The following is a 353,670-nucleotide window of genomic DNA, read 5'->3' on the forward strand; positions in this document are numbered from 1 at the left end:
AACGGTACCGAGCTGGCGCCGCGACATCGACGGCGCCGCCGACCTGGTCGAGGAGGTGATCCGCATCGAAGGCATCGACAAGGTGCCTTCGACGCCGCTGCCGCGCGTCCCCGGCGTCGCTCGCCCGACCGCGACGCCGGCGCAGAAGCTGGAGCGCAAGCTCCGCCGCAGTGCCGCCGCGCATGGCCTGGCCGAGGCGGTGACGTGGAGCTTCATCTCGGAAGCGGAGGCCGCGCCGTTCGGGGAGGCTCCCTGGGTCGTCGCCAACCCGATCAGCGAGGACATGAAGGTGATGCGCCCCTCGCTGCTGCCGGGCCTGCTCGCCGCCGCCGAACGCAACCTCAAGCGCGGCGCTACGGCCGTGCGCCTGTTCGAGGTCGGGCGGCGCTATCTGGCGGATGCCGAACGACCGACACTGGGCGTGGTGCTGGCTGGCGAGCGCCGTTCGCGCGGTTGGTCGAGCGGCAAGGCGCAGGGCTTCGACGCATTCGACGCCAAGGCCGAGGCGCTGGCGCTGCTCGACGCCGCCGGCGCGCCGGTCGCCAATCTCCAGGTGATGGGCGAGGCGGGCGCGACCTGGCACCCCGGCCAATCCGGCACGCTGCGGCTCGGGCCGAAGACGGTGCTTGCCGCCTTCGGGATGCTGCACCCGTCGACGCTCCAGGCGTTCGACCTCGACGGCGACGTCGCCGCGGTCGAGCTCTACCTGGATGCGCTGCCGGCGAAGCGCGGGTCGGGCTTCATGCGCCCGGCCTATGCGCCGCCGGCGTTGCAGCCGGTAACGCGCGACTTCGCCTTCCTGGTGCCGGAGAGCCTGGCGGCGGGCGATCTCGTCCGTGCGATCCGCGGCGCCGACAAGGAGCGGATCGTCGAGGCGCGGCTGTTCGACCGGTTCGTCAAGGACGGGCAGGTGAGCCTCGCGGTGGAGGTGACGCTGCAACCGATCGACAAAAGCTTCACCGACGCCGATCTGAAGGCGATCGCCGACAAGGTGGTCGCCGCGGCGGCCAAGCTGGGAGCAAGCCTGCGTGGCTGAGACCGTCTCCATCGCGACCGACCGGTTCGAGGCGGAGATTGCGCTTGCCGGAGCCGAGCTGATCGGCCTGCGCGACCTGCAACACGGCGGCCAGGAACTGATGCATTCGGGCGATCCGGCCTGGTGGGGCGGGCGCGCGCCGCTGCTGTTTCCGAACGTCGGCGCGTTGAACGACGACGTCTACCGGCTGGACGGCCGCGAGTTCGCGATGCCGAAGCACGGCTTCGCGCGCCGCAGCCGCTTCGAGCTGATCGAGAGCAGCGTCGACGCAGCGCGCTTCCGCCTGACCGACAGCGCCGAGACGCGGGCGATCTATCCCTTCGCGTTCGCGCTCGACATGGCGTTCGTCGGCGACGGTGCGACGCTGACGATGGCCGCGACCGTCCACAATCGCGGCGAGGTCGACATGCCGGCGAGCTTCGGCTTCCATCCCGCCTTCCGCTGGCCGCTGCCCGGCGCGAGCGGGCGGGCCGGCCATCGGCTGATCTTCGAGCGACCGGAGCCGGCGCCGCTGTGCAGGCTCACGCCCGGCGGGCTGATGACCGCCGACGCGCGCCCGAGTCCCGTCGCGGGCGACACGCTGGAGCTGAACGACGACCTGTTCACGGCCGACGCGCTGATCTGGGATCATCCGGCGAGCCGTCGCCTGCGCTATGAAGGCGGCGGCCCCGTCGCGCTCGACATCGGCTTCCCCGATGCCGAGTGGCTGGGCATCTGGACCAGGCCCGGCGCGCCGTTCGTCTGCGTGGAGCCATGGTGGGGACACGCCGATCCGGCGGGATATGAAGGCGATATCCGGGACAAGCCCGGCATCATCCGCTTCGCTCCCGGCGAGAGCAGGGCATTCGCGATGCAGGTGACGCTGACGCGCTGACGCTTGCGCGACGCGCAATTGACGCTGCGGTGCAGCATCCCCAGGTGAACGAGGATGTCTGCGACACCTGCTATCACCCGCAAGCCGGCCCCCGTCGGTCTGGTCCATCTTGCGCTGGCGGTTGGCGGATTCGCGATCGGTACGACCGAGTTCGCGACGATGAGCCTGCTGCCGTTCTTCGCGCATGATCTTCACGTCGATTCAACCACTGCAGGCCATGTGATCAGCGCCTATGCGCTGGGCGTGGTGGTCGGGGCGCCGGCGATCGCGGTGCTCGGCGCGAAACTGCCGCGCCGGACCCTGCTGGTCGTGCTGATGACGTTGTTCGCACTCGGCAACGCCCTGTCGGGGATCGCGGCGAGCTATCAGGCGATGCTGGCGTTCCGCTTCCTCGCCGGGCTGCCGCATGGCGCCTATTTCGGCATCGCGTCGCTGGTCGCCGCCGGGCTGGTGCCGCAGGAGAAGCGAACGCGGGCGGTCGCGCGCGTGCTGCTGGGGCTCACCGTCGCGACCATCGTCGGGGTGCCGCTCGCCAACTGGCTCGGACAGGCGGTGGGCTGGAGATGGGTGTTCGCGCTCGTCGCCGCACTGGCGCTGCTGACGGCGCTGCTCGTGCTGTTGTTCGCGCCGGCCGACCGCGCCGATCCCAGCGCCAGCCCCTTGCGCGAGCTGAGCGCGCTGGCGCGGCCGCAGGTGTGGCTGACGCTCGGCACCGGCGCGATCGGCTTCGGCGGGCTGTTCGCGGTCTATACCTATCTCGCCGACACGATGCTGGCGGTGACGCATGTGCCGGAGAGCGCCATCCCGATCGCGCTCGGCGCTTTCGGCTTCGGCATGACCGCCGGCAACCTGATCGCACCGCGCTTCGCCGACCGTGCGCTGATGCCGACGGCGGCGGCGCTCCTGCTGTGGTCGGCGGCGGCGCTGGCGCTATGGCCGTTCGTTGCCGGGCAGCTCTGGTCGGTGTGCCTCGGCACCTTCGCGATCGGCCTGGGCGGGGCGCTCGGCACGGTGCTGCAGACCCGGCTGATGGATGTCGCCGGCGACGCGCAGGCCTTGGCGGCGGCGCTCAATCATTCGGCGTTCAATGTCGCCAACGCGCTCGGGCCGTGGCTCGGAGGGCTCGCGATCGCCGCCGGGATGGGCTGGACCTCGACCGGCTGGGTCGGCGCCCTGCTGGCGCTGGGCGGGCTCGCGATGCTGAGCGTGTCGCTGCTGATAGAGCGCAGCGTGGGAAAGCCCGCCGTCGCCTGCTGACGCGAATCTCGCATCGCAGCGCCAAAGCGGCTAGGGGGCCGCGATGACCTCTCCCCGCCGTACCTTCGCGATCATTTCCCACCCCGACGCCGGCAAGACCACCTTGACCGAGAAGCTGCTGCTGAAAGGCGGCGCGATCCATCTCGCCGGCGAGGTGAAGGCGCGCGGGCAGGCGCGCCGCGCGCGCTCCGACTGGATGAAGATCGAGCAGCAGCGCGGCATCTCGGTCACCTCGTCGGTGATGACGTTCGAGAAGGACGGCATCACATTCAACCTGCTCGACACGCCGGGCCACGAGGATTTCAGCGAGGACACCTATCGCACGCTGACCGCGGTGGATTCCGCGGTGATGGTGATCGACGCGGCGCGCGGCATCGAGAGCCAGACGCGCAAGCTGTTCGAGGTGTGCCGCTTGAGGTCGGTGCCGATCATCACCTTCGTCAACAAGGTCGATCGCGAGGGCCGCGCGCCGTTCGAGCTGCTCGACGAGATCGCCGACGTGCTGGCGCTGGACGTCGCGCCGATGACCTGGCCGGTCGGCATGGGCGGCACCTTCGAGGGCGTCTACGATCCTGTCGCCGACCGCATCGCCAGACCCGAGGGCGACAGCCGCGAGTTCCGCGGCAAGGTCGACCAGGCGCCGATCCTTCCCGAGGCGGTGGCCGAGGAGATCGAGCTGGCGCAGGCCGGCTATGCCGTGTTCGACGGCGACGCCTATCGCCACGGCGACCTGACGCCGGTCTATTTCGGCTCGGCGCTCAAGGAGTTCGGGGTCGAGGAACTGATCGCCGCGCTCGCCGAGCACGCGCCCCCGCCGCGCACGCAGCCGGCCGAGCCGGCGCCGGTCGCGCCCGACCGCGGCGACGTCACCGGCTTCGTGTTCAAGGTCCAGGCCAACATGGACCCGCAGCACCGCGACCGCATCGCCTTCATGCGGCTATGCTCGGGCACCTTCAAACGCGGCATGAAGCTGGTGCCGACCGGCCACGGCAAGCCGATCGCGATCCACTCGCCGATCCTGTTCTTCGCCCAGCAGCGCGAGCTGGCGGACGAGGCCTATCCCGGCGACATCATCGGCATCCCCAACCACGGCACGCTGCGCGTCGGGGACACGCTGAGCGAGAAGGCGGACGTGCGCTTCACCGGGCTGCCGAACTTTGCGCCCGAGATCCTGCGCCGCGTCGCGCTCAAGGACCCGACCAAGACCAAGCAGCTCCGCAAGGCGCTCGACGACCTGTCGGAAGAGGGCGTGATCCAGGTCTTCTATCCCGAGATCGGCTCCAACTGGATCATCGGCGTGGTCGGGCAGCTCCAGCTCGACGTGCTGCTGAGCCGGCTCGAGGCGGAGTATAAGGTGGCGGCGGCGCTCGAGCCCTCGCCCTACGACACCGCACGCTGGATTTCGGCGGAGAACCCGGCCGATCTCAAGGAATTCGCCGACCTCAACAAGGGCGCGATGGCGAAGGACCGCGACGGCAACCCGGTGTTCCTCGCCAAATCGGCGTGGGAGGTCGGCTACGTCTCCGACCGCTATCCGAAGGTGAGGTTCGCCGCGACGCGGGAGCGGTGATTCCCTCTTAAGCCCCTCCCCTTCAGGGGAGGGGTTGGGGATGGGGGAGTGCGGCAGACTGTTCGCTTGTGGATAGTCCCCACCCCAACCCCTCCCCTGAAGGGGAGGGGCTTAGATGGAGGTCTCCTCTACCCAGTCCCGCTTCAGGAACCGCACCGCGATGAACGCCAGCACCGCCGCGATCAGGTAGAAGCCGCTCACCGCCAGTGCCGAATAGCGCAGCGCCTCGTCGCCGAAGATCGGCGTCATCGCATCGCTCATGGCGCCGATCACGAAGGCGCCGGCGCCGAGTCCGATCAGGTTGTTGATGAGCAGGAAGCTTGCCGAGGCGGTCGCGCGCATGTGCGGCGGCACGAGGTGCTGGACGGCGGTGACGATCGGCCCGAGCCACAGGATGTTGAGCGCGTTGGGGATCAGGAACAGCAGCCACGCCAGCACCGGCGACGACGACCAGAAGCCGATCGCGAACATCGGCGCGGTGATCGCCCAGGCGATCGCCGGCAGCCGGGCATAGGCGCCGCGGTCGGCCTGCCCCAGCCGGTCGGCGAGCACGCCGCCCAGGAACACGCCGGTCGCGCCGCCGAGCAGCAGCAGCGAGCCGAAATAATAGGAACGGGTGGCAAGGTCGAAGTGGAAGCTGCGCTCGAGGAACGACGGCACCCAGAAGGCAAGGCCGTAGCCCGCGAGGCTCGACATCGCCGCGCCGAACGCCATCAGCCAGAAGCTCGGCTTGGCGGCGATGATCGGGAACACCTGCCACACCGACGGCTGCGGCCCGGCGATGGCCGGCCGCGGCGGCTCCTTCACCACCAGCCGGAAGATCGGCGCCAGCACCACGCCGGCGATGCCGACGGTGTAGAAGGCGACGCGCCAGTTGACGTGCGCGGCGATATAGGCGCCGAGCAGCACGCCCGCAGCTAACCCCACCGGAATGCCGAGCGAATAGACCGCCATCGCCCGTGCGCGCCGCTCGGGCGGGAAGTAGGACGAGATCAGCGCATAGCTCGGCGCGACGCCCCCCGCCTCGCCGACGCCGACGCCGAGGCGGTAGAGGAACATCTGGGTGAAGCCCGTCGCGGTGCCGCAAAGCGCGGTGAAGCCGCTCCACACCGCCAGGCTGATCGTGATCACCCAGCTGCGGCTGGTGCGGTCGGCGAGGAGGGCGAGCGGGACCGCCAGGGTCGAATAGAGCAGCGCGAAGGCGGTGCCGCCGAGCAGGCCGAGCTGCGTGTCGCTGAGGCCGAGATCCTTCTTGATCAGCCCGACGAGGATGCCGAGGATCTGCCGGTCGAGGAAATTGAAGATATAGACCAGCAGCAGCATCGCCAGCACCAGCCGCGCATAGCCGGGGCTCGTCGTCCGGTCGGCCATTCCATACCCTCCCCTCGAATCTCTGCGGCGCATAGGACGAGGGCCGGACGTTCCTGTCAATGGATGCCCGGCCCTGCCCCCTGTCGCACCTGGTCAGAACTTTATCGTGAAGCTGCCGAAGATCTGTCGCGGATTGCCGTAGAAGGCGGTGGCGACCCCTTCGCGGCCCAGCGTCGGGGTGTAGCCGCCGGTCGGGCTCAGGATGATCTCGCCGGTATCGGCCCTGGCATTGATGTATTGATAGCCGCCGATCTTGTAATGCTCGTCCGTCAGATTGCGGCCGTAGATGCCGATCGAATAATTGCCCCAGGCGTAGGTGACGCCGGCATCCCACAAGGTATAGCCGGGCTGGTCGAGGAAGGGGCTGGCATATTCGAACTGATGGGTGAGGCTGCGGTAGGAGACCGTGCTGTTCGCGGTCACGAGCCCCGGACCGACCGGCAGGTTGAGCGTCGCGGTGCCGGAGACGGTCCATTTGGGCGTATTCTGGAAGTAGCGGTAGTCCGCGACGTCGGTGCCGGTGGGACCGATGAACTCCTTGTACTTGGCATCGATGTAGCCGAGCGTGCCGGCCAGATTGAACGACGATCCCGCGCCGGCGAAGTCGCGCGCCAGCACGGCATTGCCCTCGAACTCGATGCCCTTGATCGTCGCGCGGGCGGCATTGGTGGTGATGCCGCAGAAACTGGGCGCGCCGTTGACGGTGCAGCCGACCGAGCCCGGGACCTGCACGTCGCTGTATTTGGAGTAGAAACCGGCGAGGGCCCAGGTAAGCCGGCGATTCAGTGCCGCACCTTTCCAGCCGATCTCATAGCTCTTCACCGTCTCTGGATCGAACGAGAGATAGTTGTAGACGTCCTGATAGGTGCGACCCGCCGATGGATCGCTGATCGGCGCCGAGGTACCCGAGCCGCGCGGGTCGAAGCCGCCGCCCTTGAAGCCCTCCGAATAGGAGACGTAGAGCATGTGGTCCTCGGCGGGCTTGAAGCTGAGTGATGCGCGGGGCGTGAAGCGCTTGAATCGTGCCCTGCCTCGGAAGTCGGTAGCGGGCACGCCGAACAGGGTCGGGTTGCCACCGAAGAACCGGCTGGGACCGTTCAGCAGATTGGCCTTGTAGACATGGCTCTTGCGTTCGTCCCAAGTGTAACGGCCGCCGAGCGACAGGCTGATCTGCGGCGTGAAGTCGTAGGTGAAGTCGGCATAGACCGAGGAAGTCTCGGTCGCGACCTCGCCGGCCGTGAAGCCGTCGAGACCAGGTGCGCCGATCGCGGCGCCTGTCGTGAACAGCAGCACGTCGAACCGCGTCTCAGCCTTGGCGCCCAGATAGTAGAAGCCGACGATGCCGTTCAGCTTGTCGCCGTCGTAGAGCAGCTGGAATTCCTGGCTGGTCTGCTCGTTGCGATAGACCGCAGGCACGTCGACATCGGCCGCCGGATTCGAATCGAAGTCGATCGGCGTGTAGGACCGGTCCTTGCGCCACGCGCTGATGCTGCGCAGCGTCAGCGTGTCGGTGAGCTTGGCGGTCGCCGACAGCGACAGGCCGCCCGCCTCGACGTCCTGCTTCGGATTGTCGAGCCCGGCCATCGTGTCGTAAACGTCGTCGAGTACCGGCAGGCCGGAAAGGAGGCCGGGGATCAGCCGGTGACCGTTGCGCGGCGAGGACTCGTCCTTGGTATAATCGCCGGTCAGACGGATGAAGAGCCGTTCGTCGGGCGTCTCGAACTCGATGGTGCCGCGGCCGGCCCACATGTCCTTGTCGTAATTGTCGATGCCGAGGTTGAGGTTGCGGCCGAAGCCGTCGCGGGTCAGCCGCGCGAACGAACCGCCGATCTTGACCATCGATCCGATCGGCGCCGACACGCTGACGATGCCGTCGAGCTGGTTGTAGCTGCCGTAGGTGCCCTTGACCCTCACCTCGAAATCGTCGGGCAGCCGCCGTGTCACGTACTTGACCGCGCCGCCGATGGTGTTGCGGCCGTAGAGCGTGCCCTGCGGCCCGCGCAGCACCTCGATCCGCTCGACGTCGTAGATGTCGAGCACCGCCGCCTGCGGGCGGTTGAGGTAGACGTCGTCGAGATAGATGCCGACGCCCGATTCGAACCCCGGCACCGGGTCCTGCTGGCCGACGCCGCGAATGAAGGCCGACAGCGTCGAATTGGTGCCGCGCGCGACCTTGAGCGTGGTGTTGGGGACGGTGTTCTGCAGGTCGGTGATGTCGACCGCGCCCGACTTGGCGAGCTTGTCGGCGGTGAAGGCGGTGACCGCGATCGGCACGTCGAGCAAGGATTCCTCGCGCCGGCGCGCGGTGACGACGATGTCCGCATCGCTCCCGGGCTCCGTCGTTGCCTGCTGGTCGGCCGGCACCGTCTCCTGCGCCCAGGATGGCGCGGCAGCAAGCGCGGCGAGGCTGGCGCCTAACAGGACAAGCGCGCGGACGGACGGTGTGCGGTTCATGCGAAACCCTCTCCTGGAGCACCCCGTTCGCCGACGGGTTGTGCCGATGCGCCTTGCTCTTTACTGAAAGCTGAACCAAGTTTCAACTTTGGAGATTTGGGGCGACGATGGGATGATGAGCCGGTGACAAGGGACAGCGCGCCAGCGGCGACACGGCCGATCGACGCGACCAGCGCGGACAAGGCGCCGCGCACCGAGCGCGGGCGGCGGACGCTGGGCGCCATCCTCGACGCCGCCGCCGCCGAGTTCGGCGAGAAAGGGTTTCACGAGGCATCGATCAGCGGGATCACGCGCCGCGCCGGCGTCGCGCTCGGCAGCTTCTATACCTATTTCGATTCGAAGGACGAGGTATTCCGCGCGCTGGTGCGGCACATGTCGAACCAGGTGCGGGATCATGTCGCGCCCGGCATCCGCGCGGCGAAAGACGGTATCGCCGCCGAGCGCGCGGGCCTTGCCAAGTTCATCGCCTTCGTGCGCGAGCACAAGGAGATCTACCGCATCATCGACGAGGCCGAGTTCGTCGATCCCGAAAGCTTCCGCGCCCACTACGCCACCACCGCCGAGCGCATCCGCCAGCGGCTCGAGGCGGCGGCGGCGCGGGGCGAGCTGCGCGCGGGCGTGGGGGAGGTCCATGCCTGGGCGGTGATGGGGATGAACGTGTTCCTCGGCCTGCGTTACGGCGTGTGGGCGGAGGACGTGACGCCCGACGAGCTCGCCGACACGGTGGCGGAGATGCTGGCAAAGGGGATCGGGGCCTAAAATCCCTCTCCCGCTGGGAGAGGGACCGTCGGTCAGGCAATCGTCGGCAGAATCCCGCCCTCCACCCGGATCGCCGCACCGTTGGTGGCGGCGGCGAGCGGGCTGGCGAGGAAGGCGACCGTCGCGGCGACCTCCGCCGGCTCGATCATGCGCTGGATCAGCGAGGTCGGGCGCTTCGTCCTCAGGAACTCGCGCTCAATTTCCTCGGCCGGCGCGTCGGGATTGCTCGCGCCGCTGCGCAGGAAATCGACGATTCCGGCCGAGCGCGTCGGCCCCGGCATCACGGTATTGACGGTGACGCCCGTGCCGCGCGTGGTTTCGGCAAGGCCGCGCGAGATGGTGAGCTGCGCGGTCTTCGTCATGCAGTAATGGATCATGTCCGGCGGCACCATCAGCGCGCCTTCGCTGGAGATGAAGACGATCCGGCCCCAATTGCGCGCCTTCATCAGCGGCAGGTAATGGCGCGAGAGGCGCACGCCGCTCATCACGTTCACCTCGAACAGGCGGAACCAGTCCGCGTCGGCGATCTCGCCGAAGTCCTTCGGCTCGTAGATGCCGAGGTTGTTGACCAAGATGTCGGCGCTCGGCACCGCGGCGATCAGCGCCGCCGCGCCCTCGGCGGTGGCGGGATCGGCGAGCACCGCGCGGACGCCGCCGCCGCCGATGTCGGCCGTGGCGGCGTCGAGCTTGTCCTGCGATCTGCCGCAGATGACGACGCTGGCGCCCTCGGCGGCGAGGCGGCGGGCGATCTCCAGTCCGATCCCGGCGGTCGAGCCGGTGACGAGCGCGGTCTTGCCGTGAAGTTGCAGGTCCATGGGGTGGATTCCTTTGGTTCAGAGGGAGGGTCGCGCGGCGCGGCCGGCGAGGACGAGCAGCAGCCCGGCGCCGGCGATCAGCGCGCCGGCGATCGGCACCGCGGCATAACCGAGGCCGAGCGCTATCGCCGCTGCGCCCGCTCCGGCGCCGAGCGCGTTGCCGAGATTGAACGCGCCGACGTTGACCGATGATGCCAATCCCGGCGCCTCGGCCGCGGCCTGCATCACCCGCATCTGCAGCGGCGGCACCACCGCGAAGGTGGCGGCGCCCCAGACGAGCAGCGCGATCGCCGCGCCGGCCGCGCTCTTCGCGAGCAGCGGGAAGGCGAGCATGACCAGCACGATCACCGAAAGGAAGGCGATCAGGCTGCCGTCGAGCGAGCGATCGGCGAGCTTGCCGCCGGCGACATTGCCGATGGTGAAGCCGACGCCGATCAGCACCAGCATCGCGGTGACGAAGCCGACGCTCGCGCCGGTGACATGCGCCAGCACCGGCGCGACATAGGTGTAGAGCGTGAACATCGCGCCGGCGCCGAGTACGGTGCTGGCGAGCGCGAGCAGCACCGCCGGCCGGCCGAGCACCGCCAGCTCGCGTCGGACGTCGGGCACGGCGCCGCGCTCGCCCCGCGGCAGCGCGAGCGCGACCGCGATCATCGTCAGCACGCCGAGGCCGGCGGTGGCGGCGAAAGCGGTGCGCCAGCCGACCTGCTGCCCGACCCAGGTCGCCGCCGGCACGCCGCCGACATTGGCGATGGTGAGCCCGAGAAACATGGTCGCCACTGCGCTAGCGCGCTTCTCCGGCGGGACGATGCCGGCGGCGACCAGTGAGCCGATGCCGAAGAAGGCGCCGTGCGCCAGACTGGTCACCACGCGGGCGACCATCAGCGAGGCATAGCCGGGTGCGACCGCCGACAGGAGGTTGCCGGCGGTGAACACCGCCATCAACACGATCAGCGCGCTCTTGCGGGGGAGCCGGCCGAGACCGAGCGTCATCAGCGGCGCCCCCGCCATCACGCCGAGCGCGTAGGCGCTGACCAGCATTCCCGTGGCGGGAATCGAGGCATGGACGCCCTCGGCGATCACCGGCAGCAACCCCATCGGCGAGAATTCGGTGGTGCCGATGCCGAAGGCGCCGACCGCCAGCGCGAGCAGCGGCCAGGCGGAATTGGTCTCGCGGCCGGCGAGAACGGCAGGATTTGCGCAGGCTTCCATCGTCAGCGATCCTGCCCGACAGTGAGGCGGGGGAAGTTGATGATTGTCCGCATGATGAACCCTTTTCCGTGATGGCGTGTTGCGGTGCGGAAGATGGGTCGGCGGTCGCGGCTTGATTATAGGCGCTCCAACCACTTCATTCATGAAGCAGTTTCACAGATGGACACGGAACCATGGATAACCGCGCCGGAGAGATGCAGGTGTTCGCGCGGGTGGTCGAAGCGGGCAGCTTCTCGGAGGCGGCGCGCCTCCTCCGCATGACGCCGTCGACGGTGAGCAAGCTGGTCGCGCGCATCGAGCGGCGGCTGTGCGTGCGGCTGCTCGAACGCTCGACCCGGCATCTGTCGCTCACCGCGGAGGGGCATGTCTATTACGAGCGCAGCCTGGCGCTGCTCGCCGAGCTCGACGACATCGATCGCGGAGTGATGCAGGGCGCCGCCGCCACCGGCGGCACGGTGCGCATCAGCACCACCGTCACTTTCGGCGTGCGTGCGCTGGAGCCGATCCTGCCCGATTTCTGGCGCGCCTATCCCAACATCGTCGTCGACCTTTCGCTGTCGGATGAGATCGTCGACCTCTATTTCGACCGCACTGACGTCGCCTTCCGCACCGGCAGCCTCCAGGATTCGCGGATGACGGCGCGGCGCATCGGCATCGCGCGGCGCAAGATCGTCGGCGCGCCGGCCTATCTCGAACGCCACGGCGTCCCGGCCTCCGCCGACGAGCTCGCGCGGCACAATTGCCTGGGCTTCAATTTCCGCCGGCTGGCCCCGGTCTGGCCGATCAAGGAAAGCGGCCGCATCGTCGACCGCAGCGTGCGCGGTTCGCTACTCGCCAACAACGGCGAGACGCTGCACCGCATGGCGCTTGCCGGCGTCGGGCTCGCGCGGCTCGCCGACTATCACGTCCGCGACGACATCGCTGTTGGCCGGCTGATCGAGGTGCTGCCCGGCGAAAGCGACGAGGAGCCGCTCCACGCGCTGTTCCTCGGCGGGATGCGGATGCCGCAGCGGGTCCGCGCCTTCCTCGATTTCACCGTACCGCGGCTGCAGGCGTTCATGGCGGGGGATGAAGCCTATTTCTTGAGCTTGTCCCTGAGCGCCGCCAGTCCGCCGAAAGGACCTGCTTCCTCCTCGCTCAGCACGCCTGCGTCCTTGAGCGTCGCCGCAGCATTGGGCCCACGCGGGAAGGGATCGAGCGACAGCAGCAGCGTCTCCGCCGCCGCCTCGCCGAGATCGATCGCGCCGTCGGTATAGAAGACGGTGTCGCATTCGTCGGCATCGAGCTCGACCTCGTCCGCGGCCGAGTCGGGTTCGGGCAGGAAACGCAGCGCGAAATCCTCTTCGAGGCTTACCGGCAGCGGCTCTCCGGTGACGACGCAGGCCTGCGTCACCGCCGCCGACAGGTGCCCGCGCGCGACGATGCCGGTGGCGTCGCGCTTGATGGCGAAGCGCGCCTCCAGCCGGTCGATCGCGAGCAGCCCGAAGCGTTTCGCCAGCGCCGTGCGCTCGCCTTCGTCCGCGGCGACGGTGACGCTCGCTTCGCCGGCGCCGATCGCATCGAGCCGGTGCGGACGCGAGAATTCGGTTGCGGCGGTCACGGCAGCTTTCCTTCGACCAGTTCGGCCGCCGGCGTCGCTGCCAGCGCACGATGGAACGCGAGCAGGCCCTCGCGCACATGCGCCAGCGCTTCCGGCGCAGGGGGATGGTCGCGGTAGAGGTTGCGGGCGAGCGCGCGGTCGATCGATCCCGCCGCCAGCCCCTCGCGATAGGCGCCGAGCCGGCCGCCGAGCATCCCCATCATCCTGCCCATATGCTTGCCGACGAGGACGTCGCCGATCCCGATCTCGCGAAGCTGCGGGTCCATGTCGTCGACGAACCGCTCGGCGAGCGCGACGCCGGCCGCCTCGTTGCCCGGCTCCGCCTCCAGCCGCAGCAGCACCAGCGAGAGCACCGCCGCGATCATGTCGAACCGGCCGTCGATCGTGTCGGCGACGCCGCCCTCGGCATACCAGTGCGGCTCGCGCGCGCGCGCCACCACCACCCGATAGAGCACGCCCGCTTCCTGCTCCCTGCGGCCGAACAGCCGGTCGATCCAACCCACCTTGTCAACGTCCTTGAAAAGCCGCGGCTTGTTCGCCGCTTCGTCACCGCATATTGAGGCGGACGGCGCGGGATGCAAATCGCGCCCGTATCGTCCGGAGAGTTTCCATGTTTCGTCCCGCCGCCGTCCTGCTCATCGCCGCCGCCGCGGGGCTTTCCGGCGCCTGCACGCCGCTGCGCGGCCATCAGGGCTATGTCGTCGATGCCGACCTGGTGAACTCGGTGCAGCCGGGGGTCGACAATCGCGAATCGGTGACGCGCGTGCTCGGCCGGCCGACGGTCGGCGGCCAGTTCAACGACCGCGACTGGTATTATGTGTCGCGTGACACCCGCAACCTCGCCTTCAACAATCCCAAGCCGATCCGCCAGGTGGCCATCCACGTCGCCTTCGACCAGAACGGCACGGTGACCGCGGTCAACCGCACCGGCATCGAGCAGCTCGCCGAGATCACGCCATACGGCAAGACGACGCCGACGCTCGGCCGCAAGCGGGGCTTCTTCCAGGATCTGTTCGGCAACATCGGCACGGTCGGCGCGGGTGCGGGCGCACCGGGCGGCGGCAGCAGCGGCCCCTGATCGACCTTTCAATTGGCTGACCGGCGCGTTCGCGCCCGGTTCAAACGACATCTCCTATGCGTTGGGCTGAGATGCGGCGCGTGCCGCGTCCGTAAGGAATAGGAGGATATATGCGCAAGTTGATGATGACGGCGCTGATCGCCGCGGTGGCGATGCCGGCGATCGCCCCTGCCGCCGCCAGCGCGCAGTCGCGCGGCGAAATCCGCCGCGATCACCGTGACCTCCGCGAGGAGCGGCGCGAGCTGCGCGATGCCTATCGCCGCGGCGATAGGCACGACATTCGCGACGAGCGCCGCGACGTGCGTGAGGCGCGCCGCGAGCTTCGCGAGGATGTCAACGACCGCAACCGCCGCTGGGGCCGCAACGACTGGCGCGGCTGGCGCCAGCACAACCGCTCGCTCTACGCGCGGGGCAACTGGCGGGCGCCGTTCCGCTATTATGCCTTCCGCCCGGGCGTGCGCATCGCGCCGACCTATTGGGGCTCGCGCTACTGGATCGCCGATCCCTGGCGCTATCGCCTGCCGCCGGCCGGTCGTTACCAGCGCTGGGTGCGTCACTATAACGACGTGATCCTGGTCGACACGCGCCGCGGCTATGTGGTCGACGTGATCCGCGGCTTCTACTGGTAAGCCGCACCGGGTTCGGCCGCGTCGCAGATAAGCGCCGACGCGGCCGGGCGCCGGGAGGACGCCTGGCCCCCGAAAGGGAAGGGACCTGCGCCACGCAGCGCGCGAACCGCCGATTGGTTCGCGGGCGATATGATTTCCGGCTCAGCGGACGGTGAAGCGCACCTGATCGACCGTCCTGCCGCCAAGATCGACCAGCCGGAGCAGGTGCGGCCCCGGCGGCGCCAGCAGCAGCGGCTGCGCATCGGCGGCGCCGATGTCGCGCCGGTCGAGCAGCAGGCGGTGGCCGGTCACCTCCCCCGACACCGACACCGCGAGCCGTTGGCGCGCCGGCGGGATATCCGGGTCGAGCGCATAGACGCTGCCCGATACCGGCGTGGTGATGCGTGGCCGGCGCGCCGCGGGGGGAGCCTCGGCCAGCTCGGCCTGGCCGGTGCCGGCGAGGAAATATTCGCGGCGCGGCTGCTCCCGGCCGTTGGCGAAGGTGATCGCGCGCGTCTCGATGCCCTTGGGCACCGGCGGCCGCCCGCCGCCGTCGCCGAGCGCCATCATGACGTCGCGCCATGCCGGCGCCGCGCCGCTGGTGCCTGACACCGCCCGCATCGGATCGCCTTCGAGATTCCCGACCCAGACCCCGACGGTGTAGCGGCGCGAGAAGCCGATGCACCAATTGTCGCGCATCGCCTTGGACGTGCCGGTCTTGGCGGCCGCCCAGAACGGCAGCCGCAGCGCCGAATCGAGCCCGAAGGTGGCCGCACGCGCGGCCGGATCGGCGAGGATGTCGGCGACCAGCCAGGCGGCCTCGGGCGTGGTGATCGCGCGCGGCGCCTCCCGCGGATCATCGGCGGTGAGCCTGAGCGGCGACCAACGCCCGCTGTTGGCGAGGCTGCGATAGGCGTCGACCTGCTCACCCAGCGTCACCTCCGCCGACCCCAGCGCCAGGCTGAAGCCGTAATAATCGCCGTCCTCGGTGAGGCCGCGATAGCCGGTATCCCACAGACGATCGCGGAACGCCTCCACTCCCGTCAGCAGCAAGGTGCGCACCGCCGGCACGTTGAGCGATCCCGCCAGCGCGGTCCGCGCCGATACCGGCCCCTTGAACCCGCGGTCGTAATTCTGCGGCACATAGAGGCCCGAGGCGGTGTCGAGCTGCACCGGCGAATCGTCGAGGATCGAGGCGGGGGTGAGATAGCCCTTCTCGAATCCCATCACATAGAGGAAGGGTTTCAACGTCGACCCCGCCTGTCGATAGGCGTTGGCGCCGTCGACCTCCGGCGCGGTCGAGGCGCCGCCGATGCCGCCGACATAGGCGAGCACGTCGCCGCTTGCATTGTCGACCACGATCACCGCCCCGTCGCGCGCGCGGCTGCCGCCAAGCCCCTGGAGCTGGCGCCGGAGCGCGACGATCGCGACCTGCTGGATACGCGCGTCGAGCGTGCTGGTGACCTTCATCCCCGGCCTTGCCAGCAATCGCGTCGCGAGATGGGGGGCGAGCCCCGGATCGAGCGCAAGGCTGCGCGCCGGCCCCAGCATCGACGCGGCCATGCCTTCGAAGCGGCTGCACTCCCGCTCCTGCCCGAGTCGGCACGCGCGCCGGGCGATCCGGGGAGCCGTCGCCGCCGGATCGGGCAGCAGCGCCGTCAGCAGCAGCGCATCGTCACGGCTCAGCGCATCGGGGGTCTTGCCGAACAGTCCGAGCGCCGCGGCACCGATCCCCTGCGCCTCGCCGCGGAAGCCGGCGAGGTTGAGATAGGTTTCGAGGATCTGGCCCTTGCTCCAGCGCGATTCGAGCGCCCGAGCCGCGCGCATCTGCCGCAGCTTGTCGAGCAGCCCGCGCGCGCCCGGCGCGGCGAGATCGGGCGAGAGGTAAGCGGCGAGCTGCATCGACAGCGTCGAGGCGCCGCGCACGCGCTTGCCCTCGATCCGGTCGCGCAGCGCGCCGGCGAGGCTCCACCAGTCGACGCCGCCGTGGCGGTAGAAGCGACGGTCCTCGGCCGCGATCAGCGTCGCCTTCATCGGCTCGGCAACCTTGTCGAGCGGCGTCCACGCCAGCCGCCGCCGCTCGAAATCGACGCGGATGCTGTCGATCAGCCGGCCGCCCCGGTCATAGAGCCAGGCTTCGGACGGCTTCCAGGCGGCGCGGACCTGGGTGTAGCTCGGCAAGGGCGGCGGGCGGGTGATCCAGTCTGCGCCTGCGATCAGCGCGGCAAGGGCGAGGATCGCGACGAAAGCGATCCACTTCCCCCGTTCGCCCTGAGCCTGTCGAAGGGCGAGTTTCCCCCGCTCGAGAAATGCGGAAAGGTCGGGCTTCGACAGGCTCAGCCCGAACGGGAGTTGGGGCGCGGCCATGAATGCCTCACCGCTGCGTCACGACCATCGGCTGGTTCGGCCACTGCGCGCGGATCGCGGGCGAGTACATCGCCTCGACCCGCGTCGGCGGCACCTGCAGCCGGCCGACGCCGTTCAGCCGCATGACATAGGAGACCTTGAAGGTCCCGCGCGGTACCCAGGCGAAATAGGCGCGCCACGCGTCCTTGGCGCGCTCGACGTAGCTCGGGCTCACGCCTTCGCCCGCGCCGGCGAGATCGCCGAGCATCGACGACTGGTTGGCGCTGCCGCCGACCACCGTCGCGCCAGCGGGCACCGGATCGCTCACCACCACCCAGTTGCGCTCGGCCGAGGCGTCGACGGTGATCGTCACCCTGACGACGTCGCCGCGGGTGAGCTGGCCCTTGGTGCGCGCCTGCACCACCTCGACCGCCTTGGTCATCTTGTAACCGGCGTTGAGCGGCTGGCGGAGCGGCACCGCAGCTTTCACCGTCACGAACGCCCAGGGCCCATTGCCACCCGACTGGCTCAACCGCAGCGGCGCCTGCGCCTCCGGCAATGCTAGACTGAAGCGTCGCTGGTCGGGGGCGAGCGGCCAGCTCCGGCTGACGCTCGCGTTGCCCAGCGAAGCGGTGGTGATCCCCGCGATCGCCTCGGCCGGGTACATGCCCATGAAGCGCCGGGCGAGCACCGTGCCCCAGGCGTTGGCGGTGGTGTTGTCCCAATGGCCGCGCTGCTGGCGCTGGGCGACGCCGACCATCATCTTCGCCGCGTCGTCCTGCCAGCCCGGCCGCCCGAGCACCGCGAGCAGCGCCTTGATCGCACTCTCGTCGCCCGAGGACATCAGCCACCAGGGGACATTGTCCTTGTCGGAAAGGTCGAGCCGCGTGCCTTCATAGACCAAGCGGGTACGCAGCACGCCCTCCGCCTGGCTGCGCAGTGCCGCCCCGTTGGCGAGCCCCGGCACCTTGCCGAGCGCGACGATATAGTCGGCGAGGCTGGCGGTCGGCATCTCGCTGGGTGCGAGCCCGATCTGGCCGAGCATGTCGGGCGTCGCCGCGCCGGCGCGCGCCAGCGCGGCGAAGGCGTTGAGTCGTTGAAGGCGGACGTCGCCGTAATCCTCGTGCCGCAAGCGACCGTCTAGCACCGCCCTCAGCGCCTCGATCATCCGGCCGCGCGGGCCGTCGGGCACCGGCAGCCCGGCCTCCGACGTCAGCGCCAGCACATAGGAGGTCAGCGCCTCCGACCCCGGCAGCGTCTCCGACGGCCAGTAGCGCAGCAGCCCGTCGCCATCGAGATAGGTCGGCATCTCGCCCGCCAGCGCCGTCCACATGCCGCCGTCGCCCAGCGCCACCGCGCGCGACAGCCGCTGCTCGAAGCAGCTGTAGGGATAAGCGGCCATATAGTCGCGCACGCCCGCGAGCGGCGGCGCGAGCGTATCGGCGAGGCTGACCTCGACGCTGCCGAGCCCCGGCAGCGCCCCGGCCGGCGGGCCGACCGCCAGCGACGTCGCCTCGCCGACGCGGGCGAGCGAGGAGGCCCACACCTCGACCGGGACCGCCGGCGCCACCTCCTGCGCGACGGTGATGGTGTCGCTGGCCCTGCCGTCGGCGGACTTGGCGACGACCTTCCAGCTGAGGTTGCCCGGCATCGCCGGAGCGGTCAGGTTCCAGGCGACCGGCACCGCGCCGCCCGCCGGGATCGTCACCTCGATCGGCCGGCCGCGCGCGATCGTCGGCGTCACCTCGACGGTGGCCGAGACCGCCATCGGCTTGTCCGACGCGTTCCTCAGCGTGAAGCCCGCCGCATACCAGTCGCCGGTGCGCACCAGCGGCGGCAGCCCGGCGAAGATCTGGAGGTCCTGCGAGGTCCGCACGCTCGCCTCGCCGGTGCCGAACAGCTGCGGCCCCGAGGTCGCGACCGCGACCAGCTTGAACGAGGACAGCGCATCGCTGAGCGGCACCGCCACCCGGGCATGGCCATTGCCGTCGAGCGCGAGCCTGCCCCGCCACAGCAGCACCGGCTGGAAATTCTCGCGGTTGAGGCCGGACAGGTCGCCGCCGCCGCCGCCGCCCGGCTCGGCGGTCTTGCGGCCATAGTGGCGCTTGCCGACCACCTGCATCTGCGCGGTCGAGGTCAGCACCGAGATCGGCCGCTCGCCCATCATCGCCGTCAGCACGTCCCAGCTGTCGTTGGGCGCGAGCTGGAGCAGCGCCTCGTCGACCGCGACGAAGGCGACGTCGGCCGAGGCGGCGGGCTCGCCGTCCGGATTGCGCACTGCGACGTCGACCTGAGCGGTATCGCGCACCGCATAGCGGCCCTTGTCCGCCTTCACCTCGACGCCGAGGCGATGCGCCTCCCAGCCCACCTTCACCTTGGCGATGCCGAGCCGATAGGCCGGCTTGGCGAGGTCGACCGTCGCGGTCGGCCGCGCGCCCTCGCGGCTGAACCAGGGCAGATCCCAGTCGCGCGCGAGATTGGAGAGCCACAGCCACCACCCGCCGACGCGGCCCCTCACCGCCATCACCGAGACGAACACGTCGGGCGCGTAGGTGCCGGGCATCGGCACCTCGACCACCGGATCGGTGCCGGAGAGCTGGGTGACGAAGCTCGACAGCACGCCCTCGCGCTCGACCGTCACCAGCGCCGTGGCGTCGCGGAACGGCATCCGCACCTGGAACTTCGCGGTCTCGCCCGCCTTGTACTCGGCCTGCTCGGGGATCACGTCCATGCGGTCGCCGTTGTCGCCGCCGAACCACCAGTCGTCGTCGCCGACCAGCCACACCGACCGCACCGCGCGCGCGACGTTGCCGTTGGCGTCGGCGGTGGTCGCCACCGCATAGACCTCGCCCGACACGCCCGGGTCGAGCTGGCATTCGGCCAGGCCGAGCTTGTCGGTCGTGGCCGAGCAGGACCCCGACAGCTTGGTGGTCTTCACCTGGTTGTCATAGGCATAGAAGCCGCCGATCAACCGCCGCCGCGCGGTCAGGATCTCGCGGCTGTAGAGCGCCACCTGGACCCGCTGCCCCGCGATCGGATTGCCGTCGGTGTCGAGCGCGACCAGCTTCAGCCTGAGGTCGTCCTGCTTCATCAGCCAGCCGTCGGTCCTGACGCCAAGCTGCACCGCCGAGGCATAGATCGGGATGCGGCGCGAGGCGGTCAGCGTCTCGCCGTTGGCATCCTGATAGTCCATCTCGACCTGCATGTCCGTGCTCGCATCGAGTGCAGGTACGTCCACGACCGCCTTGCCGGTGCCGTCGCCGCCGAGCGTCACCGGCAGCGATTGCGTCGGCGGCAGCTCGGTCGCCTCATCGGCATCCTCGCCGTCGCCATTGAGCGGCTGCACCCCCTCCTTCACCGCGGCGCCGCCGAAGGTGTAGGCGTCGTAGTTGGCGGGCGTCGCCGTGCGCCGGAAATAGCCGATGCGCAGGTCGACCGGCAGGTTGGAGGCGCCGCCGCCGGAGAGATAGCCGGCGTAGAGGTCGAGCGGCATCGTCTTGGGCCTGACCTGGGCCTGCTTGGGCCCGGTCACCGTCGCCTTCATCGTCGGCAGCTTGTACTCGTCGACCTTGAACGACTGGCCGCCGTAGATGGTGCGGTCGCCGACCACCATCTGCAGGTCGTAGTCGCCCATCGGCGCGCCCTGCGGTGCCGTCCATTCGTTCTCGCCGGTGCCGTTGGCGTCGATCGACAGCGGCAGCTCGAACTGGGTGTCGGAGCCGCGGTGCTGGAGCTTGAGCGTGCCGGTGAACGGCTCGCCCATGCGGAAGCCGGCGCCATAGGGCACGCGGACGATGTGCTTCATGTGCACCGTCTCGCCCTGGCGGACCAGCGCGCGGTCGAACACGGTATGGACCACCTCGCTCCGCTCGCTCCAGCCATAGGGAAGGTCGAAGTCGTAAGGCCGGATGCCCTCGCCCCAGCTCGTCAGGTCGAAAGCGAAGTCGCCTGCCTTGCGCGCCGAGATCATCAGCGGATGATTGGTGCTGTTGTTCTCGCAGCTGCCATAGGTCTCGGGGTCCGGCAGCCCCTTGGTGACGAGGAAGCGGCCCTCGGCGTCGGTGGTGCCGCGCGCCAGGATGCGGCCGGTGCAGCTGTCGGACACGCGCACGTCCGCACTCGCCACCGGCTTGCCGCTGCTGAGCTCGGTCACCCAGGCGAGCGAGCCCTCGCGGCCCCATTTGAAATGCACGCTCATGTTGGTGACGAGCGCGCCCGCAGTCACATAGCGCGGCGCGTCACGGCCGAGCAGCGCGCGGCCGAGCGCAGGGCTGGCGAGCTCGACCACGTAGAAGCCAGGCTGCTTGAGCGGAATGCCGACGACTTCGAACTCCTTGCCCTTGCCGGGCAGTCCGACGTCGAGCGCAGCGCCGCGCCCGGCCGGGATCAACGGCTTGGACGCGGTGTTGTTGATGGTGACCATCTCGTCGCCGCGCTTCACCTCCTCGAAGTCGGATTCCTCATGCTCGTCGAGCCGGCGCAGCCATGCCGCGACGTCGGCGTCGGACGAATCGACCTTGAGCGTCTGGCCCGAGACGCTGGCGATCTGGCCGCCGAGCGACGGCTCGACCGCGCGCACCGTCACCGGCAGCACGCCGCCCTCTTCCGCCTCGAGCACGCCGAACACGGCGGCGAACTTGACCAGCGGCGGCGCGGCATCGAACCGCACCTCGAGCGGGAAGCGCTCGGCGTTGGAGAGCGGGCGGCCGCTCTCGTCCTTCACATTCTCGGGCAGCGTCAGCCTGGCGGTCGTCGCGGCGGGGAGCGGGGCTGCGAAGCTGACCTGACTCACCGTCGCCTTGGTCTGGTCGTCCTTGTCGATCTTCGGCGTCAGCGCCTTGCCGTCGGGCAGCGCGATACGGATCGCCTCGGCCTGCGCCTTGGGGATCGGCGCCGAGAAGCGGACATAAGCGTCTTTGACCGGGTTGCATCCCGCCTGCGGATTGACCCGGCTGCATTCGAAGCGCGCGGTGAAGGGCTTGCGCACGGTGAAGTCGAAGCGCTGGTCGGCGCCTGCGGTGCGGCCCGAGGCGCTCACGCCCGCCCCCCACACCAGCGCCATGTCGCGCCCGGGCGGCAGCGGTCGGCGGCACTTGACCGCGACCACGCTCGCCAGCGCCTGGTCCCGCGCCTTGGCATCGGCGGGCAGCGCGCTCGGCAGATTGGCGCTGGAGAGGAAGCTGGAGACCTGCCAGCGATCGGTGCCGATCTCCGAAAGGAGCTTGCCCGGCAGCGATGCGTCGAGCACGTCGACCGGGATCTTCTCGCCGAGCCCGTCGACCGCGCAATAGGCATTGGCGCCGACCGAGGCGCGGTCGGGCGCCATCGCGGCGGCGACCAGGAATACCTGGTCCTCCTCGATCTCGCCGTCGTAGCTACCCGGCAGCACCGCCCGCGCGATCGGCCCGCCCGAATCGACCTTGAACGTCGCGTTGCCGGCAATCTCATATCCCGCGACGCTCTTGAGCTTGGGGGCGAGGTTGAATTCGCAGGTGGTGCCGCCGGGCAGCGGGCTCGCGAACTCGTAGACCCAGGTCGACTGGTCGACCCAGCGTCCCTCGCCCGCGCAGGCGCTGGTCGCCGGCGCCTTGGCGCGCGGGTCGCCGAGCGGCACCATCGCCGCGGAGAAGCGCAAGGTGAACCGCTCGATCGCGCCGTCGCCGATGCCCGGCGTGGCCAGGATCACGCGCGGGCTGGCGTCGCCCTGCGCGGTGAGCGGTGCGAGCGCGGCGGCAAGAATCGCGAGGCGAGCGGCGATCTTCACGGCGGATTCCCCTTTTTGTTGCCAACCTGAAACGGCGGCTGCGCCGAGTCCAGCATCTCGACGAATCGTATCCGATTCCCCTGCTTGTCGGCCTCGGTTGCGCGGCTATGTTCGCGCCAGGGGGACAGGGGGCTGGACGGGGGCATTGTCACCGCGCTGATCGATGCTGCCGCGCGCGAGACGATCGTGTTCGCGGCGGCCGGCTTCCTTGTGGGCGGCGTCGACGATCTGATCGTCGACGCCGTCTATTTCGCCCGGCTGGCATGGCGGCGCACGACCGGCCGGCGCGATCCGCTGCTCGCCGAACTGCCGCCGCCCAGCCGCCCGATCGCCGTGTTCGTGCCCTCGTGGGATGAAGCCGCGGTGATCGGCCGGATGCTCCGCACGGCGATGGAGCGTTGGCCGCACCCGGGGCTGCGCATCTATGCCGGCGCCTATCCCAACGACTGGGAGACGATCGAGGCGATCGCCGCGGTTGCGCTCGACGATCCGCGCGTCCGCCTCGTCGTCGGTCCCCGCGCGGGGCCGACAACCAAAGCCGACTGCCTCAACAGCCTGTGGACTGCGATGCTGAACGACGAGGCGGCCGGATTGGAGCCGGCGGCGGCGGTGGTGCTCCACGATTCGGAGGATGTCGTCCACGCCGGCGAGCTTGCCGTCTATGACTATCTGATCGGTGCCTATGACGCGGTGCAGGTCCCGGTGCTGCCGCTGGTCGATCGCGAGTCCCGCTTCGTCGCCGGCACCTACATCGACGAGTTCGCCGAGGCGCACGCCAAGCAGCTCGTCGTGCGCCAGGCGGTCGGTGCCGGCTTGCCCTTCGCCGGCGTCGGCTGTGCGATATCGCGCGGGATGCTTGGCCGCATCGCCGAAGCGCGCGACGGCAAGCCGTTCGACGCCACGAGCCTGACCGAGGATTACGAGCTGGGGCTGACGATCTCGGCGATCGGCGGACGCATCGCCGCGCCGCGCATTCTCGAAGGCCCGAGCAGGCGCCCGGTCGCGGTGCACGCCTATTTTCCGCACAAGCTCGAAGCGGCGGTGCGCCAGCGCTCGCGGTGGATGTTCGGGATAGCGTTCGCGGGGTGGGACCGGCTTGGTTGGGCCGGCTCGCGAGGGATCGGCGACTATTGGATGCGGATGCGCGACCGCCGCCAGCCGCTCGGCGTGCTGGTGCTTGCTGCCGCCTATGCCGCGCTGATCCTGTGGGGGATCGGCCTGATCCTCGCGCTCGCGGGCGGGGCGCCGCTGCCGGAGCTCGATTGGCTGACCAGGACGGCGCTGGCGCTGAACGTCGGGCTGCTCGCCTGGCGCCTTCTCGTTCGCGCCGGGTTCGTTGCGAGGAGCTACGGCTGGGTGGAGGGCGCGCTGTCGATGCCACGGCTGTTCGTCGGCAACCTGATCGCGTTGTCCGCGGCGCGCCGGGCGCTGTTCCGCTACGTCGCGACGCTGCGCGGAGCGCGGCCGCACTGGGACAAGACCGCGCACCGCTTCCCGAGCGAAGCCGAGCTGCACGTGCGTCGATCATGAGCGGTCGGCCGCTCCGCTTCCTCGGCCTGGTGGTGGGTGGATGGACGGCGGCGCGGGTGGCGCTGCTGTGGTACGAAACCGGTTCGCTGCCGGAGGCGATCCGCCGGACGATGCCCAGGCCGATGCTCGCAGCCGATGCTCCGGCAACCTCCGCGGGACCGGTTCAGCTGCGGATTCCGCCGCGCGCCGCCGCGCAGCGGGGACATCACATCGCTCGCGCCACGCCGACGTCGTCCGGCCTGCAGGCCCGGGCAGCCCCCGACCCGCGGCGCGTGCAACTCGCACTGCTCGCGATGAGTCAGTTCGGTCCCGTGCACGAGGTCGAACGGACACCGGAAACCCTGCTCCCGCTTCAGCGCAGCGTGCCCGCACTCGCCGCCATTGCCGCACGGCGCGAACGCCGCTGGTCGGCGAGCAGCTGGCTGATCGCCCGCGGCGGAACCGGCATCGGCGCCAGCGCCGACGCGCCGCAGCTGGGCGGCTCGCAGGGCGGGCTGCGCGTCGACTATGCGCTCGGCCACGGCTTCGCCGCCACCGGCCGTCTCGCGGCACCTGCGGCCGGCGCGGGGCGCGAGCTCGCGCTCGGCATCGCCTGGCGCCCTGGCAGCCTGCCGCTCCGCCTCGTCGCCGAGCGGCGCTTCGCGCTCGACGACGGGCGCGGCGGCCCGGCGCTGGGGGTGAGCGGCGGCGTCTATGCGGCAGTGCCCGCGGGCTTCCGGCTGGAAGGCTATGCGCAGGCTGGCGCGATCTTCCGGAACGGCGCCGAACATTATGTCGACGGCATCGTCCGCGCCGCCCATCCGGTCGCGCGCTGGGGCGGGATCGATCTCGACCTCGGCGTCGGCGCCTGGGGCGGCGCCCAGCGCGGCGTCGCGCGGCTGGACGTGGGTCCCAGCCTGGGCGTCGGCGTGCCGCTCGCCGACCGCACCGTCCGCCTCTCGCTCGACTGGCGCCAGCGCGTCGCCGGCGAGGCGCGGCCGGGATCGGGCCTGGCATTGTCGGTGGGTTCCGACTTCTGACCCTTGGCACGCCCGGTAAAAGGGTTATCGGCTAATGTCCGTGGACATCTACCTGCCGATCGCCAACCTGTCGGTGAACGCGCTCGTGATCATCCTGCTCGGCGGCGGGGTGGGCTTGCTGTCGGGCATGTTCGGCGTCGGCGGCGGATTCCTGACGACGCCGCTGCTCATCTTCTACGGCATCCCGCCCACCGTCGCCGCGGCGTCGGCGGCGAGCCAGGTCACCGGCGCCAGCGTCTCGGGCGTGATCGCGCACTTCCGCCGCAACGGGGTCGACGTGCACATGGGGGCGGTGCTCACCTTCGGCGGCATCCTCGGCTCGATCGCCGGCGCCGGGGTGTTCCGGCTGCTCCAGCAAAGCGGGCAGATCGATACGGCGATCGCGCTGATCTATGTCGTCATGCTCGGCTCGATCGGCGGGTTGATGCTGCGCGAGGCGCTGCAGAGCATCGGTGCGATGCGCAGCGGCACGGCGCCGGCCGCGCGCAAGCGCCGCCATCACCCGCTGGTGGCGGCGCTGCCGCTCCGGTGGCGCTTCTACCGATCGGGGCTCTACATCTCGCCGCTCGCGCCGCTGCTGCTCGGTCTCGGCACCGGCATGTTGACTGTGCTGCTCGGCGTCGGCGGCGGCTTCATCCTGGTGCCGGCGATGCTCTACCTGCTCGGCATGACCACGCAGGTGGTGGTCGGCACCAGCTTGTTCATGATCCTGTTCGTCACCGCCGCCGCGACGATGACGCACGCGCTCACCACCAAGGCGGTCGACATCGTGCTGGCGGCGCTGCTCCTGCTCGGCTCGGTGATCGGCGCGCAGCTCGGCGCGCGGCTCGCGGCGCGGATGAAGCCCGAATATCTCCGCCTCGCGCTCGCCGCGATGGTGCTGCTGGTGGCGGTGCGGATGCTGCTCGGCGTCACCTGGCGGCCGGACGAGATCTACACGGTGGAGCTGTCGTGAGGGCGCTCGCAGCCCTCCTTGTCATGCCGCTGCTGCTCGGCGCCGCCAAGCCGGTGCTGGTGCCCGATGTCTCGCAGCGCAATATCGAGATCGCCTATTCCTTCACCGGCGCCGAACTGCTGCTCTTCGGCGCGATCCTCTATCCGCGCGGACAGCAGCCGGGAGCGGACACGCCACCCGCCGACATCGTGGTGGTGGTGAAGGGCCCGTCCCAGTCGATCCTGGTGCGCGAGAAGGAGAAGGTCGCCGGCATCTGGGTCAATGCGGACCGGATGCGCTACCGTTCCGCGCCGAGCTTCTATGCGATCGCCTCGGCGCGTCCGATCGATCGGATCGTCGATGCCCGCACCCGCGCGATCTACGAGCTCGGCCTCGACAGCCTCCAGCTGTCCCCCGCCTCGGGCGCGGTGCCGGCCGAGCAGGCGCGGTTCGACGCCGGTCTCGTCGACCTGAAACGCCGCAGCGGCCTCTATTACGAGGACCCGAAGGCGGTCGAGATCACCGACGGCGTGCTCTACCGCGCGCGCGTCACCATTCCCGCGCGCGTCCCGGTGGGGCGCTTCACCGCCGAGACCTTCCTCATCCAGGACGGCCGCGTGCTTGCCGCGGCGGTGCGCGAGATCGACATCCGCAAGTCGGGCTTCGAACGCTTCGTCGCCCGCGCCGCCGACAGATCCTCCTTCGCCTACGGGCTGGTGGCGGTGGCCCTCTCGGTCGCCTTCGGCTGGGGCGCCGGCGCGATCGCCCGCCGCGTCTGAGAGCGCTGGACCCGACACCAAACGCAATCTTTACGTTTGGAAGGCGATACCCCGGCACGATCAGGGGAGCCGTGGATGGTGGAACGGTTGGACAGGCACGGCTTCGAGGTCGCCTCGCTCGCGGGGATGGGCAACGCCGGTGCGTCGGCATCGCCGGGTGCCGAGATCGGCGCCGTGTTCGAGATCGCCGGATCGAGCAGCCAGGTGCTGTTCGACCTGGCGACGATCGATTCGCTCGCCGGGCACGAGGACGCCGCCGTCGCCGGCGCCGGGCAGGTCGGCAGCCAGATCAAGATGCAGGTCGGCTCCAGCTGGCTGGTCGCCAACGTCCGCACGCTGCGCCTGTCCGACAAGCACGAGAACCGTGTCGTCGCGCAGGTCGATTTCCTCGGCGAGGGCGACCAGGAGAAGCTGACCGGCAAGCTCTATCGCTTCCGCCGCGGCGTGACGCGCTATCCGACGCCGGGCGCGCCGGTGTTCCCGGTCTCGACTGCGGACCTGAAGCAAATCTATGCTGCCGACGACCGTGCGCATGTCGAGATCGGCATCGTCTATCCGACCAGGGACATCCGCGCCGCGCTCTATGTCGACGCGATGCTCGGCAAGCATTTCGCGCTGCTCGGCTCGACCGGCACCGGCAAGTCGACCGCGGCCGCGCTGATCCTCCACCGCATCTGCCAGCTGGCGCCCGAAGGTCACATCGTGATGATCGACCCGCACGGCGAATATTCGGCAGCGTTCAGGACGACGGGCGCGATCTACGACGTCTCCAACCTGCAGATGCCGTACTGGCTGATGAACTTCGAGGAGCATTGCGAGGTGTTCGTCACCACCTCCGGCTCCGATCGGCAGATCGATGCCGACATCCTCGCCAAATGCCTGCTCGCGGCCAAGGCCAAGAGCCGGCTGGCGGCCGAGATCGGCAAGCTCACCGTCGATTCCCCGATCCCCTATCTCCTGTCCGATCTCCTCAACCTCATCCAGCTCGATATGGGCAAGCTCGACCGCGCCGGCGACACCGCACCCTATCTCCGCCTCAAGACCAAGATCGAGGAGATCAAGTCCGACCCGCGCTATTCCTTCATGTTCTCGGGGATGCTGGTCGCCGATTCGATGGCCGCGTTCCTGTCGCGGGTGTTCCGCCTGCCGAGCGACGGCAGGCCGATCTCGATCATCGACGTGTCGGGCGTGCCGAGCGAGATCACCTCGGTGGTGGTGGCGGTTTTGTCCCGCATGGTGTTCGACTTCGCGATCTGGTCGCGCGGCGAGGCGCAGCGGCCGATCCTGCTCGTCTGTGAGGAGGCGCACCGCTACGTCCCCAACGAGCGCAACGCCGACGGCTCGTCGGTCGGCCGCATCCTCAGCCGCATCGCCAAGGAAGGGCGCAAGTACGGCGTGTCGCTGGGCCTCATCACCCAGCGCCCGTCGGATCTCGCCGAGGGCGTGCTCTCGCAATGCGGCACGATCATCGCGATGCGCCTCAACAACGACCGCGACCAGGCCTATGTCCGCGCGGCGATGCCGGAGGGCGCGCGCGGCTTCCTCGATTCGATCCCGGCGCTCCGGAACCGTGAGTGCATCGTCTGCGGCGAAGGCGTCGCGACGCCGATCCGCGTGCTGTTCGACACTCTGGAGGAAGACAAGCGGCCGGCCTCGGGCGATCCGCTGTTCTCCGAGCTGTGGCGCGAGACCGGCGGCGAGGAGGGGCTGGTCGAGCGCACCATCAAGCGCTGGCGGGCGCAGGGGCGCTGAGTCGGCGCCGCGATCCATGTGCTCCTGCGAAGGCAGGAGCCCAGGCAAAACGCTCCTGCCTTCGCAGGAGCACGAGGTTGTCGGCGTTAGTCGAGAATGACTGGCAGCCTCAGTTGCCGCCCGAGCTCACCGACATCAACTTGTTGAACTTGCTCTTGAACTCGGCGAGGTCGCGGCCGCTCAGCTTCTGGACGGATTCGAACGTCACCTTGCCGGGATTGATCGGCACGCCGTTCCTGGTGAGCTCGTAATGGAGGTGCGGACCGGTCGAGAGCCCGGTCGAGCCGACATAGCCGATCACCTGCCCCGGGCTGACGCGTTGGCCGGCGCGCACCGCTATCTTGCTCATGTGGCCGTAGCCCGTTGCCAGGCCGCCCGCGTGCGCGAGCCTGACGAAATTGCCGTAGCCGCCGGCGCGGCCTGCCATCTGCACCACGCCCGCCATCGCCGCGCGGATCGGCGCGCCATAAGGAGCGGCGATGTCGAGCCCCTTGTGCATCCTCATATAGCCCAGCAGCGGGTGGCGGCGCATCCCGAAGCCCGAGGTGAGCCGGCCGTTGAGCGGCATCCCGGCGCCCCCCTTGGTGGTCGGTCCGATGCCGCGCGGATCGTACCATTGGCTCTTGCCGTCCTCTTCCCAGCGCATGAGCTGGAGTTTCTTCGACGAGCCGATGAGCCCCGCATAGAGCAGCTTGCCGAGCTGCACCTCGCCGGTCGCGGCTTTGGCCTGCTCGACGATGATGTCGAACCGGTCGTCGGCGCCGACGCGGCTGATCGGCATCCGTGAGGCGACCGAGCGGATGAATGCCTCGACCGCCTTGGCCGGCACCCCGGCGGCGCGGGCCGAGCGGTAGAGGCTGGTGCCGGCGCGCCCCTGGATGCGCAGCGGCGTATGGTCGATCGCGATCGGAATGGCGTTCAGCGCGAGCTCGCTGCCTTCGCGGGCCACTTCCATGCTGAGGTCGAACTTGGCGCGGAACGCGAGCTTCTCGAGTGGGCGCGGCGCATCCTTCTCCGGCCGACGGCCGAGCGTCAGCTCGAACTGGGTGCCGGGCCGCAGCTCGCCCAGGCTCATCCGTGCGGCGACCATCTCGGCCACCGCATTCGCCTCCGACGTGCCGACGCCGGCGCGGTGCAGCGCCGCGGTGAAATCCTCGCCGCCGCCGAGCGTCGCGGTCGCCTCGATGATCGGGCGCTCGGGCGTGTCGGTGAGCGGCTTCACCAGCGCGGTCGCGCCCAGCCGCCTGCCGCTGTTGGCGCCGAGCGCGAGCGGCGTGATGGCGAGGCTGCGGGTCTCGTCATAGTCGCTGCCGGTCATCGCCGGCGGCGCGTTCACCATGACGGGACGGCTGAAGCTCGGCGACAGCGCGACGGTGCCGGCGATCAGCGCCACGCAGGTCGCCGCGCCCCGCCACCAGGTGCGCGAGCCGATGTCGGCGCCGAGGTCCGGCACCAGCTCGACATGCGCGAACCGCGCGCTCAGCCGCCCGAGGAAGCTCGGAAGGGGTTGCGCCGGCGCTGCGCGTCCGAACGACAGCGCCGCCGCGCCGCCTGCGCCTTCCAGCCCATGATCGTTGCGCAAGTACATTGCGCACCCCACCCCAAATCCGCGGCCTGCCGACACCCCAGGCCTGGGTGCGAGGGTTGTGGCGCACAGTCGCTAAAGTCAAATTAACCCCGCCGCGACGCGGGCGAAGCTGCGACGAAGCGTGCCTGATGTTGGACGAATCGGAATGCTCGACTCGCCGCGATCGAGCCAAGCATCGGACTCAATTGCGGAATTTCCCGGAAGGCAAAGGTTGCGGAACCGCCCGTGCGCGCCGATGTAGAGTCTCGCGATGGCATCGTTCGCGCGTTCCCCGATCACGGCCGTGCTGGGCCCCACCAACACCGGCAAGACCCATCTCGCGGTCGAGCGGATGTGCGGTCATTCCTCCGGCATGATCGGCTTCCCGCTGCGCCTGCTCGCGCGCGAGGTCTACGACCGCGTCGTCAGGCTGAAGGGCGAGCATCAGGCCGCGCTGATCACCGGCGAGGAGCGGATCGTCCCGCCCGGCGCGCGCTGGTTCCTCTGCACGGCCGAGAGTATGCCCCTTGATCGGGAGCTCGGCTTCGTCGCGCTCGACGAGGCGCAGCTCGGCGCCGATCCGGAGCGCGGCCACGTCTTCACCGACCGCATCCTGCGTGCCCGCGGTCGCGACGAGACGATGATCCTCGGCTCCGAGACGCTGAAGCCGATGCTGCGCAGCCTCGTCCCCGAGGCCGAGGTGATCGAGCGCCCGCGCTTCTCGACCCTGAGCTACGCCGGCGCGAAGAAGCTCTCGCGCCTGCCCAGGCGCTCGGCGATCGTCGCGTTCAGCGCGGAAGAGGTCTACGCCGTCGCCGAGGCGCTCCGCCGCCTGCGCGGCGGCGCCGCCGTGGTGATGGGCGCGCTGTCCCCACGCACCCGCAACGCCCAGGTCGCGATGTTCCAGGCGGGCGAGGTCGACTATCTCGTCGCCACCGACGCGATCGGCATGGGGCTCAACATGGACGTGGCGCATGTCGCCTTCGCGTCGCTGAGCAAGTTCGACGGGCGCCGCCAGCGCCGGCTGACCGTGTCGGAAATGGCGCAGATCGCCGGCCGAGCCGGGCGCCACCAGCGCGACGGCACCTTCGGCGCGCTGCACGAGGAAGGCCCCGGCGCCTTCACCCCCGAGGAGATCATGGCGATCGAGGAGCACCGTTTCCCGCCGCTCGATTTCCTCTACTGGCGCAAGGGCGAGCCCGACATCTCCAGCGTCGACGCGCTGATCGCGGGCCTGGAGGCGAAGCCGGACCGGCCGGGGCTGCGTCCCGCGCCCGAGGCGGTCGACCTCGCCGTGCTGAAGCGCCTGGCCGACGAACCCTGGGTGCGCGAGCGCGGCCAGGTCGACCGGCTGTGGGCGGCGTGCGGTCTGCCCGATTTCCGCAAGCTCGGACCGGAACCGCACAGCCGCTTCGTCGGCCGCATCTTCCAGCATCTGACCGAGGGTGACGGCCACGTCCCGCGTCGCTGGTTCGCCGACGAGATCGCGCGGCTCGACAATATCTCCGGCGATGTCGAGACGATCGCCGCGCGCATCGCCGCCGCGCGGAGCTGGGCCTATATCGCGCACCGTGCCGACTGGCTCGCCGATCCGCTCCACTGGCAGGAGCGCGCGCAGGCGCTGGAGGCCAAGCTGTCGGACGCGCTCCACGATCGGCTGACGCAGCGATTCGTCGACAAGCGCACCACCGCGCTGCTGCGCTCGATCGGCGCCGACGCGAGCGCCCTGCCAGTGACGATCGGGCCGGAAGGCGAGGTGCTGGTCGAGGACCATCCGATCGGCCGGCTGGAGGGCTTCCGCTTCACCGTCGCCGCCGATGCCCGAGCGACCGACAAGCGCATCCTGCTCGCCGCCGCCGAGAAGAGGCTGGGTGGTGAATTGGCGAAACGCGGCCGGGCGCTGGCCGAAGCGCCGGATGTGGCGCTGACGCTCGCGGGGACCAGCTTGTTGTGGAACGGCGGCGAAGTGGCACGGCTCGCCGCCGGTCCCGAGCTCACCCGCCCGCGCCTCCGCCTCGACCGCGCGCTCGACAGTCTGGACAAGCCCGCGCGCGAGGCGGTGACGGCGCGCCTCGCGCAATGGGTGGAGTCGCAGACCCGCCGGCTGACGCCGGCGCTCGCCCGGCTCGACAGGCTGGTGCGCGATCCTACCGCGCCCGGCGCGCTGCGCGCCACCGCCGCCGCGCTCGCCGACGCCGGCGGGTTCGCCGAGCGCGCCGCCGTGCCCGATGTCGAGACGCTGGATCCGGCGGCGCGCAAGTTCCTGCGCAAGCTCGGCATCGCGGTCGGCACGCTCGATCTGTTCGACCCGCGCCTGCTCAAGCCGGCTGCAGCCGCGTGGCGGGCGGCGCTGCTCGGCGCGCGCGGCGTCGCGGTGACGCTGCCGCCGCCGGGTGCGAGCGTCGCGGAGGGCGGCACGCCGCTCGCCGGCTTCCGCCGCGTCGGCAGCCAGCAGGTCCGCGTCGACCTGGTCGAGCGGCTCGCCCGTGCCGCGCACGATGCGCGTGCCGGCCGCAAGCCCTTTGTCCCCGACCCTGCGCTCGCCACCTCGATCGGCGTCACGCCGGACACGCTCGCCAAGCTGATGGCCCGCCTCGGCTTCCGGAGCGTCGCCAATGGGGACGGGCCGCCGCAATGGGCGTGGCGCGGCCGTCCGCAGCGCCGCGCGCGGACCGCGCCGCCGTCCCGCCGGACCAACGCCTTCGCCGCGCTCGCCGACCTGGACCTCGGCCATGGTTGAGCCGGAGCCGACGATGCGGCTCGACAAATATCTTTGGTTCACGCGCCTCGCCAGGACGCGCAGCTTCGCGCAGGAGGTCGCCGAGGCGCGGCACCTTCGCATCGACGGGCGCGTTGTAGAGAAGGCGGCGGCGCAGGTCCGCGTCGGCAACGTGCTGACCTTTCCGCTCCACGGCCGCGTCCGCGTGATCCGGATCGAGGCGCTGCCGGCCCGCCGCGGCCCGGCGAGCGAGGCACAGGGCTGCTACACCGATCTGGAGCTGCGCTGAGTCGGCACCTGGTCCAGCCTTGCGGGACCTGGCACATAGCTGAGAACGTCTCGCAGCAAGCTGCCGCCGATTGACGACGCATTCCCGCTTGCATAGCGAGGGCGCCGTTCGAGGGAGTTGATGGAATGACTTACGTCGTCACCGATGCCTGCATCCGCTGCAAGTATATGGATTGCGTCGAAGTCTGTCCGGTCGACTGCTTCTACGAAGGCGAGAACATGCTCGTCATCAATCCGAACGAATGCATCGACTGCGGGGTGTGCGAGCCCGAATGCCCCGCCGAGGCGATTCTGCCCGATACCGAGAGCGGCCTCGAGCAGTGGCTGGAGCTGAACAGCACCTTCTCCGCGCAATGGCCCAACGTCACTCGTAAGGGCGACCAGACCCCTGCCGACGCCGACGAGCACAAGGGTGAGACCGGCAAGTACGACAAATATTTCTCGCCCGAGCCGGGTCAGGGCGACTGAGGCCATTCAAGCAGCGACATTGGAGTGGTACCAGGGTACTTGGAGTCCCTGTAAGCCCTGATACGCTTGCTATCGATCACAGCTTCCGCTCGGAAGCCTCGGAATCGGCCCGATTCGACGCAAATCTGTCACGAACTGCACGCGAAATGTGACAGCGGGCTGGTAATTTTATTGCGAGCGTGTTAAATGGAGTCGACGGAGACGATTGGATTCGCTCTTCGCCCGGAGACGTAAGAACACCCGCCCCGACCCCGGCCGTTCGTTTCGCTCCCGCGAGGCGTACGGCTTTCGATTACTCGGGGCATGTACCACGGAAAGGCTTCTCAGCAATGGCTGCAAAGGCGCTGTCCTTCGACGTCGGCGATTATGTCGTTTACCCCAAGCACGGTGTCGGCCGTGTCATCGAGCTCCAGAAGCAGGAAATCGCGGGCACCAGCCTCGAACTCTATGTGCTGCGTTTTGAGAAGGAGCGCATGACGCTCCGCGTCCCGACCAACAAGGCCGAGAGCGTCGGCATGCGCAAGCTGTCGTCCGACAAGACGCTCAAGGAAGCTCTGGAGACGCTGAAGGGCAAGCCCAGGGTCAAGCGCACCATGTGGTCGCGCCGTGCGCAGGAATATGAGGCGAAGATCAATTCCGGCGACCTCGTGTCGATCGCCGAGGTGGTCCGCGACCTGTTCCGCCCCGACGACCAGCCCGAGCAGAGCTATTCGGAGCGCCAGATCTTCGAGGCGGCGGCGTCCCGCCTCGCCCGCGAGCTCGCGGCGATGGAGCAGGTCGACGAGCCCAAGGCGCTCGAGAAGATCCTCGAGATTCTGCGCAAGGCCGCGCCCGTTCATGCCAAGGACAAGGCGGTCGCCTGAACGGCGGACATCGGTAAAGGCAGGCAAAAGGGGCGGGCGGAAACGGCCGCCCCTTTTTATTTGGCGGGTCGGCCATCCCGCTAGCCCGGTGTCAGCTTGAGCAGTCGCCCGGTCGGCGCGTCCTCCAGCACCCAGATCGCACCGTCCGGCCCCTGCTCGACCTCGCGGATGCGGTTGCCGAGCGGTACGCGCTGCATCTCGGTGCCGGTGGTGCCGCTGATCCGCACCCGCACCAGCCCCTGACTCACCAGTCCGCCGATGATCGCATCGCCGCGCCAATCGGCGAACAGGCTGCCCGAATAGAAGATCAGCCCCGCCGGCGCGATCACCGGGTCCCACGAGATCGCGGGCGCGGCATAGCCGTCGCCAGGCGCATGGTCGGGAATCGGCGTACCGTCGTAGTTGCTGCCGTTCGATACATTGGGCCAGCCGTAGTTCCTGCCCGGCTCGATCAGGTTGAGCTCGTCGCCGCCGGCGGGTCCCATCTCGTGTTCCCATAGCCGTCCCGAGGCGTCGAAGGCGAGGCCGTACGGATTGCGGTGGCCGAGCGTCCAGATCTCCGGCCGCGCGCCGGCGGTGCCGGCGAAGGGATTGCCGGCGGCCACGCTGCCGTCCGGATTGAGCCGCACGATCTTACCGAGGGTGCCGCCCATGTCCTGGGCGGGGCTGCCCTGCTGGCGCTCGCCGGTCGCGACGAACAGGTAGCGGCCGTCCGGGGTGAAGGCGAGCCGCGCCCCCAATTGCCCACCCGTGGTGGTCGGGACCGCCCGCCAGATCACGCTGAGCCCGTCGAGCCGCGGCGCCGCGTCGAGGTCGAGCGTCGCGCGCGCCACCGCCAGCCGCTGCCCGCCGGAAGCGCCCTCGGCGTAGCTCAGGTAGATGCGGCGATCGTCGGCGTAATCCGGGTCGAGGATCACGTCCTGGAACCCGAGCTGCCCGCCGTAGAAGATCGCCGGCACGCCGGTCACCTCGGTCTTGGCGCCGGCCTGCGTCACCAGCTGCAGCCGGCCAGGCTTTTCGGTGACCAGCATCCGCCCGTCGGGCAGGAACGCCATCGCCCATGGCGCGTCGAAGGTTGCCACCACCTGCCGGTTCACCGAAGTGATCGGCGAGGGCGAGGGGCTCGGCGTCGGGCTGGGGGACGGCGTAGGGGAAGGCGTGGGACTGGCGGTCGGTGTCGGGGCGGGGGTGGGCGAACCGTCGCCCCCGCCATCGCATCCGGCGAGCGCCGCCAGCATCAGCATCGTCGTCCAGCGTTTCATGGCCCGGTCCTTTTCTCGTCGCGCCCCGCTGACCCCGATTACCCGCTCGCTCCGCCCTATGGCGGCGTCAGGCGGGTCAGCTTGCCGCCGGCGCCCCTGCCGCCGTCCTCGAGCAGCCAGATCGCGCCGTCGGGTCCCTGCGCCACGTCGCGGATGCGCGTGCCCATGTCCCATTGGTCGGCCTTGGCCGGCGCATCGCCCAGCGTCACGCGGATCAGCGCCGTTCCCGACAGCGCGGCGATGAAGCCCGATCCCTGCCATTTCGGGAACATGTTGCCCGAATAGATCATGAAGCCGCCCGGCGAGATCGACGGGTTCCAGAATAGCTTGGGCGGCTCGAAGCCGTCGCCGGGGGCGTGATCGGGGATCGGCGTGCCGTCGTAATTGTCGCCGTCCGACGCCTTGGGCCAGCCGTAGTTCTTGCCGCGCTCGACCAGGTTGAGCTCGTCGCCGCCCTTCGGCCCCATCTCGGTCTCCCACAGGCGTCCCTGGGCGTCGAAGGCGAGCCCGTAGGGATTGCGGTGGCCGCTGGTCCAGGTCTCCGCCGGGATGCGGTTGGGGCCGGGGAAGGTGAAGGTGCGTCTCGGCGCGGTGGCGGCCGCGCCCGTGTTCCTCGGCGGATCGAAGATCTGCACGCTCGCGGCGCCGGTCCTGCCGGCGCCGGGATTGTCCGGCGCGGGCTGGCCGTCGAGCGTCAGGTGGATGATCTTGCCCAATGCCTGGTTCGGATCCTGCGCGGGATCGAAGCGCTGGCGCTCGCCCGACGACAGGAACAGCGACTTGCCGTCGGGGGCGAAGGCGATGACCGCGCCGAACTGGCCGCCCTTGCCGTCCGACCCCGCGCGCCAGATGACCCTGGGCGATCCGAGCGAGGCGGTGCCGCTGACCTCGTCGAGCGTCGCCCGGGTCAGTGCCAGACTGCTGTCCTCGCCGCCGCCGCGCGGTTCCGAATAGCTGAGGTAGATGGCGCGGCTCCGCGCGAAATCGGGCGCGATCGCCACGTCGAGCAGGCCGCCCTGGCCGCCGGCGCGGACCGCAGGCACGCCGGCCACGTCGATCACGCGGCCGTTGGCGTCGCGCAGCTTGAGCCTGCCGGCCTTCTCGGTCACCAGCATCCGCCCGTCGGGCAGGAACGCCATGGCGAACGGCTCGTCGAACTCGCCCATGTTTTCGACCTTGAAGGGCTTGCCGTCGGGTGCGGTGTGCTGGGCACCGGAACCCGAGCAGCTGGAAACCATGGCGATCAGGACGAGCGGAGCAAAGCGCATGGACATTCTCTCCTGGGGGGGGCTGCGCGGGAAACGTGCCATTCTGGCGAGGGTTGCGCCAGCGAAATGGTGTTCGGGTAGCCGCAAGCAGGCGCCTCTTGCCTGAAACGGGGGCCGGCGCTATATCGCCTCTGCTTTCTCGACATCGTGAAAACCTTGGCGAGGCCGGGCGGCGACGCACGGCAGCGAGCAGGCGCATTGTGAGTTTCGGAGAACGGATGGCGGACATCGCCGTACTGACCAGGCTGATCGAGCCCGAGGCGAAAGCCTTGGGGCTCTCGCTCGTGCGCGTGAAGATGTTCGGCGGCAAGTCCGATCCGACCCTCCAGGTGATGGCCGAGCGCCCCGACACCCGCCAGCTCACCATCGACGATTGCGCCGAGCTCTCCCGCCGCATCTCGGACCGGCTCGACGAGGCCGATCCGATCGAGGACGCCTATCGGCTGGAGGTGAGCTCGCCCGGCATCGACCGCCCGCTCACCCGTCTCCAGGACTTCGCGGACTGGACGGGGCATGAGGCCAAGGTGACGCTCGCCGAGCCGGTCGAGGGCCGCAAGCAGCTCAACGGCATCCTGCGCGGCATCGACGGCGACCGGATCACCGTCGACGTCCGCAACTTCCACGCGATGACGGTGCCGTTCGCCGCCGTCGCCGACGCCAAGCTGATGATGACCGACGCGCTCATCGCCGCCACCCAACCTCTCTCGGCCGAAGGTGCCGACGAGATCATCGAAGTCGAAGGATAACCACAGATGGCTACCGCCATTACCGCCAACAGGGCCGAGCTGATCGCGATCGCCGACTCGGTCGCCAAGGAGAAGCTGATCGACAAGGCCATCGTCATCGAGGCGATGGAGGACGCGATCCAGCGCGCCGCCAAGAACCGCTACGGCGCCGAGAACGACATCCGCGCCAAGCTCGATCCCAATACCGGCGACCTGCGCCTGTGGCGCGTGGTCGAGGTGGTCGAGGCGGTCGACGACTATTTCAAGCAGGTCTCGGTCAAGGACGCGCAGAAGCTGCAGCCGGGCGCCGCGGTCGGCGACTTCATCGTCGATCCGCTGCCGCCGATCGAGTTCGGCCGCATCCAGGCGCAGGCCTCCAAGCAGATCATCTTCCAGAAGGTCCGCGACGCCGAGCGCGAGCGCCAGTATGAGGAATTCAAGGACCGCGTCGGCGAGATCATCATCGGCGTCGCCAAGCGCGTCGAGTTCGGCCATGTCGTCGTCGACCTCGGCCGCGCCGAGGGCGTGATCCGCCGCGACCAGCAGATCCCGCGCGAGGTGGTGCGCGTCGGCGACCGCGTGCGCTCGATCATTTTGAACGTCCGCCGCGAGAACCGCGGCCCGCAGATCTTCCTGAGCCGCGCGCACCCCGACTTCATGAAGAAGCTGTTCGCGCAGGAAGTGCCCGAGATCTACGACGGCATCATCGAGATCAAGGCGGCCGCGCGCGACCCGGGCAGCCGCGCCAAGATCGGCGTCATCTCGCACGACAGCTCGATCGACCCGGTCGGCGCCTGCGTCGGCATGAAGGGCAGCCGCGTGCAGGCGGTCGTCCAGGAGATGCAGGGCGAGAAGATCGACATCATCCCCTGGTCGCCCGACACCGCGACCTTCGTCGTCAACGCGCTGCAGCCGGCAAACGTCGCGCGCGTCGTCATCGACGAGGAGGACGACCGCATCGAGGTGGTGGTGCCCGACGACCAGCTCAGCCTGGCGATCGGCCGCCGTGGCCAGAACGTGCGCCTTGCCAGCCAGCTCACCGGCAAGGGCATCGACATCCTCACCGAGACCGACGCCAGCGAGAAGCGCCAGCAGGAGTTCGTGCGCAACTCCGAGACCTTCCAGAACGAGCTCGACGTCGACGAGACGCTCGCCCAGCTGCTGGTCGCCGAGGGTTTCAGCGAGCTCGAGGAGGTCGCCTATGTCGAGCTCGACGAGCTCGCCTCGATCGAGGGCTTCGACGACGAGCTCGCCCAGGAGCTGCAGAGCCGCGCGCAGGAAGCGCTCGAGCGCCGCGAGGAGGCCAACCGCGAGGCGCGCCGTGCGCTCGGCGTGTCGGACGACCTCGCGACCATGCCGTACCTGACCGAGCAGATGCTGGTGACGCTCGGCAAGGCGGGCATCAGGACGCTCGACGATCTCGCCGACCTCGCCACCGACGAGCTCATCGCCAAGAAGCGCGCCGAGCCGCGCCGCCGCAGCGAGAACGCCCCGCCTGCCCGCGAGCAGGACAAGGGCGGCGTGCTCGGCGAATACGGCCTGACCGAAGAGCAGGGCAACGAGATCATCATGGCCGCCCGCGCCCATTGGTTCACCGACGAGGAGCCTGCGCCGGCAGGTGAGGAGGACGCACATGCGGAATCCTCGCAATGAGAGGCTAAGCTCACCCCATAACCGGCGTCACCCCGGACTTGTGCCGGGGTCCACGGGGCAGCTGAGCGCAGGTTTCGCGGTCTCAGCTGGAACCTCAACGCCGGCCCTCGTGGAGAGGTGGATGCCGGAACAAGTCCGGCATGACGGTCTTGGATCGGGAGTACGCGCATGAGCGACCCCGTCCGCACCTGCATCCTCTCGCGGGACGAAGCTCCGCGCGAGGGGCTGATCCGCCTGGCGCTGTCACCCGACGGCACCGTGCTGCCCGACATCCGCGCCAAGGCGCCCGGCCGCGGCGCCTGGATCGGCGTCACCAGGGCCGAGCTCGAGTCCGCGCAGGCGAAGGGCCGACTCAAGGGCGCGCTCGCCCGCGCGTTCAAGGGCGCCGCGCTCGCCATCCCCGACGATCTCGGCACGCAGATCGCTGACCAGCTACAGCGTGCGATGCTCGACCGTCTGGGACTGGAGGCGAAGGCCGGCCATCTCCTCACCGGTACCGATCGGATCGAGGCGGCGGCGCGGTCGGGGCAGCTCCGCCTGCTGCTCCACGCCGCCGACGCGGGCGAGGACGGGATGCGCAAGCTCGCCCAGGCCTGGCGCGTCGGCTCGGATGCCGAAGGATCCGGCCTCAAGGGATTGGCATTGCCGGTCCCGCGCCCCATATTGTCCTTGGCGCTCGGCCGCGAAAATGTGGTACATGTCGGCCTGGCGGACGCTCAGGCGGCGAAGCGGGTGGAGCAATCCTTGCTCCGCTGGCTCCACTTTATCGGACCTGAACCTGTACCCGATGCTTGCGCAGACCCGCCGGTCGGCGCATCGGCATCCGTCAATCTGTCCGAGGCGTCACGCGCCTCACCCGAAGGAATTTGAGTAACCGCATGAGCGAGACCGACAACGACAAGCCGAAACTCGGAATGCGCCAGCCGCTGGGGCTGAAGCGCACGGTCGAGACCGGCAAGGTCAAGCAGAGCTTCAGCCACGGCCGCTCGAACACGGTGGTGGTCGAGGTCAAGCGCCGCCGCGTGCTCGGCCCTGGCGCCGGCGGGGCCCCGGCCGAGACGCCCGTGGTCGAGCAGGCTGCGCCGCCCCCCTCGCCGCCGCCTCCCCCGCCTCCGCAGCGGGCCGCCGCGCCTGCCGGCGAGACGCCGCGCGAGCGCCAGGAGCGCCTGCTGCGCGAGGCCGAGGAGCAGCGCATGGTCGCGCTCGAGGACGCGCGTCGCCGTGAGGAGCGCGCACGCGCCGAGGCCGCCGAGGAGGAACGCCGCCGCGCCGAGGAGCGTGCCAATGCCCAGACGGAGGCTGCGGTTCAGCCCGATCCCGTCGCCGAGTCCCAGCCGGAACCGGAGGTCGCCCGCGCCGCCGAGGAGCAGGCCGCCCCCCCGCCGCCCTCGCCGGCGCTCGAACTGACCCGCGATGCCACCCGTCCGGCGCCGCGCATGTTCACTCCGGTGCAGCGCCCCGAGATCCCCAAGCCCGTCGAACGTCCCGCGCCTGCGCCTGCGCCCGCGCAGGCGGCCAGCGCGCCGTCGAATGGCGGCCCGTCGAACGGCGCCGCGGCGGCATCGCGTCCCGCCCCGAGCGGCGGTCCCGCGCCGCGGCGCGAGGCGCCGCAGCAGCAGCGGCCGCAGCAGCGCGACCGCAAGGGCGACGACCGCCGCCAGTCGGGCAAGCTCACCGTCAACCGCGCGCTCGGCGGCGACGACGGCGCCCGCGCCCGTTCGCTCGCAGCGCTCAAGCGCGCCCGCGAGAAGGAGCGGCGTTCGCACACCGGCACGCGCGAGGCGCAGCCCAAGCAGGTCCGCGACGTGGTGGTGCCCGAGGCGATCACCGTCCAGGAGCTCGCCAACCGCATGGCCGAGAAGGGCGCCGACCTGGTGAAGGCGCTGTTCAAGATGGGCATGATGGTCACCGTCAACCAGACGATCGACCAGGACACCGCCGAGCTGCTGGTCAGCGAGTTCGGACACAATATCGTCCGCGTCAGCGAGTCGGACGTCGACCTCACCACCGACACCGGCGAGGATGCGGCCGACAGCCTGCAGCCGCGCCCGCCGGTGGTGACGATCATGGGCCATGTCGACCACGGCAAGACGTCGCTGCTCGACGCCCTGCGCGGCACCGACGTGGTCAAGGGCGAGGCCGGCGGCATCACCCAGCACATCGGCGCCTATCAGGTGACGCTGAAGGACAAGTCGCAGATCACCTTCCTCGACACGCCCGGCCACGAGGCGTTCACCGAGATGCGCGCGCGCGGCGCCAATGTCACCGACATCGTCGTGCTGGTGGTGGCGGCCGACGACGGGCTGATGCCGCAGACGATCGAGGCGATCAACCACACCAAGGCGGCCGGCGTGCCGATGATCGTCGCGATCAACAAGGTCGACAAGCCCGAAGCCAATCCGCAGCGCATCCGTGAACGCCTGCTCGAACATGATGTGCAGGTCGAGGAGATGGGCGGCGAGACCCAGGACGTCGAGGTCTCCGCGCTCAAGAAGACCGGCCTCGACCAGCTGATCGAGAAGATCCAGCTCCAGGCCGAGCTGATGGAGCTCAGGGCCAACCCCGACCGCGATGCCGAAGGCACCGTGATCGAGGCCAAGCTCGACAAGGGCCGCGGCCCGGTCGCGACGGTCCTCGTCAACCGCGGCACGCTCAACGTCGGCGACGTGTTCGTCGTCGGCGCCGAGAGCGGCAAGGTCCGGGCGCTGGTCGACGACAAGGGCCGGCAGGTCAAGTCGGCGGGTCCGTCGGTGCCGGTCGAGGTGCTCGGCCTGTCCGGCGTGCCCTCCGCGGGCGACCTGCTCCAGGTCGTCGAGAACGAGGCGCGTGCCCGCGAGGTCGCCGAGTACCGCCAGGGCGTGCTGCTCCAGAAGCGCACCACCCAGGCGCCGGCGAGTCTCGAGAGCATGTTCTCGGCGCTCAAGGACAAGCAGGCGATCGAGTATCCGCTGGTGGTCAAGGCCGACACCCAGGGCACGGTCGAGGCGATCGTCGCCTCGATCAACAAGATCTCGACCGACGAGATCAAGGCGCGCGTGCTGCACTCGGGCGTCGGCGGCATCACCGAAAGCGACGTCACGCTGGCGGGTGCCTCGGGCGCCCCGATCATCGGCTTCAACGTCCGTCCCAACGCCAAGGCGCGCGAGATCGCCGAGCGCAACAAGGTGGCGCTGAAATATTATGACGTCATCTACGACCTGATCGACGAGATCCGCGCCGGCATGGCGGGCGAGCTCGGGCCCGAGGCGTTCGAGACCGTGGTCGGCCGTGCCGAGATCCGTGAGGTGTTCTCCGCGGGCAAGCACGGCAAGGCGGCGGGCCTGCTCGTCACCGAGGGCGTCATCCGCAAGGCGCTCAAGGCGCGCATCACCCGCGACGACGTCATCATCTACCAGGGCGAGATCGCGTCGCTGCGCCGCTTCAAGGACGACGTCGCCGAAGTCCGCGCCGGCCTCGAATGCGGCGTGACCTTCTCGAACAATTTCGTCGACATCAAGCCGGGCGACTTCCTCGAGACCTTCGAAGTCGAGATGCGCGAGCGCACGTTGTAACCACCTTCCCCTCCCCGCTTGCGGGGAGGGGATCGGGGAGAGGGGCATGACTTGACGGGGCGTCCTGCTGGGATTCCCCTCTCCCCAGCCCTCTCCCCTGAAGGGGAGAGGGAGATATGCGAAACGAAACCCCCGAGACCCGCTCGGTCCGCCTGCTCCGCGTCGGCGAACAGGTGCGCCATGCGCTGTCGGACATCCTCCAGCGCGGCGACGTGCGCGACGAGGTGTTGGCGAGCCATCTGGTCTCGATTACCGAGGTCCGCATGTCGCCGGACCTCAGGCACGCCACCGTCTTCGCCAAGCCGCTGCTGGGCAGGGACGAGGAGACGGTGCTGAAGGCGCTGCGCCAGAACACCGCCTGGCTCCAGAGCGAGGTCGCGCGTCGCGTGAACCTCAAATATGCCGCGCGCCTCAAGTTCCTTCCCGACGAGAGCTTTGACGAGGGCACCCGCATCGACGCGCTGCTGCGCGATCCCGGCGTGGCGCGGGATCTGGAGGAGAAGGGCGATTGACTTACAATGCGCCGCACCGAATGATCGCTACATTGTCCTGTCGCCTTATCCTGCTCCTGCCAAGCCTGTTCGCCGCTGAGGCCGGCGCGGTTCGTTCCTGACATGGCCAAGCTCTACTTCTACTACGCCAGCATGAACGCCGGGAAGTCGACCACGCTGCTGCAAGCCGACTTCAACTATCGCGAGCGTGGGATGCGGACGATGCTGTTCACCGCCGCGATCGACGATCGCTTCGCCGCCGGTACCATCGCTTCACGGATCGGGCTGTCGATGCCCGCTACCGCCTTCGATGCCGCGACCGACCTGAGGTCCTGTATCGAGGAGGAGCACGCCCGTGCACCGCTCCACTGCGTGCTGGTCGACGAGGCCCAGTTCCTCACCGCCGCGCAGGTCGATCAGCTCGCCGCCGTCGCCGACGAACTCGGCATCCCTGTGCTCGCCTATGGCCTCCGGACCGATTTCCAGGGCGCGCTGTTCGAGGGATCGGCGCGCCTGCTGGGGCTTGCCGACGCGCTCGTCGAGATCAAGTCGGTGTGCCTGTGCGGACGCAAGGCGACGATGAACGCGCGCGTCGGTCTCGATGGCCGCGCCCTCACCCGCGGCGCGCAGACCGAGATCGGCGGCAACGACCGCTACGTCGCGCTGTGCCGCCGCCACTTCGCCGAGGCGCTGGCGGGCGCACTGTCGCTCGGCGCCGGTTCGGACGATATCGGCCAGAGTCTGTCCGAATGAAGTGGAAGCGTGTCCTGCGAAAGCAGGAGCCCCGGATCACGGAGGCGTGCTTGCGGCCTGAGCTCCTGCCTTCGCAGGAGCACTGACTGCGTTTCAGCCACGCTGAAATCGGCGCCCGACGGCCGTCGCCGGCCGATCTCACGGGAAGGTCCTCATTCCACAGGAAACCCGCGCCGCCTGAACAGCGCGGTCACATCCGGATCACGGCCGCGGAAGGCACGGTAGGCCGCCTTGCGGTCGGTCTCGTTGCCGGTCGACAGCAGCGTCGTGCGGAAGCGGTCGGCGGTCGCCTTGTCCCAGACGTTGCCGGCGTCCTCGAACGCGGCCCAGGTGTCGGCGTCCATCGTCTCCGACCAGAGGTAGGAATAATAGCCCGCCGAATAGGCGTCCGACGAGAAGAGGTGGCCGAACTGCGGCAGGCGGTGCCGCATCACGATCTCCTTCGGCATCCCGATCTCGGCGAGCGTGTCACGCTCGAAGGCGGCGACGTCGGTGACGGCCGCGTCGCGGTCGTGGAGCTTCATGTCGACGATCGCCGAGGCGAGATACTCGACGGTATCGAAGCCCTGGTTGAAGGTCTGCGACTGCTCGATCTTGTCGACCAGCGCCTGCGGCATCGCTTGCCCTTCCGCGTTCCTGGCATAGCGGTCGAGCACGTCGCGGGTGAGCAGCCAGTTCTCGTTCACCTGGCTCGGGTATTCGACGAAGTCGCGCGGCGTGCCGGCGAGGCCGGGATAGGTCACGTTCTGCAGCAGCGAGTGGATCGCGTGGCCGAACTCGTGGAAGGCGGTGTTGGCGTCGTCGAGGCTGATCAGCGTGCGCTCGCCGGAGGCCGCCTTGACGAAATTGTTGTTGTTAGAGGCGAGCACGGTGCGCTCGCCGCCCAGGCGCTGCTGCCGCCGATAGGTCGTCGCCCAGGCGCCGGAACGCTTGCCCGAGCGGGCATAGGCGTCGAAGTAGAAATAGCCGATGAAGCGGCCGGTCGTGCGGTCGGTGACCTCGAAGGTGCGCATGTCGGGCGCGAACACCGGAATCTGGCCGGTATTCTCCTTGAAGCCGAGGCCATAGAGCCGGCCGGCGGCGTAGAAGGCGCCCTCGAGGATATTGCCGAGCTCGAGGTACGGCTTGATCTCCGCCTCGTCGAGGTCGTACTTCGCCTTGCGCACCTTCTCGGCATAGTAGCGATAGTCCCACGGCGCGATGGTGATGCCGGCGCCCTCCTTGCCGGCGACCGCCTGCATGTCGGCGACCTCCTGGCGGACGCGCGCGACCGCCGCCGGCCAGACGCGCATCATCAGCGCCATCGCATTGGCCGGGGTCTCGGCCATGGTGTCGTCCATCCGGTACCAAGCGTGGTTCTTGAAGCCGAGCAGCTTCGCGCGCTCCTGGCGCAGCTTGAGGATGGTGGCGATGGTGGACTTGGTGTCGTTGGCGTCGCCGTTGTCGCCGCGATTGACGAATGCCCGCCACACCTTCTCGCGCATCGCCCGGTCGCTCGCGTACATGAGATAGGGCTGGACCGAGGAGCGGGTGTTGACCACCACCCATTTGCCGGGAAGCCCGCGCTCTTCGGCGGCGGCGCCCATCGCGGCCTTGACGCTGTCCGGCAGGCCGTCGAGCTGTTTCGCGTCGTCGAGGACGATCCAGGTCTCCTCGTCGGCGAGCAGCTTGCGGCTGAACTCGGCGAAGGCGCCGGCGAGCTGCTGGTTGAGCCGCGTCACCTCGGCGCGCTGCGCGTCGTCCAGCGCGGCGCCGGAGCGGACGTAGCGGCGATAGATGCGCTCGACGAGCCGGAGCTGCTGCGGATCGAGCTTCTGGCTCGCGCGCGTGTCGTAGACCACCTTGATGCGCTGGAAGAGCAAAGGATCGAGCGTGATCTCGTCGTAGAAGGCGGCGAGCTTCGGGCTCCATTCGCGGTCCAGCGCCTGCACCTCCTTGGTGGCGAGGTTGCTGGTGTAGACGCCCCAGGCGGCCATCACCCGGTCGAGCGTGTCGCAGCTCAGCTCCAGCGGCTCGATGATGGATTGGAAGGTGGGAGCGGAGCGCTTGTCGCGGATCGCATGGATCTCGCGCCGGCACGCGGCCATCGCGGTCTCGAACGCCGCCGGGAACATTGCCGGCCTGATCCTGTCCCACGGCACCACGCCGCCGTGCGGGCCCGGCCAGGGCGCGGTGAGCGGCGAGGCGTCGATCTGTGCCGCGGCGGGCGTCTGGGCGGAAGCGGTGGCGGCCATGATCGTGGAGGTCGTGGCGAGCAGCGCGAGCGTCAAGCGAAAGGTCATGTCGGAAATCCCCCTGATGCGCCCGATTGTGCCCGGAGGATGGCAAAGGGTCCAGAGCCGCTCGTGACTTGGTCGAGGCATCTCGTCGTCGCTTGACTCGTCGGCCGCATGGAACAAAATACGAACATCTGTCATTGCCGAGTCGCGAGTTTGTCCCGAACCCAGGTCCTTGCCCGATTGCGCGAAGAGCTTCGCGGGCTCGAGAGCGGCGGCTTCCGCCGGCGGCCCGCGCTGCCATTCGGCCTGGCGGCGGTCGACGCGGCGCTGGCCGACGGGGGCTTGAGGCTCGATGCGCTGCATGAGATCGCCGCCGCCTCGCCGGGGCTGGGGGACGATGCCGTGGCGACCCTGTTCCTCGCCGGCATCGCCGCGCGCGCTTGGGGCCCGGTATTGTGGGTGGTGCGGCGGCGCGACCTGTTCGCGCCGGGGCTGGCGCAGGCGGGCCTCGCGCCGCACCGGCTGATCTATGCCGAGGCCGAGGACGATGCCGATCTGCTCGCGATCATGGAGGAGGGCCTCCGGCACCGCGGGCTCGGCGCGGTGATCGGCGAGGTCAAGCGGGCCGAGATGGCGGCGACGCGGCGGCTCCAGTTCGCCGCCGAGGGCGGGCGGACGATCGCGCTGCTGCTGAGGCGCCACGGCCGCGCCGGCGCCGATCCGCTCGGACCTCCCTCGGCGGCGGTGACGCGCTGGCGGGTGGCGAGCGCGCCGTCGGCGCCGCTGCCGGTGGAGGGCGTGGGACGGGCACGCTGGCGGATCGAGCTCACGCGCCAGCGCGGGGGCGAGCCGGGGAACTGGACCGTGGAGGCTTGCGATGAAACGGGTCGCTGCGCTCTGCCTGCCGCACTGGCCGATCGAACGGCTGCGGCGGGCCGCGCCGACACACGCCGCCGCGCCGCCGCCTGAGGGCGGGTGGGCGGCGGCTCCCCCCAAGCGCGAGGGAAGCTGGCGGCCGGGCGCGAGATGGGCGCTAGAGGACAGCTCCTCCCCGGTACGGGGAGGGGGGCCGCGAGCGAAGCTCATGGTGGAGGGGGCTCGGCCACGAACGACATCCTTTGAGGAGGCCCCCCTTCACCATTCGTCTGCAGCGAATGGCCCCTCTCCCGGTGCCGGGGAGGAGCTTTTGGTCACCTCGCATCGCGTCGGCAGCCGCATCCTGATCGCCGCCGCCTCGCCCGAGGCCCGGGCTGCAGGCATCATGCCTGGCATGGCGCTCACCACTGCGCGGGCGTTGTATCCTGGGCTGGCGGTGCGCGATGCCGATCCCGAGGGCGACCGCGCCGATCTCATCCGCCTCGCCATCCTGCTCGCGCGGCGCTGGTCGCCGACCGTGTCGCTCGACGGCGACGACGGGCTGCTGATCGACACGACCGGAGTCGCCCATCTCCATGGCGGCGAGCAGGGGATGGCGCGGCGGCTGATCCGGCTGCTCGCGCACTTCGGCTTCACCGCGCGCGTCGCGATCGCCGACACGCCGGGTGCGGCACATGCGCTCGCCCGCTACGGGCCGCGGCTCTGCCTGTGTCCGCCGGGCGGGCAGGCGGCGATGCTGGCGTCGCTGCCGCCCCGCGCGCTGCGGCTCGACGAGGCGGCGATCGACCTGCTGCGCACCTTCGGCATCGACATGATCGGCCAGCTCGCGGCGATGCCGCGCGCGCCGCTCGCGCGGCGGCTGGGGGAGGCGCTGGTCGCACGGCTCGACCAGGCGCTGGGCATGATCGTCGAGCCGGTCGACCCGATCGTCTTGCGCGAGACGATCGCGGTCGTCCAGCGCTTCGCCGAGCCGATCGCCACGGCCGAGGCGATCGCGCATTGGCTGGACGTGCTGGTCCCGCGCCTTGCCCGGGCGCTGGCCGCGGAGGGGCTGGGCGCGCGCCGCATCGAGCTCGTCGCCGCGCGGGTCGACCATGTGCCGCAGCGCATCCGCATCGGCCTCGCCCGCCCGAGCCGCGACGGCGTACACATCCTCAAGCTGCTGACCCGCCGGATCGAACGCGTCGAGCCCGGCTACGGCATCGACGCGATGAGTCTCGTCGTCCGCGCCGCCGACCCGCTCGGGCCCGAGCCCGTCACCGAACGGCTAGACGAGGAGGCCGCGCCCGACCTCGCGCCGCTGATCGACGCGCTGGCGACGCGCGGTGCCCGCACCTGGCGCGCCGTGCCGGTCGAGAGCGATGTGCCCGAGCGCAGCGTCGCTCCGGCCCCGCCGCTCGATCCGCCAAGTCGGGCGGGGGCACGGCTGCCGGTCGACGACGTCGCGCGATTGCGGCGGCTGGGACCGCTCGACCCCTGGACGCCGCTGTGGCCGCGGCCGGCGCGGCTGCTGGCGCGGCCCGAGGAGGTCGACAACGTCATGTTCGAGCTGCCCGACCATCCGCCCCGGCGCTTCACCTGGCGCGGCATCACCCACCGCGTCGTCCGCGCCGACGGTCCCGAACGCATCCAGGGCGAATGGTGGCGCCGATCGTCCGAGCGGCATTCGGTGCGCGACTATTTCCGGGTCGAGGACGAGACCGGCGCGCGCTTCTGGCTCTACCGCCGCGGCGACGGCGAGCGCGCCGAAACCGGCGACCTCAAATGGTACATGCACGGCGTGTTCGGATGACCTATTCGGAGCTTCAGGTCACCACCCACTTCTCGTTCCTGCGCGGCGTGTCGTCGGCGGAGGAGCTGTTCTCGGCGGCCGCGCTGATGAGGATGCCGGCGCTCGGCATCTGCGACCGCAACTCGGTGGGGGGGATCGTGCGCGGCCTGGTCGCGGCGGAGCAGATCACCCGGCAGGGCTATCCGATCCGCATGGTCGCCGGCTGCCGCCTCGACCTGGTCGACGGCGCCTCGCTGCTGGTCTGGCCGGAGGACCGGGCGGCCTGGTCGCGGCTGACCCGGCTGCTTTCCAAGGGCAAGCTGCGCGCCGATCCCAGGCGCGGCGAGAAGGGCAGGTGCTTCCTCCACTGGGAGGACGTCGCCGGGGCGAGCGAAGGCCTGGTCGGCGCGCTGGTGCCGGGGATGGCCGACGACGGCGACCTGCTGTCGCTGCGCTGGATGGCGGATGCGTTCGGGGAGCGCGGTCATGTCGCGCTGACCCTGCACCGCCGGCCGGGCGAGGCGCTGCGCCTGAACGCTCTCGCCGAAGCCGCCCGGCGCCATGGCCTGACCCCGCTCGCGACCGGCGACGTGCTCTATCACACGCCCGACCGGCGGATGCTGCAGGACGTGGTCACCGCGATCCGCGAGAAATGCACGATCGACGAGCTGGGCTTCCGCCGCGAGCGCAGCGCCGACCGGCACCTCAAGCCGCCCGAGGAAATGGCCCGCCGCTTCGCCGCACATCCGGAGGCGCTGGCGGCGGTCGAGGCGATCGTCGAGCGCTGCACCTTCAATCCGCGCGACCTCGACTATCAATATCCCGACGAGATCGTCATGACCGGGCGCACGCCGCAGCAGGCGCTGGAGCGGCTGGCCGGGGACGCGCTCGACCGGCTGTACGGCGGCGATCCGCCGCAGCGCTATCGCGATCAGCTCGCACACGAACTCGCCCTGGTCGAGGAGATGGGCTATGCTCCCTATTTCCTGACGGTGAACTCGATCGTCAGCTTCGCGCGCGGCGAGGGCATCCTCTGCCAGGGTCGGGGATCGGCCGCCAATTCGATGATCTGCTACGTGCTCGGCATCACCTCGATCGATCCGATCGAGCACAGCCTGCTGTTCGAGCGCTTCATCTCGACCGAGCGCCACGAGCCGCCCGACATCGACGTCGATTTCGAGCACGAGCGGCGCGAGGAGGTGATCCAATGGATCTACGAGACCTATGGTCACCAGCACGCCGCGCTGACCGCGGTGGTGAGCCGGTACCGTTCCCGCGGCGCGATCCGCGAGGTGGGCAAGGCGCTGGGGCTGTCGGAGGACCTGACCGGCGCGCTGGCAGGGCAGGTATGGGGCATCTCCGGCGACGGCATCGAGGAGAAGCACAGCCGCGCGCTCGGCGTCGACACCGGCGATCCCCGCGTCGCGCTGGCGATCGAGCTCGCCAACGCGCTGATCGGCACGCCGCGTCATCTGTCGCAGCATCCGGGCGGCTTCGTGCTGACGCGCGACCGGCTCGACAGCCTGGTGCCGGTCGAGCCTGCCGCCATGCCCGACCGCTGGGTGATCGAATGGGAGAAGCTCGACATCGAGGAGCTGGGCTTCATGAAGGTCGATGTGCTGGGGCTCGGGATGCTCGGCTGTATGCGCCGCGCGTTCGGCCTGATGGCCGAGCACAAGGGGCAGCCGATGACGCTGGCCGACCCGGTGCTTCAGGGCGATGACGCGGCGACCTTCGACATGATCTGCAAGGCCGACACGCTCGGCGTGTTCCAGATCGAGAGCCGTGCACAGATGTCGATGCTGCCGCGGATGCGGCCGCGCGAATTCTACGATCTGGTGATCGAGGTGGCGATCGTGCGGCCGGGGCCGATCCAGGGCGACATGGTTCACCCTTACCTGCGCCGCCGCGAAGGCAAGGAGCAGGTCGAATATCCTTATGAGCCGCTGCGCGAGGTGCTGGAGAAGACCAAGGGCGTACCGCTGTTCCAGGAACAGGCGATGAGGGTCGCGATCGTCGGCGCGAACTTCACGCCCGCCGAAGCGGACCGGCTGCGCAAGGCGATGGCGACGTTCAAGGCCAACGGCACCGTCGGCGAGTTCCGGCCCAAGCTGATCGACGGGATGCTCGCCAACGGCATCAGCCGCGATTTCGCGGAGCGGATGGTCAAGCAGATCGAAGGGTTCGCCAACTACGGTTTCCCCGAGAGCCATGCCGCGAGCTTCGCCAAGATCGCCTATGCTTCCTCGTGGATGAAGGCGCATCATCCCGACGTGTTCTGCGCGGCGCTGCTCAACGCGCAGCCGATGGGATTCTACGCCCCCGCGCAGATCGTCCGCGATGCGCGCGAACATGGCGTCGAGTTCCTGCCGCCATGCATCAATGCCAGCGAGTGGGATACGTGCCTGGCGCCAACTGCGCGGGCCGCAGCGCGCGAGAAACATCGGGGCTTCTACGGCACGGATGCAGAATGGGCATCGCTGACGCCGCTTCGGCTCGGCCTCAGAATCGTGAGCGGAATCGGCAAGGAGGATGTCGAGGGAAAGATCCTGAAGGCGCGTGCCGCCGGCTCCTTCACCTCGGTCGAGGACGTGTGGCGGCGCTCCGGGGTCAGGCCGGCGATCCTCGAACGGCTGGCGCGGGCGGATGCGTTCCGCTGCTTCGGGCACGATCGGCGGCAGGCGCTGTGGGCGGTGCGAGCGCTCGGCGAGAAGCCGGTGCCGCTGGGGCTCGCCGATCGGCGCGAGCCGGCTGTCGCGCTGGCATCGCTGACCGCGGGGCGCGAGGTGGTGGAGGATTATCGCGCGACCCAGCTCTCGCTGCGCGCGCACCCGGTCGCCTTCCTGCGCGACCGGCTGGACCTGCTGGGCGTGATGCCCGCCGCCGGGCTCAGGCAAGCGAAGCCGGGACGGAAGATCGAGGTCGCCGGCGTGATCCTGGTGCGTCAGCGCCCCGCGACCGCCACCGGCGTGCTGTTCCTCACGCTGGAGGACGAGACCGGCATCGCCAACGCGATCGTCTGGCGCGACCGGTTCGAGGCGCAGCGCCGCACGATCATGACCGCGACGATGATCGGCGTGCAGGGCGAAGTGCAGCGCGAGGGCGAGGTGATCCACGTCATCGTCGACCGGATCGTCGACTATTCGGCGATGTTGCGCGAGGTCGGCTCGATCGACTTCCCGAGTCCCGCCGCCGGTGACTCTGGCGCCCACGGCCGCCCGCCCGGACGATCGCCGCCGCCCCGCCACCTCCGCTGGCGCGACCGGCGGGACGAGGATTCGATCCCGATCCGCAGCCACGATTTCCATTGAAATGTCGACTGATGTCCCGCCCCCCGTCATTCCGGCCTTCGCCGGGATGACGAAAAGCAGAAGATTTCAACGGGTAGTAAATAAATCAAATGATCTATTCGAACTATCAATCTAATCGTCCTCATCCTCATAGCCGACGAGCTCGAGCGCGCGGGCCTTGATCCGGTTGGTCGCGCACCAGTGGACCAGCGCCTCCTCGCGCCCATGCGTCACCCATATCTCGCGGGGCCGCACCTCGCGGATCGTAGCGGTCAGCTCCTCCCAGTCGGCGTGGTCGGAGAGGATCAGCGGCAGCTCGACGTTGCGTTGGCGCGCGCGCTGACGGACGGTCATCCACCCGGAAGCCATCGCCGTGATCGGATCGGGCAGCCGCCGCGACCAGCGGTCGTTGAGCGCCCCGGGCGGCGCGATCACGATTCGCCCCATCAACTCGGCCTTCGCCGCACCGGTCGCCGGCCGGAGCTCGCCGAAATCGATGCCGTTCGCGACATAGAGGTCGCACAGGCGCTGCAGCGCGCCATGGAGGTAGATCGGGTCGCCGAACCCCATCATGCGCAGCTCGCGGATCACCCGCTGCGCCTTGCCGAGCACGTAGGCGCCGACCAGCACGCAGCGCTCGGGATCGGCGCGCAGCGCCGCCAACAGCTTGTCGAGCTCGTCGTGCGTCTCGGGATGGCGGAAGACGGGCAGGCCGAAGGTCGCCTCGGTCACGAACACGTCGCACCGGACCGGCTCGAAGCGTTCGCAGGTCGGGTCCTCGCGGCGCTTGTAGTCGCCCGACACGACGATCCGCTCGCCGCGGTGGTCAAGCACGATCTGCGCCGATCCGAGCACATGGCCGGCAGGGACGAAGCCGACGTCGATCGCGCCCAGCGTCAGCGTCTCGCCATAGGCGACTGTCCGGCCGTTCTGAGGGCCGTAGCGCAGTGCCATGATCTCCAGCGTCTCCGCCGTCGCCCATACCTCGCCATGACCGCCGCGCGCGTGATCGGCATGGCCGTGCGTCACCAGCGCTCGCGCGACCGGCACCGACGGGTCGATCCACGCGTCGGCGCCGGGGAGGTACAACCCGGTCGGGTGGGGTTCGATCCAGTCGCCGAGCCTCGTCATATCGCCAATATCGCCGCGGCCGCCTATCCGTTCCAGCCGGAGGAGAGGATCAATGGAAGAATCACCGACACCGAACTGCGGATCGCCCGGCTCGAACGCCGCCTTGGCCGTCACCGGGCGGCGTTCATGGCGATCAGCGCGATCGCGATCGGCCTTGGAGTGGCGGGCTTGCACCGATCAAAGGCGTGACGCCGGATGTGATCGACACGCACGCGTTGCGCATCGTCGACGCGGCCGGCAAGCCGCGCATCCTGATCGGCGCGCCGCCGCCCATGGCTGGGCGCGAGCGCAAGATCGGTCGGGCGGCGATGCGGCGGCGCTGATCGTCAACGAGCAGAACGGCTTCGCCGGACCGACGGTCAACTACGCCAATCCGCTCGGCAAATACGCCGAAGGTGTGCGGATCGGTACCAAGGGCGACACCGCATGGCTGTCGCTGGAGGATCGCGCGGCCGGCACGCCGCCGGCGCCGTAGGTCAGGGGATCGAATGACCTGTCGCACTCGTTGACTCCATGAGAATGGAGGAACGTCATGGCCGAAGGTACGATGACAGGCCTGATGGTGATCGTCGGTCCGCTGCTGCTGCTGATCGTGATCGCCTGGGCGATGCTGCACAACCGGCGTTCGCGCACCGAACACGCCGATAGCGAGCGCGCCACGCGCCAGCTGTACGAGGAGCAAGGCCGCGCCGACAGGCCCTAGCCGCGTTCTCCGCGTCATGCTCAATGGAGCGGCATGACGGCCGCATCTGACCTGCCCCAGCCTCTCGCCGACTGGTTCGCCTCGCGCGGCTGGGCGCCGCGGCGGCATCAGCTCGAGATGCTCGCCAGCGGGCGAGCGGGGCGGCACGCGCTGTTGGTCGCTCCCACCGGCGCCGGCAAGACGCTCGCCGGCTTTCTCCCCAGCCTCGCCGAGCTGATCGAGGTGCCGAGCGAAGAGCTCCATACCCTCTACGTCTCGCCGCTCAAAGCGCTGGCGGTTGACGTGCAGCGCAACCTGCTGACGCCGGTCGAGGAGATGGGGGTCCCGATCCGCGTCGAGACGCGCACCGGCGACACGCCGTCAGACCGCAAGGCGCGCCAGCGGGCGCGGCCGCCGCAGATCCTGCTGACCACGCCCGAGTCGCTGAGCCTGCTTCTTTCCTATCCGGATGCCCCGCGGCTGTTCGCGCATCTGAGGACGGTGGTCGTCGACGAGGTCCACGCCTTCGCCACCGGCAAGCGCGGCGATCTGCTCGCGCTCAGCCTTGCGCGGCTCCAGACCTTCGCGCCGGCCTTGCGGCGGGTGGCGCTCTCGGCCACCGTTGCCGATCCGGACGGTTACCGCGCCTGGCTCGCACCCTGGGGCGACATCGACGCGGTAACCCTGGTCGAGGGTGAGAGGGGCGCCGATCCCGACATCGCCATCCTGCTGCCCGAGGGAAAGGTGCCGTGGTCGGGGCATTCCGGCCGCTATGCCGCGCCGCAGGTGATGGCGGAGATCGAGACGCACAGGACGACCATCGTCTTCTGCAACACCCGCGGCCTTGCCGAGTTGATCTTCCAGGACCTGTGGAAGGTGAACCGGCTGGGTCTGCCGATCGGCGTCCATCACGGCAGCCTCGACCGCGAGGCGCGGCGCAAGGTCGAGCAGGCGATGGCCGACGGGCGACTGCGTGCGCTGGTCGCCACCGCCAGCCTCGATCTCGGCGTCGACTGGGGCGACGTCGACTGCGTGATCCAGATGGGCGCGCCCAAGGGCTCGTCGCGCCTGCTCCAGCGCATCGGTCGCGCCAATCACCGGCTCGACGAGCCGTCGGAAGCGGTGGTCGTCCCCGGCAACCGCTTCGAGTATCTGGAGGCGCGCGCGGCACTCGATGCGGTCGATGCGGGGGAGCTCGACGCCGATATGTTCCGGCCCGGTGCGCTCGACGTGCTCGCGCAGCACATCATGGCGGTGGCCTGTGCCGCGCCGTTCGATGCTGCGGCATTGCTGCAGGAGATCCGGGCGGCGCTGCCCTATTCGGCGCTCGGCGACGAGACCTATGCGCGCGTCCTCGATTTCATCGCCGACGGCGGCTATGCGCTGCGTGCCTACGACCGGTTCAAGCGGTTGACCAAGGGGCCGGACGGGCTGTGGCGCGTCAGCCACCCCCGCTTCGTCGCGCAGCATCGGCTGAACGCCGGCATCATCGTCGAGGCGACGATGATCGAGGTCCGCTTCCGCAACGGCCGCCGCCTCGGCCGCGTCGAAGAGGCGTTCGGCGCATCACTCTCGCCCGGCGACACCTTCTTCTTCGCCGGCCTGAGCCTGGAGGTGGAGCGCATCACCGGCGAGGAGCTGATCGTCCGTGCGACATCGCGGCCCGCGCGCATTCCGAGCTACATGGGCGCGCGGCTCGCCATCTCGACGCGGCTGGCCGAGCGCGTCCGCACCTTCCTCCACGACGACCGCGCATGGGAACGTTTCCCGCCCGACGTACGCGAATGGCTGGAGGTGCAGCGCTATCGTTCGCGCCTCCCGGCGCCCGGCGAGCTGCTGGTCGAGACCTTTCCGCTCGAAGGCCGGCACCATATGGTCGCCTACAGCTTCGAGGGCTGGAACGCGCATCAGTCGCTCGGGATGCTGGTGACGCGGCGGATGGAGGCGCAGGGGCTGAAGCCGATCGGCTTCGTCGCCAACGACTATGCGCTCGCCTGCTACGGGCTGGAGAAGATCGCCGATCCGGCATCGCTGTTCTCGCCCGACATCCTCGAGCATGAGTTCGTCGACTGGGTGCAGGGCTCGGCGCTGCTCAAGCGCGCGTTCCGCGAAGTGGCGGTGATCGGCGGCTTGGTCGAGCGCCAGCATCCGGGCAGGCGCAAGACCGGCAAGCAGGTCACCTTCTCGACCGACCTTATCTACGATGTGCTGCGCAAGTACGAGCCGACGCATCTTCTGCTGCAGGCGGCGTGGCAGGACGCGCGCGCGCGCCTCACCGATGTCGGCCGCCTCGCCAACCTGCTCGACCGCGCGGCAGGGACGATGGTGCACGTCGACCTCGACCGCGTGAGCCCGCTCGCGGTGCCTGTGCTGGTGCTGATCGGGCGCGAGAATGTCGCGCAGACCGGCACCGTCGACGACGCCCTGCTGGTCGAGGCGGAACAGCTTGCTGCACAGGCGATGCAGCTCGATTGAGGCCGATTGTCGCGATCGTAATAGAGGCGTAATATGCACCCATGTCAGGGGTGCATTTCGCCTTGTGGCCCTTGGCCCTGCTGCTTGCGGGGGCGCTCCCCGACGTGCAGCAAGCCCCGCAGCAAAATCCTGCGGAGGCTCAGCTGTCGCCGGCCGAGGAGCTCGCCGCCGCGATCGTCGCGATCGGCGAGCATCAGAGCCGCATGACCGTGCCGGTGCAGATCGCCGGCGCCGGTCCTTATCGGTTCATCATCGACACCGGTTCCGAACGCACCGTGATCGCGCGCGAGCTGGCGCGCAACCTCGGGCTCCCGCCGGGGCGCACGGTCAACGTGACGGCGATGAGCGGCACGAGCCGCGTCGGCACCGTCGTCATTCCCTCGATCAACGTCAGCACCATACCGGACATCGGCGCGATCCATGCGCCGGCCTTGAAGGCGGTCGATCTCGGCGCGCTCGGGCTGCTCGGCATCGACATGCTGCGCGATCATCGCATCGACATCGATTTCGAGGCCGGTCAGATGAGCGTGGCGCCGTCGGTCAAGCGCAAGAAGAAAAGGCCGCCGAAGCGGCCGGACGAGATCGTCGTCCGCGCCAAGAGCCTGTTCGGCCAGCTGATCGTGACCGAGGCCTCCTATGACGGCCGGCGCATCCGCGTGATCCTCGATACCGGATCGCCGGTCAGCGTCGGCAACGGCGCGATGCTGCGCCTGGTGCGCCGGCACACGCGCGGCATCGAACCGACGACGCTGATCAGCGCCACCGGCGGGCTCGTCCAGGCGCAGTTCAGCTATGTCGACAACGTGCGGGTGGGAGGGATAACCTTTTCCAACATGCCGGTTGCGTTCGCCGACGTAGCGCCGTTCAAGCGGTTCGAGCTCGATGACCGCCCGGCGCTGTTCCTGGGCATGAGCACCCTCAAGTCCTTCCGCCGCGTGCAGATCGATTTCGCCAATCGCGAGGTGCGCTTCCTGATGCCGCGCGATGTCGATACCCTTCCGCGCTCGGCGTTCACGGCGCTTTAGATGTCATGCCTGTCCGGCCGCCTATGCATCGCGCTGCGGCCCTCCTCGCCTGTCTGATTTGTGCAAGCTACGTCGCGGCGCAGACGCCGGCAGCATCACTCGGCGGCGATCAGCCGGCCCCGATGCTGGAGTTCGCGGTCAAGCAGGGCCGGATGACGGTGCCGGTCGTGGTCGACGGGCAGGGACCGTTCGATTTCCTCATCGATACGGGCGCGGAACGCTCCGTCATTTCGCATGAGCTCGCCGGCAGGCTCAATCTCCGGCCGGGGAACAAGGCGCGGGTTCTCGATTTCGTAGGTCCGAGCGATGTCGCGACGGTTCATGTTCCGGCGCTGGCGGTGAGCGAACTCGGCGGCCGGACGATCAATGCGCCGTCGTTCGCGCTGGCGAACCTCGGCGCGCTGGGCATGTTGGGAATCGATGCGCTGCAGGGGCATAAGCTCGCCATCGATTTCACACGTCGTCGAATGGAGGTCAGACCGTCGAAACGCCGCCCCAGGGGCGAGATCGTCATTCCGGCAGAGCGGCGCGTCGGCCAGCTGATCATCACCGAAGCATCGTTTCACGGACGACCGATCGCTGTCATCATCGATACCGGCTCCTGGGTGAGCGTCGGGAACAGCGCGATGCTGGCCCTCGCCAAGCGCCCGCCGCGCCGCCTCGGCCCCATCGAGGTCGTGTCAGTGACAGGGCGTTCCTTCTACGCGGATTTGATGGTCGTGAGCGATCTCAAGATTGGGAACGTGCGATTCGACAATGTCGAATTGTCCTTCGCCGATGTCGCGCCCTTCGAGCGCCTCGGCCTGAGCGATAGGCCGGCATTGATCCTGGGCATGAGCACCTTGCGCCTCTTTCGGCGCGTCGAGATGGATTTCGCGAACCAGCAGGTGGGCTTCAGCCTGCCGGCCCCGCGGATCGACTTTCGTAGCGTCTGTCGCGCAGCCTCCAACTGTCAGAGTTATCGCTGATCCTTCCGTCGCCGATTGCGGACACCGTCATAGCACCTTACCACCCGCTGAACCGGAAGAGGGGGCTAGGGATATGCGGGCATTGGGAACGGCGATGCTGGCTTCACTCGCGCTGGCGACGGCGCCCGCCGCCGCCCAGACGCGGCCCGACCAGCGGGCGTTCTTCGGCCTCTACAAGGAGCTGGTCGAGACCAACACCACGCTGTCCGCGGGAAGCTGCACCCAGGCGGCCGGGCAGATCGCGGCGCGGCTCAAGGCGGCGGGCTATGCCGACCGGGACGTCACGCTCTTTTCCGTCCCCGATCACCCCAAGGACGGCGGCCTCGTCGCGGTGCTGCCGGGCAGCGACGCCAGGGCCAAGCCGATGCTGCTGCTCGGCCATCTCGACGTGGTGGAAGCCAACCGCGCCGACTGGGAACGCGATCCGTTCAAGCTCGTCGAGGAGAACGGCTATTACTATGGCCGCGGCACCGTCGACGACAAGGCGATGTCGGCGATCTGGGCGGACACGCTGATCCGCTTCAAGCAGGACGGCTTCAAGCCCAAGCGCACGATCAAGCTCGCGCTCACCTGCGGCGAGGAGACGACCTTCGCCTGGAACGGCGCCGAATGGCTGGCCAGGAACAGGCCCGAGCTGATCGCGGCCGAGTTCGCGTTCAACGAGGGCGGCGGCGGGCGGATCGGCGCCGACGGCAAGCGTCAGCTCCTGGCGATCCAGGTCGGTGAGAAGGCGGCGCAGAACTATACCTTCACCGCCACCAATCCCGGCGGCCACAGCTCGCAGCCGGTGACGGACAACGCGATCTACGACGTCGCCGATGCGGTGCTGCGCGTCCGGAACTACGAGTTCCCGATCCGCTTCAACGACACCACCCGCGCCTTCTTCACCAAGTCGCTGCCGGCGCTGCCCTCGCCGGTCGCGGAGGCGGTGAAGCGCCTGCTCGCCAATCCGGAGGACAAGGAGGCCGACGGACTCGTCAGCCGCGACAAGGCGATGCACTCGACGCTGCGCACCACCTGCGTCGCCACGCTGCTCAATGCCGGCCACGCCGAGAATGCGCTGCCGCAGCGCGCCACCGCCAACGTCAACTGCCGCATCATCCCCGGCGAGACGGTCGACGGCACGCTTGCCAGGCTGCAGGAGCTTGCGGGCAACAAGGTAAAGGTCACCACAAACCAGCCGGTGCGGCCATTGGCCGTGCAACCGCCGCTCGACCCGAAGATCGTCGGGCCGATCGAGAAGCTCGCGGCCAGGCATTTCCCGGGCGCGCCGCTGCTGCCGCTGATGTCGACCGGCGCGACGGACGGCATCTTCCTCGAGGCGATCGGTATTCCGGTCTATGGCGTACCGGGCATCTTCGTCGAGCCCAACGGCAGCGGCACGCACGGCCTCAACGAGCGGATCGGCGTCAAGGAGCTCTACGACGGCCGCGACTATCTCTATGAGCTGGTGAAGCTTTTCGCCAATTCGGCGAGTTGATCCGGCTTGCCCCGGCGTCGGTCGCCGGGCATAGGGCGACGGTCATGGTTCCCTTTCTGTTCGCCGGGCGCGAGCTGGCCGCGCTGCGCGAGGGCGCACTGTTCTGGCCGGCGCGGCGCGCCTTGCTGGTCGCCGACCTGCATTTCGAGAAAGCGAGCTGGTTCGCAGGCAGCGGGCAGATGTTGCCGCCCTATGATTCGCTGGCGACGCTCGCCGAGCTGTCGGCGTTGGCCGAGCGCACCCGAGCGGCCGAGGTCTGGTGCCTCGGCGACAGCTTCCACGACCGCGAGGGCTGCGATCGCCTGCCCGCCGCCGCGCAGGCCAAGCTCCGCACGCTGACCGCCGCCACGCGCTGGACCTGGATCACCGGCAATCACGACCCGATCGTCGCCGACCATTGCGGCGGCGAGGTCGTCGAGGAGGCCGAGGTGGACGGGCTGGTGCTGCGCCACGAGGCCGATCCGGCCGAGACCCGGCCGGAGCTGTCGGGGCATTTCCATCCCAAGCTGCGCCTGACCCTGCGCGGACGCCAGGTCTCGCGCCGCTGCTTCGTCGCGACCGGGACCAAGCTGATCCTGCCGGCGTTCGGCGCGCTCACCGGCGGCCTCGACGCGCATCATCCGGAGATCGTCAGCGTCGTCGGCGCCGGTGCCGAGGCGCTGGTTCCACTCGATGATCGGCTGCTGAGGTTCCGGCTGGCGGCTTAGGACGGATCGGCATTCAGAACGGCGGGAAGCATGGCCCCTTTCAGGGATTGGCGTGACCGCGATCTGGCTCACCCTGGTCTTCCGCAACCAGATCGTCCAGGGCGAGGGCAGCCGCGCCGACGCAGGCTATCGCGGCTATTGGGGCCTGGATTTCACCGATGTGCCCCCGCACTTCGGCACCGGGGCAGACTACAAGACCTTCGTCGACGCGGCCCATGCGCGGGGCCTCAAGGTCTGTTTCGATGCCGTCGATCCGGAATTTTGGGATCGCTGCCGCTGCACAGGTTCAGCGATTTGCTTAGCTGGATGCACCGTGCCGATACCCGGATCCGACGTTGAGCGCCGCGTCCCGAGCGCGCGGTGACTAGCCCATGCGAAACCGCGGCAGATACAGAAAAATCTTTACTTACACAATTGTAAAATAAGATAAAAAATATGAGAACGCTAACTGTTCGTTAGCGCAGATTGCCTTAATATCGCCGGCAAGGGGATCGGCAATGCGTAGGCCCATGACGTGCGTACGAAGGTATCGGGCGCGGAAGGTACCTCCACCGCTCTCGTGCGCAAGTCGTCCTGGGCATCTGGTCGTTCACCGGAGTCGAGTTGTTTCGGCGCACGGGGCGCTGCCGGTCGATCGTCGTGGCGTGAATGCGTATCATCGTTCTTGAAGAGCGTGCCGGCCCCGGCGGGCCGCTGCACGAGCGCCTGCAGCGCGAGGGCTTCGAAGCCGAAGGCGCCGGATCGGCGCTGGAGTTCTATCGGAGCATGGCGATGGACAGCTATGACATCGTCGTGATCGACGCCGGCCCGTCCGACCAGGTCGGGCTGGAGATCGCATCCTGGCTGCACCGGAAGGGCGTCGGCATCATCCTGCTCACCGTCGGCAACGGGCCGCGGGACCGGATCGGGGCATTCGAGAGCGGCGTCGATCTCCACCTCACCAAGCCGGTCGCCGGCGACGAGCTGGTGCACGGAGTGCACAGCCTTGCCCGACGGATCGTCCGCGGCGAGATGCGCCGTCCGGCGACCACAACCCCGGAGCCGCGCTGGTTCTTCGATCCCGCCCACTGGACGCTGCAGGCGCCGAACGGCGGGCGGGTGAAGCTGACCGCGGTGGAAACGGCGTTCGTCCAGCGGCTGTTGATCCAGTCCGGAGCGGTAATCTCGCGCGCGGAGCTGCGCGCGGAGCTCGACTATGGCACCGATCCGGCCGGCGACAAGAACCTCGATGCCGTGATCCGGCGGCTCAGGCGCAAGATCGAGCAGGCGACCGGTTATCCCGCCCCGATCCAGACCGTGCATGGCCGCGGCTATCTCTTCTCCGCCCCGGTCCGGCTGGAAAGGCGCAAGACGCCCGAGCGCTAGGGTGATACCTCAAATAAATCATTGATTTCACTACTATTCTTCTGACGCCCTTCTTGCTGATTTCCATTATCTCGGCGAAGTCGGGATCCAGGGCCAAACCGGCCCTCGTTCGCGACTCTGGATCCGGCTTTCGCCGGGATGACGATGGTTTCAATCCAAGCTGATCCCGGTCCAGCGCTGTCGCCGGCGGCGCATCCTCTCCTTGTCGGAGTCGGCCCGCGGCCCGAGTCGCCGCTCCACAGACATTATAGTTACAACAACAAGTCAGATTTGCGACAATGACCCTGCCAAAGAACAGTCGGATCGGGTAGGATTTAGTAGGTTGCAGTATATCTCTAACATTACCCAACTAAATCCGACTTGATTTACGAGATATTTACGGAAGGGGATTGAAAAATCTTGTAACTCCTATTGAATTACTCATGCTGATTGACCTAGTCTGAATGGGTCCGATCTGGATAAAAGGGGAGAAAGGGGAGATGGTGGCGATGACAGGCCTTCCGATGAACCGCCCCCCTTCGACGGGTCGACCATAGACGTCAATCGCGCAACAGGGGGTTTGTCCGCATGATCGAGCAGTCTTCCGAGGCACCCGCCTCATCGCATCGGGCGGAAGGGGCGGACGTTTCGCAGCGGCGTGCCCGGCGCGTGATCGCGGCCGCGCTGGCCATGTCCCTCGCCACCGGCGGCGCATCGGCGGAAACTCGGCCGCCCGCCGCTGCAAAAGCTCCTGCGGCAAGCGTCAATATTTTCCAGGAGCAGGCCGGGCGGCTGGGCGTGCGCAAATGCGCCAATCTCTTCGCCGCAATGGGCGAGACCGTCTCCCACGGCTCCTCCTACACCGTCCAGGCGCTGACCGAGCGCGCGGCTCCCGACGGGCATGGCGTGCAGGGCGTGGTCGGCATGACCTACAACACGCCCGGCTACAGCGCCCAGGCCGCCGGCATCGTCATGGCGGCGCCGGTCGGCGGGAAGTGCGAGGGCCAGCTGGTGCGCGTGGCGCCGTTCCAGCGCGCGTGCAAGGACGTGGTCGCGCTGCTGCCGGCGGGCAGCACCGCGGCGGGCAGTCTGTCCGGCGTGCCGCTCTACACTCTCGGGAGCAACCAGGGGCAGGCGATGCTGGTCTCCAGCGGCGGCGCCTGCGTGGTGGTGACCGTCGCCCGAGGGGCGGACTTTGGATGATTTCGGGGAAGGGCCGGGATGAGCCGAGGCTCATAGAACGACCCTCTCCATCGGACCGAATTTGAATTCCTGAATCGTGGAAGCGTCTCCGCGCGCCGGAGCGGCGGGGAAGCTGTGTCTGTTCGCTCCGGGTCATCGGCGAGGCGCCGTGGCCAGCTCAACAAGGGGAAGTGGCATGTCCGGATTTGAGTCGCAGAACGTTCGTCGCGCCCGCTTTGCCGCGAACTGGGTCGTCGGTGCGGAAGGAGCGAGCTGGTCGCAGCGCCGCCGGCTGATGGCGGTGCTGCGCCGCGCGCATCGTGTGCTCGGGCTGAATCGCGACAAGCTCGGGCTCGGCGGGCTCGGCACAGCGAATCCGTCCAGCGCCGGAGCGTCGGCATCATCGGGTTTCCCGATTGTGCTGACAGGCAAAGCGGGCCTTTCCGCCGGCGTGGCGTTGGCCGCGCTGAGCGTTGTCGCCATCCCGCAAGCGGCGTTCGCGCAGACTGTCGTCGGCAATGGGGTTCTTAGCAACCCGGCCAACTGCACCAATCCCTCAGCAGGACCACAGGGCGTCGCTATCGGTTGTGGCAACAACGCTAACGGCGGCGCCTCAACTGCAATAGGCTCGGGCGCCAACGTGAATGGCGACAACGGCGTGGCTATTGGCACCGGTATCACCGCAACGGGCAATGCTTCGATCGCCATCGGTTATGCGATGGGCGTCAATGGCCTCAACGCCATAGGCATAGGCGTCTTTGCGAACGCGACCGGCGTCAACGCGCTCGCTGTGGGCGGAAACGCCCGCTCCCTCGCAGATGGAGCAGCGGCCTTTGGCGTCAACTCCACCGCGAATGGCGCCAACGGCACTGCCCTCGGCTCCTCGGCCACTGCTGGCGCGGCCGCAACGGCCGTCGGCGTGTCGAGCCAGGCGACCGGCGGCAATTCTGTCGCTATCGGCAGTTTAAGCCAGGCGACAAATAGTGCTGCCACTGCCGTCGGCAACGGTGCGTCGGCTTCGGGGAACAGTGCGACCGCCCTCGGCACGGGGACCGTCGCCAACAGCTTTGGTACCGCGGTTGGATCGACCAGCCAAGCAGCCGGCGGCAACGCGACCGCGGTGGGAGCGGGCAGTAACGCAGCCGGCGGCAATTCGACAGCGTTGGGAGTGATCAGCCAGGCAACCGGCGATAATTCTCTCGCCGCCGGCAACGGCGCCAACGCCAGCGGAGTCTCCGGCGTCGCCGTCGGCAACGCTGCTAGGGCGACTGGCGGCAGCTCAACGGCGCTGGGGACGCAAGCGGTGGCGATCGGCGACAGCACGGTTGCCGTCGGTCAGGGTGCCGGTGCCGGTTCGACCACTGCCAATAACAGCTCGGTCGCGGTGGGCATTGCGGCTGGCACGCTCGTCAGCGGCGCGCAGAATACCGCGATGGGCGGCGGCATCGCCAGCGTGATGCGAGGTGCCGGTTCCGGCGTCACGGGGACGCGCAATGTCGCCCTCGGGACCGGCGATGGCACCGTCGCCTACGACGGTACGCTCTCCGCCTCCGCGGGCAATCTGGTTACGGGCAGCGACAACGTCGCGATCGGAACCAATGCCGGCATCGGCGTCGCTGCCAACGGAACGACATCGATCGGCCACAATGCTCAAGCGAGCCAGACCAACGGCACTGCCATTGGCTTTGGAGCAACCGCCACTGGCGTGAACGCCATCTATCTGGGCGGGCGCACCGGAGCCGGCACGGGTGCTCTCGCTCAGAGCGCCATAGCCATCGGCACGGATGTGACGGCAAACGTGGCCGACGCCACCGCGATCGGGCGCCAAAGCGTGGCATCGGCCGAGTTCGCCGTCGCAATCGGGGTAAATTCCCGTGCGACGGGGACGAGCTCGGCAACGCTCGGCCCCAACGCAAACGCTTCCGGCAATTTCGCAGTGGCTTTGGGCAATGCCGCTGTGTCGAGTGGACTAGGCTCGGTCGCGATTGGGTCGGGCGCCCAGGGCGCGGATACTGGCGCCGTAGCGCTCGGCAACGGCGCCGGCGCGACCCTTGCGCGCGCAACCGCGCTGGGCGTTAGCGCATCAGCGAGTGGACTGAGCGCGCTGGCCATGGGCGACACCGCGAACGCGAGCGCCCAGAATGCGATCGCTGCCGGCACGAATGCGGTCGCCAATTCCGCGGACTCGGTCGCCATCGGCACGGGCACCACGGCCACCGGCGGCAGGGCCGTCGCGATCGGCGCCGGCAACGTCGCCAATGGCGATGGCGCGGTCGCGATCGGCGATCCCAGCACCGCAACCGGCGACGGCGCGATTGCGCAGGGCAAGGACAACACCGCCACTGGCAATGGCTCGGTCGCGATGGGTAACACCAACATGGTCGGCGGCGGCGGGCAGGCGATCAGCACGCCCGGCACGGCGGCGCAGGGCGCGGTCGGCATCGGCTATCAGAACACGGTGGTCGGCCAGGGCAGCGTCGCGCTCGGCAGCACCAGCCAAGCGCTGGGCGCCGGCTCGCTCGCATTCGGCGACACTGCCGTGGCGAACAATGCCGGCGACGTGGCGCTGGGCTCGGGCTCGGTGACCTCGGCGCCGGTGCCGACGGCGGGCACCACGATCCGCGGCACGCCCTACAGCTTCGCCGGCGCCGCGCCGACCAGCGTCGTCTCGGTCGGCGCTGTGGGAGCGGAGCGGCAGATCCAGAACGTCGCCGCTGGCCAGATCAGCGACACCTCGACCGATGCGATCAACGGATCGCAGCTCTTCGCCGTGCAGGATTCGCTGCAGTCGGCTGTCGCCGGCGCCGCGCCGCATTACTACAGCGTCAACGACGGCGGCACGCCCGGCGCGAACTACAACAACGATGGCGCGACGGGCGGCGCCGCCTTGGCTGCCGGTATCGGTGCAAATGCGGCAGGACTGTATGCGACGGCAGTAGGTTCGGAAGCTGTTGCAGCAGAGCAGGCGGCAATCGCCATCGGCAGGCAGGCCAGCGCTACCGCTGCCAACAGTGTTGCGATCGGGCAGGGCTCGAGCGCGAGCGGAGTAACTGGCGCGACCGCAGTAGGCGCACTCGCGAGTGCGAGCGCGGTCAATGCGCTGGCAGTGGGTGTCGGCGCCGACGCGTCAGCGACCAACTCCCTTGCCATCGGCACCAACTCGGTGGCGACTGCCGATCGCGCCACTGCAATGGGGCCGGGCGCCACTGCGTCCGCGCTAGGCACCGTCGCCGTTGGCGCGAGCGCGACCGCGGACGCCGAAGACGCCGTAGCCATTGGCAATGGTTCGACCGCGACGGGCGGCAAGGCGGTCTCGATCGGCGCGGGCAACATCGCGTTCGGCGACGGCGCGGTCGCCATCGGCGATCCGAGCTATGCCAGCGGCACCGGCGCCTTCACCGGCGGCGCGAACAACATTGCCAATGCCGACGGCACGGCGACCGCCACCGCTGCCAACATGGCGAGCGGCGCGGTCGCGATCGGCAACAGCAATGTCGCGGTCGGCCAGGGATCGGTCGCCCTCGGCAACACGAGCCGCGCAGGCGCCGCAGGCTCGCTTGCCTTCGGTGACACTGCCACCGCCGTTAACGCCGGCGACGTGGCGCTGGGCTCGGGTTCGGTCACGGATGCGGCGGTAGCAACAACCGGCGTGACGATCGGCGGCACGAACTACGCCTTCGCGGGCACGGCGCCGACCAGCACCGTCAGCGTCGGTGCGGTCGGTGCGGAGCGCACGATCACCAATGTGGCGGCGGGGCGGATCGATGCCACCTCGACCGATGCGATCAACGGCTCGCAGCTATGGGCCACCAACCAGGCGCTTTCGTCAGCGATCGCCGGCGCGGCCACGCACTATTACAGCGTCAACGACGGCGGCGCCCCTGCGGGCAACTACAACAACGACGGCGCCACTGGCGCCCTCGCGCTGGCGGCCGGCATAGAGACCGTGGCCACCGGCGACAATTCGGCCGCGGTCGGCGTGACCTCGTCCGCCCTGGCCGACGGGGCGTTCGTTTTCGGCAACGGCTCGACCGCCTCCGGCGTCAACTCCCTCGCGCTGGGCACCAGCACCGTCGCGAGCGATGCCAACGCGATCGCGGTCGGCACGGTCGCACAGGCATCGGGATCGGAGTCGATGGCGATCGGCGCGTTCGCGCAGTCGGGCGGCGATCTGTCCATCGCGATTGGTCGAAGCGCCAGCGCGGCCGCCGAAAGATCCACCGCCCTCGGCACGCTCGCCGAGGCAAGCGGCGCCTATGCGACGGCGCTCGGCAGCGGCGGCGTCAACGCCGCGACGGCCGTTCGCGCCTCGGGCGCCGGCGCGCTCGCGCTCGGCGGCAATGTTACCGCGGGCGCGAATGCCGCGGGAACCGACGCCATGGCGCTCGGCGGGCAGTCCAACGCCTATGGCAACAGCTCGATCGCCCAGGGTCTTGGCGCTCTGGCCGGCGCAAGCGGCGATGCGATCGGTACCGCCAACGCCATCGCCCTCGGCACCGGCGCGCAGGCGCAGGCGCTCAACACCATCGCGCAGGGCACGAATGCCGTTGCGACGACCTCCAACGGCATCGCATTGGGCTCGGACGCGCTGGCCGATGGGTCGAGCAGCGTTGCCATCGGCCGCGCGTCGACAACTACGGGGGGGCTCGCAGTCGCGCTGGGCAATGCCGCTCGTGCCGCGGACTCCGGCGCGGCACTGGGCAATCAGGCCCAGGCGCTCGGCCCCTCGAGTCTGGCGGCGGGCGATCAGGCGACCGCCTCCGGCACTTTCGCCACGGCGCTCGGCACCAGCGCCCAGGCGGGTGCGACCGACGGCTCCACCTCGCGCGACGTGGCGCTCGGCTTCAATGCGGCCGCCACCGGCGGCGACAGCATCGCGCAGGGCAGCAGCGCCGTGGCCGCCGGCGCCAACGCCATCGCCATCGGCAACGGCGCGCAGGCGAACGCGCAGGATTCGATCAGCATCGGCACCGGCAACGTCGTGAACGGCGTCGGCTCAGCCGCGATCGGCGACCCCAACACGGTCAACGGCAACGGCTCCTACGCGCTCGGCAACAACAACACGATCAACTCCAACAACACCTTCGTCGTCGGCAGCAACGTGACCGTGGCGAGCGGTCTCGACGGCGCGGTGGCGCTGGGCGCGGGCAGCACGGTGACGGCGTCGAGCCCGACTCCGAGCGCGACGGTCAACGGCACGACCTATAATTTCGCCGGCGGCAGCCCGGCGGCGGGCGCGGTGGTGAGCGTCGGTGCGGCCGGGGCCGAGCGGCAGATCCAGAATGTCGCGGCGGGCCGGATCAGCGGCAGCTCGACCGATGCGATCAACGGTTCGCAGCTCTTCGCCACCAATCAGGCGGTCGAATCGCTCACCAACACGGTGAACGCGACCGCGATCCACTATTACAGCGTCAACGACGGCGGCACGCCGCAGGGCAACTACGCCAACGACGGCGCGACCGGGGCGGCCTCGCTCGCGGCCGGCGTGGACGCGTCCTCGTCGGGCGTGCAGTCGACCGCGGTCGGCAACGGCGCGACGGCACAGGGCCTCCAGAGCATCGCCATGGGCTACAACGCCCGCGTGCTGGAGACCGCGCCCAATGCCAGCGCCCGCGGCATCGTGATCGGCGACTCGAGCACGATCGACAACAGCTTCAACTCGTGGATCTTCGGCCAGAGCAATTCGATCACCGGCTCGACCCAGGCCGGCGTGCTGGGCGGCTTCAACACCGTGACCGGCAGCACGGGCAGCATGGTCCAAGGCTCGAACAACACGCTGAACGGCGCTGTCGCCGCGAATGTCATCGGCGGCCTCAACACTGTCGACTCCTCGACGCTGACGAGCGTGATCGGCGCCAGCAACAGCGTCACCGGCGGATCGGACACCAACACCGTGATCGGCTCGGGCAACGCGCTGAGCGGTGCCAGCCAGAACTTCGTCGGCGGCTACAGCAACAGCCTCGGCGCCGGGCTCGCCAGCAGCCAGGTGTTCGCCAACGGCGGCACCACCGCGGCCGGCGTTCAGAACGGCGTGCTGATCGGCACCGGCGGCACCCTTGGCGCAAGCGACACGGTCGCCCTCGGCACCGGTGCGGCGGCGAACAACGCCAGCGACGTGGCGCTGGGTTCGGGCAGCACGACGCTCGCAGCGGTCGGCACCGCCAATACGACGATCGGCGGCGTCACCTATAGCTTCGCGGGCACCACGCCGATCTCGACGGTGAGCGTCGGCGCGGCGGGTGCGGAGCGGACGATCACCAACGTGGCGGCGGGCCGGATCAGCGACAGCTCGACCGATGCGATCAATGGCTCGCAGCTCTATGCGACCAACACGCAGGTCACGCAGAACACCACCGACATCGCCAATCTCGACAGCCGCGTGACGACGGTCGAGGGCGACGTCACGAACCTCGACGGCCGCGTGACGACCATCGAAGGCGACCTCACCGACATCAACAACGGCGGCGGCATCAAATATTTCCACGCCACTTCGACCGAAGCGGACTCGCAGGCGCTGGGCACGAACTCGGTAGCGATCGGTCCCAACGCGGTGGCCAACAACGCCGGCGACGTGGCGATCGGCAACGGCGCGACAACGGATGTCGCGGTGGCGACGGGCGGCACGACCATCAACGGCACGGCCTATACCTTCGCGGGCGCGGCGCCGACCTCGACGGTGAGCGTCGGCGCGGCGGGAGCCGAACGGACCATCACCAACGTCGCCGCCGGTCGGGTCGACGGCGGCTCGACCGATGCGATCAACGGCTCGCAGCTGTTCGCCACCAACCAGGCGGTCGACGGCATCGGCACGGAGGTGACCAACCTCGGCAGCACCGTCACCAATCTGGGCAACAGCTTCACCAGTCTCGACGGCCGGGTGACGACGGTCGAGGGCAGCGTCACCAATCTCGGCAACACGATCGCCAACATCGCCGGGGACACCACGTCCATCTTCACCGATGCGAACGGCGACGGCATCCGCTATGCCCGCACCAACGAGACCGGCCTCGCACCGACCGATGCCTTCGCGCAAGGGGTGGGCTCGACCGCGCTCGGCTATCAGGCGACCGCGAGCGCCGGCAATGCGGTGGCGCTGGGCCGCGGCGCCCAGGCCACCGTCGAGGGATCGCTGGCGCTCGGCGCCGGCTCGGTCGCGGACCGCGCGCTGGCGCCGGCCGTCGGCCAGATCCCGGCGACCACCGGCTACGTGCCGTACAACACGACCGACCAGACGCTGCTCGGCGCCATCTCCGTCGGCAGCGCCGGCGCCTATCGTCAGATCACCAATGTCGCCGACGGCACACAGGCGCAGGACGCGGTGACGATCCGGCAGCTGCAGGGGGCGCTCTCCTCGTTCGCGGTGACGCCGATCGTCTACTTCCATGCCAATTCGACGGCGGCAGATTCGCTGGCGGTCGGCCAGGAATCGGTCGCGATCGGCCCGCAGACGGTGGTCAACGGCAACAATGGCATCGGCATGGGCAATGGCGCGATCGTCCAGGCGACCGCGCCGGGCGGCACGGCGATCGGCCAGAACGCGCAGGTGGCGCAGGCCGACGCGATCGCCCTCGGCACCAACGCCCAGGGCAACGGCATCCAGTCGGTCGCGATCGGTGCCGGGGCGAACGCCATCCACTCGGGCAGCGTCGCGCTGGGCGCGGGGGCGACGACCTCGGTCGGGTCCGAGACCGGCTACACCGGCTATGGCCTCACCGCGCCGCAGAACTCGGCCGGCGAGGTCTCGGTGGGCAGCGCGGGCGCCGAGCGGAAGATCACCAATGTCGCGGCCGGTTCGGCGCCGACCGATGCGGTCAACGTCAGCCAGCTGCAGGCGGTCGACGGCAAGGTGACCAACCTCGACAACCGCGTCACCAATGTCGACAACCGGGTGACCGCGGTCGAAGGCAACGTCACCAACCTCGGCGACAGCGTCGCCAACAGCTTCGGCGGCGGCTCGACCTATGATCCGACCACCGGCACCGTCACGACCAACCTGAACATCGGCGGCAACACCTACAACAACGTCAACGACGCGCTGCAGGCGGTCAACGCTACCGCCGGCGCCGGCTGGAACATCCAGGCCAACGGCGGCCCGTCGACCAATATCGGGTCGAACGGCACGCTCAACGTCACCGTCGGCTCCAACACCGTCGTGACGCTGAGCGGCAACCAGCTCCAGGTCGGGGTGGTCGACAACCCGACCTTCGCCGGCATGGTGACCGCGAACGGCGGCCTCACCGTCGGGGCGAACACCAGCGTCAACATGGGCGGCAACGTCGTCCAGAACGTGGGCGCGGGCGCGGTGACTGCCACCTCGACCGACGCGGTCAACGGCGCGCAGCTCCATCAGGTGCAGCAGGTCGCCAGCAACTCGGTGCAATATGACGCCGACCATAATTCGGTGACGCTCAATCCGGGCGGATCGGCGGCGACCATCCACAATGTCGCGGCCGGCGTGGCGCCGACCGATGCGGTCAACGTCCAGCAGCTCAATGACGGCCTCTCGAGGACGCTGGAATCGGCCAACGCCTACACCGACCAGAAGGTCGCCGGGATCCAGTACGACCTCTCGCAGGTCCGGCGCGACGCCAATGCCGGAACCGCGGGTGCCCTCGCCGCGGCGGGTATGCCGCAGGCGTTCGAGCCGGGCCGCGGGATGCTGGCGTTCGGCGGCGGCACCTATCGCGGGCAATCCGCCTTCGCGCTGGGTCTGTCGCGCGTGATGGACGACGGCGTGACCGTGGTGAAGGCGGGCGCCACCTACGACACCCAGCAGCATGTCGGCGCCAACGTCGGCGTCGGCTTCCAGTTCTGATCCTCAACGTCGAGAGATTTTCAAGGAGGACATCATGAAACTCAGGTTCCTCGCCGTTCCGCTTCTGGTCGCCGTCGGTCTCTCTCCGGCAATCGCCGGGGAGAAGGTCGGCACCGCGTCGACCTATGTCGGCAGAGTCGATCCGAGCGTGTTCCACAATACACCGCTCGAGCATAAGAAGCTGGGCGTGGTCGTCGACCCCGCCGCGGTACGGATGATCACCCCCGGGGTCGACAAGTTCACCATTTATCGGCTGATCGGCACGCCCCACTTCGACGAGGGCATCACCCGCCGGTGGAACTATGTGCTGTTCTTCCCCACGGCGCCGGGGAGCACGGAACGGGTGCGCTGCCGGATGGAGATCCGCTTCACGCGCCAGCGCGGCCTCTACAACGTCTCCGTATCCGAAGTGATCTGGCAGGATCAGGCCTGCGCGGACCGGGTTGCGGCCGCGGACTGATTGAGCGAGAGGCGGCGCCATGCGCTCGATCAGCCTCATCGCCGCCTCTCTGCTTGCCTGCGCCGGGATGCCGCCGGCGCAGGCCCAGACCTTCGGCCCGCCGATCCAGGGCCTGTGCCTCCTGTCGCGCGTCGGTGCGATCGCCGCCTCGCGTGCCGGCCAGTCGATGCAGGCGCAGCTCAAGCAGATGCAGGGCTCGCTGAACGGCGACCTCGCGCAGCGCCGCGCGGCACTGGATCAGCAGCGCCGCCAGCTCGAAGCGCGGCAGAGCGCGATCGCGCCGATCGAGTACCAGCGCCAGCTCACCGCCCTCAATCAGCAGGCGCAAACGCTCGAGCAGCAGCAGAACACGCGCTTCATCGCCGTTCAGCAGCGCGGCCAGCAGCAGATCGACGGCGCGCTCGGTCAGGCGCTCAGCCGTGTCGTCACCCGCACCGCCTGCAGCGTCGTCATGGAGCGCGACCACGCCTATGGCTGGAACAACGCCATGGACATCACCGGCGCGGTGACCAAGGAAATCGACGGAATCCTCCCCGCAATCGCGCTGCAATAGGGCTTGGCGGTCACGCCTCACGCCAAGCCCGCGCATCGCCCCCAGGCGCCGCGATTTCGCTTGCGCGAGCGCGCGGCTGCTATAGGTTAAAGAGACTTTCATATGTGAAATAGTGGAGACGCAGAGGCGATGAGGGCAATCGTGTGCGAGCAGCCGCGCCGGCTCGGCATCGCGGAGCGCCCGATTCCCGCTCGCGAACCGGGCGAGGTGCTGATCCGCATCCGGCGGGTCGGGCTGTGCGGCACCGACTATCACATCTTCGCCGGCGACCAGCCGTTCCTCAGCTATCCGCGCGTGATCGGGCACGAGCTCGCCGGCGAGATCGCCGAGGCGGACGAGGGCAGTGGGCTCCGGCCGGGCGAACTCGTCACGATCAATCCCTATCTCGCCTGCGGCGACTGCGTCGCCTGCCGCAAGGACAAGCCCAACTGCTGCGTGGCGATCCGCGTGCTCGGCGTCCATGCCGACGGCGGCCTGTGCGACTACCTCGCGGTTCCCGAGAGCGCGGTGATCCCGGCGGGTTCGCTGTCGCTCGATCAGGCGGCGATGGTCGAGTTCCTCGCGGTCGGCGCCCATGCCGTCGGCCGCGGCGAGGTCCGGGCAGGCGACCGCGTGCTGGTGGTCGGCGCAGGGCCGATCGGCGTGGCGGTCGCGCTGTTCGCGGCGCGGGCGGGGGCGGCGGTGACGCTCGCCGACACCAGCCGCCAGCGGCTGGCCTATGCGCGCGACGCGGTCGGCATCGCCGATATCGTCGCCGCCGATGACGATCTCGAAGCGACGCTCGGCGCGCGGACCGACGGCGATTTCTTCGACGTGGTGTTCGACGCCACCGGCAACCGCGCGGCGATGGAGCGCGGGTTCGGCTTCGTCGCCCATGGCGGCAGCTATGTGCTGGTCGGCCTCACCAAGCAGGCCGTCGCCTTCGCCCATCCCGAATTCCACAAGCGCGAGATGCGCCTGATCGGCAGCCGCAACGCGACGGCGGAGGATTTCCGCGCGGTGATCGCCGCGATCGAGAGCGGGGCGATCCCGACCGATGCGATTCTGACCCACGCCTTCCCGCTCGCCGAAGTTCCGGCGCGGATCCCGGCGCTCATCGACGACCGGGGATCGGTGATGAAGGCGATTGTGACGGTATAAGCAGGAAACAGGACGAAATGGCGAACACCGGCGTCCCCATCGGCCAGACTGTGTCCGCTACCCCGCGCGGCGCCTTCATCACGCCCGGCTATCTCGCCGGCTTCGCGCTGGTGACGAGCCTGTTCTTCCTCTGGGCGATCGCCAACAATTTCAACGATATCCTGATCCGCCAGTTCCAGAAGGCGCTTGATCTCAACCGCGCCGAGGCGGGATTCATCCAGTTCGTCTTTTACCTCGGCTATTTCACCATGGCCCTCCCCGCCGGTCTTTTGATGCGGCGGTTCGGCTATCGCGCGGGCATCCTCGCCGGTCTCGGCCTCTACGCTGTCGGCGCGCTGCTCTTCTATCCGGCGGCCGAAGTGCGCCAATATGCGGTATTCCTGACGGCGCTGTTCGTCATCGCCTCGGGCGCGGCGTTCCTCGAGACCGCGGCCAATCCCTATATCGTCGCGTTCGGTGACCCGAGCCGCGCCTCTCAGCGGCTCAACTTCGCGCAGGCGTTCAACGGCTTCGGCGGGTTCATCGCGCCGATCATCGGCGGCCGGTTCATCTTCTCGGGGGTCGAGCACAGCCGCGACCAGCTCGCGGCGATGGCGCCCGCCCAGCTCGAGGCCTATCGCCTCGCCGAAGCGCGGATGGTGCAGGGCCCCTATCTCACGCTGGCGTGCGTCGTCATCCTCGTCGCGATCGCCGTCGCCCTCGTCCGCCTGCCGGAGATCGGCGCAGGTCCGGCACGACAGGCCGAGCGTACCTCGCTGTGGCAGGTCCTGAAGGTTCCCAGCCTGGCCGGCGCGGTGGTGGCGCAGTTCTTCTACGTCGGCGCGCAGGTCGGGATCTGGAGCTTCTTCGTCGACTTCGTGAAGGAGCTGGTGCCGGCGACGCCGGAGCGCAGCGCCGCCTATCTGCTGTCGGTCAGCCTGATCCTGTTCATGTCGGGCCGCTTCATCGGCACGCTGCTGATGCAGCGGATCGCGGCGCGGCGCCTGCTGCTGGTGTTCGCGCTCGCCAATATCGCGCTCACCGCGGTCGCGATCGTCGCTTCGGGCTGGGTGGCGGTGGGAGCGCTGGGGCTCACCAGCTTCTTCATGTCGATCATGTTCCCGACGATCTTCTCGCTCGGCGTCAAGGACCTCGGCGACAAGGCGATGCTGGGGTCCCCGCTGATCATCATGGCGATCATCGGCGGCGCCGTGTTCCCGCCGCTGATGGGGCTCGTCTCCCATTGGGCGGGGACGATCCAGGCGGCGGTCGCGCTGCCGCTGGCCTGTTTCGTCGCGGTCGCGGTCTACGCGCGCGCCCGGGCGGTGTGAGCGCCGGGAGCATGAGCGGCGAACGACGGCCCAGGACGCTCAAGAACACCTATTCGGCACCCGCACTCGAAAAGGGCTTCGACGTGTTCGAGCTGCTGGCGAACCATCCCGACGGGCTGACGCTGTCGGAGATCGCTTCCGGGCTCGGCCGCTCGATCGGCGAGCTGTTCCGGCTGATCGTCGTGATGGAGCGCCGCGGCTATCTCCGGAAGGAGCCGGAGTCGGACCGCTACCGCGTCACCTATCGCGTGCTCGACCTCGCGCACCGGGCGACGCCGGTGCAGGACCTGACCCATGTCGCGGCGCCGGTCATGTACGACCTGGCGCACGCCGTCGGCCAGTCATGCCACCTCGTGGTGCCGGTCGAGGGGCAGGGGCTGGTGGTGCTGCGGCAGGAGAATCCGGGGCCGACCGGATTCAGCGTCCGGCGCGGCGCCGCGATCGACCTGTTCCGGAGCTGCTCGGGGAACGTCCTGCTGGCGCTGACCGATCCGGAGCGGCGCTTCGCATTGCTCGGCCCGCGCGCGGAAGAGGCCGAGGCCGTACTGCCTGGGTTGGAGCCGACCCTGGCGGCGATCCGCGCGCGCGGATTCGAGCGCCGGCTGAGCGCGATGACCTATGGCGTGATCGACATCAGCTATCCGGCATTCGGCTTCGACGGTCGGCTGGCGGCGGCGCTCACCATCCCATTCCTCGAGCGCATCGACGGGTCGCAGCCGGTCGCGATCGACGCGAGCCAGGAGCATCTCGCGGCCGCGGCGCGAGCGATCTCGGCGGGGCTGGGCTGGTTCCGGCGCGGCGACGGCGGCTGACCGTCAGACCGTTACCCCCTGCTTCCACAGCGCGATCTCGCGCTCGCCGTTGCGCTCCGCACGGGTCGGGGCGCCGGAGGCGGTGGCGACGACCAGGTCGAGCAGCCGCTCGGCCGCAGCCTCGGCACTCTCGCCCGCGAGCAGCGTGCCGGCATCGAAGTCGATCCAGTTGGGCTTGCGCTCCGCCAGTGCGCTGTTCGACGCGATCTTGAGCGTCGGCGCGGGAAAGCCCATCGGCGTGCCGCGGCCGGTGGTGAACAGGATCACGGTCGCTCCGGCCGCGGTCAGCGCGGTCGAGGACACCGCGTCGTTGCCCGGCGCTTCCAGCAGGGTCAGCCCGTGCGCGCCGACCCGCTCGCCGTAACGCAGCACCTCCACCACCGTCGAACGGCCTGCCTTCTGCACGGCGCCCAGCGACTTCTCGTCGAGCGTGGTGATCCCGCCCGCCTTGTTGCCGGGCGAGGGGTTCTCGTAGATCGGCTGGCCGTGGGCGATGAAATAGCCTTTGAAGTCGTCGACGACGCTCCGGATCTTCTCGAACACCTTCTCGTCGCGCGCGCGTGCCATCAGGATGCGCTCGGCGCCGAAGATCTCGGGGATCTCCGTCAGCACCGGCGTGCCGCCCGCGGCGGCGACGGCGTCGGCGACGCGGCCGACCAGCGGATTGGCGGTGACGCCCGAGAAGCCGTCCGAGCCGCCGCACTTGAGCCCGATCACCAGCTCGGAGAGCGGCACCGGCTCGCGCCGGTCCTGCTCGGCGCGGGCGACCAGTTGCTCGATCATCGCCAGCCCGGTCTCATATTCGTCCGCCACCGTTTGGGTGGTGAAGGATCGCACGCGGTCGGGCGCGAGATCGGGCGCCTCGGCGAGCAGCGCGCCCAGCTGATTGTTCTCGCAGCCGAGCCCGACGATCAGCACGCCGCCGGCATTGGGATGCTGGGCCAGCGCGGCGATCATCTTCCGGGTGCGCGCGAGGTCGTCGCCAAGCTGCGAGCAGCCATAGGGATGCGGAAAGGCATGGACCCCGTCGATGCGCCCGGCGAAGCGCGCGTTGGCGAGCTCGGCCAGCCGGCGCGCGGTCGCGCCGACACAGCCGACGGTGCAGAGAATCCAGATCTCGTTGCGCGTGCCGACCCGGCCGCCCCCGCGACGATAGCCGAGGAAGGCGCGCGGCGGCGCGACGGTCGCGCCGTCCTCGACGGTGGGGCGGAACTCATAGGTCTCGACCCCGTCGAGCAGTGTCATGACATTGTGGACGTGGACGTGCTCGCCCGATGCGATGGCGCTCGTGGCGCGCCCGATCGGCCAGCCGAACTTCAGCACCTCCTCGCCTCCGCCGATCGGCCGGATGGCGATCTTGTGTCCGGTCGGAATCTCGTCCCGCACCTCGATCGGCCCGTCCGGCCCGGCGACCCGGTCGCCCGGATGGAGGTCGCGGAGCGCGGTGGCGACATGGTCGCGCGCATCGACGCGGTGGATGGTGTGCGGCGCGGCTTCGAGCGAAAGGGTCATGTGATCCTGGAATGGGAACGGTTCGGGAAAAGTCAAATATCGCCCGGCGATAGCTGGCCACTGTCCGTATTGCGATGTTATAAGCCAAAATTGAGATATTAACCACTGGCCGATCCGATGAACCGTCGCGGTCTGCTTCATGGTTTAACTGCCGCCGGCGCTTCGGCTGCGCTGCCGCGTGCCGCTTTTGCTCAGGCCAGGGCTCCGCAACCTTCGCGCCTTTCTCGATGTAGCCGGATGGCGGTGTCTCTACGGCCCCAACTTCGGGGCGGGGCAGCAAGGAGAATGCCGCGGTCGAAGCGGCCGCGGTCCAGCGCATCCTCGGCAACCGGCTGATCGCGCTCCAGATCGGCAATGGCCGACTCTTCCGCAGGCGCTATAGCCCGTCCGGATGGACGCCCGCCGATTTCATCCGCGAACGGCGCGCCTTCCACGGCGGGCTCAATGCCCGCGGCAGCCGAGCGCGTCGATGATGTCCTCGATCCGTGCCGGGTCGCCGGCGGCGATCACCTCGCCGCTGCTGCCGGCGTGGAGCGGGTCGCCTGCCCAGTCGCACATCCGCCCGCCCGCGCCCTCGACCACCGGCACCAGCGCGGCGAAGTCGTGGAGCTTGAGGTTGGCCTCGACGACGATGTCGAGATGGCCGGACGCCAGGCAGGCATAGTTGTAGCAGTCGCCGCCGAGCACGGTCGAGCGCACCGCACCGTCGAGATGCTCGAAGGCGTGGAGCTGGGCATCGTCGAAACAGGCGGGCGACGTGGTGCCGAGCAGCGCGCTGGCAAGGTCGCGGCAGGCGCGCGTGCGGGCCGGGGCGCCGTTGAACTCCGTCGGCCGTCCCATGACGCCGATCCAGCGCTCCTTGAGGATCGGCTGGTCGATCACGCCCAGCACCGGCCAGCCGTCGGCGATCAGCGCGATCAGCGTGCCGAAGATCGGCCGCCCGGCGATGAAGGCGCGGGTGCCGTCTACGGGATCGAGCACCCACTGGCGGCCGCTGGTGCCCTCCTCGACCCCATATTCCTCCCCGGTGATGCCGTCGCGCGGCGCCTCGGCCTTGATCAGCCGCCGCATCGCCGCCTCGGCTTCGCGGTCGGCGCGGGTGACGGGGGTCTCGTCGGGCTTCATCTCGAGCCCGAACTCGGCGCGGAACAGCGGGCGGATCGTCGCGCCGGCGGTATCGGCGAGTCGGTGCGCGAGCGCGATGTCTGAAGGGATGACAGCCATGTCCCCCGCCTAGCCGAGAGGCGCACGGACGGCTAGAAGCGCGGCCGATCTGAATCGTCGTTCCAGCTGAATTGAACCGTCATCCCCGCGGAAGCCGGGATCTCGTGGGGCTTATGGTGCTGCAATTGTCCCGGGGATCCTGGCTTTCGCCGGGATGACGGCTTCCTCCAGTGCGAAGCGATCATCCTGGGAGTTCCGCCCACATGCGCCTCTTCCCCCTGATTCTCGCCGCCGTTGCCGCTATCCCGGCCGCGGCCCAGGTCCGTGTCGTGCCCCAGGCCCCCGCGTCCGTTTCCGCCGCCCGGAGCGGCGTCGACGTGTTCCTCATCAATGAGGACGATCGCGAGCGGCCGGTCGTGGCGCCTTCGCGCATCGTGGTGACCGCCGAGACCGGGGACCGGCTCGCGCTGGTGCCGGCCGAACGCGCGCCGGCAACCATCGCCGCCAAGAGATTCGCGCGCGTGCGCTATCTCTACGCCGGCGTGGTCGAAGCGGCTCGCGCCGCGCCGGCGGCGCCTCCCGTCGCGTTGCCGCCTGCTGCTGCTGCTGCTGCTGCTGCTGCTGCTGCTGCTGCTGCTGCTGCTGCTGCCGGGCAGGTGCAGGCCCCGGCCGATGTGGCGGTCGCGGCGCCTTCACCGGCTCCGGCTTCAGGTGACGTCTCGGTCGGGAAGGAAACGATCGTCGCCTCCGGCAATGGCGAATCTTCCGGCTTCCTCGACCGGTTCGCGCCCTACGAGCCGATCTACGGCGTCGCCGGGCTCAAGGATGCGGGGGCCAAGCTGCAGGTGAGCTTCGCGCTCAGGCCGCTCGGCGGCGACGGGCTGCTGTCGCGCTTCACCTTCGCCTATACCCAGACGATGTTCTGGGCGATCGACCGTCCCTCCGGCCCGTTCCGCACCACCACCTACAGCCCGGAGGCCTTCTTCGACATCCCTGTCACGCACGACCTCAGCATCGCCGCGGGCTATCGTCACGATTCGAACGGCGAGGGCGATCCCGGCTCGATCTCGGTCAACCGGCTGACGCTGCGCGCGGTCAAGGGCTTCGACCTTGGCGACGGCTGGCGCGCCGAGCTGGTGCCGCAGGTCTGGACGTTCGCCGGCGACGATTACGGGCTCGACCGCTACTGGGGCTATACCTCGCTCAAGGCGTCGATCGGCCGGGCTGACGGGATCAAGCTTGCCGTCACCGCGCGGGGCAATCCGGGCACCGGCAAGGGTGGGGCGGAGCTGTTCGCGTCGTACCCGCTTGCGGGCGTGGGCGACGGCATCGGCATCTATCTCTTCGGCCAGGCCTTCACCGGCTATGGCGAGGCGCTCGACGATTATCGCATCAACGATACCCACGCCCGCTTCGGGATCGCGCTCACGCGGTAATGACTCGCGCGCCGCGAAGGCGTATCCGAAGCGCGCGTTCCCAGCGAAGGACCTGCCCCATGCGCCTGCCCCTGATCGCCGCCGTCACCGCCCTGCTCGCCATGCCCGCCGAAGCGGCGCTCGCTCCCGGCGCGAAGGCGCCCGACTTCGCCACCCGTGGCGCGGTCGCCGGCAAGATCGTCAACGTCCGCCTGCACGATCTGCTGAGGAAGGGACCGGTCGTGCTCTATTTCTTCCCGGCCGCCTATACCGGCGGCTGCAATGCCGAGGCCGCCGCCTTCGCCGAGAAGATCCCCGAGTTCACCCGCGCCGGCGCGACCGTGCTGGGCATGTCGGCCGATTCGGTCGATGTGCTGCAGAAATTCTCGGCGGAGAAATGCGCCGGCAAGTTCGCCGTCGCCAGCGCCGGCCCCAATGTGGTGAAGGGCTATGACGTGGCGCTCGGTCGCTCGATCAGGACGCCGGGCGGCGCGACGATCGACGCCACCAGCCGCACCAGCTACGTGATCGCGCCGGACGGCCGCATCGCCTATGTCCACGACGATCCCAGCCCGACGGGGCATATCACCGGCACGCTCGCGGCCTTGCGAGGCCTGGGCAAGCGCCGGTCCTGACGCCTCCGATGTAACGCCGACGACAACCCGATATTAGGGGTTCGGCGCTACACGCCAGCCTGGCGGATGCAGCCGCGAGGGGATCGGAAAAGACCATGAAGCGGGCTCACGTCGTCCGTTCCGAACAGGCCGGCCCGTTGTCGCGCCAGCTGTTCGACCGGATCGGCGATTTCCTGACGACGCAGCGGCTCGACCCCGATCCGACGAACTATGCCTTTGCTTATGCGATCCTCGCCTATCCCGATGCACCGCTGGCGCAGGCGGTGGCCAAGCTGACCGACGGCGGCGTGCGGCTGACGGTGCGCGACATCGAGGCGCTGGGCTGCGAGATCGCGCCCGGCGCGGGTAACGAGCGTGAGCGTGCCGACGGGCTGATCGCGCAGACGCAGCTCCAGGTCGAAGGCTTCGCCGACGTGATCCAGGGCCTCCACGCCGAGACGCACGGCTTCGGCCGAGCGCTCGCCGAGAGCGCCGACCGCATCCGCCTCCATCAGGACGCGCTCGACGGATCGGCGGCGGTGGCGGAGGTCGCGCGGATCACCGCCGCGATGGTCGCGCGCGTGCGCACAGCGGAAGCGCGTCTCGAGAGCGCGACGCGCGAGGCCGCGGAGCTGCGGGCCAAGCTCGAGGAGGCGCGCGACAATGCCCGGCGCGATCCGCTGACAGACCTTCCCAACCGGCGTGCCTTCGAGGAGACGTTCGCCGGCTGCGTGAAATCCGGCCGGACGATATGGCTTGCGGTATGCGACATCGATCATTTCAAATCGGTCAACGATCGCTTCGGCCATGCCGTCGGCGATCGCGTGCTCAAGGCGATCGCCGCCGCGCTGCGCGAGGCGTGCGGCGACCATCTCGTCGCCCGCTATGGCGGCGAGGAGTTCGTCGTGCTGTTTACCGACATGGATGCCGGCTCGGCCCGCGCGACGCTGGAGACCGCGCGCGAGCAGGTCGCGACCAAGCGCTATCGCCTGCGCGAGACCGACGAGCCGCTGGGGGCTGTCACCTTCTCCGCCGGGCTCGCGCCGGTGGCGAAGGGCGACACCGCGCGCGCCGCGTTCGGCCGCGCCGACCGGCTGCTCTACAAGGCGAAGAACGAAGGCCGGAACTGCGTTCGCGTCGGCTGAACCGGCTCGTTCAGCCGTTGACGACCGTCCCGCCGTTGGGGTGCAGCACCTGCCCCGACATGTAGCTCGAATCCTCGCACGCCAGGAACAGGAAGGACGGCGCGACCTCGTTGGGCTGGCCCGGCCGGCCCATCGGCGTGTTCTTGCCGAAGCTCTTGAGCTTCTCGGGACTCGCGCCGCCGAACGGGTTGAGCGGCGTCCAGATCGGCCCCGGCGCGACCGCGTTGACGCGGATGCCCTTGCCGACCAGATTCTCCGACAGCGAGCGGGTGAAGGCGGTGATCGCGCCCTTGGTCGACGAATAGTCGAGCAGCTCCTTCGATCCCTGATAGCCGGTGATCGAAGTGCAGTTGATGATGCGCGCGCCAGCCTTCAGGTGCGGCAGCGCCGCCTGCACCATGAAGAACATGCCGAAGATGTTGGTCTGGAAGGTGCGCCTGAGCTGCTCCTCGGTAATATCGGTGATGTCCTGATCGGGGTGCTGCTCGCCGGCGTTGTTGACCAGGACGTCGAGGCGCCCGAACGCGTCGATCGTCTCGGCGACGACGCGCTCGCACATCTTCTTCGAGCCGACGTCGGCGGTCAGCGTGATCGCGCGGCGGCCCTCCGACTCGACGATGCGCTTGGTCTCCAGCGCGTCCTCGGTCTCGCACAGATAGACAATCGCGATGTCGGCGCCCTCGCGGGCGAACAGCGCGGCGACGGCGCGGCCGATGCCGCTGTCGGCGCCGGTGACGATCGCGACCTGGCCCTGGAGCCGCCCCGATCCGGGATAGCGCGGCTGCCAGTCGGGCTTGGGCTCCAATGCGCTTTCGTGTCCGGGAAGCGCGTCTTCATGGATCATTTCGACGGTGTCGGTCATCGCTCCCATGTCCTCGGTTGGGATGATCGTCCAACCGGCGGGAGCGAGACGGGGTTCCTTCCTTCCGGAAGGAAGGGGTAGCCTGGGGCTCAGGCTGCGATGAGATGGGCCCCGGGAGCGCTGGCGCTGGCGAGGATCAGCACCGCGGTGAAGGCGAACGAGACGGTGCCGATGGCGAATGAGCGAAGCATGACGTGAACTCCTGGATCAGCGTTGAGGGCGGGGGCTCCGACGTTCCGGTCAGGCGAGCGGAACGTGCGGAGCCGAGGCGACGACCAGCATCATGGTGGCGATCAGCGCACCGAACACCGCGACGGCGCTGCGCTGGAAGGTCTCGAAACGGATAGCCATGGTGGCAACTCCCTGTCTTGTCGGCGGGTGCCGGACCATCCGGCGCCGATGGCAAGTGTTCTGCAGGGGTCGTGCCAATTTTCTAAGCTATTGATTTTGCGAGACGTGCTTTGTCGACATGGTGTCGAACGCCAATTTAATCCGTAGATTTTACCAATTATTGGCGGCCATGGCGCATCTGTTCGGACCAGTGCTCCGGCGAAGGCAGGAGCCCGGGCGGCAAGCGAACGGCATCTGATCCAGGGCTCCTGCCTTCGCAGGCGCACGCTTCCGCCTCATGGGGCAGGCAGCTAGGCCCGGGCAACCGATCCCACGCGCCCGGTCGGCGCCGGCTCGCCGCGCGAATAGGTGCCGGTGAGCAGTCCGGCGGCGAGCACGCGCCCGCGCATCACCGCGACGGCGTTGCCGCGGCTGTGAGCCTCGCCGGGCGTGTCGCTCGGCGCGAGCGCGAACAGCTGGAAGACGTAGCGATGCTCGCCATGGCCGGGCGGCGGATCGGGCGGCAGCCAGCCTTCGCGGCGGAAGCTGTTGCGGCCGACGTCGCCGCCCTCGCCGCCCGGACCGTCGGCGGCAATCGCGCCCTCGGCGAGCCGGCCGTCCTCGCCGGGCATCCCCCAGACGATGGCATGGACGAGCGGGCTCGGTGCCGGCGCGTCGGGGTCCTCGACGATCAGCACCAGGCTGTCGGTGCCCTCGGGCACGCCGGTCCAGAACAAGGGCGGCGACACGCCCGCGCCGTCGGCGGTGAAGCGCTCGGGCAGGCGCCCGCCGTCGGCGAAGGCGGGGCTGCGCAGCTCGAGCGCGGCGAAATTGCCGAGGTCCGGCTGGACGATGGCGAGCTTGTCGGCTCCCGCCCGCACCCCCTTGAGCACGGCGCCGAGCCAGCGGGGAACGTGTTCGAGCATCGCTTGCCCCCTTACTACAGGTCCAGCTTCTCGTAATCGGCGGGCGGGCTCACCAGTTCCATCCGCTCGGCGAGCAGCGGGCGGAAGCTCGGGCGGCTCTTCATGCCGACGTACCAGCGCTTGGCCTGTTCATGGCTCTTCCAGTCGATCCCGCCGAGATAGTCGGCGACCGAGATCTGGGCGGCGGCGGCGAGATCGGCCAGGCTCATCGTCGCGCCGGCGAGCCAGGTGCGGTGGTCGAGCAGGTAATCGATATAGTCGAGATGACCGACCACCGCCTTCATCGCCTCGCGCAGCGCCGCGCCGTCGGGCGTTCCCTGCCGCGTCACCCGCTTCAGCATCCGCTCGTTGAGGAACGGCGCGGTGATGTCGCGATAGAATTGCGTGTCGAACCAGGCGACCAGCCGGCGGATCTCGGCGCGGTTGGCGGCGGTGCCGTTGATCATCGCCGCCTTCTCGACCGTCTCCTCGAAATACTCGCAGATCGCCATCGAATCGATCAGCACCGTGCCGCGCTCGACGTCGACCATCACCGGCGTCTGGCCGGCGGGGTTCATGTCGATGAACTCGTCGCGCCGCAGCCAGGGGGACTCGCGCACCGGCTCATAGCCGACGCCTTTCTCGCCGAGCAGCAGACGGACCTTGCGGGAAAAGGGACAGAGCGGGAATTGGTAAAGCTGCCACATCGCCGCCACTCTTACGGCGAGCGCGGCGCGCGTCTAGGCGTCAATCATGATCCTCGTCGGGCGCCGACGAGAACAACCCCAGCGCCGCGACGAGCGGAGCCAACGCCGCCTGCAGCCGGTCGCCGGTCGCCTTGAGCTCGACCGCTATGGCGCCGGCGTCGCTTGCCGCCTGCCCGGCCGCGGCGACCGAACGGCGCGTGCGCTCCTGGAGGTGGCGGCGGTAATCGGGATCGCGGCGCCGCTCGATGTCGGCGAGCGTGTCGCCGGGATGGATGTCGTCGTCCGGATCGGTGTAGCGCGCGAGCGGCCCGACCCGCGTCGCCAGCAACGCATCGGCGATGTTGGTCACCGCCTGCGCAACGCCGTCCTGCACCACCGGGTTCGCCAGCGCCTCACCGATCTTGGCGGCGGATGCGGCGTGATCCTGCGCGGCGGCGGGGGCAGCGACGACGAAGGCGGCGGCGGTCAGAACGAGACGCATGACATCCTCACTCCATCGGGAGCGAATCGGAGGCGCTCCCTAGCTCCGCTCGGCTGAGCCGAAGCTGGACGTTCATACCAGCGTCCCTCTTCCATTGGGAGAGGGAAGGAGCCGCGAAGCGGCGGGAGGGGAGGAGAGCCCTCGGCCCTATTCCGCCGCGATCACCTCCACCTCGTCGTCGAGCGGATAGGCGAGCCGCGTCACCATCTCCTTCGGGCATATCTGCCAGAATTGGCCGCGCACGCGGTCCCAATCCTCGAGCAGCCCCGCCGCCCAGGCGCTGTCGGTCGCGTCGACATGCGCGCGGATCAGCGCGAGCAGCACCGATTCCCAATGGCGCGAGGCGAGCCGTTGCCAGACGATGCTCTCGGGATTGGCGCGCCGCTCGAAGCTGCCGTCGGCGTCGTGGACGAAGGCCATGCCGCCGGTCATGCCCGCGCCGAAGTTCGCGCCGACCCGGCCCAGCACCACCGCGGTGCCGCCGGTCATATATTCGCAGCCGTTGGCGCCGCAGCCCTCGACCACCACCTCGGCGCCCGAGTTGCGCACCGCGAAGCGCTCGCCCGCCTGTCCCGCCGCGAACAGCCGGCCAGCGGTCGCGCCGTAGAGCACGGTGTTGCCGATGATGGTGTTGTCCTGGCTGGCGAGCGGCGAGGATACCATCGGCCGCACCGCGATGATGCCGCCCGACAGGCCCTTGCCGACATAGTCGTTGGCATCGCCGAACACCTCGAGCTTGACGCCCTTGCACAGGAAGGCGCCGAGCGACTGGCCCGCCGAGCCGCGCAGGCGGATGGTGACATGGCCGTCGTCGAGCGCCGACATGCCGAAGGTGCGCGTGATCTCGCTGGAGAGCCGCGTGCCTACGGCGCGATGCGTGTTCCGCACCGAATAGGTGAGCTGCATCTTCTCGCGCCGCGAGAACACCGCGGCCGCATCGCGAATCATCTGCGCGTCGAGGCTGTCGGGCACCTCGTTGCGGAACGTCGACAGCGAGAAGCGCCGCTCCGCATCGGTCGCGTCGACCTTGGCGAGGATCGGGTTCAAATCGAGGTCGTCGAGATGCTCGGCGCCGCGGCTGACCTGGCGGAGCAGCTCGGTGCGTCCGATCACCTCGTCGAGGCTGGTGACGCCGAGGCGCGCCAGGATCTCGCGCACCTCCTCGGCGATGAAGGTCATCAGGTTGATGACCTTTTCGGGCGTGCCGGTGAACTTGGCGCGCAGGCGCTCGTCCTGCACGCACACGCCCACCGGGCAGGTGTTGGAGTGGCACTGGCGCACCATGATGCAGCCCATCGCGACCAGGCTCAGCGTGCCGATGCCATATTCCTCGGCGCCGAGGATCGCGGCGATGACGATGTCGCGCCCGGTCTTGAGGCCGCCGTCGGTGCGCAGGCGCACGCGGCCGCGCAGGCCGTTGAGGGTCAGCGTCTGGTTGACCTCGCTGAGCCCCATCTCCCACGGCGTGCCGGCATATTTGATCGACGTCTGCGGAGAGGCGCCGGTGCCGCCGACATGGCCGGAGACGAGGATGACGTCGGTATGGGCCTTGGCGACGCCGGCCGCGACGGTGCCGATGCCGGCCGAGCTCACCAGCTTGACGCAGACCCGCGCACGCGGGTTGATCTGCTTGAGGTCGTAGATGAGCTGCGCTAGGTCCTCGATCGAATAGATGTCGTGGTGCGGCGGCGGCGAGATCAGGCCGACGCCCGGAGTCGCGTGGCGCAACTTCGCGATCAGCTCGGTGACCTTGAAGCCGGGAAGCTGGCCGCCCTCGCCGGGCTTGGCGCCCTGGGCGACCTTGATCTCGATCTCGTCGCAGGCGTTGAGATATTCCGCGGTCACGCCGAAGCGGCCCGAGGCGATCTGCTTGACGCTCGAATTGGCGTTGTCGCCATTGTCGTAGGGCCGGTAACGCGAGCTGTCCTCGCCGCCCTCGCCCGACACCGCCCGGGCGCCGATGCGGTTCATCGCGATCGCCAGCGTCTCGTGCGCCTCGGGGCTGAGCGCGCCCAACGACATGCCCGGCGTCACGAAGCGCTTGCGGATCTCGGTGATCGCCTCGACCGAATCGATCGGCACGCCCTCGCGCGGATAGTTGAACTCGAGCAGATCGCGCAGGTACACCGGCGGCAGGTCGCGCACGCCGCGCGCGAACTGCAGATAGGTCGAATAGCTGTCGGTCGCGACCGCCGTCTGCAGCGTGTGCATGAGCTGCGCCGAATAGGCGTGCGTCTCGCCGCCGTGGCGCTGGCGGTAGAAGCCGCCGATCGGCAGCATCGCCACCGCGCCGTCGAACGCGGCGTCGTGGCGGAGCTTGGCGCTGAGGTGCAGCGAAGCATAGCCCTCGCCCGAGATCTTGGCGGGCATCCCCGGGAACAGGTCGTCGACCAGCGCACGGCTGAGCCCGACCGCCTCGAAGTTGTAGCCGCCGCGATAGCTGGAGATCACCGCGATCCCCATCTTCGACATGATCTTGAGCAGCCCCTCGTCGATCGCGGTGCGGTGGCGCTGGAGGCATTGATCGAGGCTCAGCTCGCCGAACAGCCCGCGCGCGTGGCGGTCGGCGATCGCCGCCTCGGCGAGATAGGCGTTCACCGTGGTCGCCCCCACGCCGATCAGCACCGCGTAATAATGGGTGTCGAGGCACTCTGCGGTGCGGATGTTGACGCTGGCATAGCTCCTGAGGCCGCGGCGGACGAGATGCGTATGCACCGCCGCCGCGGCGAGCACGCCGGCGATGGCGACGCGGTCGGGGCCGATATGCTCGTCGGTCAGGAACAGCTCGCTCTTGCCCTGCCGCACCGCCTGCTCGGCCTGGGCGCGGATGTCGGCGATCGCGGCGCGCAGCGCTTCCGGCCCGCCATCGGCGGGGAAGGTGCAGTCGATCTCGGCCGCGTGCGGGCCGAAATGTCCTTTCAGACGGTCCCAATCGCGGTTGGTGAGCACCGGACTCTCAAGCACCAGCACCTTGCTCGGCGCGGCCTGGGTGTCGAGGATATTGGCAAGGTTGCCGAAGCGCGTCTTCAGCGACATCACGTGCCGCTCTCGCAAGGAATCGATCGGCGGGTTGGTGACCTGGCTGAAGTTCTGGCGGAAGAACTGGCTGATCAGCCGCGGCTTGTCCGAGATGACGGCGAGCGGCGTGTCGTCGCCCATCGAGCCGATCGCCTCCTTGGCCCCCTCGACCATCGGCGACAGGATCAGCTCCATGTCCTCCAGCGTCTGGCCGGCCGCGACCTGGCGGCGCGCCAGCTCGGCACGGTCGAAGCGCAGAGGTTCGCCCTTGATTGCGCGAAGGTCGTCGATGCTCAGGAACTCGCCGATCATCGCGCCGTAATCGGCTTCGCCGGCGAGGCGGTCCTTGACCTCGCGGTCGTGGAGGAGCTGGCCCTGGTCGAGGTCGACCGCGATCATCTGGCCGGGGCCGAGCCGGCCCTTCTCGATCACGGTGCTCTCGGGCACCACGACCATCCCCGTCTCCGACCCGACGATCAGCAGCCCGTCGCCGGTCCGCGTATAGCGCAGCGGCCGGAGCGCATTGCGATCCATCCCTGCCACCGCCCAGCGCCCGTCGGTCATCGCCAGCGCGGCGGGACCGTCCCACGGCTCCATCACGCTCGCGAGATATTTGTACATCTGGACGTGCGCGAGCGGCATCTCGCCCTTCGGCCCCCAGGCCTCGGGGATCAGCATCAGCTTGGCGGTCGGCGCGTCGCGGCCGGAGCGGCAGATCGCCTCGAACACCGCGTCGAGCGCGGCGGTGTCGCTGGCGCCGGCCGGGATCACCGGCTTGATGTCCTCCGATCGCTCGCCGAACGCGATCGAAGCCATCTTGATCTCGTGGCTCCGCATCCAGTTCTTGTTGCCGCGGATCGTGTTGATCTCGCCGTTGTGCGCCAGGCAGCGGAACGGCTGCGCCAGCCACCATTGCGGGAAGGTGTTGGTCGAATAGCGCTGATGGAAGATCGCGACCCGGCTCTCGAACCGCTCGTCCTTGAGGTCCGGATAGAACTCGCTGAGGCTCTCCGCGAGGAACAGCCCCTTGTAGACGATCGACCGGCAGCTCAGCGAGCAGACGTAGAAGCCGCTGATCTGCGCCGCGATCACGCGCTTCTCGATGCGGCGGCGGATCAGGTAGAGGTTCTTCTCGAACTCGGCCGCGTCCTGCTCGTCGGGAAGGGGCCCGGCGATCATGATCTGCTCGATCTCCGGGCGCGTCGCCTGCGCCTTCATCCCGATCACCGACACGTCGACCGGCACCTGGCGCCAGCCATAGATGGTGTAGCCCGCCTCGATGATCTCGCTCTCGACGATGGTCCGGCAGGTCTCCTGCGCGGTGAGATCGGTGCGCGGCAGGAACATCATGCCGACCGCGAGCCGGTTCGGCAGCACGCGGTGGCCCGAGGCGACCACGGCGTCGTCGAAGAACTTGGCGGGCAGGTCGACATGGATGCCGGCGCCGTCGCCGGTCTTGCCGTCGGCGTCGACCGCGCCGCGGTGCCACACCGCCTTCAGCGCGTCGATCGCGGCGGCGACGACACGGCGCGAGGGTACGCCATCGGTGGCGGCGACCAGGCCGACGCCGCAGGCATCGCTCTCGAACTCGGGGCGGTACATGCCCTCGCGGGCAAGGCGGAGGCGTTCGGCGTCACTCATCGGTCTTGGTCTCGGGCTTGGGCGGAGGCGGCAGGTGCGCGGTCGCTTTCTCCGCCTTTTCCAGGATCGCGGGCATCGCCTTCATGAGCTCGGGCGTGAGGCTCATCATCTCCTGCATCATCTCCTGATCCATGAACATCATCAGATATTCACGGGCGAACATGGCCCCCGACGGCGTTGCGAAGAAGGCATTGATGTCGTCGAGCTGCCGGAGCGTGAACTTGCGCGCGAACGCCCGGGCGAGCGCGGCGCGGATGCGCGGCTCCATGCCGTCGAACACCTTCCCCATTTCCTCGAACATCACGTTCGTGGTGAGGCGCATCCGCTCCTTGAAGGCCGGGTCCTTGTTCGCTGCCGCCTCGCCCAAGGTCTTGCCGCTCTCGATGCCCTTCTCGGCGGGAAGGCCGAGCTCGCCCGGCGTCTTCCCCATCATCTGGGACATCATCGCATCCATGATCTGCGGCATCTTGTCGCGCATCATGGTCATGTAGATGCCCTTGGGGACGAGCGCGGCGACCGCCTTCTCGGCGGCGGCGAGCCGGGCGGGATCGGCTGGCGCAGGCGCGGTCGCCTCCGTCGCAGCGGTCTGCGCGGCCGCCGGCGTCGCCAGCGCAATCAGCAGGGTTCCGATCACCGTCTTCATGCCGCCACCTTCCCCTTCACCTTGAGATACTGATGCATCCTGCCCGCGACGTCGCGGCCGTCGCGGATCGCCCACACCACCAGGCTCGCACCGCGGACGATGTCGCCGGCGGCGAACACGCCGTCGAGGCTGGTCATCATCGTCTTGTTGTCGGTCCTGAGCGTTCCCCAGCGCGTGACACCGAGCTCGGGCACGTCGAACAGCCGCGGCAGGTCCTCCGCGTCGAAGCCGAGCGCCTTGATGACGAGATCGGCCTCCAGCCGGAAGTCGCTGCCCGGGTCCGGCTCGGGCGCGCGGCGGCCGCTGGCGTCGGGAGCGCCGAGCCGCATCTTCTCCACGCGGACCGCCTTCACCCGCTCGTTACCATCGTTAGTTTTGGCCTCGAACGCCTGCGGGGCGGAGAGCCAGACGAACTCGACGCCTTCCTCCTCGGCGTTGGCGACCTCGCGCTGCGAGCCCGGCATGTTGGCGCGGTCGCGGCGGTAGAGGCACTTCACCGACGCGGCGCCCTGACGGACGGCGGTCCGCACGCAGTCCATCGCGGTGTCGCCGCCGCCGATCACCACGACGTGCTTGCCCGCGGCATCGAGGCTGCCGTCGTCGAACTCGGGCACGTCGTCGCCGAAGCTCTTGCGGTTGGAGGCGGTGAGATAGGCGAGCGCCTCGACCACTCCGGCCGAGCCGATACCCGGCGCCTTGATCGCGCGTGGCTTGTAGACGCCGGTGGCGATCAGCAGCGCGTCGTGCCGCTCGCGCAGCTCGTCCAAGGTCGCGTCGCGGCCGACTTCGAAGCTCTCGTGAAAGACGATGCCGCCTTCGCGCAGCCGCTCGATGCGGCGCATCACCACCGGCTTCTCGAGCTTGAAGCCGGGAATGCCATAGGTCAGCAGCCCGCCCATCCGGTCGTGCCGGTCGTAGACATGGACGTCATAGCCATAGCCGCGAAGATACTCGGCCGCGCTGAGCCCCGCCGGTCCCGCGCCGACGATGCCGACCGACTGGCCCCGCGCCGGCCCGACCGCGACCGGCTCGACCCAGCCCTCTTCCCAGGCGGTGTCGGTGATGAACTTCTCGACCGAGCCGATCGTCACCGCGCCGTGGCCGGAGAACTCGATCACGCAATTGCCTTCGCAGAGGCGATCCTGCGGGCAGATGCGGCCGCAGATCTCCGGCATGGTCGAGGTCGCGTTGCTCAGCTCATAGGCCTCGCGCAGCCGCCCCTCGGCGGTGAGCCGCAGCCAGTCGGGGATATGGTTGTGCAGCGGGCAGTGCACCGAGCAATAGGGCACGCCGCATTGCGAGCAGCGGCTTGCCTGCTCCTCGGCGGCGGGCACGCCGTAGCGTTCCGTGATCTCGCGGAAATCCTCCGCGCGCGCCTGCGCCTCCCGCTTGGCGGGGTACGCCTGCGTCCGGGTCACGAATTGAAGAAGCTTTTCGCCAGCCATGATCGACCTTTCGCCGCCGGGTAACGCGAAACGCTGCCAAGGTCATAGGTCAAATCGGCAGATACGGCACCAATCCTGTCCCATCTCCACGCCGAAAAGGTCTTTTCGATCGTCGAGACGAAAGGACCTTTCAAAAATAGTTCCGATTATTGACCTATCTGAACTGCAGCCACACCAGCGCGAGCGCGCCGGCAGCGATTCGGTACCAGGCGAAGGGCGCGAAGCCATGGCGGGTGACGATGCCGACGAACCACCGGATCACCAGTAGCGCGACGATGAACGAGACGACGAAGCCGACCGCGATCTGGCTCCAGCCGGTGTCGCCGAGATGCTCGTGGTTCTTGTAGAGATCATAGGCCGAGGCGGCGAGCATCGTCGGCACCGCGAGGAAGAAGCTGAACTCGGCGGCGGTGCGCCGCTCGACCCCCAGTCCCAGCGCGCCCATGATCGTCGCGCCCGAGCGGCTGATGCCGGGAATCATCGACAGGCACTGGATCACGCCGATGCCGAGCGCGGTGCGCCAGCTCATCCCCTCGACGCTGTGCACCTCGGCATTGCGCACGAATCGTTCGATCACCAGGATGGCGATGCCACCGACGATCAGCGCGACCGCGACGATCGTCGGGTTCTCGAGCATCGCCTTGACCGCCTTGTAGACGATCACGCCGATCACCGCCGAGGGCAGGAAGGCGAGCAGCAGGTTGCGGATGAAGATCAGCGCCCCGCGCTCGACGCGGAACAGTCCCTGCGCGACATCCCAGAAGCGCCGCCAGTAAAGCACCACCACCGCCAGGATCGCCCCCAGCTGGATGACGATGTCGAAGGTGCCGGCGCTCTCGCCGTGGAAGCCGAGCAGCGCCCCCGCCAGGATCAGGTGCCCGGTCGAGGACACCGGCAGGAACTCGGTCACGCCCTCGACGATGCCGAGCAGGATCACGGTCAGAAGGTCCATCACGGCCTCACTTTCAGGCCGCGGACGGGCGGCACGCTAACGGGAACTCGGGTTCAGGCAGGCAGGCGCTTGGCGAAGCGTCCATGGCGGCGGAAGCGCACCAGCCAGGCGGGCGCGACGCTGGCGAGCGGGGTCGGGTCGATGCCGAACGCCCCGAGCCCTTCGGCACCCGAGGACACGACATTGTCGCGGTGGAGCATCCGCCACTGGTCCATCGTGATCGGCGCGCCCGGCAGGAAGCCGAACGCCGCGATCAGGCTGCCGAGCGAATCGGGCAGGTCGACCATCAGCGGCTCGCGCCCGATGGCACGGCCGAGCCAGCGGTAGAGCTCGGTCATGGTGAGCACGTCGGGCCCGCCGAGCTCATAGATGCGGCCGGCATGGTGCTCGGGGCCGGCGAGCGCCCTCGCCGCCGCGGTCGCGACGTCCTTGACGTAGACCGGCTGAAAGCGGGCCTGCCCGCGCAGCACCGGCAGCACGGGCGCGCGGGCGATCAGCCCGGCGAAGCGGTTGGTGAACTGATCCTCGCGCCCGAACACCAGCGACGGGCGCAGGATCGTCGCGCCCGGGAAGGCGACCAGCACCGCCTTCTCGCCCTCGCCCTTGGTGCGGCCGTAAGTCGAGGGCGATTCGGGATCGGCGCCGAGCGCGGAGACATGGACGAGCGCTCCGACATGCTTGGCGGCGGCCGTCTCCGCGATGATGCGCGCCCCGCCGGCATTGACCGCGGCCATATCGGCGAAGCTGCCGACGAGATTGACCACGGCGTCTGCGCCCTCGATCGCGCGGGCGACGGTGGCGGGCCTAGTCACGTCCGCGGCGACGAACTGGGTCTGACCGAGGCCGCCGAGCGGCTTCAGGAACCAGGCGTCGCGGGGGACGCGCTGCGCGACTCGCACGCGCGCGCCGGCGGCAAGCAGTGCCTGCGCCACATAGCGGCCGACGAATCCGCCGCCGCCGAACAGGGTGATGAGCTGGTCCTTCATTGCGCCTGTCAAGGATTCCCGGGATGTCACGGCCCCCATGCCGCGTACGCGCGCGCTCGGCAAGGCCAACAGCCGGTTGACAACCGCAGATCCCATTCATTAGAGCGCGCCGCCTACCCCGTGCCCAGATGGCGGAATTGGTAGACGCACCGTCTTCAGGTGGCGGCGCTCGAAAGGGCGTGGAGGTTCGAGTCCTCTTCTGGGCACCAGAGACCTTTCCGGGAACGTCCGGGATCGTCCAGCAAGCGGCTGGTTTTCCAGCATTTTCTCAGAGAGAATCGCCGATTGGAATCCGGGCTCATCCGCCCGGAACCATCGGCATACCATCAGCTTTGAAAGAACGAGCGGGAGGGCCGCGCGCCGATCGGTGAAATACCCGCAGGATGAGCTACGAGCCGTTCCTCAATCGGCAGCGTAGAGCCGTCAACGTTATCTTCGGCATGTTCATAGCACTGCTGGCCTTCATGTGGGTTGCGGCCGCCGCTGATCTTCTCTTCGCCTTCGGCTGGGGATGGGACAGGCAGATACTGTGGCTTGCGCCGCCGATGATGCTCTTCGCGGCGCTGGTTCGCTTCTGCGCCTTTGCGATCTTCAAATTCGTGGGCAGCAACTTTTGACCGCAGCTAATCCACCGCCGTCACGCCCGTTTAATGCGTTCACGGTCTAGTTGAGGATCCTCAAATCTTTCACATGCTCAATGAATGCGCGAAGCTTGGGATGAACCTGCGAGCGCCGGGGGTAATATAGATATATCCCGGTGCTGCTTCCCGCATAGCGATCCAGCACGATTTCGAGATCGCCGGCTTCGGCCCTGTCCATGATGGCGACTTCGCTCGTGTAGAGGAGACCGGAACCGTCGAGCGCCACATCCAGCGCGAGCGTTGCATCGTTGGTGATGAGCGAGCCTCTCACCTGCACCGCGAACTCCTTGCCTTCGTTCTCGAATTCCCAGCGGTCGTAGATGCGCTCGCCCGCGCCAACGCAGATGCAGTCGTGCGACAGGAGATCCTTAGGCTGCTCCGGACGACCGAACTTGTCGAGATATCTGGGCGCGCCCGCGACCACCCAGCGAACGGGGCCCAGAAGCTTGAGCGCGACCATGTCCTGCGCGAGGATCTCCGATACCCGGATTCCCGCATCGAACCCTCTCTCGAAAATGTTGGTTGCCGCGTTCTCGATAAAGACCTCCACCGTGACGTCGGGGTATCTTTCGACAAAGCTGGCCACGGCGGGTTTCAGGAAATTCGGGTAGATCAGCTGCGGCACGTTCAACCGCAGCCGCCCGGCCGGCCTCTCGGCAGAGCTTCCCGCGTCCGCCATCGCGGCCAGGATCAGTTCCAGCGCCGGTCCCGCCTGGCGGAGAAACCTCTCGCCGGCCTCGGTCGGGCTGGTGGCCCTGGTGGTCCGCGTCAGCAGCGTCACACCGAGCCGCGCTTCGAGTTGCCTGATCATCTTGCTGACCGCCGACGGCGAGACCCTGAGGGACTTGGCCGCGGCCGTGAAGTTGCGGCTGTCCGCAACGAGCTTCAGGGCCAGCAGCCCGTCCAGCTGATTCTTGTCCATTGTGAACCTTTGGTCAAAAGCTCGTCTACCAATACGCCACTTATGGAAATACCGGAACGCGCTATCTCTTCGACATCCGAAAGATGGTATGAAGGAGACGATCGATGCGATCGAAGATCATAGCAGCAGGAGTAGCTTCCCTGGTCGGCCTCGCGGGCACGGCAGAGGCGAATAGCGCAGGCCGCAAGGCCGATCAGGCCCCTATCGTGAGCCTGGCGGATTTTACTGCGGCGGTAAGCGCGGATCGCACCGTCGCGCGCAGGCCCGTCACGTTCAAGAACGGGCAGATCGACATGGCCGGCGTGATCTTTGCGCCCGCCAACATGGAGCAGGGCAAGATCTATCCGACGATCGTCATCGTCCATCCGGGCGGCGGCGCCAAGGAACAGACTGCGAGCCTCTACGCCTGGCGCCTCGCGCAGAACGGCTATGTCGCGCTCGCCTTTGACGCGTCCCACCAGAACGAGAGCGGCGGCGAGCCCCGTCTGCTCGAAGACCCGACAGCCCGTGTGGAGGACGCGAGGAGCGCGGTCGATTATCTGACCACGCTTTCCTTCGTCGATCGCGAGCGCATTGCGGCGCTCGGCATCTGCGCCGGTGGCGCCTACGCCATCAACGCGACGATGACCGATCACCGTATCAAGGCGGTCGCCGGCATCAGCTCGTTCAATTACGGTGACGGCATGCGCAAGGGCTGGCGAGGCACGGGAACGGTCGAGGAACTGCGCGCCACGCTCCAGACCGTCGCCGAGCAGCGCACCGCGGTAGCCAATGGCGCGGAGCCCGTGCTGCTTCCCTATGTGCCGGATACGACCGAAGGCGTCACCGAACCCGACATGGTGGAAGCCAGCGAATATTACCGGCTGGCAAACCGCTGGAAGCTCGACCGTCAGCCGAACCGTTTCCTCGCCAGCAGCAACGACAAGCTCATCGCGTTCGACGCCTTCATCGGTATCGGCACCTTGCTGACGCAGCCGCTTCTGCTGATCGCCGGCAGCGACGCGGGCTCGAAATGGCACAGCGACCGCGCCTTCGCCGAGGCGACGAGCGCGAGCGAGAAGGAACTCTTCGTCGTCCCGGGCGGCACCCATATGAGCCTGTACGACCGCGATGTGGGCAAGGCGATGCCCAAGCTGCTCGAGTTCTTCGGCAAGCACCTCGGCAACTCGGCAAGCTGATACGGCAACCCATGAGAGGATGGCCCGCAAGGGCCATCCTCGGCCGCGCTGACAGGTGCCAATGCCTCGTCCACGCACCGCCGTCGCGCCCATCAGACAAGGGACGCAGAATGTCTTCGAAACTCACCGGTACCGTCGCGCTCGTCACCGGCGCCAGCAGCGGCATCGGCCATGCCACCGCACGTGCGCTTGCCGATCAGGGGGCTGCGGTCGCCCTCGTCGCGCGCCGCAAGGACCGCCTCGACGCGCTCGTCCGCGACATCGAAAGCATCGGGGGCAGGGCCGTCGCAATCCCCAGCGACATCACCGATCGGGCGAGCGCCGAAGCGGCCGTTCGACAGACGGTCGAACACTTCGGCCGTCTGGACATTCTCGTCAACAATGCGGGCGTGATGATCATCGGTCCGGTCGCTGAGAACGAGATCGAGGCTTGGGAGCAGATGATCGCGCTCAATCAGCAGGCGCTCCTCTACATGACCAAGGCCGCGTTGCCGCACCTGCAAGCGGCCGCGGAGAATGCGGCGCGCCGCGTCGCCGATATCGTCAACATCTCTTCCTATGCCGGTCGCGTCGCCTCACCCAACTTCGCCGTCTACAACATGACCAAGTTCGGCGTGAACGGCTTCACCGAGGCCCTGCGCCAGGAACTGGCGTCCAGCCACGTCCGCGTCGGGGTACTGGAGCCGGGCGCCGTCAAGACCGAGCTCAACGACAACCATCAAGGCGCAATCCGCGCCGAGATCGAGGCATTTTTCGAGAGCATCGAGGCGCTTGAGGCCGAGGACATCGCCGATGGCGTCGCCTATATGGTCACCCGCCCGCGCCATGCGGCCATTGTCGAGTTGTGGATTATGCCGACCGAACAGACGGGAAAAGTGTAGTCGATCGCGTTCCACAACACGGGAGCGCTTCGCTGAGGCGACATTCGCAGGGGCGCCTCGATGCGGCCTTCGGGCGATCCCGCCGGCCGCATCGCGCCCATTTGACCACGCCCCACTCAAGCGCTTGCGGAAGACGGCGCCCGGCCAGCGCCCGCGATCAACTCGACGATGGTGGTGACCGGAGCGACCGCCTGCGCGCCGGCGATGAAGCCGACAAGGGGCACGAGCAGCAGCGCGCCGCCACCTCCGCCGACGGTGGAAACGATCCAGGCGGTGAAGCCCGAGCCGGCGAGCAGGACGTAGTCGATGGCTCAGCTGCCGGGCGCGGGCGCGGTGAAGCCGGCAAGTCCCGTAATGCCGAGCCGCTGCTCGATCGCGGCCACGCGCCGGACCGCCTGATCGAACCCGTCCTCGCCGAACTGCCGGTGCTCGATCTCCTCGAACGTCTCGGCGAGCTCGTGAAGCCGCTCGGGCGGCATCGCCTCCTTCCAGGCGGGGAACACGATCGTGTCCTCCCAGGCGGCATGGGCCTCATACATTCGGTTCATCGCCGTGAGCGCGCGCGACAGCGGCTCCGCGCTCGCCGTGGCGATCGACCCGCCTCCGACGGTCTGGAGGATATAGTCGGTGACCTCACGGCCGCGCCGGTGCTGGGCGAGCAGCGTGTCGACGAGCGCGCCGGCCTCGCCGCCCGCGCGCCGCACCTCAGGAAACAGGAACCGTTCCTCGAGACCGCGCTCGTGATAATCCTCGCCGAACCGGCGGAACAGCGTGGCAGCATCTCCCAGAAGCCGGCGCCGATCGGATCGATCAGCAGGCGGCGGCTCAGCCATGATCTGTCTGCCTGGGCGCGTGCCGAGATTGCTCGTCCTGCATCGCTTCCTCCATTATGGCTGATGCACGCAAGATCGGCTCAGGGGCTGCACGAGCCGATGGAGAAGGCAACCAACGGGACGTATGCGGGTTCCGATATCGGATTTCGATAGAGCGTTTTCAGGACCGCTTCGACAGATGGATCATCAGGACATTCTCTCGGGCTTCATCCGGCTCCACGTCCTGCACCATGCTGCCGAGGGCGATCTCTACGGGCAGTGGATGATCGAGGAGCTCGCCCATCACGGCTACAGGCTGAGCGCGGGGACGCTCTACCCGATGCTCCATTCGCTCGAGAAGAAGGGCTATCTGACGTCGCGCAAGGAACGATATGGCCGGACGTTTCGGCGGGTCTACAACGCGACGCCGCTCGGCCGCGAGGCGCTGGGGGTCGGCCGCGAGAAGCTTCGGGAGCTGTTCCGCGAAGTGATCGCCGGAGAAGCCCCGAAGCATCCCGGCTAAGCCGGCGCCGACTGCGGAGGGCTTCCCCGCCACAGGCGCTCATCCAGCGACCGGCGCCCCGATCCGGACAGCAGCATGAAGATCGCGCCCATCAGCATCGCCCAGTCGGTGCGGGTCTCATGCGTGAAGCTGAGGAACCCGTAGCGGTCGAGCTCGCGAAGACTGAAGATCCACCACTCGCGGCCGAGCAGGATCGGGATCTTGGTCGAGACGATCGCGACGATCATGATGACGACGATCGGCACGGCGGCCGCGCGCGAGGCATAGCCGACGAGAAACATCAATCCGGCGAGCAACTCGATCACCCCGACGAAGGGGCCGAAGAACTCCGGCCAGGGAATGCCGATCTTCGCGAAGCGGCCCGCGCCCAATATGTCCGGATGCGTCAGCTTCTGCAGCCCTTCCGGGATGAACACGCCGGCAAGCGACAGGCGGACGAAGATGGCCCAGGTCGCTTCGCCGGGGGAGAACCACCACGAATGTCTCATGAAAGCGTGCTCCTATTCGACACTGCCCAAAGGCGCGGTGCGACCGCCTTCCACGCCAGTCCGATCAGGATGAGGCCGAGCCCCGCCGCCCATATCTCGACAGGCACCCAGAAGGCGAGGAAGAGGCAGGCGGCAAGTCCAGCCATCGCCACCCAGGCGGGATAGAGCCGCTGCTCGCGCGGCAGCCGCAGCGCGGCGAGATTGGTGATCGCGTAATAGATGAGGACGCTGAACGCGCTGAACGCCCAGGTCGTCTCGACGCTGCCGATCGAGGCGAGCGCCGCGATGACGATGCCGATTGCGATCACTGCGGCGGCCGGCGCGGCGCCGTCCCGGCTGAGCCGTGCGAACAAAGGCGGCAGGTCGCCTTGGCGTCCCATCGCCAGCACGACGCGCGACAGGCCGAGGATCAGATTGAGCAGGACGCCGAGCATCGCGGTGACCGCCCCGATCGCGACAAGATTGGCGAGCAGCGGCGCCTCCATCGCGCGGGCGGCGAGCTCCAGCGGCGTTGCCTGCGCGCCCGGCGCGTTCGCGAAGCGGTCGGCGCCGACGCTGCCGATCGCGACCACCGCGACCAGAATGTAGAGGATGCCGGTCAGGATCAGCGTGACGATAATAGCACGCGGGATCGTCCTCCTGGGCTCGGTCACCTCCTCGCCCAGCGTCGCGATGCGGGCATAGCCGGTATAGGCGACGAACATGAGCGCGGTCGCATAGAGGAAGCCCTGCGCGCCGCCGGTCTCCGTCGTGGGCAGAAGCGGCATGAGGTTGGTCGTGCCGCCGTCGAATGCGCGCGGGAGGCCGAACAAGATGAACGATCCGAGCGCGAGCAGCGTGACCGAGACGATCGCGATGTTCATCCAGCTCGACCGCCGGATCCCGCCGAGCACGAGCAGCGTGAACAGCAGCGTAGCGCCCACGGCCAGCCACGGCATCAGGCTGAGATCGGCCCCGAGCAGGCGGAGAAGATAGCCGCCGAAGCCGAGCGCTGCGGTCGCCGCCGACGCGGTCTTTGCGCACAGGAACATCCACCCCGCGGTGAAGCCGAGCGCGGGGTTCAGATAGCGATAGCCATATTCGTAGGTGCCGCCGCTCACGGCATGACTGGCTGCGAGCTGCGCGCTCGAGAGCGCATTGCAGGTGGCGACCAGCGCGGCAACTGCGATCGCCAGGATCACGGCGGGACCGGCCACGCCGGCGGCGATGCCGATGCTGACGAACACGCCCGTGCCGACCATCGAACCCAGGCCCATCATGATCGCACCGCCGAGACCGAGCTCCCGCTTCAGCCGCGCCGCCGGCGCGCCGCTCATCGGGCAGCGTCCTGCGGCGCTGGGAGGTGGAAGAAGGGCTGCACAGGAATCGTCCTTCCGAGCCAAATGTTCTGGCAGGATTAGCAGCTACGATATCGAATGTCGATTTCGTTCAAGACGATCAGATGGACGTGTCGGCGCACAGGCATTGAGTGCCAGGCCGGCGAAAGCGGTCGCGGTGAGGCCGAGGGTGAAGCGTCTGCGGTCGAGCATGGTAGCCTTTCAGGTGCGTGATCTTCGTGTCGAGCGCGCGCTAGCTGCGGAAAGGGTCATTCACGTTGCGGTGTCACCGCTGGCAAACAGCGATGCTCGACAGGTCCTTCGCCGGATCGACGACGATCTTGGCGGACTTGCGTTCGGAATAGCGGTCGACGAGCTGCTCGGCGTGCGGGCGCAGCAGCACGGTGAACCGCACCAGCTCCTCCATCACGTCGACGATGCGATCGTAATAGCTCGACGGCTTCATGCGGTCCTCGTCGAACTCCTCGAACGCCTTGGCGACGCTCGACTGGTTGGGGATGGTGAACATCCGCATCCACCGGCCGAGCAGGCGCAGCGTGTTGACCGCGTTGAACGACTGCGACCCGCCTGAGACCTGCATGACCGCAAGCGTGCGGCCCTGGGTCGGGCGCATCCCCTTCATCTCGAGCGGGAGATGGTCGATCTGCGCCTTCATGATGCCGGTGATCTGGCCGTGCCGCTCGGGGCTGCACCAGACCTGGCCCTCGGACCACATCGACAGCTCGCGCAGCTCATGTACCGCCGGATGGTCGTCGCCCTTGATCTGGTCGGGGAGCGGCAGGTTGCAGGGATCGAAGATGCGGGTCTCGGCCCCGAAATATCTTAGCAGCCGTGCCGCCTCCTCGACCGCCAGGCGCGAATAGGAGCGCTCGCGCAGGGACCCGTAGAGCAGCAGGATGCGTGGCGGCGGCGAGATTGGGCCAAGCCCGAACGCCGGGCGCTCGTGCGCGCAGCGGGGATCGAGGTGGGGCAGATCGTCAGGATCGGGAAGGTCGCGAAGCGGCATCAGGTCATATCCGAATGAGGAAGATTCAGGCGGGCGCCGCACGCTCGTACCAGCCGCGGGTGCGCTTCACGATCGCGACGACCGAGAGCATCACCGGCACCTCGACGAGCACACCGACGACGGTGGCGAGCGCCGCACCCGAGTTGAGGCCGAACAGGCTGATCGCCGCCGCCACCGCGAGCTCGAAGAAGTTGGAGGCGCCGATCAGCGCTGCGGGGGCCGCGACGCACCAGGCGACGCCGAGGCGCTTGGACAGCCAGTAGGCGAGCCCGGCGTTGAAGTAGACCTGGATCAGGATCGGCACGGCGAGGAGGGCGATGACCAGCGGTCGGGCGAGTATCTGCTCGCCCTGGAAGCCGAACAGCAGCACCAGCGTCGCGAGCAGCGCGGCGAGCGACAGCGGCTGCAGCGCTTTGAGTAGCCGGTCGAGCGCGGCCTGGCCGCCGGCTGCGAGCAGCGCGCGCCGGATGAGCTGTGCAGCGATCACCGGCAGCACGATGTAGAGCACGACCGAGAGCACCAGCGTGTTCCACGGCACGGTGATCGAGGCGACGCCGAGCAACAGCCCGACGAGCGGTGCGAAGGCGAACACCATGATCACGTCGTTCAAGGCGACCTGGCTCAGCGTGTAGTTGGGCTCGCCGTCGCACAGGTTCGACCAGACGAACACCATCGCTGTGCAAGGCGCGGCGGCGAGCAGGATCAGCCCGGCGATGTAGGAGGGGATCTCGCCCGCCGGCAGCAACGGCGCGAATAGCCAGCCGATGAACAGCGTGCCGAGCAGCGCCATCGAGAAAGGCTTGACCGCCCAGTTGATGAACAAGGTGACGCCGACGCCCTTCCAGTGCTGCCGGACCGAGCCCAAGGCGCCGAAGTCGATCTTCAAGAGCATCGGCACGATCATCAGCCAGATCAGCACGGCGACGACGAGATTGACGCGCGCGACCTCGGCCGAGGCGATCGCCGCGAACACGCCCGGCAGCCATGAGCCGAGCGCGATCCCGGCGACGATGCAGAGCGCCACCCACAAGGTCAGCCAGCGCTCGAAGAAGCCGATGGCGGGGCGTTCCGGCGCGGTGGCCGGGCGGGCGACTGCGATCCCGTCCCTCATGCCGAGACCCGGTTCCCGGCCTCATCGATCACCCGCTCGCCATCCTCCTTGGCGAAGGCGCCGCGCTGGACGGCGGGCAGGATGTCGAGCACGACCTCGGAGGGGCGGCACAGCCGCACGCCGAGCGAGCTCACCACCAGCGGCCGGTTGATCAGGATCGGGTGCGCCATCATCGCGTCGATCAGCGCCGCGTCGGACAGGCTCGCGTCGTCGAGCCCTAGGTCGGCATAGGGCGTGCCCTTCTCGCGCAACAGCGCGCGGGGCGTCAGCCCGGCGCGCGCGATAAGTTGCTCCAGCATCGCGCGCGAGGGCGGCGTCTTCAGATACTCGATCACATGCGGCTCGATGCCGGCGTTGCGGATCATCGCCAGCGTGTTGCGCGACGTGCCGCACTCGGGATTGTGATAGATGATGATGTCAGTCGGCATCGGTGCTCGCCTTGGAGGTTGCGCCTTCGCCGCGGCCGATCTCGCGCAGCCTGGCGGCAAGCGCCATGCGGTCGTGACTCTCGTGCGGCAACGCGAGGAACAAGGAAATGCGGTTGCGCAGATAGTGAAGCGCCCGCAGGAACGCCTCTCGCTGGCCTTCGCCCTCGACCGCGGCGGGATCCTCGATCCCCCAATGCGCGGTCATGGGGTGCCCCGGCCAGACCGGACAGGTTTCGCCGGCGGCATTGTCGCAGACGGTGAAGATGAAATCGATCTCGGGCGCGCCGGGTCTTGCGAACTCGTCCCAGCTCTTTGAGCGCAGTCCTTCGGTCGGGAAGTTGTTCTGGGAGAGTATCCGGAGTGCCGCCGGGTGGACCTCGCCCTTGGGAAAGCTGCCCGCCGAATAGCCGCGGAAGAGCCCTTCCCCGAGCTTGTTCAGGAGGCTCTCGGCCAGGATCGAGCGCGCCGAGTTTCCAGTGCACAGGAACAGGACGTTATAGGTCCGTTCGCTCATGCGCGCCCCTCAGGACCGCAACGGCTCTTGAGCGCGAGATCGGCAAGCGGGGCGCAGATCTCCGGCGCGCCGTTGCAGCAGTCCTGCATCAGATATTCGAGCAGCTCGGTCATGCTCTCGTAGCGCGCGGTGTAGATCACCGAACGTCCCTCGCGCCGGCTCTCGATCAGCCCGGCATGTGAGAGGATATTGAGATTGGCGGAGAGCGTGTTCGGCGGCACGACGAGGCGGCGCGCGATCTCGCCGGCGGCGACACCCTCGTGCCCTGCCTGCACCAGCAGGCGGAAGATCGACAGACGCCCGGCATGGCCGAGCGCGGAAAGGGCGGAGACGGCGTTCTTCAGTTCCATGATTCCCGTGTAGCGGAAATATGGAATCGGACAAATGTCCGCCAAGGCCGGCACCGCCCTCATGCGATCAACCCCGCTCCTGGATCTCGAAGCGGCCCGAGGTCCCGGCCGGGAAGGTCTGCTCGCACTCGCGCCCGTCCGGCTGCGGCAGGGTGCAGCGATAGAGCGGGCTCCTGAGCTGGATCGTCAGCGGCTGGCCGGGCGCCGCCTGAAAGGTGCACGCCCCGCTGAAGGATTCGAGCAGGTGCAGGCGCTCCCAGCGATCGCGTCCGCTGCCCCGGACCTCCCGGCTCATCGGCTGGCCGCTGCGACTCTGCCACTGGCAGCTCACCGTCCACGCACCCTCGCCCCTGACACGCACCTGCAGGACCTCCGGTGGCGGCGCCCATTGCGCGGATGCGGGAGCGGTGGACAGCATCAGCATGGACAGCGCGATCACCTTCTTCATCGGACCCCTCCTGTTGACAGCCGGCCGAAACTATCGGATTCTATTATTCAACGATACAAGAAATATCGTATCATGCAAGATGCGCTGGCCGCTGTCATCCCGGTCCGGAATGGCGGCAGTTCCCAACAAGCGCACGAACGGGTGCGTATCCTCCGCTTCGGGTTAGTCCGACCGGGCGCCACGAGGGTGGCGCCGGGACGTGAGAATCCCGCTTGAGAGGTCGAGACCCGCACCCCTTCGGCCGGGTGGCCGACGCGTATGTCCAAGCCGCTTGCGGCCAAAGGCGCTGGCGCATGTCTCATGCATGTTTCCTCGCCGCGAACATCGCGCAGCACGCCGTCCGACGTCGGACGCGCGCCGAATTGCATGACATGAAGCATGGCTGAGCTCCCTTGGCCTTGAGATGGCCAAGGGTCTGCGGACGCGGCGTCGACCGCTATTCTCGGAAAGGTAGTATCAGCGCCGGAAGATATCGGTGAAGGTGAGCGTTCCGTCGAACAGCGCCCGGATCGCCAGCCATGTTCGCTTGCTCACCCCGTATCAAGCCAAGCTGTCGGCAGTGAGACAGGGGTTGATATCAGCCATTGAGATTGTCGATGGCCTGTTGGAAGCGCCATAGCGGTAAGACTGCCTGAGCAAAGCCGAAGGCCGATGGCTTCCTCTGCCTGGAACAGTACTGGTTCCAGAGACTATGCTGGTGCGGGACCCGATTTTCCAATCGGTCCCGGATCCGCATCAGCGCTCAATTGCCCCTTGGGTCGCTCCCCGGCTGCAGCACGTTCCAATATTCGCGAAGCGCGCGCACGCGCTCTCCCTGGACCTCGAAGATGATTGCTTCGAAATTCCGGTACCCGCCCGGCGGCAAGCTCTCCGCGGTCGTCTCGAACACGGCGGTGTTGCCGGCGATGGTGATATGGGTGGCGGCGCTGCGCAGCCTGTTGCCCGCCTTGCGATGATAGGCGGCCCAGGCGAGCAGCTGCGCCTTCCCGGCTCGTCCCTCGTGGAGTCCGGCGAACGCACCTTGCGGGAAATAGAACTGAAAGTCGTCGGTGGTCATATCGAGAAAAGGCTGCCAGTCGCCTTCCTCCCAGGCCTTGCGGAACAATGCCCAGGCGCGTGTGGCTACGGCGCGGGTTTGCGCGTTCGCAGTCACGTTCCACACGGGGCGTTCGACCTCGGGCATCGGCGGAAAGCTGCGCGTAGCGGCCGACTGCGCGCTCGCGATTCCCGGAGCCGGAGCCAGCGCGCCGATCGCGATCGCTACGTGGAATGAATGCAATCGGCTGGCGTTCATGGGCTGCTCCTTCCATGGCTGGCAGAGCTAGCCCAGCTGCCTGATCAAAGCTTTCCCGAGTTTGATGCCACTCTGATCGGTTCTGCTAATAAGGCGCCATGGAACTTCGCCATTTGCGCACCTTTGCCGCCCTTGCCGAGGAGCGGCATTTCGGGCGTGCGGCATCACGGCTGCGCGCGACCCAGTCCGCCGTCAGCCAGCAGCTCAAGCGCCTCGAGGACATCGTCGGGGTCGAACTGATATCGCGCAGCCGGGCGCATGTTGCGCTGACCGCCGCCGGTGAGGCTTTCCTTGAAGTGGCGCGCAGCACGCTCGCCCAAGCCGATCAGGCTGTCGATGCCGCGCGCCGCGCAGCCGCGGGCCAGGTTGGCAGGCTATCGCTGGCGCTCAGCACGCCGGCGCTTCGCAGCTCCGTCCCTGGCTGGATCCGGCGATTTCATGCCGATCACCGCGATATCGCCCTCGCAGTTCAGGTGAGGGCGAGCGACGAGCAGGAAGACCTGCTGCGGTCAGGCGACATCGATATAGGTTTCACCAATCTCGCGCCAATCGATCCCGCGCTAAAAGCGCTCGAGATCGGAAGAGAGCGGTTCGCGATCGCGTTGCCCGATGACCACAGGCTTGCGACCCGCCGGTCCCTCGCACTCGCCGCGCTTAGCGGCGAGCCGGTGATCATGGTCCGCCGCGCGGCGGGGCCTGCGATCTTCGACGATATCGCCGCGCATTGCCGGCGGGCGGGCTTCGACCTGCGCGTGGCGCAGGAAGTCGTGGCGTTTCCAAGCATCGTCGGACTCGTGAGCGCAGGCATCGGTATCGCCTTCGTGCCGCCCTCGCTCGCTTCGCTGGGCAGCGGCATGACCCTCGTACCGATCGAAGGGGACGCGCCCACGCTACCGCTCTATATGACCCACCGGCGCGATCGCCTCTCCCCTGCGGTCCGCCGGATGCTTTCTTTCGTGACGGATGCTGTCCCGAACACGGTCGCGGAAGGCGCCTCGCGCTAGCCGACCTCAAGGCGGCAATCGCACGCTCCCCTTCCGGCTGGCACGTGTCCCCGCGCCGATCGGGTGACGAATGCCGGCAGATCCCACTGCACGAACGGAAGCGGAGCTCCAACGCCGCATTCTCCAAGGTTGACAATGTACACCGACGGTTCGTAGGTTGACATTGTCAACTCAAAACGCCGGGGACCGGTACGATGTTCTCATCACTTGGACGATTTGCGTTTCGCTTCCGATGGTCGGTCCTTCTTGCCTCCGGCTTCTTCCTCGCATTCGCGATCCTTTGGGGAAGCGGTGTGTTCGGCAGACTGACCACGGGCGGGCTTGCCCCGCAGGCCGCCGAAGTCACCAGGGCGAATGATTTGCTGGATGCGCATTTTGGCCACCGCCCCGGCGATCCCGACGTCGTCGCGGTCTTCGACGACGAATCCGGTGCGCGCACAGTTGACGATCCGGCCTTCGCTGGTCCCGTCCAAAGGGCGCTGGACGCGCTCCCTGCCGGCCAGGTCATGTCGGTTGTCAGCTATTGGACGCCCGGCCTTACGCCTGAACAACGCGCCAAACTGGTCAGCCCCGACCGGCATGCGACCTATGCCGTGCTCACCCTGCATGGGGCCGACGAGACCGCGCGAATAAGGGCCTATGGCGAGATCCAGCATCTCATCCGGGCTCACGACGGCATCGCGACCTATCTGGGCGGCGGGCTGACCAGCGTATTCGAGCTGCAGCGGGAGGCGACCGCGAACCTCGCCACCGCACAGGCAATCTCCTTGCCGATCCTGCTGGTGCTCCTGATCCTGTTCTATCGCGGCCTTGTGGCAGCACTGATCCCGGTGGCGCTCGGGGTGTTCGTGATCGTGGGGTCGCTCGTCGTGCTTCGCCTGCTCACCGGCTTTACCGAAATCTCGATCTTCGCGTTGGAGATCGTCGTGCTGATCGGGCTGGGGCTGGCCGTGGACTATGGGCTGTTTATCGTCAGCAGGTTCCGGGAGGAAGTCGAGCGCTGCACCGGCGACCTTGCGGAGGCGGTCATCGCAACCACGGCCACCGCCGGGCGCACCGTCGCCATTTCGGGCCTGACCGTGATCAGCGGACTGAGCGCGCTCTTCCTGTTCCCGCAGCCCATTTCCCATTCCTTCGCTTTCGGTGGCATCAGCGTGGTCCTGCTCAACATCGTTGCGGCAGTCGTGGTGCTTCCTGCCTTGCTCGCCGTGCTCGGGCGTCGGGTGAACGCCGGGCGGGTTCCATTGCCGCGGTTCGGTCGCACGGGCAGTGATCCGGCGAACGGCGGTTGGGCGCGGCTGGCCCGGCTCGTGGGCAGACGCCCTGCCATATCGCTCCTGCTCGGTGTCCTCGCGCTGCTGATCGCTGCGGCGCCGCTTCTGGAGTTGCGGCCGGGGCTGACCAACCATCGCTACCTGCCCACCGACAGCCATAGCCAGGTCGTGGCGGGCTATACGGGCGACGTGTTTCCCCAGCACGGTCCCGCTGGGATGGCGCTCGATGTCGCAGTGCAAGGGACGGTCGATCGACAGGGGCTGGATACCTATCTCGAACGACTGCGCGGTCTGCCAGGGGCGGCCAGCGCGCAGGTGCACCTGGCCGATCCCTCCCTCACCTGGATTAAGGTCGACTATCGCGGCGAGGCAGACGACCCGGGACCCTTGCAACTGGTGCGTGACGTCCGTGCGGTGACACCCCCCACCGGAACCGGCGTGCTCGTCGGCGGTCATGGCGGCGCCGCGATTAGTCTAGACAATAGCGCGGCCACGCTTGCCGCATTGCCGCTTGCGCTTGGGTTCATCGCTATGGTGACGCTTATCCTGCTCGCCCTTGCGTTCCGTTCGATCTGGGTCCCGGTCAAGGCGGTGCTGTGCGCGCTTCTCTCGCTTGCGGCATCGCTTGGTATCGTCGTCTGGGCCTTTCAGCTCGGCGGGCTTGCCGGTCTGCTCGATTTCCAGGTGGTCGGTACTACCGACCTTTGGACGTTGGGGCTGATCGTCACGATCGCGTTCGGGCTGGTCACGGACTATGAGATGTTCCTCGTCAGCCGGATCCGCGAAGCCTATCTGGCGACCGGCGACAACCGTCAGGCCATTGCCATCGGTCTGCAGCAGACCGGGTCCATCATCACGCGCGCCGCGATCCTGATGATTGTCGTGCTCGCGACAATGGGGCTGACCGCAGGGTCACTTTTCCTGATCACCTTCGGCATAGGCATGACGCTTTCGGTGGTGATCGACGCGACGCTCGTGCGGTCGATTATCGTCCCCGCTGCGATGCTGCTGCTCGGGACGGCGAACTGGTGGGCCCCCCGTCCCCTGGCCTGGCTCAGCGACCGGCTCGGCCTGAGCGAAAGCGAGGGCGAAGCGGCGCGCGATGCCATCGCCGTCTGACTCTCGAGGCTTGCGCGAGAGCGCTCGCTGGTGACTGCCGTTGGGCGGCCCGATTCCGGAGTTTCAGCAGGGCCGCCGAGCTGCTGCGCCGGCCCGGCCGCTCCAGCGCGGTTGACATTGGGTGCCATAGCGCATCTCAGGCAAGCATGGAGACGACGCGCGATACCATCCTGGCTGCCGCCGCCGAGCTTCTCGACCGGTCGGGGCCGGAGGGGGTGACCTTGCGCGGCGTGGCGCAGATCGCCGGCTTTTCGCACAATGCGCCCTACAAGCACTTCCGGGACAAGGAAGCGCTGCTCGCCGGTGTCGCCGCCCGGGAACTGCGGGCAAGAACCGCGGCAATGGCTAGGACCATCGCCGCTTCGGGCGATCCGCTGACCGCTTTGCGCGAGCTGGCACATGACCACATCCGCTGGGGCCTGCAATATCCCAACCGGTTCCGGCTGATCTTCGGCCGCTGGGAACGTCACGACGACGACCTTGCGGAGGCTGCCAGCGAAACCTTGCGCCTGTTTATCGACGTGATCGCGCTCGTTCGCAGCGCCGGAAAAATAAGGCCTGGCGACAATGACCGCACGGCGGCCTTGTTCATGTCGCTTATCCATGGATCGATGGATATGGCTCTGGGTGGACACCTGTCAGCCGATGGCAAGGGCCGCGCGGATCCACAGGGATTGATCGACGACTTTATCGAGATGCTGGAGGTATGATCTTCCCGCAGCTCAATTCTTGAGGATGGTCCAGGGATCACGCGTTCCTTGACGGCTAGCTGCTGGTTGCCGGAGAGGCGCGGCGTGGCCGCAGACGGCTGGGACCTGGCCGCTAATGCTGTGCCTCCGTGCATATCAGACATAGCGCGAGGGACGTAGCGCGAACCGTGGATGCGACGCGGCAGGCCGAGCCGAACGACATCGCCTGCCGGGTCCTTGAGGTGGCGCGCGTCCGGCAGGTCAGCGCCTCGCCTGGAGTCCGACGTCTTGGGCCGCGCGGTCGATCACGCTGGCGACGACCAGCGGCTGGGTCATGAAGACCGCGTGGCTGGCCGCGACTTCAGTGATGTCGGCGCCGATACGCCTGGCCATCGATTGCAGCATCCGCTGGTCGAACGCCCTGTCGTCGGTCGCGATCACCGCCCAGCTTGGCCTGGTCCGCCACGCGGCGTGCTGGAGCCTGGTCTCGAACGCCGACATGGCGATCGGGACTTGGGAGTTGCGCAGGAACGCGGCATCCGCGTCGCTCGCGTCGGCGGCGAAAGCGGCCTTGAAATTCTCCGGCCGCAAAAAGCCGAAGCCGTCGCCATGCGTGTCGATCACGAACTCGGGCGGCGTCGTGAAACCTTGATATTGCTGCGCCGTGGTCTCGCCGGCGTCGGGCGAAAGTGCCGAGACATAGACGAGCCCGGCGACCTTCGGATGGACGCCCGCCTCGGTGATGACGGTGCCGCCCCAGCTATGGCCGACGAGAATGGTCGGGCCGTCCTGCCGGTCGAGGGCGCGCCGGGTCGCGGCGACGTCGTCGGCGAGCGAGGTGAGGGGGTTCTGGACGATGGTGACGCGATAGCCGCGCGCGGTCAGCGCGTCATGGACGCCGCGCCAGCCCGAGCCGTCGGCAAAGGCACCATGCACCAGGACCACGTTCCGCACCGGCCGTGCTTCGGCGCGTGTGGCGGCGGTTTGCGCGTCGGCGACGCCGGCCAGGCCGATGGTGGCGACAGCAGCGGCCACGAAATTTCGGATGCTCTTGATCATCGCAAGGTTCCTTTCGGAAGACGAGGGGATTCAGGCCGCGAGCGACAGGCGCACGTCGAGACCGTTGCGCGCGAGATGCGAATAGGGGCAGACGACATGCGCCTGGTCGACCAGTTCGCGGGCGACCTCCGGGTCGACGCCGGGCAGCGCGATCGACAGCGCGACATCGAGGCCGAAGCCCTGTCCGTCGTCGCGCTTGCCGATGCCGACCGCGGCGGTGACGCTGCTGTCCTCGGCGATCTTCACCTTGTGCTGGCTCGCGACGAATTTGAGCGCGCCCAGGAAGCAGGCGGCATAGCCGGAGGCGAACAGCTGCTCGGGATTAGTGCCCTCGCCGCCCGGCCCGCCGAGCTCCTTCGGCGTGACGAGCGCGACGCTGAGCGCGCCGTCGGCGGTGCGGGCCTGGCCGGTGCGGCCGCCGGTGGCAGTGGCTTCGGTGCGATAGAGAATGTTCATCGGTCAGCTCCTTCATATTCGCGATAATGATTATCGCAATAATCAAGCCAATAGCTCACCGTCTGCTGAGTTGCAACATAAATCTTATCGCGATATGTATTTTCGCGGGGAGCGTGCTATATCAAGGGGCAAGGAGCTCGTGATGACCCGCCACCCCAATGTGCCGCTGCCGCTGGACGACCAGCTCTGCTACGCCATCTACTCGGCCGGAATGGCCATCCAGCGCCTCTACAAGCCGCTGCTCGACGAGCTCGGGCTGACCTACCCGCAATATCTGGTGCTCAATATCCTGTGGCGGGAGGACGGCCAGACCGTGGGCGGGATCGCCGAGCAGCTCGCCCTCGAGTCGAGCACGCTCACCCCCCTGCTCAAGCGGCTCGAGGCCGCGGGACTGGTCCGCAGGACGCGCAATCCCGACAACGAGCGGCAGGTGGTGATCGAGCTGACCGACCAGGGCCGCGCGCTCCAGCCGCAGGCGGGATGCCTCGGCGAAGCCCTGTTGGCCGCGTCCGGCCAGCCGCCGGAACGCCTGGGCGAATTGAACCGGAACGTCAGGGAGCTGCGCGACGCGCTCTATGGTGACACCAGCAAATGGAGCATTGCCCGGTCGGACCAGTAGCTGCTTCCGATTGGATGTCGCGACCTGCCTGACGATGCCGACAGCGAGTGTGGCCCGCACGACGGGATCCTGGGTGCCGATCCGCGACCACTCGAACCGGAGGCATCCGGCGGATCGATCGCAGACCTGCCGTCCGTCGGCCATCTACGTGCATCAGGCGATCTCCCTCGTGGGAGCGGCGCTTAGAGGATGGATTCGAGTCTCTGCTGCGCGTGCGCGCCATTAGAAGATGTCCTCGATGTCCTTCGAGGAGCTCTTCGAACGGGGCGAGATCGTCAGTTCGAGATCCAGCGCCCCCAAGAGGGTGCAGATGGTCTCGATCCTGGTTGCCCCATGGCCGCTTTCGATCTGCGAGATGGTCGCCTGGCGCAGGCCCGCCTTGTCGGCGAGTTGCGCTATGATAGCCTCCTGCTCGCGCTATACGCCAAGTCAGATAATAGTGTAATATACGACTTGGCGTATATCCTTACCTTATGCGCTAGGCAGAATATCTCGAGCTTATGCGCCAACCCGAATAACACAACGAGTAGGGCAATCCGCACCCTAGCGGTCAACCACCAGGGCATCGCCTTGCTTGCCGAGAAGATCGTCGAGGAAGACCTCGCTTCCGGCCGGCTCCGGCGTGTCCTGCCCGAATGGCAAGGGACGTCGGTCAGCATTTACACTGTCACCGAAACGCGCCTTCTTCCGGCCAAGACCCAGCGCTTCATCGAATTCCTGTCCGCCAGGCTGACGGAAGCTTGAACTTGAGCCAAATGGCACCGCCCGAAGGTCATCATTGCCCTCAACGCGTGCCGAACCGTTCAATGAGGATGTCGATCAGCGCACGGACCTTTCTCGGTGCGGTTCCCCCCGGCGGCCGGACGACATAGATCCCGGCCTCGGGTGAAGGGTAGTCCGCCAGTACTGTCACCAAATTTCCTCCGGCAAGGGGCGCGTCGGCGAGAAAGTCGGGCAGCGCAGCGATGCCCAACCCGGCCAAGGCAGCCGCCAGCAACGCGCTGCCATTGTCCGCCTTGAAACGCCCTTGCGGCTGGATCGAGACCGTCTTGCCGCCGACGATGAAGCGCCACGTCTCGTTACCCTGCATGAGACATTCATGCCGAAAGAGGTCCTCCGGCGTTGCCGGGATACCATGTACAGCGAGATATCCGGGGCTGGCGACGCACATCCCCCGTAAAGGCGCGATCCGCCGTCCGACCAGGCTCGAGTCCGAAAGGATGCCCACGCGGATGCCGACATCGAAGCCTTCGCCGACCAGATCGACGAAGCGATCGCTATAGGCCGTGTGGATATGCAGTCGGGGATGACGGCGCGCCAACTCCGCCAGCACGGGGGCAAGGTGCGTGGCGCCGAAGCTCAGCGGAGCGGCGATCCGCAACCGGCCCCGCACGTCCCCCTCGGGCGACACGGATTCGCGGGCGGCCTCCAGTTCCGCGATCGCGCGGACGGCATGCTCGCGCAGGCTGGCGCCTGCCTCGGTCAGCGACGCGCCGCGCGTCGTGCGGGCAAGCAGCTGCGCGCCAAGGTCCTGCTCCAGCCGCTGCAATCGTCGGCTGACGATCGACTTGGGCAGGCCGAGCCGGCGGGCGGCGGCCGATACGCCGCCGGCGTCGGCCACCTCGACGAAGGTACCCAGCACTTCCAGGTCGAACATAGGTGTTCCATTTCTAGCGACAGAGTAGTCCGCATAGCGCAGCTATCGTCACCTCACCAGCAACGCCATTTATCGTGGCGAGCCGGGTGGATCGCCCGGCCAGGCTGAAAGGAAATGCCATGACCAAGCAGCAAGGCGTCTGGAAGCACGAGGACGTCGCCCTCATCCTGATCGATTATCAGAAGGAGATGTTCGACACGGTCCGGTCCGAGACCCCGGCCGAGCTCATCGACCTCAACGTCCGCCTGATGATCAACGCGGCGAAGGCGTTCAACGTGCCGATCATCCTCTCGACCGTCGGCGTAAAGATGGGCGTCAATCATCCGACGCGCCAGTCGATCCTCGACGAGTTGCCGGGCATCGAGGTCATCGACCGCTCGTCGATGAACGCGTGGGAGGACAAGGCCTTCCGCGATGCGGTGGCGAAGACCGGCCGCAAGCGTCTCGTCTTCGGCGCGCTCTATACCGAGATCTGCCTCGCCTTCCCGGCGGTGGATGCGTTGGCCGATGGCCATGATGTCCTGTTCGTGGTCGACGCCGTCGGCGGCCTGTCGCAGCTCGCGCATCGCACCGCGGTCGACCGCCTGGCGCACGCCGGTGCGGTTCCGACGACCGCCTTCTCGCTGGTGACCGAGCTGTTCCGCGACTGGGCGGCACCGGAAGCCGATGCCGCGCGGGCGATCATCAAGCGGTACGTCGCCGACCTGCAGGCGCTCACCGCCGCCTGATCGAGGTCGCCGGACCCGGACAGCCCGGCGGCCCGCCTGGCCGCACGCCGAAGCCACTCGACCAAGGCGTGCGGCCACCTCTCCCTCTTATTTCGAAAGGATCAACCCATGGTTCATGCTGACCTGTCCGCCAGGAAGCGGATCATTCTGAGGGCCGTTCGCGTCCTGACCGCCTTTGCTTTCATCCTGTTCGGAACGCTCAAGCTGATCGGCATGCCGATGATGGTGACGGTGTTCGACCAGGTGGGCCTCGGCCAATGGTTCCGCTACGCGACGGGCGCGATCGAGGTCGGCGGTGCGATCCTGCTCCTGGCGCCGCGGTTCGTCGGGGCTGCCGCGCTGGTGCTGGCCGCGACCGCCATCGGCGCCATCCTCGCCCATCTGACGGTGGTGCCGGGACCCCCCGCGCCCGCGGCGATGCTCCTGGTCCTATCCTCGGTGATCGCCTGGGCCTATCGTCGCCGCACGCTTGCGCTGCTCGGTCTCACGCAAGCCCAGCGGGTGTCGGCATGAGCGCGCCCGCCACCGCAGCGCGGCGGATCGTCCACCGGACCCGCGGGCATGTGCATGGGCCGGTCACCCGGTTGATGAGCCCCAGCGATCTCGGCGCGTTCCTGAAGCCGTTCGTGTTTCTCGACATCTTCTCGATCCCGGATTCGAGCAAGAGTCCCTTCGACCTCCATCCGCATTCCGGGATCGCCACCGTGACCGTGTTCACCGACGGCGAGGCGAGCTTCGACGACGGGCAAGGCCACACTGGCACGATCGGTTATGGCGGCGTCGAATGGATGCGCGCCGGCCGCGGCGTCTGGCACGGCAAGGAACTGGGCCCGGGCCGCACGAAGGGTGTAGAGGGTTTTCAGCTCTGGCTGGCGCTTCCTGCCGAGCTCGAGCTTGCGGAGGCCGAGAGCCAGTATCTCGACGCCGCCGCCATTCCGGAAGCCGGCCCTGCTCGTCTCATCGTCGGACGCTATGACGGGCAGGAGAGCCCCGTCCGGGCGCCGGCCGGCGTCAACTATCTCATGGTGACGCTGAAGCCGGGCGAAACCTGGCGGTACGAAACTCCCGCCGGCCACACCGCGGGATGGCTGGCGGTTTCGAGCGGTGCGCTGATGCTCGATGCGCCGGCCTCGGCGGGCGAGATGGTGATCTTCGACGACAGCGACGGCGCAATCGAAATGCGCTCGACCGGCGACGTCGATGCGAAGCTTGTGATCGGCAGCGCCGCGCCGCACCCGCACCCGCTCCACCTGGGGAACTACTCGGTCCACACCTCGGCCGACGCGCTCAAGGCGGGTGAACGGCATATCGTGGACTTGCGCAAGCAGCTGATCGAACGCGAGCGGCAACGGTCACCGCTCACAGATGGGCCGGTACCGGTGTTCCGCTAGCCGCCGGCCGGCACATCGAGAGGGCGTCGTCACTCGCCCGACGCTGGCGGCTCTCGATCTCCCAATATCGGTCGCTAGAGCTTGCCGCACTTGCCGGCGAGCGACTGGCCACCCTGGGGCGAACTCCGCGCCGATCACCGCGCCGCTTGCGTCGATCGTGAAGCAGATCCGCGCATCCACGGCCTTCCAGACCTTCGGCAGCGATCTGCGAGGCGCAGGGCGACCGCGCCGACAGAGAGGCTTTCCACATTCTAGACGCCGCGTCGGCCTAGATGCCGCGCCGGCGCACCTTCCATTGCGAGTCAGCACAGAGCCGGCACGCGCGACCCTTGAACATGCGGGCGGCCTTCCGGCGAAACGTTCCCGCACGCGCATCGCCGGGAATGTCGAGGATCCCGAGAAATAGGGGCGCGGAGCGGATGAGCCGGAAATCTCGTTCGGCATTCCGCATGCGGCGGATGTGGAAACGGGCTTGACGAGATACAGTATATCATTAACTCGCGCGAAAATGGCATCGCGCGGGGGGCGGAAGGGTAGATGGGAAATTTTGCGGCTCGAGCCTCTCTGGGGATCGCAATGATGTTCGTGCCGAGCGGGGCCGCCGGGCAGGAGGCAAGCGCACCTCAAGAGGATGATGTCGTCGTCACCGGTCAGCGTCAGGCCTATCGAGGGCTCGTGCCCGTGGCCGATATCCCCCAGTCGATCACGCTCCTGAACGAAGAGCGATTGGAAGAGGCGCAGATCACGCGGCTGGCGGACGCGTTGGACCTCTCCTCCTCCGTCGCCCGGCAGAACAATTTCGGCGGGCTCTGGGAGAGCTTCGCCATCCGCGGACTGGTCGGTGACGAGAACAACCCCAGCGGGTACTTGGTCAACGGCTTCAACGCCGGCCGTGGTTTCGCCGGGCCGCGCGACGTGTCCGGCATCGAGCGGATCGAGATCCTGAAAGGGCCCAATGCGGCCCTGTTCGGTCGCGGCGAACCGGGCGGCAGCATCAATCTCGTGACCAAGCGGCCGACGGACGCCTTTGCCGGCAAGCTCGAGGGGACGTACGGCAGCTTCGACTTCCGCCGGCTCGAGGCTGACGTGAACGTGCCCGCGACCGATTTCGCCGCGGTCCGGTTCGCCGGCTTCTATGAGGCCGCGGACAGTTTTCGGGATACCATCAAGTCCGAGCGCTACGGCGTGTTCCCCTCCGTCTCGTTGCGGTTCGGGCCGAACACCAGCCTGGTCTATGAGCTGGAGGCGACCCGACAGGAGATTCCGCTCGATCGCGGCGTCTTCGCGCTGGGCGACAATCTGAGGGTGATCCCGAGGAGCCGTTTCCTCGGCGAACCTGGTCTGGGGCCGAACAAGGCGACGGCGCTGGGGCACCAGTTCTCTCTGCAGCACGATTTCTCCGCGGATTGGAGCCTGCTGGTGGGCCTCGGCTTGCGCGACACCGAGTTGAAGGGAACCTCGGCCGATGCGGAACTCGCCGCTTCGCGTCAGCGCCTCTTCGTCGACGGTCGAACGCTGACGCGCGAGGTGCGGTATCGCGACTATGACGGCGATCACCGCGTCTATCGCGCCGAGCTGAGCGGACGCTTCAGCGGCCCGCTCGGCCTGCATCGCGTGATCGTCGGCGCGGACCGCGACGAGTTCGACACCGACCTGCTGGTCCGCGGCTATCGGGCGCCGCTGCTGTCGGCCAATCCCACCGCTCAGCAGGGCTTCGAGATCGACATCTTCGATCCCGTCTACGGCCGCTTCCCCACGCCGACGCTGACCACGATCAACGATCGGACGATCGAGCAGAGATCGTGGGGCGGCTATGTGCAGGATCAGATCCGGATCAGCGATCGCGTCGAGATCAGGGTCGGCGCGCGCTACGACCAGTTCAAACAGTCGATCCGAAACCGGTTGAACTCGACGCTGGCCCGCCAGTCGGAGTCGCGGATCAGTCCGCAGGCCGGCTTGGTCTGGCGTGTGTCGGAGCCGATCAGCCTCTACGCCGCCTATGGCGAGGGCTTTCGTCCGAACACGGGCGCAAGCGTGTCCGGCGAGACGTTCGATCCGGAGACCTCGCGCTCTATCGAGGTGGGCGCCAAGCTGAGCGCGGGCGGCCTGACGGGAACGGCCTCGCTGTTCAGGCTGAACAAGGCAAATATCCTGACGAGCGACATCGCCAACCCGGGCTTTTCGATCGCGGTCGGCGAAGCGCGGAGCCAGGGCTTCGAATTCGAGCTGAGCGGGCGCCTGCCGGGCGCGATCGACGGGCTGCTCTCCTATACCTATCTGGACGCGGAGGTCGTGTCGGGCACGCGGAACGCGAACGGGGTCGCGATCAGCCCCGGCGACCGGCTGCTCAATGTCCCGAAGCATACGCTCAGCGCCCAGGCGTCGCGCCGCTTCAACGTCGCGCAACGCGACTTGAACATCGGAGCGGCCGTCCTGCATGTCAGCTCGCGCCTTGGGGAAGTCGGGACCACGTTCCAGCTTCCCGCCTACACCACCGTGCGCCTGTTCGGGTCCTATGCACTAATCGACAACATCGAGGCATCCGTCGTCGTCAACAACCTCTTCGACGAGACCTACTTCGTCAATTCCTATGCCCGGTTGTGGGTGATGCCGGGGGCTCCCCGCACGGCGCTCGCCAGCTTGAAGCTGCGACTTTGACGCAAAGCGCGAGGAAGCCGGCCACATGTCAGCGAAACGTGATTTGGAGATCATGATGCCGCAAGATCAAGCATCCGTCCTGCTGCAGGATGTATCCCTCGCTTATGGCGCGCAGGAGGTCCTGCGCGGACTGACGCTCTCCGTACCGGCGGGCAGCATCACCGCGTTGCTCGGCGGCAACGGCGCGGGCAAGTCGACGACGCTCGCGGTGCTGCTCGGCTTCGTGCGTGCGCAATCCGGTACGATCTCGGTGTGCGGCGTCGATCCGGGAAGCGATCCGGATGCGGCGCGCCGCCGCATCGCCTATCTGCCCGAGAATGTCGCACTCTACGAGCATCTGAGCGCCGCGGAAAATGCCGAGTATCTGCTCGCGCTTTCGGGCGAGCGGCACGCGCGCAGCGACATCACCGAGGCGTTCGCGGCCGCCGGCCTGCAGGAGCGGGCCTGGGACCAGCGGCTCGGCGGCTTCTCGAAGGGCATGCGGCAGAAGGTGGCGATCGCGGTCGCGCTGCTGCGCCGGGTGCCGGTGCTGCTGCTCGACGAGCCGACCTCCGGCCTCGATCCGCGGGCGACGGCGGACTTCAATACGCTAGTCGCCCAGGTGCGCGATCGCGGCACGGCAGTGCTGATGGTGACGCACGATCTGCTCTCCGCTGCCGACGTGGCCGACCGGATCGCATTTCTCGAAAACGGGCGCGTCACCGACGACGTCGTGGCCAGCGGACCCGAACGGTTCGACGTGCGTGCGCTTCATGCCCGCTTCCAGGTCGGCGGGGAGCCGCTCGCAGCATGAGCGCGACCCGCCTCATTGCGCGCGACGAGCTGCGGCTGATGACGCGCAACCGCGTCGCCGTGATCGCCTTCGTCCTGCTCGTGCTGCTGACGCTTGTCGCCGTGGCGAGCAGCTGGTCGCACCAGCGCGGCATCGCCGAGCTGCGCGCTCGGCACGCGCACGCGGCGGACGCTGCGTTCGATGCGCAGCCGGATCGGCATCCGCATCGCGTGGTCCACTACGGCACCTTCATCTTCCGGCCGTTGGGCCCGCTCGCGGCGTTCGACCCCGGCGTAGATGCGTTCACCGGGAACAGCATGTTCCTGGAGGGCCACCGGCAGAACACGGCGAATTTCGGCGACGTTCGGCAGAGCTCGTTGCTCGTCCGCTTCGGCCAGCTGACCCCGGCCTTCGTGCTGCAGGTGGTCGCGCCGCTGCTCCTGATCTTCCTTGGCTATGGCGCACTCGCGCGAGAGACCGAGCGCGGTACGCTCCGCCTGCTGATGCTGCAGGGTGTCAGCCGGAGACAGGTGGTCGGCGGCAAGCTCCTGGCGCTGGGCGCGGTGGCGCTGCTGGCCGGCTTGCCGGCGATGGTCGGCTTCGTCCTCATCGCGGGCCAGCCCGGCGCGCTCGCGCTGCCGATGCTGACCATCGCGCTCGGCTACTTCGCCTATCTGGCGTTGTGGGTGGTCGTGATCCTGCTCGTGTCGGCACTGGTCCGTCGCAGTCGTGACGCGCTGCTTGCGCTGGTAGCGTTGTGGGCGGTCCTGGTGGTGCTTTTGCCACGCGTCGCGCCCGATGTCGCAAACGCGGCTATACCGCTCCAGAACCGGCTGCAAACCGACATCGCGATCGCCCGCGACCTCAGGCAGATGGGCGACAGCCACAATCCCGACGATCCGCACTTCGCGCAGTTCAAGCAGTCGGTGCTCGACCGCTATGGCGTCACGCGGGTCGAGGACCTGCCCGTCAACTACAAGGGCATCCTGGGCCTGGAGGGCGAGCGGATGACCTCCGAGCTGTTCGATCGCTATGCCGGTGAAAGCTACGCGGCGCAGGAGCGGCAGAACGCGCTGGTCGAAACGGCGGGCTTGCTCAGTCCAACCATCGCAATCCGGTCGCTGTCGATGGCGGCTGCGGGAACCGACTTTGCCGGGCACCGGCGGTTCTTGGAACAGGCCGAGGCCTATCGCTACGACCTGGTTCAGCGACTCAACAAGCTCCAGGCGGACAATGTCAGCTACGCGGACGACACGGCGCAGGATGCCGATGCGGATCGGCGCAAGCGCGTCGGGGCGAGCAACTGGACCGCGATGCCCGACTTCGCGTTCAGAGCGCCCCGTGGCGCCGATCTGGCGCGAGGTGCCTTGCCAGGCCTTGCGATCATCCTCGTCTGGCTGGCTGCGGCGGCCCTGTTGCTCATGATCGCCACCCGTCGCCTGGGAGAGCGCCGATGAGCCTCGTCGCGCACGAACTCCGCCTGCTGCTCCGTCAGCGCCTGACCGTGATCGCGCTGGTGCTGCTCGGCCTGCTGACCATTGCCGCGCTGGCGGCAGGCATGACCGAGGTCGCGCGTCAGCGCGCTGCGATCGCCGCCATTCCAGCCGCACAGGCCGAGGATATCGGTGCGATCGCCGCCTGGGTCGACAAGTCCAAGGACGCCGGCAGCGCCGCCTATTACAGCTTCCATCCGACCTGGGACGCGCCGGCTCCGCTCGCCTTCGCGGCGCTCGGGATGCGCGACGTGTCGCCCTACATCCTGCGCGTGCGCGCGCTGGGGCTGGAGGCGCAGATCTACGACGGCGATACCTTCAATCCCGAGCTGGCTTTGCCGGGACGGTTCGATTTCGCCTTCGTGCTGGTGTTCCTGGCGCCGCTGTTCGTCATCGCGCTGTTCCACGATCTCGTTTCGGGCGAGCGCGAGGCGGGACGACAGCGTGCGCTCGAGGCGCTGCCCAGGGGAGGGCGCACACTCTGGCGCCGCAGGACGCTGCTGCGCTTCGCACTGCTCTGGCTGGTGCTCGGCCTGCCCTTCACGCTTGCGGCGTCGATAGAGGGCGTGGCGGCGGGCACGATGGCGATCGTGCTGGTGCTGATCGCCGCCTATCTCCTGTTCTGGATCGCGCTCGCCGCCCTGATCGGACGGCTGCGCTGGAGCTCGGTCGCCAATGCGGCGACGCTCGCCGCGGCCTGGCTGGTGCTGGTGCTGATCGTTCCTACGCTCGCCAACGTCGCGATCAATCAGGCGATCCCGGTGAATCAGGGCGCCGAGATCGCGCTCGCGCAACGCGAGGCGGTGAACCGCGCCTGGGACATCCCGCGCAATGACACGATGCGGCGCTTCTACGCCAATCATCCCGAGTGGGCGGATTCGGCCCCGCTCGGCCACGAGTTCCACTACAAATGGTATCTCGCCTTCCATCAGAACGGCGACGAGGCTGTGGCGGAGCAGGTCCGCGCCTATCGTGAAGGGCTCGAGGCGCGCGATGCCGCCGGCCGAGCGATCGGCTGGGTCTTGCCGTCGGTCGGCGTGCAGGCGCTGCTCACGCGGCTCGCCGACACCGATCTGGCGGGTCAGCTCGCCTATCAGGACTGTATCCGCGCGTTCCACAAGCGCATCCGGACCTTCTACTACGGCTATCTCTTCCGCGACCGCCCGTTCGGGAAGGAGGATTTCGCCCGTGCGCCGAAATTCGCGGACCGGAAATGTGGAAGCGCGGCTGGGAGCAGGACTTGAAGCTCGGTGGCGCCGCCGCCACGCTGAGCGCCCTTTGCATCGTCACCCCCGCCGCAGCGCAACGGGCGAACGACAATGCGGTGACCGCGGCCGAGGACGCGTTCGGCTCCTCGGTCGGTAACGAGAGCATCGGCCTCTATTCGCCAAGCCAGGTGCGTGGCTTCTCGCCGGTGGCGGCCGGCAACGTACGGATCGAAGGCGTCTATATCGACCGTCAGGGCGTAATCTCGCAGCGCCTCGTCGAGGGCTCGACCATTCGCGTCGGCTTGAGCGCGCAGGGCTACCCGTTTCCCGCGCCGACGGGCATCGTCGACTATCGCCTGCGCTCCGTCGGCGACCAGCGGCTGGTGAGCGTTCTGGCGGGAAGCCTCGCCTATGGCGCACCGTCCATCGAGATCGATGCGCAATTGCCGATAGACGGTCGGCGGCTCGGCGTCGCGCTGAGTGCGTCCTACGCGCACGAGGAATATTACGACGGATCGGACGCGCACTACAGCCGCTTCGCCATCATCCCGCGCTGGCGGCCGAGCGACGGCGTCGAGGTCATCCCCTTCTGGTCGCTGTCGATCGGCAGGGACGAGCAGGTCGCGCCGACCATCATCGCGGCCGGCGCCTTCGAGCCGCCCCCCGCGCCGCGACGGCGCTATTTCGGGCAGCAATGGGCCTTCCGGAACAGCCGCAGCATCAACGCCGGCACGATCGTCAAGGCGCGGATCGGCAAACGCTGGGCGGTGTCGGGGGGCGTCTTCCGCTCCTCGGCCGAGAACCTGCAGAACTTCGCCGAGCTGTTCGTCGGCACCACCCGCGACGGCATCACGACCGAGCAGGTCATCGCGGATCCGGGACAGCGTTACGCCTCGACCAGCGGCGAGCTTCGGGTCAGCCGGAGCTTCAGGGACGGACCGCGGCTCCACACGCTGCACGCATCGGTTCGCGCGCGTCGGCTCGACAGCCGCTATGGCGGCGCCGCGCCCGCGCTCGACCTGGGACCGCGGGAGCTCGGCGATCCGGTGCCGGTGCCCGAGCCCACGTCCTTCCGGTTTGGCGAGCAGACGCAGGACCGGGTGCGGCAGACGACCTTCGGCGTCGCTTATGAAGGACGCTGGCGCAACGTCGGCGAGCTCAGCGTCGGCGTGCAGCGGACCGACTATCGCAAGACCGTCGATCTGCCGGGTGCAGTGCCGAATGCGGAGCGACGCGATCGACCGTGGCTTTTCAATGTCGCCGCGGCAGGCTTTCTCTCGGACGGGGTCGCGCTCTACGTCGGCTACACGCGCGGCCTCGAAGAGAGCGGGATCGCGCCGATCAACGCCGCCAACCGCAACGAGGCGTTGCCGGCGATCCGGACGAGCCAGGCCGACGCGGGCATTCGCTGGACGCTCAACCAGCGGATGAAGCTGGTGGCCGGCGTGTTCGACGTCCGCAAGCCGTACTTCAACACCGACGAAGCGAACGTCTTCACCATTCTGGGCGACGTCCGTCACCGCGGTGCGGAAATCAGCCTGGCGGGAAACCCGATCGACCGCGTCAGCCTGATCGCCGGCGCGGTGCTCATGCGTCCTCGCGTCACCGGGCAAGGGGTTGAGCTGGGCCGCGTCGGCGAGATTCCGCTCAATCAGCCGGCGCGCGTGTTGCGCGCCAACGCCGAATGGCGGCCCGGCTTCCTGCCCGGCTTTTCCATCGACGGCGCGGTCGCAAACTTCGGGCGCCGCGCCGCCTCGCGTGAGAACCTGGTGTTCGTGCCGAGCTACACGCTGGTCGATTTGGGCATACGCTACCGCTTCAAGATCGGCGACGCGCCGGCGACGCTACGCTTTCAGATCGCCAACGTGACGGACGCCTTCGCGTGGAACGTCGTCGGCAGCAACAGCTACGCGCTGACCGACAAACGACGGGCGCTGCTTTTCCTGGCGGCCGACTTCTAGTCGGTTTCAGCTTCGCTGAATCGGCACCGGCCCGCTCCCCCACCCATCGCTCAGTGCGCAAGAATGAGCGCGAGCCGGTGAAATCCGACAGCGAGATGGATGCCCCGCGTGGATTCGAACCACGATTGACGGAGTCAGAGTCGGCTAAAAGTCGCGGAAATCCGCCATTCTAAGGCACCGTGTTCCATCCATGTCGCATTCCGCAGAGTTCAATAGCCTCCGCGGCCCCGCCACCAAAGGGGATCAGATGCGCCTTCACGCCATTCGGCTAGACGATCGCGGGGATGTAGTCGAATGATTCACGCCAAGCCGCGCCGCGGCGGCACGCACCGAACCACTGCGGGCGACAGCAAGAAAGTAACGGACGTCGTCCCGATCGATCATGGTGCATTCTTGCGCCATGTACGGCCCCTTTCCAACGCCGATGTTCATCTCTCGCGCTTACTCGCTGGATCGATTTCGCACCACGGATGTGCGGTTTTCACACTCAACGACCGGCGCTTGCGGACCCGTCTCCGGGGCCTCACGGGGGTGCGACCGGCATCGGCCTCGCCGCGGCCTAAACAAATCGCTTCCCTAATAGGATTTGCTTTGCTTGACTTGCGCCGGGGCTGCAGCCGCGCAGCCGGGGGCAAAGTGGAGCAAGGTGGACGAATGAAGCGCGATTCCCTTCACTTTTGCCCCAGCCGCGCGGCCCGTCCGAATCTCGGCCGATCCTAGGCCGCCATGCGGATCAAGCGGCTCAGGCTCACCGGCTTCAAGAGCTTCGTCGATCCGGCGGACCTGCGGATCGAGCCGGGACTGACCGGCGTGGTCGGTCCCAACGGTTGCGGCAAGTCAAACCTCTTGGAAGCGCTGCGCTGGGTGATGGGCGAGACCAGCGCCAAGTCGATGCGCGGCGCCGGCATGGAGGATGTGATCTTCGCCGGCACCGCCAGCCGGCCGCCGCGCGACTTCGCCGAGGTCTCGATCCTCGCCGACGAGGTGAGCGGCGAGGAGGGCGACGGTGAGCTGGAGGTGGTGCGCCGCATCGAGCGCGGCGCCGGCTCCGCCTATCGCATCAACGGCCGCGACGTGCGTGCCAAGGACGTCGCGCTCGCCTTCGCCGATGCCGCCACCGGCGCGCATTCGCCGGCGCTGGTGAGCCAGGGCCGGATCGGCGCGATCATCCAGGCCAAGCCCGCCGAGCGCCGCGCGATGCTGGAGGAGGCGGCGGGGATCGCCGGCCTGCACGTCCGCCGCAAGGACGCCGAGCAGAAGCTGCGCGCGACCGAGACCAACCTCGCCCGGCTCGACGAGGTCATCTCCGATCAGGAAGCGCGCGCGGTCGCGCTGAAGCGCCAGGCGCGGCAGGCCGAACGCTACCGCACGCTTTCCTCCGCCATCCGCGTCGCCGAGGCTCGGATGATCTTCGCGCGCTGGCGCGATGCCGCCGCGGCCGCCGATGCCGCCAAGGCGGAGGCCACCGCCGCCGAGGCGCTGGTCGCCGAGCGCGGCGAAGCCTCGCGCATGGCCGAAGCGGCGCAGACCAAGGCGACCGAGGCGCTGGTGGTCGCGCGCTCCGCGGCGCTGGCCGCACGCGACCAGGCCAGCGAGGCGGGGCACAAGCTCGCCGGGCTTCGCGCCGAACGCGAAGGCGCGGAGCGGCGGCTGGTCGAGCTGCAGGATGCGGCAAAGCGCCTGGTCGACGACCGCGCGCGCGAGGGCGCACTGGCGCATGACGCGGCCGAGGCGCTCGAACGGCTGGGGGAGGAGAGCAAGGCGCTCGAAGCCCGCATCGCCGAAGGGGCGGACCGCCTGCCGGCGCTGGAGGCCGCGCTCGCCGAAGCCGAACGCCGCGTGCGCGACGCCGAGGTGGCGCTGGCGCAGGCGCTGGCCGAGCAGGCGGCCGAGGCGGCGGATGCGAGGGTCGCCGACGCCGCCCTCGCCGCCGCACGCCAGCGGCGCGACCGCTGCCAGCGCGACAAGGCCGCGCTGGCGGCGGAAGCGGCGCGGCTCGCCGACCCCGAGCCGCTCAAGGCCGAGCGCACGCGCGCCGCCGAGGAGCGCGCCAAATGCCAGCGCCATGCCGAGCAGGCCCGCACCGCGCTCGCCCGCGCCGACGCCGAGGAGCGCGGCGCGATCGCCGGACGCGATCATGCCCAGAGCGCCCGCGCCGAAGCCCATGCCGAACTCACCGCGCTCGACAGCGAGGCCGCGGCGCTGGCCAAGGCGACGCGGACGACGGGCGGGGACAAGCTGCTCGATCAGCTCCGCCCCGATCCCGGCTACGAGCGCGCGCTGGCGGCGGCGCTGGGCGACGATCTCGAGGCAGGGCTCGATGCCAAGGCCGATCGCCATTGGGCCGGCGCCGAGCCGCTGCCCGACGATCCGGTGGCGGCAAGCCCGCTCGCCGATCACGTCAAGGCACCGGCCGCGCTGACGCGGCGGCTGCGGCAGATCGTGGTGGCGGAGAGCGACGATGGTCGCCCGCTCGCCGTCGGGCAGCGGCTGGTGACGCTGGCCGGGGTGCTGCGGCGTTGGGACGGCTATGTCGCGCGTCAGGGCGGCGCCGCGGCGGCCGAGCGGCTGCAGCGGCTCAACCGCCTGCGCGCGATCGAGGCGGCGCGGCCGGCGGCGGTGCGCGCGGTCGAGGCCGCCGACGCGGAGCTCGCCCGGATCGACGCCGCCATCGCCGAGGCGCGCCGCGCCGCCGCCGACGCCCGGCGGCTGCTCGATTCGGCCGAGGCCGGCGCGCGCGAGGCCGCTCGCGGCGAGGATCGCGCCACCGCCGCGCTCGAGCGCGCCGAGGCGCAGCGCGCCGACCTCGATGCGCGCCGCCAGCGGGTCGAGGCCGAGGTTGCCGAGGCCGAAGCCGAATTCGCTCGCGCCGAAGCCGCCATTGCCGCGCTGCCCGACGGCGGCGCCACCCGTGCGCGCGTCGCGGCGCTGACCGGAGATGCCGAGGCCGCGCGCGCCGCGGTCGCCACCGCCCGCGCGGAACGCGCCGCCCACGACCGCGCCGTCTCCGACGCACGCGAGCGCCTCGCCGCCGCCGCGGCCGAGGCGAAGAGCTGGAAGTCGCGCGCCGGCGAGGCTGCCCGCCGCATCGCCGAGATGGGCACGCGCGAGGCAAGCCTGGCGGAAGAGATCCAGACGCTGTCCACCCGCCCCGTCGCGCTCGCCGACGAGATCGCCCGGGTCGAGACCGGCCACGTCGAGCTGCGCATCGCGGCCGACCAAGCGCTCGAAGGCGAACGCGCGGCGGAGGCCGAGGTGCGCGCGCAGGAGGCCGCGGCACGCGTCATTGCCGAAGCATTGGCGGAAGCACGTGAGGCTCGGGCCGGCGCGGTCGCGCGCGCCGAGAACCAGGAGGCGCGCAGGGTCGAGATGGGCCGCCTGTCGGGCGAGCGCTTCGAATGCCCGCCGCCGCTGCTGCCGCAGCGGATCGAGTTCGCCGAAGCCGATGTCGGCCCGCCCGCCGACGAATCCGCGCGCCACGAGCGGCTGCTGGCCGAACGCGAGCGGATCGGCCCCGTCAACCTCGTCGCGGAGAGCGAGCTCGCCGAGCTGGAGGCCGCCAGCACCACCAACGCTGCCGAACGCGACGAGCTGACGCAGGCGGTCCATCGCCTGCGCGGCTCGATCGGCACCCTGAACCGCGAGGGACGCCAGCGGCTGCTCGCGGCATTCGAGGCGGTCGACGGCCATTTCCGGCGCCTGTTCACCACGCTGTTCAACGGCGGCCAGGCGCATCTCGAACTGATCGATTCGGACGATCCGCTCGAGGCGGGGCTCGAGATCATGGCGCAGCCGCCGGGCAAGCGGCTCCAGTCGCTGACCCTGCTGTCCGGCGGCGAGCAGGCATTGACCGCGGTCGCGCTGATCTTCGCGCTGTTCCTCACCAATCCGGCGCCGATCTGCGTGCTCGACGAGGTCGACGCGCCGCTCGACGACGCCAACATCGACCGCTTCTGCGACCTGCTCGACCGCATGGTCGAGGAGACCGCGACCCGCTACCTCATCGTCACCCACAATGCCGCGACGATGAGCCGGATGCATCGCCTGTTCGGCGTGACGATGGTCGAGAAGGGGGTGAGCCGGCTGGTGTCGGTCGACCTCGGCGGCGCGGAACGGCTGCTGGCGGCGGAATGATTTGGTTCACGCGGAGGCGCGGAGATGCGGAGGTGGTCCGCCTCTGGTGCTCGTCTCGCGTCAGCGAGACCTTTCAACCGCAGCGAGCGCCGGGCGAGAAGGCCGCTTGCGCGGCTAAGCCCGCGGCAGGCGACGTCTCTCCGCGCCTCCGCGCCTCCGCGCGAACAAATTCTTTTTTCCCTTCGCGCCTTCGCGTGGATCTCAAACGTCCCGCGCCTCGCGCGCCCGCTCATGGTGGCGGATCACCTCGTCGATGATGAAGCGCAGGAACTTCTCGGAGAATTCCGGATCGAGGTCCGCCTGCACCGCCAGCGCGCGCAGCCGCGCGATCTGCTGCTCCTCGCGGCTCGGATCGGCCGGCGGCAGGCCGGTCTCGGCCTTGTAGCGCCCCACCGCCTGGGTCACCTTGAACCGCTCGGCGAGCAGGCACACCAGCGCCATGTCGATGTTGTCGATGCTCTGGCGATAGCGTTGCAGCGTCTCGTCGCTCATCCCGGTCCTCTCGCGCGAATGCCCAGCCGCCTTTGAAACGCCCCGGTCCCCGGCGCAAGGCTTGCGTTTCCCTCCGTGCGCCGCCATCTGCCGGCGACATGAGCGCCACCGTTCATCGCCTCGACGCCAAGCGCGCGCCTTCGCTCGATCCGATGATGGCGCTCGTCGCCCACGACATGAACCTGGTGAACGCCGTCATCCTCGACCGGATGCAGTCGGACATCCCGCTGATCCCCGAGCTCGCCGGCCACCTGATCGCCGGCGGCGGCAAGCGGATGCGGCCGATGCTGACCCTCGCGGGGGCCGCGCTGCTCGGCTATACCGGCAACCGCCATCACAGGCTCGCCGCCGCGGTCGAGTTCATCCACACCGCGACCCTGCTCCACGACGACGTCGTCGACAATTCGGACCTGAGGCGCGGGCGGCGCACCGCCAACATCATCTGGGGCAACCCGGCGAGCGTGCTGGTCGGCGACTTCCTGTTCAGCCGCAGCTTCGAGCTGATGGTGGAGGACGGATCGCTCAAGGCACTCAAGATCCTGTCGAACGCGAGCGCGGTGATCGCCGAAGGCGAGGTCAACCAGCTCACCGCCGTCCGCCAGATCGAGCTGGGCGAGGAACGCTATCTCGACATCATCGGCGCCAAGACCGCCGCGCTGTTCGCCGCCGCCTGCCGCATCGCGGCGGTGGTGGCCGAGCGGTCCGAGGCGGACGAGATCGCGCTCGACACCTATGGCCGCAATCTCGGCATCGCCTTCCAGCTCGTCGACGACGCGCTCGACTACGTCTCGGACGCCGGCACGATGGGCAAGGACGCGGGCGACGACTTCCGCGAGGGCAAGGTGACGCTGCCGGTGATCCTGGCCTACGCGCGCGGCGACGAGGATGCGCGTAGCTTCTGGCGTGACGCGATCGCCGGGCGGCGCGCAGCCGATGCCGACTTCGCCGAAGCGGTCGAGCGCGTGCGCCAGTCTCGCGCCGTCGACGACACGCTGGCGCGTGCGCGCCACTATGGCCAGCGCGCGATCGACGCGCTCGGCCGCTTCGCGCCGTCGAGCGCCAAGGACGCGATGGTCGAGGCGGTCGAGTTCGCGGTGGCCCGCGCCTATTGAGGCTGCCCTGACGACGCTTCCGATCGAAGCCGTCCTGCCCGACCTGCTGGAGGCATTGCGGGAGGGCAGCAGCGCTGTGCTCGTCGCACCGCCGGGCGCAGGCAAGACCACCGCGGTGGCGCCGGCGCTGCTCCGGGAAAGCTGGTGCACGGCCGAGGTGCTGCTGCTGAGCCCGCGCCGGCTGGCGGCCCGCGCCGCGGCGGAACGGATGGCGGCGCTGGCCGGTGAGCCGGTCGGCCGCACCTTCGGCTATGCGACCCGCATGGACAGCAAGCGCTCGGCGGCGACGCGGGTCACGGTCGTGACCGAGGGCATCTTCGTCAACCGCATCCAGGCCGATCCCGAGCTCGCCGGCGTCTCGGCGGTGCTGTTCGACGAGGTGCACGAGCGCAGCCTCGACAGCGACTTCGCGCTGGCGCTGGCGCTGGATTCGCGCGCGGGCCTCAGGCCCGATCTCAGGCTCGTGGCGATGTCGGCGACGCTCGACGGCGGGCGTTTCTCGGCGCTGATGGACGATGCGCCGGTGATCGCGAGCGAAGGGCGCAGCCATCCGCTGACGCTGCGCTACCTCGGCCGCACGCCCGAGAGCCGCATCGAGGAAGCGATGGCCGCGGCGATCCGGCAGGCGCTGCGCGAGGAGGTGGGCGGCGTGCTCGCCTTCCTGCCCGGGGTCGCCGAGATCGAGCGCACCGCCGAACGGCTCGGCGCGCTGCCCGGCATCGCGCTGCACCGGTTGCACGGCAGCCTCGATCCCGCTGCCCAGCGCGCCGCGATCGCCCCGTCCGACGCGCGCAAGCTGGTGCTGGCGACGTCGATCGCCGAGACCTCGCTGACGCTCGACGGTATCCGGGTGGTGATCGATTCGGGGCTGGCGCGGCGGCCGCGCTATGACCGGGCGGCGGGGATGACGCGGCTGGTGACCGAGCGCGCGAGCCAAGCCGCCGTCGTCCAGCGCGCCGGCCGAGCCGCGCGGCAGGGGCCGGGCGTCGCCTATCGTTTGTGGGAAGAGGCGGCAACGGCCGGGCTGCCGCGCTTCGATCCGCCCGAGATCCTGGAGGCCGACCTGTCCGCGCTGACGCTCGCCACCGCGATCTGGGGCGTCGCCGATCCGCGCGCGCTGCGCTGGCTCGATCCGCCGCCGGCGGCCGCGGTTGAGGAGGCGTGGAGCCGGCTCAAGGCGCTGGAGGCGCTCGATGACGATCGGCGTCCGACCGCGCATGGCCGGACAATCGCGAGCCTGCCGTTGCCGCCGCGGCTCGGGCACATGCTGGTGCGCGCGGGCGAGATGGGGCTGGCGAGGACCGCCGCCGAGATCGCGGTGCTGCTCGGCGAGCGGGGCCTCGGAGGCAATGATCCCGATCTCGAGGTGCGTCTCCGGCGTTGGCGCAGCGAACATGGGCAGCGCGCCGAGGGCGCACGACAGCTGGCGGAACGGTGGACGAAGCTTCTCCCCCTCCCCGCTGAAGAGAGGGGCGGTGCGGCAGGCCGTGGTCTCGATGAGACTCCGTCCCCTCTCCCAACCCTCTCTCCAAGGGGAAGGGGGCTAGACGCGGTCGGCACCTGTATCGCCCTCGCCTTCCCCGACCGGGTCGCGCGACGACGCGATCCGTCGGGGGAAAGCTGGGCATCGGTCGGCGGGCGCGGGTTCCGGCTCGATCCCACGTCCAGCCTCGCGCGGCAGGAGTGGTTGGCGGTGGCGGAGACGGCGGGAATGGCCGCCGGCGCGCGCATCCTCTCCGCCGCGCCGATCGGGTTGGAGGCGATCGAGGCGCTGTTCGGCGACCGGATCGAGACACGGCGGACTGTGCGCTTCGCCCCGGCGACGGGCGCCGTCACGGCACTCAGGGAGACGCGGCTGGGAGCGCTGCGGCTAGCTTCCGGACCCGACTCGGCCGCGAGCGCTGCCGAGATCGAGGCGGCGCTGCTCGAAGGGGTCCGCGAGCATGGGCTCGACCTGCTGCCGTGGCCGGAGAGCGCGAAGGCGCTCAGGGTCCGCGCAGCCTTCGCCGGAGTCGAAGGGCTGGACGAGGCAGCGCTGCTCGCCCGCCTGGACGAATGGCTGCTGCCGCTACTCATCGGCAGACGACGGCTCGATGCGGTTGAGGGGCTCGCCCAAGCGCTCGAAGGGCTGCTCGGGTGGGACGCAATGCGGACCATCGACCGCATCGCCCCGGCGCGGTTCGAGAGCCCGGCCGGGTCGCATCCGATCGACTATGACGCCGAGGGCGGGCCGAAGGTGGAGCTGAGGGTGCAGGCGCTGTTCGGGCTGGCCGAGCATCCGACCGTCGGCATGGCACGCGTGCCGCTGGTGCTGAGCCTCACCTCGCCCGCCGGCCGGCCGATCCAGACCACGCGCGACCTGCCGGGGTTCTGGCGCGGAAGCTGGGCGGCGGTCGCCAAGGAGATGCGGGGACGCTATCCGAAGCATCCCTGGCCCGACGATCCGGCGAGCGCCGCGGCGACGCTCAGGACCAAAAAGGCTGATGCACGCCGCACCGACTCGCGATAAGGAGACGGCCATGTCGCAGCCAGCCCGCATCTACCAGCGCCCGAAGAACGCCATGCAGTCGGGCCGTTTCCGCACCGATCGCTGGGTCCTCGAGTTCGAGCCCGCCGAGGCGCAGCGTCCCGATCCGCTCACCGGCTGGGCGGGATCGAGCGATACCCGCAATCAGCTCCGCATCAACTTCCCGACGCTGGAGGCAGCGGTCGATTATGCCAGGCGGGAGGGCATTCCCTATCACATCGTGCCGGCGCCGGAGCGCAGGCTCAAGCTGCAGGCCTACGCCGACAACTTCCGATGACTCCGGCCGAAGTGCTGGATCGCTGGATCGCGGCCTTCAATGCCGCCGATATCGATGCGCTGGCGACGCTCTATCATGACGATGCGATCAATCATCAAGTGGCCAAGGCGCCGGTAACCGGCCGCAACGCGATCGCAGCGATGTTTGCCGCCGAATTCTCCGCGGCTCCCTGGATGCATTGCCTTCCGCTCAACCGTATGGCCGACGGCGAATGGGCGGCGATGGAATGGCGCGATCCGAAGGGCTTTCAAGGCTGCGGCTTCTTCCATGTCGTGGACGGCCGGATCGCACTCCAGCGCGGCTATTGGGACCGGCTGAGTTTCGAACGGCTCTATGGCATCAGCAGCGGCTGACCGAGCAGCACCAGAATCTTGACGTCGATTCCCATGCCCTCCGACCGGCGGGCGGCGACATAGGCGGGGACCTCGGCCAGCGGCACGCGGTGGACCGTGATGCCCTCGTCCGCCGTTCCGCCGCCGTTGCCGACGCGCCTCAGGCCGTGGGCGCGGACCAGGGTGAAGCTTTCGGAGACCATGCCGGGCGAGGACCAGAATTCGCCGAGCGGCTCGATTCGTTCGGCGCGATAGCCGGTCTCCTCCTCGAGCTCGCGGGCGGCGGCGGCCTCGACGCTCTCGCCGGCGTCCTCGTCGCCGATCAGGCCGGCGGGGAGCTCAAGACAGCGGCGGCCGAGCGGGACGCGATACTGGTCGACCAGGATCACCTGCCCTTCATCGTCGATCGCAAGGATCACCGCGGCGCGGATGCCGGCGGCGCGGCCGACATATTCCCAGCGCCCGCGCGTCTTGGCGGCGATGAAGCGGCCCTGCCAGACCGTCTGCTCGGGGGCGTCGGCGTCGGCGATCACAGCTCGATCAGCCGGTCGGGGAGCTCGTTGACGTCGCCTGCGCCGCGCGGGAAATGCTCGGCGAGCACGTGGCCGATCTGCGTCACGGCATCGGCCATGCCGTCGCCGGGGCGGCCGTCCTTCACCGCCGCGATCAGCGCCGCCATCGCCGCACCCCATACCTCCTGCGGCACCTTCGAATGGATCGATTCGTCGGCGATCAGCTCCGCACGATGCTCGTCCAGCGAGAGGTAGAGCAGCACGCCAGTCGCGGCGACGGTGCGCTTTTCGGCGCCGGCGCGGAACAGCTGGAGCGCGCGGCGACGCACCCGGCGGGTCTTGGTCGCAGCCGGGGTCAGCAGCAGCCGCAGGGAACGCCAGGCGAGCGCCAGGCGGCAAAGCAGATAGACCAAAGTCGCGAGCGCCGTCGCGATCGCGATAAGGTGGCCGACGTGCGGCCCGCTCCAGGCATCGAACAGCCGGGCGTTGATCGCCTCGACCGCGCCGGGGAACGTCGCGAGCAGCGCCAGCGCGAGCACCATGCCGAGCACGCTCCATTGCAGCGCGACGTCGTGATAGGCGTCGGACTGACGCGCGACGACGGTGACGATCTCGCCGTTGGTGTGGGCCTCGGCGGCGGTGACCGCGGCGGTGACCCTGTCGTGATCGGCGGCGCTCAGATGCATCACCAGCTCCCCGATGCGCCGCCGCCGCCGAACGAGCCGCCGCCCCCGCCGCTGAAGCCGCCGCCGCCCCAGCCGCCGCCGCCATCGCCGCCGCCCCAATCGGAGCCGCCCCAGCTCGATCCGCCCGAACGGTGCGAGCCGCGCGAAAGCTCGTCGGCGATCGACCACAGCACGATCGGCCACACGCTGCCGCCGTCGCCGCCGCGATAGCGCCGTCCGCGCCGGCTGCTCGCGGCACCCACGAACATGAAGAACAGCACGATGCCGATCGGCAGCAGCACGGGCCAGGGGAAGCCGCCGCCCGCGGAGGTGTGCCTGCGATGGGTGCGGTCGAACTCGGCGACAGCGGCGTCGGTGCGCGCCTTGGCCTCGTCGGGAGAAGCGCGCAGCTGCGCGATGATCGCATCGGCACCGGTGGTCATTGCGCCGGGAATATCACCATTCTCGCGCAGCCGCGGCATCATCTCGTTGTTGATGATCACGCTCGACAACGCATCGGTGAGGATCGGCTCGAGCCCCCGCCCGACCTCGATCCGAGGGCCGCGCTGCCCGGCAGGATTGTTGGGCGCGATGAACAGGATGGCGCCGTTGTTGACGTCCTTCAGGCCGACGCCCCAGGCACGCCCCAGCCGATAGCCGTAATCCTCCAGCGGATAGCCCTGCATGTCGGCGATCGTCGCCACCACCAGCTGGCGATTCGTATCACGCTGGAGCGCCTCCAGCTTGGCGGTGAGATCGGCCTCGGTCTCGGGCGGGAGCACGTTGGCGTCGTCGACCACCAGGCCGGTGAACTTGGGGAAGGTCTGGGCGCTCGCCGGTAAGGCGAGCGCAAACAGCAGCGCACAGAGGACCGCGATCCTTCCCCATCCGTTCGCCCTGAGCTTGTCGAAGGGCCGCACTTTTTCTTTCACCTCAAAAGGAAAGACAGGGCTTCGACACGTTCAGCCCGAACGGTGGCGGTGGAATCTTCCTTCAGCTCGCATTGCCGAAATCGACCTTGGGCGCGGTCTCGGCCCCCGGCGTGGTCGCCTGGAACGGCACCATCGGCTTGGCGCCGTAGAAGATCTTGGCGCCGATAGCGTCGGGGAAGGTGCGGATCCGGGTGTTATAGGCCTGCACCGCCGTGTTGTAGTCGTTGCGGGCGATGGTGATACGGTTCTCGGTGCCCTCCAGCTGGCTCATCAGCGTGGTGTAGTTGGCCTGGCTCCTGAGCTCGGGATAGGCCTCCTGCAGGCGCTGCAGCGACAGCGTCACGCCCGCCTGGGCGCGCTGATAGGCCGCCATCTTGGCGGGATCGGTGAGGTCGCCCTCCGACACCTGCACCTGGGTCGCCGAGGCGCGCGCCTGGGTCACCTCGGTCAGGATGTCCTTCTCCTGCGCCCCGGCCGCGCGCACCGTCGCGACCAGGTTCGGGATCAGGTCGGCGCGGCGCTGATATTGGTTCTGGACGTCCGCCCAGCGCGCTTTGGCATTCTCCTCGGCGGTCGGCACGCTGTTGAGCCCGCAGGCGCCGAGCGCCAGCGCGGCGATCCCGGCAAAGACGAGACGAAGCTTCATATGACTTGTCCTCCAACCCTCGCGGCGGCAACATTTAGGGGTCTCGCGCGTCCGCACAATGGCAAATCGGATGGGCAAAAGAGGGAGGCCGGCGAATGTTCAAGGAATTCAAGGCGTTCATCGCACGCGGTAATGTGCTCGACCTGGCGATTGCGGTGATCATCGGCGCCGCTTTCGGCAAGATCGTGACCTCGCTGACCGAGGATGTGCTGATGCCGGTGATCGGCCGCGTCTTCGGCGGGCTCGATTTCTCGAGCTATTTCGTCGCGCTGGGGCCGGTGCCGGCCAATCTCGCGGGATCGACCGATTATCAGGCGCTGAAGAAGGCAGGCGTGCCGCTGTTCGGCTATGGGGAGTTCATCACCGAGACGGTCAATTTCCTGATCGTCGCCTTCATCATCTTCCTGCTGGTGCGCGCGGTCAATCGCATCGTTCCCATCGCCAAGGCGGAGGACGCGGCTGAGCCCGCGGACGTGGCGCTGCTCAGGGAGATCAGGGACGAGCTTCGGAAGAAATAGGCTCGAGTCCCGTCATCCCCGGCTTTCCCGGGGATGACGAGAAAGGGAGACGGCACTCGAACTAGATCACCGTCTGCCCCGCCCGCGTTGACCTCGGGACATGGCTCATTTGGCTCGCAGGCCATGAAAGGGCGAGGTCGCCGCGCTCGACGCCGCCAGCGCTCTGTCGCCCGAATGTCCGGGGTGGATGATCGAGCGCCAGAGCGAGTATCGCACGGGCGGCGCCATCACCGCGCCGCCGCCGGATGGGAGCCGCTGAGGCATGTTGAAGGCGGCCGATACGAGGTATACATGTTCGACATGAACAAATCGGCCGCCATTACCGCTGAAGTCGATGACGAGACCTTCGCGATGGTCGAGGCATTGGCCAAGGCGAAAGGCGTGAGCAGCGCGCAGTTCGCTGCCGAAGCCATTCGGCGTGTTGCCGAAACGGAGGCGGATTTCAGAGCCTTTGTCCAAGTCGGCATCGATGCCGCCGACCGTGGTGATGTGTCCCGCATGAGGTGGTCATGGCGGAGCTCGACGCGATGATCGACGGGCGCCGCCGTCTGTGTGGTCGATAATCTGGACGGCGCCGGGGTGCGCCGACCTGCGTGCCATTGATGCCTGGTTGGACGGGAACGCCAGCGCGGGGTTCGTATTTCGAACGCTTGTGGCAATTCGCCTGCGCGCGCGATTTTTCGCAAATTTCCCCCACGCCGGGCGACCGTTCCGCGAACAGCTGCGGGTGCTCGATACCGCTTATCTGCTGCTCTATCGCCTGCGCGGAGATGCCGTCGAAATCCTGCGCGCTCATCATGAGCGCGAGGATTGGCAGGTCGAGCTCTGAGCCGCATAGGCCTCCTCGGCGGGTCGTTCAACCCGGCGCATCGCGGACATCGCGCGATCTCGCTCCACGCCCTGCGCGCGCTGGGGCTGGACGAGGTGTGGTGGCTGGTGTCGCCGGGCAATCCGCTCAAGGAGGGGGCAGGCGACATGGCGCCCTTTGCCGCGCGCATGGCCTCGGCGCGGGCGATGGCCCGGCACGCGCCGATCCGCGTCACCGGCATCGAGCGGCGGCTCAAGACCCGCTACACCGCCGACACGCTCGCCAAGTTGGTGCGCCTCTATCCGAAGCATGACTTCATCTGGCTGATGGGGGCGGACAATCTCGCCGGCTTCCACCGCTGGGAGCGGTGGCGGCACATCGCCCGTCTGGTTCCGATTGCGGTGATCGCGCGTCCGGGCTATGATAGGGATGCCCATGCAGGTCCGGCGATGGGTTGGCTGCGGCGCTCACTGAAGCCCGCGCGCCAGGCACTAAATTGGACCGGATGGAGATTGCCGGCGCTCGTGCTTCTGCGCTTCCGCCCCGATCCGACTTCGGCGACGCGCCTTCGGGCCGCCGATCCCGCCTGGCATCGCCGCTACTCCCGTCACCGCCGGTCGCGTGCGGGCATCCCGTAACCCCAGGAGTTCCCTTGGCCACCAACCCCCAAGTCCAGCGTTCACCCGATGCCGACGGCGTCGAGGCGCTCCATCGGCTCGTGCTGGCGAGCCTCGACGACGATCAGGCGGTCGACACCGTCTCGATCCCGCTCGCGGGCAAGAGCAGCATCGCCGACCATATGGTCGTCGCCTCCGGGCGCTCGACCCGCCAGGTCGCGTCGATGGCGCACAAGCTCGCCGAGAAGATCAAGGCCGAGTTCGGCCGCTCCGCGCGGATCGAGGGCCTGCCCAATGCCGATTGGGTGCTGATCGATGCCGGCGACGTCATCGTCCATCTGTTCCGCCCCGAGGTGCGCAGCTTCTACAACCTCGAGCGGATGTGGGCGTTCGGCGACACCGCCTCGGTCAACTGACGCCGCATTGCTGCTGCACATCGTCGCGCGGGGGCGCATCGGCCGCGGCCCGGAGGCCGAGCTCGTCGAACGCTACCTCGCGCGTATCGCCTGGCCGACGAAGGTGACGGAGCTGCCCGACAAGGGCGGCAGGATGCCGGCGGCGGAGGGCGCGAAATTGGTGATGCTCGATGAGACCGGCGAGCTCGTGGGATCGAAGGCATTCGCCGAGCGGCTCGGCCGCTGGCGCGACGACGGGGTGAGGGAAACGCGCTTCATGATCGGCGCCGCCGACGGTTTCGACGATGCCGAGCGCGCCAACGCCGATCTGCTGCTGTCGTTCGGGCGGCTCACCTGGCCGCATCTGATGGCGCGGGCGATGCTCGCGGAGCAGCTGTTCCGCGCGACCAGCATTCTCGCCGGCCATCCCTATCATCGCGAAGGCTGACGGTGCGGCGGCTGGCCTTGCTTCCGCTCGCGCTGGTCGCCGCCGCCCCGGCGCCGCCCGACCGGCGTGCCGAGCTCAAGGCCGCCAATGCCGAGGCGGCCGCCGCCGAGGCCCGTTCGCGCGCGTTCGAGCGCGCCGCCGCCGCCGAGCGCGACGAGGCGGCCAGGGCGCGCGCGCAGGAGGCCGCCGTCGCCGAGCGGATCAAGGCGGCCGAGGCGAAGATCGTTGCGGCGCGCGCTCGTGTCACGTTGGTCGACGGCCTGATCGCGGAGCAGCGCGAGCGCCTCGCCGAGCGCCAGGCGCCGATCGAGCGGCTGGTCGCGGCGTTGCAGTCGCTGGCCCGGCGTCCCGCCGCGGTGGCGCTGGTCCAGCCGGGATCGATGAGCGACATCGTCCATGTCCGCGCGGTGCTCGGCACGATGGTGCCGGTCGTCCGCCAGCGCACCGCGGCGGTTCGCGCCGAGATCGCCCGCTCGCGCAAGCTGCGCGCCAATGCCGCACTCGCCGCCGCCACGCTGCGCGACGGCCACGCGAGCCTCCGCTCCGAGCGGCTGGCGCTGGTGCGGATGGAGGGAGCACATCGGCTCAGGAGCCGCGACCTGGATCGCAGCGCGATGTTCGAGAGCGATCGCGCGATCGCGCTCGGCGAGCGCGCCCGCGACCTCATCGACCAGATCGAGGAATCGGGCACCGCGGTCGAGACCGGCGCGGCGCTCGCCGCGTTGCCGGGCCCGCTGCCGCGCCCGGCCAAGGCTGGCGAATCCCCGGCGCCTGCACGTTTCACGGTGCCGCCCTATCGGCTGCCGGCCGCCGGCCGCGTGGTCGAGGGACTCGGCGAGCTGTCGAGCGCCGGCGTGCGCTCGCGCGGCCTGACGCTGGCTGTCGCGTCCGGAGGTGCAGTCGTCGCGCCGGCCGCCGGTCAGGTGCTGTTCGCCCGCCGCTTCCGCGATTATGGCACGGTCGTGATCATCGATCACGGCAACGGCTGGACCAGCGCGATCACCGGACTTGCCGCCGCCGCCGTCAAGCGCGGCGATCGAGTTGCGCAGGGCGCTCCGCTCGGCCGCGCGCCCGCGGGCGACGCGCGCATCTCGGTCGAGCTGCGCCGCAGGGGCACGCCGGTCGACCTCGCCCAGCTGATCAGCTGATGGCACGATTCGTCGAGGCACATTCCGACAGTCATCCCGGCCGGGATCTCGGGTCGTATCGCGCCTTCGCCTGAGATCCCGACTTTCGCCGGGACGGTTGAGGGAACATGCAAAGCTTTGCGTGACACACCCAAAACCGCTAGCCTGATCGCAACTCCGCAGGACTGATGCCCGATGGCCCGTATGCTTAGCTCCCTCCTCCGCGCTTCCGCGATCGTCGGCACGCTCGCGCTGGTTCCCGTCACCACCGCCGCCATGGCGGAGGTCGACACCGGCGCCTATCGCGAGCTCGACGTGTTCATGGACATCTACAATCGCGTGAAGGCCGATTACGTCGACAAGGTCGACGACAAGACGCTGGTCAAGGGCGCGATCCAGGGGATGCTCGCCGCGCTCGATCCGCATTCGAGCTACGTCGACGCGCTCGACTTCGACAACATGAAGATCCAGACCGAGGGCAATTACGGCGGCCTCGGCCTCACCGTCACGTCGGAGGACGGCGCGGTCAAGGTGATCGCGCCGACCGAGGATACGCCGGCCTGGCGCGCCGGGATCAAGGCGGGCGACTATATCACCCACATCAACGGCCAGCTCATCTACGGCCAGACGCTCGACGAGGCGATCGAGGGAATGCGCGGCGAGCCGGGCACCAAGGTGTCGATCACCGTCGTCCGTCCCGGCCGCGACAAGCCGCTCGATTTCACCCTGGTGCGCGAGCGCATCATCCAGAAGCCGGTGAAGTGGGAGGTGAAGGACGGCGTCGGCGTCATCAACATCAACACCTTCTCGGCCAACACGGGCGCCGACACGCGCGCGGCGATCATGGCGGTCGAGAAGTCGCTCGGCCATGCGCCGCTCGGCTATATCGTCGACCTGCGCGACAATGGCGGCGGCCTGCTGACCCAGGCGATCGAGGTCAGCGACGCCTTCCTCGACCATGGCGAGATCGTCTCGCAGCGCGGCCGCGAGAAGACCGACATCGAGCGCTATTACGCCAAGCCCGGCGACCTCGCCCGCGGCCTGCCGGTGATCGTACTCACCGACTCGGGCACCGCCTCCGCCTCGGAGATCGTGGCGGGCGCGCTGCAGGACCATCACCGCGCGCTGGTGATGGGCGAGCGCAGCTTCGGCAAGGGCTCGGTGCAGACGCTGCTGCCGCTGTCGGCCAACTCGGCGCTGCGGCTGACGACGGCGCGCTACTATACGCCGTCGGGCCGGTCGGTGCAGGAGGGCGGGATCGAACCCGACATCGCGGTGCCGCAGATCAGCGACGCCGACTACAAGACGCGGCCGGTGTTCCGCGAGGCGGACCTGCGCCGCCACCTGATCAACGAGGCCAAGGTCGACAACAAGGTCCTCGAGGAGGACACCCTCGAGGATCCCCGCTTCGCCGCGACCGCGGAGGCGCTGGAGAAGAAGGGGGTCAAGGACTTCCAGCTCGATTATGCTGTGAAGACGATCGCGCGGCTATCCACGGTCGCACCGACGCGCGTGGCGGCGGCGCCGCCGCGCAAGCGCTGATCGGCTCACGCGTGCGCCCGAAGCTCGTCACCGCCAATCTGCTGGCGCTGCTCGTCCCGGCGACGCTGCTCGCGGGCGCGTTCGGATCGGAGCTGATCGACAAGCTGGTGCCGTGCGAGATGTGCTGGTGGCAACGCTGGCCGCATATGGCGGCGATCCCGCTCGCGCTGATCGCCTTCCCGGCGCCGATCCCGCTGCGCCGCTTCCTGGTGACGCTCGCCGGCATCGCCATCGCGATCAGCGGCCTGATCGGCGTGTTCCATGCCGGCGTCGAATATCATTGGTGGCAGGGCATCACCGCCTGCACCTCGACGATTCATTCGAACGGCGACGTCCAGGCGACGCTCGACGCGATCATGAACGCGCCGGTGATCCGCTGCGACGTCGCGCAATGGACGCTGCTCGGGATTTCGCTCGCGGGATACAACGCCATCTTCTCAATCGCCGGGGCGATCGCCATCTGGGTGCTGGCATGGAGCAGGCGGTGACAGGACGAGCCTTTCCCGGCGACCGGCGCAGCGACGTCGCGTCGATGATCCGCGTCGACCAGGCCGGCGAATATGGCGCGACCCGCATCTATCAGGGCCAGCTCGCGGTGATGGGCGACCGCACCCCGGCCGCGCGCAAGATCGCGGCGATGGCGGGGCAGGAGGAGCGCCACCGCGCCTTCTTCGACACGCTGATCGCCCAGCGCGGGGTGCGGCCGACCGCGCTCCAGCCGTTCTGGAACGTTGCCGGCTTCGCGTTGGGCGCCGTCACGGCGGCGATCGGACCCGAGGCGGCGATGGCCTGCACCGTCGCGGTCGAGACGGAGATCGACCGCCATTACCAGCAGCAGCTCGACAAGCTCGGCGACAGCGATCCGGAACTCTCGGAAGCCGTCGCCCGCTTCCGGGACGAGGAGATCGAGCACCGCGACACCGCGCTCGCCAGCGGGGCGGAGATGGCGCCGGCCTATCCGGTGATGAGTGGCCTGATCAGGCTGGGCTGCCGTGCGGCGATTGCCGTGGCGAAGAGGATTTGAGACAATGGCTGCGATGAAATTGCTGTTGCCCGTGCTGGCGGTACTCGCCGCGGCCCCCGCCTTCGCGCAGGATGCGCCGGTGGGCGGCGTCGTCATCCTCTACGGCGACCAGAAATGCCCGACCAACAAGGACGGCCAGGAGATCGTCGTCTGCCAGCGCCGCGACGCCGGCGAGCAGTTCCGCGTGCCCAAGGAGCTGCGCGAGCCCGAGATCAAGCCCGAGTATCAGGCCTGGTCGACCAAGGTCGACGACGTGCTCGCAACCGGTGCGACCGGTACCGGCAGCTGCTCGACGGTCGGTGCGGGCGGCCAGACCGGCTGCTTCGTGATGGGCGCCACCCGCGCCAAGCAGGAGCGCCGCGCCAAGGCCGAGGCCGATAACGCCTATACCGACCGGTGATTATCGAAAGGGGCTGTCCCGTAGCACGCCGAGGCGACCCTGGTTGGACCCTGTCTCTTCCGTTCGCCCTGAGCCTGTCGAAGGGCGACCGTGCATCCGGCGTATCGCTTGGGGCTTTCGCCCTTCGACAGGCTCAGGGCGAACGGATGGTTTTGGTTTAACGTAATCCGCTCGAGGGGGGATGGAGATTACGGCATCCACCGACGGCGGCGAGCGCCAGCGCCTACGCACCATCGGCGCGCTGCTGTTCGCGCTGGTGTGGTTCTCGTGCGTCTGGTTCGGCTCCTGGGAGTGGAATCCCAACCACGCGACGCGCCTGTTCGCGGCGCTGTCGATCGTCGAGCAGGGCGATGCCACCATCGACGAATATCAGGCGCTGACCATCGACAAGGCGCGGTTCGGCGATCGTTTTTACCTCGACAAGGCGCCGGGGATGACGCTGATGGTGCTACCGGCGGTGGCCTTCGCCGATGCCGCGACCGGACAGCAGGCGCATGACCTGTCGATCCAATTGTACGATCCTGCGTTCGAGCGCTTCCTGCGCTGGCGGCTCCGGCTCGCCGTCGCGACCAGCGTCGCGCTGCTGACCGCACTTGCCGCGCTGGCATTGTTCGACTGGGGCGGCGCGATCGGCGGGAGCACGGGCGCCGGCCTGTTCGCCGCGATCGCCTATGCGCTCGGCACGCCGATCTGGGGTTGGTCGACCACCTTGTTCGGCCATGCGCCGGTCGCCGCGCTCTTCGTCATCGCCGCCTGGGCGGCGTGGCGGGGAAGCAGCGGCGCACGGGTTTCCACCGGGCTGGCGCTGCTGTCAGGGCTGGCGCTCGGCTGGGCGGTGGTGGTCGACTATGTGGCGGTGATCGGCGGCGTGGCGATCGGCGCATGGGCGCTGTGGCGGCTCCGTCCTTACGGTTTTCCGATCCGGCCCATCGTCGCGGCTCTCGCGGGCGGCCTCGCGGCGCTTGCCGTGCTGGCCGGCTATAATCTGTTCGCTTTCCATACCCCGTTCCGCCTCGGCTATCAGGGCGTGGTCGGGTTCGAGGGGATGCAGCAGGGCCTGTTCGGCCTCACCTATCCGAAGCCTGGGGTGCTGTTCGAGATTCTCGTCGGCGACCGGCGGGGCCTGATGTGGGTGGCGCCGATCCTCGTCCCTGCCGTGATCGGCTGCGCACTGATGCTTCGGCGGCGGAGCACGCGCGACATCGGCGTGCTGGCGCTGGCGGTGGCCGTGCTGACGCTCCTCTACAACGCATCCTACGCCTATTGGGACGGCGGCAACTCGACCGGGCCGCGCCATGTGGTGCCGATGATCGGGCTGCTGGCCCTCGGCCTCGCTCCGCTCTGGGGCACGGCGCAGAGCCGGTTGAAGGCGCTCCTGCTGGCGATGCTGGCCGGCTCGATCGCGCTCAACAGTGTCATCGCCTCCGCAGAGATCATGTCCGGCGGGCGTGAGCCCTTCCCATTGTGGAGCGACGTGATCCGCGACCGTTTCCTCGCCGGTCAGCTGCGCACGCTGCCGAGCGAATGGTTCGGGTGGAGCGTCTGGTCCGGCTATGCGGCCTGGTGGACCGTCGCGGCGCTGACGGCCGCCGGTTTCGCGATCCTCACCATGCGACCGTCCGCCAGCCCCGCTCGCGCGCGATCCGGCGCAGCCGCGCGCCTGGATTGACCACCACCGCCTCGTCCGCCCATGCGAAGGTGGGGACGTCGGTGAGATTGTCCGAATAGAAGCGGACATGGAGCCGGTCGCGATCGAGCGCCTGTTCGGCGATCCACGCCTCGATCGCCTGCAGCTTGGCGATGCCGCGGTAGTTGTCGCCGTCGATCCGGTGGGTGAGCCGGTCTCCCTCGCGGCGCACCTTGGTGGCGAGCGCGGTCTCCATGCCCAGGCTCTCGGCGATGCGTTGCGCATAATGGTCGGGCGCGGCAGTGGCGAGGACCAGGCGGCGGCCCTCGGCACGGTCGGCGGCGAGCTGCTCGAGCGCGGCGAGACGGAATCCGCTCGCGAGAAGCCGCGCCAGGAACGGCGCGGTCGCGCGTTCGTGCGCCTCGCGGTCGAGGCGCGGGCCGAGCAGCAGGCGGTGCATCAGCTCCTTGGTGCGCTTGCGGTCGATCAGCCCCGCCTTGTATGCGGCCGTCGCGGCGGCCGCCGCCGGCACCAGCAGCAGCCGCCACGGCGCCACCGTGCGGGCAGCGTGCAGCAGATAGGGCGAATAGGTCGGCAGCCGTGTCAGCGTGCGGTCGAGGTCGAAGATCGAGAGCTTGTCCCCGCTCTCCGTCGCGCAGTCCAATGCGGTTCCCCCGGCAGGATGGAGGCTCGCCCTAGCCTCTCCGTGCCCTGCGCACCATGGCCCGCCGCAGAAAATACTGGCGATGGCGCGGCGGCGCGCTATCTGAGCGGCCATGATTGGCGTGATCCTGAGTGCCGGCATCGGCTCCCGCCTGCTGCCGCTCACGCAGGAGATGCCGAAATGCCTGATCGAGGTCGAGGGGCGAAGCATCCTCGACCGCCAGCTCGAGGCGCTGGCGGTGGCCGGCCTGACCAAGGCGGTGATCGTCGGCGGCTATCGCTACCGCCAGATCGTCGCGCACCTCCAGCGCACCCCGCCGCCGATACCGGTCGAGTTTGTGTTCAATCCCTTCTGGTCCGTGGCGAGCAGCATCGGCAGCGTATGGATGGCGCGCGAGCATCTTCGCGAGCCCTTCTGCCTGATGAACGGCGACACGGTATTCGATCCGCCACTGATCGCCGATGCGGTCGCGCGCACCGCGACCGGCGTCAACCTGCTGGTCGAGCGGCTCGGCACGCCCGCGCTCGACGACATGCTGGTGACGGTCGCGAACGGCGAGATCTGCGCCGTCGCCAAGGATCTGCCGGCCGAGGTCGCGACGCACCGCTCGCTCGGCGTGATCCTGTCGGCGGGGGACGGCGGCGCCTATCTCGACGCGCTGGAGCGGGTGATCGCCGCCCCGGGCGGGCTCAATGCCTACCATCACGCGATCGTCGCCCGGCTCGCGAGGACCTCCGGCGTCGGCGCGATCGAGACCGACCGCGCGTTGTGGCAGGAGATCGACCGGCCCGAGGACATCGCCGGATGGAGCGGGCGGGGCGGCCAGTGAAGGCCCCGGGAAAGGCCGAGGTGGCGTTCCTCTTCCTCGGCGAGACGCTGCTGATCCCCCATCTCTACCCGATCCTGGAGGAGCTGGCGCGCGCGGTGCCGGAGCTGCCGGTCGATGCCTGGATCGCGACCTCGGCGCACGAGGAGCTGCTCGGTCGCTGGCTCGGCGAGCTCGGGCCGACGGGCGTGCGTTTGCGCCGCGCGCCAGGGTTCCGCGCGCTCCGCGGCTACAGCGACGGACGCAATCCGCCGCTGCCCACCAAGCTCCCGATGCTCGCCCGCCTCGCGCCGGCGATCGCGCGGACGCCGGTGGCGGTGTGCGCGGAACAGACCAGCCTGTGGCTGCCGACGCTGCTGCCGCTCCGGACCCGCTTCATCAAGACGCTGCATGGCGCCGGATCGATGTCCGCCTATTCCGATCGCCGACGCAAGTCGGCCTGGCTGACCTTCGTCGCCTCCGAGCGCGAGCGTGCCACGCTGGCGAGCTTCGGCGTCGATCCCGCGCGCATCCTCGCGCTCGGCTATATGAAGGCGGGTTTCCGCCACCGGCAGGCGGCCGGCCTGCGCTTTGCCGAGCCGCGGCCGGTGCTGCTCTACACGCCCCACTGGCAGCAGCACCGTTCCTCCTGGTGGCGATGGGGCGAAGAGGTGATGCGGCGCGTGATCGCGTCGGGCCGCTACAACCTGATCTTCGCGCCGCACCAGCGGCTGGTCGAGCGCGCGCCGGAGGTGCGGACGCTCTGTGCCGAGCTGGCGGGACGGGACGACGTGCATTGCGACCTCGACAGCTTCGCGATGGTCGACGGCAGCTATACCGCGGCCGCCGACATCTATCTCGGCGACACCTCCAGCCAGGTGGTGGAATTCCTGATGCGGCCGCGACCGTGCGTCTTCCTCAATGCGCAGGGTGCCGAATGGCGGGGCAATTCCGTCTACGACATGTGGCAGGCCGGCGAGGTGGTGGACGACATCGATGCGCTGCTGCCCGCGATCGATCGCGCTCCGCGCGGGCATGAGCGATACGCGGCGGTGCAGCGCGCCTTCGCCGGAGAGGTGCTGGGCGATGCCAGCGGCGCGGCGCCGCGGCGGGCGGCGGCCCAGGTGCTCGCCGCCTTGCGCTGAGCCGCGCAACAGGCGCTATCGCGACCACCCCGTGTTCGGCTATCGGGATGACCGATGAAGGATGATGTGACGGCACCTCGGCCGGTGGTCGTGCCCTGGGGCGACAACCCGACGCGGATCTGGGGCATGACCGCGAGCGAGCGGCTGCGGCGGATCGCGCTCGCGCAGCAGCTGCCGCTGCAGGGCGATCCCGCGCATGGCGCGATCGTCGCCAACCTCGATTTCGTGTTCGATCCGATCTGGATGGCGCACCTCAAGCGGCGACCGGGCACCGTCGTCACGCGCGAGGGCGTGCCCGTGCTCGCGCACGTCGCCGACGCGGCGCAGCGCGGGGCGGTGCTGGCGGCGATGTCCGCCGGCGCGCCGCTCGCGCCCGACGCCGGGCTCGAGACGATCGCGGCGGAGGCGGAGGAGGGGCTGTTCAACGAGGCGCTGCGCAAGCGCGAGCGGCCCTTCGCCGAGCGGCTGGTGCCCGAAAATGTCCGCGCGATCGAGCGGGCGAGCTATGCCGGCGCCTACAAGGGCGTCACCGACCTCCTCACGAAGTATCTCTGGCCCGAATGGGCGTTCGTGCTGACCCGGCTCGCGGCGCGGCTCGGCGTCACGCCCAACCAGGTGACCGCGATCGGCAGCGTGCTGTGCATCATCGCCACCATCGCCTTCTGGCACGGCTGGTTCTGGAGCGGCCTGGCGGTCGGGCTGGTGTTCATGGTGCTCGACACCGTCGACGGCAAGCTCGCGCGCTGCACCATCACCTCCTCGGCGCTCGGCAATGCCTGGGATCATGGCGTCGACCTCGTCCATCCGCCCTTCTGGTGGTGGGCCTGGGCGGCGGGCTGCGCGGTCTATGGCCGGCCGCTCGGCGACGAGACCTTCTGGGTCGTGATCGGCATCATCCTGTTCGGCTATGTCGCGCAGCGGCTGATCGAGGGCGCGTTTATCGCCCGGTTCGGGATGCACATCCATGTATGGGAGCGGTTCGACAGCCAGTTCCGGCTGGTCACCGCACGGCGCAACCCGAATATGGTGATCCTGTTCGCGTTTCTGATCATCGGCCGGCCCGACTGGGGGATCATCGCCGTCGCGGCGTGGACCGCGCTGTCGCTCCTCGTCCATCTGGCGCGGCTCGTCCAGGCGATGGTCGTCCGCGCGCGTGGGCGCGAGATCGTCAGCTGGCTGGCGTGACCGCGACGGGGTCCGCGTGAGCAGCGGCATGCGGGCCATCGCCCGCAACCTGAGCTGGATGCTGGCCAGCCGCGGCGTGCTGGCGGTGCTGTCGCTGGTCTACATCGCCATCGTCACCCGCACGCTGGGGGTGAGCAACTTCGGCCGCTTCGCGCTGATCGTCGGCGCCTCGCAGGCGCTGGCGACCTTGGTCGGCTTCCAGACCTGGCAGATCATCGTGCAGTACGGCACCGCCTATATCCATTCGGGCGACGAGGCGCGGCTGTCGAAGCTGGTGCGGGCGTGCGGGCTGCTCGACGCATCAAGCGCGGTGGCGGGGACGCTGCTGGCGGCGGTGGTGATCTACCAATGGGGCGACGCACTCGGCGTGAGGGAGGTGCACGCGCGCGCCACCATGTTGTTCACCGTCGCCCAGCTGCTCTCGATCCGCTCGACCCCGCTCGGCGTGCTCAGGATGCGCGACCGCTTCTCGCTGGCGGCATTGGCGGACAGCGTGACGCCGATCGTCCGGCTGGTCGGTGCGGCGCTGGCGGTGCTCATCAAGCCGACCGTCAGCGGCTTCCTGGTCGCCTGGGCGCTCGCCGAGATCCTGACCGCCGCCGCCTATTGGATGCTGCTCGCGCGGACCGGCGACCTCAAGCTGTTGACGCGCGGGGGCAGCCTCAAGGGCGTGATCCGCGAGCATCCGGGGATCGTCCGCTTCGCGCTCAGCACCAACGCCAATTCGACATTGGGCATGTCGAGCAAGCAGGTGCCGCTGCTGCTGGTCGGCGGCATCGCCGGCACCGCCTCGGCCGGCGCCTTCCGGCTGGCGCTGCAGCTTGCCCAGGCGCTGACCAAATTCTCGCAGCTCCTCGCCCGCGCGGCGTTTCCGGAAATCGTCCGCGCGATCGGCACCGGCGGGATGCACCAGGTCGGCGGATTGATCGGGCGGTCGTTCCTGATGACCAGCATCATCGCCGCCGTCGTGTTCGTGATCATCGTCATGGCGGGCAAGCCGGTGCTGACGCTGATGGGCGGCAGCGAGTTCGCGCGCGGCTACCCGATCCTGATCTGGCTGGCGGCGGCCGGCTGCGTCGACTTGATGATCGTCGGCTTCGAGCCGCTGCTGCTCGCCGCCAACCGCTCCGGCCTCACCTTCGTCGTCCGACTGATCGCGGCAGCGGTGCTGTTCGCCCTCGCCTTCCTGCTCGACGACCGGCTGGGCGTGATCGGGGTGGCGATCGCGGTGCTGGCGAACTCGCTGGTGATCGCGCTCCTGCTCGGAATCGCGACGATGCGGCTGCTGCGGACGGGCCGGAACGCCGACGCATAACGATACAATGGCCTTGCGATCGCCTTAAAAGTGCACATTTCCCGCCGGAAGCTTGGGGGAAAGCGCATGTAGGCGCCGTGTGCGCCCGTGTTCGCGTTGATGGAGTCTGTCCGATGACCCAATATGCCGCCGCCGCCGTTGCGGCGATCGCGCTTTCGATGCTCGCCCCGGCCGCGGCCGAGGCGGCCTGCGCCGGCCAGCCGGGCGATGGAGCGGTGCAGCTCGACGTGGCCGCGACCGACGTCCGCAACGGCAAGGGCGAAGTGGCGTTCACCGTCTATCCCGACGATTCGAAGCGCTTCCTGGCCAAGGGCGGCAAGCTGCTGCGTTCGCGCGTGGCCGCGGTCGCCGGGACGACCGGCGCCTGCTTCTGGCTGAAGCCGGGTCATTATGCGATCGCCATCTATCACGATGAGAATGGCGACCACGACTTCAATCGCACGCTGTTCGCGATAAAGGAGGGCTTCGGCTTTTCCAACGACGCGCCGACCACGTTCGGCATTCCGTCGTTCCGCTCGGCGCGTTTCGCCGTTCCGGCGACGCGCAGCACCATCCGCATCAAGACGCGCTACAGCCGCTGACATCTACAGCCGCTGACATGACGCCATTATCGGCGCCGGCCGCATTTTTTGCGGCGGACCGTTGTCAAATGACAACAAATTCCCATTTCGCGCCTTACTCGGGTCTCATTACGGCCCAATGAAACTAATGTGACGTACAGATGTCTGTGGAAACGGGGAACTGACTTGAGCCAGTTTTTTGATTCGTTGCGGCACAAGTCGGTGGCCGCCGGTTCCGCGCCGAAGCTCGCCCGTACTCGGGGCGAGACGGGCGTGGTGCTGCCGTGGCCGGGCAGCGCGCCGGCACGCGCCCGGCGGCTCCACGGCGCGGACGAGGTGCGCGCCGGCGTGATCGCCAACGCCCGTGCCCACCGCAACCGCAAGGACGGCCTCCAGTTCGACGGTACCGAGGACACGCTCTATGCCTCGCCGCGCACGCGGCTCGCGCTCGAGCGGGTGCTCGTCGATTACGCGGCAGAGGGCGTCAACCTGCTGATCGTCGACGGCGGCGACGGCACCGTCCGCGACGTGATCACCGCGGCGGGCAAGGTGTTCGCGCACATGCCGAAGCTGGCGGTGATCCCGTCGGGCAAGACCAATGCGCTCGCCTATGACCTCGGCATCCCCGAAGATTGGACGGTGGAGGCGGCGCTGGAAGCGGCGCGCGCCGATCGTTTCGGGACGCGCGCGCCGGTCGAGATCGCGCGGGTCGGCGCGGCCGAGCCGGAGCTGCGCGGCTTCCTGTTCGGCGCCGGCGGCTTCGTGCGCGCGACCGAGCTGGCGCAGCGCACGCACAAATGGGGCGCGTTCAACGGCGTCGCGGTCGGCCTGTCGCTGGCCTGGAGCATCGCGCAGACGCTGTTCGGCAGCGCGGGCAACGCCTGGCGTCAGGGCGAACGGATGCGCATCCGTCTCGAGGACGGGTTCGAGGTCGATCGCGCCTTCTACATCCTGTTCCTGTCGACGCTGGAGCGGATGCCGCTCGGCCTCAAGCCGTTCGGCCGGCCCCGCCCGGGCCTCAAGGGCCTCGCGGTCGACGCGCCGCCCCGCTCGCCGCTGGTCGCATTCGGGCCGTTGCTGACGGGATCGGAAGCGTCGTGGCTCGACGACTGGGGCTATCATCGCGCCGATCCGGGGCCGTTCGAGCTGACGCTGGACGGCGATTTCGTCCTCGACGGCGAGCAGTATCGTGGCGGCGCGCTCGCGATCCGCGCCGGCGCGCCGCTGCAGTTCGCGGTGCCGTGAACGCGCCGCTCGTCGAGGTCATTGCCGCGGAGTTGAACGCTCCGGTCTCCGCCGAGGTGAAGGCAGCGGCGGCCGCGCTCGCGCGCCGGCCGGGTGCGCTGGCGGTGCTGTTCTACGGATCGGTGCTGCGGACCGGCGACCTCGACGGCGTGCTCGATTTCTACGTGCTGACCGACGGCATCCGGGGCCGCGGCCTGCGCGCGCTCGCGACGCGCTGGCTGTGGCCCGACGTGAGCTATGTCGAGATTCCCGCCGGCGCGCGGACGATCCGCGCCAAGGTGGCGACGATGCCGATCGAGACCTTCCGCACCGCGGTCGAGGGTCGGTCGCTCGACACCACGATCTGGGCGCGCTTCACCCAGCCGGCGGCGCTCGTCTGGGCGGCGGATGCGGCGGTAGCGCGGCGGGTGGTCGATGCGGTGGCGATGGCGGTGACCACCGCCGCACGCTTCGCCGCGGTGCTGGGCCCGGAGCGCGGCGAGGCGGCCGACTATTGGAGCGCGCTGTTCCGCCAGACCTACACCGCCGAGTTCCGCGTCGAGCGGCCCGGGCGCGAGCGCCAGATCCTCGCCTATCATCCCGAGCGCTACGTCAGGCTGCTGCCGCTGGCCTGGGACGCGGCCGGCATCGGCCATCCGCGCGCCGCCGCGGGCGTGCTGGCGCCCACGGTGCCGCCGGCCGTGCGCCGCGCCATGACGCGCGCCTGGGGCGCCCGCCGGCGCGCCGGCAAGCCGCTCAACCTCGCGCGGCTGGTCAAGGCCGCCTTCACCTTCGAGGGCGCCACCCGCTATGCGCTGTGGAAGCTCGAACGCCATACCGGCGTCCACCTGCCGCTGACGCCGTGGCGCGAGCGGCATCCCATCCTCGCCGCGCCCGGCGTGCTGTGGCGGGTCTGGCGCGGCACGCGTATATCCCCCGCACGATGAGCTTCAACGCACTGGTGCTGGCCGGATCGCGCGGCGGCGTCGATCCGGTGGCGGACTATGCCCATGTCTCCGACAAGGCGCTGATCCCGATCGGCGGCGAGACCATGCTCGCCCATGTGGTCGCCGCCCTGCGCGAGGCGGGCGCGGCACGGATCGCGGTCGCGGCGTCGAGCGAGGCGGTGAAGGCACATGCCCGGGCACTGGGCGCCGAGGTGCTTGATGCCGCTGCCGGACCGAGCCTCAGCACGCGGCAGGGGTTCGACCGGCTCGGCGCGCCGCTGCTGGTGACGACCGCCGATCATGCGCTGCTCGAGCCGCAATGGGTGCGCCAGTTCCTGGAGGACGTACCCGCCGGCGCCGACGTCGCCGCGCTGCTCGCTCGCCGCGAGACGATCGAGCGCGATGCCCTCGGCACGAAGCGCACCTATCTGCGCTTCGCCGACGGCGAATGGTCAGGCTGCAACCTCTTTCATCTCGCAACCCCGGCCGCCGGCGCCGCGATCGACCTGTGGCGGACGGTGGAGCGCGACCGCAAGCGGCCGTGGCGGATCGTGCGGCGGCTGGGGATCGGAATGCTGCTCCGCTACGTCACCGGACGCCTGTCGCTCGCCGAGGCGCTGGCCCGGCTCGGTGCCGCCTGCGGGGTCCGTGCCGCGGTGGTGGAGGCGCGCTACGGCCTCGCGGCGGTGGATGTCGACAAGCCCGCCGACCTCGATTTCGTCCGCGCGCTCAAGCGCTGAGGCGCTCCAGCGCATCGAGGATCGGCCGCTGGCTCGGCAGGATCATCGCGCGGGCCTCGCCGACGCCGAACCAGCCGGCGCGGTCGACCTCGGGAAACGCTTGACGCCGCCCCGAGCGCGGCGGCCATTCGATCTCGAAGCTGTTGCTGCGGATTTCGGCGATGTCGAGCTCACCTTCGAGGGCGAAGGCTTCGACCCATTTGCCGCCCGCCTGACGGATGCGGCACAGCGGCACCGGCGATCCGGCCGGTCGGATGCCGAGCTCCTCCTCGAACTCGCGCAATGCGGCTGTCGCCGGCGTCTCGCCGGCTTCGATCAGCCCCTTGGGGATCATCCACGCGCCCGCATTCTTGTTCGCCCAGAATGGGCCGCCGGGGTGGATCAGCAGTACCTCCAGCCCGCCGCGCCGCCGCCATAGCAGGATGCCGGCGCTCTCCTGCGGCACGCGCCTCACTCGCCGACGAGATGCAGCGCGATCGAGCGCCGGTGCGGCCGGCGGCGGTCCTCGAACAGGTAGATGCCCTGCCAGGTGCCGGGCGCCAGCCGCCCCTCACGCATGACTGCGTCCCGAACCCAGCGCCGCACCGCATCGGTGATCTCGATGGGGCCTTGCCCCTCGGTGGCGATCTCGATCAGGCCGGTTCGCTGCTTCATCCCGCCATCCAGCGCATGAGCATGGCCCTTCGATCCATCGCATCGCGCTCTTGAAGGGTTGGCGGCGCTGCCTAACTCTATGCCGCCGGGCGCCGATCCGGGCCCCGGTCACGAGATCGAGGGCGTCGGCGCTCTCCGTACTCCCTCGAAATCACGGATGCCGCGCCCCGGCGCGCGGCCTATCGTTCAAGGCATGAGGAGAGGACCATGGCGAGAGAATTGACACCCTGGGACCGCGAACGCGAGAGCCGCCAGCTCGGCAGCTACGGGCGCGAGCCGAGCCCGTTCTTCACGCTGCGCCGTGAGCTCGACCGGCTGTTCGACGACGTCGTCCGCGGCTGGAACCTGCCGGCGCTCGGCGGCGAGCGCGGGCGCGGCTGGCCGTCGCTCGAGGTGAACGAGACCGACAACGAGGTCCGCATCACCGCCGAGCTGCCGGGCATGACCGAGAAGGACGTCGAATTGAGCATCGAGGACGGCGTGCTCACCATCCGCGGCGAGCGGCGGCAGGAGGAAGGCGACCAGCCCCGCGGCTACACCGAACGCTATTACGGCAAGTTCGAGCGCCGCCTGTCGCTGCCGCGCGGCGTCGACGAGGACAAGACGGAGGCATGTTTCGAACATGGCGTGCTGACGGTGACACTGCCCAAGGGCGCCGAGGCCGACCGCGGCCGTCGCATCCCGATCAACGCCGACACTCGGCACTGAGGATCGGGGAGGCGCGCCCGTTCTCGCGGGACGCCCCCTCCGTTTCGGGAGACCGACGATGGCGGACGTGATCGGCTGGAAGCTCGACCGCGGCGAACGCGCGGCGCTGCTCGAGCGCTTCCCGCCGCATTGGCCGGACGTGGTGGCCGATCATGTGACGCTGTGGTCGGGCGCGGCCTCGGACGATCCGCTGCCGGAGCCGGCGGCCGGCGAGATCGTCGGCATCGCCGACGACGGCGCCGGCGTGGAGGCGATGGCGGTGCGGATCGGCGGCACCACCGACCGGCCCGACGGCAGCACCTATCACATCACCTGGTCGCTCGCCCGCGGCCGCGAGGCGATCGAAAGCAACGACGTGCTGGCAAGGCAGGGATGGGCCCCGATCGCGATACCGGTCCCGGTCACCTTGCTGCCGGCACGCTGGCCCGGCCGTTCTGCGCTGAAAGGTGCTTGATCTCCGTTCCCTCGCAGCGCCGGAGTTGTTCCGCGGCAGGTGATGAGGCATAATGTAACCGTTTCCAGACATCCGGCTCGCCGGATTGATAACAACGGATTCAGGGACCCTAGCCGGTCCGGCCGCGTTCTGGAGCGTCGGAGGAGACATGCCTGTTCACGCGCCTTTCAGTGTTCGTGCCGTGCTCCTGCTGGGCGCGGCAGTCCTGCCGGCGGCGCCTGCGTTCGCACAGACCGAACCCGCCACGCCAGCGCCGACCCCGACTCCCGCGCCAGCCGTCCCGCCCGAGGCCGAGCCTCAGGCCCAGGCTCAGGCTCAACCACAGCAGGCCGCTCCCGCCTCGTCCGCGGACCCGCAGGACTATGCGCAGGACATCGTCGTCACCGGCCAGACCTCGCGCGATCGGCCGCTGATCACCTCTTCGGCCGACATCACCTTCGCCACGCGCGAGGACCTCGACCGCCGCGCGCCGCGCTCCACCGCCGACATGCTCGAGCTGGTGCCGGGCATCTTCGTCGAGGGGACGGCGGGCGAGGTCTCCAACAACTACTCGGTCCGCGGCCTCCAGGGCGGCGGCCAGCGTTTCGTCCAGCTCGAGGAGGACGGGATGCCCGTGCTCTATCAGGGCGGCGGCGCCGATTTCTTCTTTTCGCAGGACCTCACCATCGACCGGCTGGAGGCGGTGAAGGGCGGTTCGTCGGGCGTGCTGACGGTGAACGGTGCGGGTGCGACGATCAACTTCATCTCGCGCCGGCCCAATTTCGACAAGGCGGAGGGCATCGCCAAGGTCACCGCCTATGACTACGGCCTGAAGCGCGCCGACCTCTATTATTCCGCGCCGATCGCCGACAACCTCGCCTTCAGCGTCGGCGGCTATTTCCAGAGCAGCCCGGGCGTGCGCGAGAACCCGTTCGACTATGACGGCTATCGCGTGAAGGCGATGCTCGAATATCGCTTCGCCGACGACGGCTATGTCCGGCTCACCGGCAAGATCGGCGACCTCAAGACCGCCTATTATGCGGGTATGCCCTATGCCTACAACAACGGCGATCCGGACGGGATACCTGGGCTCGACCCGCAGAAGGACAATATCGGCGGCGACGCCTTCTCCCGCATCTCGGTGCCGGTGTCGAGCTTCGTCGAGAGCGACGGCTTCCGCGACTTCCGGTTCACCGAAGGCGTGCGCAGCAAGACCAAGCAGATCCGCCTCGACTTCGAGAAGCCGGTCGCGGACGGGCTCGAGCTGTTTGCCCATAGCCGCTATCTCGACCTCAGCTACGACTTCAACGGGCTGTTCCCGGGATCGGGCACGGGCAACGGCGGCCTCGCCAGCGCCGTCGACTATCTGACACCGGGCACCTCGCCGCTCGACAGGGTCGGCGTCATCAATGATATCAGCTTCCTGGATCGCGGATTGGACGCCTTTCCCACCGCGGCGCGTCTCGGCATCAGGAACCTGCGCACCGGCGTCGTCACCGGATCGAACCAGACCGACGAGCTCAACGCGCTGAACGGCAACGGCTTCCTCCAGCAGACCGTGCTCAACCACGACTATCTGAAGGGCCACGACTTCGGCCTGAACGTCGGTGCGCGCTGGGAGATGGAGAGCGGATCGTTCAAGAACTCGCTGACCTTCGGCGTCCAATATTACGACGTCAGCCGCAAGCAGAACCAGTCGGCGGTCGGGACGGTGGTCAACGACGTCCGCAACAATAGCGACATCTACGACATCGTCGCGCTCGACGCGAACAACAACGTCATCGGCACGCTGAGCGACAACGGCCTCATCTCCTACGGCGATTGGGGCGTCGGCATCCGCGAGCGCGATGACAAGTCGTTCTCGGTCTACGCCAACGACGAGCTGAGGATCGGCGACAACCTCCACCTCGACGCGGGCGTGCGCTGGGAAAGCGATTCGGCGGTGTTCCGCGACGGCCGCGCGGCCGCGGTCAATCAACCGCCGCCGTCCGGCGCCGGCGTCGTCCTTCCGGCCGCGGGCTCGACCTGGGACGGCACGTTCAACGTCACCCGGCGCACGCAGGAGAAGGTCGCCTGGACGGTCGGCGCCAACTACCGCATCACGCCGAGCCTCGCCATCTACGCGCGCTATGCGCTCGGCTTCCAGACCAATAACACCGATCCGATCACCGAGATCGAGCTGTACGAAGCCGGCGTGCGCTACCAGCTCGGCCGCTTCATCAGCGCCTCGGCGACGGTGTTCCGCACCAACTTCAACGACCAGTTCTACAATTTCATCAGCCCGACCGATCCGACCCAGCTCGATACCTTCCTGGCGGACCTGAGGACGACCGGTGTCGAGGTCGATGTCGCGGTTCGTCCGGTCAGCTGGTTCGCGGTCGACTTCGCCGGGGTGTTCCAGAAGCCCAAGCTGCAGAACTTGACGCTGAACGGCGTGGCGCAGCCGACCTACAGCGGCAACCGGCCCGAGCGTACTCCCTCGACGCTCTACACCATCACGCCGACCTTCAAGCTGCCGAACGGCCTCGGCGAGGTCTATGCGCGCTACAAATATATCGGGAAGATCTTCGCCGACTCCGGCAACGGCGTGGCGCTGCCCGGCTATGGCGTGACGGGAGCGGGCATCAGCCTCAACATCACCGAACGGCTGCAGGTGAGCTTCGATGCCGACAACATCTTCAACGTGATGGGCCTCACCGAAGGCAACCCGCGCCAGGGCCAGACGCAGAACGCCGATTCGGGCTTCTTCTACGCCCGCGGCATCGTCGGCCGACCTACGGCGGCTCGGTGACGCTGAAATTCTGATGTCCAGAGTCGGCCTGGGGCTGGCGGCGGGGCTGTGCCTGATCGCGGCGAGCGATCGAGGCACGGCCTCGCGCCCTGAGGCCGCCGGCCGGCCCGAGCTCGGCTACCAATTGACCGAGGGGCAGAACATCAACGCGTTCGTCCGCGACGGCCAGGTCGCCGCGCATCTGCTGCTGCGCTCGGGCGCCGATCCGCGCATCCTGGTCGCCTTTCCGGCCGGGAACAGCGGCGTCGGCCTCTGGTTCGATCGTGTAGGCGCACCGGTGCGCTGGCGGCTGGAGCGCGCTCCCGAGCCGGTGATCCTGGCGGACGGGCGCGGCCGCCCGCTTTACGGCATTCGCGCAACCGCGAGCGTCGCAGCGTCGCGGTTGGCGGTGAAGCAGGCGGTGCTCTCCAACGTGCGATTCCTGCGCGACTATCAGGCGATCGGCAAATTCCCCACCGAGGTGGCGGCGCCGATGCGGGCGGAGGGGAAGCGTATCCTCTACGCCCGCGACCGGATCGACGGCGCGCCGGGCTATAGGCTCGAGCTCAACGTGCTGGAGGGGCGCGTCGACGGCGGCACGATCGCCGCGGGCCCGAACGGCCGCATCCGCCTGGAGATCACGGCGGCGAGCGGCGATACGCCGCTGACCGGCCTTACCCTTCCCGAGCTGCTCAACGATCGCGCCGCCGACGATCCGGCGGCGCGCGACGCGCTGCATTTCCTGAGCTACCGCGAGAAGTTCCTTGCCGGATCGTGGCGCTTCAACACCTATTTCGGTCGCGACACGCTGATGTCGGTGCGGCTGCTGATGCCGGTGCTCCAGCCGGCGGCGGTCGAAGCGGGGCTGGGCGCGGTGCTCGCCCGGCTCAACGACAAGGGCGAGGTCGCGCACGAGGAAGGCCTGTCCGAATTCGCCGTCGTCGAGCACCGGCGGCAGGGCGGCAGCGGCGATGCGCCGACGCTCGACTACGCGATGATCGACGACGACTTCATGCTCGCGCCGGTCGCGGCGAGCTACCTCCTCGATCACGCCTCCCCCGATGCGGCGGGTGCTTTCCTCGCCCGCCACATCCCCGGCGCAGCGAAGCCTGGTACCGCGGAGCCGGCAGGCAAGGCGCTGGTGCGCAACCTGCGCTACGTGCTCGATCAGGCGCGCCCTTTCGCCGACGCCCCCAGGATCGCCAACCTCGTGTCGCTGAAGCCCGGCCGGAAGACCGGCGAATGGCGTGACAGCGAGGAGGGATTGGGGCGCGGCCGCTATCCCTTCGACGTCAATGCGGTGTTCGTGCCCGCAGCGCTCGATGCGATCGACCGCCTCGCCCGCGCCGGATTGCTGGACGCGTATCTCGCCGCCGACGATCGTGCCGCCTTCGCGCGGGCGCAGGCGATGGCCGAGGCATGGCGCAGCCGCGTGCCCGCGCTGTTCCGTGTGTCGGTTCCGGCCGCCACCGCGGCGGCGAGCATCCGCGACTATGCCGCGCGCGTCGGCGTCCCCGCCCGGCCGGCGCTGGCCACGCTGGGATCGGCGCCGCTCGCCTTCCACGGCATCTCGCTCGACGAGAAGGGAGTGCCGGTGCCGATCGTCAATTCCGACGAGGGATTCGCATTGCTGTTCGCCGATCCTGCGCCGGCCGATCTCGACACGTTCGTCGGCGCGATCATGCGGCCGTTCCCGGCCGGGCTGATGACCGACGTCGGCCTGCTCGTCGCCAATCCGGCGCTGGCGGGCGGCGAGGTGCAGGCGCGCTTCACCCCCGCCGCCTATCACGGCACGGTGGTGTGGTCGTGGCAGCAGGCGCTGCTCGCCGCCGGGCTCGAGCGTCAGCTCGCCCGCCGCGATCTGCCCGCGGCGACGCGCAAGCGGCTTGAGGCGGCGCAGGCACGGCTGTGGCGCGCCATCTCCGCGACGCGCGCGGTGCAGAGCTCGGAACTGTGGTCCTGGGCCTATGAAGGCGGCCGCTACCGCGTGGTCCCGTTCGGCGCCGGCAAGCAGGACGTCGACGAATCGAACGCCGCGCAGCTGTGGAGCACGGTGTATCTGGCGGTGCGGCCCCCGGCGTCGTCCGGTCAGAAGCGGTAGGCGAGGAACATGCAGACTCGGTTCCGGCGGCGGCGTTGGGATCGGCGGCGAACGCCGCCCACGCCTCGAAATCCGAGCCGTCGAGCGGCCACCGCATCAGTCGCGGCGTGAACAGGACCGGACCGGTCATGCTACGCCGAACCGCTCCCTGAGAGCGAGCATCGCCAGCGCCGCTTTGGCCGCGCCGCCGCCCTTGTCGGCCTGCGCGGGATCTGCGCGGACGACCGCCTGCGCCTCGTTCTCGACCGTCAGGATGCCGTTGCCGATCGCGAGCCCGTCCATGGTGAGCGCCATCAGCCCGCGCGCGCTTTCGTTGGAGACGATCTCGAAGTGATAGGTCTCGCCGCGGATCACCACGCCGAGCGCGACATAGGCGTCGTAGCGCCCGGTCTCCGCCGCCAGCGATACCGCACCCGGCGCCTCGAGCGCGCCGGGGACGGTGATCGTCTCATGGCTGTGCCCGGCCGCCTCGATCGCCGCACGGGCGCCGGCGAGGAGCAGGTCGTTGAGGTGGTCGTAGAAGCGCGCTTCGACGATCAGGACACGGGCCATGCCTTAAAACTCCGTTCGCCCCTGACCTGTCGAAGGGCGGTTTCCTTCGCGGTAGAAGAAAGGGCGGCCCTTCGACAAGCTCAGGGCGAACGGGGAGAGCTATTCCCCCCTGCCGCAATCCACTGCCCGCTCGCCGACGATCGACAGGCCGTAACCGTCGAGGCCGACCAGCGTGTGATGGGTATTGGTGAGCAGGACCATATCGTGCACGCCGAGTTCGGTGAGGATGGTGGCGCCGACGCCGTAGTCGCGCAGCTCCTCCATGTCCTTCTCGGCGAGCGTGCCCGCGCGCGCCTGCAGCGCCATGGTGAAGCTGTCGGCGCGGGTGGGGTTGAGCACCACCACGACGCCGGCGCCTTCCTCGCCGATGATCTCCATCGCACGCCGGAGCATCCCGCCGCGCTCGCCACCCTCGCCGAAGATGTCGCCGAAGGGCGAGAGCACGTGCATCCGCACCAGCGTCGGCGTGGCGGGATCGACCTTGCCCTTGATCAGCGCGAGCTGCTCGGTGCCGGTCGCCTTGTTCCAGAAGGTGATCGCGGTCCACTCGCCGCCCCACTGGCTGGTGAAGCGCACCTCGGCGCGCTTCTCGACGAGATGGTCGTGACGGCGGCGATAGGCGATGAGGTCGCGGATCGTGCCGATCCTGAGATTGTGGAGCTGGGCGAAGGCGACGAGGTCGTCGAGGCGGGCCATCGTCCCGTCCTCGTTCATGATCTCGCAGATCACGCCCGAGGGATTGAGCCCGGCGAGCCGCGCGACGTCGACCGCCGCTTCGGTATGGCCGGCGCGGACCAGCACGCCGCCCTCGCGCGCGACCAGCGGGAAGACGTGGCCAGGGGTCACGATCTCCTCGCGGCCCTTCGACGCGTCGATCGCGACGGCGACGGTGCGCGCGCGATCGGCGGCGGAGATGCCGGTGGTGACGCCGTCGCGCGCCTCGATCGAAACGGTGAAGGCGGTCTCGTGCCGCGTGCCGTTGTTGCGGCTCATCAGGTCGAGCCCGAGCTGGTCGACCCGCGCCTTGGTCAGCGCCAGGCAGATCAGGCCGCGGCCGTATTTCGCCATGAAGTTGATCGCGTCCGGCGTCGCCATCTGCGCGGGGATGACGAGGTCGCCCTCGTTCTCGCGGTCCTCGTCGTCGACGAGGATGAACATGCGGCCGTTGCGCGCCTCGTCGATGATCTCCTCGGGCGAGGAGAGGAAGGCATGGCGCAGGCGTGCAAGCTCGGGCTTAGGCATCGCTAAGGGACTTTCTGGCTTGCTCCATCCGCTGGAGATAGCGAGCGAGGACGTCGATTTCGAGGTTCACCGGCTGGCCGGTCTCGATCGCGCCCAAGGTGGTGACCTCGGCGGTGTGCGGGATGATGTTGAGCCCGAACTCGACACCCCGGGCGGTGTCGGCCACCTCGTTGACGGTCAACGACACGCCGTCGACGGTGATCGAGCCCTTGGGCGCGACGAACGGGGCGAGCTCGCGCGGGGCGGCGATGACGACGCGGTGCGAGCCGCCTTCCTCGTGCACGCTCCTCACCTCGCCGATGCCGTCGACGTGACCGGTGACGATATGGCCGCCGAGCTCGTCGCCGAGCCGCAGCGCGCGCTCGAGGTTGAGGCGCCGGCCGGCGGTCCATTGGCGCTGCGCGGTGCGGCTCACCGTCTCGCCGGACACGTCCACCGCGAACCAGCCCGGCCCCTTGTCGACCACCGTCAGGCACACGCCCGAACAGGAGATCGAGGCGCCCATGTCGATGGTGGCGGTGTCGTAGCCCGTCTCCACGATCACGCGCAGGTCGCCCTGCTGCCCGACGGAGCGGATGGTGCCGATATCGGTGACGATTCCCGTGAACATCAGTCGCGCTCGTAGACCTCCAGGGTGTCGGTGCCAAGCTGACGCCGATCCGCACGCCGCCAGCGGCCGTGCGCCGCCTCGAGGTTGGCGAGGCCGAGGTCGGCCAGCGCCTGCCGGCCGCCGATCAGGATCGGGGCGCGGTAGATGAGCAGCCGGTCGACGAGCTCGGCGCGGAGGAAGGCGGCGGCGGTCTCGGCGCCCCCTTCGACGAGCAGATGATCGACGCCGTCCAGCGCCGCGATCGCCTCGGGCGACGGGACGGCCTGCCAGCCTTCGGGCGCCGCGCCGCGGGTGAGCAGCAGGCGGCGCGGGCTGCGGTCCTCCAGGCTCCGGAGTCGCACGTCGAGGCGCGGGTGATCGGCATCCAGCGTCCCGCGGCCGACCAGGATTGCCTCATGCCGCGCGCGTTCGAGATGCGCGTGCGCCCGCGCGGCGGGACCGGTGATCCAGCGGCTGGCGCCGTTCGCGAGCGCGATGCAACCGTCGAGCGAGGTCGCGAGCTTGAGCGTGACATGCGGCCGGCCGAGCTCACGGCGGGTGAGGAATCCCGCCATTGCCCGCCGCGCTTCGGCGGCGCAGGTCCCGACCTCGGCGGCGATGCCCGCTGCGTTCAGCCGCGCGATTCCGGCGCCGTTCGTGCGCGGATCGGGATCGGCGAGCGCCACGGCGACGCGCCCGATCCCCGCCTCGACCAGCAGGGTCGAGCAGGCCGGTCCACGCTCCGAGAGATGCGCGCAGGGCTCCAGCGTGACATAGGCGGTGGCGGCGCGCGCCGCCTCGCCCGCCTCGGCCAGCGCCATCGCCTCGGCATGGGGGCGGCCGCCGGGCTGGGTCCAACCACGCCCGGCTACCCTGCCGTCCTTCACGATCACGCAGCCGACGTTGGGATTGGGCGCCGTCCGCCCGCGGCCGCGCTCGGCCAGGGTCAGCGCCGCGCCCATCCAGCGCAGATCGTCAGGACCGGTCGGCATTCGGACGTACCGCGCGACCGGAAAAGTGCAGGGAGTCGCGCCTCATTCGTTCACTTTGCTCCACTTATCCCTGCGGCCATGCCGCGGCAGCCGCGGGCGGACACAAGCAGCGCAAATCCTATTAGGAAAGCGATTTGTTGGCCGGCTCGAAGCGACGGGTGCTCCTGCGAAGGCAGGAGCCCAGGCCGCAAGCTGAACGGCCTAGGCTCCAGGGCTCCTGCCTTCGCAGGAGCATAAAGCCGGAGGGAGCGGCCTCGATGCGCTCACAGCCCCCATTTCCTGAGCGCATCGTCGTATTTCTTGAACTGCTCCTGCCGCGCCTTCGCCCTGCGTTCGGCCTCGGCCTTGCGTGCCAACTCCTTGGGCAGGTCAATCTTCTGCTGAGCGCGGATCTCCGCGTCGGTGCGGGTGAGCGGCCAGCTCTGGAAATAGACGATCTCGCGCCTGTAGACGCGCGGCTCGTACGAATCGTGGATGAAGCCGGCGATCAGCAGCGTCGTCACCACGATCGACAGGAACAGGAACACCAGCTCATAGGGCTGACGCTGCGACAGGAAGACGCGCAGGTCCTGGATCGCGCGGAACGGCGAGAAGCGGGCGAAATAGCGCATTGCACCCGTAACATAGGCGCCGGGGAGGCCCGCCACCACCCCCGGCACCATTTCCGAGGATCAGGCGTCGGTCAGGCGGAAACCGAGCCGCATCGTCTTCCAGCTTTCGTAAGGGATGCCGTCGCGCGTCGCCGGCTTGAACCGCCAGCGGGCCAATGCCTGGCGCTTGGTCGCGTCGAAGAAGCTGGGATCGGGGCTGCTGACGAGCTGGATGTCCTTCACCCGGCCGTCGGTGCCGATCAGCACCTTCACCACCACCTGCCCCTCCTTGCCGGCGCGGCGCATCGCGGCGGGGTATTCGGGCTGGAGATCGGCGGCATAGCGCGGGTCGGTCACGGCATCGACCATCACCGGCGGCAACGGCTTGGGCAGATCGACGGTGACGCCGCCGGTGCCGGAAGCAGTATCGGTCGGAGGAGGCGGCAGAGGGTCGATCGTGCCGGCGAGCTTGTTCGTCGGCTCGGATGGCAGCTCGATCACCGGTTTCGGCACTGCGGTCTCGATCGGTCGCGCCGATTCCGTCGCTTTCTTCGGCTCGATCCTGGGTTCGGGCGGCGGAGGCGGCGGATCGGCATCGACCGGATAGACGGTGAGCGTGCCGTCGGGCTCCACCAGGATGGCGGGCGCGGACCAGATCAACGCGCCGATCAGCGCCGCATTGATCCCTACCGCCATCGTCAGCCCCGCCGGGCTCATCTTCCCACGATTTGCGCGGTCTGCGTACATGTTCCTCTCCTTCACGTCGGACGATCCGGTGAAGGGATGATACAACATTACAATTCCGTCACAAAGTGGAATGTTCAGCCTACCGCTGCCGTCCGCAGCCGTGCGATCGCCCGTTCGCGGCCGATCAGCGGGAGCAGCGCGGCCATGTCGGGGCCGTGGTCACGGCCGGTGAGGGCGCGGCGGAGGGGGAGGAACAGCGGCTTGCCCTTGCGGCCGGTGCGGTCCTTGAGCGCGGCGGTGAGCGCGTGCCAGGGATCGACGGACCAGTCGACCTCCGCCGCTATCGCCGCCGCCTCAACGAGGTAGGCGCGGTCCTCGGGATCGGCGGTCGCCGCGATCGGACCCTCGACCACCGCCCACCAGGTTGCGGCGTCGGCGACGCGCTCGAGGTTGGGGCGGATCGCGCCCCACGCCGCCTCGTCCATGCCCGCGGGTAGGCGATCGCGCACCGCATCATAAGGAAGCTGGTGGACGATCTTGGCATTGAGCCCGGCGAGCTCGGCGTCGTCGAAGCGCGCCGGCGCGCGGCCGAAATGGGCGAAGTCGAAGCCGGCGACCAGCGGTGCGCGGTCGATCAGCGGCTCGACCGGCTGGCTCGTCCCGATTCGCGCGAGCAGCGCCACCACCGCTTCCGGCTCGATGCCGGCCTCGCGGAAATGGTCGACGCCGAGCGAGCCGAGCCGCTTGGAGAGCTTGCCCTCGCTGCCGGTGAGCAGCGCCTCGTGCGCGAAGGCGGGCGGTTTCGCGCCCAGCGCGCGGACCATGTCGATCTGGAGCGCGGTGTTGGAGACATGGTCCTCGCCGCGCACGACATGTGTCACGCCCATGTCGATGTCGTCGATCACCGAGGGCAGCAGGTAGAGCCACGAACCGTCGGCGCGGCGCACCACCGGATCGCTCATCGCGGCAGGATCGAAATGCTGGGGGCCGCGGATGAGATCGTCCCATGCGAGCGCCTCGCCGCCGAGCCGGAAGCGCCAATGCGGCGCGCGTCCCTCCGCTTCCAGCGCCGCCTTCTCGGCGGCGGTCAGCTTCAGCGCCGCGCGATCGTAGATCGGCGGCAGGCCGCGCCCCAGCAGGATCTTGCGCTTGAGCTCCAGCTCCTGCTGCGTCTCATAGGCGGGATAGACGCGACCCGTCGCCTTCAGCTCCTCGAAGCGCGCCTCGTAGCGGTCGAACCGCGCGGACTGGCGCTCCTCGGCGTCGGGGGCGAGGGCGAGCCAGGCGAGATCGGCACGGATCGCCGCGACGAACCGCTCCTCGGAGCGTTCGCGGTCGGTGTCGTCGATGCGCAGGAGGAAGCGCCCGCCCTGCTTCCTCGCCCACAGCCAATTGTGGAGCGCGGTGCGGATGTTGCCGACGTGCAGCCGACCGGTCGGGCTCGGCGCGAAGCGGGTGACGGTCATCGGCGGGGCGGCCCGTGCGCGATCAGCGTGGCGCTGAGGTCCGCAGCCTGCTGGTCGGTGAAGGCGCGGCGCGGCAGGAAATGGTAGAGCATGTCGTTCAGATAGAGGAGAAAGCCCGTCGGCGATTCGGTCCAGGCGACATAGTCGCGCCAGGCCACGCGCATCTCGGTGGTCGGGCTCAGCCAATGATCGCCTTCGTCGTTCCAGTCGTAGCGCCACGGCTGATGCAGCGTGCGCTGCTGGGCGAACAGCCGCGCCGACCGGCGGCGCAGCAGGAGAAGGCCGATCGCGTTGGCGATCAGCACGCCGACGATCCCGCCGATCACGGCGGCGACCGACACGATCGCCGCCACCCGCTGGTCCCGCTCGACCTGGCTCATCACGCCCCAGACCACCCATGCGCCGATCACGAGCAGGATGCCCACGCGCCGCCAATGCCGCCCCGATCGCAGATAACGTACCGCCCAGGTGCGCTGCGCCCGATAATAGTCGTCCGCGTCGGGCGTGAATTCGATCCTGCCAGCCATCGCTTGCCCTCGCCCTGCTCCACCCCGTAAGGCGGTTCCAAGAAAGTGCAATCGGGGTGGCGGGAGGCCCTCATCATGAAACTTCTGACGGGCAATTCGAACCTGCCGCTCGCGCAGGCGATCGCCGACTATTGCGAGGTTCCGCTGACCAAGGCCAGCGTGCGCCGCTTCGCCGACGAGGAGGTGTTCGTCGAGATCCACGAGAACGTCCGCGGTGAGGACGTGTTCGTGCTGCAGTCGACCGCCTATCCCGCCAACGACAACCTCATGGAGCTGCTGATCTGCATCGATGCGCTGAGGCGCGCGTCGGCGCGGCGGATCACGGCGGTGCTGCCCTATTTCGGCTATGCGCGGCAGGACCGCAAGCCCGGCCCGCGCACGCCGATCTCGGCAAAGCTGGTCGCCAACCTGATCACCGTCGCCGGTGCCAACCGCGTGCTGTCGGTCGATCTCCATGCCGGGCAGATCCAGGGCTTCTTCGACATCCCGACCGACAACCTCTTCGCCGCGCCGGTGATGTCGGCGGACATCCGCAGCCGCTTCCCGGACCGGAACTGGATGGTGGTGTCCCCCGACGTCGGCGGCGTGGTGCGCGCGCGGGCTCTGTCCAAGCGGCTCGACAATGCCCCGCTCGCGATCGTCGACAAGCGCCGCGAGCGCGCCGGCGAGTCGGAGGTGATGAACATCATCGGCGAGGTCGAGGGGCGCTTCTGCATCCTGATCGACGACATCGTCGATTCGGCTGGCACGCTGTGCAATGCCGCCGCCGCGCTCAAGGAGGCGGGGGCCGGGGGCGTGGTCGCCTATGTGACCCACGGCGTGCTCTCGGGCGGCGCGGTGGCGCGCGTCGAGGGATCGACGCTCGAGGAGCTGGTGATCACCGACACCATCGGCAACCACGAGATCATCGCTGCCGCCAAGAAGGTGCGCCACCTCACCATCGCGCCGCTGATCGCCGAGGCGATCAAGCGCATCGCCGACGAAAGCTCGGTCTCCAGCCTGTTCGATTAGTCTCTCCCGGGCCCCAGGCTTGGGTCGAGATCGCGCGGGCGGACGAAGCGGGTGAGCGTTGCCTCGCCCGGACGTGCGTCCGCCCAGCGATCGATCTCGAAGGTCAGCACGGCGACGCTGCCGGTCGGGAACTTGGTCTCGACCTCGCCGCGCAGCGCGTCGCCTGCGCCGTCCGGGACGAGCAGCAGCACCAGCTCCTCGAGACCCGGATTGTGCCCGACCAGCATCACCCGGCCCGCGCTGTCGGGCAGCTCGTGGATCACGTCGAGCAGGGTCGAGGGCGAGGCTAGATAGAGCCGCCGGTCCCACGCCAGCGTGAGGTCGCGGCCATAGCCTTCCTCCACGCCCTCCAGCGTCTCGGTTACGCGCACCGCGGGCGAGGCGACGACATGGTCGAACCCCAGCCCGAGCGATCTCAGGCTGTGGCCGATCGCCACCGCGGCGCGATGGCCCTTGGCGTTGAGCGGCCGGTCGAAGTCGCGGGCGACGGGATCGTCCCAGCTGGACTTGGCGTGGCGGAGCAGGGTCAGCGTCTTCACGAGGGCTGCTTCTGGCGAATGTCCGTGACGGATGGAAGACGGCAGCGCTCGACCGCCTCGTCGAGCGTGACGCGCCGCACCGGCGTGCCGGGCGGGAAAGCGGTGAGCAGGCGCGACGGCACGGCGGACGAGAGCAGCACGAACCGCCCCTGGTCGTCGGCGCGGCGGATCAGGCGGCCGAACGCCTGGGCGAGCCGGGCGCGGACGATTCGGTCGTCATAGGCGCTGCCGCCTCCAGCCATGCGCCGCGCGGCGTGGAGCATGGTGGGCTTGGGCCAGGGCACGCCCTCCATCACCACCAGCCGCAGCGAATGGCCGGGCACGTCGACGCCGTCCCGGAGCGCGTCGGTGCCGAGCAGCGAGGCGCGCGGATCGTCGCGGAAGATGTCCACCAGCGTACCGGTGTCGATCGGGTCGACATGCTGGGCGAGCAGCGGCAGGCCTTCGCGCGCCAGCCGGTCGGCGACGCGGGCATGGACGCCGCGCAGCCGGCGGATTGCGGTGAACAGCCCGAGCGTGCCGCCCTCGGCGGCGACGATCAGCCGGGCATAGGCGTTGGCGAGCGCGGCCAGGTCGCCGCGCTTGACGTCGGTCACCACCAGCACCTCGGAATGGGCGGCATAGTCGAAGGGGCTCGGCACCTCGAAATGGGTCGCCGGTTGGGGGAGGTGGACCGCGCCGCTGCGCGCGTCGGCGACGTCCCAGTCGCCGCCCGCCTTGAGCGTCGCCGAGGTAACCAGCGCGCCGTGCGCCGGCTCCAGCACCGTCCTGGCGAACGGCCGGCTGGGATCGAGCCAATGGCGGTGAAGGCCGATGTCCCATTCGCGCCCCTCGCTGCGGTCGACCGCGAGCCAGTCGACGAAATCGGCATCGGCCGGCCCGCCGATCCGGGCGATCAGCGACAACCAGGCACCGACTGTCTCCGTGCGCCAGCCGAGCGAGACGATCGCCCCCTCGATGCGGGCGCGCGCCGGGCCGTCCATCCAGTCGGGATCGTCCGCCAGCACAGCCTCAAGCCGCCGCCCGAGCGCGACCAGCGGGCGCACCAGCGCGTCGAGCGCCGCACCGGCCGGGCCGGCGGCTTCCACCAGCGCGGCGTCGGGTTCGGCGAGCTCGGTCTCGAGGCCGTAGCCGGCGTCCTCCTCCTTGGCGGCGCGGGCGTAGACGAGCCCACGCACCGCGGCGAGCAGCGCCTCGATCGGGCCGAACGGCGCCCCCTCCGCCAGCCGGCCGAGCCAGCCGTCGGAAGGCAGCGCGCGAGCGGCCTCGACCGCGTCCTGGATCGCGCGGCCGCCCTCTTCGTCATAGCTGGCGACGTCGCTGAGCCGCGCCGCCAGCCCGCGCCGCCTGCCGCGCGCGGTGCCTTCGGGGCCGGTGATCCAGCGGCGCAGCTCGATCGCCTCGCCGCCGGTCAGCGCCGCGGCGAACATCGAATCGGCGGCGTCGAACAGGTGATGACCCTCATCGAACACGTAGCGGGTCGGCCGGCTCGCGGTCTCGCGGCCGCGGGCGGCGTTGACCATCACCAGCGCATGGTTGGCGATGACGATGCTCGCCTCGGCGCTGGCGCGGGTCGCGCGCTCGATGAAGCATTTCCGGTAATGCGGGCAGCCGGCGTAGATGCACTCGCCGCGCCGGTCGGTGAGCGCGGTCGAGCCGTTGCGGCGGAACAGGGTCGGCAGCCAGCCGGGCAGGTCGCCGCCGATCATGTCGCCGTCGGCGCTATAGGCCGCCCAGCGCGCGACCAGCTGCGCCAGGATCGCGGCGCGGCCGGCGAAGCCGCCCTGCAGCGCGTCCTCCAGGTTGAGCAGGCAGAGATAGTTCTCGCGCCCCTTGCGGGTGACGACGCGAGGGTTGCGCTCGGCCGGGTCGGGATAGAGCCGCGCGGTCTCGTGCGCCAGCTGGCGCTGCAGCGCCTTGGTGAAGGTCGATACCCATACCGCGCCGCCCGCCGCTTCCGCCCACAGCGACGCGGGGGCGAGATAGCCGAGCGTCTTGCCGATCCCGGTGCCCGCCTCGGCGAGGACGAGGTTGGGAGAATCGCGCACCGTTCGCGGCGCGAAGGCCTTGGCTACGGCGTCGGCGAAGGCATGTTGCCCCTCGCGCCGTTCGGCGCCGGCGCCGGTGAGCGCGTTGAGGCGTGCCGAGACCTGGCCGTCGCCGATCATCACCGTGCGCGGAGCCGGGCGGGGCGCGGTCTCGCTCCATTCGGGGAGCTTGGAGAACAGCCAGCGCTCGGCCTTGTCGGGCTTGGCGAGGCGCGCCGTCACCGCTGGCGCCCAGGTCCAGCGCAGGCGCATGAGATTCTGCGCGGCGGTCCAGGCACCCTCGCGCTCGGGCCAGTCGGCTCCGAGCATCTCCAACAGCGCCCCGGCGGCGCGGCGGAGGAAGGGGGCGACATCGGCGTCGCTGGCCGGCGCCTCGATCCGGAGCACCTGCGCGAGACCCTTGGGCGTCGGCACGGCGAACACTGCCGGCCGGACGAAAGCGAACAGCTCGAGCAAGTCGAGGCCGCTCAGCTCGGGATGGCCCAGCCGCTGCCCGACCAGCGGCGCGTTGAGCAGGAGCACCGGCGTATCCGCAGCGATGCGGATCGCCTCCCCGCGCCCGACCTCCCGCGCGCCACCCCACAGGTCGCCGTCATCGGCGATCCAGACGCCGCCGTGGCTGGCGTGGAGCGCGGGATAGGGCAGCGACGGCGTCATCGCCCCCACATAGCGCCGGATCGGGCAGCAAAGTGAAGGGAGTCGCGGTTCATTCCTTCACTTTCGTTCACTTTGCCCGCTATCGCCCGCGCCCGCCGGGCACCCGCGCATCGGCGGCGCGGAGCGCTGCCATCGCCGCGCGGGTGTCGAAGCGATGCACCAGGCCGACGACCCTGCCGCGATAGAGGCGCGGCCAGACCGCGCCGCGCAGGGCCTGGTCCAGCACATAGGCGAAGGCGCGCTCGCGCGCGTCGTCCTGCACCAGGTCCCATGCCGCGGCGAAGCTTTCCGCGCCCGGACGGCGTCGGAGATTATAGGCGGAGGTCGCCCCCATGCCGACCGCCCGCGCCGCACCGGCGACGACGCCGCTGTCGGCGAGCGCGGCGATGAAGGCGCGCTGGCGCGCCGGCGTCCAGCCGTCGCGGCGGCTGCGCGTCATCGGAACGGGGGTGAAGGCGGGGAGCTCGTCCTCGGCCTCGGGCGGAGCGGGGTTCGGCGACTCGTGCATCGGCGAGCTTATGCGAAGCGAAATCCAACATTGGAAGGGGGGCGGACCGGCTCCAGCCCCGTCGCTCGCGCGACAGGTCAATGAGGCCGATCGACCTCGGACCCGATGATTTCGAGAGCTCTGTTCAGGGCGACATCCTCGGTCGCGGCGATGGACGGCCGATCGATCGCATAGTCCGGCTTCACGCCTGCCACCTCGTCCCTACCGCTCGGCCGGACGAAATGGCTCTTGGGATAGGTCACGGTGATCGCGGTCTTCGGCAAGGCGAAATGCTGGACCGAGGCGTAGTTCGATGCGACGTCGGCGGTCTCCTCGCCGATCACCTTACCGAACCTGTAATCCTGCACGAGTGCGGCAACCGAGGCCGCGTTGGAATAGCTGTGGCGGTTGATCAGCACCCAGACCCGGCCATGAAAGCGCGGCTCGGGGCGGGGCGCGACCATCGGAAGCTCGTAGCGGTAGCGCGTGCCGTTCGGCTGCCGCTCCTCCGCGTCCATCTGCCGCTGGAAATCCGGGTCGACCGCCGTTCCGGCAGCACGCTGGCGCGCATAGTCGGCCTTCGTCGCCGCGCTGGCCTTCAACATGAAAGATGAGGCGAACCGAAAGGGCCGATCGGCGAACCACGCGATCATCGGATCGCTGAAGCTATTGTCTCCGCCGGGATTGTTGCGCAGGTCGATGAGAAGATCCGTCGCGCCGCTGGCAACGACCTTGCGCAAGCTGTCGTCGATGAACGTGCGGAACGACGACGCTTCGTAGGACGGCGCCGCCCCGTCGCTCGCCGCCTCCGTGTTGTAGAAGGGACCGGGCCGCAGATAGGCGACGCCGCGGTCGAGCGCCTTGTATTCCCGTGTCGCGAAGTCCACCGGCAGCTCCGAGGTCGGGAATCGGGCGACAAGCGCCGTGCGCTGATCGAGCGTCAGCGCCCTGACCGGCACCTTCACCGTCCTGCCCGCGATCCTGGCCGTCACCGTCACCGAGGGAATCGGTCCCCGGTCCATCCACAGCAGAGCGGGGAAGCTCTCCTCCATTTGCGCATAGGCCATATAGGGTCGCTCGGCGGAGACATAGCCGGCGAGCCGATCGAGCAGCCGCCGGATCGGCTCGCCGGCAATCGCGATCACCTCCGTTCCGGCGCGCAGCGAGCCGCTTTCGTCGGCCGTCTCCGTCAGCAGCACGCGATCGCCGTCGACGCGTACGAACAAAGGCAGCATCGTGCCGCCGCCGTGCAGATAGGAAACGAACGCGCCGATCGGAGCATTCACGCGGGCATGGCCGATCCGGCCATAGGCGACGAACTTCTGGAACAGGATCGCCGCAGCGGTCGCGTCCATCGGTTTTCGGATCGTCGCCATCAGCGTCCGGTAATAGGCGTCGTAGTCCGGCCTGGAGCGATGGGCGTAGAGATCGAAATGCGCCTCTTGCAGCCCGCGGTAAAGGAATGCGAGGTCGGATCGGACCGCCTCCGGCGGCAGACCGGGCCCGGGCGCGGATGCGGTTCGTAGGGGCGTGTCCTTTGATGCATGGCCGTTAGAAGGGCTCATGGCCAGGCCCGCGACGAGCAAGGCGGCGAGAATCCGGATTCTCATAGTGCTGAATGATCAGGAAACGCGCGACGGAGCAAGGCTGGAGGTGGCGATCGCCCCGGCACACTGGCGATTGCGACCGCGCTTCGCTAGACGCGCGCGGTCATGACCGTTTCACCCGAACTCCGCACCGCCGCTCTCGACTCCAAGGCCTGGCCCTATGAGGAGGCGCGCAAGCTGCTCAAGCGCTGGCCGGAGGGGAAGCCGGGCGGAGAGGCGATCCTGTTCGAGACCGGCTACGGCCCCTCGGGCCTGCCGCACATCGGCACCTTCAACGAGGTGCTGCGCACGACGATGGTGCGCAACGCCTTCCATGCGCTCAGCGACCAGCCGACGCGGCTGATCGCGTTCAGCGACGACATGGACGGCCTCAGGAAGGTGCCGGACAACGTTCCGAACAAGGACATGCTGGCGGCCAACCTCGGCAAGCCGCTGACCCGCATCCCCGATCCGTTCGGCAAGTACGAGAGCTTCGCGCACCACAACAACGCGATGCTGCGCGACTTCCTCGACCGCTACGGCTTCGAGTATGAGTTCGCCTCCTCGACCGACTATTACGGCTCGGGCCGCTTCGACGAGGCGATCCGGGGCGTGCTCAGGAGCTGGCAGGCGATCCTCGACATCATGCTGCCGACGCTGCGCGCCGAGCGCCGCGCCACCTATTCGCCGGTGCTGCCAATCAGTCCGAAGTCAGGGATCGTGCTGCAGGTGCCGGTCGAGGTGGTCGATGCCGACGCCGGCACGATCGCCTTCGAGGACGAGGACGAGCGCATCGTCCAGTCCGCGCTCGGCGGCCTGTCCAAGCTGCAGTGGAAGGTCGACTGGGCGATGCGCTGGGTCGCGCTCGGCGTCGATTACGAGATGGCGGGCAAGGACCTGATCGACTCGGTGATCCAGTCGGGCAAGATCGCCCGCGCGCTCGGCGGGCGGCCGCCCGAGGGCTTCAACTATGAGATGTTCCTCGACGAGAAGGGCGAGAAGATCTCCAAGTCCAAGGGCAACGGCCTGTCGATCGAGCAGTGGCTGACCTATGGCCCCGACGAGAGCCTCGCCTTCTACATCTATCGCGAACCCAGGAAGGCCAAGTCGCTGCACTTCGGCGTGATCCCGCGCGCGGTCGACGATTACTGGCAGTTCCGTGCTAACTATCCGGCCCAGCCGATCAAGGAGCGGCTCGGCAACCCGGTCCACCATATCCACGACGGCAAGCTGCCGGAGGGGATGCTGCCGGTCACCTTCGGGCTGCTGCTCAACCTGGTCGGGGTGATGGGCGGGGAGGCGACCGAGGAGCAGGTATGGGGATACCTGCGCAACTACGTCCCCGACGCGACGCCCGAGAGCCAGCCCGAGCTCGACCGGCTGATCGGCTATGCGCTGGCCTATGCCCGTGATTTCGTGGCGCCGACGCTGCGGCGTCGCGCGCCGGAGGGGGTGGAGGTCGCGGCGCTGGAGCGGCTCGACGCCGAGCTCGCCGCGCTGCCGGAGGACGCCAGCGCCGAGGACATCCAGAACATCGTCTACGAGATCGGCAAGAGCCGGTTTGGGGAATCGGGCGGCTTCGCCGAGCTGCGCGACTGGTTCAGGGCGCTGTACGAGACGCTGCTCGGATCGAGCCAGGGGCCGCGGATGGGGAGCTTCATCCGGCTCTACGGCATCGCGAACAGCCGCCGGCTCATTGCGGAGGCGCTGGCGGCGGCGCGCTGACCGGTACGCATCTGCTTTGCCAGGCGAGGCCGGTCGGTTAGGACTCGTCCCATGCAAGAGCGCACGACCCCGAAGGCGATCCGCCCCGCCGTCCGCGTGCTGTCGCTGACGCGCGACTTCCTCGCCACCGAGGCGGCGGGCGGCATCCTGCTGATGGGCGCGGCGGCGCTGGCGATGATCGTCGCCAATTCGCCGCTGGCGCACGGCTATTTCGAGGTGCTGCATTTCGAGACGGGGCCGGTCCTGTCGGCCAAGCTGGGGCCGATGAGCGTGCACCTGTGGATCAATGACGCGCTGATGGCGGTGTTCTTCCTGCTCGTCGGGCTGGAGATCAAGCGCGAGGTCGTCGACGGCGGCCTGTCCAGCGCCGAGCGGCGGCGGCTGCCGCTGATCGCGGCGGCGGCGGGGATGCTGGTGCCGATGCTCGTCTATTTCGCCGTCGCGGGCGGGCATCCCGAGTTGCATCGCGGCTGGGCGATCCCGGCGGCGACCGACATCGCCTTCGCGATCGGCGTGCTCGCCCTTCTCGGCGACCGCGTGCCGGCGTCGCTCAAGCTGCTGCTGACCGCGCTCGCGATCGTCGACGACATGGGCGCGGTGGCGATCATCGCGGTCGGCTATACCGAGGGGCTGAACCTGCCCGCCCTCGCCGCGGCGGCGGGAATCGCGCTGACGATGTGGGGGATGAACCGCGGCAGGGTGACGGCGCTGTGGCCCTATCTGATCGGCTTCGCCCTGCTGTGGCTGGCGATGCTGATCTCCGGCGTGCACGCGACGATCGCCGGGGTGGTGGCGGCGCTGACCATCCCGATCACCACGTCGCCCGCCGCGCCCGACGACGCGCATTCGCCACTCCACCGGCTGGAGCACGCGCTGCATCCCTGGGTCGCCTATCTGATCGTGCCGCTGTTCGGCTTCGCCAATGCCGGCGTGTCGCTGTCCGGCATGTCGCTGGCGACGCTCGGGGAGCCGCTGGTGCTCGCGATCCTGCTCGGGCTGTTCGTCGGCAAGCAGGTCGGCATCCTCGGCGGCATCGCGCTGGCGGTGAAGCTCAAGGTCGCGCCGCGGCCGCGCGGCTGCAGCTGGCGGCAGCTCTACGGCATGGCGCTGGTCGCAGGGATCGGCTTCACCATGAGCCTGTTCATCGGCGGTCTCGCCTTCAAGGACCCGCTGCTCCAGGATGAGGTGAAGGTCGGCGTGCTGGCGGGTTCGCTGCTGTCGGCGCTGCTCGGGGTGATCGTGCTCCTGCTCGGGAAGCCGGTCGAGAAGGCCCGGCCCGGCTGACGCCGATCAGCGCGCGACCAGCCTGGTGTAGAGGTGCCAGGTCGCGTAGCCGAGCACCGGCAGGACCACCGCCAATCCGACGAAGAAGGGGATCGAGCCGGCGATCAGCAGCGCCGCGACGATCAGGCCCCAGCGGATCATGACGCCCTTGTTGGCGACGACGGCGCGCACCGAGGTGTCGACCGCCGTCCGGGCATCGACGTCCTTGTCGACCAGCATCGGCATCGAGACGACGCTGACCGTCAGCACCGCGGCCGCGAAGACCGCGCCGAAAAGATTGCCCGCCACGATCAGCGCCCAGCCCTCGGGCGTGGTGAACAGGCGGTTCGCGAACGCGCCCATGCTGTCCGGCACTGCCCCCATCAGCCCGAAGTAGAGCGTGGCGGCGACCGTCAGCCACGCGCCGAAGATCGCCAGCAGAACCCCCGTCACGACGGCGATCGAATCGAAGGCCGGCCGTTTCGTCACGTCCAGGAAGTGGGACCAGTCGGCTGCGAGCCCCTGCTCACGGCGGCGCGCCAGCTCGTAGAATCCCAGGGCAGCGGCGGGGCCCAGCAGCGAGATGCCGGCGGCGAGCGGAAAGAGCAGGTGGATCAGCGACCCGCGCAGCGCCACGATCGCGGCGAGGACGCCGACCATCGGATAGATGATGCCGACGAAGATCAGGTCGCCGCGCCGGTCCATGAAATCGGCCCAGCCCTCGCGGAGGGCGGCTCTCAGGTCGGCCGTCGTGATCGTACGGACTTGAGGGGCTGGTGCAGGACGATCGACGCCTTCGACGTGAGCGAATGCCATGATGCGCTCCTTCGTTCCCCGGCCGGGCGATCATACGCCGCCAGCGGCGCGGCGGCAAGATTTGCGGCGCCGATCAGCGGGCCCGCCCGAATCCGGCCATCGCGGACGAAATGCCGGGGCTTCGCCGCTATCTCGTCCGCCACGTGAAGACCGAGGTTGCGGCATAATTCCACACCGCCCCGACCAGGATGCCGGCGAGCCCGGCGGCCCACCAGCCATAGTGGTAATCGGCGAACAGATAATTGGCGATGCCGACGTTGGCGATCGCGCCGATCGAGCAGGCGGCGACGAAGGTGAGCAGCCCGCGCGTGATCTGCCTGGCGCCCTTGAGGCGGCGGTCGCGGTAGGTGAGGATATTGTTGACGAAGAAGTTGAAGATCATCGCCAGCACGGTCGCGATCGACTGCGCCCACAGGAACGGCGGATGGTTGGCCTCCATCATGATGGTGAGCGCGCCCATGTGGACGAACACGCCAAGACCGCCGATGAACATGAACGACAGGAAGCGCGCCGGAACGACGTGGCCGATCAGCTTGTCGACCAGCAGCAGCAGATATTCCCAGGTGATCAGCGCATCGAGCTTGCTCTCGCCGGCCTCGCGCGGGCGGAAGCAATAGGGCACCTCGACGGTGCGCAGCGGCCGCTCGGCCGAGGCGCAGATGTCGAGCAGGATCTTGTAGCCCTGGCCGGAGAGCTCGCGCACGGCGGAATCGAACGCGGTCCGCGTGATCGCGAAGAAGCCGCTCATCGGGTCGGAGATGTCGGCGCCGGTGACGAGCCGCGCGAGCCGCGTCGCCACGGCGCTTACCCGCACGCGACGCGCGTCCCAGCCCCCGATGCTCCCGCCTGCGGCATAGCGCGAGCCGATCGCCACGTCGGCCGCGCCGCGCTGCAGCAGGTCGAGCATCTGAGGCAGGACGCGTTCGTCGTGCTGGAGGTCGGCGTCGATCACCGCGAGATAGGGGCTCGAGGTGCTCAGCATCCCCTCCGTCACCGCGGTCGCGAGCCCGCGGCGGCCGATGCGATGAAGCATCCGCACGCGGCCGTCGCGCGCCGCCATCGCCGCGATCGCCTCACGGGTGCCGTCGGTCGAATCGTCGTCGACGAACACCACCTCGAACGGGATGCCGGCGAGCGCCGTCTTCAGTGCCTCATGGAGCCGGCCGACATTGTCACGCTCGTTGAACGTCGGCACGATCACCGACAGGAGCGGAACGGGCGCCGGCGAATGACGGGGCGCGTCGATCTTCGATTCGGCCATCGGGCTGCTGCTCATCGCGGCGGCCTTTAGACGATATCGGCGGAGAGACCATATGGCTGCCGGATCGGGACCGACAAAGCACCGTCTACTCCGTCATCCCGGCGAAGGCGGGAATCCCGTTTATGGGCATATGACCTAGAGCCGGCAGCGCGCCGTGACGCCGCGACGGACCACATAGCGGTCGGTGCGCGGATTGTAGCTTGGATAGCGTCGCGCGCAGGCGCGGGCGTGGCGGCTCGGCGACGATTTCTTCAACCGTTCGGCGCGGATGCGCTGCTGGTGGCGGCGCAGGTTGTCGTGGCGCTGGGCATCGAGCGTCGGTCCAAGCCATTGCGCGGCCGCCGGTTGCGGCAGTGCCGCGGGCACGGCCAGCGCCGTTCCGACCATCGCGAGAAATGCGAGCTTCGCGAGACGCATGGATTCCCCTCCCTTTTCGTGACCTTCCGCCCGACAACGCCCGGAGCGCGGAACGGCTCCCTCAGCGCGCGATGATGGGATCGCCCATGCCGATCGTCTTGCCCTCGGTCACGATCACCCGGTCGCCGATCCTGACGTGCTCGAACAACAGCCTGGCGAAGGGGATCGGCACGCCGACGCAGCCGTGGGTCGCATAGCCGATCCTGACGTCGCTGCCGTGGATCGAGACGCCGTCGTCGGTCATGCGCAGCATGTAGGGCATCGGCGCGTCGTAGAGGTTGGAGACATGGTCGGCGTCCTTCTCGGTGATCGGGAAGACGCCGAGCGGCGTCGGCGTGTTGTCGGCGCCGTAGAGGATCACCGCGGTGCCGATCTCATAACCGGCGCGGAACACCGACAGCACCTGCGCCTTGCGGTCGACGGTGATGACGATCGGGCCGGCCGCGGGGGCGCCCTTCTCGTCCCAATACCAATCGCCGTGGCGGAAGGGCTTGCCGTCGATCGGCAGGATGCGGCGGACGACGAAGGGTTCCTCGGCCGGGGATCTGGCCAGCGCTGCGGGTCTGGGCGCGGGCGGCCTGGGCTTGGCGGGCGCGGCCGCGGCCGGCTTGGGGGCCGGCGGCGCAAAGCTATGCGCCATCGCGGCGGCGACCAGCGCGACCGCGCCGGCCACGCCTGCACCGAGCAGACCGCCCTTCACCATGCCGGCTATGCGCTCGATCATCGCTCGATTCCCTGCTTCCGGGCAGGGAAATCGCGCAAAACCGCGGTCGCGGCCAGCCCCGGATTCGCGCTGTTCCGCCGTGGGACGGGCGGCCGCCGCGTTTACCTTCAGCGCGTCGGCACCGGCTCCGGGCCCGAATAGTCGTAGAAGCCGCGGCCGGTCTTGCGGCCGTACCAGCCGGCCTCGACATATTTCACCAGCAGCGGCGCCGGGCGGAACTTGGGGTCGCCGGTGCCCTCGAACAGCACGCGCGTGATCTCGAGGCAGGTGTCGAGCCCGATGAAGTCGGCCAGCGTGAACGGCCCCATCGGGTGGTTGAGGCCCAGCTTGCAGGCGGTGTCGATGTCGCGGATGGTCGCCACGCCCTCGCCAAGCGCGAAGCACGCTTCGTTGAGCATCGGCATCAGCACGCGGTTGACGATGAAGCCGGGTGCGTCGTTGGCATGGACGATCTCCTTGCCGAGCGAGCGGCCGAACGCCTCGACCGCCTGCACCGTCTCGTCGGCGGTGGCGAGGCCGCGGATCAGCTCGATCAGCCCCATCACCGGCACAGGATTGAAGAAATGCACGCCCATGAAGCGCGCGGGATCGGGCGCGGCCTGCGCGAGGCGGGTGATCGGGATCGACGACGTGTTGCTGGCGAGGATCGCATCGCTCCGGAGGACCAACCCGACGCTGCCGAAGATCCGGCGCTTGATCTCCTCGCGCTCGGTCGCGGCCTCGATCACCAGGTCGCAGGGCGCCATCGAGGCGGCGTCCTCGACCGGCTCGATCCCGGCGAGCGTGGCGTCGCGCGCCTCGGCGGTGATCTTCTCCTTCTCGACCAGCTTGCCGAGCTGCCTGGCGATGCCGGCCTTGCCCGCCTCGGCGCGGTCGAGCGAGACGTCGGACAGGAGCACGCGATAGCCCGCCGCCGCGGACACCTGCGCGATGCCCGCGCCCATCTGCCCCGCCCCGATTACGCCGATCGTCTTCATGGCCATCTCCTTTGCGGCGATCCCTATCGAGCGGACGCGGCTTCGGCTAGGTCGCTCCATGGTCTCAATCGCCATCCCGACGAAAGCCGGGAAGACGACGGAGAGGCAACCGCACGCAACCTGTAGGGCTCCCGCGAAGGCAGGAGCCCTGGCGAGCCGCGACGCCAGCGGCCAAAGCTCCTGCCTTCGCGGGAGCACGGGGATGGCTTGCGAGGCCCACGAGACTGCGCAAGCGAATCCCGGCAGCCGCGATCAGGCCGCCCGCACCACGCCCACCTCGCTGAACGGCCTCGGCTCCACCGGCGGCACCTGGCTCTCGTTGAGCTCGCACTGCCAGAAGCCGACGTCGATCCACCGGCCCTGCTTGAAGCCGACCTCGCGATACATGCCGGCGCGGCGGAAACCGACCGCCTCGTGCGTACGGATCGAGCTGTCGTTGGGCAGCGAGATCACCCCGATCGCCTGGGTGAAGCCCTGCGCGCGCAGCGTGTCGATCAGCGCCTCGTAGAGCAGCCGCCCGACGCCCTGGCCGACCACCGGCCCGGCGACGTAGACCGAGGTCTCGACGACGTATTTGTACGCCGGCCGGTCGCGCCAGCGGCCGGCATAGGCATAGGCGAGCACGCCGGACTCGTCCTCGCCGTTGGTGGCGACCATCCACGGATAGAGCCCGTTCGACGCGGTCATCCGCGCGCGCATCGCCTCGGCATCGGGCGCCTCGGTCTCGAACGAGACGGTGCCGCCCAGCACATAGGGCGCGTAGATGGCGGCGATCGCCGCGGCGTCTTCGGGCCGCGCGCCTCGGATCGCGATCATCGCAGCAGCTTCGCGAACAGGAGGTCGGCCAACTTGAGGTCTCCTTGGCTTGCGTCGGGCGGCGCATAGGCGGTGCACTCGAGGCACAGCGCCTGCACCGACGGCCCGCGCGCGAGCCGGCGCGCATCGGCGATCGCCTGGGCGAACAGCGCGCGCCGTTCCGCCGCGATCCGCGCCACCGCATCGCCCGCGGGCGCATCGGCGTCGTCATCGTCATCGCCGCCGAGCAGCGCCGCGGCGATCTTGGCGGTCCATTTGGGCTCCTTCTCGAGAAACACCGGATGCACCTTGGCCGGGTCGAGCTTGGCGCGCCGCGCCGCCTCCGCGACCGCATCGGACAGCGTCCCGAACCGGTCGACCAGCTTCAACTGATGCGCGGTTCCGCCGTCCCACACCCGGCCCTGGCCGATCTCGTTCACCCGCTCCGGGCTCAGCTTGCGCGCCTCGGAGACGCGGGCGATGAACTTGCGGTATCCGTTCTCGATGCTCGACTGCAGCATCGCGTCGAGCTCGGGCGTCGTCCCCTTGAACACGTCGGGCTGGCCGCTGAGCGGCGTGGTGGCGACGCCGTCGGCGGTGACGCCGATCTTGCCGAGCGCGTTCTCGAAGGTCGGCAGGATGCCGAAGATGCCGATCGATCCGGTGATGGTGTTGGGCTCGGCGAAGATCGCGTCGCCCGCCGTCGCCACCCAATAGCCGCCCGACGCCGCGAGCCCGCCCATCGACACGACCACCGGCAGCCCCTGCGCCTTGGCCTGGAGCACCGCCTGGCGGATGCGCTCGCTGGCGAGCGCCGATCCGCCCGGCGAATCGATCCGCACCACCAGTGCCTTGAGGTTCTTCTTGGCCAAGCCGTCGAGCAGCAGCTTCGACACGGTCTCGCCGCCGGCGGTGCCGGGGCCGGCCTTGCCGTCGACGATCTCGCCCGCGACGGTGACCACGCCGATCGCGTCGCCCGAGGTCGGCGCCGGGTTGGCGGCGACCCAGTCGGCCAGCTTGATCGTGCGGAAGCTGCCGGCGGGCTTGCCGCTGTCGCTGCCCGCGATCTCGGCGACGCGCTTGCCGAAGGCGAGCCGGTCGCCGAGCTTGTCGACCACCCCTGCGGCGAGGTTGGCCTGGGCGAGGTCGCCGTTCGCGGCGACCACCACCTTGTCGGGCTGGGTCAGGTAATCGGCGATGCGCGCCTTGGGCCGCGCCTTGGCGACATTGTCGCGCCACTGGCTGAAGATCGCGCCGTAGAGCGCCTCGTTGGCGGCGCGCGCGGGCCCGGACTGGCCGGTCAGCGTGTAGGGCTCGACCGCCGACTTGAACTGGCCGACGCGATAGACGTGGACGTTGATGCCCAGCTTGTCGATCAGCCCCTTGTAATAGAGCTGCGACCCGCCCGGTCCCATGAACATCGCGCCGCCCATCGGATCGACCCAGATCTCGGAGGCGTTGGCGGCGATCAGATAGCTCGAATCCATATAGGCGGTGGCATAGGCCAGCACCGGCTTGCCGCTCGCGCGCACGCGGCCGACCGCGCTCGCCACCTCGGCGACCGCGGCGGGATAGCCGCCGGCGAAGCGGTCGAGGTCGAGCACCACCGCCTTGACGCGGCCGTCGCCGCGCGCGGCGTCGAGCGCGCGGACCACGTCGCGCAGGCGGGTTTCCTTGGCAACCCCGCCGCCGAAGCTGGTGAAGGGATCGACCTCCTGCGGCTGCTCGACCAGGCGGCCGTCGAGCGCCACCACCAGCGCCCCGTCGCGGATCGCGGTGCTGGGCCGCGCGGACAGCAGGGCGAACAGCCCGCCGAAGAACAGGAGCAAGAGGATCAGGACGAGCGCGTCCTTGATCCCGACCAGCAGCTTCCAGGCGCCACGAACCAGCTTCACGTCTTCGCTATCCCCCAACGGCGGAATCGCGGCGACGCTAGAGCATGGGACGCGCGCGGGCAAACCTTCGCATTGCAACAAGGGGAAAATCAGGCGGCGCGCGGGGCAAGGGACGAACCGGGGACACCCCCGCGCGCCGCCGATCCTCGTCCCCGGGGGTTCACGGGACGAGGAGAGGGAAGGTCAGCGGCCGAACAGCTTCGGCAGACCGATCTTGAGCGGCAGGCCGGAGAGACCGGGGATGCCGCTGAAGGTCGGCACCGCGATGCTCGCCGAACCCAGCTTCACCTCGACGAGGTTGCTGCCGCTCAGCAGGTTGACGCTCCCGGTGCTGCCGTCGAGCGGGGTCTGCTTGCCGATGTTGACGCCGAGCACGGTGTTGCCGTCCTTGGGCGTCGTCACGGTGACGTCGCCGGCGCCGACCGCGACGATGTCGGAAAGCTGGGTCTTGCCCGGCCGGGTCAGGCTGTTGACCGCGACGTCGATGACCTGGCCGTTGGTCAGGGCGTTGACGTCGGCGAGCCCGCCCTCGCGGCCCTGGGTCTGGCCCAGGTTGACCGCGACCGCGGCGGGTCCGTTCGGCGAGCGGCCGGTGTGGAAGTTGCCCGCGTCGATCGAGATGATGTCGGCGGAATTGGGCAGCGCCGGCGCCGGCAGCGACTGGGCGGCGGCGGAGCCCGCGGCGATCGCGGCCGTCCCGGCGGCGGCGATCAGGCTTGATCGGATCAGATAATGCATCGATCTCATCTCCTCTCAGGGGGCGGGCAGACGTGCCCGTCCGCGTGCCAAGGGACCGGAAAAGCGTGAACCCTCTGCCCACCTCGCCGCCGCTTCGGCGCGGATCACCGGCGCGCTAACCATCGTGCGCGGCGCCTCGTCCCGTTTCCGGGCTCGGACGGGCTGGCGCCGTTCCGGCGCAGATTGTCTCCCGGGGCCGGGGCGCCTAACCGAAGTCTCGTCCGACTCGCCTTCTCACCCTTGACGCTTGGACCGCACGGGCACATATGCGCGGCGCTGGCACTCGTCTCGTGAGAGTGCCAAAACACTCTACATCACGTCACTAGCAAGGGATGACGCGCATGAACTTCCGTCCGCTGCACGATCGCGTGCTCGTTCGCCGGGTCGAGGCCGAGGAGAAGACCGCCGGGGGGATCATCATTCCCGACACCGCCAAGGAGAAGCCGCAGGAGGGCGAGGTCGTCGCCGCCGGCGCCGGCGCCAAGGCCGAGGACGGCAAGGTGACGCCGCTCGACGTCAAGGCCGGCGACCGCATCCTGTTCGGCAAATGGTCGGGCACCGAAGTCAAGGTGAACGGCGAAGACCTGCTGATCATGAAGGAATCGGACATCCTCGGCATCGTCGAGTGACGCCCGGCGCCTCCCGCGCGCGCATACGCGAAGGAGGTACGACTTTCGTGACTTTCCAACTCTCAACTTCTCATCTGAAAGGGTAGCCACATGGCAGCCAAGGACGTCAAATTCAGCCGCGACGCTCGCGAGCGCATCCTGCGCGGCGTCGACATCCTCGCCGACGCGGTCAAGGTCACGCTGGGGCCGAAGGGCCGCAACGTCGTCATCGACAAGAGCTTCGGCGCGCCGCGCATCACCAAGGACGGCGTCACCGTCGCCAAGGAGATCGAGCTCAAGGACAAGTTCGAGAACATGGGCGCGCAGATGGTGCGCGAGGTCGCGTCCAAGACCAACGACATCGCCGGCGACGGCACCACCACCGCCACCGTGCTCGCCCAGGCGATCGTGCGCGAGGGCATGAAGTCGGTCGCGGCCGGCATGAACCCGATGGACCTGAAGCGCGGCATCGATCTCGCCGTCACCAAGGTCGTCGAGGACCTCAAGGGCCGCTCGAAGCCGGTCGCCGGCTCGAACGAGGTGGCGCAGGTCGGCATCATCTCCGCCAACGGCGACCGTGAGGTCGGCGAGAAGATCGCGGAAGCGATGGAGAAGGTCGGCAAGGAAGGCGTGATCACCGTCGAGGAGGCCAAGGGCCTCGAGTTCGAGCTCGACGTCGTCGAGGGTATGCAGTTCGACCGCGGCTACCTCTCGCCCTATTTCATCACTAATCCCGAGAAGATGTCGGTCGAGCTCGCCGATCCGTACATCCTGATCCACGAGAAGAAGCTGTCGTCGCTGCAGGCGATGCTGCCGATCCTCGAGGCGGTGGTGCAGTCGGGCCGTCCGCTCCTCATCATCGCCGAGGACATCGAGGGCGAGGCGCTGGCCACGCTGGTCGTCAACAAGCTGCGCGGCGGCCTCAAGGTCGCGGCGGTCAAGGCGCCGGGCTTCGGCGATCGCCGCAAGGCGATGCTCGAGGACATCGCGGTCCTCACCAAGGGCGAGGTCGTCAGCGAGGATCTCGGCATCAAGCTCGAGAACGTGACGCTCGGGATGCTCGGCACCGCCAAGCGCGTCACCATCGACAAGGACAACACCACCATCGTCGACGGCGCCGGTGAAGAGGCGGCGATCAAGGGCCGCATCGAGGCGATCCGCCAGCAGATCGAGGTGACCACCAGCGACTATGACCGCGAGAAGCTCCAGGAGCGCCTCGCCAAGCTCGCCGGCGGCGTCGCCGTGATCAAGGTCGGCGGCGCGACCGAGGTCGAGGTGAAGGAGCGCAAGGACCGCGTCGACGACGCGCTGCACGCGACCCGCGCGGCGGTCGAAGAGGGCATCGTCCCCGGCGGCGGCACCGCCCTCCTCTACGCGACCAAGGCGCTCGACGGCCTCAAGGGCGAGAACGACGACCAGACCCGCGGCATCGACATCATCCGCCGCGCGCTGCAGTCGCCGGTGCGCCAGATCGCTCAAAACGCCGGCCATGACGGCGCGGTGGTCGCGGGCAAGCTGATCGACGGCAACGACGTCAACCTCGGCTTCAACGCCCAGACCGACGTCTATGAGAACCTGGTCCAGGCCGGCGTGATCGACCCGACCAAGGTCGTCCGCACCGCCCTCCAGGATGCGGCGTCGGTCGCCGGCCTCCTCATCACCACCGAGGCGACCGTGGCCGAGCTGCCCGACGACAAGCCTGCGGCTCCGGCGATGCCGGGCGGCATGGGCGGCATGGATTTCTGAGCCGAAGCGGCCTGAGCCAAGCCAAGGCTTGGCTCAGGACTCGCCGAAGGCGCGGCTCCGCCGCGCCGGGTCCACCGAACCAAAAGCAACGGGCCGGGAGTCACCACTTCCGGCCCTTTGTTTTGCCGAGGTGTGCCACTACAATGGCGCCATGCGCCCCGATCCCGCCTATCGGAAGATCACTGCCGACGAGTTTCTGGCAATCGACTTCGGCACGGACCGCAAGTTCGAGCTGTCGGACGGCGTGATCGTCATGATGACGGGCGGCAGCGAAGCTCATGCCTGGGTGCAGGGCAACATCTTCTCGTGGCTCCGCACCAGGTTGAAGGGAACCGCCTGCCGCCCATACGGCTCCGAGATGGGCGTGCGGACCAGCCAGACCGACGTCCGCTATCCGGACGTCAGCATCTACTGCGGCGCGCGTTCGGACGCTGATCGCGATGCGCTTGCGCTTTCCGACCCGACCGCGATCATCGAGGTGATCTCGCCGACCACCGCTATGGTCGATCAGGGGACAAAACTCGAAGAATATAAGCGTTTGCCGAGCGTGCGCACCATTGCCTTTGTCGATCCTGCGAACGAGTTGGTGCGAACCGTCGAGCGGCTGGAACAGGGGGGATGGTTCGAGACGATGTTCGGCGTGCGCGACCTTAGCCTGCCGACGCTCGGTCTCGCCATCCCCCACGCCGAAATCTTCGCGCGTGACTGAACCTACTCCAACCCCAGCGCCTTCTTCACCTCGGCCCAACGCACCAGCTTGAAGTTCTGCGCCTGAGGCGCGTTGTCGCCGTCCTGGGCGATCATCAGCCCGCCTTCGAGACCGGGCCCGAAGCCGGCGCTGCCGACCTCGATCCCGTCGGTCTCGCTGGTCCCGCCGATCCCTCCGCCCTCGACGATCCGGAAGCGCCCCGCATAGCTGAGGTCCGGCAGCCGCCACAGCGCATAGGCGGAATCACCCTGGCTCGAGACGACCAGATAGCCGCCGTCACTACCCTCGGCGGCGATCGCCACGCCCTCGACATCGGCGATCAGCTCCCGGCCGTTGGCCTTCGCGACAGAGGTCGGCGTCACCGGATCGCCCGGCTCGGCGCCGAACGTCCAGACGCCGACGTTCTCCTCGCCGACGAACAGGCGGCCGGTGCGATCGTCGGCGACGCAGCCTTCGGACTGAGTGGCGAGCTTCATCGTCCGCACCGTCTCGGCGCCGCTGCCGTCGGGCGCGACGCGGAGCTGGACGATCGTCCCGTCCTTGCCGACGACAAAGGCGTAGAGCCCGCTCTTCGCCCGGTACATGCACAGGCCATAGGCTTCCGCGGTCGCCACCGGCACGCGGGCGAGCGGAGTCAGCGTCGCCGTCCGGGTGTCGAGCCGGAACAGCGCGAGCCGGCTGTCGCCGATCCTGTTGCGGTCGCTCGCCGCGACGATCGCGCCGGCCGCCGTCTCGCGCAGATCGACGTTGTTGACGCGGCCGGCGGCGAGGTTCGAGCGCAGCTTGCCGTCGAGGCCGTAGACGTTGAGCCCCGCCTTCTTGTCCGTGGCGACGATCAGGCTGGCGGCGGGATCGGCCGGGTTGCGCCAGATCGCGGGATCGTCGGCCGCGTCGCGCAGGCTGGCGACCGCATCGGTCTGCGCGAACGGCGCGACCGACGCGGTGGGCAACGGCGACACCATCGCCCGCGGCTTCGGCGTCGCGGTACAGCCCGACAGCAGCAGCGCCGTCAGCAGATGACGGTATTTCATGACGATCTCCCCCGGTTGGCGCGGCTGTGAGGGAGAGGTGTGTCAGGAAAGTGACAAGTCGGCTAGCGTCCCGCCGCATCGGCGCAGGGGGGCGGGGTGCTTGCCGGTCACCCAGGCGACCAGGCGGTGACGGGGTCGGGCCAGTGCCTCGGCCGGACGAGGGCGGCCTTGCGATTGGCCTACCCTGTCACCGCTTCAGCGCCTCGATGATCTTCCTGATCTCCTGGCTGCGCCCGCGCGGCGCGATCAGCACGTCGTCGCCGCTCGCCACCACGATCAGATCCTCGACCCCGACCAGCGCGATCCGCACGCCGTCCGAACGGACGAAGCAGTTCCTGGTGTCGATCGCGATCACTTCGCCCTGGTGGGCGTTGCCGCCTTCGTCGAGCTGACTGATCGCGTGCAGCGCGTCCCAGGAGCCGACGTCGCTCCAGCCCATGCTGACCGGCACCACCGCGACCCGCGCCGCCTTCTCCATCACCGCATAGTCGATCGAATCCGCCGGCGACCTGGCAAAGGCCTCCTCGTCCGGCCAGATCCGCACACCGTCGCGTCGTGCCCCGGCCATCGCCTCCTGCGCGGCGACGAGCATGTCGGGGGCGTGCACCGCGAGCGCGCCCAGGTACATGTCGGCGCGGAACAGGAAGATGCCGCCGTTCCAGGCATGGCCGCCCTGCGCCAGCATCGCCTCGGCGGCCTCGCGCGGCGGCTTCTCGATGAAGCGGTCGACCTTGTGGACGCCGGGCGCGACCTCCTCGCCGATCCGGATATAGCCATAGCCGGTCTCGGGTGCGTCCGGGGTGATGCCGAAGGTGACCAGCCAGCCCTCGTCGACCAGCGGCAGCGCGGCATGGATCGCGGCGTGGAAGGCGGCGACGTCGCCGATGACATGGTCGGACGGCATCACCAGCAGCGGGTCGTGCCCGCCGCCGGCCGCGATCGCCGCCAGCGCGATCGCCGGCGCGGTGTTGCGCCCCATCGGCTCCAGCACCAGCGCGCGCGCCGAACCCTCGACTGCGGCGAGCTGCTGCTCGATCTCGTCGGCGTGGAAGGCATTGGCGACCACGATCGGCGCGGTGAAGCGCTCGCCGCCGCAACGCTTTGCGGTGAGCTGCAGCATCGTCTCCTCGGCGGTGAGCGCCAGGAGCTGCTTGGGCCGCTCCGGACGGGACATGGGCCAGAGCCGGGTGCCCGAACCCCCTGAGAGGATCACGGGAATGATCGGCCTGGCCTCGGTCATGACGGACAGTTCTCCTGTTGCGATGGATGTAGCGGACGCCCCTACCTTGTCCAACGCCCGTACCGCCGTCGATTTCCCGCCGCCGTTCAGCATTTCTTCGCCAATTTGCGCGAGAGCCGTGTCGGCAAAGTTTACACTCGGATGTCGGGAGCGCGGCGAGCGCGATGATCAGGCTGTTCAAGCATTACGTGCCGAATGCGGTGCTGCTGCTCGGCCTGTTCGACCTCGTCGTGCTGGCGCTCGCCGGCGAGCTCGGCTGGACGCTGCGCGCGCACCAGATCGGCATGGCCATCGAACCGGTCCATACCCGCACCGCCCAACTCCTCACCTTCGTCCTGACGGTCGAGACCGCGATGGTCGCGGTCGGTGTCTATGGCGCCGAATCGCTGCAATCGATCCGCTATGCGGTGGTACGGCTCAGCGTCGGCGTCGCGATCGGCGTGCTGGCGCTCAGCGCGCTGTTCTTCATCCTGCCCGACCTCAGCCTGTGGCGGTCGAACCTGCTCTATGCCATGGGCCTCGCGGTCGCCGGCCTCACGTTCCTGCGCGTCCTGATCGGCAAGGCGCTCGGCAGCCAGGCGTTCAAGCGCCGCGTCGTCGTGCTCGGCGCCGGCCCGCGCGCGGCGCGGCTGAAGGCGCTTGCGGCAAGGCCCGGCGCCGGCTTCGCCGTGGTCGGCTATGTCAGCATGAGCGAGGGCAATCGCGTGATCCCCGAGGCGATCGCGCGCGACGCCATCTACAACCTCGCCGACCATGTCGTGCTGCTGAGCGCGAGCGAGGTGGTGCTGGCGCTGGAGGAGCGCCGCAACGCGCTCCCGCTCAAGGACCTCCTGCGCATCAAGACCACCGGCGTCCACGTCAACGAGATCTCGACCTTCCTCGAGCGCGAGACCGGCCGGGTCGATCTCGACAGCGTCAATCCCTCGTGGCTGATCTTCTCCGACGGCTTCTCGTCGAGCCGGATGCTGTCGAGCGTGTTCAAGCGGCTGTTCGACATCGCCGCCAGCCTGATCCTGCTGGCGCTGACCCTGCCGGTCATCGCCCTCGCTGCGATCGCGGTGAAGCTCGACAGCAAGGGACCGGCCTTCTACCGCCAGCTCCGCGTCGGGCTCTACGGCACGCCCTTCTCGATCATCAAGCTGCGCTCGATGCGCACCGACGCCGAAGTGCAGGGCCAGGCGGTATGGGCGGAGCGGGATGACCCGCGCGTCACCCGCATCGGCCGCTTCATCCGCAAGGTGCGGATCGACGAGCTGCCGCAATGCTGGAGCGTCCTCAAGGGCGAGATGAGCTTCGTCGGCCCCCGTCCGGAACGGCCGCAGTTCGTCGACGACCTGGAGGCCAAGCTCCCCTACTACGCCGAACGGCACATGGTGAAGCCGGGCATCACCGGCTGGGCGCAGATCAACTATCCCTATGGCGCCTCGATCGAGGACGCGCGGCAGAAGCTCGAATACGACCTCTACTATGCTAAGAACTACTCCCCCTTCCTCGACCTGCTGATCCTGCTCCAGACCGTGCGGGTGGTGCTGTTCCCGGAGGGCGCGCGCTGAGGCGATGGCCGAGACGCTGACCCTGTGGAGCCATGCGCTGGCGGCGCTGCTGTTCGCCGCCGTCGCGCTGTGGGCGGCACGGAGCGCGCGGGTCGTGCTGCCGCGCTGGCCGCTGGTCGTGGCGTTGGCGGCGCTGGCGACATGGGCGCTCGCGGCCGCCGGGCTCGGCGGCAATGCGCCGGGCACGCAGCTCGCCGAGGGCGCGCGCGCGCTGGCGCTGCTCGGCTTCATGTTCGCGCTCGGCCGGCAGGGTGCCCCGCGGGCGGCGGCGGGAGTGATCGCCGTCTATGGCGTGGTCGCGCTGATCGCGGTCGCGGCGATGCTGCTCGCCGTCGGCGTGGTCGGACCGCGTGAGGATGCGGGCGTAGCCAATGCCGGCACGCTGCTGCGGATGATGGTGGCGGTCGGCGCGCTGGTGCTGCTCCAGCAGCTCGATGCCGAGGACGGGCGCGGCAACGTCCGCCTGCTCGCGATCGGCCTGGCCGCGGTGTGGCTCGCCGATCTCGCCTTCGCCGCCATCGCCTATCTGCTCGAAGCCTGGCCGACCGCGCTCGCCCCGGTGCACGGCGCGGGAATGGTGCTGGCGGCGGCGCTGACCGGCGCGGCGATCCAGCGCGATGCGCGCGGCGAGGTGCGCATCTCCCACGCCGTCGCCTATCGCTCGCTGTCGCTGGTCGCGATCGGCGCCTATTTCGCGCTGCTCGCCACCGGCACGAGCCTGTTGGGCGCGGTCGGCGGCGCGATGGCGCGGATGTGGCAGACCGCCTTCGTGTTCGGCTCGACCGCCGCGGTGCTGACGCTGGTGGCGACGCCGTGGCTGCGCGCCTGGACGCGAGTCACGATCGCCAAGCACTTCTTCCGCCACCGCTACGACTATCGTGCGGAGTGGATCCGCTTCACCGGCACGCTCGGCAAGCCCGATCGCGCCGCGCCGCTCGCCGAGCGCGTGGTCAAGGCGGTTGCCGACCTCACCGATTCCCCCGCCGGGCTGCTGCTGGTGCCCGAGGGGGCGGGACTCGGCATCGGCACCGGCTGGAACTGGAACGGCGAGCTGCCGTGCACCGGCGCCGACGCGGTCTTCGCGCGTCACCTCGCCCGGAGCGAGCGCATCGTCGAGCTCGACCGCGCCCGTCGCGGCGGCGACGAGAGCGACATCGTGCCGCAGTGGCTGCTCGACGAGCGCGACGCCTGGGCGGTGGTGCCGCTCCTCCACCTGGGCACGCCGGTCGGCGCGATCGTGCTCGCGCGCCCGCCGGTCGACCGGGCGCTGGATTGGGAGGATTTCGACCTGCTCCGCATCGCCGGCCGTCAGGTCGCGAGCTATCTCGCCGAGGCACGCGCGCAGGAGGCGCTCGCCGAGACCGAGCGGTTCGACGAGTTCAACCGCCGCTTCGCCTTCATCGTCCACGACATCAAGAATCTGGTGAGCGGCCTCAGCCTCGTCGCCCGCAATGCCGAGCGCCACGCCGACAATCCCGCCTTCCGCGCCGACATGGTGGCGACGCTCCAGGATTCGGCGGGCAAGCTCAACGCGTTGCTCGGCCGTCTGCTCGCCAGCACCCGCGCCGCGGCCGAGCCGCCGGTCGCGGTCGACGTGACCGAGGTCGCCGCGCGTATTGCCGCGGCGCGCCGCGCGCAGCATCCGGTCGTGGTGGCGGGACCGCAGCGCGTGGTCGCGCTCGCCGACCCGAGCCGACTGGAGCAGCTGCTCGGCCATCTCGTCCAGAACGCGATCGACGCCAGCGCCGCCGCCGATCCGGTCACGATCGCGGTCGAGCCCGGCGTGGACGGGGTGACGATCGCGGTGATCGATCATGGCTGCGGCATGTCGCCCGCGTTCATGCGCGAGCGGCTGTTCCGGCCCTTCGCCTCGACCAAGCCCGGCGGCTTCGGCATCGGCGCATTCGAGGCGCGGCAGCTCGCTGAGGGCATGGGCGGGCATATCGAGGTCGACAGCCGCGAGGGTGCGGGCTCGGCCTTCCGCGTGATCCTGCCGGCAGCGCTCGCCTCCAGGGTGGCCGCATGAACGAGACCAGGAAGCTGCTGATCGTCGAGGACGACCTCGCGCTCCAGCGCCAGCTGCGCTGGGCCTATGAGGGCTATGAGGTGCATGTCGCCGCCGACCGCGAGAGCGCGATCGCGCTACTGCGCGCGGAGGAGCCGGCGGTGGTGACGCTCGACCTCGGCCTGCCGCCCGATCCGGACGGCACCGGCGAGGGTTTCGCGACGCTCCGGGCGATCCTCGAACTGAAGCCGGACGCCAAGGTGGTCGTCGCCTCTGGCCACGGTGCGCGGGACAGCGCGCGGGACGCGATCGCCGCGGGGGCGTGGGATTTCTATTCGAAGCCGATCGACATCGACGCGCTCGGCCTGATCGTCGCGCGCGCCTTCCACGTCCATGCGCTGGAGGCGGAGAACCGTCGGCTGGCCGAAGCGGTGCCGCGCGCCGCGCTCGGCGGCATGATCACCGCGGCGCCGGAGATGCTGAAGGTCACGCGCACCATCGAGCGCGTCGCCGGCGCCGATGTGTCGGTGATGCTGCTCGGCGCCTCCGGCACGGGCAAGGAGCTGCTCGCGCGCGGGCTGCACGAGGCCGGCTCGCGCCGCCGCGGCGCCTTCGTCGCGATCAACTGCGCGGCGATCCCCGAGACGCTGCTCGAAAGCGAGCTGTTCGGGCACGAGAAGGGCGCCTTCACCGGCGCGGTCAAGACCACCGAGGGCAAGATCGAGGCGGCGCACGGCGGCACGCTGTTCCTCGACGAGATCGGCGACGTGCCGCTGCCGCTCCAGGTCAAGCTGCTGCGCTTCCTGCAGGAACGGGTGATCGAGCGGATCGGCGGGCGCAGGCCGATCGCGGTCGACACCCGCATCGTCTGCGCGACGCATCGCGACATCGACGCGATGGTCGCGGGCGGCAGCTTCCGCGAGGACCTCTACTATCGCCTTGCCGAGATCGTCGTGCGCATCCCTGCACTCGCCGAGCGGCCGGGCGACGCCGGCCTGCTCGCGCGGCATTTCCTCCGGAAACATGCGGGTGAGATGAAGAGTGCGGTCAAAGGCTTCGCGCCCGACGCGCTCGCCGCGATCGACGCCTGGAGCTGGCCCGGCAACGTCCGCGAGTTGGAGAATCGGGTGAAGCGCGCGGTGATCATGGCCGACGGCGCCCGCGTCACCGCCGCCGACCTCGATCTCGCCCCGCTCGCGGAGGATCACCTGCCGATCAACCTCAAGGCGGTGCGCGAGGCGGCCGACCGCAAAGCGATTCGCCACGCGCTCGCCCGCGCCGACGGCAATATCTCGGGCACCGCCCGGCTGCTCGGGATCAGCCGCCCCACCCTCTATGATCTGATGAGGGCCTATGACCTCCAGCCATGATCTCAGCATGTGCTCGCGCGCAGGCGGGAGCCCAGGGGTCCCGGGAACGTCGCTGGCGGCGCTGGGCTCCCGCCTGCGTGGGAGCGCGATGGTGGCTGTCGTCGTGCTGGCGTTCTGTCTCGACCCTGCGCCGCTCCGCGCCGATGCCGGCTCCGCGCGCGCCACGCTCGGCCGCGCGCTCGCTGCGCTCGACCAGGGCAATGCCTCGACCGCCCGCGCCCTCGCCACGTCGGCCGTGAAGGCCGATCCGGGCTGGGGACTCGCCCATGCGGTGCTCGCGCGGGCGGCGCTGGCCGAGGAGGACGGCATCGCCGCCGAGGCCGAGCTCGGCAAGGCGCGCGACAACGGCTTCGACATGCGCCGCGCTCAGCAGCTCCTCGCCCATGCCCGGCTGCTCCAGGGCGATCCGCGGCAGGCGCTGGCGCTCGCGAAGCGGACCGCGCCCGCCTATTGGACCTACGGCCTACGCATCCAGGCGCGCGCGCTCGCGGCGATGGACAATCCCGCCGCGGCGAACGACCTGTTCGGTCAGGCGGTCGCGCGCGCGCCCGGCGACAGTGCCGTCTGGACCGACCTCGGCCGCTTCCGCCGGAGCATCGGCGACGTCGCGGGTGCGATCGAGGCGGCAGCGCGCGCGGTCGCGCTCGACGGCGACAACACCCCGGCGCTGCTGCTGCGCGCCCAGCTCGTGCGCGACCAATTCGGCCTGATCGCATCGCTGCCGTGGTTCGAGGCTGCGCTGAAGCGCGATCCCGACAGCTATCCGGTCCTGCTCGACTATGCGGCTACGCTCGGCGACGCCGGCCGCAATACCGAGATGCTCGCCGTCGCCCGCCGCGCGCTCGCCGTTCGTCCCGGCAGCCCGCAGCTGCTCTACCTGCTCGCGGTGATGGCGGCGCGCGCGGGCAACACCGGCCTCGCGCGCGATCTGATGGAGGCGACCGGCGGCGCGCTCGACGGCACGCCGGGGCCGCTCCAGCTCGGCGCGACGCTCGATCTGGAGGATGGCGCGGCCGAGCAGGCGGTCACCAAGCTGCGCAATCTCGTTGCGATCCAGCCGATGAACATCCGCGCGCGCCAGCTCCTCGCCCTGGCGCTGCTGCGGCTCGGCGCCGCACGCAACGCGCTCGACATCATCCAGCCGGTGGCGGAGCGCGGCGATGCCGACAGCTATACGCTGACGCTGGCGGCGCGGGCGTTCGAGCGGCTCGGCGACCGGCAGCGTGCCGCGGTCCTGCTCGATCGCGCCGCGCACCCCGGCCGCGCGGATTCGACCAGCTTCAGCTCGGACGACAGCGTGCCGGTGCTCGCCGCGGCCGCCGGCAACGATCCGGCCGGCGAACCGTCGAGCGCGATCCCGTTGATCCGCGCCCAACTCGAGGCCGGCGACCGTGCCGGCGCGCTTGTCCGGGCGCAGGCGGTGGCGGCCGCCAATCGCGGCTCGCCCAAGGCGGCGCTGGTACTCGGCGACACGCTGATGGCGCTGGGCCGGCCGGCGGATGCGGTCGCCGCCTTCCGCCGCGCCGCCTCGCTCAATTTTGACGAGCCGACGATGCTGCGGCTCACCGAGGCGCTCGACATGGCGGGACGGCGCGAGGAGGCGGCGAACGCGCTCGCGCTGTTCCTGTCGCAGAACCCGGCCAACGTCGCTGCGCTCCGCCTCGCCGCACATTGGCAGATCGCGGCGGGCGACCATGACGCGGCGATCGATACGCTGGAGGGGCTGCGCGCCCGGCTCGGCGACCGCGACGCGGCGCTGCTCGCCGAGCTTGCCTATGCCTATGACGGCGCCGGCGAGGAGGAGACCGCCGCGAGCTACGCCGCCGCCGCCTATGCGCTCGCCCCTGCCAATGCCGCGGCGGCCGACGCCTATGGCTGGGCGCTCTACGGCGCGGGCGACACCGAAGGGGCACGCCAGCTCCTCGAGAAGGCGGTGGCGATCGCGCCCCGTCATGCGACGCTGCGCTGGCATCTCGCGCAGCTCTACGCCGATCTCGGCCGCGCCCAGGATGCCCGCGCCCAGGCGCTGGCGGCGCTGGCCGATCCGCGCTTCGGCGATCGCGAGGCGGCGCGGAAGCTGGTCGCGGCCGGCTGACCCCGCTAAGCGGGCGCCATGATCGACCCGCTCGAAAGGATCGCCGCCGCGTTGGAGCGGCTCGCCCCGCCGCCGCCCGCATCCGCCGATCCGCTCGTCCACCCCGCCTATCTCTGGCACGGCGAGGTGCTGGAGGCGGCGCGCGGCTTCGCGCCGCTGCCGCTCGACATGCTGACCGGCATGGACGCGCAGAAGACGGCGCTCATCGAGAATTTCCGCCGCCTCGCCGCCGGCCATGCCGCGCACGACGTATTGCTGTGGGGCGCGCGCGGCACCGGCAAGTCGGCGCTGGTCGCGAGCGCCGCCGCCGCGACCGGCCTCGCGCTGATCGAGGTCGCCGCCGCGTCGCTCGACAGCCTGCCCAGGCTGTTCGCCGCGCTCGCTCCGGTGAAGCGCGCCTTTGCGGTGTTCATCGACGATCTCGGCTTCTCTGCGCCGAGCGAGGCGCGCGCGCTGCGCTCGCTGCTGGAGGGCGGCGCGGAGGCGCGGCCCGGCAACGTTCGGCTGGCGGTCACCTCGAACCGCCGCCATCTCGTGCCGCGCGACATCGCCGAGCAGGAAAGCGCGATCAATCCGCGCGATGCGGTCGACGACGCGCTGGCGCTGGCCGACCGGTTCGGGCTCAGCCTCGGCTTCCATGTGATCGACCAGGATACCTATCTGGCGATCATCGAGCGCTACGCGACCAGCTACGGCCTGCCGTTCGATCCCGCCGACGCGGTCGGCTGGGCGACGCGGCGCGGCAGCCGCTCGGGACGGGTGGCCTGGCAGTATGTCATCGACCTCGCCGGCCGCGCCGGGGTGGCGATCGATCGGGGCAGGACGAGCTAGAGGCCGTCTCGTTCGGATCGAAGTCGTAACGTGCTCCTGCGAAGGCAGGAGCGCAGGCCGCAGGCGACATCCGGTAGTCCAGGGCTCCTGCCTTCGCAGGAGCACGATTCTATTTATCTCGACAGATACTAACCAAGCGTCTCGACTTGCTCGGCGAGCTCCAGCCACCGCAGCTCGGCCGCGTCCTTCTCCTCGCGCGCGGCGGCGATCGCCTTCATCAGCGCGTCGAACTTCCCGGGATCGCGCGCGTAGAGCTCCGGATCGGCCAGCGCCGCCTCGTCGCGCGCGATCGTCGCGTCGAGCTCCTCGATGCGCTTCGGCAGCAGGTCGTAGTCGCGCTGGTCCTTGTAGCTGAGCTTGGTCCGCATCGGCGGCGGGGGAGGCGGCGCGGCCGCCGTTTTCGCCGCGGCCTTGGCCTGCGCCCTGGGCTTTCGCTTGGCTTCCCAATCGGCATAGCCGCCCGCGACGATGTCGACCGTGCCCGAACCGTCGAGTCCCAAGGTCACCGTCACCGTGCGGTCGAGGAAGTCACGGTCGTGGCTGACGATCAGCACCGTGCCCTCGTAATCCGCGATCACTTCCTGGAGCAGGTCGAGCGTCTCGAGGTCGAGGTCGTTGGTCGGCTCGTCGAGCACCAGCAGGTTGGAGGCGCGGGCGAATTCGCGCGCCAGCAGCAGCCGCGAGCGCTCGCCGCCCGACAGCGTGCCGACGCGCGCATCGGCGAGGCCGGGATCGAACAGGAACTCCTTGAGATAGCCCTGGATGTGCTTCTTGACCCCGCGCACCTCGATCCAGTCGCCGCCGTCGGCGAGCACGTCGCGCACGCGCTTGTCGGGCGCCATCAGCTTGCGCTGCTGGTCGATGATCACCCCGTCGAGCGTCCTGGCGAGCGTCACCGTCCCCTCGTCGGGCGCGATCTCGCCGGTCAGCAGCCTGATCAGCGTGGTCTTGCCCGCGCCGTTGGCGCCGACGATGCCGATGCGGTCGCCGCGCTGGATGCGCAGGCTGAAGTCCTTGATGATGGTACGTTCACCGAACCGCTTCGCCACCCGGTCGGCGGTGATCACGCTCTTGGTGCGCACGTCGTCGGTGGCGATGCCGAGCTTGGCGGTGCCCTGCGGCCCCAGCATCGAGGCGCGCTGGGCGCGCATCTGGTTGAGCTTCTCCAGCCGCCCCTGGTTGCGCCGCCGCCGCGCGGTGACGCCGCGCTGGAGCCAATGCAGCTCGAGCTTCAATTTGGCGTCGAGCTTCTCCGCCGCGCGCGCCTCCTCGGCATAGACCGCCTCCATCCACGCCTCGAAGCCGCCGAAGCCGATCTCGTTGCGGCGGATGCTGCCGCGATCGAGCCACAGGGTCTGACGGGTGAGGCGGGTCAGGAAGGTGCGGTCGTGGCTGATGACGATGAACGCACCGGTGTAGCGGTTGAGCCACTCCTCCAGCCAGTCGATCGCGGCGAGGTCGAGATGGTTGGTCGGCTCGTCGAGCAGCAATACGTCCGGGTTCTGCGCCAGCGCCCGCGCGATCGCCGCGCGCCGCCGCTCGCCGCCCGAGGCGGTCGCCGCCTCGCGGTCGAGGTCGATGCCGAGCTGGCCGGCGATCGCCTCCGCCTCGTGCCTGGGCGGCGCGTCGGCGCCCGACAGCACGAAGTCGAGCAGCGTCTTCGCGCCCTCCATATCGGGCTCTTGCTCGAGCATCACGACATTGGTGCCGGGCACGATCGTGCGGCGGCCCTCGTCCGCCTCGATGCGGTCGGCGATCAGCTTGAGCAGCGTGGTCTTGCCCGCACCGTTGCGCCCGATCAGCGCCAGCCGATCGCGCGCGCCGATATAGAGATCGAGCCCGCGAAACAGCCAGCCCGAGCCCTGCACGAGCCCGAGGCCTTCATAGGCGAGGATGGGAGCAGCCATGATGGTCGCGACCTAAGGACCGTTCGCGCCTGCGGCAAGATTTCGTCGACATTCACGGGCTGTTCAACGCACGCTGCCTATGCGACAGCCATATGAAGATGGTGGGAATTCTCTCGATCGGGCTTGCGATCGCGCTCGCCGGTACGGGCGACGCTGGTGCGCAGCGGCATCGCCGCGGCGACCAGGACGCCGCGCGCGAGGCGCGCGAGCAGGGCCGGCTCCTGTCGCTTCGCGAGATCGAGCGCCGCGTCGTGCCGAAGATGAAGGGGGCGCAGTACATCGGCTTCGACTTCGATTCAGGGACGCAGGTTTACACGCTCAAGTTCCTGCGCGATGGCAATGTCATCTGGGTCAGCGTCGACGGCCGCTCCGGGGCCATCATCGGCCGCACCGGAAGCTGACGCTCCCCCACTGGAGACACACATGCGCGTTCTGATTGTCGAAGACGAACCCAATCTCGGTCAGCAGCTCCGCAACACGCTCGAGGGTGCGGGCTATGCGGTGGACCTCGCCACCGACGGCGAGGAGGGGCATTTCCTGGGCTCGACCGAGGACTATGACGCGATCATCCTCGACCTCGGCCTGCCCGAGATCGACGGGCTGACCGTGCTCGACCGCTGGCGCAAGGAAGGCAAGACCACGCCGGTCCTGGTGCTGACCGCGCGCGACAGCTGGTCGGACAAGGTCGCCGGGCTCGATGCCGGCGCCGACGACTATGTCGCCAAGCCGTTCCAGACCGAGGAGCTGATCGCCCGCCTGCGCGCGCTGATCCGCCGCGCCTCGGGCAACGCCTCCGCCGAGCTGACCGCCGGCGACATCCGCCTCGACACCCGCTCGGGCAAGGTCACCAAGGCGGGCGAGCCGGTGAAGCTCACCGCGCAGGAATACAAGCTGCTCTCCTACCTCCTCCATCACAAGGGCAAGGTGGTGAGCCGCACCGAGCTGATCGAGCATATCTACGACCAGGATTTCGACCGCGATTCGAACACGATCGAGGTGTTCGTGACGCGCATCCGCAAGAAGCTCGGCGCCGACGTGATCTCGACGATCCGCGGCCTCGGCTATTCGCTCGACGAGCCCGGCGAGCGGCCGCCGAGCGGCGCGTGAAAGCCCTCTCCCCTCTGGGGAGAGGGTTGGGTGAGGGGCCTGGCCACCGGCGATTCGCTTGCGGCACCGCCCCTCTCCCCGACTCTCTCCCCGGAGGGGAGAGGGAGAGAAGCTGATGGCCACCACCGCCCCCGAATCCGCACCACGCCCTTACGTCCGCGTCACCGGCTCGCTGTCGCGCCGGATGATCGTCGTCGCGGCATTGTGGATCCTGCTGCTGCTCACCGGCGGCGGGTTCGCGCTCGATCGCGTGCTGACCTCCGCGGTGACGCGCAGCTTCGACGACCAGCTCGATTTCCTGCTGACCAGCCTGGTCGCCACGGCGGAGATCGGGCCGGAAGGCGAGGTGATGTTCAATCGCCAGCTCGCCGACCAGCGCTTCCTCGAGCCCAATTCGGGCCTCTATTGGCAGGTGAGCGGCAACGGCGTCGACCCCTTCCCGTCACGCTCGCTGTGGGACCGGCGGCTGCGCACCGATCAGCAGCACAGCGACCGCGACGTCCATATCTACGATTCGAGCCAGTTCCCGGACGAGCGGCTGCGCGTGGTCGAGCGCGACCTCAAGCTGCCCGGGTCGCCGATCCGCTGGCGCTTCCAGGTCGCGCAGAACCGCGGCTACCTCGACGCGCAGATCGCGGCGCTCCGCCGCACGCTGGTGCGCAGCTTCCTGCTGCTCGGGCTCGGGCTGATCGTGATGGTGACGCTGCAGACTTTCTACGGCCTGCTGCCGCTGAGGAAGGTCCGCCTGGAGATCCAGCGGATGCGCGCCGGGACATCCTCGCGCGTCGAGGGCAACATGCCCGCCGAGGTCGCGCCGATGGTCGAGGAACTGAACGGCCTCATCGAGCACAACGACCGCCAGGCCGAAGAGGCGCGCCGCCATGCCGGCAACCTCGCCCATGCGCTGAAGACGCCGCTCACCGTGATCATGAACGCCGCCGCCGCGGGCCAGCCCGACCTCGCCGATACCGTGATCCGCGAAGCGCGGACGATGCGGCGCCAGGTCGACCATCATCTCGCGCGGGCCCGCGCGGTCGGCCGCCGCGGCAGTGCGCACAGCCGGGCCGAGCTGTGGACGAGCGTCGAGGCGGTCGAGCGCGCGATCTCGCGCCTCTACCCCAGCGTCCGCATCGACATCGACGGCGCCAAGGACCTGAAGGCCCGGATCGAGCGTCAGGACCTCGACGAGATCCTCGGCAACCTCGTCGAGAATGCCGCCAAATACGGCGGCGGGAGCGTGTTCATCACCGTCGCGGCGCAGGCGGGTTTCGCCGAGATCATGGTCGAGGACGACGGCCGCGGCATTCCCGAGGCCGACCGCCTGCGCATCTTCGACCGCGGCGTGCGGCTCGACAGCGGCAAGCCCGGAACCGGGCTGGGACTGGCGATCGTGCGCGACGTGGCCGAGCTGTACGGCGGGACGGTGAGCCTGGAGGAAAGCGAGGACCTCGGCGGTCTGCTGGTCCGCCTGAGGCTGCCGCTGGCGTAACCAGCTCCTCCCCGTTCCGGGGAGGAGCTTAAAGCGACCTCATCACCTCCGCCGCGATCTCGAAGCTGCGCCTCCGCACGGCGTGGTCGTGGATCATCCCGGTCACCATCAGCTCGTCCGGCTTGGTCCGCTCGACGAACGCGGCGATCTGGCGCTTGACGCTGTCCGGCCCGCCGGTCGCCGAGCATTGCAGCACATGATCGAGGATGGCGTTCCCCTGCGCCCCCAGCGTCGCGCGGAAGCCGGGCACCGGCGGCGGCAGCTGGATCGCCTGGCCGGTGCGGATCGCGACGAACGCCTGCTGCGCGGAGCTCGCGATCAGTTCCGCCTCCTCGTCGCTGTCGGCGGCGAAGACGTTGAAGCCCAGCATCAGGTGCGGCTTCTCGCAGACGGCCGAGGGGCGGAAGTCGCGGCGGTAGATCGCGATCGCCATGTCGAGCGCATCCGGCGCGAAATGCGAGGCGAAGGCATAGGGCAGCCCCAGCATCGCCGCGAGCTGCGCGCCGAAAGTCGAGGAGCCGAGGATCCACAACCTCACGTCCGCCCCCGCCCCTGGCGTCGCCCGGATGCCGGTTTGCCCGTCATCCGCGAAGTAGCTCTGCAGCTCCAGCACGTCCTGCGGAAAGGCATCGGGGCTCGACTCCAGCGTGCGCCTCAGCGCCCGCGCCACCCGCTGGTCCGATCCCGGCGCCCGGCCGAGCCCGAGATCGATCCGTCGGGGAAACAGCGCGTCCAGCGTGCCGAACTGCTCGGCGATCACCAGCGGCGCGTGGTTGGGCAGCATGATCCCGCCCGCGCCGATCCGGATCGTCGACGTGGCGGCGCCGACATGCGCGATCACCACCGCGGTCGCCGCGCTGGCGATCCCCGGCATCCCGTGATGCTCCGCCACCCAGTAGCGCGTATAGCCGAGCGCCTCGGCATGGGCGGCGAGATCGGCGGCGTTGGCGAGCGCGGTGCGGGCGTCCCCGCCCTGCACGATCGGGACGAGGTCGAGGAGCGAATAGGGGATCATGGTCCGCCAGATGGGGAGCCGCTTGCCCCATGCAAGCAGGACCGGTAGGCGCGCCCTCGTGCCGCCCGAGCTCGACCATATCCGCGCCTGGATCTTCGATCTGGACAACACGCTCTATCCGCCGAGCGCGAACCTGTTCGCCAAGATCGATCACCGCATGACCGACTATATCGAGCGGCTGACCGGCCTCCCATGGGAGGAGGCGCGCAAGCTGCAGAAGGGCTGGTTCCACGCGCATGGCACCACGCTCGCCGGGCTGATGGCCGAGCACGGCACCGATCCCTACGAATTCCTCGCCTATGTCCACGACATCGAGATGGACGTGCTCGAGGAGAACGCCCCGCTCGCCGCTGCGATCGCCAAGCTGCCGGGGCGCAAGCTGGTCTTCACCAACGGCGACCTGCCCTATGCCTCGAAGGTGCTGGACCGCCTCGGCCTCGGCGCCAGCTTCGAGGCGGTGCACGACATCCATGCGATGGCGCTCCGCCCCAAGCCCGATCCGGTGTCCTACGAGGGGCTGTGCGCCGCCTATGAGCTGGAGCCGGCCGAATGCCTGTTCGTCGAGGACATGGCGCGCAACCTCAAGCCCGCCAAGGCGATCGGCATGACCACCGTCTGGGTCGACAACGGCAGCGAGCAGACCGCCGACGCCGACCGCAGCTTCATCGACTATACCACCGCCGACCTCACCGGTTGGCTGCACGACATCCTGGGAGAGCCTAAGTGACCGACCTCGCAACCACCATCGACGCCGCCTGGGAGAATCGCGCGGACCTCAATACGGGCACCGAGGGCGCGGTGCGCGAGGCGGTGGCGGAGGCGCTCAACCTGCTCGACCGCGGCGAGGCGCGCGTAGCGGAGCCGGTGGACGGCGGCTGGCGAGTCAACCAATGGCTCAAGAAAGCGGTGCTCCTGTCGTTCCGCCTCAACGACAATGTCGTGATGCCCGGCGGCTGGTACGACAAGGTGCCGTCGAAGTTCGCCGGCTGGGGCGAGGATGCCTTCCGCGCCGCCGGCTTCCGCGCGGTGCCGGGCTCGGTGGTCCGCCACGGCGCCTTCATCGGCAAGGGCGCGGTGCTGATGCCGAGCTTCGTCAACATCGGCGCCCATGTCGGCGAGGGGACGATGGTCGACACCTGGGCGACGGTCGGCAGCTGCGCGCAGATCGGCCGCAACGTCCATATCTCCGGCGGCGCCGGCATCGGCGGCGTGCTCGAGCCGCTGCAGGCCGATCCGGTGATCATCGGCGACGGCGCCTTCATCGGCGCGCGCTCGGAGGTGGCGGAGGGCGTCCGCGTCGGCGAGGGCGCGGTGCTGTCGATGGGCGTCTATCTCGGCGCCTCGACCAAGATCGTCGACCGCGCCACCGGCGAGGTCCACCGCGGCGCGGTGCCGCCTTATGCGGTGGTCGTCCCCGGCACGCTGCCGGGCGAGGCCGGCAAGCCCGGCCTCTACTGCGCGGTGATCGTCAAGACGGTGGACGCCCAGACGCGGTCGAAGACGGGCATCAACGAGCTGCTGAGGGACTGAGGCTCGAATCGCCACAGGCGCGCAGCAGCCCTGCTGCAGCGCGCCCGGCGATGACAGGCGAGGGCCGATCGGCCCCGCCGGAGAATTACTTGATCTTGGCTTCCTTGAACTCGACGTGCTTGCGCGCGATCGGGTCGTACTTGCGGAAGCTCAGCTTCTCGGTCTGCGTGCGCGGGTTCTTCTTGGTCACGTAGAAGAAGCCGGTGTCGGCAGAGCTCACGAGCTTGATCTTGACGGTGGTCGGCTTGGCCATGGCCCAAACTCTCGAACAGCGGAAAAAGAAAGCGGCGCGCCCCGCTTGAGAGCCGCCGCGACAGACGCGGGCGCATGGCGGATGACGGCGCGCTTGTCAAGCCGCGAGGCGCTTTACGTCGCCTTAACCATGATCGCGGCAGAGTGATGCGGGGACCCTCCCCCAAAAGGAATGGCGCCTGACCGCCTGATTCACCGCGACGATGGACACACTCCTTCCCGCCCTGGTCGCGGCGCTGTTGGCCGGCATCGGCGACCGGCCGGCCTGGCTGGCGGCGCGCATCGGCCGCAAATACCGGCCGAGCCTCGGCCTGGCGGCCGTCGTGCTCGCCCATGCCCTCGCCGCGGCCGTCGCGGTGGCGGGCGGATGGCTGGTGGCGCCGCTGCTCACGCCCAACGCCAAGGCGCTGCTGCTCGCATTGGCGCTCATTTTCGCCGGCGCCGGCGCGATGCTCCGCGCCCCGTCGACCCGCGAGCGGGATTGCATCCGCGGACCCGTCACGACGCTCGCGGGTCTGGCGAGTGCCGCCGCCAGCGACCGGGCGACGCTGATCGCCTTCGCCCTCGCCGCGCGTGGGCCGCAGCCGGAGCTGGCCGGGGTCGGGATGACATTGGCCGCGGCGGCGCTCGGTTGGGCGGCGATCAGCCTCGGCACCGAGGGTTGGCGGGCGCTGCCGCTCCGGCCGCTGTCGATCGCGGGCGGTACGGTCCTGCTCCTTGCCGGGATCGTCGTCGGACTTGGCGGATTGCGGTTGATCTAACCTCTCGATCTCGGTCATCGAAGCCTTTCGTCTCGGCATCCGGGAGCCAATCCTCTAAGGGATCGTTCCCTGTGCGAAACCGAATCCAGACGGAGACAGACATGGCCAATCCCGCCCCGCTCGCGACCCCGACCGACCTCAACCGCAACGACACCAAGAGCGTGGCCGACGCGCTCAACGGCGCGCTCGCCGATTGCTACGCGCTCTATCTCAAGACCAAGAACTTCCACTGGCACGTCTCGGGCCCGCATTTCCGCGACTACCACCTGCTGCTCGACGACCAGGCGACGCAGATCCTTGCGGTGACCGACGCGATCGCCGAGCGCGTGCGCAAGACCGGTAACACCACGCTGCGCTCGATCGGCGACATCGCGCGGCGGCAGACGGTGAAGGACAATGACAAGGATTTCGTCGCCCCGGCCGACATGCTGGCCGAGCTGCGCGACGACAATCTCAAGCTCGTCGAGAGCTTCCGCGCGGTGAAGGAAGCGGCCGAGGCCGCCAAGGACAACGCCACCAGCGGCATCGTCGACGACTGGACCGACGAAGCCGAGGAGCGTGCCTGGTTCCTGTTCGAGGCGAGCCGGAAAGCCTGATTCGCGCCGGAACATTCGGCCGCCCCCGGACGCTTAGCTGGACACTATTCACAAAGGAGAGTGAGCCATGCTTCGTTGGGCGATCATCTTCCTGGTGGCGGGCCTGGTGCTCGGCGCGCTCGGCTTCGGCGGGATCGGCGGCGCGTTCGTCGGCATCGCCAAGATCCTGTTCTTCATCGCGATCGCGATATTCGTGGTGCTGCTGGTGATGGGCCTGATGGCCGGCCGCGGCGTCAAGAACGCGATCGATTAGGGGCGGTCCGAGCGAAGTCGAACCGTCGTCATTCCCGCGAAGGCGGGAATCCATTCTGGCTGGTCGTAGTGAGTCTCACCGACTTCAGCGACAATGGATTCCCGCCTTCGCGGGAATGACGATTCCATATCGATCGGGTCGGCCTAGCCGCCGATCGTCAGCAGCCACAGGTCGGGCGGCGCACCGAAGCGGAGCGGGACCACGCTGGTCCCGACGCCGCCGGTGACGACGATCGTGCTCCGCCCTTCGCGGACCACCCCGCACAGATAGCGATTCCCATAGCGCGACGGCACGCTGATCGGCCCCCACCACGGAAGGACGATCTGCCCGCAATGCGTATGCCCCGCCAGCAGCACCCCGCCCCCCGGCGGCAGGTCCGCCGCCACGTCGGGCGAATGCGTCAACATGAGCGGCGCCCCCTTCACCCGGTGAAAGGCGGCGAGCGCGGTGGGCAGCGAATCGTGGCCGGTATGCGCATCGCCGATCCCGATGATCGTGAGCGGCCCGCGCGCGACCGCGCCATTCTCCACCACGGTCACCTTCGCCTGCTCGAGCGCGCTCCGCACCGCGACGGGATCGGTCCAATGATCGTGATTGCCCAGCACCGCGACCACGCCCAGCCGTGCCCGCAATCCCGATAGCGGACCGGTCAGACGCGCCGCATAGCTGCGCCCCTCCTCGGGATCGTGACCCGCGACGAAATCGCCGGCCAGCAGGACCAGGTCGGGCCGGAGCGCGTTCAGTTGGGCGACGATCCGCCGCAGCCGGCGCTCGTCGGTCACCGAGCTGCCGATGTGGATGTCGCTGAGCAGCGCCACTTTCACCGGCGCGGAGTCCTCCGGCCAGCGCGGCAGCTCGATCGTCGCGCGGCGCACGACCGGATCGGCGCGGGCGTCGAGCCAGCCCCACAGGCACAGCCCGGCCGTGACCAGCAGTCCGAGCGCTCCCAGCTTCAGCAGACCGCGCAGCATCGCCGCTGCCTAGAGGCTGTCGAGATAAAATGGAATTGTGCTTCTGCGAAGGCAGGAGCCCTGGATCATGGGCGTATCGCTTGCTGCCAAAGCTCCTGCCTTCGCAGGAGCACCGACGCTGCTTCAATCTGAACAGGACAGACCCTCGCGGAACTCTTCGCGGGAGCCCATGTTGCTGCGTCATGCGCGCCTTCGCCGACCTGCTCGACCGCCTGATCTACACGCGCTCGCGCAACGCCAAGCTCAAGCTGATCGGCGACTATCTCCGCGCGACGCCCGATCCCGACCGCGGCTGGGCGATGGCGGCGCTGACCGGCGAGCTCGACCTGCCGGCGGTCAAGCCGGCGATCATCCGCGCGATGGTCGACGAGCGCGTCGATCCGGTGCTGTTCCGCATGAGCCGCGACTTCGTCGGCGATTCGGCCGAGACCATCGCGCTGATCTGGCCTGAGCCGGAGGCGTCGGCGATCGGGGAGCCGCTCCGCCTGGCGGACGTCATCGAGCGCCTCGCATTGCTGTCGCGCTCCGACACGCCGGCGGTGCTGGGTGCGATGCTCGACCGGCTCAAGGCCGACGAGCGGTTCGCGCTGCTCAAGCTCGCCACCGGCGCGCTGCGCGTCGGCGTCTCCGCGCGGCTCGCCAAGACCGCGCTCGCCGACGCTTTCGGGGTCGATGTCGATGCGGTCGAGGAGGTCTGGCACGGCCTCGCGCCGCCCTACACCGCGCTGTTCGACTGGGTCGAGGGGCGGGCGGAGCAGCCGACTGCGGCGAACGTTCCGGTCTTCCGCCCGTTCATGCTCGCGCATCCGCTGGAGCAGCTCGAGCTCGACCTCGCCGATTATGCCGCCGAGTGGAAATGGGACGGCATCCGCACCCAGCTCGTCCATGTCGCCGGCGAGACCCGGCTCTACAGCCGCGCGGGCGACGACATCACCCACAGCTTTCCCGAGGTCGCCGCGGCCTTCCGCACGCCCGGCGTGCTCGACGGCGAGCTGCTGGTGAAGGGGGAGTTTCAGGGCGGGGAGGCAGCCAGCTTCAACGCGCTCCAACAGCGGCTCGGGCGCAAGGCGGTGTCGGCGAGGACGCTGGCCGACTATCCCGCCTTCGTCCGGCTTTACGACATCCTGTTCGACGGCCCCGAGGACCTGCGCGCGCTGCCCTGGTCGGAACGGCGCGGACGGCTGGAAGCGTTCGCGGGCCGGCTCGATCCCATGAGCTTCGACGTCAGTCCGCTGATCGATGCGACCGACTTCACGCATCTCGCCGAGATCCGCGCCGGCGCGCGCGATTCGGCGATCGAGGGAGTGATGCTGAAGCGCCGCACATCGCCCTATGTCGCCGGCCGCCGCACCGGGCTCTGGTACAAGTGGAAACGCGATCCGCTCACCGCCGACTGCGTGATGATGTACGCCCAGCGCGGCAACGGCCGCCGCTCGTCCTTCTATTCGGACTATACGTTCGGCTGCTGGAGCGAGGGCGGCGAGCTGCTGCCGGTCGGCAAGGCCTATTCGGGCATCACCGACGAGGAGCTCAAGTGGCTCGACCGGTTCGTCCGCAACCACACGGTGGGCCGCTTCGGCCCGGTGCGCGAGGTCGAGAAGACGTTGGTGCTCGAAGTGGCGTTCGATTCGATCCACCTCTCGAAACGCCACAAGTCGGGCGTGGCGATGCGTTTCCCCCGCATCCACCGCATCCGCGACGACAAGCCCGCGGCGGAGGCGGACACGCTGGAAGCGCTGAAACGGATGGTGACGTAGAGCCTGCCGAATCGTGCTCCTGCGAAGGCAGGAGCGCTGGATCACAGGCATGTTGCTTGTGGCCTGAGCCCCTACCTTCGCAGGACGAACTCCAGGGCGGATCGACACTCCGGGCCGCGCCGCGGGCGTGCTCGGCATCCTCGCCGGCGCAGCGCTGATCCTGACGGCTTAGCGCCGGTCGACATTTGAAGCTCTGAGCCTTCCCTAGCCCATTTCCAACCGTCACCCCGGCTTTGTGCCGGGGTCCACCAGGAGACAGGACTGGACGAGAGGCTCAAGCACAGCCCGTGAGGCCCGGTGGACCCCGGCACAAGGCCGGGGTGACGAAAATGGTAGGACGAATTCCCCAATGACCGGACCCCTTCCGCCGCCGGATAGCCGCCAGCCCGCCGCCTCCCTTGCAATGTAGGATTTCGCCTGCTTGGCTCGCCCGGTCCGAGCCGCGCGAGCGCCGGTCCGCTCTTTGATCCTGTTGATCTCGCTCATGCCGCGTCGCTGTCGCGCTCGTGCCGCGGCGGTGGCGCATCCGTGCCGCGTGGCTGCCGCGTCACTGTCGCGCCTGTGTCGCGTCGCTGTAGCGTCCCTGGCGCGTCGCCGCCGCGTCCCTGCCGTTCCCAGCGTATCGGCTCGCAAACACATGACCTGAGTCAATTTGGTCAACATTTTCGGAGACGTCGGCACCGGAAGGGCTCATCCGGACGGGGGCCGATCTACCTATGACTTTCGTGACCTTCGACGGATTTCCGCGGGTTTCCGGCGCCTGCCCTGAGGCGCGCAACCAGCGCCGACTTCAGCGCGCCGCCGCGCCGGCCGAATCGACGATCCGCACCTCGAACAAGGTCGGCCACAGCTTGCCGGTGACGAACAGCCGCTGGCGTTCCGCGTCCCAGGCGATGCCGTTCAGCACCGCGTCGACATTCTTGGCGCCCACTTCGTCGACCAGCGGCCGCGCGTCGATCACGCGGGTGACATGGCCGGTCGCGGGGTCGATCTCGACGATGAAGCCGCTCATCCAGACGTTGGCGAGCAGCTTGCCGCCGACCATCTCCAGCTCGTTGAGCCGGGGAAGCGGCTTGCCGGCGAGCGTCACCGCGATTCGCCGACGTTCGGTGAAGCGCTCGGGATCGAGCACGCGCAAGGTCGGCGTGCCGTCGGAGAGGAGCAGGCCCTCGGGTGCGGCGGTCAGTCCCCAGCCTTCGCCGGGATAGCGGAAGTCGCTGCCCGCCGGCTTCAGCGAATCGAGCCACCAGCGATGAGCGATGCCGTTCTTCCAAGTGAGGCTGATCAGCGTCGATTTCCACAGCGCCATCCCTTCGCCGAACTGGCCGGCCGGGATCGGCGTATGCGCCAGCACGCGTCCGTCGGCGAGCGACACCCGCCGCACCTCGGAACGATCCTCGCCGGTGCTCTCGTAGAGCGCGCCGTCGTGCCACAGCAGCCCCTGGGTGAAGGCGGTCGAATCGTGCGGATAGCGCGCCACCACCTCCAGCGTCGCCACCGGCACGGCGGACGGGGCGGGAGGCGGCGCGGCATCCTGCGGCATGGCGGCGGCGGGCCAGGGGGCAAGGCCGAGCAGCAGGATCCATCGCGCAATCGTGCCGATCATGCTTCCCTCCAACGAAAACGGGCGGCGCCGCTTGCCGGCACCGCCCGTAGCTTCGTCGCCTGAACCGGCGCTTACTGCATCGGCTGCAGGTTCACCGCGGCATGTTTGCCGCGACGGTCGACCTCGAGCTCGAACTCGAGCCTGTCGCCCTCGTTGAGCGTCGGCAGGCCCGCGCGCTCGACCGCGCTGATGTGAACGAACGCGTCCGGCTGACCGTCATCGCGCTGGATGAAGCCGAAGCCCTTCATCGCGTTGAAGAACTTGACCGTTCCCGACGCCTTCTCACCGGTCAGCTGGCGCTGCGGCCCGGCACCGGCACCGGCAGCGGCGCGCGGGCCGCGATCCTGCACCGGCAGCGGCTCGCCCTCGATCTTGAGGTCGGTCGCCGAGATGCGGCCGCCGCGGTCGACCAGCGTGAAGCCGAGCGGCTGGCCCTCGGCCAGGCCGGTCAGGCCGGCCTGCTCGACCGCGGAGATGTGAACGAACACATCCTCGCCGCCATCATCGCGGACGATGAAGCCGAAGCCCTTCTGCCCATTGAAGAATTTGACGACGCCTGTCGCCTCGCCGACGACCTGCGGCGGCATCCCGCCACCGCCACCGCCGCCGCCACGGAAGCCACCGCCGCCGCCGCCGAAACCGCCGCCACCGCCACGGAAACCGCCGCCGCCACCGCCGCCATAGCCGCCGCCACCGAAGCGATCGCCGCCGCCAAAGCTGCGATCACCGAAACCGCCGCGATCGCTGTAGCCGCCGTAACTTTCGTCGCCGAAGCCGTCGCGCTTGTCCTTGCCGCGCCCGCCGCGATCCCCGCGGCGCCCTCGATCAAAACTCATGACCCTGTTCGTCTTCCCGCTTCGTCCGAACTTCTGTTCAAAACCATCGCGCCGGACGAAAAGACGCAGGTCCTCGGGCGCAGAAAAAGCACGCCTCGGAATCACTCATAGCGTAAATAGCAACTCGCTGCGAATGATTTTGTCGCAATCATGGCAGGATGGGGCGCGATCCTTGCCATCCTGTGGCAGCTTCGGCACACGAAGGGCCATGACGGACATCCTCGCGCTCCTCACCGATCCGGCCGCCTGGGCGGCGCTCGTCACCCTGATCGTGATGGAGGTTGTGCTCGGCATCGACAACCTCATCTTCATCTCGATCCTCTCGAACAAGCTGCCGGCGCACGAGCAGCAGCGCGCACGCCGAATCGGTATCGGCCTCGCGCTCGTCATGCGAATCGCGCTGCTGCTCGGCATCTCCTGGATCGCGGGGCTGGTGACGCCGGTGTTCGACCTGGGCCTTGCGGGCGCGCCCGGACCGCATGGCGAGCCGACGTTCGAGACCGCCTTCTCGTGGCGCGACCTCATCCTGATCGCGGGCGGCCTGTTCCTGGTGTGGAAGGCGACCAAGGAGATCCACCACAACGTCGCGCATGAAGAGACGGGCGAGACGCTCGACAAGACCGGCAAGGTGGTGGTGAGCTTCGGCTCGGCGATCGCGCAGATCCTGGCGCTCGACCTCGTCTTCTCGATCGATTCGATCCTGACCGCGGTCGGCATGACCGATCATGTGCCGATCATGATCGTCGCGGTGGTGGTGGCGGTCGGCGTGATGCTGTTCGCCGCCGACCCGCTCGCCAACTTCATCCACCGCAACCCGACGGTGGTGATGCTGGCATTGGGTTTCCTGCTGATGATCGGCGCGGTACTGATCGCCGACGGCTTCGGCGTGCATGTCCCCAAGGGCTACATCTACACCGCCATGGCCTTCTCCGCTGGGGTCGAGATGCTCAATATCGTCGCCCGCCGGCGCCGCGAGGCGAAGAAGGCTGCGAAGTGAATGGCGATCTGCCCAAATATGCGCGCATCGAACGCGAGCGGCGCTTCCTGATCGATTCGGAAGCCCTGCCGCCGCTCGCGCCGCCGACGGCGATCGAAGACCGCTACATCGACAACACCCGTCTCCGTCTGCGGTGCATGACGCCGCAGGGAGGCAGTCCCGTCTACAAGCTCACCAAGAAATATGGCGGCGATCCGGACCCGATCGTCACCGCCTATCTCACGGCCGAGGAGTTCGCCGTCTTCTCGACGCTGCCGGCGGCGCGGCTCGTCAAGGATCGCCATCGCGCCAGCATCGACGGATGGTGTTTCGCGATCGACCGGTTCGGTGGACCGCTCACCGGCCTCTGGCTTGCCGAGATCGACAATGCTCCGGACGCGCCGATCCCCGGCTGGGCGCGACGCGAGGTGACCCGTGATCCGGCTTTCACCGGTGCCGCGCTGGCACGCGATCCGGCGGGGGCCATTGAGCGTTCGTCGCGACGACGCTAGGGCGCGGCGATGACCGTTCATTTTCACGAGGAAGACCTTCCCGCCGGCGTGTTCGCGCCGGGCGCCTCCATCGCCGTCGACACCGAGACGATGGGCCTCGTCACCCAGCGCGACCGGCTGTGCGTCGTGCAGCTTTCCGACGGCAACGGCGACGAGCATCTCGTGCGCTTCAAGCCCGGCAGCAGCTATGCCGCGCCCAACCTCAAGGCGGTGCTCGCCGACCCTGAGCGGCTCAAGCTCTATCATTTCGCCCGCTTCGACCTCGCCGCGATCAAATATTATCTCGGGGTCGTCGCCGCGCCGGTCTATTGCACCAAGACCGCCTCGCGCCTCGTGCGCACCTACACCGACCGCCACGGCCTCAAGGATCTGGTGCGCGAGCTGCTCGGGCAGGAAATCTCCAAGGCGCAGCAGTCGTCCGACTGGGGCGGCCCGGAGCTGTCGGACGCGCAGCGCGACTATGCCGCGTCCGACGTGCGCTATCTCCACGCGATGCGGGCCGAGCTCGACACCCGTCTCGCCCGCGAGGGCCGCACCGCGCTCGCCCAGGCCTGCTTCGATTTCCTGCCGCACCGCGCCGAGCTCGACCTGGCCGGCTGGCCGGAAGTCGACATCTTCGCCCATATCTAGGGAGGCGGCGTCCCCTCGTGTCCGACATCGCCCGCAGCACCCGTTCGCAGAACCAGCGCTGGGCGGCGCCTGGGAGCCGGCACGACCGGCTGATCGCGGTGCTGCAGGTGGTGCTGCCGATCGGGATCGGCATCCTCACCGCCTTCCTGGTGATGGCGCCGCTGTTCACCGGCGGCGACGTCAGCTTCGTGCTCGACAAGAACAAGGTCGAGGTCGCCAAGGAGCGGCTCAAGCTCCAGACCGCGCGCTACCGCGGGCAGGATACGAAAGGGCGCCAGTTCCAGATCACGGCCGGCGAGGCAGTGCAGAAGAGCGCGGCCGAGCCGATCGTGCAGCTCTACGATCTGGCCGCCTCGATCGAGCTGCAGGACGGTCCCGCCCAGATCGTCGCCGATCGCGGGCGCTACGACATGGGCAATCAGCAGGTCGCGATCGACGGGCCGATCCGCTTCACCGCCGCCGGCGGCTATGTGCTCGGCACCCGCGACGCCACGGTCGACCTCAGGAACCGCACGCTGGAGAGCGGCGGCGCCGTCAGCGGCACGACCCCGCTCGGCACCTTCAGCGGCGACCGGCTGACGGCCGACCTCGAAGCGCGCACCGTCGCCCTCAAGGGCAATGCGCGCTTGCGGATCGTGCCGAAGCGCGCGAAATGAGCGCCGTGACGCGTCCCCTTCTCCTCGCCCTGCCGCTGATTGCGCTCGCCGGCCCGGCCGCCGCGCAGGGCCGCCATGATTCGACGGCGCCGATCGATTTCGACGCCGGCTATATGGAGCTGCAGGACAAGGCCAACCGCGCGATCCTGTCGGGCGGCGTCACCGTGCGCCAGGCCGAGATGACGCTCAATGCGGCGCGCATGACCGTCGCCTATACCGGGCAGATTACCGACGGCTCGCCCCAGGCCTCGCGGATCGACGCCTCGGGCGGGGTCACCATCACCCGGCCCGACCAGCGCGCGCGTTCGCAATATGCGGTCTATGACCTCACCAGGCGCCAGATCACCATGCTCGGCGGCGTCACGCTGACGCAGGGGGGCAATACGCTCAACGGCGGCCGGTTGGTGATCAATCTCGACACCGGACGCGCCGTGATCGACGGCACCGGCGTCGCGGGACAGGTCAAGGCGCCGGACGGCACCGTCACCCGTTCGGGCGGACGCGTCACCGGCCGCTTCACTGTGCCGAAACGTAACCAGTAACCGCTTCGCCGCGATTCCGCTTTCCCTTGGCGCCGCAGTGCGGCAAAAGAGCCATGCATGAATCCTGCCAACCGCTTGTCGGTAGGGTTCGCCAACCGGGTCGTACGAGCAGGGCCAGCCATGAATGACGTCGCCACTCTGGACCGCAAGGGAGACGTGCTCCCGCCCGAGGAGACCCGCAACGGCCTGTCGGTGATCTCGATCGCCAAGGCGTACGACAAGCGCGTGGTGCTGTCGGACGTGTCGCTGACGGTCGGCCACGGCGAGGTCATCGGGCTGCTCGGCCCCAACGGCGCGGGCAAGACCACCTGCTTCTATTCGGTGATGGGGCTGGTGAAGCCCGATTCGGGCCGTATCACGCTCGACGGCGACGACATCACCGGCCTGCCGATGTACCGCCGCGCGATCCTGGGTCTCGGCTACCTGCCGCAGGAGACCTCGATCTTCCGCGGCCTGTCGGTCGAGAAGAACATCCTCGCGGTGCTCGAGCTGTCCGAGCCGGACAAGGCGATGCGCCGGCAGCGGCTCGACCGGCTGCTCGACGAGTTCGGCCTGACGCGCCTCCGCGACGCACCGGCAATGGCGCTGTCGGGCGGCGAGCGCCGCCGCGCCGAGATCGCCCGCGCGCTCGCCGCCGATCCTACGATCATGCTGCTCGACGAGCCCTTTGCCGGCATCGATCCCATTTCGATCTCCGACATCCGCGATCTGGTGAAGGAGCTCAAGAACCGCGGCATCGGCGTGCTGATCACCGATCACAATGTCCGCGAGACGCTCGACATCGTCGACCGCGCCTACATCATCTACGACGGCCGGGTGCTCTTCACCGGCTCGCCCGAGGAGCTGGTGGCGGACGCCAATGTGCGACGGCTCTACCTCGGCGAGGGATTCGAGCTTTGAGGCGATGATCGTGCCCGTGCCAGGCTGATCCATGTCCCTCGCGCCCCGCCTCGACCTTCGTCAGTCCCAATCGCTGGTGATGACGCCGCAGCTCCAGCAGGCGATCCGCCTGCTCGCGCTGTCCAACCTGGAGATCGAGGGCTTCATCGCCGAGGAGATCGAGAAGAACCCGCTGCTCGAAGCCGGGGGGGGCGAGCCCGGCGACGCGCCGGAGCCCGCCGAGGCGGCGGTCGAGCGCACCGAACCGGCCACTGCCGACGAGCTGGTGACCGACGGCGGCGCCGCCACCGGCGAGAGCCTCGACGTCGATTTCGCGGCCGAGACCTTCCATCACGATTCGCCGACCGATTCGATCGGCGGGCTCGACGGCGGGCTGGGCATGGGCGGCGCCGCCGGTGGCGCGATATCCGAGGACGGGCCTGACTTCGACAGCTTCGGCAATCCCGAGGCGAACCTGCACGATCACCTGCTCGGCCAGGCCGGCGCGGCGCTCGACGCCGGCGATCTGTTCGTCGCTACCCACCTCATCGATCAGATCGACGAGGCCGGCTATCTCACCGTTTCGCTGCTCGACATCGCCAACCGCCTCAATGTGCCGCTCGCGCGGACCGAAGCGGTGCTGGCGGTGATCCAGACCTTCGATCCCACCGGCGTCGGCGCGCGCAGTCTTGCCGAATGCCTCGCGCTCCAGGCGAAGGAGGCCGACCGCTACGATCCCTGCATGGCAGCGCTGATCGACAACCTCGACCTGCTCGCGCGCGGCGAGATCGCGCGCCTCAAGCGCATCTGCGGCGTCGACGACGAGGACATGGCCGACATGATCCGCGAGCTCAGGGGCTACGATCCCAAGCCCGGCTGCCGCTACGGCGGCGAGGCGGTGCCGGCGGTGGTGCCCGACCTCTTCGTCGCGGCGCGCGGCGGCGGCTGGGCGGTGGAGATCAACTCGGCGACGCTGCCGCGGGTGCTCGTCAACCGGAGCTATTATGCCGAGCTCGCCGGCGCGCATGACGACAAGGCATCGAAGAGCTGGCTCTCCGACTGCCTCGCCAGCGCCAACTGGCTGGTCAAGGCGCTCGACCAGCGCCAGCGCACGATCATCAAGGTGGCGACCGAGATCGTGAAGCAGCAGGACGGCTTCTTCCGCCACGGCGTCGCGCACCTGCGCCCGCTCACGCTCCGCCAGGTCGCCGACGCGATCGAGATGCACGAATCGACCGTGAGCCGGGTCACCTCGAACAAATACCTGTCCTGCGCGCGGGGGCTGTTCGAGCTCAAATATTTCTTCACCTCGGCGATCCAGTCCGCGGACGGCGGCGAGGCGGTGTCGGCCGAGGCGGTCAAGTCGGCGATCAGGGCGCTGATCGCCGCGGAGGACCCCAAGGCGATCCTGTCCGACGACACTTTGGTCGACATGCTCAGGGACAAGGGCTTCGACATCGCCCGCCGCACCGTCGCCAAGTACCGCGAGGCGATGGGGATCGGCAGCTCGGTCCAGCGCCGCCGGCAGAAGGCGCTGGAGGGCGTGGGCTAGCCCAATCCGTTCCCCGCATGACTGCAGGGCTTTCACTTCAATACTCCAGCTGCGCATACCAATCCGGTTTGCGGCCGTTGGGCGTCGTGTCCAGCACGTTCCACAGCGGGTTCATCTCCGGGCTCCCGCGCGGGTCCTGCCCCGGGTCCTGCGTCCCGCCGAGCTCGTCGCTCCAGAAGTGGCGGATCGTCCCGTCCGCGTCCTTCGTGAACACGTCATATGACGGCCAGTCGCTGTCGTCGTGCCAGGCATGGTGGTCGCGGCCGAACGCCTCCGTCGGGTCCGAATAGAGCGGCAGGTCACGCCAGCCGCGCTCCTCGGCGAAGGCATACATGCGCCCTGCCGGCGAGCGCGCGATCACCGCCAGCGCAACGTTCTGGCGGATGTCCGCGGCGTTGGCGGCGAGCGGGCCGAGGAAGGCGGTGCACATCGGGCATGGCCGCGCGCGCTCCGGCCCGAACATCCAGCAATAGGTGACGAGCGTGTCCTTGTCCTCGAACAGATCGGTGAGGGTGGCGGGTCCGTCCTTTCCGTCGAACGCATAGTCCTTCGTCACCAGCGGCGCCGGCGGCAGCGCCCGGCGCTGCGCCGCCACCCGCTCGATGTGCCGGCGCAGCTCGATTTCCTCCGCGAGCAGCGCGATCCTCGCCTGACGATAGGCATCGCTCTCGCCGGGGTAAGGCACATGATTCTGCTCGGCCAGCGCTGGCGCCGGAGCCAGTCCCTCCGAATCGGTCATCGATCCTCTCCTCGTTGGGGCGGTCATGCTTCCCGGGACGACCCACCTGCAGATGCGGGGCGTATCCGGCCAAAGTGAAGCGAGTCGCGCTTCATTCGTTCACTTTGCTCCATTTATCCTCGGGCTGCGTCAGGGCAACCAAGGCCGGAGTGAAGCAAGGCAAATCCTATTAGGAAAGCGATTTCTTCGGGCTCCGGGCCCGGCTCTGGGTCGGGACCTCTTATCCTCCAACCGTCTCCCGGCTTCGCGGGAATGGCGACGGGAAGAAATGACCGTTCAGCCAGTCACGACGCGATCGGCCCGCCCATTGCGGTGAAGGCGGCGCGAACCTACTAGGGGCGCCACGATGACCGACGACGAGATCCTCGCCGAATTCCGTGCCGCCGACGCGCTGCTGGAAGGGCATTTCATCCTCTCCTCCGGCCTCCGGAGCCCGCGCTACCTGCAATGCGCCCGCGTGCTGATGGACCCGGCGCGCGGCGCCCGGCTGGCGGAGGAGCTGGTGCGGCGCTTCCCCACCGACCTTCGCGCGGCGATCAAGGCGGTGGTGTCGCCCGCGATGGGCGGGGTGATCGCCGGGCACGAGGTTGCCCGTGCGCTCGGCGTGTCGGCGATGTTCGTCGAGCGGCCCACCGGCACCTTCGAGCTGCGCCGCGGTTTCCGTCTGGAGCCCGGCACCAAGGTGCTGATGATGGAGGACGTCGTCACCACCGGCCTCAGCTCGCGCGAGGCGATGAAGGCGATCGAGGAAGCGGGCGGCAAGGTGATCGCCGTCGCGGCGCTGGTCGACCGATCGAACGGCAAGGCCGCCTTCGACGTGCCCTTCATTCCCCTGATCCGGCTGGAGGTGCCGACCTACGATCCCCAAGCGCTGCCGCCCGAGCTGGCGGCGATTCCGGCGGTCAAGCCCGGGAGCCGGGCGGCGGCTTGATCCGGCACCTGCGCCTGGGGGTCAACATCGACCATGTCGCGACCGTCCGGAACGCGCGCGGCTCGGGCTATCCCGATCCGGTGCGCGCGGCGCTGCTCGCGGCCGAGGCGGGGGCGGACGGCATCACCGCGCACCTGCGCGAGGATCGGCGCCACATCACCGACGACGACATCGCTCGCCTGTCCGCCGAGCTGCCGGTCCCGCTCAACCTGGAGATGGCGGCGACCGGGGAGATGCTGGAGATCGCGCTCCGCCATCGCCCGCACGCCGCCTGCATCGTCCCCGAGAAGCGCGAGGAGCGCACCACCGAGGGCGGGCTCGACGCCGCCGGCCAACATAATCACCTCGCGCCGATGGTGCGTGCGCTGGGGCAGGCGAACGTCCGAGTCTCGCTGTTCATCGAGCCGGACCCGCGCCAGATCGAGGCGGCGTCGAGCCTCGGCGCGCCGGTGGTCGAGCTCCACACCGGCCGTTACGCAGAGCTGGAGGGCGCCGCGCAGGCGGAGGAGCTGCGCCGGCTCGCCGACGCCGCGGCGCTGGCGGCGAAGAACGGCATCGAGCCGCACGCCGGCCACGGTCTCACCTTCGACAACGTCCAGCCGATCGCGGCGATTCCACAGCTTCGCGAGCTCAACATCGGCCATTTCCTGATCGGCGAGGCGATCTTCGATGGATTGGCGCCGGTGGTGAGGCGGATGCGCGAGCTGATGGATGCGGCGCGGTGATCTCCCTCTCCCCTTGGGAGAGGGAAGGGGCCCGCGCCACGCAGCGGCGTGGGAAGGGTGAGGGCGATGACGCCAAGCCACCCTCACCCTTCCGCGGCTTCGCCGCTCCCTCCCTCTCCTCAAGGGAGAGGGAGATATGATCATCGGCCTCGGCTCGGATCTCTGCTCGATCGAGCGCATCCAGGCGTCGCTCGACCGCTTCGGCGCACGGTTCGAGGCGCGAGTGTTCACCGAGGTCGAGCTCGCCAAGGCGAAGCGGCGCCCCTTCACCTATGCCGCGACGCTGGCCAAGCGCTTCGCCGCAAAGGAAGCCTTCTCCAAGGCGGTCGGCACCGGATTCAAGCGAGGCGTGTTCATGAAGGACATCGGCGTGGTCAACGCGCCGTCGGGCGCGCCGACGCTGGCGCTCACCGGCGGCGCCAAGGCGAGGCTTGACGCCATGATCCCGGCGGGCCACCTCGCACGCGTGCATGTGACGCTCACCGACGACCATCCCTGGGCCCAGGCCTTCGTCGTCATCGAGGCTATTCCGGATCATGGCTGACGACCTGGCGCTCGACCGTCCCGACACTGTTCCCGCGGAGGATGATGGCGTGGCGACGTCCAAGCCCAAGACCGACTGGTGGGCGGAGGCCCGCGGCATCGTCTGGCTGGTGCTGGCGGTGCTCGGCTTCCACAGCCTCATCGCCAAGCCCTTCTACATCCCGTCCGAATCGATGATGCCGGGGCTGCTGGTCGGCGACCGGCTGGTGGTGACCAAGTTCCCCTATGGCTTCAGCTACGTCTCGCCGACCTTCCATGTCCTGCCGTTCATCCACGGCCGGCTGTTCGGGCGGATGCCCGAGCGCGGCGACGTGGTGATCGTGACGCCGCCGGGCTCCTCGACCGACTATATCAAGCGCGTGATCGGCCTGCCCGGTGACCGGCTGCAGGTGCGGAACGGCGTCGTCTATCTGAACGGCCGCGCGGTGCCGCGCGTCTACGAGGGCGACCGGCTGATCGCGGCCGATGCCAACACCAGATGCACCGACACCGAGGTCGCCGGCACCGACGGCAGGACTTATTGCCGGATGCCGATCTATCGCGAGACGCTGCCGGGCGGCCGCAGCTACGACACGATCGACCGCGGCTATTCCGAGGGCGACAATTACGGCCCGGTCACCATTCCCGCCGCCCATGTCTTCCTGATGGGCGACAACCGCGACAATTCGGCCGACAGCCGCTTTCCGGTGAGCGAGCTCGGCCTCGGCGGGCCGGTGCCGTGGGAGAATATCGGCGGGCGCGCCGAGTTCATCACCTTCTCGCTCGACGGCAGCGCGACCTGGAACCCGCTGACCTGGCCCGCCTCGTTCCGGCCGGGCCGCGCCGGCACCTCGCTCCACCCGCAGCGGACCGGCCAGTGACCAAGGTCCGCGATCCCGTCACCGCGCCGGGACCGAACGACGGGCACGACGCGCGCACCTATGCCGAGCTCAAGAAGGCGAGCATCTGGCTCGGCCTCGCCGCGGCGATGGCGCTGGTGGTGCTGCTGATCCAGCCGCTGCTGATCATCTTCGGCGGGCTCGTGTTCGCCTCGATGCTCGACGGCGGCGTGCGGCTGCTCGGGCGCGTGCTGCCGATCCCGCGCGGCTTCCGGCTCGCGATCGTGATGCTGTCCGCGATCGCGTTCGTGGTCGTGGTCTTCTACCTGACCGGCGTCCAGATCGCCGCACAGGCCGAGCAGCTGCGCACCACGCTGGAGGTGCAGGCGAACCGGGTGGCGGGCTGGCTCGCCGAGCTCGGCCTCATGCCCGCGCGCTCCGACCTTGCCGGCATGGCGCAGCAGGCGCTGGGCTCGGTGGGGCGGCTGACCTCGGCGGTCGGCAGCGCGATCGGGGCGATCGGCAGCCTGCTGATGATCCTGATCATCGGCCTGTTCGTGGCGATGGAACCGCGCATCTACGGCCGCGGGCTCGAGTGGATGATCCCGCTCCACAGCCGCAACGAGTTCGCCGTCACGCTCGAGCGCATGTCGGTGACGATGCGCCGCCTGCTCGCCGGGCGCCTGCTCGGCATGGCGTTCGAGGGGGTGTTCACCTGGATCTGCCTGTGGATCGCCGGCGTGCCGATGGCGCTGCTGCTCGGCATCATCACCGGGATGCTCGCCTTCATCCCCAACATCGGCGCGATCACCAGCGGCGTGCTGATGGTGGCGGTGGGGTTCAGCGCCGGCGCCTACACCGGCTTCGCGGCGATCGTCATCTATTTCCTCGTCCAGAACATCGACGGCTACATCGTCATCCCGATGATCGCGCGGCGCACGGTCGATCTGCCGCCGGCGCTGACCCTGTCGGCGCAGATCCTGGCGAGCACATTGTTCGGCGTGCTCGGCCTCGCGCTCGCCGATCCGATGGTGGCGATGATCAAGGTCGCGCTCCAGCGCCGCTCCGAGGCCGCGGCTCAGATCGAAGGCGTCGGCGACACCAGCGAATCGAACAGCGAGGCATAGGCCGCGGCTGGATCGCCGCTCTCCCCGACAGGCGCAGGGCGGCCCCGGCCGGGCGCGAGCCAGTGGTCGAGCGCGGCGACCAGCGCGTCGGCGTCGTCGATCGGCACCACGCTGCCCTGCTCGACCCTGGCGACGATCTCTCGCACCGCGACGCTCGAATCGGTGCTGACCACCGGCGTCCCCGCCGCCAGCGCCTCGCGCAGCACGCCGGGCACGCCCTCGAAGTCGGAGGTCAGCACCACCGCTACCGCGCCGGCGATCGCGGCCGAGGGATCGGCGACATAGCCGGGCAGCTGAACGCGACCGGAGAGGCCGAGCGCCTGCACCTGACGCTCCAGCGCCGCGCGCTCCGGCCCTTCGCCGTAGATCACCAGCCGCACCTGACGGTCCGCGATTCGTGCGATCGCCGCGATCGCGCGGTCCCACCGTTTCTGGGGTGCCAGCCGGCCGATGCCGAGCAGATACCGGCCGGCCGGCACCTCGCCCGTGCCCTGCCGCGGAGCGGGATTGGGAATGACGTGCAGGCGCTCCCGCGGCATCCGCATCGCCGCGACCGCCTCGTCCGCCATGCCCGGCGTCATCGCCACCAGCGCGTCGACGAAGCGCGGATGCAGCCGGAGCCAGGCGCGATAGCCGCTCGCTGCGATCCTCCCCATGTCGCGGCGGACCAGCGCGTTGGAGACCTTGGCGGCGATCGGCGGACATGCGCTCCCGAGCCGCAGCCAGGTCCATCCGGCAATGCTGGTGTAGTGATTGCCGGGGCAGAAGAGGACGTCGGGCGCGACTTCCCGCACGATTCGCGGTATCGCCCCGAGCAGCGCCATGTAGCGGGAATCGCCGACTTCGATGCAAGCGGCGCCTTCGGGAATCTCGTCCGCAAGCGGTCCCTCACGCGATCCGATCGCGAGCGTCACCTGTCGACCCTGCCCGATCCACGCCTCGGCGAGTCGCAGCGAAACCTTTTCGACGCCGCCCCCGTTCAGCGTCTGGATCGGCATGAGGATGTGGCGCGCGCTGCTCATCTCCGGCGCGCTGATAGCAAAGCGGCCGCGTCGCGCCCATGGCGCGGGCGTGACATACGTTTGTCAGATTCATCGGCAATGGGGGGCGAATCGCGTCGTGGCCGAGCCGCTCACGCCGGCCGGCCCCGGCACCGTACGGAATTCTTGCCTTTGAACCCTCCCGATATGAGTGCGTCGACGACGATGCCCGCCGCCGAGGTGCTTCCCCCTGCGCCGGCGGGCGCGATCGACAATCTCGCCGGCCTCGAGCCGATCGAGCGCATTCGCCGGCGCTGGCCGGTGGTCCTCGCGGGGCTGTTGACGCTCGCGATGATCGGCGGCCTCGCCCATGAGCTGCTGGGCGAAGGGTTGGTCGCGCTCAGTCGGGAGATCCCGCGCTCGCCCGGCTATTACGTCGCCTTCGCGCTGCTCTACATGTCGCCGCCGACCTTCGACTGGCTGATCTTCCGCCGGCTGTGGAAGCTTCCGGTCGCCGGCCTCGGCGCGCTGATCAAGAAGCGCGTCGCGAACGAGGTGGTGTTCGGCTATTCGGGCGAGGCCTATTTCTACGCCTGGGCGCGCTCGCGGATGAAGATGGTGACGGCGCCGTTCGGTGCGGTGAAGGACGTGTCGATCCTGTCCGCGATCGCCGGCAACGCGATCACCCTGGCGATGATGGTGCTGGCGCTGCCGCTCGCCAGGAACCTGTTCTATCCGGAAACCTTCCAGAAGCTGGTCTGGTCGGCCGTCGTCATCGTCGCGATGTCGCTCCCCTTCCTCATCTTCTCGCGGCGGGTGTTCTCGTTGCCGCGCGGCACCTTGTGGTGGGTGTTCGGCATCCATTGCCTGAGGCTCTGCTTCGGATCGTTCATGATCGCGCTCGCCTGGCATTTCGCGATGCCGCACGTGTCGCTCGGCATGTGGCTGTTCCTGGCGGCGGGGCGCCTGCTGGTCTCGCGCCTGCCGTTCGTGCCGAACAAGGATCTGCTCTTCGCCAATTTCGCGATCATCCTGATCGGCCAGGGCGAGCAGCTTTCGGAGCTCGTCGCCTTCACCGCCGCGTTGACGCTGCTCGGCCACGCCCTGTTCATCGCCTTCTTCGGCGTCCAGGCGCTCGTGCGGAGGATCGGATGACGCGCGCGGCCGCGGCCGTTCTCGCCTTATTCGTCATCGCTCCCGCCTCGGCGCAGACCGTGCCGATCGGCAGCGATGCGGACGCCTGCATCGCCGGGCGCGGGCCGGCGATCCGCGTCAACGTGGTCGGGCTCAAGGACCGCACCGGCCGGCTCAAGCTCGAGCTCTATCCCGCGACCGAGGAGGATTTCCTCAAGGACGACCGCGATCTGGTCAAGGAAGGCAAGATCTTCCGGCGCGTCTGGGCGGCGACGCCGGCCGGCGACGGCCCGGTGTCGCTCTGCATCCGCGTGCCCGCGCCGGGCCGCTATGCATTGCTCTTCACCCACGACCGCGACGGCAGGAACAAGTTCAATTTCTGGCGCGACGGCGCGGGCTTCCCGAGCAACCAGAAGCTCGGCCGCAGCCGCCCCGAGCTCGACCAGGCGCTGATCCTCGTCGGCCGCGGGGTGGCGACCGTCACAATTCAGGCGCAGTATCTGCGCGGCCTGTCGGGTTTCGGTCCGCACAGGCCGGACGATTGAGGCGGCTTCCGATGCGCATCGTCGACGTCAACGAATTCTACTCGCCGACCGGCGGCGGGGTGCGCACCTATCTCGACCGCAAGATGGGCATCCTCGCCGACATGGGGCACGAGCTGATCGTGATCGCCGCGGGCCGCGAGGACGCGGTCGAGGAGCGGCCGGGCGGCGGCGTCGTCCATTGGGTGAAGGCGCCGCGCCTGCCGTTCGACCATAATTACGGGCTGTTCTGGGACGCGGAGCCGGTGACGCGGCTGCTCGACCGGCTCGATCCCGACGTGGTCGAGGCGAGCTCGCCGTGGCGGCCGGCATGGATCGTGGGTAAATGGCAGGGCCGCGCGCTCAAGGTCTTCTTCGCGCACAACGACAATATGGCGGCCTATGCCGGCCGCTGGCTCGAAGGCGTGGCGGACATGGCGACGGTCGAGCGCTGGTTCGCCTGGTACACGCGCTATCAGGCGCGCTTCCTCGCCCATTTCGACGCGTTCGTCACCAACGGCGTGACGCTGGCCAAGCGTCATGCCCGGCGCGGGCTCACCGTCCATGCGGCGATGCCGCTCGGGATCGACCGCGGCTATTTCTCGCCGGAGCTGCGCGACGCGCATCTGCGTACGGCGCTGCTGCGCCAATGCGGGCTGCCCGACGACGGGCACCTGCTGCTCGGCGTCGGGCGGCACCATCCCGAGAAGCGCTGGCCGTGCGTGATCGACGCGGTGCAGGCGGCGGGGGAGCGGATGCCGGTCGGGCTGATCCTGCTCGGCAACGGCGTCGCGCGCGAGAAGCTGGCGCGCCGCGTCCAGGGCAGCCCGCACATCCGGCTGTTCCGCCCGGTCTACGACCGGCTGCGCTTCGCCCAGATCATGGCGAGCGTCGATGCGCTGATCCACGGTTCCGATGCCGAGCCGTTCGGTCTGGTCGCGCTGGAGGCGGTCGCCTCGGGCCTGCCGCTGATCGTACCGGACGAGGGCGGCGCCGCCGACATCGCCGAGCCGCCCTTCGCCGAGCAATATCGCGCCCGCGACGCACGGAGCTGCGCGGCGGCGATCGCGCGGCTGTTCCGGCGCGAGCCCGCGATCCTGCGCGCCGCCTGCCTCCGCGCTGCCGACAAGGTTCGCACCGACCGCGACCATGCCGCGGCACTGGTCGACTATTATTCCGGCCTGATCGAGGACAGGCGCCGCGCCGCTGCCTGAGGCGGGACGTAGAGCCGAAAGCGCGCGCTCGCGACCGGCGCGCGGCGCCAGCCTCCGGCGATCGCCCAATCCTCCAGCACCTTGTCGAGGCGGTCGTCGCCGCTGGTCCATCGGCCCTCGCCGCCGACCAGGATCGCGGCGGGCGGCACGCTCGCGAGCCCATGGGCAAGACGGTCGCGCCCGACCAGATGCGCCGCCGCTTCCCCGCGCGCGGCAAGCAGCCCGCGGCTGCGGAAATAGAATGGGCCGGTGGCGAAGCGCGGGTCGAGCGGCCGGCCGGTCGCCGGTACGAACTGGGGCGCAAGCGTGGCGATCGGACCCTGCACGCCGGCTGCGTCGAGCGTCGCGCGGATCGCCCGTCCTTCGGCGATCGCGGCCGAAAGGCCTCCACCCGCTGCCAGTGCGACGACCGAAGGAACCAGCCCGGCGCCCGCGAACACGGCAAAGGCGATGCGCAGAGCGCGCGCAGGCGGCTGCTCCCGCCACCGCATCGACAGCGCGACGAACAGCGGCGGCAGCAGCGGCAGCAGATACTGGCGCCAGGTCGGCGTCGGCAGCAGCGCGGCGACGAGGCCGGCCAGGATCAGCCAGCCGAGCAGCCGCGGCAGCCCGCGCGGCTGCCGCCACGCGACCGCACCCAGCGCGAGCAGCGCCGGGCCGAGCGCGAGGAACTTGAGCGTGTCGACCAGCTTGAGCGCCGTCGAGAGTTTCCACGCCCGGCCGGCCGCTTCGTAATATTGAGCGGGGGCGAGGGCCGGGAACAGGACCGTCCCGAACAGCGCGCTCGCGGGATCGAGCCACCATAGCCACGCGACCAGCGCCACCATCGGCAGCGTGCCGGCGATCACCCACCGCGGCCGGTGCCGCTCGCGGCGCAGCAGGCTATAGAGGCCATAGGCGAGCGCGGGGACCGCATAGGAGACCTTGGCGGCGACCGCCCCAGCCAGCAGCAGGCCGATCGCCACGGCGCCGATCCGGCTGCCATTGCCGCGTTCCGCCTTCAGCATCAGCGGCAGCGCCCAGGCGAGCATCGCCGCCGGCAGCGCGTCGTTGCGGGCGGTCCCCGCCGAGAACAGCAGGATGTCGCACGCGGCGAACAACCCCGCCGCGGCGATCGCCGGACCCGGCCGCGCGCCTGCGGCCCGCGCGCCGGCATAGACGCCCGCCACCGCCGCCCAGCCCAGCAACGCATTGACGATCCTCAGCGCCGGATAGGCCCAGGCCCCCGCCGCCCAGGCGACCGGCGCGAACAGCAGCGGCTGCAGCGGCGTCTGGAGATAGGCATAGTCGCGATAGGGCAGCAGCCCCCCGGCGCTCAGCACCGCCGCGGCGACATATTGGCTCTCGTCGTGATCGATCGGCCGCATCCAGGCGAGCGTCACCAGCGCGACGGCAAGCGCCGCCAGCAGCGCGGGAGGAGGGGGCAGGCGCATCCTGCAGCGCGCCTAGGACCCAGACCCAGGAACGGCAATGGCCGTGATCGCCCGCAGAGCTTCGCTGGCAAGGAGCGCGGCGCAGACGCGTAGCTGAAGCTACGCGCAAGCAAGCGACGTAGACCAGCGAAGCTCTGCGGGCGACCCCGAAGGGGCGGGCGGATTTTGGCGCATGGCGTCGTCGCTCGTCAGTCACGATGCTATCCGCATCGCTCCCTCCTCACTCCTAGCCCTGCGCCAAAATCCGCTCCGTCACGGCCGTTGCCGTTCCTGGGTCTGGGCCCTGGCCTGCCCATGTCATAGTGTCACGCGCCCGACACATGGCGGGGGCAGACGGCCCGCGGACTGAAGGGAACGCCCATGATCATCATCGACCGCCGCAGCCTGCTCGTTACCGGCACTCTCGGAACCGTCGGCCTCGCGCTGCCGGGCTTCGCGCAGACGCCGAACGTCACGGCGCTCAGGGGCTTCACCCATTCGGTCGCGAGCGGCGAGCCGGGGCCGGACACGATGCTGCTGTGGACCCGCTACGTCCCCGCCGACGGCGCCGCCGCCGAGCTCAAGGTCGAGCTCAGCGAGGCGCCCGACTTCGCCCGCATCGCCGCGGGCGGGGTGATGATCACCGGCCCCTGGCGCGACCATACGGTCAAGATCACCGTCGACGGCCTCAGGCCCGCGACGCGCTACCATTATCGCTTCGTCGCCCCGGACGGCAGCCTCTCGCCGATCGGCATCACCAGGACGCTGCCCGAGGGCGCCACGCCGTCCTTCAAGGCGGCGATCTTCTCCTGCTCCAACCTGCCCTACGGCTATTTCAACGCCTATGGCCACGCCGCGGCGCGGGACGACATCGACCTGTCGGTCCATCTCGGCGACTATTTCTACGAATATGCGCCGGGCGGCTATGCGCCGCCGGGCGGGCCGGTCGACGGCCGCGTGCCGCAACCGCCCAGCGAGATACTGAGCCTCGCCGACTATCGCCTGCGCTATGCGAGCTACCGCGCCGATCCCGATCTTCAGGAGCTGCATCGCGTCAAGCCGATGATCGCGCAGTGGGACGATCATGAATCGGCCAACGATGCTTGGGAAGGCGGCGCGCAGAACCATCAGCCGAACGAGGGCGACTGGAGCCTGCGCAAGGCGGCCGCCGTCCAGGCCTATCGCGAATGGATGCCGGTCGGCGACGAGCCGTGGAAAGCCTATGACATCGGCACGCTCGCGACGCTGTTCCGCACCGAGACGCGCCTGCTCGCCCGCACCGAGCAGCCGGACGTCGCGCCGCTGTTCCGCGACGCCGATCCGGTGGCGGCGCTGACCAAGTTCCGCGACGGCGCGTGGATGGACCCGGGCATGACCATGCTCGGCACCGGACAGGAAAGCTGGCTCTCCCACGCGATGGCGCGATCGGTGAAGGCCGGGCAGCGCTGGCAGATCGTCGGCTTCGGCACGATCATGGGCGACCAGCGCGCGCCGGCCGAAGCGATCGGCTGGCTGAAGCCCGACGCGCCCGCGCGCAGCAGGACCTATGTCGAGAGCGGCATCATGGCGGCGAAGGTCGGACTGCCTTCCAACTTCGACAATTGGGGCGGCTATCCGGCCGCGCGCAGGCGTTTCCTGGCCTCGGCGCAGACGGCGGGCGCGAACCTGGTGGTGATCACCGGCGACAGCCACAACGCCTGGGCGTTCGACCTCGGCAACGACGGCAGGCCCGCCGGCGTCGAGTTCGCCGGCCATTCGGTCACGTCGCCCGGCTACGAGTCGGCGGCGGCCGTTGATCCCAGGACGATGGCGGCGGCGCTCGTCAAGGCGAGCACCGAGCTCAAATGGTGCGACGTCTCGCGCCGCGGCTACATGGCGCTGACGCTGACGCCCGATCGCGTCACCAACGACTGGCTGTTCGTCGACACGGTGAAAGCGAGGTCGACGAACGCGGGCGTCGGCCACACCGCCACGGTGACGCGCGGGCGGAACGTGATGGCGTAACCGCTCAGCGCCACCCGCGATCGTGCGCCGCGCGTTCCTGTGCGGCGTCGAGCGGCGCGCCGGCCATCATGTCCTGCGCCATCGCCATCAGCTCGGGATCGCTCGAACCGGCCTGGCGATAGTCGGTACGCACCTCGGCCGCGCCGGAAACGGTGCGGCGGAGCACCCAGCCGTCGCCCTCCCGGCAGGCGATGCCGCTCGTCACCCGGCCGGCGAAGGTGCGGCAGATCGCGCCCGCGGAATCGCGGAAGCTCGCGATCACCCGGATCGGCGCATCGCCCTGGGTCGCGGCGAGCTGCGTGTCGAGCGCACGGGCGAGGTCGCCCGACGCGACCAGCCCCGCCGGCCCGACCTGGACCGGCGCGCCCGGCCGGAGCATCGGGCCGATCAGGAGTCCGATCACCAGGCTCGCCGCGATCGCCGTTGCCCAGCGCAGGTCGAAGCGCGCGCGCGCGCGGGGGCGCAGCGGCACGACATTGTCGGGCTTGAGCAGCAGGGCCAATCGTTCCGGCACCGGTGCGGCGGCGACCGGCGCGAAGCTGCCCGCGATCCGCGCGCGCAGCCGCCGATGTGCCGCCACCTCGGCGGCGAGCGCCGGATCGGCGGCGATCGCGCGCTCGACCCGCATGGCGGCGACCGGATCGAGCTCGCCGTCGGCATAGGCCATCAGCGTTTCCGGATCGATCGTCATGCCGCTTCCCCCAGCTGGCGCATCAGCGCCTCGCGCCCGCGCACCAGCCGCGAGGTGAGCGTGCCCATCGGGATGTCGAGCACCGCCGCCGCCTCCTTGTAGGCGAGCCCCTCGACCAGCACGAGCGCCACCGCCTCGCGCTGCTCGTCGGGCAGCCGCGCCATCGCCCGCATCACCTGGTCGAGCTCGACCGCGGCCTCGATCGCGCGGTCGCCCGCGTCGCCCACCGCCAGCCCGGCCGCCTCCGCGACGAAGGTCTGCGCGGCGCGGCTGCGGGCGCGGGCGGTGTCGATCCAGGCATTGCGCATGATGCGATACATCCAGCTGTCCAATCGTGTCCCCGGCCGCCATTGCGCGCGCGCCGTCAGCGCCCGCTCGACCGCCGTCTGGCAGAGGTCGTCGGCATCGCTCGGCGAGCGGGCGAGCGCATGGGCGAACCGCCTCAGCCGCGGCAGCAGCGCCAGCACTTCGTCCTCGAACCTCAGGACGCCTCCTCCTTCCGCCTCGGGATGAAACGGACGGCTCCGCTCGTTTCATCCCTGTCCGTCCATATTTCTCTTAGGCTGTTCCGGATGACGATGCGATTCGCGCTGGCGCTGGTGCTCACCGTCCCGATGGCGGCGGCCGCCGGGGCGCAGCTCGTGCCGCAGCTGCCGGGCCTGCCCGGGCCGGTCGGCAACCTGCCGGGCGAGATCGCCGACGGCATCGGACGAACCACGAGCGAGGTCGTCGAACGCGTCCGCGACCTGTCCCCGCGGGCGCTCGCCGCCGCCCGGCTCGACCGTTTCGCGCGGCTGGTGCGCCAGAGCCGCGGCCGCATCGCGCTCGACGACGGCGGCCAGCCCGCGCGCGCTGGCGAGATCGTGCTGACCGATCCCGATGCCGCGGTGCTCGCCCTGCTTGCAGGCAAGGGCTATCGGCTGATCGAGCAGACCGAGGTCGAGGGGCTCGGCGTCGGCTATGCCCGGCTGGCGATCCCCGAAGGCCGCAGCCTCGCCGCGGCGGTGCGCGAGGCCCGCCGGCTCGCGCCTTCCGCCGCGGTATCCGCGGACGTGCTCCATTTCGAGAGCGGCCATCTTGCTGCCGCCGCGGAGCCGGCGATGTCACCGGCGATGCCAGGTAGCGGGATCACGGTCGGCATGATCGACGGCGGTATCGGCCGCGGCGTCGGCGGGCCGGTGCGCGAGCAGGGCTTCGCCGGCGGCGCGCCGCGGCCGAGCGATCACGGCACCGCCGTCGCCTCGCTGATCGCGGGCGGCGGGCGGGTGCGCGGCGGCGCGCCGGGTGCGAGCGTGCTCGCCGCCGACGTCTATGGCAGCGACCGCGCCGGCGGCAGCGCGGTGGCGATCGCACGGGCGCTCGGCTGGCTGGCGGGCGAGCGCGCGCCGGTGGTCGCGATCAGCCTCGTCGGCCCGCCCAATCCGCTGCTCGCCCGCACCGTCGCCGCCGCGCAACGGCACGGGATGGTCCTCGTCGCCGCGGTCGGCAACGACGGTCCGGCGGCGCCGCCGGCCTATCCGGCCTCCTATCCCGGCGTGGTCGCCGTCACCGGCGTCGACGGCCGTGGGCGCGCGCTGGTCGAGGCGGGCCGCGCCGCCCATCTCGACTATGCCGCGCCCGGCGCCGACATGGTCGCGCTCGACGCGCGCGGCCGCGCGCGGCGGGTGCGCGGCACCTCCTTCGCCGTTCCGCTCGTCGCCGCGGCGATCGCCCGCGCGGGCGGCCGTCTCGCCGGGGTCGACGCCGCCGCGAAGGATCTCGGCGCACGCGGCCCCGATCCCGTCTTTGGCCGCGGCGTCGTCTGCGGCGACTGCGCGACCCGCAAATAATTTCGCCGCGAGTATTTTCATACGTGCGGGATTAAACCGCGAAGCCCTGCCGTTCTCGTGGCGAGGCGCCGATCGGCGCCCGATGGAATCCATGTCACGGAGGACGAAGAGATGGCCAGGATCGTGATCGGCGGCGCGCTCGCCGCGCTCATATTCGCTTCGGCACCGGCGTCGGCGCAGCTGCTCGGCGGGGGCGGGCTGGGCGGCGGCTTGGGTGGGCAGTTGGGCGGTACGCTCGGCGGCGGGCTCGGCAGTACGCTCGGCCGTACTATCGACACCACCAGCTCGGGCCGCATCACCGGCGACGGCAATGCCCGCGCCGAGCGCTCGGTCGACCGGCGCAGCGGCCGCGTCCATGCTCGCGGCAGCGCCGACGGCAGCGGCTCGGGCGCGCTCGACGCTACCGTCGCCGACCGCGCGCTGAGCGGCAGCGCGTCGGGCTCGGGATCGGCCTCGGGCGGTGCCGACGCCCAGCTCATCGGCACCGATGCGGTGCGCAGCACCGCCGGTCAGGCGGTCGGCGCCGGGCGCGGCCTTGCCGGCAACGCGCGCGACCGTGTCGGCTCAACCGTCGGCGCGGTCCGCGATCGTGCCGGGACGCTCGGCGGCGCGAGCGGCTCGGGCAACGCAGCGGGTTCAGGCAGCGCGGCGGGATCGATGGGCGACGACACGCTCGCGCTCGCCGGAAATGCCGCCGGCAGCGCCACGGGCAACTTCGTCGCGCGGCCGGGGATGCCGGTGGTCGACGCGCGGGAGCGGCTGATCGGCACCGTCCAGTCGCTGAAGACCACCGCCCGCGGCGCGGTCACCGGCGTGGTCGTCCAGGTCGGCGATCGGCTCGCGACGCTTCCTGTCTCCAATTTCACCGGCTCGGGCGACGTGCTCGTCTCTGCGATGGGGAAGGGCTCGGTCAGGAAGCAGGCGGCCAAGCAGGAGCCGGACCAGCAGCAGTAATCGACTCCGTCCTCGGCCGGGCGCTCCCCGCTCTCGCCCGGCCGGACCGGCGCGTCCGGCGCCCCCTCCGCCGGACGCGCCTATCCCTCCACGCTCTTGCTCACCTGCTCGAACATGTCCTTGCTGAGCCCCGGCACGGCGAGGATGCGGCTCAGCTCCGCCTTCATCTTCTCCGCCCGCGCCGGATCGAAGCGGCGCCAGCGCCCGAGCGGCGGCAGCAGCTTGGCGGCGGTCTGCGGATTGAGCTTGTCGAGCGCGATCAGCTGGTCGGCGACGAAGCGGTAGCCGCGCCCGGACGCGTCATGGAACGCCCGCTGGTTCACCGCGAACGCCCCCACCAGCGCGCGGGCGCGGTTGGGATTGGCGAGCGTGAAGTCCGGATGCCGCGCCAGCGCCTCGACCGCCGCGGCGGTATCGTCGCGCGTCGACAGTGCCTGGGTCGAGAACCATTTGTCGAGCACCAGCGCATTGTCGCGATAGCGGCGGTAGAACAGCTCGAGCGCCGTCGCCCGCTCGGCGGCGTCGCCATTGGCGAGCGTGGTCAGCGCCCCCTGGCGATCGGTCATGTTGTCCGCCGCCTCGAACTGGCCGAAGGCGAGCGCGGGCGCGTCGGCCGCGCCGCTCGCCGCGAGATAGCCGAGCGCGACGGTCTTGAGCCGCCGCGCGCCCTTGGCCGCGGGGGAATATTCGAAGCGGTTGGCGCGGGTCTTCTCGTATGCCGCGCGCCACTCGCGCTCGAGCGTCCCGCCGATGTCATGCCGCAACGCCTCGCGCGCCCGGTAAATCGCCTCGGGGTCGACCACCGGCATCTGGTCGCCGATGAAGCTTTCGGACGGCAACAGCACCGCCTCGCCGATGAAGGCCGCGTCGAGCGCGGGATCGCTCAGAGTGTTGCGGATCGCCTCCAACACCGGCCCGTGATCGGCGCGCCCGCGGCTGACCGCGGCAACCAGCGTGTCGAGCATCAGCTGCTGCATCGCCTCGTAGCGGGCGAAGGGATCGTCGTCGTGCGCCGACAGGAAGGCGAGGTCGGCGGCGGTGCGGTCGCTGTCGACGATGATCGGTGCGGAAAAGCCGCGGTTGATCGACAGCACCGGGCGCTCGGCGATGCCGTCGAATGCCACCTCGGCGGCCCCGTCGGCGAAGACCTCCAGCCGCTCGTCGGTCAACGGCTCGCCGCTGTCGGCACCGAACAGCCGGAACTTGAGCGGCAGCACCAGCGGCTCCTTGGCCGGCTGTCCCGGCGTCGGCGGAGTCGACTGCTCGAGCTTCAGCACCGCGCGGCCGCTTTCCGCCTCGTGGCTGATGCGGGCGGCGACGCGCGGCGTGCCGGCCTGCGAATACCAGCGGCGGAAGCGCGTGAGGTCGATCCCGCCGGCTTCCTCCATGCACGCGACGAAATCGTCGACCGTGGCGGCGGTGCCGTCGAACCGGTCGAAATAGAGATCGGTCGCCGCGCGGAACTTCTCGGGCCCCAGCAGCGTCGCCATCATGCGGATGACCTCGGCGCCCTTGTTGTAGATGGTCGCGGTGTAGAAGTTCGAGATCTCGATATAGCTGTCGGGCCTGACCGGGTGCGCGAGCGGCCCCGCGTCCTCCGGGAACTGCGCGGCGCGCAGCGAGCGTACGTCCTCGATCCGCTTGACCGCGGCGGAGCCCTGGTCGGCGGAGAAGCTCTGGTCGCGAAACACGGTGAAGCCTTCCTTGAGGCTCAGCTGGAACCAGTCGCGGCAGGTGACGCGGTCGCCCGACCAGTTGTGGAAATATTCGTGCGCCACCACCGCGGCGATGGCGTCATAGTCGTAATCGGTCGCGGTCTCCGGGTCGGCGAGGACGTAGCGGCTGTTGAAGATGTTCAGCCCCTTGTTCTCCATCGCCCCGAAGTTGAAGTCGTCGACCGCGACGATGTTGAACACGTCGAGATCATACTCGCGGCCATAGACGTCCTCGTCCCATTTCATCGCGGTCCTGAGCGCGTTGAGGGCATGATCGGTCTTGGCGAGATCGGCCGCGCGTACCCAGATGCCGAGCCGCACCTCGCGGCCCGATCGGGTGATGAAGATGGCGCGGTTGGCGACGAGGTCGCCCGCGACCAGCGCGAACAGGTAGCTCGGCTTGGGGAAGGGGTCGTTCCACTGCGCCCAATGCCGGCCGCCCTCCAACTCGCCCGCGTCGACCGGATCGCCGTTGGCGAGCAGGACCGGAAAGCGAGCCTTGTCGGCGCTCATCCTTACCGAATAGCGGCTGAGCACATCCGGCCGGTCGGGGAAGAAGGTGATGCGACGGAAACCTTCCGCTTCGCATTGCGTGCAGAGCAGCCCGCCCGAGGCGTAAAGGCCCATCAGCTGGGTGTTGGTCTCGGGCGCGATCTCGACCTCGGTCTCGATGCTGTGGCGGTCGCCGGTCAGCGGAACGACGAGCGTGTCCCCGTCCATGAACCAGTCGGCCTCGCCGCCGTCAACGCGCACGGCGAGCGGCGTGAGGCCGTCGCCATCCAGGCGCAGTGGCTCACGGTGATCGCCATTCCGCTCGACGGCGAGCGTTGCGCGCACCTTTGTCCGGGCCGGATCGAGATCGAAGTCGAGCGCGATCGCCGGCACGAGCCAGGCGGGCGGGCGATAGTCCTCGCGGCGGATCGTCTTCGGCGTCGGCGCGGCAGCGGGGCGGGCATCCATCCCCTCGCTATACGCCGCCATGCCGCCGGCAGACCAGCCTTGTTCGCATGTGAAGGTCCTACCCCGTTCGTCACCCCGGCCTTGTGCCGGGGTCCACCGTGCCGCGAGCTCGGAACAAGAGCCTCTTGCCCTGAACTAAGCCGCCTGGTGGACCCCGGCACAAGGCCGGGGTGACGGAGGAGGAGGCGGCACGGTCTTTCCGACATCAACCGGGCAACGCTACAGCGGGTGAATGACGAATGCCGGCAACCATACGGGGCAAAGGCTCGGCTTGTGGCAGCGCACCCGCTTCGCGCTCGGCGATCTCGCGTTCAACCTCTACTGGCAGAGCATCACCCTCTACCTGCTGTTCTACTACACCGACGTGATCGGCCTGCCGATCGGCCAGGCGGCGCTGATCTACATGCTGCCGTCGATCTGGGACGGGCTGGTCGATTTCGCGGTGGGGCTGTCGGCCGACCGGCTCGGCGCCGGGAGAGGGGGATACCGGCGCTTCCTGGTCTGGGGCGCGGCGCCGCTCGGGGCGGCGTTCGTGCTGCTCTACCTGCCGCTCCCGCTCACCGGTACCCTGCTCGTCGGCGCGATGCTGGCGGTGCACCTCCTGTTCCGCACGCTCTATGCGGTGGTGAACGTGCCCTATTCGGCGCTGACCGCGCGGATCACCTCCAGCAGCCGCGACCGCACCTCGATCGCCGGCCTCAGGATGCTGTTCGGCACGATCGCCGCCGTGGCCGTAGCTCTGGCGACGCAACCCTTCGCCGCATTCGTCGGCGGCGGGCCGGACGATCCGGCGGGCTTCCTCGCCGTCGCGGCGCTGTTCGCCGTGGCGGGCGTCGCGATCCTGCTGCCGGTCGCGCTCGCGATCGAGGAAGCGGTCCCGCCCAAGCCCGCGCAGGGGGCGATCCTGCGTTTCCTCGGCGACTGCCTGCGCAATCTCGTCACCAATCCGGCCTTCCTCTCGCTGATGGCGGCGATGATCTTCATGACCTTCGCCGCGACCGTGTTCGGCAAGTCGATCCTCTATCATTTCAAATATGTCGTCGGCCATGAGGAGGCCGGACGGCAGGCACTGGCGGTGATGGGCTTCGCCGGCGGCCTCGCCGTCCCGCTGTGGATGGCGGTCGGGCGCCATCTCGGCGCCCGGATGGTATGGCTGCTGTCGGCCGGCGGCGGGCTCGCCGCGCTAGGGGCGGTGGCGTGGCTCGACGTGCGCGGCGTGCTGGCGATGCAGGCGCTGTTCGTCGCGCTGCAGGTGGCGATCATGGGAATGCACTTCGCCTTCTGGTCGCTGCTGCCCGACACGATCGAATACGGCGAACGCACGACCGGTCAGCGCTTCGAGGCAACCACCTTCGGCGTCGCCGCGCTGGTGCAGAAGGTCGCGTTCGGCGCCGCCGGCGGACTGTTCGGGGCGATGTTCGATGCGATCGGCTATCGCGCCAACGTCGCCCAATCGGCCGAGACGCTGGCGGGGATGCGCTGGACCGTCCTCGCGGTGCCGGCACTGGGCTTCGCGCTGTCGGCGCTGTGCATCGCGCTCAATCCCCTTCGCCGCGACGTCCACGACCGCATCGTCGGCGAGCTCGAGCAGCAGCGGCTAGCCCGCGAGGAGCTCGAAACTGCCCCGAAGCCCCTCGGCTGACGAGGGACCGATCCAGAAGTCGAACGTTCCCGGCTCCACGGTGCGCTTCATCGCCTGGCCGATGAACTCCAGGTCGCGACGGCGAAGCGTGAAGGCGACCGCCGCTGATGTGCCGGGCGCCAGGCGGATCTTGCGATAGCCCTTCAGCTCGCGCACCGGCCGGGTGATGCTGGCGGCGCGGTCGCGGATGTAGAGCTGCGCCACCTCCCATGCCTCGCGATCGCCCGAGTTGGTGACGCGAGCGGCGAGGGTGATCGCGCCGTCCCAGGCCAGCCTGCCGCCGCCGTTCGTGAGATCGGCATAGCCGATGCGGCCGTAGGTGAGGCCGTGGCCGAACGGAAAACGCGCCGCGTTGCTCACCGTCTGGAAATGCGCCTTGTAGGGCTGGAGCGGCCCCTCCGGATTGGGACGCCCGGTCGCCTTGTGCGCGTAGTAGAAGGGCTCCTGCCCCGATTCCTGCGGGAAGCTGACGGGCAGGCGTGCCGACGGCCCCTCGTCGCCGAACAGCACGTCGGCGACCGCCGGCCCGGTCTCGCTGCCGAGAAACCAGGTGACGAGCAGCGCCGGCGCCGCGAGCACCGCGCCCTGCACTTCAAGCGCCCGGCCATTCTTGAGCAGCACGACATAGGGCCTGCCGGTGGCCGCCACCGCCTCGACCAGCGCCTGCTGCGCGGGCGGAACGGTGAGCGAGGTGCGCGACTTGGCCTCGCCCGACATGTCCTGCGTCTCGCCCACCACCAGCACCGCGACATCGGCGGCGCGCGCGGCGGCGACCGCGGCATCGACGCCGCCCGGAATCGGCGCGAACGGCTGGCAGCCGGCGGTCACCGTCAGCGCCCCCGGATCGGCCAGGGCCGCGCGCATCCCGGTGGCGATATCGACCGCCTGCCCGTCGTCGCCATAGACGTTCCACGGGCCGATCAGGTCGTGCTTCCCTTCGGCGAAGGGACCGATCAGCGCGATCGTCTGTCCCGATTTCCTGAGCGGCAGCAGCGCGCCCGCGTTGCGCAGCATCACGATCGACTTGCGCGCCGCGTCGCGCGCCACGGCGCGATGGGCGGCGGTGAGCGAACGCGCCTTCTCGCGCCCGGGATCGATGCGGCGGAACGGATCGTCGAACAGCCCGAGCTTCGCCTTCAGCGCCAGCACGCGCCGCACCGCCTCGTCGAGCCGCGTCATCGGCACGCTGCCGTCGCTCACCAGTCCCGGCAGGTGCCGGATGTAGAAGCCGCTCTGCATACTCATGTCGACGCCGGCCATGAAGGCGAGCCTGGTCGCCTCGCGCGCGTCGGCGGCGAAGCCGTGCGCGATCATCTCCTCGTCGCCGGTATAGTCGGAGACGACCAGCCCGCCGAAGCCCCATTCGCCGCGCAGCACCTCGGTCTGCAGCCAGCGGTTGCCGGTGGCCGGGATGCCGGACAGCTCGTTGAACGCAGCCATGAAGGTCGGCGCGCCGGCGGCCGCAGCGGCCTCGAACGGCGGGAAATAGACCTCGCGCAGCGTCCGCTCGGAAATGTCGACGCTGTTGTAGTCGAGCCCCGCCTCGGCCGCGCCATAGGCGGCGAAATGCTTGGCGCAGGCGGCGACCGCGTCGTCGTCCCGCAGCGACCTGCCCTGGAAGCCCTTCACCCGTGCCGCCGCCATGTCGATGCCGAGCAGCACGTCCTCGCCGGCGCCCTCGACGCCGCGGCCCCAGCGCTGGTCGCGGGCGACGTCGACCATCGGCGCGAAGGTCCAGTCGATCCCCGCCGCCGCCGCCTCGACAGCCGCGACGCGCGCGGTGCGCTCGGCGAGCGCGGCGTCGAAGCTCGCCGCCTCGGCGAGCGGCACCGGGAAGACGGTGCGGTGGCCGTGGATCACGTCGGCGGCGAAGATCAGCGGGATCTTCAGCCGCGATTCCTTCACCGCGACGGTCTGCATCCGCCGCGCCATCTCGGCGCCGTTGCCGTTGAACACGCCGGTGAGCCGGCCTTTGCGCACCTCGCCCAGCTGCGCCTCGAAGCCCGCGCCGGCCTGTGGCGGATTGAGCGCGTTGGCACCGGCGCCGGCCCAGGCCGCGGCCATCAGCGTGAGCTGGCCGCATTTCTCCTCGACGGTCATCCGGCCGATCAGCGCGTCGATCGCGGCGCGCGACCCCTTGTCCTTTTCCGCCTGGAGCAGCAGCGCCCGCGCCGGCGAATGCGCCCAGGCGACCAGCGCCCCCGCCGCCATCAGCGCACCGCGCCGCGTGATCCTGGTGCCGCTCAAGCCATCCTCCCTCTCGTCTCCGCCTTGCCGACTCGGTGCCCGTTGCGGATAGCGTGCGCTGTAACCGGTTACAAATCCACCCTCTGGTTGATCCCCGGCCCCGGATCGGCTTAAGCGGCGAGGGCCTCCCCAGGCCCGTTCGATCCCATGGAGGCGTTCTGCGATGACCCATGCCCCCCGCGCCGGCCTGTCGGTGGCCGCGCCCCTGGCCGCGTTCGTCGAGGAGCAGGTACTGCCGCCGCTGGACCTCGACGCGGACGCTTTCTGGACCGGCACGGCGGCGATCTTCGAGCGCTTCGCTCCGGAGAACCGCGAGCTGCTCGCGCGGCGCGACGCGCTGCAGGCGGCGATCGACACGCGCCTCGCGGAAGGCGGCGAAGCCGACGAGGCATTCCTGCGCGAGATCGGCTACCTGGTGCCCGAGCCGGCGCCGTTCACGATCGGCACCCGGAACGTCGATCCCGAGATCGCGACGATGGCCGGCCCGCAACTCGTCGTCCCGGCGCTCAACGCCCGCTTTGTCCTCAACGCGGCCAATGCGCGCTGGAGCAGTCTCTACGATGCGCTCTACGGCACCGATGCCCTGCCGGGTGTCGCTCAGCCCGGCGGTTATGATCCCGAGCGCGGCGCCCAGGTGATCGCCTATGCCCGCGAGTTCCTCGACAAGGCGGTGCCGCTCAAGTCGGGAAGCTGGAAGGATTTCACGAGCGGCGACCTCAACCTCGCCGATCCAGGCCAGTTCGTCGGTTCGAAAGGCGACAACCTCCTTTTCCGCCACAACGGCCTGCATATCGAAGTGGTGATCGATCGCGCCCATCCGATCGGCAAGGACGATCCCGCCGGCATCGCCGACGTGCTGCTCGAGGCGGCGCTCACCACCATCGTCGACCTCGAGGATTCGATCGCCGCGGTCGATGCCGAGGACAAGGTGGCTGCCTATGCCAACTGGCTCGGCCTGATGCGCGGCGACCTGGAGGAGACGTTCGAGAAGGGCGGGAAGACGATGACCCGCCGCCTGAACGGCGATCGTGCCTATCAGCGCCCCAACGCCGACGATCTCGTGCTTCCCGGCCGCAGCCTGCTGTTCGTGCGCAACGTCGGCCACCTGATGACCACACCGGCGGTCAGGCTCGCCGATGGCGGCGAGGCGCCGGAGGGCATCCTCGACGCGATCATGACCAGCACGATCGCGCTCCACGACCTGCGCGGGCTCGGCCGGTACCGCAACAGCCGCGCCGGCTCGGTCTATATCGTCAAGCCCAAGATGCACGGCCCGGATGAGGCCGCCTTCACCGACCGCCTGTTCGACGCGGTCGAGGACCTGCTCGGCCTCGCCCGCCACACGGTCAAGGTCGGCGTGATGGACGAGGAGCGCCGCACCTCCGCCAACCTCGCCGCCTGCATCCGGGCGGTGAAGGACCGCATCGTCTTCATCAACACCGGTTTCCTCGACCGCACCGGCGACGAGATCCACACCGCGATGCGCGCCGGCGCGATGGTGCCCAAGGCCGAGATGAAGGGCACCGAATGGATCAAGGCCTATGAGGACCGCAACGTGCGCATCGGCCTCGCCTGCGGCCTCTCCGGCAAGGCGCAGATCGGCAAGGGCATGTGGGCCGCGCCCGACCGGATGGCCGACATGCTCGCGCAGAAGGTCGCGCATCCGACGAGCGGCGCCAACACCGCCTGGGTGCCGAGCCCGACCGCGGCGACGCTGCACGCGCTCCATTACCACCAGGTCGACGTGTTCGCCCGCCAGCGCGAGATCGCGGACGAGCCGATCCCGCCGCTGGACAAGCTGCTGACGGTCCCGCTCGCGGGCGGCCGCAACTGGAGCGAGGCGGAGGTGACGCGCGAGTTGGAGAACAACACGCAAGGCATCCTCGGCTATGTCGTGCGCTGGATCGACCAGGGCGTCGGCTGCTCCAAGGTGCCCGACATCGACGACGTCGGCCTGATGGAGGATCGCGCGACGCTGCGCATCAGCTCGCAGCACATCGCCAACTGGCTGCTGCACGGCGTCGCCACGCCGGAGCAGGTCGACGCGGCGCTGCGGCGCATGGCGACGAAGGTCGACGCCCAGAACGCGGGCGATCCCAACTACCGCCCGATGGCCGGGCATGAGGACGAAAGCCTCGCCTTCCAGGCCGCCCGCGCGCTGATCTTCGAGGGGTTGACTCAGCCCAACGGCTACACCGAGCCGCTGCTGCACAGGTTCAGGGCGGAGGCGAAGGCGCGGCGGCGATCCTACGCGGCCAGGTGTTGACTCGATCAACATTCCGTAGTGTTGATCGAGTCAACACTACGGAGCCCGCGCATGACGCATCAGCACGAGAACGCCGTCGCGGACCTGCGCGCATTCAACCGGCTCTACACCAGCCGGCTCGGCCTTCTCCACGCCCGGCTCGACGGCAGCCCGTTCACGCTGAGCGAGGCCCGGATCCTCTACGAGGTCGCGCACCGCGCCGACCCGACGGCGGCCGAGATCGCGCGGACGCTGAACGTCGATCGCGCGCAGATGAGCCGCACGTTGAAACGGCTGATCGGACGCGGGCTGATGACGGCGCGCGAGGACCCCGCCCACGGCCGTCAACAGCTGCTCTCGCTGACGGAGGAGGGGCGCAAGGCGTTCGCCGCCCTGGAGGGAAACACGCGCGCGGCGATCGGCGCCCTGCTCGAGGGACTGCCGCAAATCCGCCGACGGCGCCTGCTTTCGGCCGCCTCCGCCATCACCCGAATCTTTGAAGCCGAGACGGCCCCGACGGTGACGCTGCGGGGCCTCGGGCCCGGCGACATGGGCCTGGTCATCGCGCGACAGGCGATCCTCTATGCGGAGGAATATGGCTGGAACAGCGACTATGAGGCCCTGGTCGCGCGAATCCTCGCCGATTTCCACCAGTCGTTCGATCCCGCGCGCGACGCGGCGTGGATCGCCGAGATCGACGGCCGGATGGCCGGATCGATCTTCCTCGTGCGCGGGGACAAGCCGGGGGTGGGCAAACTGCGCCTGCTGTACGTCGAACCCGACGCGCGCGGCGCCGGCGTCGGCAAGATGCTGGTGGCCGCGTGCATCGAACGGGCGCGGGCGCTCGGGTACGAGCGGCTGGACCTCTGGACCAACAGCGTCCTCGCGGCGGCGCGCAGCATCTATGTGCACGCCGGCTTCACATTGGTCGAGGAGGCGCCGCACCGCTCATTCGGCAAGGACCTGATCGGGCAGACATGGTCGCTCGCCCTGTGATCTCGCCCCGCCGACAGTCCGACGATACCGCCGCCGATGACGATGAGATCCGCGGTCGTCCCGCTTACGGCGTCATCCCCGCCGCGCCGACGAGCGCGAGCAGCCCGACCGAAAGCCCCCGCACGCTTTCCGGCTTGGCGACGTCGATCCATTCATCCGGCGCATGGGCGCGGCCGCCGCTGCCGCCCGATCCGATCGTCACCGCCGGGATGCCGAGGTTCATCGGCAGGTTGGCGTCGGTCGAGGAAGCGTCGAGGACCGGCGCATAGCCGAACGCCCGTACCGCCGCGGCGGTGGTCCTCACCAGCGGATCGTCGGCGGGCGTGGCGCCGGCGGGGCGGTCGCCGATCACTTGCGGCTCGGCGGTGACCTTGCCGACGCGGGTCGAGCGCGCGGCGTTCTCGGCATCGACCGCGCTCTTCACGATGGCGAGGAAGCGCTTCTCCAGCGCCGCCAACGCCTCGACGCTTTCGGAGCGCATGTCGACGTCGACGAACACCTCGTCGGGGATCGCGTTGACCGAGGTGCCGCCGCCGGTGACGCTCGCCGAATAGGTGGTGCGGGGCCCGGCCGGCAGCTTGATCCTGTAGAGCTCGCTCACCGCGCCGGCCATAGCCGCCATCGGATTGACGATGCCGAACGCGCCGTAGCTGTGCCCGCCCGGTCCCTTGAAGGTGACGCGGTAGCGCTTCGATCCCACGCCCGCGCGGGTGACCTGCGCTGCGCCGCTGCCGTCGATCGAGAAGAAGGCGCCGATCCGTCCCTGCATCGGCCCCTTGGTGAACAGATGGCGCACGCCGCGCAGATCGCCGCGCCCTTCCTCGCCGACATCGGCGACGAACAGGATCGGCGCGCGCGTCCTGATCCCGCCCGCATCGAGCGCGCGGGCATAGGCGAGCAGCGCCGCGAGCCCGCGCGAATCGTCGCCGACGCCCGGGGCGGACAGGCGGGTGCCCTCACGCCTGACCTTCACCGGCGTTCCCTCGGGGAAGACGGTGTCGAGATGGGCGGAGATCACGACCAGCTTGGCCCTTGGGTCCGTGCCGGGGCGCAGGCCCAGGGTATTGCCCTCCGCATCGATCGTCACGTCCTCGAGTCCCACCGCGCGGAACTTCTCCGCCATCGCCTTCGCGCGCTCGGCTTCCTTGAACGGCGGCGCCGGGATTTCGGTGATCTCGACGATCTCCTCGACGAACCGGTCATGGCCGCGGTCGAGGTCAACGATCGCGGCGTTGAACGGTGCGCTCGCCCGGATGCGAGCGACGTCGGCTTCGGGTGTCTGCGCGGCGGCAGGCGCGGCGGCGATCAGCGCCGCGAGGACGAGCGCCCGCATCAATAGACCACCACCGACCGGATGCTCTCGCCGGCGTGCATCAGCTCGAAGCCCTTGTTGATCTCGTCGAGGCTGAGGAGGTGGGTGATCATCGGATCGATCGCGATCTTGCCGTTCATGTACCAATCGACGATCCTAGGCACGTCGGTGCGCCCCTTGGCGCCGCCGAACGCTGTGCCCTTCCATACCCGCCCCGTGACGAGCTGGAAGGGGCGCGTGCCGATCTCCCTGCCCGCCTCGGCCACGCCGATGATGATGCTTGTCCCCCAGCCGCGGTGGCAGCATTCGAGCGCGGTGCGCATCACCTCGGTGTTGCCGGTCGCATCGAAGCTGTAGTCCGCCCCGCCGTCGGTGAGCGCGAGCACCTCGGCGATCACCTGCTCGCGGTTCTTGCCCTTGCCGTCGATGAAGTGGGTCATGCCGAACCTGCGGCCCCATTCCTCGCGGTCGGGGTTGATGTCGACGCCGACGATCACGTCCGCGCCGACCATCCTCGCGCCCTGGATGACGTTGAGGCCGATGCCGCCCAGGCCGAACACCACCACCTTGTCGCCGACCTGCACCTTGGCGGTGTTGACCACCGCGCCGACGCCGGTGGTGACGCCGCAGCCGATGTAGCAGCTCGTCCGGAACGGCGCGTCCTCGCGGATCTTCGCCACCGCGATCTCGGGCAGCACGGTGAAGTTCGAGAAGGTGGAGCAGCCCATATAGTGGAAGATCGGCTGCCCCTTGTAGCTGAACCGGCTGGTGCCGTCGGGCATCAGCCCCTTGCCCTGGGTGGCGCGGATCGCGGTGCAGAGGTTGGTCTTGCCGCTGAGGCACGACTTACACTGGCGGCATTCGGGGGTGTAGAGCGGGATCACGTGGTCGCCGGGCTTCACGCTGGTCACGCCCGCGCCGACCTCGCGCACGATGCCGGCGCCCTCGTGCCCCAGGATCGAGGGGAAGATGCCCTCGCTGTCGAACCCGTCGAGCGTATAGGCATCGGTGTGGCAGATGCCGGTCGCCATGATCTCGACCAGCACCTCGCCGGCCTTGGGCCCCTCCAGGTCGACCTCGACGATCTCGAGCGGTGTCTTCGCCTCGAAGGCGACGGCGGCGCGGGTCTTCATATCCTCTCCCCTCGGGACTGCTCGGGATGCGGTAGAAGAAAGAACCGGCCTTCGACAAGCTCGGGGCGGACGGGCAGCGCCCTCCGAATGAAGCGGAAGCGTGCTCCTGCGAAGGCAGGAGCCCTGGATCATGGGTTCCATCGCTTGCGCCTGGGCCCCTGCCTTCGCAGGAGCGCTGACACTGCTTCAATCTGAATGGGATAAACTCTAGGGGATAGGCCATGTCATCCAACATCACCTACCGCAGCTATCTCCGCCTGCCCGAGCTGCTCGATCTCCAGACGCCGCTCAGCGACGCGCACGACGAGCTCCTGTTCATCTCGATCCACCAGGCCTCCGAGATCTGGCTCAAGCTCTGCCTCCACGAGCTGCGCGCCGCGCGCGAATGCATCATCGCCGACGATCTCGCCCCCGCCTTCAAGATGATGAGCCGCGTCGCCCGCGTGCAGTCGCAGCTCATCCAGTCGTGGGAGGTGCTCGCGACCATGACCCCCGCCGACTACACCCGGATGCGGGGCAGGCTCGGCACCTCCTCGGGCTTCCAGTCGGACCAGTATCGCCACGTCGAGTTCCTGCTCGGCAACAAGAAGCCCGAGATGGTCGACATCCACGAGGGCGAGCCCGCGGTCGCCGCCGCGCTCCGCGCGGAGCTGGAACGGCCGAGCCTCTACGACGAATCGATCCGCCTGCTCGCCCGGCGCGGCTTCGACGTGCCGACGGAACGCGACTGGACCCAGCCCTATGTCGCCTCCGAGGCGGTCGAGCGTGCCTGGGCTGCGGTCTATGCCGATCCCGACCGCCACTGGGATCTCTACGAGCTCGCCGAGAAGCTGGTCGACCTCGAATATCACGTCCAGCTCTGGCGCTTCGGCCATTTGAAGACGGTCGAGCGGGTGATCGGCTTCAAGACCGGCACCGGCGGCACCGCCGGCGTCGCCTATCTGGCGAACGTGCTCAAGGAGGGCTTCTTCCCCGAACTGCTCAGCGTGCGGACGCGGCTGTGACGCGGGAGGAGGCGCGGGCGCTCGACGCCGCCGATCCGCTACGCGCGCTTCGCGAGCGCTTCGCGCTCCCGGAGGGGGTGATCTACCTCGACGGCAATTCGCTCGGTGCGCTGCCCCGCGCGACGCCCGCCCGCATGACGGAGACGGTCGAGCGCGAATGGGGCGAAGGGCTGATCCGCAGCTGGAACGATGCCGGCTGGATCGACGCGCCGACCCGCATCGCGATGAAGATCGCCCCGTTGATCGGCGCCGGGCCGGACGAGGTGATCGTCGCCGACTCGACCTCGGTCAATCTCTACAAGCTGCTGATGGCCGCGCTCGCGGCGCGGCCGGGGCGACGGGTGGTCCTGACCGAACCGGGCAATTTCCCGACCGACCTCTACATGGCGCAGGGCATCGCCGCCGCTGGCGAGATCGAGGTGCGCACCGTCCCGCGCGACCGTATCGTCGAAGCGATCGGTGCAGAGGTGGCGGTGGTGATGCTGACCCATGTCCACTACCGCACCGCCGAGATGTTCGACATGGCCGCGGTGACGGCGGCGGCGCAGGCGGCGGGCGCGCTGATGCTGTGGGACCTCAGCCACAGCGCCGGCGCGGTGCCGGTCGACCTCGACGCCGCCAACGCCGATCTGGCGGTCGGCTGCGGCTACAAGTATCTGAACGGCGGTCCCGGCGCGCCCGCCTTCCTCTACGTCGCCGCGCGGCACCAGGCGCTGCTCGCATCGCCGCTCACCGGCTGGATGGGCCATGCCGCGCCGTTCGATTTCGGCGACGACTATGCCCCGTGCCCGACGATGCGCCGCTGGCTGTGCGGCACGCCGCCGATCCTCGGCCTGGCGGCGCTGGAGGCGGGGCTCGCGACATTCGACGGCGTCGATCCCGCAGCGCTCTATGCCAAGGGCCAGGCGCTCGCCGACCTGTTCGTCGCCATGGTCGAAACCCGATGCCCGGACCTGACGCTCGCCTCGCCCCGCGATCCGGCCCGGCGCGGCAGCCATATCTCCTTCGCCCATCCGGACGGCTTCGCGGTGATGACCGCGCTGATCGAGCGCGGCGTGATCGGCGACTTCCGCGGTCCGGATCTGCTCCGCTTCGGCTTCACCCCGCTCTACACCGGCTTCGAGGAGGTGTGGCAGGCCGCCGACATCCTCGCCCACCTGCTCGCGAGCGGTGCCTGGAACGACGATCGCTATCGCGCCCGCGGCAAGGTGACCTGAGAGCGCGCCTCCGCAACGCACCGCGAGGAGATCATCCGTCCGAAACCGATGCTCGGCGAGCTCCTCGATCGATTCGATCAGGGTTCGAATAGGGCCCTTAGCTTGCTATTTTCCTTGCATTTTTATCGAAATTGCGGTATGACGATCGTCGAGGCCGCAAGGCCCCGAAAAAGCCCGTAAGGACACGGCGGCCTCAGGAGAGGTCACATGCACGTCGTTCTTGAAGTCCTGGAAACCCTGGCCCTGATCCTGGGCAGCATGGCGGTCGGAGTCACCCTCTGCGCCCTGCTTTGCGCCGCGTTCCGGCGGGTCCATCATCCCGAATGGGGCGCGATCGCGCTGTTCGTGCTCATCCTCGGCGCCTTCATGGCCGCGCTCCCGCAGGGCATGTTCCTGCGCCTGACGCTGATCTTCGCTCTCCTTGCCGCCATTCCCTTCGCGCTGGCCGGGCTGTCCTGGCGCAAGCGCTGGCATCAGGAACATCGCGCGGCGCCCGTGCTGCCCGAACGCGTCGCCTGACCTCCATAGTTTCGTCATCCCGGCTTCCGCCGGGATGACGCTCAGGATCGATGGGCGTTGACCGGCCGCCCCTGCTCCATGCATGGGACACACCCGTGCCTGGGAAAGCTCTGCCGTGCGGATCGTGATCGTCGATGACAGCGGCCTGCGCGCGAGCGTGCTCGAGGAGGGGCTGCGCGAGGCGGGCTACGACGACATCCACGTCGTGCCGCCGCAGGGCGCCTTCGTCGCCAAGATCGAGCGGATGGCCCCCGACGTCGTGCTGATGGACCTCGGCAGCCCCAGCCGCGACACGCTGGAGGAAATGCTGGCGGTCAGCCGCGCGCTGGCGCGGCCGATCGCGATGTTCGTCGACCAGTCGGACGATGCGATGATCGGCGCCGCGATCGACGCGGGCGTCTCCGCCTATGTCGTCGACGGCCTGCGCAAGGAGCGGGTGAAGCCGATCCTCGATCTCGCCATCCGCCGCTTCAACGCCTTCGCCCGGATGCAGGCCGAACTCGACGAGGCGCGCACCGCGCTCGCCGACCGCAAGACCATCGACCGTGCCAAGGCGATCCTGATGCAGACCCGCGGCCTCGCCGAGCCCGACGCCTATGCGCTGCTGCGCACCACCGCGATGAGCCGGAACAAGCGCATCGTCGAGGTGGCCGAGGCGCTGATCACCGCGCACAGCCTGCTGGGAGGGCAGCCATGACCCCGCTCGCGATCGCCTTCCTGCCGCTCACCGACAGTGCGCCGATCATCGCCGCGCACGCCAAAGGCTTCGCCGAGAAGCACGGCATCGACCTCACGCTCACGCGCACCACCTCCTGGGCGACGCTGCGCGACCGGCTGGTCTACGGCCAGGTCCAGGCCGCGCACATGCTCGCCCCGCTCGCGATCGCGGTGACCCTGGGGCTCAGCCAGCACCGCGCCGCGCTCGCCGCGCCGTTCAAGCTCAACCTCAACGGCAACGCGCTGGTGATGGGCAGCGAGTTTACCGCGGCGCTCGATCCCGATCCCGTCCGGCGCGTGCGCGATCCCGAGGCGACCGCGCACGATTTCGCCAATGCGATCGGCCTCTACCGCCGCAAGCCGGTGATCGGCATCGTCCACCGCTTCTCCAGCCACGCGCTGATGCTGCGCTACTGGCTCGCCTATGCCGGCGTCGACCCGGACCGCGACGTCAGCCTGCGCGTGCTGCCGCCCTCGCTGATGGCGGAGGCGCTGCGGCTCGGCGAGATCGACGGCTTCACCGCCGGCGAGCCGTGGAACAGCGTCGCCGTCGCCGAAGGGCTGGGCGAGATCATCGCCGCCGGCGTCAACATCTGGCGCCGCGGCGTCGAGAAGGTGCTGGCGATGCGCGCCGACTGGCTGGCGGCGAATCCGGAAACGGTCGACCGCCTGCTCCTCGCGCTCACCGAGGCGGCCGCCTGGTGCGACGATCCCGTCAACCGCGAGGAGCTCGCTATGCTGCTCGAACGGCCCGAGCATGTCGGCCAGAGCGCCGAGCTGATCACCGCCGCGCTCGCCGGCCGCATCATACTGCGGCGCAGCGACGCGCCGGTCGACGCGCCTGACTTCATGCTGTTCCACCGCGAGGCAGCCGGCTTCCCGTGGCGCAGCCAGGCGCTGTGGATCTATTCGCAGCTCGTGCGCTGGGGGATGGTGAAGCCGAGCCCCGCGACCGAGCGCCAGGCGGCCGAGGTGTTCCGCTCCGACGTCTACCGCCGCGCGCTCGGCGGCGCCGGTCAGCCGATGCCGGGCGCAAGCATGAAGGTGGAAGGCGCGCTCGCGGCGCCGCTGCCGGTCGGCGCACACCGGGGTGCGCTGACGCTGGGCCCCGACCGCTTCTTCGACGGCGCGGTGTTCGATCCGGCGGATATCGAAGGGTATCTGGCGCGGTTCAGAGGCAAGATTAGCTGAGTCGTCATGCCGGACTTGTTCCGGCATCCACCCCTCCACGGGGACGGACGTCGAGACACGGGCTGGAACCTCGAAACCAGCACTTGGCCGCCCGGTGGACCCCGGCACAAGGCCGGGGTGACGGGTGAACAGTTTGATATTGCTCTGCACCATAAATTTTGCACTTGCGAAATGTGACGAAATAAGGAAACTTTAGCCGGAACGCGCGACGCTGCGCGTCAGACATGCGGAAGCGCCCAGTGCCGGGATGTCCTCCGCCAACACGAATCAGCAAAGCCGCTGTCCCGCCGCTGCCGATGCGCAGCAGGCCGGAGGCGGCTTTTTTCATGTCCTCCACGCGCAAGAAGCGAGGGTTCTATGGCCACGACATTCTGGGACAAGGCGAAGACCGAGGAGAAAAGCGATTTCTGGAAGGCAGGGCACAAGCCCACGCTGATCGCCGCCTTCCTCTATTTCGACCTGGCGTTCATGGTGTGGGTGCTGCTCGGCCCGCTGGCGCCCGAGATCGCCAAGACCCTCCACCTGACCCCGGCCGAGAAGGGGTTGATGGTGGCGACGCCGACGCTCGCCGGCGCGGTGCTGCGGCTGGTCAACGGCCTGCTCGTCGACCGCATCGGCCCCAAGCGCTCGGGCGCGATCAGCCAGGTCATCGTCATCGCCGGCCTGTTCGCCGCCTGGCTGCTCGGCGTGAACAGCTTCGCCGGCACGCTCGCGCTCGGCGTGATCCTCGGCTTCGCGGGGGCGAGCTTCGCGATCGCGCTGCCGCTCGCCAGCCGCTGGTATCCGCCCGAGCACCAGGGCAAGGCGATGGGTCTGGCCGGCATGGGCAATTCGGGCACCGTGCTCGCCGCGCTGTTCGCGCCGACGCTGGCCAAGCTATTCGGCTGGAACGCGGTGCTCGGGCTCGCCTGCATCCCGCTCGCGCTGGTGTTCGCCGCCTATATGATCATGGCCAAGGATGCTCCCAACGCGCCCGCGCCCAAGCGGATCGCCGCCTACCTCCAGCCGCTCAGGACGGCCGACGCCTGGTGGCTGATGGGCTTCTACTCGGTCACTTTCGGCGGCTTCGTCGGCCTTGCCGCGTCGCTGCCGATCTACTTCACCGACCGGTTCGGCCTCACCACCGTCATGGCCGGCTATGCCACCGCGGCCTGCGTGTTCGCCGGCTCGCTGATTCGCCCGATCGGCGGCGCGCTGGCCGATGCGATCGGCGGCGTGAAGACGCTGACCGTGGTGTTCGCCGTCGCGGCGATCGCGCTGGCCGGCGTCAGCGCCGCCCCCGGCGTCGCCAGCGCGCTGACGACCTTCGTGGTGGCGATGCTCGCGCTGGGGGCCGGCAACGGCGCGGTGTTCCAGCTCGTGCCGCAGCGCTTCCGCGAGGAGATCGGGGTGATGACCGGCCTGGTCGGCATGGCCGGCGGGGTCGGCGGCTTCTACCTCGCCTCGTCGCTGGGCTTCGCCAAGCAGTTCGCCGGCAGCTACCAGCCCGGCTTCCTGATTTTCGCCGGCCTCGCACTGCTTGCGCTCGCGGGGCTGACCTGGGTCAAGGGGACATGGCGGGCGAGCTGGGGCGCTGGCTCGGTCGCGCGCATCTAGGGGGACGCCAATGATACGGGTGACTGTAACGGCGGCCGCGCTGGCCGCCGCGGGGCCGGCCTGTGCGCAGGAGATCACGCTGAAGCCGCGCGCCGAGGCGCGGCTGCGCTACGAGCAGGTCGACCAAGACGACTTTGCCGACCGCAGCGGCGCGCTGACCGCCCGCGTCCGCAGCGGGGTCTCCGCCACCAGTGGCGGCTGGAGCGCGCTGGTCGAGGCACAGGGCACGCTCGCCATCGCCGGCGATCATTACGACGGGCTCGATGGCGCGACGGCGCGGCCGCTGATCGGCGATCCGCAGAACGTCGCGCTCTACCTGGCCCAGCTCCAGTACCGCTCGCCCGCAATCACCCTCACCGCCGGGCGCCAGCGCATCATGCTCGACGACGAGCGCTTCGTCGGCGCCGCGGACTTTCGCCAGAACGGCCAGACCTTCGACGCGGTGCGTGCCGAATGGACGCCGCTCAAGGGCCTCAAGGCCGACGTCAGCTATGCCTGGAGCGTGCGCACCATCTGGGGCATCGACGGCCATGATGCGCGCCAGCGGGCGGTATCGGGCGGCAATGTCTTCGCCAACCTCAGCTATGCGACGCCGCTCGGCACGCTCACCGGCTTCGCCTATCTCGTCGACCAGGACGAAGCGGCGGTGCAGGGCTTCCGCCTGTCGAGCCAGACCTACGGCGCCCGCCTAGCCGGCTCGCGCCCGCTGGCGACGGAGGTGAAGCTCTCCTGGCAGGCGAGCTACGCCACCCAGGCCGACTATCACCGCAATCCGAACGACTATCGCGCCGACTATTATCTGGTCGACGCCGCCCTTGGCGTGGGCGGATGGAAGCTCGGCGGCGGCTACGAGGTACTGGGCGCGGACGGCGGCGCGGCGCTCACCGCGTTCCAGGCGCCGCTAGGCTCGGTGTTCAAGTTCCAGGGCTGGGCCGACAAGTTCGTGACCACGCCTCCCGACGGTGTGCGCGATCTCTACGCCAACGTCGGGCGCGGCTGGAAGGCGGTGGGCCCGTTCACCGCGGTGTCGCTCCAGGCCGTCTACCACCATTTCGATAGCGACCGTCTGGTCCGCCATTACGGCGACGAGATCGACCTGCTCGCAAGCGGCAAGCTCGGCAAGACGACGCTGTCGGTGCGCTACGCCGACTATCAGGCCAAGCGCTTCGCGACGGACACCAGCAAGCTATGGCTGCAGCTGGATTGGGCGCTGTAGAAAATCCTCCCCGAGCTTGCTCGGGGAGGATTTGGAGGATTGATGCTGCGGCGCAAAATTTCCTCTTGAAGCCGCACCCCGGAATCAGCATCATGCACGGACTCGGGCAAGGTCGCCCGAACGGGACATAGCCGCCGCTCCCATCGACGGGATCCGGCGGCGCATCGGCCGGCCTCACCGCCGGCCAGGGTGAATTGGCAAGGCCGCCATGCGGGCGCCGGGATTTCCGGCAGCTCGCATGGCGGCCTTTTCGCGTTCTGGAGCTTGGACACATGGACTTTACGGGCGACGGCTGGACGGCGGAGGCGGCGGACGAATCCGCCGGCGTGCCGGCGCGGCGCGAGCGGCTGGTGGTGGTCGGCAACGGCATGGCCGGCTGCCGCGCGATCGAGGAGCTGCTGGCGCGCGACGCGGGCCGCTACCAGGTGACGATCTTCGGCGCCGAGCCGCGCGTCAACTACAACCGCATCATGCTCTCCCCCGTACTCGCGGGCGAGAAGAGCTTCGACGACATCGTCATCAACGGCCACGACTGGTACCGCGACAACGGCATCGAGCTGATCGCCGGCGATCCCGTCGCGGCGATCGACCGGGAGGCGAGGACGGTCACCTCGCGCGCCGGCCGCACCGTCCCCTATGACAAGCTGCTGATCGCGACCGGCTCCGATCCCTTCATCATCCCGGTGCCGGGCAAGGACCTGCCCGGCGTGATCAGCTTCCGCGACATGAACGACGTCGACGCGATGCTCGCGGCCGCCGAGAAGGGCGGCCCAAATGGAGAAATAGGTCGGGCGGTGGTGATCGGCGGCGGCCTGCTGGGGCTGGAGGCGGCGCACGGCCTCAGCCTCCGTGGCATGAAGGTCACCGTGCTCCACCTCATGTCCACCCTCATGGAACGCCAGCTCGACGAGGCGGCCGGCTGGCTGCTCAAGACCGCGCTGGAGGCGCGGGGCCAGACCATCCTCACCGGCGCCGACACCGCCGAGATCCTCGGCGCCGACGCGGTGGAGGGCGTGCGGTTGAAGGACGGCCGCACCATCCCGGCCAGCCTGGTGGTGATGGCGGTCGGCATCCGCCCCAACGTCGCGCTCGCCCGCGAGGCCGGGCTGGAGGTCGGCCGCGGCATCAAGGTCGACGACCATATGGTCACCTCCGACCCGGCGATCCTGGCAGTCGGCGAGTGCGTCGAGCACGACGGGCAGGTCTACGGCCTGGTCGCCCCGCTGTGGGAGATGTGCCGCGCGCTCGCCGACGGGCTGGTGGGCAAGCCGAGCGGCTACCGGGGCTCCGTCACGTCGACCAAGCTCAAGGTCTCGGGCATCGACGTCTTCTCGGCGGGCGACTTCGCGGGCGGCGACGGCGCCGAGGATATCGTCCTGCGCGACGCCAGCCGCGGCGTCTACAAGCGCGTCGTGGTCAAGGACGACCGTATCGTCGGCGCGGTGCTCTACGGCGACACCGCCGACGGCAGCTGGTATTTCGATCTTCTCAAGAAGCGCGAGGACATCTCGGACCTCCGCGACCTCCTCATCTTCGGTCAGGCCTATGCCTCTGGGGGTGGGGCAGCGGACCCTAAGGCGGCCGTTGCGGCGCTCTCGGACGATGCCGAGATCTGCGGCTGCAACGGCGTAGCCAAAGGCCAGGTCGTCGCCTGCATCGAGGCCGGGGCGTGCAGCCTCGACGCGGTGCGTGCCGGCTGCAAGGCCTCGGCGAGCTGCGGCTCCTGCACCGGCCTGGTCGAGACCCTGCTCGCGATCACCCTCGGCGACGCGGTCGAGGCGGGCCCCAAGACGCTCTGCAAATGCACCAGCTTCGGCCACGACGACGTCCGCCGCGAGATCGTCGCGCAGGGGATGAGATCGATCCCCGAGGTGATGCAGAAGCTGCACTGGTCGACCCCCGACGGCTGCTCCTCCTGCCGCCCCGCGCTCAACTATTATCTCCTCTGCGCCTGGCCCGGCGAATATCAGGACGACCAGCAGAGCCGCTTCGTCAACGAGCGGATGCACGCCAACATCCAGAAGGACGGCACCTATTCGGTGGTCCCGCGCATGTGGGGCGGCATCACCAACCCCCGCGAGCTGCGCGCGATCGCCGACGTCGTCGAGAAATACAATGCGCCGATGGTCAAGGTGACGGGCGGCCAGCGGCTCGACATTTTCGGGATCAGGAAGGAGGACCTGCCGGCGGTCTGGGCCGATCTCAACGCCGCCGGCATGGTCTCGGGCCACGCCTATGGCAAGTCGCTCCGCACCGTGAAGACCTGCGTCGGCTCCGAATGGTGCCGGTTCGGCACGCAGGATTCGACCGGGCTCGGCGTCAGGATCGAGCGGATGAGCTGGGGCTCGTGGATGCCCCACAAGTTCAAGATCGCCGTGTCGGGCTGCCCGCGCAACTGCGCCGAGGCGACGATCAAGGACTTCGGCGTGGTCTGCGTCGATTCGGGCTACGAGCTCCATGTCGGCGGCAACGGCGGCATCAAGGTCCGCGCCACCGACCTGCTCTGCAAGGTCGCGACCGAGCAGGAGGCGATGGATTACTGCGCCGCCTTCATCCAGCTCTACCGCGAGGAGGCGCGCTACCTCGAACGCACCGCGCCGTGGATCGAGCGCATCGGCCTCGACTATGTCAAGTCGCGCATCGTGGAGGACGACGAGGGCCGCCAGGCGCTCACCGAGCGCTTCCTCCATTCCCAGCGCTTCAGCCAGGACGATCCCTGGGCCGAGCGCGCCGCCGGCCAGGCCCGCGAGCAGCACGCGCACATGGCGGCGTTCAAACCCATCCGCGAGGAGGAACCGGCATGATCGGCGAATGGCTCGACATCGGCTGGCTGCACGAGATCCCGCTGCGCGGCGCGCGCACCGTGCCCGTCGACGGCGGCGAGGAGATCGCGGTGTTCCGCACCGGCGACGACCGGGTGTTCGCCCTGGTCAACCGCTGCCCGCACAAGCGCGGCCCGCTCAGCCAGGGCATCGTCCACGGCCACAGCGTCGCCTGTCCGCTCCACAACTGGACCATCGCCTTGGCGACGGGCGAGGCGCAGGGACCGGACAAGGGCTGCACCCCGACGATTCCCGTGAAGATCGACGCCGGCCGCGTCCTCATCTGCCGCGCCGGCGCGCTGAAGGCGGCAGCGTGAGGGAAGCCCCCCTTCTTAAGCCCCTCCCTTTCAGGGGAGGGGTTGGGGGTGGGGGCTCTCCGCAGGCCATGTCGCTTGAGGTACTCCCCCACCCCAACTCCTCCCCTGAAGGGGAGGGGCTATGACCACGCCAATCCGCACCACCTGCGCCTATTGCGGCGTCGGCTGCGGCATCCTCGCGACGCCCACCGGCGAGCGCTCGGTCGCGATCAAGGGCGACCCCGACCACCCCGCCAACCACGGCCGCCTCTGCTCCAAGGGCACCCACCTCGGCGAGACGGTCGGCCTCGAGGGCCGCCTGCTCCACCCGATGATCGGCAAGCGCCGGGCGAGCTGGGACAAGGCGCTCGACCTCGTCGCCCGCCGCTTCCGCGCCGCCATCGCCGAGCATGGCCCGAACAGCGTCGCCTTCTACGTCTCGGGCCAGCTCCTCACCGAGGACTATTACGTCGCCAACAAGCTGATGAAGGGCTTCATCGGCACCGCCAACATCGACACCAACTCGCGCCTGTGCATGTCGAGCGCGGTCGCCGGCCACCTGCGCGCGTTCGGCGAGGACGTGGTGCCGGCGAGCTACGCCGACCTCGACGCCGCCGACCTGATCGTGCTGGTCGGCTCCAACACCGCCTGGTGCCACCCGATCGTCTACCAGCGCATCCAGGCCGCCCGCGCCGCGCGCGGCACCAGGCTGGTGGTGATCGACCCCCGCCGCACCGAGACCTGCGAGGACGCCGACCTCCACCTCGCGATCCGCCCCGGCAGCGACGTCGCGCTGATGAACGGCCTGCTCGCGCATTGCCGCGCGGCGGGCCTCATCGACGAAGCCTTCCTCGCCGCCAGCGTCACCGTACCCGACGGCTTCTGGGATACGATAGGAGAGGGGAGCGACCTGTGGTCGGTGGCGCGCACCTGCGACGTGCCGCCCGCCGACCTCAGGCGCTTCTACGACCTGTTCGCCGCGCATCCCCGCACGGTCACGATGTTCAGCCAGGGCATCAACCAGTCGCTGACCGGCACCGACCAGGTCAATGCGATCCTCAACCTTCACCTCGCCACCGGCCGCATCGGCAAGCCGGGCGCCGCGCCCTTCTCGATCACTGGCCAGCCTAACGCGATGGGCGGCCGCGAGGTCGGCGGGCTCGCCTCGACACTCGCCGCGCACATGGACTTCGCAGCCGAGAACGTCGCCCGCGTCGCCCGCTTCTGGGCCGCGCCCCGGATGGCGACCAGGCCCGGCCTCAAGGCCGTCGACCTGTTCCGCGCGGTCGGCGAGGGCCGGATCAAGGCGCTGTGGATCATGGCGACCAACCCGGCGGTGTCGCTCCCCGACGCCGGCCGCGTGCGCGAGGCGCTGGCGGCGTGCCCGTTCGTCGTGGTGTCGGACGTGATCGCCGACACCGATACCAGCGCCCATGCCCATGTCCGCCTCCCCGCCGCCGCTTGGGGCGAGAAGGACGGCACCGTCACCAACTCCGAGCGCCGCGTCAGCCGCCAGCGCCCGATCTTCCCGCCGCCGGGCGAGGCGAAGCCCGACTGGTGGATCGTCAAGGAGGTCGCCCGCCGCATGGGCTGGGGCACCGCCTTCGCCTACGACCGCCCGGCCGAAATCTTCCGCGAGCACGCCCGCCTCTCGGCCTATGGGAACGACGGCCGCCGCCTGTTCGACCTCAAGGGCCACGCCCCGATCGGCAACCAAGCCTATGACGAGATGGCGCCCTTCACCTGGGGCGGCACCCCGTTCGCCGACGGCCGCTTCCCGATGCCCGACGGTCGCGCGCGCCTCGTCCCCGTCCGCCAGGCCTCTTTGCCGGCCCCGCTCGCGCGCTGGCCGCTGACGCTCAACACCGGCCGCTACCGCGACCATTGGCACACGATGACGCGCACGGGCCTCAGCCCCAAGCTCGCCCGCCACCGCGAGGAGCCGCTGGTCGAGGTCCACCCCGACGACGCCGCCGCGCTCGGCCTCACCGATGGCGGCCTCGCCCGCGTCGCGACGCCGCAGGGCGAGAGCCTGTTCCGCGTCGCGCTCGGCACCGGCCAGCGCCGCGGCGAGCTGTTCACCCCGATCCACTGGACCGACCGCCAGTCGACCGGCGGCCGCACCGGCCTGCTGCCGCGCCCGCTCACCGACCCGCATTCGGGCCAGCCGGGCTTCAAGTCGACCCCAGCCTCGATCGAGGCGGTCCCGGTCGATTGGCGCGGCTTCCTGCTCGCCGACGGCGATACGCGCCAGCCCGATTGCCTGTGGGCGACGCGGGTGCAGGTCCCCGGCGGCGTGCTGTACGAGCTCGCCGGCGCCGGCGAGCCCGACCGGCTCGACGCGGTGCTGCCGAAGGGCGAGCGCATCGAGGCGGTCGACCGCTCGCGCGGCACCCGCCGCCTCGCGGTGCTGCGGGAAGGAAGGCTCGCCGCCGCGCTGTTCGTCACGCGCACCGGCACGCTGCCGTCGCGCGACTGGCTGATCGCGCAGATCGGCGAGGCGGCCGCCGGACCCGCGCTGCTCGCCGGGGCGCCGCCGGGCGCGGCGGCGGATCGCGGCCCGATCGTGTGCCTGTGCTTCGACGTCGGACTCAGGACCATCGTCGACGCGATCGTCGGGCAGCGCCTGACCAGCGTCGAGGCGGTCGGCGCGGCGCTGTCGGCGGGCACCAACTGCGGCTCATGCCGTCCCGCCATCCGCCGCCTGATCGAAGAGGAAAGGACCGCCGCCCATGGCTGACGAGGATTTCCTGCCCGGTGAGGTCTGGCTGGTCGGCGCCGGCCCCGGCGACCCGGACCTGCTGACCCGCAAGGCCGAGCGTCTGCTCCGCACCGCCAGCGTGGTGTTCCACGACGCGCTGGTCGGCCCCGGCGTGTTCGATCTCATCCCCGCCCATGTCCGCCGCGTGCCCGTCGGCAAGCGCTCGGGCCGCCATTCGCAGAACCAGGACGCGATCAATCGCCTGCTGGTCGACGCGGCCCTCGCCGGGGAGCGCGTCGTCCGCCTCAAGGGCGGCGACCCCGCGATGTTCGGCCGCGCCGCCGAGGAGGTGGCGGCGCTCGCCGCGGCCGGCGTCCGCGCGCGCATCTGCCCCGGCGTCACCGCCGCCAGCGCCGCCGCGGCTTCGGCCGGCGTCTCGCTGTCGCTGCGCGGCCTTGCCCGCCGCGTCCAGTTCGTCACCGCCCATGCCCGCGCCGGCGAGCCGCTCGGGCTCGACTGGCAGGCGCTCGCCGACCCCGGCGCCACCACCGCCTTCTACATGGGCCGCTCGGCTGCATCCGATATCAGCCGCAATCTCATCGCCGCCGGTCTCGATCCTGCGACGCCGGTGCTGGTCGCCTGCGACGTCAGCCTGCCGCACGAGCGCCGCCTGCGCACCCGACTCGACCTGCTCCCGCTCGCCGTCGGCGCGCTCGCCGACGACCGGCCGACGCTGATCCTGGTCGGCGAGACGGTCGCGCAAGCGGACGAGGCGGTGCCCGCCCGCACCGGCGCGGACATCGCCCGGTGACCTATGCCGAGCCCGTCCGGGCGGCCGGCACCGCCTGCGCCGCCACCCTCGGCTTCGACGCGGCCCAGGCGATCCTCGCCGCCCACGCCGCGCCGCTCGGCATCGAGACCGTGCCGCTCGCCCGCGCCGGCCGCCGCGTCCTCGCCGCGCCGGTCCACGCCCGCATCGACGCCCCGCGCCACGACGCCGCCGCGATGGACGGTTATGCGGTGCGCGAGGCCGATCTCGCCCGCCATCCGCACCTGCGCGTCGCCGGCGCCTCCTATCCCGCCCGGCCGTGGCAGGGCACGCTCGGCGAAGGTGAGACAGTACGGATCATGACCGGCGCCGCCATGCCAGCAGGCGCCGATCGCGTCCTCATGCGCGAGCATGTCACGGCAGCGGACGGGTGGATCGCGCTCGCCGACACGCCTTCGCCGCGCCCGCACGTCCGTCGGCGCGGCTCCGACATCGCCGCCGGCGTGCCGGTGCTGCCCGCCGGCCGGATGCTCGATCCGCGCGCACTCGTCGCCGCCGCCGCCGCCGACGTGGCGGAGGTCTCCGTCTGGCGGCGCCCGCGCGTCCATGTCATCGCCAACGGTGACGAACTGGTGCCCTCGGGCCGGGCCGCCGCAACCGCCTGTCACCTCCCCGACAGCCTCACCGAAGCGCTGCTGCTGCTCGCGCGCCAATGGGGCGGCGTGCCGGTGGGCGCGGCGCTGGTCCCGGACGATCCCGTCCGCCTCCGTGTCGCCGCCGAAGCCGCACTTGCCGATGCCGAGGTGCTGGTGATGGCTGGCGGCGCCTCGCGCGGCGACCGCGACTTCGCCAAGGCGGCCCTGGCGCCGCTCGGCCTCGAGCTCGCCTTTCGCGATATTGCGATCAAGCCCGGCAAGCCGGTCTGGTACGCCCGCATCGGCGACCGCCATGTCCTCGGCCTCCCCGGCAACCCCACCGCGGCGATGACGGTCGCGCGGCTGTTCCTCGCCCCGCTGCTGACCGCACTCGGCGGGCGTGGTTTCGCGGCGGGCCTCGGCTGGCGCGAGCTGCCGCTCATCGCCGTCGCGCCGGAGACGGGGAATCGCGAATCCTTCCTCTGCGCCCAACGGGACGAGGCCGGGGTCCGCGTAATCGAGCGCCAATCGGCCTCCGGCCAGCTCATGCTCGCCGTCGCCGACCTGCTCGTCCGCCGCCCGGCCCATGCACCCGCGCTCGATGCCGGCGCGCCGGTCGACGTGCTGTCCTTCTAGCGGCCATGCCCGTCCTCGGCGCCATCCTCGCCGGCGGCCGTTCCCGCCGCTTCGGCAGCGACAAGGCCCTCGCCCTGCACGACGGCCGCGCCCTCCTCGACCATGCCATGGCGGCGCTCGCCCCGCAGATTGAAGCGCTGGTCGTCTGCGGCCGCGAATGGCCGGGCATCACCTGCCTCGCCGACCGGCCGCACCCAGGCATGGGCCCGCTCGCCGGCCTCGCCGCCGCGCTCCGTCACGCCCTGACGATCGGTTGCGACGCGGTGCTCTGCGTCCCCGTGGACGTTCATCCCTTGCCCGCCAACCTCCGCGACCTGCTGGCGGATAAAGGGCCAGCCGTCCTCGCCACCCAATATGCCGTCGGCTTCTGGCCGGCGTCGCTGATCGGCGCGCTCGACGCGCACCTCGCCGACGGCCACCGGTCGTTCAGGAGCTGGATCGAGCGCACCGGGCCGCTGCGGGTGGACGACGGCGATCTCGCCCTCGGGAACATCAACATGCCCGACGATCTGATCCGGCTGCGCCGCTGATAGCCAGGCAACTAAAGACGATCGTCATCCCGGCGAAAGCCGGAGTCCAGGGTCACAAGCGAAAACCTGCTTGGCTCTGGATCCCGGCCTCCGGGATGACCGTCGAGCAACACTCACGACGCGGCGAATTGCGCCGGCGGCCGCGCTGCTGCTACGCGGCGGCGCATCAATCTATTCGCCGGGGTCCTTCACTTGCGCACGCTTGCCATCCTCCTCGTAGCGCTCGCGGCCGCCACCAGCGCCTTCGCCCAGACCGCGCCCGAGCCGGCTCCCGCCACGAAGCCGCTCTCGGCCGAGGAGACGGCCCGCCGCAACGCCATCCTCTACGCCGATCTGCCCTCGGCCGAGGCGGCGATGAAGGCGCACGTCATGTTCCTCGCCTCGGACGAGCTGCGCGGCCGCGACGCCGGCAGCCGCGAGTTCGACATCGCCGCCCAATATGTCGCCGCGCAATTCTACGCGGCGGGCCTGAGGCCAGCCGGCGACAACGGCGGCTTCCTCCAGCGCGTGCCGCTGATCAGCGTCGAGCCGGCGGACAAGGGCAGCTTCGTGTGGGCGCCGAAGGACGGCCCGGCGGTGACGCTCGAGTTCGGCAAGGACTATGTCCCGGCCACCAACCCGGCCAGGCTCAACACGCTGGTCGAGGCGCCGATCGTCTTCGCCGGCTACGGCATCGTCGATCCGACGACCGGGCGCGACGACTATGCCGGCATCGACGTGCGCGGCAAGGTCGTGCTGCTGCTCGGCGGCGCGCCCGCCAGCTTCCCGCCGGAGCTGCGCGCGCATTTCAGCAGTCCGGCCACCAAGGCGGCGATCGCCGAGGCCAAGGGCGCGGCCGGCGTGATCGCGATCGACGCCGGCAGCGGCAGCGGCGGCCTCGATCGCGCGGCGAGCGTCTTCGATCGCCCGCGCGTCACCTGGGCGCACCCCGACGGCACCGGCTTCAATCCTTCGCCCAGGGCACCGACGCTCGGCCTGATCGGCCCGGCGTTCGCCCAGCGCCTGTTCGGCAGTCGCTGGGCCGAGGTCGTCAAGGGTGCGCAATCGAGCGAGACCCGCTTCAAGCCCTTCCTGCTTCCCGGCACGCTCCGGGCCGCGATCAACACCTCGGTCACGCCACTGCCGAGCTGGAACGTCGCCGGCCTCATCCCGGGCAGCGACCCCAGGCTCAAGGACGAGGTGGTCGTCTTCTCGGCGCATCTCGACCATGTCGGCGTCGGCCGTGCGGTCGACGGCGACACCATCTACAACGGCGCCGAGGACAATGCCGTCGGCATCGCCGCGCTGATCGAGGAGGCGAAGCGGTTCAGGGACGCGGGCAAGCCGCCGCGCCGCTCGATCCTGTTCCTCGCGGTGACCGCGGAGGAGAAGGGCCTCGTCGGTGCCGACTATTTCGCCCATTACCCGACCGTCGAGAAGGACCGGCTGGTCGCCGACGTCAACCTCGACATGCCGCTGATCACCTACCGGTTCGAGGACGTGATCGCGTTCGGCGCCGACCATTCGACGCTGGGGCCGCTGGTGCAGCGGGCGGCGGAATCGATGGGCGTCGCGCTCAGCCCCGATCCGATGCCGGACGAGGGCTTCTTCGTCCGCTCCGACCATTACCGCTTCGTCCAGCAGGGCATCCCCAGCGTGTTCCTGTGGCCGGGCCATGCCGGCGGCGGCAAGGCGGCGTACGACGACTTCCTCGCCAACCGCTACCACAAGCCGCAGGACGAACCCTGGCATCCCTCGCTCGACTGGACGCAGGGCGTGCGCTTCGTCGACATCAACTACCGCATCGCCCGCGAGATCGCCGACGCCGACGAGCGCCCGCGCTGGAACAAGGGCGACTTCTTCGGCCTGCTCTACAAGGGCTATGGGGCGAAATAGCGACCCGCGCTACCGATCGGGCCGCTTCGCCCTCAGCGCGATCACCAGCCCCGCCATCGCCAGCACCGCCCCCGCCGCGGCGAGTGCCGACCACCGATATCCCTCGAACAGCGTCGAGATCAGCATCGCGATCACCGGCACCAGCACGCCCGAATAGGCCGCCTTGGCCGGCCCGATCGCCCGGATCACCCCGAAATAGAGCGGAAACGCCAGCGCCGACGCCGCCAGTCCCAGGTAGAGCACCCCGCCCCAATAGCTGAACCGGGCATCGAATGTCGGCGGCCCGCTCGTCGCAAAGGCATAGGCGGCATTGCACGCGGCGCCGATCAGCATTCCCGCCGCCAGCATCGCGAACATCGGGTAGCGCCTGGCGGTCTCGGTCGCCTGCATGACGTTCGCCACCGATGCCGACATGACCGCCGCCAGCGTGAACCCGATCCCCGCGAGCAGCGCGCCGGTGCCGGCCGCGTCGCGGCGCGTCTCGTGCAGGAACAGCAGCGCCACCCCGGCGATCGCGATCCCCGATCCGACCAGCAGCTGCGCCCCCATCCGCTGCCCGAGGAAGAGCCGCCCGAACACCGCGTTCGGCACCAGCAGCAGCGCGAACACCACCGCGACCAGACCCGAGGTGATGTGCATCTCGGCGCGGTAGACGAAGTTGAAGTTGAAGCAGAATTGGCTGAGCCCCAGCAGCGCCGCGAAGCCCCAGCCGCGCGCGTCGAACGCGAGGCTCTCTCGCTTCCACAGCGCCAGCGCGAGCATGGCGATGCCGGCGGTGAGGAAGCGGTAGCACACCGACCAGCTCGCGGGCACGGCGCCGAGCTGCCCGGTGATCACGAACCAGGTCGAGCCCCACACCAGCGTCACGATCCCGAACGGCACCAGCACCGCAAGGCGGGTCGATTGCGGCGGGGCCTCGGACGGCATCAGCATGGCGTTCTCCTACGCCCGCGCCGGTCGGCGGCGAAGGCGGTTTTCCTTATCGACTCACAAGCCCCGCTGATGGATCACAGCGCCGCGATCGCCGCGGCGAGCGGCGCGATCTCGGCCTCGCCCTGGTGCCACGAGACGACGATCCGCGCCTCGCCCGCCCCCCAGTCGTAGAAGTCGAAGCCCTGCCCCCGCAGCCTCGCCGCCTCCACCGGGGCCAGCCGCACGAACACCTCGTTCGCCTCGACCGGATGGACGCGCCTCGCGCCCGCCGCCTGCCCGAGCAGCGCCGCCCCGGCATTGGCCGCCCGGGCGTTCGCCAGCCACAGATCGCCCTCGACCATCGCCAGCAGCTGTGCGGCGAGATAGCGCCCCTTCGACAGCAGCAGCCCCGCCCGCTTGCGGCGGTAGAGCGTCGCGTCGGCGAGCTCGGGCCGGAACAGGATCAGCGCCTCCGCACTCATCCCGCCGTTCTTGACGAAGCCGAAGCTCAGCGCGTCGACCCCCGCCTTCCAGGTGAGATCCGCCGGCGCGCACCCCAGATGCGCGACCGCGTTGGCGAACCGCGCCCCGTCGACGTGGAAGCCGAGCCCGCGCGCCTTGGCGAGCGCCCCGATCGCCGCGGTCTCGTCGGGGGTATAGGCCAGCCCGTACTCGGTCGCATTGGTGATCGAGATCGCATGTGCCTGCACCTGGTGCACGTCCGGCCGGACCTCGGCGAGCACCCCCTCGATCGCCGCGACGTCGAGCTTTGCGCCGGCCCCGTCGGCGAGCAGCAGCTTGGCGCCGTGGGTGTAGAAGCCGGGCGCGCCGCCCTCGTCGGTGTTGATGTGCGCTTCCCGGTGGCAGACCACCGCCCCGTGCGGCGGGCACAGCGCCGCGAGCGCGAGGCAGTTGGCGGCGGTGCCGGACGGCGCCCACAGCGCCCGCACCTCGGTCCCGAACAGCTCGGAGAAACGCGCGTCGAGCTGCCGCGACCAGCGGTCGCCGTCATAGGCGGTGTCGACCACGTTCGCGGCGACGATCGCCTCCAGCACGGACGGGCTGACTGGAGCGGCATTGTCGGAGAAGAAGCGCATGGGCGGCGCTTTTCCCGAAAGCCGACGATAAGGGAAGCCTCTTATTCCTCCTGCATGAAACCGTCATCCCGGCGAAAGCCGGGATCTCATGAGGCCAAAGGGCAGCAATTGCCTGAGATCGCGGCTTTCGCCGGGATGACGGTGGTTTCAATCAGAGCGACCGAGCGTCAGTTCGGCGGCCCGTCCCCGAAATCCTCCTCCGGCGGTGGCCGGCGGTCCTCGGGCGGCGGAGGCGGCGGAGCGCGATCGCCGCCGCTCGGCCGCACGTCGACGCTGCCGTCGCGCCCGACGCGCAGGTCGACGCCCAGTCCTTCGAGCTGCCCCTCGAAGATCGGCCCTTCGGGGTCGCCCATGTTGCCGATCGCATCGAGCAGGTTGCCGACCGCATCCCCGTTCTCCGTCTCGACCCGCGGCGCCGGCGCCGGCGGCGGCAGGTCGAGCGCGTCGGCCATGAAGTCGCGCCAGATCCGCGCCGGGATGCCTCCGCCCGACAGGCCGGGATTGGGGGTGTTGTCGTCGTTCCCTACCCACACCCCCGCGATCAGCCCGCCCGCATAGCCGACGAACAGCGCGTCGCGGTTGTCCTGCGTCGTGCCGGTCTTGCCGAACGCCGGCACCACCAGCGCCGCCTGCCGCCCGGTGCCGGTCGAGATCGACCCGGCGAGCAGCTCGCGCATCCCGTCGAGCTCGCGCGCGGGGATCATCGTCGTCCGTCCGGCGAGCCGCTCCATCCAGGTCGGCTCGTCCTCCTGCTCCAGCCCGCGCGGGCGCACCGGGTAGGCGCCGTTGGCGACCGCCGCATAGGCCGAGGTCAGCTCCAGCAGGCTCATCGTCGAGGTGCCGAGCGCGATCGACCCCTCGTTGGCGATCGGCGAGGTGACGCCGAGGTCGCGCGCCGCGCGGATCACGTTGGCGACGCCGACCTCCTTGATCAGCCGCGCCGAGGCGACGTTCGACGACTTGGCGAACGCCCGCGCCAGCGTGATCTCGCCCTCGTAGCGCCCGTCGCTATTCTTCGGGCTCCACTCGCCGATCGTCACCGGCTCGTCGAGCACCTTGGAATCGGGGTTCATGCCGGCTCTCAGCGCCGCCAGATAGACGAACAGCTTGAAGGTCGATCCCGGCTGCCGCCGCGCCTGCACCGCGCGGTTGAAGGGCGAATCCTTGTAGCTCTTGCCCCCCACCATCGCGACCACGCGCCCGTCGGGCCGCATCGCCACCAGCGCGACCTGCGCCTGCCTGAGGCCGGCGCGCCGCACCGCGCGCTCGGCGGCGCGCTGGATGCGGGTCTCCAGCGTGGTGGTGACTGTCACCTCGCTGGCGAGCTCGCCCGATCGGTCGCGCGCCTCGGGCAGCACCCAGTCGGCGAAATAGGTGCCGTTGGGCACCTCCCTCACCCGCTCGACCCTGAGCCGCGCCGGCGGCACCGCGGCCGCTTCCGCCTCGCTCAGGAACTTGGCGCGTGCCATCGCCTGCACCACCAGCCTCTGCCGCGCCCGCGCGCCCGCCAGGTTGACGGTCGGCGCCAGCCGCGACGGCGCCTTGACGAGGCCCGCCAGCATCGCCGCCTGCGCGACGCTCAACTGGCGCGGCGACCGGCTGAAATAATGGCGCGCGGCGGCGTCGAGCCCATAGACGTTGTCGCCGAAATAGACGTTGGAGAGGTAGCGCGACAGGATCTCGTCCTTGGTCAGCCACGCCTCCAGCCACACCGCGATCATCGCCTCGCGGATCTTGCGCCCGGCGGTGCGGTCCGAATCGAGGAAGGCGTTCTTGGCGAGCTGCTGGGTGATGGTGCTGCCGCCCTCGCGCATCCGCCCGGCCATCGCGTTGCGGATCATCGCGCGCGTGATGCCCCAGGGATCGATCCCCCAGTGCGCATAGAAGCGGCGGTCCTCGATCGCCATGAACGCCTGCGGCACATGCTCCGGCAGCGACTTGACGTCGACCGGATCGCCGATGATAGCGCCCCGGCGCGCGATCGGGGTGCCGTCGGCGGCGAGCAGCGTGATCTGCGGCGGCGCGATCGGCTTCAGCGACTTGGACAAGGGCGCCGTCACCGCCAGCCAGATCGTCGCGATGACGAGCAGCACGATCGTCACGCCCAGCCCGCGCATGATCCAGCGCCAGATGCCGGCGCGCCGGCGCGGCTCCGGGGGATCGTCGGGAAAGACAGGCGGCGCCCCGGCGGGACCCGCCTGCCCGCTCAGCGCGAACGGATCGTGCACGTCGGGAACGGCATTGCCCATGCCGAAAAGAGATGCCAGCCGCACCACTCCGCTGTATTACTAGGGTAAGACGCCACGCGCAAGCGGACGCGAGCGTCGACCGAGAGGGGATCAGGATTCGAGCTCGACGTCCCAGTAGAGCCAGTCGTGCCAGGTCTCGTGCAGATGGTTGGGGGGAAAGCGCCGGCCGTGCTCCTGGAGCTGCCAGCTCGTCGGCCGGATCGGCTGGATGTGGAGCGGCATGTGCGCCTGCTGCGGGGTGCGGCCGCCCTTCTTGAGGTTGCACGGCGCGCAGGCGGTTGCGACATTCTCCCAGGTGGTGCGCCCGCCCTGGGCCCTGGGGATGACATGATCGAAGGTGAGGTCCCTGTGCGAGCCGCAATATTGGCAGGTGAAGCGGTCGCGGAGGAAGAGATTGAACCGGGTGAACGCTGGGAACTGGGAGGGCTTCACATATTGCTTGAGCGCGATGACCGAAGGGAGCTTCAGCCTCGCGGTGGGACTTCGCACCTCCCGCTCATAGTGCGAGACGATGTCGACCCGGTCGAGGAACACCGCCTTGACCGCGGTCTGCCACGGCCACACGCTCAAGGGATAATAGCTGAGCGGCGTATAGTCGGCGTTCAGCACAAGGGCGGGGCAGCTGTCCGGATGCCGGATCAGATCGGGATGAAACATACGTCCCCTTTCGCCCGTCGTCGTCCCGCGCCTTTCGCCGCAAAGGATGACATGCGCATGACAGCACAGGCCGCGACTCGCGGTCAAGGGCCGGTTTGACGATGATGGAGACCGTTTCGCCCACCACCCGCTTCGCGCCGAGTCCGACCGGCCGGCTGCACCTGGGGCACGCCTTCTCGGCGCTCCAGGCGCACGACTTCGCCCGTGAGCGGGATGGCATCTTCCTGCTCCGCATCGAGGACATCGACGGCACCCGCAGTCGCGAGGCGTTCGTCGACGGCATCCTCGAGGACCTCGCCTGGCTCGGCCTCGCATGGGATGGTCCGGTGGTCCGCCAGTCGCAGCGGCTCGACCTCTACGAGGCTGCGCTGACCCGCCTCCGCGACATGGGCCTGCTCTACCCCTGCTTCTGCACCCGCGCCGACATCGCCGCGAGCGTCACAGCGCCGCACGGCCCGGAAGGACCGGTCTATCCGGGGACGTGCCGGAACACGGACAACACCCACCGCCTCCACGAACCGCACTGCTGGCGGCTGGACATGACGAGGGCCCTCGCAAACCTCCCTCTCCCTCTGGGAGAGGGAAGGGGCCCGCCGCGCAGCGGCGGGAAGGGTGAGGGTGACCCCGATAGCGATCGGTCCCCATCACCCTCACCCTTCCGCCGCTCCGCGGCTCCCTCCCTCTCCCAGAGGGAGAGGGAATTATGGTGGCACGACGACTTCGCCGGCTGGATCCGCGCCGACCCGCGGGCGCACGGCGACGTCGTCCTCGCCCGCAAGGACGCGCCGGCGAGCTACCATCTCGCCGTCACCGTCGACGATGCCGCGCAGGGCGTGACCCAGGTCGTCCGCGGCCGCGACCTGTTCGCCGCAACCCATGTCCACCGCCTGCTCCAGGCGTTGCTCGATCTGCCGACGCCCGCTTACCACCACCATGCGCTACTCACCGACGCCGAAGGCCGCCGCCTCGCCAAGCGCCACGACGCCCCCACGCTGGCGGAGCTGCGCGAGCGCGGCGTCGACGGCCGCGAGCTGGCGGCGATGCTGCGCGAGGGCCCGCTTCCGCTTGGATTCGCGACCGCAAGGGCCTAAATGACACGGATGTCGATCTTCCTCGTCGTCCTGATGATCGCCGCGATGCTGGCGGTCCTCGTCGTCCTCATCCGCGGGCTGGTGAACTTCATCAGGATGACCGAAGAGGATCTCAAGGGCACCGGCGAGGGCCCGAGCGCCTCCGCGCTCAGGTCCAACAAGCTGATGCAGTGGCGTATCCTGCTGCAGGCGCTGGCGATCTTCCTCGCGGCGCTGGTGCTGTTCGCGCTCGGCCGGGGATAAGAGGCCGCCGGTGATCGACGCGTCCGGAACCGTTCGTGTCGAGCGCGGTCGAGACACCACGCGACACGTTCGACATCCGTCCCTCGACTTTGCTCGGGACGACGGATCGATATCGATTCCAACCGGTTCCAGGTAGGCTAGGCTGGTCAAGCTCAACAAGATCTATACCCGCACCGGCGACGACGGCACCACCGGCCTCGTCGACGGCAGCCGCGTGTCCAAGGCCGGCGCGCGCATGGCCGCGATCGGCGACGTCGACGAGGCCAATTCGGCGATCGGCGTCGCGCTGACCCTACTGCCGTCCGGCCCGGTCGCGGCGGCGCTGACGCGCTTCCAGAACGACCTGTTCGACCTCGGCGCCGACCTCGCCACCCCCGGCGAGGTTGGGGGCGCGCTGCGCATCGTCCCCAGCCAGGTCGCCCGCGTCGAGGACGAGATCGACCGGCTCAACGTCGATCTCGCCCCGCTGACGAGCTTCATCCTGCCGGGCGGCGCGGCGGCATCCGCCGCGCTCCACCTCGCCCGCGCGATCGTCCGCCGCGCCGAGCGCTCCGCCGTCGCCGCGGGTGCGGGGCGGGAGGTGCTCGCCTATCTCAACCGCCTGTCCGACTACCTCTTCGTCGCGGCACGTCATGTGAACCAAGCGTCGGGCGGCGACGTTCTGTGGGTGCCGGGGGCCTCGCGCTGACCTGGGTCGATCCCCGCTTGACGCGCGCACACTCCGGTGGGAGAAGAACGAAATGAGAACGCGTTTCGAGTCCGCGCCGGCCGCATCGCCGCTCGCCGAGCGCTTCTCCGCCGTCCGTGCGCTGACCGAGGCGCTCGCCGCGCCGCTCTCGGATGCCGATGCGACGGTGCAGTCGATGCCCGACGCCTCGCCCGCCAAATGGCATCTCGCGCACACCAGCTGGTTCTTCGAGACCTTCGTGCTGCGCGATCACGTCGCCGGCTACCGCCTCCACGACGACCGCTTCCCCTTCCTATTCAACAGCTATTACGAGGCGGAGGGCGCGCGCCACGCCCGTCCGGCGCGGGGGATGCTGACGCGGCCGACCCTGGCCGAGGTGCTCGCCTGGCGCGCCGCCGTGGATGCCGCGCTGCTCGACGCGCTGCCGCGCCTGCCCGAGCCGGCGCTGGCGCTCGTCGTGCTCGGCTGCCACCACGAGCAGCAGCACCAGGAGCTGCTGCTCACCGATATCCTCCATCTTTTCTCGCGCAATCCGATCGAGCCGGCGGTGTGGCCGGGGGCGCCCAAGGTTCCCGTGCCGATGCCCGGCCCGATCCGGTGGCTCGAAGGCGCCGAGGGAATTGTCCAGACCGGCCATCCCGATCTGTCAACTTCGGCGACAACTTGTTGCGCCTCTCCGAGGGAAATGTGCAATTTCGCCTTCGATTGCGAAACCCCCCGCCATCCTGTTCTCCTTCCCCCGCACGCCTTGTCCGACCGCACCGTCACCAATGGCGAATGGGCCGAGTTCATCGCCGACGGCGGCTATCGCGAACCCCGCCACTGGCTCGCCGACGGCTGGGCCTGGATACAGGCGGAGGGGATCGCGGCACCGCTCTACTGGGAGCAGCAGGGCGGGGTGTGGACCCGCTTCGGCCTCGACGGCCGCCGCCCGATCGATCCGGCCGCGCCGGTCACCCATGTCAGCTTCTACGAGGCCGACGCCTATGCGGGCTGGGCCGGCGCGCGCCTGCCGACCGAGGCGGAATGGGAAGCCGCGGCGAGCGCTTGCGACCCGCACGAGGGCAATTTCCTCGATCGCGCCGGTCCGGTCGAGCCGCGCCCTTCCACCGGCGGCCCGGCCTTCTTCGGTGACGTCTGGGAATGGACCGGCAGCGCCTACCGCCCCTATCCCGGCTTCCGCGCCGCCGGGGGTGCGGTCGGCGAGTACAACGGCAAGTTCATGAGCGGCCAGTTCGTGCTGCGCGGCGGCTCCTGCGCCACCCCGCGCGGCCATGTCCGCCCCAGCTACCGCAACTTCTTCTACCCCCACCAGCGCTGGCAGTTCACCGGCGTGCGCCTGGCGAAGGACATCTGATGCTAAGTGCTCCCTTCCGTCATCCCGGCGAAAGCCGGGATCCAGGGTCACGAGCGACGGCCTGTTTGGCTATCGATTCCCGCTTTCAGGGGGATGACGAACAGACAGGGGCCGTCTGACCATGCTCAAGCAGGAGATCGAGGACGGCCAGGCCTCGCTGGCCGATCCGCAATTCCGCGCCGACGTGCTGAACGGCCTGGCGCTCCGCCCCCGCGCGATCCCCGCGCGCTGGTTCTACGACCGCCGCGGCTCGGAGCTGTTCGAGGACATCACCGGCCTCCCCGAATATTACCCGACCCGCACCGAGATCGGCATCCTCGGGCGCATCGGCCCGGAGCTCCAGCACCATGTCGCCCCCGGCCAGGCGGTGGTCGAGTTCGGCTCTGGATCGTCGATGAAGACCCCGCTGCTGCTCGAGGCGATCCGTCCCGCGGCCTATGTCCCCGTCGACATCTCGGGCGATTTCCTGCGCGAAAGCGCCGGCCGAATCGCCGGGCAGTTCCCGGAGATCGCGGTCGAGCCGGTCGAGGCCGACTTCACCCGCCCGCTCGCACTGCCCAAGGGCGTGGGCGCGATGCCGCGGCTCGGCTTCTTCCCGGGCTCGACGATCGGCAACATGCTCGCCGCCCGTGCGGTCGAGCTGCTGCGCAACTTCCGTGACGTGCTGGGCGAGGGCGCACGGCTGCTGATCGGCATCGACCGCATCAAGCCGCTCGACGTGCTGATCCCCGCCTATGACGACGCCGCCGGCATCACCGCCGCCTTCAACCTCAACCTCCTCGAACGCATCAACCGCGAGCTCGCCGGCACGATCCCGGTCGACGCCTTCGCCCACCGCGCGCTCTGGAACGATGCCCGCGCCCGCATCGAGATGCACCTCGAGGCGACCCGCGACGTGACCTTCGCCGTCGACGGCCGCGTCTTCGCGGTTGCGGCGGGCGAGACCATCCATACCGAGAACAGCCACAAATACGGCCCCCGCGACGCCCGCCTGCTGCTGCGGGCCGGCGGCTGGACCCCGGTCGCCGAATGGACCGATCCCGGCGACTGGTTCGCCCTGATCCTAGCCGAAGCCGGCCCGGAACGCTTCGCGCCTTAGGGTCTGCGATCTTTGCCAACCAATTGAACACCGCTCCTCAAGGCTGAGCTGCCGATAATGCTCTCCCGTCGCAACACCCTGGTGTTGCACTTCGTTTGTGAACTCTGGGGATGACGGTAGGAGAAGCCGGAGAAGGGGGAGAAATGCCCAGGTTGCGCGTTGACGCCGCCATGTCACCGGCCGTTCCGACACCGCACGCGCGCCACGACACCCTCGCCGCGATCGGCGTGATCGCCGTCTGCTTCGCGGGCAGCACGCTGCTCACGCCGCTCTATGCCTTCTACCAGGCGCGGTTCGGCTTCTCGCCGGCGGTGCTGACGATCGTCTACGCCGCCTATGTGATCGGCAATGCCGGTGCGCTGCTGTTCCTGGAGCGGCTGTCGGACCGGATCGGGCGGCGGCCGATCGCCTTCGCCGCGCTCGCGCTGGGCGCCGTCGCGACGCTGCTGTTCCTGGGCGCACGCGATACCGCCTGGCTGTTCGCCGGGCGCGTGGTGAGCGGATTCGCGGTGGGGCTCGGATCGGGGACCGGTGCCGCCTGGCTGGTCGACCTCCACCCCGAGGAGCGCGCCCATGCGACGCTGCTCGCCGCCGAGGCCAATACCGGCGGGATCGGCGCCGGACCGCTGGCGGCGGGCGTCCTCGCCGCCGTGGGGCCGGCGCCGCTGGCGATCCCTTTCCTCGTCTACGGCGCGGCGCTGGCGCTGGTCGCCCTCGCCGTGGCGCGATCGGGCGAGACGGTTTCACGCCGGGCGCCGACCGCCGACCTGTTCCGCCCGCAGCTCGCCCTGCCGGCCGGATCGCGCGGCGCCTTCGTCGCCCCGGCGGTGACAGCGTTCGTGGTGTTCGCCTTCGTCGGCTTCTACGCCGCGCTGCTGCCGTCGATCCTGCGCCAGGCGATGGGCCTCGCCAGCCCGGCGATCGGCGGCGCGATCCTGGCCGAGCTGTTCGCAGTGGCGATGGTCGCGATGGCGGCGCTGCGCCGGATCGCCAGCCGCACCGCGATGATCGCCGGGCTGGCGACGATCGTGCCGGGGCTGGTGCTGCTGGTCGCGGCACAGGCGATGCACTCGCTGCCGCTGCTGATCATCGGCACCGCCTGTGGCGGGGTGACGCTGGCGCTCGGCTATCGCGGCAGCCTGGAGGTGGTGGGCGCGATCGCGCCGCCCGATCACCGCTCCGGCGTGGTGTCGGCCTATTTCCTGGTCGGTTTCGCGGGCAATTCGATTCCGGTGGTCGGGGTCGGCATCGCGACGATGGCGTTCGGCGCGGTGGCGGCAAGCGAGATCTTCGCGGCGGTGATGCTCGCGCTGACGCTGGTCGGGCTGGTCACCGGGCTGCGTTACGCGCCGCCCCGATAGGCGGGCAGCGCGAGCCTCCACAGGATCGCGGCGGCGCGCAGGGCGAAGCCGGCGAGCGCGGCGACGGCCGCGGCGGCGAAGAGCGGCAGACCCGCCAGCACCAGGCCGACGTAGAGCGCGGAGGCGAGGGCGGCGGCGGTGACGTAGAGCTCCGGCCGCATCAGGATCGAGGGCTCCTGCGCCAGCACGTCGCGGATGATGCCGCCGACGCAGGCCGTCACCACCCCCATCAGCGCCGCCGGCACCGGCGGGACGCCGTGGTCGAGCGACTTGGCGGCGCCGAACACGGCATAGGCGGCGAGCCCGGCCGCGTCGAACCAGTCGAGCGCCTTGCCCTGCCACCATTGCTGCGGCGTCACCCAGATGAGCAGCGCGACGCCGAGGCATACCGCCGCGACCCACGGGTCGTGCACCCAGAATACCGGCGCACCGATCAGCAGGTCGCGCACGCTGCCGCCGCCGACGCCGGTGATGAGGGCGAAGAAGGCGGCGGTGACCATCGTCTGCCCGTGCCGCGCCGCCGCCAGCGCGCCGGTGGCGGCGAACACGGCGATGCCGAACAGGTCGAGCCAGGGGAGGATCGGGCCGAGCTGGGAGGGGATGGGGGTCACGCGGGGGAGACTAGCTTGGCATGTCGGCGACGCGAAGCGGCATCTCACCGGGCGCCCGCCCAGGGTCGAACGCGCGACAGGGTCGCGATCCGACAAGGGTCGGCAGCCGTCATGGGCGAAGCCCATGACGTCGGTCGGCGCTGTGGCGCCGCCGGCCGATCTGAGCCGGGATTCACCCGGAATTAGCTTCGCTAATTCCTTGCCGGCTCAGACGTGAATCGGCTTCCCCGTCACCGCCATCGCCGCTTCCTTGATCGCCTCGCTGTGCGTCGGATGGGCGTGGCAGGTGTAGGCGATGTCCTCGGATGTAGCGCCGAACTCCATCGCCTGCGCCGCCTGGGCGATCATCGTGCCGGCGACGCTGGCGATGCACCAGACGCCGAGCACGCGGTCGGTCTTCGCGTCGGCGATCACCTTCACGAAGCCGTCGGGCTCGTGGTTGGTCTTGGCGCGCGAGTTGCCGAGCATCGGGAACTTGCCGACCTTGACCTCGCCGCGCTCCTTTGCCGCCTCTTCGGTCAAGCCGACGCCGGCGATCTCGGGCCAGGTGTAGACCACCGACGGGATCACGTCGTGGTTCACGATGCCGTGCTGGCCGGCGATGGTCTCGGCGACGGCGATGCCCTCGTCCTCGGCCTTGTGCGCGAGCATCGGGCCGGGGACGACGTCGCCGATCGCCCAGATGCCGTCGACGGAGGTCCGGAAGTCGTGGTCGATCTCGATCTGGCCGCGCTGGTTGGTGGCGAGCCCCGCCTTGTCGAGGGCGAGGCCGTCGGTGTTCGGACGGCGGCCGATCGAGACCAGCACCGCGTCCGCCTCGATCGTCTCCGCCGCGCCGCCCGCGGCGGGCTCGACCGTCAGCGTCGCCTTCTTGCCCTTCACCGTCACGCCGGTGACCTTGGTCGAGAGTTTGAACTCGAGGCCCTGCTTCTTCATGATCTTGTTGGCTTCCTTGCGGACGTCGCCGTCGAAGCCGGGCAGGATCTGGTCGAGGAACTCGACCACCGTCACCTTGGCACCCAGGCGCCGCCACACGCTGCCGAGCTCGAGCCCGATCACGCCGCCGCCGATGACGACGAGATGCTCGGGGACCTTGGGCAGCTCGAGCGCGCCGGTCGAATCGACCACCACACCCTTGGCATTGTCGATCTCGACACCCGGCAGCGGGGTCACCGACGAGCCGGTGGCGATGACGATGTTCCTGGCGGTGACGGTCTGGTCGCCGACCTTGACCGTGCGCGCGTCCTCGAACGCGGCGCGGCCCTTGAGCCAGGTGACCTTGTTCTTCTTGAACAGGAACTCGATGCCGCCGGTGAGCTGCTTGACCGCGTCCTTGCGCTGGCCGTGCATCGCGTCGAGGTCGAGCTCGGGCGTGACCTTGATGCCGAGCTTGGCCATCGCGCCGTTGGCGGCGGCGTCGTAATATTCGGAGGCGTGGAGCATCGCCTTGGACGGGATGCAGCCGACGTTGAGGCAGGTGCCGCCCAGCGTCTCGCGGCTCTCGGCGCAGGCGGTCCTGAGCCCGAGCTGCGCGGCGCGGATCGCGGCGACATAGCCGCCGGGGCCGGCGCCGATCACGAGGACGTCATAGTCGTAGTCAGCCATTTGCCACCTCGTCGTGCTCCTGCGAAAGCAGGAGCCTTGGGTTATCGAGCGCTGCGCTTGCGGCCAGGGCTCCTGCTTTCGCAGGAGCACAGGCTAGAACAGCGTTCGTACAAGTCCTTCCACTGCGGGTTGGATCGCTCGATCAACTCGATCTTCCACGCCCGCTTCCACTTCTTCATCTGCCATTCGCGCTGCCGCGCTTCCTGCAGGTAGACGCAACCGGGCTTCATCCCGTACCTCCAGCGCTCCGGCTTTCGCCGGAGCACAATGATTGCATCACAGGCCGATCAGAATCCGCGTCGGGTCCTCGATCGCATTCTTGAGCGCGACCAGGAAGGTCACCGCCTCGCGGCCGTCGACCAGGCGGTGGTCGTAGCTCAAGGCGAGATACATCATCGGCCGGATCACGATCTGGCCGTCGCGCACCACCGGGCGGTCCTCGATGCGGTGGAGGCCGAGCACCGCCGACTGCGGCGGGTTGATGATCGGGGTCGAGAGCAGCGAGCCGAACACGCCGCCGTTCGAGATGGTGAAGGTGCCGCCCTTCATCTCCTCCATCTTGAGCGTGCCGTCCTTGGCGCGCCGGCCGAAGTCGCCGATCGTCTTCTCGATGTCGGCGATCGACAGCTTGTCGGCGTCGCGCACCACCGGCACCACCAGGCCCTGCGGCGCCGACACCGCAACCGAGATGTCGGCATAGTCGTGGTAGACGATCTCCTCGCCTTCGATCCGGGCGTTGACCGCGGGCACGTCCTTGAGCGCGAGGCAGGCGGCCTTGGCGAAGAAGCCCATGAAGCCGAGGCGGACGCCGTGCTTCTTCTCGAACAGGTCCTTGTAGCGGGTGCGCGCCTCGATCACCGCCGACATGTCGACGTCGTTGAACGTCGTCAGCATCGCCGCGGTGTTCTGCGCTTCCTTGAGGCGCTTGGCGATGGTCTGACGGACGCGCGTCATGCGGACGCGCTCCTCGCGGCGCTCGCCGGCGGGTGCAGCGGAGGGCGCCGGCGCAGGCGTCGCAGCAGCGGCCGGGGCGGCCGGCTGGGCAGCGGCGGCGAGCACGTCCTCCTTGGTGATGCGGCCGTCCTTGCCGGTGCCGGTGACCGTCGCGGGATCGACGCCCGTTTCCAGCACCGCGCGGCGCACCGACGGCGACAGCGCGGCGGGGGCATCGCTCGGCTGCGCGGCCGGAGCCGGAGCGGGAGCAGCGGCGGGGGTTGGAGCGGCAGCGGGTGTGGGGCTCGGCGCGGGCGCGGCAGCAGCGCCGCCACCGGCCTCGACCACGCCGATCGTCGCGCCGACCGCGACGGTGTCGCCGACCTTCACGCCATGCGCGCCCATCACGCCGTCGACCGGCGAGGGCACTTCCACCGAGACCTTGTCGGTCTCCAGGCTGGCGACGGGCTCGTCGGCCTTGACCGGATCGCCCGGCTGCTTGAGCCACTCGCCGAGCGTCGCCTCGGTGATCGATTCGCCCAGGGTCGGGACTTTGATCTCGGTCGCCATCGGTCCTTCTTCCTCATCGTGCCCCGGCGAAGGCCGGGGCCCAGGTGCGAGCCGTTCGAGGCGAACGTCCCGCGTTATCCATCCGTCGCCGCAGCTGGGCCCCGGCCTTCGCCGGGGCACGGCAGTGCGTAGCGGCTATCCCTTCTTCGTCCGCCGAATCTCTTCGCGGACATTGTGGCCGAGCGCGTCGGCGACGAGCGCGGCCTGTTCGAGCTGGTGGCGCTTCATCAGCCCGGTCGCCGGCGAGGCGGCGGCGGCGCGGCCGGCGTAGCGCGGGCGCTGGACCGGCGCCTTGGCGGTCGCCAGCACCTCCTCGAGCAGCGGCGCGGCGAAGAACCAGGCGCCGTTGTTCTTCGGCTCCTCCTGCGCCCAGACCACGTCCTCGAGGTTCGGCATCTTGGCGATCCGCGCGGCGAGCGGCTCGCCGGGGAAGGGATAGAGCTGCTCGAGGCGGACGATCTGGGTGGTCTTGTCGCCCGCCGCGTCGCGCGCCTCCATCAGGTCGTAGGCGACCTTGCCCGAGCACAGCACCAGCCGCTTGGTGTCGGCATCGGCCGGAGCGCTGGGATCGGACAGCAGGCGGCGGAAATGGCTGTCGCCGAGGAAGTCCTCCGCCTTCGACACCGCCAGCTTGTGGCGCAGCAGCGACTTGGGCGTGAACACGATCAGCGGCTTGCGGAAGGTGCGGTGCATCTGCCGGCGCAGCAGGTGGAAGTAGTTGGCCGGCGTGGTGCAGTTGGCGACCTGGAGATTGTCCTGCGCGCACAGCTGGAGGAAACGCTCGAGCCGCGCCGAGCTGTGCTCCGGCCCCTGCCCCTCGTAGCCGTGCGGCAGCAGCATCACCAGGCCGTTGGCGCGCAGCCACTTGGCCTCGCCCGCGGCGATGAACTGGTCGATCATGATCTGCGCGCCGTTGGCGAAATCGCCGAACTGCGCCTCCCACATCACCAGCGTCTTGGGGTCGGCGAGGGCATAGCCGTACTCGAAGCCGAGCACGCCATATTCGCTCAAGGGGCTGTCGAGCACCTCGAACCGGCCGTGCTCGACGGTCGCGAGCGGCACGTATTTGTGCTCGTCGGTCTGGTCGACCCACACCGCATGGCGCTGCGAGAAGGTGCCGCGGCCCGAATCCTGGCCCGACAGGCGGACACCATAGCCCTCCGACAACAGTGCGCCGAACGCCAGCGCCTCGCCGGTCGCCCAGTCAAAGCTGGTGCCCGACTTGAACATCTCGCGCTTGGCGTCGAGCACGCGGCCGAGGGTCTTGTGGATCGCGAGACCCTCGGGGACGGTGGTCAGCGTGCGGCCGAGCGCGTCGAACAGCTTCTTGTCGATGCCGGTCTCGACGTTGCGGCGCGCGCTCTCGGCGTCGGCCGGGGCGTGCAGGCCCGACCAGCGGCCGGCGAACCAGTCGGCCTTGTTGGGCTTGTAGCTCGCGCCCGCCTCGAACTCGCCTTCGAGCAGCAGGGTGTATTCCTTCACCTGCTCGTCGATCCAGGCCTGGTCGACGACGCCCTCCTGGATCAGGCGCTCGCCATAGACCTTGCTGACGTCGGGATGCTTGCGGATCGCGGCGTACATCAGCGGCTGGGTGAACGACGGCTCGTCGCCCTCGTTGTGGCCGAAACGGCGGTAGCACCACATGTCGATCACGACGTCGCGGTGGAAGCGCTGGCGGAACTCGATCGCCATCTTGCAGGCGAAGGTCACCGCCTCCGGATCGTCGCCGTTGACGTGGAACACCGGCGCCTGGACGCCCTTGGCGACGTCGCTCGGATAGGGCGAGCTGCGCGCGAACTGCGGGCTGGTGGTGAAGCCGATCTGGTTGTTGATGACGAAGTGGATGCAGCCGCCGGTGTTGTAGCCGCGGATGCCGGAGAAACCGAGGCATTCCCAGACGATGCCCTGCCCCGCGAACGCCGCGTCGCCGTGGATCAGCACAGGGAGCGAGCCGGTGTGCTGATCGAGGTCGTTCGCCAGCGTCTGGATCGCGCGGGTCTTGCCGAGCACCACCGGATCCTCGGCCTCGAGATGCGACGGATTGGCGACCAGCGACATGTGCACGCTGATCCCGTCGAACTCGCGGTCGGTCGAGGTGCCGAGGTGGTACTTGACGTCGCCCGAGCCGCCGATGTCGTCGGGATTGTCCGACCCGCCGGCGAATTCGTGGAAGACGACGCGATAGGGCTTGCCCATCACGTTGGTCAGCACGTTGAGGCGGCCGCGGTGCGCCATGCCGAACACGATCTCGCGCACGCCGTACTGGCCGCCGTACTTGATCACGCTCTCGAGCGCCGGGATCATCGCCTCGCCGCCGTCGAGGCCGAAGCGCTTGGTGCCGACGTACTTCCTGCCGAGGAACTTCTCGTACTGCTCGGCCTGGATCACCTTGGTCAGGATCGCGCGCTTGCCCTCGGGCGTGAACTCGATCGCCTTGTCCTTGCCCTCCATGCGCTCCTGGAGGAAGCGGCGCTCCTCGACGTCGGCGATGTGCATGTATTCGAGGCCGACGTTGCCGCAGTAGTTGGCGCGGAGGATGTCGACGATCTCGCGGATCGTCGCGGTTTCCAAGCCTAGCGCGCCGCCGAGATAGACCGGGCGGTCGATATCGGCGTCGGTGAAGCCGTGATACTCGGTGCGCAGGTCCTCCGGCATCTCGCGCTTGGAGAGGCCGAGCGGGTCGAGGTTGGCGGCAAGGTGCCCGCGCACGCGATAGGTGCGGATCAGCATCATCGCGCGGATCGAATCGTCGGCGGCCTTGCGGATGTCGGCGAGCGCCGGAGCTGCGACGGGCGCGACGGCCGCGGGGGCGGGCTTGCCGCCCTTGGACGGGGCGGGCGCGGGCTCCATCTGCGTCGGATCGAGCGCCGCCGTCAGCGCGTCGGTGTCCTTGGGCGGCCAGGCGGGATTGGCCCAGCTCGGACCGCTCACCGTGCTCTCCAGCCCCTCGAACCACTGGCGCCAGCCCGGCTCGACGCTGCTGGGGTCCGCCTTGAAGCGCGCATAGAGCGTCTCGACGAACGCGGGAGAGACGCCGCCGGCGATCTCGCTGAAATCCTGGCCTTCGTAGCCCATCACTCACCTCACTTCCCTCTCCCGTTGGGAGTGGGACATCGCATCAGGGTCGAAATGCCTCCCAGGCATTTCTCGGCGATGCTGGGAGCATCGCCGACCCTGAGGCGATCTCCCACTGGTTGCGCAGACTTAGGCCTTGCGGAGCAAGGTCTTAGTCGGAGCTGGATGAGGGGATCACGCCATCGAGAGCGGGTCCCCTCATCCAACTTCGGCTAGGCAGCAAGCTGCCAAGCCTACGTATCCTTCTCCGTCTGGAGAAGGTTTGACACATCAACCCTTCAGCACCTCGACCAGCGTGGTGCCGAGTTCCGACGGCGAATCCGCGACGCGGATGCCTGCCGCCTCCATCGCCGCGATCTTGTCCTCGGCGCCGCCCTTGCCGCCCGAGACGATCGCGCCGGCGTGGCCCATGCGGCGGCCCGGAGGCGCGGTGCGGCCGGCGATGAAGCCGACCATCGGCTTGCTTCGGCCGCGCTTGGCCTCGTCCTTGAGGAACTGCGCCGCTTCTTCCTCGGCCGAGCCGCCGATCTCGCCGATCATGATGATCGACCGGGTGGCGTCGTCGGCGAGGAACAGTTCGAGCACGTCGATGAAGTTGGTGCCGTTGACCGGATCGCCGCCGATGCCGACCGCGGTGGTCTGGCCGAGCCCCGCATTGGTGGTCTGGAACACGGCCTCATAGGTAAGCGTGCCCGAGCGGCTTACAACGCCTACCGATCCCTTGGAGAAGATCGAGCCCGGCATGATGCCGATCTTGCACTCGCCCGGCGTCAGCACGCCCGGGCAGTTGGGACCGATCAGGCGGGTCCTGGAGCCCGAGAGGGCGCGCTTGACCTTGACCATGTCGAGCACGGGGATGCCCTCGGTGATGCACACCACCAGCGGCACCTCGGCGTCGATCGCCTCGAGGATCGAGTCCGCGGCGAAGGGCGGCGGCACGTAGATGACGCTCGCGGTGGCGCCGGTCTCGGCGACCGCCTCGGCGACGGTATCGAACACCGGGAGGCCGATATGCTCGGTGCCGCCCTTTCCGGGGGTGACGCCGGCGACCATCTGCGTCCCATAGGCCAGCGCCTGCTGGGTGTGGAAGGTGCCGGTCTCACCGGTCATGCCCTGGGTGATGACCTTGGTGGTCTTGTCGACGAGGATGCTCATTGCGTCTCCACTCTTCCGTGCACCCGCGCAGGCGGGTGCCCAGTCCTGCCGCCATCCTGGGCACCCGCCTGCGCGGGTGCACGGACAGCTAGATGATCGTCTCGAAGAGATCGTCCCACCGCGGGTTCATCTCCTCGATCAGCCGCAGCTTCCACGGCCTGTTCCACTTCTTGATCTGCCGTTCGCGCAAACGCGCTTCCTGCAAATCGTCATGCGCTTCAAACCACACCAAAATTACGCAGCGATGTTCCTTCGTGAACCCGTCCGCGACCCGATTGCGATGCTGCCACACCCGCTGAACCAAGTTGCTCGTCGAGCCCGTGTAGATCGTCCCGTTCCTGCGGCTCGCCATGATGTAGACATAGCCGCCCTTCACTCGTCCCTCCGTGCTCCTGCGGAGGCGGGAGCCTAGAACCACAAGCGACACCGCCCCAACCCTGGGCTCCCGCCTTCGCGGGAGCACATTCGAGGCTCACTTCAGGCTCGCGTCGATCCCCTTGCAGGCCACCAGCAGCTCCTTGACCGCGTCGACCGAGACCTGGAGGTTGGCCTTGGCCTCGTCCGAGAGCGCGATCTCGACCACCTTCTCGACGCCGCTCGCGCCGATGATGCACGGCACGCCGACGTAAAGGTCGTCGACGCCGTACTGGCCGGTCAGGTGCACCGCCGCCGGCAGCACGCGCTTCTGGTCGTAGAGGTAGCTCTCCGCCATCGCGATCGCGCTGGTCGCCGGGGCGTAATAGGCCGAGCCGGTCTTCAAGAGCGCGACGATCTCGCCGCCGCCGCCGCGGGTGCGCTTGACGATCTCGTCGATGCGCTCCTTCGTCGAGAAGCCCATCTTGATCATGTCGCTGACCGGGATGCCGCTGACGGTCGAATATTCGAGCACCGGCACCATCGTGTCGCCGTGGCCGCCGAGCACGAACGAATTGACGTCCTGCACCGAGACCTTGAACTCCTCGGCGAGGAAGGTGGTGAAGCGCGCCGAGTCGAGCACGCCGGCCATGCCGACCACCTTCTGGTGCGGCAGGCCGGAGAATTCGCGCAGCGCCCATACCATCGCGTCGAGCGGGTTGGTGATGCAGATCACGAACGCGTCGGGCGCGTTCTGGGAGATGCCCTCGCCGACCGCCTTCATGACCTTGAGGTTGATGCCGAGCAGGTCGTCGCGGCTCATGCCCGGCTTGCGGGCGATGCCGGCCGTCACGATGATCACGTCGGCGCCGGCGATGTCGGCATAGTCGTTGGAGCCGGTGATCCTGGCGTCGAAGCCCTCCACGGGTGCGCACTGGCTGAGGTCGAGCGCCTTGCCCTGGGGCACGCCCTCGACGACGTCGAACAGCACGATGTCGCCGAGTCCCTTGAGCGCGGCGAGATGGGCGAGCGTGCCGCCGATGTTGCCGGCGCCGATCAGCGCGATCTTCTTGCGAGCCATGCGGGTCTCCTGAACTGGGCGCGCAATGACGACCGGCGCGCGGAATCGGGCGCGGCATAGGCGCATCGCCGCGGCAGGGCAACCCCTGGATCGGGCAGGTCAGCGCTTTTTATTGCAAATCATTCTCAATATCAATAACGCTCGGCGGCGAGATAGTCGTCGGAGCCCATCTCGCGCAATCGGCTCACCGTGCGGGCGAATTCGAAGCTGCCGTCGCCCGATTCATAGAGTTGCTCGGGCTCGGCGTCGGCGGCGGCGAGCAGCTTGACCTTGTGCTCGTAGAGCGCGTCGATCAGCGTGACGAAACGCGCCGCCTCGTTGCGGTTCTCGGGCCCCAGCCTGGGGATGCCGACCAGGATCACGGTATGGAAATGGCGGGCGATCGCGAGATAATCGGGCACGCCGCGCGGCTCGCCGCACAGGCGCTTGAACGAGAAGACCGCGACGCCCTTCAGGCTCTTGGGCACGTGCAGCGTCCGGCCGCCGGGGACGGGCAGCTCCTCCGAGGGCACGTTGGCGCGATCCTCGACCGGATAATCGGTCAGGCGGAAGAAGGCGGCGGAGAGCGTCGCGGTCGCTTCGGGGCCGTTGGGAACCAGCCAGGTCTTCATGGTGCCGAGGCGGTCGAGGCGGTAGTCGACGGGGCCGTTCAGCGCCATCACGTCCATCCTCTCGCCGATCAGGTCGATGAAAGGGAGGAACAGCTCGCGGTTGAGGCCGTCCTTGTAGAGGTCCTGCGGCGCCCGATTGGAGGTGGCGACGACGGTCAGCCCGCGCGCGAACATCTCGGTGAACAGGCGCGAGAGGATCGCGGCGTCGGCGGTGTTGTTGACGACCAGCTCGTCGAAGGCGAGCAGGCGCACCTCGTCGGTCATCGCCTCCGCGACCGGTCGGATCGGGTCGCCCTTCTCCTGGGCACGCTCGACGCGTAAGCGGTCATGGACCTCGGCCATGAACTCGTGGAAATGGACGCGGCGTTTCCTGCGGATGTCGAGGCAGCCGAAGAACAGGTCCATCAGCATCGACTTGCCCCGTCCGACGCCGCCCCAGAGATAGAGGCCCTTGGGCGCCTCCGGCTTGCGGCCGAAGCGCCAGAGGACGCTGCCGCGCTTCGGCTGCGCTTCCAGCTCGGTCGCGAGCTCGTCGAGCCGGCGGGCGGCGGCGGCCTGCGCGGGATCGGCGCGAAGCTCGCCGGCCGCGACCAGCGTTTCGTAGCGGGCGAGGACGCCGCTCAATCCCGTGCTCCCGCGCAGGCGGGAGCCCAGGGCCTCAGGCCGATACGCTCGCGACTCTGGGCTCCCGCCTGCGCGGGAGCACGGGGATGGCTCATTTCGGCGTGCTCTTCCTGAGCGTGCCCGAGAAGGCGGCGATGCGCTGCTCGCCTTCGCCTTCGCCCTGGACGACGATGCCGCGGACGAACAGCATCCGCCCGGTCTCGCGCAGCAGCTCGACCTGCGCCTCGATCGGCGTACCGATCGCCGCGCCGCCGATGAACTGGGCCGAGAGGTCGAGCGTCACCGCGCCGCCTGCATCCAGCACGCCGAAGCCCCGGCACCCCGCGAACATCGCGACGTCGATGAAGCCGAGCAGCGCGCCGCCATGGACATGGTCGCGCAGGTTCGAGTGGCGATGCTCAGGCGTCATCCGCACGCGTGCGATCGCGCTGTCGACGCGGACCGAGAGCGCCCCGAGCAGCGTGTTGAAGCGCGTGGGATCGGTCGCCTTCCACAGCTTCCAGCCCGGCTGGTCGGGATCGCCCTCGTAGCTGAAGAAGGGGGGCTGCTCGCTCACGCGGTTCAGATGACCCGCTCAGCTTCCATCTTCTTGATCTCGGCGATCGCCTTGGCGGGCGAGAGGCCCTTGGGGCAGACGTTCGCGCAGTTCATGATCGTGTGGCAGCGATAGAGGCGGAACGGATCCTCGAGCGCATCGAGGCGCTCGCCGGTCATCTCGTCGCGGCTGTCTGCGAGCCAGCGATAGGCCTGGAGCAGGATCGCCGGGCCCAGGAAGCGGTCGGAGTTCCACCAGTAGCTCGGGCACGAGGTCGAGCAGCAGGCGCACAGGATGCACTCATAGAGGCCGTCGAGCTTCTCGCGCTCCGCCGGCGACTGCAGCCGCTCCTTGCCGGCGGGCGGCGGGGTGACGGTCTGCAGCCACGGCTTGATCGAGGCATATTGCGCGTAGAAATGGGTGAAGTCGGGCACCAGGTCCTTGATCACGTCCATCGCCGGGAGCGGCGTGATGCGGATCTCGCCCTTGATGTCCTCGATCGCCGTCGTGCAGGCGAGGCCGTTCCTGCCGTCCATGTTCATCGAGCACGACCCGCAGATGCCCTCGCGGCACGAGCGGCGGAAGGTGAGGCTGGGGTCGACCTCCGACTTGATCTTGATGAGGGCGTCGAGGACCATCGGGCCGCACTGGTCGAGGTCGATCTCGAAGCTGTCGTAGCGCGGATTGTCGCCACTGTCGGGATCGTAGCGGTAGATCTTGAAGCGCTTGACCCGCTTGGCCTCGGGTGCCGCCTTGTGCTCCTTGCCCTTCCTGATCGTCGAATTCTTGGGGAGCGTGAACTGCGCCATCGAACGTCCTTACGCCGCTGATTCCGGGGCACCCGGACGGGCGCCCCACTCGAGATTGCGGGTCAGGTACATGATCGAGGCCAGCGCCGCAAACAGGAGAAGCGATCCGATCAGCAGCGAATAGGCTTCGAGGCTCAGGAGCACGTAGAGCACGGCGTAGAGCGCGACCAGCAGCCCGGCGATGAAGCCCGCCCGGCGGCGGCTTTTCAGCACCGCAGCCGAATAGGCGGTCAAGAGGCCGATGATCATCGCGGCGGCGAGCAGATAGGCAGACGTGAAGCCGATCACCTCGGCGAAGGCGAGCAGCATCACGAAGAACAGCACCAGCCCCGCGCCGACCAGCAGATATTCGGCCGCCGACACGCGCACCCCGCCGACCACGTCGAACAGCAGGAACGCCATGAAGGTGAAGCCGATGAACAGGAAGCCGTATTTCACGCTGCGGTTGACCTGAGAATAGAGGTCGACCGGGGTGATCAGCGTGACGCTCGCCTGATGGTCGCCCGCGACGTTGCCGGCGGCATAGGTCTCGCGCGCCTGACCGGCCTCGGCCGGCGCGTTGGTGCCGACCAGTGCGGTGCCGAGCGCGAGGTTGCCGACCCGCCAGGTCGCGGTGAAACCATCCTTGGTGAGACTGTGGCCGGTCGGGAGGAAGCCGCCCTGGAAGCTCGGGTGCTGCCAGGGCGAGGTCACCTGCCAGCGCGTGTCTCCGGCGCGGGGGGACAGAGTGAGGCTGCCGTTGCCGCGGAAATCGAAGGCGAATTGCGTCGCGAGCGGGCGGCCGCGGATCGCGCTCGCGTCGATCGGGGCGAAGAAGCCCGAGCCGCCGGTCTCGCGCGGGCCCTTGCCGGGCTGGAGCGCTCGCTTCTGCCCGTCGACGACGACGCTCGGCGGCGGGCCGTAGAGGCCGCGCGCGTCGCTGAGACCGAAGCGCAGCTCGGCACGATCATAGGCGAGCGTGTCGGCGCTGACGCCGTAGCGGGCAAGATCGGCCGGCAGGGTGAAGCGCGCATTGCCTTCGGTGCGCGCCGAATAGACCACCACCTCGTAGATCGAGCGCTTGCGCCGCTCGGGTGCCAGCGAGGACTTGAGGTCGGCGACATCGGGCGCGATCTCCAGCTCGCGCCACACGCGGTTGACGCGGGTGACCTGGCGGCCGGCCTCGGTCATCGTCTCGGTGGCATCGGTCTGATAGGGGATGACCAGCACCGGTCCCGCGATCGTCTGCGGCCCGCCCCAGCCCTCCGCGATCGAGGCTGTCGCGGTGCGCGACTGCGATTCGCGGTCGTAGACGAGCAGGTACACGGTGAAGAGCGGAATCGCGAGCAGCGCCGCGACGAGGATGGCGAAGGCGAGCTTGGCGCCAGGGGTGCGCTCAGCGCGGTCGGTGAAGGCCATTGCGGGCATCTCCTGTCGACGAACCGTGCATTTCCATAGACGAACCGTTGGAGGAATCAACCCGGATGCGGCGAGCGGAGGCGAAGCGGTCAGCGCGCCGGCTTGTTGCCGCACAGCACCGGCGCGGCGCCGGAGACGGTGCAGGTGGCGGGTCCGCTCACCCGAACGGTGCCGTTGCCCAGCGCGGCGATGGTGGCGGTGTTGCGCGCGGTGAAGCTCGAATCGCCGGCGCTCTGGGCGGCAACGGTAAGGGTGCCGGCGCTGAGCCCCTCGGCATCGATGGTGCCGGCGCCGCTGGTCTGGAAGCGCGCGTCATGGGCACGGCCGGCGACGGCGAGCGCGCCGGTGCCGATCAGGCTGGCGCTGAGCTGGTCGGTGTCGATCTCGCCGACGCGGATCGTGCCCGCACCGGTCAGCGAGAGGGCGACGCGCTGGCCCGACATGCTCGTCACGCTCAATCGCCCGCCGCCAGCCACCGCGGCGGCGCGCAGCATCGGCACCGTCACGGTCACTTTCGGCATGGCCCGGGTCGCCCCGGGATAGCCGCCCCAGCCGTTGACGTTGGGCGCTACCACGAGCGTGGAGCCTTCGACCTCGACCCGAACCGCATCGAGCGCGCGCCGGTCGCCCTCCGCCCGCGCCGCGGCGCTGCGGCCGGTGGTCACCTCGACCTCGAACGGTCCCTCGACGCGGACGCGCTCGAAGCCGGAGAGCATAAAGCTGCGCTCGTCGGCCGCCGCCGGTGCGGCAAGAAGGACGAGCACGAGGGGTGCGAACCGGATCATGGCGGCGGGCTTCGCACCTCGCATGGGTTCAGGCAAGCCGCGTCAGCTGCCGCAACGGACCTCGCCCGAGCCCATCTTGCTGGTGTTGCAGTGCGCGTTCGGCCCCAGGTCGACATCGCCCGAGCCCATCAGCGACACGTCCGCCTGGCCGCTGACGTCCGCATGGACGCCGCCGGAGCCGGCGATCGACACATCGGCGCTCGATACCTTGAGGCCCGGCGCGTCGACGTCGCCCGAGCCGGCGATCGACACCTTCATGCGCCCGGCCTGGCCGTTGGCCTTGAGGTCGCCCGAGCCCGCGATCGAGAGATCGGCCGAGCTCACGCCGAGCTCGCCGATGATGAGATTGCCCGAACCGGCAATCGATCCGCCGAAGTCGCCGCCGGCGACGCGGTCGACGGTCATGTCCCCCGATCCGGCAACGCTGGCGCCCTTCATCGTCGGCATGGTGACATAGACCTTCACGTCCTTCCCGTCGTGATCGCTGCCCCAGTTGAAGCCGTTCTGATTGACGCGACCGACCTTGAGCGTGGTGCCGTCCTTGCGGATGTCGAGCCTGTCGAGCTCCTCGCTCGGGCCCTCCGCGCGTACCGAGAAGGCGGGACCGACCTTGACGTCGACATCGTCGAAGCCGCGCAGGTCGATGTGATCGAAGCCGGCGACCTGGAAGCTGCGGGAGGTGCCCGAGCCGCTGCCGCTGGCCTTGCCGCCGCTGTCGTTGCCCATCGCCACCGACCCACATGCCGCGAGCGGCAACGCCGCCAGTATCACCATCAAGTAGCGCATCGATCCGTCTCCCGATCGTGTATTGCTATAGCAATACACTTGATTGACTACACGTGCAAACGGAAAGGTAGAGCAGGATCGACTTTCGACTGAACCGTCGTTCCCAGCGAAGGCGGGAACCACGATGGCGGCAATTGTGCCCTTCTGCCAAACCGGCCTTCAAACTACGTCCCCCGCCGCGGGCCGGCATCGTTCATCCGAGGCATAGACAAACGACCTCGCCGGCATTGAGCCGGATCGCGACCCTTCCACCATCGCCTCGACACGCGCCGCACCAGCGGCTTCATCCGGATTCGATCATGGGCCCCCTCCCTTGATTGAAGACGACGGGTTCATGCCCGCCGCTCATGCGGGCATCGGGCGGCAGGCGACGTCCGCGCGCTTTCGGCGGCGCGGCTGTTCGCCGGCTCGGGATCGGCGGGATGCTTTCCTCGACCATCGGCAATCGGGCCAGTGATCGCAGGCGCTCTCTTTGCCGGTGGCGGTGGACTGCTCGTCGTGTCGCTGACCATGGGCCTCCGTGGATTGATCGCTATGGCGATGCTGCTGCTATTGCCGCTCGCCTTGCCTCGATTGAACGCCCGCTGATCCGCCGAGCGGTGGATGTTTCTAGAGCACGTCAATTGGCGTGGTGCTCAAACGCGGCAGTCCAAGCCATGTCGCCATCAGGTGCAACTCCTCGACGAGTGCTTCGACCGTGTGTTTCGGTGCATTCGGTTCAGTGCCCGCACGCTGCACAATCAGTGTGCCGGTCTTGCGATCCGCCTTGAGGTCAACGCGGGCGACGAGAGCGCCGTCAAGCAGGAACGGGAGGACGTAGTAGCCGTGCTCGCGCTTGTGGACGGGCGTGTAGATTTCGAGCCGGTAGCGAAAGCCGAACAGCCGCTCGGTGCGCTCGCGGCGCCAGACGAGCGGATCGAAAGGCGACAGGAGAGCCGCCCCGTCGATCTTTCGCCCCGCGCGCGCTCCGCGATGAAGATAGGCCTGCTGCCGCCAGCCGCGGACTCGCACGGGCGTGATCGTCCCCTCCTCGACGAGCTGCGCGATCGGTAGCGGGGCGTCGGCGGCGGGAATGCGATAATAGTCGCGCAGGTCGCCGGCGGTCGCGATGCCTAGCGATCGTGCCGCACGCGCGAGCAGGTCCCGGCGCGCGTCGATGCCTGCAGGTGTAGGCATATCGAGCACGCCGCGCGGCAGCACGCGCTCCGGCAAGTCATATACACGTTCGAAGCTGCCACGCCGATGCGTCGCGGCGACGAGCCCTGCCCAGAATAGCCATTCGAAAGCGTGCTTGGCATCGCTCCATGCCCACATCCCCTTTCGCGCGCCTGAACCGGCCACATCGGAGGCGGCGAGTGGCCCCTCGGCCGCGATGCGCGCCAGCAGCGCGTCAGCCTCGCCGCGCCGCGCCGCTGCGAACGGCTCCAGCTGCCGCCAGATCCCCTTGCCTCGCCGGGCGCGGGCCATGCGCCAGCGCAACAGATGGTGGTGGTCGATCGGCAGCAGCGACGCCTCGTGGCCCCAGTATTCGAAGAAGCGCCTTGGGCGCTGCACCGTGATCCGGTCCAGCAAGGCTCGATCATACAATCCGAGGCGCGAGAACAGCGGGAGGTAATGAGCGCGGACGAGGACGTTGACGCTGTCGATTTGGAGGAGCCCAAGGCGTGCGATCATGCGACGCAGCTGCGCAGCGTCGACCGCATCGCCGCGAACCCGCCCGTTGAACCCTTGGGCGGTGAGCGCGATGCGGCGCGCCTCGGCCGGCGAAATCTCCGCCGTCATGGACATGTGCCTCCGGTTCGGGTTGTCCATATCAACGACTGATCCGGCTGGGGAAGACAAAGTCGTCAAGCGCGCCTCTCTCTCAAGTCAGGCAAGGATGCTGGTCCGCGTCGGCTCGAGAAGCTCGAACCACACTGGGCCGCTCCCGCGCATAGATGCTCGGCGGTATGCCGACGTGCCGCGTGAACGCTGCGCTGAAGCTGCTGGCAGAGCCAAATCCCTCGGCCGAGGTGGCGCGGGTCAACCTGGTCGTCGCGGTGCTGATCTGGCTGATGATCGTGCCGATGCTTCTCAAGATCGATTTCGGCGCGCTCGGTTCGGTCAGGCGGCACTGGAAGGGGATCGGAGTCACGCTGTTCATCAACTGGGCGGTCAAACCCTTCGAACTGGCGGTCGCTGCCGCGATCTCGCTGTTCGGCCTCAACTCGGGCGCGGCGCTTGCGACCGTTGTCGGAGTGTTGGTCGAGGTGCCGGTGATGCTGTCGGTGGTCGCGATCGTGAAGCGGACGCGCGGCTGGTATGAACGATCGGCCCCGACGTTCAGTTGAGCCATTTGAGCGCAGCGACGAGGGAGAGGACGCTCTTTGTCCCCTTGTCGGCGAGAGCGCCGATGCTCCCGCGAAGGCAGGAGCATCGAGTCTCAAGCGAAGCGCCTCTGTGCAGGGCTCCTGCCTCGCAGGAGCGTGTCAACCTCGCTCCAGGACGAAGCGTCAGGCGGCCGCCGGTGGCGCAGGTGGGTCGTTGGGGACCATCAGCCGAGCCAGTTGGGCATAGCGATCGGCAAGTTCGAGATGCAGCCGGCGCGTCATCGTGTCGCCACAGCTCTCCGCGACTGCGCGCTCCTGCGCTTCACGGCGGCGGTAGTAGGCCAGATCCAATCCGTTCATCATGCTTCCACTCCCATCGCGACCATGGGAAGAGACAGCCGTATGCTTGTCGCGGGGACCGTCCGCGCGACTCGACTCGGTTTGTCGCGGTGTGGATAACCTACCACAAACTGTGGAAAAGGTCTTGATCTGGAGCAGGCCGCCTTGGGCAAAATGTCCGCTGGTCCCGATGCGCCGGCTGCGGTAGAGGGGCCTGCCATGAACGACGAGAAACTGGGCGCCCGCAAGGTCGATTACTCGCGGGTCTTCACGCAGGCGATCGACCGGCTCCATGCCGAGGGGCGCTACCGGGTGTTCATCGACATCCTGCGCAACAAGGGCATGTTCCCCAACGCGCGCTGCTTCGCCGGGCACAACGGGCCCAAGCCGATCACCGTGTGGTGCTCCAACGACTATCTCGCGATGGGCCAGCATCCCAAGGTGATCGCGGCGATGGAGGAGGCGCTGCACGACGTCGGCGCCGGCGCCGGCGGCACGCGCAACATCGGCGGCAACACCCATTATCACGTCGACCTCGAGGCCGAGCTCGCCGACCTGCACGGCAAGGAGGCGGCGCTGCTGTTCACCTCGGGCTATGTCTCGAACGAGGCGACGCTGTCGACGCTGGCCAAGGTGCTGCCGGGCTGCATCATCTATTCGGACGAGCTCAATCACGCCTCGATGATCGCGGGCATCCGCAACTCGGGCTGCGAGAAGCGGGTGTGGCGGCACAACGATGTCGCGCATCTCGAGGAGCTGCTCGCCGCCGACGATCCCGAGGCGCCCAAGCTGATCGCGTTCGAGAGCGTCTATTCGATGGACGGCGACATCGCGCCGATCGCCGCGATCTGCGACCTCGCCGACCGCTACAACGCGCTGACCTATCTCGACGAGGTCCATGCCGTGGGCATGTACGGCTCGCACGGCGGCGGCATCTCCGAGCGCGACTCGGTGGCGGACCGCCTGACGATCATCGAGGGCACGCTCGGCAAGGCGTTCGGCGTGATGGGCGGCTATATCGCCGCCGACCGCACGATCGTCGACGTGATCAGGAGCTATGCGCCGGGCTTCATCTTCACCACCTCGCTGTCGCCGGTGCTGGTGGCGGGTGCGCTGGCGAGCGTGCGCCACCTCAAGGACTCGAGCGTCGAGCGCGAGGGGCAGCAGGCCGCCGCCGCCGAATTGAAGGCGATGATGGCCGAGGCCGGGCTGCCGGTGATGAACTCGGTCACGCATATCGTGCCGCTGATGGTCGGCGACCCGGTCAAGGCCAAGCGGATCAGCGACATCCTGCTCGCCGAGTACGGGGTGTATGTCCAGCCGATCAACTATCCGACCGTGCCGCGGGGGACCGAGCGGCTGCGCTTCACCCCCGGTCCGACGCACGACGCCGCGATGATGCGCGAGCTGGTCGACGCGCTGGTCGAGATCTGGGGGCGGGTGGAGCTTCGGCTGGCGGCTTAGACGCCGGCACGGCAGGCAACCGTCATCCCGGCGAGAGCCGGGATCTCAGACGATTGCAGCCCTTAAGCCGCACCGGATCCCGGCTTCGCCGGGATACGATAAGGTCAGGAAAGCGACCCGGTCAATTTCGCCTTAAGCGGCGATTGCGCTTCCTCCGACCGCTGTGGCGATTGCCCGGGCCACTGCGGCGTGAGTGGCGGAGAGAGCGTCATCGTCCGCAGTGCTACCGTTCAGATAGGATGTCACCAGGATCGGCCGCCGCCCGGTAGGCCAGAGCAGGCCGATGTCGTTGTTGGTCCCGTGCGCGCCCGCGCCGGTCTTGTCGGCGACGCGCCAGCCGCGTGGCACACCGGCACGCAGGCGCGCGTCGCCGGTGCGGTTCGCCAGCATCCAGCCGGTCAGCGTCCGGCGCGAGGCGGGGGTGAGCGAGCGGCCGAGCGTCAGCGTGCGGAGCGAATGCAGCATCGCCTGTGGGCTGGTCGTATCGCGCGGATCGCCGGGCGCGGCCTCGTTGAGGATCGGCTCGTAGCGATCGAGCCGGGTTACCTTGTCGCCGAGCGTGCGGGCGAAGCGCGTCACGCCGGCGGGGCCGCCGACCAGCGGCAGCAGCAGGTTGGCGGCGCCGTTGTCGCTCTCCGTCATCGTCGCGTGGCAGAGCTCGGCGAGCGTCATTGCGTCGCCGACACGCCGTTCGACGACCGGCGAGTGGCTGACGATGTCGGCGCGCTGCACCGTCACCGTACGGCCCATCCGCAGCCGGCCGGCATCGGCAGCGTGGAGCACTGCTCCGCATAAGAGAAATTTGAAGGTGCTGCACATCGGGAAACGTTCGCCGCCGCGATGCGCGAACCGCTGCCCCGTCTGCAGGTCGAGCAGCGCGACGCCGAGCCGGCCGCCGCTCCGCGCTTCGACGTGGCGGATCGCATCGGCGAAGGCGGTGCCGCCGAAATCATCGGTTTCCTGCGCCTGTGCCAGCTCCACGTCGATCAGCGCGATCGCGGCGAGGCCGCCCATTCCCAACAGCATCCGGCGTCGGTCCATCGTCTTCGCTCCTATGTCGATGGGCCGAGAATGCGGGCTGGCCGGCACGCGCACAAACGATCATAACTGGACCGAGCCACTCGGAAAATTGGGGTCTCATATGGATCGCGCCCAGCTGCCGCTCAACGCCCTGCGCGCCTTCGAAGCGGCGGCGCGGCATCTCAGCCTCACGCGCGCCGGACTGGAACTGTGCGTCAGTCAGGCGGCGGTCAGCCACCAGGTCAATCGGCTGGAGGATGTGCTGGGGGTGCAGCTGTTTCATCGCCTGCCGCGCGGGCTCGCGCTCACCGACGAAGGCGCGGCGCTGGTGCCGGTGCTGGCCGAGAGCTTCGACCGCATCTCGGCGCTGCTCGACCGCTATGCCGGCGGCCGGCTGCGCGAGGTGCTGACGGTGGGTGTGGTCGGCACCTTCGCGACCGGCTGGCTGCTGCCGCGCCTCGCCGAGTTCAACGCCGCGCACCCTTTCGTCGACCTGCGCGTCCGGACCAACAACAATCGCGTCGACCTGGCGGGGGAGGGACTCGATTACGCGATCCGCTTCGGCGACGGCGCCTGGCACGGCGTCGAGGCCGATCCGTTGCTGACGGCGCCGCTGACGCCGCTCTGTGCGCCGGCGGTGGCGGGGCGAATCGCGCGGACGGAGGATCTCGCGGGGGAGGTGCTGCTGCGTTCCTACCGGCCCGACGAGTGGTCGCGCTGGTTCGATGCGGCCGGCGTGCCGTGTCCGGCGCTGCATGGTCCGGTGTTCGACTCGTCCGTGACGATCGCCGCCGCGGCGACGGCGGGCAGCGGCGTGGCGCTGCTGCCGGCGGCGATGTTCGGACCGGCGCTCGACCGCGGCGATCTGGTGCGGCCGTTCGCGCTGGAGGTGGAGACCGGGCGCTATTGGCTGACGCGGCTCAAGGCCCGTGCGCCAGACCTGGCGATGCGGGCGTTCCGCGATTGGCTGCTCACGTCGGTCCGTCCGACGGAGTGAGTCGCGGTTTCAGACATTTCCACGGAGAATACGGATCATCGGTGCCGTCCGGACGGCGAAGCGAAATTGCGACGTCATGCCGGTGAGTTTATGCTGCGATGCAGCGACGGGAGGTATCCGTTATGAGTGCAAGACCGGTTCGTAAGGCGGTGTTTCCGGTGGGTGGCCTCGGCACCCGCTTCCTTCCAGCCACCAAGGCGATCCCCAAGGAGATGCTGCCGATCGTCGATCGGCCGCTGATCCAGTACGCGGTCGAGGAGGCGCTCGAGGCGGGGATCGAGCAGATGGTCTTCGTCACCGGCCGCGGCAAGGCGGCGATCGAGGACCACTTCGACATCGCCTTCGAGCTCGAGGCGACGATGAGCGGGCGGGGCAAGTCGCTCGACATCCTGGGGCCGACGCGGCTGCGGCCGGGCGCGGTCACCTATGTCCGCCAGCAGGAGCCGCTGGGACTCGGCCATGCGGTGTGGTGCGCGCGCGACGTGGTCGGTGACGAGCCGTTCGCGGTGCTGCTCGCCGACGATTTCATGGTCGGCAAACCCGGCTGCCTCAAGCAGATGATCGACGCCTACAACCGCGTCGGCGGCAACGTGATCTGCGCCGAGGTCGTGCCCGACGAGCACACGCACCGCTACGGCATCATCACGCCGGGCGCGGCCGACGGCCCGCTTACGGAGGTGAAGGGTCTGGTCGAGAAGCCTGCGCCCGGCACCGCGCCGTCCAATCTGTCGGTGATCGGCCGCTACATCCTCCAGCCCGAGGTGATGACGATCCTCTCCGGTCAGGAGAAGGGCGCGGGCGGCGAGATCCAGCTCACCGACGCGATGGCGCGGATGATCGGCGAGCAGGCGTTCCATGGCCTGACCTTCGCCGGCACGCGCTATGATTGCGGCGACAAGATCGGCTTCCTCCATGCCAATCTGGCGATGGCGTTGTCGCGCGAGGAGATGGCGGACGATGTCGAGCTGATCATGAACGAGCTTCTCGAAGCACGGGTCGAGCCGCGCCGCGCGGCGTGATCTCGGCGTAATTTTCACTGTCATCAAGGAGACTCACGATGCGGATCGTGATGATCGGGTCGGGTTACGTCGGCCTGGTGTCGGGCGCCTGCCTGGCGGATTTCGGACATCAGGTGGTCTGCGTCGACAAGGACGCGGGCAAGGTCGCGCGGCTCAAGGCGGGGGAGATCCCGATCTATGAGCCGGGCCTCGACGAGCTGGTAGAGCGCAACGTCGCGGCGGGCCGCTTGTCCTTCTCCATCGAGCTGGCGGAGCCGGTGCAGCAGGCCGACGTGGTGTTCATCGCGGTCGGCACGCCGGCGCGGCGCGGCGATGGCCATGCCGATCTGTCCTATGTCTATGCCGCGGCCGCCGAGATGGCGCCGTCGCTCCGCGGCTTCACCGTGGTGGTGACCAAGTCGACCGTGCCGGTCGGCACCGGCGACGAGGTCGAGCGCATCCTGCGCGAGCATAATCCCGATGCCGAGGTCGCCGTCGCCTCCAATCCCGAATTCCTGCGCGAGGGCGCGGCGATCCAGGACTTCAAGCGCCCCGATCGCATCGTTATCGGCATCGAGGACGATCGCGCGCGGCCGGTGATGGAAGAGGTCTATCGCCCGCTCTACCTCAACCATTCGCCGATCCTGTTCACCGGCCGGCGGACGAGCGAGCTGATCAAATACGCCGCCAACGCCTTCCTGGCGATGAAGATCACCTTCATCAACGAGATGGCGGACCTGTGCGAGCAGGTCGGCGGCGACGTGCAGGAGGTGGCGCGCGGCATCGGGCTCGACAACCGCATCGGGTCCAAGTTCCTCCACGCGGGCCCGGGCTATGGCGGCTCGTGCTTCCCCAAGGATACGCTGGCGCTGGTCAAGACGGCCGAGGACGCCGGCACGCCGATCCGGCTGATCGAGGCCACGGTCGCGGTCAACGACACGCGCAAGCGCGCGATGGGACGCAAGGTGATCGCCGCCTGCGGCGGATCGGTGCGCGGGCGCAAGGTCGCGGTGCTCGGCCTCACCTTCAAGCCCAACACCGACGACATGCGCGACGCGCCCTCACTCGCCGTCATCCAGGCGCTGGAGGACGGCGGTGCGCAGGTTTGCGCCTTCGATCCCGAGGGCATGGCCGCGGCGCGGCCGATGCTGCCCACGGTCGAGTTCGCCAACTCGCCCTATGAGGCGGCGAAGGATGCGGTGGCGCTCGTGATCGTGACCGAATGGGACGCGTTCCGCGCGCTCGACCTCCAGAAGCTGCGCGGTGAGATGGCGGGCGACGTGCTCGTCGACCTGCGCAACATCTATCGGCCGGAAGCGGTGACCGCCGCCGGCTTCACCTACACCGGCATCGGCCGGGCGATGCAGCCGATCGCGGAGGAGCTCAGCGTGGCCGCGGAGTGACCGCGGCCACTGCCATCAGATTGTTACACAGATGGTGGCCGTAACGAAACTACTCACCGCAAAATTGTAAAATTTTGTAAAATATTAACCGTTAAACGGTTACATCCCTCGCGGGCGGACTCGACCGATCCGCCAGCAGCGGGGGATCTAACATGCGGAGCTACGTCCTGTGCTCGCTTGCGAGCACACTCTCTCTTTGCGCGCTCGGCGGATGCTCGGGCGACGGCGATTCGACCACGACGACTGCTGCGACCGAGACCGAAGGTCTGGTCGTCATTAACGAGCCGGTGACACCGGTTGCCACGACCCAGCCGACCGCCTCGGTGTCGGCGACGACATTATCGGCGACCACTACCAATGCCAACGCCTTCGCCGATTTCGACTTCGCGAACGGCACCAGATTGCCCGACAAGGCGACGCTGTCGCTCGGGCCGGCGGTGTTCCAGCCGGGTGCGAGCGTGGCCAACGTGCCGGTCACGCTCGACCGGCCGACGCCCAACACGGTGATCGCGCGCGTCACAACCGTCGACGGATCGGGCGAGACCAAGGCGGTCGCGGGCACCAACTACAGCACGGTCGACACCGTGGTGGTGTTCCGTCCCGGCGATCCGCAGCGCCAGACGATCACCGTGCCGATCCTGTCGGCGAGCGACGGCCAGCAATTCTCGGTGAAGCTGCGGGAGGCGCCGTGGGGTGCCGACCAGGGCACCGCATCGGCGACCGTGACGGCCGATTCCTCGAGCCCGGCGACGGCGGCGGCCACCACCGGCTTCCGCGCGCCGCGAACGTTCAGCGCAACCGGCACGCTGCAATATGAGATGACCTATGAGAAGATGTGGTGGTCGGACGCGGGCCATGCCGGCGCCTGGTCGACCCAGCTCCCCAACGGGCGCGCGCAGCCGGCCAATGGCGAGACCGGCATGTACCTCGACGGGTGGGTCTATCGGGACAGGAACATCGAGGCGCCGCTGCGCTACACCGACGAGGGATTGGTGATGCACACCCAGGTGCTGAAGGAGCCGATCACCTACAACGGCGTCGCCTACAACTATGGATCGGTGGTGCTCAGCGGCCACAACACGCCGTCCACCCAGATCGGCTACGGCCAGTACGAATGGGTGGCGAAGATGCCCAGCCGGCGCGGCTCCTGGCCGGCGTTCTGGCTGATCTCAACCTCGGGCTGGCCGCCCGAGATCGACGTCTTCGAAGGGTTCGGCTACCAGAGCTACTGGGACTTCGACCGCCATATCTCCTCGACGATCCATGGCGGTGCCAATGCCGTGCGGTCGTTCCAGCGCGGCTCGGTGATCCAGGCGGAGCAGGCCTATGGGCTGTCGGGCTTCTCGCAAGGGTTCCACAGCTATGCGGTCGACATCCAGCCCGATTACATCACCTGGTTCGTCGACGGGGTAGAGACCTATCAGAGCGTCAACCCGTTCAAGGGCTTCCGCTTCTATCCGATCATGGATGTAGCGGTGAAGACAACCAGCCCCTATGACGACGGCTCGGGCGACATGGTGGTCAGGAGCTTCCGCGCCTGGGCGTCGTGAGCTTTCGCGGGAGCGGCGTAGATCGCGTCGCTCCCACCCGCCAGTGCATAGAGACGTCCGAGCGCCTTTACCCATTGGCCGGCGATGTCGAGCCGGCGCTCCCGCTGCCAGGCCATCGTCGGGAGAAGCAGCGTGCGTAGCCCCAGCAGGGCGAACGAACGTGCGGCGAGCGTGAGCCTTCCCAGCGCCCCGGCCCGACGCTTGCGCGCGGCCATGATATCGGTGATCCCGATCCGCCACATGCGCCTGAGCACCCAACTCTTGCGCGCGCGTTCCGGCCCGACGGATTCGTAAACCACCGCCGACGGCGCCCAGGCAAAGGTGACGCCCGCCGTCCGGAGGCGGGTCAGGAAATCCATGTCCTCGCCGCCGCTGAGGTTGAAGGCGGGATCGAACCACGGCTGATCGATGGCTTCCAACGCCCGCCGCTCGACCAGCAGGTTGTTGGCGGCATAGAGCATATCGGTCAGCCCCTCGCGGCGCTGCTCGGGGCGGAACACCAGTGTCTGCATCGCCCAGCCGGGAGCGTCTTCGACGAATCTCGGCTCGACCGGCCCGGCGACGACGCCGGCGCCGGTGTTCCGCTGGACCAGGGTCAGCTGGGCGAGCCATTCGGGGCCGGGCCATTCGTCGTCGTCGATCATCGCCAGCCGGCGCATCGCGGGATAGCGCAGCGCCTGCTCGACGATGGCGTTGCGGACATGCGCCAGCCCCGGCTCCGGCACGGCGATGATCGCGATCGGGGCGGGAAAGCCGTTCGCCGCGGCAGCGCCCGCGACCGCGACGCCTTCACGGCCGGCATCGTCGTTGTCGGCGACGAGCAGCATCGCATCGTCCAGCCCCTTGAGGCGCGCCAGCGCGTCGAGCAGGTGGCGCAGCCGCTCCGGCCGGCGGAAGGTGGGGATGGCGATGACGGTGCTCGGCGCGCTCATCGTCACTCGGCGGGGGTTTGCTGGAGCACCGGGCGCGGCCGCACCAGGCGCTGCTCCAGCCGCTTGACGGCGCGGTGGCCGGGCACCTCGATCAGCAGATAGCTCGCCCAGCAGACGAGCCAGGTCGCGACCAGCGTGACGATCAGGAACGCCCAGTCCCAGCCGACGAAGCCGTGCCGGTGGGCTAGCCCCATGCCGCGCGCGAACACGTCGCGGACCAGCGGATGCCAGAGGTAGATCGAATAGCTGATGAGGCCGAGGTGGAACGACACCGGATTGGCCAGCGTCGCACGGGCGAGGCGGCCATCATAGTAGCCGGCGATCACCAGCAGCGGGAAGCTGATCGCGACGATCACGTCGCCGCCGGGGATCAGGAAGGCGGCGAAGATCGCGGCGCAGGCGATGACGAACCCGCGCTCGCCGCCCAGCAGCCGCTCGCACCACGGCTGCTGCGCGATGCGATAGGCGAGCACGCCGAGCGAGAAGCCCGCGACGCAGCGCAGCACCGGCAGGATCGAATCGGCGTCGTTGACGTCGAGCGGCCCGCGCGAGCCGTGTCCGAGCGTCGCCACCAGCACCAGCAGCGCGACCGACCCCGCCGCCTGCAACCAAGCGAGGCGCGAGAAGGCGATCAGCGCGATCAGCGGATAGGCGAGATAGGCGACCAGCTCGGTGCTGACCGACCAGCTGTTGCCGGCGAACGCCTGCGTGCCCCAGCCCCAGCTCTGCACCATCAGGAGGTTGGAGACGACGTTGGCCGGGGTGAGCGCGACCGGCTGCTCGCCCGAGACGTTGATCAGGACGCGCAGGATGAACACCAGCGCCACGACGAAATGGAGCGGCCACACGCGCGCCATGCGGTTGACGAGGAAATCGCCGTAGCTCGGCCATCCCATCCGCTTCACCACGCGCTCATAATAGCCGAGCGAGATGACGAAGCCGCTCAGCACGAAGAACAGGTCGACGCACAGATAGCCGCGCGAGAACAGCGGCATCGCGAAGGCGGCGAAGGCGGCGTGATGCGGGATGTGATAGAGCAGCACCGCCACCGCGGCGATCCCGCGAAGACCGGTCAACGGCGCGATCCTCATGCCCACCCTCCCTCTGCTCGTCGTGATTGCGCGGCGCGGGTCGGCGCCTTGTCAAAGGCGGCCGCAATCGCCGCCCAGAGCCGCTTGCGGTTGAGATCGGCGTCGAGCGGCAGCCCGCGCGAGAACTGTCCGTCCGGCCAGCGGTATTCGGGATAGGTCGACAGCCAGGAATAACGATCCGACAGGCCCCAGCTCAGCACCGGCCCGACCGCTCGGTTATCGAGCGCGACATCGAGGAAAGCGCGACCGACCGCGGCGACGTCGGCGTCACGCAGGTCGACTCGGCCCGGGCCGCCGCGGTCGGCGATGTCGAACTCGGTGATAGCGATTCCGAGGTCCATGCCGCGCACTTCGGCGAGGAAATCGGCGAAGACCTTTTCCGAGAAACCCTCGCGGAACGGCTTGAGGTGCCCCTGGATGCCGAGCGCATCGACCGGCACGCCGCGGGCGAGCAGGCGCTCGAGCAGCTTGAGGATCGCGCCGCGCCGCGCCGCGCACCGGGCGGAATCATGCTCCAGGCCGAAATCGTTGAGGAACAGCCGGGCGTCGGGATCGGCCTCGCGCGCGGCGTGGAAGGCGATGTCGATATAGCGCTCGCCGAACGCCTGCGCCCATGGGTTCTTGGCGCGCATCCCGTCCGGGCGGCCTTCCTTGGGTTCGACCGCCTCGTTGACCACGTCCCACTCGCCGATCCGTCCGGCGTAGCGGTGCATCGCGGTATCGATATAGCCGGTCAGCAGCGCTTCGCGCGCCGGCCCTTCGGCCTGCGCCAGCGCCGCTTCGAGCCACGGCGGATTGAACGCGTACCAGACCAGAGTATGCCCGCGCATCGCCAGGTCGTGCGCCCTGGCGAAGTCGGCGAGTCGATCGGCACCACTGAAGTCGTAGCGGCCCGGCTTGGCCTGGGTCACATGGCGCTTCAGCTCATATTCGGGGACGATCATCCCCGCCTCGCGCAGCACCGCGGCGATGAAGGGGGGATCCTTCGCGAGCTGGCTCGACTTGATCGCGCAACCGAAATGCCGGCCGCTCCGCCGCGCCCGCGCGTCGAGGCCCGGGCCGCTGGTATCGGGCATCGGCGGCACCGACCGCACCGCGCTGGTGGCGAGCGGCAGCGCCGTCGCGGCGGCGAGACCGGCGATGACCGCGCGGCGCCTCATATCCGATAGCCCTTGAAACGGCTGACGAAGGCGATCCATCGATCGGCGGTGCGGCGATAGAGGTTGTCGGGGATGACGATCTGGAGCAGCACGATCGCGGCGACGTGCGGGCGGAAGGCGCCGTGGCGGAGCGCGCCGAGATAATAGCGCAGCGCCGTGCGCCGGCTGGTCGGCCACACGCTCTTGGCGGCGTGCCAGCCCATGTACGCCGAATAGGCACGCGCCGAGATGTGCGGGCGCAGGTCCTTGAGCCAGGTCAGGTTGCCGATGTTCGAGCGCACCTGCGACAGCCGGTTGTCGGTGTGCCGGTCGGCCCACAGCACGGTCGCGCGGGAGGCCATCAGGAAACGCGCGCCATGGAGCGAGAGGCGCACGGCGAAGTCGGTGTCGTCGCCGAAGCCGACGTCCTCGCGGTAGCGCACCATCCTGGCGAGCCCGCGCGGGAGGGCGAGGCTGCTCGTCTGGATGAAGCCGCGGTCGCACATCAGATAGCGGTCGACGCTCTCGCCGAGGCGGATCTCGCGGTAGGGCTTGAGGAAGCGGCGGCCCGAGCCGCGGTCGACGATCACGCGGCTGTAGGCGACGACGTCGTCGCCCTGCGCCAGCAGCGGCAGCAGGTCGGCGAGGTGATCGGGCAGGAAACGGTCGTCCGAATCGAGGAAGGCGACATAGCGCCCGCGCGCCTCGGCGACGCCGCGGTTGCGCGCGGCGGTGGCGCCGGCATTGTCCTGGACGATGACGGTAAGCCGCGGATCGCGGATCGCGGCGAGGGCCTCGGGCGTGCCGTCGTTCGATCCGTCGTCGACGACGATCACCTCGATGTCGCGGACGGTCTGGGCGAGCGCCGATTCCACCGCCTCGATCACGGTCGCGCGGCGGTTGTAGGTCGGCACGACGACCGAGAAGAGCGGCGGTTCCTCCACCTCGGCCGGTCCCAGGGGGCGAGCGGCACGCGCCATCACTTGCCCGCCTGGCCGAAGCGGTGGACGAACTGGTTGACGAGCGTTCGGTAAAGCGACTTGGGGAGGTAGGAGCGCAGCAGCTGCCGGGCGAGGATGCGCGGCGGCACTCCGCCGAACAGCAGCCCCCGCACCAGTTCGCGGATCGTCGCGAGCGGGCGGATCGGCGCCATGTGGTAGGCGAGCACCGTCGCGCGATAGCCGTGCCGGGCCCGCTTGGTGAGCAGATGGCCGCAGCGGTCGAGCCAGTCGAGCGAGGTCTCGTAGCCGCGGACGTAGGAGGTGCGCCCCATCTCGGTCGCGTCGAGCCAGATCGTCAGCGGCTGCTCGATCATGCGGAAGCGCGCGCCCTCGACCTGGAGGCGGACGCTGAAGTCGAGGTCCTGGCCCTTTTTGAGCGCCGGGTCGAAGCGCACGCGCTTGGCGAGGACGGCGGGCACCACCAGCGTCGACGTCTGCATGAACTGATTGGCGCAGAACAGATATTCGCCGACGTCCTCGTCCTCGCGGATGCCGCGGTCGGGACGGACCCAGTAGCGGTCGACGCCGCGGTCGACCTTCATCTGCGAATAGAGGACGGTCAGCTCGTCGTGCGGCAGCGCGGCCGCCATGATCGAGAGCTTGCCGGGCAGGAACTGGTCGTCCGAATCGAGGAAGGCGACGTAGCGGCCCCGCGCCTCCTCGATACCGCGGTTACGCGCCGCGCCGCCGCCGGCATTGGCCTGGCGGATGTAGCGGATGCGCGGGTCGCCGAACGCGGCGATCACCGGGGCGGGATCGTCCTTCGATCCGTCGTCGACGACGATGATCTCGAAGTCCTGATAGTCCTGGTCGAGCACCGACCGGATCGTCTTTCCGACGATGGCCGCGCGATTGTAGAGCGGGATCACCACCGAGAAGGTTGGCTCGAAGGTGGGCTGGATCGGGTCGTGCATCATGCGCCGTGCACCTTGCTGTACTCCTCGTAGCGATGGCCGGTGAGCGCCGCGATCTTGCCGGCGGCGCGATAGACCTGACCGAGCCGGACGATGCGCTTGCCGCGGTCGAGCGTCAGCGCGGCGCCGATCCCGCCCACCACCACGCCGCCGGCGATGCGCGGCGCCTCGGCGGCGGCGGCCTTGAGCCGGCTCGAATGGAAAATCTCGATCAGCATGTCGGTCATGCCGATGCGGTAGCCGCGCATCAGCAGCCACTTGGAGGTGATGCGGCTCGCCGGGATGAGCTCGGTGACGCGCGCCTCCTCGGCCCAGGCGAAGCGGGCGCCGGCGCGCTGCATCCGGGTGAAGAGCTGCTTGTCCGACCCGCCGGTGAGCGCCATCTGCTCGTTGAACGGCCGGTCACCGATCGACCGCAGCGCATCGGCGGCGATGAGGACGTTGGCGGTGCTGTCGACCAGCGGGACGGGGCCGGAAGCGCCGCGCGACTTGGGCTGGAGCAGCGGATGTGCCTTCGCCCAGGGCGCGACCTCGCCCTCCAGCTCGCGCAGCACCGCGCCGCCGACCACGTCGGCGCCGGTCGTCGCCTGGCAGGCGAGCATCGCCTCCAGCCAGCCGGGCTCCGCCGCCTCGTCGTCGTCGAGCATCGCGACGAAGCGGACGCCCGGCAGCGCCAGTGCCGCCGCGACCAGCGCGTTGCGCGCCTGGGGAATGCCGGGTTCCGCCACCGTCAGCAGATGGAGCGGCCAGCGATAGCCCTCGGCCCTCAGCGCCTCCGCCGCGGCGATGCCCTCGCGGCCCTCGCCGTCATTGTCGGCGACGACCACCGCGACCGCACGCGTGGTCTCAAGCGCCGCCAGCGAGCGGAGCGTGCGCGTCAGGCCCTGGGGGCGCTTGCGGGTGGCGACGCAGATCGCGACGTCGGTCATGCGGCGGCTCCGGCGACAGAGTGGGCGGGGCGGGAATGGCGGCGCCAGCGCGGACGCTCCACCGACTTGAACGAGGCGTGTGCGACCGCGATCGCCGACAGGAAGATGATCCAGACCTGTCGGTCCTTGTCGAAGAAGGAGGTCTCGAGCAGGTTCTGGTAGAGCACGAAGCTCCAGATCCCGAAGGCCGTCGACAGCAGCAGCACGTTGTTGCGGGTCGCGCCGGTCAGGAACCAATAGGCCGGCATCGCCACGAACGAGAGCAGCAGCAGCACCAGGCCGACCGGGCCGGTGGTGACCAGGATCTCGAGATAGCCGTTGTGCGAGTGGGCGGTGAACAGGTGGAACTGCTGATTGATGTACTGACGCGACGGCGACAGCTCGCCGACCTGCCAGAAGCCGCCGAAACCGGCGCCGAGATAGGGGTGATCGGCGAGATAGTCGAAGTCGACCTTCCAGATCGAGACGCGTCCGGTGAAGGAGGTGGGATCGGCGAACAGCCGCTCGATCGTCGGCTGGAAGGCGATGTAGAGCCCGAGGAAGGTGACCATCCCCGCGCCGACCAGCAGCAGCAGCACCGCGCGTTTCGAGATCGAGCCGCTCAGCAGGCGGTAGATCGAGCTCGCCAGCAGGATGACCAAGCACAGCGCGGTCGACGTCTTGCTCTTGGTGCCGATCACGAACACCAGCGCCAGCACGCTCAGCACCGCGAACGACCATTTGCGCGTCGAGAAGAAGGCCTGGGCGCAGACCACGAAGGTGAGCGCCATCACCGCGCCGGCGATGTTCTTGTGGAAGAAGAAGCCGCGCCAGGCGCCGACCAGCGCCTTGTCGCTCTCGGTCGGCGGGTGGACCGCGTTGGGGGTGAGCGGCAGCGAGATCCAGCAGATGAGGAGCGAGACGATCAGCGCCGCGCGCAGCGTCTCGTAGAGCCGCTGGGGCCCGAGCAGCGCCAGCGAGAGGAAGGTGATGTAGATCACGATCGCCTGCTGCATCACGCGCTTGAACGAGACGAACGGATCGACGCCCCAGCTGCACGAGAGCAGGAACCAGGCGAGCATCACGACGAGCGGCCAGAAGGTGAAGCGGTAGTGGATATCGTGCCGTCGGAACAGCTCGATCCCGGTGAGCAGCAGCGCGAAGCCGATGAAGAAGGCCTGCTTGAACAGGTCCGAGCCGTCGCTGTTGGCGGCCGCCGCCACCAGCTGCTCCTGGGTGCGCGGCGAGAAGGGCTGCTGCCCGATGAAGATCAACATCAGGAAGACGAAATAGACCGCCTGCGCGATCGGCAGCGTCGCGCCTTCCCCGGCTGCGTTCGCGGCGGCGGCGGTGCGCGCGATCCGCGAGGGCGCCGCGGCGTGCACCGCCGCGCGGCGGTGCCAGGTGGCGCGCAGGCTCATTGCGCGGCCTCCGCTGCGGCGGGGCGCAGGCGGCGCTCCAGCCGGAGGATGCCGAGCATCATCACCAGCTGCGACAGCACCACGCCCGCAACGGTGTAGACCGGCGGCACGGTGAAGGTCAGCAGCAGCACGGCGGCGATGCCGACCAGGCAGCTGCGCACGCTGGTCGCCGCCAGCGGACGGAAGGCGCCACGTGCCTGGGTCAGCACGCTCATCGGCGATTGCAGGCACTGCACGAGGGTCAGCAGCGAGGAGAGCGCGGCGGCGATCGTCACCGTGGTGACCGACAGCGTCGGGCGGATCAGGATGTGCGGGAAGAACCAGAGGATCACTGCGGCGGTGATCGAAGTGGCGAGCCACACCGCGGCGAGCGCAGCGGTGAAAGCCTGGGAGGAGCGCCGTGCCGCGCGCTCGTCGCCATGCGCGACCGCGCGCGCCATCCGCGGCCGCTCGAGCTGGGTGAGCGCGGTGATGCAGACGTTGACCGGACGGAAGAACAGCGCGCCCACCGCGATCGGCGCGAAGGCGGCCGGGCCGGCGAGCGCGGTCACCGCATAGCTGTGGGCGTTGGAGGTCGCCTCGGTGGTGATCACGCCGATCAGCGTCCAGGCCGACTGGCGCTTCCAGACCTCGCGATAATCGCCGAATGCGCGCACGAGGCCGAGCGGGCGGTGGCGGGCGAGGAAGCGCAGGCCGAACGGCGCGAGGCCGACGAGGCCGGCGATCGCCAGCACCGCGCCGAACAGCTCGAGCCGGGGGCCGAAGGCGAGCGTCCCGGCGACGCCGGCGGTGACCAGCCCCGCATAGACGAAGTCGGAGAAGGCGGCGGTCGCCGGCCGGTGGTGGGCATAGGAGGTGGCGCGGCCGAACCAGCGCAGCAGCGAGACGACGCCCGCCGCCCCGAACGCGGCGGCGGCGAGCGGCCCCGCCATCACCCAGCCGATGCCGGCGCAGATCAGTCCCTGCGCCAGCGACAGCAGCAGGTTGAGCGGGAAGAAGTAGCCATGGTCGCCTTCCTCCTCCGACCGCTGGTTGACCGCGATCGCATAGGGGGTCGAGACCAGCGCGTTGGACAGGCCGTAGCCGAGCTGGATGATCACCAGCAGGAAGGCAAGCGTGCCCACCTCGGTCGCCGACAGCCGGCGCACCGAGACGAGCTGGACGAGCAGATGGCTCGCCGAGACGAAGGCCGAGGACATGCTCGCCAGCCCGAACCGCGCCAGCGTCGCGCGCAGCGGCGTCTTGGTCGGGGTGCTGGCGATGGCCTGGGCATCAGCCATGGCGATGCTTCCAGATCAGCCACAGCGCATGGGGATTGGTGGTGAGATAACGCCAGGCGAGATGGCGCGGGTTGGTCGCCATGCGGTGGAGCCATTCGAGCCCGGCGTCCTGCATCCACTGCGGGGCGCGCGGATAGTCGCCGGTGACGTAGTTGAACAGCCCGCCGCAGGTGACGATCCAGCCGGCGCGCAGGCGATTCCTGTTGCGCACGCAGAAGGCCTGCTCGCGCGGCTTGCCGGTGCCGACCCACAGCACGTCGGGCGCGGCCGCGTTGATCGCCTCGATCACCTCGGCCTCTTCCTCGGGCTTCCAATAGCCGTTGCGGCGGCCGGCGAGCTCCAGGCCCGGCGCCATCGCGGTGATGCGCTCGGCGCATCCGGCGTTCACCTCCTCGGTGCCGCCGAGCAGATAATAGCGGACCTTGCGGGCGGCGGCGGCGGGCAGACTGTCGATGAACATGTCGGTGGTGCTCGACCGGTCGGCGATCGGCGTCGGCGCGAACCAGCGCGAGGCGGCGACGATCACCTGCCCGTCGGCGTGGATGAGGTCCGCCTGCGCGAGGTCGGCGCGGAAGGCAGGATCGCTGTCGTTGAGCGACAGGCCGTGCCCGTTGCAGTCGAACACCAGCAGCGGCGGCATCCCCGCGCCGACGCGCCGCGGCGCTTCCCGCAGCATCCGGTCGATCAGCGCCTGGAGCGACAGCGTCGACACCGGCACGCCGCCGATCCGCACCGTCTCGTGCCTGCCATCGCCGGTCTCGTCACCGTCATGGCCGGCCCAGTCCAGCGGCGTCGCATATCCTTGCACCGTGCTCATCCCCTTGCCCTCGAGATGTCGAAAATGGGTCAGCTCATCACCGAGCCGGCGATCGGCACGCGGTGGCGGTCGAGGTCGTCGATCGCGCGCCGGATCTCCGAGAGCGGCGTGATCCCGCGTCGCGCGACCAGCGCCACCGCGTCGAACTTCTCGAGGATGTTGCCGAACGCGGTAGTCCCGCGCGGCCGCTCGGCCAGGTAGACGAGCAGATTGGCCGCGGGCAGGTTCCAACGGTCCGCCACCTCGGCGAAGGCGCCGCGCTCGACCAGCGTGGCGTTGCCGCTGGCCGCCTGGCCGGCCGACATCAGCCACAGCCGCTCGATCGCGGTCGGCATCAGCGGCAGCCGCAGCGCCATGCCGGCGAGCTGCTCGGCGAGGCCGATCTGGTTGGGGAGCCTGAGCAGCCGGTCGAGCGAGGGCCGTTCGATGTCGGCGTCGACCAGCATGGTCGGCCCGTCCATCTGCGCCATCACCGTGGCGAGGTTGGCGGCGAGGATCGGCGCCTCATCGCCGCCCTGGAGCGAGAGCAGCGCAAGCTTCAGCCGGCCTTCGATCCCGCCCGATTCGCGCGCGGTGGAGAGCAGCTTGGCGCGTACCTTGCGGACCTTGGCGACATAGGGATCGTCGGGGTCGAACGCCGCGGTGAGCAGCGGGTCGACGCGCGTGTCGCCCGGTTCCAACAGCGGCAGGCTGGCGGAGCCGGCGCCTTCCTCTCCGCCCGCGGGCGGTCGCGGCGCGGTCTCGGCGAGCAGCGGGCCGGCGCCCGCGGTGGAACGCAGTCTCATGCAGCCTCCTGTCGGGGAACGAACCAGCCCTCGGGCGAGCTGGCCTTGGGGGAGAGATCGGTGATGACCTCGACCTCGGTAGCGGCGGCGAGGCCGCCGGCCGTGCGCACGCGCGGGCGCAGGATCTCGCTCAGCACGATCGCCGCGACGCCGGCAAGCAGCCCGAGCGCGAGGCCGGCGACCAGGAACAGAGGTATGTTCGGCCGCGCCGGCAGCAGCGGCACGCTCGCGCGGTCGAGCATGGTCGCGTTGGGCTGCGAGATCTGGCTCTTGAGCGCCGCCTCGTTGAAGCGCTGGCGGACGGTGTCGTAGGTCTGGCGCGCCGCCTCGACGTCGCGCTGCATGACCATCAGCTGGTCCTGCACGCCCGACATGCGGATCATCCGATCCTCCTGCCGCGTCATCTCCGCGCGCAGCTCGGCCTCGCGCCGGCTGGCGGCGTTGCTGTTCGCGGTCATCGCCGTGGTCTGGTTGGCGCGTGCGGCGGCGAGGCGCTGCTGGAGCTCGGCGAGCTCGGCCCTGGCGGCGACCATCTGCGGGTGGTTGGGCCCCAGCGTCTTGGCGAGCTGCGCGACCTTGGCCGAGGCGGTGGCGACCGCCTCCTCGATGTTCTGTACGACCAGCGTGGTCTGGACGTCGGACACGCCGCCCGATCCCGACTTGGAATGGGCGGTGGCGGCATCCGCCTGCGCCTGGGTGAGGTAAGCGGAGAGGTTCTTGAGCTTCTCCGCCTCCAAGTCCATGCGGTTGACGCCGATGATGTCATGCGCGCGCTGGAAGTCGGAGAGACGCTTCTGCGCAAGCTCGTAGCGGCGGCGCACATCGGCGGTGCGCGCCTCGAACCATTCGGCAAGGCCCTTGGCCGCGGCGGCGCGCAAGCCGACCTGCTCCCGCATGTAGATCTCGGCGGCAAGGTTGGCGACGCGGGCGGCGACCTCAGGGTCCGGGTCGAGGAACTGGATCTGCAGCACGTTGCTCTGCCGTCCGGTGGTGACGTTGAGCCCGCCACGCACGCGCGCGGCCGCCTGCTGCAGCCGCGCCGCAGGCGGCAGGTCGGCCGGCGTCGCGTCGACGAAGCCGGCGCGCTGCGCCACCTCGTTGGTCACCTTGGCGCTGCGGATCAGGTCGACCTGGGTCGCCAGGATCGAGTCGACCTCGACCCGGGCGCCCGGCTGCTGCTCACTGTCGGTCGGATCGGTCTGCGACAGATCGAGCAGCAGCGAGGAGGTGCCGAGATACTGCCGCGGCATCATCAGCGCGCCCGCGGCGACCGCCAGGAATATGGCGAGCGTGATCGCCGCGACCGGCTTCCACCGCGCCTTCAGCGCTTCGACGAGATCGGCTGCCCTGACGGTCATAGCCCTGCCACTCCCTGCAGAAGCTCGCGCGCCCGGCTGCTGTCGCTCGTGTGAGCGGGCATGGCGGTCATCCGGCCGGTGCCGTTCGCCATCAGCACGAGGAATTGGGGCGCGAGCGAATCTTCGAACTGGAACTCGCCGGCGACCGGCGTCTCGCGCAGCGCCGGCCCGATCAGGCCGATCGTGCGGTCGATCGATTCCGGACGGCTCAGCTGGTCGCCGAACAGATCGGCGGCGGCCGCGGTCAGCCGCTCGAAGCTGAGCGCGGGCGAATGCGCCGCCAGCACGCCGGCCAGCGCGACGACCCCGCGCAGCGTGCCCGCCTCGGCCAGCGCGCGCTCGAACAGCGCGTGCGGGCCGGGGGTGAGCTCGCTCCATTCGGCGACCGCGTCGGTGAGGCCGCGACGCGCGTCGGCGAGCGTGACCACCTCATGGTCCGCCGCCTCCGCGACCAGCGCCGCGTGCATCCCGAACAGCCGCGCGTGATAGGGCGAGCCGATTGCGGCGGAAGCGATCGTCTGCGTCGCCTGCTCCTCGAAGGCGATCCCGGCCTGCCTGGCGCACAGCTCGAGCAGGCCGGCGAGGTCGTCGCGCTCGATCGGCGGCGTCGGCTGGGCATAGAGATGACGGCGCAGCGACGGATGCGCGGCGATCAGCCCGTCGACGTTGGCGGCGATACCGACCAGCACGATCTGCACCGGCGCCTGGATGTCGGACAGCAGCTTGAGCAGCGCGGCGACGTCCTGCTTGGTGCGGTCGGACGCGACGCGGTCGAACTCGTCGATGATCAGGACCGCCCGTTGCGTGAGGCTCTGGACGAACAGGTTGCCGAGCTGCTGCACGTCCAACGGCGGCTGAGCGGCCGCCCCACCACGCAGCGGCAGCTCGGCGAGGAAGGGGCGGAACAGCGCGTCGATGTCGGCTTCGGCGTCGGCCGAACCGTAGAGCGCGACGCAGCCCGCCTCGTCGGCGAGATCGCCGAACACGCGCGCGAGCGAGGTCTTGCCCGATCCGCGCGCGCCGAAGATCAGCGCGTGCTTGTGCTGGTTGACGACGGCGTCGACCAGCCGTGCCAGCTCGCGCTGACGGCCGGCGAGGCCGTGGCGGTCGGTGACCGGCACCGCCGTGTTGAACGCCGTGAACACCGCGTTGCGGCGGAAGGCGATCTTCGGCGCCGCCGGCTGCACGGCCATCGACAACCGGGGCCCCGGCGCCTCCGGCAGCGGCAACGGGGGATAGTCGACGGCTTCGGGGATGCGCCGGGCGCTGCCCGCACCGCCGCCCACCAATGTCCGAAGCCATAGCTGCAATCGCTTGCTCCAGCTCATGCGCGCACCTCCAAATCGGCGCCGGACGCGGCGCCGGAACGTCGTCAGAACAGCTTTTCGCGGATGATCAGGACGTCCTCTGGCTGCACCGGATCGTCGAGGCTGATGTCCTCGATCTCCTTTCCGGCGCGGCGCACCTTGATGCGGCGGGTCGAGCCCGCGAGAGTCGGGCCGCCGGCCAATGCCAGCGCCTGGCGGAAGGTCTGGCCGGGCACGTAGTTGAACGCGCCGGGCTGCTGGACCTGGCCGTAGACGTAGACCTTCTCGGCCGGCGGCACGAACAGGATGTCGCCGGGCTTGAGCATACGGCCCGCGCCGGCGCTCATGTCGGCGAGCGAGATGCGGACCGGACCGCTGCCGTCTGCCGGCGTCAGGATCACCGCGTTGGCGCCGGTGGCGGTGGAGCCGCCCGCCTTCGCCAGCATCGCCGCGACGGAGTAGGAGCGATCGAGCGGGTAGTTGCCCGCCTGCGGCACGTTGCCGAGCACGGTCACGAAGTTGCTGACGAACTGCGAGACCTCGACGGCCACCTGCGGGTTGTTGAGATAGCCGCCCTGGCTGTAGCCGGCCGAGATCGCCTCGGCGAGCTGCACCGTGGTCTTGCCCGCTGCCGGCACCGAGCCGAGCATCGCCAGGCGCACGGTGCCGTCCGCCTTGACGCGGGTGGTGACCGACAGGTCGGGCTGGCCGTAGATGCTGATCTTGAGCTCGTCGTCGGGGCCGAGCTTGTAGCCGGGGCCGGCCGCGGCGGCGGGAGCGGGCGGGGTGGCGGCAGCAGCAGGCGCCGCCGCCTGCGTCGCCTGTGCGGGAGCCTGGGCGACTTCAGCGGGCGTCTGTGCCGCTGCCGGAGCGGCAGCGGCCAGCATTGCGAGCGAGGCCATGCAGTGCACGAGCTTGGCCTTCGACCAGGAGATGATCCTCATCGTTCAAGACCTCATCGTTATGCCGAGCGTCACGCGGGTGGCGCCGTAGTTGGAAACATCGCTGTTGGTTTCGCGGTCGAAGCGGGAGACCGACGCTTCGAGCGCGAACCGGTCGGTGAGCTTGCGCCGGGCGACGACGCCGTACTGGCGGACCTGGTCGCGGGTGTAGCTGAACGGGCGGATCGCCGCGTCCTGCCGGAAATCGCGGCGCGCGAACTCCCCGTACGCGCCGATCGTGGTCAGTTCGCTGAGGCTCACGTCGGCCTGCAGGCGGAAGGCGGTGCGGATGGCGAAGCCGGTCGCGATCAGGCTGTCGTTGACGATCGTGCGTTCGTTGGTCGCGGTGATCTTGACGCGCGGGATCGCGGTGGTCGCGACGCTGAGGTCCCAGCCGAGGCCGTTGTATTCGCCCACGGCATCCGAGGTGCTGTCGACGCGCATGTAGCGCACGTCGGCGTTGATCGACGTCAGCGGCGACACCGACCGTTCGAAGGAGACGCCGACCGCGTCGCTGCGGTTCTCCAGCGCCAGCGCGGGCCGGTTGGCGGTGACATGCTCGTAATAGGCGGTGATCGACCCGAGGCTCGGGCGATCGTAGCCGACGCCGGCGCGATAGCGGTTGCTGGTCTGGTCGGCATATTCGAAACCATCGGCGTTGCGCGTGGTGTCGCGTTGCCAGGCGACCACGGGATAGAGGCCCGGCCGCCTGCAATCGGCGGAGACCCCCAGCGTCGAGAATTTCTGGAGGTTCTCGGTCGCGGCGTTGAGGTCGCCATAGTCGGCGCGCTGCTGGCGATAATTGGCGAGCGGGCTGACCGCGCAGGTTCCGGCGATCAGGAAGCGGCCGCTCCCCTCGATCTCGAACCGCGGCTTGCTGCGCCCGCCGTTCGACGTGAACCAGTCATAGCCGGCAAGGCCGCGCAGCGTCAGCCGGCGGACGCCGATGTCGCGGTCGTAGGTGACCTGGACGGTCGGCGTGACGATGATGTCGTCGGTCGGATCGGTGGTGCGATCGTCGACGCGATAGATGTTGTCGTCATAGGCCGCCTCCAGCGACGCCTCGACGCGCAAGGGAGGCTTCGCCGCCGGCTTGGTGTCGGCGGCGGCATCCTGAATCCGTGGCTGCGATTGGGCACGGGCCGACGATCCGAATCCGGCGCCGAGCGCCAGACCAGCCGACAGCAGCAATGTTCGCTGCAGTGCAGCAGCGATACATGGCTGAGCTTTCCCGTTACCTTTCGCAACTGCGAAAGATTTGCGACTTATACTCATGTCGCCAGAGCAAGGCACGCGCTCTAGACCTCATTGCAGTGCAGCAATGCAGGTCATGCTATAGCGTTAGGGCTGCCCTGCCCACTGGGCGTGCTGCAACTGGTCGCGCTGCCAGCACGGCTTATTGGTTAATCCGGCCGGAGCAGCCGGAAAGGGATGAGCTCCGAGGGACCGATTCACCCGGAAGAGAGAAGAGATCAGCGCATCAGCCAGAAGAGGATCGTGCCGAGCGCACCTGCGAAAGCAAGGATGCCGGCCCAGCGGGACACCGCCTGGATCGCCCGTTCCAAGGCGGAATCCGCGGCGTCAAATGGAAGCGGCTGCGTCGTCCATCGATCCGTGTGCGGAAGCCGGGCCGCTTCCCTCGTCTTCGTCAGATGCTCCACCGCGCCAATCCTCTTTGTCGCGGCCGCCTCTGAACGAAAATCGTTAACGCTTTCTTGTTGACGGCTCGCGAGCCGCCGGCAATCAAATCAATAGGCGTTCCGGTGGACGAGCACCTGCGCCGTGCGCGCCAGGATGCTGACATCGCGCAGCAGGCTCCAGCCGTGGAGATATTCGAGGTCGGCCTTGAGCCGGTTGAGGATGTCGTTGCGATGCTCGGTCGCGCCGCGGAAGCCGCGAATCTGGGCGAGGCCGGTGATGCCGGGCTTCAGCGCGTGACGGTGCCAGTACTGCCGGTCGACGCGCCAGAACAGCTCGTCCCCGGCCTTGGAGCCGAGCGCATGGGGGCGCGGGCCGACCAGACTCATGTCGCCCAGCAGCACGTTGATGAGCTGCGGCAGCTCGTCGATGCTGGTCTTGCGGATGAAGCGGCCGACACGGGTGATGCGGTCGTCGTCGCGCCGGGTCGACTGGGTGCCGTCCGAATCGCTGGTCTCGACGCGCATCGAGCGGAACTTGAGGATGTGGAAGATGCGATTGCCGCGGCCCATCCGCTCCTGGCGGAAGAAGACCGGGCCGGGCGAGTCGAGCTTGATCAGGATCGCCACCGCGATCATCGCCGGCAGCAGCGCGATCAGCACCGGCACGGTGAGCGCGATGTCGAGCGCGCGCTTCTTGGCGCGATTGGCGAGGTTGAGCGGGCCGCGCGACACCACGACCGTCGGCACGCCATTGAGGTCGTGGACCGCGAGCGGCGCGAGCTCGCCCATCTCGGGCACGATGATCTCGCCGAGGATGTTGGCGCCCTTCAGCACCTGCGCCCATTCGGTCTTGCGATCCGGCGTGCAGCTGATCACCACCCGGTCATAGTGCCTCAGGATCGTGCCCAGGCGGTTCAGCATATAGGGATCGTCGAGGTCGGAGCGCAGCGCCGCGGTGCCGGCGTCGATGATGTCGCTGCCCAGGCATTCGTCGGGCACCGCGCCGCCGTCGACGATCACTAGCTCGGCCTGGAGCTTGTCGCCGCAGGTCCGGCGGACGATGTGGCAGATGAGGAGGCGCTGACTGATCAGCACCACCACTGTGGAGATCATCCCGATCGACAGCGCGAATCGCGGCAGCTGGCCGGTCACCTTGAGCGAGAACACCACCAGCAGGAAGATCAGCATCGTTGCCGCGAACGACAGCAATGCCTGACGGCAGCTCGCGATCGGGCTGGTCAGGCAGCGCGGATTATAAGCCTGGTTCTGGAAGGCGACGCCGGCATATATGACCATCCCGCCGAGGAGCGAGGTCCAGGCATGGCCGGACACGCTGCCGGGCTGCTCGACCTGTAGGCCCATCGCGAAGCCGACCAGCAGCGCGAGCGCATCGGCACCGATCAGCACCAGGCACAGCCAGACCTTGGCGCTGCGCCGGGCGGTCGACCCTATCGAGGGACGACTTGGATATCCTTGGATCGCCAGGTCAATCTTTGACATGCGACACCTATTGTTATTGACGCAAACAGACCCCTTGGGATCGCCCGGCCGCCCGCAATGTAATCCGCGCGCAACCGTGCTGCGGCGCAGCAGGACACAGCATCCGTTTCGGTGCAAGCCATACCCCGGCAGGATCACGCCGATTTGGGACGACCTGTGCCTGGAGAGGGATTCGTCGAAAGCCGGCTGACGCCGACGGCAGCCGTTGCGGGTCTACCGATCAGCTCAGCCGACCAGGAACCAGGCGAGTCCGCCGAGCGCGAGGACGAAGGCCAGCGGTCCGGCCCAGCGCGAGCCGAGCTCGATCAGGCGATCGGCCTCGTCGACCGGGAAGGGCGGAATCTGCGGCTCATGGCCGCCGTGGTCGGGGCGATACGCCTCACCCGCCTCGTGCAGCGGGGCCGCTTGCGCTTTCGGCGAACGGTTCGGCTCGCCCAGGTCTCCAGACATCCCGTCCTATCCACGTTGGGCCGTTGGCTTCTGGCCTCAACGCTTCTTACGGGATAATGGCCGCCATTTCGAGCGAATTGCGTCCGGGGCGCGACAGCGCGGCGCTCCATGCGTAACCGCGGTAGAGCGGGCGGAAATCCGCCGTGAGGCCCTGATCCGCGGCGACGGCACGGACCGCCGATTCGAGCTCGGCGCGCGGCGTCACGTCGAACTTGGCGAGCCAGGCGAACAGCAGCCGGCGCCAGGCGGCGGGCAGGCCCTCCTGTTGGCCGAAATCGACGATCGTGAGACATCCGCCGGGTCCCAGCACCTCGGCGCCGCGCGCGATCGTACGGCGCCAGTCGGGGATCATCGAGAGCGTGTAGCTCATGAACACCCGATCGGGTGCGTCGAGCCCGAACAGCGCCTTGGGATCGAAGCTGGTCGCATCGCCCGGAGCCAGTGCGATCCGCCCCTCCAATCCGGCGCGGCGGACCGAGGCGCGCGCGGTCTCCAGCATCGCCTCCGAGATGTCGAAGCCGAAGAAGCGGGCTTCCGGCCATGCTTTCGCCGCCGCGATCAGGTTGCGCGCGGTGCCGCAGCCGACCTCGATCACGCTGCCGCCCGGCGGCGGCGCCAGCTCGCGGATCAGCCGGTCGCGGCCGAGCAGGTAATATTTGCGGGTGAGATCGTAGAAGTGCCGCTGGCTGCGATAGATTGCATCCATATGGCGCGCAGGGTCGCGCGCGTCGCCGTCCGCCATCTATCTGAGCACGTAGAGATGGACGCCGCCGTAGATCGCCGACCGGTCGCGCCGGGTATAATCGAGTGACTCCCCGGCGCGGTAATCCCAGCGGTCGAGGATCTCCTGCGGAATGCGTCCCGGCAGCAGCGACGGCGCGGCGGCGGTGCGGAACAGCACGCGCGCGCCCGGCCGGGCGGTGCGGGTGATCTGGGTCCACAGCGCCGTCAGCTGCTCGTCGGTCATCCAGTCCTGCGCGTCGAGCAGGATGTAGCGGTCGCGCGATTGATCGGGCAGCGACCCCAGATGATCGGTCATGTTCACGTGCCGGATCTCGACCCGGTCGACGCGCTCGACCACGGCCTCGTAATTCTCGGGCTTGAGATAGGGCGGCCGCGGCGCGTCGGGCGATTTGCCGTAGCCGCGGCCGAACGCCTGCCAGGCGAAATAATTGTCGGCGAGATCGAAGTCGCAGGCCAGCTTCTCCAGCCGGCGCCTGAGCACAGTGCGCATCCCCTCGGGATCGTCGGAGGCGAGCGACTCATACTGAGCGGGCGGGATGCCGAGCCCGAACAGCGATGCGGGCTGGTCGATCACCCAGCGCACGAACTTCTTGTCGAAGAACGGCGCGAACTTGGTGCGGAAGATCTCGCGCTGCTCGTCGATCGTGCGGGCTTCGAGCATCACCTTGGGATCGATGCCGTACGCCTTGGCCATCAGGTGCGCGAGGCCGATGAAGCCGCCGAGCAGGCCGCGCTTGTAGAAGCCGCTGGCGAAACCGGAGATGCGCCGCCGCCCGATCAGCTCGCGGCCCTCCCAATAGCGTCGCGTCGTCTCGTCAAGATGCGGGCGGACATGGTGCATGTAGGCGCGGATGTTCTCTTTCGAATCGGCCTCGCCGAAGAAGCGGTGGAATGCCGGATAGTCGGGCAGGTGCTTCGCAGCGGCGAGCTTCAGCCGGTTGAGCGCGATGTGGGCGGTGTTGAGGTCGACCGCGGTGATCGCCTTAGGGCCCGCGGTCAGATAGGAGAGGACGTTGCAGCCGCCGCTGGCGATGGCGACGACATGGCTGTCCGGCTGGATCGCCAGCGCTTCCATGTCGACCTCGGGGTCTTCCCAGATCTGCGCATAGACCAGGCCGCGGAAGGCGAAGGTGAAGGCGCGTTCGAGCAGCCCTTGCTTCGAGAGATGCTCGTGGCGGTGAACCGCCCCCCGGACGGCGCGGTTGCCCGGCGCCTTGGCTGACAGCCCCATGTCTGAACTCGATGCTCCGCTCGGAAAGTCCGCATCTTACGGATTTCATTGGCGCTAGGCCAGCATGGTGTCAGTTTCGTGACGGGGAACGACGATCGGGTGCTTGATCGGGGTGGCATTCGCGCCCGCGAAGGACTAGGTGGGCGGCACATTCCTTCGCAAAGGACAGCCGCCGCCTTCATGCGCATCGCCATTGCCGCGGATCACGCCGCGTTCGCCCTCAAGCAGACGTTGGCCGAATGGCTGAGCGGGGAAGGGCACGATGTGCTCGATCTCGGCACTCAGAGCACGGAAAGCGTCGACTATCCCGACTTCGGTTACCGCCTCGCGCGCGCGATCGCCGAGGGGCAGGCCGATCGCGGCGTCGCGCTGTGCGGGTCGGGTATCGGCATCTCGATCGCGGTCAACCGCGAGCGCGCCTGCCGCTGTGCTTTGATCTCCGAACCCTATTCGGCGACGCTCGCCCGCCAGCACAACGATGCCAACGTGATCGCGCTCGGCGCGCGGCTGACCGGCATCGATATGGCCAAGGCCTGCGTGACCGCCTTCCTCGCCACCGATTTCCTCGGTGACCGCCACACCCGCCGCGTCGAGAAGCTCGGCGCCCCCGACCTCGACGGAGATGCCCGATGAGCAGCCAGGCCCTTTTCAGCGACGTCCAGCAAGCCAATTATAAGGTAGAGGGCGGTTTCTTCACCCGCAATCTCGCCGATGCCGATCCCGCGGTGTTCGCGGGGGTCGCCCATGAGCTCGACCGCGAGCAGCACCAGATCGAGCTGATCGCCTCGGAGAATATCGTCTCGAAGGCGGTGCTCGAGGCGCAGGGGTCGGTGTTCACCAACAAATACGCCGAGGGCTATCCCGGCAAGCGCTACTATCAGGGCTGCCACCCGTCCGACGAAGTGGAGCAGCTCGCGATCGACCGCGCCAAGGCGCTGTTCGGCTGCGACTTCGCCAACGTCCAGCCGCATTCGGGCGCGCAGGCCAACGGCGCGGTGATGCTGGCGCTGACCAAGCCCGGCGACACGATCATGGGCCTCAGCCTCGATTCGGGCGGGCACCTGACACACGGCGCGCGCGCGGCGATGAGCGGCAAGTGGTTCAACGCCGTCCAGTACGGCGTGACCCCCGACACCCATCTCATCGACTTCGAACAGGTCGAACGGCTCGCCAAGGAGCATCGGCCGACGCTGATCATCGCCGGCGGCTCGGCTTATCCGCGCCACATCGACTTCGCCCGGTTCCGCGCGATCGCGGACGAGGTCGGCGCCTATTTCATGGTCGACATGGCGCATTTCGCCGGGCTGGTCGCGGGCGGCGTCCATCCCTCGCCGTTCGGGCACGCCCATGTCGTCACCACCACCACCCACAAGACGTTGCGCGGGCCCCGGGGCGGTGCGGTGTTCACCGATGACGAGGGCGTAGCCAAGAAGATCAACTCGGCGGTGTTCCCGGGCCTTCAGGGCGGGCCGCTGATGCACGTCATCGCCGCCAAGGCGGTCGCGTTCGGCGAGGCGCTGCGGCCCGAGTTCAAGACTTATGCCGCGGCGGTGGTCGAGAATGCCAAGGTGCTGGCGGCGACGCTGGCCGAGCGCGGGGCCGACCTCGTCTCGGGCGGTACCGACACGCATCTCGCGCTGGTCGACCTGACCCCGCTCGGCGTTACCGGCAGGGACGCCGACGAGGCGCTGGAGCGCGCCGCGATCACCTGCAACAAGAACGGCATCCCCAACGACCCGCTGCCGCCGGTCAAGACCAGCGGCATCCGCGTCGGATCGCCGGCCGGCACCACACGCGGCTTCGGCCCGGCCGAGTTCCGCGAGATCGGCAACATGGTCGCCGACGTGCTCGACGGCCTCAGGAAGAACGGCGAGACAGGCGACGCGCAGACCGAGGCCAATGTCCGCGAACGGGTGCGCGCGCTGTGCGAGCATTTCCCCATCTATCCTGATGCGTGATGCGCTGTCCGTTCTGCGCCCATGAGGACAGCCAGGTGAAGGACAGCCGCCCCACCGAGGACGGGGCGGCGATCCGGCGGCGGCGGCAGTGCGAGGCGTGTGGTGCGCGCTTCACCACCTTCGAGCGCGTGCAACTGCGCGAGCTCACCGTGCTCAAGAGCGATCAGCGCCGCCAGCCGTTCGACCGCGACAAGCTGGTGCGTTCGATCACCGTCGCCTGCCGCAAGCGCGGCATCGATTCGGCGCAGATCGAGCAGCTCGTCTCCGGCATCCAGCGCCAGCTCGAGACGCAGGGCGACGGCGAGGTGCCGGCGAGCCGCATCGGCGAACTGGTGATGGAGGGACTGAAGGGGCTCGATTCGGTCGCCTACATCCGCTTCGCCAGCGTCTACAAGGATTTCCGGGAAGCCAAGGACTTCGAGGAGTTCGCCGGCAATGTCAGCGAGGCGGGACGAGGGTGAGCGCCGGTTCCTCTCCGCCGCCTGCCATCGTCCTGGTCCGTCCGCAACTCGGTGAGAACATCGGCAAGGCGGCGCGGGCGATGCTCAACTTCGGGCTGACCGAGATGCGGCTGGTCGCCCCGCGCGACGGTTGGCCCAATCCGTCCGCCGGTCCCGCCGCGAGCGGCGCGGACATGGTGCTCGCGGATGCGCGCGTGTTCGACAGCGTCGCCGAGGCGGTGGCCGACTGCGCGCATGTCTATGCGACCACGGTGCGCAAGCGCGGCGTGACCAAGCCGGTGGTGACGCCGGAGGAGGCCGCACACTCGATCCGCCGCGAGGCGGGCCGCTCGGCGATCCTGTTCGGTCCCGAGCGGTCGGGACTCGAGACCGACGACGTCGCGCTCGCCCGCACCATCGTGACGGTGCCGATCAATCCCGAGTTCGGCTCGCTCAACCTGGCGCAGGCTGTGATCCTGGTCGCCTATGAATGGTCGAAGGGCGCGGCCCTGGAGAGCCCACCCGCGGTCGAGCTCGATCCTCCTGCGCCGCAGGAGGAGCTCGACGGCCTCATCGGACAGCTCGATGCGATGCTCGACCGCTCGGGCTATTTCTACCCGCCTGATCGCGTTCCCGCGACCAGGCGGACGCTGCGTACGCTGCTGACGAAGCCCGGCTGGTCGAGCCAGGAGCTGCGGACCCTGCGCGGCGTGCTGTCGGCGCTCGACGGAAAGAAACGGCCGCGCATCTGATCGGTGATTTTTGTCGGCGAGCAAGCTAACAATACTGCGAATCGACCAGGGGGATCTTTATGGTGCCGTTGAGGTTGCTTGCTCTTGCCGCTTTTGTATCCGTTCCGCTGATCGCTCAGGCGCAGGACCCGAAGCCCGCGACCGAGAAGAAGGATGATCCCGACCGCAAGATCTGCCGGAGAGAGCCTGCTCCGACCGGCAGCATCATGGGCGGCAAGCGCGTCTGTCACACCCGCGCCGAGTGGAATGCGATCGACACCGCCAATCGTGCCAATATCGAGCGCATGCAAGACCTTCGCACCATGAGCCGTTAGCCGGGCTCTACTCAGCGCCGGTCGAACGCCTCGAACTCATAGGCAATCGACGCTTCGACCAGCCGGTCCCACAGGTCGGCGATGGCGTCTCCGGGCATCCCGGCCGCCTCGGCGGCGGCGCGGGCGTTGGCGATCACCTGCGCCTTGCGAGCCTCGTCTCGCACATGGTTTCGCTCCGGTTTGATGCGGGCGGCGGCGTCCATGTAGCCGAAGCGGCGCCTCAGCAGCGCGATCAGCCGCCGGTCGACGTCGTCGACGCCGGCGCGGACCTCCAGCATCGTCTTGCAGTCTTCGGGATCGAGGATCTCTGTCATGGGCGCGGCTGATGGCGGGCAGCGCGGGGTCTGTCCAGCTTGACTTGGCGGGAAAGCACGGCTAGGCGCGCGCCTTCGCAATCGGCCCCGCACCCCGGTGAAGCGGTGGCCCTGCCTTCCTCCATGGATCAGCAGAGCGGCATACCGGGACCAACGTCGTTAGCAATTGCAAGGATTTACCGATGTCGAAGCGCAGCAGCGCCAAGTACAAGCTCGATCGCCGGATGGGCGAGAACATCTGGGGTCGCCCGAAGAGCCCGGTCAACAAGCGCGAGTACGGCCCCGGCCAGCACGGCCAGCGCCGCAAGGGCAAGATGTCGGACTTCGGCATCCAGCTGCGCGCCAAGCAGAAGCTCAAGGGCTATTACGGCGACGTCACCGAGAAGCAGTTCAAGAAGGCCTATGTCGAGGCCGCCCGCATGAAGGGCGACACCGGCCAGAACCTGATCGGTCTGCTCGAGCGCCGGCTCGACATGATCGTCTATCGCGCCAAGTTCGCTCCGACGATCTTCGCCGCGCGCCAGCTCGTCAGCCATGGCCACGTCCGCGTCAACGGCGTCAAGTGCAATATCGCCAGCCGCCAGGTGAAGCCGGGCGACGAGATCACGCTGGGCGACAAGGCCAAGGAGATGGCGCTGGTGATGGAGGCGCAGAGCCTCGCCGAGCGCGACATTCCCGACTATGTCGCGCCGGACGGCAATGCCAAGGTCACCTTCACCCGCGTGCCGACGCTCGACGAGGTGCCGTATCCGGTGAAGATGGAACCGAACCTGGTGGTCGAGTTCTATTCGCGCTGATGCGAGAATTTAGCGCCAGCTGAATTCGAGCGAACCCATCAGCGCGAACGGCCGGCGGCGCCAAAAGCGCCGTCCGACGACGCGGCTTCGCCGCGGCACTTTCCAAGACCAAACGAAAGGGCGGCACCGCAAGGCGCCGCCCTTTTCGTATCTCACATTCCCATCGAAGCGCGCAGGAACTTGTCCGCGCGATCGAGCATGTGCGCGCGCGCGGCGTTGTCGTCGAGCTGGTGGTCAAGTCCCTTGTACTCGATGAGCTCCGCCTTCTTGCCGGCATCCTTCAAGCGATCCTGCATCAGCCGCGACTGGCCGATCGCGACATTCTGATCGACGTCGCCGTGGAACAGCAGCACCGGCGCGACGAAGCGATCGGCGTGGCGTGCCGGCGAGCCCTCCTGCGCGGTGGCCGCGTCGCCGAAGATCGCGTCGAGCGTTTCGGGCGTCTCGCCGCCATCCCGTTCCTCCTGCTCGCGGACGATGCCGAAGTCGGTGACCGGGGCGATCGCGACGATCGCTTTGAACAAGGCGGGGTCGACCACCGCCGATTGCAGCGCGGCATAGCCGCCATAGGACCAGCCGACGATCGCCAGTTTCGACGGATCGGCGATCCCGGACTTCACCAGCCAGCGCCCGGCATCGTCGATGTCGCCGATCGCGGTGCGCCAGGATCGGATGCCGTTCTGCTGGAACCATTCCATCCCGTATCCGCTCGATCCGCGATAGTTGGGCTGGACCACCGCATAGCCGCGGCTGGTGAAATATTGCGGCAGCCAGTCGAAGTTCCATTCGTCGCGATAGGTCGGGCCGCCGTGCGGCAGGACGATCGCGGGCAGGTTCTTGCCGTCGCTCCCGGGCGGCAGCGTCAGATAGGCGGGCACCATCGTGCCATCGCCGGCGGGGTAGGTGATCGGCTTGACCGTCGCGAGCTTCGTCTGCGCCAGCAGCGGGCGCACCGGCAGGATCTCTGCCAGGTGTTTGCTTGCCTTGTCGTACAGATAGAAGCGGCCGGGATCGGTGTCGCTGCTGGCGAAGACGACCAGCTTCTGCTCGTCGGCGCTGGCGTCGACGATGTTGACGAGCGGCGCTCCCGGCAGCGCCTTGGACAGCGCGGCCGAGAATCTGCTGAGCTCCGGATCGAACATCGCCACCTTGCGCTTGTCCGTGACCCAGCTCGCGCCGACCACCCGGTTCTGGCGGCCGATCGTCAGCAATTCGTCGATTCCGGCGTCCGGCCGATCGAACACCAGCTCCTTGCGGAGACTTCCATCGAGCGCGACCTTGTAGAGCCCCGTCCGGCCGTTCACGGTTTCCAACCCGTAGACGACATCGAGATCGGGATCGACCGCATAAGGGACGAAGCCGGTCGCATGGTAATTGGAGTAGGTGACCGTGCCGAACGGCAGCCACTCCCTGCTTCCCTTTCTGCGATAGCGATATTCGACGAGGCTCGTGGATTGGCCGACCGTATTGCGCGGGGCGAGCCCCATCATGCGCACGTTCGCATGGCCGTCGGTGATATACTCGACCGCCAGCTTGTTCGGCGTCTCGACGATCCTGCGCGCCAGCGTGCGGGTATTGACGCGTTCGACGCCGTAGCCTTCGCGCTCGCTGCTGATGATATGGCCGGTGGTCGTCTCCGGTATGTACCAGCGCGACATCAGGACCGAGCCGTCCTCATTGTCCCCCTGCCAGTCGATCACCTCGCCGCCGCCGAGTGCGATGCCGAGCGAGCGGTCGTTGCCGCGCGCGGTCAGGGCCTTCTGCTCGCTCCCGTCGCTGTTGACCGAAAGCAGGCGCGTGCCGGCCCGCTTCTTCCCGTAGACGGCGTCGATGAGGTAGAGGCCGCAGATCAGGCGGTCATTGGTCGACCAGCGACAGAAGGTCAGCCGCTCCGGGCTTCCGCTCGCGTAGAGGATGCCCTTCATCGCCGGCGGTCCGTTTCCGTCGAGCCGCACCACCGAGGCCATCGTTCCCCGCGCGCCATTGGGCTGCAGGATGACCAGCGACTTGCCGTCCGGCGAGATGCTGACGTCCAGCACATTGTCGCGCGCGCCGAACCGCACCGCGGCGTCGTCGGCCGCGCGCGCCACAATCGGCATCGCCATCGCCGCGGCGATGGCGAAGCATCCCAGCAATTTCCTCATCGAGTCCCCCAGCCCCCTTCTCATGCGAGGCTAGCATTCCGCCGCAGGACTGCAAGCGCTTGCGGCGGTGCTGGCGGGCTGCCACAACGCGGCTCCGATCGTCATCGAGAGACCATAGATGCGCCTGTTGATCATGGCTGGCCTGACGTTTTGCAGCGTGCCGGCGCTCGCCCAGACCACCTCGCCAATCTCCGTCGACACGCTCAAGGACGTCACAAAGACCCTCTCCTCCGACGCCTACGAAGGCCGCGCGCCCGGAACTCCTGGGGAGCAGAAGACGCTCGCCTATCTCGCCGATCGTTTCGCCAAGGCGGGGCTCAAGCCCGGCAACAACGGGAGCTGGTTCCAGGACGTGCCGCTGGTCGAGCTCACCGCGAAGAACGTGAGCCCGCTCGTCTTCACCGGCGCGGGGGCGCCGCTGTCGCTGCGCTACGGGCCGGACATGGTGGTGGCCAGCTATCGCGTGACGCCGCGCACCGACGTCAAGGACAGCGAGGTCGTCTTCGTCGGCTATGGCATCAACGCGCCCGAAAAGGGCTGGAACGACTATGCCGGCATCGACGCCAAGGGAAAGACCGTCGTCATCCTGGTCAACGATCCCGATTACGAGAGCACGACGCTGGACGGGCCCTTCAACGGCCGTGCGATGACCTATTACGGCCGCTGGACCTACAAGTATGAGGAAGCGGCGCGGCAGGGCGCCGCCGCGGCGATCATCGTCCATGACAGCGTGCCGGCCGCCTATGGCTGGAACGTCGTCCAGTCGAGCTGGACCGGACCGCAGCAGGTCGCCGACGCCGCCAACGGCCATATGGACCAGAGCGCGGCGGTCGGCTGGATCCAGCTCGACGCCGCGAAGAGGCTGTTCGCCGGTGCTGGGCAGGACTTCGCGAAGCTTGCCGCGGCGGCCAAGGTCAAAGGCTTCAAGGCGGTGCCGCTCACCGGCGTGAAGGCGTCGGTCGGCTTCGACGTCGGCGTGCGCAAACATGCGTCGAAGAACGTGATCGGCATCCTGCCCGGAACCAAGGCGCCGAACGAATATCTGCTCTACAGCGCGCATTGGGATCACCTCGGCCGCTGCGAGGCGGCGCGGGACGGCGACGACATCTGCAACGGCGCGATCGACAATGCCTCGGGCACGGCGGCGCTGGTCGCGCTGGCCGAGGCACATGCCAAGGCCGGCCCGACCGCGCGCAGCCAGGTATTCCTGGCGGTGACGGCGGAGGAATCGGGCCTGCTCGGCTCCGAATATTACGGTGACCACCCGGTCTATCCGCTCAGCCGGACCGTCGGCGGCATCAACATGGACGCGCTGTCGCTCGCCGGACCGTCGCGGAACGTCGTGGTGATCGGCAAGGGCAAGTCGGAGCTGGATGCCTATCTCGACCGCGCGCTTGCCCGCCAGGGCCGCCGCGCCGATCCCGATCCGATGCCGCAGAACGGCTATTACTACCGCTCCGACCATTTCAGCTTCGCCAAGCACGGCGTGCCGATGCTCTACGTCGATTCGGGCGACGACCTGGTGAAGGGCGGCGTCGCGGCGGGGAAGGCGGCGGCCGAGGATTATACGAAGAACCGCTATCATGGCCCGAAGGACGAATATGACCCCAATTGGGACTGGTCGGGCGTCGTCCAGGACCTGACGCTGTTCTACCAGATCGGCCGGGAGCTGGGGAATTCGACCGCCTGGCCGAACTGGGTGCCGGGCGACGAGTTCCGCGCGATCCGCGACAAGAGCCGCGCCGGGCGCTAAGGGCGCGCGCATGACACGTCCTCCTCCCCCCGAATGGGCGCCGCACAAGGCGGTATGGATCGGCTTCCCCAGCCATCCCGAGCTGTGGGAGCGCGACCTCGGGCCCGCCCAGGCCGAGGTCGCGGCCTTCGCGCGCGCGGTCCATGCCGACGGCCGCGGCGAGAAGGTGCTGCTGGTCGCCGCCAATATCGAGGCGGCCGAGACGGCGGAGCGGCTCGCGCCGTTCGCCGGCGTGGTGATGGAGCCGTTCGGCGACATCTGGCTGCGCGACACGGCGGCGATCGTCACCGGCGACGGCACCGCACGCGACTTCCGCTTCAACGGCTGGGGCGGCAAGTACGACCTCCCCGGCGACGAGGACATCGGCGCGCGGCTGGCGGTGCTGCGCGGCATCGAGACCGACGCGTGCGACTGGATCCTCGAGGGCGGCGCGATCGACGGCGACGGCACCGGCCTGATCGTCACCACCGAGCAATGCCTGCTCAACCGCAACCGCAATCCCGGCATGAGCCGCGCCGAGGTCGAGGAGCGGCTGAAGCGCGATCTCGGCATCGCCTCGGTGCTGTGGCTGGGCGAGGGGCTGCTCAACGACCATACCGACGGGCATGTCGACAATCTCGCGCGGTTCGTGGCGCCGGGCGTGCTGGCGATCCCGGAGGCGTTCGAGAACGATCCCAACTGGCGCGTCTATCAGGCCGCTGCCGAGAGCGCCGAGCGGTTCGGCCATATCGAGATCGTCCGCGTGCCCTCGCCGGGCCGGGTGCTGAGCCGCGAGGAGGAAATCATCCCGGCGAGCTACATGAACTTCTACATCGGCAATACGAGCGTGGTGGTACCGCTTTATGGCCAGCCCAACGACCAGGCGGCGGTGGCGGCGTTCGGCCGGATCTTTCCGGACCGCGAGGTTGTCGGGCTGCGCGCCGATCATATCTTGACCGGCGGCGGCAGCTTCCACTGCATTTCGCAACAGATTCCGAGAACCCGATGACCGAGATCACCGTCGGCGCGCTCCAGCTCGCCTTCACCGACGACATCGACGCGAACATCGCGCGCGTGTCCGCGCTGGTGCGCGAGGCGGCGGCGAAGGGCGCCGAGGTCGTGCTGCCGCCCGAGCTGTTCGAGGGCGAATATTTCTGCCGCGTCGAGGACGAGGGGCTGTTCGCCAATGCGAGGCCGGTCGGCGAGCACAAGGCGGTCAGGGCGATGCAGGCGCTCGCGCAGGAACTTCGCATCCATATCCCGACCAGCTTCTTCGAGGCGGACGGGCCGCATTACTACAACAGCCTCGCGATGATCGGCCCGGACGGGAAGGTCGCCGGCGTCTATCGCAAGAGCCACATCCCCGACGGCCCCGGTTACGAGGAGAAATTCTATTTCCGCCCCGGCAACACCGGCTTCAAGGTGTGGGACGGGCCGGGCGCGACGCTCGGCGTCGGGGTGTGCTGGGACCAATGGTATCCCGAGACCGCCCGCGCCATGATGCTGATGGGCGCGGAGGTGCTGTTCTACCCGACCGCGATCGGCAGCGAGCCGCACGATCCGGGGCTCGACACCGCACGGCTATGGCGCCGAGCGATGGTGGGCCATGCCGTGTCCAACGTGGTGCCGGTGGTCGCCGCCAACCGGATCGGCACCGAGCATGGGCAGACCTTCTACGGCACCAGCTTCATCACCGACGAGCGCGGCGACATCCTCGCCGAGCTGGGCCGGGAGGAGGAGGGGCTGATCACCGCGACGCTCGACCTCGACCGCGTCAAGCGCCACCGCGCCGCGTTCGGCTTCTTCCGCGATCGCCGGCCGGAGCTCTATGCGCGGTTGGTGCAGGACGTGTGACGGCCGGTCAGCCGGGCAGCGGCGGCGCATCGGGGAACCGTGCGAGCGGCGTGAAACGGCCGGCGGTGTCGCCGCCGATCACGTCGCGGTCGCCGATCCGCACCCAGACATGCGCAATGAGGCCGCGTGCGGGATCCTGCGCGACTCCATAGTGCATCGTCGCCGCGATGCCGCGACGATGCAGCATCCACTGCACGGCAAGCCCCTGCTCGATACAGACCGCGCGGAAGCGGGCGCGTCTCGCGGCCGCGCGCACCGCCCAGGCGACCGTGTCGGCGGTCCGCGACGGATCGGCAGGCGGAGGTCGGACCGGCGGACGCGCGGCAAAGCGGGCGATCCGGCGGAACGGCAGGCATTTTACGAACAGCGACGCGGCGGCGAGCGCCACGCACGCCTCTATCAATGCCCGCCGTTCATCCGGGCGGCGTGCGCGCCAGCGCTCGACCAGGCGCGACCGCCGGCTCAGGCGTTGCCCCCTTCGATCTTGCGGATGAACCGGCCGGTGGCGATCGCACGGCTGACGGCGGTGGTGTATTCGGTCGTCATCAGCCGGCCGGCCGCGTCGGCGCCCGGCCAGGCGTCCAGCATGTGCTGGACACGGTCGAGGTCGATCCATTTCGTCGAGCCCCGGCTCTCGCGCAGTCGCGCGACCTCGGCGTTGAGCCCCGACAGCGCCGCTTCGAAGCCGTGCGCCCAGTCGGCCGCCTGCAGCCCCTTGCGATATTCGTCGACCAGCGTTTCGGGCAGGACGCCGCGCAGCGCCCGGCGCGCGACGGCGCGGTGCACGCCGCGATGGAGGAACTGCTCCTCGGGGATGGTGAGGCACAGCTCGAACAGGCGGCGGTCGATCGTCGGATCGCGCGTGTCGACGCCGTAGAGGCGGCGGCTGGTGCGCGCGAAATCGCCGCGGATGCCGCTGCGCGCGAGCGCGGCGAGGCGCAGCACCCGGCTGTCGCCGCCGCCGAGGCGCCGGAGGTCGCCGCCATAGGCGAGCACGTCCCGTTCGCGGCCGCGCGCGCGCAGGAAGTCGCGGTCGATCGCGCAATAGTCGAAGAACTCCGGCGGCCCCTTGCCGACCAGCTTGCGCAGCCGGCGTGCGAGTTCGGGCCATGCGGCATCGGCGAAGGCGCCGGCCAGCGTCGTCCAGCGCCACCGTTGCGCGCGGCGGATCTCCAGCAGCGTCGCCGCCACGCGGTCGATGCGGCCGCGGCGCACCGACATGCCCAGCAGCTCGCCGCCGTCGTAGCTGAAGCTCATGTTGCCCATCTGACCGACCAGCATCACGCCGATCCGCCGGCCCTGCGCCTCGCGATCGATCGCATTGCCCCAGACGGTGTTGGACAGGTTGAGCAGCGGCACGTCCTGCACCTGCGTGCGGTGGTCGAGCACCTCTTCGAGCGGCGTATCGGTGTTCGAGATGCGGACATGCTCGATATTGGCGTGCATCGCCGCGACGCGCGCGGCATGGCTCCATTCGTCGCCGAAGCGGCCGGGCCGCTCGGTGAAGCCGTGGTCCGGCGCCGCGGTGAAGGCAGTGAGACTACGCCCCTCGCCGGCCAGCCTCCGCGCGGCCAGGGCGGTCACCGCGCTGCTGTCGAGCCCGCCGCTCAGATGGCTGCCGATGCGTTCGTCGCCCACGATACGGCAGGCGACCGCCTCCTCCAGGCACGCCAGCACGGCGCGGGGATAATCCGCGTCGTCGCGAAGCCGCAGCATCGGCAGCCGCTCAGGCCGCCACCAGCGCGTGGTGCGCAGCCTGCCGGCCTCCCAGACCGCCGCGGTACCGCCAGTCACGCGCGCGATGCCGGTAAAGAGCGTACGCCCGCTCTCCATCGGCAGCAGCGTCAGCCATTCGCAGACGCGATCCTCGTCGAGGCTGCGGGGCACGTCGCCTTCGGCCCAAAGCGCTCCCATCTCGCTGGCGAAGCGCAGCTCGCCGTCCGGGCTGAGCCAGTGGAACAGTGGCCGCATCTCGCCCGGATCGGTCGCGAGCACCATCCGGCGGCCGATGCCGTCCCAGACCGCACAGGCGTAATCGCCGATCAGCCGGTCGACGAAGTCCTCGCCCCAGCGCCGATAAGCGGCGAGTGCGAGCTGGGCGGGGGCATCGCCTGCCGGTGCGTCGCTTCCGAGTGCCGCCGCCACGTCCGCGGCGTTGTGGAGCTGTCCGTCGAACAGCGCGGCGCACGCGCCCGGCGCCGTCGCGAGCGCGGCATCGTCGGCGACGGCCAGCCGCACGCCGCCCGCGCTCCATTGCCGTGCGGTCCGTGCCGGTCCGATGGTGACCGCGCGGAGCGTGCGGTCGATCGGCAGCGGGGCGTCGGGATCGGTCGCGGCGCGGCCGCAGATGCTCATGGATGGCTCGCCAGCTGGAGGACGGCCAATTCAAACCCCGCTGTGCCTTGCCGGAGAATATTCGGATTGCTCCGTTTCGGCGCTACGCCGTCGCATCCAGTCGCCGGCTCTCGATCGGAGGTCCGGGCAGGCGCCGAAACGGTGTCGATTTAAGCATATTCCGGTCCGCAACTCGCCGGTACGGCGCATCATCTGGCAACAACTTGCTTTTGAAGCACTTCGTGGCAAGGTGCGCCATGGCCTATCTTCCCGACCATGCGGAGCTCGAATTCATCCGCGAATCCGTGCTGCTCAGCCGCCGGTGGCGCGCCAAGCTCGATGAACGGCTGAAACCGTGCGGCATGACGCTGGCGCGGTCGACGGTGCTCTACTGGCTCGATCAGGCGACCGAGGTGATGACGCAGCGCGAACTGGCCGACATCGTCGGGATCGAGGGGCCGACACTGGTGCGCCAGCTCCATGCGCTCGAGGCGCAGGGTTTGATCGAGCGGGTGCCGGTCGCACACGACCGCCGCGCCAAGGGCATCCGCCTCACCGATCGCGCACGGCCGCTGCTCGACACGCTCAACAAGGTCAGCCGCGCGACCGCCGACGAATTCCTGGCGAGGCTCGACAAGCGTCGGCTGGGCAGCGCGACCAAATTGCTCCGCGAGGCGCGCGAATCGCTGAGCTGACGCTCAGCGCACGCGCGGACCGCCGTAGGGGAGCGGCGGCGGCGGACGGCGGTCGCGGCGCGGGAGCTGCGCCTGATAGGCGTGACCGCAATGCGCGACGCAATAGGGGAAGCCGGGGTTCACCTTCTCGCCGCAGAAGTGGAAGTCCGGCTCGCCCGGATGGCCGATCGGCCATTTGCAGATCCTGTCGTTGAGATCGAGCAGCGTGGTCTTGCCGGCGATCGCCTCGCTGGGCCTGGCCGGCACGAGGCGGCGCGGCGGCGCGGGCGCGATCGGCGGGGCCTGCTCGCCGGGGTTCTGGCGGACGAATCCGCCCGGCCCGACCGAGCGCAGCACCGGCTGGTCGGACGCGGGACGCGGCTCCGGCGCAGCCGGGCGCGGCGCGGCGGGCGCGGGCGCCGCCTCGGCGGCAGGGGCGGGCGCGGCTGCGATCTTGGCTGGGGCGGGCGCCGCCTCGGGCTCGTTGGGCTTCACCGGCGACGGGCGCGGCTGCAGGCCGAGGCGATGCGCCTTGCCGATCACCGCATTGCGGCTGACGCCGCCCAGCGCCTCGGCGATCTGGCTCGCGGTCTGGCCCGCTTCCCACATCGCCTTCAGCGTCTCGATCCGCTCTTCGCTCCAGCTCATATCCGTCCTTCTTCACACCCCCGGGTTGCGGGGAGCCGCGGCAGCGCATAGGTGACGCCGCAATGGCCGACCAGCCCCAGCCCGTACACAATCCCTTGATCCCCGCCCCTGGCGTGCCCGTCATCCGGAACGTCAACTGGGGCGGCTTGCGAGCCCTCTATATCAAGGAGGTGCGCCGCTTCTTCAAGGTCCAGCTCCAGACGATCTGGGCCCCGGCGGTGACCAATCTCCTCTATCTGGCGGTTTTCACCGTCGCGGTGGGCGCGCGCAGCCCCGTGCATGTCGGCGGTGCCCAGGTGGCCTTCGCCGATTTCGTCGCGCCGGGATTGATCGTGATGGGGATGCTAACCAACGCTTTCGCCAATTCGAGCTTCTCGCTGCTGGTCGGCAAGATCCAGGGGACGATCGTCGACTATCTGATGCCGCCGCTCTCCACCTCGGAGCTGCTGGCGGCGCTGGTCGGCGGGGCGGTGACGCGCGCGTTCATGGTCGGGGCCGCCATCTGGGCGGCGATGCTGCTGTGGCCGGGCGTGCACGTGATCCCGGTGCATCCGCTCGCGGTGCTGTGGTTCGGGTTGCTAGGGGCGCTGTTCCTTGCGCTGATCGGGGTGCTGACGTCGATCTGGGCCGAGAAGTTCGATCATTCGGCGGCGGTCACCAACTTCGTGGTCGGGCCGCTGACGCTGCTGTCGGGCACCTTCTATTCGGTCGACAAGCTCGCGCCCGCCTTCCAGGTGGTCAGCCACCTCAATCCGTTCTTCTATATCATCTCGGGCTTCCGCTACGGCTTCATCGGCCATTCCGATTCGCCGCTATGGGTCGGCAGCACCGTGGTGCTGCTGCTCGACGTCGTGCTCGGTCTCGTCTGCTATACGCTGCTGCGCAAGGGCTGGAAGATCAAGAGCTGAGCCCAGGAGCTGAAGGTGGTGTTGACCCCCCCGGCCTGCTGCCCGATAAAAGCGCGCTCCGGGCGGTCCGGCTGGGCCGCCTTTTGCTTTTTCGACGAAGGAGACCCGCGGTGGCCATCACTCCCCTCATGCCCGTCTATCCCCGGTGCGGGGTGCGGCCGGTGCGAGGCGAGGGCTGCTATCTGATCGGCGAGCGCGGCGAGCGGTATCTCGACTTCGCCGCGGGCATCGCGGTGAACGCGCTCGGCCACGGCCATCCGCACCTCACCAAGGCGATCCAGCAGCAGGCGGCGACGCTGATGCACGTCTCCAACCTCTACGGTAGCCCACAGGGAGAGGCGCTGGCGCAGCGGATCGTCGACGTGAGCTTCGCCGACACGGTGTTCTTCACCAACTCGGGCGTCGAGGCGATCGAATGCGCGATCAAGACCGCGCGCCGCTACCATTACGCGAACGGCAACCCGCAGCGTCACAAGCTGATCACCTTCAAGAATGCTTTCCACGGCCGTTCGCTCGGTGCGATCTCGGCGACCGACCAGGCGAAGATGCGCGACGGGTTCGAGCCGCTGTTGCCGGGCTTCGACTATGTGTCGTTCAACGATCTCCAAGGGGCATTGGCGAAGATCGACGACGAGACCGCCGGCTTCCTGGTCGAGACGGTGCAGGGCGAGGGCGGCATGACCGCCGGCACGCCCGAATTCATCCAGGGCCTGCGCAAGGCGGCGGACGAGCACGGCCTGCTGCTGATCCTCGACGAGATCCAGTGCGGCTACGGCCGCACCGGCAGGATGTGGGCCTATGAGCATTACGGCATCACCCCCGACATCCTGACCGCGGCCAAGGGCATCGGCGGCGGCTTTCCGCTCGGCGCGTGCCTCGCGACCGAGGAGGCGGCGAAGGGAATGACGTTCGGCACCCACGGCTCGACCTATGGCGGCAACCCGCTGGGCATGGCGGCCGGGCAGGCGATCCTCGACGTGATGCTGGAGCCGGGCTTCTTCGAGCACGTCACCCGCATGGGCGAGCGTCTGCGCGCCGCGTTCGAGCAGCTGATCCCCAATCACGATCATCTGTTCGAGGAGATCCGCGGGCTCGGGCTGATGCTCGGCATCAAGATGAAGGAGCCGGCGGTCAGCCGCGAGTTCGTGGCGCATCTGCGCGACAATCACGGGCTGCTGACGGTCGCGGCGGGCGAGAATGTGTTCCGCGTGCTGCCGCCGCTGATCATCGACGAGAGCCATATCGCCGAATGCGTCGAGCGGCTGAGCGCGGGAGCGCGGACCTATGCGCCGGCGAGCGACGACTAATTTCGATCCTCCCCGCTTGCTGGGAGGGGGACCAGCCGCAGGCTGGTGGAGGGGGCGTGCGGCAGGCGGTTCGCGAGCGGCGGGCCCGCTCCGCCACCGCTTCACGGCGGTCCCCCTCCCCCTGCCGGAGAGGAACTGAAGGATGCACCACTTCCTGAATCTCGCCCCCGCCGGCGCGGACGGTATCGCAGCCATTCTGGCGGACGCGATCGATCGCAAGGCCGCGCGTTCCGGCTGGCCGAAGGGGCAGCCCGACGCCGATGCCCCGCTCGCCGGCCGCGTGCTGGCGATGGTGTTCGAGAAAAGCTCGACCCGCACCCGCGTCAGCTTCGACATGGCGATGCGCCAGCTCGGCGGATCGGCGCTGATCCTCGACGGTTCGACCAGCCAATTGGGCCGCGGCGAGACGATCGCCGACACCGCGCGCGTGCTCTCCGGCTTCTGCGATGCGATCATGGTGCGCACCGACGACCATGCCAAGCTGGAGGAGATGGCGCGCCATGCCAGCGTGCCGGTGATCAACGGTCTCACCGATGCATCGCATCCCTGCCAGATCGTCGCCGACCTGCAGACGGTGATCGAGAGCGGCAAGGCGCTGCCGGGGCTCAAATGGGCCTGGCTCGGCGACGGCAACAACGTGCTGCACTCGATCGTCGAGGCGGCGGGGCTGTTCAAATTCTCGGTCGCGGCCGGCATCCCCGCCGGCTACGATCCCGAGCAGCGCTGGATCGACGCGGCCAATGTCGCGCTCGCCGGCACCGATGCGCGGGTGAGCGTCGAGCGCGATCCGCTGCGCGCGGTCGAGGGCGCCGACGTGGTCGTCACCGACACCTGGATCTCGATGGGTCAGGAGCACGCCGAGGAGAAGCTGTCGGCGATGACGCCCTATCAGGTGACCGAGGCGCTAATGGCGCACGCCAGGCCCGATGCCGTGTTCCTCCACTGCCTGCCCGCGCATCGCGAGGAGGAGGTGGTGACCGCGGTGATCGACGGCCCGCAGTCGCGCATCTGGGACGAGGCGGAGAACCGGCTCCACGCCCAGAAATCGATCCTGCGCTGGTGCTTCGGTCAGATCGGGTTGTAAGCGGGTGGAACGCTCCTACGTCCGTCATTCCGGCGAAAGCCGGAATCTCAAGCAACTGACGCGAACGGCCTGCGGCACGAGATCCCGGCTTTCGCCGGGATGACGAGGATGATGACCGACCAGATTGCTTCCCTCGATCTCGACCGCGTGATCGGCTTCACCATTCCCGGCCGCCACGCCCGCGGCCGGATCGCACGACTGGGGCCGGTGCTCGACCGGATTCTCGCCGCCCACGCCTATCCGCCGCCGATCGAGCGGCTGCTCGCGGAGGCGCTGACGCTGACGGCGCTGCTGGGCTCGCTGCTCAAGGAGGCCAAGGGCCAGCTCACGCTCCAGGCGCAGACCAGCGGCGGCATCGTCAGCCTGATGGTCTGCGACTATCAGGACGGCGCGCTGCGCGGCTATGTGCAGTTCGACCGCGATCGGCTCGGCCAAGTCGGCGATGCACCCTCGCTGTTCGCGCTGTTCGGCACCGGCCACCTCGCCCTCACCTTCGACCAGGCGCTGACCGGCGAGCGCTATCAGGGCATCGTCCCGCTCGACGGCGACAGCGTCGCGGCCGCGGCGGAGAGTTATTTCCTTCAGTCGGAGCAGATCCCGAGTCTCATCCGGCTGGGCTCGGTGCGCCAGCCGGACGGGCGCTGCATCGCGGGCGGGCTGTTCCTCCAGCATCTGCCGGAGGGCGAGGAGGGCCGCGAGCGGATCCAGGCGCGCGAGGACCATCCCGAATGGCATCACGTCGAGGCGCTGGGCGCGACGATGGGCGCCGACGAGCTCGGCGATCCGGCGGTCAGCCTGGAGACGCTGGTGTGGCGCCTGTTCAACGAGGAGGACGAGGTACGGCTGCTGAAGGCGACCGAGCTCAGCAAGGGCTGCCGCTGCGACGGCGCCTACATCACCCAGGTGCTCGCGAAATTTCCGCCGGAGGAACGCGCGGCGATGGCGGACGAAAATGGCGTCATTACCGTGGATTGCGTCTTCTGCGCGACCAGCTTCCCGGTCGAGGCCGCCACCATCGGCGTCTGAGGGCATTGCAACGGCACGGCTCGCCGCCCACATCCCTCGGCAAATCGTGACGGGAGCGGTTCGATCGGCTGGATCGCTCAGGGTCACACGGAGGCACGATCGATGGTGCGTAATCTTGTCCGCACGGGGCTGGCGGGCGGTTTGCTGATGTGCGGATTGGCGGGAATGGCCGCGCCCGCGCAGGCGCCGGGTTTCGCGGCGTTGAAGGGGCTCGAACACGGCCAGTGGCAGCTGCGCGAGGCAAGCGGCGTCAGCCGCTCGGTGTGCCTGCGCGATCCGGCCAGCCTGTTCCAGCAGCGCCACCGCGGCGCGGAGTGCAGCCGGCTCGTGATCGAGAACGGTCCTAACCGCGCCACCGTCAGCTATACCTGTCCCGGAACCGGGCGCGGCCGCACCACCATCACCGTCGAAACGCCGCGGCTGGTGCGCATCCAGAGCCAAGGTCTCGAGGAGGGCGCCCCCTTCGACCTCGACATCGAAGGTCGCAAGGTCGGCGCCTGCCCGATCGGGAACTGAGGCGTTAAGGATTTGTTTACCAATTTTCGTTATGAAGGCGTCGTGCCTTCACGGGCACGCTCTCTCCCTAGCTGACTAGAGAAGACTGGGCCGCTCCCGAGCGGCCCTTTTCTCGTGCGCCGATGTTGCGGCGGCGGGCGCGAGGACGTAGCGGGAACCCGATATGACTCGATCCACTGCCGTCGTCCTCGTCTCGGGCGGGCTCGATTCCTTCGTCTCCGCCGCGCGCGCCCGCGAGGACGGCCGTCGGCTGCTCGCGCTTTCGATCGACTACAACCAGCGCCACCAGGTCGAACTCGCCGCCGCGCGGCGCATCGCCGCGATGCTGGGCGCCGAGCGCCACGTCGTGCTGCCGCTTGACCTCTCCGCGTTCGGCGGTTCGGCGCTCACCGCCGACATCGCCGTGCCCAAGGACGGGGTGGGGGATGATATCCCGGTCACCTATGTGCCGGCGCGCAACACCATCTTCCTCAGTCTCGCGCTCGGCTGGGCCGAGGCGGCGGGCGCACGCGACATCTACATCGGCGTCAACGCGCTCGACTATTCGGGCTATCCCGATTGCCGGCCGGAGTTCATCGCCGAATTCGAGAGGCTGGCGGAGGTTGCGACCAAGGCCGGGGTCCAGGGCCGGCCCTTCCGCGTCCGCGCGCCGCTCCAGCACATGACCAAGGCCGACATCGTGCGCGAGGCGGCTCGGCTGGGGCTCGACGCCGGCATGAGCTGGTCATGCTACGATCCCGCGCCGGGCGGCGTGCATTGCGGCCTGTGCGACAGCTGCCGGCTGCGCGCCAAGGGATTCGAGGAAGCCGGGCTTCCCGACCCGACCGTCTACGCCGCGAGGCCATGAGCTACGCGGTCAAGGAGCTGTTCCTGACGCTCCAGGGCGAGGGCGTGAACGCGGGGCGCCGCGCGGTGTTCGTGCGCTTCGCCGGCTGCAATCTCTGGTCGGGGCGCGAGCAGGACCGCGCGAGCGCGACCTGCCGGTTCTGCGACACCGATTTCGTCGGCACCGACGGTGCCGGCGGCGGCCGTTTCGCCGATGCCGGGGCATTGGCGGAGGCGGTGACGCGGGCCTGGGGGCCGGCGCGCGAGCGGCGCTTCGCGGTGCTGACCGGCGGCGAGCCGATGCTCCAGGTCGACGACGCGCTGGTCGACGCGCTCCATGCCGAAGGCTTCGAGATCGCGATCGAGAGCAACGGCACGCTGCCGGCGCATCCCGGGCTCGACTGGGTGTGCATCAGCCCCAAGGCGGGCAGCGAGGTGGTCCAGCGCTCGGGCGACGAGCTGAAGCTGGTGTGGCCGCAGACGGGAACCGACGTCGACGCGCTGGAGACGTGGGACTTCGCCCATTTCCTCGTCCAGCCGATGGACAGCGCCGAGGCCGAGGCCAATCGCGAGGCGGCGGTCAGGTTCGCGCTGGAACGGCCGAAGTGGCGGCTGTCGCTCCAGACGCACAAGCTGCTGGGATTGCGTTAGAGACGGTTCTCTGACTCGCCTATGTCCTAGCCGGCCCTAAACCCCGCCCCAGTGCTGCGGGCCGCATTTCTTGGGCAACCATCTTTCCTTCTTCCAGCACTTGCGGTCCATCGACGGCAGCGTGATCGGGCGCGGGTTGATGCCCCAGGGGAAGCGCTGCTCCCCGCTCAGCTTCAGCGCGTTGCGCATCTCCCGCATCCGCTCGCTGGCGAGCGTGGCGAAGCTGCCGCGCGGAGTGAAAAGCGCGGCATGGCCGATGTCGGCAGCGGTCTGGCAGAAGGTGAGCTGTGCCCCCACCGTCGAAAAGCTCGAGTAGACGCGGGTGCCGTAGCTGTCCAACGCGGATTGACCGGCCTTTTTGGTCTTGTTGGTGCGGATGAAATATTTGGTGAGCGTATCGTACGACGTCTTGAGCTCGGCTTCATGATCGCTGAGCAGCTTGTTGTAGTTGCTCACCGTCAGCAGATAGGGCGCGAATTGGCATTGCAGCGCGGCGACGTTGAGCGCTGCACGCAGGTTCCATACCAGCGCCGCGCGCAGCTCGGCCGGGGTGGCGCCGGGAAGGTCCTGCGCGATCATGCCCGGCTCAGCCCCGGTCACCGGCGCGCCGCGCAGGTCCGGCGACTGGAAGAAGAACTGGGCCGACGCCGGCTGCGCCATCAGGGCCGGCGCGATCGTCGCGGCGGCAACAGCCAGGGAACGCAACAGCTTCATCAGACCCCTCTCACGCACACTCCGGGCCTTCGATTACGGAAAATAGCGCGCGTTCCCAAGCAGTTTTTCGCATGACGGCTCGAGGAGCATCACCACGCCGCCAAAACGAAGGAGCCGCCCGGTCGTCCGGACGGCCCCTCGAACCAAGCAACCAGGGTGCGAGATTACATCGCGTTGGTGGCGGTCGTCTCGTTGGTGGTCATCATGTCGTTGGTGACGGTGGTGTCGTTCGCGAGCAGCGCGTCGTTGCCCATCGCGCCGTCGACGGCGGTCATGTTGTCGGTGACGGTACCATCCATGGTGGCGTCGGTCGCATTGACGTCGGTCACGACGGTGTTGGTGGTCTCCGTGGTGTTGCCGCCGCACGCCGAAACGAGCAGCGCGGCGCCGGCGATCATCGAGCCGGTGACGACCTTGGAAAGAATTGCACGCATCTGGAAGCTCCCTAGAATAAGGCGATCCGGGTTGGCTGGATGGCCTTTAATACCCAAATCGCAGTAGACATTAAACGCTTCACGCTGCGCCCTCAAGACGCTTTGTTCCGCTCCCGTCAAGTTCGGCGAGAAACGTCGGGAAGCCCAACGCCAAGGCCGTGTCGAAGGTTTCCAGAGAAGAATCGATTCCCAGCGTTGCGGCGCTGGTAACGCCCAAATCCGCGATGCCACACGGTACGATGCCCTGAAAATGGGACAGGTCGGGCGCGATGTTCACGGAAAAGCCATGAAGTGTTACCCATCTTTTCACGCGCACGCCGATCGCGCCGATCTTCGCTTCCGCGCCGCCGTCCTCCGTCCAGATGCCGACCTTGCCGGGAATGCGGTAGCCGGTGATGCCGATCCGGCCGAGCGCGTCGATCACCCAGCCTTCCAGTGCATGAACGAAGCAGCGTACGTCGCGGCCGCGGCGGGAAAGGTCGAGCACCAGATAGCCGACGCGCTGGCCGGGGCCATGATAGGTATAGCGGCCGCCGCGCCCGGTCCTATGGACGGGAAAGCGCGGATCGACCAGCTCGGCCGGGTCGGCGCTGGTGCCTTCGGTATAGAGCGGCGGATGCTCGAGCAGCCAGACGAGCTCGGGCGCGCTGCCCTCCTGGACGGCGGCCGCCCGCGCCTCCATCTCGGCGACTGCCGCGTCGTAATCGACCGCCGCCGCCGCCACGCGCCACTCCACGCCTTCGCGAAAATCGGACATGACCGCCAGATGTGCGCGGCCGCGGCGATTGGCAAGGACGAGGACCATCGGCTAAGCCGAGCGCATTCAAGGGAGTTGGCGCCGCATGGTGAAGATGGGCACGGTCTGGGACCGCGCGATCGAGTTCCTGAGCGACCATGTCGCGATCGTCATCCCGATCGCGCTGCTCGCGATCTTCGTCCCGAGCTCGATCACGGGGAGCCTGTCGCCGTTATGGGCAACCGCGGGGTCCGGGCTGAAGGCGCTGCTCGCGATGCTGTCGCTGGTTTTCGCGATTCTCGGCGTATGGGGCCAACTCGCCATCTCGGCGCTGGCGATCGACCCGGCCGCCGGCAGGGGCGCCGGCCGGGTGGCGACCGCGCGGCTGCTGTCGGCGATCGGCGTCTACCTCGTGGTGGCGATCGTGCTGGGGCTGTTGCTGCTGCCGATCGGGTTCATCCTCGCGGCGAGCGGCGTGGACGTAACCCAGCTCCGCATCGGCGCCAATCCGGCCAGCCTGCCCGCAGGCGTCGCCGGAACCGTGACGCTCTACGTGGTGGTCCTGCTGATCGTGCTGCTGTTCCTCGGCGCGCGGCTGGTGCTGGCCACGCCGGTGATCGTCGCCGAACGGCGCGGCCTCGGTGCGATCGCGCGCGCCTTCGCGTTGAGCCGCGGGCTCACCTGGAAGCTGGTGGGCGTGATCCTGCTCTACGTCGTCGTCGCCAACGTCGCCTCGCTCGCGGCGCAGAGCGTGTTCGGGTCGATTCTCGGCCTCCTGAGCCGCGGCGAGGGGCCGGTGACGATGGCGAGCGTGATCGCCGCGATCGCGGTCGCGGCGGTGCAGGCGGCCTTCACCGTGCTCGCCACCGCCTTCGTCGCCAAGCTCTATGTCGCGGTCGTGCACGAGCGCGAAAGCGCGGCGGCCGTGCCGCTGGATAGCGAACCCGCGTGAAACTCGATCTCGCCGCGCTGCTGCGCGAAGCCTGGGCGCTGTGGCGCCGCGACCACGCGCTGCTCATCCCCGTCGCCGGGCTGACGATGTTCCTGCCGCGCCTCGCGCTCCAGCTGCTCATCCCCGAATGGCCGGCGCCCGAGCAGGGCGCGACCGGCGAGCAGGCCATGCTCCAATGGAGTCAGGCGTTCGCCGGCTGGGTGGGGCGCTACGGCGGGTGGTTCGTGCTCGCGGTCGTGATCGGGCTGTGGGGCGCCCTGACGATCGTCGCGCTCTATCTCGATCGCAACCGTCCGACCGTGACCGGCGCGCTGGGGCGCGGGCTCGCGCTGCTGCCGCGCTACCTGATCGCGATGATCCTGGTCGGGCTGCCGACCAGCGGCCTGCTCGGCATCGCGCTCGCCGTGCCGCTGCTGTTCGTGGTGGTGCTGGCGCCGATCTTCTACATCTACGCGCGCACGTCGCTGGCGGTCGCCGTGCTGGTGGCGGAGGCGCCGATCGGCGCGATCGCCGCGATCGGGCGGAGCTGGCAGCTCACGCGCGGCAACGGCTGGCCGCTGGCCTGGATCCTGGCGGGAATCCTGCTGACCTCGTCGGTGTTCGGCAGCGTCCTGCTCGCGCTCGGTCGCATCGGGGAGAACAATCCGATCGCCCTCGGCATTGCCGCGGCCGCCGCGGTCGCGAGCGAGAGCGCGGCGACCGTCGCGACCGCGCTGGTCGCGATCGCCGCCTATCGCAGGCTGGCGAGCAGGGGCACATGAGGCGCGGCATCGGCTGAGAGCAGGCCGGTGAGCCGCGGATCGGGGAAGGTCTCGACCGTGCGGCGGATCGGAGTGAAGCCCGACGCGCGGTAGAAGCCCAGTGCACGCGGATGGTCGAGCGTGCAGGTATGCACCCACACCCGCGCGATGCCCGGGCGCCATGCGCGTTGGAGCGCCTCGGCCATCAGCCAGCGGCCGTGGCCGCGGCCGGCAAGCTCGGGCACCAGCCCGAAATAGGCGAGCTCGCAATCGCCGGCATGGCGATAGTCGAGCTCGAGCATCCCGAGCTCGATCCCGGTGCGATCGGTGACGGCGAACACCGCCACCTGCGGGTCATGGATGATCGCGGTCAGCCGCGCATCGTCCATCGCCAGCCGCGAGAACCACAGCCACGGCTCGCCGACGCGGCGGAACAGCGCGCGGTACTTGTCGGGAGCAGGCTGCTGCCACTGGACCAGCCGCAGCGCCGAATCGGGCAGCGGGCGCAGCGGCGGCCGCGTCCGCATCTCGAGCGTGGTGACGATCGTCGCCACCTCGCCGTCGGGGACGGGCGTCAGTCCCATGCGGCCAACGGCGGCAGGCTCATCAGGATCGCGTCGATGTTGCCGCCGGTCTTGAGCCCGAACAAGGTGCCCCGGTCGTAGACCAGGTTGAACTCGGCATAGCGCCCTCGCCAGACGAGTTGCGCCGCCTTCTCCGCCTCGGTGAAGGGCATGTGCATCCGCCGCCGCACGATCTTCGGGAAGATGTCGAGGAAGGCGCGTCCGACGTCCTGCGTGAAGGCGAAACCGGCATCGAAATCACCTTCCAGATGATCGTAGAAAATGCCGCCGACGCCGCGGGGCACCTTGCGATGGGGGATGTAGAAGTAATCGTCCGCCCATTTCCTGTAGCGCGGATAATGCTCCGGATCGTGCGCGTCGCACGCCGCCTTCAGTCGCGCGTGGAAGTCGGCGGTGTCCTCCTCATAGGGGATCGGCGGGTTGAGATCGGCGCCGCCGCCGAACCAGCGCTTGGTGGTGACGAGGAAGCGCGTGTTCATATGCACCGCCGGCACATGCGGATTGGCCATGTGCGCGACCAGGCTGATGCCGGTGGCGAAGAAGCGCGGGTCTTCGCCGGCGCCGTGGATGGTCCTGGCGAAGTCGCCCTCGAAGGTGCCGCCGACGGTCGAGACGTTGACCCCGACCTTCTCGAACACGCGGCCCTTCATCAGGCCCCGCACCCCGCCGCCGCCCGGTTCGCCCGAAGGGTCGGCACGATCCCAGGGGGTGTAGGCGAAGGCGGCGTCGGACCCCGCCTCGCGCTCGATCGCCTCGAACTCGGCGCAGATGGTGTCACGCAGTGATTCGAACCAGGCGCGGGCGGCGGATTGTTGGTGGTCGAGAGCGAGCATGAGGGCGCCCCTAACAGGTCCTCCCCGGCACGGGGAGGGGGACCGCGAGCGAAGCGCGTGGTGGAGGGGGCAGGCCGCAAGCGATTCACTGGTGGGGAGCCCCCTCCACCACCGCCTTCGGCGGCGGTCCCCCTCCCCGCAAGCAGGGAGGAGCTCAGGAAGGCCATCTCTCCGTCTGCCGGAGCGCTTCCCCCAGCACGATCCCCGCCGCCACCGCGACGTTGAGCGAGCGCATGTCCGCCACCATCGGGATCGCCACGCGCAGGTCGGCCCGCGCGTGCACGGTGTCCGGCACGCCCGCGCCCTCGCTGCCGAACAGCAGCACGTCGCCCGCCTCGAACCGTGCCGCGTCGAGCCGCACCGCAGCCTTGGTCGTCGCCAGCACGATCCGCCCGTCGACTTCCGCCGCGAACGCCGCCCAATCGGCATGGCGCTTCACCTCCACCCGCGCCGCATAGTCCATGCCCGAGCGCGCCAGCGCGCGGTCGCCCCAGGGAAAGCCCATCGGCTCGATCAGGTCGACGCCGACGCCCAGGCACGCCGCGGTGCGCAGGATGGTGCCGACATTCCCCGCGATATCGGGTTGGTAGAGGGCGATCCGCATGGGGCCGGCCCTTAGCGGGCGCAAATAGCAGTTGGCAAAGCGCGAGGGCCTTGTTTATCAGGCCGCAGCCACCGGGGGCACCGGGGGGCTCGGCGGGGCGTATCCCACGTCGTATCCGATCCCGGCGCATTCCCCGCGCCAAGATTTACGAGTGCAAGGGCTAGTGCATGGCAACGCTTGAAGACGCTGTTCCTCCCGGCGAATCCGCAGCGCCCTATCATGAGCAGGTCGAGAATCCCCGCCGCCGCGACTATCTCCAGATCGCCGCGGTGGCCTGGGCGGGCGTCGGCGTCGGCGTGGTCGCGCTGCCGCTGATCAACCAGATGAACCCCTCCGCCGACGTGCTGGCGCAGTCGACCACCGAGGTCGATATCTCGCAGATCCAGCCCGGCCAGGCGATCAAGACCCAGTTCCGCAAGCAGCCGCTGTTCGTGCGCAACCTGACGCCGAAGGAGATCGCCGAGGCGGACGCGGTGCCGCTCTCGTCGCTGCGCGATCCGCAGACGCTCGACGAGCGTACCAAGCCTGGGCACAAGAATTGGCTGATCACGCTGGGCGTCTGCACCCATCTCGGCTGCGTGCCGCTCGGGGCGGGCGAGGGCGAGAACAAGGGGCCGTTCGGCGGCTATTTCTGCCCGTGCCACGGCTCGGCCTACGACACCGCCGCCCGCATCCGCCAGGGTCCGGCGCCGTCGAACCTGCACGTTCCCGACTATACGTTCACGTCCGACACCGTCGTCACGGTCGGCTAAGGGGGCAAGGAAGAAATGAGCTTTCCCTGGGCCAAGCATTATGAGCCGAAGCACCCGCTGATGAAGTGGGTGGACGACCGGCTGCCGCTGCCGCGCCTCGTCTACAACGCGGTCGGCGCGGGCTATCCGGTGCCGCGCAACCTCAACTATTTCTGGAACTTCGGCGTGCTCGCCGGCGCCGCGCTGGTGATCCAGATCGTCACCGGCGTCGTGCTGGCGATGCACTATGCCGCGAACGGCGGCGTCGCGTTCGACTCGGTCGAGCATATCATGCGCGACGTCAACGCCGGCTGGTTCCTCCGCTATGCGCACGCCAACGGCGCCAGCATGTTCCTGGCGGTGGTCTACATCCACATCTTCCGCGGGCTCTACTACGGCTCGTACAAGGCGCCGCGCGAGATGGTGTGGCTGCTGGGGGTGGTCATCTTCCTGCTGATCATGGCGACCGCCTTCATGGGCTATGTCCTGCCCTGGGGGCAGATGAGCTTCTGGGGCGCGCAGGTGATCACTGGCTTCTTCTCAGCGATCCCGGTGGTCGGCGAGTGGGTGCGCGTGTGGCTGCTCGGCGGCTTCGCGCCGGACAACGCCGCGCTCAACCGCTTCTTCTCGCTCCATTACCTGCTGCCGTTCGTGATCGCCGGCGTCGTCATCCTCCACATCTGGGCGCTGCACATCCCGGGCTCGGGCAATCCGACCGGAGTCGAGGTGAAGGGCGAGCAGGATACGGTGCCGTTCCATCCCTATTACACCGCGAAGGACGGCTTCGGGCTCGGCATCTTCTTGCTGGTGTTCGCGGCGCTGATCTTCTTCGCGCCGAACTACCTCGGGCATCCGGACAACTACATCCCGGCCAACCCGCTCTCGACCCCTGCGCACATCGTGCCCGAATGGTATTTCTGGCCGTTCTACGCGATCCTGCGCGCCTTCACCGCGGACTTCATCCTGCCGGCGAAGCTGTGGGGCGTGCTGGCGATGTTCGGCTCGATCGTCCTCTTGTTCTTCCTGCCGTGGCTCGACACCTCGCCGGTGCGCTCGGCCAACTACCGGCCGACGTACCGCATCTTCTTCTGGATCCTGGTGCTCGACGTGCTGGTGCTCGGCTATTGCGGCGGTGCGCCGGCCGATCCGCCGTACATCATCACGAGCCAGATCGCCGCGGCCTACTACTTCCTGCACTTCCTCCTCATCATCCCGATCGTCTCGGCGATGGAGCGGCCGCGGCCGCTGCCGAACTCGATCACCGAGGCGGTGATGGCCGGCAAGGGCGGCAATCGCATGAGTGAATCGGCGCTGAGCGACGGCGACGCCGTCCAGCCGGCCGAATAAGGGGCGTCAAAGCACATGGTTCGCATCATCGGCGGCATCATCGGCCTGGGCTTCGCGCTGGTCCTGGCCATCGCCCTCGTCGGCAGCATCTCGGGCCTCATCACCGAACCGCCGCAGCCGACCGCGGAGACGGTGTTCCACGAACACCCGAAGGAGCTGAAGCTCGCCTCGGACGGTCCGTTCGGTGGCTATTCGAAGAACACCCGCCAGCTCCAGCGCGGCTTCCAAGTCTACAAGGAAGTCTGCGCGGCGTGCCACTCGATCCGCCTGGTCGCGTTCCGCGATCTCGAGGGTATCGGCTACAACGAGGCGCAGGTGAAGGCGATCGCCGCGCAATGGGCGACGCCGCAGCCGTCGGTGAACCCCGAGACCGGCGAGCCCGCGACCCGGCCCAACACTCCGGCGGACAAGTTCCCGCTGGCCTTCGCCAACGACGTCGCCGCCCGCGCCGCCAACAACAACGCGATCCCGCCCGACCTGTCGCTGATGACCAAGGCGCGGCACGACGGCGCGGCCTATATCCATTCGCTGCTGACCGGCTATCAGGAGCAGCCGGCGGACCTGCTCAAGCGCTTCCCCGAGGCGAAGACGCCGAACGGGCTGCACTACAATCCCTATTTCGCCAACCTCAACCTCGCGATGCCGCCGCCGCTCACCACCGACGGGCAGGTGACCTATCAGGACGGCACCAAGGCGACCGTCGACCAGATGGCGCAGGACGTCGCCGCCTTCCTGGTGTGGACCGCCGAGCCCAAGCTCGAGGCGCGCCACATCGCGGGCTGGGCCGCGGTGGTGTTCATCGCGATCTTCTGCTTCCTCGCCTATGGCGCCTATCTCAGCGTCTGGCGGGGGGTGAAGCACTAGGACGGGACGGGTCTTCCCGCGTCTCCGATCGCCCAGAGCCTGTCGAAGGGCGAGCTCACGATCGCAAGGCCGCCCTTCGGCAAGCTCAGGGCGAACGGGAGTATGCGGTGAGCAGTAACGAAGACCTCAAGGCGCTGATCCGCACGATCCCGGACTTCCCCAAGCCCGGGATCATGTTCCGCGACATCACCACGCTGCTGCTCGATCCACGTGGCCTTGCGCTCACGATCGAGCGGCTCGCGGCAGCGGTGAAGGGGCCGGTCGACCTGGTCGCCGGCATCGAGGCGCGCGGCTTCCTGTTCGCCGCGCCGCTCGCGATCCGGCTCGGCACCGGCGCGCTCCTGATCCGCAAGGACGGCAAGCTCCCCGGCGCCACCATCGCCGAGGACTATGCGCTCGAATACGGCACCGATCGCATCACCATTCACGCCGACGCCCTGGTGCCGGGCGCGCGCGTGCTGCTGGTCGACGACCTGATCGCGACCGGCGGTACCGCCCGCGCCGCCGTCCGCCTGATCCGCAAGACCGGCGCCGAGATCGGCCAGGCGGCGTTCGTGATCGACCTGCCGGAGCTGGGCGGCGCCGACGCGCTTCGTTCGGACGGCATCGATGTGACCGCGCTGGTCGCCTTCGAAGGTCACTGACGGAACAACGCACTCGACTCCACGGTTACGCTGGCATTAGTCTTGCGTATGGTTGGTGTATGTTCCCGCGTATCTGGGAGTCTCGAGCAATGATCCGCACGCTTCGCAATCTCGGGCTGATCGCCGCCGCCGGCATCGGCCTCGCCGCCTGCACCGATGGCTACGGCTATTCGGGCGTCTCCGTCGGCTATGGTTCCGGCGGCTATTACGACGATTATTGGGACGGCGGCTACTACGGCTACGGCGGCTCGCCCTACTGGGGCTGGTACGGCGACTATTATTATCCGGGCACCGGCTATTACGTCTACGATCGCTATCGCCGCCCGCACCGCTGGACCGACCGCCAGCGCTATTATTGGGAGCGCCGCCGCAACGAGTGGCGCGGCAATCGCGGCGACCGGCCCAACTGGGGCGGCTGGGACCGGGACGGCCGCCGTTGGGACGGCCGCCGCGACGGCGACAACGATGGCCGCTGGGGTGGGCGGCGCAGCTTCACGCCCGAGCAGCGCCAGCAATGGCAGCAGCGTCGCGAGCAATGGCGCGGCAGCCAGGGCCAGCAAGGGCAACCACGCGCGACGATGCCCAATCGCCCAAGCCCGAGCATCGGCGGCGACGGCCGCCGCGGAGGCGGCTGGTCCGGCCGCGGCGGCGGGCGCGGCGGCCGCGACCGCCGGTAGCGTTTGGAATCCGTTCCATTCGGGATCGAACCAGTGTCAGTGCTCTTGCGAAGGCAGGAGCTCAGGCCGGAACGGCACCCTCCGTGATCCAGGGCTCCTGCCTTCGCAGGAGCACACAAGTCCACGTCATCCGAACAGTCTCTAGGCGACGCTCTCCGCCGGGCGCCGCCGCCACAGCCCGATCGCGATGAAGCTCATCACGGGCTCGTCGTCCTGGTTGAACACCGTCAGCCTGGAGCGGGCGCTGCCCATGTCGGGGCGGCTGTTCGACGCGCGGGTCTCGACGATCTCGGCCTCGCAGCGGAGCACGTCGCCGGGATAGACCGGCCTCAGCCAGCGAAGCTCGTCGATGCCCGCCGCGCCGAGGCTCGCCGACTCCTCGGTGTCGATCTGCAGATGGGCGACGTTCATCGCCATGGTCATCGCGCAGGTATGCCAGCCGCTTGCCGCGAGCCGCCGGAAATGCGTCTTCGCCGCCGCTTCGTCCGAAAGATGGAAGGGCTGCGGATCATATTTGCGCGCAAAGTCCAGCACTTCCTCGCGCGTCACCTCGTAACGGCCGAACGAAGCCCGGTCGCCGACCTTGATGTCTTCCCAGTAGCGCATGAGATCAGTTTCGCTGCGAAACCGATCCGACGCAAGCCCTCCGCGGCGATCAGTGCCGGTTCGAGGTCCGCACCTCGCGAAACACCGAATCGCCGCCGTCCACATTTCTGACCGCCGGCAACCCGAGCAAGTCGCGAAGCAACGGATAGACATCGACATTGTCGAACGGCGCGAGCCGTTTGCCCGCCGCGAAGGCCGGGCCGTTGGCGACGAACAGCGCCGCCATCTCCGGCGCTTCGCCGTCATAGCCATGATTGCCGCCGCTCATGCCGGGGGGCGGCGCTTTCTCCAGCACCTGCCAGCCCGTGTCGGCGAGGCAGAGATAGGGCGGGACGCGCGGGTTGGCGCCATAGTGCAGGCGAGCCGGTAGCGCCGCCTTGCGCCAGCACTGCATATGGTCGTGAGGCTTCAGCAGCTTGGCTTCCAGACTCGCTTCATGCCCCGGCACGGCGGCCAGGCTGGCATAAGGGCCGGCCTCGACCACGCGATAGTCCCCCGGCGTCAGCAAGGTATCGAGTGCGATCGCCCGTTCGCTGCTGGTTGCCGCCATGCCGTGATCGGCGACGATGATGAGGTTGGCCGGCTGGCCGAGCGCCGACAGCCCCTCGACCAGCGCGCCGATCTCGCGGTCGACTTCGGCGATCGCGGCATTCGTCCGCGCGTCGTCGGGTCCGTAGAGGTGGCCGGCGGTATCGACCTCCTCGAAATAGAGCGTGGCGAAGCGCGGCCGGATCGCCGCGGGTCGGCGCATCCAGTCGAGCATGGTGTTGATGCGCTGCTCGGGCGAGATCGCCTCGTTATACTGCTGCCAGTCGGAAGGCCGCGTGCCGCCGGTCACGGTATAGGGCCATTTCGCCGCCCTGGTCCCGCCGACCGGCACGTTCGATCCGGGCCAGAACATCGTCGCGGTGCGCACGCCCGCCTTTTCGGCATCGACCCAGATCGGCGTCGCCTCGTTCCACCAGAACGGGTCGTCGCTCGCCATGGTGAAGGCCTCGCCCGGACGGCGCGGATCTTCCATCCGGTTGGCGACGATGCCGTTGCGGTCGGGCCTCAGGCCCGTGACCAGCGCATAGTGATTGGGGAAGGTCTTGGACGGGAAGGACGGCCGCATCGCCGCCCGCACGCCGTCCGCCGCCAGCTTCGAGAGGTTCGGCGTGATGCCGCGATCGAGATAGTCGGCGCGGAAACCGTCGATCGAGACGAGAATCGTGACCGGCGCCCGCGCCTCGGCAGCGGTGGAAGAGGGCGTGACCGGCGCGCTCGCGGGCGTAGTGACGCAGGCTTGCAGGCAGGCGGCGAGCGCTGCGGCGGCGAGACGGGAGATCCAACGCATGGGCGCGCCCTTGCCAGCGCTTCGCGGCGATCCTGTGACACTCATGACGGCGACGAAGCGGCGATCAGCGGGCGGGTTCGCCGACCAGCATCGCCGGCTGCTTGGGACAGCGGCGCTCGGCGGCGAGCATCGGCGGCAGGGTCGGGCATTTCTGCTCGGCGGCGGGCTGCTGCCCGACGCGAGCAGTGGTCGCAGCCCCCGCAGGCGCGGTCCAGACGATCGAGAGCAGAAGGAGGCCACGAACAGTCATGGTCCGATAATACACTGTCACTAGCCAAAGGGAAAGAATCATCGGTCGGCATACGCGTAAGCGCGCGTTCATTTCGCCGGCGGCATGATAACGGAAGGGGAGGGACTGCCCGTGCGATTCCTGGCGTCCGGACTGATCGCCTGCGGACTGATGTCGGCAGCGACACCTGTGGAGGCTGCACCTTTTGTGGCGCCGGCGCCGCTGACGCTCGAAAGCGGCGTGGAAACGGCGATCGAAGGTACGCCGGTTCCTTATGAGGTGGGCACGATCCGGGTGCCGGAGAACCGCGCCAGGGCGGACAGCCGGACGATCGGCGTCGGCGTGCTGCGGGTCAGGGCGCGGGTGCCGACCACGGCGCCGCCGGTCTTCCTGCTGGTCGGCGGTCCGGGCGTGACCCTGCTCGACACGATCGGCGATCAGAGCCCGGCGGCGCGGCGGCGGCTCCGCTATTGGCTCGACTATAGTGCCGGCGCCGACCTCGTGATCGTCGAGCAGCGGGGCTACACGCTGCGCGGGGAGATGCTGGAGCTTGCCTATCCGGCTCAGCCGCTCGACCGTCCGGAGACGGTGGAAGCCAATATCGCGATCGTCCGTGACGTGGCGCGTAAGGCGGTGGCGGCCAATCCGGGGCGTGATCTTGCCGGCTACACGATCGCCGAATGCGCCGACGACGTCGACGCGGTACGCCGCGCGCTCGGCTATGAGCGGATCAGCCTGCTGGGTGCGAGCTTCGGATCGCAATGGAGCTTCGCGGTGATGAAGCGCCATCCCGGCACGGTGGCGCGCGCGCTGCTCTCGTCGGTCGAGCCGCTCGACAATGGCTATGACATACCTTCGCACGTCTTCACGGCGATGCGGCGGATCACCGCAGAGGCCGAACGCGATCCTGCGCTGCGGCCGTTTCTGCCGAAGGAGGGACTGATCGCCGCCGCCCGTGCCGTGCGCGATCGCCTCGCGGCGGCCCCGGTCGCCGTCGCCGTGCCGGGCGAGGGGACGGTGGTGCTCGGCGTCGGCGATTTTCAGCAGGGACTGCGCAATGCCGCGATCGATGCCGCGGGGTGGCCCGCGTTCGTGATCGATCTCTACAACGGCCGCTATCAGGATTGGGCGCGTGCCGTGATCGCGGGACGGAGAGCCGGCACCTCGCCCCTGATCCGCCCGGCGATCGACACCGCCACGGGCGTCAGCGCCGAGCGCGAGCGCCGGCTGCACAGCGACCCCGCACTCGATCTGCTGGGAAGCTGGGGCTTTGCGATCGATCTCGCCGCTGCGGACATCTGGCCGAGCGCCGATCTCGGCGACGCCTTCCGTACCCCCGTGCGCGACGAGACACCCGTGTTGTTCGTCCAGGGCGATTGGGACCTCAACACGCCGGTCGAGAATCTGCAGGACGTGCTGCCCTGGTTCCCCAACGCCCATGCGATCGTCGTCCATCGCGGACAACACACCGGCACGCTGCAATTGCTGCGAGATCGGCCCGATCTCGCTGCGGCGGCGCGGCGCTTCCTCAGCGACGGCAGCACCGTGGGCCTGCCGCGCGAGGCCGAGCTGGCGCCGGTGCGCTTCACGCTCCCGGCGAAAGGATGATCCGGCTCAGACGTTGAAGCGGAACAGCATCACGTCGCCGTCCTGGACGACATACTCCTTGCCTTCGGCGCGGAGCTTGCCCGCGTCGCGGGCGGCGGCCTCGCCCTTGTAGGCGACATAGTCGTCGTACGCGATCGTCTCGGCGCGGATGAAGCCGCGTTCGAAGTCGGTGTGGATCGCGCCGGCGGCCTGCGGGGCCTTGGCCCCCTTGTGCACCGTCCAGGCGCGCGCCTCCTTGGGGCCGACGGTGAAGAAGGTGATGAGGTGGAGCAGGTCGTAGCCGGCGCGGATCACGCGGGCGAGGCCCGTCTCGGTGAGCCCTAGCTCGGCCAGGAACTCGCCGCGCTCGTCCGGCGCCATCGTCGCGATCTCCGCCTCGATCGCGGCGGAGACGATCACCGCCTCGGCACCTTCGGCCTTCGCCTTTTCGAACACGCGCGCGGAATAGGCGTTGCCGCGGGCGGCGTCCTCCTCGTTGACGTTGCAGACATACAGCACCGGCTTGCCGGTGAGCAGCTGCGCCTGCTGCAGGACCTTGGCCTCCTCGGCATCCTTGGGCTCGGTCAGCCGCGCCGGCTTGCCGTCGCGCAGCAGCTCGAGCGCCTGGCCGAGCACGCTCGCCGCGATCTTCGCCTCCTTGTCGCCCTGCTGGCCCTTCTTGACGAAGTTGGGCACGCGCTTCTCGAGGCTCTCGAGGTCGGCGAGCATCAGCTCGGTCTCGACCGTCTCGGCGTCGGCAATGGGGTCGACCCTGTTGTCGACGTGCTGGATGTCGTCGTCCTCGAAGCAGCGCAGGACATGGACGATCGCGTCCACCTCGCGGATGTTGCCGAGGAACTGGTTGCCGAGCCCTTCGCCCTTGCTCGCGCCGCGCACCAGCCCGGCGATGTCGACGAAGCCGAGCTGCGTCTCGACGACCTTGGCCGAATGGGCGATCTCCGCCAGCGTATGGAGCCGTGGGTCGGGCACCGCGACGTTCCCGACGTTGGGCTCGATCGTGCAGAAGGGATAGTTCGCCGCCTGCGCCGCGGCGGTTTCGGTGAGAGCGTTGAAGAGCGTCGACTTGCCGACGTTGGGCAGGCCGACGATGCCGCAGCGGAAACCCATGGATGCGCTTTCGTCTGATCCGGAAAGCGCGCCAGATAGGGGGAATGCGCGGCGCGCGCTAGCCGCGGTGTCGGATCAGGCTCACCACTTCGGCAACAACCGTGCGGGCGAAGGCGAGCAGGCCCGCGAGATAGGCCATTCCCCCTACCGCGATCAGGATCGAGAGGTGCGCCGGCGGCGCCAGCGCAGGTAACCCGCGATCGACGAACAGCACCACCACCGCCATCGCCAGCGCGGCGAGCACCGGCGGGGCGATCGCGCGAGCGAGCGCGGACAAGGTGACTCCGATCACCGGCAGCGTCCGCCACGCGCTGATCGCGAGATAGAAGGGATAGGCGGCGATCCAGGCGATCGCAATTCCCGTCACGCCCCATTGGATCCCGATCAGGAAGGCGACCGGCAGGACGATCGCCCCGGTCGCGCTGTTGCGCGCGCTGATCGCCGGCTTGCCGCAAGCGTCGCTCGCCGGCGCGAACAGCACCTGCAACGTCATGAACGGCATCGCCAGTGCGAGCAGCGCGACGATCCGCCCCGCCTCCAGCCACTTCGGCCCGAGCATGACATGGACCAGCGGATCGGCGACCGCGGCCAGCCCCATGTAGAAGGGCATCGCCACCACCATCACCAATCGCGCACCGGTCAGGAACGCCCGCGCGACCGATTCGCGATCGTGCTGGATTCGGGCATAGGCCGAGAAGGCCACCTCGTTCAGCGCCGGCACGAACTTCGACACGAAGATCTGCGTCAGGAACAGGCTGGTCGTATAGATGCCGAGCCAATGCGCATCGAGATGGCGGCCGGCGATGAACACGTCGGCCTGGCTCTGCACGAACCAGAACAGCTGCCCCGCCGCCATCAGCCCGCCGTAGCGCGCCATGGCACCGGCGCCGCGGAAGTCGAAGCTCGGCCACATCCATGCGCGCGCCGCAGTCATCATCCCGATCGCCCGCGTCGTGAACAGCGCGAGGGGCGCCACGACCAGCGTCCACACCCCGAGGCCCGCGAGCGCGCCCGCGAGTGCAGCAATCGCTCCGGCCACCGCCGCGATGATGTTCACGCTCGCCTGCTTGCGGAAATCCATCTCGCGCGCGAGCAAGGCGAAGGGCAGGGCGATGAACGGCGTCGTCACATAGAGCAGCGCCTGCACGCGCAGCAGCATGGCGACCTCGGGCTGGCGGAAATAGGCGGCGGCAAGCGGTGCCAGCGCGACCTGCGCAAGGCCGAGGCCGAAGTTCAGCAGGATCAGCATCCCGAACAGCTGCCGAACTGCGTGGCGATCCGCATCGGCCTTCTGGATCAGCGCGCTGGCGAGGCCGTAGCCATTGAGCATGTTGAGCAGGACCAGCACGACCTGCGTCATCGCGAACAGCCCGTAATCGGCCGGGCTCAGGAT

At 69.2% G+C, this 353,670-nt stretch carries 321 protein-coding genes, 1 tRNA gene and 3 pseudogenes (2 of these 325 running past the window's edge); 184 read left to right on the forward strand and 141 right to left on the reverse strand.

Annotated features, from left to right (window positions below; all coding sequences use genetic code 11):
- The 4 genes in view from pheT to ACMGER_RS05355 are tightly spaced (at most 54 nt apart) and all read left to right on the forward strand, a layout consistent with a single transcriptional unit that may run on beyond the window.
- On the forward strand, positions 1-1,036 hold the end of the coding sequence (pheT, locus tag ACMGER_RS05340; RefSeq protein WP_436811062.1) for a phenylalanine--tRNA ligase subunit beta. The gene continues 1,433 nt to the left of window position 1, outside the view; 1,036 of the gene's 2,469 nt are visible here — the last part of the coding sequence; the start codon falls outside the window, past its left edge; it ends in the stop codon at positions 1,034-1,036.
- Entirely contained in the window at positions 1,029-1,910 is an 882-nt protein-coding gene (locus ACMGER_RS05345) for an aldose 1-epimerase family protein (RefSeq protein WP_436811063.1), read from the forward strand. The genes pheT and ACMGER_RS05345 overlap by 8 nt, the downstream gene beginning before the upstream one ends.
- A 54-nt stretch (positions 1,911-1,964) precedes the next feature.
- Complete coding sequence (locus ACMGER_RS05350; RefSeq protein WP_436811064.1) at positions 1,965-3,167, forward strand: MFS transporter; 1,203 nt, start codon at positions 1,965-1,967, stop codon at positions 3,165-3,167.
- 43 nt (positions 3,168-3,210) lie between these two features.
- A complete protein-coding gene (locus tag ACMGER_RS05355) occupies positions 3,211-4,737 on the forward strand; it encodes a peptide chain release factor 3 (RefSeq protein WP_436811065.1) in 1,527 nt (508 codons plus the stop codon).
- 111 nt (positions 4,738-4,848) lie between these two features.
- Here the strand turns inward: ACMGER_RS05355 and ACMGER_RS05360 are convergent, their stop codons facing one another.
- Both ACMGER_RS05360 and ACMGER_RS05365 read right to left on the reverse strand, forming a co-directional pair.
- Positions 4,849-6,108, reverse strand: a complete 1,260-nt coding sequence (locus tag ACMGER_RS05360) for a spinster family MFS transporter (protein WP_436811066.1) — start codon at positions 6,106-6,108, stop codon at positions 4,849-4,851.
- A gap of 93 nt (positions 6,109-6,201) precedes the next feature.
- Complete coding sequence (locus ACMGER_RS05365; RefSeq protein WP_436811067.1) at positions 6,202-8,562, reverse strand: TonB-dependent receptor; 2,361 nt, start codon at positions 8,560-8,562, stop codon at positions 6,202-6,204.
- Positions 8,563-8,685: 123 nt separating this feature from the next.
- On the opposite strand from ACMGER_RS05365, the gene ACMGER_RS05370 reads away from it, so the two are divergent.
- Entirely contained in the window at positions 8,686-9,321 is a 636-nt protein-coding gene (locus ACMGER_RS05370) for a TetR/AcrR family transcriptional regulator (RefSeq protein WP_436811068.1), read from the forward strand.
- 32 nt (positions 9,322-9,353) lie between these two features.
- On the opposite strand, the gene ACMGER_RS05375 is transcribed toward ACMGER_RS05370, so the two are convergent.
- Together ACMGER_RS05375 and ACMGER_RS05380 are read right to left on the reverse strand one after the other, a co-directional pair.
- Positions 9,354-10,136, reverse strand: coding sequence for an SDR family NAD(P)-dependent oxidoreductase (locus tag ACMGER_RS05375; RefSeq protein WP_436811069.1), 783 nt, complete (start codon positions 10,134-10,136; stop codon positions 9,354-9,356).
- A gap of 18 nt (positions 10,137-10,154) precedes the next feature.
- Positions 10,155-11,348: an MFS transporter gene (locus ACMGER_RS05380; protein WP_436811070.1), complete on the reverse strand. Its 1,194-nt coding sequence runs from the start codon at positions 11,346-11,348 to the stop codon at positions 10,155-10,157.
- Positions 11,349-11,542: 194 nt separating this feature from the next.
- On the opposite strand from ACMGER_RS05380, the pseudogene ACMGER_RS05385 reads away from it, so the two are divergent.
- Positions 11,543-12,376, forward strand: a pseudogene (locus tag ACMGER_RS05385) (LysR family transcriptional regulator); the annotation flags it as partial.
- 47 nt (positions 12,377-12,423) lie between these two features.
- On the opposite strand, the gene ACMGER_RS05390 reads toward ACMGER_RS05385, so the two are convergent.
- Both ACMGER_RS05390 and ACMGER_RS05395 read right to left on the reverse strand, forming a co-directional pair.
- On the reverse strand, positions 12,424-12,948 hold the full coding sequence (locus ACMGER_RS05390) for a YceD family protein (protein ID WP_436811071.1): 525 nt from the start codon (positions 12,946-12,948) through the stop codon (positions 12,424-12,426).
- Positions 12,945-13,451: a ubiquinol-cytochrome C chaperone family protein gene (locus ACMGER_RS05395; RefSeq protein WP_436811072.1), complete on the reverse strand. Its 507-nt coding sequence runs from the start codon at positions 13,449-13,451 to the stop codon at positions 12,945-12,947. Before ACMGER_RS05395 ends, ACMGER_RS05390 begins: the two co-directional genes overlap by 4 nt.
- A gap of 107 nt (positions 13,452-13,558) precedes the next feature.
- On the opposite strand from ACMGER_RS05395, the gene ACMGER_RS05400 reads away from it, so the two are divergent.
- Together ACMGER_RS05400 and ACMGER_RS05405 are read left to right on the forward strand one after the other, a co-directional pair.
- Positions 13,559-14,026, forward strand: coding sequence for an outer membrane protein assembly factor BamE (locus ACMGER_RS05400; RefSeq protein ID WP_436811073.1), 468 nt, complete (start codon positions 13,559-13,561; stop codon positions 14,024-14,026).
- A 110-nt stretch (positions 14,027-14,136) separates the two neighbouring features.
- Positions 14,137-14,655: an RcnB family protein gene (locus ACMGER_RS05405; protein ID WP_436811074.1), complete on the forward strand. Its 519-nt coding sequence runs from the start codon at positions 14,137-14,139 to the stop codon at positions 14,653-14,655.
- 141 nt (positions 14,656-14,796) lie between these two features.
- Here the strand turns inward: ACMGER_RS05405 and pbpC are convergent, their stop codons facing one another.
- Complete coding sequence (gene pbpC / locus ACMGER_RS05410) at positions 14,797-17,001, reverse strand: penicillin-binding protein 1C (protein WP_436811075.1); 2,205 nt, start codon at positions 16,999-17,001, stop codon at positions 14,797-14,799.
- Between the two features lie 7 nt (positions 17,002-17,008).
- Positions 17,009-22,744: an alpha-2-macroglobulin family protein gene (locus tag ACMGER_RS05415; RefSeq protein WP_436811076.1), complete on the reverse strand. Its 5,736-nt coding sequence runs from the start codon at positions 22,742-22,744 to the stop codon at positions 17,009-17,011.
- 84 nt (positions 22,745-22,828) lie between these two features.
- Between ACMGER_RS05415 and ACMGER_RS05420 the strand changes: the two genes are divergently transcribed.
- The 5 genes from ACMGER_RS05420 to ACMGER_RS05440 all read left to right on the forward strand — a co-directional run bounded on the left by ACMGER_RS05420 (position 22,829) and on the right by ACMGER_RS05440 (position 28,758).
- Complete coding sequence (locus tag ACMGER_RS05420; RefSeq protein ID WP_436811077.1) at positions 22,829-24,274, forward strand: glycosyl transferase family protein; 1,446 nt, start codon at positions 22,829-22,831, stop codon at positions 24,272-24,274.
- The gene (locus ACMGER_RS05425) at positions 24,271-25,293 is read left to right on the forward strand and encodes a hypothetical protein (RefSeq protein ID WP_436811078.1); all 1,023 of its coding nucleotides are present in this window, start codon (positions 24,271-24,273) and stop codon (positions 25,291-25,293) included. Before ACMGER_RS05420 ends, ACMGER_RS05425 begins: the two co-directional genes overlap by 4 nt.
- Before the next feature lie 40 nt (positions 25,294-25,333).
- Positions 25,334-26,248: a sulfite exporter TauE/SafE family protein gene (locus ACMGER_RS05430; RefSeq protein WP_436811680.1), complete on the forward strand. Its 915-nt coding sequence runs from the start codon at positions 25,334-25,336 to the stop codon at positions 26,246-26,248.
- Positions 26,249-26,271: 23 nt separating this feature from the next.
- Positions 26,272-27,006: a TIGR02186 family protein gene (locus ACMGER_RS05435; RefSeq protein ID WP_436811681.1), complete on the forward strand. Its 735-nt coding sequence runs from the start codon at positions 26,272-26,274 to the stop codon at positions 27,004-27,006.
- 126 nt (positions 27,007-27,132) lie between these two features.
- On the forward strand, positions 27,133-28,758 hold the full coding sequence (locus tag ACMGER_RS05440; protein ID WP_436811682.1) for an ATP-binding protein: 1,626 nt from the start codon (positions 27,133-27,135) through the stop codon (positions 28,756-28,758).
- 109 nt (positions 28,759-28,867) lie between these two features.
- Here ACMGER_RS05440 and ACMGER_RS05445 read toward each other — a convergent pair whose 3' ends face one another.
- A complete protein-coding gene (locus ACMGER_RS05445; protein ID WP_436811079.1) occupies positions 28,868-30,346 on the reverse strand; it encodes a M23 family metallopeptidase in 1,479 nt (492 codons plus the stop codon).
- Between the two features lie 250 nt (positions 30,347-30,596).
- On the opposite strand from ACMGER_RS05445, the gene ACMGER_RS05450 reads away from it, so the two are divergent.
- The 4 genes from ACMGER_RS05450 to ACMGER_RS05465 all read left to right on the forward strand — a co-directional run bounded on the left by ACMGER_RS05450 (position 30,597) and on the right by ACMGER_RS05465 (position 34,663).
- Positions 30,597-33,065, forward strand: coding sequence for a helicase-related protein (locus tag ACMGER_RS05450; protein ID WP_436811080.1), 2,469 nt, complete (start codon positions 30,597-30,599; stop codon positions 33,063-33,065).
- Positions 33,058-33,333 carry an RNA-binding S4 domain-containing protein gene (locus ACMGER_RS05455; protein WP_436811081.1) on the forward strand — a complete coding sequence of 92 codons (276 nt, stop codon included), beginning with the start codon at positions 33,058-33,060 and terminating at the stop codon, positions 33,331-33,333. Before ACMGER_RS05450 ends, ACMGER_RS05455 begins: the two co-directional genes overlap by 8 nt.
- A gap of 125 nt (positions 33,334-33,458) precedes the next feature.
- Entirely contained in the window at positions 33,459-33,800 is a 342-nt protein-coding gene (gene fdxA, locus ACMGER_RS05460; protein WP_233784871.1) for a ferredoxin FdxA, read from the forward strand.
- A 329-nt stretch (positions 33,801-34,129) separates the two neighbouring features.
- Positions 34,130-34,663, forward strand: coding sequence for a CarD family transcriptional regulator (locus tag ACMGER_RS05465; RefSeq protein WP_436811082.1), 534 nt, complete (start codon positions 34,130-34,132; stop codon positions 34,661-34,663).
- Positions 34,664-34,743: 80 nt separating this feature from the next.
- On the opposite strand, the gene ACMGER_RS05470 is transcribed toward ACMGER_RS05465, so the two are convergent.
- Both ACMGER_RS05470 and ACMGER_RS05475 read right to left on the reverse strand, forming a co-directional pair.
- Positions 34,744-35,925 (reverse strand): PQQ-dependent sugar dehydrogenase, encoded by a 1,182-nt coding sequence (locus tag ACMGER_RS05470; RefSeq protein ID WP_436811083.1) that lies wholly within the window; start codon positions 35,923-35,925, stop codon positions 34,744-34,746.
- Between the two features lie 56 nt (positions 35,926-35,981).
- The gene (locus ACMGER_RS05475) at positions 35,982-37,193 is read right to left on the reverse strand and encodes a PQQ-dependent sugar dehydrogenase (protein WP_436811084.1); all 1,212 of its coding nucleotides are present in this window, start codon (positions 37,191-37,193) and stop codon (positions 35,982-35,984) included.
- 218 nt (positions 37,194-37,411) lie between these two features.
- On the opposite strand from ACMGER_RS05475, the gene rimP reads away from it, so the two are divergent.
- The 6 genes from rimP (at position 37,412) to ACMGER_RS05505 (ending at position 44,366) form a co-directional block, all read left to right on the forward strand.
- The gene (gene rimP / locus ACMGER_RS05480) at positions 37,412-37,939 is read left to right on the forward strand and encodes a ribosome maturation protein RimP (RefSeq protein WP_436811085.1); all 528 of its coding nucleotides are present in this window, start codon (positions 37,412-37,414) and stop codon (positions 37,937-37,939) included.
- Positions 37,940-37,945: 6 nt separating this feature from the next.
- Positions 37,946-39,571 (forward strand): transcription termination factor NusA, encoded by a 1,626-nt coding sequence (nusA, locus tag ACMGER_RS05485; protein ID WP_436811086.1) that lies wholly within the window; start codon positions 37,946-37,948, stop codon positions 39,569-39,571.
- 168 nt (positions 39,572-39,739) lie between these two features.
- Positions 39,740-40,441 (forward strand): DUF448 domain-containing protein, encoded by a 702-nt coding sequence (locus tag ACMGER_RS05490; RefSeq protein ID WP_436811087.1) that lies wholly within the window; start codon positions 39,740-39,742, stop codon positions 40,439-40,441.
- An 8-nt stretch (positions 40,442-40,449) separates the two neighbouring features.
- Positions 40,450-43,122: a translation initiation factor IF-2 gene (infB, locus tag ACMGER_RS05495; protein WP_436811088.1), complete on the forward strand. Its 2,673-nt coding sequence runs from the start codon at positions 40,450-40,452 to the stop codon at positions 43,120-43,122.
- 116 nt (positions 43,123-43,238) lie between these two features.
- Entirely contained in the window at positions 43,239-43,634 is a 396-nt protein-coding gene (rbfA, locus tag ACMGER_RS05500; RefSeq protein ID WP_436811089.1) for a 30S ribosome-binding factor RbfA, read from the forward strand.
- Positions 43,635-43,736: 102 nt separating this feature from the next.
- Positions 43,737-44,366: a thymidine kinase gene (locus tag ACMGER_RS05505; RefSeq protein WP_436811090.1), complete on the forward strand. Its 630-nt coding sequence runs from the start codon at positions 43,737-43,739 to the stop codon at positions 44,364-44,366.
- A gap of 152 nt (positions 44,367-44,518) precedes the next feature.
- Here ACMGER_RS05505 and ACMGER_RS05510 read toward each other — a convergent pair whose 3' ends face one another.
- Positions 44,519-46,648, reverse strand: coding sequence for a M3 family metallopeptidase (locus ACMGER_RS05510; protein ID WP_436811091.1), 2,130 nt, complete (start codon positions 46,646-46,648; stop codon positions 44,519-44,521).
- Between the two features lie 177 nt (positions 46,649-46,825).
- Between ACMGER_RS05510 and ACMGER_RS05515 the strand changes: the two genes are divergently transcribed.
- From ACMGER_RS05515 to ACMGER_RS05525, 3 genes are all read left to right on the forward strand, one after another.
- Entirely contained in the window at positions 46,826-47,554 is a 729-nt protein-coding gene (locus ACMGER_RS05515; RefSeq protein ID WP_436811092.1) for an ImuA family protein, read from the forward strand.
- A gap of 217 nt (positions 47,555-47,771) precedes the next feature.
- The gene (locus tag ACMGER_RS05520) at positions 47,772-49,253 is read left to right on the forward strand and encodes a DUF6504 family protein (protein ID WP_436811093.1); all 1,482 of its coding nucleotides are present in this window, start codon (positions 47,772-47,774) and stop codon (positions 49,251-49,253) included.
- Entirely contained in the window at positions 49,250-52,543 is a 3,294-nt protein-coding gene (locus ACMGER_RS05525) for an error-prone DNA polymerase (RefSeq protein ID WP_436811094.1), read from the forward strand. Before ACMGER_RS05520 ends, ACMGER_RS05525 begins: the two co-directional genes overlap by 4 nt.
- Before the next feature lie 111 nt (positions 52,544-52,654).
- Here ACMGER_RS05525 and ACMGER_RS05530 read toward each other — a convergent pair whose 3' ends face one another.
- Positions 52,655-53,653, reverse strand: coding sequence for a ligase-associated DNA damage response exonuclease (locus ACMGER_RS05530; protein ID WP_436811095.1), 999 nt, complete (start codon positions 53,651-53,653; stop codon positions 52,655-52,657).
- Positions 53,654-53,850: 197 nt separating this feature from the next.
- Between ACMGER_RS05530 and ACMGER_RS05535 the strand changes: the two genes are divergently transcribed.
- The 16 genes from ACMGER_RS05535 to ACMGER_RS05610 all read left to right on the forward strand — a co-directional run bounded on the left by ACMGER_RS05535 (position 53,851) and on the right by ACMGER_RS05610 (position 76,606).
- On the forward strand, positions 53,851-53,976 hold the full coding sequence (locus ACMGER_RS05535) for a hypothetical protein (protein ID WP_436811096.1): 126 nt from the start codon (positions 53,851-53,853) through the stop codon (positions 53,974-53,976).
- A 209-nt stretch (positions 53,977-54,185) separates the two neighbouring features.
- Positions 54,186-54,356 (forward strand): hypothetical protein, encoded by a 171-nt coding sequence (locus tag ACMGER_RS05540; RefSeq protein ID WP_436811097.1) that lies wholly within the window; start codon positions 54,186-54,188, stop codon positions 54,354-54,356.
- A gap of 33 nt (positions 54,357-54,389) precedes the next feature.
- A complete protein-coding gene (locus tag ACMGER_RS05545; protein ID WP_436811098.1) occupies positions 54,390-56,810 on the forward strand; it encodes a ligase-associated DNA damage response DEXH box helicase in 2,421 nt (806 codons plus the stop codon).
- Between the two features lie 71 nt (positions 56,811-56,881).
- Positions 56,882-57,835, forward strand: a complete 954-nt coding sequence (locus tag ACMGER_RS05550) for an aspartyl protease family protein (RefSeq protein ID WP_436811099.1) — start codon at positions 56,882-56,884, stop codon at positions 57,833-57,835.
- A gap of 122 nt (positions 57,836-57,957) precedes the next feature.
- On the forward strand, positions 57,958-58,803 hold the full coding sequence (locus ACMGER_RS05555) for an aspartyl protease family protein (protein ID WP_436811100.1): 846 nt from the start codon (positions 57,958-57,960) through the stop codon (positions 58,801-58,803).
- A 73-nt stretch (positions 58,804-58,876) separates the two neighbouring features.
- Positions 58,877-60,283, forward strand: coding sequence for a M20/M25/M40 family metallo-hydrolase (locus ACMGER_RS05560; protein ID WP_436811101.1), 1,407 nt, complete (start codon positions 58,877-58,879; stop codon positions 60,281-60,283).
- Between the two features lie 44 nt (positions 60,284-60,327).
- The gene (gene pdeM, locus ACMGER_RS05565; RefSeq protein ID WP_436811102.1) at positions 60,328-60,990 is read left to right on the forward strand and encodes a ligase-associated DNA damage response endonuclease PdeM; all 663 of its coding nucleotides are present in this window, start codon (positions 60,328-60,330) and stop codon (positions 60,988-60,990) included.
- A 46-nt stretch (positions 60,991-61,036) separates the two neighbouring features.
- Positions 61,037-61,354 (forward strand): alpha-amylase family glycosyl hydrolase, encoded by a 318-nt coding sequence (locus ACMGER_RS05570; protein ID WP_436811683.1) that lies wholly within the window; start codon positions 61,037-61,039, stop codon positions 61,352-61,354.
- Positions 61,355-61,638: 284 nt separating this feature from the next.
- Complete coding sequence (locus ACMGER_RS05575; protein WP_436811103.1) at positions 61,639-62,355, forward strand: response regulator transcription factor; 717 nt, start codon at positions 61,639-61,641, stop codon at positions 62,353-62,355.
- A 567-nt stretch (positions 62,356-62,922) separates the two neighbouring features.
- Complete coding sequence (locus tag ACMGER_RS05580) at positions 62,923-63,537, forward strand: hypothetical protein (protein ID WP_436811104.1); 615 nt, start codon at positions 62,923-62,925, stop codon at positions 63,535-63,537.
- A gap of 175 nt (positions 63,538-63,712) precedes the next feature.
- Positions 63,713-72,331 carry a hypothetical protein gene (locus tag ACMGER_RS05585; RefSeq protein ID WP_436811105.1) on the forward strand — a complete coding sequence of 2,873 codons (8,619 nt, stop codon included), beginning with the start codon at positions 63,713-63,715 and terminating at the stop codon, positions 72,329-72,331.
- A gap of 34 nt (positions 72,332-72,365) precedes the next feature.
- The gene (bamE, locus tag ACMGER_RS05590) at positions 72,366-72,791 is read left to right on the forward strand and encodes an outer membrane protein assembly factor BamE domain-containing protein (protein ID WP_436811106.1); all 426 of its coding nucleotides are present in this window, start codon (positions 72,366-72,368) and stop codon (positions 72,789-72,791) included.
- 19 nt (positions 72,792-72,810) lie between these two features.
- Positions 72,811-73,344: an OmpH family outer membrane protein gene (locus ACMGER_RS05595; protein ID WP_436811107.1), complete on the forward strand. Its 534-nt coding sequence runs from the start codon at positions 72,811-72,813 to the stop codon at positions 73,342-73,344.
- 129 nt (positions 73,345-73,473) lie between these two features.
- On the forward strand, positions 73,474-74,484 hold the full coding sequence (locus ACMGER_RS05600; RefSeq protein WP_436811108.1) for a zinc-binding alcohol dehydrogenase family protein: 1,011 nt from the start codon (positions 73,474-73,476) through the stop codon (positions 74,482-74,484).
- 17 nt (positions 74,485-74,501) lie between these two features.
- The gene (gene fucP / locus ACMGER_RS05605; RefSeq protein ID WP_436811109.1) at positions 74,502-75,794 is read left to right on the forward strand and encodes an L-fucose:H+ symporter permease; all 1,293 of its coding nucleotides are present in this window, start codon (positions 74,502-74,504) and stop codon (positions 75,792-75,794) included.
- Positions 75,795-75,805: 11 nt separating this feature from the next.
- Positions 75,806-76,606 carry an IclR family transcriptional regulator gene (locus ACMGER_RS05610; protein ID WP_436811110.1) on the forward strand — a complete coding sequence of 267 codons (801 nt, stop codon included), beginning with the start codon at positions 75,806-75,808 and terminating at the stop codon, positions 76,604-76,606.
- Between the two features lie 3 nt (positions 76,607-76,609).
- Here the strand turns inward: ACMGER_RS05610 and ACMGER_RS05615 are convergent, their stop codons facing one another.
- Both ACMGER_RS05615 and hisN read right to left on the reverse strand, forming a co-directional pair.
- Positions 76,610-78,118, reverse strand: coding sequence for a UxaA family hydrolase (locus ACMGER_RS05615; protein WP_436811111.1), 1,509 nt, complete (start codon positions 78,116-78,118; stop codon positions 76,610-76,612).
- Between the two features lie 441 nt (positions 78,119-78,559).
- The gene (hisN, locus tag ACMGER_RS05620; protein WP_436811112.1) at positions 78,560-79,342 is read right to left on the reverse strand and encodes a histidinol-phosphatase; all 783 of its coding nucleotides are present in this window, start codon (positions 79,340-79,342) and stop codon (positions 78,560-78,562) included.
- Positions 79,343-79,545: 203 nt separating this feature from the next.
- Between hisN and ACMGER_RS05625 the strand changes: the two genes are divergently transcribed.
- The 3 genes from ACMGER_RS05625 (at position 79,546) to ACMGER_RS05635 (ending at position 82,456) form a co-directional block, all read left to right on the forward strand.
- Entirely contained in the window at positions 79,546-80,718 is a 1,173-nt protein-coding gene (locus ACMGER_RS05625) for a phospholipase A (protein ID WP_436811113.1), read from the forward strand.
- Between the two features lie 59 nt (positions 80,719-80,777).
- Entirely contained in the window at positions 80,778-81,332 is a 555-nt protein-coding gene (locus ACMGER_RS05630; RefSeq protein ID WP_436811114.1) for a peroxiredoxin, read from the forward strand.
- Between the two features lie 95 nt (positions 81,333-81,427).
- Positions 81,428-82,456: a GGDEF domain-containing protein gene (locus ACMGER_RS05635; RefSeq protein ID WP_436811115.1), complete on the forward strand. Its 1,029-nt coding sequence runs from the start codon at positions 81,428-81,430 to the stop codon at positions 82,454-82,456.
- A gap of 10 nt (positions 82,457-82,466) precedes the next feature.
- Here the strand turns inward: ACMGER_RS05635 and ACMGER_RS05640 are convergent, their stop codons facing one another.
- The 9 genes from ACMGER_RS05640 to ACMGER_RS05680 all read right to left on the reverse strand — a co-directional run bounded on the left by ACMGER_RS05640 (position 82,467) and on the right by ACMGER_RS05680 (position 94,426).
- Positions 82,467-83,318, reverse strand: a complete 852-nt coding sequence (locus ACMGER_RS05640; protein ID WP_436811116.1) for an SDR family oxidoreductase — start codon at positions 83,316-83,318, stop codon at positions 82,467-82,469.
- 641 nt (positions 83,319-83,959) lie between these two features.
- On the reverse strand, positions 83,960-84,574 hold the full coding sequence (locus tag ACMGER_RS05645) for a YbhB/YbcL family Raf kinase inhibitor-like protein (protein ID WP_436811117.1): 615 nt from the start codon (positions 84,572-84,574) through the stop codon (positions 83,960-83,962).
- Positions 84,575-84,588: 14 nt separating this feature from the next.
- A complete protein-coding gene (locus ACMGER_RS05650) occupies positions 84,589-85,260 on the reverse strand; it encodes a glutathione S-transferase family protein (RefSeq protein ID WP_233784471.1) in 672 nt (223 codons plus the stop codon).
- Positions 85,261-85,300: 40 nt separating this feature from the next.
- The gene (locus tag ACMGER_RS05655) at positions 85,301-85,741 is read right to left on the reverse strand and encodes a hypothetical protein (RefSeq protein ID WP_436811118.1); all 441 of its coding nucleotides are present in this window, start codon (positions 85,739-85,741) and stop codon (positions 85,301-85,303) included.
- A gap of 147 nt (positions 85,742-85,888) precedes the next feature.
- Positions 85,889-90,400, reverse strand: coding sequence for a glutamate synthase large subunit (gene gltB, locus ACMGER_RS05660; protein ID WP_436811119.1), 4,512 nt, complete (start codon positions 90,398-90,400; stop codon positions 85,889-85,891).
- Positions 90,393-91,043: a DUF2059 domain-containing protein gene (locus ACMGER_RS05665; RefSeq protein ID WP_436811120.1), complete on the reverse strand. Its 651-nt coding sequence runs from the start codon at positions 91,041-91,043 to the stop codon at positions 90,393-90,395. The genes gltB and ACMGER_RS05665 overlap by 8 nt, the downstream gene beginning before the upstream one ends.
- On the reverse strand, positions 91,040-92,488 hold the full coding sequence (locus ACMGER_RS05670) for an NAD(P)-dependent oxidoreductase (protein WP_436811121.1): 1,449 nt from the start codon (positions 92,486-92,488) through the stop codon (positions 91,040-91,042). The genes ACMGER_RS05665 and ACMGER_RS05670 overlap by 4 nt, the downstream gene beginning before the upstream one ends.
- A 154-nt stretch (positions 92,489-92,642) precedes the next feature.
- The gene (locus ACMGER_RS05675) at positions 92,643-93,440 is read right to left on the reverse strand and encodes an undecaprenyl-diphosphate phosphatase (protein ID WP_436811122.1); all 798 of its coding nucleotides are present in this window, start codon (positions 93,438-93,440) and stop codon (positions 92,643-92,645) included.
- A gap of 53 nt (positions 93,441-93,493) precedes the next feature.
- The gene (locus tag ACMGER_RS05680) at positions 93,494-94,426 is read right to left on the reverse strand and encodes a complex I NDUFA9 subunit family protein (protein ID WP_436811123.1); all 933 of its coding nucleotides are present in this window, start codon (positions 94,424-94,426) and stop codon (positions 93,494-93,496) included.
- Between the two features lie 122 nt (positions 94,427-94,548).
- On the opposite strand from ACMGER_RS05680, the gene ACMGER_RS05685 reads away from it, so the two are divergent.
- Both ACMGER_RS05685 and ACMGER_RS05690 read left to right on the forward strand, forming a co-directional pair.
- Positions 94,549-94,635, forward strand: a tRNA-Leu gene (locus ACMGER_RS05685).
- A gap of 174 nt (positions 94,636-94,809) precedes the next feature.
- Entirely contained in the window at positions 94,810-95,043 is a 234-nt protein-coding gene (locus tag ACMGER_RS05690; RefSeq protein WP_436811124.1) for a hypothetical protein, read from the forward strand.
- Positions 95,044-95,089: 46 nt separating this feature from the next.
- Here ACMGER_RS05690 and ACMGER_RS05695 read toward each other — a convergent pair whose 3' ends face one another.
- The gene (locus tag ACMGER_RS05695) at positions 95,090-95,989 is read right to left on the reverse strand and encodes a LysR substrate-binding domain-containing protein (RefSeq protein WP_436811125.1); all 900 of its coding nucleotides are present in this window, start codon (positions 95,987-95,989) and stop codon (positions 95,090-95,092) included.
- A 206-nt stretch (positions 95,990-96,195) separates the two neighbouring features.
- Here ACMGER_RS05695 and ACMGER_RS05700 point away from each other — a divergent pair, with 206 nt between their 5' ends.
- Both ACMGER_RS05700 and ACMGER_RS05705 read left to right on the forward strand, forming a co-directional pair.
- The gene (locus ACMGER_RS05700) at positions 96,196-97,167 is read left to right on the forward strand and encodes an alpha/beta hydrolase (RefSeq protein ID WP_436811126.1); all 972 of its coding nucleotides are present in this window, start codon (positions 96,196-96,198) and stop codon (positions 97,165-97,167) included.
- Positions 97,168-97,178: 11 nt separating this feature from the next.
- Positions 97,179-98,048 (forward strand): SDR family NAD(P)-dependent oxidoreductase, encoded by an 870-nt coding sequence (locus ACMGER_RS05705; RefSeq protein ID WP_436811127.1) that lies wholly within the window; start codon positions 97,179-97,181, stop codon positions 98,046-98,048.
- Between the two features lie 311 nt (positions 98,049-98,359).
- Here the strand turns inward: ACMGER_RS05705 and ACMGER_RS05710 are convergent, their stop codons facing one another.
- Positions 98,360-98,881 (reverse strand): hemerythrin domain-containing protein, encoded by a 522-nt coding sequence (locus ACMGER_RS05710; RefSeq protein WP_436811128.1) that lies wholly within the window; start codon positions 98,879-98,881, stop codon positions 98,360-98,362.
- Positions 98,882-99,059: 178 nt separating this feature from the next.
- Here ACMGER_RS05710 and ACMGER_RS05715 point away from each other — a divergent pair, with 178 nt between their 5' ends.
- The gene (locus ACMGER_RS05715) at positions 99,060-99,383 is read left to right on the forward strand and encodes a PadR family transcriptional regulator (protein WP_436811129.1); all 324 of its coding nucleotides are present in this window, start codon (positions 99,060-99,062) and stop codon (positions 99,381-99,383) included.
- On the opposite strand, the gene ACMGER_RS05720 is transcribed toward ACMGER_RS05715, so the two are convergent.
- The 9 genes from ACMGER_RS05720 to ACMGER_RS05760 form a co-directional block, all read right to left on the reverse strand.
- Entirely contained in the window at positions 99,380-99,871 is a 492-nt protein-coding gene (locus tag ACMGER_RS05720; RefSeq protein WP_436811130.1) for a DoxX family protein, read from the reverse strand. The two genes, ACMGER_RS05715 and ACMGER_RS05720, sit on opposite strands and share 4 nt — an antisense overlap.
- Complete coding sequence (locus ACMGER_RS05725) at positions 99,868-101,187, reverse strand: APC family permease (RefSeq protein WP_436811131.1); 1,320 nt, start codon at positions 101,185-101,187, stop codon at positions 99,868-99,870. Before ACMGER_RS05725 ends, ACMGER_RS05720 begins: the two co-directional genes overlap by 4 nt.
- Before the next feature lie 286 nt (positions 101,188-101,473).
- Positions 101,474-102,214 (reverse strand): arsenical resistance protein ArsH, encoded by a 741-nt coding sequence (arsH, locus tag ACMGER_RS05730; protein WP_436811132.1) that lies wholly within the window; start codon positions 102,212-102,214, stop codon positions 101,474-101,476.
- 25 nt (positions 102,215-102,239) lie between these two features.
- Entirely contained in the window at positions 102,240-103,325 is a 1,086-nt protein-coding gene (arsB, locus tag ACMGER_RS05735) for an ACR3 family arsenite efflux transporter (RefSeq protein ID WP_436811133.1), read from the reverse strand.
- Complete coding sequence (gene arsC, locus ACMGER_RS05740) at positions 103,322-103,753, reverse strand: arsenate reductase (glutaredoxin) (RefSeq protein WP_436811134.1); 432 nt, start codon at positions 103,751-103,753, stop codon at positions 103,322-103,324. The genes arsB and arsC overlap by 4 nt, the downstream gene beginning before the upstream one ends.
- Entirely contained in the window at positions 103,743-104,267 is a 525-nt protein-coding gene (locus ACMGER_RS05745; RefSeq protein WP_436811135.1) for an arsenate reductase ArsC, read from the reverse strand. Before ACMGER_RS05745 ends, arsC begins: the two co-directional genes overlap by 11 nt.
- Entirely contained in the window at positions 104,264-104,617 is a 354-nt protein-coding gene (locus ACMGER_RS05750; RefSeq protein WP_436811136.1) for an ArsR/SmtB family transcription factor, read from the reverse strand. The genes ACMGER_RS05745 and ACMGER_RS05750 overlap by 4 nt, the downstream gene beginning before the upstream one ends.
- Positions 104,618-104,684: 67 nt before the next feature.
- The gene (locus tag ACMGER_RS05755; RefSeq protein ID WP_436811137.1) at positions 104,685-105,065 is read right to left on the reverse strand and encodes a hypothetical protein; all 381 of its coding nucleotides are present in this window, start codon (positions 105,063-105,065) and stop codon (positions 104,685-104,687) included.
- A gap of 742 nt (positions 105,066-105,807) precedes the next feature.
- Positions 105,808-106,359 (reverse strand): nuclear transport factor 2 family protein, encoded by a 552-nt coding sequence (locus ACMGER_RS05760; protein WP_436811138.1) that lies wholly within the window; start codon positions 106,357-106,359, stop codon positions 105,808-105,810.
- Positions 106,360-106,457: 98 nt separating this feature from the next.
- On the opposite strand from ACMGER_RS05760, the gene ACMGER_RS05765 reads away from it, so the two are divergent.
- The 3 genes from ACMGER_RS05765 (at position 106,458) to ACMGER_RS05775 (ending at position 110,466) form a co-directional block, all read left to right on the forward strand.
- Positions 106,458-107,363, forward strand: coding sequence for a LysR family transcriptional regulator (locus ACMGER_RS05765; RefSeq protein WP_436811139.1), 906 nt, complete (start codon positions 106,458-106,460; stop codon positions 107,361-107,363).
- Between the two features lie 194 nt (positions 107,364-107,557).
- Complete coding sequence (locus ACMGER_RS05770; RefSeq protein ID WP_436811140.1) at positions 107,558-109,756, forward strand: MMPL family transporter; 2,199 nt, start codon at positions 107,558-107,560, stop codon at positions 109,754-109,756.
- A gap of 146 nt (positions 109,757-109,902) precedes the next feature.
- Positions 109,903-110,466: a TetR/AcrR family transcriptional regulator gene (locus ACMGER_RS05775; RefSeq protein ID WP_436811141.1), complete on the forward strand. Its 564-nt coding sequence runs from the start codon at positions 109,903-109,905 to the stop codon at positions 110,464-110,466.
- A 240-nt stretch (positions 110,467-110,706) separates the two neighbouring features.
- On the opposite strand, the gene ACMGER_RS05780 is transcribed toward ACMGER_RS05775, so the two are convergent.
- Positions 110,707-111,504, reverse strand: coding sequence for an alpha/beta fold hydrolase (locus ACMGER_RS05780; RefSeq protein WP_436811142.1), 798 nt, complete (start codon positions 111,502-111,504; stop codon positions 110,707-110,709).
- 30 nt (positions 111,505-111,534) lie between these two features.
- The gene (locus ACMGER_RS05785) at positions 111,535-111,960 is read right to left on the reverse strand and encodes an organic hydroperoxide resistance protein (RefSeq protein WP_436811143.1); all 426 of its coding nucleotides are present in this window, start codon (positions 111,958-111,960) and stop codon (positions 111,535-111,537) included.
- 142 nt (positions 111,961-112,102) lie between these two features.
- Here ACMGER_RS05785 and ACMGER_RS05790 point away from each other — a divergent pair, with 142 nt between their 5' ends.
- A complete protein-coding gene (locus tag ACMGER_RS05790; RefSeq protein WP_436811144.1) occupies positions 112,103-112,579 on the forward strand; it encodes a MarR family winged helix-turn-helix transcriptional regulator in 477 nt (158 codons plus the stop codon).
- A 222-nt stretch (positions 112,580-112,801) separates the two neighbouring features.
- Here the strand turns inward: ACMGER_RS05790 and ACMGER_RS05795 are convergent, their stop codons facing one another.
- Complete coding sequence (locus ACMGER_RS05795; protein WP_436811684.1) at positions 112,802-112,981, reverse strand: helix-turn-helix domain-containing protein; 180 nt, start codon at positions 112,979-112,981, stop codon at positions 112,802-112,804.
- Between ACMGER_RS05795 and ACMGER_RS05800 the strand changes: the two genes are divergently transcribed.
- On the forward strand, positions 112,913-113,323 hold the full coding sequence (locus ACMGER_RS05800) for a LysR substrate-binding domain-containing protein (protein WP_436811145.1): 411 nt from the start codon (positions 112,913-112,915) through the stop codon (positions 113,321-113,323). The two genes, ACMGER_RS05795 and ACMGER_RS05800, sit on opposite strands and share 69 nt — an antisense overlap.
- 40 nt (positions 113,324-113,363) lie before the next feature.
- On the opposite strand, the gene ACMGER_RS05805 is transcribed toward ACMGER_RS05800, so the two are convergent.
- On the reverse strand, positions 113,364-114,236 hold the full coding sequence (locus tag ACMGER_RS05805) for a LysR family transcriptional regulator (RefSeq protein WP_436811146.1): 873 nt from the start codon (positions 114,234-114,236) through the stop codon (positions 113,364-113,366).
- A gap of 119 nt (positions 114,237-114,355) precedes the next feature.
- Here ACMGER_RS05805 and ACMGER_RS05810 point away from each other — a divergent pair, with 119 nt between their 5' ends.
- From ACMGER_RS05810 to ACMGER_RS05845, 8 genes are all read left to right on the forward strand, one after another.
- A complete protein-coding gene (locus ACMGER_RS05810; protein ID WP_436811147.1) occupies positions 114,356-114,964 on the forward strand; it encodes an isochorismatase family protein in 609 nt (202 codons plus the stop codon).
- Positions 114,965-115,072: 108 nt separating this feature from the next.
- The gene (locus tag ACMGER_RS05815; protein ID WP_436811148.1) at positions 115,073-115,477 is read left to right on the forward strand and encodes a DoxX family protein; all 405 of its coding nucleotides are present in this window, start codon (positions 115,073-115,075) and stop codon (positions 115,475-115,477) included.
- Complete coding sequence (locus tag ACMGER_RS05820) at positions 115,474-116,355, forward strand: pirin family protein (RefSeq protein WP_436811149.1); 882 nt, start codon at positions 115,474-115,476, stop codon at positions 116,353-116,355. Before ACMGER_RS05815 ends, ACMGER_RS05820 begins: the two co-directional genes overlap by 4 nt.
- Positions 116,356-117,036: 681 nt before the next feature.
- Entirely contained in the window at positions 117,037-119,013 is a 1,977-nt protein-coding gene (locus ACMGER_RS05825) for a TonB-dependent siderophore receptor (RefSeq protein WP_436811150.1), read from the forward strand.
- 55 nt (positions 119,014-119,068) lie between these two features.
- Positions 119,069-119,806, forward strand: a complete 738-nt coding sequence (locus ACMGER_RS05830) for an ABC transporter ATP-binding protein (protein WP_436811151.1) — start codon at positions 119,069-119,071, stop codon at positions 119,804-119,806.
- On the forward strand, positions 119,803-121,242 hold the full coding sequence (locus ACMGER_RS05835) for an ABC transporter permease (protein ID WP_436811152.1): 1,440 nt from the start codon (positions 119,803-119,805) through the stop codon (positions 121,240-121,242). Before ACMGER_RS05830 ends, ACMGER_RS05835 begins: the two co-directional genes overlap by 4 nt.
- Positions 121,239-122,522 (forward strand): DUF3526 domain-containing protein, encoded by a 1,284-nt coding sequence (locus ACMGER_RS05840; protein ID WP_436811153.1) that lies wholly within the window; start codon positions 121,239-121,241, stop codon positions 122,520-122,522. Before ACMGER_RS05835 ends, ACMGER_RS05840 begins: the two co-directional genes overlap by 4 nt.
- Positions 122,519-124,447, forward strand: coding sequence for a TonB-dependent receptor domain-containing protein (locus tag ACMGER_RS05845; RefSeq protein ID WP_436811154.1), 1,929 nt, complete (start codon positions 122,519-122,521; stop codon positions 124,445-124,447). The genes ACMGER_RS05840 and ACMGER_RS05845 overlap by 4 nt, the downstream gene beginning before the upstream one ends.
- A 255-nt stretch (positions 124,448-124,702) precedes the next feature.
- Here the strand turns inward: ACMGER_RS05845 and ACMGER_RS05850 are convergent, their stop codons facing one another.
- Positions 124,703-124,879 carry a helix-turn-helix domain-containing protein gene (locus tag ACMGER_RS05850; protein WP_436811155.1) on the reverse strand — a complete coding sequence of 59 codons (177 nt, stop codon included), beginning with the start codon at positions 124,877-124,879 and terminating at the stop codon, positions 124,703-124,705.
- Positions 124,880-125,173: 294 nt separating this feature from the next.
- On the opposite strand from ACMGER_RS05850, the gene smc reads away from it, so the two are divergent.
- On the forward strand, positions 125,174-128,581 hold the full coding sequence (gene smc, locus ACMGER_RS05855; protein WP_436811156.1) for a chromosome segregation protein SMC: 3,408 nt from the start codon (positions 125,174-125,176) through the stop codon (positions 128,579-128,581).
- Positions 128,582-128,782: 201 nt separating this feature from the next.
- On the opposite strand, the gene ACMGER_RS05860 is transcribed toward smc, so the two are convergent.
- A complete protein-coding gene (locus ACMGER_RS05860; RefSeq protein WP_436811157.1) occupies positions 128,783-129,073 on the reverse strand; it encodes a chorismate mutase in 291 nt (96 codons plus the stop codon).
- 98 nt (positions 129,074-129,171) lie between these two features.
- On the opposite strand from ACMGER_RS05860, the gene ACMGER_RS05865 reads away from it, so the two are divergent.
- Genes ACMGER_RS05865 through ACMGER_RS05880 form a run of 4 tightly spaced genes read left to right on the forward strand, consistent with a single transcriptional unit; the run spans position 129,172 to position 133,342 of the window.
- Positions 129,172-130,185, forward strand: coding sequence for a polyprenyl synthetase family protein (locus ACMGER_RS05865; protein WP_436811158.1), 1,014 nt, complete (start codon positions 129,172-129,174; stop codon positions 130,183-130,185).
- A 7-nt stretch (positions 130,186-130,192) separates the two neighbouring features.
- Positions 130,193-132,694, forward strand: coding sequence for an ATP-dependent helicase HrpB (gene hrpB / locus ACMGER_RS05870; protein ID WP_436811685.1), 2,502 nt, complete (start codon positions 130,193-130,195; stop codon positions 132,692-132,694).
- 10 nt (positions 132,695-132,704) lie between these two features.
- Positions 132,705-132,989 (forward strand): ETC complex I subunit, encoded by a 285-nt coding sequence (locus tag ACMGER_RS05875; protein ID WP_436811159.1) that lies wholly within the window; start codon positions 132,705-132,707, stop codon positions 132,987-132,989.
- The gene (locus tag ACMGER_RS05880) at positions 132,986-133,342 is read left to right on the forward strand and encodes a nuclear transport factor 2 family protein (protein ID WP_436811160.1); all 357 of its coding nucleotides are present in this window, start codon (positions 132,986-132,988) and stop codon (positions 133,340-133,342) included. Before ACMGER_RS05875 ends, ACMGER_RS05880 begins: the two co-directional genes overlap by 4 nt.
- Here ACMGER_RS05880 and ACMGER_RS05885 read toward each other — a convergent pair.
- The 4 genes from ACMGER_RS05885 to ACMGER_RS05900 all read right to left on the reverse strand — a co-directional run bounded on the left by ACMGER_RS05885 (position 133,321) and on the right by ACMGER_RS05900 (position 136,076).
- Positions 133,321-133,854: an NUDIX hydrolase gene (locus tag ACMGER_RS05885; RefSeq protein ID WP_436811161.1), complete on the reverse strand. Its 534-nt coding sequence runs from the start codon at positions 133,852-133,854 to the stop codon at positions 133,321-133,323. The two genes, ACMGER_RS05880 and ACMGER_RS05885, sit on opposite strands and share 22 nt — an antisense overlap.
- The gene (locus ACMGER_RS05890; RefSeq protein WP_436811162.1) at positions 133,851-134,519 is read right to left on the reverse strand and encodes a TPM domain-containing protein; all 669 of its coding nucleotides are present in this window, start codon (positions 134,517-134,519) and stop codon (positions 133,851-133,853) included. The genes ACMGER_RS05885 and ACMGER_RS05890 overlap by 4 nt, the downstream gene beginning before the upstream one ends.
- Positions 134,519-135,418 (reverse strand): TPM domain-containing protein, encoded by a 900-nt coding sequence (locus tag ACMGER_RS05895; protein WP_436811163.1) that lies wholly within the window; start codon positions 135,416-135,418, stop codon positions 134,519-134,521. Before ACMGER_RS05895 ends, ACMGER_RS05890 begins: the two co-directional genes overlap by 1 nt.
- 73 nt (positions 135,419-135,491) lie before the next feature.
- The gene (locus tag ACMGER_RS05900) at positions 135,492-136,076 is read right to left on the reverse strand and encodes a LemA family protein (RefSeq protein ID WP_436811164.1); all 585 of its coding nucleotides are present in this window, start codon (positions 136,074-136,076) and stop codon (positions 135,492-135,494) included.
- Between the two features lie 95 nt (positions 136,077-136,171).
- On the opposite strand from ACMGER_RS05900, the gene mscL reads away from it, so the two are divergent.
- The 12 genes from mscL (at position 136,172) to ACMGER_RS05960 (ending at position 144,624) form a co-directional block, all read left to right on the forward strand.
- The gene (mscL, locus tag ACMGER_RS05905) at positions 136,172-136,594 is read left to right on the forward strand and encodes a large conductance mechanosensitive channel protein MscL (protein ID WP_436811165.1); all 423 of its coding nucleotides are present in this window, start codon (positions 136,172-136,174) and stop codon (positions 136,592-136,594) included.
- A gap of 291 nt (positions 136,595-136,885) precedes the next feature.
- On the forward strand, positions 136,886-137,125 hold the full coding sequence (locus ACMGER_RS05910) for a CopG family ribbon-helix-helix protein (RefSeq protein WP_436811166.1): 240 nt from the start codon (positions 136,886-136,888) through the stop codon (positions 137,123-137,125).
- Between the two features lie 79 nt (positions 137,126-137,204).
- Positions 137,205-137,423: a hypothetical protein gene (locus ACMGER_RS05915; protein WP_436811167.1), complete on the forward strand. Its 219-nt coding sequence runs from the start codon at positions 137,205-137,207 to the stop codon at positions 137,421-137,423.
- Positions 137,420-138,040 carry a nicotinate-nucleotide adenylyltransferase gene (locus tag ACMGER_RS05920; protein ID WP_436811686.1) on the forward strand — a complete coding sequence of 207 codons (621 nt, stop codon included), beginning with the start codon at positions 137,420-137,422 and terminating at the stop codon, positions 138,038-138,040. Before ACMGER_RS05915 ends, ACMGER_RS05920 begins: the two co-directional genes overlap by 4 nt.
- Positions 138,041-138,054: 14 nt before the next feature.
- Complete coding sequence (rsfS, locus tag ACMGER_RS05925; protein WP_436811168.1) at positions 138,055-138,435, forward strand: ribosome silencing factor; 381 nt, start codon at positions 138,055-138,057, stop codon at positions 138,433-138,435.
- Positions 138,436-138,442: 7 nt separating this feature from the next.
- Positions 138,443-138,862: a 23S rRNA (pseudouridine(1915)-N(3))-methyltransferase RlmH gene (locus ACMGER_RS05930; RefSeq protein WP_436811169.1), complete on the forward strand. Its 420-nt coding sequence runs from the start codon at positions 138,443-138,445 to the stop codon at positions 138,860-138,862.
- A gap of 2 nt (positions 138,863-138,864) precedes the next feature.
- The gene (locus ACMGER_RS05935; protein WP_436811170.1) at positions 138,865-140,010 is read left to right on the forward strand and encodes a murein hydrolase activator EnvC family protein; all 1,146 of its coding nucleotides are present in this window, start codon (positions 138,865-138,867) and stop codon (positions 140,008-140,010) included.
- Between the two features lie 183 nt (positions 140,011-140,193).
- Positions 140,194-141,531, forward strand: coding sequence for a S41 family peptidase (locus ACMGER_RS05940; RefSeq protein ID WP_436811687.1), 1,338 nt, complete (start codon positions 140,194-140,196; stop codon positions 141,529-141,531).
- An 11-nt stretch (positions 141,532-141,542) separates the two neighbouring features.
- Positions 141,543-142,019, forward strand: coding sequence for a disulfide bond formation protein B (locus tag ACMGER_RS05945; RefSeq protein WP_436811171.1), 477 nt, complete (start codon positions 141,543-141,545; stop codon positions 142,017-142,019).
- 44 nt (positions 142,020-142,063) lie between these two features.
- The gene (locus ACMGER_RS05950; RefSeq protein ID WP_436811688.1) at positions 142,064-142,555 is read left to right on the forward strand and encodes a demethoxyubiquinone hydroxylase family protein; all 492 of its coding nucleotides are present in this window, start codon (positions 142,064-142,066) and stop codon (positions 142,553-142,555) included.
- Between the two features lie 4 nt (positions 142,556-142,559).
- On the forward strand, positions 142,560-142,955 hold the full coding sequence (locus ACMGER_RS05955) for a hypothetical protein (protein ID WP_436811172.1): 396 nt from the start codon (positions 142,560-142,562) through the stop codon (positions 142,953-142,955).
- Positions 142,956-143,136: 181 nt separating this feature from the next.
- Entirely contained in the window at positions 143,137-144,624 is a 1,488-nt protein-coding gene (locus tag ACMGER_RS05960; RefSeq protein WP_436811173.1) for a hypothetical protein, read from the forward strand.
- On the opposite strand, the gene ACMGER_RS05965 is transcribed toward ACMGER_RS05960, so the two are convergent.
- Positions 144,560-145,246 carry an HAD family hydrolase gene (locus tag ACMGER_RS05965; RefSeq protein WP_436811174.1) on the reverse strand — a complete coding sequence of 229 codons (687 nt, stop codon included), beginning with the start codon at positions 145,244-145,246 and terminating at the stop codon, positions 144,560-144,562. The two genes, ACMGER_RS05960 and ACMGER_RS05965, sit on opposite strands and share 65 nt — an antisense overlap.
- 112 nt (positions 145,247-145,358) lie before the next feature.
- On the opposite strand from ACMGER_RS05965, the gene ACMGER_RS05970 reads away from it, so the two are divergent.
- The 8 genes from ACMGER_RS05970 to ACMGER_RS06005 all read left to right on the forward strand — a co-directional run bounded on the left by ACMGER_RS05970 (position 145,359) and on the right by ACMGER_RS06005 (position 153,167).
- Positions 145,359-146,075, forward strand: coding sequence for a phosphocholine cytidylyltransferase family protein (locus tag ACMGER_RS05970; RefSeq protein WP_436811175.1), 717 nt, complete (start codon positions 145,359-145,361; stop codon positions 146,073-146,075).
- A complete protein-coding gene (locus tag ACMGER_RS05975; RefSeq protein WP_436811176.1) occupies positions 146,072-147,196 on the forward strand; it encodes a CDP-glycerol glycerophosphotransferase family protein in 1,125 nt (374 codons plus the stop codon). Before ACMGER_RS05970 ends, ACMGER_RS05975 begins: the two co-directional genes overlap by 4 nt.
- A gap of 54 nt (positions 147,197-147,250) precedes the next feature.
- Positions 147,251-148,381, forward strand: a complete 1,131-nt coding sequence (locus ACMGER_RS05980) for a CDP-alcohol phosphatidyltransferase family protein (RefSeq protein WP_436811177.1) — start codon at positions 147,251-147,253, stop codon at positions 148,379-148,381.
- Positions 148,382-148,409: 28 nt separating this feature from the next.
- Positions 148,410-149,696, forward strand: coding sequence for a lipopolysaccharide biosynthesis protein (locus tag ACMGER_RS05985; protein ID WP_436811178.1), 1,287 nt, complete (start codon positions 148,410-148,412; stop codon positions 149,694-149,696).
- A 113-nt stretch (positions 149,697-149,809) separates the two neighbouring features.
- Complete coding sequence (locus ACMGER_RS05990) at positions 149,810-150,277, forward strand: DUF2141 domain-containing protein (protein WP_436811179.1); 468 nt, start codon at positions 149,810-149,812, stop codon at positions 150,275-150,277.
- 165 nt (positions 150,278-150,442) lie between these two features.
- The gene (locus ACMGER_RS05995) at positions 150,443-151,501 is read left to right on the forward strand and encodes a diacylglycerol/lipid kinase family protein (protein ID WP_436811180.1); all 1,059 of its coding nucleotides are present in this window, start codon (positions 150,443-150,445) and stop codon (positions 151,499-151,501) included.
- A complete protein-coding gene (locus ACMGER_RS06000; RefSeq protein WP_436811181.1) occupies positions 151,498-152,427 on the forward strand; it encodes a hypothetical protein in 930 nt (309 codons plus the stop codon). The genes ACMGER_RS05995 and ACMGER_RS06000 overlap by 4 nt, the downstream gene beginning before the upstream one ends.
- A complete protein-coding gene (locus ACMGER_RS06005) occupies positions 152,424-153,167 on the forward strand; it encodes a nucleotidyltransferase family protein (RefSeq protein WP_436811182.1) in 744 nt (247 codons plus the stop codon). Before ACMGER_RS06000 ends, ACMGER_RS06005 begins: the two co-directional genes overlap by 4 nt.
- On the opposite strand, the gene ACMGER_RS06010 is transcribed toward ACMGER_RS06005, so the two are convergent.
- Positions 153,157-153,612 (reverse strand): NUDIX hydrolase, encoded by a 456-nt coding sequence (locus ACMGER_RS06010; RefSeq protein ID WP_436811183.1) that lies wholly within the window; start codon positions 153,610-153,612, stop codon positions 153,157-153,159. The genes ACMGER_RS06005 and ACMGER_RS06010 overlap by 11 nt on opposite strands.
- Positions 153,613-153,617: 5 nt before the next feature.
- A complete protein-coding gene (locus ACMGER_RS06015; protein WP_436811184.1) occupies positions 153,618-153,821 on the reverse strand; it encodes a YjbQ family protein in 204 nt (67 codons plus the stop codon).
- A 207-nt stretch (positions 153,822-154,028) separates the two neighbouring features.
- Between ACMGER_RS06015 and ACMGER_RS06020 the strand changes: the two genes are divergently transcribed.
- The 4 genes from ACMGER_RS06020 (at position 154,029) to ACMGER_RS06035 (ending at position 159,833) form a co-directional block, all read left to right on the forward strand.
- A complete protein-coding gene (locus ACMGER_RS06020; protein ID WP_436811185.1) occupies positions 154,029-154,529 on the forward strand; it encodes an Hsp20/alpha crystallin family protein in 501 nt (166 codons plus the stop codon).
- A gap of 58 nt (positions 154,530-154,587) precedes the next feature.
- A complete protein-coding gene (locus ACMGER_RS06025; RefSeq protein ID WP_436811186.1) occupies positions 154,588-154,983 on the forward strand; it encodes a hypothetical protein in 396 nt (131 codons plus the stop codon).
- A gap of 148 nt (positions 154,984-155,131) precedes the next feature.
- Entirely contained in the window at positions 155,132-157,753 is a 2,622-nt protein-coding gene (locus tag ACMGER_RS06030; protein ID WP_436811187.1) for a TonB-dependent receptor, read from the forward strand.
- Positions 157,754-157,766: 13 nt separating this feature from the next.
- A complete protein-coding gene (locus ACMGER_RS06035; protein ID WP_436811188.1) occupies positions 157,767-159,833 on the forward strand; it encodes a hypothetical protein in 2,067 nt (688 codons plus the stop codon).
- Positions 159,834-159,959: 126 nt separating this feature from the next.
- On the opposite strand, the gene ribH is transcribed toward ACMGER_RS06035, so the two are convergent.
- The 8 genes from ribH to ACMGER_RS06075 form a co-directional block, all read right to left on the reverse strand.
- Positions 159,960-160,385, reverse strand: coding sequence for a 6,7-dimethyl-8-ribityllumazine synthase (gene ribH, locus ACMGER_RS06040; RefSeq protein ID WP_436811189.1), 426 nt, complete (start codon positions 160,383-160,385; stop codon positions 159,960-159,962).
- 99 nt (positions 160,386-160,484) lie between these two features.
- The gene (gene ribB / locus ACMGER_RS06045; RefSeq protein ID WP_436811190.1) at positions 160,485-161,627 is read right to left on the reverse strand and encodes a 3,4-dihydroxy-2-butanone-4-phosphate synthase; all 1,143 of its coding nucleotides are present in this window, start codon (positions 161,625-161,627) and stop codon (positions 160,485-160,487) included.
- A complete protein-coding gene (locus tag ACMGER_RS06050; protein ID WP_436811191.1) occupies positions 161,620-162,237 on the reverse strand; it encodes a riboflavin synthase in 618 nt (205 codons plus the stop codon). Before ACMGER_RS06050 ends, ribB begins: the two co-directional genes overlap by 8 nt.
- Entirely contained in the window at positions 162,237-163,178 is a 942-nt protein-coding gene (gene ribD / locus ACMGER_RS06055) for a bifunctional diaminohydroxyphosphoribosylaminopyrimidine deaminase/5-amino-6-(5-phosphoribosylamino)uracil reductase RibD (protein WP_436811689.1), read from the reverse strand. Before ribD ends, ACMGER_RS06050 begins: the two co-directional genes overlap by 1 nt.
- A 293-nt stretch (positions 163,179-163,471) precedes the next feature.
- Positions 163,472-163,855 carry a hypothetical protein gene (locus tag ACMGER_RS06060; protein WP_436811192.1) on the reverse strand — a complete coding sequence of 128 codons (384 nt, stop codon included), beginning with the start codon at positions 163,853-163,855 and terminating at the stop codon, positions 163,472-163,474.
- A 24-nt stretch (positions 163,856-163,879) separates the two neighbouring features.
- On the reverse strand, positions 163,880-164,545 hold the full coding sequence (locus ACMGER_RS06065) for an energy transducer TonB (RefSeq protein WP_436811193.1): 666 nt from the start codon (positions 164,543-164,545) through the stop codon (positions 163,880-163,882).
- A gap of 74 nt (positions 164,546-164,619) precedes the next feature.
- Complete coding sequence (gene gltX, locus ACMGER_RS06070; RefSeq protein WP_436811194.1) at positions 164,620-165,951, reverse strand: glutamate--tRNA ligase; 1,332 nt, start codon at positions 165,949-165,951, stop codon at positions 164,620-164,622.
- Positions 165,948-166,478 carry a YcxB family protein gene (locus ACMGER_RS06075; protein WP_436811195.1) on the reverse strand — a complete coding sequence of 177 codons (531 nt, stop codon included), beginning with the start codon at positions 166,476-166,478 and terminating at the stop codon, positions 165,948-165,950. The genes gltX and ACMGER_RS06075 overlap by 4 nt, the downstream gene beginning before the upstream one ends.
- Before the next feature lie 75 nt (positions 166,479-166,553).
- On the opposite strand from ACMGER_RS06075, the gene ACMGER_RS06080 reads away from it, so the two are divergent.
- Positions 166,554-167,489 carry a ribose-phosphate pyrophosphokinase gene (locus tag ACMGER_RS06080; protein ID WP_436811196.1) on the forward strand — a complete coding sequence of 312 codons (936 nt, stop codon included), beginning with the start codon at positions 166,554-166,556 and terminating at the stop codon, positions 167,487-167,489.
- On the opposite strand, the gene ACMGER_RS06085 is transcribed toward ACMGER_RS06080, so the two are convergent.
- The 4 genes from ACMGER_RS06085 to ACMGER_RS06100 form a co-directional block, all read right to left on the reverse strand.
- Positions 167,486-168,028, reverse strand: coding sequence for a SixA phosphatase family protein (locus ACMGER_RS06085; RefSeq protein ID WP_436811197.1), 543 nt, complete (start codon positions 168,026-168,028; stop codon positions 167,486-167,488). The genes ACMGER_RS06080 and ACMGER_RS06085 overlap by 4 nt on opposite strands.
- Positions 168,025-170,733 (reverse strand): ATP-dependent DNA helicase, encoded by a 2,709-nt coding sequence (locus ACMGER_RS06090; protein ID WP_436811198.1) that lies wholly within the window; start codon positions 170,731-170,733, stop codon positions 168,025-168,027. The genes ACMGER_RS06085 and ACMGER_RS06090 overlap by 4 nt, the downstream gene beginning before the upstream one ends.
- Positions 170,734-170,812: 79 nt before the next feature.
- A complete protein-coding gene (locus ACMGER_RS06095) occupies positions 170,813-171,241 on the reverse strand; it encodes a hypothetical protein (RefSeq protein WP_436811199.1) in 429 nt (142 codons plus the stop codon).
- 77 nt (positions 171,242-171,318) lie between these two features.
- Positions 171,319-172,830: a S41 family peptidase gene (locus ACMGER_RS06100; protein WP_436811200.1), complete on the reverse strand. Its 1,512-nt coding sequence runs from the start codon at positions 172,828-172,830 to the stop codon at positions 171,319-171,321.
- Positions 172,831-172,932: 102 nt separating this feature from the next.
- On the opposite strand from ACMGER_RS06100, the gene ACMGER_RS06105 reads away from it, so the two are divergent.
- Both ACMGER_RS06105 and nhaA read left to right on the forward strand, forming a co-directional pair.
- Positions 172,933-174,531, forward strand: a complete 1,599-nt coding sequence (locus tag ACMGER_RS06105; RefSeq protein WP_436811201.1) for a lysine--tRNA ligase — start codon at positions 172,933-172,935, stop codon at positions 174,529-174,531.
- A gap of 51 nt (positions 174,532-174,582) precedes the next feature.
- Positions 174,583-175,815, forward strand: a complete 1,233-nt coding sequence (gene nhaA / locus ACMGER_RS06110) for a Na+/H+ antiporter NhaA (protein ID WP_436811202.1) — start codon at positions 174,583-174,585, stop codon at positions 175,813-175,815.
- A 6-nt stretch (positions 175,816-175,821) separates the two neighbouring features.
- On the opposite strand, the gene ACMGER_RS06115 is transcribed toward nhaA, so the two are convergent.
- The 8 genes from ACMGER_RS06115 to ACMGER_RS06150 form a co-directional block, all read right to left on the reverse strand.
- Positions 175,822-176,610, reverse strand: a complete 789-nt coding sequence (locus ACMGER_RS06115) for a DUF2189 domain-containing protein (protein WP_436811203.1) — start codon at positions 176,608-176,610, stop codon at positions 175,822-175,824.
- Between the two features lie 127 nt (positions 176,611-176,737).
- Positions 176,738-177,886 (reverse strand): glycosyltransferase, encoded by a 1,149-nt coding sequence (locus tag ACMGER_RS06120; protein WP_436811204.1) that lies wholly within the window; start codon positions 177,884-177,886, stop codon positions 176,738-176,740.
- A gap of 120 nt (positions 177,887-178,006) precedes the next feature.
- Positions 178,007-178,288: a BA14K family protein gene (locus ACMGER_RS06125; protein WP_436811205.1), complete on the reverse strand. Its 282-nt coding sequence runs from the start codon at positions 178,286-178,288 to the stop codon at positions 178,007-178,009.
- A gap of 61 nt (positions 178,289-178,349) precedes the next feature.
- Positions 178,350-179,012 carry a L,D-transpeptidase family protein gene (locus ACMGER_RS06130; protein WP_436811206.1) on the reverse strand — a complete coding sequence of 221 codons (663 nt, stop codon included), beginning with the start codon at positions 179,010-179,012 and terminating at the stop codon, positions 178,350-178,352.
- A gap of 107 nt (positions 179,013-179,119) precedes the next feature.
- Entirely contained in the window at positions 179,120-179,989 is an 870-nt protein-coding gene (locus ACMGER_RS06135) for a 3-hydroxyacyl-CoA dehydrogenase NAD-binding domain-containing protein (protein ID WP_436811207.1), read from the reverse strand.
- Positions 179,990-180,241: 252 nt separating this feature from the next.
- The gene (locus ACMGER_RS06140; protein ID WP_436811208.1) at positions 180,242-180,805 is read right to left on the reverse strand and encodes a GNAT family N-acetyltransferase; all 564 of its coding nucleotides are present in this window, start codon (positions 180,803-180,805) and stop codon (positions 180,242-180,244) included.
- Positions 180,802-182,679 carry a signal peptide peptidase SppA gene (gene sppA / locus ACMGER_RS06145; RefSeq protein WP_436811209.1) on the reverse strand — a complete coding sequence of 626 codons (1,878 nt, stop codon included), beginning with the start codon at positions 182,677-182,679 and terminating at the stop codon, positions 180,802-180,804. Before sppA ends, ACMGER_RS06140 begins: the two co-directional genes overlap by 4 nt.
- A gap of 183 nt (positions 182,680-182,862) precedes the next feature.
- Entirely contained in the window at positions 182,863-183,417 is a 555-nt protein-coding gene (locus ACMGER_RS06150) for a hypothetical protein (protein ID WP_436811210.1), read from the reverse strand.
- 341 nt (positions 183,418-183,758) lie between these two features.
- On the opposite strand from ACMGER_RS06150, the gene groES reads away from it, so the two are divergent.
- The 3 genes from groES to ACMGER_RS06165 all read left to right on the forward strand — a co-directional run bounded on the left by groES (position 183,759) and on the right by ACMGER_RS06165 (position 186,480).
- A complete protein-coding gene (gene groES, locus ACMGER_RS06155; protein ID WP_233784891.1) occupies positions 183,759-184,046 on the forward strand; it encodes a co-chaperone GroES in 288 nt (95 codons plus the stop codon).
- A gap of 90 nt (positions 184,047-184,136) precedes the next feature.
- Entirely contained in the window at positions 184,137-185,771 is a 1,635-nt protein-coding gene (gene groL, locus ACMGER_RS06160) for a chaperonin GroEL (protein ID WP_436811211.1), read from the forward strand.
- 151 nt (positions 185,772-185,922) lie between these two features.
- A complete protein-coding gene (locus tag ACMGER_RS06165; RefSeq protein WP_436811212.1) occupies positions 185,923-186,480 on the forward strand; it encodes a Uma2 family endonuclease in 558 nt (185 codons plus the stop codon).
- Between the two features lie 2 nt (positions 186,481-186,482).
- On the opposite strand, the gene ACMGER_RS06170 is transcribed toward ACMGER_RS06165, so the two are convergent.
- The gene (locus ACMGER_RS06170) at positions 186,483-187,511 is read right to left on the reverse strand and encodes a phytase (protein ID WP_436811213.1); all 1,029 of its coding nucleotides are present in this window, start codon (positions 187,509-187,511) and stop codon (positions 186,483-186,485) included.
- 187 nt (positions 187,512-187,698) lie between these two features.
- Entirely contained in the window at positions 187,699-188,751 is a 1,053-nt protein-coding gene (locus ACMGER_RS06175) for a mannose-1-phosphate guanylyltransferase/mannose-6-phosphate isomerase (RefSeq protein WP_436811214.1), read from the reverse strand.
- Positions 188,752-188,915: 164 nt separating this feature from the next.
- Here ACMGER_RS06175 and ACMGER_RS06180 point away from each other — a divergent pair, with 164 nt between their 5' ends.
- From ACMGER_RS06180 to ACMGER_RS06200, 5 genes are all read left to right on the forward strand, one after another.
- Entirely contained in the window at positions 188,916-190,304 is a 1,389-nt protein-coding gene (locus ACMGER_RS06180; protein ID WP_436811215.1) for a TIGR03013 family XrtA/PEP-CTERM system glycosyltransferase, read from the forward strand.
- A gap of 4 nt (positions 190,305-190,308) precedes the next feature.
- A complete protein-coding gene (prsK, locus tag ACMGER_RS06185) occupies positions 190,309-192,330 on the forward strand; it encodes an XrtA/PEP-CTERM system histidine kinase PrsK (RefSeq protein WP_436811216.1) in 2,022 nt (673 codons plus the stop codon).
- A complete protein-coding gene (gene prsR, locus ACMGER_RS06190; RefSeq protein WP_436811217.1) occupies positions 192,327-193,679 on the forward strand; it encodes a PEP-CTERM-box response regulator transcription factor in 1,353 nt (450 codons plus the stop codon). Before prsK ends, prsR begins: the two co-directional genes overlap by 4 nt.
- A gap of 88 nt (positions 193,680-193,767) precedes the next feature.
- Positions 193,768-195,774 carry a tetratricopeptide repeat protein gene (locus ACMGER_RS06195; RefSeq protein ID WP_436811218.1) on the forward strand — a complete coding sequence of 669 codons (2,007 nt, stop codon included), beginning with the start codon at positions 193,768-193,770 and terminating at the stop codon, positions 195,772-195,774.
- Between the two features lie 18 nt (positions 195,775-195,792).
- Positions 195,793-196,605 (forward strand): DUF815 domain-containing protein, encoded by an 813-nt coding sequence (locus tag ACMGER_RS06200; RefSeq protein WP_436811219.1) that lies wholly within the window; start codon positions 195,793-195,795, stop codon positions 196,603-196,605.
- Between the two features lie 128 nt (positions 196,606-196,733).
- On the opposite strand, the gene ACMGER_RS06205 is transcribed toward ACMGER_RS06200, so the two are convergent.
- Positions 196,734-198,512, reverse strand: coding sequence for an ABC-F family ATP-binding cassette domain-containing protein (locus tag ACMGER_RS06205; RefSeq protein ID WP_436811220.1), 1,779 nt, complete (start codon positions 198,510-198,512; stop codon positions 196,734-196,736).
- 98 nt (positions 198,513-198,610) lie between these two features.
- Between ACMGER_RS06205 and ACMGER_RS06210 the strand changes: the two genes are divergently transcribed.
- The 3 genes from ACMGER_RS06210 (at position 198,611) to ACMGER_RS06220 (ending at position 201,108) form a co-directional block, all read left to right on the forward strand.
- Positions 198,611-198,913 (forward strand): hypothetical protein, encoded by a 303-nt coding sequence (locus tag ACMGER_RS06210; protein WP_436811221.1) that lies wholly within the window; start codon positions 198,611-198,613, stop codon positions 198,911-198,913.
- Between the two features lie 22 nt (positions 198,914-198,935).
- Positions 198,936-199,619, forward strand: coding sequence for a response regulator transcription factor (locus tag ACMGER_RS06215; protein WP_436811222.1), 684 nt, complete (start codon positions 198,936-198,938; stop codon positions 199,617-199,619).
- Positions 199,620-199,734: 115 nt separating this feature from the next.
- Positions 199,735-201,108, forward strand: a complete 1,374-nt coding sequence (locus tag ACMGER_RS06220; RefSeq protein WP_436811223.1) for a sensor histidine kinase — start codon at positions 199,735-199,737, stop codon at positions 201,106-201,108.
- Between the two features lie 28 nt (positions 201,109-201,136).
- Here the strand turns inward: ACMGER_RS06220 and ACMGER_RS06225 are convergent, their stop codons facing one another.
- A complete protein-coding gene (locus ACMGER_RS06225) occupies positions 201,137-202,123 on the reverse strand; it encodes an LLM class flavin-dependent oxidoreductase (RefSeq protein WP_436811224.1) in 987 nt (328 codons plus the stop codon).
- A gap of 58 nt (positions 202,124-202,181) precedes the next feature.
- On the opposite strand from ACMGER_RS06225, the gene ACMGER_RS06230 reads away from it, so the two are divergent.
- Positions 202,182-202,850 (forward strand): pyrimidine 5'-nucleotidase, encoded by a 669-nt coding sequence (locus ACMGER_RS06230; RefSeq protein ID WP_436811225.1) that lies wholly within the window; start codon positions 202,182-202,184, stop codon positions 202,848-202,850.
- Positions 202,847-203,653 carry a 2,3,4,5-tetrahydropyridine-2,6-dicarboxylate N-succinyltransferase gene (dapD, locus tag ACMGER_RS06235; protein WP_436811226.1) on the forward strand — a complete coding sequence of 269 codons (807 nt, stop codon included), beginning with the start codon at positions 202,847-202,849 and terminating at the stop codon, positions 203,651-203,653. Before ACMGER_RS06230 ends, dapD begins: the two co-directional genes overlap by 4 nt.
- 85 nt (positions 203,654-203,738) lie before the next feature.
- Here the strand turns inward: dapD and rpmG are convergent, their stop codons facing one another.
- Positions 203,739-203,906, reverse strand: a complete 168-nt coding sequence (rpmG, locus tag ACMGER_RS06240; RefSeq protein WP_233784906.1) for a 50S ribosomal protein L33 — start codon at positions 203,904-203,906, stop codon at positions 203,739-203,741.
- 202 nt (positions 203,907-204,108) lie between these two features.
- Here rpmG and ACMGER_RS06245 point away from each other — a divergent pair, with 202 nt between their 5' ends.
- The 3 genes from ACMGER_RS06245 (at position 204,109) to ACMGER_RS06255 (ending at position 205,515) form a co-directional block, all read left to right on the forward strand.
- On the forward strand, positions 204,109-204,666 hold the full coding sequence (locus tag ACMGER_RS06245; RefSeq protein ID WP_436811227.1) for a TMEM165/GDT1 family protein: 558 nt from the start codon (positions 204,109-204,111) through the stop codon (positions 204,664-204,666).
- Positions 204,667-204,767: 101 nt separating this feature from the next.
- Complete coding sequence (locus tag ACMGER_RS06250; protein ID WP_436811228.1) at positions 204,768-205,262, forward strand: Dps family protein; 495 nt, start codon at positions 204,768-204,770, stop codon at positions 205,260-205,262.
- A gap of 67 nt (positions 205,263-205,329) precedes the next feature.
- A complete protein-coding gene (locus ACMGER_RS06255; protein ID WP_436811229.1) occupies positions 205,330-205,515 on the forward strand; it encodes a DUF1328 domain-containing protein in 186 nt (61 codons plus the stop codon).
- A gap of 143 nt (positions 205,516-205,658) precedes the next feature.
- Here the strand turns inward: ACMGER_RS06255 and ACMGER_RS06260 are convergent, their stop codons facing one another.
- Positions 205,659-206,486 carry a metallophosphoesterase gene (locus ACMGER_RS06260; protein WP_436811230.1) on the reverse strand — a complete coding sequence of 276 codons (828 nt, stop codon included), beginning with the start codon at positions 206,484-206,486 and terminating at the stop codon, positions 205,659-205,661.
- Between the two features lie 182 nt (positions 206,487-206,668).
- Between ACMGER_RS06260 and ACMGER_RS06265 the strand changes: the two genes are divergently transcribed.
- Positions 206,669-208,243, forward strand: a complete 1,575-nt coding sequence (locus tag ACMGER_RS06265; RefSeq protein ID WP_436811231.1) for a cisplatin damage response ATP-dependent DNA ligase — start codon at positions 206,669-206,671, stop codon at positions 208,241-208,243.
- Positions 208,244-209,033: 790 nt separating this feature from the next.
- Here ACMGER_RS06265 and ACMGER_RS06270 read toward each other — a convergent pair.
- On the reverse strand, positions 209,034-209,849 hold the full coding sequence (locus ACMGER_RS06270; protein ID WP_436811232.1) for a glutaminyl-peptide cyclotransferase: 816 nt from the start codon (positions 209,847-209,849) through the stop codon (positions 209,034-209,036).
- A 71-nt stretch (positions 209,850-209,920) separates the two neighbouring features.
- Positions 209,921-210,685, reverse strand: coding sequence for a cold-shock protein (locus ACMGER_RS06275; protein ID WP_436811233.1), 765 nt, complete (start codon positions 210,683-210,685; stop codon positions 209,921-209,923).
- Between the two features lie 208 nt (positions 210,686-210,893).
- Here ACMGER_RS06275 and ACMGER_RS06280 point away from each other — a divergent pair, with 208 nt between their 5' ends.
- The 7 genes from ACMGER_RS06280 to rpoN all read left to right on the forward strand — a co-directional run bounded on the left by ACMGER_RS06280 (position 210,894) and on the right by rpoN (position 216,432).
- Positions 210,894-211,682 (forward strand): TerC family protein, encoded by a 789-nt coding sequence (locus ACMGER_RS06280; protein WP_436811234.1) that lies wholly within the window; start codon positions 210,894-210,896, stop codon positions 211,680-211,682.
- Entirely contained in the window at positions 211,679-212,173 is a 495-nt protein-coding gene (locus ACMGER_RS06285; protein WP_436811235.1) for a CYTH domain-containing protein, read from the forward strand. The genes ACMGER_RS06280 and ACMGER_RS06285 overlap by 4 nt, the downstream gene beginning before the upstream one ends.
- Positions 212,174-212,182: 9 nt before the next feature.
- Positions 212,183-212,803, forward strand: coding sequence for a ribonuclease D (locus tag ACMGER_RS06290; protein WP_436811236.1), 621 nt, complete (start codon positions 212,183-212,185; stop codon positions 212,801-212,803).
- A gap of 17 nt (positions 212,804-212,820) precedes the next feature.
- Positions 212,821-213,459, forward strand: coding sequence for an LPS export ABC transporter periplasmic protein LptC (gene lptC / locus ACMGER_RS06295; RefSeq protein WP_436811237.1), 639 nt, complete (start codon positions 212,821-212,823; stop codon positions 213,457-213,459).
- A complete protein-coding gene (locus tag ACMGER_RS06300) occupies positions 213,456-214,001 on the forward strand; it encodes an LptA/OstA family protein (protein ID WP_436811238.1) in 546 nt (181 codons plus the stop codon). Before lptC ends, ACMGER_RS06300 begins: the two co-directional genes overlap by 4 nt.
- 120 nt (positions 214,002-214,121) lie before the next feature.
- Entirely contained in the window at positions 214,122-214,901 is a 780-nt protein-coding gene (gene lptB, locus ACMGER_RS06305) for an LPS export ABC transporter ATP-binding protein (protein WP_436811239.1), read from the forward strand.
- 31 nt (positions 214,902-214,932) lie between these two features.
- A complete protein-coding gene (gene rpoN / locus ACMGER_RS06310) occupies positions 214,933-216,432 on the forward strand; it encodes an RNA polymerase factor sigma-54 (protein ID WP_436811240.1) in 1,500 nt (499 codons plus the stop codon).
- A gap of 37 nt (positions 216,433-216,469) precedes the next feature.
- Here rpoN and ACMGER_RS06315 read toward each other — a convergent pair whose 3' ends face one another.
- Positions 216,470-217,171, reverse strand: coding sequence for a DUF899 family protein (locus tag ACMGER_RS06315; protein WP_436811241.1), 702 nt, complete (start codon positions 217,169-217,171; stop codon positions 216,470-216,472).
- A gap of 346 nt (positions 217,172-217,517) precedes the next feature.
- Here ACMGER_RS06315 and pyrE point away from each other — a divergent pair, with 346 nt between their 5' ends.
- The 5 genes from pyrE (at position 217,518) to ACMGER_RS06340 (ending at position 221,315) form a co-directional block, all read left to right on the forward strand.
- Complete coding sequence (gene pyrE, locus ACMGER_RS06320; protein WP_436811242.1) at positions 217,518-218,102, forward strand: orotate phosphoribosyltransferase; 585 nt, start codon at positions 217,518-217,520, stop codon at positions 218,100-218,102.
- On the forward strand, positions 218,099-218,827 hold the full coding sequence (locus ACMGER_RS06325; protein ID WP_436811243.1) for a pyridoxine 5'-phosphate synthase: 729 nt from the start codon (positions 218,099-218,101) through the stop codon (positions 218,825-218,827). Before pyrE ends, ACMGER_RS06325 begins: the two co-directional genes overlap by 4 nt.
- A 136-nt stretch (positions 218,828-218,963) precedes the next feature.
- A complete protein-coding gene (gene acpS / locus ACMGER_RS06330; RefSeq protein WP_436811244.1) occupies positions 218,964-219,371 on the forward strand; it encodes a holo-ACP synthase in 408 nt (135 codons plus the stop codon).
- Positions 219,364-220,230 carry a signal peptidase I gene (lepB, locus tag ACMGER_RS06335; protein ID WP_436811245.1) on the forward strand — a complete coding sequence of 289 codons (867 nt, stop codon included), beginning with the start codon at positions 219,364-219,366 and terminating at the stop codon, positions 220,228-220,230. Before acpS ends, lepB begins: the two co-directional genes overlap by 8 nt.
- Positions 220,227-221,315: an AI-2E family transporter gene (locus ACMGER_RS06340; protein WP_436811246.1), complete on the forward strand. Its 1,089-nt coding sequence runs from the start codon at positions 220,227-220,229 to the stop codon at positions 221,313-221,315. The genes lepB and ACMGER_RS06340 overlap by 4 nt, the downstream gene beginning before the upstream one ends.
- On the opposite strand, the gene ACMGER_RS06345 is transcribed toward ACMGER_RS06340, so the two are convergent.
- On the reverse strand, positions 221,267-222,337 hold the full coding sequence (locus ACMGER_RS06345) for a glycosyltransferase (protein WP_436811247.1): 1,071 nt from the start codon (positions 222,335-222,337) through the stop codon (positions 221,267-221,269). The genes ACMGER_RS06340 and ACMGER_RS06345 overlap by 49 nt on opposite strands.
- Before the next feature lie 165 nt (positions 222,338-222,502).
- Here ACMGER_RS06345 and ACMGER_RS06350 point away from each other — a divergent pair, with 165 nt between their 5' ends.
- From ACMGER_RS06350 to ACMGER_RS06360, 3 genes are read left to right on the forward strand one after another with little or no spacing between them, the layout of a single operon-like run.
- Entirely contained in the window at positions 222,503-223,450 is a 948-nt protein-coding gene (locus tag ACMGER_RS06350) for a hypothetical protein (protein ID WP_436811248.1), read from the forward strand.
- Entirely contained in the window at positions 223,447-223,974 is a 528-nt protein-coding gene (locus ACMGER_RS06355) for a DUF2141 domain-containing protein (RefSeq protein WP_436811249.1), read from the forward strand. The genes ACMGER_RS06350 and ACMGER_RS06355 overlap by 4 nt, the downstream gene beginning before the upstream one ends.
- A gap of 11 nt (positions 223,975-223,985) precedes the next feature.
- Positions 223,986-225,164, forward strand: a complete 1,179-nt coding sequence (locus ACMGER_RS06360; RefSeq protein WP_436811250.1) for a glycosyltransferase — start codon at positions 223,986-223,988, stop codon at positions 225,162-225,164.
- On the opposite strand, the gene ACMGER_RS06365 is transcribed toward ACMGER_RS06360, so the two are convergent.
- Complete coding sequence (locus ACMGER_RS06365) at positions 225,122-226,597, reverse strand: DUF2029 domain-containing protein (protein WP_436811251.1); 1,476 nt, start codon at positions 226,595-226,597, stop codon at positions 225,122-225,124. The two genes, ACMGER_RS06360 and ACMGER_RS06365, sit on opposite strands and share 43 nt — an antisense overlap.
- Positions 226,598-226,957: 360 nt before the next feature.
- Here ACMGER_RS06365 and ACMGER_RS06370 point away from each other — a divergent pair, with 360 nt between their 5' ends.
- Positions 226,958-228,580, forward strand: coding sequence for an alkaline phosphatase D family protein (locus tag ACMGER_RS06370; protein ID WP_436811252.1), 1,623 nt, complete (start codon positions 226,958-226,960; stop codon positions 228,578-228,580).
- A 4-nt stretch (positions 228,581-228,584) separates the two neighbouring features.
- Here the strand turns inward: ACMGER_RS06370 and ACMGER_RS06375 are convergent, their stop codons facing one another.
- Positions 228,585-229,271, reverse strand: a complete 687-nt coding sequence (locus tag ACMGER_RS06375; protein WP_436811253.1) for an anti-sigma factor family protein — start codon at positions 229,269-229,271, stop codon at positions 228,585-228,587.
- A complete protein-coding gene (locus ACMGER_RS06380; RefSeq protein WP_436811254.1) occupies positions 229,268-229,738 on the reverse strand; it encodes a sigma-70 family RNA polymerase sigma factor in 471 nt (156 codons plus the stop codon). The genes ACMGER_RS06375 and ACMGER_RS06380 overlap by 4 nt, the downstream gene beginning before the upstream one ends.
- A 105-nt stretch (positions 229,739-229,843) precedes the next feature.
- On the opposite strand from ACMGER_RS06380, the gene ACMGER_RS06385 reads away from it, so the two are divergent.
- Positions 229,844-231,100 (forward strand): S8 family serine peptidase, encoded by a 1,257-nt coding sequence (locus ACMGER_RS06385; RefSeq protein ID WP_436811255.1) that lies wholly within the window; start codon positions 229,844-229,846, stop codon positions 231,098-231,100.
- A 111-nt stretch (positions 231,101-231,211) separates the two neighbouring features.
- The gene (locus ACMGER_RS06390; protein ID WP_436811256.1) at positions 231,212-232,054 is read left to right on the forward strand and encodes a hypothetical protein; all 843 of its coding nucleotides are present in this window, start codon (positions 231,212-231,214) and stop codon (positions 232,052-232,054) included.
- A gap of 80 nt (positions 232,055-232,134) precedes the next feature.
- On the opposite strand, the gene pepN is transcribed toward ACMGER_RS06390, so the two are convergent.
- Positions 232,135-234,729, reverse strand: coding sequence for an aminopeptidase N (pepN, locus tag ACMGER_RS06395; RefSeq protein ID WP_436811690.1), 2,595 nt, complete (start codon positions 234,727-234,729; stop codon positions 232,135-232,137).
- Between the two features lie 232 nt (positions 234,730-234,961).
- Between pepN and ACMGER_RS06400 the strand changes: the two genes are divergently transcribed.
- The gene (locus ACMGER_RS06400) at positions 234,962-236,371 is read left to right on the forward strand and encodes an MFS transporter (protein WP_436811257.1); all 1,410 of its coding nucleotides are present in this window, start codon (positions 234,962-234,964) and stop codon (positions 236,369-236,371) included.
- Here ACMGER_RS06400 and ACMGER_RS06405 read toward each other — a convergent pair.
- Complete coding sequence (locus ACMGER_RS06405) at positions 236,327-238,582, reverse strand: glycoside hydrolase family 3 N-terminal domain-containing protein (RefSeq protein WP_436811691.1); 2,256 nt, start codon at positions 238,580-238,582, stop codon at positions 236,327-236,329. The genes ACMGER_RS06400 and ACMGER_RS06405 overlap by 45 nt on opposite strands.
- Before the next feature lie 199 nt (positions 238,583-238,781).
- On the opposite strand from ACMGER_RS06405, the gene ACMGER_RS06410 reads away from it, so the two are divergent.
- Both ACMGER_RS06410 and ACMGER_RS06415 read left to right on the forward strand, forming a co-directional pair.
- The gene (locus tag ACMGER_RS06410) at positions 238,782-240,884 is read left to right on the forward strand and encodes a malate synthase G (protein WP_436811258.1); all 2,103 of its coding nucleotides are present in this window, start codon (positions 238,782-238,784) and stop codon (positions 240,882-240,884) included.
- A gap of 51 nt (positions 240,885-240,935) precedes the next feature.
- Complete coding sequence (locus tag ACMGER_RS06415; protein ID WP_436811259.1) at positions 240,936-241,859, forward strand: bifunctional helix-turn-helix transcriptional regulator/GNAT family N-acetyltransferase; 924 nt, start codon at positions 240,936-240,938, stop codon at positions 241,857-241,859.
- 64 nt (positions 241,860-241,923) lie between these two features.
- On the opposite strand, the gene ACMGER_RS06420 is transcribed toward ACMGER_RS06415, so the two are convergent.
- Both ACMGER_RS06420 and ACMGER_RS06425 read right to left on the reverse strand, forming a co-directional pair.
- Positions 241,924-243,192, reverse strand: a complete 1,269-nt coding sequence (locus ACMGER_RS06420) for a M20/M25/M40 family metallo-hydrolase (protein WP_436811260.1) — start codon at positions 243,190-243,192, stop codon at positions 241,924-241,926.
- Complete coding sequence (locus tag ACMGER_RS06425; protein WP_436811261.1) at positions 243,192-244,304, reverse strand: S-(hydroxymethyl)glutathione dehydrogenase/class III alcohol dehydrogenase; 1,113 nt, start codon at positions 244,302-244,304, stop codon at positions 243,192-243,194. The genes ACMGER_RS06420 and ACMGER_RS06425 overlap by 1 nt, the downstream gene beginning before the upstream one ends.
- A gap of 221 nt (positions 244,305-244,525) precedes the next feature.
- Here ACMGER_RS06425 and ACMGER_RS06430 point away from each other — a divergent pair, with 221 nt between their 5' ends.
- The 14 genes from ACMGER_RS06430 to ACMGER_RS06495 all read left to right on the forward strand — a co-directional run bounded on the left by ACMGER_RS06430 (position 244,526) and on the right by ACMGER_RS06495 (position 262,028).
- Positions 244,526-245,308 (forward strand): tryptophan 2,3-dioxygenase, encoded by a 783-nt coding sequence (locus ACMGER_RS06430; protein ID WP_436811262.1) that lies wholly within the window; start codon positions 244,526-244,528, stop codon positions 245,306-245,308.
- The gene (kynU, locus tag ACMGER_RS06435) at positions 245,305-246,525 is read left to right on the forward strand and encodes a kynureninase (RefSeq protein ID WP_436811263.1); all 1,221 of its coding nucleotides are present in this window, start codon (positions 245,305-245,307) and stop codon (positions 246,523-246,525) included. The genes ACMGER_RS06430 and kynU overlap by 4 nt, the downstream gene beginning before the upstream one ends.
- Before the next feature lie 207 nt (positions 246,526-246,732).
- The gene (locus tag ACMGER_RS06440; protein ID WP_436811264.1) at positions 246,733-247,044 is read left to right on the forward strand and encodes a hypothetical protein; all 312 of its coding nucleotides are present in this window, start codon (positions 246,733-246,735) and stop codon (positions 247,042-247,044) included.
- A gap of 115 nt (positions 247,045-247,159) precedes the next feature.
- Entirely contained in the window at positions 247,160-247,741 is a 582-nt protein-coding gene (locus ACMGER_RS06445; protein ID WP_436811265.1) for an ANTAR domain-containing response regulator, read from the forward strand.
- The gene (locus ACMGER_RS06450) at positions 247,738-248,952 is read left to right on the forward strand and encodes a CmpA/NrtA family ABC transporter substrate-binding protein (RefSeq protein ID WP_436811266.1); all 1,215 of its coding nucleotides are present in this window, start codon (positions 247,738-247,740) and stop codon (positions 248,950-248,952) included. The genes ACMGER_RS06445 and ACMGER_RS06450 overlap by 4 nt, the downstream gene beginning before the upstream one ends.
- 357 nt (positions 248,953-249,309) lie before the next feature.
- Entirely contained in the window at positions 249,310-250,548 is a 1,239-nt protein-coding gene (locus ACMGER_RS06455; protein ID WP_436811267.1) for a nitrate/nitrite transporter, read from the forward strand.
- A gap of 10 nt (positions 250,549-250,558) precedes the next feature.
- Complete coding sequence (locus ACMGER_RS06460; RefSeq protein ID WP_436811268.1) at positions 250,559-251,764, forward strand: alginate export family protein; 1,206 nt, start codon at positions 250,559-250,561, stop codon at positions 251,762-251,764.
- A gap of 272 nt (positions 251,765-252,036) precedes the next feature.
- A complete protein-coding gene (gene nirB / locus ACMGER_RS06465) occupies positions 252,037-254,568 on the forward strand; it encodes a nitrite reductase large subunit NirB (protein ID WP_436811269.1) in 2,532 nt (843 codons plus the stop codon).
- Entirely contained in the window at positions 254,565-254,903 is a 339-nt protein-coding gene (nirD, locus tag ACMGER_RS06470; protein WP_436811270.1) for a nitrite reductase small subunit NirD, read from the forward strand. The genes nirB and nirD overlap by 4 nt, the downstream gene beginning before the upstream one ends.
- A gap of 121 nt (positions 254,904-255,024) precedes the next feature.
- Positions 255,025-257,622 carry a molybdopterin-dependent oxidoreductase gene (locus ACMGER_RS06475; RefSeq protein WP_436811271.1) on the forward strand — a complete coding sequence of 866 codons (2,598 nt, stop codon included), beginning with the start codon at positions 255,025-255,027 and terminating at the stop codon, positions 257,620-257,622.
- Positions 257,615-258,394 (forward strand): uroporphyrinogen-III C-methyltransferase, encoded by a 780-nt coding sequence (gene cobA / locus ACMGER_RS06480; protein WP_436811272.1) that lies wholly within the window; start codon positions 257,615-257,617, stop codon positions 258,392-258,394. Before ACMGER_RS06475 ends, cobA begins: the two co-directional genes overlap by 8 nt.
- Positions 258,391-259,623 carry a molybdopterin molybdotransferase MoeA gene (locus ACMGER_RS06485; protein WP_436811273.1) on the forward strand — a complete coding sequence of 411 codons (1,233 nt, stop codon included), beginning with the start codon at positions 258,391-258,393 and terminating at the stop codon, positions 259,621-259,623. Before cobA ends, ACMGER_RS06485 begins: the two co-directional genes overlap by 4 nt.
- A 5-nt stretch (positions 259,624-259,628) precedes the next feature.
- Positions 259,629-260,153 (forward strand): molybdenum cofactor guanylyltransferase, encoded by a 525-nt coding sequence (gene mobA / locus ACMGER_RS06490; RefSeq protein WP_436811274.1) that lies wholly within the window; start codon positions 259,629-259,631, stop codon positions 260,151-260,153.
- A gap of 192 nt (positions 260,154-260,345) precedes the next feature.
- Entirely contained in the window at positions 260,346-262,028 is a 1,683-nt protein-coding gene (locus ACMGER_RS06495) for a M20/M25/M40 family metallo-hydrolase (protein ID WP_436811275.1), read from the forward strand.
- A gap of 9 nt (positions 262,029-262,037) precedes the next feature.
- On the opposite strand, the gene ACMGER_RS06500 is transcribed toward ACMGER_RS06495, so the two are convergent.
- The 4 genes from ACMGER_RS06500 to ACMGER_RS06515 all read right to left on the reverse strand — a co-directional run bounded on the left by ACMGER_RS06500 (position 262,038) and on the right by ACMGER_RS06515 (position 266,943).
- Positions 262,038-262,955, reverse strand: a complete 918-nt coding sequence (locus ACMGER_RS06500) for a DMT family transporter (protein ID WP_436811692.1) — start codon at positions 262,953-262,955, stop codon at positions 262,038-262,040.
- A gap of 80 nt (positions 262,956-263,035) precedes the next feature.
- Positions 263,036-264,037, reverse strand: coding sequence for a threonine aldolase family protein (locus ACMGER_RS06505; RefSeq protein ID WP_436811276.1), 1,002 nt, complete (start codon positions 264,035-264,037; stop codon positions 263,036-263,038).
- Between the two features lie 167 nt (positions 264,038-264,204).
- Positions 264,205-266,286 carry a transglycosylase domain-containing protein gene (locus ACMGER_RS06510; protein ID WP_436811693.1) on the reverse strand — a complete coding sequence of 694 codons (2,082 nt, stop codon included), beginning with the start codon at positions 266,284-266,286 and terminating at the stop codon, positions 264,205-264,207.
- 90 nt (positions 266,287-266,376) lie between these two features.
- Positions 266,377-266,943: an HNH endonuclease gene (locus ACMGER_RS06515; RefSeq protein ID WP_436811277.1), complete on the reverse strand. Its 567-nt coding sequence runs from the start codon at positions 266,941-266,943 to the stop codon at positions 266,377-266,379.
- 101 nt (positions 266,944-267,044) lie between these two features.
- Here ACMGER_RS06515 and ACMGER_RS06520 point away from each other — a divergent pair, with 101 nt between their 5' ends.
- The 6 genes from ACMGER_RS06520 (at position 267,045) to ACMGER_RS06545 (ending at position 272,782) form a co-directional block, all read left to right on the forward strand.
- A complete protein-coding gene (locus ACMGER_RS06520; RefSeq protein WP_436811278.1) occupies positions 267,045-268,034 on the forward strand; it encodes a glutamyl-Q tRNA(Asp) synthetase in 990 nt (329 codons plus the stop codon).
- A complete protein-coding gene (locus ACMGER_RS06525; RefSeq protein WP_436811279.1) occupies positions 268,035-268,277 on the forward strand; it encodes a twin transmembrane helix small protein in 243 nt (80 codons plus the stop codon).
- Between the two features lie 142 nt (positions 268,278-268,419).
- Entirely contained in the window at positions 268,420-268,965 is a 546-nt protein-coding gene (locus ACMGER_RS06530; protein WP_436811694.1) for a cob(I)yrinic acid a,c-diamide adenosyltransferase, read from the forward strand.
- Positions 268,966-269,017: 52 nt separating this feature from the next.
- Positions 269,018-270,322 (forward strand): ergothioneine biosynthesis protein EgtB, encoded by a 1,305-nt coding sequence (gene egtB, locus ACMGER_RS06535; RefSeq protein ID WP_436811280.1) that lies wholly within the window; start codon positions 269,018-269,020, stop codon positions 270,320-270,322.
- A 121-nt stretch (positions 270,323-270,443) separates the two neighbouring features.
- The gene (gene egtD, locus ACMGER_RS06540; RefSeq protein WP_436811281.1) at positions 270,444-271,421 is read left to right on the forward strand and encodes an L-histidine N(alpha)-methyltransferase; all 978 of its coding nucleotides are present in this window, start codon (positions 270,444-270,446) and stop codon (positions 271,419-271,421) included.
- Positions 271,422-271,564: 143 nt separating this feature from the next.
- On the forward strand, positions 271,565-272,782 hold the full coding sequence (locus ACMGER_RS06545) for an MFS transporter (protein WP_436811282.1): 1,218 nt from the start codon (positions 271,565-271,567) through the stop codon (positions 272,780-272,782).
- Here ACMGER_RS06545 and ACMGER_RS06550 read toward each other — a convergent pair.
- The 15 genes and pseudogenes from ACMGER_RS06550 to ACMGER_RS06615 form a co-directional block, all read right to left on the reverse strand.
- Positions 272,764-273,393: a trimeric intracellular cation channel family protein gene (locus ACMGER_RS06550; protein WP_436811283.1), complete on the reverse strand. Its 630-nt coding sequence runs from the start codon at positions 273,391-273,393 to the stop codon at positions 272,764-272,766. The two genes, ACMGER_RS06545 and ACMGER_RS06550, sit on opposite strands and share 19 nt — an antisense overlap.
- A gap of 207 nt (positions 273,394-273,600) precedes the next feature.
- Complete coding sequence (gene lpdA / locus ACMGER_RS06555; protein WP_436811284.1) at positions 273,601-274,998, reverse strand: dihydrolipoyl dehydrogenase; 1,398 nt, start codon at positions 274,996-274,998, stop codon at positions 273,601-273,603.
- 41 nt (positions 274,999-275,039) lie between these two features.
- A pseudogene (locus ACMGER_RS18185) lies at positions 275,040-275,207 on the reverse strand (GIY-YIG nuclease family protein); the annotation flags it as partial.
- Positions 275,208-275,274: 67 nt separating this feature from the next.
- Positions 275,275-276,501 (reverse strand): 2-oxoglutarate dehydrogenase complex dihydrolipoyllysine-residue succinyltransferase, encoded by a 1,227-nt coding sequence (gene odhB / locus ACMGER_RS06560; protein ID WP_436811285.1) that lies wholly within the window; start codon positions 276,499-276,501, stop codon positions 275,275-275,277.
- Positions 276,502-276,636: 135 nt separating this feature from the next.
- Complete coding sequence (locus tag ACMGER_RS06565) at positions 276,637-279,576, reverse strand: 2-oxoglutarate dehydrogenase E1 component (protein WP_436811286.1); 2,940 nt, start codon at positions 279,574-279,576, stop codon at positions 276,637-276,639.
- A gap of 270 nt (positions 279,577-279,846) precedes the next feature.
- Positions 279,847-280,731: a succinate--CoA ligase subunit alpha gene (sucD, locus tag ACMGER_RS06570; RefSeq protein WP_436811287.1), complete on the reverse strand. Its 885-nt coding sequence runs from the start codon at positions 280,729-280,731 to the stop codon at positions 279,847-279,849.
- Between the two features lie 88 nt (positions 280,732-280,819).
- On the reverse strand, positions 280,820-281,107 hold the full coding sequence (locus ACMGER_RS06575; protein WP_436811288.1) for a GIY-YIG nuclease family protein: 288 nt from the start codon (positions 281,105-281,107) through the stop codon (positions 280,820-280,822).
- A gap of 96 nt (positions 281,108-281,203) precedes the next feature.
- The gene (gene mdh / locus ACMGER_RS06580; protein ID WP_436811289.1) at positions 281,204-282,166 is read right to left on the reverse strand and encodes a malate dehydrogenase; all 963 of its coding nucleotides are present in this window, start codon (positions 282,164-282,166) and stop codon (positions 281,204-281,206) included.
- A 131-nt stretch (positions 282,167-282,297) separates the two neighbouring features.
- Positions 282,298-283,401, reverse strand: coding sequence for a cell division protein ZapE (zapE, locus tag ACMGER_RS06585; RefSeq protein WP_436811290.1), 1,104 nt, complete (start codon positions 283,399-283,401; stop codon positions 282,298-282,300).
- Positions 283,402-283,492: 91 nt separating this feature from the next.
- Positions 283,493-283,957 carry a PaaI family thioesterase gene (locus tag ACMGER_RS06590; RefSeq protein ID WP_436811291.1) on the reverse strand — a complete coding sequence of 155 codons (465 nt, stop codon included), beginning with the start codon at positions 283,955-283,957 and terminating at the stop codon, positions 283,493-283,495.
- A gap of 5 nt (positions 283,958-283,962) precedes the next feature.
- The gene (locus tag ACMGER_RS06595; protein ID WP_436811292.1) at positions 283,963-284,745 is read right to left on the reverse strand and encodes a succinate dehydrogenase iron-sulfur subunit; all 783 of its coding nucleotides are present in this window, start codon (positions 284,743-284,745) and stop codon (positions 283,963-283,965) included.
- A gap of 9 nt (positions 284,746-284,754) precedes the next feature.
- The gene (creD, locus tag ACMGER_RS06600) at positions 284,755-286,143 is read right to left on the reverse strand and encodes a cell envelope integrity protein CreD (protein ID WP_436811293.1); all 1,389 of its coding nucleotides are present in this window, start codon (positions 286,141-286,143) and stop codon (positions 284,755-284,757) included.
- Positions 286,144-286,232: 89 nt separating this feature from the next.
- Complete coding sequence (locus ACMGER_RS06605; RefSeq protein ID WP_436811294.1) at positions 286,233-286,928, reverse strand: head GIN domain-containing protein; 696 nt, start codon at positions 286,926-286,928, stop codon at positions 286,233-286,235.
- 42 nt (positions 286,929-286,970) lie between these two features.
- Positions 286,971-287,714 (reverse strand): head GIN domain-containing protein, encoded by a 744-nt coding sequence (locus ACMGER_RS06610; RefSeq protein ID WP_436811295.1) that lies wholly within the window; start codon positions 287,712-287,714, stop codon positions 286,971-286,973.
- A 609-nt stretch (positions 287,715-288,323) separates the two neighbouring features.
- Complete coding sequence (locus tag ACMGER_RS06615) at positions 288,324-289,496, reverse strand: winged helix-turn-helix domain-containing protein (RefSeq protein ID WP_436811296.1); 1,173 nt, start codon at positions 289,494-289,496, stop codon at positions 288,324-288,326.
- Positions 289,497-289,717: 221 nt separating this feature from the next.
- Here ACMGER_RS06615 and ACMGER_RS06620 point away from each other — a divergent pair.
- Positions 289,718-290,044, forward strand: a pseudogene (locus ACMGER_RS06620) (arsenic resistance protein); the annotation flags it as partial.
- Between the two features lie 162 nt (positions 290,045-290,206).
- Here ACMGER_RS06620 and ACMGER_RS06625 read toward each other — a convergent pair.
- Complete coding sequence (locus tag ACMGER_RS06625) at positions 290,207-290,386, reverse strand: hypothetical protein (RefSeq protein ID WP_436811297.1); 180 nt, start codon at positions 290,384-290,386, stop codon at positions 290,207-290,209.
- A 195-nt stretch (positions 290,387-290,581) separates the two neighbouring features.
- Between ACMGER_RS06625 and hemA the strand changes: the two genes are divergently transcribed.
- Positions 290,582-291,826: a 5-aminolevulinate synthase gene (gene hemA, locus ACMGER_RS06630; RefSeq protein ID WP_436811298.1), complete on the forward strand. Its 1,245-nt coding sequence runs from the start codon at positions 290,582-290,584 to the stop codon at positions 291,824-291,826.
- Between the two features lie 132 nt (positions 291,827-291,958).
- Here the strand turns inward: hemA and bla are convergent, their stop codons facing one another.
- Positions 291,959-292,867 (reverse strand): class A beta-lactamase, encoded by a 909-nt coding sequence (gene bla, locus ACMGER_RS06635; RefSeq protein WP_436811299.1) that lies wholly within the window; start codon positions 292,865-292,867, stop codon positions 291,959-291,961.
- Positions 292,868-292,967: 100 nt separating this feature from the next.
- Here bla and ACMGER_RS06640 point away from each other — a divergent pair, with 100 nt between their 5' ends.
- The 4 genes from ACMGER_RS06640 to ACMGER_RS06655 all read left to right on the forward strand — a co-directional run bounded on the left by ACMGER_RS06640 (position 292,968) and on the right by ACMGER_RS06655 (position 297,794).
- The gene (locus ACMGER_RS06640; RefSeq protein ID WP_436811300.1) at positions 292,968-293,843 is read left to right on the forward strand and encodes a LysR substrate-binding domain-containing protein; all 876 of its coding nucleotides are present in this window, start codon (positions 292,968-292,970) and stop codon (positions 293,841-293,843) included.
- 122 nt (positions 293,844-293,965) lie between these two features.
- Positions 293,966-294,862 (forward strand): UTP--glucose-1-phosphate uridylyltransferase GalU, encoded by an 897-nt coding sequence (gene galU / locus ACMGER_RS06645; protein WP_436811301.1) that lies wholly within the window; start codon positions 293,966-293,968, stop codon positions 294,860-294,862.
- Between the two features lie 38 nt (positions 294,863-294,900).
- Entirely contained in the window at positions 294,901-296,244 is a 1,344-nt protein-coding gene (locus ACMGER_RS06650) for a UDP-glucose dehydrogenase family protein (RefSeq protein ID WP_436811302.1), read from the forward strand.
- 152 nt (positions 296,245-296,396) lie between these two features.
- Positions 296,397-297,794: a family 16 glycosylhydrolase gene (locus ACMGER_RS06655; RefSeq protein ID WP_436811303.1), complete on the forward strand. Its 1,398-nt coding sequence runs from the start codon at positions 296,397-296,399 to the stop codon at positions 297,792-297,794.
- Here ACMGER_RS06655 and ACMGER_RS06660 read toward each other — a convergent pair.
- From ACMGER_RS06660 to ACMGER_RS06750, 19 genes are all read right to left on the reverse strand, one after another.
- Complete coding sequence (locus ACMGER_RS06660; protein ID WP_436811304.1) at positions 297,737-298,726, reverse strand: glycosyltransferase family 2 protein; 990 nt, start codon at positions 298,724-298,726, stop codon at positions 297,737-297,739. The two genes, ACMGER_RS06655 and ACMGER_RS06660, sit on opposite strands and share 58 nt — an antisense overlap.
- Positions 298,727-298,728: 2 nt before the next feature.
- Positions 298,729-299,817 carry an acyltransferase family protein gene (locus tag ACMGER_RS06665; protein WP_436811305.1) on the reverse strand — a complete coding sequence of 363 codons (1,089 nt, stop codon included), beginning with the start codon at positions 299,815-299,817 and terminating at the stop codon, positions 298,729-298,731.
- Positions 299,814-300,977, reverse strand: coding sequence for an endo-1,4-beta-xylanase (locus ACMGER_RS06670; RefSeq protein WP_436811306.1), 1,164 nt, complete (start codon positions 300,975-300,977; stop codon positions 299,814-299,816). The genes ACMGER_RS06665 and ACMGER_RS06670 overlap by 4 nt, the downstream gene beginning before the upstream one ends.
- Positions 300,974-301,936 (reverse strand): glycosyltransferase family 2 protein, encoded by a 963-nt coding sequence (locus tag ACMGER_RS06675; protein WP_436811307.1) that lies wholly within the window; start codon positions 301,934-301,936, stop codon positions 300,974-300,976. Before ACMGER_RS06675 ends, ACMGER_RS06670 begins: the two co-directional genes overlap by 4 nt.
- A complete protein-coding gene (locus ACMGER_RS06680) occupies positions 301,936-302,874 on the reverse strand; it encodes a glycosyltransferase family 2 protein (RefSeq protein ID WP_436811308.1) in 939 nt (312 codons plus the stop codon). The genes ACMGER_RS06675 and ACMGER_RS06680 overlap by 1 nt, the downstream gene beginning before the upstream one ends.
- Positions 302,871-303,800: a glycosyltransferase family 2 protein gene (locus tag ACMGER_RS06685; RefSeq protein ID WP_436811309.1), complete on the reverse strand. Its 930-nt coding sequence runs from the start codon at positions 303,798-303,800 to the stop codon at positions 302,871-302,873. Before ACMGER_RS06685 ends, ACMGER_RS06680 begins: the two co-directional genes overlap by 4 nt.
- Positions 303,797-305,200 (reverse strand): O-antigen ligase family protein, encoded by a 1,404-nt coding sequence (locus ACMGER_RS06690; RefSeq protein ID WP_436811310.1) that lies wholly within the window; start codon positions 305,198-305,200, stop codon positions 303,797-303,799. The genes ACMGER_RS06685 and ACMGER_RS06690 overlap by 4 nt, the downstream gene beginning before the upstream one ends.
- On the reverse strand, positions 305,197-306,480 hold the full coding sequence (locus tag ACMGER_RS06695) for a lipopolysaccharide biosynthesis protein (RefSeq protein WP_436811311.1): 1,284 nt from the start codon (positions 306,478-306,480) through the stop codon (positions 305,197-305,199). The genes ACMGER_RS06690 and ACMGER_RS06695 overlap by 4 nt, the downstream gene beginning before the upstream one ends.
- Positions 306,473-307,297 (reverse strand): WecB/TagA/CpsF family glycosyltransferase, encoded by an 825-nt coding sequence (locus ACMGER_RS06700; protein WP_436811312.1) that lies wholly within the window; start codon positions 307,295-307,297, stop codon positions 306,473-306,475. The genes ACMGER_RS06695 and ACMGER_RS06700 overlap by 8 nt, the downstream gene beginning before the upstream one ends.
- Before the next feature lie 29 nt (positions 307,298-307,326).
- On the reverse strand, positions 307,327-308,082 hold the full coding sequence (locus ACMGER_RS06705; protein WP_436811313.1) for a P-loop NTPase family protein: 756 nt from the start codon (positions 308,080-308,082) through the stop codon (positions 307,327-307,329).
- The gene (locus tag ACMGER_RS06710; protein ID WP_436811314.1) at positions 308,079-309,440 is read right to left on the reverse strand and encodes a GNVR domain-containing protein; all 1,362 of its coding nucleotides are present in this window, start codon (positions 309,438-309,440) and stop codon (positions 308,079-308,081) included. The genes ACMGER_RS06705 and ACMGER_RS06710 overlap by 4 nt, the downstream gene beginning before the upstream one ends.
- Positions 309,437-310,768, reverse strand: a complete 1,332-nt coding sequence (locus ACMGER_RS06715) for an nSTAND1 domain-containing NTPase (RefSeq protein WP_436811315.1) — start codon at positions 310,766-310,768, stop codon at positions 309,437-309,439. Before ACMGER_RS06715 ends, ACMGER_RS06710 begins: the two co-directional genes overlap by 4 nt.
- Before the next feature lie 44 nt (positions 310,769-310,812).
- The gene (locus ACMGER_RS06720) at positions 310,813-311,691 is read right to left on the reverse strand and encodes a polysaccharide biosynthesis/export family protein (protein WP_436811316.1); all 879 of its coding nucleotides are present in this window, start codon (positions 311,689-311,691) and stop codon (positions 310,813-310,815) included.
- A gap of 3 nt (positions 311,692-311,694) precedes the next feature.
- Entirely contained in the window at positions 311,695-312,879 is a 1,185-nt protein-coding gene (locus ACMGER_RS06725; protein ID WP_436811317.1) for an outer membrane beta-barrel protein, read from the reverse strand.
- Positions 312,880-313,160: 281 nt separating this feature from the next.
- Positions 313,161-313,349, reverse strand: coding sequence for a hypothetical protein (locus tag ACMGER_RS06730; protein WP_436811318.1), 189 nt, complete (start codon positions 313,347-313,349; stop codon positions 313,161-313,163).
- Between the two features lie 87 nt (positions 313,350-313,436).
- On the reverse strand, positions 313,437-314,828 hold the full coding sequence (locus ACMGER_RS06735) for an exopolysaccharide biosynthesis polyprenyl glycosylphosphotransferase (RefSeq protein ID WP_436811319.1): 1,392 nt from the start codon (positions 314,826-314,828) through the stop codon (positions 313,437-313,439).
- A gap of 225 nt (positions 314,829-315,053) precedes the next feature.
- Positions 315,054-315,278 carry a hypothetical protein gene (locus ACMGER_RS06740; protein WP_436811320.1) on the reverse strand — a complete coding sequence of 75 codons (225 nt, stop codon included), beginning with the start codon at positions 315,276-315,278 and terminating at the stop codon, positions 315,054-315,056.
- A 46-nt stretch (positions 315,279-315,324) separates the two neighbouring features.
- Complete coding sequence (locus ACMGER_RS06745; protein WP_436811321.1) at positions 315,325-316,020, reverse strand: class I SAM-dependent methyltransferase; 696 nt, start codon at positions 316,018-316,020, stop codon at positions 315,325-315,327.
- Positions 316,021-317,253 (reverse strand): BtaA family protein, encoded by a 1,233-nt coding sequence (locus tag ACMGER_RS06750; RefSeq protein WP_436811322.1) that lies wholly within the window; start codon positions 317,251-317,253, stop codon positions 316,021-316,023.
- A 180-nt stretch (positions 317,254-317,433) separates the two neighbouring features.
- Between ACMGER_RS06750 and rpiB the strand changes: the two genes are divergently transcribed.
- Genes rpiB through ACMGER_RS06775 form a run of 5 tightly spaced genes read left to right on the forward strand, consistent with a single transcriptional unit; the run spans position 317,434 to position 320,717 of the window.
- A complete protein-coding gene (gene rpiB, locus ACMGER_RS06755; RefSeq protein WP_436811323.1) occupies positions 317,434-317,886 on the forward strand; it encodes a ribose 5-phosphate isomerase B in 453 nt (150 codons plus the stop codon).
- Entirely contained in the window at positions 317,883-319,211 is a 1,329-nt protein-coding gene (gene glyA / locus ACMGER_RS06760; RefSeq protein ID WP_436811324.1) for a serine hydroxymethyltransferase, read from the forward strand. Before rpiB ends, glyA begins: the two co-directional genes overlap by 4 nt.
- Positions 319,211-319,672, forward strand: a complete 462-nt coding sequence (gene nrdR, locus ACMGER_RS06765; protein WP_436811325.1) for a transcriptional regulator NrdR — start codon at positions 319,211-319,213, stop codon at positions 319,670-319,672. The genes glyA and nrdR overlap by 1 nt, the downstream gene beginning before the upstream one ends.
- Positions 319,669-320,403, forward strand: a complete 735-nt coding sequence (locus ACMGER_RS06770) for an RNA methyltransferase (RefSeq protein ID WP_436811326.1) — start codon at positions 319,669-319,671, stop codon at positions 320,401-320,403. The genes nrdR and ACMGER_RS06770 overlap by 4 nt, the downstream gene beginning before the upstream one ends.
- Positions 320,404-320,462: 59 nt before the next feature.
- Positions 320,463-320,717, forward strand: coding sequence for a hypothetical protein (locus ACMGER_RS06775; RefSeq protein WP_436811327.1), 255 nt, complete (start codon positions 320,463-320,465; stop codon positions 320,715-320,717).
- A gap of 11 nt (positions 320,718-320,728) precedes the next feature.
- Here ACMGER_RS06775 and ACMGER_RS06780 read toward each other — a convergent pair whose 3' ends face one another.
- A complete protein-coding gene (locus ACMGER_RS06780) occupies positions 320,729-321,031 on the reverse strand; it encodes a chorismate mutase (protein ID WP_436811328.1) in 303 nt (100 codons plus the stop codon).
- A 182-nt stretch (positions 321,032-321,213) separates the two neighbouring features.
- Between ACMGER_RS06780 and rpsD the strand changes: the two genes are divergently transcribed.
- Positions 321,214-321,828 (forward strand): 30S ribosomal protein S4, encoded by a 615-nt coding sequence (rpsD, locus tag ACMGER_RS06785; RefSeq protein WP_436811329.1) that lies wholly within the window; start codon positions 321,214-321,216, stop codon positions 321,826-321,828.
- Between the two features lie 152 nt (positions 321,829-321,980).
- Here the strand turns inward: rpsD and ACMGER_RS06790 are convergent, their stop codons facing one another.
- Entirely contained in the window at positions 321,981-323,972 is a 1,992-nt protein-coding gene (locus tag ACMGER_RS06790) for an alpha/beta hydrolase family protein (protein ID WP_436811330.1), read from the reverse strand.
- Between the two features lie 133 nt (positions 323,973-324,105).
- On the opposite strand from ACMGER_RS06790, the gene ACMGER_RS06795 reads away from it, so the two are divergent.
- From ACMGER_RS06795 to aguB, 3 genes are read left to right on the forward strand one after another with little or no spacing between them, the layout of a single operon-like run.
- Positions 324,106-325,725 (forward strand): M28 family metallopeptidase, encoded by a 1,620-nt coding sequence (locus ACMGER_RS06795; protein ID WP_436811695.1) that lies wholly within the window; start codon positions 324,106-324,108, stop codon positions 325,723-325,725.
- A 10-nt stretch (positions 325,726-325,735) separates the two neighbouring features.
- Positions 325,736-326,713 (forward strand): agmatine deiminase family protein, encoded by a 978-nt coding sequence (locus tag ACMGER_RS06800; protein ID WP_436811331.1) that lies wholly within the window; start codon positions 325,736-325,738, stop codon positions 326,711-326,713.
- Positions 326,710-327,558, forward strand: a complete 849-nt coding sequence (gene aguB / locus ACMGER_RS06805) for an N-carbamoylputrescine amidase (RefSeq protein WP_436811332.1) — start codon at positions 326,710-326,712, stop codon at positions 327,556-327,558. Before ACMGER_RS06800 ends, aguB begins: the two co-directional genes overlap by 4 nt.
- Positions 327,559-327,565: 7 nt before the next feature.
- Here the strand turns inward: aguB and ACMGER_RS06810 are convergent, their stop codons facing one another.
- Together ACMGER_RS06810 and ACMGER_RS06815 are read right to left on the reverse strand one after the other, a co-directional pair.
- The gene (locus tag ACMGER_RS06810; RefSeq protein ID WP_436811333.1) at positions 327,566-327,961 is read right to left on the reverse strand and encodes a lasso peptide biosynthesis B2 protein; all 396 of its coding nucleotides are present in this window, start codon (positions 327,959-327,961) and stop codon (positions 327,566-327,568) included.
- A gap of 59 nt (positions 327,962-328,020) precedes the next feature.
- Complete coding sequence (locus ACMGER_RS06815) at positions 328,021-329,913, reverse strand: asparagine synthetase B family protein (protein WP_436811334.1); 1,893 nt, start codon at positions 329,911-329,913, stop codon at positions 328,021-328,023.
- A 236-nt stretch (positions 329,914-330,149) separates the two neighbouring features.
- Here ACMGER_RS06815 and ACMGER_RS06820 point away from each other — a divergent pair, with 236 nt between their 5' ends.
- Entirely contained in the window at positions 330,150-330,587 is a 438-nt protein-coding gene (locus tag ACMGER_RS06820) for a MarR family transcriptional regulator (protein WP_436811335.1), read from the forward strand.
- A gap of 3 nt (positions 330,588-330,590) precedes the next feature.
- On the opposite strand, the gene ACMGER_RS06825 is transcribed toward ACMGER_RS06820, so the two are convergent.
- On the reverse strand, positions 330,591-331,214 hold the full coding sequence (locus tag ACMGER_RS06825) for a GcrA family cell cycle regulator (protein WP_436811336.1): 624 nt from the start codon (positions 331,212-331,214) through the stop codon (positions 330,591-330,593).
- Between the two features lie 62 nt (positions 331,215-331,276).
- On the opposite strand from ACMGER_RS06825, the gene ACMGER_RS06830 reads away from it, so the two are divergent.
- The 7 genes from ACMGER_RS06830 (at position 331,277) to queE (ending at position 337,531) form a co-directional block, all read left to right on the forward strand.
- Positions 331,277-332,122 carry an ABC transporter permease gene (locus tag ACMGER_RS06830; RefSeq protein WP_436811337.1) on the forward strand — a complete coding sequence of 282 codons (846 nt, stop codon included), beginning with the start codon at positions 331,277-331,279 and terminating at the stop codon, positions 332,120-332,122.
- A gap of 110 nt (positions 332,123-332,232) precedes the next feature.
- The gene (locus tag ACMGER_RS06835) at positions 332,233-333,429 is read left to right on the forward strand and encodes an aspartate aminotransferase family protein (protein WP_436811338.1); all 1,197 of its coding nucleotides are present in this window, start codon (positions 332,233-332,235) and stop codon (positions 333,427-333,429) included.
- Positions 333,430-333,571: 142 nt separating this feature from the next.
- Entirely contained in the window at positions 333,572-334,513 is a 942-nt protein-coding gene (argF, locus tag ACMGER_RS06840; RefSeq protein ID WP_436811339.1) for an ornithine carbamoyltransferase, read from the forward strand.
- 111 nt (positions 334,514-334,624) lie between these two features.
- Positions 334,625-335,539, forward strand: coding sequence for an Hsp33 family molecular chaperone HslO (hslO, locus tag ACMGER_RS06845; RefSeq protein ID WP_436811340.1), 915 nt, complete (start codon positions 334,625-334,627; stop codon positions 335,537-335,539).
- A gap of 102 nt (positions 335,540-335,641) precedes the next feature.
- A complete protein-coding gene (locus ACMGER_RS06850; protein ID WP_436811341.1) occupies positions 335,642-336,055 on the forward strand; it encodes a DUF3617 domain-containing protein in 414 nt (137 codons plus the stop codon).
- A gap of 163 nt (positions 336,056-336,218) precedes the next feature.
- Complete coding sequence (gene queC, locus ACMGER_RS06855) at positions 336,219-336,902, forward strand: 7-cyano-7-deazaguanine synthase QueC (protein ID WP_436811342.1); 684 nt, start codon at positions 336,219-336,221, stop codon at positions 336,900-336,902.
- Positions 336,899-337,531, forward strand: coding sequence for a 7-carboxy-7-deazaguanine synthase (gene queE, locus ACMGER_RS06860; RefSeq protein WP_436811343.1), 633 nt, complete (start codon positions 336,899-336,901; stop codon positions 337,529-337,531). Before queC ends, queE begins: the two co-directional genes overlap by 4 nt.
- Before the next feature lie 36 nt (positions 337,532-337,567).
- Here queE and ACMGER_RS06865 read toward each other — a convergent pair whose 3' ends face one another.
- The 3 genes from ACMGER_RS06865 to lipB form a co-directional block, all read right to left on the reverse strand.
- Entirely contained in the window at positions 337,568-338,245 is a 678-nt protein-coding gene (locus ACMGER_RS06865) for a hypothetical protein (RefSeq protein ID WP_436811344.1), read from the reverse strand.
- Between the two features lie 164 nt (positions 338,246-338,409).
- Positions 338,410-338,679, reverse strand: coding sequence for a hypothetical protein (locus ACMGER_RS06870; protein ID WP_436811345.1), 270 nt, complete (start codon positions 338,677-338,679; stop codon positions 338,410-338,412).
- Positions 338,680-338,758: 79 nt separating this feature from the next.
- Entirely contained in the window at positions 338,759-339,436 is a 678-nt protein-coding gene (gene lipB, locus ACMGER_RS06875) for a lipoyl(octanoyl) transferase LipB (protein WP_436811696.1), read from the reverse strand.
- A gap of 85 nt (positions 339,437-339,521) precedes the next feature.
- Here lipB and ACMGER_RS06880 point away from each other — a divergent pair, with 85 nt between their 5' ends.
- Positions 339,522-340,367: a hypothetical protein gene (locus ACMGER_RS06880; protein ID WP_436811346.1), complete on the forward strand. Its 846-nt coding sequence runs from the start codon at positions 339,522-339,524 to the stop codon at positions 340,365-340,367.
- Positions 340,364-341,128, forward strand: coding sequence for a hypothetical protein (locus ACMGER_RS06885; RefSeq protein ID WP_436811347.1), 765 nt, complete (start codon positions 340,364-340,366; stop codon positions 341,126-341,128). The genes ACMGER_RS06880 and ACMGER_RS06885 overlap by 4 nt, the downstream gene beginning before the upstream one ends.
- Here ACMGER_RS06885 and ACMGER_RS06890 read toward each other — a convergent pair.
- From ACMGER_RS06890 to ACMGER_RS06900, 3 genes are all read right to left on the reverse strand, one after another.
- Positions 341,098-341,691 (reverse strand): GNAT family N-acetyltransferase, encoded by a 594-nt coding sequence (locus tag ACMGER_RS06890; RefSeq protein WP_436811348.1) that lies wholly within the window; start codon positions 341,689-341,691, stop codon positions 341,098-341,100. The genes ACMGER_RS06885 and ACMGER_RS06890 overlap by 31 nt on opposite strands.
- The gene (gene hemF, locus ACMGER_RS06895; RefSeq protein WP_436811349.1) at positions 341,682-342,524 is read right to left on the reverse strand and encodes an oxygen-dependent coproporphyrinogen oxidase; all 843 of its coding nucleotides are present in this window, start codon (positions 342,522-342,524) and stop codon (positions 341,682-341,684) included. Before hemF ends, ACMGER_RS06890 begins: the two co-directional genes overlap by 10 nt.
- Before the next feature lie 154 nt (positions 342,525-342,678).
- Positions 342,679-343,128: a tRNA (cytidine(34)-2'-O)-methyltransferase gene (locus ACMGER_RS06900; protein ID WP_436811350.1), complete on the reverse strand. Its 450-nt coding sequence runs from the start codon at positions 343,126-343,128 to the stop codon at positions 342,679-342,681.
- A 167-nt stretch (positions 343,129-343,295) separates the two neighbouring features.
- Here ACMGER_RS06900 and petA point away from each other — a divergent pair, with 167 nt between their 5' ends.
- The 5 genes from petA (at position 343,296) to ACMGER_RS06925 (ending at position 347,391) form a co-directional block, all read left to right on the forward strand.
- Positions 343,296-343,880: a ubiquinol-cytochrome c reductase iron-sulfur subunit gene (petA, locus tag ACMGER_RS06905; protein ID WP_436811351.1), complete on the forward strand. Its 585-nt coding sequence runs from the start codon at positions 343,296-343,298 to the stop codon at positions 343,878-343,880.
- Positions 343,881-343,895: 15 nt separating this feature from the next.
- Positions 343,896-345,206 carry a cytochrome b gene (locus tag ACMGER_RS06910; protein WP_436811352.1) on the forward strand — a complete coding sequence of 437 codons (1,311 nt, stop codon included), beginning with the start codon at positions 343,896-343,898 and terminating at the stop codon, positions 345,204-345,206.
- 15 nt (positions 345,207-345,221) lie between these two features.
- Positions 345,222-346,070 (forward strand): cytochrome c1, encoded by an 849-nt coding sequence (locus ACMGER_RS06915; protein ID WP_436811353.1) that lies wholly within the window; start codon positions 345,222-345,224, stop codon positions 346,068-346,070.
- A 107-nt stretch (positions 346,071-346,177) separates the two neighbouring features.
- Positions 346,178-346,714 carry an adenine phosphoribosyltransferase gene (locus ACMGER_RS06920; RefSeq protein WP_436811354.1) on the forward strand — a complete coding sequence of 179 codons (537 nt, stop codon included), beginning with the start codon at positions 346,178-346,180 and terminating at the stop codon, positions 346,712-346,714.
- An 89-nt stretch (positions 346,715-346,803) separates the two neighbouring features.
- Positions 346,804-347,391 carry a hypothetical protein gene (locus tag ACMGER_RS06925; protein WP_436811355.1) on the forward strand — a complete coding sequence of 196 codons (588 nt, stop codon included), beginning with the start codon at positions 346,804-346,806 and terminating at the stop codon, positions 347,389-347,391.
- Positions 347,392-347,532: 141 nt separating this feature from the next.
- Here ACMGER_RS06925 and ACMGER_RS06930 read toward each other — a convergent pair whose 3' ends face one another.
- The 3 genes from ACMGER_RS06930 to ACMGER_RS06940 form a co-directional block, all read right to left on the reverse strand.
- Positions 347,533-347,997 carry a MaoC family dehydratase gene (locus tag ACMGER_RS06930; RefSeq protein ID WP_436811356.1) on the reverse strand — a complete coding sequence of 155 codons (465 nt, stop codon included), beginning with the start codon at positions 347,995-347,997 and terminating at the stop codon, positions 347,533-347,535.
- Positions 347,998-348,046: 49 nt separating this feature from the next.
- Positions 348,047-349,333: an alkaline phosphatase family protein gene (locus ACMGER_RS06935; protein ID WP_436811357.1), complete on the reverse strand. Its 1,287-nt coding sequence runs from the start codon at positions 349,331-349,333 to the stop codon at positions 348,047-348,049.
- 64 nt (positions 349,334-349,397) lie between these two features.
- Complete coding sequence (locus ACMGER_RS06940; protein ID WP_436811358.1) at positions 349,398-349,583, reverse strand: hypothetical protein; 186 nt, start codon at positions 349,581-349,583, stop codon at positions 349,398-349,400.
- Positions 349,584-349,694: 111 nt separating this feature from the next.
- On the opposite strand from ACMGER_RS06940, the gene ACMGER_RS06945 reads away from it, so the two are divergent.
- On the forward strand, positions 349,695-351,170 hold the full coding sequence (locus tag ACMGER_RS06945) for an alpha/beta fold hydrolase (protein ID WP_436811359.1): 1,476 nt from the start codon (positions 349,695-349,697) through the stop codon (positions 351,168-351,170).
- Positions 351,171-351,176: 6 nt separating this feature from the next.
- Here ACMGER_RS06945 and ychF read toward each other — a convergent pair whose 3' ends face one another.
- Together ychF and ACMGER_RS06955 are read right to left on the reverse strand one after the other, a co-directional pair.
- Positions 351,177-352,277 (reverse strand): redox-regulated ATPase YchF, encoded by a 1,101-nt coding sequence (gene ychF / locus ACMGER_RS06950; protein ID WP_436811360.1) that lies wholly within the window; start codon positions 352,275-352,277, stop codon positions 351,177-351,179.
- A gap of 58 nt (positions 352,278-352,335) precedes the next feature.
- Positions 352,336-353,670 carry the 3' portion of a lipopolysaccharide biosynthesis protein gene (locus ACMGER_RS06955; protein WP_436811361.1) on the reverse strand. It continues 141 nt past the right edge of the window, so 1,335 of the gene's 1,476 nt are visible here — the last part of the coding sequence; the start codon falls outside the window, past its right edge — the gene reads right to left on this strand; it ends in the stop codon at positions 352,336-352,338.

Source organism: Sphingomonas astragali (assembly GCF_051400615.1).
Lineage (GTDB): Bacteria > Pseudomonadota > Alphaproteobacteria > Sphingomonadales > Sphingomonadaceae > Sphingomonas.

Coding starts and splice junctions, on each gene's coding strand:
- ACMGER_RS05525 (WP_436811094.1), top strand. CDS start 49,250: ATGACCTATTCGGAGCTTCAGGTCACCACCCACTTCTCGTTCCTGCGC.
- gltX (WP_436811194.1), bottom strand. CDS start 165,951: ATGACCGTCACCCGCTTCGCGCCGAGCCCGACCGGTCGGCTGCACGTC.
- ACMGER_RS05675 (WP_436811122.1), bottom strand. CDS start 93,440: ATGGACCTTCTGACCGTGATCCTGCTCGGCATCGTCGAGGGCGTGACC.
- galU (WP_436811301.1), top strand. CDS start 293,966: ATGAGTGCAAGACCGGTTCGTAAGGCGGTGTTTCCGGTGGGTGGCCTC.
- ACMGER_RS05465 (WP_436811082.1), top strand. CDS start 34,130: ATGGCTGCAAAGGCGCTGTCCTTCGACGTCGGCGATTATGTCGTTTAC.
- ACMGER_RS05840 (WP_436811153.1), top strand. CDS start 121,239: ATGAGCCTCGTCGCGCACGAACTCCGCCTGCTGCTCCGTCAGCGCCTG.
- ACMGER_RS05755 (WP_436811137.1), bottom strand. CDS start 105,065: ATGAAGAAGGTGATCGCGCTGTCCATGCTGATGCTGTCCACCGCTCCC.
- ACMGER_RS06740 (WP_436811320.1), bottom strand. CDS start 315,278: ATGTCTGGAGACCTGGGCGAGCCGAACCGTTCGCCGAAAGCGCAAGCG.
- ACMGER_RS06410 (WP_436811258.1), top strand. CDS start 238,782: ATGACCCATGCCCCCCGCGCCGGCCTGTCGGTGGCCGCGCCCCTGGCC.
- ACMGER_RS06065 (WP_436811193.1), bottom strand. CDS start 164,545: ATGTACGCAGACCGCGCAAATCGTGGGAAGATGAGCCCGGCGGGGCTG.
- ACMGER_RS06935 (WP_436811357.1), bottom strand. CDS start 349,333: ATGCGTTGGATCTCCCGTCTCGCCGCCGCAGCGCTCGCCGCCTGCCTG.
- ACMGER_RS06800 (WP_436811331.1), top strand. CDS start 325,736: ATGACACGTCCTCCTCCCCCCGAATGGGCGCCGCACAAGGCGGTATGG.
- ACMGER_RS06005 (WP_436811182.1), top strand. CDS start 152,424: ATGAGCTTCAACGCACTGGTGCTGGCCGGATCGCGCGGCGGCGTCGAT.
- ACMGER_RS05585 (WP_436811105.1), top strand. CDS start 63,713: ATGTCCGGATTTGAGTCGCAGAACGTTCGTCGCGCCCGCTTTGCCGCG.
- ACMGER_RS05360 (WP_436811066.1), bottom strand. CDS start 6,108: ATGGCCGACCGGACGACGAGCCCCGGCTATGCGCGGCTGGTGCTGGCG.
- infB (WP_436811088.1), top strand. CDS start 40,450: ATGAGCGAGACCGACAACGACAAGCCGAAACTCGGAATGCGCCAGCCG.
- ACMGER_RS06705 (WP_436811313.1), bottom strand. CDS start 308,082: ATGAGACTGCGTTCCACCGCGGGCGCCGGCCCGCTGCTCGCCGAGACC.
- ACMGER_RS05860 (WP_436811157.1), bottom strand. CDS start 129,073: ATGAGCGACGAGACGCTGCAACGCTATCGCCAGAGCATCGACAACATC.
- ACMGER_RS06415 (WP_436811259.1), top strand. CDS start 240,936: ATGACGCATCAGCACGAGAACGCCGTCGCGGACCTGCGCGCATTCAAC.
- rbfA (WP_436811089.1), top strand. CDS start 43,239: ATGCGAAACGAAACCCCCGAGACCCGCTCGGTCCGCCTGCTCCGCGTC.
- mdh (WP_436811289.1), bottom strand. CDS start 282,166: ATGGCTCGCAAGAAGATCGCGCTGATCGGCGCCGGCAACATCGGCGGC.
- ACMGER_RS06515 (WP_436811277.1), bottom strand. CDS start 266,943: ATGTTTCATCCCGATCTGATCCGGCATCCGGACAGCTGCCCCGCCCTT.
- ACMGER_RS06455 (WP_436811267.1), top strand. CDS start 249,310: ATGGCCACGACATTCTGGGACAAGGCGAAGACCGAGGAGAAAAGCGAT.
- ACMGER_RS05600 (WP_436811108.1), top strand. CDS start 73,474: ATGAGGGCAATCGTGTGCGAGCAGCCGCGCCGGCTCGGCATCGCGGAG.
- ACMGER_RS05810 (WP_436811147.1), top strand. CDS start 114,356: ATGACCAAGCAGCAAGGCGTCTGGAAGCACGAGGACGTCGCCCTCATC.
- argF (WP_436811339.1), top strand. CDS start 333,572: ATGCACCACTTCCTGAATCTCGCCCCCGCCGGCGCGGACGGTATCGCA.
- ACMGER_RS06300 (WP_436811238.1), top strand. CDS start 213,456: ATGAGCGCCGTGACGCGTCCCCTTCTCCTCGCCCTGCCGCTGATTGCG.
- ACMGER_RS05960 (WP_436811173.1), top strand. CDS start 143,137: ATGGAGATTACGGCATCCACCGACGGCGGCGAGCGCCAGCGCCTACGC.
- gltB (WP_436811119.1), bottom strand. CDS start 90,400: ATGAGTGACGCCGAACGCCTCCGCCTTGCCCGCGAGGGCATGTACCGC.
- ACMGER_RS05955 (WP_436811172.1), top strand. CDS start 142,560: ATGGCTGCGATGAAATTGCTGTTGCCCGTGCTGGCGGTACTCGCCGCG.
- ACMGER_RS05695 (WP_436811125.1), bottom strand. CDS start 95,989: ATGGACAAGAATCAGCTGGACGGGCTGCTGGCCCTGAAGCTCGTTGCG.
- ACMGER_RS06450 (WP_436811266.1), top strand. CDS start 247,738: ATGACCCCGCTCGCGATCGCCTTCCTGCCGCTCACCGACAGTGCGCCG.
- ACMGER_RS05445 (WP_436811079.1), bottom strand. CDS start 30,346: ATGTACTTGCGCAACGATCATGGGCTGGAAGGCGCAGGCGGCGCGGCG.
- groES (WP_233784891.1), top strand. CDS start 183,759: ATGAACTTCCGTCCGCTGCACGATCGCGTGCTCGTTCGCCGGGTCGAG.
- ACMGER_RS06370 (WP_436811252.1), top strand. CDS start 226,958: ATGATCATCATCGACCGCCGCAGCCTGCTCGTTACCGGCACTCTCGGA.
- ACMGER_RS05470 (WP_436811083.1), bottom strand. CDS start 35,925: ATGAAACGCTGGACGACGATGCTGATGCTGGCGGCGCTCGCCGGATGC.
- ACMGER_RS05450 (WP_436811080.1), top strand. CDS start 30,597: ATGGCATCGTTCGCGCGTTCCCCGATCACGGCCGTGCTGGGCCCCACC.
- groL (WP_436811211.1), top strand. CDS start 184,137: ATGGCAGCCAAGGACGTCAAATTCAGCCGCGACGCTCGCGAGCGCATC.
- ACMGER_RS05680 (WP_436811123.1), bottom strand. CDS start 94,426: ATGAAGGACCAGCTCATCACCCTGTTCGGCGGCGGCGGATTCGTCGGC.
- ACMGER_RS06390 (WP_436811256.1), top strand. CDS start 231,212: ATGGCCAGGATCGTGATCGGCGGCGCGCTCGCCGCGCTCATATTCGCT.
- ACMGER_RS06605 (WP_436811294.1), bottom strand. CDS start 286,928: ATGATCCGGTTCGCACCCCTCGTGCTCGTCCTTCTTGCCGCACCGGCG.
- egtD (WP_436811281.1), top strand. CDS start 270,444: ATGCTCAAGCAGGAGATCGAGGACGGCCAGGCCTCGCTGGCCGATCCG.
- ACMGER_RS05835 (WP_436811152.1), top strand. CDS start 119,803: ATGAGCGCGACCCGCCTCATTGCGCGCGACGAGCTGCGGCTGATGACG.
- ACMGER_RS05510 (WP_436811091.1), bottom strand. CDS start 46,648: ATGACCTTTCGCTTGACGCTCGCGCTGCTCGCCACGACCTCCACGATC.
- ACMGER_RS05830 (WP_436811151.1), top strand. CDS start 119,069: ATGCCGCAAGATCAAGCATCCGTCCTGCTGCAGGATGTATCCCTCGCT.
- ACMGER_RS05555 (WP_436811100.1), top strand. CDS start 57,958: ATGCTGGAGTTCGCGGTCAAGCAGGGCCGGATGACGGTGCCGGTCGTG.
- ACMGER_RS06595 (WP_436811292.1), bottom strand. CDS start 284,745: ATGGCGCAGTTCACGCTCCCCAAGAATTCGACGATCAGGAAGGGCAAG.
- arsB (WP_436811133.1), bottom strand. CDS start 103,325: ATGAGGGACGGGATCGCAGTCGCCCGCCCGGCCACCGCGCCGGAACGC.
- ACMGER_RS06565 (WP_436811286.1), bottom strand. CDS start 279,576: ATGGGCTACGAAGGCCAGGATTTCAGCGAGATCGCCGGCGGCGTCTCT.
- smc (WP_436811156.1), top strand. CDS start 125,174: ATGCGGATCAAGCGGCTCAGGCTCACCGGCTTCAAGAGCTTCGTCGAT.
- ACMGER_RS05820 (WP_436811149.1), top strand. CDS start 115,474: ATGAGCGCGCCCGCCACCGCAGCGCGGCGGATCGTCCACCGGACCCGC.
- ACMGER_RS05710 (WP_436811128.1), bottom strand. CDS start 98,881: ATGGCTGAGCCGCCGCCTGCTGATCGATCCGATCGGCGCCGGCTTCTG.
- ACMGER_RS06685 (WP_436811309.1), bottom strand. CDS start 303,800: ATGACCGACGTCGCGATCTGCGTCGCCACCCGCAAGCGCCCCCAGGGC.
- ACMGER_RS06035 (WP_436811188.1), top strand. CDS start 157,767: ATGTCCAGAGTCGGCCTGGGGCTGGCGGCGGGGCTGTGCCTGATCGCG.
- ACMGER_RS05575 (WP_436811103.1), top strand. CDS start 61,639: ATGCGTATCATCGTTCTTGAAGAGCGTGCCGGCCCCGGCGGGCCGCTG.
- ACMGER_RS05745 (WP_436811135.1), bottom strand. CDS start 104,267: ATGAGCGAACGGACCTATAACGTCCTGTTCCTGTGCACTGGAAACTCG.
- ACMGER_RS06105 (WP_436811201.1), top strand. CDS start 172,933: ATGACCGTTTCACCCGAACTCCGCACCGCCGCTCTCGACTCCAAGGCC.
- nrdR (WP_436811325.1), top strand. CDS start 319,211: ATGCGCTGTCCGTTCTGCGCCCATGAGGACAGCCAGGTGAAGGACAGC.
- nirB (WP_436811269.1), top strand. CDS start 252,037: ATGGACTTTACGGGCGACGGCTGGACGGCGGAGGCGGCGGACGAATCC.
- nirD (WP_436811270.1), top strand. CDS start 254,565: ATGATCGGCGAATGGCTCGACATCGGCTGGCTGCACGAGATCCCGCTG.
- ACMGER_RS06660 (WP_436811304.1), bottom strand. CDS start 298,726: ATGAGCGCGCCGAGCACCGTCATCGCCATCCCCACCTTCCGCCGGCCG.
- ACMGER_RS05455 (WP_436811081.1), top strand. CDS start 33,058: ATGGTTGAGCCGGAGCCGACGATGCGGCTCGACAAATATCTTTGGTTC.
- ACMGER_RS06125 (WP_436811205.1), bottom strand. CDS start 178,288: ATGCGTCTCGCGAAGCTCGCATTTCTCGCGATGGTCGGAACGGCGCTG.
- fdxA (WP_233784871.1), top strand. CDS start 33,459: ATGACTTACGTCGTCACCGATGCCTGCATCCGCTGCAAGTATATGGAT.
- ACMGER_RS06165 (WP_436811212.1), top strand. CDS start 185,923: ATGCGCCCCGATCCCGCCTATCGGAAGATCACTGCCGACGAGTTTCTG.
- ACMGER_RS05645 (WP_436811117.1), bottom strand. CDS start 84,574: ATGCTCGAACACGTTCCCCGCTGGCTCGGCGCCGTGCTCAAGGGGGTG.
- lptB (WP_436811239.1), top strand. CDS start 214,122: ATGAATGACGTCGCCACTCTGGACCGCAAGGGAGACGTGCTCCCGCCC.
- ACMGER_RS06900 (WP_436811350.1), bottom strand. CDS start 343,128: ATGCGGATCGCCCTCTACCAACCCGATATCGCGGGGAATGTCGGCACC.
- ACMGER_RS06460 (WP_436811268.1), top strand. CDS start 250,559: ATGATACGGGTGACTGTAACGGCGGCCGCGCTGGCCGCCGCGGGGCCG.
- pbpC (WP_436811075.1), bottom strand. CDS start 17,001: ATGGCCGCGCCCCAACTCCCGTTCGGGCTGAGCCTGTCGAAGCCCGAC.
- ACMGER_RS06130 (WP_436811206.1), bottom strand. CDS start 179,012: ATGATCGAGCGCATAGCCGGCATGGTGAAGGGCGGTCTGCTCGGTGCA.
- ACMGER_RS06880 (WP_436811346.1), top strand. CDS start 339,522: ATGGTGAAGATGGGCACGGTCTGGGACCGCGCGATCGAGTTCCTGAGC.
- petA (WP_436811351.1), top strand. CDS start 343,296: ATGGCAACGCTTGAAGACGCTGTTCCTCCCGGCGAATCCGCAGCGCCC.
- rpsD (WP_436811329.1), top strand. CDS start 321,214: ATGTCGAAGCGCAGCAGCGCCAAGTACAAGCTCGATCGCCGGATGGGC.
- ACMGER_RS06870 (WP_436811345.1), bottom strand. CDS start 338,679: ATGCGTGCAATTCTTTCCAAGGTCGTCACCGGCTCGATGATCGCCGGC.
- ACMGER_RS05505 (WP_436811090.1), top strand. CDS start 43,737: ATGGCCAAGCTCTACTTCTACTACGCCAGCATGAACGCCGGGAAGTCG.
- ACMGER_RS05910 (WP_436811166.1), top strand. CDS start 136,886: ATGTTCGACATGAACAAATCGGCCGCCATTACCGCTGAAGTCGATGAC.
- ACMGER_RS06020 (WP_436811185.1), top strand. CDS start 154,029: ATGGCGAGAGAATTGACACCCTGGGACCGCGAACGCGAGAGCCGCCAG.
- ACMGER_RS06850 (WP_436811341.1), top strand. CDS start 335,642: ATGGTGCGTAATCTTGTCCGCACGGGGCTGGCGGGCGGTTTGCTGATG.
- ACMGER_RS06650 (WP_436811302.1), top strand. CDS start 294,901: ATGCGGATCGTGATGATCGGGTCGGGTTACGTCGGCCTGGTGTCGGGC.
- ACMGER_RS05990 (WP_436811179.1), top strand. CDS start 149,810: ATGACCCAATATGCCGCCGCCGCCGTTGCGGCGATCGCGCTTTCGATG.
- ACMGER_RS06375 (WP_436811253.1), bottom strand. CDS start 229,271: ATGACGATCGATCCGGAAACGCTGATGGCCTATGCCGACGGCGAGCTC.
- ACMGER_RS05750 (WP_436811136.1), bottom strand. CDS start 104,617: ATGGAACTGAAGAACGCCGTCTCCGCCCTTTCCGCGCTCGGCCATGCC.
- ACMGER_RS06280 (WP_436811234.1), top strand. CDS start 210,894: ATGACGGACATCCTCGCGCTCCTCACCGATCCGGCCGCCTGGGCGGCG.
- ACMGER_RS06265 (WP_436811231.1), top strand. CDS start 206,669: ATGCGCGCCTTCGCCGACCTGCTCGACCGCCTGATCTACACGCGCTCG.
- ACMGER_RS05670 (WP_436811121.1), bottom strand. CDS start 92,488: ATGGCTGGCGAAAAGCTTCTTCAATTCGTGACCCGGACGCAGGCGTAC.
- ACMGER_RS06930 (WP_436811356.1), bottom strand. CDS start 347,997: ATGCGCTACTGGGAAGACATCAAGGTCGGCGACCGGGCTTCGTTCGGC.
- ACMGER_RS06525 (WP_436811279.1), top strand. CDS start 268,035: ATGACACGGATGTCGATCTTCCTCGTCGTCCTGATGATCGCCGCGATG.
- ACMGER_RS06355 (WP_436811249.1), top strand. CDS start 223,447: ATGACGCGCGCGGCCGCGGCCGTTCTCGCCTTATTCGTCATCGCTCCC.
- ACMGER_RS06345 (WP_436811247.1), bottom strand. CDS start 222,337: ATGAGCAGCGCGCGCCACATCCTCATGCCGATCCAGACGCTGAACGGG.
- ACMGER_RS06215 (WP_436811222.1), top strand. CDS start 198,936: ATGCGCGTTCTGATTGTCGAAGACGAACCCAATCTCGGTCAGCAGCTC.
- ACMGER_RS06940 (WP_436811358.1), bottom strand. CDS start 349,583: ATGACTGTTCGTGGCCTCCTTCTGCTCTCGATCGTCTGGACCGCGCCT.
- ACMGER_RS06655 (WP_436811303.1), top strand. CDS start 296,397: ATGCGGAGCTACGTCCTGTGCTCGCTTGCGAGCACACTCTCTCTTTGC.
- ACMGER_RS06140 (WP_436811208.1), bottom strand. CDS start 180,805: ATGATCGCGATCCGAGGCGCGCGGCCCGAAGACGCCGCGGCGATCGCC.
- ACMGER_RS06545 (WP_436811282.1), top strand. CDS start 271,565: ATGCCCAGGTTGCGCGTTGACGCCGCCATGTCACCGGCCGTTCCGACA.
- ACMGER_RS05850 (WP_436811155.1), bottom strand. CDS start 124,879: ATGAACATCGGCGTTGGAAAGGGGCCGTACATGGCGCAAGAATGCACC.
- ACMGER_RS06750 (WP_436811322.1), bottom strand. CDS start 317,253: ATGGGGCTGTCAGCCAAGGCGCCGGGCAACCGCGCCGTCCGGGGGGCG.
- ACMGER_RS06365 (WP_436811251.1), bottom strand. CDS start 226,597: ATGCGCCTGCCCCCTCCTCCCGCGCTGCTGGCGGCGCTTGCCGTCGCG.
- ACMGER_RS05610 (WP_436811110.1), top strand. CDS start 75,806: ATGAGCGGCGAACGACGGCCCAGGACGCTCAAGAACACCTATTCGGCA.
- queE (WP_436811343.1), top strand. CDS start 336,899: ATGAGCTACGCGGTCAAGGAGCTGTTCCTGACGCTCCAGGGCGAGGGC.
- ACMGER_RS06245 (WP_436811227.1), top strand. CDS start 204,109: ATGGACACACTCCTTCCCGCCCTGGTCGCGGCGCTGTTGGCCGGCATC.
- rpoN (WP_436811240.1), top strand. CDS start 214,933: ATGTCCCTCGCGCCCCGCCTCGACCTTCGTCAGTCCCAATCGCTGGTG.
- ACMGER_RS06790 (WP_436811330.1), bottom strand. CDS start 323,972: ATGAGGAAATTGCTGGGATGCTTCGCCATCGCCGCGGCGATGGCGATG.
- ACMGER_RS06385 (WP_436811255.1), top strand. CDS start 229,844: ATGACGATGCGATTCGCGCTGGCGCTGGTGCTCACCGTCCCGATGGCG.
- ACMGER_RS05765 (WP_436811139.1), top strand. CDS start 106,458: ATGGAACTTCGCCATTTGCGCACCTTTGCCGCCCTTGCCGAGGAGCGG.
- nusA (WP_436811086.1), top strand. CDS start 37,946: ATGGCTACCGCCATTACCGCCAACAGGGCCGAGCTGATCGCGATCGCC.
- ACMGER_RS06135 (WP_436811207.1), bottom strand. CDS start 179,989: ATGAAGACGATCGGCGTAATCGGGGCGGGGCAGATGGGCGCGGGCATC.
- ACMGER_RS05865 (WP_436811158.1), top strand. CDS start 129,172: ATGAGCGCCACCGTTCATCGCCTCGACGCCAAGCGCGCGCCTTCGCTC.
- ACMGER_RS06120 (WP_436811204.1), bottom strand. CDS start 177,886: ATGAGCAGCAGCCCGATGGCCGAATCGAAGATCGACGCGCCCCGTCAT.
- ACMGER_RS06090 (WP_436811198.1), bottom strand. CDS start 170,733: ATGACGCCGTCGCTGCCCTATCCCGCGCTCCACGCCAGCCACGGCGGC.
- ACMGER_RS05405 (WP_436811074.1), top strand. CDS start 14,137: ATGCGCAAGTTGATGATGACGGCGCTGATCGCCGCGGTGGCGATGCCG.
- ACMGER_RS06360 (WP_436811250.1), top strand. CDS start 223,986: ATGCGCATCGTCGACGTCAACGAATTCTACTCGCCGACCGGCGGCGGG.
- ACMGER_RS05875 (WP_436811159.1), top strand. CDS start 132,705: ATGTCGCAGCCAGCCCGCATCTACCAGCGCCCGAAGAACGCCATGCAG.
- ACMGER_RS06690 (WP_436811310.1), bottom strand. CDS start 305,200: ATGAGCCTGCGCGCCACCTGGCACCGCCGCGCGGCGGTGCACGCCGCG.
- ACMGER_RS05375 (WP_436811069.1), bottom strand. CDS start 10,136: ATGGACCTGCAACTTCACGGCAAGACCGCGCTCGTCACCGGCTCGACC.
- ACMGER_RS06710 (WP_436811314.1), bottom strand. CDS start 309,440: ATGACCGTCAGGGCAGCCGATCTCGTCGAAGCGCTGAAGGCGCGGTGG.
- ACMGER_RS05900 (WP_436811164.1), bottom strand. CDS start 136,076: ATGAAGCTTCGTCTCGTCTTTGCCGGGATCGCCGCGCTGGCGCTCGGC.
- ACMGER_RS06260 (WP_436811230.1), bottom strand. CDS start 206,486: ATGCTGCGCGGTCTGCTGAAGCTGGGAGCGCTCGGACTGCTGGTCACG.
- pyrE (WP_436811242.1), top strand. CDS start 217,518: ATGACCGACGACGAGATCCTCGCCGAATTCCGTGCCGCCGACGCGCTG.
- ACMGER_RS06890 (WP_436811348.1), bottom strand. CDS start 341,691: ATGGGACTGACGCCCGTCCCCGACGGCGAGGTGGCGACGATCGTCACC.
- ACMGER_RS06830 (WP_436811337.1), top strand. CDS start 331,277: ATGGCCGACCAGCCCCAGCCCGTACACAATCCCTTGATCCCCGCCCCT.
- ACMGER_RS06865 (WP_436811344.1), bottom strand. CDS start 338,245: ATGAAGCTGTTGCGTTCCCTGGCTGTTGCCGCCGCGACGATCGCGCCG.
- ACMGER_RS05625 (WP_436811113.1), top strand. CDS start 79,546: ATGCGCCTCTTCCCCCTGATTCTCGCCGCCGTTGCCGCTATCCCGGCC.
- ACMGER_RS06195 (WP_436811218.1), top strand. CDS start 193,768: ATGGTGGCTGTCGTCGTGCTGGCGTTCTGTCTCGACCCTGCGCCGCTC.
- ACMGER_RS06625 (WP_436811297.1), bottom strand. CDS start 290,386: ATGATGAACGGATTGGATCTGGCCTACTACCGCCGCCGTGAAGCGCAG.
- ACMGER_RS06780 (WP_436811328.1), bottom strand. CDS start 321,031: ATGACAGAGATCCTCGATCCCGAAGACTGCAAGACGATGCTGGAGGTC.
- ACMGER_RS05725 (WP_436811131.1), bottom strand. CDS start 101,187: ATGAGCGGCGCGCCGGCGGCGCGGCTGAAGCGGGAGCTCGGTCTCGGC.
- ACMGER_RS05970 (WP_436811175.1), top strand. CDS start 145,359: ATGATTGGCGTGATCCTGAGTGCCGGCATCGGCTCCCGCCTGCTGCCG.
- ACMGER_RS06510 (WP_436811693.1), bottom strand. CDS start 266,286: ATGGGCAATGCCGTTCCCGACGTGCACGATCCGTTCGCGCTGAGCGGG.
- lpdA (WP_436811284.1), bottom strand. CDS start 274,998: ATGGCTGACTACGACTATGACGTCCTCGTGATCGGCGCCGGCCCCGGC.
- ACMGER_RS05580 (WP_436811104.1), top strand. CDS start 62,923: ATGATCGAGCAGTCTTCCGAGGCACCCGCCTCATCGCATCGGGCGGAA.
- lipB (WP_436811696.1), bottom strand. CDS start 339,436: ATGTCCGATTTTCGCGAAGGCGTGGAGTGGCGCGTGGCGGCGGCGGCG.
- ACMGER_RS06795 (WP_436811695.1), top strand. CDS start 324,106: ATGGCTGGCCTGACGTTTTGCAGCGTGCCGGCGCTCGCCCAGACCACC.
- ACMGER_RS05790 (WP_436811144.1), top strand. CDS start 112,103: ATGACCCGCCACCCCAATGTGCCGCTGCCGCTGGACGACCAGCTCTGC.
- ACMGER_RS06820 (WP_436811335.1), top strand. CDS start 330,150: ATGGCCTATCTTCCCGACCATGCGGAGCTCGAATTCATCCGCGAATCC.
- ychF (WP_436811360.1), bottom strand. CDS start 352,277: ATGGGTTTCCGCTGCGGCATCGTCGGCCTGCCCAACGTCGGCAAGTCG.
- ACMGER_RS06050 (WP_436811191.1), bottom strand. CDS start 162,237: ATGTTCACGGGAATCGTCACCGATATCGGCACCATCCGCTCCGTCGGG.
- ACMGER_RS05770 (WP_436811140.1), top strand. CDS start 107,558: ATGTTCTCATCACTTGGACGATTTGCGTTTCGCTTCCGATGGTCGGTC.
- ACMGER_RS06815 (WP_436811334.1), bottom strand. CDS start 329,913: ATGAGCATCTGCGGCCGCGCCGCGACCGATCCCGACGCCCCGCTGCCG.
- ACMGER_RS06440 (WP_436811264.1), top strand. CDS start 246,733: ATGCACGTCGTTCTTGAAGTCCTGGAAACCCTGGCCCTGATCCTGGGC.
- ACMGER_RS05350 (WP_436811064.1), top strand. CDS start 1,965: ATGTCTGCGACACCTGCTATCACCCGCAAGCCGGCCCCCGTCGGTCTG.
- ACMGER_RS05635 (WP_436811115.1), top strand. CDS start 81,428: ATGAAGCGGGCTCACGTCGTCCGTTCCGAACAGGCCGGCCCGTTGTCG.
- ACMGER_RS06270 (WP_436811232.1), bottom strand. CDS start 209,849: ATGATCGGCACGATTGCGCGATGGATCCTGCTGCTCGGCCTTGCCCCC.
- ACMGER_RS06425 (WP_436811261.1), bottom strand. CDS start 244,304: ATGAAGACCCGCGCCGCCGTCGCCTTCGAGGCGAAGACACCGCTCGAG.
- ACMGER_RS06100 (WP_436811200.1), bottom strand. CDS start 172,830: ATGAGAATCCGGATTCTCGCCGCCTTGCTCGTCGCGGGCCTGGCCATG.
- ACMGER_RS06290 (WP_436811236.1), top strand. CDS start 212,183: ATGACCGTTCATTTTCACGAGGAAGACCTTCCCGCCGGCGTGTTCGCG.
- ACMGER_RS06275 (WP_436811233.1), bottom strand. CDS start 210,685: ATGAGTTTTGATCGAGGGCGCCGCGGGGATCGCGGCGGGCGCGGCAAG.
- ACMGER_RS06115 (WP_436811203.1), bottom strand. CDS start 176,610: ATGGCATTCGCTCACGTCGAAGGCGTCGATCGTCCTGCACCAGCCCCT.
- arsC (WP_436811134.1), bottom strand. CDS start 103,753: ATGCCGACTGACATCATCATCTATCACAATCCCGAGTGCGGCACGTCG.
- prsR (WP_436811217.1), top strand. CDS start 192,327: ATGAACGAGACCAGGAAGCTGCTGATCGTCGAGGACGACCTCGCGCTC.
- ACMGER_RS06520 (WP_436811278.1), top strand. CDS start 267,045: ATGATGGAGACCGTTTCGCCCACCACCCGCTTCGCGCCGAGTCCGACC.
- ACMGER_RS06735 (WP_436811319.1), bottom strand. CDS start 314,828: ATGTCAAAGATTGACCTGGCGATCCAAGGATATCCAAGTCGTCCCTCG.
- ACMGER_RS05715 (WP_436811129.1), top strand. CDS start 99,060: ATGGATCATCAGGACATTCTCTCGGGCTTCATCCGGCTCCACGTCCTG.
- nhaA (WP_436811202.1), top strand. CDS start 174,583: ATGCAAGAGCGCACGACCCCGAAGGCGATCCGCCCCGCCGTCCGCGTG.
- ACMGER_RS05650 (WP_233784471.1), bottom strand. CDS start 85,260: ATGTGGCAGCTTTACCAATTCCCGCTCTGTCCCTTTTCCCGCAAGGTC.
- ACMGER_RS05800 (WP_436811145.1), top strand. CDS start 112,913: ATGGCCGCTTTCGATCTGCGAGATGGTCGCCTGGCGCAGGCCCGCCTT.
- ACMGER_RS06640 (WP_436811300.1), top strand. CDS start 292,968: ATGGATCGCGCCCAGCTGCCGCTCAACGCCCTGCGCGCCTTCGAAGCG.
- ACMGER_RS05380 (WP_436811070.1), bottom strand. CDS start 11,348: ATGGAAGCCTGCGCAAATCCTGCCGTTCTCGCCGGCCGCGAGACCAAT.
- pdeM (WP_436811102.1), top strand. CDS start 60,328: ATGGTTCCCTTTCTGTTCGCCGGGCGCGAGCTGGCCGCGCTGCGCGAG.
- ACMGER_RS05760 (WP_436811138.1), bottom strand. CDS start 106,359: ATGAACGCCAGCCGATTGCATTCATTCCACGTAGCGATCGCGATCGGC.
- ACMGER_RS06715 (WP_436811315.1), bottom strand. CDS start 310,768: ATGAGCTGGAGCAAGCGATTGCAGCTATGGCTTCGGACATTGGTGGGC.
- ACMGER_RS06695 (WP_436811311.1), bottom strand. CDS start 306,480: ATGGCTGATGCCCAGGCCATCGCCAGCACCCCGACCAAGACGCCGCTG.
- hemF (WP_436811349.1), bottom strand. CDS start 342,524: ATGCTCGCTCTCGACCACCAACAATCCGCCGCCCGCGCCTGGTTCGAA.
- ACMGER_RS06680 (WP_436811308.1), bottom strand. CDS start 302,874: ATGATGCACGACCCGATCCAGCCCACCTTCGAGCCAACCTTCTCGGTG.
- ACMGER_RS06080 (WP_436811196.1), top strand. CDS start 166,554: ATGAAACTTCTGACGGGCAATTCGAACCTGCCGCTCGCGCAGGCGATC.
- ACMGER_RS06220 (WP_436811223.1), top strand. CDS start 199,735: ATGGCCACCACCGCCCCCGAATCCGCACCACGCCCTTACGTCCGCGTC.
- ACMGER_RS05890 (WP_436811162.1), bottom strand. CDS start 134,519: ATGCATCTGAGCGCCGCCGATCACGACAGGGTCACCGCCGCGGTCACC.
- cobA (WP_436811272.1), top strand. CDS start 257,615: ATGGCTGACGAGGATTTCCTGCCCGGTGAGGTCTGGCTGGTCGGCGCC.
- aguB (WP_436811332.1), top strand. CDS start 326,710: ATGACCGAGATCACCGTCGGCGCGCTCCAGCTCGCCTTCACCGACGAC.
- ACMGER_RS06675 (WP_436811307.1), bottom strand. CDS start 301,936: ATGGCGCGTGCCGCTCGCCCCCTGGGACCGGCCGAGGTGGAGGAACCG.
- lepB (WP_436811245.1), top strand. CDS start 219,364: ATGGCTGACGACCTGGCGCTCGACCGTCCCGACACTGTTCCCGCGGAG.
- ACMGER_RS06225 (WP_436811224.1), bottom strand. CDS start 202,123: ATGATCCCCTATTCGCTCCTCGACCTCGTCCCGATCGTGCAGGGCGGG.
- prsK (WP_436811216.1), top strand. CDS start 190,309: ATGGCCGAGACGCTGACCCTGTGGAGCCATGCGCTGGCGGCGCTGCTG.
- ACMGER_RS06075 (WP_436811195.1), bottom strand. CDS start 166,478: ATGGCTGGCAGGATCGAATTCACGCCCGACGCGGACGACTATTATCGG.
- ribB (WP_436811190.1), bottom strand. CDS start 161,627: ATGCCTAAGCCCGAGCTTGCACGCCTGCGCCATGCCTTCCTCTCCTCG.
- ACMGER_RS05490 (WP_436811087.1), top strand. CDS start 39,740: ATGAGCGACCCCGTCCGCACCTGCATCCTCTCGCGGGACGAAGCTCCG.
- ACMGER_RS06505 (WP_436811276.1), bottom strand. CDS start 264,037: ATGCGCTTCTTCTCCGACAATGCCGCTCCAGTCAGCCCGTCCGTGCTG.
- ACMGER_RS05950 (WP_436811688.1), top strand. CDS start 142,064: ATGATCCGCGTCGACCAGGCCGGCGAATATGGCGCGACCCGCATCTAT.
- ribH (WP_436811189.1), bottom strand. CDS start 160,385: ATGGCCCGTGTCCTGATCGTCGAAGCGCGCTTCTACGACCACCTCAAC.
- fucP (WP_436811109.1), top strand. CDS start 74,502: ATGGCGAACACCGGCGTCCCCATCGGCCAGACTGTGTCCGCTACCCCG.
- ACMGER_RS05775 (WP_436811141.1), top strand. CDS start 109,903: ATGGAGACGACGCGCGATACCATCCTGGCTGCCGCCGCCGAGCTTCTC.
- ACMGER_RS06420 (WP_436811260.1), bottom strand. CDS start 243,192: ATGCGGGCGCTCGTCCTCGCGGCGCTGATCGCCGCCGCGCCTGCCGCC.
- ACMGER_RS06615 (WP_436811296.1), bottom strand. CDS start 289,496: ATGACGGCGGAGATTTCGCCGGCCGAGGCGCGCCGCATCGCGCTCACC.
- bla (WP_436811299.1), bottom strand. CDS start 292,867: ATGGACCGACGCCGGATGCTGTTGGGAATGGGCGGCCTCGCCGCGATC.
- ACMGER_RS05720 (WP_436811130.1), bottom strand. CDS start 99,871: ATGAGACATTCGTGGTGGTTCTCCCCCGGCGAAGCGACCTGGGCCATC.
- ACMGER_RS05545 (WP_436811098.1), top strand. CDS start 54,390: ATGACGGCCGCATCTGACCTGCCCCAGCCTCTCGCCGACTGGTTCGCC.
- ACMGER_RS06210 (WP_436811221.1), top strand. CDS start 198,611: ATGGTGGGAATTCTCTCGATCGGGCTTGCGATCGCGCTCGCCGGTACG.
- ACMGER_RS06430 (WP_436811262.1), top strand. CDS start 244,526: ATGTCATCCAACATCACCTACCGCAGCTATCTCCGCCTGCCCGAGCTG.
- ACMGER_RS06175 (WP_436811214.1), bottom strand. CDS start 188,751: ATGACCGAGGCCAGGCCGATCATTCCCGTGATCCTCTCAGGGGGTTCG.
- rimP (WP_436811085.1), top strand. CDS start 37,412: ATGGCGGACATCGCCGTACTGACCAGGCTGATCGAGCCCGAGGCGAAA.
- ACMGER_RS06030 (WP_436811187.1), top strand. CDS start 155,132: ATGCCTGTTCACGCGCCTTTCAGTGTTCGTGCCGTGCTCCTGCTGGGC.
- sucD (WP_436811287.1), bottom strand. CDS start 280,731: ATGAGCATCCTCGTCGACAAGACCACCAAGGTCATCACCCAGGGCATG.
- ACMGER_RS05355 (WP_436811065.1), top strand. CDS start 3,211: ATGACCTCTCCCCGCCGTACCTTCGCGATCATTTCCCACCCCGACGCC.
- ACMGER_RS06015 (WP_436811184.1), bottom strand. CDS start 153,821: ATGAAGCAGCGAACCGGCCTGATCGAGATCGCCACCGAGGGGCAAGGC.
- ACMGER_RS06825 (WP_436811336.1), bottom strand. CDS start 331,214: ATGAGCTGGAGCGAAGAGCGGATCGAGACGCTGAAGGCGATGTGGGAA.
- acpS (WP_436811244.1), top strand. CDS start 218,964: ATGATCATCGGCCTCGGCTCGGATCTCTGCTCGATCGAGCGCATCCAG.
- ACMGER_RS06250 (WP_436811228.1), top strand. CDS start 204,768: ATGGCCAATCCCGCCCCGCTCGCGACCCCGACCGACCTCAACCGCAAC.
- egtB (WP_436811280.1), top strand. CDS start 269,018: ATGAGAACGCGTTTCGAGTCCGCGCCGGCCGCATCGCCGCTCGCCGAG.
- ACMGER_RS06700 (WP_436811312.1), bottom strand. CDS start 307,297: ATGAGCACGGTGCAAGGATATGCGACGCCGCTGGACTGGGCCGGCCAT.
- ACMGER_RS05940 (WP_436811687.1), top strand. CDS start 140,194: ATGCTTAGCTCCCTCCTCCGCGCTTCCGCGATCGTCGGCACGCTCGCG.
- ACMGER_RS05665 (WP_436811120.1), bottom strand. CDS start 91,043: ATGAAGACGGTGATCGGAACCCTGCTGATTGCGCTGGCGACGCCGGCG.
- ACMGER_RS05705 (WP_436811127.1), top strand. CDS start 97,179: ATGAGAGGATGGCCCGCAAGGGCCATCCTCGGCCGCGCTGACAGGTGC.
- ACMGER_RS05880 (WP_436811160.1), top strand. CDS start 132,986: ATGACTCCGGCCGAAGTGCTGGATCGCTGGATCGCGGCCTTCAATGCC.
- ACMGER_RS05690 (WP_436811124.1), top strand. CDS start 94,810: ATGAGCTACGAGCCGTTCCTCAATCGGCAGCGTAGAGCCGTCAACGTT.
- ACMGER_RS06350 (WP_436811248.1), top strand. CDS start 222,503: ATGAGTGCGTCGACGACGATGCCCGCCGCCGAGGTGCTTCCCCCTGCG.
- ACMGER_RS05440 (WP_436811682.1), top strand. CDS start 27,133: ATGGGCAACGCCGGTGCGTCGGCATCGCCGGGTGCCGAGATCGGCGCC.
- pepN (WP_436811690.1), bottom strand. CDS start 234,729: ATGGATGCCCGCCCCGCTGCCGCGCCGACGCCGAAGACGATCCGCCGC.
- ACMGER_RS06775 (WP_436811327.1), top strand. CDS start 320,463: ATGGTGCCGTTGAGGTTGCTTGCTCTTGCCGCTTTTGTATCCGTTCCG.
- ACMGER_RS06205 (WP_436811220.1), bottom strand. CDS start 198,512: ATGGCTGCTCCCATCCTCGCCTATGAAGGCCTCGGGCTCGTGCAGGGC.
- ACMGER_RS05435 (WP_436811681.1), top strand. CDS start 26,272: ATGCCGCTGCTGCTCGGCGCCGCCAAGCCGGTGCTGGTGCCCGATGTC.
- ACMGER_RS06200 (WP_436811219.1), top strand. CDS start 195,793: ATGATCGACCCGCTCGAAAGGATCGCCGCCGCGTTGGAGCGGCTCGCC.
- hemA (WP_436811298.1), top strand. CDS start 290,582: ATGAACGACGAGAAACTGGGCGCCCGCAAGGTCGATTACTCGCGGGTC.
- ACMGER_RS05400 (WP_436811073.1), top strand. CDS start 13,559: ATGTTTCGTCCCGCCGCCGTCCTGCTCATCGCCGCCGCCGCGGGGCTT.
- ACMGER_RS06405 (WP_436811691.1), bottom strand. CDS start 238,582: ATGGCGGCGGGGGCGCTGGTCGCCTGGGCGCATTCGCCGGCGCGGGCG.
- ACMGER_RS06025 (WP_436811186.1), top strand. CDS start 154,588: ATGGCGGACGTGATCGGCTGGAAGCTCGACCGCGGCGAACGCGCGGCG.
- ACMGER_RS06720 (WP_436811316.1), bottom strand. CDS start 311,691: ATGAGGATCATCTCCTGGTCGAAGGCCAAGCTCGTGCACTGCATGGCC.
- ACMGER_RS06400 (WP_436811257.1), top strand. CDS start 234,962: ATGACGAATGCCGGCAACCATACGGGGCAAAGGCTCGGCTTGTGGCAG.
- ACMGER_RS06910 (WP_436811352.1), top strand. CDS start 343,896: ATGAGCTTTCCCTGGGCCAAGCATTATGAGCCGAAGCACCCGCTGATG.
- ACMGER_RS05985 (WP_436811178.1), top strand. CDS start 148,410: ATGCGGGCCATCGCCCGCAACCTGAGCTGGATGCTGGCCAGCCGCGGC.
- ACMGER_RS06610 (WP_436811295.1), bottom strand. CDS start 287,714: ATGCGCTACTTGATGGTGATACTGGCGGCGTTGCCGCTCGCGGCATGT.
- ACMGER_RS06255 (WP_436811229.1), top strand. CDS start 205,330: ATGCTTCGTTGGGCGATCATCTTCCTGGTGGCGGGCCTGGTGCTCGGC.
- ACMGER_RS06170 (WP_436811213.1), bottom strand. CDS start 187,511: ATGAAATACCGTCATCTGCTGACGGCGCTGCTGCTGTCGGGCTGTACC.
- hslO (WP_436811340.1), top strand. CDS start 334,625: ATGACCGACCAGATTGCTTCCCTCGATCTCGACCGCGTGATCGGCTTC.
- ACMGER_RS05530 (WP_436811095.1), bottom strand. CDS start 53,653: ATGACGAGGCTCGGCGACTGGATCGAACCCCACCCGACCGGGTTGTAC.
- mobA (WP_436811274.1), top strand. CDS start 259,629: ATGCCCGTCCTCGGCGCCATCCTCGCCGGCGGCCGTTCCCGCCGCTTC.
- ACMGER_RS05365 (WP_436811067.1), bottom strand. CDS start 8,562: ATGAACCGCACACCGTCCGTCCGCGCGCTTGTCCTGTTAGGCGCCAGC.
- ACMGER_RS05475 (WP_436811084.1), bottom strand. CDS start 37,193: ATGCGCTTTGCTCCGCTCGTCCTGATCGCCATGGTTTCCAGCTGCTCG.
- queC (WP_436811342.1), top strand. CDS start 336,219: ATGACTCGATCCACTGCCGTCGTCCTCGTCTCGGGCGGGCTCGATTCC.
- hisN (WP_436811112.1), bottom strand. CDS start 79,342: ATGGCTGTCATCCCTTCAGACATCGCGCTCGCGCACCGACTCGCCGAT.
- rpiB (WP_436811323.1), top strand. CDS start 317,434: ATGCGCATCGCCATTGCCGCGGATCACGCCGCGTTCGCCCTCAAGCAG.
- ACMGER_RS06475 (WP_436811271.1), top strand. CDS start 255,025: ATGACCACGCCAATCCGCACCACCTGCGCCTATTGCGGCGTCGGCTGC.
- ACMGER_RS05615 (WP_436811111.1), bottom strand. CDS start 78,118: ATGACCCTTTCGCTCGAAGCCGCGCCGCACACCATCCACCGCGTCGAT.
- ACMGER_RS06315 (WP_436811241.1), bottom strand. CDS start 217,171: ATGACCGATTCGGAGGGACTGGCTCCGGCGCCAGCGCTGGCCGAGCAG.
- ACMGER_RS05805 (WP_436811146.1), bottom strand. CDS start 114,236: ATGTTCGACCTGGAAGTGCTGGGTACCTTCGTCGAGGTGGCCGACGCC.
- ACMGER_RS05780 (WP_436811142.1), bottom strand. CDS start 111,504: ATGATCAAGAGCATCCGAAATTTCGTGGCCGCTGCTGTCGCCACCATC.
- ACMGER_RS06095 (WP_436811199.1), bottom strand. CDS start 171,241: ATGCACGAGTCGCCGAACCCCGCTCCGCCCGAGGCCGAGGACGAGCTC.
- arsH (WP_436811132.1), bottom strand. CDS start 102,214: ATGCCGCTTCGCGACCTTCCCGATCCTGACGATCTGCCCCACCTCGAT.
- mscL (WP_436811165.1), top strand. CDS start 136,172: ATGTTCAAGGAATTCAAGGCGTTCATCGCACGCGGTAATGTGCTCGAC.
- ACMGER_RS05630 (WP_436811114.1), top strand. CDS start 80,778: ATGCGCCTGCCCCTGATCGCCGCCGTCACCGCCCTGCTCGCCATGCCC.
- ACMGER_RS06925 (WP_436811355.1), top strand. CDS start 346,804: ATGATCCGCACGCTTCGCAATCTCGGGCTGATCGCCGCCGCCGGCATC.
- ACMGER_RS06665 (WP_436811305.1), bottom strand. CDS start 299,817: ATGAGGATCGCGCCGTTGACCGGTCTTCGCGGGATCGCCGCGGTGGCG.
- ACMGER_RS06745 (WP_436811321.1), bottom strand. CDS start 316,020: ATGGCGGACGGCGACGCGCGCGACCCTGCGCGCCATATGGATGCAATC.
- ACMGER_RS05785 (WP_436811143.1), bottom strand. CDS start 111,960: ATGAACATTCTCTATCGCACCGAAGCCACTGCCACCGGCGGCCGCACC.
- ACMGER_RS05595 (WP_436811107.1), top strand. CDS start 72,811: ATGCGCTCGATCAGCCTCATCGCCGCCTCTCTGCTTGCCTGCGCCGGG.
- ACMGER_RS05980 (WP_436811177.1), top strand. CDS start 147,251: ATGAAGGATGATGTGACGGCACCTCGGCCGGTGGTCGTGCCCTGGGGC.
- ribD (WP_436811689.1), bottom strand. CDS start 163,178: ATGGGCGCGGCGCTGACCCTGGCCGAGCGCGGCCGCGGGCGGACGGCG.
- ACMGER_RS06915 (WP_436811353.1), top strand. CDS start 345,222: ATGGTTCGCATCATCGGCGGCATCATCGGCCTGGGCTTCGCGCTGGTC.
- creD (WP_436811293.1), bottom strand. CDS start 286,143: ATGGCCTTCACCGACCGCGCTGAGCGCACCCCTGGCGCCAAGCTCGCC.
- bamE (WP_436811106.1), top strand. CDS start 72,366: ATGAAACTCAGGTTCCTCGCCGTTCCGCTTCTGGTCGCCGTCGGTCTC.
- ACMGER_RS06150 (WP_436811210.1), bottom strand. CDS start 183,417: ATGCATTATCTGATCCGATCAAGCCTGATCGCCGCCGCCGGGACGGCC.
- ACMGER_RS05425 (WP_436811078.1), top strand. CDS start 24,271: ATGAGCGGTCGGCCGCTCCGCTTCCTCGGCCTGGTGGTGGGTGGATGG.
- odhB (WP_436811285.1), bottom strand. CDS start 276,501: ATGGCGACCGAGATCAAAGTCCCGACCCTGGGCGAATCGATCACCGAG.
- ACMGER_RS06500 (WP_436811692.1), bottom strand. CDS start 262,955: ATGCCGTCCGAGGCCCCGCCGCAATCGACCCGCCTTGCGGTGCTGGTG.
- ACMGER_RS06180 (WP_436811215.1), top strand. CDS start 188,916: ATGATCAGGCTGTTCAAGCATTACGTGCCGAATGCGGTGCTGCTGCTC.
- ACMGER_RS05815 (WP_436811148.1), top strand. CDS start 115,073: ATGGTTCATGCTGACCTGTCCGCCAGGAAGCGGATCATTCTGAGGGCC.
- ACMGER_RS06670 (WP_436811306.1), bottom strand. CDS start 300,977: ATGAGGCGCCGCGCGGTCATCGCCGGTCTCGCCGCCGCGACGGCGCTG.
- ACMGER_RS05655 (WP_436811118.1), bottom strand. CDS start 85,741: ATGCGTCTCGTTCTGACCGCCGCCGCCTTCGTCGTCGCTGCCCCCGCC.
- glyA (WP_436811324.1), top strand. CDS start 317,883: ATGAGCAGCCAGGCCCTTTTCAGCGACGTCCAGCAAGCCAATTATAAG.
- ACMGER_RS05640 (WP_436811116.1), bottom strand. CDS start 83,318: ATGACCGACACCGTCGAAATGATCCATGAAGACGCGCTTCCCGGACAC.
- ACMGER_RS05560 (WP_436811101.1), top strand. CDS start 58,877: ATGCGGGCATTGGGAACGGCGATGCTGGCTTCACTCGCGCTGGCGACG.
- rpmG (WP_233784906.1), bottom strand. CDS start 203,906: ATGGCCAAGCCGACCACCGTCAAGATCAAGCTCGTGAGCTCTGCCGAC.
- ACMGER_RS05540 (WP_436811097.1), top strand. CDS start 54,186: ATGGCCGAAGGTACGATGACAGGCCTGATGGTGATCGTCGGTCCGCTG.